Annotated in this window: 391 protein-coding genes, 2 tRNA genes, 2 rRNA genes, 7 pseudogenes and 4 riboswitches (1 of these 406 cut by a window edge); of the genes and pseudogenes, 175 read left to right on the forward strand and 227 right to left on the reverse strand. The window is 73.2% G+C overall.

Annotated features, from left to right (window positions below):
• The first annotated feature begins 373 nt into the window (after positions 1-373).
• Positions 374-3,481 (forward strand): 23S ribosomal RNA (locus tag ACQPZO_RS14110).
• 85 nt (positions 3,482-3,566) lie between these two features.
• Positions 3,567-3,683, forward strand: a 5S ribosomal RNA gene (rrf, locus tag ACQPZO_RS14115).
• Positions 3,684-3,755: 72 nt separating this feature from the next.
• Here the strand turns inward: rrf and ACQPZO_RS14120 are convergent.
• Together ACQPZO_RS14120 and ACQPZO_RS14125 are read right to left on the reverse strand one after the other, a co-directional pair.
• Entirely contained in the window at positions 3,756-4,751 is a 996-nt protein-coding gene (locus ACQPZO_RS14120; protein ID WP_433350454.1) for an alpha/beta hydrolase, read from the reverse strand.
• Positions 4,752-4,857: 106 nt separating this feature from the next.
• On the reverse strand, positions 4,858-6,345 hold the full coding sequence (locus tag ACQPZO_RS14125) for an FG-GAP repeat domain-containing protein (protein ID WP_433350456.1): 1,488 nt from the start codon (positions 6,343-6,345) through the stop codon (positions 4,858-4,860).
• A gap of 314 nt (positions 6,346-6,659) precedes the next feature.
• Here ACQPZO_RS14125 and ACQPZO_RS14130 point away from each other — a divergent pair, with 314 nt between their 5' ends.
• The 4 genes from ACQPZO_RS14130 (at position 6,660) to ACQPZO_RS14145 (ending at position 14,803) form a co-directional block, all read left to right on the forward strand.
• Complete coding sequence (locus tag ACQPZO_RS14130; RefSeq protein ID WP_433350458.1) at positions 6,660-9,938, forward strand: DUF2961 domain-containing protein; 3,279 nt, start codon at positions 6,660-6,662, stop codon at positions 9,936-9,938.
• 11 nt (positions 9,939-9,949) lie between these two features.
• Entirely contained in the window at positions 9,950-11,470 is a 1,521-nt protein-coding gene (locus ACQPZO_RS14135; protein ID WP_433350459.1) for an FG-GAP-like repeat-containing protein, read from the forward strand.
• Between the two features lie 27 nt (positions 11,471-11,497).
• Positions 11,498-13,591 (forward strand): N-acetylmuramoyl-L-alanine amidase, encoded by a 2,094-nt coding sequence (locus ACQPZO_RS14140; protein ID WP_433350460.1) that lies wholly within the window; start codon positions 11,498-11,500, stop codon positions 13,589-13,591.
• Positions 13,592-13,684: 93 nt separating this feature from the next.
• A complete protein-coding gene (locus ACQPZO_RS14145) occupies positions 13,685-14,803 on the forward strand; it encodes a DUF4185 domain-containing protein (protein ID WP_433350461.1) in 1,119 nt (372 codons plus the stop codon).
• 74 nt (positions 14,804-14,877) lie between these two features.
• Here ACQPZO_RS14145 and ACQPZO_RS14150 read toward each other — a convergent pair whose 3' ends face one another.
• Both ACQPZO_RS14150 and ACQPZO_RS14155 read right to left on the reverse strand, forming a co-directional pair.
• Positions 14,878-16,440 (reverse strand): WD40 repeat domain-containing protein, encoded by a 1,563-nt coding sequence (locus ACQPZO_RS14150; protein WP_433350463.1) that lies wholly within the window; start codon positions 16,438-16,440, stop codon positions 14,878-14,880.
• Positions 16,441-16,552: 112 nt separating this feature from the next.
• A complete protein-coding gene (locus ACQPZO_RS14155; RefSeq protein ID WP_433350465.1) occupies positions 16,553-17,173 on the reverse strand; it encodes an L-threonylcarbamoyladenylate synthase in 621 nt (206 codons plus the stop codon).
• Positions 17,174-17,257: 84 nt separating this feature from the next.
• Between ACQPZO_RS14155 and ACQPZO_RS14160 the strand changes: the two genes are divergently transcribed.
• Positions 17,258-17,659, forward strand: a complete 402-nt coding sequence (locus tag ACQPZO_RS14160) for a hypothetical protein (RefSeq protein WP_433350467.1) — start codon at positions 17,258-17,260, stop codon at positions 17,657-17,659.
• Here ACQPZO_RS14160 and ACQPZO_RS14165 read toward each other — a convergent pair.
• Genes ACQPZO_RS14165 through ACQPZO_RS14180 form a run of 4 tightly spaced genes read right to left on the reverse strand, consistent with a single transcriptional unit; the run spans position 17,634 to position 28,154 of the window.
• The gene (locus ACQPZO_RS14165) at positions 17,634-17,915 is read right to left on the reverse strand and encodes an acyl carrier protein (RefSeq protein WP_433350468.1); all 282 of its coding nucleotides are present in this window, start codon (positions 17,913-17,915) and stop codon (positions 17,634-17,636) included. The two genes, ACQPZO_RS14160 and ACQPZO_RS14165, sit on opposite strands and share 26 nt — an antisense overlap.
• Complete coding sequence (locus tag ACQPZO_RS14170) at positions 17,915-20,986, reverse strand: non-ribosomal peptide synthetase (RefSeq protein WP_433350470.1); 3,072 nt, start codon at positions 20,984-20,986, stop codon at positions 17,915-17,917. The genes ACQPZO_RS14165 and ACQPZO_RS14170 overlap by 1 nt, the downstream gene beginning before the upstream one ends.
• Before the next feature lie 23 nt (positions 20,987-21,009).
• A complete protein-coding gene (locus ACQPZO_RS14175) occupies positions 21,010-22,515 on the reverse strand; it encodes a class I adenylate-forming enzyme family protein (RefSeq protein WP_433350471.1) in 1,506 nt (501 codons plus the stop codon).
• A complete protein-coding gene (locus ACQPZO_RS14180; protein WP_433350473.1) occupies positions 22,512-28,154 on the reverse strand; it encodes an amino acid adenylation domain-containing protein in 5,643 nt (1,880 codons plus the stop codon). Before ACQPZO_RS14180 ends, ACQPZO_RS14175 begins: the two co-directional genes overlap by 4 nt.
• Before the next feature lie 137 nt (positions 28,155-28,291).
• Between ACQPZO_RS14180 and ACQPZO_RS14185 the strand changes: the two genes are divergently transcribed.
• The 3 genes from ACQPZO_RS14185 to ACQPZO_RS14195 all read left to right on the forward strand — a co-directional run bounded on the left by ACQPZO_RS14185 (position 28,292) and on the right by ACQPZO_RS14195 (position 32,737).
• Positions 28,292-31,123, forward strand: coding sequence for a condensation domain-containing protein (locus ACQPZO_RS14185; protein WP_433350474.1), 2,832 nt, complete (start codon positions 28,292-28,294; stop codon positions 31,121-31,123).
• A gap of 236 nt (positions 31,124-31,359) precedes the next feature.
• A complete protein-coding gene (locus ACQPZO_RS14190) occupies positions 31,360-32,001 on the forward strand; it encodes a hypothetical protein (protein ID WP_433350476.1) in 642 nt (213 codons plus the stop codon).
• 136 nt (positions 32,002-32,137) lie between these two features.
• A complete protein-coding gene (locus ACQPZO_RS14195; protein WP_433350478.1) occupies positions 32,138-32,737 on the forward strand; it encodes a hypothetical protein in 600 nt (199 codons plus the stop codon).
• Between the two features lie 33 nt (positions 32,738-32,770).
• On the opposite strand, the gene ACQPZO_RS14200 is transcribed toward ACQPZO_RS14195, so the two are convergent.
• From ACQPZO_RS14200 to ACQPZO_RS14245, 10 genes are all read right to left on the reverse strand, one after another.
• Entirely contained in the window at positions 32,771-33,838 is a 1,068-nt protein-coding gene (locus tag ACQPZO_RS14200) for an RICIN domain-containing protein (protein ID WP_433350479.1), read from the reverse strand.
• 81 nt (positions 33,839-33,919) lie between these two features.
• Complete coding sequence (locus tag ACQPZO_RS14205; RefSeq protein WP_433350481.1) at positions 33,920-34,564, reverse strand: S26 family signal peptidase; 645 nt, start codon at positions 34,562-34,564, stop codon at positions 33,920-33,922.
• The gene (locus ACQPZO_RS14210) at positions 34,561-36,429 is read right to left on the reverse strand and encodes an ABC transporter ATP-binding protein (RefSeq protein ID WP_433350483.1); all 1,869 of its coding nucleotides are present in this window, start codon (positions 36,427-36,429) and stop codon (positions 34,561-34,563) included. Before ACQPZO_RS14210 ends, ACQPZO_RS14205 begins: the two co-directional genes overlap by 4 nt.
• Positions 36,426-36,965 (reverse strand): TlpA family protein disulfide reductase, encoded by a 540-nt coding sequence (locus ACQPZO_RS14215; protein ID WP_433350484.1) that lies wholly within the window; start codon positions 36,963-36,965, stop codon positions 36,426-36,428. Before ACQPZO_RS14215 ends, ACQPZO_RS14210 begins: the two co-directional genes overlap by 4 nt.
• Positions 36,865-37,542 (reverse strand): MauE/DoxX family redox-associated membrane protein, encoded by a 678-nt coding sequence (locus ACQPZO_RS14220; RefSeq protein WP_433350486.1) that lies wholly within the window; start codon positions 37,540-37,542, stop codon positions 36,865-36,867. Before ACQPZO_RS14220 ends, ACQPZO_RS14215 begins: the two co-directional genes overlap by 101 nt.
• Positions 37,543-37,647: 105 nt before the next feature.
• Positions 37,648-37,848, reverse strand: coding sequence for a hypothetical protein (locus tag ACQPZO_RS14225; RefSeq protein WP_405096531.1), 201 nt, complete (start codon positions 37,846-37,848; stop codon positions 37,648-37,650).
• A 122-nt stretch (positions 37,849-37,970) separates the two neighbouring features.
• A complete protein-coding gene (locus tag ACQPZO_RS14230; RefSeq protein ID WP_433350489.1) occupies positions 37,971-38,759 on the reverse strand; it encodes a helix-turn-helix domain-containing protein in 789 nt (262 codons plus the stop codon).
• A 439-nt stretch (positions 38,760-39,198) separates the two neighbouring features.
• On the reverse strand, positions 39,199-39,663 hold the full coding sequence (locus ACQPZO_RS14235) for a hypothetical protein (RefSeq protein WP_387024260.1): 465 nt from the start codon (positions 39,661-39,663) through the stop codon (positions 39,199-39,201).
• Positions 39,638-40,270: an RNA polymerase sigma factor gene (locus ACQPZO_RS14240; RefSeq protein WP_433350491.1), complete on the reverse strand. Its 633-nt coding sequence runs from the start codon at positions 40,268-40,270 to the stop codon at positions 39,638-39,640. The genes ACQPZO_RS14235 and ACQPZO_RS14240 overlap by 26 nt, the downstream gene beginning before the upstream one ends.
• 31 nt (positions 40,271-40,301) lie before the next feature.
• Positions 40,302-41,612, reverse strand: coding sequence for a S8 family peptidase (locus ACQPZO_RS14245; protein ID WP_433350493.1), 1,311 nt, complete (start codon positions 41,610-41,612; stop codon positions 40,302-40,304).
• A 193-nt stretch (positions 41,613-41,805) separates the two neighbouring features.
• Here ACQPZO_RS14245 and ACQPZO_RS14250 point away from each other — a divergent pair, with 193 nt between their 5' ends.
• Together ACQPZO_RS14250 and ACQPZO_RS14255 are read left to right on the forward strand one after the other, a co-directional pair.
• Positions 41,806-44,421, forward strand: coding sequence for a CHAT domain-containing protein (locus ACQPZO_RS14250; protein WP_433350494.1), 2,616 nt, complete (start codon positions 41,806-41,808; stop codon positions 44,419-44,421).
• 244 nt (positions 44,422-44,665) lie between these two features.
• Positions 44,666-45,463: a S1 family peptidase gene (locus tag ACQPZO_RS14255; protein ID WP_433350496.1), complete on the forward strand. Its 798-nt coding sequence runs from the start codon at positions 44,666-44,668 to the stop codon at positions 45,461-45,463.
• 62 nt (positions 45,464-45,525) lie between these two features.
• Here the strand turns inward: ACQPZO_RS14255 and ACQPZO_RS14260 are convergent, their stop codons facing one another.
• Positions 45,526-46,818: a YncE family protein gene (locus tag ACQPZO_RS14260; RefSeq protein WP_433350498.1), complete on the reverse strand. Its 1,293-nt coding sequence runs from the start codon at positions 46,816-46,818 to the stop codon at positions 45,526-45,528.
• 180 nt (positions 46,819-46,998) lie between these two features.
• Here ACQPZO_RS14260 and ACQPZO_RS14265 point away from each other — a divergent pair, with 180 nt between their 5' ends.
• Positions 46,999-48,159 (forward strand): helix-turn-helix domain-containing protein, encoded by a 1,161-nt coding sequence (locus ACQPZO_RS14265; RefSeq protein WP_433350500.1) that lies wholly within the window; start codon positions 46,999-47,001, stop codon positions 48,157-48,159.
• Positions 48,160-48,210: 51 nt separating this feature from the next.
• Here ACQPZO_RS14265 and ACQPZO_RS14270 read toward each other — a convergent pair whose 3' ends face one another.
• From ACQPZO_RS14270 to ACQPZO_RS14285, 4 genes and pseudogenes are all read right to left on the reverse strand, one after another.
• A complete protein-coding gene (locus ACQPZO_RS14270; RefSeq protein WP_433350501.1) occupies positions 48,211-49,176 on the reverse strand; it encodes an N-acetylmuramoyl-L-alanine amidase in 966 nt (321 codons plus the stop codon).
• A complete protein-coding gene (locus tag ACQPZO_RS14275) occupies positions 49,176-49,334 on the reverse strand; it encodes a hypothetical protein (RefSeq protein ID WP_433350503.1) in 159 nt (52 codons plus the stop codon). Before ACQPZO_RS14275 ends, ACQPZO_RS14270 begins: the two co-directional genes overlap by 1 nt.
• 104 nt (positions 49,335-49,438) lie before the next feature.
• Positions 49,439-49,672, reverse strand: a pseudogene (locus ACQPZO_RS14280) (GNAT family N-acetyltransferase); the annotation flags it as partial.
• A gap of 99 nt (positions 49,673-49,771) precedes the next feature.
• Positions 49,772-51,808 (reverse strand): penicillin acylase family protein, encoded by a 2,037-nt coding sequence (locus ACQPZO_RS14285; protein ID WP_433350505.1) that lies wholly within the window; start codon positions 51,806-51,808, stop codon positions 49,772-49,774.
• 325 nt (positions 51,809-52,133) lie between these two features.
• On the opposite strand from ACQPZO_RS14285, the gene ACQPZO_RS14290 reads away from it, so the two are divergent.
• The 5 genes from ACQPZO_RS14290 (at position 52,134) to ACQPZO_RS14310 (ending at position 58,651) form a co-directional block, all read left to right on the forward strand.
• Complete coding sequence (locus ACQPZO_RS14290) at positions 52,134-53,633, forward strand: MFS transporter (protein WP_433350507.1); 1,500 nt, start codon at positions 52,134-52,136, stop codon at positions 53,631-53,633.
• Between the two features lie 348 nt (positions 53,634-53,981).
• Complete coding sequence (locus ACQPZO_RS14295; protein ID WP_433350509.1) at positions 53,982-56,174, forward strand: carbohydrate-binding module family 20 domain-containing protein; 2,193 nt, start codon at positions 53,982-53,984, stop codon at positions 56,172-56,174.
• Between the two features lie 144 nt (positions 56,175-56,318).
• Entirely contained in the window at positions 56,319-56,879 is a 561-nt protein-coding gene (locus tag ACQPZO_RS14300; protein WP_433350511.1) for a GNAT family N-acetyltransferase, read from the forward strand.
• A gap of 150 nt (positions 56,880-57,029) precedes the next feature.
• Positions 57,030-57,959 (forward strand): siderophore-interacting protein, encoded by a 930-nt coding sequence (locus tag ACQPZO_RS14305; RefSeq protein WP_433350975.1) that lies wholly within the window; start codon positions 57,030-57,032, stop codon positions 57,957-57,959.
• A gap of 368 nt (positions 57,960-58,327) precedes the next feature.
• Entirely contained in the window at positions 58,328-58,651 is a 324-nt protein-coding gene (locus tag ACQPZO_RS14310; protein ID WP_433350513.1) for a TraR/DksA family transcriptional regulator, read from the forward strand.
• 27 nt (positions 58,652-58,678) lie between these two features.
• Here the strand turns inward: ACQPZO_RS14310 and ACQPZO_RS14315 are convergent, their stop codons facing one another.
• Positions 58,679-59,143 (reverse strand): septum formation initiator, encoded by a 465-nt coding sequence (locus ACQPZO_RS14315; RefSeq protein ID WP_433350515.1) that lies wholly within the window; start codon positions 59,141-59,143, stop codon positions 58,679-58,681.
• Positions 59,144-59,245: 102 nt separating this feature from the next.
• On the opposite strand from ACQPZO_RS14315, the gene ACQPZO_RS14320 reads away from it, so the two are divergent.
• The 4 genes from ACQPZO_RS14320 (at position 59,246) to ACQPZO_RS14335 (ending at position 62,699) form a co-directional block, all read left to right on the forward strand.
• Positions 59,246-59,938: a response regulator transcription factor gene (locus tag ACQPZO_RS14320; protein WP_433350517.1), complete on the forward strand. Its 693-nt coding sequence runs from the start codon at positions 59,246-59,248 to the stop codon at positions 59,936-59,938.
• Complete coding sequence (locus ACQPZO_RS14325) at positions 59,935-61,218, forward strand: sensor histidine kinase (protein WP_433350519.1); 1,284 nt, start codon at positions 59,935-59,937, stop codon at positions 61,216-61,218. Before ACQPZO_RS14320 ends, ACQPZO_RS14325 begins: the two co-directional genes overlap by 4 nt.
• Positions 61,219-61,289: 71 nt before the next feature.
• On the forward strand, positions 61,290-61,796 hold the full coding sequence (locus ACQPZO_RS14330; protein WP_433350521.1) for a PepSY domain-containing protein: 507 nt from the start codon (positions 61,290-61,292) through the stop codon (positions 61,794-61,796).
• A gap of 327 nt (positions 61,797-62,123) precedes the next feature.
• Positions 62,124-62,699 carry a sigma-70 family RNA polymerase sigma factor gene (locus tag ACQPZO_RS14335; protein ID WP_433350977.1) on the forward strand — a complete coding sequence of 192 codons (576 nt, stop codon included), beginning with the start codon at positions 62,124-62,126 and terminating at the stop codon, positions 62,697-62,699.
• An 86-nt stretch (positions 62,700-62,785) separates the two neighbouring features.
• Here ACQPZO_RS14335 and ACQPZO_RS14340 read toward each other — a convergent pair whose 3' ends face one another.
• From ACQPZO_RS14340 to ACQPZO_RS14360, 5 genes are all read right to left on the reverse strand, one after another.
• Positions 62,786-63,541, reverse strand: coding sequence for a zf-HC2 domain-containing protein (locus tag ACQPZO_RS14340; RefSeq protein WP_433350523.1), 756 nt, complete (start codon positions 63,539-63,541; stop codon positions 62,786-62,788).
• Positions 63,542-63,705: 164 nt separating this feature from the next.
• Entirely contained in the window at positions 63,706-64,737 is a 1,032-nt protein-coding gene (locus ACQPZO_RS14345) for a methyltransferase (protein WP_433350524.1), read from the reverse strand.
• A complete protein-coding gene (locus tag ACQPZO_RS14350) occupies positions 64,734-65,912 on the reverse strand; it encodes an aminotransferase class V-fold PLP-dependent enzyme (RefSeq protein ID WP_433350525.1) in 1,179 nt (392 codons plus the stop codon). The genes ACQPZO_RS14345 and ACQPZO_RS14350 overlap by 4 nt, the downstream gene beginning before the upstream one ends.
• Positions 65,909-67,222 (reverse strand): tryptophan 2,3-dioxygenase family protein, encoded by a 1,314-nt coding sequence (locus ACQPZO_RS14355; protein ID WP_433350527.1) that lies wholly within the window; start codon positions 67,220-67,222, stop codon positions 65,909-65,911. Before ACQPZO_RS14355 ends, ACQPZO_RS14350 begins: the two co-directional genes overlap by 4 nt.
• Before the next feature lie 67 nt (positions 67,223-67,289).
• Positions 67,290-68,003 (reverse strand): tryptophan 2,3-dioxygenase family protein, encoded by a 714-nt coding sequence (locus tag ACQPZO_RS14360; protein ID WP_433350529.1) that lies wholly within the window; start codon positions 68,001-68,003, stop codon positions 67,290-67,292.
• Between the two features lie 318 nt (positions 68,004-68,321).
• Here ACQPZO_RS14360 and ACQPZO_RS14365 point away from each other — a divergent pair, with 318 nt between their 5' ends.
• On the forward strand, positions 68,322-69,254 hold the full coding sequence (locus ACQPZO_RS14365) for a diacylglycerol kinase (RefSeq protein WP_433350530.1): 933 nt from the start codon (positions 68,322-68,324) through the stop codon (positions 69,252-69,254).
• Between the two features lie 64 nt (positions 69,255-69,318).
• On the opposite strand, the gene ACQPZO_RS14370 is transcribed toward ACQPZO_RS14365, so the two are convergent.
• Complete coding sequence (locus ACQPZO_RS14370) at positions 69,319-70,044, reverse strand: HAD family hydrolase (RefSeq protein WP_433350979.1); 726 nt, start codon at positions 70,042-70,044, stop codon at positions 69,319-69,321.
• Positions 70,045-70,175: 131 nt separating this feature from the next.
• Between ACQPZO_RS14370 and ACQPZO_RS14375 the strand changes: the two genes are divergently transcribed.
• Positions 70,176-72,968, forward strand: a complete 2,793-nt coding sequence (locus tag ACQPZO_RS14375; RefSeq protein WP_433350532.1) for a DEAD/DEAH box helicase — start codon at positions 70,176-70,178, stop codon at positions 72,966-72,968.
• Positions 72,969-73,020: 52 nt separating this feature from the next.
• On the opposite strand, the gene ACQPZO_RS14380 is transcribed toward ACQPZO_RS14375, so the two are convergent.
• The 3 genes from ACQPZO_RS14380 to ACQPZO_RS14390 form a co-directional block, all read right to left on the reverse strand.
• Positions 73,021-73,920, reverse strand: a complete 900-nt coding sequence (locus tag ACQPZO_RS14380) for a 5'-3' exonuclease (protein WP_433350981.1) — start codon at positions 73,918-73,920, stop codon at positions 73,021-73,023.
• A 70-nt stretch (positions 73,921-73,990) separates the two neighbouring features.
• Positions 73,991-74,218, reverse strand: a complete 228-nt coding sequence (locus ACQPZO_RS14385) for a hypothetical protein (RefSeq protein WP_433350534.1) — start codon at positions 74,216-74,218, stop codon at positions 73,991-73,993.
• A gap of 252 nt (positions 74,219-74,470) precedes the next feature.
• A complete protein-coding gene (locus ACQPZO_RS14390; protein ID WP_433350536.1) occupies positions 74,471-75,220 on the reverse strand; it encodes a Clp protease N-terminal domain-containing protein in 750 nt (249 codons plus the stop codon).
• Positions 75,221-75,439: 219 nt separating this feature from the next.
• Between ACQPZO_RS14390 and ACQPZO_RS14395 the strand changes: the two genes are divergently transcribed.
• The 4 genes from ACQPZO_RS14395 to ACQPZO_RS14410 are packed head-to-tail and all read left to right on the forward strand — an operon-like array spanning position 75,440 to position 78,458.
• Complete coding sequence (locus ACQPZO_RS14395; protein WP_433350538.1) at positions 75,440-76,555, forward strand: M24 family metallopeptidase; 1,116 nt, start codon at positions 75,440-75,442, stop codon at positions 76,553-76,555.
• Positions 76,552-77,694, forward strand: coding sequence for an acyl-CoA dehydrogenase family protein (locus tag ACQPZO_RS14400; RefSeq protein ID WP_433350540.1), 1,143 nt, complete (start codon positions 76,552-76,554; stop codon positions 77,692-77,694). Before ACQPZO_RS14395 ends, ACQPZO_RS14400 begins: the two co-directional genes overlap by 4 nt.
• A 9-nt stretch (positions 77,695-77,703) precedes the next feature.
• Complete coding sequence (locus tag ACQPZO_RS14405) at positions 77,704-77,928, forward strand: DUF433 domain-containing protein (protein ID WP_433350542.1); 225 nt, start codon at positions 77,704-77,706, stop codon at positions 77,926-77,928.
• A 26-nt stretch (positions 77,929-77,954) separates the two neighbouring features.
• Positions 77,955-78,458, forward strand: coding sequence for an Lrp/AsnC family transcriptional regulator (locus ACQPZO_RS14410; RefSeq protein WP_433350544.1), 504 nt, complete (start codon positions 77,955-77,957; stop codon positions 78,456-78,458).
• On the opposite strand, the gene ACQPZO_RS14415 is transcribed toward ACQPZO_RS14410, so the two are convergent.
• Positions 78,391-78,999, reverse strand: a complete 609-nt coding sequence (locus ACQPZO_RS14415; RefSeq protein WP_433350545.1) for a histidine phosphatase family protein — start codon at positions 78,997-78,999, stop codon at positions 78,391-78,393. The genes ACQPZO_RS14410 and ACQPZO_RS14415 overlap by 68 nt on opposite strands.
• A gap of 173 nt (positions 79,000-79,172) precedes the next feature.
• Between ACQPZO_RS14415 and ACQPZO_RS14420 the strand changes: the two genes are divergently transcribed.
• A complete protein-coding gene (locus tag ACQPZO_RS14420; protein ID WP_396674318.1) occupies positions 79,173-79,367 on the forward strand; it encodes a CsbD family protein in 195 nt (64 codons plus the stop codon).
• Positions 79,368-79,466: 99 nt separating this feature from the next.
• Here ACQPZO_RS14420 and ACQPZO_RS14425 read toward each other — a convergent pair whose 3' ends face one another.
• Entirely contained in the window at positions 79,467-80,027 is a 561-nt protein-coding gene (locus tag ACQPZO_RS14425) for a vitamin K epoxide reductase family protein (protein WP_433350983.1), read from the reverse strand.
• 95 nt (positions 80,028-80,122) lie between these two features.
• A complete protein-coding gene (locus ACQPZO_RS14430; protein WP_433350984.1) occupies positions 80,123-80,764 on the reverse strand; it encodes a DsbA family protein in 642 nt (213 codons plus the stop codon).
• A gap of 351 nt (positions 80,765-81,115) precedes the next feature.
• Between ACQPZO_RS14430 and ACQPZO_RS14435 the strand changes: the two genes are divergently transcribed.
• The 4 genes from ACQPZO_RS14435 (at position 81,116) to ACQPZO_RS14450 (ending at position 83,536) form a co-directional block, all read left to right on the forward strand.
• Positions 81,116-81,445, forward strand: a complete 330-nt coding sequence (locus ACQPZO_RS14435; RefSeq protein WP_433350548.1) for an ArsR/SmtB family transcription factor — start codon at positions 81,116-81,118, stop codon at positions 81,443-81,445.
• Positions 81,445-82,179 (forward strand): cation transporter, encoded by a 735-nt coding sequence (locus ACQPZO_RS14440; protein WP_433350550.1) that lies wholly within the window; start codon positions 81,445-81,447, stop codon positions 82,177-82,179. The genes ACQPZO_RS14435 and ACQPZO_RS14440 overlap by 1 nt, the downstream gene beginning before the upstream one ends.
• Before the next feature lie 203 nt (positions 82,180-82,382).
• Positions 82,383-82,619: a DUF4158 domain-containing protein gene (locus ACQPZO_RS14445; RefSeq protein WP_433350551.1), complete on the forward strand. Its 237-nt coding sequence runs from the start codon at positions 82,383-82,385 to the stop codon at positions 82,617-82,619.
• Positions 82,620-82,846: 227 nt separating this feature from the next.
• Entirely contained in the window at positions 82,847-83,536 is a 690-nt protein-coding gene (locus ACQPZO_RS14450; RefSeq protein WP_433350553.1) for a class I SAM-dependent methyltransferase, read from the forward strand.
• A gap of 299 nt (positions 83,537-83,835) precedes the next feature.
• Here the strand turns inward: ACQPZO_RS14450 and ACQPZO_RS14455 are convergent, their stop codons facing one another.
• Positions 83,836-84,756 (reverse strand): serine protein kinase RIO, encoded by a 921-nt coding sequence (locus ACQPZO_RS14455; RefSeq protein WP_433350554.1) that lies wholly within the window; start codon positions 84,754-84,756, stop codon positions 83,836-83,838.
• Between the two features lie 575 nt (positions 84,757-85,331).
• Positions 85,332-86,738, reverse strand: coding sequence for a KamA family radical SAM protein (locus tag ACQPZO_RS14460; protein WP_433350556.1), 1,407 nt, complete (start codon positions 86,736-86,738; stop codon positions 85,332-85,334).
• A gap of 156 nt (positions 86,739-86,894) precedes the next feature.
• Between ACQPZO_RS14460 and ACQPZO_RS14465 the strand changes: the two genes are divergently transcribed.
• The 9 genes from ACQPZO_RS14465 to ACQPZO_RS14505 all read left to right on the forward strand — a co-directional run bounded on the left by ACQPZO_RS14465 (position 86,895) and on the right by ACQPZO_RS14505 (position 97,134).
• Entirely contained in the window at positions 86,895-87,944 is a 1,050-nt protein-coding gene (locus ACQPZO_RS14465; RefSeq protein WP_433350986.1) for a zinc-binding alcohol dehydrogenase, read from the forward strand.
• Between the two features lie 5 nt (positions 87,945-87,949).
• Positions 87,950-89,536 carry an amidohydrolase gene (locus ACQPZO_RS14470; RefSeq protein WP_433350558.1) on the forward strand — a complete coding sequence of 529 codons (1,587 nt, stop codon included), beginning with the start codon at positions 87,950-87,952 and terminating at the stop codon, positions 89,534-89,536.
• A 74-nt stretch (positions 89,537-89,610) separates the two neighbouring features.
• A complete protein-coding gene (locus ACQPZO_RS14475) occupies positions 89,611-91,170 on the forward strand; it encodes a lysine 5,6-aminomutase subunit alpha (RefSeq protein WP_433350987.1) in 1,560 nt (519 codons plus the stop codon).
• Positions 91,167-91,919: an OAM dimerization domain-containing protein gene (locus ACQPZO_RS14480; RefSeq protein WP_433350560.1), complete on the forward strand. Its 753-nt coding sequence runs from the start codon at positions 91,167-91,169 to the stop codon at positions 91,917-91,919. Before ACQPZO_RS14475 ends, ACQPZO_RS14480 begins: the two co-directional genes overlap by 4 nt.
• Entirely contained in the window at positions 91,916-92,308 is a 393-nt protein-coding gene (locus ACQPZO_RS14485) for a hotdog domain-containing protein (protein ID WP_433350562.1), read from the forward strand. Before ACQPZO_RS14480 ends, ACQPZO_RS14485 begins: the two co-directional genes overlap by 4 nt.
• Complete coding sequence (locus ACQPZO_RS14490) at positions 92,305-93,642, forward strand: glutamate mutase L (protein ID WP_433350564.1); 1,338 nt, start codon at positions 92,305-92,307, stop codon at positions 93,640-93,642. The genes ACQPZO_RS14485 and ACQPZO_RS14490 overlap by 4 nt, the downstream gene beginning before the upstream one ends.
• A gap of 508 nt (positions 93,643-94,150) precedes the next feature.
• Positions 94,151-95,710 (forward strand): apolipoprotein N-acyltransferase, encoded by a 1,560-nt coding sequence (lnt, locus tag ACQPZO_RS14495; protein ID WP_433350989.1) that lies wholly within the window; start codon positions 94,151-94,153, stop codon positions 95,708-95,710.
• Positions 95,711-95,748: 38 nt separating this feature from the next.
• Entirely contained in the window at positions 95,749-96,555 is an 807-nt protein-coding gene (locus ACQPZO_RS14500) for a polyprenol monophosphomannose synthase (protein ID WP_433350565.1), read from the forward strand.
• Between the two features lie 54 nt (positions 96,556-96,609).
• A complete protein-coding gene (locus ACQPZO_RS14505; RefSeq protein ID WP_433350567.1) occupies positions 96,610-97,134 on the forward strand; it encodes an FxsA family protein in 525 nt (174 codons plus the stop codon).
• Positions 97,135-97,236: 102 nt separating this feature from the next.
• Here the strand turns inward: ACQPZO_RS14505 and ACQPZO_RS14510 are convergent, their stop codons facing one another.
• Positions 97,237-97,578: an RNA polymerase-binding protein RbpA gene (locus tag ACQPZO_RS14510; protein ID WP_007460094.1), complete on the reverse strand. Its 342-nt coding sequence runs from the start codon at positions 97,576-97,578 to the stop codon at positions 97,237-97,239.
• Between the two features lie 242 nt (positions 97,579-97,820).
• Here ACQPZO_RS14510 and ACQPZO_RS14515 point away from each other — a divergent pair, with 242 nt between their 5' ends.
• Positions 97,821-99,302 (forward strand): peptide MFS transporter, encoded by a 1,482-nt coding sequence (locus tag ACQPZO_RS14515; protein ID WP_433350570.1) that lies wholly within the window; start codon positions 97,821-97,823, stop codon positions 99,300-99,302.
• A 15-nt stretch (positions 99,303-99,317) separates the two neighbouring features.
• Here ACQPZO_RS14515 and ACQPZO_RS14520 read toward each other — a convergent pair whose 3' ends face one another.
• Both ACQPZO_RS14520 and ACQPZO_RS14525 read right to left on the reverse strand, forming a co-directional pair.
• A complete protein-coding gene (locus tag ACQPZO_RS14520) occupies positions 99,318-100,460 on the reverse strand; it encodes a hypothetical protein (protein WP_433350571.1) in 1,143 nt (380 codons plus the stop codon).
• A 55-nt stretch (positions 100,461-100,515) separates the two neighbouring features.
• Positions 100,516-101,865 (reverse strand): MFS transporter, encoded by a 1,350-nt coding sequence (locus ACQPZO_RS14525; protein WP_433350572.1) that lies wholly within the window; start codon positions 101,863-101,865, stop codon positions 100,516-100,518.
• A 79-nt stretch (positions 101,866-101,944) separates the two neighbouring features.
• Here ACQPZO_RS14525 and ACQPZO_RS14530 point away from each other — a divergent pair, with 79 nt between their 5' ends.
• The 6 genes from ACQPZO_RS14530 to ACQPZO_RS14555 all read left to right on the forward strand — a co-directional run bounded on the left by ACQPZO_RS14530 (position 101,945) and on the right by ACQPZO_RS14555 (position 108,495).
• The gene (locus ACQPZO_RS14530; RefSeq protein ID WP_433350991.1) at positions 101,945-102,586 is read left to right on the forward strand and encodes a TetR family transcriptional regulator; all 642 of its coding nucleotides are present in this window, start codon (positions 101,945-101,947) and stop codon (positions 102,584-102,586) included.
• Positions 102,587-102,648: 62 nt separating this feature from the next.
• Positions 102,649-103,965, forward strand: a complete 1,317-nt coding sequence (locus ACQPZO_RS14535; protein WP_433350574.1) for a flavin-containing monooxygenase — start codon at positions 102,649-102,651, stop codon at positions 103,963-103,965.
• A complete protein-coding gene (locus ACQPZO_RS14540; RefSeq protein ID WP_433350576.1) occupies positions 103,962-104,786 on the forward strand; it encodes an SDR family NAD(P)-dependent oxidoreductase in 825 nt (274 codons plus the stop codon). The genes ACQPZO_RS14535 and ACQPZO_RS14540 overlap by 4 nt, the downstream gene beginning before the upstream one ends.
• 125 nt (positions 104,787-104,911) lie before the next feature.
• Positions 104,912-105,487, forward strand: coding sequence for a GNAT family N-acetyltransferase (locus ACQPZO_RS14545; RefSeq protein ID WP_433350578.1), 576 nt, complete (start codon positions 104,912-104,914; stop codon positions 105,485-105,487).
• A 76-nt stretch (positions 105,488-105,563) separates the two neighbouring features.
• Positions 105,564-106,031: a DUF1992 domain-containing protein gene (locus ACQPZO_RS14550; RefSeq protein WP_433350580.1), complete on the forward strand. Its 468-nt coding sequence runs from the start codon at positions 105,564-105,566 to the stop codon at positions 106,029-106,031.
• 133 nt (positions 106,032-106,164) lie between these two features.
• A complete protein-coding gene (locus ACQPZO_RS14555) occupies positions 106,165-108,495 on the forward strand; it encodes a glycosyl hydrolase family 18 protein (protein WP_433350582.1) in 2,331 nt (776 codons plus the stop codon).
• Positions 108,496-108,604: 109 nt separating this feature from the next.
• Here ACQPZO_RS14555 and rox read toward each other — a convergent pair whose 3' ends face one another.
• From rox to ACQPZO_RS14570, 3 genes are all read right to left on the reverse strand, one after another.
• Positions 108,605-110,032 (reverse strand): rifampin monooxygenase, encoded by a 1,428-nt coding sequence (gene rox, locus ACQPZO_RS14560; protein ID WP_433350584.1) that lies wholly within the window; start codon positions 110,030-110,032, stop codon positions 108,605-108,607.
• 341 nt (positions 110,033-110,373) lie between these two features.
• Positions 110,374-110,526: a hypothetical protein gene (locus ACQPZO_RS14565; protein ID WP_433350586.1), complete on the reverse strand. Its 153-nt coding sequence runs from the start codon at positions 110,524-110,526 to the stop codon at positions 110,374-110,376.
• Between the two features lie 28 nt (positions 110,527-110,554).
• Positions 110,555-110,890 carry a serine hydrolase gene (locus tag ACQPZO_RS14570; protein WP_433350992.1) on the reverse strand — a complete coding sequence of 112 codons (336 nt, stop codon included), beginning with the start codon at positions 110,888-110,890 and terminating at the stop codon, positions 110,555-110,557.
• Between the two features lie 47 nt (positions 110,891-110,937).
• Here ACQPZO_RS14570 and ACQPZO_RS14575 point away from each other — a divergent pair, with 47 nt between their 5' ends.
• The 4 genes from ACQPZO_RS14575 to ACQPZO_RS14590 all read left to right on the forward strand — a co-directional run bounded on the left by ACQPZO_RS14575 (position 110,938) and on the right by ACQPZO_RS14590 (position 114,255).
• The gene (locus ACQPZO_RS14575; protein WP_433350587.1) at positions 110,938-111,672 is read left to right on the forward strand and encodes a class I SAM-dependent methyltransferase; all 735 of its coding nucleotides are present in this window, start codon (positions 110,938-110,940) and stop codon (positions 111,670-111,672) included.
• Positions 111,673-111,815: 143 nt separating this feature from the next.
• Entirely contained in the window at positions 111,816-112,136 is a 321-nt protein-coding gene (locus tag ACQPZO_RS14580) for a PadR family transcriptional regulator (protein ID WP_433350994.1), read from the forward strand.
• Positions 112,136-113,221, forward strand: a complete 1,086-nt coding sequence (locus ACQPZO_RS14585; protein WP_433350589.1) for a hypothetical protein — start codon at positions 112,136-112,138, stop codon at positions 113,219-113,221. Before ACQPZO_RS14580 ends, ACQPZO_RS14585 begins: the two co-directional genes overlap by 1 nt.
• Before the next feature lie 461 nt (positions 113,222-113,682).
• On the forward strand, positions 113,683-114,255 hold the full coding sequence (locus tag ACQPZO_RS14590) for a PH domain-containing protein (RefSeq protein ID WP_433350591.1): 573 nt from the start codon (positions 113,683-113,685) through the stop codon (positions 114,253-114,255).
• Between the two features lie 661 nt (positions 114,256-114,916).
• Here the strand turns inward: ACQPZO_RS14590 and ACQPZO_RS14595 are convergent.
• The 5 genes from ACQPZO_RS14595 to ACQPZO_RS14615 form a co-directional block, all read right to left on the reverse strand.
• Positions 114,917-116,152: an RNA polymerase sigma factor gene (locus ACQPZO_RS14595; RefSeq protein ID WP_433350593.1), complete on the reverse strand. Its 1,236-nt coding sequence runs from the start codon at positions 116,150-116,152 to the stop codon at positions 114,917-114,919.
• Positions 116,149-116,472: a YciI family protein gene (locus tag ACQPZO_RS14600; RefSeq protein WP_433350595.1), complete on the reverse strand. Its 324-nt coding sequence runs from the start codon at positions 116,470-116,472 to the stop codon at positions 116,149-116,151. The genes ACQPZO_RS14595 and ACQPZO_RS14600 overlap by 4 nt, the downstream gene beginning before the upstream one ends.
• A gap of 53 nt (positions 116,473-116,525) precedes the next feature.
• Positions 116,526-117,134 carry a dihydrofolate reductase family protein gene (locus tag ACQPZO_RS14605; RefSeq protein ID WP_433350597.1) on the reverse strand — a complete coding sequence of 203 codons (609 nt, stop codon included), beginning with the start codon at positions 117,132-117,134 and terminating at the stop codon, positions 116,526-116,528.
• A gap of 123 nt (positions 117,135-117,257) precedes the next feature.
• Complete coding sequence (locus ACQPZO_RS14610) at positions 117,258-117,512, reverse strand: hypothetical protein (RefSeq protein ID WP_433350598.1); 255 nt, start codon at positions 117,510-117,512, stop codon at positions 117,258-117,260.
• Positions 117,513-117,839: 327 nt separating this feature from the next.
• Positions 117,840-118,595, reverse strand: coding sequence for an AraC family transcriptional regulator (locus ACQPZO_RS14615; RefSeq protein WP_433350600.1), 756 nt, complete (start codon positions 118,593-118,595; stop codon positions 117,840-117,842).
• A gap of 54 nt (positions 118,596-118,649) precedes the next feature.
• On the opposite strand from ACQPZO_RS14615, the gene ACQPZO_RS14620 reads away from it, so the two are divergent.
• A complete protein-coding gene (locus ACQPZO_RS14620) occupies positions 118,650-119,849 on the forward strand; it encodes an MFS transporter (RefSeq protein ID WP_433350602.1) in 1,200 nt (399 codons plus the stop codon).
• 154 nt (positions 119,850-120,003) lie between these two features.
• Here ACQPZO_RS14620 and ACQPZO_RS14625 read toward each other — a convergent pair whose 3' ends face one another.
• Positions 120,004-120,474: an HNH endonuclease gene (locus tag ACQPZO_RS14625; protein ID WP_433350604.1), complete on the reverse strand. Its 471-nt coding sequence runs from the start codon at positions 120,472-120,474 to the stop codon at positions 120,004-120,006.
• Between the two features lie 50 nt (positions 120,475-120,524).
• Positions 120,525-121,367 carry a TIGR04222 domain-containing membrane protein gene (locus tag ACQPZO_RS14630; RefSeq protein WP_433350606.1) on the reverse strand — a complete coding sequence of 281 codons (843 nt, stop codon included), beginning with the start codon at positions 121,365-121,367 and terminating at the stop codon, positions 120,525-120,527.
• A gap of 333 nt (positions 121,368-121,700) precedes the next feature.
• Between ACQPZO_RS14630 and ACQPZO_RS14635 the strand changes: the two genes are divergently transcribed.
• Together ACQPZO_RS14635 and ACQPZO_RS14640 are read left to right on the forward strand one after the other, a co-directional pair.
• Positions 121,701-122,126: an Hsp20/alpha crystallin family protein gene (locus ACQPZO_RS14635; RefSeq protein WP_433350608.1), complete on the forward strand. Its 426-nt coding sequence runs from the start codon at positions 121,701-121,703 to the stop codon at positions 122,124-122,126.
• Between the two features lie 267 nt (positions 122,127-122,393).
• On the forward strand, positions 122,394-123,395 hold the full coding sequence (locus ACQPZO_RS14640; protein ID WP_433350610.1) for a tyrosine-type recombinase/integrase: 1,002 nt from the start codon (positions 122,394-122,396) through the stop codon (positions 123,393-123,395).
• 42 nt (positions 123,396-123,437) lie between these two features.
• On the opposite strand, the gene ACQPZO_RS14645 is transcribed toward ACQPZO_RS14640, so the two are convergent.
• A complete protein-coding gene (locus ACQPZO_RS14645) occupies positions 123,438-125,144 on the reverse strand; it encodes an acyl-CoA dehydrogenase family protein (RefSeq protein ID WP_433350612.1) in 1,707 nt (568 codons plus the stop codon).
• A 120-nt stretch (positions 125,145-125,264) separates the two neighbouring features.
• Here ACQPZO_RS14645 and ACQPZO_RS14650 point away from each other — a divergent pair, with 120 nt between their 5' ends.
• Positions 125,265-125,723, forward strand: coding sequence for an Rv0361 family membrane protein (locus tag ACQPZO_RS14650; RefSeq protein ID WP_433350614.1), 459 nt, complete (start codon positions 125,265-125,267; stop codon positions 125,721-125,723).
• Between the two features lie 13 nt (positions 125,724-125,736).
• On the opposite strand, the gene ACQPZO_RS14655 is transcribed toward ACQPZO_RS14650, so the two are convergent.
• The 3 genes from ACQPZO_RS14655 to ACQPZO_RS14665 form a co-directional block, all read right to left on the reverse strand.
• Positions 125,737-126,444 carry a thymidine kinase gene (locus ACQPZO_RS14655; RefSeq protein WP_433350616.1) on the reverse strand — a complete coding sequence of 236 codons (708 nt, stop codon included), beginning with the start codon at positions 126,442-126,444 and terminating at the stop codon, positions 125,737-125,739.
• An 86-nt stretch (positions 126,445-126,530) separates the two neighbouring features.
• Positions 126,531-127,922, reverse strand: a complete 1,392-nt coding sequence (locus ACQPZO_RS14660) for an MFS transporter (RefSeq protein WP_433350618.1) — start codon at positions 127,920-127,922, stop codon at positions 126,531-126,533.
• 22 nt (positions 127,923-127,944) lie between these two features.
• The gene (locus ACQPZO_RS14665; RefSeq protein ID WP_433350620.1) at positions 127,945-128,712 is read right to left on the reverse strand and encodes a glycerophosphodiester phosphodiesterase; all 768 of its coding nucleotides are present in this window, start codon (positions 128,710-128,712) and stop codon (positions 127,945-127,947) included.
• 498 nt (positions 128,713-129,210) lie between these two features.
• Here ACQPZO_RS14665 and ACQPZO_RS14670 point away from each other — a divergent pair, with 498 nt between their 5' ends.
• Entirely contained in the window at positions 129,211-129,624 is a 414-nt protein-coding gene (locus tag ACQPZO_RS14670; protein ID WP_433350621.1) for a nitroreductase/quinone reductase family protein, read from the forward strand.
• Positions 129,625-129,669: 45 nt separating this feature from the next.
• Here the strand turns inward: ACQPZO_RS14670 and ACQPZO_RS14675 are convergent, their stop codons facing one another.
• Positions 129,670-130,446 carry a lysophospholipid acyltransferase family protein gene (locus ACQPZO_RS14675; protein ID WP_433350623.1) on the reverse strand — a complete coding sequence of 259 codons (777 nt, stop codon included), beginning with the start codon at positions 130,444-130,446 and terminating at the stop codon, positions 129,670-129,672.
• 184 nt (positions 130,447-130,630) lie between these two features.
• Between ACQPZO_RS14675 and ACQPZO_RS14680 the strand changes: the two genes are divergently transcribed.
• From ACQPZO_RS14680 to ACQPZO_RS14690, 3 genes are all read left to right on the forward strand, one after another.
• On the forward strand, positions 130,631-132,046 hold the full coding sequence (locus ACQPZO_RS14680; protein ID WP_433350625.1) for a cytochrome ubiquinol oxidase subunit I: 1,416 nt from the start codon (positions 130,631-130,633) through the stop codon (positions 132,044-132,046).
• Positions 132,047-132,059: 13 nt separating this feature from the next.
• On the forward strand, positions 132,060-133,058 hold the full coding sequence (gene cydB, locus ACQPZO_RS14685) for a cytochrome d ubiquinol oxidase subunit II (RefSeq protein WP_433350627.1): 999 nt from the start codon (positions 132,060-132,062) through the stop codon (positions 133,056-133,058).
• Positions 133,059-133,173: 115 nt separating this feature from the next.
• The gene (locus tag ACQPZO_RS14690) at positions 133,174-134,343 is read left to right on the forward strand and encodes a GNAT family N-acetyltransferase (protein ID WP_433350996.1); all 1,170 of its coding nucleotides are present in this window, start codon (positions 133,174-133,176) and stop codon (positions 134,341-134,343) included.
• A gap of 69 nt (positions 134,344-134,412) precedes the next feature.
• Here ACQPZO_RS14690 and ACQPZO_RS14695 read toward each other — a convergent pair whose 3' ends face one another.
• Together ACQPZO_RS14695 and ACQPZO_RS14700 are read right to left on the reverse strand one after the other, a co-directional pair.
• On the reverse strand, positions 134,413-135,108 hold the full coding sequence (locus tag ACQPZO_RS14695; protein WP_433350629.1) for a hypothetical protein: 696 nt from the start codon (positions 135,106-135,108) through the stop codon (positions 134,413-134,415).
• A 67-nt stretch (positions 135,109-135,175) separates the two neighbouring features.
• Positions 135,176-135,637, reverse strand: coding sequence for a peroxiredoxin (locus tag ACQPZO_RS14700; RefSeq protein WP_433350631.1), 462 nt, complete (start codon positions 135,635-135,637; stop codon positions 135,176-135,178).
• 121 nt (positions 135,638-135,758) lie between these two features.
• On the opposite strand from ACQPZO_RS14700, the gene ACQPZO_RS14705 reads away from it, so the two are divergent.
• Positions 135,759-136,487, forward strand: a complete 729-nt coding sequence (locus ACQPZO_RS14705; RefSeq protein WP_433350633.1) for an SDR family NAD(P)-dependent oxidoreductase — start codon at positions 135,759-135,761, stop codon at positions 136,485-136,487.
• 143 nt (positions 136,488-136,630) lie between these two features.
• Here ACQPZO_RS14705 and ACQPZO_RS14710 read toward each other — a convergent pair whose 3' ends face one another.
• Both ACQPZO_RS14710 and ACQPZO_RS14715 read right to left on the reverse strand, forming a co-directional pair.
• On the reverse strand, positions 136,631-136,753 hold the full coding sequence (locus ACQPZO_RS14710; protein ID WP_256371549.1) for an MFS transporter small subunit: 123 nt from the start codon (positions 136,751-136,753) through the stop codon (positions 136,631-136,633).
• Positions 136,750-138,153 (reverse strand): OFA family MFS transporter, encoded by a 1,404-nt coding sequence (locus ACQPZO_RS14715; RefSeq protein ID WP_433350635.1) that lies wholly within the window; start codon positions 138,151-138,153, stop codon positions 136,750-136,752. Before ACQPZO_RS14715 ends, ACQPZO_RS14710 begins: the two co-directional genes overlap by 4 nt.
• Before the next feature lie 803 nt (positions 138,154-138,956).
• Between ACQPZO_RS14715 and ACQPZO_RS14720 the strand changes: the two genes are divergently transcribed.
• The gene (locus ACQPZO_RS14720) at positions 138,957-139,967 is read left to right on the forward strand and encodes a tyrosine-type recombinase/integrase (protein ID WP_433350637.1); all 1,011 of its coding nucleotides are present in this window, start codon (positions 138,957-138,959) and stop codon (positions 139,965-139,967) included.
• Positions 139,968-139,994: 27 nt separating this feature from the next.
• Positions 139,995-140,078, forward strand: a riboswitch (ZMP/ZTP riboswitch).
• Between the two features lie 14 nt (positions 140,079-140,092).
• Positions 140,093-140,995, forward strand: a complete 903-nt coding sequence (locus ACQPZO_RS14725; RefSeq protein WP_433350639.1) for a bifunctional 5,10-methylenetetrahydrofolate dehydrogenase/5,10-methenyltetrahydrofolate cyclohydrolase — start codon at positions 140,093-140,095, stop codon at positions 140,993-140,995.
• Between the two features lie 89 nt (positions 140,996-141,084).
• Here the strand turns inward: ACQPZO_RS14725 and ACQPZO_RS14730 are convergent, their stop codons facing one another.
• Positions 141,085-141,858: an endonuclease/exonuclease/phosphatase family protein gene (locus ACQPZO_RS14730; RefSeq protein ID WP_433350641.1), complete on the reverse strand. Its 774-nt coding sequence runs from the start codon at positions 141,856-141,858 to the stop codon at positions 141,085-141,087.
• 225 nt (positions 141,859-142,083) lie between these two features.
• Positions 142,084-142,698 carry a malonic semialdehyde reductase gene (locus ACQPZO_RS14735; RefSeq protein ID WP_433350643.1) on the reverse strand — a complete coding sequence of 205 codons (615 nt, stop codon included), beginning with the start codon at positions 142,696-142,698 and terminating at the stop codon, positions 142,084-142,086.
• 100 nt (positions 142,699-142,798) lie between these two features.
• On the opposite strand from ACQPZO_RS14735, the gene ACQPZO_RS14740 reads away from it, so the two are divergent.
• From ACQPZO_RS14740 to ACQPZO_RS14750, 3 genes are read left to right on the forward strand one after another with little or no spacing between them, the layout of a single operon-like run.
• Positions 142,799-143,155 carry a winged helix-turn-helix transcriptional regulator gene (locus ACQPZO_RS14740; RefSeq protein WP_433350645.1) on the forward strand — a complete coding sequence of 119 codons (357 nt, stop codon included), beginning with the start codon at positions 142,799-142,801 and terminating at the stop codon, positions 143,153-143,155.
• A 36-nt stretch (positions 143,156-143,191) separates the two neighbouring features.
• On the forward strand, positions 143,192-143,974 hold the full coding sequence (locus tag ACQPZO_RS14745; protein WP_433350646.1) for a GNAT family N-acetyltransferase: 783 nt from the start codon (positions 143,192-143,194) through the stop codon (positions 143,972-143,974).
• Positions 143,956-145,008 (forward strand): lysylphosphatidylglycerol synthase transmembrane domain-containing protein, encoded by a 1,053-nt coding sequence (locus ACQPZO_RS14750; protein WP_433350648.1) that lies wholly within the window; start codon positions 143,956-143,958, stop codon positions 145,006-145,008. Before ACQPZO_RS14745 ends, ACQPZO_RS14750 begins: the two co-directional genes overlap by 19 nt.
• A gap of 89 nt (positions 145,009-145,097) precedes the next feature.
• Here ACQPZO_RS14750 and def read toward each other — a convergent pair whose 3' ends face one another.
• Both def and ACQPZO_RS14760 read right to left on the reverse strand, forming a co-directional pair.
• Complete coding sequence (gene def, locus ACQPZO_RS14755) at positions 145,098-145,607, reverse strand: peptide deformylase (protein ID WP_433350650.1); 510 nt, start codon at positions 145,605-145,607, stop codon at positions 145,098-145,100.
• Entirely contained in the window at positions 145,604-146,803 is a 1,200-nt protein-coding gene (locus ACQPZO_RS14760; RefSeq protein ID WP_433350651.1) for a chorismate-binding protein, read from the reverse strand. The genes def and ACQPZO_RS14760 overlap by 4 nt, the downstream gene beginning before the upstream one ends.
• Before the next feature lie 147 nt (positions 146,804-146,950).
• Between ACQPZO_RS14760 and ACQPZO_RS14765 the strand changes: the two genes are divergently transcribed.
• Positions 146,951-147,151, forward strand: coding sequence for a DUF5999 family protein (locus ACQPZO_RS14765; protein ID WP_036371784.1), 201 nt, complete (start codon positions 146,951-146,953; stop codon positions 147,149-147,151).
• A gap of 127 nt (positions 147,152-147,278) precedes the next feature.
• On the opposite strand, the gene gcvP is transcribed toward ACQPZO_RS14765, so the two are convergent.
• Positions 147,279-150,101, reverse strand: coding sequence for an aminomethyl-transferring glycine dehydrogenase (gene gcvP, locus ACQPZO_RS14770; protein WP_433350654.1), 2,823 nt, complete (start codon positions 150,099-150,101; stop codon positions 147,279-147,281).
• A gap of 80 nt (positions 150,102-150,181) precedes the next feature.
• Positions 150,182-150,282, reverse strand: a riboswitch (glycine riboswitch).
• Positions 150,283-150,360: 78 nt separating this feature from the next.
• On the reverse strand, positions 150,361-151,260 hold the full coding sequence (locus tag ACQPZO_RS14775; protein ID WP_433350656.1) for an NAD-dependent protein deacetylase: 900 nt from the start codon (positions 151,258-151,260) through the stop codon (positions 150,361-150,363).
• 96 nt (positions 151,261-151,356) lie between these two features.
• Between ACQPZO_RS14775 and ACQPZO_RS14780 the strand changes: the two genes are divergently transcribed.
• Entirely contained in the window at positions 151,357-152,016 is a 660-nt protein-coding gene (locus ACQPZO_RS14780) for an SDR family oxidoreductase (protein WP_433350658.1), read from the forward strand.
• Between the two features lie 440 nt (positions 152,017-152,456).
• Here ACQPZO_RS14780 and ACQPZO_RS14785 read toward each other — a convergent pair whose 3' ends face one another.
• The 4 genes from ACQPZO_RS14785 to ACQPZO_RS14800 form a co-directional block, all read right to left on the reverse strand.
• Complete coding sequence (locus ACQPZO_RS14785) at positions 152,457-152,804, reverse strand: hypothetical protein (RefSeq protein ID WP_433350660.1); 348 nt, start codon at positions 152,802-152,804, stop codon at positions 152,457-152,459.
• Positions 152,805-152,874: 70 nt separating this feature from the next.
• Complete coding sequence (locus ACQPZO_RS14790; protein WP_433350661.1) at positions 152,875-153,882, reverse strand: hypothetical protein; 1,008 nt, start codon at positions 153,880-153,882, stop codon at positions 152,875-152,877.
• Positions 153,879-154,235: a PadR family transcriptional regulator gene (locus ACQPZO_RS14795; RefSeq protein WP_433350663.1), complete on the reverse strand. Its 357-nt coding sequence runs from the start codon at positions 154,233-154,235 to the stop codon at positions 153,879-153,881. The genes ACQPZO_RS14790 and ACQPZO_RS14795 overlap by 4 nt, the downstream gene beginning before the upstream one ends.
• A gap of 201 nt (positions 154,236-154,436) precedes the next feature.
• A complete protein-coding gene (locus ACQPZO_RS14800) occupies positions 154,437-154,616 on the reverse strand; it encodes a recombinase family protein (protein WP_433350998.1) in 180 nt (59 codons plus the stop codon).
• Positions 154,617-154,711: 95 nt separating this feature from the next.
• Between ACQPZO_RS14800 and ACQPZO_RS14805 the strand changes: the two genes are divergently transcribed.
• Both ACQPZO_RS14805 and ACQPZO_RS14810 read left to right on the forward strand, forming a co-directional pair.
• Complete coding sequence (locus ACQPZO_RS14805; protein ID WP_433350664.1) at positions 154,712-155,257, forward strand: RNA polymerase sigma factor; 546 nt, start codon at positions 154,712-154,714, stop codon at positions 155,255-155,257.
• 1 nt (position 155,258) lies between these two features.
• On the forward strand, positions 155,259-156,293 hold the full coding sequence (locus tag ACQPZO_RS14810; RefSeq protein ID WP_433351000.1) for a CU044_5270 family protein: 1,035 nt from the start codon (positions 155,259-155,261) through the stop codon (positions 156,291-156,293).
• Positions 156,294-156,383: 90 nt separating this feature from the next.
• On the opposite strand, the gene ACQPZO_RS14815 is transcribed toward ACQPZO_RS14810, so the two are convergent.
• The 12 genes from ACQPZO_RS14815 to ACQPZO_RS14870 form a co-directional block, all read right to left on the reverse strand.
• On the reverse strand, positions 156,384-156,968 hold the full coding sequence (locus ACQPZO_RS14815; protein ID WP_433350666.1) for a MerR family transcriptional regulator: 585 nt from the start codon (positions 156,966-156,968) through the stop codon (positions 156,384-156,386).
• Between the two features lie 209 nt (positions 156,969-157,177).
• Complete coding sequence (locus tag ACQPZO_RS14820) at positions 157,178-157,642, reverse strand: bifunctional nuclease family protein (RefSeq protein ID WP_387024035.1); 465 nt, start codon at positions 157,640-157,642, stop codon at positions 157,178-157,180.
• Positions 157,643-157,868: 226 nt separating this feature from the next.
• Positions 157,869-158,573 (reverse strand): transcriptional regulator FtsR, encoded by a 705-nt coding sequence (gene ftsR, locus ACQPZO_RS14825; protein ID WP_433351002.1) that lies wholly within the window; start codon positions 158,571-158,573, stop codon positions 157,869-157,871.
• 50 nt (positions 158,574-158,623) lie between these two features.
• On the reverse strand, positions 158,624-159,076 hold the full coding sequence (odhI, locus tag ACQPZO_RS14830; RefSeq protein WP_007071101.1) for an oxoglutarate dehydrogenase inhibitor Odhl: 453 nt from the start codon (positions 159,074-159,076) through the stop codon (positions 158,624-158,626).
• Between the two features lie 214 nt (positions 159,077-159,290).
• Positions 159,291-159,671: a glycine cleavage system protein GcvH gene (gcvH, locus tag ACQPZO_RS14835; RefSeq protein ID WP_433350668.1), complete on the reverse strand. Its 381-nt coding sequence runs from the start codon at positions 159,669-159,671 to the stop codon at positions 159,291-159,293.
• Positions 159,672-159,734: 63 nt separating this feature from the next.
• Positions 159,735-160,655, reverse strand: a complete 921-nt coding sequence (locus tag ACQPZO_RS14840; RefSeq protein WP_433350670.1) for a DUF881 domain-containing protein — start codon at positions 160,653-160,655, stop codon at positions 159,735-159,737.
• 10 nt (positions 160,656-160,665) lie between these two features.
• Entirely contained in the window at positions 160,666-160,998 is a 333-nt protein-coding gene (locus ACQPZO_RS14845; RefSeq protein WP_007071104.1) for a small basic family protein, read from the reverse strand.
• Entirely contained in the window at positions 160,995-161,975 is a 981-nt protein-coding gene (locus tag ACQPZO_RS14850) for a DUF881 domain-containing protein (RefSeq protein WP_433350672.1), read from the reverse strand. Before ACQPZO_RS14850 ends, ACQPZO_RS14845 begins: the two co-directional genes overlap by 4 nt.
• Positions 161,972-162,610 carry a CDP-alcohol phosphatidyltransferase family protein gene (locus ACQPZO_RS14855; protein ID WP_433350675.1) on the reverse strand — a complete coding sequence of 213 codons (639 nt, stop codon included), beginning with the start codon at positions 162,608-162,610 and terminating at the stop codon, positions 161,972-161,974. Before ACQPZO_RS14855 ends, ACQPZO_RS14850 begins: the two co-directional genes overlap by 4 nt.
• Positions 162,611-162,896: 286 nt before the next feature.
• The gene (locus ACQPZO_RS14860) at positions 162,897-163,367 is read right to left on the reverse strand and encodes a MarR family transcriptional regulator (protein WP_433350676.1); all 471 of its coding nucleotides are present in this window, start codon (positions 163,365-163,367) and stop codon (positions 162,897-162,899) included.
• A gap of 45 nt (positions 163,368-163,412) precedes the next feature.
• Positions 163,413-164,600 carry a PP2C family protein-serine/threonine phosphatase gene (locus ACQPZO_RS14865; RefSeq protein ID WP_433350678.1) on the reverse strand — a complete coding sequence of 396 codons (1,188 nt, stop codon included), beginning with the start codon at positions 164,598-164,600 and terminating at the stop codon, positions 163,413-163,415.
• A 97-nt stretch (positions 164,601-164,697) separates the two neighbouring features.
• A complete protein-coding gene (locus ACQPZO_RS14870; RefSeq protein WP_433350680.1) occupies positions 164,698-165,444 on the reverse strand; it encodes an SAM-dependent methyltransferase in 747 nt (248 codons plus the stop codon).
• 126 nt (positions 165,445-165,570) lie between these two features.
• Here ACQPZO_RS14870 and ACQPZO_RS14875 point away from each other — a divergent pair, with 126 nt between their 5' ends.
• From ACQPZO_RS14875 to ACQPZO_RS14885, 3 genes are all read left to right on the forward strand, one after another.
• Positions 165,571-166,452, forward strand: coding sequence for a universal stress protein (locus ACQPZO_RS14875; RefSeq protein WP_433350682.1), 882 nt, complete (start codon positions 165,571-165,573; stop codon positions 166,450-166,452).
• Between the two features lie 107 nt (positions 166,453-166,559).
• Positions 166,560-166,769 (forward strand): phosphatidylethanolamine-binding protein, encoded by a 210-nt coding sequence (locus ACQPZO_RS14880; RefSeq protein WP_396674217.1) that lies wholly within the window; start codon positions 166,560-166,562, stop codon positions 166,767-166,769.
• Complete coding sequence (locus ACQPZO_RS14885) at positions 166,766-167,239, forward strand: hypothetical protein (protein WP_433350684.1); 474 nt, start codon at positions 166,766-166,768, stop codon at positions 167,237-167,239. Before ACQPZO_RS14880 ends, ACQPZO_RS14885 begins: the two co-directional genes overlap by 4 nt.
• Here ACQPZO_RS14885 and ACQPZO_RS14890 read toward each other — a convergent pair.
• Positions 167,236-167,442, reverse strand: coding sequence for a hypothetical protein (locus ACQPZO_RS14890; RefSeq protein ID WP_433350686.1), 207 nt, complete (start codon positions 167,440-167,442; stop codon positions 167,236-167,238). The genes ACQPZO_RS14885 and ACQPZO_RS14890 overlap by 4 nt on opposite strands.
• Before the next feature lie 203 nt (positions 167,443-167,645).
• On the opposite strand from ACQPZO_RS14890, the gene ACQPZO_RS14895 reads away from it, so the two are divergent.
• Entirely contained in the window at positions 167,646-168,227 is a 582-nt protein-coding gene (locus tag ACQPZO_RS14895; protein ID WP_433351004.1) for a hypothetical protein, read from the forward strand.
• A 55-nt stretch (positions 168,228-168,282) separates the two neighbouring features.
• Here ACQPZO_RS14895 and ACQPZO_RS14900 read toward each other — a convergent pair whose 3' ends face one another.
• The 9 genes from ACQPZO_RS14900 to ACQPZO_RS14940 form a co-directional block, all read right to left on the reverse strand.
• Complete coding sequence (locus ACQPZO_RS14900; RefSeq protein WP_396681546.1) at positions 168,283-168,468, reverse strand: hypothetical protein; 186 nt, start codon at positions 168,466-168,468, stop codon at positions 168,283-168,285.
• Positions 168,469-168,546: 78 nt separating this feature from the next.
• Entirely contained in the window at positions 168,547-168,744 is a 198-nt protein-coding gene (locus ACQPZO_RS14905) for a hypothetical protein (protein WP_007071112.1), read from the reverse strand.
• Positions 168,745-168,858: 114 nt separating this feature from the next.
• Positions 168,859-170,637, reverse strand: coding sequence for a selenocysteine-specific translation elongation factor (gene selB, locus ACQPZO_RS14910; protein ID WP_433350688.1), 1,779 nt, complete (start codon positions 170,635-170,637; stop codon positions 168,859-168,861).
• 1 nt (position 170,638) lies between these two features.
• Positions 170,639-171,937 (reverse strand): L-seryl-tRNA(Sec) selenium transferase, encoded by a 1,299-nt coding sequence (selA, locus tag ACQPZO_RS14915; RefSeq protein WP_433350690.1) that lies wholly within the window; start codon positions 171,935-171,937, stop codon positions 170,639-170,641.
• 24 nt (positions 171,938-171,961) lie between these two features.
• Positions 171,962-172,057 (reverse strand) — tRNA-Sec (locus ACQPZO_RS14920).
• A 68-nt stretch (positions 172,058-172,125) separates the two neighbouring features.
• Complete coding sequence (nrfD, locus tag ACQPZO_RS14925) at positions 172,126-173,241, reverse strand: NrfD/PsrC family molybdoenzyme membrane anchor subunit (protein WP_433350692.1); 1,116 nt, start codon at positions 173,239-173,241, stop codon at positions 172,126-172,128.
• Positions 173,238-174,281, reverse strand: coding sequence for a 4Fe-4S dicluster domain-containing protein (locus ACQPZO_RS14930; RefSeq protein ID WP_433350694.1), 1,044 nt, complete (start codon positions 174,279-174,281; stop codon positions 173,238-173,240). The genes nrfD and ACQPZO_RS14930 overlap by 4 nt, the downstream gene beginning before the upstream one ends.
• Entirely contained in the window at positions 174,274-177,603 is a 3,330-nt protein-coding gene (gene fdh, locus ACQPZO_RS14935) for a formate dehydrogenase (protein ID WP_433350696.1), read from the reverse strand. Before fdh ends, ACQPZO_RS14930 begins: the two co-directional genes overlap by 8 nt.
• A gap of 498 nt (positions 177,604-178,101) precedes the next feature.
• On the reverse strand, positions 178,102-178,416 hold the full coding sequence (locus tag ACQPZO_RS14940; RefSeq protein ID WP_433341475.1) for a MazG-like family protein: 315 nt from the start codon (positions 178,414-178,416) through the stop codon (positions 178,102-178,104).
• 151 nt (positions 178,417-178,567) lie between these two features.
• Here ACQPZO_RS14940 and ACQPZO_RS14945 point away from each other — a divergent pair, with 151 nt between their 5' ends.
• Positions 178,568-179,512 (forward strand): acyltransferase domain-containing protein, encoded by a 945-nt coding sequence (locus tag ACQPZO_RS14945; protein ID WP_433341476.1) that lies wholly within the window; start codon positions 178,568-178,570, stop codon positions 179,510-179,512.
• Between the two features lie 83 nt (positions 179,513-179,595).
• Here ACQPZO_RS14945 and ACQPZO_RS14950 read toward each other — a convergent pair whose 3' ends face one another.
• The 5 genes from ACQPZO_RS14950 to ACQPZO_RS14970 all read right to left on the reverse strand — a co-directional run bounded on the left by ACQPZO_RS14950 (position 179,596) and on the right by ACQPZO_RS14970 (position 184,485).
• Positions 179,596-180,327: a hypothetical protein gene (locus ACQPZO_RS14950; protein ID WP_433341478.1), complete on the reverse strand. Its 732-nt coding sequence runs from the start codon at positions 180,325-180,327 to the stop codon at positions 179,596-179,598.
• A gap of 271 nt (positions 180,328-180,598) precedes the next feature.
• Entirely contained in the window at positions 180,599-181,228 is a 630-nt protein-coding gene (locus ACQPZO_RS14955) for an MBL fold metallo-hydrolase (protein ID WP_433341480.1), read from the reverse strand.
• A complete protein-coding gene (locus tag ACQPZO_RS14960) occupies positions 181,225-182,313 on the reverse strand; it encodes an S-(hydroxymethyl)mycothiol dehydrogenase (protein ID WP_433341481.1) in 1,089 nt (362 codons plus the stop codon). The genes ACQPZO_RS14955 and ACQPZO_RS14960 overlap by 4 nt, the downstream gene beginning before the upstream one ends.
• Positions 182,314-182,488: 175 nt before the next feature.
• A complete protein-coding gene (locus ACQPZO_RS14965) occupies positions 182,489-183,826 on the reverse strand; it encodes an MFS transporter (protein ID WP_433341483.1) in 1,338 nt (445 codons plus the stop codon).
• Complete coding sequence (locus tag ACQPZO_RS14970; protein ID WP_433341485.1) at positions 183,823-184,485, reverse strand: GntR family transcriptional regulator; 663 nt, start codon at positions 184,483-184,485, stop codon at positions 183,823-183,825. Before ACQPZO_RS14970 ends, ACQPZO_RS14965 begins: the two co-directional genes overlap by 4 nt.
• 261 nt (positions 184,486-184,746) lie before the next feature.
• Between ACQPZO_RS14970 and ACQPZO_RS14975 the strand changes: the two genes are divergently transcribed.
• On the forward strand, positions 184,747-186,192 hold the full coding sequence (locus ACQPZO_RS14975) for a cryptochrome/photolyase family protein (protein WP_433341487.1): 1,446 nt from the start codon (positions 184,747-184,749) through the stop codon (positions 186,190-186,192).
• Positions 186,193-186,198: 6 nt separating this feature from the next.
• Here the strand turns inward: ACQPZO_RS14975 and ACQPZO_RS14980 are convergent, their stop codons facing one another.
• Genes ACQPZO_RS14980 through ACQPZO_RS14990 form a run of 3 tightly spaced genes read right to left on the reverse strand, consistent with a single transcriptional unit; the run spans position 186,199 to position 189,569 of the window.
• Positions 186,199-187,050, reverse strand: coding sequence for an alpha/beta fold hydrolase (locus ACQPZO_RS14980; RefSeq protein WP_433341489.1), 852 nt, complete (start codon positions 187,048-187,050; stop codon positions 186,199-186,201).
• A complete protein-coding gene (locus tag ACQPZO_RS14985) occupies positions 187,047-188,030 on the reverse strand; it encodes an SDR family NAD(P)-dependent oxidoreductase (protein ID WP_433341491.1) in 984 nt (327 codons plus the stop codon). Before ACQPZO_RS14985 ends, ACQPZO_RS14980 begins: the two co-directional genes overlap by 4 nt.
• A 33-nt stretch (positions 188,031-188,063) precedes the next feature.
• A complete protein-coding gene (locus ACQPZO_RS14990; protein ID WP_433341493.1) occupies positions 188,064-189,569 on the reverse strand; it encodes a flavin-containing monooxygenase in 1,506 nt (501 codons plus the stop codon).
• A 114-nt stretch (positions 189,570-189,683) separates the two neighbouring features.
• On the opposite strand from ACQPZO_RS14990, the gene ACQPZO_RS14995 reads away from it, so the two are divergent.
• Positions 189,684-190,349 carry a TetR/AcrR family transcriptional regulator gene (locus ACQPZO_RS14995; protein ID WP_433341495.1) on the forward strand — a complete coding sequence of 222 codons (666 nt, stop codon included), beginning with the start codon at positions 189,684-189,686 and terminating at the stop codon, positions 190,347-190,349.
• A gap of 154 nt (positions 190,350-190,503) precedes the next feature.
• On the opposite strand, the gene ACQPZO_RS15000 is transcribed toward ACQPZO_RS14995, so the two are convergent.
• From ACQPZO_RS15000 to ACQPZO_RS15010, 3 genes are read right to left on the reverse strand one after another with little or no spacing between them, the layout of a single operon-like run.
• Entirely contained in the window at positions 190,504-191,238 is a 735-nt protein-coding gene (locus tag ACQPZO_RS15000) for a MerR family transcriptional regulator (protein ID WP_433341497.1), read from the reverse strand.
• The gene (locus ACQPZO_RS15005) at positions 191,235-192,023 is read right to left on the reverse strand and encodes an ABC transporter permease (RefSeq protein ID WP_433341499.1); all 789 of its coding nucleotides are present in this window, start codon (positions 192,021-192,023) and stop codon (positions 191,235-191,237) included. The genes ACQPZO_RS15000 and ACQPZO_RS15005 overlap by 4 nt, the downstream gene beginning before the upstream one ends.
• Positions 192,020-192,955 carry an ATP-binding cassette domain-containing protein gene (locus ACQPZO_RS15010; protein WP_433351006.1) on the reverse strand — a complete coding sequence of 312 codons (936 nt, stop codon included), beginning with the start codon at positions 192,953-192,955 and terminating at the stop codon, positions 192,020-192,022. The genes ACQPZO_RS15005 and ACQPZO_RS15010 overlap by 4 nt, the downstream gene beginning before the upstream one ends.
• Positions 192,956-193,481: 526 nt before the next feature.
• Between ACQPZO_RS15010 and ACQPZO_RS15015 the strand changes: the two genes are divergently transcribed.
• From ACQPZO_RS15015 to ACQPZO_RS15025, 3 genes are all read left to right on the forward strand, one after another.
• On the forward strand, positions 193,482-193,955 hold the full coding sequence (locus ACQPZO_RS15015) for a DUF5956 family protein (protein ID WP_433341500.1): 474 nt from the start codon (positions 193,482-193,484) through the stop codon (positions 193,953-193,955).
• A 182-nt stretch (positions 193,956-194,137) separates the two neighbouring features.
• Positions 194,138-194,587, forward strand: a complete 450-nt coding sequence (locus ACQPZO_RS15020; protein WP_433341502.1) for a hypothetical protein — start codon at positions 194,138-194,140, stop codon at positions 194,585-194,587.
• 328 nt (positions 194,588-194,915) lie between these two features.
• Complete coding sequence (locus ACQPZO_RS15025) at positions 194,916-195,827, forward strand: pentapeptide repeat-containing protein (protein ID WP_433341504.1); 912 nt, start codon at positions 194,916-194,918, stop codon at positions 195,825-195,827.
• 267 nt (positions 195,828-196,094) lie between these two features.
• On the opposite strand, the gene ACQPZO_RS15030 is transcribed toward ACQPZO_RS15025, so the two are convergent.
• The gene (locus ACQPZO_RS15030) at positions 196,095-197,222 is read right to left on the reverse strand and encodes an IS30 family transposase (protein ID WP_433341506.1); all 1,128 of its coding nucleotides are present in this window, start codon (positions 197,220-197,222) and stop codon (positions 196,095-196,097) included.
• Positions 197,223-197,491: 269 nt separating this feature from the next.
• On the opposite strand from ACQPZO_RS15030, the gene ACQPZO_RS15035 reads away from it, so the two are divergent.
• Positions 197,492-197,722, forward strand: coding sequence for a hypothetical protein (locus ACQPZO_RS15035; RefSeq protein WP_433341507.1), 231 nt, complete (start codon positions 197,492-197,494; stop codon positions 197,720-197,722).
• 71 nt (positions 197,723-197,793) lie between these two features.
• Here the strand turns inward: ACQPZO_RS15035 and ACQPZO_RS15040 are convergent, their stop codons facing one another.
• The 3 genes from ACQPZO_RS15040 to rnhA form a co-directional block, all read right to left on the reverse strand.
• Positions 197,794-198,006, reverse strand: a complete 213-nt coding sequence (locus ACQPZO_RS15040) for a ferredoxin (protein ID WP_433341509.1) — start codon at positions 198,004-198,006, stop codon at positions 197,794-197,796.
• Entirely contained in the window at positions 198,000-199,223 is a 1,224-nt protein-coding gene (locus ACQPZO_RS15045) for a cytochrome P450 (RefSeq protein WP_433341511.1), read from the reverse strand. The genes ACQPZO_RS15040 and ACQPZO_RS15045 overlap by 7 nt, the downstream gene beginning before the upstream one ends.
• Before the next feature lie 86 nt (positions 199,224-199,309).
• Complete coding sequence (gene rnhA, locus ACQPZO_RS15050; protein WP_387026565.1) at positions 199,310-199,783, reverse strand: ribonuclease HI; 474 nt, start codon at positions 199,781-199,783, stop codon at positions 199,310-199,312.
• A gap of 94 nt (positions 199,784-199,877) precedes the next feature.
• On the opposite strand from rnhA, the gene ACQPZO_RS15055 reads away from it, so the two are divergent.
• Positions 199,878-200,987 carry a serine hydrolase domain-containing protein gene (locus ACQPZO_RS15055; RefSeq protein WP_433341513.1) on the forward strand — a complete coding sequence of 370 codons (1,110 nt, stop codon included), beginning with the start codon at positions 199,878-199,880 and terminating at the stop codon, positions 200,985-200,987.
• A 24-nt stretch (positions 200,988-201,011) separates the two neighbouring features.
• Here ACQPZO_RS15055 and ACQPZO_RS15060 read toward each other — a convergent pair whose 3' ends face one another.
• Positions 201,012-202,205 (reverse strand): lycopene cyclase family protein, encoded by a 1,194-nt coding sequence (locus ACQPZO_RS15060; RefSeq protein WP_433341515.1) that lies wholly within the window; start codon positions 202,203-202,205, stop codon positions 201,012-201,014.
• Positions 202,206-202,280: 75 nt separating this feature from the next.
• Positions 202,281-203,174 carry an aldo/keto reductase gene (locus ACQPZO_RS15065; protein WP_433341517.1) on the reverse strand — a complete coding sequence of 298 codons (894 nt, stop codon included), beginning with the start codon at positions 203,172-203,174 and terminating at the stop codon, positions 202,281-202,283.
• Positions 203,175-203,261: 87 nt separating this feature from the next.
• On the opposite strand from ACQPZO_RS15065, the gene ACQPZO_RS15070 reads away from it, so the two are divergent.
• A complete protein-coding gene (locus ACQPZO_RS15070; RefSeq protein WP_433341519.1) occupies positions 203,262-204,089 on the forward strand; it encodes a class I SAM-dependent methyltransferase in 828 nt (275 codons plus the stop codon).
• A gap of 16 nt (positions 204,090-204,105) precedes the next feature.
• On the opposite strand, the gene ACQPZO_RS15075 is transcribed toward ACQPZO_RS15070, so the two are convergent.
• Positions 204,106-204,639: a GNAT family N-acetyltransferase gene (locus ACQPZO_RS15075; RefSeq protein ID WP_433341521.1), complete on the reverse strand. Its 534-nt coding sequence runs from the start codon at positions 204,637-204,639 to the stop codon at positions 204,106-204,108.
• Positions 204,640-204,768: 129 nt separating this feature from the next.
• On the opposite strand from ACQPZO_RS15075, the gene ACQPZO_RS15080 reads away from it, so the two are divergent.
• Positions 204,769-205,278 carry a DinB family protein gene (locus ACQPZO_RS15080; RefSeq protein WP_433341523.1) on the forward strand — a complete coding sequence of 170 codons (510 nt, stop codon included), beginning with the start codon at positions 204,769-204,771 and terminating at the stop codon, positions 205,276-205,278.
• A gap of 93 nt (positions 205,279-205,371) precedes the next feature.
• On the opposite strand, the gene ACQPZO_RS15085 is transcribed toward ACQPZO_RS15080, so the two are convergent.
• Together ACQPZO_RS15085 and ACQPZO_RS15090 are read right to left on the reverse strand one after the other, a co-directional pair.
• On the reverse strand, positions 205,372-206,298 hold the full coding sequence (locus tag ACQPZO_RS15085; RefSeq protein ID WP_433351008.1) for a TauD/TfdA family dioxygenase: 927 nt from the start codon (positions 206,296-206,298) through the stop codon (positions 205,372-205,374).
• 201 nt (positions 206,299-206,499) lie between these two features.
• Complete coding sequence (locus ACQPZO_RS15090) at positions 206,500-206,937, reverse strand: DUF6069 family protein (RefSeq protein WP_433341524.1); 438 nt, start codon at positions 206,935-206,937, stop codon at positions 206,500-206,502.
• A 205-nt stretch (positions 206,938-207,142) separates the two neighbouring features.
• Here ACQPZO_RS15090 and ACQPZO_RS15095 point away from each other — a divergent pair, with 205 nt between their 5' ends.
• The 7 genes from ACQPZO_RS15095 (at position 207,143) to ACQPZO_RS15125 (ending at position 213,254) form a co-directional block, all read left to right on the forward strand.
• Entirely contained in the window at positions 207,143-208,237 is a 1,095-nt protein-coding gene (locus ACQPZO_RS15095) for a sensor histidine kinase (RefSeq protein ID WP_433341526.1), read from the forward strand.
• A complete protein-coding gene (locus ACQPZO_RS15100) occupies positions 208,234-208,899 on the forward strand; it encodes a response regulator (RefSeq protein WP_433341528.1) in 666 nt (221 codons plus the stop codon). The genes ACQPZO_RS15095 and ACQPZO_RS15100 overlap by 4 nt, the downstream gene beginning before the upstream one ends.
• Positions 208,900-209,093: 194 nt before the next feature.
• On the forward strand, positions 209,094-209,576 hold the full coding sequence (locus ACQPZO_RS15105) for a hypothetical protein (protein WP_433341529.1): 483 nt from the start codon (positions 209,094-209,096) through the stop codon (positions 209,574-209,576).
• Positions 209,577-209,663: 87 nt separating this feature from the next.
• Positions 209,664-210,299, forward strand: a complete 636-nt coding sequence (locus ACQPZO_RS15110; RefSeq protein ID WP_433341531.1) for a class F sortase — start codon at positions 209,664-209,666, stop codon at positions 210,297-210,299.
• Positions 210,300-210,374: 75 nt separating this feature from the next.
• On the forward strand, positions 210,375-211,484 hold the full coding sequence (locus tag ACQPZO_RS15115) for a magnesium and cobalt transport protein CorA (protein ID WP_433341533.1): 1,110 nt from the start codon (positions 210,375-210,377) through the stop codon (positions 211,482-211,484).
• A gap of 524 nt (positions 211,485-212,008) precedes the next feature.
• A complete protein-coding gene (locus ACQPZO_RS15120) occupies positions 212,009-212,674 on the forward strand; it encodes a C39 family peptidase (protein ID WP_433341535.1) in 666 nt (221 codons plus the stop codon).
• A 160-nt stretch (positions 212,675-212,834) separates the two neighbouring features.
• Complete coding sequence (locus ACQPZO_RS15125) at positions 212,835-213,254, forward strand: YchJ family protein (protein WP_433341536.1); 420 nt, start codon at positions 212,835-212,837, stop codon at positions 213,252-213,254.
• Positions 213,255-213,696: 442 nt separating this feature from the next.
• Here ACQPZO_RS15125 and ACQPZO_RS15130 read toward each other — a convergent pair.
• The 3 genes and pseudogenes from ACQPZO_RS15130 to ACQPZO_RS15140 all read right to left on the reverse strand — a co-directional run.
• Positions 213,697-214,461: pseudogene (locus tag ACQPZO_RS15130) on the reverse strand (mechanosensitive ion channel family protein); the annotation flags it as partial.
• 96 nt (positions 214,462-214,557) lie between these two features.
• Positions 214,558-215,376 carry a hypothetical protein gene (locus ACQPZO_RS15135; protein WP_433341538.1) on the reverse strand — a complete coding sequence of 273 codons (819 nt, stop codon included), beginning with the start codon at positions 215,374-215,376 and terminating at the stop codon, positions 214,558-214,560.
• A 35-nt stretch (positions 215,377-215,411) separates the two neighbouring features.
• A complete protein-coding gene (locus ACQPZO_RS15140; protein WP_433341540.1) occupies positions 215,412-217,097 on the reverse strand; it encodes a serine/threonine-protein kinase in 1,686 nt (561 codons plus the stop codon).
• A gap of 324 nt (positions 217,098-217,421) precedes the next feature.
• Here ACQPZO_RS15140 and ACQPZO_RS15145 point away from each other — a divergent pair, with 324 nt between their 5' ends.
• The gene (locus tag ACQPZO_RS15145) at positions 217,422-218,555 is read left to right on the forward strand and encodes a peptidoglycan recognition protein family protein (RefSeq protein ID WP_433341542.1); all 1,134 of its coding nucleotides are present in this window, start codon (positions 217,422-217,424) and stop codon (positions 218,553-218,555) included.
• Positions 218,556-218,624: 69 nt separating this feature from the next.
• Here ACQPZO_RS15145 and ACQPZO_RS15150 read toward each other — a convergent pair whose 3' ends face one another.
• A complete protein-coding gene (locus ACQPZO_RS15150) occupies positions 218,625-220,664 on the reverse strand; it encodes a HelD family protein (protein WP_433341543.1) in 2,040 nt (679 codons plus the stop codon).
• A 91-nt stretch (positions 220,665-220,755) separates the two neighbouring features.
• On the opposite strand from ACQPZO_RS15150, the gene ACQPZO_RS15155 reads away from it, so the two are divergent.
• From ACQPZO_RS15155 to ACQPZO_RS15175, 5 genes are all read left to right on the forward strand, one after another.
• Positions 220,756-221,433 carry a TetR/AcrR family transcriptional regulator gene (locus tag ACQPZO_RS15155; RefSeq protein WP_433341545.1) on the forward strand — a complete coding sequence of 226 codons (678 nt, stop codon included), beginning with the start codon at positions 220,756-220,758 and terminating at the stop codon, positions 221,431-221,433.
• A gap of 114 nt (positions 221,434-221,547) precedes the next feature.
• Positions 221,548-221,659: riboswitch (SAM riboswitch) on the forward strand.
• A gap of 279 nt (positions 221,660-221,938) precedes the next feature.
• Entirely contained in the window at positions 221,939-222,829 is an 891-nt protein-coding gene (locus ACQPZO_RS15160) for an ABC transporter substrate-binding protein (protein WP_433341547.1), read from the forward strand.
• Positions 222,830-222,909: 80 nt separating this feature from the next.
• Positions 222,910-223,716, forward strand: coding sequence for an amino acid ABC transporter permease (locus ACQPZO_RS15165; protein ID WP_433341549.1), 807 nt, complete (start codon positions 222,910-222,912; stop codon positions 223,714-223,716).
• Positions 223,713-224,462 carry an amino acid ABC transporter ATP-binding protein gene (locus ACQPZO_RS15170; RefSeq protein ID WP_433341551.1) on the forward strand — a complete coding sequence of 250 codons (750 nt, stop codon included), beginning with the start codon at positions 223,713-223,715 and terminating at the stop codon, positions 224,460-224,462. Before ACQPZO_RS15165 ends, ACQPZO_RS15170 begins: the two co-directional genes overlap by 4 nt.
• A gap of 165 nt (positions 224,463-224,627) precedes the next feature.
• Positions 224,628-226,037, forward strand: coding sequence for an endo-1,4-beta-xylanase (locus tag ACQPZO_RS15175; protein WP_433341553.1), 1,410 nt, complete (start codon positions 224,628-224,630; stop codon positions 226,035-226,037).
• Positions 226,038-226,109: 72 nt separating this feature from the next.
• Here ACQPZO_RS15175 and ACQPZO_RS15180 read toward each other — a convergent pair whose 3' ends face one another.
• The 4 genes from ACQPZO_RS15180 to ACQPZO_RS15195 are packed head-to-tail and all read right to left on the reverse strand — an operon-like array spanning position 226,110 to position 229,250.
• Entirely contained in the window at positions 226,110-227,204 is a 1,095-nt protein-coding gene (locus ACQPZO_RS15180; RefSeq protein ID WP_433341555.1) for an ABC transporter ATP-binding protein, read from the reverse strand.
• On the reverse strand, positions 227,201-228,031 hold the full coding sequence (locus ACQPZO_RS15185; RefSeq protein ID WP_433351010.1) for an ABC transporter permease: 831 nt from the start codon (positions 228,029-228,031) through the stop codon (positions 227,201-227,203). The genes ACQPZO_RS15180 and ACQPZO_RS15185 overlap by 4 nt, the downstream gene beginning before the upstream one ends.
• Positions 228,028-228,831: a molybdate ABC transporter substrate-binding protein gene (gene modA / locus ACQPZO_RS15190; RefSeq protein WP_433341557.1), complete on the reverse strand. Its 804-nt coding sequence runs from the start codon at positions 228,829-228,831 to the stop codon at positions 228,028-228,030. The genes ACQPZO_RS15185 and modA overlap by 4 nt, the downstream gene beginning before the upstream one ends.
• Positions 228,828-229,250 carry a TOBE domain-containing protein gene (locus ACQPZO_RS15195; RefSeq protein ID WP_396674886.1) on the reverse strand — a complete coding sequence of 141 codons (423 nt, stop codon included), beginning with the start codon at positions 229,248-229,250 and terminating at the stop codon, positions 228,828-228,830. The genes modA and ACQPZO_RS15195 overlap by 4 nt, the downstream gene beginning before the upstream one ends.
• 192 nt (positions 229,251-229,442) lie before the next feature.
• On the opposite strand from ACQPZO_RS15195, the gene ACQPZO_RS15200 reads away from it, so the two are divergent.
• The gene (locus ACQPZO_RS15200) at positions 229,443-231,017 is read left to right on the forward strand and encodes a glutamate synthase-related protein (protein WP_433341559.1); all 1,575 of its coding nucleotides are present in this window, start codon (positions 229,443-229,445) and stop codon (positions 231,015-231,017) included.
• Between the two features lie 133 nt (positions 231,018-231,150).
• Here ACQPZO_RS15200 and ACQPZO_RS15205 read toward each other — a convergent pair whose 3' ends face one another.
• On the reverse strand, positions 231,151-232,335 hold the full coding sequence (locus ACQPZO_RS15205; RefSeq protein ID WP_433341561.1) for an acyl-CoA dehydrogenase family protein: 1,185 nt from the start codon (positions 232,333-232,335) through the stop codon (positions 231,151-231,153).
• Between the two features lie 130 nt (positions 232,336-232,465).
• Complete coding sequence (locus tag ACQPZO_RS15210; protein WP_433341563.1) at positions 232,466-233,269, reverse strand: maleylpyruvate isomerase family mycothiol-dependent enzyme; 804 nt, start codon at positions 233,267-233,269, stop codon at positions 232,466-232,468.
• Between the two features lie 179 nt (positions 233,270-233,448).
• Here ACQPZO_RS15210 and ACQPZO_RS15215 point away from each other — a divergent pair, with 179 nt between their 5' ends.
• Complete coding sequence (locus ACQPZO_RS15215; RefSeq protein WP_433341565.1) at positions 233,449-234,387, forward strand: hypothetical protein; 939 nt, start codon at positions 233,449-233,451, stop codon at positions 234,385-234,387.
• A gap of 53 nt (positions 234,388-234,440) precedes the next feature.
• Here the strand turns inward: ACQPZO_RS15215 and ACQPZO_RS15220 are convergent, their stop codons facing one another.
• Positions 234,441-234,992, reverse strand: coding sequence for a carboxymuconolactone decarboxylase family protein (locus ACQPZO_RS15220; protein WP_433341566.1), 552 nt, complete (start codon positions 234,990-234,992; stop codon positions 234,441-234,443).
• A gap of 236 nt (positions 234,993-235,228) precedes the next feature.
• On the opposite strand from ACQPZO_RS15220, the gene ACQPZO_RS15225 reads away from it, so the two are divergent.
• The 3 genes from ACQPZO_RS15225 to ACQPZO_RS15235 all read left to right on the forward strand — a co-directional run bounded on the left by ACQPZO_RS15225 (position 235,229) and on the right by ACQPZO_RS15235 (position 238,440).
• Complete coding sequence (locus ACQPZO_RS15225; RefSeq protein ID WP_433341568.1) at positions 235,229-236,395, forward strand: M20/M25/M40 family metallo-hydrolase; 1,167 nt, start codon at positions 235,229-235,231, stop codon at positions 236,393-236,395.
• A 145-nt stretch (positions 236,396-236,540) separates the two neighbouring features.
• Entirely contained in the window at positions 236,541-237,659 is a 1,119-nt protein-coding gene (locus ACQPZO_RS15230; protein ID WP_433341570.1) for a carboxylate-amine ligase, read from the forward strand.
• A 181-nt stretch (positions 237,660-237,840) separates the two neighbouring features.
• On the forward strand, positions 237,841-238,440 hold the full coding sequence (locus ACQPZO_RS15235) for a nitroreductase family protein (protein ID WP_433351012.1): 600 nt from the start codon (positions 237,841-237,843) through the stop codon (positions 238,438-238,440).
• Between the two features lie 3 nt (positions 238,441-238,443).
• Here the strand turns inward: ACQPZO_RS15235 and ACQPZO_RS15240 are convergent, their stop codons facing one another.
• On the reverse strand, positions 238,444-239,997 hold the full coding sequence (locus tag ACQPZO_RS15240; protein ID WP_433341571.1) for an NAD(P)-binding domain-containing protein: 1,554 nt from the start codon (positions 239,995-239,997) through the stop codon (positions 238,444-238,446).
• Between the two features lie 177 nt (positions 239,998-240,174).
• Complete coding sequence (locus tag ACQPZO_RS15245) at positions 240,175-240,489, reverse strand: hypothetical protein (protein ID WP_433341573.1); 315 nt, start codon at positions 240,487-240,489, stop codon at positions 240,175-240,177.
• Between the two features lie 585 nt (positions 240,490-241,074).
• On the opposite strand from ACQPZO_RS15245, the gene ACQPZO_RS15250 reads away from it, so the two are divergent.
• The 5 genes from ACQPZO_RS15250 to ACQPZO_RS15270 all read left to right on the forward strand — a co-directional run bounded on the left by ACQPZO_RS15250 (position 241,075) and on the right by ACQPZO_RS15270 (position 250,963).
• Positions 241,075-243,045 (forward strand): CRTAC1 family protein, encoded by a 1,971-nt coding sequence (locus tag ACQPZO_RS15250; RefSeq protein ID WP_433341575.1) that lies wholly within the window; start codon positions 241,075-241,077, stop codon positions 243,043-243,045.
• Positions 243,042-244,037 (forward strand): enediyne biosynthesis protein, encoded by a 996-nt coding sequence (locus ACQPZO_RS15255; protein ID WP_433341577.1) that lies wholly within the window; start codon positions 243,042-243,044, stop codon positions 244,035-244,037. Before ACQPZO_RS15250 ends, ACQPZO_RS15255 begins: the two co-directional genes overlap by 4 nt.
• An 85-nt stretch (positions 244,038-244,122) precedes the next feature.
• A complete protein-coding gene (locus ACQPZO_RS15260; RefSeq protein WP_433341579.1) occupies positions 244,123-249,942 on the forward strand; it encodes a type I polyketide synthase in 5,820 nt (1,939 codons plus the stop codon).
• A gap of 1 nt (position 249,943) precedes the next feature.
• Positions 249,944-250,417 (forward strand): acyl-CoA thioesterase, encoded by a 474-nt coding sequence (locus tag ACQPZO_RS15265; protein WP_433341581.1) that lies wholly within the window; start codon positions 249,944-249,946, stop codon positions 250,415-250,417.
• Between the two features lie 45 nt (positions 250,418-250,462).
• Positions 250,463-250,963 carry a flavin reductase family protein gene (locus ACQPZO_RS15270; RefSeq protein ID WP_387018360.1) on the forward strand — a complete coding sequence of 167 codons (501 nt, stop codon included), beginning with the start codon at positions 250,463-250,465 and terminating at the stop codon, positions 250,961-250,963.
• 228 nt (positions 250,964-251,191) lie between these two features.
• Here the strand turns inward: ACQPZO_RS15270 and ACQPZO_RS15275 are convergent, their stop codons facing one another.
• Entirely contained in the window at positions 251,192-252,559 is a 1,368-nt protein-coding gene (locus tag ACQPZO_RS15275) for a cytochrome P450 (protein ID WP_433341582.1), read from the reverse strand.
• Positions 252,556-253,542: a DUF1702 family protein gene (locus tag ACQPZO_RS15280; protein ID WP_433351014.1), complete on the reverse strand. Its 987-nt coding sequence runs from the start codon at positions 253,540-253,542 to the stop codon at positions 252,556-252,558. Before ACQPZO_RS15280 ends, ACQPZO_RS15275 begins: the two co-directional genes overlap by 4 nt.
• Before the next feature lie 234 nt (positions 253,543-253,776).
• Here ACQPZO_RS15280 and ACQPZO_RS15285 point away from each other — a divergent pair, with 234 nt between their 5' ends.
• Both ACQPZO_RS15285 and ACQPZO_RS15290 read left to right on the forward strand, forming a co-directional pair.
• Positions 253,777-254,868 (forward strand): SDR family NAD(P)-dependent oxidoreductase, encoded by a 1,092-nt coding sequence (locus ACQPZO_RS15285; RefSeq protein ID WP_433341584.1) that lies wholly within the window; start codon positions 253,777-253,779, stop codon positions 254,866-254,868.
• Entirely contained in the window at positions 254,865-255,566 is a 702-nt protein-coding gene (locus ACQPZO_RS15290) for a maleylpyruvate isomerase family mycothiol-dependent enzyme (protein WP_433341585.1), read from the forward strand. Before ACQPZO_RS15285 ends, ACQPZO_RS15290 begins: the two co-directional genes overlap by 4 nt.
• Before the next feature lie 219 nt (positions 255,567-255,785).
• Here the strand turns inward: ACQPZO_RS15290 and ACQPZO_RS15295 are convergent, their stop codons facing one another.
• A complete protein-coding gene (locus ACQPZO_RS15295) occupies positions 255,786-256,565 on the reverse strand; it encodes a helix-turn-helix transcriptional regulator (protein WP_405108795.1) in 780 nt (259 codons plus the stop codon).
• A 455-nt stretch (positions 256,566-257,020) separates the two neighbouring features.
• Positions 257,021-258,085: a carboxymuconolactone decarboxylase family protein gene (locus ACQPZO_RS15300; RefSeq protein ID WP_433341588.1), complete on the reverse strand. Its 1,065-nt coding sequence runs from the start codon at positions 258,083-258,085 to the stop codon at positions 257,021-257,023.
• 361 nt (positions 258,086-258,446) lie between these two features.
• On the opposite strand from ACQPZO_RS15300, the gene ACQPZO_RS15305 reads away from it, so the two are divergent.
• Positions 258,447-259,007, forward strand: coding sequence for a carboxymuconolactone decarboxylase family protein (locus tag ACQPZO_RS15305; RefSeq protein ID WP_433341589.1), 561 nt, complete (start codon positions 258,447-258,449; stop codon positions 259,005-259,007).
• A 25-nt stretch (positions 259,008-259,032) separates the two neighbouring features.
• Complete coding sequence (locus ACQPZO_RS15310; RefSeq protein ID WP_433341591.1) at positions 259,033-259,908, forward strand: SDR family NAD(P)-dependent oxidoreductase; 876 nt, start codon at positions 259,033-259,035, stop codon at positions 259,906-259,908.
• 80 nt (positions 259,909-259,988) lie between these two features.
• Here ACQPZO_RS15310 and ACQPZO_RS15315 read toward each other — a convergent pair whose 3' ends face one another.
• The 3 genes from ACQPZO_RS15315 to ACQPZO_RS15325 all read right to left on the reverse strand — a co-directional run bounded on the left by ACQPZO_RS15315 (position 259,989) and on the right by ACQPZO_RS15325 (position 262,681).
• Entirely contained in the window at positions 259,989-260,588 is a 600-nt protein-coding gene (locus ACQPZO_RS15315) for a copper resistance CopC family protein (protein ID WP_433341593.1), read from the reverse strand.
• On the reverse strand, positions 260,578-261,168 hold the full coding sequence (locus ACQPZO_RS15320; protein ID WP_433341595.1) for a hypothetical protein: 591 nt from the start codon (positions 261,166-261,168) through the stop codon (positions 260,578-260,580). Before ACQPZO_RS15320 ends, ACQPZO_RS15315 begins: the two co-directional genes overlap by 11 nt.
• A gap of 166 nt (positions 261,169-261,334) precedes the next feature.
• Positions 261,335-262,681 carry a carotenoid oxygenase family protein gene (locus ACQPZO_RS15325; RefSeq protein WP_433341597.1) on the reverse strand — a complete coding sequence of 449 codons (1,347 nt, stop codon included), beginning with the start codon at positions 262,679-262,681 and terminating at the stop codon, positions 261,335-261,337.
• Between the two features lie 96 nt (positions 262,682-262,777).
• On the opposite strand from ACQPZO_RS15325, the gene ACQPZO_RS15330 reads away from it, so the two are divergent.
• Both ACQPZO_RS15330 and ACQPZO_RS15335 read left to right on the forward strand, forming a co-directional pair.
• On the forward strand, positions 262,778-263,428 hold the full coding sequence (locus ACQPZO_RS15330; RefSeq protein ID WP_433341599.1) for a TetR-like C-terminal domain-containing protein: 651 nt from the start codon (positions 262,778-262,780) through the stop codon (positions 263,426-263,428).
• 221 nt (positions 263,429-263,649) lie between these two features.
• Positions 263,650-265,188 carry a GMC family oxidoreductase gene (locus ACQPZO_RS15335; RefSeq protein ID WP_433341601.1) on the forward strand — a complete coding sequence of 513 codons (1,539 nt, stop codon included), beginning with the start codon at positions 263,650-263,652 and terminating at the stop codon, positions 265,186-265,188.
• A gap of 341 nt (positions 265,189-265,529) precedes the next feature.
• On the opposite strand, the gene ACQPZO_RS15340 is transcribed toward ACQPZO_RS15335, so the two are convergent.
• The 5 genes from ACQPZO_RS15340 to ACQPZO_RS15360 form a co-directional block, all read right to left on the reverse strand.
• Positions 265,530-266,087 (reverse strand): pyridoxamine 5'-phosphate oxidase family protein, encoded by a 558-nt coding sequence (locus ACQPZO_RS15340; protein ID WP_433341603.1) that lies wholly within the window; start codon positions 266,085-266,087, stop codon positions 265,530-265,532.
• 326 nt (positions 266,088-266,413) lie between these two features.
• Positions 266,414-267,877, reverse strand: coding sequence for an MFS transporter (locus ACQPZO_RS15345; RefSeq protein ID WP_433341605.1), 1,464 nt, complete (start codon positions 267,875-267,877; stop codon positions 266,414-266,416).
• A gap of 206 nt (positions 267,878-268,083) precedes the next feature.
• Entirely contained in the window at positions 268,084-268,884 is an 801-nt protein-coding gene (locus ACQPZO_RS15350; protein WP_433341607.1) for an SDR family NAD(P)-dependent oxidoreductase, read from the reverse strand.
• 96 nt (positions 268,885-268,980) lie between these two features.
• Positions 268,981-270,240: an RNA polymerase sigma factor gene (locus ACQPZO_RS15355; RefSeq protein ID WP_433341609.1), complete on the reverse strand. Its 1,260-nt coding sequence runs from the start codon at positions 270,238-270,240 to the stop codon at positions 268,981-268,983.
• Positions 270,237-270,575 (reverse strand): YciI family protein, encoded by a 339-nt coding sequence (locus tag ACQPZO_RS15360; RefSeq protein WP_433341611.1) that lies wholly within the window; start codon positions 270,573-270,575, stop codon positions 270,237-270,239. Before ACQPZO_RS15360 ends, ACQPZO_RS15355 begins: the two co-directional genes overlap by 4 nt.
• A 205-nt stretch (positions 270,576-270,780) precedes the next feature.
• Here ACQPZO_RS15360 and ACQPZO_RS15365 point away from each other — a divergent pair, with 205 nt between their 5' ends.
• On the forward strand, positions 270,781-271,665 hold the full coding sequence (locus tag ACQPZO_RS15365) for an alpha/beta fold hydrolase (RefSeq protein WP_433341613.1): 885 nt from the start codon (positions 270,781-270,783) through the stop codon (positions 271,663-271,665).
• Between the two features lie 124 nt (positions 271,666-271,789).
• Complete coding sequence (locus ACQPZO_RS15370; RefSeq protein ID WP_433341615.1) at positions 271,790-272,656, forward strand: helix-turn-helix transcriptional regulator; 867 nt, start codon at positions 271,790-271,792, stop codon at positions 272,654-272,656.
• Between the two features lie 233 nt (positions 272,657-272,889).
• Here the strand turns inward: ACQPZO_RS15370 and ACQPZO_RS15375 are convergent, their stop codons facing one another.
• Entirely contained in the window at positions 272,890-273,642 is a 753-nt protein-coding gene (locus tag ACQPZO_RS15375) for a DUF899 domain-containing protein (RefSeq protein ID WP_433341617.1), read from the reverse strand.
• Positions 273,643-273,870: 228 nt separating this feature from the next.
• Here ACQPZO_RS15375 and ACQPZO_RS15380 point away from each other — a divergent pair, with 228 nt between their 5' ends.
• The gene (locus tag ACQPZO_RS15380; protein ID WP_433341619.1) at positions 273,871-275,055 is read left to right on the forward strand and encodes an acyl-CoA dehydrogenase family protein; all 1,185 of its coding nucleotides are present in this window, start codon (positions 273,871-273,873) and stop codon (positions 275,053-275,055) included.
• A 69-nt stretch (positions 275,056-275,124) separates the two neighbouring features.
• Here the strand turns inward: ACQPZO_RS15380 and ACQPZO_RS15385 are convergent, their stop codons facing one another.
• Positions 275,125-275,907, reverse strand: coding sequence for an inositol monophosphatase family protein (locus tag ACQPZO_RS15385; protein WP_433341621.1), 783 nt, complete (start codon positions 275,905-275,907; stop codon positions 275,125-275,127).
• Between the two features lie 203 nt (positions 275,908-276,110).
• Between ACQPZO_RS15385 and ACQPZO_RS15390 the strand changes: the two are divergent.
• Together ACQPZO_RS15390 and ACQPZO_RS15395 are read left to right on the forward strand one after the other, a co-directional pair.
• Positions 276,111-276,452 (forward strand): annotated as a pseudogene (locus ACQPZO_RS15390) (DUF4352 domain-containing protein); the annotation flags it as partial.
• A gap of 58 nt (positions 276,453-276,510) precedes the next feature.
• Positions 276,511-276,846 (forward strand): nucleotide pyrophosphohydrolase, encoded by a 336-nt coding sequence (locus ACQPZO_RS15395; RefSeq protein WP_433341623.1) that lies wholly within the window; start codon positions 276,511-276,513, stop codon positions 276,844-276,846.
• Positions 276,847-276,919: 73 nt separating this feature from the next.
• Here the strand turns inward: ACQPZO_RS15395 and ACQPZO_RS15400 are convergent, their stop codons facing one another.
• From ACQPZO_RS15400 to ACQPZO_RS15410, 3 genes are all read right to left on the reverse strand, one after another.
• The gene (locus ACQPZO_RS15400) at positions 276,920-277,588 is read right to left on the reverse strand and encodes a DUF6308 family protein (protein WP_433341625.1); all 669 of its coding nucleotides are present in this window, start codon (positions 277,586-277,588) and stop codon (positions 276,920-276,922) included.
• Between the two features lie 240 nt (positions 277,589-277,828).
• The gene (locus ACQPZO_RS15405; protein ID WP_433341627.1) at positions 277,829-278,584 is read right to left on the reverse strand and encodes a hypothetical protein; all 756 of its coding nucleotides are present in this window, start codon (positions 278,582-278,584) and stop codon (positions 277,829-277,831) included.
• 484 nt (positions 278,585-279,068) lie between these two features.
• Positions 279,069-279,974: a bile acid:sodium symporter family protein gene (locus tag ACQPZO_RS15410; RefSeq protein ID WP_405117003.1), complete on the reverse strand. Its 906-nt coding sequence runs from the start codon at positions 279,972-279,974 to the stop codon at positions 279,069-279,071.
• A gap of 358 nt (positions 279,975-280,332) precedes the next feature.
• Here ACQPZO_RS15410 and ACQPZO_RS15415 point away from each other — a divergent pair, with 358 nt between their 5' ends.
• Genes ACQPZO_RS15415 through ACQPZO_RS15425 form a run of 3 tightly spaced genes read left to right on the forward strand, consistent with a single transcriptional unit; the run spans position 280,333 to position 282,979 of the window.
• The gene (locus ACQPZO_RS15415; RefSeq protein ID WP_433341629.1) at positions 280,333-281,169 is read left to right on the forward strand and encodes a lysostaphin resistance A-like protein; all 837 of its coding nucleotides are present in this window, start codon (positions 280,333-280,335) and stop codon (positions 281,167-281,169) included.
• A complete protein-coding gene (locus tag ACQPZO_RS15420) occupies positions 281,169-282,323 on the forward strand; it encodes a sensor histidine kinase (protein ID WP_433341631.1) in 1,155 nt (384 codons plus the stop codon). The genes ACQPZO_RS15415 and ACQPZO_RS15420 overlap by 1 nt, the downstream gene beginning before the upstream one ends.
• Positions 282,320-282,979, forward strand: coding sequence for a response regulator (locus ACQPZO_RS15425; protein ID WP_433341633.1), 660 nt, complete (start codon positions 282,320-282,322; stop codon positions 282,977-282,979). Before ACQPZO_RS15420 ends, ACQPZO_RS15425 begins: the two co-directional genes overlap by 4 nt.
• A gap of 129 nt (positions 282,980-283,108) precedes the next feature.
• Here ACQPZO_RS15425 and ACQPZO_RS15430 read toward each other — a convergent pair whose 3' ends face one another.
• On the reverse strand, positions 283,109-284,407 hold the full coding sequence (locus ACQPZO_RS15430; RefSeq protein WP_433341635.1) for an MFS transporter: 1,299 nt from the start codon (positions 284,405-284,407) through the stop codon (positions 283,109-283,111).
• Positions 284,408-284,746: 339 nt separating this feature from the next.
• Between ACQPZO_RS15430 and ACQPZO_RS15435 the strand changes: the two genes are divergently transcribed.
• Positions 284,747-285,232, forward strand: a complete 486-nt coding sequence (locus ACQPZO_RS15435; RefSeq protein WP_433341637.1) for an iron chaperone — start codon at positions 284,747-284,749, stop codon at positions 285,230-285,232.
• 48 nt (positions 285,233-285,280) lie between these two features.
• Here ACQPZO_RS15435 and ACQPZO_RS15440 read toward each other — a convergent pair whose 3' ends face one another.
• Positions 285,281-285,778 carry a GNAT family N-acetyltransferase gene (locus tag ACQPZO_RS15440; protein WP_433341639.1) on the reverse strand — a complete coding sequence of 166 codons (498 nt, stop codon included), beginning with the start codon at positions 285,776-285,778 and terminating at the stop codon, positions 285,281-285,283.
• Positions 285,779-285,827: 49 nt separating this feature from the next.
• The gene (locus ACQPZO_RS15445; RefSeq protein ID WP_433341641.1) at positions 285,828-286,799 is read right to left on the reverse strand and encodes an NAD-dependent epimerase/dehydratase family protein; all 972 of its coding nucleotides are present in this window, start codon (positions 286,797-286,799) and stop codon (positions 285,828-285,830) included.
• Positions 286,800-286,994: 195 nt separating this feature from the next.
• Here ACQPZO_RS15445 and nudC point away from each other — a divergent pair, with 195 nt between their 5' ends.
• The 5 genes from nudC (at position 286,995) to ACQPZO_RS15470 (ending at position 291,479) form a co-directional block, all read left to right on the forward strand.
• Entirely contained in the window at positions 286,995-287,927 is a 933-nt protein-coding gene (gene nudC, locus ACQPZO_RS15450) for an NAD(+) diphosphatase (RefSeq protein WP_433341643.1), read from the forward strand.
• A gap of 170 nt (positions 287,928-288,097) precedes the next feature.
• The gene (locus tag ACQPZO_RS15455; protein ID WP_433341645.1) at positions 288,098-288,511 is read left to right on the forward strand and encodes a DUF6924 domain-containing protein; all 414 of its coding nucleotides are present in this window, start codon (positions 288,098-288,100) and stop codon (positions 288,509-288,511) included.
• Between the two features lie 249 nt (positions 288,512-288,760).
• On the forward strand, positions 288,761-289,642 hold the full coding sequence (locus tag ACQPZO_RS15460) for a helix-turn-helix domain-containing protein (RefSeq protein WP_433341647.1): 882 nt from the start codon (positions 288,761-288,763) through the stop codon (positions 289,640-289,642).
• Entirely contained in the window at positions 289,635-289,832 is a 198-nt protein-coding gene (locus ACQPZO_RS15465; RefSeq protein WP_433341649.1) for a DUF397 domain-containing protein, read from the forward strand. The genes ACQPZO_RS15460 and ACQPZO_RS15465 overlap by 8 nt, the downstream gene beginning before the upstream one ends.
• Before the next feature lie 294 nt (positions 289,833-290,126).
• Positions 290,127-291,479 (forward strand): hypothetical protein, encoded by a 1,353-nt coding sequence (locus ACQPZO_RS15470; RefSeq protein ID WP_433341651.1) that lies wholly within the window; start codon positions 290,127-290,129, stop codon positions 291,477-291,479.
• Positions 291,480-291,558: 79 nt separating this feature from the next.
• Here the strand turns inward: ACQPZO_RS15470 and katG are convergent, their stop codons facing one another.
• Both katG and ACQPZO_RS15480 read right to left on the reverse strand, forming a co-directional pair.
• Complete coding sequence (katG, locus tag ACQPZO_RS15475; RefSeq protein WP_433341653.1) at positions 291,559-293,835, reverse strand: catalase/peroxidase HPI; 2,277 nt, start codon at positions 293,833-293,835, stop codon at positions 291,559-291,561.
• Between the two features lie 23 nt (positions 293,836-293,858).
• Positions 293,859-294,287, reverse strand: coding sequence for a Fur family transcriptional regulator (locus tag ACQPZO_RS15480; protein ID WP_433341655.1), 429 nt, complete (start codon positions 294,285-294,287; stop codon positions 293,859-293,861).
• A gap of 201 nt (positions 294,288-294,488) precedes the next feature.
• Between ACQPZO_RS15480 and ACQPZO_RS15485 the strand changes: the two genes are divergently transcribed.
• Genes ACQPZO_RS15485 through ACQPZO_RS15510 form a run of 6 tightly spaced genes read left to right on the forward strand, consistent with a single transcriptional unit; the run spans position 294,489 to position 300,526 of the window.
• Positions 294,489-295,421: an STM4015 family protein gene (locus tag ACQPZO_RS15485; RefSeq protein ID WP_433341657.1), complete on the forward strand. Its 933-nt coding sequence runs from the start codon at positions 294,489-294,491 to the stop codon at positions 295,419-295,421.
• A gap of 7 nt (positions 295,422-295,428) precedes the next feature.
• The gene (locus ACQPZO_RS15490) at positions 295,429-296,376 is read left to right on the forward strand and encodes an STM4015 family protein (protein ID WP_433341659.1); all 948 of its coding nucleotides are present in this window, start codon (positions 295,429-295,431) and stop codon (positions 296,374-296,376) included.
• Between the two features lies 1 nt (position 296,377).
• Positions 296,378-297,532 (forward strand): STM4014 family protein, encoded by a 1,155-nt coding sequence (locus ACQPZO_RS15495; protein ID WP_433341661.1) that lies wholly within the window; start codon positions 296,378-296,380, stop codon positions 297,530-297,532.
• The gene (locus ACQPZO_RS15500) at positions 297,520-298,323 is read left to right on the forward strand and encodes an STM4013/SEN3800 family hydrolase (RefSeq protein WP_433341663.1); all 804 of its coding nucleotides are present in this window, start codon (positions 297,520-297,522) and stop codon (positions 298,321-298,323) included. The genes ACQPZO_RS15495 and ACQPZO_RS15500 overlap by 13 nt, the downstream gene beginning before the upstream one ends.
• Complete coding sequence (locus ACQPZO_RS15505; RefSeq protein ID WP_433341665.1) at positions 298,320-299,645, forward strand: STM4012 family radical SAM protein; 1,326 nt, start codon at positions 298,320-298,322, stop codon at positions 299,643-299,645. The genes ACQPZO_RS15500 and ACQPZO_RS15505 overlap by 4 nt, the downstream gene beginning before the upstream one ends.
• A complete protein-coding gene (locus ACQPZO_RS15510) occupies positions 299,642-300,526 on the forward strand; it encodes an STM4011 family radical SAM protein (RefSeq protein ID WP_433341667.1) in 885 nt (294 codons plus the stop codon). The genes ACQPZO_RS15505 and ACQPZO_RS15510 overlap by 4 nt, the downstream gene beginning before the upstream one ends.
• A gap of 9 nt (positions 300,527-300,535) precedes the next feature.
• Here the strand turns inward: ACQPZO_RS15510 and ACQPZO_RS15515 are convergent, their stop codons facing one another.
• A complete protein-coding gene (locus tag ACQPZO_RS15515; RefSeq protein ID WP_433341669.1) occupies positions 300,536-301,402 on the reverse strand; it encodes an alpha/beta fold hydrolase in 867 nt (288 codons plus the stop codon).
• Between the two features lie 231 nt (positions 301,403-301,633).
• Here ACQPZO_RS15515 and ACQPZO_RS15520 point away from each other — a divergent pair, with 231 nt between their 5' ends.
• The 4 genes from ACQPZO_RS15520 (at position 301,634) to ACQPZO_RS15535 (ending at position 306,435) form a co-directional block, all read left to right on the forward strand.
• Positions 301,634-303,277, forward strand: a complete 1,644-nt coding sequence (locus ACQPZO_RS15520; protein ID WP_433341672.1) for a DHA2 family efflux MFS transporter permease subunit — start codon at positions 301,634-301,636, stop codon at positions 303,275-303,277.
• Between the two features lie 40 nt (positions 303,278-303,317).
• Positions 303,318-304,286, forward strand: a complete 969-nt coding sequence (locus ACQPZO_RS15525) for an Lrp/AsnC family transcriptional regulator (protein WP_433341674.1) — start codon at positions 303,318-303,320, stop codon at positions 304,284-304,286.
• Positions 304,287-304,393: 107 nt separating this feature from the next.
• On the forward strand, positions 304,394-305,065 hold the full coding sequence (locus ACQPZO_RS15530) for a hypothetical protein (RefSeq protein ID WP_433341676.1): 672 nt from the start codon (positions 304,394-304,396) through the stop codon (positions 305,063-305,065).
• Positions 305,062-306,435 carry a CoA transferase gene (locus ACQPZO_RS15535; RefSeq protein ID WP_433341678.1) on the forward strand — a complete coding sequence of 458 codons (1,374 nt, stop codon included), beginning with the start codon at positions 305,062-305,064 and terminating at the stop codon, positions 306,433-306,435. The genes ACQPZO_RS15530 and ACQPZO_RS15535 overlap by 4 nt, the downstream gene beginning before the upstream one ends.
• A gap of 18 nt (positions 306,436-306,453) precedes the next feature.
• Here ACQPZO_RS15535 and ACQPZO_RS15540 read toward each other — a convergent pair whose 3' ends face one another.
• From ACQPZO_RS15540 to ACQPZO_RS15555, 4 genes are all read right to left on the reverse strand, one after another.
• Complete coding sequence (locus tag ACQPZO_RS15540; protein WP_433341680.1) at positions 306,454-308,481, reverse strand: beta-galactosidase; 2,028 nt, start codon at positions 308,479-308,481, stop codon at positions 306,454-306,456.
• Between the two features lie 109 nt (positions 308,482-308,590).
• Positions 308,591-309,568 (reverse strand): carbohydrate ABC transporter permease, encoded by a 978-nt coding sequence (locus tag ACQPZO_RS15545; RefSeq protein ID WP_433341682.1) that lies wholly within the window; start codon positions 309,566-309,568, stop codon positions 308,591-308,593.
• Positions 309,565-310,599, reverse strand: coding sequence for an ABC transporter permease (locus tag ACQPZO_RS15550; protein WP_433341684.1), 1,035 nt, complete (start codon positions 310,597-310,599; stop codon positions 309,565-309,567). The genes ACQPZO_RS15545 and ACQPZO_RS15550 overlap by 4 nt, the downstream gene beginning before the upstream one ends.
• Positions 310,596-312,263, reverse strand: coding sequence for an extracellular solute-binding protein (locus ACQPZO_RS15555; protein WP_433341686.1), 1,668 nt, complete (start codon positions 312,261-312,263; stop codon positions 310,596-310,598). Before ACQPZO_RS15555 ends, ACQPZO_RS15550 begins: the two co-directional genes overlap by 4 nt.
• A gap of 227 nt (positions 312,264-312,490) precedes the next feature.
• On the opposite strand from ACQPZO_RS15555, the gene ACQPZO_RS15560 reads away from it, so the two are divergent.
• From ACQPZO_RS15560 to ACQPZO_RS15570, 3 genes are all read left to right on the forward strand, one after another.
• Positions 312,491-313,711, forward strand: coding sequence for an ROK family transcriptional regulator (locus ACQPZO_RS15560; protein ID WP_433341688.1), 1,221 nt, complete (start codon positions 312,491-312,493; stop codon positions 313,709-313,711).
• A 262-nt stretch (positions 313,712-313,973) separates the two neighbouring features.
• Complete coding sequence (locus ACQPZO_RS15565) at positions 313,974-316,478, forward strand: glycoside hydrolase family 3 C-terminal domain-containing protein (RefSeq protein ID WP_433341690.1); 2,505 nt, start codon at positions 313,974-313,976, stop codon at positions 316,476-316,478.
• A 37-nt stretch (positions 316,479-316,515) separates the two neighbouring features.
• On the forward strand, positions 316,516-317,535 hold the full coding sequence (locus tag ACQPZO_RS15570; protein WP_433341692.1) for a LacI family DNA-binding transcriptional regulator: 1,020 nt from the start codon (positions 316,516-316,518) through the stop codon (positions 317,533-317,535).
• 142 nt (positions 317,536-317,677) lie between these two features.
• Here the strand turns inward: ACQPZO_RS15570 and ACQPZO_RS15575 are convergent, their stop codons facing one another.
• The 3 genes from ACQPZO_RS15575 to ACQPZO_RS15585 all read right to left on the reverse strand — a co-directional run bounded on the left by ACQPZO_RS15575 (position 317,678) and on the right by ACQPZO_RS15585 (position 320,396).
• Positions 317,678-318,259, reverse strand: coding sequence for a GerMN domain-containing protein (locus ACQPZO_RS15575; protein ID WP_433351016.1), 582 nt, complete (start codon positions 318,257-318,259; stop codon positions 317,678-317,680).
• 74 nt (positions 318,260-318,333) lie between these two features.
• A complete protein-coding gene (locus ACQPZO_RS15580) occupies positions 318,334-319,713 on the reverse strand; it encodes a sensor histidine kinase (protein WP_433341694.1) in 1,380 nt (459 codons plus the stop codon).
• Entirely contained in the window at positions 319,710-320,396 is a 687-nt protein-coding gene (locus ACQPZO_RS15585) for a response regulator transcription factor (RefSeq protein WP_433341696.1), read from the reverse strand. Before ACQPZO_RS15585 ends, ACQPZO_RS15580 begins: the two co-directional genes overlap by 4 nt.
• 152 nt (positions 320,397-320,548) lie before the next feature.
• Here ACQPZO_RS15585 and ACQPZO_RS15590 point away from each other — a divergent pair, with 152 nt between their 5' ends.
• From ACQPZO_RS15590 to ACQPZO_RS15630, 9 genes are all read left to right on the forward strand, one after another.
• Positions 320,549-320,995, forward strand: a complete 447-nt coding sequence (locus tag ACQPZO_RS15590) for an STAS domain-containing protein (protein ID WP_433341698.1) — start codon at positions 320,549-320,551, stop codon at positions 320,993-320,995.
• Between the two features lie 31 nt (positions 320,996-321,026).
• Positions 321,027-321,296 carry a GlsB/YeaQ/YmgE family stress response membrane protein gene (locus ACQPZO_RS15595; RefSeq protein ID WP_350888418.1) on the forward strand — a complete coding sequence of 90 codons (270 nt, stop codon included), beginning with the start codon at positions 321,027-321,029 and terminating at the stop codon, positions 321,294-321,296.
• Between the two features lie 38 nt (positions 321,297-321,334).
• Positions 321,335-321,634, forward strand: coding sequence for a BON domain-containing protein (locus tag ACQPZO_RS15600; RefSeq protein ID WP_433341701.1), 300 nt, complete (start codon positions 321,335-321,337; stop codon positions 321,632-321,634).
• A gap of 689 nt (positions 321,635-322,323) precedes the next feature.
• Entirely contained in the window at positions 322,324-323,391 is a 1,068-nt protein-coding gene (locus ACQPZO_RS15605; protein WP_433341703.1) for a hypothetical protein, read from the forward strand.
• Position 323,392: 1 nt separating this feature from the next.
• Positions 323,393-324,433: an ABC transporter substrate-binding protein gene (locus tag ACQPZO_RS15610; RefSeq protein WP_433341705.1), complete on the forward strand. Its 1,041-nt coding sequence runs from the start codon at positions 323,393-323,395 to the stop codon at positions 324,431-324,433.
• Between the two features lie 2 nt (positions 324,434-324,435).
• A complete protein-coding gene (locus ACQPZO_RS15615) occupies positions 324,436-325,320 on the forward strand; it encodes an ABC transporter permease (protein WP_433341707.1) in 885 nt (294 codons plus the stop codon).
• On the forward strand, positions 325,317-326,108 hold the full coding sequence (locus ACQPZO_RS15620) for an ABC transporter ATP-binding protein (protein WP_433341709.1): 792 nt from the start codon (positions 325,317-325,319) through the stop codon (positions 326,106-326,108). The genes ACQPZO_RS15615 and ACQPZO_RS15620 overlap by 4 nt, the downstream gene beginning before the upstream one ends.
• Positions 326,105-327,025 (forward strand): ABC transporter substrate-binding protein, encoded by a 921-nt coding sequence (locus ACQPZO_RS15625; RefSeq protein ID WP_433341710.1) that lies wholly within the window; start codon positions 326,105-326,107, stop codon positions 327,023-327,025. Before ACQPZO_RS15620 ends, ACQPZO_RS15625 begins: the two co-directional genes overlap by 4 nt.
• 5 nt (positions 327,026-327,030) lie before the next feature.
• On the forward strand, positions 327,031-328,113 hold the full coding sequence (locus tag ACQPZO_RS15630) for an LLM class flavin-dependent oxidoreductase (protein WP_433341712.1): 1,083 nt from the start codon (positions 327,031-327,033) through the stop codon (positions 328,111-328,113).
• 102 nt (positions 328,114-328,215) lie between these two features.
• On the opposite strand, the gene ACQPZO_RS15635 is transcribed toward ACQPZO_RS15630, so the two are convergent.
• The 4 genes from ACQPZO_RS15635 to ACQPZO_RS15650 form a co-directional block, all read right to left on the reverse strand.
• Positions 328,216-328,752 carry a flavin reductase family protein gene (locus tag ACQPZO_RS15635; protein ID WP_433341714.1) on the reverse strand — a complete coding sequence of 179 codons (537 nt, stop codon included), beginning with the start codon at positions 328,750-328,752 and terminating at the stop codon, positions 328,216-328,218.
• A 266-nt stretch (positions 328,753-329,018) separates the two neighbouring features.
• A complete protein-coding gene (locus ACQPZO_RS15640; RefSeq protein WP_433341716.1) occupies positions 329,019-329,369 on the reverse strand; it encodes a hypothetical protein in 351 nt (116 codons plus the stop codon).
• A gap of 16 nt (positions 329,370-329,385) precedes the next feature.
• Positions 329,386-330,060, reverse strand: a complete 675-nt coding sequence (locus ACQPZO_RS15645) for an ABC transporter ATP-binding protein (RefSeq protein ID WP_433341718.1) — start codon at positions 330,058-330,060, stop codon at positions 329,386-329,388.
• A gap of 11 nt (positions 330,061-330,071) precedes the next feature.
• Positions 330,072-332,030: a hypothetical protein gene (locus ACQPZO_RS15650; RefSeq protein WP_433351018.1), complete on the reverse strand. Its 1,959-nt coding sequence runs from the start codon at positions 332,028-332,030 to the stop codon at positions 330,072-330,074.
• A gap of 236 nt (positions 332,031-332,266) precedes the next feature.
• Between ACQPZO_RS15650 and ACQPZO_RS15655 the strand changes: the two genes are divergently transcribed.
• Positions 332,267-333,127 (forward strand): sensor histidine kinase, encoded by an 861-nt coding sequence (locus ACQPZO_RS15655; protein ID WP_433341720.1) that lies wholly within the window; start codon positions 332,267-332,269, stop codon positions 333,125-333,127.
• A gap of 68 nt (positions 333,128-333,195) precedes the next feature.
• Positions 333,196-333,834: a response regulator gene (locus ACQPZO_RS15660; protein ID WP_433351020.1), complete on the forward strand. Its 639-nt coding sequence runs from the start codon at positions 333,196-333,198 to the stop codon at positions 333,832-333,834.
• A 62-nt stretch (positions 333,835-333,896) separates the two neighbouring features.
• Here the strand turns inward: ACQPZO_RS15660 and ACQPZO_RS15665 are convergent, their stop codons facing one another.
• The 31 genes and pseudogenes from ACQPZO_RS15665 to ACQPZO_RS15815 form a co-directional block, all read right to left on the reverse strand.
• The gene (locus ACQPZO_RS15665; RefSeq protein WP_433341722.1) at positions 333,897-334,823 is read right to left on the reverse strand and encodes a diacylglycerol/lipid kinase family protein; all 927 of its coding nucleotides are present in this window, start codon (positions 334,821-334,823) and stop codon (positions 333,897-333,899) included.
• Between the two features lie 100 nt (positions 334,824-334,923).
• The gene (locus ACQPZO_RS15670; RefSeq protein ID WP_433341724.1) at positions 334,924-338,265 is read right to left on the reverse strand and encodes a hypothetical protein; all 3,342 of its coding nucleotides are present in this window, start codon (positions 338,263-338,265) and stop codon (positions 334,924-334,926) included.
• Positions 338,266-338,462: 197 nt separating this feature from the next.
• On the reverse strand, positions 338,463-339,125 hold the full coding sequence (locus ACQPZO_RS15675; RefSeq protein WP_433341726.1) for a transglycosylase family protein: 663 nt from the start codon (positions 339,123-339,125) through the stop codon (positions 338,463-338,465).
• Positions 339,125-339,298: riboswitch (cyclic di-AMP (ydaO/yuaA leader) on the reverse strand. Its footprint overlaps the gene before it by 1 nt.
• Positions 339,299-339,557: 259 nt before the next feature.
• Positions 339,558-340,316 carry a hypothetical protein gene (locus tag ACQPZO_RS15680; protein ID WP_433341728.1) on the reverse strand — a complete coding sequence of 253 codons (759 nt, stop codon included), beginning with the start codon at positions 340,314-340,316 and terminating at the stop codon, positions 339,558-339,560.
• Between the two features lie 129 nt (positions 340,317-340,445).
• Positions 340,446-342,299: a molecular chaperone HtpG gene (gene htpG, locus ACQPZO_RS15685; RefSeq protein ID WP_433351022.1), complete on the reverse strand. Its 1,854-nt coding sequence runs from the start codon at positions 342,297-342,299 to the stop codon at positions 340,446-340,448.
• A gap of 190 nt (positions 342,300-342,489) precedes the next feature.
• Positions 342,490-343,335 (reverse strand): alpha/beta hydrolase, encoded by an 846-nt coding sequence (locus ACQPZO_RS15690; RefSeq protein WP_433341730.1) that lies wholly within the window; start codon positions 343,333-343,335, stop codon positions 342,490-342,492.
• Between the two features lie 360 nt (positions 343,336-343,695).
• Positions 343,696-346,293: a rifamycin-inactivating phosphotransferase gene (gene rph / locus ACQPZO_RS15695; protein ID WP_433341732.1), complete on the reverse strand. Its 2,598-nt coding sequence runs from the start codon at positions 346,291-346,293 to the stop codon at positions 343,696-343,698.
• 1,034 nt (positions 346,294-347,327) lie between these two features.
• Positions 347,328-347,564 (reverse strand): annotated as a pseudogene (locus tag ACQPZO_RS15700) (prolyl aminopeptidase); the annotation flags it as partial.
• Positions 347,564-348,745, reverse strand: a complete 1,182-nt coding sequence (locus ACQPZO_RS15705) for a trans-sulfuration enzyme family protein (RefSeq protein WP_433341734.1) — start codon at positions 348,743-348,745, stop codon at positions 347,564-347,566. The gene ACQPZO_RS15705 and the pseudogene ACQPZO_RS15700, both read right to left, overlap by 1 nt.
• Before the next feature lie 32 nt (positions 348,746-348,777).
• Positions 348,778-349,623 (reverse strand): carbon-nitrogen hydrolase family protein, encoded by an 846-nt coding sequence (locus ACQPZO_RS15710; RefSeq protein ID WP_433341736.1) that lies wholly within the window; start codon positions 349,621-349,623, stop codon positions 348,778-348,780.
• Positions 349,620-349,949 carry an AzlD domain-containing protein gene (locus ACQPZO_RS15715; RefSeq protein WP_433341738.1) on the reverse strand — a complete coding sequence of 110 codons (330 nt, stop codon included), beginning with the start codon at positions 349,947-349,949 and terminating at the stop codon, positions 349,620-349,622. Before ACQPZO_RS15715 ends, ACQPZO_RS15710 begins: the two co-directional genes overlap by 4 nt.
• 5 nt (positions 349,950-349,954) lie before the next feature.
• Complete coding sequence (locus ACQPZO_RS15720; RefSeq protein ID WP_433341740.1) at positions 349,955-350,905, reverse strand: AzlC family ABC transporter permease; 951 nt, start codon at positions 350,903-350,905, stop codon at positions 349,955-349,957.
• Positions 350,898-356,030, reverse strand: coding sequence for an amino acid adenylation domain-containing protein (locus ACQPZO_RS15725; protein ID WP_433341742.1), 5,133 nt, complete (start codon positions 356,028-356,030; stop codon positions 350,898-350,900). Before ACQPZO_RS15725 ends, ACQPZO_RS15720 begins: the two co-directional genes overlap by 8 nt.
• A 16-nt stretch (positions 356,031-356,046) precedes the next feature.
• Positions 356,047-357,852 (reverse strand): condensation domain-containing protein, encoded by a 1,806-nt coding sequence (locus ACQPZO_RS15730; protein WP_433341744.1) that lies wholly within the window; start codon positions 357,850-357,852, stop codon positions 356,047-356,049.
• The gene (locus ACQPZO_RS15735; RefSeq protein ID WP_433341746.1) at positions 357,849-360,653 is read right to left on the reverse strand and encodes an amino acid adenylation domain-containing protein; all 2,805 of its coding nucleotides are present in this window, start codon (positions 360,651-360,653) and stop codon (positions 357,849-357,851) included. The genes ACQPZO_RS15730 and ACQPZO_RS15735 overlap by 4 nt, the downstream gene beginning before the upstream one ends.
• Positions 360,650-361,516 carry an SDR family oxidoreductase gene (locus ACQPZO_RS15740; RefSeq protein ID WP_433341748.1) on the reverse strand — a complete coding sequence of 289 codons (867 nt, stop codon included), beginning with the start codon at positions 361,514-361,516 and terminating at the stop codon, positions 360,650-360,652. The genes ACQPZO_RS15735 and ACQPZO_RS15740 overlap by 4 nt, the downstream gene beginning before the upstream one ends.
• Positions 361,513-362,214, reverse strand: coding sequence for a thioesterase II family protein (locus tag ACQPZO_RS15745; RefSeq protein ID WP_433341750.1), 702 nt, complete (start codon positions 362,212-362,214; stop codon positions 361,513-361,515). Before ACQPZO_RS15745 ends, ACQPZO_RS15740 begins: the two co-directional genes overlap by 4 nt.
• A complete protein-coding gene (locus ACQPZO_RS15750) occupies positions 362,211-362,966 on the reverse strand; it encodes a thioesterase II family protein (RefSeq protein ID WP_433341752.1) in 756 nt (251 codons plus the stop codon). The genes ACQPZO_RS15745 and ACQPZO_RS15750 overlap by 4 nt, the downstream gene beginning before the upstream one ends.
• Complete coding sequence (locus ACQPZO_RS15755) at positions 362,959-364,812, reverse strand: condensation domain-containing protein (RefSeq protein WP_433351024.1); 1,854 nt, start codon at positions 364,810-364,812, stop codon at positions 362,959-362,961. Before ACQPZO_RS15755 ends, ACQPZO_RS15750 begins: the two co-directional genes overlap by 8 nt.
• A gap of 348 nt (positions 364,813-365,160) precedes the next feature.
• A pseudogene (locus ACQPZO_RS15760) lies at positions 365,161-368,298 on the reverse strand (amino acid adenylation domain-containing protein); the annotation flags it as partial.
• Positions 368,295-369,314, reverse strand: a complete 1,020-nt coding sequence (locus ACQPZO_RS15765) for a TauD/TfdA family dioxygenase (RefSeq protein WP_433341754.1) — start codon at positions 369,312-369,314, stop codon at positions 368,295-368,297. The gene ACQPZO_RS15765 and the pseudogene ACQPZO_RS15760, both read right to left, overlap by 4 nt.
• Entirely contained in the window at positions 369,311-370,396 is a 1,086-nt protein-coding gene (locus tag ACQPZO_RS15770) for a TauD/TfdA family dioxygenase (RefSeq protein ID WP_433341756.1), read from the reverse strand. The genes ACQPZO_RS15765 and ACQPZO_RS15770 overlap by 4 nt, the downstream gene beginning before the upstream one ends.
• The gene (locus ACQPZO_RS15775) at positions 370,393-373,770 is read right to left on the reverse strand and encodes an amino acid adenylation domain-containing protein (protein WP_433341758.1); all 3,378 of its coding nucleotides are present in this window, start codon (positions 373,768-373,770) and stop codon (positions 370,393-370,395) included. Before ACQPZO_RS15775 ends, ACQPZO_RS15770 begins: the two co-directional genes overlap by 4 nt.
• A 523-nt stretch (positions 373,771-374,293) precedes the next feature.
• Positions 374,294-374,869, reverse strand: coding sequence for a GNAT family N-acetyltransferase (locus ACQPZO_RS15780; protein WP_433341760.1), 576 nt, complete (start codon positions 374,867-374,869; stop codon positions 374,294-374,296).
• Positions 374,870-374,987: 118 nt separating this feature from the next.
• A complete protein-coding gene (locus ACQPZO_RS15785; RefSeq protein WP_433341762.1) occupies positions 374,988-375,401 on the reverse strand; it encodes a type II toxin-antitoxin system Phd/YefM family antitoxin in 414 nt (137 codons plus the stop codon).
• Positions 375,402-375,469: 68 nt separating this feature from the next.
• A complete protein-coding gene (locus ACQPZO_RS15790) occupies positions 375,470-375,640 on the reverse strand; it encodes a hypothetical protein (protein ID WP_433341764.1) in 171 nt (56 codons plus the stop codon).
• A gap of 136 nt (positions 375,641-375,776) precedes the next feature.
• Positions 375,777-375,989, reverse strand: a complete 213-nt coding sequence (locus ACQPZO_RS15795) for an MbtH family protein (RefSeq protein WP_433341766.1) — start codon at positions 375,987-375,989, stop codon at positions 375,777-375,779.
• A 114-nt stretch (positions 375,990-376,103) separates the two neighbouring features.
• Positions 376,104-376,421, reverse strand: coding sequence for a hypothetical protein (locus tag ACQPZO_RS15800; RefSeq protein ID WP_433341768.1), 318 nt, complete (start codon positions 376,419-376,421; stop codon positions 376,104-376,106).
• Positions 376,422-377,008: 587 nt separating this feature from the next.
• Positions 377,009-388,093 carry an amino acid adenylation domain-containing protein gene (locus ACQPZO_RS15805; protein WP_433341770.1) on the reverse strand — a complete coding sequence of 3,695 codons (11,085 nt, stop codon included), beginning with the start codon at positions 388,091-388,093 and terminating at the stop codon, positions 377,009-377,011.
• Positions 388,090-389,352 (reverse strand): MFS transporter, encoded by a 1,263-nt coding sequence (locus ACQPZO_RS15810; protein ID WP_433341772.1) that lies wholly within the window; start codon positions 389,350-389,352, stop codon positions 388,090-388,092. The genes ACQPZO_RS15805 and ACQPZO_RS15810 overlap by 4 nt, the downstream gene beginning before the upstream one ends.
• 94 nt (positions 389,353-389,446) lie before the next feature.
• On the reverse strand, positions 389,447-389,992 hold the full coding sequence (locus tag ACQPZO_RS15815; protein WP_433341774.1) for an RNA 2'-phosphotransferase: 546 nt from the start codon (positions 389,990-389,992) through the stop codon (positions 389,447-389,449).
• 113 nt (positions 389,993-390,105) lie between these two features.
• On the opposite strand from ACQPZO_RS15815, the gene smpB reads away from it, so the two are divergent.
• Both smpB and ACQPZO_RS15825 read left to right on the forward strand, forming a co-directional pair.
• Positions 390,106-390,594: an SsrA-binding protein SmpB gene (gene smpB / locus ACQPZO_RS15820; protein ID WP_433341776.1), complete on the forward strand. Its 489-nt coding sequence runs from the start codon at positions 390,106-390,108 to the stop codon at positions 390,592-390,594.
• Positions 390,595-390,668: 74 nt separating this feature from the next.
• The gene (locus ACQPZO_RS15825) at positions 390,669-392,042 is read left to right on the forward strand and encodes a hypothetical protein (protein WP_433341778.1); all 1,374 of its coding nucleotides are present in this window, start codon (positions 390,669-390,671) and stop codon (positions 392,040-392,042) included.
• A gap of 23 nt (positions 392,043-392,065) precedes the next feature.
• Here the strand turns inward: ACQPZO_RS15825 and ACQPZO_RS15830 are convergent, their stop codons facing one another.
• The 4 genes from ACQPZO_RS15830 to ACQPZO_RS15845 form a co-directional block, all read right to left on the reverse strand.
• Positions 392,066-392,638 (reverse strand): DinB family protein, encoded by a 573-nt coding sequence (locus ACQPZO_RS15830; RefSeq protein WP_433341780.1) that lies wholly within the window; start codon positions 392,636-392,638, stop codon positions 392,066-392,068.
• A gap of 477 nt (positions 392,639-393,115) precedes the next feature.
• On the reverse strand, positions 393,116-394,315 hold the full coding sequence (locus ACQPZO_RS15835) for an RtcB family protein (RefSeq protein ID WP_433341782.1): 1,200 nt from the start codon (positions 394,313-394,315) through the stop codon (positions 393,116-393,118).
• 35 nt (positions 394,316-394,350) lie between these two features.
• Positions 394,351-394,424: transfer RNA gene (locus ACQPZO_RS15840), tRNA-Gly, on the reverse strand.
• A 371-nt stretch (positions 394,425-394,795) separates the two neighbouring features.
• Positions 394,796-395,791: a hypothetical protein gene (locus ACQPZO_RS15845; RefSeq protein WP_405108510.1), complete on the reverse strand. Its 996-nt coding sequence runs from the start codon at positions 395,789-395,791 to the stop codon at positions 394,796-394,798.
• 336 nt (positions 395,792-396,127) lie between these two features.
• Between ACQPZO_RS15845 and ACQPZO_RS15850 the strand changes: the two genes are divergently transcribed.
• On the forward strand, positions 396,128-398,950 hold the full coding sequence (locus ACQPZO_RS15850; RefSeq protein WP_433341785.1) for a S8 family serine peptidase: 2,823 nt from the start codon (positions 396,128-396,130) through the stop codon (positions 398,948-398,950).
• A gap of 136 nt (positions 398,951-399,086) precedes the next feature.
• Here the strand turns inward: ACQPZO_RS15850 and ACQPZO_RS15855 are convergent, their stop codons facing one another.
• A complete protein-coding gene (locus tag ACQPZO_RS15855) occupies positions 399,087-399,485 on the reverse strand; it encodes a hypothetical protein (protein WP_433341787.1) in 399 nt (132 codons plus the stop codon).
• A 126-nt stretch (positions 399,486-399,611) separates the two neighbouring features.
• On the opposite strand from ACQPZO_RS15855, the pseudogene ACQPZO_RS15860 reads away from it, so the two are divergent.
• Positions 399,612-399,701 (forward strand): annotated as a pseudogene (locus tag ACQPZO_RS15860) (esterase family protein); the annotation flags it as partial.
• A 34-nt stretch (positions 399,702-399,735) separates the two neighbouring features.
• Here ACQPZO_RS15860 and ACQPZO_RS15865 read toward each other — a convergent pair.
• The 4 genes from ACQPZO_RS15865 to ACQPZO_RS15880 all read right to left on the reverse strand — a co-directional run bounded on the left by ACQPZO_RS15865 (position 399,736) and on the right by ACQPZO_RS15880 (position 403,683).
• A complete protein-coding gene (locus ACQPZO_RS15865; RefSeq protein WP_433341789.1) occupies positions 399,736-400,242 on the reverse strand; it encodes a DinB family protein in 507 nt (168 codons plus the stop codon).
• 151 nt (positions 400,243-400,393) lie between these two features.
• Complete coding sequence (locus ACQPZO_RS15870) at positions 400,394-401,137, reverse strand: M15 family metallopeptidase (protein WP_433351025.1); 744 nt, start codon at positions 401,135-401,137, stop codon at positions 400,394-400,396.
• A gap of 361 nt (positions 401,138-401,498) precedes the next feature.
• Complete coding sequence (locus tag ACQPZO_RS15875; protein ID WP_433341790.1) at positions 401,499-402,317, reverse strand: peptidylprolyl isomerase; 819 nt, start codon at positions 402,315-402,317, stop codon at positions 401,499-401,501.
• A gap of 127 nt (positions 402,318-402,444) precedes the next feature.
• A complete protein-coding gene (locus ACQPZO_RS15880; protein ID WP_433341792.1) occupies positions 402,445-403,683 on the reverse strand; it encodes a D-alanyl-D-alanine carboxypeptidase family protein in 1,239 nt (412 codons plus the stop codon).
• 263 nt (positions 403,684-403,946) lie between these two features.
• On the opposite strand from ACQPZO_RS15880, the gene ACQPZO_RS15885 reads away from it, so the two are divergent.
• Positions 403,947-406,220: an ATP-binding cassette domain-containing protein gene (locus ACQPZO_RS15885; protein WP_433341794.1), complete on the forward strand. Its 2,274-nt coding sequence runs from the start codon at positions 403,947-403,949 to the stop codon at positions 406,218-406,220.
• 200 nt (positions 406,221-406,420) lie between these two features.
• On the opposite strand, the gene ACQPZO_RS15890 is transcribed toward ACQPZO_RS15885, so the two are convergent.
• Positions 406,421-407,020, reverse strand: coding sequence for a hypothetical protein (locus ACQPZO_RS15890; RefSeq protein WP_433341796.1), 600 nt, complete (start codon positions 407,018-407,020; stop codon positions 406,421-406,423).
• A 459-nt stretch (positions 407,021-407,479) separates the two neighbouring features.
• On the opposite strand from ACQPZO_RS15890, the gene ACQPZO_RS15895 reads away from it, so the two are divergent.
• The 3 genes from ACQPZO_RS15895 to ACQPZO_RS15905 all read left to right on the forward strand — a co-directional run bounded on the left by ACQPZO_RS15895 (position 407,480) and on the right by ACQPZO_RS15905 (position 410,407).
• Positions 407,480-407,842 (forward strand): hypothetical protein, encoded by a 363-nt coding sequence (locus ACQPZO_RS15895; RefSeq protein ID WP_433341797.1) that lies wholly within the window; start codon positions 407,480-407,482, stop codon positions 407,840-407,842.
• A complete protein-coding gene (locus ACQPZO_RS15900) occupies positions 407,839-408,501 on the forward strand; it encodes a nucleotidyl transferase AbiEii/AbiGii toxin family protein (RefSeq protein ID WP_387017468.1) in 663 nt (220 codons plus the stop codon). Before ACQPZO_RS15895 ends, ACQPZO_RS15900 begins: the two co-directional genes overlap by 4 nt.
• Before the next feature lie 112 nt (positions 408,502-408,613).
• Complete coding sequence (locus tag ACQPZO_RS15905; RefSeq protein WP_433341798.1) at positions 408,614-410,407, forward strand: bifunctional metallophosphatase/5'-nucleotidase; 1,794 nt, start codon at positions 408,614-408,616, stop codon at positions 410,405-410,407.
• A 94-nt stretch (positions 410,408-410,501) separates the two neighbouring features.
• Here ACQPZO_RS15905 and ACQPZO_RS15910 read toward each other — a convergent pair whose 3' ends face one another.
• On the reverse strand, positions 410,502-410,759 hold the full coding sequence (locus ACQPZO_RS15910; protein WP_433341800.1) for a hypothetical protein: 258 nt from the start codon (positions 410,757-410,759) through the stop codon (positions 410,502-410,504).
• 397 nt (positions 410,760-411,156) lie between these two features.
• Here ACQPZO_RS15910 and ACQPZO_RS15915 point away from each other — a divergent pair, with 397 nt between their 5' ends.
• Positions 411,157-411,393, forward strand: coding sequence for a GntR family transcriptional regulator (locus tag ACQPZO_RS15915; RefSeq protein WP_433341802.1), 237 nt, complete (start codon positions 411,157-411,159; stop codon positions 411,391-411,393).
• A gap of 85 nt (positions 411,394-411,478) precedes the next feature.
• Here ACQPZO_RS15915 and ACQPZO_RS15920 read toward each other — a convergent pair whose 3' ends face one another.
• A complete protein-coding gene (locus ACQPZO_RS15920; RefSeq protein ID WP_433341804.1) occupies positions 411,479-411,673 on the reverse strand; it encodes a hypothetical protein in 195 nt (64 codons plus the stop codon).
• A gap of 61 nt (positions 411,674-411,734) precedes the next feature.
• Complete coding sequence (locus tag ACQPZO_RS15925) at positions 411,735-412,898, reverse strand: geranylgeranyl reductase family protein (RefSeq protein WP_433341806.1); 1,164 nt, start codon at positions 412,896-412,898, stop codon at positions 411,735-411,737.
• A gap of 159 nt (positions 412,899-413,057) precedes the next feature.
• Between ACQPZO_RS15925 and ACQPZO_RS15930 the strand changes: the two genes are divergently transcribed.
• Positions 413,058-413,294, forward strand: coding sequence for a hypothetical protein (locus ACQPZO_RS15930; RefSeq protein ID WP_433341807.1), 237 nt, complete (start codon positions 413,058-413,060; stop codon positions 413,292-413,294).
• Between the two features lie 84 nt (positions 413,295-413,378).
• Positions 413,379-414,860 carry an MFS transporter gene (locus ACQPZO_RS15935; protein WP_433341809.1) on the forward strand — a complete coding sequence of 494 codons (1,482 nt, stop codon included), beginning with the start codon at positions 413,379-413,381 and terminating at the stop codon, positions 414,858-414,860.
• Between the two features lie 92 nt (positions 414,861-414,952).
• Here ACQPZO_RS15935 and ACQPZO_RS15940 read toward each other — a convergent pair whose 3' ends face one another.
• From ACQPZO_RS15940 to ACQPZO_RS15950, 3 genes are all read right to left on the reverse strand, one after another.
• A complete protein-coding gene (locus ACQPZO_RS15940) occupies positions 414,953-415,612 on the reverse strand; it encodes a hypothetical protein (protein ID WP_433341811.1) in 660 nt (219 codons plus the stop codon).
• A gap of 13 nt (positions 415,613-415,625) precedes the next feature.
• Positions 415,626-417,410, reverse strand: coding sequence for a DUF4012 domain-containing protein (locus tag ACQPZO_RS15945; RefSeq protein ID WP_433341813.1), 1,785 nt, complete (start codon positions 417,408-417,410; stop codon positions 415,626-415,628).
• An 88-nt stretch (positions 417,411-417,498) separates the two neighbouring features.
• Positions 417,499-418,758 carry a glycosyltransferase family 4 protein gene (locus ACQPZO_RS15950; RefSeq protein WP_433341815.1) on the reverse strand — a complete coding sequence of 420 codons (1,260 nt, stop codon included), beginning with the start codon at positions 418,756-418,758 and terminating at the stop codon, positions 417,499-417,501.
• A gap of 162 nt (positions 418,759-418,920) precedes the next feature.
• Here ACQPZO_RS15950 and ACQPZO_RS15955 point away from each other — a divergent pair, with 162 nt between their 5' ends.
• Positions 418,921-419,475 carry a low molecular weight phosphatase family protein gene (locus tag ACQPZO_RS15955; RefSeq protein WP_433341816.1) on the forward strand — a complete coding sequence of 185 codons (555 nt, stop codon included), beginning with the start codon at positions 418,921-418,923 and terminating at the stop codon, positions 419,473-419,475.
• On the opposite strand, the gene ACQPZO_RS15960 is transcribed toward ACQPZO_RS15955, so the two are convergent.
• From ACQPZO_RS15960 to ACQPZO_RS16000, 9 genes are all read right to left on the reverse strand, one after another.
• Positions 419,456-420,928, reverse strand: a complete 1,473-nt coding sequence (locus ACQPZO_RS15960; RefSeq protein ID WP_433341817.1) for a polysaccharide biosynthesis tyrosine autokinase — start codon at positions 420,926-420,928, stop codon at positions 419,456-419,458. The genes ACQPZO_RS15955 and ACQPZO_RS15960 overlap by 20 nt on opposite strands.
• Positions 420,929-421,296: 368 nt before the next feature.
• Positions 421,297-421,503, reverse strand: a complete 207-nt coding sequence (locus tag ACQPZO_RS15965; RefSeq protein WP_433341818.1) for a hypothetical protein — start codon at positions 421,501-421,503, stop codon at positions 421,297-421,299.
• A 121-nt stretch (positions 421,504-421,624) separates the two neighbouring features.
• Entirely contained in the window at positions 421,625-422,212 is a 588-nt protein-coding gene (locus tag ACQPZO_RS15970; RefSeq protein WP_433341819.1) for a TMEM165/GDT1 family protein, read from the reverse strand.
• Between the two features lie 270 nt (positions 422,213-422,482).
• Positions 422,483-423,448, reverse strand: coding sequence for an L-histidine N(alpha)-methyltransferase (gene egtD / locus ACQPZO_RS15975; RefSeq protein ID WP_433341820.1), 966 nt, complete (start codon positions 423,446-423,448; stop codon positions 422,483-422,485).
• Entirely contained in the window at positions 423,448-424,254 is an 807-nt protein-coding gene (gene egtC, locus ACQPZO_RS15980) for an ergothioneine biosynthesis protein EgtC (protein WP_433341821.1), read from the reverse strand. The genes egtD and egtC overlap by 1 nt, the downstream gene beginning before the upstream one ends.
• Positions 424,255-424,327: 73 nt before the next feature.
• Positions 424,328-425,659, reverse strand: coding sequence for an ergothioneine biosynthesis protein EgtB (gene egtB / locus ACQPZO_RS15985; protein ID WP_433341822.1), 1,332 nt, complete (start codon positions 425,657-425,659; stop codon positions 424,328-424,330).
• Entirely contained in the window at positions 425,656-426,891 is a 1,236-nt protein-coding gene (gene egtA, locus ACQPZO_RS15990) for an ergothioneine biosynthesis glutamate--cysteine ligase EgtA (protein WP_433341823.1), read from the reverse strand. Before egtA ends, egtB begins: the two co-directional genes overlap by 4 nt.
• A 207-nt stretch (positions 426,892-427,098) precedes the next feature.
• A complete protein-coding gene (locus ACQPZO_RS15995) occupies positions 427,099-427,959 on the reverse strand; it encodes a hypothetical protein (RefSeq protein ID WP_433341824.1) in 861 nt (286 codons plus the stop codon).
• Positions 427,956-428,603, reverse strand: a complete 648-nt coding sequence (locus tag ACQPZO_RS16000; protein ID WP_433341825.1) for an RNA polymerase sigma factor — start codon at positions 428,601-428,603, stop codon at positions 427,956-427,958. Before ACQPZO_RS16000 ends, ACQPZO_RS15995 begins: the two co-directional genes overlap by 4 nt.
• Before the next feature lie 557 nt (positions 428,604-429,160).
• Between ACQPZO_RS16000 and ACQPZO_RS16005 the strand changes: the two genes are divergently transcribed.
• Entirely contained in the window at positions 429,161-430,555 is a 1,395-nt protein-coding gene (locus tag ACQPZO_RS16005) for a protein kinase domain-containing protein (protein WP_433341826.1), read from the forward strand.
• Between the two features lie 149 nt (positions 430,556-430,704).
• Positions 430,705-431,967, forward strand: a complete 1,263-nt coding sequence (locus tag ACQPZO_RS16010; protein ID WP_433341827.1) for a nucleotide sugar dehydrogenase — start codon at positions 430,705-430,707, stop codon at positions 431,965-431,967.
• A gap of 48 nt (positions 431,968-432,015) precedes the next feature.
• Here the strand turns inward: ACQPZO_RS16010 and ACQPZO_RS16015 are convergent, their stop codons facing one another.
• The 4 genes from ACQPZO_RS16015 to ACQPZO_RS16030 form a co-directional block, all read right to left on the reverse strand.
• A complete protein-coding gene (locus ACQPZO_RS16015) occupies positions 432,016-434,496 on the reverse strand; it encodes an ABC transporter permease (protein WP_433341829.1) in 2,481 nt (826 codons plus the stop codon).
• Complete coding sequence (locus tag ACQPZO_RS16020; RefSeq protein WP_433351027.1) at positions 434,493-435,221, reverse strand: ABC transporter ATP-binding protein; 729 nt, start codon at positions 435,219-435,221, stop codon at positions 434,493-434,495. Before ACQPZO_RS16020 ends, ACQPZO_RS16015 begins: the two co-directional genes overlap by 4 nt.
• 205 nt (positions 435,222-435,426) lie before the next feature.
• Positions 435,427-436,092, reverse strand: a complete 666-nt coding sequence (locus ACQPZO_RS16025) for a response regulator (RefSeq protein WP_433341830.1) — start codon at positions 436,090-436,092, stop codon at positions 435,427-435,429.
• On the reverse strand, positions 436,089-437,318 hold the full coding sequence (locus tag ACQPZO_RS16030; protein ID WP_433341831.1) for a sensor histidine kinase: 1,230 nt from the start codon (positions 437,316-437,318) through the stop codon (positions 436,089-436,091). The genes ACQPZO_RS16025 and ACQPZO_RS16030 overlap by 4 nt, the downstream gene beginning before the upstream one ends.
• A 370-nt stretch (positions 437,319-437,688) precedes the next feature.
• Between ACQPZO_RS16030 and ACQPZO_RS16035 the strand changes: the two genes are divergently transcribed.
• Complete coding sequence (locus tag ACQPZO_RS16035; protein WP_433341833.1) at positions 437,689-438,693, forward strand: hypothetical protein; 1,005 nt, start codon at positions 437,689-437,691, stop codon at positions 438,691-438,693.
• Between the two features lie 139 nt (positions 438,694-438,832).
• Here the strand turns inward: ACQPZO_RS16035 and ACQPZO_RS16040 are convergent, their stop codons facing one another.
• Positions 438,833-439,840: a linear amide C-N hydrolase gene (locus ACQPZO_RS16040; protein WP_433341835.1), complete on the reverse strand. Its 1,008-nt coding sequence runs from the start codon at positions 439,838-439,840 to the stop codon at positions 438,833-438,835.
• Between the two features lie 382 nt (positions 439,841-440,222).
• On the opposite strand from ACQPZO_RS16040, the gene ACQPZO_RS16045 reads away from it, so the two are divergent.
• Positions 440,223-443,234, forward strand: coding sequence for a carbohydrate binding domain-containing protein (locus tag ACQPZO_RS16045; RefSeq protein WP_433341836.1), 3,012 nt, complete (start codon positions 440,223-440,225; stop codon positions 443,232-443,234).
• A gap of 134 nt (positions 443,235-443,368) precedes the next feature.
• On the opposite strand, the gene ACQPZO_RS16050 is transcribed toward ACQPZO_RS16045, so the two are convergent.
• The 3 genes from ACQPZO_RS16050 to ACQPZO_RS16060 form a co-directional block, all read right to left on the reverse strand.
• Complete coding sequence (locus ACQPZO_RS16050) at positions 443,369-444,970, reverse strand: asparagine synthetase B family protein (RefSeq protein ID WP_433341838.1); 1,602 nt, start codon at positions 444,968-444,970, stop codon at positions 443,369-443,371.
• A 3-nt stretch (positions 444,971-444,973) separates the two neighbouring features.
• Positions 444,974-445,942, reverse strand: coding sequence for a DUF5715 family protein (locus ACQPZO_RS16055; RefSeq protein ID WP_433341840.1), 969 nt, complete (start codon positions 445,940-445,942; stop codon positions 444,974-444,976).
• A gap of 620 nt (positions 445,943-446,562) precedes the next feature.
• Positions 446,563-448,167, reverse strand: coding sequence for a cellulose binding domain-containing protein (locus tag ACQPZO_RS16060; protein ID WP_433341842.1), 1,605 nt, complete (start codon positions 448,165-448,167; stop codon positions 446,563-446,565).
• A 583-nt stretch (positions 448,168-448,750) separates the two neighbouring features.
• Here ACQPZO_RS16060 and ACQPZO_RS16065 point away from each other — a divergent pair.
• On the forward strand, positions 448,751-450,466 hold the full coding sequence (locus tag ACQPZO_RS16065) for a DEAD/DEAH box helicase (RefSeq protein WP_433341844.1): 1,716 nt from the start codon (positions 448,751-448,753) through the stop codon (positions 450,464-450,466).
• A gap of 109 nt (positions 450,467-450,575) precedes the next feature.
• On the opposite strand, the gene ACQPZO_RS16070 is transcribed toward ACQPZO_RS16065, so the two are convergent.
• A complete protein-coding gene (locus ACQPZO_RS16070; RefSeq protein WP_433341846.1) occupies positions 450,576-450,947 on the reverse strand; it encodes a DoxX family protein in 372 nt (123 codons plus the stop codon).
• Positions 450,948-451,058: 111 nt separating this feature from the next.
• Here ACQPZO_RS16070 and ACQPZO_RS16075 point away from each other — a divergent pair, with 111 nt between their 5' ends.
• Positions 451,059-451,568 (forward strand): MarR family winged helix-turn-helix transcriptional regulator, encoded by a 510-nt coding sequence (locus ACQPZO_RS16075; protein WP_433341847.1) that lies wholly within the window; start codon positions 451,059-451,061, stop codon positions 451,566-451,568.
• A gap of 179 nt (positions 451,569-451,747) precedes the next feature.
• Here the strand turns inward: ACQPZO_RS16075 and lon are convergent, their stop codons facing one another.
• On the reverse strand, positions 451,748-454,078 hold the full coding sequence (gene lon / locus ACQPZO_RS16080) for an endopeptidase La (RefSeq protein ID WP_433341849.1): 2,331 nt from the start codon (positions 454,076-454,078) through the stop codon (positions 451,748-451,750).
• A gap of 491 nt (positions 454,079-454,569) precedes the next feature.
• Between lon and ACQPZO_RS16085 the strand changes: the two genes are divergently transcribed.
• Positions 454,570-454,917, forward strand: coding sequence for a histone-like nucleoid-structuring protein Lsr2 (locus tag ACQPZO_RS16085; protein WP_433341851.1), 348 nt, complete (start codon positions 454,570-454,572; stop codon positions 454,915-454,917).
• A 1,043-nt stretch (positions 454,918-455,960) separates the two neighbouring features.
• Here ACQPZO_RS16085 and ACQPZO_RS16090 read toward each other — a convergent pair.
• Complete coding sequence (locus ACQPZO_RS16090) at positions 455,961-456,854, reverse strand: hypothetical protein (protein WP_433341853.1); 894 nt, start codon at positions 456,852-456,854, stop codon at positions 455,961-455,963.
• Positions 456,855-457,044: 190 nt separating this feature from the next.
• Here ACQPZO_RS16090 and ACQPZO_RS16095 point away from each other — a divergent pair, with 190 nt between their 5' ends.
• The 3 genes from ACQPZO_RS16095 (at position 457,045) to ACQPZO_RS16105 (ending at position 459,593) form a co-directional block, all read left to right on the forward strand.
• Positions 457,045-458,187 (forward strand): DICT sensory domain-containing protein, encoded by a 1,143-nt coding sequence (locus tag ACQPZO_RS16095; protein ID WP_433341854.1) that lies wholly within the window; start codon positions 457,045-457,047, stop codon positions 458,185-458,187.
• Positions 458,188-458,497: 310 nt separating this feature from the next.
• Positions 458,498-459,055 (forward strand): hypothetical protein, encoded by a 558-nt coding sequence (locus tag ACQPZO_RS16100; RefSeq protein ID WP_433341855.1) that lies wholly within the window; start codon positions 458,498-458,500, stop codon positions 459,053-459,055.
• Between the two features lie 169 nt (positions 459,056-459,224).
• Entirely contained in the window at positions 459,225-459,593 is a 369-nt protein-coding gene (locus ACQPZO_RS16105; RefSeq protein ID WP_350888013.1) for an FKBP-type peptidyl-prolyl cis-trans isomerase, read from the forward strand.
• A gap of 237 nt (positions 459,594-459,830) precedes the next feature.
• Here the strand turns inward: ACQPZO_RS16105 and ACQPZO_RS16110 are convergent.
• A pseudogene (locus tag ACQPZO_RS16110) lies at positions 459,831-460,190 on the reverse strand (STAS domain-containing protein); the annotation flags it as partial.
• A gap of 276 nt (positions 460,191-460,466) precedes the next feature.
• On the opposite strand from ACQPZO_RS16110, the gene ACQPZO_RS16115 reads away from it, so the two are divergent.
• Positions 460,467-461,373, forward strand: the 5' portion of a protein-coding gene (locus tag ACQPZO_RS16115) for an SMP-30/gluconolactonase/LRE family protein (RefSeq protein ID WP_433341857.1). It continues 113 nt past the right edge of the window; only the first 907 of its 1,020 coding nucleotides appear in the window; it begins with the start codon at positions 460,467-460,469; its stop codon lies off the right edge, out of view.

A 461,373-nucleotide genomic window follows, 5' to 3' on the forward strand; every position in this document is an offset into this window, starting at 1 on the left:
GAGCACCATTCGCCGAAAGGCGGTATGGAGCCCGCGGCCTGCGGATGTCGGGTCGGGGTGCTCAGATGGCGGAGACACTGGTGAGTTTTGCCCTGGCAACGGCCGGGATTGCCTAGTACAGCCACTTTTGGTGGTGGGAATGGTTAATTCTGGTGCGGCTGGGGGAGGGCGGAGAGCACCCTGTTGGGTCCTGAAGGAACAACCATTGGTTGTTTTCTTCGGAGCCGATTCCTTGCCTTTTGGGGTGGGGTTGGTTGTCCAGGCATGGCCTGGTGTGGCATACCGCCGGCGGTTGTCGGGTCTGGTGTTGCGCTGTTGGGGTTGTGGGTTGGTCGTTTGTTGAGAATTGCACAGTGGACGCGAGCATCTTTGTGGTCAAGTTGTCAAGGGCGAACGGTGGATGCCTTGGCACCAGGAGCCGATGAAGGACGTGGGAGGCCGCGATAGGCCTGGGGGAGCTGTCAACCAAGCTGTGATCCCAGGGTGTCCGAATGGGGAAACCTGGCATCAGTCATGTGATGTCACCCGCACCTGAATACATAGGGTGTGTGGAGGGAACGCGGGGAAGTGAAACATCTCAGTACCCGTAGGAAGAGAAAACAAGAGTGATTCCGTGAGTAGTGGCGAGCGAAAGCGGATCTAGGCTAAACCGGCTGCGTGTGATACCTGTCAGGGGTTGCGTGGTTGGGGTTGTGGGACTCTGCTGAATGAGCTGACACTTGTTCGAGAAGTTATAAAACCAGTTGCTAGCCGAACAGTCTGGAATGGCTGACCGTAGGCGGTGAAAGTCCGGTAGGTGAAAGTGGCTGGTCTTCTGTGGGTGTTCCCGAGTAGCGGCGGACCCCTGTAATCTGCCGTGAATCTGCCAGGACCACCTGGTAAGCCTAAATACTTCCTGGTGACCGATAGCGGACAAGTACCGTGAGGGAATGGTGAAAAGTACCCCGGGAGGGGAGTGAAATAGTACCTGAAACCGTTCGCCTACAATCCGTCGGAGCCTTGCGGGGTGACGGCGTGCCTTTTGAAGAATGAGCCTGCGAGTTAGTGGCATGTGGCGAGGTTAACCCGTGTGGGGGAGCCGTAGCGAAAGCGAGTCTGAATAGGGCGATTCAGTCGCGTGTCCTAGACCCGAAGCGGAGTGATCTAGCCATGGGCAGGCTGAAGCGCGGGTAAGACCGCGTGGAGGGCCGAACCCACCAACGTTGAAAAGTTGGGGGATGACCTGTGGTTAGGGGTGAAAGGCCAATCAAACTCCGTGATAGCTGGTTCTCCCCGAAATGCATTTAGGTGCAGCGTCGCGTGTTTCTTGCCGGAGGTAGAGCACTGGATGATCTAGGGGGCCCACAAGCTTACCGAAATCAGCCAAACTCCGAATGCCGGTAAGTGAGAGCGCGGCAGTGAGACTGCGGGGGATAAGCTTCGTAGTCGAGAGGGAAACAGCCCAGATCACCAGCTAAGGCCCCTAAGCGTGTGCTAAGTGGAAAAGGATGTGGGGTCGCATAGACAACCAGGAGGTTGGCTTAGAAGCAGCCACCCTTTAAAGAGTGCGTAATAGCTCACTGGTCAAGTGGTTCCGCGCCGACAATGTAGCGGGGCTCAAGCACACCGCCGAAGCTGTGGCATTCACATTTTATCCTCGCTTGGACTTGATTCCTTGTGCAGGTGTGTGGATGGGTAGGGGAGCGTCGTGCCGGGGGTGAAGCAGCGGGGTGACCCAGTTGTGGACGCGGCACGAGTGAGAATGCAGGCATGAGTAGCGAAAGAAGGGTGAGAAACCCTTCCGCCGGATGACCAAGGGTTCCAGGGCCAGGCTAATCCGCCCTGGGTGAGTCGGGACCTAAGGCGAGGCCGAGAGGCGTAGTCGATGGACAACGGGTTGATATTCCCGTACCCGCGAAAGAGCGCCCATGATGAACCTTGTTGTGCTAACCGCGTGAACTGGCTGATGTCTTCGGATGGATGTTGGGGAGTGTGGGAACCTGGCGGGTAGTAGTCAAGCGATGGGGTGACGCAGGAAGGTAGCTGAGCCCGGCCGGTGGTTGTGCCGGGGTAAGCGTGTAGGCCGTGTTGTAGGCAAATCCGCAACACATTAAGGCTGAGACGTGATGCCGAGCCGATTCAGGTGAAGTCAGTGATCCTATGCTGCCGAGAAAAGCCTCTAGCGAGTTCTTAGCGGCCCGTACCCCAAACCGACACAGGTGGTCAGGTAGAGAATACCGAGGCGATCGGGCGAACTGTGGTTAAGGAACTCGGCAAATTGCCCCCGTAACTTAGGGAGAAGGGGGGCCGGAGACGTGAAGCCCCTTGCGGGTGGAGCGTTGTATGGCCGCAGAGAGCAGGGGGAAGCGACTGTTTACTAAAAACACAGGTCCATGCGAAGAAGTAATTCGATGTATATGGACTGACGCCTGCCCGGTGCTGGAACGTTAAGGGGACCTGTTAGCTCTTCGGGGCGAGGCGGAGAACTTAAGCGCCAGTAAACGGCGGTGGTAACTATAACCATCCTAAGGTAGCGAAATTCCTTGTCGGGTAAGTTCCGACCTGCACGAATGGCGTAACGACTTCCCCACTGTCTCAACCACAGGCCCGGCGAAATTGCATTACGAGTAAAGATGCTCGTTACGCGCGGCAGGACGGAAAGACCCCGGGACCTTTACTATAGCTTGACATTGGTATCCGAATTAGCTTGTGTAGGATAGGTGGGAGCCGGTGAAGTCCATACGCCAGTATGGGTGGAGGCAATCTTGAAATACCACTCTGGTTGATTTGGGTTTCTAACTTCGGGCCGTTATCCGGTTCAGGGACAGTGTCTGGTGGGTAGTTTAACTGGGGCGGTTGCCTCCTAAAAGGTAACGGAGGCGCCCAAAGGTTCCCTCAGCCTGGTTGGCAATCAGGTGTTGAGTGCAAGTACACAAGGGAGCTTGACTGTGAGACTGACAGGTCGAGCAGGGACGAAAGTCGGGACTAGTGATCCGGCACTTGCGAGTGGAAGCGGTGTCGCTCAACGGATAAAAGGTACCCCGGGGATAACAGGCTGATCTTCCCCAAGAGTCCATATCGACGGGATGGTTTGGCACCTCGATGTCGGCTCGTCGCATCCTGGGGCTGTAGCAGGTCCCAAGGGTTGGGCTGTTCGCCCATTAAAGCGGCACGCGAGCTGGGTTTAGAACGTCGTGAGACAGTTCGGTCCCTATCCGCCGTGCGCGTAGGATACTTGAGAAGGGCTGTCCCTAGTACGAGAGGACCGGGACGGACGAACCTCTGGTGTGCCAGTTGTCCCGCCAGGGGCACGGCTGGTTAGCTACGTTCGGAAGGGATAACCGCTGAAAGCATCTAAGCGGGAAGCCTGCTTCAAGATGAGGTATCCCACCCACTTTGGTGGGGTAAGGCCCCCAGCTAGACTACTGGGTTGATAGGCCGGAAATGTAAGCTCGGTAACGGGTTGAGTTGACCGGTACTAATAGGCCGAGGACTTGACTACTAAGCTGCTACGCGTCCACTGTGCAACTCTCGACAAATGAACAACAGACCAGTTGTTGTGGTGTTGTTTGATATGTCGATAGAGTTACGGCGGTCATGGCGGAGGGGAAACGCCCGGTTACATTCCGAACCCGGAAGCTAAGCCCTCCAGCGCCGATGGTACTGCACTCGTGAGGGTGTGGGAGAGTAGGACACCGCCGGACATCTTTCAAAAAGGGCCATCCCCCTAGGGGGATGGCCCTTTTTGTGTCTACCGCCGAGCGGGCGGGGCCGGATCAGCCGGCACGACGGAGGCGACCGAGCATCCCGTTGAGGTCCTGGACGAAGAGCTCGTGGCGGAAGTAGTGCCCGCCGGGCACCTCGCGCCACTCGTGCGGGATCCCCGCCCGACCGAGAGCCGCCCGGAACTCGCGCTGGCCGGCCAGCACCTGGGTCTCGTTCACCGTGTCGAACCAGTTCACCGGGTCAGGTGAGGTGCCGGCGGCAAGGAAGATCCGCTTGTTGTGGTAGCTCCCGATGCGCTGCACCGGGTTGTCGGCGTTGACCCGCGCCTCGTCCCACAGCGGGGCACCGTAGACGGTGCCGCCACCCAGCTCGACCGCGGCCGAGCTCACGTTCGCCCAGTGCACGACGAGGCCGAAGTCCCGGCGCAGGCTGGCCGGACCGGAGTGGGAGCTGACCGAGCAGAAGTGGCCGTAGTACTTCGCGGCGTACTTCAGGGCGCCGAACCCGCCCATCGAGAAGCCGGCGACGGCGCGGCCGTTGTACTCGGGGAAGGTGCGGAAGTTCTGCTCGATCCACGGCAGCAGCTGCGCGATGTGGAAGGTTTCCCAGTTGCGGGGCCCGGTGTTGCTGCTGACCGGGTTGGAGTACCACCCGGTCGCGGCGTCCGGCATGACGACGATGATCTCCCGGCCGGCGGTGAGATTGATGATGTTGTCGTACATGTGGAAGGCCCGGAAGTCGGAGTTGCCGCCGTGCAGCAGGTACAGCACCGGGTAGCGCTTGTTGCTGGTGTGGTAGCCGTCGGGCAGCAGGACGTTGACCGCCGGATCCCACGCGATCGCGTCGGTGGCGAAGCGGTAGTACTGGAGGCGCCCGCCGTTCTCGTTGCGGTCGACGATGCGCAGGCCGTGCCCGTCGCCGGCGGCCTGGGCGGCCAGCGGCGCGCTGAAGGCGCCGGCCAGCGCGCCTGCGGCAGCGACTCCCGCTGCGCCGGTCAGGAGCCGTCGGCGGCTGAGGGGTCGAACGCCGTCAGGGGTGAAGTCCATCGATTCTCCTCGGGGAAGCTGCCAGTGTGTTCGGGGGCTGGTGACGCCCGCCGCGGCCACGATCCCGGCATCGGCCGGTGTCGTGCCAGCTCAGGTGGGGGTGGGTTCAGAGGGTGGTTTCTCCGGGGAGGCCGAAGAAGTCGTGCCATTTGGTGGTGGGGGTGAAGGTGGTGCCGGTGGAGAGGGCGACGTGGACGTCGTTGGTGTTGTTTTTGGTGAAGACGATGATGTCGTCTTTGCCGTCTCCGTTGGTGTCGGCGAGGTAGGGGAATTCGCCGGGGGTGCAGAAGTAGTCGTGCCATTTGATGGTGGTGCCGGTGAAGCTGGTGCCGGTGGAGGTGGCGGCGTAGACGTCGGCGTCGGTGTTGCAGGTGAAGGTGACGATGTCGTCTTTGCCGTCGCCGTTGATGTCGCCGACGCGGGGTTGTTCGTTGCCGACGGCGAAGAGGTCGTGCCATTTTTGGGGTGGGCCGAAGGTGGTGCCGGTGGAGAGGGCGATGATGACGTCGGAGTTGGTGGTGGGGCCTTGGGTGAAGGTGATGAGGTCGTCTTTGCCGTCGCCGTTGATGTCGCCGAGGGCGGGGTATTCGCCGGGGATGGAGAAGTAGTCGTGCCATTTGTTGGCGGTGCCGGTGAATCCGGTGCCGGTGGAGAGGGCTACGTAGACGTCGGCGTTGTTGTCGTGGGTGAAGGTGATGATGTCGTCTTTGTTGTCGCCGTTGACGTCGCCGATGGCGGCGACTTCTGCTCCGGGGGCGAACCAGTCGTGCCATTTGGTTGCGGGGTTGAAGGTGGTGCCGGTGGAGGTGGCGACGTAGACGTCGGCGAGGGTTCCGTGGGTGAAGGTGATGATGTCGTCTTTGCCGTCGCCGTTGAAGTCTCCGGTGGTGAGGGTTTCTCCGTTGAGGCCGAAGAAGTCGTTCCATTTCACGGAGGTGCCGGCGAACGACGACCCTGTTGAGGTGGCGACGTATACGTCGTTGAGGGTGCCTTGGGTGAACGCGACGATGTCGTCTTTACCGTCCCCACTGAAATCCGTCGACGAACCCGGGGCGATGCCGGTGACCCGCCCAGCCTCGGCGAGCAGTGACCGGGCCTTGGCCTGTGACTGGTCGTAGCGGTCGGGGAAGCCGGATCGTTGGACGCACTGCGCGACCTGACCGGCGGTGTAGCCGGGGTTGTCGCGGTCGCAGGTGATCGCCCTGGTGAAGAACTGCGTCGACGAGTAGACCGGGTCCATGATCTGCTCCGGAGTGCCCCAGCCGTAGTCCCAGCGCTGCTGGAACACGCCGAGGGAGGACTTGTCCCCGCAGGGCAGATTGTTCATGTGGGACTCGACCCAGCCGGTTTCGAAGCCGGCGAGCATCACCTTGGCGTTGACGCGCAGGTTGAGGCCCACCCGGTGCACGATCACGATGATCGACGGGTCGTGGTTCGCCGGTATCGAGGTGCAGGCCAGCGTGCCGAAGTTGCCGTTCGAGGGGGCCGCTGCGGCGGGTGCGACCGGGGTCGTCACCGCCAGCGTGACGGCGACGGCAGCGGCCAGCCGGGCCGCGAGGTGGAACGTGGCGGGTGTTCGGGTGGGAATGTCCATGACGGCCCCTCTGGGAAGCGGGGAACGGTGGTCCGGGTGGGGCGGGGCCGCTGTCCCGGAGGCGAGGGCGAGCGGCAGCGATGCGAAGACATCTGTCGATAGATGCATGAAACTTACGGCCACTCGACGATGCAGTCAAGGAAGAAACTTTCGTGCGGGTGGAGGCCCGGAGATCGCCTCCCACCTGCGGGAATGCCGGACGACGGGGCGCCCCGCCCCACTCGGCCGCGACCTGGGGTATTGACAGAAATCGAACGAGTTGGCTTCACTTCCGCCAGTGGCACCGTCCAGGAGCCCGCCCGCCGAGGTGACACATGGCCCGATCCCGCGGCTTGCGTGCCGTCGCCCTCACCGCTGCCCTCGCCATGGCTGCCGCGTCCGTGCCGTCTGCGGCGTCCGCCACGCCGGGCCCTGCCACCGCGCCGACGACCACTGTCTCGGCCCCGGCCGACCCCGGCGCCGTCGGTTGGGACGTCTACCGTCGCCTCGACCGGCTGCCCCACCTCGGCAGCGGCTCACGGACGCGACAGTTCTCCAGTTACGACCGGGCCGGCGGCAACGACGACGGGTTCAGCGGCGCCCACTCCTGCCTGCGCACGGTCGGCGGCTGCGTGATCGCCGAGGACCACGGCGCCGGTGAGATCGAGTCGATCTGGTTCACCCGCGACGACGGCGCGGTCGACGCCACCGGGTGGATCCGCATCGAGTTGGACGGCGCGACAGTCGTCGACACCGGGTTGCAGCACCTCGTCGACGGCGGCCTCGGCGCCCCGTTCGTCTACCCCCTGGTGAGCAACGCCGACCAGACGTCCGGCGGGGTGACCGTCAAGGTGCCGATGCCCTACCGACGGTCGATGCGCGTCACCACCGAGCACAACCCCCTGTTCCACCACGTCACCTACCGCAGCTTCGCCGACGCCCAGGGAATCCCGTCCTTCGACCCCGCGGACGCCGCCACCGACGTGGTGAACCTGCTGCGGGCCGCCGGCACCCGCGATCCCAAGCCGGCGCAGCCCGGCGCAGCCACGATCGGCGGTACCCACACCGTCCCCGCCAACGGCCAGGTCACCCTCGCCAGCCTGACCGGCCCCCGGGCGCTCACGGCGCTGCGCCTGCGGGTGCCCGACGCGAGCGCCACCGACTCCCGCCTCGGGCGGCTGCGGCTTCGGATCACCTTCGACGGCCGGACGACAGTGGACTCGCCGGTGGCCGAGTTCTTCGGCTCCGGGCTCGGTGAGCGGTCGGTCCGGTCACTGATGTCCGCCATGGACACCACCCCGGGCGGCTGGTACAGCTCCTGGTGGCCGATGCCGTTCCGGACCGCCGCCGCCGTCACCCTCGTCAACACCGACGGCGTCGACCTCGCCGGCGTCGGCTGGGAGATCACCTCCGCACCCGGCGACCAGTGGACCGACGCCCTGGCCGCCGACGGCGACGCCGGCTACTTCACCGCCCAGTCCCGGCGGGGGACGACCACCCCGGGGCAGGACTGGGCCGTCGCCGAGCAGGGCGGGCGCGGGCGCCTCGTCGGCGTGTCACAGACCATGCGCGGCCACGTCGCCGACGGCAACACCCGCAACTACCTGGAGGGCGACGAGCGAATCCACGTCGACGGCTCGGCGACGCCTCAGCTGCACGGCACCGGCACCGAGGACTTCTACGAGTCCGGCTGGTACTTCAACCGGGGCACCTACTCCGGCGTCTTCACCGGCAACCCCGGACACCAGCTGCGCACCGGCGGCTGCCCGTACGAGTGCGACGCGGCGTACCGGCTGATGATCGGCGACTCGATCGACTACGGCACGAGCCTGCGCTTCGGCATCGAGCACGGCCCGGCCAACGACATGCCCGCCGAGTACGGCTCCACGGCCTACCTCTACACCCAACCCACCGTCGGGCAGGCGCTCACCGACACGGTCACCGTCGGTGACGCGGCGAGTCGCGCGGCCCACGACTACTCCGACGGCGCCGCGACGCAGTACCCCCTCACCTCGGTCTTCGAGGGCGACGACGACGCGGCGACGGTCACCGGGCAGGTCCGCGCCGCCACGGCCCCGGTCCGCTTCCGCCTCGCCGTCGCCCCGGACAACCAGGGTGTACGGCTGCGGCGCACCGGCGAGCAGGGCGCGGCGGGCCAGCAGGTAGCGGTGGCCGTCGACGGGGTCGCGGTGGGCACCTGGTCCCAGCCGCAGGGCAACGGCACGCAGCGGTGGCGCAGCGACGAGTTCGTCCTGCCCGCCCCGGTGACCGCCGGCCGGGCGTCGGTCACCGTGACGCTGGTCCCGGCCGTCGACCGGCCCGCCTGGACCGCCAGCTCCTACGCCGCGTCCAGCCTGGTGCGTCCGTACGCCGACACCCGACCGCCGACGACGGTCGCCGCGCCGACCGTCGTCGCCCGGACCCACGCGGTCGTCCTGAGCTGGCCGGCGGCGACCGACGACGTGGGCGTGGCCGGCTACCGGGTCTACGGCGCACGCGCCGCCGACGTGCCGACCACCCCGGCCAACCTGCTCGGCACCGTCCGGACCACCAGCTTCCGGCACGGACCGCTCGGCACCGGGCAACGCTGGCACTACCGGATCGTGGCGCTGGACGAGGCGGGCAACGTCGGCCCCGCGTCGGGTGCCGCCACCGCGGTCAGCCGTGGCCGCAACACCAGCGACGTCAATGGCGACGGCCGGGACGACGTGGTCGACTTCACCCGTGGCGTCACCGCCGACGTCTTCGCCTCGATCTCCTCCGGCAGCGGGTTCGGGCCGGCCGGCAGGTGGCACGACTTCTTCGCCACCGACGCCGAACTGCCCTTCACCGGCGACGTCGACGGCGACGGCCGGGCCGACGCCATCACCTTCACCCGGGGCGCGACCGCCGACGTCTACGTCGCGCTGTCCACCGGCACCGGCTTCGGACCGGCCAGCAGGTGGCACGACTTCTTCGCGGTCGGCACCGAGACTCCCGCCGTCGGCGACGTCAACGGCGACGGGCGAACCGACATCGTCACCTTCACCCGGGGCGCGAGCGCCGACGTCTACGTCGCGCTGTCCACCGGCACCGGCTTCGGGCCCGGGGTGAAGTGGCACGACTTCTTCGCCGCCGGCACCGAGACCCCCGCCGTCGGCGACGTGGACGGCGACGGGCGCGACGACATCGTCACCTTCCTCCAGGGCGTCGGCGGCGCCGTCTACGTCTCGCTCTCCGACGGCAGCCGCTTCGTGCAGCACGCCTGGAAGTGGGGTGACGGCGTGGCCACCGGCAGCCAACTGCCCGCGCTGGCGGACGTCACCGGCGACGGCCGCGACGACGTCGTCGTCTTCACCCGGGGCGCGAGCGCCGACGTCCTGGTCCGGCGCTCCACCGGCGAGGGCTTCGGCGCCGCCGCCACCTGGCACGGCAACTTCGCGATCGGCACCGAGCTGCCCGGCGTCGGCGACTTCGACGGCGACGGGCGCGGCGACGCCGTCACCTACACCCGCGGCAGCGCCGCCGACGCCTACGTGTCGCTCTCCGACGGCAGCCGTCTCGTGCAGAACGGCTGGCGGTGGAGCGACCAGATCGCCCCCGGCTCCGACCTTCCCCGCCCTAGCCTCCCCTGACAGGAGCCGCCATGCCCCGGCACCCGAGAACTCTCCGTCGCTGCCTCGTCGCGCTGGTCACCCTGGCCGCGGCCGTCCTGACCGGCGCCGTGTCCGCGCCCACGGACGCGCTGGCCGCGCCCAACTTCAAGGCGCCGTTCCCGTGCGGGCAGCGGTGGACCTACGACCACCACAGCGCCGAGGTGCGCCAGGCGCTGGACTTCGTGCGGGCCGACGGCGGCACCACCGGCGGCACGCCGCAGGTCGCCTCCGCCGCCGGCACGGCCCGCCGCTACGCGCAGCCCAGCGGCGCCGGCAACTACGTGGTCATCGACCACGGCGGCGGCTGGACCACCTACTACTTCCACCTCAGCGCCTACTCGGTGCCCGACGGGGCGTACGTCGAGCAGGGCCAGCAGATCGGCGTCACCGGCAGCACCGGTAACTCCTCCGGCCCGCACGTCCACTACGAACAGCTCTACAACGGGGTGGGGCAGTCGATCGTCATCAACGGTGTCTCGCTCGCGCCCTACCCGGGCCAGTACAACCAGAAGTACCTGGTCAGCGACAACTGCGGCGGCGCCGGTGGTGGGGGTGGTCGGTATCTGGGGGGTTCGTCGACGGATTTCAGTGGGGACGGTAAAGACGACATCGTCGCGTTCACCCAAGGCACCCTCAACGACGTGTACGTCGCCACCTCAACCGGAACATCATTCTCCGGCACCTCCGTGAAATGGAACGACTTCTTCGGCCTCAACGGAGAAACCCTCACCACCGGAGACTTCAACGGCGACGGCAAAGACGACATCATCACCTTCACCCACGGAACCCTCGCCGACGTCTACGTCGCCACCTCCACCGGCACCACCTTCAACCCCGCAACCAAATGGCACGACTGGTTCGCCCCCGGAGCAGAAGTCGCCGCCATCGGCGACGTCAACGGCGACAACAAAGACGACATCATCACCTTCACCCACGACAACAACGCCGACGTCTACGTAGCCCTCTCCACCGGCACCGGATTCACCGGCACCGCCAACAAATGGCACGACTACTTCTCCATCCCCGGCGAATACCCCGCCCTCGGCGACATCAACGGCGACGGCAAAGACGACCTCATCACCTTCACCCAAGGCCCCACCACCAACTCCGACGTCATCATCGCCCTCTCCACCGGCACCACCTTCGGCCCACCCCAAAAATGGCACGACCTCTTCGCCGTCGGCAACGAACAACCCCGCGTCGGCGACATCAACGGCGACGGCAAAGACGACATCGTCACCTTCACCTGCAACACCGACGCCGACGTCTACGCCGCCACCTCCACCGGCACCAGCTTCACCGGCACCACCATCAAATGGCACGACTACTTCTGCACCCCCGGCGAATTCCCCTACCTCGCCGACACCAACGGAGACGGCAAAGACGACATCATCGTCTTCACCAAAAACAACACCAACGACGTCCACGTCGCCCTCTCCACCGGCACCACCTTCACCCCCACCACCAAATGGCACGACTTCTTCGGCCTCCCCGGAGAAACCACCCTCTGAACCCCGAACCCCCGCCGGAGAGTCGCCATGTTCAATCGTTCCCCGCGACGCAGGAAGCCGCCCCCGCTGGCCGGCGTCCTCGTCGCCACCCTGACCGTCGTCACCCTCACCGCCGCCGCGCCGGCCACCGCCGCCCCGACCGACGGCCTCGCCGCCGCCTTCGCCGCCGCCGGCAGCCGCTACGACGTGCCGAGCGACCTGCTGGTGGCGGTGGGCTACGGCGAGAGTCGGCTCGACGACCACGGCGGCCAGCCCAGCGCCGCCAACGGCTACGGCCCGATGCACCTGGTCAGCAACCCCACCAACCGATCCCTGGACGAGGCCGCCGGGCTCACCGGTGTGCCGGTGGACCAGCTCAGGGCCCGGCCGGAGGCGAACGTCCGGGGTGCGGCGGCCGTGCTGCGCTCCTATGCCGACGCGGCGCGGCTGCGGCCCGCCGACCGCCACCGAATCGACGCCTGGTACCCGGTCGTGGCGCGCTACGCCCACGCCGGCGACGACGCGACCGCCCGCCTCTACGCCGACCACGTCTACGACCTGCTGCGGCAGGGCCTCGAGGCGCGGACGCCCACCGGGCAGCGGATCGGCGTGGCCGCCCGGCCGGTGCGGCCGGAACTCGGCCGGTACGCCACGGTCGCCCCCGCCGGGAGCCGGTCCACCGGGTCCCCGGCCGCCCTGGCGGCGGTTCCCGAGTACGGCCCGGCCCGGTGGGTCGCCGCTAACGGCGGCAACTACCAGCCGGGGCGGTCGGCCCGGATCACCACCGTGGTCGTCCACGTCACCCAGGGCTCGTACGCCGGGACCGTCAGCTGGTTCCAGAACCCGTCGTCCGGGGTCAGCGCGCACTACGTCGTCCGGTCCAGCACCGGAGAGATCACCCAGATGGTGCGGGAGGGCGACACCGCCTACCACGCCCGTTCGGCAAACCCGTACTCGGTCGGCATCGAACACGAGGGCTTCGTGGACAACCCGGCCTGGTTCACCGACGCGATGTACCGCTCGTCGGCCGCACTCACCCGCTACCTGTGCGACAAGTACGGCCTGCCCAGGGACCGCAGCGCCATCAAGGGGCACAACGAGCTGCCGGGCAACGACCACACCGACCCCGGGCCCAACTGGAACTGGAACTACTACATCTCCCTGGTGAACGCCGGTGGTGGGGGTGGTCGGTATCTGGGGGGTTCGTCGACGGATTTCAGTGGGGACGGTAAAGACGACATCGTCGCGTTCACCCAAGGCACCCTCAACGACGTATACGTCGCCACCTCAACCGGAACATCATTCTCCGGCACCTCCGTGAAATGGAACGACTTCTTCGGCCTCAACGGAGAAACCCTCACCACCGGAGACTTCAACGGCGACGGCAAAGACGACATCATCACCTTCACCCACGGAACCCTCGCCGACGTCTACGTCGCCACCTCCACCGGCACCACCTTCAACCCCGCAACCAAATGGCACGACTGGTTCGCCCCCGGAGCAGAAGTCGCCGCCATCGGCGACGTCAACGGCGACAACAAAGACGACATCATCACCTTCACCCACGACAACAACGCCGACGTCTACGTAGCCCTCTCCACCGGCACCGGATTCACCGGCACCGCCAACAAATGGCACGACTACTTCTCCATCCCCGGCGAATACCCCGCCCTCGGCGACATCAACGGCGACGGCAAAGACGACCTCATCACCTTCACCCAAGGCCCCACCACCAACTCCGACGTCATCATCGCCCTCTCCACCGGCACCACCTTCGGCCCACCCCAAAAATGGCACGACCTCTTCGCCGTCGGCAACGAACAACCCCGCGTCGGCGACATCAACGGCGACGGCAAAGACGACATCGTCACCTTCACCTGCAACACCGACGCCGACGTCTACGCCGCCACCTCCACCGGCACCAGCTTCACCGGCACCACCATCAAATGGCACGACTACTTCTGCACCCCCGGCGAATTCCCCTACCTCGCCGACACCAACGGAGACGGCAAAGACGACATCATCGTCTTCACCAAAAACAACACCAACGACGTCCACGTCGCCCTCTCCACCGGCACCACCTTCACCCCCACCACCAAATGGCACGACTTCTTCGGCCTCCCCGGAGAAACCACCCTCTAACCCCCGAACCCCCGTACGAGCCGCCTCGCCCGTCGTTTCCCGGGGAGGCATCGAGCGCGCCCGGCCGGACCGGCCGGGCGGGAAGGACCTGACATGGCACTGGACCGTCGTGCATTCCTCGGCAGGGTCGCCGCGGTCGCCACGGCCTCGGCCGTCGCGCCGGCCCTGGCCTTTCCCGGCCCGGCCCAGGCCGCCGCCTGGAAGAAGCGCCTCACCGGCGCCGACCTGGACACCAACAGTCGGTGGCGGGTCGCCGGCACGGACCTGGGCATCCCGTACGTGCTGGAGAACGGCTCGATCGGGTACCTCTTCGGCGACACCTTCAACACCCCGTGGCCCGAGGGTCCGCCGCTGCCCAACGACTGGCGGTCCCCGGTGATGCTGCGCTCCAACGTCCACCCCGGTGCGCCCGGGGGGATCGTCTTCGACAGCGCCGCGCGGGTGGCCGGCAACGGCCGGGCCCCCGAAATCATGCACAACGGTCACCACGGGATCGGGATCGACGGCCTGTGGGAGGTCAGCGTCATCCCCAACGACGGGATCAGCTTTCCCGAGACCGGCCGCCAACTGATCTCCTACATGAGCATCGAGAACTGGGACTCGGTCGGTCCCGCCGGCCCGCACTGGCGTTCGCGCTACGCCGGCCTGGCCTATTCCGACAACGGCAACGACTTCGTCCGGACCCCGCTGAAGTGGTGGAACAACGGCAACAACACCGACCCGTTCCAGATGTGGACGATGCAGCGCGACGGGGACTGGGTCTACGTCTTCTCCGTCCGCGCGGGTCGCCAGGACGGCCCGATGATGCTGCGCCGGGTCCGCTGGGACCGGCTGTTCTACCCCGAGTCGTACGAGGGTTGGGGCTGGAACGGCAGCAACTGGGGCTGGGGCAGGCCCTGTACCCCGATCCTCACCGGCCGGTTCGGCGAACCGTCGGTACGCAGACTGCACGACGGCACCTGGGTCATGTCCTACGTCAACTGTGTGACCGGCTGCATCGTCACCCGCACCGCCGGCGGGCCGGACCAGGTGTGGTCCGGCGAGAAGATCCAGGTGTTCCCGTGGCAGGAGCCCGCGCTGTACGGCGGCTTCATCCACCCCTGGTCGGGCAGGAACGCCAACGAGCTTCACCTGATGGTCTCGAAGTGGACCAGAGGGCTCGACAACCGCAGCACCGCCTACCACGTCAGCCAGTTCGTCGGATCCCTCTGAACTGACCCGGGGTCGCCGGGCGGCGGCGGGCTGCCGTCGTCCGCCCGGCGTCGCCCGGCACGGGACGCGGTCGGTCAGGAGGCCGCTTCCGGCGCGGCGAGGGACCGCAGCGCCGGCCGGAGGCGGATCTGCTCGACCGCGCGGTCGTAACCGGCGAGCATCAGGAACGCGCCGTCGCCGTCGCCGACCTGGCACATCGACCGGATCCAACCCGTCGAGCCGGTCAGCAGGCCCAGCAGCGACCCGGTGCCCAACGAGCCTCGCCGCGTCCCGCTCGCCGGGTCCCACAGGGTCACGCCGACGCCGTCCCCGGCTGCGGCGAGGAGCACCTCGCCGTCCATCTCCACCGTGCAGAGCGCGTAGCGGGGGGCCTCGTCGTCGAAGGAGCCGAGGCGCTCGCCGCTGTCGGGGTCCCACAGGACCACAGTGCCGTCGCCGGCTGCCGAGGCGAGCCGGGTCGTGCCGTCAACGGTGACGGCGCAGACGGCGTTGACGCCGCCCCGCTGGGCGCCCAGGTGGCGGACCAGTCGCCCGTCGACCGGGTCCCACAGCCGGACGGTGCCGTCGGCGTACCCGGCGGCGAGCAGGACCCGACCGTCGACCGGCACGGTGCACAGCGCCCGGACGACCCTCCGCACCTGCCGGCCGACCACCCGCACCTGGCGGCCCGTCTCCGGCTCCCAGATCCGGATCCGGAAGTCGTCCCCGCCGGAGGCGAGCAGGACGGTGTCGCCGACCGGCACGGCGCACAGGGCGTTGACCGGGCCCAGGTGCCCGGCGAGGGCGTGCACCGCCCGGCCGGTCTCGGGGTCCCACAGGTGCACGGCGTCGCCGTAGCCGGCGGAGGCGAGCAGCACCCGCCGTGGTGTCTCGATCGCGTAGGCGGCCCGCACCACGCCCGGGGTGAGGCGGTCGAGGTGGCGGCGGAGCATGTCGGGAGTCGGGTCGGGCAGCAGGCCCGACAGGTCGGCGAGCACGCCGCCGGAGCCCATCACCCGGAGGTGCTCGCCGGCGCTCGGGTCGCCGATCCCGACGACATGCCCGATCCCGCCGTACGCGGCCCGCACGCGACCGTCCACGCGCACCGGTGTCACGCAGGCGTGCCACGGCCTGGTCCACGCCAGGGTCGTGCCCGCGACGAGGGTGCCTCCCGCGACGAGGCCGCCCAGCAGCGCGCCGGGCCACCGGTGCGCCGACTGCACGCCCGGCACCACCTGTACGGCGACGAGGTACCAGGCCGCCGGCACCACGAACCGCGCCGCGAGCCGGGCCACGCCGAGGACGTCCGGCGGGAACGGCTCCGCCCGCAGCGCGTGACCACCGCCGCGCAGCAGCGAGAAGAGCACGGCCAGCGTCACCAGGATTCCACCGACGATCGCCGCCGGACCGGGTTCGCCGGTGAACGAGGCCAGCAGGACGAACGCGACGGCGGTCGAGAGGAACCCGCGGATCCACGGCGCGGCCCGGGAGAAGGCGACCCGGGACAGGCCCAGGGTCAGGGCCGAGCCGAGGGCCGTCACCACCGCGACCGCCGCCAGCGGCCAGAATCCGTCGATCCGCAGGGCGTCCGGTTGTGACCACCGCACCGCGATCAGCACCAGCAGCGTCGCGGTGACCGGCAGGATGAGTCGCACCATCGGATGACCTCACAGTCCGCGTCCCCGGACCGGCCGGGGATCGATGAGCTTTGAGCGAATGCGGGTCCGATTGTGCCGACCGGCCGCCACCGTGCGGCGGCGGCCGGTCGCGCTAGGCGAAGCGGGACGGGTCGCCCGCGCCGACGCGGACGATCTCGGGTTCGCCGTCGGAGAAGTCGACCACCGTCGTCGGTTCGGTGCCGCAGTCGCCGGAGTCGACGACCGCGTCGACGACGTGGTCGAGGCGTTCCTTGATCTCCCAGCCCTGGGTCATCGGTTCGGCGTCGCCGGGCAGCAGCAGCGTGCTCGACAGCAGCGGCTCGCCCAGCTCGGTGAGCAGCGCCTGGGCGACGGTGTGCGCGGGGATGCGGACGCCGACGGTCTTCTTCTTCGGGTGCAGCAGCCGGCGCGGCACCTCCTTCGTGGCGGGCAGGATGAAGGTGTAGCTGCCGGGGGTGGCCGCCTTCACGGCGCGGAACACGGCGTTGCCGAGGTGGACGAACTGGCCGAGCTGCGCGAAGTCCCGGCACACCAGGGTGAAGTGGTGGCCGCTGTCGAGGTGGCGGATCTCCCTGATCCGGTCCATGCCGTCCTTGTTGCCCAGCTGGCAGCCCAGGGCGAAGCACGAGTCGGTCGGGTAGGCGATCAACCCGTCCCCCCGGACGAGGTCGACCACCTGGCGGATCGTCCGGGGTTGCGGGTTGTCGGGGTGCACGTCGTAGTACTTCGCCATGGCGGAAGCTTAGGCCGACGCCTGGCTGTGTCGTCTTCCTGACAGTGTCAGATCCCCTTGCGGGTAGACCTCCATCGTTGTTCCATGGTGCTTCGACCGCCCGGCGCCGGTGGGTACGACGGCGTGCTGCGCCGCCCCCCGATGCCCGGCCCCGTGCTGACCACCGTGCTCGCCTTCGCGCTCCTGGCGCTGCTGTTCGCGCTGGCGACGGTGCATCGGCTGCTGGCCGAGGACGGCTCCCTGGGCGCCGCCGTGTTCTTCGCCGCCATGGCCCTCACCTGCGCCTTCGTGGCGTTCAGCCTGTCCGGTCGCCGCCCCTGGGCGGCCTACCCCGCGTACGCGTCGTCCGGGCTGTTCGCCGTGGCCTCGCTCGGGATGTTCGGCGCGATCACCATCGTCGGGGTCGGCCTGCTGGCCTGGGTGCTGTGGGCCCTGAACTCCCGGTCCGCCCGGGAGTGGCTCAGCGGCCGTCACCGGCTGCGCTGACCACCGCGCCCGGGCGGGCCGTCTCGACGACCGCCACCAGGTCGTCGAGGGTGTCCAGCCGGTGGCCGGGTTCGGTCAGCTCGACCTCCACGCCGAACTCCAGCTCGATCGCGTCGACCAGGCGCAGCAGGCCGAGGGAGTCGACGCCGAGGGCGACCAGCGACCCCCCGCCGAGGATGTCGGCGGCCGGCACGTCACCCCCAGTTGCCTCGCTGACCAGTGCGGCGACCCGCGCGCGCAGCTCGGTGGTGCCCATCAGAGTTCCTTTCCGGACTGTCGGACGATCTCGGAGATCTCCGCGATCGTGGGGGTGTCGAAGAAGGCGTCGAGCGGCACCTCGACGCCGAGCCGCTGCTGGATCCGGCCGCTGATCCGGGTGATGGTCAGCGAGTGCCCGCCCAGGTCGAACAGGTCCTCGTGCACGCCGATGTCGGGGATCTTCAGCACGTCCTGCCAGATCTCGCGCAGCGTCTGCACCACCGGGTCGTCGTCGGCCGCCGCGTTCTCGGCGACGGTGCCGACCGGCGCGTCCCGGGGCGCCGGCGCGGGTAGCGCCGCCCGGTCGACCTTGCCGTTCGGGCTCATCGGGAGCCGGTCCAGCAGCACCCAGTCGGTGGGCAGCACGGCCGTCGGCAGGCTCAGCGCCAGGTGCCGGCGCAGGTCCGCCGGGTCCGCGACCGCGCCGGCCCGGGCCACCACGTACGCCACCAGACGGGCCTCGCCGTCGCCGTCTGCGCGCAGCGCCGCAGTGGCCTGGGCCACCGCCGGGTGCTCCAGCAGCCGGGCGTCGACCTCGCCCAGCTCGATCCGGTACCCGCGGATCTTGACCTGCTCGTCGGCCCGGCCGAGGAAGTCGAGCCGGCCGTCCGGCAGCCACCGGCACCGGTCGCCGGTGCGGTAGAGCCGCCCGTCGCCGTCGCCGAACGGGTCCGGCACGAACCGTTCGGCGGTCAGGTCGTCGCGCCCGAGGTAGCCGTCGGCCAGCCCGGCGCCGGCCAGGTACAGCCCCCCGGGCACCCCGACCGGCACCGGCCGCAGCGCCTCGTCCAGCAGGTACGCCCGCACGTTCGGCAGCGGGCGACCGATGGTCACCTCGGCCGGGTCGGCGGGGACGTCGGCGGCGGTGGCGTAGATCGTCGCCTCGGTCGGGCCGTACCCGTTGACCAGCCGGGTGGTGCGGGCCCGCAGCTCCCGGGCCAGGGCGACGGGCAGGGCCTCCCCGCCGGCGAGGGCGACCAGCGGGCCTGCCGCCTCGAGGCCCGCCTCCAGCAGCACCCGCCACCCGGACGGGGTGGCCTGGACGTGGGTCACCCCGGCGTCGCGGACCAGCCGCAGCACCCCGGCGCCGTCCAGCGCGCTCACCGCCGAGGCGACGACCACCCGGCCGCCGGTGACCAGCGGCAGGAACACCTCCACCGCAGAGATGTCGAACGACGGCGAGGTCAGGTGCAGCCAGCGGTGCCCGGGCCGGCCGTCCAGCAGGTCCCGCATCCCCAGCAGCAGGTTGGTCAGCGCGCCGTGGCGCACCGCGACGCCCTTGGGCCGGCCCGTGGAGCCGGAGGTGTACAGCACGTACGCCAGGTCCTCGGCGGTCGGCGCGGCCGGGTCCCGCGCCGGGTCCGGGCCGGCGAGCAGGTCCACCCCGTCCAGCCCGAGTTCGGGCCGGGCGTCCTGCGTGCCGCCGGACGCGGTCACCACCAGCGCTGGGTCGCCGTCGGCGAGCACCAGGTCCCGCCGGGCCGGCGGGTGGCCGGGGTCGACCGGCAGGTACGCGGCCCGGCGGCGCAGCACCGCCAGCATCGTCACCACCGTCCGCCAGGACCGGTCCAGCGCGACCGCGACCAGCGACCCGGGGCCGACGCCGCGCTCGCCCAGCAGCACCGCGAGCCGGGCGCCGGCGGCGTCGAGCTGGGCGTAGCTGAGCGTGACGTCGCCGTCGACGACGGCCACCGCGTCCGGGTCCGCCGCGACCCGGGCCGCGAACAGTTCGGGCACGGTGTCGCCGGGGTACGCCCGCGCGGTGTCGTTCCAGCCCCCGGTGACCCGGTGCAGCTCGTCGGCGGGCAGCACCGGCAGGTCGCCGACCTGCCGGTCGGGGTCGGCGACCACGGCGTCGAGCAGGGTGCGCAGGTGAGCGCCGATCCGGGTGACCGCGTCGGTGTCGATGGCGGCGGGGCTGTGCTGGAGGCTCACCGTGATCCCGGTCGGGCCGTCCACGATCTGCACGTGCAGCGCGTTGCGGGCCGCACCGCCGAACAGCGTCCAGTCCACGCCGGTGGCCACCCCGGGGAAGGCCGGCTCGGCGCCGCGCCGCCGGTAGCCGACCGAGACTCCGGTCAGCGCGGGCGCGGGGCGCAGCCCCGACACGGCGTGGGAGAGGGGCACCGCGCGGAACCGGTACAGCTCGCGCAGCCGGGCCCGCACGGCGCGGGCGTGGTCGGCGAAGGTGCCGGCGGCCGGATCGGCGGCGACGGGCAGCTCGTTGACGAACAACCCGACCCGGTCGGCCTGCGCGGCCGTGCGGGTGGACAGCGTGACGCCGACCGGGACGCCCCGGTTGCCGTACCGGTCCAGCAGGGCGTGCACCGCGGCGAGCAGCAGCTCGAACCGGGTCACCCCGAGCGCCCCGGCGGCCCGGCCCACGCCGTCGGCCAGGTCGGCGGGCAGGTCGACGTCCACGGCGGCCCCCGGTTCCGCGCCCGTGGGCAGCCGGCGCAGGCCGGGCAGCACCACGTCGCCCGGGCCGGACCAGTGCCGTGCCCAGTACGCGCGGGCCGCCGGCAGGTCGACCGCGACGCGTTCCCGCTCGGCCGCCGCGTCCCCGGCGTACCCGTCGCAGCGGGGCGCGGCCCGCGCCGGGATGTCGGCGAGCGCGGCGGCGTACGCGTCGGCCAGGTCCCGGGCCAGCACGTCCTTGGACATTCCGTCGAACACCAGGTGGTGGACGGTGACCAGCAGCAGGTGCCGGCCGTCGGCGGCGGTGAGCAGCGTGAACCGGGACAGCGGGCCGACCCGCAGGTCGTGGGGGCGGGCCAGCTCCCGCGCGACCCGGGCGTCGGTCCACTCGCCGAAGGTGACCGCCGGCCGCACGTCGGCCGGCGCCAGCCCGGGGGTGCCGTCGGCCTCGGTGACCACCCGGGTGCCGAGGACCGGGTGCCGGTCGGTCACCGCCGCGCACGCCTCGACGAGGGCCCGGCGGTCCAGGTCGGCGGCGAACCGGACGCCGAGCGCCATGTGGTACGCCGTGCCGGCGACCCCGGCCTGCTCGGTGAACCAGACGGCGTGCTGCGCGTATGTCGCCTCGGCGGTGCCCACATGCTCTCCCATGAATCGCGGTCCCGTGCTGGTGGTCAGTTGTCGAACAGGCCGGTGAGCTGCCGCTTGAGCACCTTGCCGCCCTCGTTGCGGGGCAGGCCGTCGAGCAGCAGCAGCCGGGCGGGAAGCTGGTGGTCGGCGAGCCGGTCGGCGAGGAACCCGCGCAGCACCGGCAGGGTCAGCCCGCCGGCGACGGCCTGCGGCCGGGGCACCACGGCGGCGGCGACCGCCGACCCGAGCACCGGGTGCGGCACGCCGACCACGGCCGCCTCGGCGACCAGGGGGTGCTCGTGCAGCGCCGCCTCCACCTCGAGGGACGAGATCTTGAACGCGCCGGACTTGATGACGTCCTGGTGCCGGTCGGTGAGGTAGAGGAAGCCGTCGGCGTCGATCCGCCCGACGTCGCCCATCCGCACCCACCCGTCGCGGAAGGTGGCCCGGTTGGCGGCCTCGTCGCGGTAGTAGGCGCGGGGGTACGGGGCACGCAGCCACACGTCGCCGGTCGTCCCGGGCGGCAGCGGGACGCCGTCGGCGTCGGCGACGCGTAGCTGCCCGCCGACCGGCCGGCCCACCGCGTCCCGACGCGCCGGATCGTAGATCATCGTGGTCTGGGCCGGTGCCGCCTCGGTCGAGGTGTAGTAGTTGACGATCGTGGCCTGCGGGAACGCCTCGGCGAGCCGGGCCGCCACCGCCGGCGGCAGCGCCGCCGCGGTCGACCCGATCAGGTGTACGCCCGCCAGGTCCCGGCCCCGCAGCGCCCCCGAGTCGAGCAACTCGATCGCCATCGACGGGACGACGAACAGCGTCCCCGTGCCCGGGGTCTCGACCAGCCGGGCGAACCGGACCGGGGTGAACGTGGGCAGGGTCAGCGCGCCGGCCTTCGCGGTCAGCGCGTTGAACAGCATGGTCTGCCCGGCGTTGGTGCCGATGGCGAACGCGTGCAGGAACCGCTGCGAGTGGCCCAGCGCCAGCCGGCGCGGGTTCGTCGACGCGCCGACGGTCAGGTTGGCGTGGCTTGCCCCGACGCCCTTCGGGCGGCCGGTGGTGCCGGAGGTGTAGAGGATCTGCGCGAGGTCGCCGGGGCGTACCGTCGGCAGGTCGGCGTCGGTCGCGGGCCCGGCGGCCAGGTCACCGGCCCGCCACACCGGCAGCCCGGCGGGGGCGTGCGGGGCGGCGGTGTCGTCGCCGTGCACGACGGCGGCGGCCGCGCAGTGGGTCAGCGCGTGGCCGAGTTGCCCGGCGGCGAGCCGGTCCGACAGCGGCACCGCGACCCCGCCGGCCCGCAGCACCCCGCAGTACGTCACGGCGAACCGGGTCCAGTCGCGGGCGCCGAACACCAGGCCGACCCGGTCGCCGGGGCGCAGCCCTCGCCGGCGCAGCCCGGCGGCGACGGCGGTCGTGCCGGCGGCCCACTGGGCGAAGGTCAGCGCGGCCACCCCGGCCACCTCGACCGCGACCCGGTCCGGGTGCAGGGCGGTGCGCCACGCCAGCAGCTCCGGCACCGTCCGGGCGGCCGGTGGGCCGCTCGTCGTCGCGGTCACCGCCGGCCACCCCCGGTCCCGGCGACCTCGGCCCGGAGCTCACCGCCGGCGACGGTGGCGCGGGTCCCCGGCTCCCCGCCGCCGACGGTGGCCCGGGCCTGGCGTTCCTCGATGCCGACGAGGTCGTCCGGCGGCGCGTCGGGCACCTCGTCGTCGAACCGGGACAGCACCGGCGTGGCCAGCGCGACCAGCGCGGTCAGCGCGATGCACACCCCGAACACGACGTACAGCAGGCCGTGGCCCCGGCCGGGGCCGACGCCGATGACCGCGCCGACCGTGCCGGCCAGCGCGCCGCCGGGCAGCAGCAGCGGCTCGGTCACCTTGGCGGCGAACGGGGCGATGAGCCCCCAGCCCAGCGGCATCGTCGACCAGGCGATCATCTGGTTGAGCGCGAACACCCGGCCGTGGAAGCGCGGCGGTACCTTGGTCTGGATGATCGTGTTGTAGACGCCGTTGACGATGCCCAGCGACAGGTACATGCCGAACGCGCCCGCGCCGACCAGCAGCGGGTCCGGCCGCAGCCCGGTCAGCACGGCGGCCACCGCGATGCCCAGGGTGCCCAGCAGCACCGCCCGCATCCGGCGGCGGCTCGGGCCACCCCAGACCAGCATCACCAGGCCGCCCACGGCCGCGCCGACGCCGCCGGTCAGCGCGATCCGCGCCACCTGGTCCAGGTCGGCGAAGCCGAGCACCAGCGGGGAGAGCAGGTACAGCGCCGGGAACAGGAACAGGTTCAGCGCGGCGAAGAAGGTCAGCATGGCGCGGAACTCCCGGCGGCGCAGCGCGTAGCGCAGCCCGGCGGCCATCTCCTCGCCGAGCCCCTCCCGGCGTTGCAGGGCCAGGGTCCGGGGGAACCGGACGAGACCCAGCACCCCCATCGCGAACACGTACGACGCCACGTCGATGAGCAGGATGCCGCGCAGCCCGACCGCGTCCAGCAGGGCGACCGCGACCAGCGGGACGGTGAACTGGGTCAGGCCCATCGCGGTCTGGGTCACCCCGTTGGCGTGGCCGAGGAAGCGCTTGGGCACCAGCTGCGGCACCGCCGAGACGAACGCGAGGCGTTGGAAGGCCAGCGCCACCGACAGCCAGGCCACCAGCGGGTAGAAGTGCCACACCTGCGCCCGGTCGGCCAGCACCAGGGCGGCCAGCACCGCGTTCGCACCCCCGGCGGCGACGCCCGCAGCCAGCAGCACCCGCCGCCTGCTGGTCCGGTCGATCAACGCGCCGGCCAGCGGGGCCACCAGCAGGCCGGGCAGCAGACCGAGCACCGCGAACAGGGCGAACCGGGCCAGCGACCCGGTCTCCAGGTAGATCCACAGGGGGATCGCGAAGTTGGTCAGCGCGGTGCCCATGCCGGAGACGACCTGCCCGGCCGCGACCAGCCCGAAGCGGCGCATGCTCGGCTCCGGCGCCTTCGTCGGGCCGGCGGTCGGCGCGTCCGGCGTACCGGGTGGCCCGGCCGGCTGGCGGGAGACGGCGACCAGTTGCCACGCGGGCTCCGGCCCGCCGGCCGGCTCGGGGGCGGTCGGGTCGGCGGTCTCGGTCCGTCCGGAGGCCCCGGCCAGCCCGGCGGGCGGCGCGGGCGGGACGGGCGAGTCGACCTGCCGGTGCACGGTCGTGACGATCTCGGCCAGCTCGCCGGCCCGGTACTTCAGGAAGTAGTGCCCGCCCTCGTCGATCACCGCGAGCGCGGTGCGGTCGGTGACGAAGTGCCACTCCCGGAACCGCTCGCTGTGGTAGTCGGTGCTGCGGTCCCGCTCGCCGACCACCGAGACCACCGGCGCCCGCAGCGGGGTCACCCGCTGGCGCATCAGCTCGGTGAAGTACTCCTCGGAGACCCGGGCGTCGTGGCGCATCGCCCGGATCAGGAACGCCACCTCGTCCGGGTCGAGGGAGCCGACGGACGTGCCCTGCGCCTGCAACCAGGTCCGGTAGATCCGGTCGCTGCGCATCCGCTCGGCCAGGCGCAGCCGCAGCAGCGGCCCGAGCAGCCCGTCGGCCGGCCGGCCGAACGGGAACACCGCGCCGAGGTACACCGCCTCCAGCTCCCGGCCGGCGGCCTCCAGCAGCCGGGCCACCTCCACGGCGAGGGCCCCGCCGGGGCCGCAGTGCCCGTACAGGACCAGCGGGCCCTCCACCCGGGACAGGATCTCGGCGGCGACGTCGGCGGCCACCTCCTCGACCGGCGCCGGATCGTCGGCCAGACCGATGTCGTGGCCCGGCATGGCCACCGACAGCAGCCGGTACCCGGCCGGCAGCGCGTCGGCCAGCGGCTGGTACACCACGGCGCTGCCACCGCCGTACGGGACGCAGACCAGCGTGGCGACCCGGTCGGCGGCGGCCACCGGCGGGGTCAGCTCGTGCAGCAGCCCGTCCGGCCCGGCCCCGCCGCCGGTCGCCAGGACGGCCAGCTCGCGGACGGTCCGGTGCCGGAACAGGTCCATCACGCTGACCGTGCCCGTCGCGCCGCCGTCGACGGTCGGCAGCTCCCGGCGCAGCCGGGCCACCACCTGGGTGGCCAGCAGCGAGTGCCCGCCGAGGTCGAAGAAGTCGTCGGTGACGCCCACCTCGGCCACCCCGAGCACGGCCTGCCAGATCCCGGCGATCAGCGTCTCCACGGGCCCGACCGGCGGCACCCGCTCCCCGGCCGGGACCTCGTCGGTCGGCTCCGGCAGGGCCCGCCGGTCGACCTTGCCGTGCTCCTGCAACGGCAGCCGGTCCAGCACCACCCAGCGGCCGGGCACCATGTGTTCGGGCAGCCGGTCGGCCAGGACCCGGCGCAGCCCCGCCACCTCCGGCGGCTGCGCCCCGGTCACCGGCTCCAGGTACGCCACCAGCCGGTCGTCGCGCAGCAGCACCGCCGCCTGATGCACCCCCGGGCAGTCCCGCAGCGCGGCCTCGACCTCGCCCAGCTCCACCCGGTACCCGCGGATCTTCACCTGGTGGTCGCGGCGGCCGAGGAACACCAACTGCCCGTCGGCGCGCCACCGGCCCAGGTCCCCGGTGCGGTAGAGGCGCGCGCCCGGCGGGCCATACGGGTCGGGCACGAACCGCTCGGCGGTCAGGCCGGGCCGGTTGAGGTAGCCGCGGGAGAGGCGGTCCCCGCCCAGGTACAGCTCGCCGGGCACCCCGACGGGCACTGGCCGCATCCGCTCGTCGAGCAGGTACACCCGGGCGTGCGGCAGCGGCCGGCCCGTCGGCACCGGGCCGGTGGCGGGCCCGCCGGCGCCCACCTCGTACGTGGCGACGCCGACGGTGGCCTCGGTGGGTCCGTAGTGGTTGAACACCCGGGCCCCGCCGGCGGCGGCGAGCGGCACGATCCGTTCCAGGTCGGACGCCTCGCCGCCGAGGATCAGCGCGCGGGCCGGCAGCAGGTCGCCCGGCCCGGTGTCGGCGGCCAGCGCCGCCAGGTGCGACGGGGTGATCTTCAGGTAGTCGATCCGATGGGCGCGCAGCTGCTCGGCCAGCTCCGCCCCCGTGCACCGGCGCTGCACCAGGTGCACGGTCCCGCCGGTGGCCAGCGCCAGGTAGAAGACGGTGACGGCGAAGTCGAACGACATGGACTGCATCAGCGCGTACCGGGCGGCCGGGACGACGGCGAACCGGTCGGCCACCCCGTCGAGGTAGCGCAGCACCTGCCGGTGTGCCACCGCCACCCCCTTCGGGGTGCCGGTGGAGCCGGAGGTGTAGATGACGTACGCCAGGTTCCCGCCGGTCGCGCCGGTGGGCGGCGGCGTGTCGGGCCCGGCGGTGACCTCGGCCGCCACGGCGTCCAGGCAGGTTGCCTCGACCCCTCCGGGCAGCCGGTCGCCCAGCTCGGCGCTGGTGAGCACCACCGCCGGCCGGGCGTCGGCGAGCATCAGGCCCAGTCGGGCCGGCGGCTGCTCCGGGTCCAGCGGCAGGTACGCCCCGCCGGCGCGCAGCACGCCGAGCAGCGCCACGGCCAGCTCGACCGACTGCTCCAGCAGCACCCCGACCAGTGCGTCCGGGCCGACGCCGCGGCCGCGTAGCCAGTGCGCCAGCCGGTTGGCCCGCCGGTCCAGTTCCCGGTAGGTCACCGCGTCCGCGCCGCACACCACGGCGGGGGTGTCGGGGGTCGCGGCGACGTGCGGGGCGATCAGGTCGGCGAGGGTGACCGCCGCCCCGGTGACCCCGGCCCCATCGGCCCCGGGCTCGGCACGGCCGACCTCGTCCTGGTCGGGACGGGCCAGCGCCAGCACCCGGTCCCGCTCGGCGGGACCGAGCAGGTCCAGGTCGACCACCGGCAGGTCCGGCTGCGCGACCGCCGCGCGCAGCAGCGTGTCGAGGCTCGCGGCCAGCCTGGCGATCGTGTCCGCGTCGAACAGGTCGGTGTTGTAGACGAACATCCCGCGCAGCCCGTCGGCGGTCTCGCTGACGTACAGCGACAGGTCGAAACGGGCGGCGGCGGCGTCCGTGCCCAGGCTCTCGGTGCTCAGCCCCGCCGGCCACCGGCCGCCGGTGCGGGCGAAGTTCTGCAGGGTGAACAGCACCTGGAACACCGGGGAGCGGCTGACGTCCCGGGGCACGTTCAGCTCCCGGACCAGCCGCTCGAACGGGATCTCCTGGTGGGCCAGGCCCTTCACCACGGTGCCGCGGGTGCGCCGCAGCAGCGCCGCGAAGCTGGGCTCCGCGCCGGGTGAGTCGACGCTCGCGCCCACCGGGGAGAGGTCGGCCCGCAGCGCGAGGGTGTTGACGAACAGGCCGATCAGGTTCTCCAGCTCCGGCACCACCCGGTCGGCGACGGGGGACCCGATCGCGAAGTCCCGCTGCCCGCTGTGCCGGAACAGCACCGCCTGCAGGCCGGTGAGCAGGGTCATGTAGAGGGTGGCCCGGTGCGCCCGGCTCAGCCGGCGCAGCCCGTCGGTCAGGTCGGCGTCGACGGCGAACCGGTGGGTGCCGCCGGCGTAGGACTGCACGGCCGGTCGGGGCCGGTCGGTGGGCAGCTCCAGCGGCGGCACGCCGGCCAGCGCCCCGGCCCAGTAGGCGAACCCGTCCCCGGTCGCCGGGCCGTCGAGGCGGATCCGCTGCCAGGCGGCGTAGTCGACGTAACCCGTCGTCGGGGCCACCGGCGCCGGCCCGCCGTCGCGCAGCGCGGCGTAGCCGGCCGCCACCTCGCCCAACAGCAGGTCCAGCGACCAGCCGTCGCTGACGATGTGGTGCATGGCCAGGTGCAGGACGTGGTCGTCCGCGCCCAGGCGGACCACCGTCGCCCGCAGCAGGGGAGCGGCGCCGAGGTCGAACGGGGTACGCACGGACGTGGCCACCAGCTCGCGGGCCTGTGCCAGCGAGCTCGCGTCGGTGACGGTGACCGGCACCCGCACCTCGGGCAGCACCTCCACCACGGGCTCGCCGTCGGCGTTCTCGGCGAAGCGCATGCGCAGGCTGTCGTGCCGGGCGGCGGCGCCGTCCAGGGCGGCGCGCAGCAGCTCGACCTCCAGGGGCCCGCGCAGCCGGGTCGTCGACCAGACGAGGTACGCGGCGGTGCCGGGCGTCAGCTGCTCGGTGAACCAGATCCGTTCCTGGCCGAACGACAGCGCCGGTCCCGCGGCGATGTCGGGCGGCGTCGCGGGGGGCGGGAGGGGGACGGCCCGCGTCGGTAGGTCGAGATTCGTCACGCGATGCCTTCACGCCGGTGTCGGACAGGAGCCCGTAGTCTGCATGCTGCAAACGGAGCATCGCGTCGTCTGATCGGTCCACGGTGGAGAATCCGATCGACCGACCCCGGGCGGCACGGCCCGTCGTACGGTCGGGGATGCGATTTGCCGATGCCGTGGTGCCCGCCGAATGGGCGGACGAGATGCTGGTTCACGCGCCCTTTCACGGTGCCGACGCCGGCACGGCGCCGCTGACCTGGGCCCAGCAGGTGACCTGGCGGGCGAACGCCCGCAACGGCTCCAACCACCGCTTCCTCAACCTGCGTCGCACGGTGCCGGTCTCCGCCCGGGCCGGCGCCGACACCGAGCGCGCCACCCGGGCGCTCGGCGCGCTGGTCGGCCGGCACGGGTCGCTGCGCACCCGGGTGCGCACAGTCGACGGCGAGCACCGCCAGGAGACCGCCGCGACCGGGCACCTGCCGCTGCTGGTGCTCGCCGGCACCGGGGACGGCGCGCGGGACGCCTCCGACGCCGCGGACCGCCTCGGCGGCGTCGCGTTCGACCACGCCCGGGAGTGGCCGGTGCGGGTCGCCCTGGTCACCGTGGACGGCCGGGTACGGCAGGTCGTGCTGGTCTTCAGCCACTCGACCGTCGACGCCCACGCCGCCGAGGTGGTCCTGCGGGACCTGCGGCTGCTCCTGCTGCGCGGGCGGATCGACACCCCGCCCGGGCCGCAGTCGGTGGACGTGGCCCGGCTCCAGCACGGCGCCGAGGGACGCCGCTCCGAGCGGGCCGTGGCGTACTGGCTGCGGGAGTTCGCGCGGTTGCCCGCCGAGCCGCTGCCGCCGGGCGGCCCCGGGCTCACCCCCCAACTGCGCCGGGGAGTGCTGGTCTCCTCGGCGGTCGACCTGGCGGCCCGGGCGATCGCCGCCCGGCACCGGGTCAGCACCTCGGCGGTGCTCCTCGCCGGCGTGACGGCGCTGGCCGCCGCCCGGTCCGGGCGGGACCGCTGCGGCCTGTTCCCGATGGCCCACAACCGGTTCCCCGCCAGGTACGCGAACGCGGTGGCGAACCTCGGGCAGATCGGGTTCGGCGTCCTGGACGTGGCGGACCGCCCCGCGTTCCCGCTGCTGCTGTCCCGCGTCTGGCAGGCGTCGCTGAACGGCCTGCGGAACGCCTTCTACGACCCCAGCGAGCTGCGCCGGGGATTCGTCGACGCCGACCGCGACTACGCGACCGCATTCCTGCCGCACTACTATTTCAACGATGTCCGGCTGCCCGCCGGCGCCGCGGCTGCCGCGCCGGAGGTGACTCGGCGCGACCTGCGGGCCGCCATGGCGCGCACCGGCTTCTCCTGGGCCAGGGGGCTGGACCGGGCGTCCTGGCACCTGCTGACCCACGTGGTCGACGAGCCGGGCGGGGTGGGGCTGACCCTCACCGTCGACACCCGTCACGTCGCGGTCGACACGGTCGAACCGTTCCTGCGCGAGCTGGAGGAACTGCTGGTGGAAGCGGCATTCGCCGAGGTGTCCTGGCCGTCGGCGGCCCCGTCGGCGGCTCCGGTGGTGGTGGCGGGGCCGCCCGTGATGCTCCCCGCCGAAGCCGGCGAGGAGGTGGCGTACGCCCAGTTCGCGGGCGGCCGGGTCGGTACCGGCCCGCTCACCTGGGGCCAACGGGCGATGTGGCGGGCCGTCGAGGAGTTCGAGTCCCCGAGCCACAGCGTGCTGAACCTGCGCCGCGTCCTGGCCGTCTCCCGGCGGGCCGACGTCGACGTGGCGCGGGCCGTGCGGGCCGTCGCGGCCCTGGTGGACCGGCACGAGTCACTGCGCACCCGGGTGTGCTCCGTCGACGGCGAGCTGTACCAGTCCGCCGCCCCGGCGGGCCGGCTGCCCGTCCTGGTGCACCCGGTCCCGCACGCCGTGGCCGATCCCGACGACCGGTCCGCCGCCGCAGCCCTGGCCGACCGGCTGGGCGCCCCCCGCTTCGACCACGCCACCGAGTGGCCGCTGCGGGCCGCGCTGGTCACCGTGGACGACCGGGTACGGCAGGTCGTGCTGGTATTCAGCCACTCCACCGTGGACTTCCACGCCACCGAGACCGTGCTCCGGGACCTGCGGATGCTCGTGCTGCGCGGTTCGCTGCCCACCCCGCCCGGTCCGCAGTCCCTCGACGTGGCCGAGCGGGAGCGGGACGGGGAACGGCGTCGCGGCGACCGGGCGGTGGCGTACTGGACGCGACAGTTTCCCGGCCTCACGGTGGGCCTGTTCGACCAGGTAGGACCCGGGCTCAACCCCCGGTACCGCCGGGGCTCGCTGGTTTCCGAGGCAGTGCATCACGCGGCCCGGCTCGTCGCCGCCCGGCACGGCGTCAGCAACGCCTCCGTCCTGCTCGCGGCGACCGCCGCCGTGCTCACCGCCGACAACGGCGGGGACGTCTGCGGCGTGTTCACCATGGCGAACAACCGGTTCCAGCCCGAGTACGACGTCGCGATCAGCAAGCTCAACCAGATCGGGCTCTGCCGGCTCGACCTGGCCGATCGGCCCGGCTTCGCCGAGTTGCTCTCCCGCGCCCGCGGGGCGTCGCTGGACGCGTACCGGCACGCCTACTACGACCCGGCCGAGCTGGAACGCGCGTTCGCCGAGCGGGGGCTCGACTACCGCACCGCCCTGGCCCCGTTCTGCTACCTCAACGACATCCGGCTGCCGCACGCCACCGACCCCGAACCGGTCGGCCCGGACGAGGCGGCCCTTCGGGCGGCGGCTGGCCGCAGCACGTTCCGCTGGCTGGAGGAACTGGACCGGTTCGCCTGGCGCTGCCGCCTCCAGGTCATCGACGCCCCCGGCGCGGTCGAGCTGGCGATCACCGTGGACACCCGCTACCTGCCGCCGGAGCGCGCCGAGCGGTTCCTTCGGGCAATCGAGGCCCTGCTGGTCGAGGCTGCCTTCCACGACGTGCCTTGGCCGTGGTCGGCCCCCGCCTTCCCCCGGTAGGGCTGACGGGCTGCGCAGGTGCGGCGGGGAACGTGCCGCCGGCATGCCCGCGCGTCCGGGAGGCCGAGCTGTTGCCCTCACGAGGTCTGATTGATCCGGCCTGGCGTCATCTGTCAAAGGCCGGTGCCCGCGACGGTATCTCCGCGCGCCACGCCGGCTCCTGAAGCCATGACCACACCGACGCGGGGCCGGAAAGCCCCCGGGCTGGTCACCTCCGTCGATGGGAGACAGTTGTCATGGCATTTCTGGGTAGCCGTGCCCGCCGCGCGGCGCTGGCCCTGCTCGCCGGCACGGCCCTGGCCGGCCTGCTGGCCACCACCGCCACCGCCGCTCCACCGGCTGGCAAGCTGGACCGGGTCATGGCCGTCACCGACGTCTGGATGCGGGACGTCGCCTCGGACGTCGGCCTCCAGCCGCACTCGGGCAGCCCGATCTGGGCCAGCCCCGACGTCAAGATCTGCCCGACGGCGGTGGAGTGCGCGACCAGCGTGAACGCGATCGTCGGCATGACCAACTACATCTTCGTGAAGCTGCGCAACCCCGGGCCGTACGGCTCGGGCACCGACAGCGGGGCGCTGCGGTTCTATCGCACGACCCCGGGCGGCAGCCTGGCCTGGCCGATGGGCTGGATGCCGGTGGCGGCGGTGAGCGTCGTCGCCCCACCGGGCGTCACGACGGTGAGCGTTCCGTGGGGCGGCGTCCCCGGCCCCGGTCACTTCTCCCTGCTGGCCGTGTGGGAGTCCCCGAACGACCCGTTGCCGTTCATGACCGCCGACATCCTGACCAACGTCCGGAACAACAACAACATCGCCTGGCGCGACCTCAACTCGATCAACCCGCTCGCGGGCGGGCCTGCGGGATCCGGCCCCGGCGTCTGATTGATCCGGCCTGGCGTCATCTGGACAACCGCCACCCCGGCGTCGGTATCTCCGGGCGGGCGGCCCGCTCCTGAGGGCATGACCACGCCGGCGCGGGACCCGGGCCGGTCACCTCCGTCGATGGGAGAGAGTAGTCATGGCATTTCTGGGTAGCCGCGCCCGCCGCGCGGCGCTGGCCCTGCTCGCCGGCACGGCCCTGGCCGGCCTGCTGGCCACCACCGCCACCGCCGCTCCGCCGGCCGCGAAGCCGGACCGGGTCATGACCCCCACCGATATCTATCTGCGGGATGTCCCCTCGGACTTCGGCCTCGAGCCGCACTCGGGCAGCCCGATCTGGGCCAGTCCCGACGTCAAGGTCTGCCCGACGGCGGTGGGGTGCGCGACCAGCCAGTCCCCGGTTGTCGGCATGACCAGCTACATCTTCGTCACGCTGCGCAACTCCGGCCCGTACGGCACGGGCACCGACAGCGGGGCGCTGCGGATCTACCGCACGTCCCCGGGCGGTGGGATGATCTGGCCGACGGACCTGACCTGGGTAGCGACGGTGCCCGTCGTCGTGCCGCCGGGAGCCACGACTGTGGTCGTTCCGTGGGGCGCCGTGCCCGGCCCCGGGAACTTCTCGCTGCTGGCCGTCTGGGAGTCCCCGGACGACCCGGTGCTGCTGCTCACCCCGGACCTGCAGGTCAACGTCCGGTACAACAACAACATCGCCTGGCGCGCCCTCCAGTCGGTCTAGCCACCGCGGGCGGAGCGCCGGTGCCACCCGGCGTCATTCGGGGCCGGGAGGGGGTGCCGGCTCGATGCGGAAGACCTGGCCGCCTTTGCCCACGCAGCGTCCCATCACCGCCTCGGTCCCCACCGCGGTGCCGGAGTCGCTGATGCCCACGCAGCCGTGGCCGGGGAGGCGGAGGACGTAGGTGTTGCTGTCGTACGAACCCGACGGCTCGATCCGGAAGCGGCTGCCGCGTACGCAGTCGTCCCAGGGCTCCAGGAGCCCGGCGCCGGGCCCCGCGGTCAAGCCCACCAGGCAGCCGGGACCGTAGTCGGGGTGGTCCCACCTGATGCGGTAGGTCCCGTCGTCGGCCGGCTGGAGCACGGTCGTCTGCGGCCACACCTCGTCGCACGACCGCTGCACCGCCACCAAGGGGGTGTACCGGCGGTCCAGGACGCGGCCGTCCGTCAGGCACAGGTCGGGCGCGGTGACGGGGCGGATCCGGACCTCCCGGAGGAGGTTCGTGGGCAGCGGCGGGGCCTGCCGCACGGTCGCGCCGGTCGACTCCCGGTCCGTTATCGCCGCCGGGTCGGGCCACGTGCCTCGGGCCGACGTCGTCAGCAGCGCTCCGACACCGATGGCCAGCAGGCTCGCCAGTAGTGGTGTGACCAGCGGCGGACGGAACCAACGTCCCGCCGGCCGCCATCGGGCCGCCGGGGTACGACGGCGGGTGTCGCCGTCGGAGCGGCCGTTCGTGGTCGCGGTCGGGCCGCCGTCCGGGGCCGGGTCGGACCGGTCGCCGGCGGGGGGCGCGGGCGGACCGGGTTGATCCGGTTGCTCCCCGGCCGCGTCGAGCCGGTCCCGTGCGCACCGCCACTGTCGCAGGTGTTCCTCCGCCCCACAGGCCCGCACCAGCGCATCGAGCAACTCGGCGCGTGGCGGGGAGTTGCCGCGCAGGGCGGCGGCGGTGGTGCTCCGGGGCAGGACGTCGCCGCGTGCTGCCGCCCGCCGCTCCAGCTCCCGGTAGGTGTGGCCGGACCGGTCCTTGAGTTCCCGCAGCAGCGCGAGGAACTCGGCCGTCGTGCCTGCCTGGTCCGGCCGAAGGTCCGCTCCGGCTGTCGTCACGTCCCCAGCATATGAATTGCAGTCGATCTAATGGGGTCGGCGATCTGACAGATACCAGCTGCTGGTGACCCCGGTGTCCGGTCATGTCCCGGCTCGCGTCACCCCCGGAGCGGGTTCCGACAGCACCGCGCCGAGGACGCGTTCCGTCGGGAAGAGGCCCAGCTGCCGCGAGTCCACACTGTCCGCGCGATTGTCGCCGAGCAGCACCAGCCGGTCCCGGGGTACGCTGCGCCCCCCAGGCCCGTCCGGCGGTGCGGGCAGGCCATGCGGCATCGGATCTCCGGCCACCGCGGCGACCCTCTTGATCATCCAGATCCGGTTGGCGATCACCGCCGCCGAGGCGCCTCGGGGCAGCGGTGGCAGACGCCAGCCGTGCGCGGGCCGTTCGACCACCACCACCTGTCCCACGGCGGGTGTCCCGGCCCGGCGTACCAGGACCCGGTCGCCGTCGCCGTAGGCGGGAAGCATGCTCGTGCCGCGCACCGTGACGGCGACGAAGTGCCGCCGCAGCGTGACCGAACCGGCTCCGAACAGCGCGACCGCGAACAGGCCGCCGGGGAGGGCCGCCCACGGTGTGTCCAGCGCCCCGAGTGCGACCACGGCGCCGAGCCCGCCGGCGGCGAGTCCGGGTGCCGCCCGTCTCCACCTGAACCGGCGACGGATGCGGCGGGCGTCTGCGGCGGTGGGCGGCCGGGGCCGCAGCTGGTGGGTCCGCCCGCCGGTCATGCCCCCTCCCTCCCCGCGGCCGTCGCCTGGTAGCCGGCGGCCTGGAGGGTGAACAGCCGGGCGTACTCCCCGCCGGTCGCCATCAGCGTGACGTGGTCCGCCTGCTCCACCACCCGCCCGTCGCGGAGCACGACGATCACGTCGGCGTCCCGCACCGCACCGAGCCGGTGGGAGATGAGCAGACTGGTCCGCCCGCTGCGATGCCGGCGCAGCGAGGTGTGGATTTCGTGCTCGGCCTCGGCGTCGAGCCCGGACGACGGCTCGTCGAGGACCATCAGGTCACGCTGGTCGCGCAGGAACGCCCGGGCCAGGGCGAGGCGTTGCCACTGGCCGCCGGAGAGGACGGTCCCGGTCGTCTGGTCCTCCCTGTCCCGCTCCGAGAAGAAGATGCGGGACAGCATGGTGTCGTACCCCTGCGGCAGGGCCGCGACTTCGTCGTGGATGCCGGCGCGCTCGGCGGCGACCCGCACCCGGTCGTGCTGTTCGCGCAACGCCAGGTCACCGAGGCCGATGTTGTCCGTCGCGGTCAGGTCGTAGCGCATGTAGTCCTGGAACACCGCGCCGATGCGCTGCCTCAGGTGCGTCACGTCGAACTCCCGCAGGTCCACACCATCCCAGAGGACCGCGCCGCGGGTCGGGTCGTAGAACCGACACAGCAGCTTGACGAGGGTGGACTTGCCGGCGCCGTTGAGCCCCACCAGCGCGACCGACCGGCCCGCCGGGATCCACAGGTCGACGCCCCGGAGCACCCATGGGTGCTCCTCCGAGTAGCGGAACCACACGTCCCGCAACTCGATGCCGTGCCGAAGCGGCGGCAGTGGACGCGGCGGCGCGGCGGCGACCAGGTCGTTCCCGGCCCCGGTCACCGCCGTGTAGTGCTCGAAGACGAGCAGCGCCTGGTGCGCCCGCGCCACCTCGCCCGCCAGGGCGGTGAGCGCGCCCTGCACCCCGGCCACGCCGGCGACGAGGACGGTCAGGTCGCCGACCGACAGCCTGCCCGCATGCGCGGCGGCCACCGCCCACAGCAGGCCACCGCCGGCCACCAGCGCCGCGAGCAGGCCGAGGCCGGACTGGATCCAGCTCTCGCGCCGGTCGACGGCCCGCTTCGCGGCGTTGGCGTCACGCCGCTCGGCGATCATCCGGCCGCGCAGGTACCCGCCCGTGCCGAACAGCCGGATCTCCTTGGCCGCCTCGGCGCTGGACAACAGGTCGCTGTAGAAGAACTCGCGCCGTTCGATGCCGCCCACGTTCCAGAACATGCGGGCCCGTCGACGTGACAGCGCGATCTCGGCCACCAGGACCGGTACGCCGGCTCCCAGCACGACGAGCGTCAGCAGCGGGCTGAGGACGTACAGGGAGCCGAGGAAGCCGACCACCGTGATCGCGCTGCGGACACCACCGAGCACGCCGTCGACGATCTGGCCGGGCGTCCCTCCGGCGGCCTGCTGGGCCAGGCGGAGCCGGTCGAGGAACCCGGGGTCCTCGAAGCGTCTCAGCCCCGCGAATTCGTCCACCGCCGCGAAGAGCCGGTCCTGGGCCACCAGCCCGACCGCCCGGTCCAACTCCGCCCGCAGGTACGTGGTCAGTTGCGGCGTCACTGCGGCGAGCGCGCCGGCCCCGGCGAGCCCGAGCGCGAGCCCACCGAGCTCACCGAGCCCACCGCGCGGGCCGCTCCCGACCAGCCCGTCCAGGATGAGCTTCGTCAGCCACGCGGCGAGGACGGGCAGCGCCCCGCCGGCCAGCATCACCACCACGTACACCGTCAGGGTTCCGGGGGCGGTCCGGGCCGCCAGCGCCCAGGCGGGACGGATGCCCCGCGCGGCCCTGGTCGGCCCGGTCGCCGCCCGGTCGGTCTGCCCGCTCATACCAGGGCGGCTGGCTGGTCTAGGGCGAAGTGGTCGTCGGTGACGACGAGCCGGCCGTCGTCGTCCGGTGCCACCGCGAGCACGGTGGGGAACGCCCGCGTCTTGAACGCGAGGCTCATCGGGCCGTCCGGGTTCTCGAGCACCACCCGGACGACCGGGGAGAGCCGGCTGACGAAGTCCGCGGCCTGTTCGGCGTCCCCGACCACCACTGCCAGCGCCCGCCGGTCACCACCGGTCCGGGTCCGCGCGTAGTCGATGAAGTTCGGCAGCTTCTCCTTGCACGGTTGGCAGGTCGGTGAGAAGAATCCGACGACCGTCTCGCCGGTCAGCGATTCCCGGTCCAGCGGCCGGTCGTCCACGGTGACGGTGCTGAACTCACCGACCGCTTCGCCGGCGACCAGGGACGCCGGGCCTCCGCCGAGGTTGCCGAGCAGTTCAGTGTGCTCGCGGAGTCGCTTGATGATGCCCATGCTGAGCAGCAGGTTCACGGTGGCGATCAGCCCGACGAGGGTGAGGGCCGCGACCAGTACCGGCATTCTTCGTACCCCTTCTGTGCGGTTGCGGCCCGCGGTGACGGTCGGGGGCCGGGGACATCGGGTGGAGCAGTTCGACAATGTCGTCCCCGGCCGCCACCAGGAGTCCCAGGACCGTGCCGGCGACGGCGGCCAGTGCGGCTCCGCCGAGGTGCGTCGGCGTCGGTTCCAGCGTGGCCGGCGCGGCGGCTGCCGCGAGGGCGGCGAGGACGGCGTTTCGGACCACGTGGGGGAGACCGAGGGTGACGGTGGAAGCGCCGAAGCAGCGGCAGGCGGTCCGGGTGCCCCGCCGCCGCGAGACCGCGATGCCCGCGCTGAACGCCAGGAGCAGCGCCGCCGCCACCAGCAGGCCGGCCACGCCGGTCACGGGCAGCGGAACAGCCAGCAGCGTCCAGACGGCGAACTCGACCGCGACCACGGTGCCGGCGAGGGGCCGTACGGTGCGGGTGGGCGCCAGCCCCAGGTCGCGGATCGACGCGGCGAAGGTCTCGAACGCCCCGCGACCGGTGACCTTGCTCAACGAGGAGACCAGGAAGACCGTGCCGAGCAGGAACCGGATCCCGATCGTCAGGTACTGCACGGAACCTCCTGGATCGTGGGACGGATGGGCCGGGCCCGGAGGCGTACCGGTGCCCGGGTGGGCCGTGCCGGCGGATCGCAGAGCCCGCCGGCACGGCCCGCGCGATCAGCAGAAGCAGCTGTAGGAGCCGCCGTTGTTGCACGTCGAGCACGGGGCGTTGTAGGAGCAGTGGCCTCCGTAGGCCTTGTTGCACTGCCAGCAGGCGGGCCAGGACTTGCAGGCCGCCGTCGTCGCCGCAGCCGCCTCGACCCGGGGGACGAAGAGGCCGAGGAGCCTGCCGCCCAGCGCTTCGATCTGTCGGTACATGTTCACCTCCATGGTGATTTCGGGCTGTAGAGCCCAGGTGCCGGTTATGTGGATAACCTTCATGCACGGCGGCATCGATCGTCTTGGACAAACCCGACCGGCTGCCGGGGCGGCGTGCGCCGTCAGGGCCGGGCGGAACCCGGGTCGGCGCCGCGTTCGAGGAGGTACCGCGAAATGCTGCGATCGGTCATTCGTGAGAACTCGCGGGTGAGGTGCGGCTGGTCGTAGTACCCGCACAATGCGGCGACCTCGGCCGCAGGGCTGCCCCCGACCAGCAGTCGGAGCGCCCGCTGGAACCGCACGACCCGCCCCGCCGTCTTCGGCGACAGCCCGATCTGCTGGCGGAAGCCGCGCTCCAGGTTCCGGGTGCTGCAGTTGACCGAGGTGGCCAGGCCGGAGACGGATGCCGTGCCGCCGCTGCCGGTGAGAAGCTGCCAGGCGCGAAGCACGTACGGGTAGCACCGGGGCCCCCGGTCCAGCCAGCGGCCGAGGGCCTGGTCGAGCCCGTGGAGGCGCCTCTGCCAGTCGGTCGCTGTGCTGATCGCGTCGGTGAGGACGACCGTCGGCACGCCGGGCAGGTCGGTCAGGTCGGTGGCGACGTCTGCCAATTCGTGCATCGGCACGCCGAGAAGCGTGAACGCCGCCCACGGCTCGAGGGTGATCTCCAGGGTGTACGGCCGGATCCCACGTACCCGTTGCCGGGGCCGGGTGTGCAGGCCGTAGACGGTGTAGGCGAACGAGCCCGGATCGGCCGCGGTCCCGTCCCCGAGCCGGGCCGGGGCGAACTCGGCGACGAGGGTCACGGCGTCGGTGGGAACCGCGAGGTAGTCCTTCGGGCGGGCGGGATGGCGGCCGAAGCGCCGGTATCCCCGGATGCCCGGCGGCCGGCCGTCGACGTCTGATCCTCCCATCGATCGGTGTGTCGGGCGCGGCTGGTGTGCCGTGACCATCGAATCCCCCGATTCGTCTGCGGCGCAGTGCCGCAACGCTGGCGCCCGGCTGCAGGGCCGGGCGGGCCGTGTGGCACGGCTGCCTCCACCCTGTAGAGGCGGTCGGGAGACTGACAAGGCACTACGTTGTCCAGGACACCTGCCCGGGTTGTCCTGGCTGCTCAGGGCCGCTGTCCGGCAGCGTCCGGGACAGCGTCGGACCGCCGCTTCGGGTGGCGACGGGCCCGGCCGCGCGTCCCCGGGCGGCGCGTGCGCGGGCGGGTGGCGGGCCGGCGCTGTCCCGGGCGGTGGTGCACGGGCGCGCGTCCCGGACGGCGGTACGTGGGCGGCGGCCACGCGCCGCCCGCGATGTCGGATCCGAGGAAGGGTGCCGCCGGCGTGGACAGGCCGGCCGGCGGCCTCAGCCCAGGCTGACCCAGTCGGTGGCCACCGCGTACCCGTCGGCGCGGGCGGCGAGCCGGACCGGGCCGGCCGGGGGAGCGCCCAGAGAGAAGAAGCCCACCTCGTCGACCGGCGACTCGTCGTACTGACCGGTGGCCGTCCGGGCGGTGACCCGACCGCCGCGGGCCGGGGAGAGCTGACCGACGATGCCGGCGTCGCTCACCTCGATCTCCAGCACCACGGCGCCGCTGCGGAAGGACAGGGTTCGCGCCGCGCCACCCGAGCGGGTAAGCCCGGCGGGCTCGGCGTCGCACGCCGAGTCGAACGTCAGCTCGGCGACCGCCAGTTCGGCGTCCACGGTCCGCCAGGCGAACGCTGCCCGCGCGGCGGTCAGGAACTCCTCGGGGACGGGCCCGGCGTCCCACAGCGCCGCGCCCAGCTCCACGGTCAGGGCATCGTCATCGACCGGCGGCCACGGCGCCATCGCGGTCACCCCCGTTCCTGTTGGGGCCGCGACGGGCCCCGAGGAACGGGGCGAGCGCCGGGCAGTTACGCAGCTTGTGCAGGCAGCGGCCCTGGGTGGGGCCGATGCTACCGACCGGCATGCCGAGTCGCTCGCCGATCTCCCGGTAGCTGACCGGGGGGTCGGCCGTCAGCAGGGCCAACAGCTCCTGGCAGCGGGGCGGGAGCTGGGCGAAGCCCTCCCGCAGCGCCTGGCCGCGCTCGGCCCGCAGCAGCTCCTCGTCCGGCGCCGCCACGTCCACCGGCGGCCCGTGCCGGGCGTCGAGCGCGTCGTCGTGCGGGTCGACCGGCTGGCTGCGCCGGCCGAGGCGGGACAGCCGGTAGCACTCCCGCCGGGCGGTGGTGGCCAGCCAGGCGGCCAGCGCCTGCGGGTCCCGCACCTGGTCCAGCCGCTCCACCAGGCGCAGCCAGACGGTCTGGTTGACGTCGGCGGCGTCGGCGCGGCTCATCCCGTGTTCCCGGATCACCGACACCACCAGCGGGGTGTAGCGGCGGACCAGCTCGGTCCAGGCCGCCTCGTCCCCACCTGCGGCGGCGACGACCAGTCCGGTGGCGGTCGGGTCGCTCACCGGCGTGCCCCTTCGCCACCCGGGCAGGGTCTCACGGGACCAGCACCCCGTAGTCGGGGTGCCAGCGGGGGTTCGCTAGCAGCGCGACCCGGGCCGCGTCGGCGCTCAGCCCCCCGGCGACCATCATGGCCGCCAGCCGACCGGAGACGTGCGCCGTGGCGAACGAGGTGCCGGACCACCCGGCGAAGCCGTGGAACACCCGGGTCGGCCGCCCCGGCAGCGGGAGCTGGCCCTCGACGTACGTGCTGTCGCGCTCGCCGACCGCGCAGGCGTCCACCCACGGGCCGAAACCGCTGTACGCCGCCGGCACGATGCCGGTGCCGGCCCGGCTCACCGCAGCCACGCCGAGCACCCGGCCCAGGGCGGCCGGCCAAGCCGGGCGGCTGGTGCCGGCGTTGCCGACGGCGGCCACCACGGCGGTCTGCGCCGGCAGCGCGGCCACGGCGTTGACCAGGGGCAGCGGGGGCAGGTCGTCCTGGGTGAAGCCGCCCAGGGACAGGTTCACGATGGAGACCTGCGGCCCGAGCCGGGACATCGCGGCCACCAGCATCGCCTCGTCGCCGACGCCGGTGGGGTTCAGCGCCTGCTCCGGGTCGACCTTGACTCCCGGCGCGGCCTGCCGGACCACCCCGGCGACGAAGGTACCGTGGCCGCCCTGCGCGGCCAGCACGGTCCCGGAGACGTAGAGCGCGTCCTCGTCGTCCGGCTCCGGTAGGTAGCTGCCGCCGAGCCACAGGGGGTGGTACGCGCCGGCCTGCTGCCAGATCCCGGTGTCGCAGACGCCGACGGTCACCCCGGCGCCCTCGCCGAGCCGGGCCGGGTTCGGCGGGGCCAGCGCTGCCACGGCCTGGGGCGGGCTGCCCGGGTTGCCCATGATGTTGCCCAGGCCCAGCAGCACGTGGTGCGGCTGGACCGCCGGGACCGGCTGGTTTGGCCACTGCTGGGGGTTGCGCAGTGCCGTCACCACCGTGGGGATGTCGGTCTCCTTGCCGAACACCAGCCGGGTGACCCCGGCGAAGCCTGCGCCGACGGTCACCTGGTGCCCGCGCGAGCGCAGCCAGGCGGTGACCCGTTGGGCGTCGGCATTGGACGCGAGCAACTGCCGGGGGCGGTAGAGGAACTCCCGGCCCACGACGGTGTGCCGGCGGACGTTCGGGTCGGCGGCCAGGGCGTTGGAGAAGGCGCGCTGGTACGCGTCGTCGTCGCCGGTGTCGCCGGCGGCGGCGGCCGGTCGCAGCGAGCTGCCCAGGGGCGCCGCCGCGGCGAGCGCGCCGAGCGCCAGCAGCCGCCGACGGGACAGCCGGCTGGCCGGCTGCGGCGTGCGGGGGAGGTCAGGCGGCACCGGTCCTCCAGGCGGTTGCGGGTGGCGCGATCGACGGTGTCCCCGGTGCGGTCGCCACAGCACGTACCGGGCGTGGTCGATTCTTCCAAACCATTGTTGAATGTCAATGACGTGAATCGTCACTACGATCCGTGGAATTCCCACTTCCCCATCCGCATTGACGCTGGACGGTTCATCGGGAACGCTGTTCGGCATGGCCGACAGCGCCGGTTCCGGTGCCGGGGCGGCCCAGGCCGCGCTCGACGCGGTGCAGCGCTATCCCCGCGAGGCGATCGCCCTCGCGCAGCGGGTGCTCGCCGCCGGCCGTGCCGGCACCGGCGACGAGCGCTCCACCGCCGAGCGGGCCGTCGGCCTGGCCCTGCGGGAGCTCAACGACCTGCCCGGCGCGCTGCGTCACCTGCGCCGGGCGGTGCGGGTGGCTGCGACGCCCCGCACCCGCGCGCTGGCCCGGATGAGTCTCGGCTACGTGCTGGCCAACGCCGGCCGCACCGGCGCGGCCCTGCGCGCGGTGACCGCCGCCCTGCCCCCGCTCACCGGGGCCGACGCCGGGCGTGCCCGGATGCAGCGGGGCGTGGTGCTGCACTTCCGGGGCCGCTACGACGAGGCGGTGCGCGACTACTCCCTCGCCATCGAGATCGCCCAGCGCGAGGGCGACCCGCTGCTGGAGGCCCGGGCCCGCAACAACCGCGGTCTGCTCAACGCCCACCGGGGTGCCGGCCGGGGCCGCGACGACGACCTCGCCCGGTCGGCGGCGATCTTCCAGCGGCTCGGGCTGGAACTCGCCGCCGCCGACACCCGCTGGAACCTGGGCATCGCGGCGGGCCAGCGCGGCGACACCGTGGGCGCGCTGCGCTGCTTCGCCGAGGTCGAGCAGGAGTACCGCCGGCTGTCGGTGCCCCGGCCGGCGCTGCTGCTGGACCGGTTCGAGCTGCTGCTGTCGGTGCCGCTGCTCGACGAGGCGGTCGAGGTGGCCGGGGCGGCGGTGCGGGAGCTGGGCCGCCGGGGGATGGCCTCCGACCTGGCCGAGGCGCTGCTGGCCCAGGCCCGCGCCGCGCTGCTCGCCGGGGACCTGGACACCGCTACCGACGCCGCGGCCCGGGCGCGGGTCCGCTTCCGCCGCCAGGGCCGCCGCACCTGGGCTGCCTTCGCCCGACACGTCGAGCTGCGCGCCGAGCTCCGCCGCGGCACCCGCTCGACGGCGCTGCTCACCGCGCTGGTGCGTACCGCCGACCAGCTCGACGCCACCGGCTGGCCCGGCCCGGCGCTGACCACCCGGATCGACGCCGGTCGGCTGGCCGCCGAGCTCGGCCGAACCGAGCACGCGGCGACCCTGCTGGGCCGGGCGGCTCGGGCCCGTCGGCGGGGCACCGCGCCGGGCCGGGCCCAGGGGTGGTACGCCCTGGCGCTGGCGCGCCGGCTCGCCGGGGACGACCGCTCCGCCGCCCGGGCGCTGCGGCGCGGACTGGCCGTGCTGGACAGTCACCGGGCCTCGCTCGGCGCCACCGAGCTGCGGGCGCACAGCGGGGCGTACGGGCAGCAGTTGGCCGCCGAGGGACTGGACCTCGCGGTCCGCTCCGGCGCCCCCGGCCGGGTCCTGGCCTGGGCGGAGCGGTGGCGGGCCAACGCCCTGCGCACCCGGCCGGCGCTGCCGCCCGAGGATCCGGACCTGGTCGCGGCGCTCAGCGAGCTTCGCCTGGTCAGCAGCCTGTTGGAGGACGCCCTGCTCGCGGGCCGGCCGACGCACGCGCTGCGCAGCCGACAGGCCCGGCTCGAACAGCGCATCCGGGACCTGGCCCGGCGCGCGCCCGGCGGCGGCGACGTGGCGGCCCCGCCGGGCGTCGCGGCGCTCGCCGCCAGGCTCGGCCCGCGCGTGCTGGTGGAGCTGGTGGCGCACGGAAACCACCTGCGGGCGGTGCTGATCCGCGACGGCCGGGCCAGCCTGCACGACCTCGGTCCGCTCGCCGAGGCGGTGGAGCAGGCCCGGCGGCATCGCTTCGGCCTGCGCCGGCTGGTCACCACCGGTGACACCGCAGCCGCCCGGGCCGGCGTCGGGCACGCCGCGGCGGCGCTGGACCGGCAGCTGTTCGACCCGCTGCGCCGGCGGCTGGGCGACCGCCCCCTGGTGCTCGTCCCGACGGCGGCGCTGCACGCGGTCCCGTGGTCCGGCCTGCCGACCTGCGCCGGGCGGCCGGTGACGGTGGCCCCGTCGGCCACGGCCTGGCTGCGCGCGGACGGCCGGGCGGCACCCGACGGCGCACCGGTGCTGGCGGCGGGCCCGCGCCTGCCGGCCGCGCGGACCGAGGTCGGGCTGCTCGCCCGCGAACTGCCCGGCTCCCGGCTGCTGGCCGGGGCGGATGCCACCGCCGCCGCGTTGACCGCCGCGCTGGACGGCGCCGGGCTGGCCCACATCGCCGCGCACGGCACGTTCCGGGCCGACAACCCGCTCTTCTCCGGCCTGGAGCTGGCCGACGGGCCGCTGCTCGCGTACGAGTTGGAACGGCTGCCCCGCCCGCCGGGCTGCGTGGTGCTCTCCGCGTGCGACTCGGGGCTGTCCGGGGTGCGCCCCGGCGACGAGGTGCTGGGCTTCACCGCCGTGCTGCTGGCGCTGGGCACCCGGTGCCTGGTGGCGACCGTGTTGCCGGTGCCGGCCGACCTCACCACCGCACTCATGCTGGACCTGCACCGGCGAATGCGCGCCGGCGTCCGGCCGGCACGGGCCCTCGCCGACGCCCAGGCCGCGTTCGTGGCCAACGGCGACGGCTCCGCCGCGGCTACGGCCGCCGCCTTCGTCTGCTTCGGGGCCGGCTGAGGGATGCCCGCGGTGCTCGGCTCGGCCCGGCTCGGCTCGGCCCGGCTCGGACGGCCCGGCCCGGCCCGGCTCGGACGGCCAGGCCCGGTTGCGCCGCTCACCGGAGGACCCGGCCCGACGGGTGGATAGCGCCGTCGTATGACCCGGAGAGGATGATGAGAAATCTATATCCATCAATAGAATTTCCGTCATCTCGAACACGGTGCGTCCACCGGCGCGCCGGTCCCCCGATGCGGAGGAACATATGGTTCGCTGGCGCACCCTCACCGGCCTGTTGGCCGCCGCGCTCGCCGCGGTGACCGCGAGCAGCCTCACCCTCACCGCGCCCGCCGCCGCGGCGCCCGACGACACGATCACCCCCAACGTCGTCGGCGGCACCCGGGCCACCCAGGGCGAGTTCCCGTTCATGGTGCGGCTCTCGATGGGCTGCGGCGGGGCGCTCTACAGTCCGCGGCTGGTCCTCACCGCCGCGCACTGTGTGGGCTCCACGGGCACCAACACCAGCATCACGGCCACGCTCGGCGCGGTCGACCTGCAGTCCAGCAGCCGGATCACCGTCCGGTCGAACTACGTCTACCGCGCCCCGGGCTACAACGGCTCGGGCAAGGACTGGGCGCTGATCCGGCTGGCCACCCCGGTCACCACCCTGGCCACCCTGCCGATCGCCACCAGCGGCGCGTACGACAGCGGCACCTTCACGATCGCCGGCTGGGGCGCGGCGCGGGAGGGCGGCGCGCAGCAGCGCTACCTGCTCAAGGCCACCGTGCCGTTCGTCAGTGACTCCGTCTGCAACTCCAACTACGGCGGCGACATCATCCCGGCCGAGGAGATCTGCGCCGGCTACGCCAGCGGCGGCACCGACACCTGTCAGGGTGACTCGGGCGGTCCGATGTTCCGCCGGGACGCCAGCAACGCCTGGATCCAGGTCGGCATCGTCAGCTGGGGCAACGGCTGTGCCCGCCCCAACTACCCGGGCGTCTACACCCAGGTGAGCTACTTCGCCTCCGCGATCGCCGCAGGTGCCGCGAGCCTCGGCGGCTGACCGGACGACAGCACGGTGCGGCCCGGCCGGACGATCGGCCGGGCCGCACCCGTGCGCCGGGCCTATTGGACGGCCGGCGGCGTCCAACCGGTCGGGACGTGGCCGATCCGGACCCGCTGCGGGTGGTCGCCGACAGGCACGCTGGCCACCTTCTGGCCGGTGGCGAAGCTGATCGCGGTGACCCGGTCGGAGCCCGCCTCGGAGATGACGCAGTCGCGGCCGTCCCCGCTCACCGTCGCCCAGTACGGCTTGCCGGCCGCGACCAGCGGCCCGGGGGCGAGGGTGGCCCGGTCGACGACCGTGGCGTAGTCGTCCATGGTGCCGGCGACGCAGAGCTTCCCGCCGTCCGGGCTGATCGACATGCCGTGGTGCCGGGAGTCGTTGACCCAGGTGGTGCGGTCCTCGTTGGTGTTCGGGTTCTTCGGCAGGGTGGCGATCCGGGTGATCTTGTCGGTGGCCACGTCGTACTCGACGAAGCCGTTGAAGAACGACACCTGGAAGTAGAGCCTGCGCTCGTCGGGGGTGAAGACCGCGGGCCGGACGGCGTCGGAGAGATCGCCGCGGCCGAAGGCGTCCAGCCGGGGCCGCATGTCGATCTTCTTCACCGTCTGGAAGGTGGCGGCGTCGGCGATCGTGATGTGCCGGTCGCCCTTGGTCCAGTCCTGCGACGGGTCGTCGAGGGAGGTGTTCACCTCGCCGATGGACATGTTCCAGATGTGCCGGCCGCCGCCGGTGAAGAGGTTCTCGTGCGGCTTGTCGCCGGTGTCGAACGAGCCGACCTGCTGGCCGGTGTTGATGTCGAGGACGTGCACCTTGTTCGAGGTGGAGGCGGAGACCGCGACCCGGGTGCCGTTCGGCGAGACCGCCATGTGGTCGGAGCGGAACCCGGAGACCGGGAACCGCCACCGCACCGCCCCGGTGCTCAGGTCGATCGAGACCACGTCGGCGAAGCTGGGCCTCGACGCCACCAGCGCGGTCCCGTCCGGGGTGGTGTACATGTCGTCGACGAGCTGGTCGTGCCCCTCGCCCGGCCCCTGCTGGATGCCCAGGTAGAACGCGAGTTTGATGGGGTTGAGGTAGATCTCCCAGAGCCGCTGCTGCTTGTCCGGGACGACGTTGATCCGGCCGAGGCGGGCGTAGTCGCCGCGCGGGCGGATGACGTCCACGGTGCCCTCCCAGTTGTTGCCGACGAACATCACCTCCGCCAGCCCGGCGGCGGCCGGGACGACGGCGGGGGCGGCGACGGCGGGGGCGGGCGCGGCGGCGAGGGTGAGGGCGAGGGCGGCGACGAGGGCGCCGTACCGGCGTGGGCGGGGACGGTGGGCGCGCGGGGGCGCGGACGGTGCTGCGGTCATGGACTGCTCCTGGACGGTGGGGCGGCCGTGGTGTGGCGTTCCGCGGCGCGGAACGCGGTGTTACTTTGCGGTAACAGAAGGAAACCAACCGAAGCCGGACTCCCGGTAGGCGACGGGGGCCAAAACCGGGCCGGGTCGTTGTGGACGGGCCACAGTGGCCGTGGCGAGGGGAGCGGGCCGATGGCGTTGACGGAGCGGACCGGGCCCCTCGGTGCGCTGCTGCGCGAGCTGGCCGCGGACCGGCAGGTCGTGGACGAGATGGTCGAGGCCGCCCGGGTGCACTCACCGGAGGTGGCGCGGCTGCCGCCGGCGGAGAACCGTCGGCACGTGGCGGCCCTGTTGGCCGCCGGGCTGGCCTCCTTCCAGCGCCTGGCGGAGCCCAGCGAACGGGACTTCGCGGAGGCGCGCCGGCTCGGTGCCGACCGGGCCGGGCAGGGCGTCTCCGTCGCGGGCCTGCTGCGCGGGGTGCAGGCGGGCCGGCAGAAGGTGGTGGAGATAGCGCTGGACCGCGGCCGGGCCGCCGGGATACCCGACACCGCGCTGCTGGAGGCCCTGCTGGAGCTCGGCCGGTACGCCAGCGCCCTGGAGCGCGCCCTGGTCGACGGCCATCACACGGCGGAGCTGGAACTGGTCCGCACCCGGCGGGACGCCCGTAACCGGCTGCTGCGGCGGCTGCTGCTCGACGAGGCGGCCGACGGCCGGCCGGACGAGCTGGCCGGGTTCGGGCTGCGCCCCGACGGCCGGTACCACTGCGTGGTCACCGACCTGACCGACCCGGCCCGGATCCCGGCGGTGCGGCGGCAGTTCTGCGGGGGCGGGGGAGTCTTCGGCACGGTCGACGACCGGCTCGCCGGCCTGTCCCCGCGGCTGCCGTCCGCCGACCTGGCCGACGCCGCCGTGCTCGTGGTGGCCGCCCCGGCCCGGCCGCTGGCCGAGGCCCCGGCCCTGCACCGGCTGTGCGTGGCCGCGCTGCGCGTCGCCGCCCGGGCCGGGCTGCGCGGCCTGCACGGGGTGGTCGACCTGGCCGGCGAGACCGCGCTGGCGGCCCAGCCGGAGTTGGCCGGGCTGGTCAGCGGGGAGTTGCTCGGCGCCCTCGACCCGGCCGACGACTTCCACCGCCAGCTCGCCTCGACCGCGCTGGCCTACCTGGACCACGGGCAACGGCTGGACCTGACGGCCGCCGCACTGCACCTGCACCCGAACACCGTGCGCTACCGGCTGCGCCGGTTGCAGGAGCTGGCCGGGCTGCCACCGACCCTCGCCGAGCCGGGCGGCCGGTGGCCGGTCCCGCAGACCGTGCGCTGGTGGTGGGCGCTGCGCACCTGGTTGGGGCAGGAGTGAGGCGTGCCGCCGGTCCGGGCCGCACGCCTCACCCACCCCCCTGCGGTGGCCTCAGACGATCCGGGTGAGCCGGACCGCGTCGGCGATGACCAGCCCGGCGGCGGTGGTCCACCGGCTGACCCCGACGCGGTTGGCGTCCCCGGCCGGCAGGGCGAACGTGCCGAGGGAACGCCACTGCCCGCCGGTGGCGCGCTGGTCGACGTGAACGGTCCGGTTGCCGGCGGTGGTGGCCACGATGTACGGCGTGGCGCTGTTGTAGCCGGCGTTCGCCGGCCACCAGGCGTCGACCCGGTAGTTCCCGGTCGCCGGGACGTTGACCCGGTACCAGGCGACGTCGCTGGACTGCACCGGATCGGCGTAGCGGTAGTCGGCGCCGTACCGCTGCCCCGAGTACGACGAGACGCCCCAGTTGGCGCTGGCGGTGAACCGCCCGGCGGTGGAGTTGTCCACGATCGCGCTCCACGCGCTCCCGCCGGACATCCGGGCGGCGACGTCGGCGCGCATCACGTCGAGGTCGATGAACGACGGGTCGATCTTCCCGGAGGTGCTGGTCTCGCGGTGGCCCCGGGCGTGGCTGGCGTCCCGGCCCAGGCGGGTGAGCACCGCGGCGGTGGCGGCGACGCACGCGTTGTACTGGGCGCTGGTCATCTCCTGGCTGACGCCGTTGTAGTCGATCTCCCAGCCGATCATCAGGGTGTTGCCGTCGCCGGCCGGGATCGGGCCGCTGCCGCGGCTGGCGCCGGCGTGGTTGCACCGGCCGGCGGAGATCAGGTGGAACACGCCGTGGTAGTCGACCAGGGCCTGGCAGAGCGGGCCGGGCAGGTCGGAGCGGCCGTTGATGCAGATGTTCAGCGCCGGGTGCGGGTTGGTGGCGCTGGAGGTGGACGCGGTGTGGTGCCACAGCACCCCGATCGGGGCGAAGTCGCCCGGGCGTGCCCGGTTGCGCCAGTCGCCCTCCTCGACGACCTGCACCCCCGCGGCCCGCAGCACGTCGGCGAGCCAGGGGACCGTGGCCATCAGGACGCCTGGATCAAATCGGCCAGGCACTCGGCCGGTGTGGCGGCGTGGGCCGGGGCGGTTCGGACGGTGGCGGTGACGGTGAACGCGGCGGCCAGCAGGGCGGGTAGGCCGAGCAGGCGGCGACGCCGCAGGGTGGCGGAGGGGGAGGTGGCCACGACACTCCTCGGTGAAGGACGGGGGCCCCGTCGATCGACGATCACGATGACGGGCACGCTATACCGTCACGAGAGTCGATGTCGATACCCTTCGACCCCTCAGATCATCCTGAAGCTTTCTGCCCGATCCGGCTCAGCCCGGCCGCCGCATCGGGGTGGTCCGCCTCGAACCGGGCCCGGGTGAGGAAGGCCAGCTGCGCCCGCTTGTCGGGCATGTCGATCTCGTCGTCGAAGGCGAAGCCGGACCCCTCCAGCCGGTGCAGCGCGCGCCCGTTTCGCACGCCCGGCTCGACCACCACCCGTTGCCGGGTCGGGTCGCGGAAGTGGAACCGCACCACCGTGCAGCAGCTTGGGGTGGGCCGCCGGGTCGACGGCGACGAGGGACAGCTCGCCGACGTCGGGCAGCGCCTCCCGGTACGCCACGGTCTTCTGGTGTGTCACGGGTTGCTCGTCTCCTGCTCGGGGGTGAGCTGCGCCCAGTCGGTGACCACCGGGATCAGCTCGCCGGCGGCCCACCGGGGCAGCTGGTCGTCGAAGTGTGGGTCGTCGGGGCGGCCGGAGGCGCCGAACGGCACCACCCACCGGCTGTCCGCCCGGTCGGTCAGGTCCCAGACGTAGCGGGCGACCGGGCCCCGCCAGCAGGCGTCGGAGAGCCCGGGGACGCTGCTCGTGGCCAGCACGCAGTCGGCGTCGCCGGAGAGCGCCACGCGTTCGCGCATCTCCTCCACCGCGACGTCGACCTCCTTGGCCACCGACAGGTGCACCGGGTGCAGGACGTGCCGCCGCCCCCAGGTGCCGGGCGGGTCGCCGTGCGCCACCTCCTCCAGCGCGGCGGCGGCCACGGGTCCCACCTCGACGCCGAGGCGGTCCAGCCCCGCCACCACGGCGTCGAGGGCGTAACCGATGCGGCCCAGGGGGTTGGTCCAGGCCGCGAACAGCTCGTCGTACGCGCCCTCGGCACGCAGCGGGCGCAGCCGCGGGTGCTCGTGCAGCCCTCGGGCCAGCGCCGCCCGCCAGGCGGCGAACGCGCCGGCGTCGGCGCTGTCGGCGTGCATCCGCCCGTCCCAGGTGGTCAACCGGTCGCGCAGCGCCCGGGCCGGCGCGCTGAGGGCGTCGGCGTCGAGGCGGTCGAGCGCGCCGCGCAGGACGGCGGCCTCCAGCCGGTCGTCGGTGTGCACGGTGGACGGCTCGGCCCCGGCCGCCAGCAGCGTACGGATGCGCCGGGCGCGGTGCGGCGGGGCGAAGTCGACGCCGAGCGCCGCCACGTCGGGCCGGCGGTCGTTGGCGCAGACCGCCGGCCCGGTCACTGCGGTCCGGGACATCGGGGCGTACTCGCCGGTCCAGTCGTAGCGCGGCTCCCAGCCGGGCACCGGTTCCCGCCGGCACCGCTCGTCGCGGACCGGGACGAGGCCGGTGACGAGCTGGGCGATCGCCCCCGACCGGTCGGCGACGAGCACGCTGTTGACCGGTTCGACCCAGTGGCGCAGCGCCGTGGCGACGTCGTCGACGGTCCGCGCCCGCAGCAGGGGCAGCAGCGCGTCGAAGCCGAGGCGCTGCTCGACCCGGGCGGGGGTGCGCAGGCTGATCGCCTCGCCGGTGTGCCGGTCCTCGTCGATGACGGGGCCCCGGGGCGTTTCGATCACCTCGACCTGCACCGGGTCGCCGCCGCGTACCCCGATGCGCTCGACGTGGCGGCGGGCCGGCGCCCAGCCGTCGGCCTCGCGCACCAGGACCCGGTCGCCGTCGCGGCGCAGCTGCTCCCGGTAGAGGTCCTGGTAGTCGGCCATCGCGTTGGTCACGGCCCAGGCCACCTCGCCGGCGTGGCCGAAGTGCGGCAGGCCGGGGACGCCGGGGAAGGCGAATCCGAGCACGTCGAACTCGGGGCAGGCCAGCCGCACCTGGTGGTAGATGCCGGGTAGTTCGAGGATCCGGTGCGGATCGCCGGCGATGACCGGGCCCCGCCCGGTGGCCGGGTCGGCGGGCACGGCCCAGGCGTTGCTGCCCGAACCGGCCGGCGGCTCGGCGCTGAACAGCCCGGCCGCCGCCGGCCCGAGGGTGGCGGCCACGTGCGCGTGCCACAGCTTGTTCGGGAAGGTCGCGAACAGCACGTGCTGCACCAGGAAGATCCCGAGCGGGGACCACGGCCGCCACCGGCCGGGGGCGCAGCCGGCCGTCGCGAACTCCGGGGACCCGGCGGCCCCCTCGGCGAGCCCGTCGTTGACCCCCTGGGCGTACGCGGCGACCCAGCGCCGGGTGGCGGGGTCGAGTCCGGCGTAGCAGCGCCGGGCGGTGTCGTCGAGGCGGGCCCGGCGGGCGAACCGGTCCCAGCCCACCTCGGCGGGCCCGACGTGCTGGGCGAGCCGGCCCTCGGAGCGCCACCGCTCCACCTCGATCTGCCACGCCCGGTCGAGCGCCGCCGCCCGGCCCTGGAGTCGGGCCAGTTCGTCCACGGTGTCCGCCCACAGGTGCGCCACGCCCCAGGCGTCGCGACGGATGCCGGTTGTCCGGGCGTGCGGCGCACGCGGCGAGGCAGGCCCCCACAACGGTTCCAATTTAGGTTACCCTCCCCTTACTTAGGTGGACCTTACTGGAGGGGTGCGTGAAACGGAACTGGGAATCCCTGATGCTGCGCGCGATGGCACCTGCGCCGTACCCTCGGCGTGGGCAAGCGCCAACTCAGCGCGCTCGGCTACTGGAGCGCACGGTGAGGTCGCCCCTCGGCACGCTCACCGCCCTCCACGTCCCGGTGCTCGCCGCGAGCTGAGCGGTCCGACCGCTTCCCTTCCGCCCAGGAGCGCCATGAGCCTGTCCGACCCCGCCGTCCGGACGCTGCCCGTCCCCGCCCGTCCGCTGCCCACCCGGTGGCTGATCCTCGCGGTGCTCTGCCTCGCCCAGGTCACGGTGGTGCTCGACAACACCGTGCTGACCGTGGCGGTGCCCGTGCTCACCGCCGAACTGGGCGCCAGCACCGCCGACGTGCAGTGGACCATCAACGCGTACGCGCTGGTCCAGTCCGGACTGCTGCTCACCGCGGGCAGCGCCGTCGACCGGTACGGCCGGCGCCGGCTGCTGCTGGCCGGCCTCGTCCTGTTCGGAGCCGGCTCGCTGGCCGCGGCGCTCGCCCAGTCCACCGGGCAGCTCATCGCGGCCCGGGCCGGCATGGGCATCGGCGGCGCCCTGCTCGTCACCGCCACCCTAGCCGTGGCGATGCAGGTCTTCGACGCCGCCGAGCGGCCCCGGGCGATCGGCATCTGGGCGGCGGCCAGCGCGCTGGGTTTCGCGGCCGGACCGCCCGTCGGCGGGCTCATCCTCGCCCGCTTCCCGTGGGAGGCGATCTTCCTGGTCAACGTCCCGATCGTGGTGGTCTGCCTGGTGGCCGCCGGGCTCCTGGTGCCGGAGTCCCGCAACCCGTCCGGCGGTCGCCTCGACCTCGGCGGGGTGGTGCTGTCCACGGCCGGCCTCACCGCCGTGGTGTACGCGATCATCGCCGGCCCCGACCGGGGCTGGGTCTCGGCCCCGGTGCTCGGCACGGCCGCCGGGGGAGTGCTGATGCTCGCCGCGTTCGTGTGGTGGGAGCGGCGGATCGCCCACCCCATGCTGGACATGGGCTTCTTCCGGGACCGCCGCTTCGTCGGCGCGGTCTCCGGGGTCGTCCTGATCACCTTCGGCGCCACCGGCGCGCTGTTCCTGCTGACCCAGCACCTCCAGTTCGTGCGCGGGTACCCGGCCTGGGAGGCCGGACTGCGGATGGTGCCGTTCGCGCTGTCCATCGTCGTGCTCAACATCGCCGGCATCGCCGCCCGGCTGATCCACCGGCTCGGCACGGCCGGGGCCATCGCCGTCGGCATGACCCTGCTCTGCGGCGGCCTGCTGTTCGTCACCCACGCTCCGGGAGACGGCTACGGCGTGCTGCTGGCCGGCCTGCTCACCATGGGCACCGGCTGCGCCCTGGCCAACCCGGCGATCGTGGAGGCGGTGATGAGCGCGATCCCGCCGGAGAAGGCCGGCGCGGGCGCCGGCGTGGACGGCACAATGACGGAGGTCGGCAGCAGCCTCGGCGTCGCCGTCCTGGGCGCCGTGCTGAACGCCCGGTTCGCGGCCCTGCTGCCCGCCGCGCTGGCCGGTGCCGGGTCGTTCCCCGCGGCGCTGGCCGCCGCCCGGACCGACGCGGAGCGGGCCCAGGTCGCCGACGCCTTCCGCGCCGCGTCGGAGTCCGGGCAGACGGTGGGCGCGGTCGCCGTCCTCGCCGGTGGCCTCGTCGCCGCCTGGCTGCTGAGGCGGGCGCACCGCACCAGCTGAGGCGCACTCCGGGCGGGACGCGACGCCGGCCGGAGCCTACGGCACGGCGGCGACGGGGTCGTGCAAGCTGCTCGCAAGTGCTGGAAGTTGTTGCGGCAAGGTTGCGCCGATCTCTCCGGGCATGTCAAGGAATTCCGTCCAGCGTGAGGGGGAACCCTCCGAAGTGGGCAGCGCGGATGCGCTGGGAGCGCGGCGCGAGAGGCTGCGTGGGTGGCGTGTTGCCGGCAGGTTTCAAAAATCTTGCCGAAAGGTCTTGCAAAGTCTTTCATCCATACCGCATCGTCTTGCTACCTGGACGGCCGTCCATCCACAGTGCCTCTTCGACCCCCGGAGGAAGGTTCACCCGTCATGGAACGTCTGAGGTCACCCCTTAGTGGCCGCGCCGGCGGCCTGCTGCTCGCCGCCGCCGTCGCCGCGTTGGCCCTGCCGGCCGCGATCGCGACCGCCACCACCGCCGCCACCCCCGCCCAGGCCGCCGCCGGGCTCAACAACAGCGAGGTGACGGCCAGCCTGTGGGAGTGGAACTGGCCGTCCGTCTCCGCCGCCTGCACCAACCACCTTGGCCCCGCCGGGTACGGCGCGGTCCAGGTCGCGCCGCCGCAGGAGTCGGTCAGCCTGCCCAACAGCATCGACGGCGTGCACCCCTGGTACGAGGTGTACCAGCCGGTGTCGTACAAGCTGGAGAGCCGGTTCGGCACCCGCGCGCAGTTCGCCGCGATGGTCACCGCCTGCCACAACGCCGGCGTGCGGGTGTACGTCGACGCGGTCGTCAACCACATGGCCGGCGCGAACAACGACGAGTCCATCGTCGGGTACGCGGGCACGGACTTCTCCGGCCCCGGCTACAGCTTCCCGGCCGTGCCCTACGGCAACGGGGACTTCCACCGACCGGGCGACAACTGTCCGACCGGCGGCGGCATCAACGACTGGAACAACGAGGCCCAGGTCACCAACTGCGAGCTGCTGCAGCTGACGGACCTGTACACCGAGAAGGACAGTGTCCGTACGAAGATCGCCGCCTTCCTCAACGACATGATCGGCCTCGGCGTCGACGGCTTCCGGGTCGACGCGGTCAAGCACATCAAGAAGGACGACTTCGCGGCGCTCCTCGGCAAGCTCCACAACACCGTGGCCGAGAACAAGCGCCCGTACATCGCGCAGGAGATCTTCGACGGCGCCAGCAACGACGCGCTCAAGGCGCGGGCGTTCATCGGCAACGGCGACGTGCTCGACTTCGCGTACGCCAAGGGCCTCAGGTCCGCCTTCCAGGGCTCGATCTCCACCCTCGCCAACATCCCGAGCTGGAACCTCGACGCCCCCAGCGCCAACGTCTTCTCCATGGTCACCAACCACGACCTGGAGCGCGACGGGGTCGTACTGTCCTACAAGAACGGCACCGACTACACCCTGGCCAACTACTTCGCCCTGGCCTACCCGCACGGCAAGCCGTCGGTCTACGACAGCTTCTCCTGGAACACCCGCAACCAGTCCCCGCCGTCCAACGGCAGCGGCTACGTCACCGACACCGCCTGCGGCGGCGCCTGGAACTGCCTGACCCAATCCACCGGCGTCAAGGGCATGGTCGGCTGGGCCAACGCCGCCCGGTCGGTCAAGACCGTCTCCGACTTCACCGCCGTCAACAGCAACGTCATCGGCTTCCACCGGGGCGACCGTGCCTGGTTCGGCGTCAACGACTCCGGCAGCGCCACCACCGCCACGTTCACCACCGGCCTCGCCGACGGCCAGTACTGCGACGTCGTCTCCGGACCCGCCACCGCGTCCGGCTGCGCCGGCGGCACGGTGACCGTCTCCGGCGGCCGGGCCACCGTGTCCATCCCCGCCAACAACGCGGTCGCGATCCACGTCAACGCCCGGCCCGGCGGCGCCACCCCGTCGCCCACGGTCACGCCCACGGTCACCCCGACGGTCAGCCCCACCGACAAGGTCGCCACCACCTTCACCGTCGCCGCGACCCCGGCCGCCGACCAGGAGGTCTACGTCGTCGGCAGCATCCCCGCCCTCGGCTCCTGGGCACCGGCCAGCGCCGTCAAGCTGACCGCGCAGGGCGGCAACACCTACCAGACGGTGATCGACCTGCCGCAGTCCACGGGGGTGGAGTACAAGTTCCTCAAGAAGACCGCGGCCGGCGTCGTCACCTGGGAGAGCGGCGCCAACCGCTCCTTCACCACCCCGGCGGGCGGCACCCACACGGTGAACGAGACCTTCCGCGGCGACACCGACACCGGCGGGCAGGTCGCCGCCTCGTTCCACGCCACCGTCACCACCTCCTACGGCCAGAACGTCTACGTCGTCGGCAACATCGCGGCCCTTGGCGGCTGGAACCCGGCCAACGCCGTCGCGCTCTCCTCGGCCGACTACCCGGTCTGGCGGGCCACGCTGAACCTGCCCCCGAACACGGCGGTGGAGTACAAGTACATCAAGAAGACCGCGGCCGGCGCCGTCACCTGGGAGAACGGCGGTAACCGCACCTTCACCACCCCGGCCAACGGCACCCGCACCAGCACCGACACCTGGCGGTAGGCACCCCACCGCCCCCTGCGACGCGGGGTGGCCGGCTCCCCGGAGCCGGCCACCCCGTCGGTGGTCGCGGGCCGGCCGGGCGGGAGACTGTGGACCGTGGCACGCGCCCGACGGCGGTCCACGCCGGCCCCATCGAGGAGAGACATGACGACTGCCCCGACCTCCCGCTCGCGTCACATCGTCGGCTTCGGCGAGGTGACCATCCGGCCTGTGCGGCCGGCCGAGGACGTCGACGTGATCCACGACTGGGTCACCCGGGAGCGCTCGCGGTTCTGGGGCATGCGCGACGCCGGCCGCGAGCGGGTGCTGGAGATCTACGAGTACCTGGACTCGCTCGACACCCACCACGCCTACCTGATCCACCGGGACGGCCGGCCGGTGGCGCTGTTCCAGACGTACGAGCCGACGGCCGACCCGGTGGGGGAGTGCTACGACGTCCGGCCCGGCGACTTCGGCATCCACCTGATGATCGGGCCGCCGGACGGCGGCACCGAGCGGGGCTTCACCGCCGTACTGCTCGACGCCTTCCTCGCCTTCGTGCTGGCCGACCCGGGCCGCCTGCGCATCGTGGCGGAGCCCGACGCGTGCAACGACAAGGCGATCGCCCGGCTGACCCGCGCGGGCTTCGTGCCGGGGCCGCAGATCGACCTGCCGGAGAAGCGGGCCCAGTTGCTCTTCCTGGACCGGGCCGCCGCGCTCGGGTGACCCGCAGGCGGATGCCGTCCGGCCCGGTCAGGGCGGCGGCCGTCGCCTGAAGGGGGGAAGGCCGCACCGCCCGGAGACTCGACCGTGCCGTTAGGTTAGCCTAACCTCGTGTCGATTGATCACGTCCAGCCGCAGTCGGCGCAGGGTGTCATGACCGAGACCCTGCCCATCGCGCCGTGGCGCCTGTTCGCCGTCGAGGTCCGCGCCGTACGCCGGCTCAGCCCCTCGTTCCTCCGCGTCACCTTCACCGGCCCCGACCTGGACCGGTTCGCGGACAACGGCTACGACCAGCGAATCAAACTGGCGCTGCCGCTGCCCGGTGAGCACGGGGTCCAGCTCCCCGTCGGCGCCGACTGGCACGCGAGGTGGCGGGCCCTGCCCGAGGACCGGCGCTGCCCGGTGCGCACCTACACCGTCCGGGCGGCCCGGCCGCAGTTGGCCGAGGTCGACATCGACCTCGTCCTGCACGGTGACGGCGGTCCGGCCAGCCGGTGGGCCCACCGGGTCCGGCCCGGGGACGAGGCCGCCCTGCTCGGCCCCGACGCCGGCTACCCCGGCGAGCACGGCGGGATCGAGTTCCGGCCTCCGGCGACCGGCCACCTGCTGCTGGCCGGCGACGAGACGGCCGTGCCCGCGATCTGCGCCATCCTGGAACGGCTCCCACCCGACGCCCGGGGCCGGGTGCTGCTGGAGGTGCCGGAGCGGGCCGATGCGCTGTCCGTCCCGACCCCGCCCGGCGTCGACGTGGCCTGGCTGCCCCGTGACGGGGGGCGGCACGGCAGCCGCCTGGTCCCCGCCGTCGCCGCGGCGGCGGCGAGCATGCTGTCCCGCCGGGCACCGGCCGTGGCGGGCCCGCCGTCCGGGCGGATGTCGATCGCCGACGTGGACGTCGACCGGGACATCCTCTGGGAGGTGCCGCCCCCGGCGGCGCCGGTACAGGGGCCGCTGTACGCCTGGCTGGCGGGCGAGGCCGGGGTGATCCGTACGCTGCGCCGGCACCTGGTCGCCGAGCGGGGAATCGACCGGCGGGCGGTGGCGTTCATGGGCTACTGGCGGCTGGGCCGGGTCGACCCGATCTGAACCTGACCGGCGTCGCCGCCAGCAGGGCGGGGCGTGCCGTGCCTGGGCCGGGACGGCCGGCGAGCAACCTGGTTGGGTTCTGCGGCGGGGCGGCCTATGGTGGCCCCATGCCATCGGCCGCCCCGCTCGCCCGCGTCACCGTCACCGTCGTGACGGCGTCGCCGGCTGCCGCCGGCCGCCGGCGCGCGTGGGTGGCCACCCGCCCGGCGGGCGCGCCCTCGCTCGGCGCCGCCCCCATCCACGGGCTGCCGAGCCCGATCCCCAGCGGGCGTGGCCCCCCGCCGGGATATCTCCGACGGGTACGGCCACCAGGGCGAAGCTTCCGGCTTCGGCCCTTTTCTTTTACCTTTTTCCCGGAAGGACGCGACATGAGTACCGACATCCAGCACGCCAGCGGCCGGCAGTGGCTCGCCGACCTGCGCGCGACACTGACCGACGATCACGCGGCGCAGACGGTCCGGCTGACCGAGCTGACCGCCGACACCGGCGACCCGGGTGAGGCGCACACCCGCGCCGCGCTGATCGCGGCGACCCGGATGAGCCTGGAACGGATCGTCGACGCCCTGCACCGCATCGATGACGGCCGCTACGGTGCGTGCGAGAAGTGCGGGGCGCAGATCCCGCCGGAGCGGCTGGAGGTCGTCCCGCACGCCCGCTTCTGCGTGCCCTGCCAGCAGAAGCACCACGGCTGACCGAGTTCAGGGGTGGCCGTCGCCGGTTCAGTCGTCGGCGACGGCCACCGGCTCGCCGGCCACGCACCGCAGCTTCAGCTCGTGCTCGCCGCCCGACCCGACGAAGGTGACCTCGACGTCGTCGTCCGGGCCCTGGTCGGCGTCGCCGACCCGGTAGCCCTGCGCGGGCGCCCAGGACACCAGCCGCACCCCGCCCGGGGTGCACTCGGCCACGGCGCTGCCGCCGGCGGTCGCGAAGGCCCGGCGCGCGCCGACCCCCGGCGACGCGGTCGCCGACGGCGCGCCCGGCCCGGTGGACGAGCTGCCGCCCGGGGCTGCCGTGCTCGCCTGCGGCGAGGCCAGCGCCCGTTCGACGTCCCGCTGGCTGTGCACCCCGCCCGGGGTGCCGGTGATGCTCTCCCCGACCAGCCGGATCGCGGCCACCCCGACCAGGGTGGCGAGCACGGCGGTGGCCAGCCACCCGGCGAAGGCGAGGGCACGGCGACGACGCATCCCCCGACTATCCCCGATCGAAGGTTGGCGGGAGCGCCGGTCGACGCTAAGAGAGGGTTAAGGAACCGGCCGGCGGCGGTCCCGGCGGCTAGCCTGCATCCTGTGCCCCGCCTGCTGCTCATCGAGGACGACCTGACCATCCGGACGCCGCTGGCGCGGGCGCTGCGGGACCGGGGTCACGCCGTGGCCGCCGCGTCCACCGCGATGGAGGGTCTGCGCGACGCCCTCGACGACCGGCCGGACCTCGTCGTACTGGACCTGGGCCTGCCCGACCTCGACGGGCGGGACCTGCTGCGGATGTTGCGCGCGGTCAGCGTGGTGCCGATCATCGTGGCGACCGCCCGCGACGACGAGACCGAGATAGTCCGGGTCCTCGACGCCGGCGCCGACGACTACGTGGTGAAGCCGTTCACCGCCGCCCAACTGGACGCGCGGGTCCGCGCGGTGCTCCGGCGCGGCGCGGCCCAGGCGGCGCAGGACCCGACGCTGGCGGTGGGCGGGCTGCGGGTCGACCCGCGCTCACGGCAGGTGACCCTCGACGGCACGCCGGTCGAGCTGACCCCGCGCGAGTTCGACCTGCTGCACCACCTCGCCGCCCGGCCCGGCGAGGTGGTCACCAAGCGGGAGTTGCTCACCGAGGTCTGGCAGATCCCGTACGGGGGCGCGGACAAGACCGTCGACGTGCACCTGTCGTGGCTGCGCCGCAAGCTGGGCGAGAGCGCCCAGCAGCCCCGCTACCTGCACACGGTGCGGGGGGTGGGGGTCCGGCTGGAGTCCCCGGGCGGCGCCGGGTGAGGGCGCGGCTGGCGCTGCTGTCCGCCGCGGTCAGCGTGCTCACCCTGGTGGCCTTCCTGGTCCCGTTGGCGCTGCTGGTGCGGACCGTGGCCGAGGACCGGGCCACGGTCCGGGCGACGGCGGACGCGCAGAGCCTGGTGCCGGTGGTGGGTACGGCCGACGCCGCGACCATCCGGCTGACCGCCGAGCAGCTCGCCGCGGAGTCGGGCCGGCCGGTCAGCGTGTTCCTGCCCGGCGACACGGTGCTGGGCACGCCCGTCCCACGTACCCCGGCGGTGGCCCTGGCCGAACGGGGGCGGAGCCTCACCGCGGAGTCGGGCGAGGGACGCGAGGTGGTCATCGCCGTGCAGGGCCGGCCGGATGGCACGGGCGTGATCCGGACGGTGGTGCCGCGCGCCGAACTGACCGCCGGGGTGACCCGGGCCTGGCTGGTGCTGGCCCTGCTCGGGGTGCTGCTGGTGCTGCTCGGGCTGCTGGTGGCCGACCGGCTGGCCCGCACCCTGGTCCGGCCGATCGCCGAGCTGTCCGCGGTGTCACACCGGCTGGCCAACGCCGAGCTGGACGCCCGGGTGACGCCCGCAGGCCCGGCCGAGCTGCGCGAGGTGGCCGGCGCGCTCAACCACCTGGCGGGCCGGATCCAGGTCCTGCTCGCCCAGGAGCGCGAGCAGGTGGCCGACCTCTCCCACCGGCTGCGTACCCCGCTGACGGCGCTGCGGCTGGAGGCCGAGTCGCTGCGCGAGCCGCAGGAGGCGGCGCGGATCGCCGCCGCGGTGGACGGGCTGGAGCGGGCCGTGACCGGCCTGATCCGCCAGGCCCGCCGCGACCGGTCACCGGCCGCCACCGGCGGCGACGCGGCGGCGGTGGTCGCCGACCGGGTGGCGTTCTGGTCGGTGCTGGCCGAGGACACCGGGCGGGCGATCCGCTGCGACCTGGATCCCGGGCCGCTGCCGGTCGCCGTGCCCGCCGACGAGTTGGCCGCGGCCCTCGACGCGCTGCTCGGCAACGTGTTCGCGCACACCCCGGACGGCACCGCGTTCACCGTCCGTCTCGCCCGCGACTCCGACGGGGTGGTCCTCGTCGTGACCGACGAGGGCCCCGGCATGCCGGCCGCCACCGTACGCCGGGGAGCCAGCCCGGCCGGATCCACCGGGTTGGGCCTGGACATCGCCCGCCGGGTGGCGGAGGCCGGCGGCGGCAGGCTGGAGCTGCGCACCGCCCCGGGCGGCGGGGCCGAGGTGCGCCTGTGGTTGGCCCCGCCGGCGGCCTTAACCGGGCCTTAGCGTTCGTGCAGCGCGCCGCTATCCCGCCACGGCCGATCCTCGACGTAGTAACCGAGGAAAGGTGCACTGAGATGAAGCGCAACTCCCTGATCATGGCGTCCGTCGGCGGCGCGGCGATGCTGGCGGTGGCCGGGGTCGCCCTCGGCGTCACCGCCGCCGACGACCGCGCCGCACCGACCGCCCTGGTCGCCGCCACCGTGGCCCCGGCGGCGACCGGCAGCCCGGACGCCGTCCCCACCTCGGCGCCGGCGACCGGTGCGCCCGCCACCGGCTCGCCCGCCGGCACGGCGACGCCGCCCCCCACCGGCTCGCCCGCTGGCGGGAGCGTCGACGAGCGGCGGGCCGGCGAGATCGCTCTGGCGCGCGCCGGGGGCGGCCGGATCGTCGAGGTCGAGGCCGAGGACGAGGACGGCCGTCAGGTGTGGAGCGTCGAGATCGTCGACGGGCAGACCGAGCACGAGGTCGACGTCGACCGCAACGACGGCGCGGTGGTCAAGGCCGAGCAGGAGCCGGTCGACGCCGATGACGACGACGACAGCGACGACGACGATGATGACGACGACGACAGCGACGACTGAGCGACACCGGCCGGACGCGGGCGGGCCGCTCCCCTGCGGGAGCGGCCCGCCCGTCCCCGTCGCACCGACCGCCGTCGTACCCGGCGCGGCGTGGCACCGGGAACTTTTCCGTCGCCGCGACCGACAAACAGTGGTGCGTCGCACCGGGGCGGCGCGCGGGGATCGCCCTTCCACCGCTGGTGGGAGGCGTCAGCCGCCGGAGCCGGGCCGGGAGACAGACCACGTGAACGCAACTGCGCCGCGCGCCGTCCCGGTCCGCGTGAGCACCGCCGAAGTGCGCCATCGGGTGGGCGCGGCCACCCGCGTCGGGTCGGGCGGCCGGCGGTGGTGACCGCGGAGGCCGACGACGAGCAGGTGACCCGCTGGGCACGCCTCGCCGGGCAGGGCGACCAGCAGGCCGCCGCGGCGTTCGTCCGGGCCCTGCAACGCCCGGTGTGGCGGTTCCTGGCCCACCTCGCCGGGCCGGGGGAGGCCGACGACCTGACCCAGGAGACGTTCCTGCGGGCGCTGCGCAGCCTGCCCGGCTTCGCCGGCCGCTCCTCGGCCCGTACCTGGCTGTTCACCATCGCCCGCCGGGTCGCCGTCGACCACGTCCGGGCGGCGGTGACCCGCCCGCGTACCGCGGCCCTGCCGGACTGGCGCACGGCGGCGGAGGGCGTGGGCGCGGTCGAGCCCGCGGTAGACGACGGTGTCGCCCTGCATCGGCTGATCGCCGCTCTGGCCCCGGAGCGACGGGTGGCGTTCGTGGCCACGCAGGTGGCCGGCCTGTCCTACGCAGAGGCCGCCCAGGTGTGCGGCTGCCCGGTCGGCACGATCCGCTCCCGGGTGGCGCGGGCGCGCGAGGACCTCGTGGCCGCCTGGCACGCCGACGCCCACCCGGCCCGCCCGACCAGCGCCGGCTGAGTTCCCGGGCGGGAGCCCCCCGACGCCTGCCCGGCCCGCTGAGCCCCCGGGTGCCGCCGACGGCCTCGCCCGCCGAGGGCCGGCCTTCAGGCGGCCCGGCGGTCGCTGGCCTGCGCGGCGTACGGCTGCGGTGGCACCAGGTGCAGCGGGGCCGGCTGCTCGGACTGGTCCGGCTCGACCCGCCAGCGGGATGCCCGCGACCGTCCCTGCCCCGGCGACGGATCACCCGGGCGCAGCCGGGGCCGCGACAGCAGTACGGTGAGCATCCAGCCGACCACCAGGAAACCGTGGCTGACCAGCCGGGACGCGGCCACCTGGCCGGTCATCAGGTCGTTCACCGACAGCAGCACCAGCGTCGCGACGAAGGCGCTGAGCATCGGCAGCACCCCGGCGGGCGCGAACCGCCGCGCCGCGACGAACAGGAACCCGGCGCCGACGGCGACGTTCCACGCCGCCGACTCGTGCCACAGGTGCTGGCCGGCGGCGTGTGCGTGCGCGACGACCGCGCCCCGACCGACCTGCGCCAGCCCGAGCACCAGTTGCACGGCGCCGACCAGGCCCAGGGCGGCCCGCAACCCGGCCACCAGCCGGCCCCGCCGGGCGGGCGTCCACCGCCGGGGGGAAGCTCCGGCCGGGACGGCGGCGAGGACCGCGTCGGCCAGGTCGGGCCCCGGCGACACCAGCCGGGTACGCGCCCGCCGGGTCACCGCCGCCGCCGCGTCGAACCAGGCCGAACAGTCACCGCACGTGTCCAGGTGCCCCTCGGCCGAGGCCCGCTCGGCCGGGGTCTCCTCCCCGTCCAACTGGGCCGACAGCATCTCCCGCCACTGCTCACACCGCATGTACCGATAGTCGCTCGCCGGCGGCGTGTGGTTCCCGCCGACGAACGACGTGTCACGCCGCGCTGTCTCCCGCCGGGGCGGTCGTCATCCGGGAGCCGCTGCTCGACGACGAGCGCGCCCCCGCCCTCGGTCGGCAGCCGCAACGCCGCCCGCGCCCGCCCGGCTCACGGCGCATCCGGCGGCTTGTACGCGGTGACCAGCTCCCAGCCGCCGGGCAGCACCCGCACCCGGGTGAAGCCGACCTCCTCGAGCAGGCCGGTGTAGAACTTCACCTCCCGCAGCCGGCTGACGCAGCTGTCGACGCCGATGAGGAAGTAGCTCCAGAAGAACTGCATCGCCAGCCGGTCCGGGGTGCGGAACTCCTCGCAGATCAGCAGGAGCCCGCCCGGCGCGAGCGCGGCGTACGCCTTCTCGACCAGCGTGCGGGCAACGTCATTCGGCCAGTCGTGCAGCACCCGTACGAACGCCAGCGCGTCGTACCCGCCCGGCAGCGGCTCGGCGAGGAAGTCGCCGCCGACGAACCCCAGCCGGTCCGGGTGCCCGCAGCGGGCCCGCGTCAGCTCCACCAGCGGTGCCACCGCCGGCAGGTTGTACACGTCGGCCCGCAGCCCCGGGGCGTCGTCGAGCACCCGTGCGGCGAGCGTGCCGTCGCCGCCGCCGACGTCGAGCAGGCGGCGCCGGTCCGGCCACAACCGGTCGGCGTGCCGGTGGACGGTCTCGATCACCGGGCCGAGGCCGACGGCCATGCTGCGCTCGAAGGCGGCGGTCTGCTCGTCGTCGCGCGGCGGCCACGCGAAGTCGTCGTCGGTCATGCCGGCGTCTCCGCGCAGGCTCTCCGCGAGCCGGCCGTGCAGCCGCCGCCACGGGTACCGGTCCCGGTCCCGTTCGATCGCGTCCGGCCCGGCGACCGCCGCCACGGCGTCGCGCAGCCCGGGCACGGCCCGGTAACGGGCCGTGGTGATGTCGTCGCCGGGCTCGTCCCGCTCGACGAACCCGAGGCTCTCCAGGCAGTCCAGGAACTTGTACAGCCGCAGCGGCCGCACCCCGAACTTCTCGGCGAGCTCACCGAGGACGGCCGGACCCGGCTCCAGCACGTCGAGCAGGCCCATGGTGAGCGCTGTCTCCAGCACGTCCATGGCCTTGGTGCCGTTGGCGAGCAGGCTCATCAGCGCCCGCGGCGACAGCGTGACGGTCATCGGCCCAGCTCCTCTTCCAGTGCGTCCATGAACGCGTCGACCTCGTCGAGGGTGTTGTAGACGTGCGGTCCGACCCGCAGGTAGCCCCGCCAGCTGCAGATCACGTCCCGCGCGGCCAGCCGCCGCTTGACCGCCTCACCGTCTGGGACGTCCAGGCACACGACGCCGCCGCGCCGGTGCGGCTCGGTCGGGCTGACCACCGTGATGCCGGCGGCCTCGGCCCGGGACAGGATCCGGGACGTGCACGCCAGGGAATGCTCCCGGATCGCGGCGATGCCCACGCCGGCCAGCAGGTCCAGGCCGACCTGGGAGACCAGCGAGGTGAGGGGGAACGGGGTCCCCCCGGCGAACCGCTGGGCCCCGGCCGCCCAGCCGGTCGACGGCCGGAAGGTCAGCGCCCGGTCACCGGCCTGCCAACCGGTCGCCGCCGGTTCCAGGGCCGGCGTCAGGTCCGGGCGGACGTACAGGAAGGCCGTGCCGACCCCGCACATCCACTTGTGCGCCCCCCCGAGGGCGACGTCGACGCCGAGGGCCGTCACGTCCAGCGGCATGATCCCGACGCTCTGGAAGGCGTCCACCACCACCAGGGCGCCCACCTCGTGGGCGCGCGCGACCAGGCGGCGCAGGTCGACGGTGGCCCCGGAGGAGAAACTGGCGTGCGGCACGCACACCAGCAGCGTTCGCTCGTCGATACGCCGGACGAGCGCGTCCTCGTCGAAGTCGGGGCCGCCGGTGCCGACCACGTCGAGCCGGGCGCCGTAGCGGCGGAACGCGTTCCACACGAACGGCACGGCCGGGAACTCCAGGTCGGTGATGACGACCCGGTCGCGCGGCGGGCGGTAGTCGAAGCAGGACGCGACCCGGCCGAGCAGGATGCTCAGGTTCGCGTCGGTGACCACGCTGCCCGGCGGGGCGCCGATGAACGTGGCCAGCCCGTCGGCGTACCGGTCGAGGCCCTCGTGCCAGCCCTGCCACACGTCGTCCCGCCAGGTGCGCAACGTGTCCCAGTAGCCGGTGAGCACGCCCTGCGCCGCCCGTGGCACCGCGCCGGTCGAGTTGTTGTTCAGGTAGAGGCAGGTCTCCAGCAGGGGGAACTCGGCGCGCAGCGCGGCGTGCGCGGCGGCGTCGAGACGCCGCGGCCCGCCGATCGCGGATTCCAGTTCGGGTGCGCTCACTCGGGACAGCCTCCACTCGGTTCGGACGGGGCCGCCGGGTCGGGGTCGGCGGCGACGGCGGTGAAGACCGGGATCGCCCGGACCTCGGCCAGGTAGGGGGTCCCCTCGGTGTAGCCGGTGCCGGGCCGCTCGCCGAGCATCCGGACCGCCAGCCGGTGGTGGGTACGGCGCCAGTGCAGCACCGTCGCGGCGAACTCGCGCATCCGTAGCTCCACCAGGGCTCGGTCCGCCCCGGCCAGCCGGCCGTCGCGGACGGCCGCCCGCAGCGCCGCGTCGACCGACGGCCCTCCGGCGCGCACCCGGTCGCGCAGCTCGGGCACCGACCGGTAGGCGGCCGAGTCCAGCCGGGACCCCTCGGGGGTACGGCACAGCGACTCCATCAGCTTGTAGGAGCGGGACTGGATCGCGCTGGCCCCCTCGGTGTACGCCCGGAACGTCCGGAACGACTCCGGCTGCATGCTCGCCAGCAGCGAGAACAGGGGCGCGGCCGAGGCGAGCTGGTCCCGGGCGTACCCCACCCGTTCCGCCGCCGCGACGGCCCGGCCCGCGTCGATCGCGTCGATCGTCGCGCGCAGCTCGTCGGCGAGCCCGGCGAAGACGCACTCGTAGGCCTGGAGCACCCGGATGAACAGGTACTCGTCGTGCGACAGGTACACCGGCAGCATGCTCAGCCGCAGCGCCCGCTCCTCGGCGGCGCTGCGGTCGGCGGCGGCGAGGGCGTGCAGTGCAGCGGCCGCCGCCGCCGGCTGGGAATCGTCGACGGTCAGGCCCAGGCGGGACAGCGCGGGGGAGACGGCCCGGACGCCCAGCCGGTGGCGCTTGGCCACCAGCGCCGGCCCGGGCCGCTGCTCGGGCAGCAGCTCGGTGGTGCCGGCGGCGGCGGCCAGCTCGAACGCCAGCGCGTCGGCGACCAGGTGCACGAGGAGCCGGTCGCGGCCCTGGCGGGCGGCGGCCCGCTCCGCCATCGCCCCGCCACCGCCACCGCCGTCGCCGTCGCCGTCGCCGTCGCCGCAGGGCAGCCCGAGCAGGCGCAACGCGAGGTAGCTGCGGTAGTCGTACCGGCCGTCCCACTTGTCGAGCGCGACGTCGAGGAAGTCGCGCAGCAGCCGGACGGGGCCGGCGTCCACCGGCCCTGCGCCGGTCGCCCGGGCGGCGACGTGCGCCCTCGTCTCGTCGAGGAGAGCGAGCAGCCCCTTTCCGACGAAATGTTTGCCGGTCCGGTGGAACTCAGCCGTCACCGGGCGGTATGGAAAACTGTCGGGATCGGCCCCACCGGACAGCCAGCTCGTCAGCTCGCGCACGAACCGCACCTCGACATTACAATTATGTAAAACACGGACGGTGACGTTTCGGCGAATTTCGGTCCGGCGGGATTCTTCAGGGCCGCTCCGGGTGGAGAATGCCCTCGGCCGGTGTGGCGGGGGCGACGCGTGCCTGCCACAGTTCCGGGAAGAACCGGTGGTCGATCAGCCTGGCGAGCATGTTGGCCGGGCTGCCCTCGGTGCCGGCGACGCCGTGGCCGCCGACCCGGATCGCGGCCTGGTAGTGCCGCACCCGCCAGAACGCGACCCGCTCGTCCCACTCGACCATGGCCTCGGCCAGCCGGTGCGCCGGGTCCGTCGGGTCCGCCCGGAGCAGCGTCGACAGGTCGGTCCCGCGCCGGGCGAGGTGGTCGGTGAAGGCCCGGTCGAGCTTCCGGCTCCCGGCCTGCACCCCGCGCCAGCCGGGCGACTCGGCACCGGATCCGGTGCCGAGCGCCGGCTGCATCGCCTGGAAGGCCGCCGGGGGCAGGTGCCGGAACATCTCCAGCTGGTCGGTGACCAGCCGCACCCCGAGCGTCGCCCTGTCCAGCAGCGGTTCCGCCGCCGCCGGCTCGTCGGCGGCCACCCGGGCGCCCGCCTCGGCCAGCTCGGCTCCCGCCAGCTTCAGCCACAGCTCGGTGGACTGGTGCACCACCTGGAAGAGCAGCTCGTCGCGGTGGATCATCTGCTCCGGGCGGCGCTGGAGCTCCAGCAGCGCGTCCGTGCGCATGTAGCGCGCGTAGTCGGTGGCGCCGTCGCCCGGCAGTACGGGCGAGTGGTCCCGCTTCACGGAATAGTTTCCCTTCGATCGGTGTCGGTGGCCCCGTACCCGACCCGCGACGGATCGACGGCAGCCATTATTGAACGACGAAAGGCAATGTGTCACGCCCTGGTGGCAGACCATCCCGCAGCGTCACCAATGGGTCCGTCTCCGCTGTTTTCATGGCAATTCCCGTGCCATTTAGCACAGTAATCCACCGCAGTCAATCCCTGGCGGGCCCGGCCGTGGGACCAGGCCCGGAATTCGCCCCGGCGCCGCAGGGTCGGGGCGAATTCCGGGCAGGCAGGAAGATGATCGCGGTGCCCGCCCGGCGGTACGGTGCTCGCCGTGACCGCTGTCGACCGCACCGCCCCCGGCCCGCACCCCGGGGGCCCCGTCGCCGTGCTCGCCAACCCGACGGCCGGCCGCGGGCGGCACCGGGGACTGCTGCCCGGCCTGCTGGAGCGGTTGGGCCGGGCGGGCCGGCCGGTGCGCCTGCTGGAGGCGTACACGGCCGACCAGGCGGAACGGGCGTGCCACGCGGCGCTGGCCGACGGGATCGCCGCGCTGGTGACGGTGGGCGGGGACGGGACCGTGCACCGGGGACTGCAGGCGGTCGCCGCGACGACCGTGCCGTTCGGGGTGGTGCCGGCCGGCACCGGCAACGACTTCGCCGCCGACACCGGCTTCCCCACCGACCCGCTCGCCGCCGCGGATGCGATCGCCAACGCCCTGCGGGCCGGCCGGACCAGCCCGGTCGACCTGGCCCGGATGACCCGGCCGGACAGCCCGCCCCGCTGGTACGGGGCGGTGCTCGCCGCCGGGTTCGACGCGATCGTCAACGAGCGGGCCAACCGGATGCGCCACCCGCGCGGCCCCCGCCGGTACGACCTGGCGATCCTGGTCGAGCTGGCCCGGCTACGCCCCCGCCGGTACACGCTGCGCCTCGACGGCGAGCCGTTGCAGGTCGACGCGGTGCTGGTCGCGGTCGGCAACTGCGCCAGCTACGGCGGCGGGATGCGGATCTGCCCGGACGCGGACCCGACCGACGGGCTGCTCGACGTGGTGGTCGGCGGCCGGTTCGACCGGCGCACCCTGATCCGGGTGAAGCCGCGCATCTACCGGGGCACCCACGTCCAGCATCCGCTGGTGAGCAGCCACCGGGCCCGGACGGTGGAACTGGTTGCCGAGGGCATCACCACGTACGCCGACGGGGAGCGGGCCCTCGACCTGCCGGTGACCGTCACCGCTGTGCCGGGCGCGGTCCGGCTGCTGCGGTGACCAGGGGTGAGCCGGTGGCCTCGCCGACCGGACACCCCGCGCCGTCACCGGCCCCCGGGCGGGGTCAGGTCGGCAGGGCCAGGCCGAGCACCGAACCCAGCCCGTTGGGTCGGCCCGGCTCGGCCTCGGGCAGCACCAGTGCCGCGCAGCCGGCCCGCACCGCCCCGGCGTCGGCCGCCGTGTCGCCCACCATGAGCGCCCGTTCCGGGTCCACCCCGAGCATCCCGCAGGCCCGCCAGAAGATCCCCGGGTCCGGCTTGCAGCGCCCCACCTCGTACGACAGGGCGTACGCGTCGATCAGCCCGTCGAGCCCCCAGGCGACGAAGAACGGCCGGATGTCGAAGCCGATGTTGCTGACCACCGCCACCTTCACCCCGGCCTCCCGCAGCGCCGCCAGGGTCGGCGCGGTGTCCGGGTACGGCACCCAGCCCTCGGGCACCAGCACCCGGTCGTAGAGCGCGTCGGCCAGCCCGTCGATCCCGGCGTCCACAGTCGCCGCCAGTCCCGTGTACGCGCCCCGGTGGGCGTGCGGGTAGAGGTCCCGGTCGGCCCACAGCTCGGCCAGCGCCGGGGGCACCCGGGCAGGCAGCGGCCCGCCCGCCCGGCCGGCCGTGAGCAGCCGGTCGGCCAGTCCGGTGGCCCGGGCCCGCTCCAGGGTCGCCCCGCAGGCCGCCGCGGCGGCCTGCACCCAGTCGTGCGGCTCCTCCACCTGGGCGAGGGTGCCGTGGAAGTCGAACAGCACCGCCTCCACGGGCCGGCGGGACGCCTGGGCGCTGGCGGCGGCGTCGATGCCGCGCGGCGGGGTCGGGTGGGGCGGTTCGGCATGGTCCGGCACGCCGTGCACCCTACCGACCGCCCCGGGGGCCGGTGTCGGACGGCCTTGACCGGTGGTCCCGTGAGGCACGCATTAATCTTGACGACATGTCGAGTCCCGCCGAGCGGTACGCCGCGGCCCGCCGCCGGGCCGCGCAGGCCTCACAGTTTCCGGCGCTGGACGAGTTCGCCCCTGACCTGGGGTTCGATCTCGACGACTTCCAACGGGAGGCGTGTCAGGCTTTGGAACGGGGCAGCGGGGTGTTGGTCTGCGCCCCCACCGGCGCGGGCAAGACGGTGGTCGGCGAGTTCGCCGTACACCTGGCCCTGCGCGGCGGCCCCGCCCAGCCGGCGGGCGCCGACGCGGCACCCACCCGGCGCAAGTGCTTCTACACCACCCCGATCAAGGCGCTGTCCAACCAGAAGTACCACGACCTGGTGGACCGCTACGGGGTCGAGCAGGTCGGCCTGCTCACCGGTGACAACGCCATCAACGGGGACGCCCCGGTGGTGGTGATGACCACCGAGGTGCTGCGCAACATGCTCTACGCCGGCTCGGCCACCCTCGACGGCCTGGCCTACGTGGTCATGGACGAGGTGCACTACCTCGCCGACCGGTTCCGCGGCGGCGTGTGGGAGGAGGTGATCATCCACCTGCCCGCCTCGGTCACCCTGGTCTCGCTGTCCGCGACCGTCTCCAACGCCGAGGAGTTCGCCGACTGGCTGGTCACCGTGCGCGGCGAGACGACGGTGGTGGTCAGCGAGCACCGGCCGGTGCCGCTGTGGCAGCACATGCTGGTCGGCAAGCGGATGTTCGACCTGTTCCACGACGCCGACGCCGCCCGCAAGCACGATGTGCACCCGGAGCTGCTGCGCTACACCCGCGATACGATGCGCCGGCTGGAGCTCGGCGAGGGGCGCAGCGCCGGCCCCGGCGCCGGGCGGCGCGGCCCCCGCTGGCGCGGCCCGCTGCGCCCCGACATCGTCGACCGGCTCGACCGCGAGGGGCTGCTCCCGGCGATCCTGTTCCTCTTCAGCCGAGCCGGCTGCGCCGCCGCCGTGCAGCAGTGCCTCGCCGCCGGCCTGCGGCTGACCTCACCGGAGGAACGCACCGAGATCCGCCGGGTCGTCGAGAGCCGGGTCACCGCCATTCCCGGCGAGGACCTGACGGTCCTGGGCTACTGGGAGTGGCTCGACGGTCTGGAGCGTGGGCTGGCCTCCCACCACGCCGGCATGCTTCCGGTGTTCAAGGAGATCGTCGAGGAGCTGTTCGTCCGGGGCCTGGTCAAGGCGGTCTTCGCCACCGAGACGCTCGCCCTGGGCATCAACATGCCGGCCCGCTGCGTCGTGCTGGAGCGCCTGGTCAAGTACAACGGCGAGGCGCACGTCGACCTCACCCCGGGGGAGTACACCCAGCTCACCGGCCGGGCCGGCCGCCGGGGCATCGACGTGGAGGGGCACGCGGTCGTCGTCTGGTCCCCGGAGACCGACCCCCGGCACGTCGCCGGCCTGGCCTCCACCCGCACCTACCCGCTGCGCTCCAGCTTCCGCCCGTCCTACAACATGTCCGTCAACCTCGTCGGCTCCGTCGGCGTGGAGCCGGCCCGGGTGCTGCTGGAGTCCTCGTTCGCCCAGTTCCAGGCGGACCGGTCGGTGGTCGGCCTGGCCCGCCAGGTGCAGCGCAACACCGAGACCATCGACGCGTACGGCGTGGAGGCCGGCTGCCACCACGGCGACTTCGACGAGTACTTCGCCCTGCGGGTGGCCATCGCCGACCGGGAACGCGCCGTCGCCCGGCAGGGCCAGCACCAGCGTAAGGCCGCGGCGGTGGAGTCGCTGGAACGGCTGCGCGTCGGCGACGTGATCCGGGTGCCGTCCGGCCGGCGCGCGGGCCTCGCGGTGGTGCTCGACCCGGCCACCGGCGGGTTCGGCGAGCCCCGCCCGCTGGTGCTCACCCAGGACCGCTGGGCCGGCCGGGTCGGCCCCGGCGACTTCACCACCCCGGCCGAGGTGCTTGCCCGCATCCGGGTGCCCAAGCACTTCAACCACCGTTCCCCGGGGGCCCGCCGGGACCTCGCCGCCGAGGTCAGCGGCACCGGGCTGGACCGGCACGGCGGTCGCCGTGGCGGCCGGTCCCGGCAGGGCGCCGGCGAGGACCAGGCGATCAGCCAGCTCCGCTCCGAGCTGCGCCGGCACCCCTGCCACGACTGCCCGGACCGGGAGGAGCACGCCCGCTGGGCCGAGCGCCGCCGCCGGCTGGAGCGCGACACCGAGGAGCTGCGCCAGCGGGTCGCCGGTCGCACCGGCTCGCTGGCCCGCACGTTCGACCGGATCGTCGCACTGCTCACCGCGCGCGGCTATCTGTCCGCCGACGGCGCGGTCACCGACGCCGGTCGGATGCTCGGCCGGATCTGGACCGAGGCCGACCTGCTGGTCGCCGAGTGTCTGCGCCGGGGCGTCTGGGACGGCCTGTCGCCGTCGGAGCTGGCCGCCGCGGTCTCGGTGGTGGTCTTCGAGGCCCGCCGGGACGTCGACGAGCGGGCGTCGCTGCCCCGTGGGCCGGTCGCCGAGGCCGTCGAGGAGACGCTGAAGCTGTGGGGGGAGATCGAGGCCGACGAGGCCGCCCGGGGCCTCACGGTCACCCGCGAGCCGGACCTCGGCTTCGCCTGGCCGGTCTACCGCTGGGCGCGGGGCGAGGCGCTGGCGAAGGTGCTGGCCAGCGGCCACGAGATCGACGGCGAGATGCCGGCCGGGGACTTCGTCCGCTGGGCCCGGCAGGTGGTCGACCTGCTCGGCCAGCTCGCCGACTCCGGCGGGGCGTCCACCGAGCTGCGGGCCACCGCCCGACAGGCCATCGCCGCGGTGAACCGGGGTGTCCTGGCCTACCACGCCACCGCCTGATCGTCACCGGTGCGGCCGGCGGGGCCCGCGGCCAGGCCGGCCGTCGGTGGGGTCAGCCCTGGGCGGCCAGGGCGTCGACGAGTCGGCGGCAGGACCCGGCGAGGTTCCACCGCTCGGCCAGCTCCAGCAGCCGGTCCGGGGCCACCGGCGACGGCGGCAGCGCGGTCGGCAGCTCCGGCAGCGGCACGTCCAGCGCCACCCGCACCACCTTCGGCGCGACGGCCAGGTAGTCCCGGGAGGCGTCGAGCTTCGCCCGCAGGCCGGAGGCGAATCCGGAGTCGGGGTCGTCGAGGGCGGCGACGATGCCGTCGAGGTCGCCGTACCTGTCGATCAGCCGGGCGGCGGTCTTCTCCCCGACGCCCGGCACCCCGGGCAGTCCGTCGCTCGGGTCGCCGCGCAGGGCCGCGAAGTCGGCGTACCGGTCGGCGGGCACCCCGTAGCGGGACCGCACCGCCGCGTCGTCGCAGTCCTCCAGCTTCGCCACGCCCCGCCCGACGTAGAGCAGCCGCACCCCGCGCTCGTCGTCGATGAGCTGGAACAGGTCCCGGTCGCCGGAGACCACCTCCACCGGGGCCGGCTGGGTCACCGACAACGTGCCCAGCACGTCGTCGGCCTCGTAGCCGGCGGCGCCGACGGTGGTGATGCCGATCGCCGCCAGCACGTCGAGGATCACCGGCACCTGCGGGGTGAGGGTGTCCGGCACCACCTCGCCGCCCTCCGGCGCCAGCCGGTGCGCCTTGTACGACGGCAGCAGCGCCACCCGCCAGTCCGGCCGCCAGTCGTGGTCCATCGCGCAGACCATCCGGTCGGGACGCCGGGTGCGGACCAGCGTGGCGAGCATGTCGAGGAAGCCGCGTACGGCGTTGACCGGGGTGCCGTCCTGGGCCTTCGCCGCGGACTCGGGGATGCCGAAGTAGGCCCGGAAGTAGAGGCTGGGGGCGTCGATCAGCATGATCGGGGGTCGGTGTGCCACGCCGGACAGCCTGGCACAACCGTCCGACGATCCGGGTATGGCGCGACGGTCAGCGCGGCTCGTCGTGCCGGTACAGGGTCTCCCGGCGGGCCAGGCGCTGCACCGCGTAGCTCGCCACCAGCAGGACGATCGCGACGACCGCCTCCAGCCAGGCGACCGCGCCGTTGGCGACTGTCAGGCCGACGGCCAGCAGCGCCAGCCCGGCCACCGCGAGAATGCCGGCCCAGAGCAGCCGACGGCGCCGCCGCGCGCCCCGTTCCCGCTCGTCGTCCGCCATCCGCGCCGCCCACCTTCCGCCCGTCGTCGCCCGCCGCTGCGGTGTCGGCGCAGCTCTAGGCTAGCCAGGCGGCGACCCGCTCCGGGCGGCTTCGCCCGGAGCCCACCGGTCACCACCGGTCTAACCAGTCGCGGACGCCCTCGACGTCGCCCGCGCCGAGGGCGACCATCAGCGCGACCCGGTGTCCCTTGGTGGCCAGCAGCAACACGCGTGGTGCCACAGGTCTGCTCCGTCTCGTGGCGGCGTCGGGCGTCATCGGGGTGCGTCGAGGCGGCGCTCCAGCGTCTCGACGCGGGCGACGAGCGGCTGGAGCTGCTGGTGCACCGCGGCGACCAGCGCCTGCGTCGGGTCGGTCCCGCCGCCGCCGGCGGGGGCCTGGGCGCGCAGGTACATGTAGCCGGCGAGGGCCGCCGTCACGGCCCGGCGTACCAGCCGGGGCTCGGCACCCAGCGTCCGCAGCACCTGCCCGGCAGTGCCGTCGGGCTCGGCGGCCAGGCCCACCAGCAGGTGCTCGCAGCCGACGTAGTTGTGCCCCATCGCGATCGCCTCGGTCGCCGTGATCTCCAGCGCCGAGGCGGCGGTGCGACTGAAGTGGATCGAGGACGGGGCGTCGGTCGCCTCGGCCGCGTTGGCCGGGCGCCGGTCCAGGTCGCGCTGGACCAGGGCGGGATCGATCTCCATCGCCTGGAGCACGTGCAGCGCCAGGTTTTCGCCCTCGGCGAGCATGCCGGCCAGCAGATCGCCGGTGCCCACCGACGCCGCGTCGGCCACCCGGGCCCGGGCGATGGCCAACTTGACGACGGTGCGGGCGCGGGCGGTGAACCTCGGCAGTCGCTCGGCCAGGTCGTCGGCCTCCAGGCCCGCGAGCGCGACCTGCCGGATGGCGGTGACCTGGCGGACCGCCTGTTCCAGGGCGCGCTGACAGATCGCGGACACCGGGACGCCGCTGTCGCGCACCGCGCCGGCCAGGTCGTCGGGCAGGTAGACATTGATCTTCGGCATCGCTGCTCCATCTGGGGTTATCAAGGGGTTATGTGGTAGGTATACCCCCATCGGGGGTATCTTCACAAGCATTTGCCTCCCCACGATTCACCTCCTGCGGCAAGCGGGCGCCTGGGCTCTGTGGCCCGCCGCCGCGCCGGTGCGGGTGCGGCCGTACCGGCCCGGCCGCCGACCGAACCGGGTGTCCGGCGGTTACCAAACGACCGTTAAGCTGAGCGGGTGGGAACCGACGAGCTTTACCCCGCCGACCGGCTGGCCGCCGCGCAGCGCGCCACCGCCGCCGCCGGCCTCGATGCGCTGCTGCTCACCCCCGGCTCGGACCTGCGCTACCTCACCGGCTACGACGCCCACGCCGGGGAGCGGCTCACCTGCCTGGTGCTGCCCGCCCGGGGCGAGCCGACGCTGATCGTGCCCACCCTGGAACGTCCCGCCGCCGAGGCGTCCCCCGCCCCGACCACCGGCGTGCGCCTCGTCGACCATCCCGACGGCGTCGACCCGTACCCCCTGGTGGCCGCCGCCCTCGACGGGCCGGTCGCGGCTGTCGGCCTGGCCGACCGGATGTGGGCCGAGCAGGTCCTCGCCCTGCGCGCCCTGCTGCCCGGCACCACCCAGCGCCTCGCCGGTGAGGTGCTGCGCGAGCTGCGTATTCGTAAGTCGCCGGCCGAGGTCGCCGCCCTGGCCGAGGCCGGCGCCGCCATCGACGCCGTGCACCTGCGGATGGGCCGGTGGCTGCGCCCCGGCCGCACCGAGGCCGAGGTGGCCGGCGACATCGCCGCCGCGATCCGCGCCGCCGGCCACGTCACCGTCGACTTCGTCATCGTCGCCGCCGGCCCCAACGGCGCCAGCCCGCACCACGGCACCTCCGACCGGCCGATCGGCGCCGGGGAGCCCGTGGTGGTCGACATCGGCGGCACCATGCCGTCGGGCTACCGCTCCGACTGCACCCGCACGTACGTCGCCGGCGGCCCGCCCCCGGCCGAGTTCACCGACTACTACGCGGTGCTGCACGCCGCCCAGGCCGCGGCCGTCGTCGCCGTCCGCCCCGGCGTCACTGCCGAGGCCGTCGACGCCGCCGCCCGCGACCTGATCACCGCGGCCGGGTACGGCCCGGCGTTCCTGCACCGCACCGGCCACGGCATCGGCCTGGACGGCCACGAGGACCCGTACGTGGTCGCCGGCAACCCGCGGCCGCTGGAACCCGGCATGGCGTTCTCCGTCGAGCCGGGCATCTACCTCGCGGGCCGGCACGGCGCCCGCATCGAGGACATCGTCGTCTGCACGACGGACGGCGTGGCCCGGCTCAACACCACCCCCACGGAGCTCATCGCGCTATGACTGTCGACCGGATCCTGCCCACCGACGAGGCCCACGACCTGCTCAACCTGGCCACCGAGCTCGCCGACCGGGAACTCGCGCCCCGGGCCGCCGGATTCGAGCAGCGCGCCGAGTTCCCCCGCGAGGTGCTGCGGACCCTCGGCCGCGCGGGCCTGCTCGGCCTGCCGTACCCCGAGGAGCACGGCGGCGCCGCGCAGCCGTACGAGGTCTACCTCCAGGTGCTGGAGATCCTCGCCAGCCGGTGGCTCGCCGCTGCCGAGGCGGTCAGCGTGCACACCCTGTCCTGCTACCCGGTCGCCCAGTTCGGCACCGACGCCCAGCGCGAGCTGCTGCCCGACATGCTCGGCGGCGAGCTGCTCGGCGCGTACTGCCTGTCGGAGCCCCAGGGCGGCTCGGACGCGGCGGCGCTGACCACCCGCGCCACCCGCGACGGCGACGCGTACGTGGTGACCGGCACCAAGGCGTGGATCACCCACGCCCGGGTCGCGGACTTCTACAACATCTTCTGCCGCACCGGCGGGCCCGGCCCGAAGGGCATCTCCTGCCTGCTCGCCGACCGCGACACCCCCGGCATCATCCCCCAGGCCCCCGAGCGGACCATGGGCCTGCACTCGTCCCCGGTGGCCCAGATCGCCTTCGACGATGCCCGCGTCCCCGCCGGCCGGCTGATCGGCGGGGAGGGGGCCGGCTTCACCATCGCCATGTCCGCCCTGGACTCCGGCCGTCTCGGCATCGCCGCGTGCGCCGTGGGCCTGGCCCAGGCGGCCCTGGACTACGCGGTCGGCTACGCCCGCGAGCGGCAGCAGTTCGGCCGGGCGATCGTCGACTTCCAGGGCCTCGGGTTCATGCTGGCCGACGCGGCCACCCAGATCTCCGCCGCCCGCGCCCTCACGCTGCACGCAGCCCGGCTGCGCGACGCCGGCCGGCCGTACTCGATCGAGGCGGCGAAGGCAAAGCTGTTCGCCAGCGACATGGCGATGCGGGTGACCACCGACGCGGTGCAGGTGCTCGGCGGCGCCGGTTACGTGGTCGACCACCCGGTCGAGCGGTACCTGCGGGAGGCCAAGGTGCTCCAGATCGTGGAGGGCACCAACCAGATCCAGCGGCTGGTCATCTCCCGCGACCTGGCCAGGGGCTAGCCTGGCCCGATGGTCTTCGAGCGGATCACCGTCGACCCCGACGTCATGGGCGGCGCGCCCTGCGTGCGCCAGTCCCGGGTGCCGGTCGCCACGGTCCTGGCCATGATGGCCGACGGGATGAGTGCCACGGACATTCTCACCGACCTGCCGTTCCTGGACGAGGAGGACATGGCCGAGGTGCTGCACTACGCGGCGGATGCGGTGCGCGACCGGGCGGCCCCTCGTCGCGGGTGAGCGCGATTACGGGTAGGTTGCACGCCGTGGAGGAGATCGACCGGGCCATCGTCGCGGCGCTGACCGCCGACGGGCGGCTGTCGTACACGGTTCTGGCGGAGAAGGTCGGCCTGTCGGTGTCCGCGGTGCACCAGCGGGTCCGCCGGCTGGAGCAGCGCGGGGTGATCAAGGGGTACGCCGCCCGGGTGTCCTTCGAGGCGCTGGACCTGCCGCTGACGGCCTTCGTGGCGATCCGACCGTTCGACCCGTCGCAGCCGGACGACGCCCCGGAGCGGCTGGCCCACCTGCCGGAGATCGACTCCTGCTACTCGGTGGCGGGGGAGGACTTCTACCTGCTGCTGGTACGGGTGGCCAGCCCGGCGGACCTGGAGCGGGTGCTCCAGGAGATCCGCACGGCCGCGAACGTCACCACCCGCACCACGGTCGTCCTGTCCACCCCGTACGAGAACCGGCCGCCGAAGATCAGTGGCGACCCGCCGTCGCGTCGAGCACGGGCGGCGGGGGAGTCGACTGGTTCCACCGCTGGATGACCCGCCGCCCGTGCTCGTGGCCGAGCACGCTGACCGTGGCGGTGTCCAGCCGTAGCAGCCCGCCGCCCGCCGGCGGCAGCCCGATCCACCGGGCGCCGAGCACCCGCAGGCTGTGTCCGTGGCCGACCACGGCGACGTCGCCGTGCTCGAGCAGGGGAGCGGCCCGATCGAGGACCCGGTCGAGCCGCCGGCCGACCTCGGCGGGGGACTCTCCGCCGGGGAAGCCGTCGGTCCAGATGTTCCAGGCCGGGCGGTCGCTCTGGATGTCGGCGGTGGTCCGCCCCTCGTACTCGCCGTAGTGCCACTCGGCCATGTCGGGGTCGGTGTCGTCGACGGTCAGCCCGGCCAGCTGCGCGGTCCGCAGCGCCCGGGTGCGCGGGCTGGACAGCACCCGGGTGAACCGCCGGCCGGCGAGGAGCGCTCGGAGCGCGCGGGCCTGCCGCTCGCCGTCGGCCGTGAGGTCCAGGTCGGTGTACGAGGTGTGCCGGCCGTTGGCGCTCCACTCGGTCTCGCCGTGGCGGATGAGCATGATCTCTCCCATCCGCCCAGTCAACCAGGCCCATCCGCCGCCACCCCACTTCACCTAGCCTCCTAGGATGCCCAGCGGGGTGTGCGCTCGCCCACCGGGCGAGGTTTCCGGCCCGCACCGACCGGGCATGCCTGAAGACAGGAGGCCGCACGGCCCCGGAACCGCCGGAGCAGAGGGAGTCCGAGATGAGCTTCACCGACAAGGCGAAGAACAAGGCCCAGGAGCTGACCGGCGCCGCCAAGGAGCGGATCGGCGCGGCCACCGACAACGAGCGGATGCGGGCCGAGGGCGCCACCGAACAGAGCGACGCGCGGGCCCGGCAGGCGGGCGAACATGTCAAGGACGCCGGCCGGGACGTGCGGGACGCGTTCACGAAGTGACCTGACGACGGCGGGCCCGGAGGGAAGCCCCCTCCGGGCCCGCCGTCTCATGTCCGGGGGATGCCTACGGCGGTGCGGGACCGCGTTGGTCAGCGACGGTCAGATGAGGGTGCGCCAGTAGGTCCAGAACTGCACGCCGATCAGTGCGGTGAAGGCCAGCAGCCAGAGGGTCGGGATGGCGCTGTGTACGCGTAGGGCGGTGTCTGTGATGCGGCGGGGGGCGGGCAGCCGGCCGTCCTGCAGGTTGTAGAGGGTGGTGTAGCTGAACAGCACGATCATGACGACCCACACGATCATGCAGTACGGGCAGAGCGCGCCGATGCGGTACAGGCTCTGGAAGAACAGCCAGTGCACGAACGCGACGCCGAACAGGGTGCCGACCTGCAGGCCGAGCCACCACCAGCGGGGCAGCTGGAGCCGGGCGAGCACGGCGATGCCGGTGGCGGCGACGACGGGGAAGGTGGCCAGGCCGATGAGCGGGTTGGGAAACCCGAACACCTCGGCCTGGCCGGTGGTCATTATGGATCCGCAGGACAGGATCGGGTTGATGGAACAGCTGGGCACGTAGGCGGGGTTCTTCAGCAGGGCGATCTTCTCGACGGTGAGCACGAACGCCGCGAGGGCGCCGACCAGGCCGCCGACGGTCAGGATCCAGCCCATTAGTCGGTTGCTGAGGACCCGAGGTGCGGCAGCGTCGGCGTCCGGGTGGGGGACCGGTTCGGTCTCCTGGTTGGCGTCGTGGGCCTGGGCCGGGTTCACGAGGCGAGCGATGTGTCGATCGCGGCTTTCAGGCCGGCGTAGGTGGGCGAGTCGGTGTACTGCTCGCCGTTGATGAAGAACGTCGGGGTGCCCTGCACGCCGAGGTCCTCGCCGTCGGCGGCGTCGGCCTTGACCCGGGCGTCGACCTCGGCACTGGCCGCGTCGGCCTTGAACGTGGCCATGTCGAGGCCCAACTCCTGCGCGTAGCCCTCGAAGACGGCGGCCTGCGACTGCTGGTTGTGCCCCCAGGCGTTCTGGGTGTCGAACAGCTTCTTGTACATCTGCTCGAACTTGCCCTGTCGGGCGGCGGCCTCGGCGGCGTGCGCGGCGTTGAAGGCGTTGGGGTGGCTGGCGATCGGGAAGTAGCGCACCACGTAGGTGATCCGATCGCCGTACTCGGCGCGCAGCTTCTCCACACCGGGGTAGGCGGCCAGGCACGACTCGCACTCGAAGTCGAGGAACTCCACCACGGTGGTCTTGCCGTCCGTGGCGGTGGACAGGCGGTGGCTGTCGGGGCGCACGAGCGCCTCAGACGCCACCGTGGTGGGCGTGCTGTCCCGGTTGACGACGACGATTCCGATGAGCACGGCCAGGGCGGCGGCCAGCACTCCGAGGGTGACCTTCAGGTTGGTGCTCATGCCGGTCTTGTGGACCTGCCGCGCGGCCTTGCCGGCTCTTGCATCCGGTTTGGCCTGCGCCGCACGGGTGTTGCCGGCCGCCGGGGAACCGGCGGGCCGCGCCGCTCCCGCTGTGGTGCCCTTGGCGGTGCGCTTGCGCGCCTTGGCGTTGTTCGCCGGCATGACATCCTCACCTGTTGTCCAGCGCCCGTGAGCGCGTCCAGTCCATGACCCGTCCGCGAGGATACAGCTCCGGCTTTATTCATTGCTGGATGAATCCTGAGTCTTCGCTGTGGAGGGGCGACGAGGCGCCTGAGCTGCCCAGGAGCGGGATGTTCGCCGTCAGTACATTGTCCGGTGTACTGTCGGGGGGTGGAGACATTGACGCACGGGCAGGTGCTGGCCCGCTTCGGCCACGCCCTGTCGGATCCGACACGGGCGCGGCTGCTGCTGGCGCTGCGCGACGGGCCGGGCTATCCGGCGGAGCTGGCCGAGCTGCTGGGCACGACCCGGCAGAACCTGTCCAATCACCTGGCCTGCCTGCGCGGGTGCGGCCTGGTGGTGGCAGTGCCCCAGGGCCGGCGCACCCGCTACGAACTCGCCGACGCGCGGATGGCCCACGCGCTGGGTGACCTTCTCGGGCTCGTCCTCGCGGTCGACCCGGCAGCGTGCCCGGATTCCGAGGAGAAGGGCTGCTGCTGATGAGCCTGCCGGTGATCCAACTGGCCCCGGCGGGGCCGACGCCGGCGCGGCGGGCGGTGCTCGCCCGTCGGGTGCGCTGGTTCGTGGCCGCGACGATCACCTACAACGTGATCGAGGCCGTCGTGGCGATCACCGCCGGAACGATCGCCTCGTCGACCGCGTTGATCGGCTTCGGCCTGGACTCGATCATCGAGGTGGCGTCGGCGGCCGCGGTGGCGTGGCAGTTCGCGGGCCGCGATCCCGAGGCCCGCGAGAAGGTCGCGCTGCGCATCATCGCGGTGTCGTTCTTCGCCCTGGCGGCCTACGTCACCGTCGAATCGACGCAGGCATTGATCGGCGGCACCGAGGCCGACCACTCCAGCATCGGCCTCGCCCTGGCCGCGCTGTCGCTGCTGGTCATGCCGGTGCTGTCCTACGCGCAACGTCGCGCCGGCCGCGAACTCGGCTCGAGGTCAGCCGTGGCCGACTCCAAGCAGACCCTGCTGTGCACCTACCTGTCCGCAGTGGTGCTCGTGGGGTTGGCCGTGAACAGCCTTTTCGGCTGGTCGTGGGCCGACCCGATCGCCGCGCTGGTCATCGCCGTGGTCGCGGTGAAGGAAGGCCGGGAGGCGTGGCGGGGCGACACCTGCTGCGCCGTGCCAGTGCCACTGGCCGCCCCCCAGCGGACCGGCGCACCCGGCGATGCGTGCGGGTGCCAGCCGGGATGCTCCTGCTGCGCCGCGGACAGCAAGTGATCTTCCGCCGGATGCGGGTTGCCGGTAAGAAACGTGTCACCAGCCGCAAACGAGAGTGATCGTGCTGGCCAGCGTGGTGAGTGCGAATGGGGGTCGGCCCGGGCGCTGAGGTCGAGGTCGGGTACGCCATCATCTCCGGCTATGGCGTGATCGCTGAATCTCGATGAGCTTGTCGAGCGCTGGACGCTGCGGGACGACGAGCGGTGCTGATCGCGGGCAAGCGTGGGCCGACCCGGCTCGGGTTCGCGCTGCTGTTGAAGTTCTACATCTGGGCCGGCCGGTTTCCGCGCGGACGCAGCGAGCTGCCGGGTGAAGCGGTCGGGTTTGTGGCACGGCAGGTCGGTGTCGAGCCAGCCGAGTTCGGGCTCTACGAGTGGACGGGCCGCACGATCGAGTACCACCGGGCGCAGATCCGGGGCCATCTCGGCTTCCGCGAGTGAACGGTGGCCGACGGAGAACCTGGCCTGGCTGGAGATCGCCGATCGGGGCAAGAACGGCGCGATCAAGCTGACCGACCTGGACGCCGCGCCGGAGCCGCGGAACCTGCGCCGGCGGACGGGGACGTGGGATCGGATCCTGGCGCACGCGTACGAGCCGGGTGCTTGTTTGCCGCACCCACGCGGCTTTGGTAGGAATCACCTTTGCCTCTCATCGGAATGGGGTCACGGTGGCAACAAGCGACTACGACAACTTTGCGGACGCGTACTCGGCGGAGAACGAGTCCGGCCTCTTCAACGCCTACTACGAGCGGCCCGCAATGCTCCGCCTCGCCGGCGACGTCTCGGGCCGCCGGATCCTCGACGCGGGGTGCGGTTCCGGCCCGTTGTCAGCTGCGCTGCACGCCAAGGGAGCCGTGGTCACCGGCTTTGACGTGAGTGCGGCCATGGTCGACCTGGCCCGCCAGAGGCTGGGTGAAGACGCCGACTTGCACGTGGCGGACCTGAGCGCGCCGCTGCCGTTCGCAGACGCCGAGTTCGATGACGTCGTCGCGTCCCTGGTCCTGCACTACCTGGAGGACTGGTCCGGCCCCCTCGCCGAGCTGCGTCGAGTGCTGAAGCCCGGCGGTCGCCTGATTCTCTCGGTCAACCACCCCGCCGGCTATGCGATCGAGTATCGCAAGTACTTCGCGCTTACGGAGTACTCCGAGGACTACATCATGGACGGCCAGACTGTGTGGCTGACCTTCTGGCACCGGCCGCTGCACGCCATGGCAGATGCTTTTGCCGCTGCTGGGTTCCGCATCGCGACGATCAGCGAGCCGCCCCCTTCTCCGGACACTCCTGCGGAGCTGCTTCCACCCGACCTGGACTCCGGGTCCTTCATGTGTTTCCTCTTCTTCGTCCTGGAGTCCGCCTAGGAGGAAACTCCGGGCAGAGCAGGGAATGTGTTCCTACGGCCGTCCGGACCTATGCCCGTGGAGGGCGAACTGGCCTGGCTCACATGATCGACAGGACAGGCCGTAGTGGACCGCGGTGACGAGCCTGCACTGCACGGTGTGTGTGTGGGGGGGGGGGGGGGGGGGGGGGGCAGTCTGCAGGAGTTCTCGGAAGCCCTTGAGCAGCGCTGCCACCCGGGCCGGGAGTCCAGCTGGACTCCCGGCCCGGGTGGCAGCACAGTCAAGCATCGGCTGAGGGGCCGCGTTTCTGCAGCGGGCGATCAGAACACCATCGTGAGCAGGTCGGCGAACAGCTCCTGTTCGTCGACCTCGAGCCCGCGGCTCGTGAACCACGTGGCCATGTTGTGGCAGTCGCGCATCAGGAAGTCCATGCCCTTCGGGTTGCCGACGATATCGACTACCTGGGGCAGGTCGATCATCACGATCCGCTCGGCCTGCGCGAGGACGTTGTACGGCGAGAGGTCGCCGTGCGCGAGCCCCGCGCGGGCCAGTTCACGCATGCCGTTGCGGAGCTGCTCGAAGTACACACCGAGCAGCTCCTTCGACGGCCGGACCTGGGCGAGCCGGGGCGCTGCACCGTCCTCGCCGTCGTCGATGAACTCCATCAGCAGTTCGGTGCCGTCCACCTGCACGGGATACGGCACCGGGACGCCGGCCTTCCACAACCGGTTGAGGGCGTCCCATTCGGCGTACGCCCACTGATCGGCCGCGACACTGCGGCCGTGAGAGGTCTTCTTCGCCATCGCCCGGCTGTCGCGGCTGTTGCGGGTACGGCGGCCTTCGATGTACGACGTACTGCGGTGGAAGGACCGGTGTTCCTCGGTGCGGTACCGTTTCGCGGCCAGCAGCGAGGACTTCGCCGGGTTGTCGCCGATGGCGTCGACGGCCCGTTCGAGCAGGAAGACGTCGGCTTCCTTGCCAGTCTTTAGGATGCCGAGCTCAGTATCGATCGCAGCCTGTTCCGTGACGACCCACGAGGGGCGTGGTTCCGGGCCGCGAGAGCCACGCTCGACGTCCAGCCAGGTGGACCACCGCTGATCCGGGCCCAGCTCCTCGTCGACCGAATGGAACTTGAAGACGAAGCCGTCGGCCGGATCTGGTCGGGGCTCGTAACCGGTGAGATCGGACCCGCGGGAGTCGAGGTCGGAGTAGGTATCAGAGAGTTCGTACTCGGAAGACAACGGGTGTGCTCCTGAACAAAGAGGTGGGACTGATGCGGACATGCCGCAGCACAGTGATGGCCATCTGTCAGCCCTCCTTAGTCCAGGCAGCGTTCGCCGCCGCTCGATCAACCCAGCATGCCCGCCCGTTCCGGACCCCGCAACGCATTTACCGGAACTGGGACCGCGCGGTCGGGCTCAGCCGGAGCTCCTGTATCGGCTTCGCGGATCGGCAGACCAACTCTGGCAGCACCTGCTCCCGCAAGACCCCGCGCCTTCCGCTCCCAGTCCCGACCCTTGTGCAAATCGGTGAACCTTCGACCGGAACCGTGCTCGGGCTCTTCGCCATGGGAATGACCCGTCCGACGCTGTCCAGGTAGACCGCGGTCCCGTCAGCGTCCGCTGGTGCGATCCCCGGCGCAGCATCCTCGGAGGCGCTTGTGACGGCCGTAACAGACGGGGTCGCACGGCAGCGACCTCCACCCGTGCACCTAGTGTCCTAGGACGCCATAGCGACAGCTACCTATCTCACCAGAAACAAATCCGCCAGCCCCGGCTAACGCCGGGGCTGGCGGAGCGAACTGAGGAGCCGAAGGTCAGTCGTCGTGGTGCTCGCGCCACCACTGCTGGCCGGAGGCGGGGAGCGTGTCGATCGGGTCGTAGTAGGCGTAGCGCTTGTTGAGCGCCTCCAGGTCGGCCGACTCGATGGAGGTGCGGTAGTTCTTGGTCCAGTACGAGATGCCGCGCTCGCGGTCGTACTCGGTGAGCATGTGCACCCAGCGCTTGCCGACGAACGGGACGTCGCAGACGATCCGCGGGGTGGCGTAGCCGGGCAGGTAGCCCATGATGTCGTGCTGGAGCTGCTGGGCGTGCCAGACGGGGACCCGCCAGTGCTCGGCGTTGGGGATCATGTCGCACATGTAGAAGTAGTACGGCAGGATGCCGGCCTCGCCCTGGAGCGCGAAGCAGAGGTCGAGCAGGTCGGGGGCGGTGGCGTTGACGCCGCGCATGAGCACGCCCTGGTTGCGTACGTCCCGCACGCCGACGTCGAGGGCAGTCTGGGCGGCCCGGGCGACCAGCGGGGTGATCGACTGGGCGTGGTTGACGTGGGTGTGGATGGCCAGGTTGACGCCGCGGCGGGCGGCGGTGCGGGCGACCCGTTCCAGGCCCTCGACGACGTCGGGCTGGAGCCAGTGCTGGGGCAGGCCCATGAGGGCCTTGGTGGCGAGCCGGATGTCGCGGACGGTGTCCAGTTCCAGCAGCCGCATCAGGTACGACTCGAGGTTGCGCCACGGCACGTTGGCCACGTCGCCGCCGGAGACGACGACGTCACGGACGCCGGTGTGCGCCTTGAGGTAGGCGATGTGGGCGTCGTACCGGTCGACGGGCTTGAGGGTGAGCTTGAGTTTGTCGACGGCGGGGGTGGAGTTGCCGACGAGGTCCATCCGGGTGCAGTGCCCGCAGTACTGGGGGCAGGTGGAGAGCAGCTCGGCGAGGACCTTGGTGGGGTAGCGGTGGGTGAGGCCCTCGGCGACCCACATGTCGTGTTCGTGCAGAGAGTCGCGGCTGGCGTAGGGGTGGGAGGGCCAGTCGGTGCGCCGGTCGGAGGCCACGGGGAGCATGTAGCGCCGGATCGGGTCGGCGAGGAGCGCCTCGGTGGTCATCGGCGCGAACGGGACCATGGTGTTGATCATTTGTGGGGGCACCAGCATGGACATGGTGGCCAGGGCCTTCTGGTCGGCCTCGAGATCGGCGTAGAAGGACTCGTCGACGGTGTCGCCGAGGACGGTGCGGAGCTGCTTGATGTTCTTGACGCAGTTGACGCGCTGCCACTGTGCGTTCTCCCACTGCTCGCGGGTGACGTGGCGCCAGCCGGGGAAGCGGGTCCAGTCGGGTTCGACCAGGGGGCTGCGGCGGTATTCGTACGGCTGCCCGGCGGTCGGTACGGCGACCGGGGCGTGACGGGGTTGAGGGATGGTCTCAACCGGTTGGGTCTGGGTCACGGCCCCTCCTCGGTGCGTGGTGCGGATGATCAGCAGGCCGTAGGCTACTGGAAAATATCCGGTGAAGAAATTAGTCTGCCGTAAGTTTTCCCGCGACGCGAGTCCTGGCCAGGGCTTCGGGCGGTTGGACAGGGGGAGGTCGGCGTGACGTCACCGGTGGGTCTGCACCGCGTTGTCGAACCGGCGGGGGTGCTGCCGCAGGCGGCATGGCGGCTGGACGCCAGTGCGACGATCGCGCCGAACGAGGTGCGTATCAGGGTGGAGCGGCTGAACCTGGACGCGGCGAGTTTCCGGCAGTTGTGGGAGAAGCACGGCGGGGACGGGGAGAAGGTCCGCGCCGAGGTTCTGGAGATCGTTTCCACCCGGGGCAAGATGCAGAACCCGGTGACCGGGTCGGGTGGGATGTTGATCGGCACCGTCGACGAGGCGGGGCGGCGTTCCCCGTTAGGGCTGAAGGCGGGCGACCGGGTGGCGACGCTGGTGTCGCTGACGCTGACCCCGTTGACGATCACCGACGGGCTGGCCCGCTGGGACGGCCGCAGCGAGCAGGTGCCGTGCGATGGGTACGCGATCCTGTTCGCCCGGTCGATCGCGGCGGTGCTGCCGGCGGATCTGCACCCGGAGTTGTCGCTTGCCGTGCTGGACGTGTGCGGGGCGCCGGCGCTGACCGCGCGGGTGGTCCAGGAGCATGTGCGGCGGCGGCAGTGGGAGGGGGATCCGACGCCGGTGAGCGTGGCGGTGATCGGTGGGGCGGGCAAGAGCGGGTCGCTGTCGTTGGCGGCGGCGCGTCGGGCGGGCGCGGGTCGTACGGTCGGGGTGGTGCCGGTGGCGGCGGAGCGGGACGCCCTGGTGGCGGCGGGCCTGGCCACGGAGGTGGCGTTGGCCGACGCGCGGGATCCGGTGGCGTTGTCGATGGCGGTGACGACGGCGCTGGGGGTGCCGGCGGACGTGACGGTGGTGTGCGTGGACGTGCCGGGTTGTGAGCACGGTGCGGTGTTGGCCACGGCGGACGGCGGGACAGTGATCTTCTTCTCGATGGCGACGAGTTTCGCTGCCGCCGCGTTGGGCGCGGAGGGGTTGGCTGCGGACGTGACGATGCTGGTGGGCAACGGGTACGTGCCGGGGCACGCGGAGTTGGCGTTGGGGTTGTTGCGGTCCGAGCCGGGGGTGCGTGGTCTCTTCGAGGCGCGGTTGGCGGCAGACTGAGAGCCATGACGAACCCCTCGACGACGCGCCCGGTGACGTTGTACCGCGGTGGCGTGCTGCATTGTCCGGCGGATCCGGGTGCCACGGCGTTGCTGGTGCGGGACGGGCGGATCGCCTGGTTGGGGGTCGACGCGGACGCGCCGGTGGCGGACCGGGTGGTGGAGCTGGGTGGGGCGTTGGTGACGCCGGCGTTCGTGGACGCGCATGTGCACGCCACGGACACGGGGTTGGCGTTGTCGGGGCTGGACCTGTCGGGGGTGCGGTCGGCGGGTGGGTTGTTGGACGCCGTGGCCGGGTTCGCGGCGGGTCTGCCGGCGGATGCGGTGGTGCTGGGGCACGGCTGGGACGAGTCGGGCTGGGTGGAGAAGGCGCTGCCTGGTGCGGCCGGGTTGGGGCGGGCGGCTGGGGGGCGGCGGGTGTATCTGTCGCAGGCGTCGATCCATTCGGCGTTGGTGTCGGAGGCGATGCTGGCGGCGTGTCCTGAGGCGGCCGGGGCGTCGGGGTTCGACGCGTCGGGGTGGTTGCGGCGGGACGCGCACCATGTGGTGCGGGCGGCGGCGCTGGCGTCGGTGAGTCGGGAGCAGCGGGTGGCGGCGCAGCGGGTGGCGTTGGCGCATGCGGCGTCGTTGGGGATCGCGGCGGTGCATGAGTGTGGTGGGCCGGAGATCTCCGGCGAGGAGGACTTCACGGGGTTGTTGGCGTTGTCGGGTGCGGGGTTGCCGGAGGTGTACGGGTACTGGGGTGAGTTGGGTGGTGCGGCGCGGGCGCGGGAGTTGGGTGCGGTGGGCGCGGGTGGGGATCTGTTCGCGGACGGGGCGTTGGGGTCGCGGACGGCGCACGTGTCGGGGGTGTACCTGGATGGTGAGCCGGGGGCGTGTGGGCACGGGTATGTGGGCGCGGAGCAGGTGCGTGATCATTTGGTGGACTGTGCTTCGCACGGCATGCAGGGCGGGTTCCACGCGATCGGGGATGCGGCGATCTCGACGGTGTTGGAGGGGTTCGCGGGGGCGGCGGAGCGGTTGGGTGTGGATCGGGTGCGGGCGGCGCGGCACCGGGTGGAGCATGCGGAGATCATGAGTAGGCGGTTGATCGCGGGGTTTGTGGAGTTCGGGGTGGTGGCGAGTGTGCAGCCAGCGTTCGACCGGTTGTGGGGTGGGGCGGGTCGGATGTATGAGTCGCGGTTGGGGTTGGGTCGGTCGTTGGAGTCGAATCCGGTGGGTGCGATGCATTCGGTCGGGGTGGCGTTGGCGTTCGGGTCGGATTCGCCGGTGACGCCGCTGGATCCGTGGGGGTCGGTGCGGGCGGCGGTGGCGCATCACAACCCGGTGCAGCGGATGAGTGTGCGGGCGGCGTTCGCGGCGCACACCCGGGGTGGGTGGCGGGCGGTGCACCGCGATGGTGAGGGTGTGTTGGCGTTGGGGGCGGCGGCGACGTTCGCGGTGTGGGCGACGCCGGCGGGGGTGGATCGGGGTCTGCCGGTGTTGCAGGCGTCGGATCCGGAGGCGCGGGGGGCGGAGGATGTGACGCCGTTGCCGGTGTGTCGGCGCACGGTGCTGCGTGGCGAGGTGATCTATGAGGAAGGGTCTGCGTGAGCGAGCGTAGCGAGCGAACCATCGATGTGGTGCAGGCGCGTGTCGCGTCGTCGTCGAGCGTATTGGGGGGCGGTGTGACGGGGAAGCTTGGCCTGGATCCGGTGCTGGTGGCGCGGGCGCGGGAGTTGGCGCGTCGTGCGGGGCGGCCGGTGGTGGATCTGGCGCGTAGCCATACGACGGTGTCGGTGGAGCGGGCGGTGTTGCGGTTGGCGGGGGTGACGGGTGCGGATCCGGACGGTATTCCGTGGGTGAATCGTCTGGTGGATGCGGTTGTCGCTGATGTGGGGTTGGGTCATGGGGTGGCGTTGCCGGTGTTCGACGCCTTGGTGCGGGAGCAGAGCACCGATGTGACGTTGTTGGCGCAGAAGGCGGCGGCGGGGTCGGTGCGGTTCGTCCTGCCGTCGGGGAGGTCGGCCACGGCGGCGCGGCGGGCCGCGCGGAGGGCGGTGGCTGCGGGGGTGCGGCAGATCGACCGGCGGCGGGCGGAGCGGGATCGGTTGGTGAAGCGGTACGGGGATCCGGTGCAGCGGCCGTGGATCTATCTGATTGTGGCGACGGGTGATATTTACGAGGACATTCCGCAGGCGCAGGCGGCGGCGCGGGCGGGTGCGGATGTGATCGCGGTGATCCGGTCGACGGGGCAGTCGTTGTTGGACTATGTGCCGGAGGGGGCGACGCGGGAGGGGTTCGCGGGGACGTATGCGACGCAGGAGAACTTCCGGTTGATGCGGGCGGCTCTGGATGAGTCGTCGCGGGAGTTGGGTCGGTATGTGCGGTTGACGAACTACGCGTCGGGGTTGTGTATGCCGGAGATGGCGACCTTGGCCGGGTTGGAGCGTCTGGACATGATGCTCAACGATTCGATGTACGGGATTTTGTTCCGCGACATCAACCCGGTGCGGACGTTCGTGGATCAGCGGTTCTCGCGGCAGGTGCACGCGCGGGCGGGAATCATCATCAACACGGGTGAGGACAACTATCTGACCACGGCGGATGCGGTGGATGAGGCGCACACGGTGACGGTGTCGCAGTTGTTGAATGAGTACTTCGCGCATGAGGCGGGGTTGGCGGACTGGCAGTTGGGGTTGGGGCACGCGTTCGAGATCAACCCGGATGTGCCGGAGTCGTTCCGGTTGGAGTTGGCGCACGCGTTGTTGGCGCGGGAGTTGTTCCCGGATGCGCCGTTGAAGTGGATGCCGCCGACGAAGCACATGACGGGGGATGTGTTCCGGGGGAATCTGCTCGACGGGTTCTTCAACCTGGTGGGGGCGATGACGGGGCAGGGGATCCTGCTGGTGGGGATGATGACGGAGGCGGTGGTGACGCCGTGGTTGTCGGATCGGGATATCGCGTTGCAGAACGTGCGGTATGTGCTGGGTGCGGCGGGTAAGTTGCACGAGGATTTTGTGCCGGCGCCGGGTGGGTTCATTCAGCAGCGGGCAAATCGGGTGTTGGGTGAGGCGTTGGATCTGTTGGAGCGTATCGGTGAGCAGTCGTTGTTGACGGCGATCGCCGAGGGCACGTTCGGGATCATGAAGCGGCCGGCGGACCGGGGTAAGGGTCTGGCGGGGGTGGCGGCGCACGAGGGTGACTACTACAACCCGGCGACGGAGATCCTGGAGCAGTCGGCATGACGGAGAAGCAGGTCGTCCGGCCGTATGGGGACACCACCGGTGACGGGATGGTGCAGGTGTCGTTCACGTTGCCGGTGCCGCATGACAAGCGGGCCGAGGGCGCGGCGGTGCAGTTGGCGAACAGGATGGGCATCGACCCGGCGATGCTGGTGCACGCGAAGCCGATGAGTGACGGGTTCACGTTCTTCGTGGTGTATGGGCGGGTGAACCATCTGGTGGACCTGGCGGCGGTGCGGGTGGTGGAGCGGGACTTTCCGCTGCTGTCGGCCAAGGAGGTCAACGCGTTGGTGAAGCAGCGGTTGCGGCGGAAGTTGTCGGTGGTGGGGGCGTGTATCGGCACGGACGCGCACACGGTGGGCATCGACGCGATCCTGAACGTGAAGGGCATCGCCGGGGAGAAGGGTCTGGAGTACTACCGGGAGTTGAAGGTGTCGAACCTGGGGGCTCAGGTGAGTGTGCCGGAGTTGGTGGAGGCGGCGCGGGTGGAGCGGGCCGATGCGGTGTTGGTGTCGCAGGTGGTGACGCAGCGGGACGCGCATCTGCACAACACGCGGGAGATGTCGGCGGCGTTCCGGGAGGCGATGCCGGCGGGCCGGCGTCCGCTGTTGATCGTGGGTGGGCCGCGGTTCGACGAGTCGATGACGGGCGAGTTGGGCGTTGATCGGATTTTCGGGCGGGGCACCACGCCGGGTGAGGTGGCTTCCTATCTGGTGCACGCGTTGGTGACGAGTAGGAAGGCGAAGGCATGAGTGATTCCTGGGTCGGTCTGACGGTGACGCATCGGCGGTATGTGCCGTATTCGCATGCGCATTACGCGGGGAGCCTGGTGGACGGGGCGTACGCGTTGGGGTTGTTCGGTGATGTGGCGACGGAGGTGTGTATCCGTACTGATGGTGATGAGGGGTTGTTCGCGTCGTATTCGGATGTGCAGTTCCGGGCGCCGATGCGGGCGGGGGACGTGTTGGAGGTGACGGCGACGGTGACCCGGGTGGGGACGCGTAGCCGCACGATCGACTTCGAGGCGCGGGTGGTGTGTCGGGGTCGGCCCGACCGGTCGGAGTCGGCGGCGGAGGTGCTGGATCCGGCGGTGGTGGCGGTCACGGCGACGGGCACGGTGGTCGTGCCGGCGTCGGCGTGAGGGTCGCGGTCTGCGCCGACGTCGGGTCGACGTACACGAAGGCAGCGGTGGTGGACCTGGACTCCGGTCGGTTGGTGGCGGCGGGGTCGGCGCCGACGACGGTGGGCAGTGATGTGCTGCGTGGCTTGGATGCGGCGGTGGCGTCGGCGTCGGTGGGCGTCGCGGTGGGTGACGCGCCGTGGTACGTGTGTTCGTCGGCCGGTGGTGGGTTGCGGTTGGCGGTGGTCGGCTACGAGCCGCTGGTGACGGCGCAGGCGGGTCGGCGGGTGGGGTTGTCGGCGGGGGCGAACGTGGTGCATGTGGCCGTCGGCCGGTTGGGTGCGGCGGGGTTGACGGCGTTGCGGGGGGCCCGTCCGGACGTGGTGTTGCTGGTCGGGGGCACCGACGGCGGTGACGAGGAGGTGTTGACGCACAACGTGACCCGGCTGGCGCGGGCGCGGTGGCGGGTGCCGGTGGTGTTGGCCGGCAACGTCGAGGTGCGTGACGGGTTGGGTGCGCTGCTGGTGGCGGCGGGGGTGCCGGTGACGGTGGCGGACAATGTGTTGCCGCGGATCGGGGTGTTGGCGCCGGCGTCGGCGCGGGCGGCGATCCGGGAGGTGTTCCTGCGGCACGTCATCGGGGGGAAGCGGTTGTCGCGGGGGCCGCGGTTTTCCCGGTTGGTGCGGGCGGCCACCCCGGACGCGGTGCTGACGGGGGTGGAGGTCCTCGCCGACGCGGTCGGTGGTGATCTGGTGGTGGTGGACGTGGGCGGGGCGACCACGGACGTGTATTCGGTGTTGACGCCGGACGAGCGGGCGGACGGTCCGGGTCGGGAGGTGGCGGGGACGCTGTGGCGGGCTCGGACGGTGGAGGGGGATCTGGGGATGCGGTGGAGCGCCCCGGGGGTGGTGCGGGCGGCGGTCCAGGAGCGGCTGGTCGGCGGCGGCGAGGAGGCCGGGTTGGCGGCGGCGGCGCAGGTGCGGGCGGCGGATCCGGGGTTCCTGCCGGCGGGTGACGTGGAGCGGGCGGTGGATGCGCGGTTCGCGGCGTTGGCGGCGACGGTGGCGGTGCGGCGGCACGCGCGGGGTGGGGCGACGGGGGAGCGTGGGGGGCGGGATCTGCGGGACGTGCGGCTGCTGGTGGGGTCGGGGGGTGTGCTGCGTCACGTGCCGCCGGTGGTGTCGGCGGCGGTGTTGGGGGCGGTGTTGGGTGATCACGCGGGTGGGTGGCCGGTGCCGCGCGATGCCCGGCCGGTGGTGGACGTCGACTATGTGCTGGCCGCGGGTGGGCTGTTGGCGGGGGATCATCCGGTGGCGGCGGGGGCGTTGCTGCGCCGGCACTTCGGGGCGGATTGAGACACGCCGACGCGACACGCCGTGGTGAACGGCACGACAGGCCGGTGGTGGGTTGACAGGTCGTGGGGTGCAGCACGTACCGTCTTTGAGTCCTACTACGGGAAGCGGCTGTTGTTCGCTTCGTCCCTTCGTCCGCTGGCCGAGTGACCTTCGGGTCGCGGCGGCCAGGTCCAGCGGGCGGGGGTCGGCGGGGCGGCGCGAACCGGCCGCGGTTACCGGTGTACGGGCAGGGTGAGGTGCACGGCCAGTAGACAACGGCCAGGCGGGGGCAGCCAGTTTCCCGTCGGGTCGGTCCGAAGGTCGGCGTGCCTGATCCTCGCCCCACCGGCCGGGAAGGGCCTGGGAGCATCGGGGCGCGGCAGTAGCCGCGCCCCGATTTTCGTTTCCGCCCCGGGTGGGCGGTGCCGCGCCGGGAGCGGCGCTGGGACGGGTAGCCTTCGGCGGTGTGATCGCAGGTGAGGTGCCGGTGACGGTCGTCGCGCAGAACCCGTCGGGTCCCACGGCCGGGGTGCGGGCCGGTCCGGGGGGGCCGTTGCCGTTGCGGGTGGCGGTGCCGTTGGCGGTGGTCGCCGGGTTGGCGATGCTGGTGGCGTTCCCCCCGTACGGGTGGTGGCCGGCCGCGCCGGTGGGGGTGGCGTTGCTGGGCGCGGCGGTGCACCGGCGTCGGGTGCGCGCCGGTGTGGGGTTGGGTTTCGTGGCGGGCGTGGCGTTGTTCGGCCCGTTGCTGTCGTGGACGAACCTGCACACGGGTTACCTGCCGTGGCTGTTGTTGTCGTTGTTGCAGGCCGGGTATGTGGCGTTGCTGGGTGGGGCCGCGGCGTACGCGTCGCCGTTGGTGGACCGGTGGCGGTGGTCGTGGCCGGCGCTGACCGGGGTGCTGTGGGTGGGGCAGGAGGCGCTGCGGTCGCGGGCCCCGTTCGGGGGGTTCCCGTGGGGCCGGTTGGCGTTCAGCCAGGACGAGTCCCCGGCGCTGCGGTTGGCGGCGGTGGGCGGGGCGCCGTTGGTGACGTTCGCCGTCGCCGTGGCCGGTGGTCTGCTGGTGGCGGCGGTGTGGCGGCCCTGGCGGGGCGGCGCGGCGCGGTCACGGTGGACGGCGGGGTCGCTGGTGGTGGGTGCGGCCGGGGTGCTCGCGGTGGGGCTGTTGGTGCCGGTTGGGGTCGCCGGGGGCGGCGGCACGGTCACCGTGGCGGTGGTGCAGGGCAATGTGCCCCGGCTGGGCCTGGACTTCAACGCGCAGCGGCAGGCGGTGTTGAACAACCACGTGCAGGCCACCCTCGACCTGGCGGCGCAGGTCGCGGCGGGGCAGCGGCCGCAGCCGGACCTGGTGGTGTGGCCGGAGAACGCCAGCGACATCGACCCGCTGCGCAGCTCGGCGGCGGGGCAGCGGATCAGTGTGGCGGCCGACGCGGTGCGGGCGCCGATCCTGGTGGGGGCGGTGCTGGTGGGTCCCGGTGAGGGGCAGAGCCGCAACGCGGGGATCCTGTGGCGGCCCGGTAGCGGCCCGGACCTGGAGCAGATGTACACGAAGCGGCATCCGGTGCCGTTCGCCGAGTACGTGCCGCTGCGGGATGTGGCGCGGATGGTGAGCAAGGAGGTCGACCGGGTCCGCAGCGACATGGTGCCCGGTGACCGCGCCGGGGTGGTCGATGCCGGCCCGGCGGTCCTGGGTGACGTGATCTGCTTCGAGGTGGCCTACGACGGGTTGGTCCGTGACACCGTCACCGGTGGGGCGCAGCTGCTGGTGGTGCAGACCAACAACGCCACGTTCGACGTCGCCGAGGCCCGTCAGCAGTTGGCGATGGTGCGGCTACGGGCGGTGGAGCACGGCCGCGCGTCGTTGATGGCCTCCACGGTCGGGGTGTCCGGGTTCGTGGCCCCGGATGGGCGGGTATCCGACGCCACCGGGTTCAACACCCGCGCCGTGGTGCTGCGTCAGTTGCGCCTTGGTGACGGGCGCACCCTGGCCACCCGGGTCGGGGTGTGGCCGGAGGCGGCGCTGACCGCCGTGGCGGTGGCCGCCCTGGCCGGGGCGGTGTGGCGGCGCCGACGGTCGGCCGTCGCCCGGTAGGGACACGTCGGCGTCGTGTCGGCGGGGGCGGAGGAACGGTGAGCGGAGCGGTGGGTGTGCGGCCGCAGGTGCGGCGGCCGGGGTTGGGGCGGGTGTTGGTGGTCATCCCCACCTACAACGAGGCGGACAACGTGTCGCCGATCGTGGCGCGGGTCCGCGCCGCCGCTCCGGACGTGGACGTGCTGATCGCCGACGACAACAGCCCCGACGGTACGGGGGCGATCGCCGACGCGCTCGCCGCCACCGACGCCCGGGTGCGGGTGTTGCACCGGCCGGGTAAGCAGGGCCTCGGTGCCGCCTACCTGGCGGGGTTCGGGTGGGCCCGGGAGCGCGGCTACGACGCGGTGGTGGAGATGGACGCCGACGGTTCCCACGCCCCGGAGGACCTGCCGCGGTTGCTGGCTGCCGCCGGGGACGCCGACGTGGTGATCGGTTCCCGCTGGTGCCGGGGCGCGAAGGTGGTGGACTGGCCGCTGCGGCGGCTGCTGCTGTCGCGGTGCGGGAACCTGTATGCGCGGGTGGCGTTGGGGATGCCGGTGGCTGACGCGACCGGCGGGTACCGGGTGTACCGGTTGGCGGCGTTGGACGCGGTGGACCTGGGGTCGGTGTGTTCGCAGGGCTACTCGTTCCAGGTGGAGTTGTCGCGGCTGGCGCATCGGGCGGGGGCGCGGATCGTGGAGGTGCCGATCACGTTCGCCGAGCGGGAGCGGGGGGCGAGCAAGATGAGCCCGGTGATCGTCGCGGAGGCGTTGTGGCGGATCAGCGTGTGGGCGGTGCAGGACCGGCGGGCGGCGTGGCGGCGTGTGGTGCACGGTGCCCGTGGTGGTCAGGCGCGGTGGCCGTGACCGGCGGCGTGTCATGCTTGAACGGCGGGATGTCGGAACGGCCGATGGGGTGAGATGCGCCGAGGACTGAAATTCGCGCCGGTGGCGGCGCTGCTGGCGGTGCTGCTGGAGCTGGCGGTGTTCGTCGGGGTCGGCCGGCTGGTCGGGTTCGGGTCGGCGGTGCTGTTGGTGTTCGCGGCGTCGCTGCTGGGGCTGGTGCTGCTGCGGCGTGAGGGTATGCGGGCGTGGCGGGGTTTCCGGGCGGCGGCGCAGGCGGGTCAGCCGCCCGGCCCGCAGGTCACCGACGGGCTGGTGGGGTTGTTGGGGGCGTTGCTGCTGGCGGTGCCGGGCCTGGTCAGTGGTGTGGTGGGGGCGTTGCTGCTGGTGCCGCCGGTGCGGCGGCTCACCCGGGCGGGGGTGCGGCGGGCCGCGGAGCGGCGGGTGTCGTCGATGGTCGCCGGTGACCTGTTCGGGCCGCGGGTGGTGCGGGTGCGCCGTGGTGCGGCGCAGCCCACCCCGTCCGACGAGGCGCCGGTCGAGCCGACGGTGGTCGACGGTGGCCGGGCCATCGAGGGGGAGATCGTCGAACCCGGCCGTTGATGGTTGACGCGCGGGAAGCGTCGGGCTTGGGCGGGACATGCGCAAACGCCCCCGGAGAGTGATCTCCGGGGGCGTTTGCGCTGCGCTGTTCGGGGCCGGTGTTCAGGCGCGGCCGCGGCGGGTGCGGACCTCCTGCAGCCGTTCGGCGAGGATGTCCTCCAGTTCGGCGATGGAGCGGCGCTCCAGCAGCATGTCCCAGTGGGTGCGCGGCGGCTTGGCCTTCTTCTGCTCCGGCTCGTTGCCGTCGACCAGCCGGGCGACGCTGCCGTCGAACTTGCATTCCCAGGTGGTGGGGACCTCAGCGTCGACGGCGAACGGCACCTCGAACTGGTGGCCCTTGGCGCAGAGGTACTCGCGGGTCTGACGCGGCGCGAGCTCCGTGTTGCGGTCGGATTCGTAGCTGACCGCGCCCAGACGGCTTCCGCGCAGCATACGCTCGCCCATGATCGACTTCCCCTCGCTCGTGGTGCTGGTCTTCTCGTGTAACGGTCCGTGCCGGCCGGGCCATTCCCCGCCCTGGCGGGCCGGAACCCGCCCACCCGGTGGGGCGCGGCACGGCCGTCGCCCCGCAAGGGTAGCCGGACAGGACATGCACCCGGCGGGGTCGCCCCGGCCGGGTCGAGTCGGTGGGAGTGTTTCGGCGGTTTACGGGGATGTTACCGAACCCCAGCCGTGCGGAGGTGTCGATGTCGAGTGACGCGCCGGTCGACCACCGGCCGCCCACCGGCCGGACCTTCTTCGGCCACCCCCGCGCCCTGGCCACCCTGTTCCTCACCGAGATGTGGGAGCGGTTCAGCTTCTACGGCATGCGGGCGATCCTGGTGCTGTATTTGACCGCCGCGGTCGCCGACGACGGCGGCGGTCTGCGCCAGTCCACCGCCACCGCCGTGTACGGCGCGTACAACGCGATGGTGTACCTGATGGCGCTGCCCGGCGGGTGGGTCGCCGACCGGCTCCTCGGCGCCCGCCGCAGCGTGCTGTGGGGCGGTGTGACCATCGCCTGCGGCCACTACGTGATGGCGATCCCGGTGGGCTGGAGCGTCTTCGCCGGCATGGCGCTGATCGTCGTCGGCACCGGGCTGCTCAAACCCAACATCTCCACCATGGTCGGCGACCTGTACGACCGGGACTCCCCGCGCCGTGACGCCGGGTTCTCCCTGTTCTACATGGGCATCAACTTGGGTGGCTTCGTCGCCCCGCTGATCACCGGTTTCCTCGGCGAGCGGATCAACTGGCACCTGGGGTTCGCCGTCGCCGCCGTCGGCATGACCTTCGGGGTGATCCAGTACGTGATCGGCGGGCGGCACCTCGGCGACGCCGGCGCCCGCCCCGCCGACCCGCTGCTCGGCGCCGACCGCCGCCGCGCGCTGACCCGCGTCGGGGTGGTCGCCGGCGCGTTGGCGGTGGTTCTGGCCGCCCTGGCCGTCGCCGGGCTGTTCACCGTCGACACCATGGTCAACCTGCTCACCGCCGCCACCGTGCTGGTCACCGTCGGATACTTCACGCGGATCCTCACCGACCGGGAACTGAGCGGCACCGAACGCAGCCGGATGAAGGCGTACGTGTGGCTGTTCGTGTTCGCCGCCTCGTTCTGGCTCATCTACGACCAGGCCGGGTCGGTGCTGAACATCTTCGCCGCCGACCGCACCGACCGGGACGTGTTGGGGTTCACCTTCCCCGCGTCCTGGCTCCAGTCGGTCAACCCGATCCTGATCATCATCGGGGCGCCCCTGTTCGCGTGGCTGTGGCTGCGGCTGGGCCACCGGGTCTCCACCCCGGTGAAGTTCGCCGTCGGCCTGGTGCTCAACGGCCTGTCCTTCGTGTTGATGGCCGCCGCCGCGCAGGCCGCCGTCGGCGGTGACCTGGTCTCCCCGTGGTGGCTGGTGGCGGTCTTCGCCATCCAGGTCGCCGGGGAGTTGTCGCTGAGCCCGGTGGGCCTGTCGGCCACCTCGAAACTCGCCCCGGTGAAGTACGCCAGCCAGATGATGGGCCTGTGGTTCCTGGCCACCGCCGTCGGTGACGCCATCGGCGGTCAGGTGGCCCGGCTCGCCGAGGCGTGGCCGGAGCCGACGTACTTCCTCGTCTTCGGCGTGGCGTCGGTGCTGCTGGGCCTCGGCGCGGTGATGTTCTCCCGGCACATCCGCCGGCTGATGGTCGGCATCCACTGAAAGGTCAGGGACACGTCAGCGTGGTGCGGCACCGAGCCGGGCCAGTGCGGCGGCCAGGTCGCTGACCTGGTCGACGAGCTGCGCCGAGCGCCGCTGCGCGGCGTCCCGGTCGGCCTCGGCCGCGCCGAGGCGGGCCTCCAGCTCACCGAGGCGACCCTGCACGGCAGCCGTCGCCTCCCGGGCCGCGGCCAACTGGCCGGCGACGGCGTCGCGGGCCGCGTCGGCCTCGGCCAGCCGCGCCGACAGCGCCGCGGCTTCCTGTCGGGACGCCGTCGCCGCGGCGTGCGCCTGCTCGGCGGCGCGGCGCGCCTCGCCGGCGTCGGCGCGCAGCCGGTCGGTCTCCTCACGGGCCCGGGTGGCCTCGACCCGCGCCGCCTCGGCTGCCTCCGCGGAGCGCCGCGCGTCGGCGCGGGTCCGCTCGGCGTCGGCGTCGGCCTGCCCGGCCCGCCGCCGTGCCTCGTCCGCCGCGTCGGCAGCGCGCCGCGCGTCGGCGGCGGCGGTGTCCCGCTCGGCGGTCAGGTCGGCGGCCCGCCGTCGTTCGTCGTCACGTTCGCCGGTCACCGTACGCAGCTCGTGCCGGGCGGCGTCGCGGTCCCGTTCGGCCTGTACCCGTAGCGCCTGCGCCGCCCCGTTGTCGCGGCGCGCGGAGTCCCGGGCCACCTCGGCGGCGTCGGCCCGCTCCCGGCCCCGGGCCGCGTCGGCCTCGGCCCGTTCGGTCCGTTCGCGGGCGGCGTCGGTTTCGGCTGCGGCCGTGCGGGCCTCCTGACGGGCCCGGGCGGCGCCCGCCGCCGCGTCCTCGGCGTCGCGGCGCGCCTCGTCGCGTTCGGTGTGTGCCTGGGCCAGCTCGGCGGCGGTCTCGGCGCGTAGTTGCGCCAGCTGCCGCTCCACCCCCGCCGGGGACAGCTCGGCGTGCAGCGCCTCGGTGAGGGTCTCCACCACCTGGTCGAGCCGGTCCACGGCCTCCCAGGTGCGGGCGACCTGCCCGGGCAGGCCCGGGGCGTTGCGGTGCCGCATCCGGTTGTTGCGTGAGGCCCGCTGGCAGGCGCCGTCGTTGTCCCGGCAGTAGCGGAACGGCCGGCCCGCGCCGGCGCGCTGTGGCACGTCCCGGGCGCAGTGCGCGCAGGGGCGGGTCTCGGTGGGGGAGGGCTGGGCGTCCATCGAGGCGGAAGTCTAGCCACGCCGCCCGCCCGGCCGTGGGGGCCGGGTGGGCGGGTCAGCCGGCGGCGCGGGCCGCGCCGTCGATGGTGTAGCGGCGCTGCGCCAGCACCGCGGCGAGCATCAGCGCGGCCGGCAGCAACCCGAATCCGTAGCGGATCGCGGTCAGCGCCGCGCCGGGCTGGGTGACCGGCTCGCCGCCGGCCGAGGCGACGAACCCGCCGGCGGCCAGGCACAGCGCGTACGCGTAGGGGCCCAACGCCGCGCCGGTGGCCTCGGTGGCCGTCCACACCCCGGTGTAGGTGCCCGCGCCGGTGGCGCCCGCGGCGCGGATGACGTCGGGCACCATCGCGAACGGCAGCAGCTGCATCCCGGCGAACGACACCCCGAGCACCGCCACCGCCGCGACCAGCACCGGCAGGCCCGCCGGTCGACCCACGGCGAGCACCAGCGATCCGGCGGCGAACGCGCCCTGCGCGGCCAGCAGCGCCCGCTGTTTGCCGACCCGCCGGGCCACCGCCAGCCAGCCGGGGGTGACCAGCAGCGCCGGGGCGACGAACGCCGCGACCAGCACGGTGGTCAGCGCGGGACGGCCCAGCTCGTACTCGGCGTAGTAGGGCACCCCGGCGAGCACCAGGTGCGTGGTGGTCGACATCGCCAGGTACGCGGCGACCAGCCGGCGGAACTGCCTGTCGCGCAGTGCCGCGACCAGGGCCCGCCACCCGCCCGGGGCGTGGCCGTCGCCTGACGTCCCGGCGGCCCGGCGCAGCCGGCCGATGCCCGCCATACCGACCAGCATCGCCGCGAGGGTGCCCACGCCCAGCAGCAGTCCCATCCGCTGGTAGCCGGCCCGCGTCGCCGTGTCCCCGCCGGTCAGCAGCGGCGCCAGCAGGCCGGCGACCAGGATCCCGGCGGTGAGCACCACCATCCGGAACGCCATCAGCCGGGTCCGCTCGTGGTAGCCGATCCGCAGGTCGGCCGGGGTGGCCAGGTAGGGCACCTGGTAGGCGGCGAAGAGCAGGTTCCCGGCGACGAAGCACACCGCCACCCAGCCCGCCGCCGGCGCACCGGTGAGCCCGCCGGGGACGGCGAACAGCGCGGCGAACGCCACCGGCAGCAGGCAGCCGACCAGCAGCAGGGGTCGCCGGTGGCCGCGGCGGGCCTGCTGCACGTCGCAGCGGTGCCCCACCCACGGGTGCAGCAGCACGTCGGCGACCTTCGGCGCCAGCAGCGTCAGGCCGGCCAGCCACGGCGCCACGGCGAGGACGTCGGTGAGGAAGTACAGCAGCAGCAACCCGGGTACGGTGACCCAGACGCCCATGCCGAGCGAGCCGGTGGCGAAGCCGAGCAGCGGCCCGCGCGGCAGGCGGGTGCCCCGTGCGCGGTCGCGGGTGTCGAGCCCGGTCATTGGTCTGCGTCCCTCCGGCGGCACGCCGCCCCCAATCCAACGGTTGCTGGATTGTAGGGGGACAATGGCGGCCGTGACCATGCCCCGACGGCGACCGGGTCGGCCCCGGCGTTCCGACACCCGCGACACCCGCGAGGTGGTGCTGACCGCCGCCACCGCACTGTTCGCCGCCCGCGGCGTCGACGCCGTCGGGCTGCGGGAGGTCGCCGCGGCCGCCGGCGTCGACGTGGCCACGGTCTCCCACCACACGGGTACGAAGGCGCAGCTCTACGACGCCTGCTTCGCCCGGGTGTTCGCCGCCGAGCGGGCGGTGCTGGAGGCCGGGGCGGCGCGCGCCCGCGAAGCCCTCGACGCCGGGCCGCAGCAGGCCCGGCGCGCCCTGCACGACCTGCTCGACGTGTTCGTCGACTTCCTGGAGGACCGGCCGGAGACCACGGCGCTGTGGCTGCGCCGCTGGCTGGAGCCGGACCGGCACGCCGAGCTGGACCAGCGCTACGCCACGCCCCTGTACGACCTGGTGGAGGAGTTGCTGGCCGCTGCCGCGGCCGGCGGGGCACTGGTCGAGCCGACCCCGCACGTCACGGTGCGCAGCCTGGTGTGGGCGGTGCACGCGCACGTCGTGGCGCTGGCCACCCCCGGGGGGTCACCGGCACGGGAGCGGCGGGAGTTCCGGGCGTTTCTGCGCCGCCTGCTCGACGCCCTGTACGGCCCGCCGGCTTGACGACCGGGCCCCGCCCCGCGCATTATCCGGCAGGCGTTGGATTAACTGTCGAGGGGGACCGCATGGGGGCACCGCCACGGGTCGCGGTCGTCGGCGCCGGCGCCGCCGGCCTGGCCACCCTCAAGGCCCTCGCCGACGTCGGCATCACCGCCGTGGCCTACGAGGCCGCCGACACCGTCGGCGGCCTGTGGGTGTACGGGGCCCCCGACTCGCCCGCCTACCGCACCCTGCACCTGAACACCAGCAGGACCCGCACCCAGTTCGCCGACCACCCCATGCCGGCGCACTGGCCCGACTACCCCGACCACACCCGGGTCGCCGGCTACCTGCACGACTACGCGCGACGCTTCGGGCTGCTCGACGCCGTCGCGCTGCGGCACACCGTCACCCACGTCGCCCCCGGCGCCGACGGCCGCTGGACGGTACGGGCCACCGGCCCGGACGGCCCCGTCGAGGTCGACGTGGAGGCGGTCGTCGTCGCCAACGGCCACAACCGGGTGCCCCGCCCACCCGAGCCCGGCTACCCGGGCGACTGCGCCGCCGAACAGCTGCACAGCCACGACTACCGGGGCCCCGAGCAGCTCACCGGCAGACGGGTCCTGGTCGTCGGCGGCGGCAACTCCGCGATGGACATCGCCGTGGACGCCTCCCACGCCGCCCAACGCACCCTGCTGTCCCTGCGCCGGGGGGTGTGGGTGGTGCCCAAGTACCTGCTCGGCCGCCCGGCGGACACCCTCAACGGGGCGCTCGCGCGCCGGCTGCCCTGGCGGCTGCGCCAGCGGATCAGCCAGGGCATGCTCGCCGCCACCGTCGGCCCACCGCCCCGTTACGGCCTGCCCGCCCCCACCCACGGCTTCCTGCAGGACCACCCCACCCTCTCCGACACCCTGCTGTCCCGGCTCACCCACGGCGCCGTCGAGGTCCGCCCCGGCATCGCCGCCTTCCACGGCGACCGGGTCGAGTTCACCGACGGCCGCGTCGACGAGGTCGACCTCGTCGTGTGGTGCACCGGCTACCGCGTCGCCGTGGACTTCCTCGACCCGGCGCTGCTCGGCGCCGGCCCCGACACCCTCCCGCTGTACCGGCACGTGTTCCACCTCGACGCCCCCGGCCTGGCATTCGTCGGGCTCATGCAGTCCACCGGAGCCGCGTTCCCCCTGGTCGAGGCGCAGGCCCGGCTCGTCGCCGCGCACCTGGCCGGCCGGTACGCCCTGCCCGACGCGGACCGGCGGCGGGCCGCCTGCCGCGCCGAACTGCGCGCCGCCACCGCCCGGTGGGGGCAGCGCCGACCGGCGATGCGGGTCGACTTCGACGTGTACCTGGCCGACCTGCGCCGGGAACTGGCCGCCGGCGTCCGCCGGGCCCGGACGACGCGATGAGCGCCCTGACCGGCCGCCGGGTCGTCATCACCGGCGCCCGGGGCACCTTCGGACGTGAGCTGTGCGCGGCCCTGGCCGCCGCCGATGCCCGTGTCATCGGCCTCGACCTGTACCCCGGCACCACCGCCGGAGTGCCGGTGCTCGGCGTCGACCTGACCGACCCGGACGCCACGACCGCGGCCGTGCGCGCCGCCGTCGCCCGGCTCGGCGGCCTCGACCTGTTGGTCAACAACGCCGGCGTCGGCGGCCCCGCCCCCGCCGAACTGGCTCCCGACGACACCGTGCGCCAGCAGATCGAGGTGAATCTGCTCGCCGCGTGGCGGACCACCGCAGCCGCCCTGCCCGCCCTCGTCGACGCCCGCGGCCGGGTGATCTTCGTGGCCAGCCGGATGGCGGTCCTGCCGCTACCCCTCGCGGCCGCGTACGGGGTCAGCAAGCGCGCCCTCGTCGCGTACGCCGACGCGCTGCGGCTGGAGGTCGGCACCCACGTCGGGGTCAGCGTCGTCTACCCCAGCATGGTCGCCTCTCCCATCCACGACAGCACCGTCCGCGCCGGACTGTCCCTCGACGGGGTGTCCCGGCGGGAACCCGTCGAGGGCGTCGTCGCCGCGATCCTGCGCGCCGCCACCGCCCGCCGTGCCCCCCGCGACGTTTCCACCACCGCCCGGGGACGCCTCGAGCTGGCCCTGGCCCGGCACGCGCCCGCGCTCGCCGACCGCCTCGTGCGGCGCACCGTCGCCGGCCGGGTCGCCGCCGGTGACCTCGACGGCGCGCCGCTGGCAGAGGGCCTCGTCCGCCGCCACCGCGACACCACCGGCTGACCGGCGCGGCGATCCGGGTCGGGCGCAGGCCGGCTCGACGACGCCGTCGGGCCCGCGCGCCAGCAACACCGTGGGCGGCCCGACGGGGGCAGCACCCGACCCATGCGATGGGCGACACTACGGGGATGTCGGTCCTGCTGCGGGCTCCCGCGACCGCCCACCGCCCCGAGCTGCTGCTCCGCCCGTGGTGCGACGCGGACATCGCCGAGCTGATCGAGGTCTACCGCGACCCGGAGCTGCGCCGCTGGGTGCGCCGCCCCATCGACGACGTCAACGGCGCCCGGCGGTGGGTGACCCGCAGCCGGCAGGGCTGGGCCGCCGGCAGCCGGTTCAGCTTCGCGGTACTGGAGCCGCGACCCGCCGCCGCGGACCGGCTCGTCGCCACGGTGGTGCTCAAGGAGGTCCTGCCCGGCCGCGAACAGGCCGAGGTGGGCTACTGGACGGCCGCCTGGGCGCGCGGGCGCGGCGTCGCGCCCCGGGCCGTGGAGGCGGTCACCGGCTGGGCGTTCACCCGGTTCGCCGCGACCGGGCTGGCCCGGCTGGAACTGCTGCACCAGGTCGACAACCTGGCCTCGTGCCGGGTGGCGGAGAAGAGCGGCTACCTGTTGCAGGAGGTCGTGCCGGCCCGCGCGCCGTTTCCCCGCGACGGGCACCGGCACGTCCGCGGGGCGCCGCCGGCCCCACGCCGCGCCCAGGCCTGACGGGCGGGAATGCCCTGCGGCGACGCGACGCTGCCCCAGACGGCAGAGGTTACGGTGGGTGCGGGAGGTGGCGACGGTGACCGACAGGTGGGAAGCGGCGGCCGAGGCGCAGATCCGCACCGCCCAGGAGCGCGGGGAGTTCGACAACCTGCCCGGCATGGGCAAGCCGCTGACGGGACGAAACACCCCCTACGACGAGTCGTGGTGGATCAAGAGCTTCCTGGAGCGCGAGGCGCTGCCCGCCGACCTGCTGCTGCCCACCCCGCTGCAACTGCGCCGCCGGATCGAGCGGATCCCCGACGAGGTGCGGGACCTGCCCACCGAGCAGGCCGTGCGGGCGTACGTGGGCGACCTCAACGCACAGGTCCTCGCCTGGCTGCGCAACCCGACCGGTCCGCAGATCGTCGTCCGGCCCGCCAACGCCGACGAGGTGATCCGGCAGTGGCGCGCCGCCCGGGACCGGCCCCAGGCGGAGACCGACCCCGCACCCCAGCCACGGCGAAGCCGCCGGAGCTGGGTGCGGCCCTGGCGCCGCCGGCACTGACGCCGGCGGTGCCCATCGATCACCTCCCTCGGGCCTACGACCCAGAGGGCGATGCCCGCTCCGCGGTGACTACCTTGACTTATCGATCGCTGCCGATTTAACTTTTAGGAAAGTTTCCTAAAAGGAGGATGCCATGGGCGGTCGAACCGGTCCGCGAAGATCCACCCGCCTGCCGCTGGCCGTCACGGTCCTGCTGGCCGTGGTCGGCGCCATCGTCGCGCCATCGAGTGCGGCCTATGCTGCCGCCGGTCTCACCGCCACCTTCTCCTCGTCCGACAACGGATCGTGGCGGATGGACAAGTACGTCATCAGCAACCCGACGACGACCGCGGTCTCCGGGTGGACCCTCGAGTTCGACCTGCCGGCCGCAGTGACCATGGGCAACGCCTACCACGGCACCGTCACCCGGGTCGGCGACCACGTCACGGTCGTCAACGCGCACTACAACGGCACCGTCGCGGCCGGTGGCAGCACCGAGCCGTACAGCTTCTGGTTCATCGCGACGGGAACGCCCGCCACGCCGACGAACTGCCGGGTCAACGGGAACAAGTGCGACGGCAGCCCCGACCGGGCACCGGGCACGCCGACCGGCCTCGCGGTCAGCGGGCGGACCACCAAGACCATGTCGCTGACCTGGACCGCCGCCACCGCCACCGACTTCCCGATCGCGGGGTACGACGTGCTGCGCGGCGGGACCGTCGTCGCGTCGGTCACCGGCACCGCGGCGACCGTCGGCGGGCTGACGCCGAACACCCCGTACACCTTCGCCGTCGTGGCCAAGGACACCCGCGGCAACACCTCGCCGGCGAGCGCCGCCGTGTCGGCCACCACACTCAACCCGGCCGACGACACCGCCGCCCCGCCGGCACCCGGCGGCCTGCGCAGCACCGCCGTGACCGCCAACAGCGTCACGCTCGCGTGGAACGCCGTCTACGACGCCAGCGGCATCGCCGGGTACGACGTCTACCGCGGCACCCAGCTCGCCGCCACGGTCAACGGCACGGGCACCAGCATCACCGTCGGCGGACTCACCGCACTGACCGCGTACACCTTCACCGTCCGCGCCCGCGACACCTACGACAACGTCTCGCCCGCCAGCGCGCCGGTGACCGTCACCACCGACGACGTGATGGGCGCCGGCCGGTACGCCAAGGTCGGCTACTTCGTCCAATGGGGAATCTACGGCCGGCAGTACTTCGTGAAGAACCTCGACACGTCCGGCGCCGCAGCGAAGCTGACCCACATCAACTACTCCTTCGCCAACCTCGACCCGGTGAACCTGACCTGCCTGCAAGGCGTCACCCGGGGCACCACCCAGAACCCGCAGGACCCCGACCAGGGCACCGGCGCGGGCGACGCCGACGCCGACTACGGCCGACCGTTCAGCGCGGCGCAGTCGGTGGACGGCGTGGCCGACACCGGCTGGGAAAAGCTGCGCGGCAACTTCAACCAGCTCAAGAAGCTCAAGGCCAAGCACCCGCACCTGAAGATCATGATCTCGCTCGGCGGATGGACGTACTCCAAGTTCTTCTCCGACGCCGCGGCGACCCCCGCGAGCCGGGAGAAGCTGGTCCGCTCGTGCCTGGACATCTACCTGCGGGGCAACCTGCCGGTAGCCGGCAACTCCGGCGGGCCGGGCACCGCGGCCGGCATCTTCGACGGCATCGACCTCGACTGGGAGTGGCCCGGCGCCGAAGGGCACCCCGGCAACCACTGGGGGCCGCAGGACAAGGCCAACAACACGGCGCTGCTCGCCGAGTTCCGCCGACAGATGGACGGACTCAGCGCCACCACCGGCAAGCGGTACCTGCTGACCGCGTTCACCCCGGCCGATCCGGCGAAGATCGACGCGGGGTGGGACATCAGCCGCACCGACGGCACGCCGAGCGTCTTCGACTACCTCGACTTCGCCAACGTGCAGGGGTACGACTTCCACGGCGCCGGCAGCGACAACTCGTGGGAGCCGAACCGCACCGGACACCAGGGCAACCTGTACCGCGACGCGCAGGACCCGTACCCGTTCGAGTTCAGCGTCGAACGCGCCGTGCGCACGTACACCGCCGCCGGGGTCAACCCGCGCCAGCTCACCGTCGGCTTCGCCTTCTACGGCCGAGGCTGGCAGGGGGTCGCCGCCGGCGGCTCGGCCAACGGGGAGTGGCAGACCGCCACCGGGGCGGCACCCGGCCAGTTCGCCGAGGAGGCAGGCACCCGCGGGTACGCCAACCTGCTCGCGATGGTGCCCGGCTGCACCGTGCACCACGACACCCAGTCGGTCTCGTCGTCCTGCTTCACCGGCAACGGCGGGCAGTGGTGGACCTTCGACGACCCGTGGTCGATCGGCCAGAAGACCACCTGGGCCAAGCAGCAGAACCTGCTCGGCGGCATGATCTGGGAGATGTCCGGCGACACCACCGCCGGCACCCTGATGTCGGCGGTGGACACCGGCCTGCCGTCACCACGCTGACACCGACCCGGGGGCGGCGGGGCCATCGCGCCGCCGCCCCCGACGTCGCGGGTGTGCAGCAGGGTCGTCGGCGACGTGGCCCGCCCCTTTTCGAGCCACAGTTGCGCGCTCAGCTGACGGCAGCGCCGAACCACTTGGGCAGGTGGCTGAGCAGATCCTGCTGGTCTTCACCGACCCACGCCACGTGGCCGTCCGGCCGCAGCAGCACGGCGGGCAACTCCAGTTCCTCGCTGACGTCGACGACGTGGTCGACCCGATCCGCCCAACCCGCCACCGAGAGCCGGCCGGTCTGGTCGAGCAGCAGCCCTCGGCCGCCGTGCATCAGCTCGTAGAGGCGCCCCCGCTTCAGCCCCACGTCCCGCAGCCGCCGGCCGAGCAGCTCATGCCCCTCGCCGAAGTCGTAGCGGACCCCGATCGCGGTGATCTTCTCGGTCAGGTACCGGTTCACGTCGTCGAAGTCCAACAGTTCCGCCACCAGCCGGCGCACTGCCCGGGGACCCGGCTCGGTGGACAGCAGTTCCATCTGCGCACGGGTGTTGTCCAGCACGTCGGCGGCCACCGGGCGCCGTTCGGTGTGGTAGCTGTCCAGCAGCCCCTCCGGTGCCCAGCCGTTGACCGCGGCGGCCAGTTTCCAGCCCAGGTTGAACGCGTCCTGGATGCCGAGGTTGAGCCCCTGCCCGCCCAACGGCGGGTGGACGTGCGCCGCGTCGCCGGCCAGCAGCACCCGGCCGACCCGGTAGCGCTCGGCCAGCCGGGTGGCGTCGCCGAAGCGGGAGAGCCAGCGCGGTGAGTGCACGCCGAAGTCGGTGCCGGCGTGGACCCGCAGCTGTTGCTTGAACTCCTCAAGGGTCGGTGGGACCGTACGGTCCTCGGCCACCCCCTCGGCGGGCACGACGACGCGGTACGCCCCGTCCGCGAGGGGCCCGGCGCCGAACCGCAGTTGCGTCTTGCGGACCTCGGCCACCACGGCGGCCAGCGTCTCCGGCGGCACGGCTACCTCCATCTCGCCCAGCAGCGTGTCGACCCTGGTGGGCTCACCGGGGAAGCCGACGCCGAGCAGCTTGCGCACCGTGCTCCGGCCGCCGTCGCAGCCGACGAGGTAGCGCGAGCGCAACTGCGTGCCGTCGGCCAGCTCGACGGTCACCCCGTGGTCGTCCTGGCTCAGCCCGACCAGTTCACAGCCACGCCGGATCTCGACGCCGACCTCGATGGCGTGCTCGGCCAGCAGGCGATCGGTGATGGTCTGCGGGATGCCGAGGACGTACGGATGCGCGGTGTCCAGCCGGCCCGGCGACGGCTTGGGGATGCCGGCGAAGAAACCACCGACCGGGTACTGCTGGCCGAGCGCGAGGAACCGCTCCAGCAGACCGCGTTGGTCCATCACCTCGATGCTGCGCGCGTGCAGGCCGAGCGCGCGGACATACCTGGCCGGCTCCGTCTCCTTTTCCAGCACGAGCGCGTGCACGCCGTGCAGCCGCAACTCGCTGGCCAGCATCAAGCCGGTCGGTCCGCCGCCAGCAATGATGACGTCAATCATGGAAACCCCCCAATGAACAAGCCTGCATTTCGGCCAGTCGCCCCGCGCAGTCCGGTGGCGTGGGCACCAGCACCTCCGCGCCGAGTGCCCGCACCGCGAGTCCCACCAGCGGTTCGACGTCCCGCGAGAACCCAGACGTCAACCAGAGGGAACGTATTTCGCGAATACCTGATTTCCGCAGGTTCTGGCTTCGGCTGGAGATTCTGCGGCACGACCCGGGTCTTGCCGCAAGGCCCCCAGTGCGCTATATATTGAGAGTGGCAAGGAGTGGATAATCTCCTTGCCTTTACCTTTGTCGGCCCGCTGTGGACGGACCTGATCGACCTGCTGTGGGTGGGGAACTACCGCCGCGGAGTGCGAACGAGCATCGTCAGCCGGCTGACGACGACCGCGATGCCAGCGGCTGACGCCGCCGCGAGCAGCAGCGTGAAGGTGGGGTAGAGGTAGGCGGTCTGAAGCCAGGAGATGTCACGGCCGCGGTAAAGGAAGCTCACCACACGGTCAAGGGCCAGGATGGTGATGTCAATCCAGACCAGGGACGTGTTGGGGCGCGACGGGACGCGCCCCGATGGCCTGGGCGTCGCGGTGCAGAGTCCCGGTGTTGGCCATCACCGCGATGCCGTACCCACTGCCGGGCAGGATGGCCTGGTAGGCGGTGAACGTCATCATGTCGCCGTCGTGTTCGATCAGCGGTGCGCCGGATCCGGTGGTGTCGCTCTGCCAGCCCAGCCCAGCCCGTAGTCGTCGGCGGATGGGTGCTGCATGTCGTCGACAGCGTCGGCAGAGACGACCGGCGTGCCGTCGGGGCCGCGGCCGTGGTTGCTCTGGCAGATGAGCCAGGCTGTGATGTGAAGCGATCCACTTCGCTCTTGCCTGGCCGCCTCGCCGCCGGGTTGGCTCGGGGCATGGCGCTCATCGCGTACGACAAGGCCGACGCCGCTGCCTTCGAGGCGACCCGTCATCTGGGCGACGACGCGCTCGGCGCGTGGCGTGAAGCGATCACCCGGTACCTGGATCCGCAGCCGGGCATGCGCCTGCTCGACCTCGGCTGCGACACCGGAAGCTGGTCACAGGCTTTCCGTGCGTGGTGGCCCGCCACCGACGTGCTCGCCGTCGAACCGTCCGCCGCAATGCGTGAGCGCGCCGTCGTCCCGTCGGTTCTCGCCGGCGACGCCGCCGACATCCCGGCCGACGACGCGAGCATCGACGCGGTCTGGCTCTCCACCGTCGTCCACCACATCCCCGACCTGCCCGCCGCAGCCCGTGAAATCCGCCGCGTCCTGAAACCCGGCACCCCGGTCCTGATCCGTTCCGCGTTCCCTGGCCGCCACGAGGGCATCACCCTGTGCCGCTTCTGGCCCGAAGCCATCACCGCGCTGAACGACAACTACCCGACCGTGGCCACCATCGAGGCCGCGTTCGCCACCGCGGGCTTCACCACCGTCGGACTCGAGCCGGTCGCGCAGATCTCCGCACCCTGCCTGCAGGAGGCCGCCACCGGACTACGCCGCGAGGCGCACACCCTGTTGCAGCTGATCAGCGATGACGCTTATGCGAAAGGCGCCGAACGGCTCCGCGCCGCCGCGCGGACCGCAACGGGCCCGTTGATCGATGTCCTCGATCTGCTGGTACTGCACTGACAGCCCGAGCACCGGCTGGCCGTGACAGCAGGCCCATTCCTGCGGACCCCTGCACGCGACCGCCACACGTTCCCGGTCGAGCTGCCGGCAAGGAACCTTTGACGATAGATTGATCACCTACATATGATCGCGGTGTGAAGCCGATGCGTGAACCGACGTTCCTCATCCTCACCGCGCTCGCCGGAGCCCCTCGCCACGGGTACGGCATCGTCCAGGAGGTCGAGACGCTCTCCGAAGGGCGGGTCAACCTCCTCACCGGCACGCTCTACACCGCGCTCGACAGGCTGACCGCCGAAGGGCTCGTGGAACACGACCGCGACGAGGAGGTCGACGGCCGGGTGCGCCACTACTACCGGCTCACCGCGCGAGGGCTGACGGCCCTGACGGTCGAGACGGCCCGGCTGCGCCAGCTCACCGGCGCGGCCGAGGCCCGGCTGCGCGCCCTCCGCCCGGGCATCGTCTGATGACGGGGCCGCTCGCCCGGCGGTACCGCCGGCTGCTCTTCTGCTACCCGCGCGCCCACCGCCGCGACGAACTGCTCGCCACCCTGATCGAGGCGACCCCGCCCGGGCGCACCCGGCCGACGGTGCGTGAGGCCGCCAACCTGATCCGGCACGGGCTGCGGGCCCGCCTCGGCCGCCCCGCCAGCCGCACCGTCGCCGCCTGGGCGGTCCTGGCCGCGATCATCAGCGGGGTCTCCGCCGCCGCGTTCGCCACCCGCGCCGGCTGGGAGACGGCCGAACCGCTGCCCCGGGCCGCGCAGACCCGGGCCATGCTCGCGGAAGTCCTGCCCGGGCAGGACTTCCGCGGCATCGAGGACGCGCCGGCCATGTTCGTCATCTACGGCCAGCCGCTCAGCTGGGCTGCCGCCAACGACATGCTGTTCGGCGACGGCGCCGAATACGCGCTGGATGGCGTGGGCGGCGCCGTCGACGGCGTCCCGGACCAGTCGCCGCAGGAGACGCTCGACCTGACCCGGCAGCGGCTGCGGGAAACCGGGTGGACGATGTACAGGCCGATCGTGCGCAACATGTACGAGTGCATCGGGCCGCCGTGTGATCCGTCGGCGATTCCGACGGACACCACCCTCGTCGCGCAGCGCGGGAACACCACGCTGACGATCCAGGTGAACTCCGAGTCCACCACGGACAGCACGTTTCTCACGGCGACCTTCCAACGCGCGACGCCGCCGGCCGTCTACCCGTTCGCGGTCGTCGGCGGTTTCGCGGGCGCGGTCGTGGCCTTCCTGCTGTTCGGCTGGGCAAGCCGCCGCACCGACGGGCGGCGGCTAAGGGGCGGGGTCGTCACGACCCTGTTCGGTGCGACCATGGTCCTGTGGTGGGTGCCGACCCTGCTCGCGGTACCACTGACGGCGCAGCACCATCTCGACGAACCGCATCCGTCGTGGCACCCGATGTGGGAATGGCTGGGCCAGCCGACGTTCTCGCTGCTCTTCGTCGTCGGTGGCGGCTGCGCCCTGCTCGGCCTGGCGCTGGCCGCACTCCCACGCTCGCGCGCAGAGGCAGTGCCCACGACCGCCCCGTCGTGAGTGGAACCGCCGAGGCCGCACCCACGGCTGTTCTTCTGCGTCGACGTCGAAGACCAGGAGGGGCCCGGGGCGGCGGCGAGTGCCACGCCGGCCGAGGCCTGCTGCACCGATGGTCCGCGCGGCCTTCTAGAAGCTCAAGATCAATCTCGCCGATACTGGCTGTTCCCTTGGTCCCTATGGCCGGGCTTCTGCTGGGCAGGCTGTTCGTCGCGGCGGCTTTCGCGAGCGGCCCGGCGGTCCGCTGGGCCGAACGCCAGTCCAATCCTCCCGGAGCCGGTCGTGCGAATTCCGCTTCGCCCTCGTGTGGCGTCGTGGACGCGACGTCAGGTGGAAGTGCTGCTGCAGTTAAGTGGCCCGGTCGCGCAGCGGCGCCGGCAGCGCGGCGTCCGAGATGAGCTGAATCATGACGTCCGTGGGAGCGTCCACAGGCTAGCCTGCGGGCCATGCGGAGATGGCGGCGGATGGATCCCTGGGGGGCCCGGCAGGTATTTACCGGGTTGATGGTGCTGGTCGGGTCGAACCTGGTCGTGCTGCTGATGGTCGTTGTCGGACGTGAGCTGGCCGAGGGTGGGGTCGAGGCGCGGTCCGCCCTCGGCATGGCCGGCGCGCTCCTTTTCGGCGGGCTCTGGTTGACCATGGCTGTCCGGTTCCATCTGGCCGGGATCTACGTCAATGATCGGGGGGTGCGGTTGCGGCATGTCTTTTCTACCCGGACTCTGCGTTGGTCGGAGGTGACCGGTTTCGAGGTGCGGCCCGCACTACTCCTTGGCGGACCCACCGTGCGGGACGCCTGTTGGGTCCGCACCGCCGACGGCGCGTTCGAGGCCCCGGTGCAGCGGAAATCCAGAAAGGCGGGCTGGCGAAAGGACAACGGACCGGTCCTTGCCACGACGGACTTCGAGGGGATGCTCGCCCGGCTCGACGCCGTCTGCCCGGACGCCACCATCCACGCGTTCGAGCCGGTGCCGTCCGAGCGGGCTACCTGTCAGCACGCCGCAGCTCAGCTCGACGGCGGGGGAGTCGTGTCGCGGTAGACGTCGGCCAGCGCTCACGTGTCGGTTAGGCCAGCTTCATAGCCGGCGGTCACCAGCTGTGCTCGAGCATGGGCTGCCAGCCAGTTCGGTCAGCGAATCCCGATGTAGGTCTCCAGGGTGGGCTACTGATAGTCGCGGCCCCTAGGCCCCGCCCGAGCCCGGCGTACTGGGAAACGTCACAGCGCGATACACCCCAGACACTGACGCCCCGCCACCACCCTGAGGTATTTACTGAATTACCGGTAAAGATAATCCGGTAATAGGCATGGGCAAAACGGGCAAAAAGTTCGCGCATCATAATGACAGTTATTGTGCGTAAGGAATTGGGATGGTGCACGCCGCCCGGAAACAGCCAAGTCGGCGCGGGCCTCTAAGCCGCGTCGAGCGGGGGCTGGACAGGGCCTTGGTGGCTTCGTGGACGGCGGCGAGGCCGGGTTTGACGTAGCGCTGCGCGACCGTAGGGATTTGTGTCCGGTCTTGGCCACGATGACGTTGGCCTCGCCGAGGTGGGTGGCCGAGGAGTGCCGGATCTGGTGCAGCCATCAGAAGCTGAACGACCTCATGCGGGCATTAGGCCGATCTGATTGCGATCACCGGGGCATCGTCTGCGCGCCCGGGGTCGGCCGCCGCTGCGCGGGGTTTCGATCGGGATCCGTGGGCGCTACCGCAGTTGGTCGCGTCGGCGGGTCAGGTTGGCAATCTCGGCGGTGTTGCCGGCCAGCTCGATGGCCCGGTCGTAGGCCGCGCGTGACTGCTGACTTCGGCCCAGCCGGCGCAGCAGGTCGGCGCGGGCGGCGTGGTAGGCGTGGTAGCCGGCCAACGCGCCGTCCAGACGGTTGACGGCCGCCAGTGCCACCTCCGGGCCGTCGATCTCGGCGACCGCGATGGCCCGATTGAGGGCGATGACCGGCGAGGAGTCGAGGCGGACGAGCTGGTCGTAGAGGGCGAGGACCTGCGACCAGTCGGTGTCGCGCATGTCGCGGGCGGAGGTGTGCACGGCGTTGATCGCCGCGAGGATCTGGTAGCGACCCGGAGCCACCCCGGCGGCGGCAGCGGCGAGGCGCTCGCGCACCAGCCGGTGGCCCTCGGCGATCAGCGCCGCGTCCCAGGCCCCACGGTCCTGCTCGTCGAGAGCGACCAGTTCGCCGCTGGCCGAGACCCGGGCGGGGCGGCGGGCCTCGATGAGCAGCATCAGCGCCAGCAGCCCGGCCACCTCGCCGTCGTCCGGCAGGAGGGCACGGATCAGGTGGGTGAGCCGGATCGCCTCGGCGGTCAGGTCGTGTCGTACGGGGTCGGTGTCGGGGCCGCTGGCCAGGTAGCCCTCGTTGAAGACGAGGAACAGGACGGCGAGTACGCCGGAGACACGAGCCGGCAGATCGCCGGCGGACGGCATCCGATAGGGGATGCGCGCCGCCTTGATCTTGGCCTTCGCGCGGGTGATGCGCTGCTCCATGGCACTGTCGGCCACCAGGAAGGCACGGGCGATCTCGGGCACGGTCAGGCCGCCGAGCATGCGCAGCGTCAGCGCCACGCGGGCCTCCATCGCCAGCGCCGGGTGGCAGCAGGTGAAGATCAGCCGGAGCCGGTCGTCGTCGATGGCGCCGAGAGGCTCGGGTGGCGTGTTGTCGTGCAGCATCTGAGCCTCCTTGTGCTTGTCGTCGCGCTTGTTCTCGCGCCGGATCCGGTCGATGGCCTTGCGGTTGGCGGTGGTGGTCAGCCACCCGCCGGGGTTGGGAGGTACGCCGTCGGCCCGCCACCGCTCGACGGCGGTCGCGAACGCCTCGGCGGCCGCCTCCTCGGCGATGTCGAGGTCGCCGAAGCGCCTGGCCAGGGCGGCGACCACCCGGGCCCACTCCTCGTGGTGGGCCCGGGTGTTCGCCTCCTCGACGTCGCTCACTGGAACGGCCGCACCTCGATCTTCCGATCGCAGACCTTCGACGCCTCGGTGGCGAGCTTGAGCGCCACATCCAGATCGGGGACCTCCCACACCCAGACGCCGGCGAGGTACTCCTTCGACTCCACGAAAGGCCCGTCGCTGAACACCGCCTGCTCGCCCCGGTTGTCGATGACCGTGGCCGCGTCGGTGTCCGCGAGTCCGCCCGCGAAAACCCAGTAGCCCTCGGCGATCAGTCGTTCGTTGAACGCGCTGATGGCAGGCTGCCTGTCCGTGCTGCCGGGATTGCTCTTGTCATCGATCACGGAAACCAGGTACTGCATCTGAAGATCATCTCCTCTGGGGTCAAGACAGCGTGGTTCGGTGGTCAGGGACTTCAAGCCGTCGCATACCGCGGGCGCCCGGCCGGCCGGTAGACCTGGATCGACACGCCCTTCGAGTCGACCCGCGACTCGACCAGGTCGAGCGCAAGATCCGGACCGGTCTCCGGGAACAGCCTCGCGCCCAGGCCAACGATCACCGGGATCACGATCAGTGTCATCTCATCGACCAGATCGTTGGCCAGCAGCCACCGGGTCAGGGCGCCGCTCCCGTGCACCTGCAGCTCACCCCCGGGCTTGGCCTTCAGCTCGCTGATGGCCGCCGCGAGGTCACCGCGGAGAACGGTCGTGTCCTCCCAACGCGGCGCGGTGAGCGTGGTCGAGGCAACGTACTTGGGGGCCTCGTTCAAGGCCACGCCGATGGGATGTGCGCGCATCTGGCCGATCGATCCCCAGGAGCCGGCGAACAACTCGTAGGTGCGCCGGCCGAACAGGAACGCCTCGGCCCGCTGGTAGGTCTGCGTGATGAACGCCCTGGTCCCGTCGTCGCCCTTCCCCAGGGCCCATCCGCCGCGCTCGAACCCATTCGGGTGGTCGTCCGTGGGGGCGCCGTTGTTCTGCATGACTCCATCAATGGAGATCTGGGTCATGGTCGTCAGCTTCATGATCGCGGTCCCTTGCCTGGACGCCGCCCCTTGTGGGCGGCCTCACCCCTGCTACGAACACCACCGCCCCGATCCGACACCCCCTCCCGTACTTCTTTGAAGAACTTTCCGGGACGCCGGTCGTCATCGCTCCGACAGCAACAGTTTCGCGGCGACGGCGCTCCACTTCCTCGAGCGCGCCCAGTGGGGACAAGCTCTTGGACCAGATCGATCGCGAAGATCCGGACCAGTGGTGGCGGGCGTCGAACGGCTCGGGCGCGAGGGCAACTCGTCGGTGGTGTAGCCGCCGAAGCGCTGGATGCGGGCGGTCAGGCCGAGCACGGCGTCGGCTTCGATGGAGGCGCCGTTGCTGATGAGGAGATCGCCAGGCTCGATCATCCGTGCAGACGGCCTCGGCAATCGCCAACAGCTGCCAGCACCAGCGGCGTCTCATAAGACCCGTCCTCGAACGCGGCCGCAACGCCGAACCGACAGCCGCGTAGCCCCTCAGCCACCGCAACACACGTTAGCGCCAGTTTTCGCAAGATCGTTGGCCGTGGTCCAAGCCCTGCCGGCCGGGCCACCGGCCGACCACCGCGCAGCAGGTTCCCATCTCTCGTCGCGCTCGCGGGCCTTCAACCTCAATCCAAGATCACCCTTAGCGTTAATTTCCGCGCGGATCTCCCTCAACCCCGATCCCGCTGCCGCTGCGGTCCTCCTGGAGGTTCACCCGGCTTGTACCTGCTGCCGGTGGCTGCCTGGTGTGTGGCCAAAGGCGCGGTGGAAGACGTCGATGAACGCGCTGGCTGACGACCAGCCGCAGTGGTGCGCCACGGTGGTCACTGGCGTGTTCTCGGCAAGCAGGACCAGGGCGTGGTGCAGGCGCAGCTGGGTGCGCCACTGCGGGAAGGTCATGCCGAGGTCGCTCCTGAAGAGGCGGGAGAGGGTGCGATTGCTCGCCCCGATCTCTCGGCCCAGCTCGGTCAGCGTGCGGTCGTCGGCCGGATCGGCGCGCAGGATCTTGCAGAGTGCCTGGAGTTGGGGGGCGGTCGGCGAGGGCAGGTGCAGCGGCTGCTGCGGTGAGGCCCGGAGCTGGTCGAGCAGCACGGCCCGCAACCGGGCGCGCTCAGGACTGCCGTCGTCGGAGATGCGGGTGTGGGCGAGGATCAGCTCGCGCAGCAGGGGACTGACGGCGAGCACGGTCGGTGTGTCGAGTCCGAGGGGGTTGTCGCTCTTGGGAAGCCCGACGAGATGCAGTTCGAGTTCGCCGTGGGCCTGGTGGGCGTGGACTGCGCCGGCCGGCACCCAGATGGCACGGGTGGCCGGCGCGACCCAGGAGCCGGCGCTGGTGGTGATGGCCAGGACTCCGCGGCTGGCGTAGACGATCTGGTGGTCGTCGTGCCGGTGGGCGTCGATCGCGGTACCGGGGGTCAGCTGCTGGGTGCGGGTTGGCGCGACCGGTTCATGGCGGACTTTCTTCATTAGTTGGCATGTTATCGGAAGTGCGACACGTCGCTCGGTGAGGACCATGGTGCCGTGTCAAGAAGGAAATCGATCACACTGCTGTCTGTCGGACATGCCTGCGTCGACGTCTACCAGGGTGCCGTGGCGGCCCTCGTCCCGTTCTTCGTCGCTGAACGGGCCTACAGCTACGCCGCGGTCTCGGGCATCGTCCTCGCCGCCTCTGTGCTGTCCTCCGTGGCGCAGCCGATTTGCGGCATGCTGACCGACCGCTGGGCGATGCCCTGGCTGCTGCCGCTGAGCACCATCGTCGGTGGGGTGGGCATCGCGCTCAGCGGCGTGAGCGGCTCGTACGCGCTGACGCTGGCGTTCGTGGCGGTGTCAGGCGTCGGCATCGCCGCCTATCACCCCGAGTCCGCTCGGATCGCTCGGCTCGCGAGCGGGGGCAGTCACAGCGCGATGGGCTGGTTCTCGCTGGGCGGCAACCTCGGTTTCGCCACGGCTCCCCTCATGGTCGCCGCCGTTATAGCCACCGGAGGACTGCGGCTGACGCCGCTGTTGGTGGTGCCGGCGCTGGTCGGCAGCGTGCTGTGCCTGCCGGTGCTGCGCGAACTGGAGCGGCGGCGCTCCATCGACTCCTCCGCGGCGGCGGTCATCGGGCGCGACGACAAGGCTTCGTTCGTAAAACTGTCGCTGGCCGTGATCTGCCGGTCGATCGTCTTCGTCGGCCTGAGCACCTTCATCTCGCTGTATGTCAATCAGTGCATGGACGGCAGCGAGGCAGCGGGCACCGCGGCGCTGCTCGTGCTCTACACCGGTGGCGCGGTGGGCTCTGTGCTGGGCGGCTGGCTGGCCAGCCGCTGGGGCCGGGTCACCGTCAGTCGCTGGTCATACCTGATCACGATCCCGTCCGTCGCGGGGGTCGTGTTCATCCCCGGCCCGGCGCTGTACCTGTTCGTGGCGTTGACCTCGGTCGGACTCTATGTCCCGTTCTCGCTCCAGGTCACGCTCGGGCAGGACTACCTGCCCACCCGAGTCGGCACCGCCAGCGGCATCACCCTCGGCCTGACGGTCAGCGTCGGCGGTCTGGCCAGCCCTCTCATCGGCAGGCTGGCCGACACCACGTCCCTGGGCACCGCGCTGGCACCGCTGATCCTCATGCCCGCCCTGAGTTGGCTGCTGTTCCGCAACCTTCCCGAACCTGCCCTGCCGCGCCCCACAGCAAGGGACGACGCCGGTGCCCCGCTCGCGCCCACCTCGTCCGCCAGTGCCTGACCACCCGACGGACTCGCAGGCCAGCCGCGCCCCGCGCACCATCAACGCGACCGGCCCGCCAGGATTCATGCCCTCTGCAGGAGTCGGGCTGCACCGCCGCGCTGCGCCATCCCTCCCGGCGGCTGCTCTCCTGCCGCAGAAACGGGGTGGTGGGTCAGCCGGTCCAGGGCCCGGTCTGGGCGGTGCGGGCGCGGGCCACGGCGGCAGCCTCCCGCTCGCGCCAGCGACGTTGCGCCTCTCGGTTGCAGGCCCGGCACACGCTCCGGTACTGCCCGGTCCGTTCGTCGATCTCCCGCTCGTGTCCGTTGCGGCATCGGGGATCGCGGACACGGCTGCGGCAGCTTTCGGCCCGGGTGAGCTGCTGTAGATGGGTCGGCTCGACGCAGTCCCTGACGCCGCAGACATGGTGCACGTCCAGGGTGGGGTCGTAACCGCCGACGAACACGGCGTACGCCGCTATGTGCGCCCACGCCCGACGCGCGATCTTCTGGTAGACCCCGCGTCGGGTGCCGTAACCGCGGACGATGAGACAGCCGTCGTCGGAACGCGCCGAGCGTTGGAGCAGGTGCTCCCGCAGGCTTTCCGGGGTGAAGTGACGCGCCAGGCCGTTGACGTCGGACAGCATGGCCTCACTGTAGGAACGTCCTGCGGCGCCGTTCCCGGCCCCCGGTCCTGTCACCGGCGCAGAGCGCCGCGCCGTTCCCGGCGCGCGAGCTGCCGGGGAGTCGGCGGGCGAGGGCTCTCGTCGGGTACCCCGACCAGGTCGGCGAAGGTCGGGTCGACGGCGAGCAGCGGGCGCGGCCCGTACAGCGCCATCGCCGTCAGCAGCTCGCCGGCGCCGCGTTCGCGCCACACCGGCCGGTGCTGCGGGTCCAGGTCGGCGTGGGTGCGCCGGGTGCGGCGCAGCAGCCGGCGGGCCGTTGCCCCGGTCTCCGGCACGTCGCACAGCCGCCACCCGCCGAGCAGGGTGGCGCCGCAGGCCAGGAGCAGGCCGACGACGGAGGCGGGCCCGCCGACGTCGCGGGACAGCAGGGCGCTCTCGGCCAGCCGGAGGATGCCCACGGCGGCCACCCCGAACAGCGGCAGCGCGGCGAGGGCGATGCGGCGGCGCTGCCAGCGGGTCAGCAGCCAGCCGTCGCGCAGCAGGCGGGCGACCAGCCGGCGCAGTACCTGGTTGACGCCTGGGTCGGCGAGCACCGCCGCCCAGGTCTGCGGCTGCCGTACCGCAGCGTGCACCGCCCGCACGAGGGGCCCCGACCGGGCGGGGGGCGGCCCGGTCGCGACCAGGGTGGACAGCTCACCCACCCGCAGCACCCCGGCGCGGCGCAGCGCGGCGGCGGCGACCTGGCAGGCCAGAACGGTGCGGTCGGTCAGGTACGCCAGGGCGGTCACGCCGGGTGCGCGGCCCCGGGTGCGCCATCCGGTCAGCCAGCGTACGGACAGGGCAACGGTGAGCGCCACGGCCACCGCCACCACGTAGTCCACCAGGAATTGCGGACCGTCGACACCCCAGAGCACGCGTCCAGTATGGACGAGGTGGGCGCTCGGTCACCGCGCCGGCCTCGCCGTGGTTGCCGGCGCGTCGGAAAGTGTCGGCGTGGTTCTGTCAGGGTTACGCGGAGTGTTCATCCGCCACGGAACGATCCCGCGGCGGACCATATTGCGCACCGGCCCCTGACCGGCGCGGATGCCTGAAGGCTCGGGCGGCGGTGTGGCCTTTCCACCGCAGTCGGCGATGCGTCGGCGGCGTCGGTTGACGACGACGGCGGCGTGCGGTAAATAAGAACCAGGAAGTTGAGTCGCCAAGGCTCAACATGGCACCTTCGGCCAGGAGACCCGAGGAGGCACACCATGCTGATGCGTACCGACCCGTTTCGTGAGATCGACCGGATTGCCGAGCAGTTTTTCGGCACCACCTCCCGTCCCGCGGTGATGCACCTGGACGCCTACCGCGACGGGGACCACTTCTACGCCGCGTTCGATTTGCCGGGGGTGGACCCCGACAGCATCGACTGCACGGTCGAACGCAACGTGCTGACCGTCCGCGCGCAGCGCCGCCGCCCCACCGGGGAGCGCGTCGAGATGGTCGCCGCCGAACGCCCGATGGGCACCTTCAGCCGGCAGTTGTTCCTCGGCGACACCCTCGACACCGACAAGCTCGAGGCCGGCTACGACAACGGCGTGCTGACCCTGCGGATCCCCGTCGCGGAGCGCGCCAAGCCCCGCCGGGTCACCGTCACGGCCACCGGCAACGGTCGCAAGGAGATCAACGCCTGATTCTTCGACACCGGGGGCGGGTGGCCGGCGTGGCCGCCCGCCCCCGGTCACGTCCGGTCCGTAGCTGCCTGGCCGGGCCCGGCGAGCGCGTCGAGCCGCGATCGCGGCCAGGCCGATGGTGCTCATGTTTTCTCAGCCGTCGCGGCAGGGTCCGCCACTGGGGGTGAGCTACGAGCTGAGTACCCGGTGACCATCAACGGGGCCGGGGAAAACCCGCCCGGGCGCGCCTCACCGGCGATCCGACCGCAGGCTGAGAGTCTTCCTCACATGCAGCCCTCCGAGTTCCCGGTGCTGTCCCGTCCGTCGGCCCGCCCGGCCCTTTCCGGCGCGGGGCCGGGCGACTTCACCGAGGCGTGGCTGCGCAACCGGCGGCTGTCCGAGCACACCCGCGACGCGTACCGGCGGGACGTCGCCGGTTGGTTGGCCTGGTGCGCGGCCCGGGACCTGGACCCGCTGCGGGCGAACTTCCTCGACGTCAACTCCTACGGCCGGTCCCTGGAGGCCACGCCGGCCGCGCGCAGCGGCCAGCCGCTGACCCCGGCCACCGTGGCCCGCAAACTGTCGGCCCTGTCCAGCTGGTACGACTTCCTGGTGAAGCTGCGCGCCGTCGAGGCGAACCCGGTCTCCGGGGCCGACCGGCCCCGCGTCGACCGGGACCACTCGGCGACGGTGGGGCTCACCCCCGAGGAGGTGGACACGCTGCTGGCCGCCGCGGAGGCCGAGACCGGGCCGACCGCCGCGCGTAACCGGGCGGCGGTGGGGCTGCTGGCCGACCTGGGACTGCGGGTGGGTGAGCTGGTCTCGCTGAACCTGTCCGACCTGGGTGCGGAGCGGGGGCACCGCAGCGTCCGGTTCGTCGGCAAGGGCGGCAAGCCGCGTCGGCGGGCGTTGACCCCGTCCACCGCGTACGCCGTGGACGCCTACCTGACCGAGCGGGCGACGACGCAGGGGGTCGCGGTGCACGAGTTGACCGGCCCACTGCTGGTCACCGCGACCGGCGCCCGGCTGGACCGGCACTCGGTGTTCCGGCTGGTCCGCCGGCTGGCCCGCACCGCGGGCATCCCGGCGTGGGCGAAGCTGTCCCCGCACTCGCTGCGGCACGCGTTCGCCACCACCGCCCGGGCGGAGGGGGTGCCGTTGGAGGACGTGCAGGACGCGATGGGGCACGCCGACCCGCGGACCACCCGACGCTACGACCGGGACCGGCACAACCTCGACCGTGACCCGGCGTACGTGATCTGGGCGGCGCGGGCGCGGCGCCGGAGCTGAAACCCTGACGTCCCACCCGACGCTCCCGGCGGTCGGGCCCGCTCAGCAGAGCAGGTCGAGGTGCTGGTGGGCGTCGCCGGAGATGTCCTCGTGGCGCAGCCGCCGCCGCGCCCACAGCCGGGCAGCCACCTCGGCCTGCTCGTCGCCCCACGCGGCGTGCTCGACGAGCAGGGCGCAGGCCAGCGCCGCCGCCAGGCGCAACGCCAGCCCGCGCGCGCCGGCGACCACGTCGGCGGCCCGCGGGTCGGCGGTGACGTCAGCCAGGGCGGTGGTCAGCTCCCCGGTGACCGCGGCGAGGGTGTCGGCCAGGGCGGGGGAGAGCGGCCGGGCCAGGTCCACGGCGGCGGCCAGCCGGCGCAGCAGGGGCACGCCGGCGTCCTCCCGGGTGACCGCGCGCAGCACGTCCAGGGCGAGCACGTTGGTGGTGCCCTCCCAGATCGGCAGGACCTGAGCGTCGCGCAGCAGCCGGGGCACGCCGGTGTCCTCGACGTACCCGGCGCCGCCGAAGCACTCCACGTACTCGCTGGCGGAGCTGACGGCGAGCCGGCCGGTGGCGAGCTTGGCCAGCGGGGCGACCACCCGCAGCTCGGCGGCGGCGTCCGGGTCGGCGCCCACCTCCACCCGGCCGAGCAGCGCGAACGCGTGCCCGGCCAGGGCGAACGCGGCGGCGGCGTCGACGGCGAGGGCGCCGAGGGTGGCCCGGTGCAGCGGGTTGTCGGCCAGCCGCCCGCCCGCGGCGGTGCGGTCGTCGGCGTACGTGCGGGCGTAGGCCAGGCCGCGGCGCATCCCGCCGGCCGCGGCGGAGGCGTTGTGCACCCGGGTCACCACCACCAGGGTCATCGCCCGGACCAGTCCGGCCACGGCCGGGTCGCCCAGCGGCAGCGCGTACGCGTCGCGCAGCCCGATCTCGGCCGTCGGCAGCGCCCAGGTGCCGAGCTTGTCCTTGAGTCGGTGCACGGTGACCCCGGGCGCCGGCGCGTCGGCGGCGGCGCTGTCCCCGGCCAGCGGCGAGTCGGCGGCGTAGCGGGGCACCAGGAACGGGGCGAGGACCCGGCTGCCCCGGCCGGCGCCCTCGGGCCGGGCCAGGGCCACCGCCATCGGGGCGTCGGCGGCGGAGCAGAACCACTTGTCCCCGGTCAGCCGCCACGACCCGTCGGCGGCGGGCCGGGCGTCGGTGGTGGAGCGGGACAGGTCGGAGCCGCCCTGCGACTCGGTCATCCACTGCCCGCTGACGATCGCCGTGTCCGGGTCGGTGGAGGTGAGCCGGGGCAGCCACGCGTCGCGGACGCCCGCGTCGACGTCGGGGAGGCTGAGCAGCGCCGCCGCGCCGTCGGCCATCGCCACCGGGCAGGAGAAGGTGGCCGACTCCGGCCCGTACAGGTGCAGCAGGGCGTGCTGGACGACGCGGGTGGCGGCGCCCCACGTGCCGCGCGCCGACTCCAGGTAGGGCAGGGCGACCACGGCGTGCCGGGCGGCGGCGGCGCGCTGGGCCTGCCAGCCGGCGGAGGTGTCGACGCGGTCGACGCGGGCGCCCCACGGGTCGTAGCGGACCAGGGTCGGCGGGTGGGCCTCCGCGTCGGCGTGCGCGGCGCGCAGCGGCCCGGTCACGTCGGCGGCCAGGTCGGTCAGCGGGCCCTGCGCGGCGTCGTGTCCGTCCGCGCCGAGCTGCCGTCGCAGCCAGGACCGCAGCAGGCGGTCCCCGGTGTACGGGTCCTCGGGGGTGGGCACCGGCTGCACGTAACGGGTCATCGTCTCGCCTCCGGGGGCGCTCGCGTCGGGGTGTGCGCCGACGGTAGACGATGTGTGCCCCGGAGGCGACCGGGGGCGAGTTGCTGCGGGCCGGCGGCCGGCCGCCTACGGTCGGAGGTGATGGGCGGTGAACGGTCGTGGAGCCGGCCGGCCCGGCGGCGCCGGCCGGTGCGCACCGGGCTGCTGGCCGCCGGCGCGGGGCTGGGGTTGTGCCTGGTCGGGGTGGCCGGCCTGGGGGCGTGGAACGTGCAGGTGGTGACCGGGTCCAGCGGCCCGGTGCGGGAGACCGCCGACGGGTTCCTGCGGGAGGTGTCCGCCGGCGACGCCGACCGGGCCTACGGGCGGTTGTGCGCCGACGCGCGCAACCGGTGGAGCGCGGCGGGCTTCGCCGCGTGGCTGCGGACCCCGCCGCAGGTCACCGGCTACGAGATCACCGACGTGGCGGTGGCCACCCGAGGCGGCCGTCCCCGGGGCACGGTGGCGGTGCGGCTGACCCGCGACGGCGGCGGCAGCGAACAACGGGAGCTGCCCGTGGTGCGGGAGTCCGACGGTTGGCGGGTGTGCGGGGACCCGTACTGACCCGTCGGCGGTGTTACCGGCCGCCGAGGTCCCCGGCGCGGTAGTGCCGCCGGCACAGCACCTGGTAGCGCACCTGTGCGCTGTTCGCGGTGTCGCCGATGACGACCTGTTCGCCCTCGCGGACGACCCGGCCGCCGACGACGCGGGCGTTGAGCAGCCCTTCCCGGCCGCACCAGCACAGCACCTCCACCTGGATGCGGGCGACGGAGTCGGCCAGCTCGAACAGCCGCCGGGCGGCGGGGAACAGGCAGGACCGGAAGTCGGTGGCCAGGCCGAAGGCGTACACGTCGACGTCGTAGTTGTCGACCAGCTCGGCCATCTGTTCGATGTGTTCGAGGTCGTAGAACGACGCCTCGTCGCAGATGAGGTAGTCCACCCGGAAGCCCTCGGCCCAGGCGTCGCGGACCAGGTCGCGCAGGTCGAGGCCGTCGGTGACCTCGATCGCGGAGTGGGCCAGCCCGATGCGGGTGGTGACCTGCGGGCCCAGCGACCGGTCGATGCGGGTGGTGACCAGGCCACGGCGACCCTGCCGGGCGTGGTTGTAGTTCATCTGCAACGCCATCGTGGACTTGCCGCAGTCCATCGGCCCCCAGAAGAACTTCAGCGCGGCGGCGTGCAGCGGGCGGCCGTCGACGCCCCGGGCTGCGGCGCAGCCGGCGCGGGTGTCGTCCGGGCCGGGGAGGGGCCGGGCCAGGCAGATCGGGGCGGCGTCGTCGGTCACGTCGGGGCAGCCTAGCCCATCGGCGGCTGGCGATCGGTCCGGTGCGTGGGCCCCGGGATGCGGGACCCACGCACCGGACCGGCGCGCTACAGCACCCGCGGCGGGGTGTTGCCGGCGGCGACGATGGCGCGGCGGATCGGCACGGCGGCCAGCAGCGCGAACCCGACCACGAAGAAGATCAGCAGGGAGACCAGACCCACCCGGTAGGAGGAGGTCAGCTGGAACACCAGCCCGAACGCGAGGGGCCCGAGCCAGCTGGTGCCCTTGTCGCTGATCTCGTAGAAGCCGTAGTACTCGCCCTCCTTGCCGGCGGGGATGAGCTGGCTGAACAGCGACCGGCTCAGCGCCTGGCTGCCGCCGAGGACCAGGCCGATCGCCCCGCCGAGGATCATGAACGGCAGTGGGGCCTTCTCGGGCAGCCGGAACGCGGCGATGATCACACCGGTCCACAGCACGAGGCTGAGCAGCACCGTCTTCCACGCCCCGATCCGCCGGGCCAGCGCGCCGAGGCCGAGGGCGCCGCCGAAGGCGAGGAACTGCACCAGCAGGATCGTCACGATCAGGGTGCCCTGCTCCAGGTGCAGCTCCTCGGTGCCGTACTGGCTGGCCAGGGTGATCACGGTCTGGATGCCGTCGTTGTAGACCAGGAACGCCAGCAGGAAGTACAGGGTCAGCGGGTACGCCTTGATCTCGCGCAGGGTGCGGCCGAGCTGCCGGAACCCGTCGCTGAGCACGTTGCCGCCGCCGCGCAGCGCCGCTGCGGTGGGGCGTTCACGCAGCCAGCGCAGCGGCACCAGGGTGAACACCGCCCACCACACGCCGGCGGACACGATCGACCAGCGGGCCAGGTCCAGGGTGCGCTGCGGGTTGCCGTCCTCGCTGAACATCGTGACCGCGACCAGGTTCAGCGCCAGCAGCACCCCGCCGCCGAGGTAGCCGATGGCCCAGCCGCGGCTGGAGATGCCGTCGCGTTCGTCGGGGCCACCGAGCTGCGGCAGGAACGAGTTGTAGACGACCACGGCGGCGCCGAAGGAGATGTTCGCGACGAGGAACAGCGCCCCGCCGAGCAGGTACCGCTCACCGGTGACGAGGGCCATCGCGATGGTCGCCCCGGCGCCGGTGAACGCCGCCGCGCCGAGCAGCCGCCTCTTGTGCGCCGAGCGGTCGGCGACCGCGCCGATCACGGGCAGCACGAACACCGTCAGCAACACCGACAGGGAGATCAGGTACGGATAGTACGAGCCGGCGGCGACCCGGATGCCCAGCGGGTGGACGTAGCCGTCGCAGCTGTCCGCGCCGAGCTCGCAGCCGGCGGCCAGCTCGGTGACGGTGGTCAGGAACGGGCCGAGGAACACGGTGATGACGGTGGTCTGGAAGGCCGAGTTGGCCCAGTCGTAGAGGTACCAGCCGCGCCGCTCGCGGGCGGTGCTCGCCGGCGGCGGGGGGTTGTCCACCGTCGGGGTGACGGTCTCGGCCATGGGGGTTTTCCTCCGCCGGTTCTCAGGCGGCCCAGTGGCCGCGGCTGCGGTAGACGTCGCGCAGCACGCCGACGTGATCGGTCATGATGCCATCCACTCCAAGATCAAGTAACCCGTGCATCTCGGCAGGTTCGTCGATCGTCCAGACGTGCACCTGCAGTCCGAGCCGGTGGGCGTAGGCGATCAACCGGCGGTCCACGACCGGGATCCGGCCGTAGCGGGGCGGGACCTGGGCGGCGACCACCGACGGGGGCAGCCGCAGCGGCCGGCCGTGCAGGGACGCCACCCGCAGCCGGGCCACCCCCCGCATGCCGAGGCCGGTGGCGATCCGCCCGCCGGTCAACGCCCGCAGCCGGGCCAGCCGGGCGTCGCTGAACGAGGCCAGCAGCACCCGGTCGCCGGCGCCGGCCCGACCGAGCGCGGCGACGGTCGCCTCGACGCCCCCGTCGGCCTTGACGTCGATGTTGAACCTCACGTCCGGCCAGGCGCCGAGAACGTCGTCGAGGCGGGGCACCACGGCGGCGCCGCCGACACGCACCGAGGCCAGGTCGGCCCAGCGCAGGTCGGCGATGCGCCCAGGCTCTCCGGTGACCCGACGCAGGGTGGCGTCGTGGAAGACCACAGCGACGCCGTCGGCGGTGCCGTGCACGTCGGTCTCGACGTACCGGTAGCCCAGGTCGACGGCGCGGGCGAACGCGGCGGCGGTGTTCTCGTCGCCGTCGGCCGCACCGCCGCGGTGGGCGAACGCCAGCGGCGCGGGCGCGTCGAGGTAGCCGGAGCGGGGCTGCACGGTGGGCAGTATGCCGGGCCGCAGTGGCCTGCGGGTGTCCGGCCGGGAATGAACCGCCGTCGGGCCGGTCAGGCCGGCCAACCGGTTACCGCCCGGCCTTCGGGGTCGGCGAGTGCGACGCCGACGAAACTGCCGGGCCGCACCCGGGGTGGCAGTTTCCTCGGATGGGACGCGGGACCGTCCGCGCAGGCGGCCGGGGCATTGCCGGTGATCCGGAGGCGACACTAGTATCGGACCTCGTGACTGCCGGGTCGGCCTTGGGCCACGAGCGGACAGGGCACCCGGCCGAGGCGTGAAGGCCGGGCGGGCCCGCGGCCCGCCGTGCGTAAGCGACACCCACCGCCCCGCCCCGCGCGGGCGGCTCGTCCTGCCGCTTCCCGTCACCTTCCGCAGCCCCCCGACGTGGCCCCTCCGCGGGCACACGCCGGCCGCTTTCTTCCCGTCACCCGCCGCCCGCCCCGCGCGAGGCGAGCACCCGGTTCGGAGAATGGACACCGCATGCCCAACGACTTCAACCAGCAGATCATCGAGGAGTTCCGCGCCAACGGCGGCCGGGTCGGGGGGTGGTTCGAGGGTGCCCGGCTGCTGCTGTTGACCACCACAGGGGCGCGCACCGGCGCACCGCACACCAACCCGGTGGGCCGGGTGACCGGCGAGGACGGCCGGGTTCTCGTCATCGCCTCGGCCGGGGGAGCGCCGCGGGACCCGCAGTGGTTCCGCAACCTGACGGCCGATCCGCTGGTCACCGTCGAGGACGGGACGTCGACCTGGCGGGCGCGGGCGGTCGTGCTGGCCGGCGACGAGCGCGACCGGGCCTTCGCCCGCGCGGCGCAGGCCGACCAGGGCTGGGCCGACTACCAGGCCCGGGCGGGCCGGGTGATCCCGGTGGTGGCGTTGGAGCCGGCCGCCTGACCCGCCTGACCCCGGTCGCGTCGGGGCGCCCCGACGCGACCGGGGTCAGGGCCGCAGGCCTCGCCGGTGGGAGCGGCTGGTGTCGCTGGGGCGGCCCGGGTCGACGTGCCGGGGCCGGTCGGGCTCGTCGGGGCGCAACGGGACCAGGCTGTCGGTGATCGCGTCGATGATCCGGTCGGTGGCCCGGGCCGCCGCGCCCGAGGCTGCGGGGTCGATGCCGGTCAGGTCCACGGGCGCCCCGAAGTGCACCCTGAGCACCGGCCGGCGAACCACCGCCCGGGCGACGGCGCGCAGCATGCCCTTCGGGGCCCGGTAGGGCAGCACCTCGTGGGAGCCCCACTGCGCGACGGGCACCACGGGGGCGCCGCAGGCGAAGGCGAGCCGGGCGGTCCCGGTCTTGCCGCGTTCGGGCCACAGGCCGGGGTCCAGGCCGATGCGGCCCTCCGGGTAGACCAGGATCACCGACCCGTCGGCCACGGCCCTGGCCGCGTCGTCGAGGGCCCGGTGCACGGCGTCGGTGCCCCGGTCCACGCGCAGGTGCCCGGCCCGGCGCATCGCGGCACCGACGAGCGGGGTGCGGAACAGGCCGCCGGTGGCCATGATCCGGGGGGCGACGCCGCGGGCGCGGCAGGCGGCGGCGAGGACCACCGGGTCGAACGGGCTGAGGTGGTTGGCGGCCAGGATCAGCGGGCCGCGGCGCAGCCGGTCGGGCACGTCGCCGGTGACTTCGAGGCGGGCCAGGGCGCCGACGAGGGCGCGGGCGAACAGTTGGGCGCCGCGCCAGAGCAGGGGCGGCCGCCAAGGGCCGGTCGGGATGTCCATCAGCGGTCGATGGTCGCACGTCGTCGCCACCGCCGGGGGACCGCCCGCCCGGGTGGGCCGAGCGGCAGTGGTGACCAAGGTCATTGGTCCCGGCCAGGCTCGGGACCTCCGCCCCTGACGACCCCCCTACGACACCCAGTAGTATCTACTACGTCTCGTAGTATGAAAGGCTGGGGGTTATCAGGTGGACGCATTGGACGTCGCCCGCTGGCAGTTCGGTGTCACCACCGTCTACCACTTCCTGTTCGTGCCGCTGACCATCGGCCTGTCCGTGCTCGTCGCCATCCTGCAGACCCTGTGGCACCGCACCGGCAACGAGCGCTACCTCAAACTCACCAAGTTCTACGGCAAGCTCTTCCTGATCAACTTCGCGATGGGCGTGGTCACCGGCATCGTGCAGGAATTCCAGTTCGGCATGAACTGGAGCGACTACTCCCGCTTCGTCGGCGACATCTTCGGCGCCCCCCTGGCCATCGAGGCCCTCGTCGCCTTCTTCCTCGAATCCACCTTCATCGGCCTGTGGATCTTCGGCTGGGACCGGCTGCCCAAACGCCTGCACCTAGCCGCCATCTGGGCCGCCGCCATCGGCACCAACCTCAGCGCCTACTTCATCCTCGCCGCGAACTCCTTCATGCAGAACCCCGTCGGCTACCGCCTCAACCCCGACACCGGCCGAGCCGAGCTGACCGACTTCCTCGCCGTGCTCACCAACAAGGTCGCCCTCATCACCTTCCCGCACACCCTCGCCGGCGCGTTCCTCGTCGCCGGGTCCCTCGTCGTCTCCGTCAGCCTGTACCACGTCATCCGCCACCGCGACAGCGCCGAAACCGGCGCCTACCGCTTCGCCACCAAGTTCGGCTCCTGGGTCGTGCTGATCTCCTCGGCGCTCGTACTCATCACCGGCGACATCCAAGGCAAGATCATGACCCAGGTGCAGCCCATGAAGATGGCCGCCGCCGAAGGCCTCTACACCACCGAGAGCCCCGCCTCGTTCTCCGTACTCACCATCGGCAGCCTCGACGGCAGCCGCGAGGTCTTCGCCCTCAAGATCCCCTACCTGCTGTCCTACCTCGGCACCGGCGACCCCAACGGCACCGTCCACGGCATCGACGACCTACAGGCCCAGTACGCCAGCCAGTACGGCGCCGGCAGCTACACCCCGATCATCCCCGTCACCTACTGGAGCTTCCGCTTCATGATCGCCTTCGGGCTCGCCGCCGCCGCGATCGCCCTGCTCGTCCTCTGGGCACAACGCAAGGGCCGCACCCCCACCAGCAAGTGGCTCCTGCGCGCCGGCCTGGTCATGCCGCTGCTGCCCCTCGCCGCGAACTCCTTCGGCTGGATCTTCACCGAAATGGGCCGCCAACCCTGGATCGTCTTCGGCGAAATGCTCACCCGCGACGGCGTGTCCCGCAGCGTCTCCCTCACCGAAGTCCTCACCTCCTTCACCGCCTTCACCCTCATCTACGCCATCCTCGCCGTCATCGAGGTCAAACTCCTGCTCCGCTACGCCAAGGCCGGCGTACCCGACCTCACCGACACCCCCGAAATCGACGACAGCCACGACGACACCGAGCGCCCGCTCGCGTTCGCCTACTGACCCGGAGCCCACCGTGGAACTGACGACCATCTGGTTTCTCCTCGTCGCCGTGCTGTTCACCGGCTACTTCATCCTCGAAGGCTTCGACTTCGGCGTCGGCATGCTGCTACCCGTCCTCGGCCGCAACGACAAGGAACGCCGCGTCCTGATCAACACCATCGGCCCCGTCTGGGACGGCAACGAGGTCTGGCTCATCACCGCCGGCGGCGCCATGTTCGCCGCCTTCCCCGAGTGGTACGCCACCCTCTTCTCCGGCTTCTACCTGCCACTGCTGCTGATCCTGCTGGCCCTGATCATCCGCGGCGTCGCCTTCGAATACCGCCACAAGCGCCCCGAAGCCTCCTGGAAACGCCGCTGGGACACCGCGATCTTCGTCGGCTCCCTGGTACCGGCGATCCTCTGGGGCGTCGCCTTCGCCAACATCGTGCGCGGCGTACCCCTGGACGCCGACCACGAATACGTCGGCGGCCTACTCAACCTCCTCAACCCGTACGCCCTGCTCGGCGGCGCCACCACCGCCGCCCTGTTCCTCACCCACGGCGCCGTGTTCATCGCCCTCAAAACCGTCGGCGACGTCCGCGAACGCGCCGGCAAACTCGCGGTACGCCTGGGCATCGCCACCGCCGTGCTCGCGGTGGCGTTCCTGAGCTGGACGTTGACCATCCGCTCCAGCACGGCCGCCGTCGTCTTCGCCGTCGGCGCGGCGCTGGCCCTGCTCGGCGGCCTCGCCGCCGCCCACGTACGCCGCGAGGGCTGGGCATTCACCGGCACCGCCGTGGCAATCGCGCTGGCCGTGGCAACACTGTTCGCGGCGCTGTTCCCGAACGTGCTGCCCTCCACCCTCGACGCCGCCGGCACGCTCACCGCCACCAACGCCGCCTCCACCCCCTACACCCTGAAGATCATGACCTGGGTGGCGGTCGTGTTCACCCCCATCGTCCTGGCCTACCAGGGCTGGACCTACTGGGTGTTCCGCAAGCGCATCGGCGTCGCCCACATCCCGAACCACTGACCACCGACAACACGGCAGGGCCGGCGCGGTAACCGCGCCGGCCCTGCCGCACACCCCGAACCACAAAACCCAGGCAGGCACACCACATCGCCGCTACCGTCACCCGATGCCCACCATCGACGTCCGGGAACTCACCCCCGACGACCTCACCGCCGCCTGGACCCTCGGCCGCCACGCCTTCGGATTCGACCCCACCCGACCACCACCACCAACCGCCACCCTGCCCGGCCTCACCCGCTACGGCGCCTTCGACCCCACCGGCCAACTCCTCGGCAAAGCCGTCGACCTGCACCACGACCAGTGGTGGAACGGCCGCCCCGTGACCGCCGCCGACGTAGGCGCCGTCGCCGTCGCCCCCGCAGCCCGCGGCCGAGGCGTCGCCCGCGCCCTACTCACCGGCCTGCTACGCGGCGCCCACGACCGCGGCGCCGCCGTCAGCGCACTGTTCCCCACCACCAGCGCCCCCTACCGCGCCTGCGGCTGGGAAGTCTCCGGCGCCCTGCGCACCCTCGACCTGCCCACCGCCGCACTACCCCGACACCCACCCGCACCCCACCTCACCGTCCGCGACGGCAGCCCCGCCGACCTGCCCGCCGTCACCGACCTCTACGAAACCGTCACCCGCCACCGCCGCGGCCTACTCACCCGCCGCGGCCCCCTGCACGACCACCCCACCGACACCCTGCCCACCGACGGCCTCACCCTCGTCGAACACGACGGCCACCTCGTCGCCTACGCCACCTGGGACCGCGGCCGAGGCTACGGCCCCGACGCCGTCCTCACCGTCGACAACGCCCTCGCCACCACCGCCGACGCCGCCCGCGAACTCATCCGCACCCTCGCCACCTGGGCCAGCGTCACCCCCACCCTGCGACTCAACCTCCTCGACGGCGACGCCATCACCGCCCACCTACCCCTCGAAGCCACCCGCGAACACCACCGCGACACCTGGATGCACCGACCCGTCGACATCACCCGCGCCATCACCCAACGCGGCTGGCCCACCCACGCCCACGGCACCGTCACCTTCACCCTCCACGACCACCTCGCCGACTGGAACACCGGCACCTGGCGCCTCGACGTCGCCGACGGCACCGCCGAACTGCACCGCACCACCACCGACACCCCCCTGCACCTGACCGTCCGAGGCTTCGCCCAGCTCTACACCGGCACCACCGACGCCGAAACCCTCCGACACACCGGCCAACTGCACACCACCGCCGACCCCCGCCCACTCAACCTGCTCGCCGCCGCCGGCCCCGCCCACCTGCACGACTATTTCTGAACCCCGACACGCCCCCGCCCCCCGACGCACACGGCGACGGAGGGCGGGGGACAGGCACACCAGACGCGATCAGCTCGCCTCGCGCAACTCCGCCAACCGCGCCTCGATCTCCGCCAACTCCGCCCGCAGCCGCCCCGCCTGCTGCTCCGCCTCCGCCCGCTCCGCAGCCAGGATCTGCTCCACCGCCTCCTGCACCCCCGGAACATCCACCAACACCACCATCCGCAACGCCTCCGCCGGCTTCACCACATACGGCTTCGCCAACGACTTCGCACCCTGCTGCGCCGCCACCGTCCACTCACCGTCGGCGTACGCCAACGTCACCGTCAACCCCGCCGGACCCTTCGGCTTCACCGCCTTCACCGGCCGCCGCGCCGGCTTCGCCTCCACCGGCTGCTGCTCCACCTTCGGCTCCTCCCGCCGCGCCACCGGCACCCGCGGCGTGTCCAACACGAACTCCGGCTCCGCCACAGGCGGCTCCGGCTCAGGCACCGGCTCCGCCTTCACCTCCACCACCCGACGCCCCGCCCCCCGCGGCGCCACCGCCACATCGGCGGGGGAGAACGGCAACTCGTCCCGACCGAACCGCACCACCACGAACTCGTCGGACACCGACGGATCGGTCAACTCCACCACCTGGCCCACCTGACCGGCGATCTGACCCGCCGACGACGTGAACACCACCTTCGGCTTCCGACCGGCCGCCAACGCCTCCCGGATGCTCTGCACCTCGTCAGTAGACAAACCCTGGCCCGCGGCAACCATCACAACCCTCTTCCGTACACCTGTCTGATTCCTGCCTTGATACCAGCCCGCTGCGACACCCCGAAGATCAGCCCCCCAACGCCCGCAACGCCCGATCCGCATGCTCGTTCATCCCCAACTCGCTGTGCACCACCTCCACCACCCGCCGGTCGGACCCGATCACAAACGTCATCCGCCGCGAACCCAACGGCCCCAACGGCACCCGCCGCAACACCCCCAACCGCCGCGCCACCACACCGTCCACATCCGACAACAACGGAAAGTCGAACCCGTGCAACCGGGAGAACTCCGCCTGCTTCTCCACCGCGTCCCGACTGATCCCCACCCGAGACGCGCCCACCGCCGCGAACTCCGCCGCCAGATCCCGAAAGTGACAGCTCTCCGCCGTGCACCCCCGCGTCATCGCCGCCGGATAGAAGAACAACACCACCGGCCCCACCGCCAGGAACTCCGACAACCGCCGCAGCGTCCCCGTCTCGTCCGGCAACTCGAAATCCTCGACCAGGTCACCAACCCGCACACCCGACACCCGCACACCTCCACTAGTCGACGCCGGCAGCGTAAGCGATCACCGGTGTTACCACGCTCTCCCAACACCGACCACCCCCGCCCGGTAGCGTCACCACCAGCACCCGGGGGAGGAGCACCCGTTGAATCCCGTCACCGTCATCACCGGCGGCAGCCGCGGCATCGGCGCCGCCACCGCCCGCCGCCTCGCCCACCACGGCCATTACATCGCCATCGGCTACCGCCGCGACCACCACGCCGCCGACACCGTCGTCGCCGACATCCGCGCCACCGGCCGCCACGCCATCGCCGTCCCCGCCGACACCACCGACCCCGACGCCATCACCCGCCTCTTCGACGCCGCCGCCGACCTCGGCCCCCTCACCGGCCTCGTCAACAACGCCGGCGTCACCAGCCCCATCGGCCCCTTCACCGAACTGCGCGCCGACGACCTACGCCACGTCGTCGACGTCAACCTCATCGGGTACGTCCTCTGCGCCCAACAAGCCGCCCGCCGCCTCACCCGAGGCGGCGCCATCGTCAACGTCTCCTCCGCCGCCGCCACCCTCGGCAGCCCGGGGGAGTACATCCACTACGCCGCCGTCAAAGCCGCCACCGACACCCTCACCGTCGGCCTGGCCAAGGAACTCGCCCCCCACGGCATCCGCGTCAACGGCGTCGCCCCCGGCATCGTCCGCACCGACCTGCACGCCCTCTCCGGCGCACCCGACCGCGCCGATACTGCCGCCGACCGCATCCCACTCGGCCGCGCCGGCGAACCCGACGAGATCGCCGCCGCCATCGCCTGGCTCCTCAGCCCCGACGCCAGCTACACCACCGGCACCGTCCTACGCGTCTCCGGCGGCCTCTGACGCGGGTACGCCCCGTCCACCCGCGCCAGCATGCCCACGTCACGAACCGGCCGGTCAGGTCACCCGGAGACGCCGCCGGGGCGGGCAGGGGCAGCTGCGCCCGCGCCGACCGACGGCCCGGCGGCAGCGCGACCGGCAGCACCTCAGCCCGTGAACAGGTTCGCCGCCGTCAGCACCGTCTGCACCACCCCGTACCCCAGCAGCGCACCCACCAGCAACCAGGAGATCCACAACCGGCCGGTCTGCCCGGACGAACCGTTGCTCATCGCGCTATCCCTCCCTGCACCCCGCCCGAACCAGCGGGCGCCAGCTCGTGGAACCGTTCCGGCACCGGCCGCACCAGCAGGTTCGCCACGAACCCCACCGCCAGCACCCCCACCATCGTCAACAGCGCCGGCCGGTACCCCGCCGCCGTCAGCGTCCCCGGCGCACCCTTCGCGTCGAGGAACCCGTTGATGATCAACGGACCGGCGACCCCCGCCGCCGACCACGCCGTCAACACCCGGCCGTGGATCGCCCCCACCTGGTACGTGCCGAACAGGTCCCGCAGGTACGCCGGCATCGTGGCGAACCCACCCCCGTAGAACGACACGATCACGCACGCCAACAACACGAACAGCGCCGTCGCCACCTGCCCGAACAACGCCAGCAGCAGGTACAACACCATCCCCACACCCAGGTACAGCACGTACACCGGCTTACGGCCGATCATGTCCGACGCCGACGACCACACGAACCGGCCACCCATGTTGAACAGCGACAGCAGCCCCACGAAACCGCCCGCCGCCGCCACCGACACCGCCGACGCACCCTCCTCACGGAAGAAGTCCTGGATCATCGGACTCGCCTGCTCCAGGATCCCGATCCCGGCCGTCACGTTGCAGAACAACACCACCCACAGCAACCAGAACTGCCGCGTCCGCACCGCGTTCGCCGCCGACACGCTCGCCGTGGTCACCATCGGCCTCGCCGTCGCCCGGGACGGTTCGAACCCCGCCGGCCGCCAGTCCGCCGCCGGCACCCGCACGTTCGCCACTCCGAACATCATGATCACGAAGTAGCCGACGCCCAGCGTCACGAACAGCCACACCATCGCCGTACCGGACGCCGTCGCGCCCGCGACGGCGTCGGGGTCGTAGCCCGAGTCGTAGAGCGACAACAGCTGCCGGGACAGGGGAGAGGCCACCATCGCGCCACCCCCGAACCCCATGATCGCCAACCCGGTAGCCAGGCCCGGCCGGTCCGGAAACCACTTGATCAACGTCGACACGGGGGAGATGTAGCCGATCCCCAACCCGATCCCGCCCAGCAGCCCGTACCCCACGTACAGCAGCCACAACTGCTCCGTCGCGATCCCCACCGCACCGACCAGGAACCCCGCCGCCCAGAAGCAGGCCGAGACGAACATCGCCTTACGCGGACCGTTGCGCTCCACCCACGTACCGGCCACCGCCGCCGACAACCCCAGCATCACGATCGCGATGCTGAAGATCACCCCGATCGCCGTCTGACTCGCGTCGAAGTGGGCGATCAGCGAGTTCTTGTACACGCTGGTGGCGTAGACCTGCCCGATGCACAGGTGGATCGCCAACGCGGCCGGCGGAATCAGCCAACGGCTGTACCCGGGCGGCGCGACGGTGTGCCGACGGTCGAGTGCGGAAAGCATGTTGCCTTCTTCCCGAAAGTCGACGAAAAACTCTCCGCCTGAGGCTCCCTCCACGCCCCGAGCCCCCACCCCGCCAAACTCCCGCAGGCCCGCCTCACTCCGGTGGCCTCGCCTCGGTGATCATGAAGTTATTGCCATGGATCTCGGGCGTGTCGTGGCAATAACTTCATGATCACCGGGGCCGAGGCGGGGCGGGGCCTGCCAGTGGACATGCGGCCTCACGCTTCGCTGACGGGATGCCTGGAGTAGCTCGGTTTCGCCGGCCGGGTAGGCGGGCGCAGCCGCGCGAGTCGACAGCCGCCGGTGACAGACGCGTGGGCGACGCGACGCCAGGCTTGCATGGCTGAATTGCCTTTGGGTGGGAGTCCTGGCAGCTCACGGCACTCCGTTCGGCGATTCGATAATGCACATTATGTCAAGTAAATCGTTCGAGGCCTCTCCCGCAGGAGGCAGTGCCCGGCAAAGAGTCGGCCCTCCGGGGCAACGCCAGGCCTGACGGAACTTCAGCCCCCACGCCCGGCCTCAGCACCAGCACCCACCTCCGCCTTTGGCCACACCGAGGCCGGTCCGCTTGACCGCGCAGGCCCCTTGATCCACCACCCCCGCACCAGGTGCTCCACCGCCGGCCCACCGTCGGCGGCGTCAAGAGGTTTGCGTCCGGTTCGGACCTGTCTTCGGCGTAAGCCTCTTGATCACGCCGACGGTGGGAGCGGGAGTTGGGCGATGCTGGCCGGGGTTGAGGCTGCCAGGGCTCCGCTCCCCTGGGGTCGCCGGTAACCCGAAAATCATGCATAATATCCCTTATGCATGACAAACAGGACGAATCGGTACGGTCGTTGATCGAGGAGTTCCTGACCGCTCGGGCCACACGCAAGCCTTCCCCCCACACGCTGGAGGCGTACCGGCGGGATCTGTGCGCGGTGGCGGCCCTGGCCGGCGAGACCCTCGTCCCTCCCCTGCCGTCGGACGCTCTTCCGGTCACCGGCCTCTCCCCCAGGGTCATGAGGGCGGCGTTCGCCCGGTTCGCCGCCCCTCGCGCCGTGGCCTCGGTACACCGCGCCTGGTCGACGTGGAACAGCTTCTTCTCGTTCCTGGTCGCCGAGGGGGTGGTGGCGGGCAACCCGATGCCGGCGGTGGACCGACCCCGTGCCCCGCTCCCCCAGCCCAAGCCGCTGCGCGGTGAGGACACCCCGGAGCAGTTGCTCGCTGCGGTGTCCCGGGAGGACGGCCGGCAGCGCGATCCGTGGCCGGAGCGGGACGTGGCGGTGTTGGCGTTGGCGCTGTGTGCGGGGCTGCGCCTGTCGGAGTTGCTGGCGCTGCGGGTCGCGTCGCTGGCGGGGCGGCCCGGTGAGCGGCGGGTCGATGTGATCGGCAAGGGCGGCCGGCCGAGGGTGGTGCCGATCGAGCCGGAGCTGGACCGGGTGGTGGTGGCGTACCTGGACAGTCGGGTTCGACGGTTCGGGTCGCGGTCGGTGCGGCCGGATTCGCCGCTGCTGCTGGACCGGCGGGGTGAGCCGCTGCGCCGGGGCGGCCTGCAGTACCTGGTGGAGTCCTGTTACCGGCGGGCCGGGGTGGTCGACCGGGTGCCGCGGGGGGCGCAGTTGCACGCGCTGCGGCACACGTTCGCGACGCGGTTGGCGGAGGACGGGGCGAGCGCGGCGGAGATCATGCGGTTGCTGGGGCACGCGTCGTTGGCGTCGTCGCAGACGTACATCGAGGTGACGGCGGGTCAGCAGCGGGCGGCGGTGCGGTCCAACCGCACCAACCGGGCGTTGGTGGGGTTGGTGCGGTCGCAGGAGGGCGCGGCGGGGTGACCGGCGGGGTGTGGGGTGTGGCAGGGTGCAGGGGTACGCGACTGGCGGCATCGGGGATGGGATCGACCATCGGGGAGCTCGCCGTGGGGGTCGTCCGCCTGGGCTCCTGCGGGCGAGGCGGTGCCATGTCTTCTTCTGCGGTTTCCTCGGGTGGGGTTTCTTCGGACGCGGCGCGGTTGTTGCCGGGTGGGCCGGTGGCGCAGCAGGTGCTGGGTGAGGTGGCGGCGGAGGTCGCGGCGTTGCGGGCGGTGGGGGTGACGCCGTCGTTGGCGACGGTGCTGGTGGGCGACGACGACGCGAGTGCCGGGTACATTCGGATCAAGCAGCGGCAGGCGGCGGAGTTGGGGTTCGCGTCGCCGCATGTGCATCTGGCGGCGTCGGCGTCGCAGGCCGATCTGCACCGGGTGATCGAGGAGTTCAATTCCGATGCGGGTGTGCACGGGGTGTTGGTGCAGCATCCGATTCCGGGGCACCTGGACTACGACCGGGCGTTGCAGGTGTTGGATCCGGACAAGGACGTCGACGGGATGCATCCGGTGAACATGGGGCGGTTGGCGTTGGGGTTGCCGGGGCCGTTGCCGTGTACGCCGGCGGGGATCGAGGCGTTGTTGGCGTTCCATGGGGTGCCGGTGGCGGGTCGTGAGGTGGTGGTCCTGGGTCGGGGTGCGACGTTGGGGCGGCCGTTGGCGATGTTGTTGGCGCAGAAGCGGCCGACGGCGAATGCGGCGGTGACGGTGGTGCACACGGGGGTGGCGGACTGGCCGCGGTATACGCGGCGGGCGGAGATCCTGGTGGCGGCGGCGGGGGTGCCGGGGATCGTGCGGCCGGAGCATGTGCGGCCGGGCGCGGTGGTGGTCGGTGGTGGGGTGCGGTACGAGGGTCGGCGGTTGTTGCCGGATGTGGACGAGTCGTGTGCGCAGGTGGCGGGGGCGATCACGCCGCGGGTTGGTGGGGTGGGGCCGACGACGGTGGCGATGTTGTTCCGTAATGCGGTGGTGGCGGCGCGGCGGGCGGCTGGGCGGGGTTGACCGTTCCTCCGGTGGGTGCCGCTCTCGGCCCCGACGGCCGTTGGCAGGTGCCGAACGGTTGCTCGGGGTCGGGGGGTGTGCTCGTCGGGTCAGCCGAGGTCGACGACGAGGGGGCGGTGGTCGGAGATGGTGGTGGCGGGGGTGGTGACGGCGGTGACGGGCGGGAGGCGGTGGCGTTGGTGGGGGTCGGCGAGGATGTGGTCGAGTTGGACGCGGGGGCGGGCGGCGGGGTAGGTGGGGCGGCGGCCGAGGGGGGTCCAGCCGGAGATGAGTCGGGCGGGGCCGGCGGGAAGGTTGAGGTCGCCGAGGAGGATGCGGGGGGCGGGTAGGGCGCGTAGGGCGCGGATGGTCTGGCGGAGTTGGTGGGCGTTCCAGCCGGGGACGAAGGACAGGTGGGTGGCGGCGACGGTGATGTCGCCGTGGGGGGTGTCGAGGACGGCGGCGAGGACGACGCGGGGTTCGTCTTCGAGGAGGGTGAGGCCGGGGCCGGGTATGTAGACGGGTGAGCGGACGGGGGCGGGTTTGAGGCGGGTGACCTGCCAGGTGCGGACGGGGTGGCGGGTGATCAGGCCGATGCCGTAGCAGGGTTCGCCGTGTCCGTCGTCGTCGTGGCGGAGGGGGCGGAAGTGTTCGCCGGGGGTGCCGACGAGGGCGGCGGCGAAGCGGTGTTGGGGGGCGTTGAGGGCGCGGGCGGCGATGGCGGTGAGGTCGAGGTTGCCGCTGCGGGTCTGGTCGCGGTCGACTTCCTGTAGGGCGAGGACGTCGGCGTCGAGTGTGGTGACGGCGGCGGTGAGCCGGTCGGGGTCGACGAGTCCGTCGGTGAGGGATCGGCCGTGGAGCAGGTTGAAGGTGGCCAGGCGCACCTTTGCACCCTACGTGGGTGGTGGGAGGCTTGGCGGATGCTGAAGGTGTTGGTGTGTTCGATGGTGGTGTTCGTGGCGGTGGGTTTTGTGGGGGTGTGGTTGCGGCGTCGGCGTGGGCGGTGACGCTGTTCGGTCTGGTGTGGGGCGGGGCCGGTGGTGTCGACGAGTGGGTGGGGCGGTGGGGTGCCGGCCGGTGCGGGTCGCGCGCCGGCCGGCCGGGGTGGGTCAGGCGTGGCGGACGATGTCGTCGTAGTCGAGGCGGGGCAGGCGGGGGAACCAGGCGTCGGGGCCGGGCTTGCCGATGTTGACCACGACCAGGGAGCGCCAGGTGCTGTCGGCGAACAGGTCGCGGTCGACGCCGGCGGCGTCGAAGCCGGTCATGGGGCCTGCGGCGAGGCCGGCGGCGCGGACGGCCAGTAGCCAGTAGCCGATTTGGAGGGTGGCGTTGAAGCGGGCCATGCCTTCGCGGGCGGTGGCGTCGGCGGCGAGTCCGTCGCGCATCTCGGGGCGGATCGGGAAGATGCGGGGGATGAATTCGTGGAAGTCGGTGTCGGCGGCGAGGACGGCTACGACGGGGGCGGTGGCGGTCTTGGCGCGGTTGCCTTCGGACATGTGGGTGAGCAGTCGGTCGCGGGTTTCGCCGGGGCGGGTGTAGAGCACTCGCAGGGGCTGGGTGTTGGCGGCGGTGGGTGGGTACTTGGCGAGGTCGTAGATGGCGCGCAGTTGGGCGTCGGTGACGGGTTCGTCGGTGAAGGTGTTGGCGGTTCGGGCGTCGGTGAACAGTTGTGCTTGGGCTGCGGCGTCGAGGGTGATCAGGTTGGGTGTGACGGTGTCGGTCATGTGGGGTTTCCTTCGGGGCTGAGACGTTAACTACGCAGAGGCTAGCAGCTAGTTTTTTCGAAGTGCTTCGTCGTGGGTAAGGCCACGTATCGTGGGGGGCATGACGCCCCGCTCCCCCACCGGTGAGGTCCCCCGGTCCTGCGACGGGGGGTTGACGCGGGCGTTCGCGTTCCTCGGCAAGCGGTGGAACGGGGTGCTGCTGGGCACCCTGGCGCATGGGCCGGCGGGGTTCGCCGAGCTGACCCGGGCGTTGCCGGGGATCAGCGAGTCGGTGTTGTCCGACCGGCTCGGCGAGTTGGCCCGGGTGGGGCTGGTGCGCCGCACCGTGCGGCAGGGTCCGCCACTGGGGGTGAGCTACGAGCTGACCGAGCGGGGCGCGGCGGTGTTGCCGGCGTTGGACGCTCTGGCCCGGTGGGCGCACGAGAATCTGTCCGTCGAGGAGTGCGGCCGGGCGTGAGCGGGTCACCGCGCCGGGGCATGTGATCATCGTCGGATGCCGTTGCGCGCCGAACATGACCGGGTGTTGCTGGGGCGGTTGCTGGGTCGCGACCCGGCGCTGCACGCGTACCAGTTGGGTGACCTGGACGACTTCTTCTGGCCGTACACGTCGTGGTTCCGTCGCGGGGAGCAGGTCGCGCTGCTGTACCACGCGGTGACGCCGCCGACGTTGCTGGCGTTCGCCGACGCCGCCGGGCGGGAGGAGTTGGCGGCGCTGCTGACCGACCTGGCGCCGGTGTTGCCGGCGCGTCTGCACGCGCACCTGTCCCCCGGTTTGGTGTCGGTGCTGGCGGGCTGGTTCCACGTCGCTGACGGCGGAGCGCACCGGAGGATGGCGTTGACCGACCGGGCGCGGCTGGCTGCGGTCCCCGGCGAGGGGCAGCCGTTGGGCGCCGCCGACCTACCGGAGCTGACGCGGCTGTACGCGGAGGCGTACCCGGGTAACTGGTTCGACCCGAGGATGCTCGACACGGGCCGGTATGTGGGGGTGCGCCGCGACGGGCGGCTGGTGGCGGTGGCCGGGGTGCACGTGTACTCCCCGACGTGGCGGGTGGCGGCGCTGGGTAACGTCACCACCCGTCCCGGGTACCGGGGGCGGGGCCTGGCGGCTGCGGCGGTGTCCGCGCTGTGCCGGCGGCTGGTTGCCGACGTCGACCACGTCACGTTGAACGTGAAGGTCGACAACGTGGCGGCGCTGCGGCTGTACGACCGGCTCGGGTTCACCCCGGTGGCCGGGTACAACGAGTACACCCTCACCGCGTGCGCGGGACCGCGGTGACGGCCCCGCCGCGCGCCGAGCCGCCGGCGGGTCCCGCCGTGGGGCTGTGGCGGCGTCGGTGGGTGCGGCTGCTCGCCGTCGCCGTGGGGGTGCTCGGCGCGGCCGTGGTGGGTTTGCGGGGGCGGCTGCCCGACCCGCGGGAGTTCCTCGCCGCGCTGACCGGCGCCGGTTACGGGTGGGTGGTGCTGGCGGTGCTGCTGCAGGTCGTTTCGCTGGCGGCGTTCGCGTTGCAGCAGCGGCGGCTGCTCGACGCCCTGGGGGTGCGTCTGCGGCGCGGCCGGGTGGTGGCGATCAGCCTGGCCGGCACGGCGTTGTCGATCTCGCTGCCGGCCGGGGCGGCGGTGTCCACCGGGTACGCCATCCGGGAGTACGAGCGCGCCGGGGCGTCCCGTGAGGTCGCGGCGGCCTCGGCGGTGGTGTCGGGGTTGGCGTCCATCGGCGGGTTGGCTCTGCTCTATGTGGGTGGGGGTGCGGTGGTGCTCGCCCGCGCCCCGGGTGGGTGGGACTGGCGTGCGCTGGCCGTCGTGGCGGTGCTCGGTGGGCTGGTCGCGCTGGTGGTGCTGGTCGGGCGTCGGCAGCCGCGTCGGCGTCCGGCCGGGTCCGCCGCGGGCGTCGACGTGTCGGGGGGTGCGGTGCGTCGGCGTGCGCGGGCGTTGTTGCTCTCGGCCCGTCAGGCGTGGTGGGTGGGGGCGTCGCTGCGGGTGCGGGACTGGGTGGGGGCGGTGGGCTATGCGACGGTGAAGTGGGCGGCGGATCTGCTGTGCCTGGCCGCTGCGGCCCAGGCGTTGCGCCTGCCGGTGGGGGTGACCGCGCTGGCGGGCATCTACCTCGGTGTGCAGATCGTCCGGCAGGTGCCGTTGACCCCGGGTGGGGTGGGTGTCATCGACACCGCTCTGGTCGCCGGGCTGACCGCCTCGGGCGCGACCGCGGTCAGCGCCGCCGCCGCGGTGCTGGTCTACCGGGTGTTGTCCTGCTGGCTGCTCATCCCGGTCGGCGGGGTCGCCGGGCTGATGCTGCGCGGCGGCCGGGTCTGAGGGTCGGGGCGGTGGTGTCGGTGTTGGCCGGGTGGGGGTGTGACCGCGTTCCGCCGGCCGGGAGGTGGGGGCGGCGGAACGCGGGTGGGTCAGCGGCGGCGGGTGGGTGAGTCGAAGCGGCCGGCGCGGATCTCCCGCAGCGCCCGCCGGCGGGCGTCCCCGCGCAGGGTGTCGACGTAGAGGCGCCCGGCGAGGTGGTCGGTCTCGTGTTGCAGGGCGCGGGCGAGGAATCCGCTGCCGGAGATGGTCAGCGGCTCGCCGTGCTGGTCGAATCCGTGGGCGGTGGCGTGCAGGGCGCGGGGGGTCGGGAAGTACAGCCCGGGGATGGACAGGCAGCCCTCGTCGTCGTCCTGGAGTTCGTCGGACAACTCCACCGTCGGGTTGATCAGGTGGCCGCGGTGGCCGGCGGCGTCGTAGACGAACACCTGGGCGGGCACGCCGATCTGCGGGGCGGCGACGCCGGCGCGCCCGGGTGCGCCGAGCAGGGTGTCCATCAGGTCGCCGACCAGGGCGCGCAGGTCGGCGTCGAAGCTGGTCACCGGCTCGCAGGCGGTGCGCAGCACCGGGTCGCCGATGATCCGGATGGGCCGCATCGTCATGGCAGGAGGTTATCGTCCCCGTGAGCCGGGTGCGGGGCGAGGGCGGCGCGGACGGGCCGGGCCTTGGCGGCGGCCTCGGCGACCTCGGCGTCGGGGTCGCTGTCCCAGGTGATGCCGCCGCCGGCCCAGCCGTGCAGCAGGTGCCCGTCGGCTGCGGCGGTGCGGATGGTCAGGCCCAGGTCGACCCGTCCGGCGCCCACCCAGCCCAGCGCGCCCATGCTCGCGCCCCGGCCCACGGGTTCGCGGGCGGCGACGACGTCGAGGGCGGCCAGTTTGGGTGCGCCGGTGACCGACCCGCCGGGGCAGACCGCGCGCAGCAGGTCGGCCAGGCCCAGGCCGTCGGCGGGGGCCGCGGACACCGTCGACTCGGCCTGCCACAGGTCGCACCAGCGGCGTACGGCGAACAGTTCGTCGACGGTGACGGTGCCGGTGGCGGCGACGCGGGCCAGGTCGTTGCGTTCCAGGTCGACGATCATGATGTGTTCGGCGCGTTCCTTGGCCGAGGCGAGTAGTTCGGCGCGGCCGGCGGTGGTGGCTGGGCGGGTGCCCTTGATGGGGCGGGTGACCAGCCGGCCTCCTTCGACGGCGATCAGGGTCTCCGGGGAGGCGCAGCCGATCGCCCAGCCGGGGCCGTGCAGGGTGCCGCCGTAGCGGGCGCCGGGCAGCCGGCCCAGCCGGGCCAGGGCGGGGCGGGGGTCGCCGGTGTACGGGGCGGCGGCGTGTCCGACGAGGTTGACCTGGTAGACGTCGCCGCGGCCGATCGCGGCGCGTACGGCGGTGACGGCGTCGGCGTGCTGGCGGGTGCTCCAGCTGGGGGTCCAGTCGCCGACCCGCCAGGGGCCGGCGTCGGGGGCCGGTGCAGCGGTGGGGGTGGGGGTGTGTGCGTAGACGACCACGGCCAGGTCGGGCAGGGCGGGGGCGGGGGTGGGCGCGCCGGGTGGTGCGGCGGCCATCGCGGCCCCGGCGGCGGCTGAGATGTACACGGCGGCCCCGCACACCCCGCCCGGGTCGTGGGAGGCGGGGCGGGTCAGGTCGTCGACGCCGAGCCCGTGGGCGGTCAGGAACTCCTCGACGAGGCGGGCCGGGTCGCCGCCGTCGCGCTGACGCCAGTGCAGGCGGTCACGTTCGGTGAGGCCGTCGCGGCAGGCTGCGGGGGCGGCGGGCACGTCCACCCGCGTCAGTGGAAACGCTTCCACGCCGTCCGGCCCAATCCGCCTCGTCCGTTCAGTGGATTTCCCCCCGACATTGCGTGAACCTGCTCGATGCGGCTCGCGTTCGCTTGGTACTGTGCGTCACTGGTCATGTGAACCATGACACAGTGCCCCCACAGTCCGGAGAACCCGATGTGCCAGCACCAACCCACCTGCCCCTCCGCTGAAGCGACCGACCGGGAAGCCGCCCGAGTCCTCGCCTGCTTCCCTGAGCAGGGCTGGAGCCTGCTCTGCAACGGTGTCATCGTCTTCGAGGACACCGGGGAACTCCTCCCCGACGGCAGCACCATCGCCCCCCACCGCGGCCCCGCCCGCCACGCCCTGGTCGCCTGACCATTCACCCAGCGTCAACCTGACACACTTTCGTCGACCACAGGCCTTCCCCCGGTCCCCCGACCAGCCTGTCCGGGTCGACGCACCCGCCGGGGCGGCGCGAACCACCGCCCCGGCGCGCCGGATGTCACTGCTCGAACGCCTCCGGCGGTGGGCACGAGCACACCAGATTCCGGTCGCCGTACGCGCCGTCGACCCGCCGCACCGGCGGCCAGTACTTCCCCGCCCGGTCCACCCCCGTCGGATACGCCCCCACCGACCGCGGGTACGGGTGCGGCCACTCGTCGCCGGCCACCATAGCCGCCGTGTGTGGCGCGTTCGCCAGCGGATTGTCGCCCGCGGGCCACTCACCCGAGGCCACCTTGTCGATCTCCGCCCGGATCGCGATCATCGCCGCGCAGAACCGGTCCAGCTCGGCCAGGTCCTCGCTCTCCGTCGGCTCCACCATCAACGTCCCCGCCACCGGGAACGACATCGTCGGCGCGTGGAACCCGTAGTCGATCAGCCGCTTCGCCACGTCGTCGACCGTGACCCCGGTCGCCTTCGTCACCGGCCGCAGGTCCAGGATGCACTCGTGCGCCACCAGGCCCTTGTTGCCCGCGTACAACACGGGGAAGTGTTCCCGCAGCCGCACCGCCACGTAGTTCGCGGCCAGCACCGCCACCCCCGTCGCCCGGGTCAGGCCCGCCGCGCCCATCATCCGCAGGTACGCCCACGGGATCGGCAGGATCCCCGCCGACCCGTACCGCGCCGCCGAGATCGCCGGCCGGCCCGCACCCGGCTCCCCCACCGGGTCACCGGGCAGGAACGCCGCCAGGTGCGCCCGCACCGCCACCGGACCCACCCCCGGCCCGCCCCCGCCGTGCGGGATGCAGAACGTCTTGTGCAGGTTCAGGTGCGACACGTCCGCCCCGAACCGGCCCGGCTTGGCGAACCCGACCAGGGCGTTGAGGTTCGCCCCGTCGACGTACACCTGACCGCCCGCGTCGTGGACCCTCGCGCACAACTGCGCGATACCCGTCTCGTACACCCCGTGCGTCGACGGGTACGTCACCATGATCGCCGCGAGCGCGTCCCGATGCTTGTCGATCTTCGCGTCGAGGTCGGCCAGGTCGACGTTGCCGTCGCCGTCGCAACCCACCACCACCACCCGCATCCCCGCCATCACCGCGGACGCCGCGTTCGTGCCGTGCGCCGACGACGGGATCAGGCACACGTCGCGGTGCCCCTCACCCCGGCCCCGGTGGTACGCGCGGATCGCCAGCAGCCCCGCCAGTTCGCCCTGCGACCCGGCGTTGGGCTGCACGCTGACCGCGTCGTAGCCGGTCACCTCCGCGAGCCACCCCTCAAGCTGGGCGATCATCTCCCGGTACCCGGCCGTCTGCGCGGCCGGCGCGAACGGGTGCACGTGGGCGAACTCCGCCCAGCTCACCGGCTCCATCTCCGTGGTCGCGTTCAGCTTCATCGTGCACGACCCCAGCGGGATCATCCCCCGGTCCAGGGCGTAGTCGAAGTCCGACAGCCGCCGCAGGTACCGCAGCATCGCCGTCTCCGAGTGGTGGCTGCGGAACACCGGATGGGTGAGGAAGTCCGAGGTGCGCGCCAACGCCGCCGGCAGGGCCGCGTCCACGTCCCCGGCGTCCCCGGCCACCCCGAACGCCGCCCACACCGCCGACAGGTGCGCGGCCGTGGTCGTCTCGTCGCAGGAGATCCCCACCCGGTCGGCGTCGACCAGGCGCAGGTTCACCCCCCGCCCGGCAGCCGCGGCCACCACCTGCGCGGCCCGGCCCGGCACGCGCGCGGTGACCGTGTCGAAGAACGCGACGTCCGCCACCGCCACTCCACCGGCGCGCAACCCGGCCGCGAGCCGCGCCGCCATGCCGTGGGTACGTGCCGCGATGCCCCGCAGCCCGTCCGGGCCGTGGTAGACGGCGTACATGCCGGCCATCACCGCCAGCAGCACCTGCGCGGTGCAGATGTTGCTGGTCGCCTTCTCCCGCCGGATGTGCTGCTCACGGGTCTGCAACGCCAGCCGGTACGCCGGGTTGCCGTCGGCGTCGCGGGAAACCCCGACCAGCCGGCCGGGCAGCATCCGCTCCAGCCCCGAACGCACCGCCAGGTACCCGGCGTGTGGGCCACCGAAGCCCATCGGCACCCCGAACCGCTGGGTGGTGCCGGCGGCCACGTCCACGCCGATCTCCCCCGGCGGGCGCAGCAACGTCAACGCCAGCAGGTCCGCCGCCACGCACACCAGCGCCCCCGCCGCGTGCGCCGCCGCCACCAGCGCGGTGTGGTCCCGTACCGCCCCGGACGCCCCCGGGTACTGCAGGTGCAGGCCGAAGAACTCCGCCGGCAGGTCCTCGGCGTCGACGTCGACCACCCGCACCTCGATGCCCAACGGCTCCGCCCGGCTGGTGATCACCGCGAGGGTCTGCGGCAACGCGTCGGCGTCGACGACGTACACGCTGCTGCGGCTCTTCGACGCCCGGCGGGCCAAGGTCATCGCCTCCGCCGCCGCGGTGCCCTCGTCGAGCATCGACGCGTTCGCGGTGGCCAGCCCCGTCAGGTCGGTGACCATCGTCTGGAAGTTCAGCAGCGCCTCCAGCCGGCCCTGACTGATCTCCGGCTGGTACGGGGTGTATGCCGTGTACCACGCCGGGCTCTCCAGCACGTTGCGGCGGATCACCGCCGGGGTGTGCGTACCGTGGTAACCCAACCCGATCATCGACACGGCGACGGTGTTACGCGCGGCCAGCGCCCGCAGCTCGGCCAGGGCGTCGTGCTCGCTGGCCGGCTCCGGCAGGTCCAGGGTGCCGTGCCAGCGGATCACCTCGGGAATCGCGGCGTCCATCAGCTCGTCGACCGAGTCGTAGCCGACGGCCTCCAGCATGCGGCGCTCGTCGGCCGGGTCGGGACCGATGTGACGGGCGGCGAACTGCTCTACGGTCATGGCGGCGCTCCCGGAAAAGGGGTGAGGTCGACAGGTCGGCCTCCCCCTGAGTCGCACCCCGGGAAGGGCGCTCCACAGTGCCTGCCCACGAGGTCCTTTTGCCTGAGAGGTTCCGGGGAGGAAGCTGCCCCTTCGGCGCCGCCGGCAACGATCACCGAACGGTCTCTCCCACGTGGGTACCGGCGACACCCACGCTACCAGCGCCGCCGCCCCCGGCGGATGTCGTCCCCCCGACCAGTGGATCACCCGGCCGGTCGGGTCAGCCCGCGACCGGCGCCGCCCACCCACCGGACGCGCCCGCCGCCACGCCCGGCACCGGGGACACACTGGCCAGCCGGTCGGCCAACGCCGGCAGCAGCACGCCCAGCGGCGCGTCGACCCGCACGGCGGCGTACCCGTCGCCCCGGGTCACACCCTGGTTGACGATCGCCACCGCAATGCCCCGTTTCGCCGCCCGAATCACGAACCGCCGCCCCGACATCACCGTCAACGACGACCCGAGCACCAGCAGCGACCGGGCACCCTCGACCAGGTCGAAGCAGCGGGCCACCCGGGCGGCGGGAACCGTCTCCCCGAAGAACACCACATCCGGTTTCAGCATGCCGGTGCGGCAGAACCCGCAGTCCACCGTCCGGAACCCGGCCACCTCGCGGTCGGCGAGATCCACGTCACCGTCGGGGTTGACCGCCGCGACCACCGCGTCGAACCCCGGGTTGGCCTGCCGCAGCCGCCGGTCCAGCTCCTCGCGCGAGGTGTGGTTGCCGCAGTCCAGGCACACCACCTCGTCGAGGCTGCCGTGCAGCTGCACCACCGGCTCCGACCCGGCCGCGGTGTGCAGACCGTCGACGTTCTGGGTGATCACCGCGTCGACCAGCCCGAAGCGTTGCAGGCGGGCCACCGCCCGATGCCCGCCGTTCGGGACGGCCCGGGCGATCGTGCGCCACCCCAGGTGGCTGCGCGCCCAGTACCGCCGCCGCGCCACCGGATCCCCGGTGAACGCCTGGTACGTCATCGGAGTGTGCCGCCGCGCCACGCCACTGGGCCCCCGATAGTCCGGGATGCCCGACTCGGTGGACAGGCCCGCCCCGCTCAACACCACGACATCGCCCCCGGCGAGCAGCCCCGCCAGCGCGTCGAACATCTCGGTCACGCAGTCCATGCTGCCTCAGCGTCGCCCCGCCGGCGACCACCGGCCCCGTGACCATCCTCGCCGCAGCGCCGGTGCCCGGACGCCCCGGCGGCTACCGTGGCAGGTATGCGCGTCGTCATCGCCGGAGGACACGGCAAGATCGCCCAGCTGCTGCACCGGGAACTCGCCGGCCGCGGCGACACCGCCGTCGGACTGATCCGCAACCCCGACCACGCCGCGGCGCTGCGCGCCACCGGCGCCCACCCCGTCGTCTGCGACCTGGAACACGCCGACGCCACCCAGGTCGCCACCCACCTCGACGGCGCCGACGCGGTGGTCTTCGCCGCCGGAGCAGGCCCCGGCAGCGGCGCCGCCCGCAAGGACACCGTCGACCGGGCCGCCGCCGGTCTGCTCGCCGACGCCGCCGAACAGACCGGGGTGCGCCGCTACCTGCTGGTCTCCTCCATGGGCGTCGACGACGCCCCACCCGCCGGCACCGACGACGTGTTCGCCGCCTACCTGCGGGCCAAAAAGGCGGCCGAGGACAACCTCACCGCCCGCGACCTGAACTGGACGGTGCTGCGCCCCGGCCGGCTCACCGACGACCCGCCCACCGGCCGGATCACCCTGACCCGGCACGCCGACCCGGGGGCGATCACCCGCGCCGACGTCGCCCGGGTCCTCGTAGCCCTGCTGTACCACCCGGGCAGCGCCGGCACGGTCCTGGAACTGGTCACCGGCAACACCCCGATCGCCGACGCGGTCGCCGCCGTCGCCGGCCCCTGACCGGCGTTTCGTCGCGGGGTTCCCGCCCGGCGGAGCGTCGGGGCCGGACCCGGCCCACCCGCGCCGGTCAGCCGCCGGCTGCCTGCCGTAACTGCTGAATCGCCGCACCCGCCGTCGCTTCTCGTGCAGCGAGGTGAACCCGATGCCGCGGGGCTGTGGCCGAGACAGCCCCGGGGATGCTCTTCAGGTGCGGGTATGCCTACGGCGGACACCGCTCCTGATCAATAGCGCTGCGGCCACGAACAGCGCGAACAAGCTACCCAGCCACCAGCGACCGAACAACCAATTCCGCTGGCCACTAGGGCCGCCCGTAGTTTCCAGCCCCAAAAGCAACGCTAAGCATTTGATCTAGGACCGTACCTGGGATGACTGCCTCAAGGCTGCAGGTCGCGTGGGAGCACTTCGCCGTTTTCCATGATCCCGATAAGTGGGATGCGAGATCAGCGGCGGTACCGCCGGTGATGCTCGTCGTTCTCGGCGGTGATGCGGGCGGAGGTCTCCTCGCCGAGCCGGACATAGATGCCGAGGGTGGCCAGGTGCCTGTGACGGGACTTGGCCTGCAGCTCGTCGGCGCTACGGCCCTTGGCGGCCAGATGGGTCAGCCCGGAGTGGCGCAGCTGATGCAGGGTGTACCCGGCACCGTGCGGATCGTGGAGCTTGGACGCCTGCTTGAACAGGTACTCGGCGCGCGGGTAGGACAGCCGGCCCCGGCCGGTCTCGGGGCAGATGTCGCCCAGGGCCGGCGCGCGGCGCCCGGCGGCGGGTGCGCGCCGGTCGGCGAGGAACACCGGCCCGGCGGTGCGGCCGGCCAGCAGCCGGGGAAGGAGCCGGGCGGTCGGGGTTTCGCGGTGAACGAGGTCAGCGCGGACAGGTGTCGCTGGTGAGGGAGCCACACGCCGTACAACGCTCGACGGCGACCCGTCGTTGGACCATCAGCGCAGCCGACATGACGATCGCCGCCGCAACCGCCGTGATGATCGCCGCTGTGGCCAGTGTCGTCCAGTCCGCATTCGGTCCGCCGCCGTACAAGCTGACGGCGAGTTCCTCGGCCACCGGATGCAGCCACAGCATGCCGATCGGGCAGAGCAGCACCAGCAGTGCCCAAGCACCACGAAGGTCGTTGCGCGCCGCCAGCCCTACGCCGACGAGCAACGTCACCAAGAAAAGTGCCATCCCGGCGCCGGGCAGGACCTGCCCGGCGGGCCAGCCGTAGTACCCAAGGAGCACGTCGCCACCCTTACGGGCAAAAGTCGCCGCTACGGGTAGAGCCGCGGCGGCGCCGGCGACGGGCAGCAGTCGTAGCCACACGGGCGGCTGGCCGGGAACGCCGAGCGCCACGAAGCCGAGGCAGACCTGGGCGAGTAGTACGAACAGCGGAGGCCGGGACCGGTCGACGACGGCGGCAAGCGGTACGACGGCGACGGTGAGGACAAGGGCGAGACCGATCGCCAGGCGGGTCCACCGGCCGGGTGTCACCACGTGCACCACCGCGGCGAGCAGCCATGCCGCCCACACGCCGAGACCGAGCGAGACGGACGTGCCGTGCTGCTCGAAGCCGAACCACGCTGTCGTCCACGGATTGAGTTCCAGCATCGCCCAGCCGCCGGCGAGAGTCGTGGCGGTCAACAACGCCAGCGTCGCGGCCAGCCGCACTCCGGGGCCGATTCCGGTGGCGCCGATCGCGCGTAGGCGCGGGCGTAGCCCGCCGCCGGCTACGTCGGTCACGTCGGCGACCGAAGGCCACCGCCGGTCCGGCGAGGACAGAGCGAGGTACGTGCCCACGATCTCGGTGCCGCGCGCGTTGCGGTAGCCGGCCGGATAGAAGATCCGGACCAACCGCAGATAGCGGCGTTCCAGGTCGCTCATGCGATCCCTCCACTGAGTCGGGGCGTGCCCCGACGCGTGCGGGCGTTCAACCGTGCGGTCGCGGCCTCGACGTTGCGGCGCATCCGCTCGGTCTCGTTGGCGAGCAGGTCACCGCCGTGCTCGGTGAGCCGGTAGTAGCGGCGCAGCCGGCTGTCCACCACTTCCTCCCGCTCGACGGTGACCAGACCCGCGTCGAGCATCCGGTCGAGGGCGCCGTAGAGCGTGCCGGGGCGCAGCGACACGCGGCCGTCGGAAAGCCGGGCTACCTCGGTGATCAGTCCGTAGCCATGAAGCGGCTCCGCGGCCAACGCCGTGAGGATCAGGAACGTGGGTTCGCGTACCGGTTTCTCCACGCCATCAATGTATCGGGTGCGAAGGTATAACGGCAGAGGTATGAGGATAGCTGTTGCTGACAGCGCGACGGCGCTGCCGTCCGGTTTAGCGGTGCCGCTACGGACCCCTGTCCTACCCAGTCCAGGCGTCAGGTCAAGCGGCGGCGGCTCGACGCTCATCCGGGATTCCGGTAGGTCCGTGGCGTGCCGAGGTGGCCTCGGCTAGCCGTAGCGGCCGCCGGGGTGCGTGAAATCCAGACAGGCGACGAGCTCGAGCCGGTCCGTGTCGCGGCCAGACTGCATCTCGGCGAAGATTCGCCGGCACCCGGCGGCCCTGAGCGCGTCCGGCTGACGTTCGAGCCTCTGCCCGCCGGTGGAGACCCGGGCGTGCCCGATGCGGATGGTTGACGAGAAAGCCCTGACGCTCTTGGGTCATTCCTTCGTTGCTGATTGTGATGTCGCGGCTGGTGCCGGACATAAGCACAGTAGGAGATGCCATGGACGCCAGCGAGCGGTTCACCGAGTTGTACGCGCGTCATCACGGTGACGTGCGGCGGTATGTCGCTCGGCGGGTTGTCGGGTCTGACGTTGGCGACGTGGTTGCCGAGATCTTCCTCGTCGCGTGGCGCCGCCTGTGCGATGTTCCGGCGGAGTCCGCCCTGCCGTGGTTGTACGGGGTGGCTCGGCTGGTGCTGGCCAACGAGGTCAGGGGCCGTCGACGGTGGCGGGAATTGACGCTGCGCGTTGCGGCGGAGCTGGATCAGCCGGTGGTGGCGGATCACGCGGACGAGGTGATCAGTCAGCGTGACATCGCGGTCGCGTTCGATCAGGTCCCGGATGCCGATCGGGAAGTTCTTCGGCTGGTTGCCTGGGAGCACCTGACTGCTGCCGAGGCGGCAATCGTTCTCGGCTGCTCGCGGGCGACATTCGCGATGCGGCTGATGCGCGCCCGACGCCGGTTTCGGTCGCAGCTTGGTGTGGTCGGTGTCGAGACGGGGCGGACACCGCAGACGGCGCCGTCAATGTCGAATCGGGGTGGATGAGATGAACGCTGCCGATGAGGTACGTCAACTGCTGGGCGGCTTGGATCCCGCACGGGACAGCCGGCCCGAGGATGAGGAGCGTCGTACGCGCGACCTGGCCCGGATTCTCGCCTCCGACCGCGCCGAGGGCGATGCCAGACGGGCGCTGCCGCGACGTCGCCTCGTACTGGCTGCCGGCGCAGTGGTCCTGGCGGTTGCTGCTGGCGGGGTAGCGCTGGAGACGGCTCGAGAACCACAGCCGGCATATGCAGCCACCCCCACGATCCTCACCTACGGCCCGCCAGCGAGCGCGGAACCGGCCCACACCCGGCTGCGACGCTTGGCGGAGATCGCGGCGAGGCAGCCAGCGCCGCAACGGCCGGCCGGCACGGTGGAGCACGTGAAGTCGGCGAACTGGTTCCTGAACTCCTCGATCACTGGCGGACGGACGACGTCTGCCGTCGTACCAGAGCAGTGGCGATCCTGGCGAACCGATGACGACGCCGGCCGGATGGTCAAGAAGGCACTGCCTCCAACGTTCCGCTCGGAAGCTGACCGGCGGGAGTGGAAGAGGCGGGGCGGGCGGACCGACTCGTCGGAGAACAGGCGCGACTACGCGGCGGGCGAGTTCTCCAGCCGCTGGCGGGGCGCGGTGCCTACGGAGGCCACCGCGCTACACGGGTGGCTCACCGCGGGTGCGTCCACGCACGAAGCGCCGGTGCAGTACCTGGAGGACATCGCCGAGCTCGCTGGCGTGCGGCTGTTGAACCCGACGCAGCGCGCGGGAGCACTCAGGCTTCTCGCTGAGCTCCCCGGTATCACGGTGACCGGCACTGTCACCGACCGCGCCGGGCGCTCCGGGGAAGCGTTCTCGATCGTGTCTGACGCCCACGGGCTGCCCGCCCAATACACCGTGATCGTCGACCCTGGGTCCGGCGCACTGCTCGGGTACGAGGTGGTGTTGACCGAGAGGGCGGGCATGTTGAACGTGCCGATCCCTGCGGTGATCACCTATCGGTCGTACCTGGTCGGCGAGTACGCCGCCATGCCCAGCTGACGGAGATGGGGTGGGTGGCGTCTCCAGGACGCCACCCACCGGAAATGTCCACACACGACAAGCCCGCGCCACGGGCACCCGCCCGACGCCTCAGCCCGCCCGCCGACGCGCCCGACGCGCCGCCAACTCGTCACCCACCGGATCCGCCGCCGGCTCCTCCACGACCCCGCCCGCCGGCTCCGCCGGCAGATTCGACAACGAACCCTCGATCTCCTTGAACGCCCCGCCGATCGCGATGCCGAACACGCCCTGGCCACCCTGCAACAGGTCGACCACCTCCTCCGGCGACCGGCACTCGTACACCGTCGTCCCGTCCGAGATCAACGTGATGCCCGCCAGATCGGCCACCCCCCGCGACCGCAACGCCTCGATCGCCTTCCGGATGTTCTGCAACGACACCCCGGCGTCCAACAACCGCTTCACGACCTTCAACACCACCAGGTCGCGGAACGAGTACAGCCGGGACGTCCCCGAACCCGACGCGTCCCGCACACTCGGCACCACCAGCGACGTCCGCGCCCAGTAGTCCAACTGCCGGTACGTGATACCCGCCGCGTGGCACGCCGTCACGCCCCGGTAGCCCACCGAACCGTCACCCTCAGACGCCGACCCCGCCGGCACCACACCCGCCCCGCGCTGCTGCGTACCAGGCTCGGGATCTCGCGGCTCGTGCATCCGGACAACCTCCCCGCCAGTGCGGTGACACGTCGCTTCCGGGACGTGCACCCCTCGACACGGCAACCCTATAGCGCCCTTGAGGAGTCACCGCGCAGGAACGGCCACGACACGCCGCACGGCCACAGCAAAGATCCACGGCAGACCACCCACAGTGACCACGCCGGAACGGGAAAGAAACACGCGGGGAAACCCCACCCGCGCCGGGATCAGCCCGCGAAATCCTCCGGGCTCACCTGATCCAGGAACTCCCGGAACTTCTCCACCTCGTCCTCCTGCTCGTCCGGAATCACGATCCCCGCCTCACTGAGGACCTGCTCCGAACAACGAATCGGCGCACCGACCCGCAACGCCAGGGCGATCGAGTCACTCGGCCGCGCCGACACCCGCACCCCGTCACCGATCAACAGATCGGCGTAGAAGACGTTCTCCTTCAACTCGGTGATCTCCACCGCCCGCAACGGCGCCTGCAACGCCGCCAACACGTCCCGCAAAAGATCATGCGTCAACGGCCGAGCCGGCTTGACCCCCTGCTGCTCGTAAGCGATCGCCGTCGCCTCCACCGCACCGATCCAGATCGGCAGATAGCGATCCCCCTCGACCTCCCGCAGCAGGACGATCGGCTGGTTGCTCGGCAACTCCACCCGAACTCCGACCACGCTCAGCTCGCGCACCGCCGCCTCCGTGTCGTTGTCACCTACGCCCGCACCGCGACCTTCCCTGCACGGTACACGGACCGCGACACGCACATCCCATGCGCTTACGTGCACCACGCCCCGCACCAGAAAGGGGTTACCCCGGCAAGCCTACGACACGCGCCCCGACCCAGATCTTTCCCACCGGCCCCCACAAACACCACGCGGCCCGGACCACAGCCCGGGCCGCGCGGCACACCACAACTCACCGGCCCAACGTCGACCGCAATCCCACCCGCACCAACGCCGCGTGCAACTGCTGCGACAACGCCACCAACTCCCGCGCCGTCTCCGCCGCCCGCGCCCGCGCCGCCGAATCACTCTGCCGCGCCAACGGGGCCACCAACTGCGCGAACAACCCCACCTCCCGATCCGCCGCCGTCCGGTAACCCCGCAGATGCCGAGGCTCCAACCCGTACGCCGCCAGACCAGCCACCGCCCGCGCGATGATCAACGCATCCCCGTCGTACCAACCCGGCGGATCCGACACCAGGATCCCGAGCCGCTCCAACTCACCCAACGTCGACTCGTCGATCCCGCTCCGCGCGACCAGATCAACCCGACCCAACCGCACCTGCGCCGAATCCACCGGCTGCTCCACAGCGAAACGACCCGGCACCTCACCATCCGGGCCCACCGCCACCAACGTCGGCCGAGACGGCGCCGGCCCATCCGCCGACGCATCCCACTGCGCCAACTGCTCACGGATCACCCGCAACGGCAGATACTGGTCCCGCTGCGCGGTCAACACGAACCGCAAGCGCGCCACATCGTCCCAGCTGTACTTCCGATACCCCGAAGCCGTCCGCTGCGGCTCCACCAGCCCCTCGGACTCCAGGAACCGCAACTTCGAGATCGTGACGTCAGGAAATTCAGCCCGGAGCTGGCCCAGCACCTCGCCGATACTCATCAGCGGTTGGGCGCGGGCCACCCCGGGAGGCGTCGAAGCCGCAGGCTCGTTCACCCCCGGCCGGCCTCCTCCTCCGGGCGCGGACCGGCGATGAACACCACCCGGAACTTGCCGATCTGCACCTCGTCACCATTGCTCAACGTGGCCGCCTCGACCCGCTCCCGGTTCACGTACGTGCCGTTAAGGCTTCCCACGTCCCGCACCGTGAACGTGCCACCGTCCCGGTGGAACTCGGCATGCCTCCGCGACACCGTCACGTCGTCCAGGAAGATGTCACTGTCCGGATGCCGGCCACTCGTCGTCACATCGTGGTCCAACAAGAACCGGGCACCCGCGTTCGGACCCCGACGAACCACCAGCAGCGCCATACCCGGGGGCAACGAACCGGACATCCGGCTCGGCACCACATCGGTGTCCGGCCCCTCCAGCACTTCGTCGAGCGAACCGAGATTGAGCGTCGAAGTGACGTCGAGCGGGGGGAACTCGTCGTCTGGGCGCGTCATGGGACCACCTCACGGATCTGTTTCAGGTCGGCGTACGGGTAATGGCGGGTCTGGCCGCCGGGCAGTCCACCCGGCGGCTGGCTCCCCGTGCCCGGAAAGGCAATTCCGCAACGCTCAACTCATTGGGTTCTCGGTCAACTGGGCGAGCCTAGCCAGCGCCGAAATGCAGGGCAACCGGACGCGCGGACAACAACACCCGCACGCCCACGGACACTCAGCTCTCGGTGAGCTCGCGATACGCCCCGGCGGTCAGCAGGCCGTCCACCGCCACCGGATCACTCGGCGTGATCTCCACCAGCCAACCCGCACCGTAAGGATCAGAGTTGATCACCTCCGGAGTGTCCGCCAACGCCTCGTTCCGCGCCGCCACGACCCCACTCAGCGGGGCGTAGATCTCGGACACGCTCTTGGTCGACTCGATCTCACCCAAGGAGTCACCCGCGGCCACCTCCGCGCCCTCCTCCGGCAACTGGACGAACACGATGTCACCCAACGAGTCCTGCGCGAAGTGCGTGATGCCGACCCGGACAGAGCCCGACCCGTCACCCGCCACCCACTCGTGCTCGGCGGTATACCGCAGATCCTCAGGAATCACCAGACGCGTCCTTCATCGTCGAGCCGACCATCGCTGCGCCGGCGAACCGGCGCGCCGCGCCGGTCAGGAGACCGGACGGGCGTGTTCCAACTTCACAGGCGCGTGCAGCGCCGAAACCTCGGCAACCTCACGATCCTCGACGATCACGTTACCGCCGTCACCGGCAACCGATGCGGCCACCCCGCCCGGAATCTTCAACGCCGTCGACATCGTCGTCGAATCACCGATCACCGTGATCGTGAACGGACCCGTCAACGGACGCCCGTCCACCACCAGGGCACCATCCCCGCCATCCAGGAAATACGTCGACGCGATGACCCGCACCGACGCGCCGTCCCCACCGGAAACCTGCATCGCCTCCGCCCCCGCACCCCGCAACTCCTGCACCGCGTCCAGGATCCGGTACGCCGAAATCGGCTTCGACCCCGCCTCGAACCGCACACTCAACCCCGGCCCCCGCGCCGGCAACGTCCCCGCCAGAATTCCCAACTCGTCCGCCCGCCGCGTCGCCTCCTCCAGCGCCGCCTGCCGACCCTGCTCACCCGAGCGCAACTGCCGCTGACTCTCCTCCAACGACTCGATGTCCTGCCGCAGCCGCTTCTCCCGCGAATCCAGATCCGAGAAGATCCGCACCAGGTCCTCCTGCCGCGTCGCCGCCGACGTCGGATCCGTCGACGTCGTCCGCAACTGCACCACCAGGGTGAACCCCAACAACCCCAACAGCAACGCGATCATCGCCCCCGCCGAGGTCAACCGCCGGCCCACCCCGAACACAGCCGGAACACCCGACGAACCCTTCGGCGCACCGGCACCCGAAGGCCCCGCGTCCTGCACCGCCGGCTCACTCTCCGGCGTCAACGGACTGATCCCGTCCGGATCAGGCGCCTCCGGACGCGGATCCGGCTCCCCCGCCGGGGCCTGCGGACGCACCGGCACCTCCGGACGCGGCCACCCGGTACCCGTCTCGCGCTGTTCCTCGCTCATCGCCACAAACCTACGCCCGGAACAGGTGCCGACGGATCGCCGCCACATTCCCGAAGATCCGCACCCCCAACACGACCACCACACCGGTGGACAACTGCCCACCCACCCCCAACTGGTCACCCAGATACACGATCAGGCCCGCCACCAGCACATTCGAGATGAACGACACCACGAACTGCTTGTCATCGAAGATCCGGTCAAGCTTCGCCCGCACCCCACCGAACACCGCGTCCAACGCGGCCACCACCGCGATCGGCAGATACGGCTGCAACGCCGCCGGAACCGTGGGATCCAGATACACCCCCAGCACCACACCGGCGAGCAACGCCAACACCGCGATCATCGGCCACCTCCGGAAGGACTGGGAGACACACCCGAGCCGGACGGCTCAGGCCGGGACGAACGATCAGCACCCGACCCCGCCACGGACGGACTCGGACTGACCGACGACTCGGCGTAGCGTAGCCGCGGCTCCGGCGCCGCCGGCAGGGTGATGTCCTCCACCTCACGCACCTGGAACGACAACCCCACCGACTCCACCAGGTCCCGCATCAGATACGCCGCCCGACTGTCCTCGAACTGGTCCCGCATCGACCTCGGTCCGATCGCCGACACCTCGTACGGCCCCGTCACCGGCCGAAAATCCACCAGGATGGCCTCACCCGCCGACCGGATCGTCGACGTCGCCGTCAACCGCTGCCCGTTGATCGCCACCGCCTCCGCACCCGCCGCCCACAGATCGTTGGCCACCTTCTGCAGATCCGTGTACAACACCCGCGGCGGACCACCCCCCGACCCGGTCACTCCGTCCTTGTCCTGCGCCGGCGCATCCGCCAACCGCACCACCACACCGTCCCCACGCACCCGACCCAGCCCCGTGCCCGCCTCCAACCGACGCAGCCGCGACGCCTGCGAACCACTCAACGCCGCGTCCCGCTGCCGACCGACCTCCTCACGCAACCGGTCCGCCCGCGCCGCCAACCCGTCGGTCTCCGCCTCGCGCTCCTTGATCTCCGCCACCAACCCGGCCCGCGCCTGGCTGCGCCCCGGCTCCTCGGCCATCGTCTGCCGGTACGCCACCGCGAACAGGAAACCCAACGCCACGGCCACCACCAGGCTCACCGACCGCACCGACCACGCCCGCCACCCCGACGGCGATGGCGACGGCGACTCCCGACGGCGGGCCGCCGCGTCCGCGTACCCCGGATCCAACGGGTTGCGGAACAACTCGGTCAGGAAATCCGGCGTGTACACCCGGGACGCCGAACCCCGCCCCTCGCCGGCCACGTCCGACCGCTGCCGCGCCGGCTCCTCCGTCATGCCGGCACTCCCGACGACCCGGCCCGCACCGACCGCACCAGCCGCGCCGCCTGGACCACGTAGAGCGCGCCGGCCACCCAGTACAGCACCAGCCCCCACCACGCCAGGCCCCAGCCGACCGCGCCCGCGACCGTCGCCGTGGCCGCCGACGTCGAGTGCGCCAGCAACAGGACCGGGAACGCGGCCAGCAACAGGAACGTGGCGGTCTTGCCGACGTAGTGCACCGGCGGCGGGCCGTAGCCGTACCGGCGTAGCACGCCGAGCGACCCCAGCAGCAGCAACTCCCGCACCAGCAGCGCGGCGGTGAACTGCCACGGCACCACCTCGCGCGCCGTGAACGCCAGCAGGGTGGCCAGGATGTACAGCCGGTCGGCGAACGGATCGAGCAGCTCGCCCAGGCGGCTGACCTGCTGCAGCCGGCGGGCGACCCAGCCGTCCACCCAGTCCGTCGTGCCCCCGATCGCCAGCACCACCAGGGCGGCGATGTCGGCGCGCCGGACCAGCAGCAGGTACAGGAACAGCGGGACGCCGAGCAGCCGGATGAAGCTGATCAGGTTGGGCAGGGTGAGGATCCGGTCCCCGCTCGGCGCGGTGGTGTTCTCCGGGGTTGACGCCCCCGCCGGCCGACGCGACACCGAACCTCCCTCAGCAGCACGGTCCGGCACCCGCGGGCGGGCGCTACGGAAGGACGTGCGCGTTGCCGGGCCGGGCTCCGCCGGCGCCTGTGTGATCCCGGACCGGGATCACCTCCCCTGGTCGGCCCGCGGTCAAGGGGACCACCGGCCGGTGAGTTGCGCTGCCACTATATCGGGCTCGCTTTCGGCCTCCACGGGCCCGCGTTCGCCCGGGTGCTGTGTTTCTAGGGTGTTGTGGTGCAGGTCACGTCGGGTAAAACGTCCTAGGACATAGGAGTGCGGCGGGTCAGGCCGTGCGGGCCGGCGAGTCCGACTGGGCGTCCACCGGAATGGGCGTGGCTGCCTGCCCGAACGCCAACAGGGCCAGCAGCAGCTCCTGCTGCGCGCGCGGGGGCATCCGGTCCAGCACCGCGCCGATCGCGCGGTGCCGGCGCTCCGCCAACTCCCTGAGCAGGGCCTCGGCGGCCGCCGTCGGCATCAGCCGCACCTCCCGCCGGTCCCGCGGGTCGGCGGCCCGGCGCAGCAGCCCGATCGCCTCCAGCCGGTCGCACAGCCGGCTCGCCGACGACGGCACCACGTCGAGCAGCTCCGCGAGCCGGTTCACATTGGTCGCCGGGCGGCTGCTGATCAGCGAGAGCACCCGCAGCTGGGTGGGCGACACGGTCATCCGGTGCCGGGAACCCGCCGGGTCCAGGACGCCGACGATCGCCTCGGCCGCCGCGGCGATCGCCGCGGCCAGATCCGGAGGTTTTTCCACCGACGTCCCCTGCGAGTGTGCGCTCGTGTTCCGCTTACCGTCCCGTCACCGCGCCCAGCCGGCCCCTCCCCCGCCCTGGCCACGCCAGTCGAGGCAGACGACCACGGCATCGTCGCGGAGATCGACGTCCACGTGGTAGGACTGCAGCCCGCGCATCACCGTACCAACCGCCTCGGTCGCCGGCTGCAGCCGCGTCGCGCGCATGGAACGCGCCATGGCCCGTTCCCCGTACGGTTCGCGGCCACCGGGATCCGCCGCGTACACGCCGTCACTGACCACGAAGAGCCGGTCCCCCGGCTCCACGGTGAACTCCTGCACCTCGTACCGGGTCTCGGCGAACATGCCCAGCGGCAGCTGCTGCTCCAGCGGCACCCGGGCGACCGACCGGCCGCGTACCCGCAGCACGTGCGGGGATCCGGCGTCCACCGCCCGGACCCGGCCGTCGGTGGTGTCCAGCTCCAGCAGCAGCGTCGCCACGTGCCGTTCGCCGCGGTGCTGGAAGAAGATGGTGTCCGAGGCCAGCTCGGCCTGCTCGACCAGGCTGCCCCCGGAGCGGCGGGCGTTGCGCATGGCGTTGACCGACACCGCCGTCAGCAGCGCCGCCGACAGGCCCGTGCCGGCGCCGTTGAGCACCGTCAGGGTGAGTCGATCACCGTCCACCGACCAGTCGAAGTGGTCACCGCCCACCGTGTACGCCGGCTCGAGCTGCCCGGCCAGCAGGAATGCGCCGTGCGTCACGCTGCGGCCCGGCAGCAGATCCCACTGCATCTCGGCGGCCATGCTCAGCCGCTCCCGGCGGCGGGCCCGGCGGTACCGGTCGGTCTGCCGGTCCGCCGCGCGCAGCGCCACCGCCAGCTCGCCGGCGACGTCCCGGACCGCCTCGACTGTCGCCGCCGACGGGGGAACCGGCAGCTCCACCAGGAACACGCCGAGACGTTCGCCCCAGACGGTCAGCGGAAGGTACACCCGGCACCGGCCGTCGTCCCCGCCGTCGAGCACCGGCTGCTGGCTGCTGAAGCAGCGTTGGGCCACGCCGTGGCAGGCGAGAAAGCCGGCGTCGGGCAGCTCCGGATCGAGCACGGGCCACAGCCCGCTGATCCGGTAGTCGGCGACGAAGACGTCCGTGCGCGACGCGCCCAACCCGGCGCGGACGGCCTGGTCGGCGACCTCGGCCAACCGGTCGGGCGCCGCCTCACGCAGCGCGCGGGCCACCGGTCCGAACGCGTCCGACATGATCCCCCTCCGACAACTCTTGCTGTACGGCAAGCATCATACGGAGAGCCGTCGCCGGCCGGCCGGCGCGGTCGGTCGGGGGCGGACACGGCGGCGGTCAGCCGGAGCGCTTGGTGGCCAGCCCGCCGTGGAAGGCGTCCGGCAGGGCCGCCGGCGAACCGTCGGGACGCCACCGCGACACCGGGACGATCCCGTCGTCCGTCGGCGCCCACCGGCCCAACAGCGAACCGAACGCCGCGGGCGGGCGCATCCGGAACTGCGGCCCCATCATCGCCAGGGCCTCCGGGTACGCCGCGAGCTCCTCGCCGTCGAAGTCGACGGCGAGGAAGCTACCGGGGGCCGCCGCGGCGTACAGCTCGTCGAGGGTGTGCGCCAGCGTCGCGTCGTCGAGGAAGGCGGCCAGCCCGAGGAAGACCACCCCGACAGGACGACGGCCCCAACCGGGCACGAAGCGGCGCAGCAACGCGGAGTCGACCGTGCCGACGTCCGTGGCGTCGCCGTAGCCGTAGCCGGCCCGGTCGCTGCCGGCCAGGATGCGCTGCCCGAGCCGGATGGTGACCGGGTCGACGTCGGTGTAGAGCACCGTCGCCTCCGGGGCGACCTCATGCACGTTGCCCCTGGTGGGCACCCCCGCGCCGAAGACCAGGAAACCGTCCACCCCGGCCCCGGCGATCGTCCGGACCGCCCGACCGAGGAACGCGCGCAGCTCGCGGAACAACGGCGCGCACGGGCCGTAGGCCCCCTCGAAGGCCCGCGCGGCGGCCACGTCGACCGGGAAGTGGTCCTCCCCGCCGAGCCAGAAATCGATCATACGGGCGGTGCTCGGCCGGTCGGCCTCTTCCATGGGCGTCGCTCCCTCCGGCGAGGTTCCCGGGCAGCGTAGCGACGCCCCGACGTGCGCGGTATCGCCTCGGCGACACCCGTACGGCCGGGATACTGACCGCGACACCACGGCGGAGGAGGTACGGCGGTGAACGCGGCCAGCGGCGCGGCGGTGGTGGTCGGTGTGGACGGCTCCGAGCCGGCCCAGCGGGCCGTCCGGCTCGCCGCCGGGGAGGCCGCGCGCCGGGGCCGGACCCTGCGGGTGGTGCACGGCTTCGTCTGGCCGCTGCTGCGGGTGCCGCTGGGCCCGGTGCCCGACGCTCCGCCCGGCGCCGGCCTGCGCGAACAGGCCGAACGCCTCGTCGTGGAGGCGGTGGCGCACGCCGAGTCGGCAGCACCGGGGGTGCGGGTCACCGGAGAGGTCATCGACGGGGAGGCGTCCGCCGTGCTGGTCGGCGAGTCGCCCACCGCCGCGCTGATCGTCCTCGGCGACCGAGGGCTGGGCGGCTTCGCCGCGCTGGCGGTCGGCTCCGTGGCGATCCAGGTCGCGGCGTACGCCGATTGCCCGGTGTTGGTGGCCCGTGGCGCCGACCGGGCCGACGGTCCGGTCGTGGTCGGGGTGGACGGCTCCGCGGCGGCCCGCGCCGCCGTCGAGTTCGCCGCCGACGAGGCGACGACCCGCGGCGTCGCGCTGCGCGCGGTGCACGCCTACCGGCACCCGGCCTCCGGCGGGCCCGGTGACATGCAGCCCCTGGTGTACGACGAGGGGCAACTGCGCGGCGAGGAGGAGCGGGTGCTGGCGGCGGCGCTGGTCGGTCTCGGCGATCGCCGGCCGGCGGTGCGGGTCGAGCGGGTGCTGACCCGGGGCCGGGCCGCCGCCGCGCTGGCCGAGGCGTCCCACGCGGCGCAGCTGCTGGTGGTCGGCTGCCGGGGACGCGGCGAGCTCACCGGTCTCCTGCTCGGCTCGGTCAGCCACGCCGTGCTGCACCGCGCCGACTGCCCGGTCGCCGTGGTCCGCGCCCCGGTGTGACACCTGCGCACCTGGCCGCCGGCACGCCCGGGCATGGGCGACGGTTGGCCCCGGCGCAGGCGGGTAGACGGCGTGACCAACGGTCACCGCGACGTCAGGAGGCGGCTATGCCAGGACCACGCCCGGGCAGCAGCGCGTACGACAAGGAACGGGCGCGACTGCGCGATCTGATCGAGAACTCCGGTCGGGCGGCCGACCAGGAGGCCAACCAGGTCGCCAACCGGATCCTGCAGGAGGACCGGGGACAGCGCGGCGTCGTGCGGGGCGAGCGGACGTACGGCCCTAAGGGTGAGCGCGAACCGGGCGACCCGAAGTGAACGGCGCCAAACTGGTCGACGGGGCCATCGCCGGAGCGGTGGGCAGCGCCGCGCTCAACATGGTCAGTTACCTCGACATGGTGCTGCGCGCCCGACCGGCGAGCAGCACACCCGAGGAGACCGCCGGGCGGGTGGCCGGAATCGCCCACATCGACCTCGGGCCCGAGGACCGGGCGGCCAACCGCCGCTCGGGCCTCGGGCCCCTGCTCGGGTACGGGATGGGCATCGCCGCCGGTGCCGCCTTCGGCCTGCTCGCGGGGCGGCGAACTGCGGGGCCGGTCGCGGTGGCCCTGCTCGGCGGGAGCGTGATGGCGATGTCGGACGGCTCGATGACCGCGCTGGGGGTAACTGATCCGCGCCGGTGGAGCCGCACCGACTGGCTGTCGGACCTCGTGCCGCACCTGGCGTACGGGATGGCGGCCGCAGCCACCTGGAACCGGCTGCGGCCGCCATCTTCCCGAGGGTGCTAGCCGCGTTCGGCGCTCTCGTCGTCGGCCACCTGGCCGCCGGCCGGGCCGTACGGCGACACCTGGCCGCGCGGCACCGTGCGGCCCCGGTCGCCCTGGGACGTGCCACGGTGGGCGGGGTGACCGGACACGCCGGGCCCCTTGGCGTCCTGCACCGCGTCGTTGCGCGCGTTGCGGCGCAACTCCGGCTGCTGAGGGTTCGTCACGGGAGTCTCCCTTCCGGGTTGGACGGCGCGGCGTGGGCCACGCCACGACCGGCTTACCCGCCGCCGTTGCCCCCATGCCGCCCCACCGGATGGGGTGGGGTGGGCGGCGGCGATCGGGGTATCCCCGGGGTGTGGCAGATGCGCGGAGGACGGCACGGGCCCTGCTGGACCGGCAGGGCCGCACGTAGGCGGAGGAGGCCGGCATCCGGCTCGCCGACCGGCCCGGGCCGCTGTACCAGCTGCTGGTGCTGACCACGCTGCTGAGCACCCGGATCCGGGCGTCGGTCGCGGTGGCGGCCGCGCGGGAGCTGTTCGCCGCCGGCTACCGCACCCCGCAGGCGATGGAGGCGTCCGGCTGGCAGGAGCGGGTCGACGCGTTGGGCCGGGGGCACTACCGCCGCTACGACGAGCGGACCGCCACGATGCTCGGCACCGGCGCGCGGTTGTGCCTGGACCGGTGGCACGGCGACCTGCGCCGGCTGCACCGGGAGGCCGGCGGGAACCGGCCCGCGCTGCGACGGCTGCTCACCGAGTTTCCCGGCGTCGGCCCCACCGGCGCGGACATCTTCCTGCGGGAGGCGCAGCAGGTGTGGCCCGACGTTCGCCCGTACGCCGACCGGCGGACGCTGGCCGGGGCGAAGCGCCTCGGCCTGCCGGCGAACCCGGACGGGCTGGCCGGGCTGGTCGGCGGCGGCGACTTCGGCCGGTTCGCCTCGGCGCTGGTCCGGGTCGCCCTCGGCGAGGAGCCCGCCGGTGAGGTCACCCGCACCGCCGCCGCCCGCTGACGCCCCCCGGGTTCGGTGCACGCCCGCACCGGCCACCGGCGCCGCGGACCGGCGGTCACTTGGTCGCGTTGTCGCCCGGCTTGGTCAGGTGCCAGGCCAGTGCGGCGGCCAGCACCGCGAGCACCACCACCCCGCCGGAGACCCCACCGCCCTCGTCGGGGCTGCGACCCTTGCTGCCGAAGTAGATGACCGCGAGGCCGGCGAGCACCGCCACGGCCGTCCGCATTCCTCGGTCCTTCACGCCCCGCACGGTACGGAGACGACACCGGCCCACACTCCGGAACCGGGGACGGTTCCCCCGGACGAGGCGGTGGCCGGCTCAGTCGGTCTCCAGGTCGTCCAACGAGATGGCGTGGGTCATCAACCAGCGGGCCAGGGCGGCCATCCCGAACAGCCACAACGGGGCCGACTCGGTGGGGCCGTTGGTGGCGAAGACGGCGAAGCGCAGGTCCGGCGCCCGGTACGCCTCGATCCGCCACCGGTGGCTCTTGTCCCGCCAGACCGCCGAAGGGTCCATGCCGCCACGCTAGGCCACGCCCGGCCCCACCGGGGCCGCGTCGCGGCGGAACCCTGATGGTCGTTCGCTGACGGAGCCGACCCGCCGCAGGAGGCCCCCGCGACGGTCAGACGTTCACGAAGCGGTTACGCCGGGCGGGGCGACGACCGTGCGGGCGTCGTCGGGCAGGCGGCGGGTGACGCCCCGCCGGTCCAGCAGCTCCAGCAGCGGCACAGCGACCCGGCGGGTCGTGTCCAGGGCCTGCCGGGCGGCGCTGAGGGTGAACGGCTGCGGCAGCCGGGCGAGGACCCGGGCCGCGTCGTCGACCGCGCCGGGCAGCAGCACCACGTTCTCCGCGAGCCGCAGAAGCGCCCCCGCGCGCACGGCCGCACCGATCTCCCGGGGCCCGAGGCCCAGGCCGGCGAGGCGATCCGCCTCGGGGGCCTGGAACGGGCGGTCGCCGTACTCGGCGCGGACCCGGGCCACGGCCCGGGCCACCGGCTCCGGCAGCGCGTCCCCGGCCTCCTCGCCGACCCGGCCGGCGCGCACCCGCAACGGCGGGCGGACCAGGGCCTCCACCAGAGCCCGGTCGGGCAGGTCGAGGCGCTGACGTAGCACGTCTACCGGGACGCCCGGCTCCAGCGGATGCGCGGCGACGTACCGGGCGGTCTCGTCGGCCAGCCGGGCGGCGAGGGCCCGCCAGTGGCCGGGGTCGGCCAACCAGTCCCCGGCGACCGGTGCGGCGGTGGTGACCGGAACCCCCATCCGGGTCAGCTCGCCCCGGCGAACCAGGAGCCGGCGACGCAGCTCCCCTGCCAGGTCCGGCCGCCCGTCGAGGCCGGCGAGCGCCCGGGCCCGGGCGGCGGCGGCCCCCCGCCGGGTCAGCGGGGGCGGGGCCACGTCGAGGACGGTCACCCCACCGGCGACGTGGTGGCGGCCGGGGTCGCGCAGCAGCGCCCGGTCGCCGACGAGCAGCGGCAGCGGGCGGACCAGCCGCAGCCGGGCGGTGTCCGGGCCGAGCGGGCGGACCCGGGCGGTGACGGCTGCGGCGCCGACGTGCAGGGTGAGGGTGGCCGGTAGCTCGGCGGCCGGGTCCCCGGCGACCCGCACGTCGAGCAGGTCGGTGCGGTGGAACCGACCGGGGGTGAGCAGGGCGTCGCCGCGCCCCAGCCGCTCGCGGGGCACGTTGCGCAGGTTCACCGCCACCCGGGCCACCGCGTCGACCCGGCCGTGGGGCGCGCCGAGGCAGTGCAGGCCACGCACCCGCACCAGCTCGCCGGTGTCGGCCAGTTCGAGGTGGTCACCGACGGACAACCGGCCGCCGCCGAGGGTGCCGGTCACGACTGTGCCGCTGCCCCGGACGGTGAACGAACGGTCCACCCACAGCCGCACCGGGGCACCGGCCGCCGGGTCGGGCAGCCGCGCCACGAGCCGGTCCAGGGCGTCGCGCAACTCGGGCAGGCCGGCCCCGGTGACGGCGCTGATCGCCACGGCGTCCACGGCTCCCAGGGAGGTGGCGGCGATCTCCGCGCGGGCGTGCGCCAGCGCCGGACCCGGATCGGCCAGGTCCGCGCGGGTCACCACCAGCAGCCCGTACGCCACCCCGAGGGCGTGCAACGCCGCCAGGTGCTCGGCCGACTGGGGCATCCACCCCTCGTCGGCGGCGACGACCAGCAGGGCGGCCGGGGCGGGGCCGACGCCGGCGAGCATGTTCGGCACGAACCGCTCGTGGCCGGGGACGTCGACGAACGCCACGGTGCCCCCGGAGGGCAGCGTGGTCCAGGCGAAGCCGAGGTCGATGGTCATGCCCCGGCGCCGCTCCTCGGCCCACCGGTCGGGCTCCATCCCGGTCAACGCCCGGACCAGGGTCGACTTGCCGTGGTCGACGTGCCCGGCGGTGGCCACCACCCACACGTCAGGCGTCCACGGGCACGGTCAGGACCGCCGCGCGCAGCGCGTCGTCGGCGGCGACGGGGACGCAGCGCAGATCCAGCAGCAGCCGCCCCTGAGCCACCCGGCCGAGCACCGCCGGCGTGCCGGCGCGCAGCGGCCCCGCGTACCGCTCGGGCAGGGCCAGGGCCCACGAGTCCAGCTCGACGCCCGGCGCGCCGCCCCCGCCGACCACGGCGACGGCGGGCACCACCTCGGCCTTGCAGCCGTCGGCGGCCAGCCGGTCGCGCAGCCCCTCGGTGCGCTGCCGCAGGGCCGCCGGGTCGGCGTGCAGCGCGGCCCGGGTGGGAGTGTCCGGGGTGTGCAGGGTGGCCGCGAGGGCGGCCAGGGTCAGCTTGTCGACCCGCAGGGCGCGGGCGAGCGGGTGCCGGCGTAGCCGCTCGACCAGGTCGGCGTCGCCGAGCAGCAGCCCGGCCTGGGGACCGCCGAGCAGCTTGTCGCCGCTGGCGGTGACCAACTGGGCGCCGGCCCGCAGGGTACTGGCCGCGTCCGGCTCGGCGGGCAGCAGCGGGTCTGCGGCGAGCAGCCCGGAGCCGATGTCGGCCACCACCGGCACGCCGAGGGTGGCCAGCCGGTCGACGCCGACGGCCCGGGTGAACCCGGTCACCACGAAGTTCGACGGGTGGACCTTGAGCACGAAGCCGGTGTCGGGGCCGATCGCGGCGGCGTAGTCGGCCAGGCTGGTGCGGTTGGTGGTGCCCACCTCGCGCAGCCGGGCGCCGGTGCTGGCCAGCAGTTCCGGCAGGCGGAACCCGTCACCGATCTCCACCAGCTCGCCCCGGCTGACCACGATCTCCCGGCCGGCGGCGAGGGCCGTGGCGGCGAGGGCCAGGGCGGCGGCGCCGTTGTTGACCACGTGCACGGCACCCGCGTCGGGCACGGCGGCGGCGAGCGCGTCGAGGGCGTCCCGGCCCCGCCGGGCCCGCCGGCCGGTGGTCAGGTCCAGCTCCACGTCGGTGTGCCCGGCGGCGGCCACGAGGGCGTCCACGGCGGCGGCGCAGAGCGCCGCCCGGCCGAGGTTGGTGTGCAGCACGACGCCGGTGGCGTTGAGCACCACCCGAGGGGCGGGCGCGGGCAGGGCGGCGAGCACGGCGTCGCGTACCCGCTCGGGGGTGATCTCGCCACGGCGGGCGCGGTCCTGGGCGGCGACGATCGCGGCCTTGACCCGGCCACGGCCGAGCGTGGCGACGGCCCCGGCGAGCAGCGGGTCGGCCAGCAGGACATCCGTGCGCGGCACCCGCCGCCGTGGATCGGCGTCGCGCATCGCGTCCTCTCCAATGGGTCTGCCTGGCGGAGGCGGACGGGAATCGAACCCGCCTGGCCCGGGTACCGGACCACACCGGTTTTGAAGACCGGGAGGGGCACCAGCCGCCTGAACGCCTCCACCGGCTATTTGATCACAATGCCCGCTCCGCCGTGCGGGAAGGGCCTCAGCGTCCGCCGGGAGGGGCCTCAGCCCTCGACGGCGGGGCGCTCCGCCTCGCGACGGCGGAGCCGTTCGCGCTGCGGGACGACCGTGTACTTCGGGTCGCGGGCGGAGGCGACGCCACCATGGAAGATCCCGAACCGGGTGGCCACCGACGCGGCGAGCAGCGCGACGCCGGAAAGCCCGGACAGCACCCGGCTGCGCCGGCCGACGAGCGCCCCGGCCACCCCGGCGGCGGTCAACGCCCGGCCGGCGCGCAACAGCCGCCCGGAAGTGCCGGTGCGGTAGGGCTCGCTGAGCAGGCCGAGCCGGTGCTCCACCCGGTGCGAGCCCCACAGCTCCAGGGCCGCGCCGGCCACCGCCATCCGCCGGGCCGGGCCGGCCTGATCGCCGGGCGCGGCCAGCAGGCCCACGCCGGCGCCGCTGGCCAGGGCGCTGCCCGCGAAAATCATCGGCAGTTCCGGGTACGCCTCGTGCCACGACGGCACGGCCGTGCCGGCCAGCAGCACCCCGGTGTACGTGGCCAGGGCCGGCGCGGTCGCGGCGGCGACCAGCCCGGCGGCCTGCCCGACCGGGGGCAGCAGCCTGCGGCCCAGCCCGAGCACGCCCCGCTCGGGCAGCCACGGCGCGGCCTCGGCGACGGCGGCGACCCCGGCTGCGGGACCGAACACCGTGAGGATCCAGGTGCCCACCGACATCGGGGAGGTCAGCTTCGCCACCCGCAGCATGTGGTGGAACCGGTCCGGCCGGCCCAGGTCGTTGACGAGGAAGTAGGCGCTGGCGCTCACCGCGGCCAGCGAGGTGAGCCGGCCGGCGCGGCGCAGCGCCGGCCGGCCGGTGAGCTGGCCGCCGGCGGCCAGCAGCGACGAGCCCGCGGCCAGCCCGCCGGTGAACAGGTACGCCGCGATGTCCCACTTCCACACCGGCGGCTTGAGCACCGGCCGGCCGTAGTAGGAGGTGAACTCGGCCGGTGGGACGTTGAGCTGTTCCCCGCCGCCGCGCCGACGCCGCTGTCCGGAGGCAGTCGAGCGGGGCTGGTCGGGGGTGCGGTCGGTGGGCACCCCGCCGGGCCGGCCGGTGGCGTCGAGGCGACCCAGGAAGCGGCGGAACCGGTCGCCCACCCGGGGGTCTTGCGGGCTCACGAGGAACCTCCGACGAACGCGGCGACGGCAACCGCCGCCATGGTCAGGGCGGCCAGCCCGGCGCGCTTCCACATTTGGGGCAGGTCCCGGGTGGTGACCACCGGATCCGGGGGCAACCCGTACACCTCGGGAGCATCGAGGAGCAGGAAGAACGCGCCGTCGCCACCGACGCCGTCATTGGGGTCGTGGCCGTAGAGCTGGGCCTCCGGCACTCCCCGCTCGTGCAGGGTGGCGACCCGCGCGGCGGCCCGCTCCCGCAGCTCGTCCAGCGGGCCGTACTGGATGGACTCGGTGGGGCAGGCCTGCGCGCACGCCGGGGTGTTGCCAGCGCCGAGCCGGTCGTAGCACAGCGTGCACTTCCACGCCCGGCCGTCGTCCCTGCGCTGGTCGATCACCCCGTACGGGCAGGCGGAGATGCAGTAGCCGCAGCCGTTGCAGATGTCCTCCTGCACCACGACCGTGCCGAACTCGGTGCGGAACAGCGAACCGGTGGGGCAGACGTCCAGGCAGGCGGCGTGGGTGCAGTGCTTGCACACGTCCGACATCATCAGCCAGCGGAAGTCGGTGCGCTCGGCCGCGCCGGTGGCCCGGCCGGGCGGCTGGGCGCCGGGCATGCCGAGGAACTCGGGGCCGGCGGCCATCGCGGCGGCGGCGACCGGATCGCCCGGCGGGAGCCCGGGTTCCGTGCCGGTGTCGTCGGCCGTCCCGGCGGCCACCGCCGCCGACGCGGCGCTGACCGACCCGGTGGTGGGATAGCCGGCGAACGGCGGGGTGCGGTGCCCGGCCGGGCGGGGCTGCTCGACGAACGCCACGTGCCGCCACGAGTTCGCGGTCAGCGCGCCGGTGTTGTCGTACGACATGCCGAGCAGGTCCAGCCCGGAACCCGGCACGTCGTTCCACTCCTTGCAGGCCACCTCGCACGCCTTGCAGCCGATGCAGACGCTGGTGTCGGTGAAGAAGCCCATCCGGGGGCGGGCGTCGGTCCAGCCGGCGTCCGGGGCCGGGTCCAGCGGCCCGTAGAGGCTGTTGGCGTCAGGCATCCTCGCCCCTCTTCTCGCCCGCCGACGCCTCCGGCGGGCGCTCATCCGTGCTGCCGGCCGCGTCGTCGTCGCCCACCGCGTCGGTGGTGACCAGCGGGGTTTTCCGGTCCACGGTCATCCCGGCCCGCCGCCGGTAGTCGGCGACCAGGTCGAGCAGGACCGGCCCGGTGGGCCGCCGGCCGGGCCGCACGTCGCAGGTGCCGACCTTGCTCTCCTGGATCAGCACGTTCGGGTCCAGGGTGATGCCGAACAGGTCGTTGGCCGAGTCGCCGGTGACCAGCCCCTCGGTGCCGAAGTGGTACGGCAGCCAGACCTGGTGGATGATCCGCCCGTCCACCCGCAGGGGGGTGAGCCGGTCGGTGACCAGCACCTTCGCCTCGATCACCGCCCGGCCGCTGACCAGGTGCGCCCAGCCCAGGTGGGCCAGCCCGACCTCGGCGGCCAACTCCGGGGACACCTCCACGAACATCTCGGGCTGCAACTCCGCCAGGGGCCGCACGGTGCGGCTCATCCCGCCGGCCGTGTGGTGTTCGGTGAGCCGGCTGACCGTGAACACGTACGGGAAGACGTTGCTGTGCGCCTCCGGCGGGCTCGGGTTCATCGGGTTCACCGGGTGCTCGTAGACCTTGCGGGCCGGGTTGGCCTGCTGGCCGTACATCGGGTTGCGCATCGGGGACTCGGCCGGCTCGTAGTGCGTCGGCAGCGGGCCGTCGAGCACCCCGCGAGGCGCGTACAACCAGGCCTTGCCGTCGCTCTGCATGATGAACGGGTCGTCGCCGGCGATCCCGTCCGGCCCGGCGGTGCCCTCCGGCGGACGGTACGTCGGCGGCTTGTTCTTCTCGAAGTCCGGCACGTCGTAGCCGGTCCACTCCGCCTTCTCCGGGTCCCACCAGACGTAACGCTTGCGTTCGCTCCACGGCCGGCCCTGCGGGTCGGCGGAGGCGCGGTTGTACAGGGTGCGGCGGTTCGCCGGCCACGCCCAGCCCCACTCGGCGGCCACCCAGTCCTGCTCGTGCCGGGACTTGCGCCGGGCTGCCTGGTTGACGCCGTCGGCGTACACGCCGGTGTAGATCCAGCAGCCGATCGCGGTGGAGCCGTCGTCGCGCGCCTCGGTGAACGCGGACAGCAGCCGGCCGGAGGCCGTGTCGTAGCCGTTGATCTCGCGCAGCACCGCCTCGGCGCTGGGCTCGGCCAGTTCACCATGGGTCGGGTAGTCCCAGGCCAGGTCGAGCAGCGCCCGGTCGCGCCGGTGGGGGGAGCCGGCCAACTTCTCCCGCAGCTTTCGGCCCAGGTGGTAGAAGAACCACAGTTCGGAGCGGGCGTCGCCGGGCGCGTCGACGGCCTTCTCCCGCCACTGGAGCAGCCGCTGGGTCTGGGTGAAGGTGCCCTCCTTCTCCACGTGCGACGCCGCGGGCAGGAAGAACACCTCCGTGCGGCACTCCTGCGGCACGATCTCGCCGGTGGCCACCTCGGGGCTGTTCTTCCAGAAAGTGGCGCTCTCGATCAGGAACAGGTCCCGCACGACCAGCCAGTCGAGGTTGGCCATGCCGAGCCGCTGGGCCTTACCGTGCGCGGAGCCGACGGCCGGGTTCTGGCCGAGCAGGAAGTATCCCTTGATCTTGCCGTCGATCATGTTGAGCACCTGCTGGTACGTGCCGTGGTCGCCGGTCATCCGGGGCAGGTACCCGTAGCAGAAGTCGTTGTCCGGCGTCGCGGCGTCGCCCCAGTACGCCTTGAGCAGGCTCGCCGCGAACGCCCGGGAGTTGCCCCAGAAGCCCTTCTGGCCGGGCTGACGCATGCTGCCCGCCCAGTCGTCGAAGGTTTCGTGGTCGGCGTGGTGCGGCATCGGCAGGTAGCCGGGCAGCAGGTTGAACAGGGTCGGGATGTCGGTCGAGCCCTGGATGCTGGCGTGCCCGCGCAGCGCCAGGATGCCGCCACCCGGCCGGCCCATGTTGCCGAGCAGGGTCTGGATGATCGCGCCGGTGCGGATGTACTGCACGCCGACGCTGTGCTGCGTCCAGCCCACCGAGTAGACCAGCGCGCCGGTGCGCTCCCGGCCGGAGTTCTCCGTCCAGGCGCGGGCCAGCTCGAGGAACCTCTCCTGCGGTATCCCGCAGACCCGCTCCACCATCTCCGGGGTGTACCGGGAGAAGTGCCGCCGCAGGATCTGGTAGACGCAGCGTGGGTGCCGCAACGTCTCGTCCCGCCGGGTCCGCCCCCGCACGGACGCGCCATGCGACTCGTGCTCCAGGCCGGCCGCGCTGTCCCGTTCCTTCCCGGTGCCCTCGCCCCCGGAGCTGCGCTCCTGGCCCTCGTACTGCCAGCTCGCCTGGTCGTACGAGTTGGTCTCGGTGTTGTAGCCGGAGAAGAGGCCGTCCAGGTCCTCGGTGTCGACGAACTGCTCGCTGACGATCGTCGCGGCGTTGGTGTACGCCAGCACGTACTCCCGGAAGTCCAGTTCGTTCTCCAGGATGTACCGCACCACGCCGCCGAGCAGCGCGATGTCGGTGCCCGCCCGGATCGGCAGGTACGTGTCGGCGACCGCGCTGGTCCGGGTGAACCGGGGGTCGACGTGGAAGACCTTGGCGCCGCGCTTCTTGGCCTCCATCACCCACTGGAAGCCCACCGGGTGGGCCTCCGCCATGTTGGAACCCTGGATGACGATGACGTCAGCGTTGACCAGGTCCTGCTGGAAGTCCGTCGCGCCGCCGCGACCGAAGCTGGCCCCCAGACCGGGGACGGTGGCGGAGTGTCAAATGCGGGCCTGGTTCTCGATCTGGAGCGCCCCCATCGCCGTGAACAGCTTCTTGATGAGGTAGTTCTCCTCGTTGTCCAGCGTCGCCCCGCCCAGGCTGGAGATGCCCAGCGTGCGGTTCAGCGGCCGACCGGCGTCGTCGACGTCCTCCCAGGTCTCCTCGCGGGCGGCGAGGATCCGGTCGGAGATCATGTCGACGGCCGTCTCGAGGTCCAGGTCCTCCCACTCGGTCGCGTACGGCCGGCGGTAACGGACCGTGGTCTGCCGCAGCGGGCTGGTGACCAACGCCTTGCTGGCCGAGCCCTTCGGGCAGAGCCGGCCGCGGGAGATCGGGCTGTCCGGGTCCCCCTCGATCTGGGTTACCCGCCCGTCGGTGACGAAGACCCGCTGGCCACAGCCGACCGCGCAGTACGGGCAGACCGAGCGGGCCACCCTGTCGGCGGTCTCGGTGCGTGCGGTCAGCGCCGCCGACCGGGCCGACTGGGCCGCCGCGCCCCGGCCGAGCGGGTCGGTGCCGGTGAGCTGCCGGTAGACCGGCCAGCTCTGGATGAAGGTCCGCAGACCCATTCCGAAGCACCCCCTCCCCCGTACGACGGACCCTGACCTCCTGAACATAGGCCAGGCCGGCCCGGGGCGGGTCCCCGGCCCGGATCTTTTCCGCCGTGCGGAGCCCGCGGGTCACCGGTCCGGGCGGTTCGACCGGGGCGAGGACGGCCCGCCCGCCGTGTCGACCGGGAAGCGGACCGGGCGTGGCCGTCCGGCTTTCCGCGAGCAGGGCCCACCCCGTACGGGTCTGGCACACGAAACCGCCCCCGGCTGGTGGGCCGGGGGCGGTTCGGTGTCGGTGTGCAGGTCGCCTCTCGGCGCGTGGCACGACGCGGCTCCAGCCGAACGGTATTCCGCGAAGGCAATTCAGGTGAGGCCCGGGGACACTGAGCACACCGACACTTGCTACAACCTACCCACCCCACGGGCTGTTCCAGCCGTCCGGGGTAATCCACCTCACTTGCTGACCGCTCGCTGGGTGCTCGGGTCGACGCCGCCGCGCGCCGCACCCGGAGGCGGTCACCCGGCACCCGTGCGGGCGCGGACCTTGGCGGCGCAGGCGTGCAGCAGAGACCGCGGGTCGAGGCCAAGGCTTTCGATGGCCACCAGGGCGGTGAACGCCACGTCGGCCAGTTCGGCCGCGACGTCCTCGCGGCTGTGCGTCACCCCCTTGCGCGGGTTCTGGCCCAGCGCCCCGATCCACGCCCCGGCAACTTCTCCGGCCTCCTCGGCCAGCTTGAGGATCCGGCAGGTCAGCTCCGCGTCCCCCGTGCCGTTGGCGGCGTCCAACCAGCCCCGCGATGCCTGCACCGAATTCCAGATCGACTCGTCCATCGGTCCAGTGAACCCGACAAGGAGACCTTGTTCGTGTTCGCATCGCCGTCATCTGGCATCGCTCTGACGCCGAGCCCCAGGTCGCCGTGGCGGGATCTGCCCGGGCGGTACGGGCCGTGGAAGACTCCGACCGGCCGGTAGGGTCGTCCGCGTGGATCTGGACGACACCGCCGCCCGGCTCGGGGTACCCGTCGAGGACGTCGACCGCGTGCACCGGCTCGCCGGCGACCGGCCGTCGGCTCCGCTGCCCGCCAGGGCCGACGCGCCCGCGATCCTCGACCGGCTCGCGGTCCGGCCGGACGACGCCGCCGAGATCATGGCGGGCTGGCCCGACCCCGGGTCTGCGCTGTGGACTCCGGAGCTGCGCTGGCTGCTCGACCGCTCGATCGCCCTGGTCCGCGCCGATCTCGGGGGTCACGGCTGGCTGTCGCCCGGTCCGGCGCTGCCGCGCGAGCGGGGCCCCGCCTGGCGACATCTCTACGTGTACGCGTACCTGGCCCTGGTCGACGTCGTCACGGCGTACCACCGCGAACACGGCATCGCCGATGCCGTGTCGTGGGCGACCCTCGCGGACCTGGGCCGTAACCTCGCGATCGACCGGCGGATGCACCGCGAGGGCTGGCCGGTCATGCAGAACTGGCTGACGCTGCACGCGCGCGGCGGCATCTACGAGCTGGGCCGGTTGCAGCACCAGCGCGGCGGCACCGCCATCGACCTGCACATCCCCGAGTCCGGGCCGATGACCCCGGAGGCGATCGCGGCATCGCTCGACGAGGCCCGCGCGTTCTTCCCGCACCACTTTCCCGACGAGCGCTACACGGCGTTCTCCTGCGGCTCGTGGCTGCTCGACCCGCAGCTGCTGGGGTACCTGCCTGGGGACTCCAACATCGTCCGGTTCCAGCGAAGGTTCGAGCTGGAGCCCTACGAGGAGCCGGCAGGGCTGAACGCCGACGTCGAGGTGCTGCGGTTCGTGTTCCGCACCCTGAGCACGCCGCTCGACCAGCTGCCGCGCCGCACCGTGCTCCAGCGCGCGATCGTCGACCACCTGAAGGCCGGCCGCCACTGGCACGTCCGCCGAGGCCGCTTCCCGATCTAGCCCCGGCACAGGCGATCGACACGGCAAGGCCCCGGCCGGCCCCGTGCAGGGGCCGGCCGGGGCCGGGCCGGGTCAGGATTGCGTCACCAGAGCTGCTGGACGACGTCCGCAGCCTGCTCCTCCCACTGCGCGTACGCGTACGGGTACGCCGACACCTGCACCGTCTGCGCGGCGGCGGTCAGCGGCAGCTCGTTCCAACCGCCCACGTTCTTGAGGGCGTCGAAGAACGCCTCGGAGGCGTACTCGGGGTCGGTGATCTCGTCGGGCGAGCCCCAACCCGACGACGGGCGCTGCTGGAACAGGCCCTGCGAGTCGTGGTCGTTGTACGCCCCCAGGTGGCCCAGGTTGTACAGCTTCGACTCCTGCAGCGAAGTGGCCACACCGATCACCGCGCCCCGCTCGCCGACACCGGTTTCCTTGGCTGCCTTGATGATCGCCTCGGCGTTCTCGAGCTGCGCGTCGTCGAGCGGAATGCGCGACTGGGCGCCCTCGAGGCCGTGCGGGATGAGTTCGTCCCGGTCCGGCTTCTCGGCCGGGGTGGTGCTGCTGATGCTCTCGCCGGTCGTCAGCGCGGATTCGACGGTGGCGCCCTCGCGGTTCTTGCCGGTCGCCAGGTCGATCGCGGCCACCGCACCGGCGTGCGGGCCGCTGGTGACCGGTGCGGCGACGGCCATGGGGCCGAACGCCAGGCCGCCGAGGACGGCGACGCCGGCGACGCTCAGGACGATCCTGCGGTTCGGGGTCTTCGCGATGGTCGGGATCCGGTCGGTGGTCTTCGCGATGGCCGGGAGCCATCGAGTGAAGTCAACCTTCACGATGGTTGCCCTTTCGATCGTTGCGACGCGCTCCGGGTTGAGCGCCCCTCGGGGGACCGCTCCGCCGTAGGGGTTTACCGGCGGACGGTACGGGGGACACAACCAGCCCCACGTGTCCGTCATTCCGGATATGCGGGGCAGCGACCCGGGCTGCGACCCCGGTCACGCCCAGAATCGGTCAACGCGGACACGGGCGGTCACCGGGCGCGCGGCACCCCGAACCGGACCGCCCCGGCCGGCGTTCCGGCCGGGGCGGGTGGCGGGCGGATGGTCAGTGACCCCGGGCGATCCACTCCTCGAGGTGCGGGGCCTCGGTGCCGACGGTGGTGCTGTCGCCGTGGCCGGTGTGCACGACCGTCTCCGGCGGCAGGGTGAGCAGCCGGGTACGGATCGACTCGACGATGGTGCCGAAGTCGCTGTACGAGCGGCCGGTGGCACCCGGTCCGCCGGCGAAGAGGGTGTCACCGGTGAAGACCACACCGAGCTGCGGGGCGTACAGGCTGCACGCGCCGGGGCTGTGGCCGGGGGTGTGCAGCACCCGCAGGCCGGTGCCGGCCACCTTGATCGTGGCCCCGTCGCGCAGCTCCCCGTCGGGGGCCGCCTCGGGGTGCACCAGGTCCCACAGCACCCGGTCGTCGGGGTGCAGCAGCACCGGCGCGCCGGTGGCCCGGGACAGCTCCGGGGCCACCCGGACGTGGTCGTCGTGGGCATGGGTGGCCACGATCGCCACCACCCGGCGCTGGCCGACGGCGCGCAGGATCGCGTCGACGTCGTGCGGGGCGTCGACGACGAGGCACTCGCTGTCGTCACCGACCACCCAGACGTTGTTGTCGACGTCGAAGGTCTGCCCGTCGAGGGAGAACGTTCCGGAGGTGACGGTGTGGTCGACGCGGACGGTCACGGGAAGACCACCACCGAGCGCAGCACGTCGCCGTGGTGCATCCGGGTGAACGCCTCCTCGACCTGGTCCAGGGCGATCTCCTCGGTGACGAACGCGTCCAGGTCGAGCCGGCCCTGCAGGTAGAGCTCGGTGAGCATGGGGAAGTCGCGGCTGGGCAGGCAGTCGCCGTACCAGCTCGACTTGAGCGCGCCGCCGCGGCCGAAGACGTCCAGCAGCGGCACGTCGACGGTCATCTCGGGAGTCGGCACGCCGACCAGCACGACCGTCCCGGCGAGGTCGCGGGCGTGGAACGCCTGCTTCCAGGTCTCCGGCCGGCCGACGGCGTCGATGACGACGTCGGCGCCGAAGCCGCCGGTGGCGGCGCGGATCGCCTCGACCGGGTCGTCCTCCGAGGCGTTGACCGTGTGGGTGGCGCCGAACTTCCGGGCCCAGTCGAGCTTGCGGGAGTCGGTGTCCACGGCGATGATCGTCGTCGCCCCGGCCAGCGCCGCACCGGCGACGGCTGCGTCACCGACCCCGCCGCAGCCGATGACGGCCACGGAGTCGCCGCGGGTGACCCCGCCGGTGTTCATCGCCGCGCCGAGGCCGGCCATCACCCCGCAGCCGAGCAGGCCGACGACGGCGGGCCGGGCCGCCGGGTTGACCTTGGTGCACTGTCCGGCGTGGACGAGGGTCTTCTCGGCGAAGGCCCCGATGCCCAGGGCCGGGGACAGCTCGGTGCCGTCGGTGAGGGTCATCTTCCGGGCCGCGTTGTGGGTGGCGAAGCAGTACCACGGCCGGCCCCGCAGGCAGGCGCGGCAGACCCCGCAGACGGCCCGCCAGTTGAGCACCACGAAGTCGCCCGGCGCGACGCCGGTGACGCCCTCACCCACCTGTTCGACGATGCCGGCCGCCTCGTGCCCGAGCAGGAACGGGTACTCGTCGTTGATCCCGCCCTCGCGGTAGTGCAGGTCGGTGTGGCAGACCCCGCAGGCCTGGACGCGGACCACCGCCTCGCCGGGCCCCGGGTCGGGCACCACGATCGTGGTGACCTCGACCGGCGCGCCCTTGCGCCGTGAAATGACTCCCCGGACTTCCTGGCTCACGTTCTCCTCCTGCTCCACCGCTGTCGATGCCGGCGGCCCACGGTGGCGGGACGACGGCGGAGAGCGCCACCGGGTGGGTACGCCACGTCGATCACGCTCCCGGCGAAACTACCGCCGATCACCGTGCCGAGCCCAGCAACACCCGACGCTTACCACGGCCGAGGCCGCAGGGTGATTACGCGGGTCGATGGGCCGGCGCGGGCTGCGTGACCGGGGCGACGTTGCGGGCAAGGTCGGCGAGGTGGCGGCGGGCGGCGTTGCGGTAGCGCAGCACCTGGACCGCGCCGAGCGCCCACAGGACGTACTGCACGGCGAAGGCCCACCGGAAGGCGGTCAGGTCCGGTGCGGCGCGGCCTGCGGGGGTGGCCAGGTCCAGCACGACCCCGATGACCAGCACCAGGGCGATCGAGGCGGCGAAGCCGCCCACGTTCACGATGCCGGTGGCACTGCCGAGCCTGCTGGCCGGGTTGAAGGTACGGGCGTAGTCGAAGCCGATGGCCGAGCCGGGGCCGTTGGCGGCCAGCACCACGACCAGGGCGACCAGCAGCCAGCCCGGGGCGCGGCCGGGCCAGGCCAGCACCACCGCCCAGATCGCGGCGGTGGCCGCGGTGACGGTGAACACCAGCACCGAGCGGCGGAACGGGTGCCGGGCACACAGATGGGCGATCAGCGGCCCGGCCAGCAGGCCGGCGAGGGTCATCAGGGTGAGCAGGGAGGCTGCGGTGGTGGGCGACATCCCCTGCCCCTGCACGAGGAACGGGTACCCCCACAGCAGCGCGAACACCGAGCCGGAGAACTGGGTGACGAAGTGCGTCCACAACCCCAGCCGGGTGCCGGGCTGGGCCCAGGCGGCGGCCAGTTCCCGGCGTACGGTGGCCAGGTCGGGGGTGGGTGCCGCCGTGTGCTCGCGGTGCGGGCTGTCCCGGACGGCCGCGACGACCATGGTGAGCACGGTCGCGCCGAGCGCGGCGGCGGCGAGGAACGCCGGGGTCCAGCCGGCGCGGTGCAGCAGGGCGACCAGCGGCACGGCGCCGAGGACCGCGCCGAACTGGCCGAAGGTGCAGGTGAGCTGCACCATCATCGGGTTGCGTCGGCCGGGGAACCAGAACGCGACGATGCGCAGCACGCTGATGAAGGTCATCGCGTCGCCGAGGCCGACCAACACCCGGGCGGCGACGGCGAGCCCGACGTCGGTGGCCACCGCGAAGCAGAGCTGGCCGGCGACCATCAGCGCCCCGCCGGCGATCAGCAGCCGGCGGGAGCCGAACCGGTCGAGCAGCACCCCCACCGGCACCTGCATGGCGGCGTACACGGCGAGCTGGGCGACGGTGAAGATGGCCAGGGCGGAGGCGCTGATGTCGAAGCGGTGCGCGGCGTCGACCCCGGTGACGCCGAGGGAGCTGCGGTGGAACACCGCCGCCACGTACGCGCTGAGGGCCACCGCCCAGACCAGCGCGGCGGAGCGGCGGGGCGCGGCGGTCGGTGTCGGTACGGTGGTGGCGGCGATGCTCACCGCAGGGTCCGCAGCACTGTCGCGGCGTTGTCGATGTGCGCGGCGACGCTGTCCAGCCAGTCCTGCGGATCGTCGCCGTCGAGGGCGGCGAGCTGGGCGGCGTGCTCGGTGATCGCCACCTCGGCCCAGCCGGGCGAGAGCCGGAAGCTGGCCTCGCCCATGCGTAGCTGGCGGTCGCGCAGCCGGTGGTACAGCTCGGCGAGGATCTCGTTGCCGGCGGCCTCGACCACGGTGGCGTGGAAGGCCCGGTCGGCGGACATCAGCGCGGTGACGTCGCCGGCGGCGTGGGCCTCGCGCATCCGGTCCAGCCAGCGGGTCAGGTCGGCCCGCAGCGGGGCGCGGCGGGGCCAGACCCGCTCGGCGGCATGCAGCTCCACCAGCCGGCGCGCCTCGATCACGTCGACGATCTCCCGAGCGGACACGGGCCGGATCAGCGCGCCGCGCTTCGGGTAGAGGGTGACCAGCCCTTCGGCCTCCAACCGCAGCAGGGCCTCCCGGACCGGGGTGCGGGACATCCCGACCGCCTCGGCGATCTCCCCCTCGCTGATCAGCAGCCCGCCGGGGTAGATCTGTTCGAGGATCGACCGCTTCAGGTGCCGGTACGCCCGCTCCGCGGCGGAGGGGGCGACGGCGCGCGCCGCAGGGGTGGGATGCGTCATGTATCTATGGTGCGGCGCGCGCCCTCCGGGCCGGAACGCGGCCCGCCCGGACGTGGCCCGGGCCACGTCGCGGGCTGGGGCCCCGGGGCGCCAGGGCCCGCGGGTGGGCCCTGGGCGGCACCATCGCCGGCAGCCGGCGCGGGTCGCGCCGCCACGGCCCGGTCGCCGCCTGGCGAGGAAGGGATGCTGTGTGGCGTGCGCCACTCCCGGGACACGCCGGGACGGCGGGCGACGCCCCGCCGCACTGGGCAGAATCGACGCATGTCTTCGCGCCGATGGCTGCTCGCCGATCAACTCGGGCCGCACTTCCTCGACGACGGGGTGCAGCCGGTGCTGCTCGTGGAGGCCCGGGAGCTGTTCCGGCGGCGTCCCCTGCACCGGCAGAAGGCCCACCTGATCCTGTCCGCGTTGCGCCACCGGGCCGCAGAGCTGGGCGACCGGGCGCTGCTGGTGCGGGCCGGGACGTTCCGGGAGGCCCTGGCCCGGGTCGACGGGCCCGTCGAGGTGTGCCACCCGCCGTCGCGGGCGGGGTTGGCCTTCGCCCGCTCCGTGCCGGGGCTGACGATCCTGCCACCTCGGGGCTTCCTCATCAGCCGCGACGACTTCGCCGCCTGGGCGGACGCGTACCGGCGGGGGCCGTTGCGGATGGCCGAGTTCTACCGCTGGGCCCGCAGTGAGCACCGCGTGCTGGACGGCCCGCCGGGGCGGGTGCCGCGCCGGCCCCGGCGCTCCGGCGGCACGGTCGCCCCCGCTCCCCCGCCGATCGTGGAGGACGAGATCGACGCGGAGGTACGCGACGATCTGGACCGGTGGGAGAAGGAGGGCACGCGGTTCGTCGGCCGGGACGGGCCGCGCCGCTACCCCGCCACGTACGCCGAGGCCGACGCCCGGCTGCGGCACTTCGTCCGGCACCGGCTGCCCGACCACGGCCGCTACCAGAAGGTGATGAGCGTCGGCGACCCGATGCTGGCGCACAGCGTGCTGTCGTCGTCGTTCAACCTGGGGCTGCTCGACCCGGCGGAGGCGATCCGGGCGGCCGAGGGCGCGTGGCGCGACGGGACCGCGTCGCTGTCGGCGGTGGAGCCGTTCATCCGAGGGCTGCTCGGCTGGCGGGAGTTCCTCTGGCAGCTCTACTGGTACTTCGAGCCCGCGTTCCGGGGCGGCAACTGGCTGGCCGCGACCGAGCCGCTGCCCGGCTGGTTCGCCGACCTGGACGCCGACGCGGTCGAGGCCCGCTGCCTGGCCGACGTGCTGGCCGGGGTGCGGGACGGGGCCTGGGCGCACCACTCGCAGCGGCTGCTGGTGCTCAGCAACTACGCGTTGCAGCGCGGCTGGCGGCCGACGGAGCTGGCGGACTGGTTCAAGGGGTGCTTCGTCGACGGCGCCGACTGGGTGATGAACGCGACGGTGGTCGGCATGAGCCGGTACGCCGACCTGGGCCGGGTGGACACCCGCCCGTACGCGGTCGACGGCCGGTACATCGACGAGCTCAGCGACTACTGCGGCGGCTGCCGGTACCGGCCGGACGCCGTGCTCGGCGACCTGGCCTGCCCGTACACCGGGGGGTTCGACGCCTTTCTGCACCGCAACCGGGGGCGGCTGGCCGGCGACCCGCGGCTCGCCGCGGAGCTGGCCGAGCGCGAGGACCCGCAGGTGCGGGAGGCGGTGCTGGCCCAGGAGGACAAGCGCGGCGGCAGCCCGCCCTGACCGCCCTCAGCCGGGCGCGGGGTGGTCGGCCCAGAAGTCGGTGACCAGCCGGTGGAACTCCTCGGCCCGCTCGACCTGCGGCAGGTGGCCGGTGTCGGCGAACAGGTGGGCGCGTGCCCGGGGCAGCCGGGCGCGGGCGGCGGCGAGGTGCGCGGCGGGCAGGATCAGGTCGCGGTCGCCCCAGACCACCAGGATGGGCAGGTCCAGCCGGGCCACGGCGTCGAGCAGTTCGGCGCGCCACCCGGGGGCGACGCCGCGGAACGTGCCGAGGCTGCCGACGAGCTCCAGCATCACCCGGGTGGCGTGCGGTCGGCGGGCCGCCGCGAGGGCCTCGGCGAGGCGCGCCTGCGTGACGTGCCGCCGGTCGTGGAACAGGGCCCGCTCGGTGCGCCGGATCACGGCCCGGCTCGGCCGCAGCAGCAGCCGGCCGAGCGGTCGCAGTGCCAGCAGGCGCAGCGCGATCGTCACCTCCGCGCCGAAGCCGGCGCTGTCGACCAGGACCAGGCTGGCCACGCGGGCCGGGTCGTCGACGGCCAGCCGCATCGCGACCGCCCCGCCGAGGGAGTTGCCGACCAGGTGGGCGGGGCGGTCGACGCCGAGGGCATCGAGGCAGTCGGCGGCGGCCCGGGCCAGCGCCGGCAGGGTGTGCGGCTCGTCCAGCGGTGCGGATCCGCCGTGCCCGGCCAGGTCGAGGCTGACCACCCGGTGGTCGCGGGCGAGCAGGTCGTGCTGCTCGGCGAAGTCGGCGAGGGTGCGGCTGATGCCGTGCAGCAGCACCACCGGCGGGCCCTGCCCGGCCACCCGGCAGCGGACCGCCCGCCCCCGGACGGTGAGGGTCGTCTCGGCCGGCCCGGTCACGCCGACTGCCCCTTCCGGGTGCCCGGCGTCCGGCTGTCCGGCCCGGTCACGCCGGCTCCCCCGGGGCCGTCCGCCGGGGCCGGGGCGGTGGGCGGCCCGGCCGGACGGCGGGGCGCGGGCGCGGGCACCAGGGGCGCGGCGGCGGCCGGCCGGGGGGCGCGGCTGAGGGCGAGGGCGATGACCCGCCCGTACGAGGCGGGGGCGAGCCGGGCCAGCAGGTCCGGCAGCTTCGCCGACCAGCCGATCAGCACCCGGCCCCGGCGGCGCTCGACGCCGCGCAGGATGACCTCGGCGGCGACGGCGGGGTCGATGGAGAGCAGCTTCTCGAACTGCCGGCGGCCGGCCTCGAACTCCTCGGCGGGCACGCCGCTGCCGACCCGGGCGCTCTGCGCGATGCGGGTGCGGATGCCGCCCGGGTGCACGGAGGTCACCCCGATGCCGTCGTCGACCAGCTCGTGGCGCAGCGCCTCGGTGAAGCCGCGGACGGCGAACTTGCTCGCCGCGTACGCGGTCTGCCCGGCGGGGGCGATGAGCCCGAACAGGCTGGACACGTTGACCAGGTGCGCGCCGGGCTCGGCCTTCAGGGCGGGCAGCAGGGTGTGGGTCAGCCGCACCACGGCCCGGAAGTTGACGTCGACCACCCAGCCGAACTCGTCGAGGGTGACCTGGTCGAACCGGCCGCCCAGGGCGACGCCGGCATTGTTGACCAGCAGCCGCACCCGGGGGTGACGCCGGAGGATCTCCTCGGCCACCGCGGTGGTCGCGGCGGCGTCGACGAGGTCCACCAGGTGGGTGGTGACCGGCCGGTCGGGGTGCTCGGCCCGGATCGCGGCCACCACGGCGGCGAGCCGGTCGGCGTCCCGGTCGAGCAGGACCAGGTCGGCGCCGCGCCGGGCCAGGCCGTGGGCGAGGGCCTCGCCGATGCCGCTGGCCGCCCCGGTGACCACGGCCGTCCCGGCCGCGAAGTCGAACCTGCGCACGTCGGTCTCCTCTGCTCGGTCGGCGGGGTCCGGTCAGCCGGCGGGGGTGCCGGCGGGGTCCCGCCGGCCGGTGGTGGCCGCCTCGCCCGCGCGGGAGAAACGCACCCCGGAGTCGGTGAGCCGGCCGTGCCGCATCAGCAGCACGTCCCGGGCGTAGTTCTGGTGCAGCCGCCACGGCGTCGCCGCGCCCTGCTTGGGCAACACGTCGGCACTGCGCAGCACGTACCCGGACTTCAGGTCGATCAGCGGTTCCAGGTCGCCCGAGGCGGGGGCGAGCGGGGTGACGACCTGCTGGCCGGTGGCGTCGAGGTGGGTGAGCAGCCGGCAGACGTAGGTGGCGACCAGGTCGGCCTTGAGCGTCCAGGAGGCGTTGGTGTAGCCGATGGTCAGCGCGAAGTTCGGCACGCCGGAGAGCATCATGCCCTTGTACGCCACCGTCCGCGCGAGGTCGACCCGCTCGCCGTCCACGGTGATCGTCATGCCGCCGAGGACGAGCAGGTTGAGGCCGGTGGCGGTGACCACGACGTCGGCGGTCAGCTCCGCGCCGGAGGCGAGCCGCAGGCCGGTGGCCGTGAAGGTCTCGATCCGGTCGGTGACCACCGAGGCCCGGCCCTGCCCGAGGGTGGTGAACAGGTCGCCGTCGGGGACCACGCACAGCCGCTGGTCCCACGGGTCGTAGCGGGGCGAGAAGTGCCGGTCGACGTCGTAGCCGGCGGGCAGCCGCCCCCTCGCCGCCCGCCGCAGGAACCGCTTCACCAGCTTCGGTGCGCGGCGGCTGAGCTGGAAGGTGGCCGTGCCGAACAGCACGTTCTTCCACCGCACCACCGGGTACGCGGCCTTCGCGGGCAGGAATCGGCGCAGCGCGTCGGCGAGGGCGTCGCGCGAGGGCAACGCGATCACGTACGTCGGTGAGCGCTGGAGCATGGTGACGTGGGCGGCCCGCTCGGCCAGGGCCGGCACCAGGGTCACCGCGGTCGCGCCGCTGCCGATCACCACCACCCGCTTGCCGGTGTGGTCGAGGTCGGCGGGCCAGTGCTGCGGGTGCACCAGCCGCCCCGTGTACGCCCGCACGCCGGGAAGGTCCGGGGTGTAGCCGGTGTCGTAGCGGTAGTAGCCGGAGCAGGTGAACAGGAACGCGCAGGTGAGGGTGACGTCCTCGCCGGTGTCGTCGCGGTGGGCGCGCACCGTCCAGCGGGCGCTCGCGCTGTCCCAATCGGCGGCGAGCACCCGGTGGTGGAAGCGGATGTGCTCGTCGACGCCGTACTCGCGGGCCGTCTCGCGCACGTAGTCGCGGATCGAGTCGCCGTCGGCGATGGCCAGCGGGTTCGTCCACGGCTTGAACGAGTAGCCGAGGGTGAACATGTCCGAGTCCGACCGGATGCCCGGGTAGCGGAACAGGTCCCAGGTGCCGCCGATCGCGCCGCGCGCCTCCAGCACCCCGTACGTGCTGTCGGGGCGGTTGCGGCGCAGGTGGCAGGCGGCTCCGACGCCGGAGAGGCCGGCGCCGACGATCAACACGTCGACGTGGTCGGAGGCCATCGCGCGTCTCCCGTCGCAGGGGTGGTGGATCGGACCCTATCCAGCGCCGTCGACGTCGGTCAACACGCTGTCGAGTGGAATCGACACGGTGTCGAGGTAGTAGCATCTGCGCTCATGACCGCCACCGCCCGTACGCCCGGACGCGGCGCCGGGACGCGGGGCCGGCGGGCGGCCCGCTCGACCGGGGACGAGCGGCAGTTGGCCATCCTGGCCACCGCCGAGCGCCTGCTCACCCAGCGGCCGTTCGGTGAGATCTCCGTCGACGACCTGGCCCGGGGCGCCGGCATCTCCCGGCCGACGTTCTACTTCTACTTCCCGTCGAAGGACGCGGTGCTGCTCACCCTGCTGGACCGGGTCACCGAGGAGGCCGACGCGGCGGCCGGTGACGTGCTGGTCCGGCTGGCCGAGGACCCGCGGGCCCGGTGGCGGGAGCTGATCCACCGGTTCCACGAGACGTTCGGCGCGCACCGCGCGGTGGTGCGGGCCTGCGCCGAGGTGCGCGGCACCAACGCCGAGGTGCGCCGGCTGTGGGCCGCGGTGCTGGAGCGCTGGGTGCAGGCCGTCGAGGCCGCCGTGGTGGCGGAACGGCGGCGCGGCGCGGCCCCGGACGGGCTGCCGGCCCGGGACCTGGCCATCGCGCTGACCTCGATGAACGAGCGGGTCTGGTACGCCACCTTCGCCGCCGACGGGCCGGCCGTCGCGGAGCGGGACGTGGTGGACGTCCTGCTCGACGTCTGGCTCGCCAGCGTCTACCGCGGCGCGGTGCCGCCGGCCGGCTGAGACAGCGCCCCGGAGCGGGCCCGTGAGGAACATCGGAACGGAAACTGGCGGAGTCGTCTCACAGTAGCCACCCCATGCCCAGCGCGACCTACAGGTGGCGAGGACCAGCCGACCAGCACCCGCCGGCGTCGCGACGCGGTGCCTTGCGATCCGTTCACTGGCCGGTGAGTTCCATCAGTCGCTGCCAGGACGGGGACGGGGGCGGGGACGTCGCGATGAGCCGGGCGACAAACGGGTCCAGGACCGGGTGCCGGGCGGCATCGACCGAGCCGGACCCGTGCGTCGCCGACAGGCTGGCCATCCACCGGCGCAGGCGGTCGGCCAGGGGATCTAGGCGTGGGTCGTGGGGGGACCACTCGAGCGCAGTGTCGAATTCGAGGTAGATGGCCCGGAACTCGGGGTCGGCGAGCACGGCGCGCTTCTGGGCGACCAGGGCGGCGGCCTGGTCCGGCGACGCCGAGTGCACCAGGATCCAGGCGTCGCGTTCGATCTGCACGCCGCGCTGGCTGACGCCGAGTTCCCGCAGCCGTTCGAGGAAGTCGGCGACGTGGGAGGGGACGAACAGCCGGTCGCCGGTGCGCAGCTGGGCGACCCGCTCCCGGGTGCGGCGTAGTTCCTCGATCCGTTCCTGCAGCGTACGGTCGATTTCGGTTGCTGCGGCGGCGAACTGGTCGGGGTTGGCGGCCAGCAGCTCCTTGATGCGGGCGAGTGGCACGCCGGCCTCGGCCAGTGTTTTGATCTTGATGAGCCGGACCGCGTGTTCGGCTGTATAGCGCCGGTAGCCGGACGGGTCGCGGGGCGCCTCGTCGAGCAGGCCGCGTTCGTGGTAATGGCGGACGGCCTTGATCGTCACGCCCGCGTAGTCGGCGACCTGCCCAATAGTGATCATCTCGCCTCCTGCTGGAACGCGGCCCGCGCCCACAGGTAGCCGGCCAACGCGATCACCGCCGACCAGACCAGGGCCAGGTAGAAAGTGTTCCCGACTGGCGTGCCGGCGAGCAGCGCGCGCAGCGACTCGACGACGGAGGTGAACGGTTGGTGCGCGGCGAACCACCGCACCCCGTTGGGCATCGACTCGGCCGGCACGAACGCGCTCGACAGGAACGGCAACAGGAATTGGATCGGCAGGGTGGCGCTGTTCGCGCCGGCGACGGTCTTCGCCACCAGGCCGAGCGCGGCCGACAGCCAGGCCAGTGCGAACGCGAACGCCGTCACGATGCCGGCGACGGCGAACCAGCCGGCGACAGAGGTGTGTGGGCGGAAGCCGACCAGCAGCGCCACGCCTACCACGACGACGGTGGTGGCGAGGGTCCGCAGCACGCTGGCGCCGACGTGCCCGGTCAGTAGTGCGCCGCGGCCGACGGCCATCGCCCGGAACCGGTCGAAGATGCCGCCGCTGCGGTCGGTGTGCACATTGATCGCGGTGCTCGGGCAGCCGGCAGCCACCGTCATCATCAGGATTCCGGGGACGAGGAAGTCGACGTACGGCGCGCCCCGCCCGGCCGCCCCGATCCCGGCGCCGATCGGGCCGCCGAGGATGTAGACGAACAGCAGCAGGAACACCACCGGCACCAAGACCAGGGCGATGAGCATCAGCGGGAACCGCAGAGTGTGCTTGAGCTCGCGCCCGATCATCGTGGTGGCGTCCTGGGCAGCGACGGTCAACGGGTTCACCGGGTCAGCTCCTTCGAGGGGCGGCCGGTCATGGCGAGGAACACGTCGTCAAGGTCCGGCGTGTGGAGGGACAGGTCCGCCACCGCGACATCGTCACCGAGGCGGGCCAGGATGTCGCGCAGGGAGGCGAGACCGCCCTCGTTCGGTATCCGCAAAACCAGGTCGTCGTCGCGTCGGCCCTCCGGCAGGACCCGGGCGGCGGAGTCCAGCGCATCGGCGTCGGCAAGCCGCAGCCGGATGTGCGAGCCGGGGATGCGTCGCTTGAGCTCATCGGGCGTCCCCTCGGCAACGACGCGTCCGTGGTCCAGGACCGCGATCCGGTCGGCGAGCTGATCTGCCTCCTCCAGATATTGCGTGGTCAGCAGGATCGTGACCCCGTCGGCCACCAGGTCGCGGATGAGCTGCCACATGACCCGGCGGCTGCGCGGGTCGAGGCCGGCTGTGGGCTCGTCGAGGAAGATCAGCCGGGGCCGTCCCATCAGGGTCATCGCGATGTCGAGGCGGCGCGTCATACCGCCGGAGTAGATGGCCGGGGACTGCTTGGCCGCGGTGACGAGGTCGAAGCGCTCCAGCAGCTCGGTGGCCCGGGCCCGGCGCTCTGCCACTGGCAGATGGAGCAGCCGCCCGATGAGTAGCAGGTTCTCCTCGCCGGTGAGCAGGTGGTCCACCGCGGAGAACTGGCCGGTCAGCCCGATCACCCGGCGCACCCGTCCGGCCTCGCTGCGCACGTCGTGCCCGAGCACCCGGGCCGTGCCGGCGTCTGCCGGGATCAGGGTGGACAGGATCTTCACCGTCGTGGTCTTGCCGGCGCCGTTCGGCCCGAGCAACGCGAAGACCTCGCCTGCGCCGACGCTGAGGTCGACGCCGTCGAGAACCACCTGCTCTCCGTACACCTTGCGCAGTCCGCGCATAGTAAGCGCATCTCGTGTCATGCCGCCCATGATCGAACCTTGACCCTAGGGCAAGGTCAAGCGCCGAGAACGACGAGCACAACGGCCCGGACCCGCAGCGGCGCGACTACGCCTCCTACCTGTCGTTCAGCGACCCCGACGGCAACGGGTAGCTGATGCAGGAGGTCCGACGGGCGACCACCACCGGCCTGACGAGCGCACCCGGTTTCCCGGCGGAGTGCCGCGTGGCCCGGCGGCACAAACCCGCCCGCTCGGCGACGTCCACCACGGCCGTGACGTAGCCCCTCGACCAGACGCTGGGACAGCGGCATCGCCTACGGCAACCGCCTCGTCGACGCCAACGACTACTTCGCCACCGTCACTACCCAGTTCACGCCCAGCGGGTACCCGGCCTACACCGCATCCGAGCTTCGCTCGCAGTCCTTCAACTGCCCCGCCGGCACCGGCAACTGCGTGTTCCCGTAACTCCTGGTAGTCGACGCGGTCACAATGGGGGTTGGGGTTCGTCGGGATCGGCGGGCTCCAGCCCTCACGGCAGGAGGCAACCATGAGCGACGCGGAGACCAGCACCGGAGACTGGAACGACGTTCCGCTGGCTTCTGCGCCGCCGGCTACAACGGACGGCCGCGAGTGGTTCGAGCTGCCCGAAAGCACATGGGGCGCTCTGATCGGCTGGACCGCCGGCACTGCCAGGATGGCCCGCGTCCCTGACCGTGTGGAGTCGCACTCCACGGTCATCACGACGAGCGGCCCGGCCGGCGACGGCTGGGAGGTGCGACCGCGCACGTTGGATGATCAGGCCGATGTCGACGCCACCATCAACAAGTACCTGCAAGCCTGCGGGGCCCCAGCCCGTCCCCCTGGGTACCGGTGGTTCCTGCGCCTCCCGGTCGGGTACAGCGAGGCCCGGTTGTGGGCCGAGGTGAACGAGTCTCTGTCCCCGTCGGCGATCTACCCGGCCGACGTCGCCCCCCGAGTCGCCGAGATCGTGGCAGGGATGTACGCGGGCGCCGGCCGGTAACCCTCGCCCCGCCCCCGTAGCTGCGCACCGCCGGATTTCACCGCTGCCCGCGACGGGGTTCCGTCGACCGTTGACGATGTGCGGTGACAGGGGCGTTGTTTTTGGTCCGGAAACCACTTCTGACGCCGGGAGGAGGGCAGTCGCATCGAGCGTCGCCGGTGACGGTGGCAGGATGCAGCGGCGTGAGTAGAAGCGCTAGCGACGAAGCCTATGTGATCGATCTTTGCGACGACGTGCTGGGCGAACAGGCGGCGCGACAGCACAGGTTCGAGTGGCTGCTTGGCGACCCGTCGCTTACCGGACGACAGGCGAAGCTTCCCGTCGACGCTTACTGGGCCCGTCGTCGGCTCGTCGTCGAGTACCGCGAACTGCAACATGACCAGCCGGTACCGCACTTCGACAAGCCCGACAGGCTGACGGTGAGCGGGGTCCACCGCGGCAAGCAGAGGGCCTTGTACGACGCTCGGCGAGACGCAGAGATCCCTGCCCACGGTCTTCGCCTCGTGGTGATTCGACCCCGTGATCTGGATACGGATGGGCGAGGTCGCCTACGTCGCAATACCACCGCCGATCGTCAGATCCTCCGCAAATTGCTCCTCGAAGATCCCGGATCACCTACGGAGAGTAGCTAAAGCGGGTCTTTATGCCGAGAACTCGCGACAGTTGAATAGACACTCTCACCAGTCGGGCGGCCCTCTCCGGCGTCTCCTCGGCCAGCCCTCGCCAGGATGCCCCGCGCACCGCGATGCCCCGATCCTTACACCGGTCCAGGTCACGCGGCACGCCGTGGCCGCGCTCCACGGCGTAGCGGGAGCCGCCGCGCAGCACCGCGTCCAGCTCGGCGCGTGCCCGGCCGGCCCGCCCGCCGGCACCCCCGGCCCGCGGTCACGGGGGTCGGCAGGACAATGGGGGAACCCGAGGGATCGCCCCGGCGCCTCACCCCGTAGGAGAACACCCACCGTGTCCGGAACGCCCCAGCCCACGCCGCCGCCGTCCACCGGCGGCGACCTGCGGGCGGACTGCTCCCGGTGCTTCGGGCTGTGCTGCGTGGCGCCCGCCTTCGCCGCGTCGGCGGACTTCGCCGTCGACAAGCCGGCCGAGCGGCCATGCCCGAACCTGGGCGGCGACTTCCGCTGCGGCATCCACCGGGACCTGCGGGACAGAGGCTTCCCCGGCTGCACCGTCTTCGACTGCTTCGGAGCGGGACAGCAGGTCGCCCAGGTCACCTTCGCCGGTCGGGACTGGCGGTCCGCCCCGGACACCGCGGCGCGGATGTTCGACACGTTCGCGGTCATGCGTCCGCTGCACGAGCTGCTGTGGTATCTGACCGAGGCGGTCGCGCTGACCCCACCCGGCCCGCTGCGCGAGGAGTTGGGCGCCGCGGTGGCGCAGACCCGGCGGCTCACGGCCGGCAGCCCGCAGGAACTGCTCGGGCTGGACATCGACGCGCACCGGGCGCGGGTGAACCCGCTGCTGTCCCGGGCCGGCGAGCTGGCCCGGGGCGACCGGGCCGGGCTCGACCGCCGGGGGGCCGTACTGGTCGCCGCCGACCTGCGGCGGGTCGACCTGGTCGGGGCGAACCTGCGCGGCGCCGTCCTGCTCGGCGCGGACCTGCGCGACGTGGACCTCTCCCTCGCCGACCTCACCGGCGCGGACCTGCGCGGCGCCGACCTGCGCGGGGCGGACCTGCGGCGCGCGCTGTTCCTGCACCAGTCGCAGGCCGACGCGGCCCGCGGCGACCACCGGACCGGGCTGCCGCCGGCACTGGCCCGGCCGGCGCACTGGTCCCTGCCGGTCACCCCGGTCCGCCGCCCCACCGCGCCACGGCAGCCCCGCGGGACTCACCGCACCGGCGGCGGGCGCCGCCGGTGACGAGCCGGGCCGGCGGCGGGCGCCGCCGGTGACGAGCCGGGCCGGCGGCGGGCGCCGCCGGTGACGAGCCGGGCCGAAGACCCGGCCGACGGACCGGAACGTCGGCCCCGAAGCGCCGGCCGGTGGAAGTCACCTGAGCGGGCAGCCGCCGGACGCCCGACGCGGACCGGAGCAGCATGGCTGAAACCCCACAGCCACGAAACACGACAGGTCCGCCCGCAAGGTCGTGCTCGATCCGGGAAACTGGGGCCTCCAAGCGGGGCGGTTTCAGGTGGTTGTTGCAACGAGGTACTTGTGGAGTGCTTCGGTTGGATTCTGCCAGTTGAGGGTTTGGCGTGGTCGTCCGTTGAGTTCTCGGGCGATGGTGTCGAGGTCGTCTTGGGTGTAGGTGCGGAAGTCGGTGCTGGAGCGGGGGAAGTACTGGCGTAGGAGTCCGTTGGTGTTCTCGTTGCTGCCGCGTTGCCAGGGTGAGTGGGGGTCGCAGAAGTAGACCTTGCAGTCGGTGGCGAGGGTGAAGACGGGGTGTTGGATCATCTCGATGCCCTGGTCCCAGGTCAGGGTCTTGCGTAGTTCGGCGGGCAGCCGGCGCATCAGCCCGGTGAGCACGTCGATGACCTGTTCGCTGACCCTGGAGTGGGGTAGAGCGCCGAGCATGACGTAGCGGGTGGCCCGTTCGACCAGGGTGATGATCGCGCTGGATCCTCGGGCGCCGATGACCAGATCGCCTTCCCAGTGCCCGGGCACGGCCCGATCGTTGGCTTCGGCCGGGCGGGTGGAAATGTGGAAGTCCCGCACCCACGGGCGGCTTCCCCGTCCCGCGGCGGCCTGCCGCGACTGCGGCCGGCGGACCGCCCGCCCCGACCGCAACGCGACCTGCCGGGCCAACTCCTGACGCATCCCGCCTCGGGCCTGGAAGTAAATCGCCTGGTAGATCGTCTCGTGTGACACCCACATCTCCGGTCGATCGGGAAACTGCACCCGCAGGGACCGGGCGATCTGCCCCGGCGAGTGCCGCTGCCGCAGCCGATCCCTGACCGTCTGCCACAACGGAGGCCACGGCCGCCCCCACCCCGGACGCAGCTTGCCCCCACGAGGACGCCTCGCCCGCCACTGCGCCTTGGCCCCAGCATTGCGGTGACAGTACTTCCACCGATACGCCCCACCCCAGCCCTTCGGGTAACCCACCCCGGCCACATAGCCCCGATCAGGGCCGTACGGATGCCGCTGACCCGTCGGCACCCGCCCCCCGGTACCGCAGTGGTTACGCGACACCTCCCGCCACACCGTCGACCGATCCCGCCCGATCACCGCCGCGATCTGCGGAAACGACAACCCCTGCCCGAACAACACCTCAATCTGCGCCCGCTCCACGGACGACAACCTTCTCCCCGGCATAAACCCTCATCCTCACGAGAATCCACCCCGTTGCAACAACCACTTGAGCCCAAGCGCGGCGGAGGCCACTATTTCCGCGTTCGAGCGCGATCATGCCCGCCGTACGGCCAGCCCTTGGGCTTCGGCGGGGGGTGGCTGCTGGGCGATCGGAGCGCAACCCACGACGAGTTCCACCGGAGCACCTCGGCGTGCTTCGACGACGAGAAGATCTGCGCGGTGCGGGCGGCCGGGGGACGTTTGCCGCCGGCCGGGGCGGGCAGGACTGCGGCATGACCAGTGAGGAACGCTTCGACCGAGCCAGCAGCGACGAGCCCGACGGCGCGACCGCCTACGAGGCGTCCCTGCGACCGCCGGGCGAGTCGCTGCACACGACCGAGGACACCGGGGACGACTTCGCCGACCTACCGGCCGAGAACGCCCGCCCCGCACGGGAGACCAGCCGCGCCGGTTACGACGTCGACGCCGTCTCCGGCACCACCGACCCCACCCGCGAAACCTAACCCCCACCCCGGCGCCCGTTGATCAAGAGGTTTGCGTCAGCCGACGCAAACCTCTTGATCAATCACCGGGGTCAGGTGAGGCGGATGGCGCCGGCCGGGCAGAGGTCGGCGGCGCGGCGGATGCGGTCGGCCGCCTCCGGGGGCGGGACGGGGCGGAGCAGGAGCACCAAGCCGTCGGCTTCGTCCTGGTCGAAGACCTCGGGCGCGGCGAGCACGCAGTTGCCCGACCCGCAGCAGCGGTCCCGGTCCACCTCGATCCTCGTCGTGCCGCCCCCGGTCACCACGTCACCGGCAGGCTGTTGAGGCCGAACACGACCGACGTCTCGCGGGTGGACAGTTGCTCCGGCGTCGCGGTGGTGCGCAGGCCGGGGAAGCGGCGGGCCAGCTCGACCAGGGCGATCCGCAGCTCGGCGCGGGCCAGGGGCTGACCGATGCACTGGTGCACGCCGAAGCCGAAGGCCAGGTGCTGGTGCGCCTGCTGGTAGGGATCGAACTCGTCGGCGGCCCCGAAGACCTCCGGGTCGCGGTTGGCCAGCGACAGCACGGCGATCGCGCCCTCCCCCGCCCGGATCAGCCGGCCGCCGATCTCGACGTCCTCCAGGGCCAGCCTGGGCAGGCCGGTGCGGACCACGCTGAGGTAGCGCAGCAGCTCCTCGACCAGCGCGGGGGCCCGGTCCGGATGCTCGCGCAGCGCGTCGAGGCCGCCCGGCTCGCGCAGCAGCAGCAGGGTGCTCAGGCCGATCATGTTGGCTGTGGTCTCGTGGCCGGCGACGAGCAGCAGCAGCGCCATGCCGACCAGTTCGTCGACGGAGAGCTGGCCGGTGGCCACCCGGTCGCGGACCAGCCGGCTGATCAGGTCGGTGGCAGCGTCCGCGTCGGCGTGCCGGGCGAGGACCAACTCGCGCAGGTAGGCCCGCAGCTCCCGGACCTCGGTGCGGACCCGCTCCACGGGCGCGGTGCGGTCGAGCAGGGTGCGGCTGCGGGCCTGGAAGAAGCCGTGGTCGGCGTACGGGACGCCGAGCAGGTGACAGATCACCATCGAGGGCACCGGCAGGGCGAACGCCTCGACCAGGTCGGCGGGCGGGCCGGCTGCCTGAAGGTCGTCGAGGGCCCCGTCGACGGTCTGCTCGATCAGCGGCTCGATCCGCCGAACGTTCTTGATCATGAATTCGGTGGTGAGCATCCGGCGCAGCCGGGTGTGCGCGTCGCCGTCCATCCGGATGAAGCCGCCCTGACGGTCCACCTCGGACTGGGGCGGCAACGGACGCAGCAGCGGAAATCCCGGCTTGTCGAAATTGGCGCTGAAGGCGGGGTGGCGCAGCAGCTGACGCACGTCGGCGTGCCGGGTGACGAGCCAGGCGGTGGCGCCGGTCGGCAGCCGGACCCGGGTCACGGGCTCGTCCAGGCGACCCCGCTCCTCCTCGTCGAGCAGGGCGAACGGGCCGTGGTCGGGGTTGGTCGGCGGCCAGAGGGGCAGGTCGGTAGCGGCGGTCGCGGTCACGCGGACACCTCCCGTGACAACTGTGAGTGACGCAATCGATCCGCAACGTTACCTATTGATGCAGATCGACACAAGGCCGCGTGGCCTCACCGGGTCGCGGTCACCGTCCGGGCCTCGGTCATCCCCCGGTTGGCCAGGGCGTCGGCCCGCTCGTTCTCGGGGTGACCGTTGTGCCCCTTCACCCACAGCCAGGTCATCTGGTGCCGTGCGCAGGCGGCCTCCAGCCGCTGCCACAGGTCGGCGTTCTTGACCGGCTGCTTCGCCGCCGTCAACCAGCCGTTGCGCTTCCAACCCGCCAGCCAGCTGGTGATGCCGTTGCGCACGTACGTGCTGTCGGTGTGCAGCCGCACGGTGACCGGTCGGGTCAGGCTCTCCAACGCCTGGATCGCGGCCATCAGCTCCATCCGGTTGTTGGTCGTCGGCGTCGCCTCCCCGCCGCACAGCTCCCGCTCGTGGGTGCCGTAGCGCAGCAGTGCGCCCCAGCCGCCCGGGCCCGGGTTGCCGCTGCACGCCCCGTCGGTCCAGATCTCCACGACCCTGTCGGCCGCCGCGTCCACCATGCCCGCAACCTACCGGGTACGCCCCGCGTCCCCGCAGACCGGACCGTCGAAAACGGGCGGCGCCGGCCGCGGCCCTCTGGCAGGCTGCCTCACCATGACCGGACGCTTCGACGGCCTGCGGGCCGAGGTGCGCGACACCATCGACGGGCTCGTCTCCTCCGGGCGGGAGGCGGGGATCCAGGTGGCGGCGTACCTGCACGGCGAGCCGATCGTCGAGGAGCAGGCCGGCGTCGCCGACACCACCACCGGCCGACCGATGACCGCCGACACCGCCGTGTACGGGGTCTCCACCGGCAAGGGCCTGACCGCGACCGTCGTACACGTGCTCGCCGAACAGGGGCGGCTCGACTACGACCTGCGCGTCGCCGACGTGTGGCCCGAGTTCGCCCGGCACGGCAAGGACCGGATCACGCTGCGCCACGCGCTGACCCACACCGCGGGCCTGCCGGCGCTGCCGCCCGACACCACCCTCGACGACTTCGCCGACTGGGACCGGATGTGCGCGATCGTCGCGGACTCCGCTCCGCTGTGGGCCCCGGGCGAGCGGTTGGCGTACCACGCGTGGACGTTCGGCTGGATCGTCGGCGAGGTGGTCCGGCGGGTCACCGGCCGCCGGATCGGCGAGGTCCTCGCCGCGGACGTGGCCGCGCCGCTCGGCGTGTCCGGGGAGCTGCTCCTCGGCGTACCGCGGGCCGAGCAGGGCCGGATGGCCCGGATGGAGGACGGCAACCTATCGGCGATGCTGGAGGCATTCGCCGGCCAGCTGCCGCACCTGGACCGGGTCGCCCCGCCGGGGGTCCGCCCGGACACCGGCCTCGCCGCCCGCCCGGAGGTGCTCGCCGTCGACGTGCCCGCCGTCGGCACCCTCACCGCCCGGGCCGCCGCCCGGATGTACGCGGCGCTGATCGGCGAGGTGAACGGCGTACGGCTGATCTCGCCGCAGCGGCTGCGGGCGGTGGCCACGGTGGCGGCGCGCGGCCCGGAGTGGGTCTTCGGCCAGGAAGCGGCCTGGGGGCTCGGCTACGCCGTGGACGACGACGGGTCGTTCGGCGCCGCCGGCAGCGGGGGCAGTCTGGCCTTCGCGTACCCGGACCTGGGGCTCACCGTGGCGGCGACGCGCAACCGGCTCGCGGTCGGCGACGGCGACCCGCTGGAGCGGCTGCGCCTCACGATCCGCGACGCGGTCGCCTCGCGCGTCGGCTGACCCGCCCCCGGCCCCCGAGACGGGTCAGCCGGCGGGGCGGCGCAGCCGGCCACGAAGCCGCCCGGCGGCGTCGCCGACGACGGCGGAGGTCATCGCCAGCAGTGGGCTCGACCGCATCACCGCCAGGTCCTCCCCCGGCGAGGTGTCGCCGTCGAGGAAACGCAGCACCCGCTCGGCGGGGTTGCGGTCGAACAGCCGGTCGAAGAACTCCGGGCCGCCGACCCGGCCGGTGTCCAGGGCCCGCAGCGCGACCGCGTCCATCCACAGGTGCCGCCGGGGGTACGCGGGCGCGGGCACCGGCGGCCGGCCGGCGGCCAGCGCGCGGGCCACCTGGTCGGCCTGGCGCATCATGGCGGAGAAGGTGAACCCGGTGGAGGGGCGGGTGGCGCCGCCGGCCGTGCCGAGGCGGACCACCCGGGGTGAGGGGCGACGCGGGAACGGGGCGTCGGTCATCGGGATCACCCCGTCCTCCACCTCCCGCACCGTCAGCGCGGCCGGGTCCAGGCCGAGCCGCCCGAGGTAGCCGCGCAGCGCCCGGTCGTACCCGTCGTCGGTGAGCCGGTCCGGGGAGAACTCGGTGTACTCGACCAACGCGTACCGGTCGCTGACCGGCAGCACGTAGCCGAAGGAGACGCCCCGCCCGGGCTGCGGGGTGCGGAAGTCCATCAGCACCGCCCGGGCGGGGTCGAACAGCGGCCCGCCGGACTCCACCCACCAGCCACGGAAGTGCTGCAACCAGGACGTGCGGCCGGGCCGGGCCGGCCGGCGGGGGCGGGAGTCGAGTACCCAGGACGCCCGGACCAGCGGGACCCCGTCGGCGCCCCGGACCAGCACCCCGGTGCCGTCGTCGTCCAGGCCGGTCACCGCCGCGTCGATCCGCCTCGCCCCGAGGTGCCGCTCGGCCTCGGCGGCCCGGGCGTAGACCGGGGCGGAACGCAGCATGGCGTACCGCAGCGGGGTGAGGTCGAGCACCCGGCGGCGGGCCGGGGTGGTCACCTCGACCTGGTCCCAGCTCGCGCTGAGCAGCGGGTCCAGGTCCGCGCCGGGGCGGCCCCAGAACGCCCAGGTGCGGTCCTGGCCGCGCTTGCGCACCGGGTCGACGACCGCGACCCGCAGCCCCCGCAGGCCGTGCCGGGCCAGGGCGGCCAGCACGAGGGACCCGGCCCCGCCGCCGCCGACCAGGGCGAGGTCGACGGCGACCGGCGCGGAATCGTTCACCCCGACACGCTGTCACACCGCCCGGCCGGGTGCGGCACCGACGGGCGACCACCGGTCACGGGACGGCCGGGGGCGTCACTCGCCGCGCTGGTGCACGGCCTCCAGCCGGGCCAGGTCCTCGGCGGTGAGCCGCAGCGCCCCGGCGGCGACGTTGGCGACCAGGTGCTCGGGGTTGCCGGTGCCGGGGATGGCCAGCATGTTCGGGCTGCGGTGCAGCGCCCAGGCGATCCGCAGCTGGGCGGTGGACACCCCGTGGGCGGCGGCGACCTTGCGGACCTCGGGGTCCTCGTCGCCGCTCGCGCCGGCCTCCCGGCCCGTGGTGGCGATGGAGAAGAACGGCACGTACGCCACGTCCTGCGCGGCGCAGTCGCGGACGAATTGGTCGTGGCGGGGCCGGAAGCCGAGGCCGTACGCGTTCTGCACGCAGACCACGGGGGCGACGGCCTGCGCCTGGGGCAGGTGGTGCGGGCGGACGTTGGAGATGCCGAGGTGCCGGATCAGGCCGGCGTCGCGCAGCTCGGCGAGCGCGCCGAAGTGCTCGGCGACCGACTCGAGGCCGGCCTGGCGCAGGTTGACCAGGTCGAGGTGGTCGCGGCCGAGCTGACGCAGGTTCTCCTCGACCTGGCCGCGCAGCTCGTCGGGCCGGGCCAGCGGCAGCCACTGCCCGGACGGGTCCTTGCCCGGCCCGACCTTGGTGGCGATGACCAGGTCGTCGGGGTACGGCGCGAGGGCCGCGTTGATCAGCTCGTTCGCGGAGCGCAGCGGCGAGAAGTAGAAGGCGGCGGTGTCGATGTGGTTGACGCCCAGCTCGACGGCCCGGCGCAGCACCGCTATCGCCCGGTCCCGGTCGCTGGGCCGGCCGTCGGCGGTGCTGGTGAGCCGCATCGCGCCGAAGCCGATCCGGTTGACGGTGCGGTCGCCCAGCGTCCAGGTGCCCGCGACGTCCGCAGTGATGGTCCCCGTGTCCATGATCATGATTGTGGCACGGGCCGGAGGCCGCCACCGCCCCGTGAATTCCCGTTGAACCCGGAGCGGCAGGTGTGGGACGGTCGCGCCGTGACGGACTATCGCAGCGTCAACCGGGCCAGCTGGGACGAGCGGGCGCCCGCCCACGCCAAGTCGCCGGACTACGCCCTGGACCGGTTCCTCGCCGACCCCGGGCACCTGAGTGAGGTGGTCCGCTTCGACCAGCCGCGCCTGGGCGACCTCACCGGCCTGCGCGGGGTGCACCTGCAGTGCCACATCGGCACCGACACCGTGTCGCTGCACCGCCTGGGTGCCCGGATGACCGGGCTGGACTTCTCCCCCGCAGCCCTGGCCGAGGCCCGCCGCCTCGCCGCGGGCACCGGCGCGGCGGTCGACTTCGTCGAGGCCGACGTGTACGACGCGGCGGCGGCGCTGGAGCCGGGCGGCTTCGACCTGGTCTACACGGGCGTCGGGGCGTTGTGCTGGCTGCCGGATATCCGCCGCTGGGCGTCGGTGGTCGCCGCGCTGCTGCGCCCCGGCGGGCGGCTGTTCCTGCGTGAGGGCCACCCGATGCTGTTCACGGTCGACGACGCCCGCGCCGACGGGCAGCTCACCGTCGAGTTCCCGTACTTCGAGCGGACGGAGCCGACGGTGTTCCAGACCCCGGGGACGTACGTGACGACCGAGGAGACGTTCACGCACAACGTGACCCACGAGTGGAACCACGGGCTCGGCGAGGTCGTCACCGCCCTGCTGGACGCGGGGTTCGAGCTGACCATGCTCGCCGAGCACGACAGCGCCCCGTGGGACGCCCTGCCGGGGCGAACGGAACGCGCCGGCCCCGGCGAGTGGCGGCTCGCCGACCGGCCCTGGCGGCTGCCGCAGACGTACACGCTCCAGGCCCGTCTGCGCGGCTGACCCGGCCTGCCAGGGGTCAGGAGTCTGCGCGCCGGCGGTACAGCACGCTGCGGCGCAGCGGGCCCGACTCAACCTCGGGGTCGTCGAAGTCCTCACGCGGGTCTGTGGTCATGCCGAGCCGCCGCATCACCGCCTGGGAACGCACGTTGCCGACGGCGGTGATCGCGACGATCTCGGGCAGCCCGAGGTCGTCGAAGCCGTGGCGCAGGGCGGCGTGGGCGGCCTCGGTGGCGTAGCCGTGGCCCCAGGCGGGGCGGGCCAGCCGCCAGCCGACCTCCACGCCGGTGAGCGGCATCCCCTCGTCGACGTCGTCGAGACCGACGAAGCCGACGAACTCGTCGGTGTCGCGGACCTCGACGGCCCAGAAGCCGTAGCCCTTGGCGTCGAGGTCGGCCTGGAAGCGGCGGGCGGACGCGGCGGACTCCTCGGCGGTCAGCGGCGGGCCGAGGAACTCGCGCACCTGCGGGTCGGCGTTCATCGCCGCCCACGGCGCCAGGTCGCTGTCCCGCCAGCCCCGCAGCACCAGCCGTTCGGTCCGGATTTCGATCATCGGCCCACCGTACCGCCGGGGTCGAGGGGTTTTCGTCGCCCCGACGGCGTGGGACCAGCGCCGCGCCGCCGGCCGGTCACCCGGGGGACGCCGCCCGGGCTGGCCGGCCGGTGGCCCATACTCCCGGTCATGAGCCTGCTGCTGCCGGAGCCGGGGCCGTCGTCGGACGTGCCCGCCTTCTTCCTCACCTACCTGGACTTCTACCGGGAGGCCGTGGCCGACCGGGTTGCCGGGCTGACCGACGCGCAGGCCCGGTCGGCGCGGGTGCCGTCGGGCTGGACGCCGGTCGAGCTGATCCGGCACCTGACGTTCATGGAGCGCCGTTGGCTGGTGTGGGGGTTCCTCGGCGAGCCGGTGCCCGACCCGTGGGGCGACCGGGTGGACGGGCGCTGGCACGTCGGCCCCGACGAGACGGTGGCCGACGTGGTGGCCGCGTTGCACCGCGGCGGTGCGCGGACCAGGAGCATCGTCGGGGGCGCCGCGCTGCACGCGCCGGCCGCCCTGGGTGGGCGGTTCACCGACCCGGCCGCCCGGCCGACGCTGGCCGCGATCCTGTTCCACGTGTTGCAGGAGTACGCGCGGCACGCCGGGCACCTCGACGTCGTCCGCGAGCTGATCGACGGCCGCACGGGCGAGTGACCGCCTGCTGGAGGTCGCCGTTGAGCTGGTCGGAGTTGGACGCACCGGCGCGCCGGTGCGCCGTCCCGCTGCCCGCCGGGTGAGCCGGGCGGGTCAGCGTCGGCCCGCGTCCAGCCAGAGCCGGATCAGGTCGCGGCGCCGCTCCGGCTCGGGATGATCCTCGTACGCGGTGCGCGCGTGCACCACGACGCCGTTGTCGAGGAACTGCATGTCCCCGGCCCGCAGGTCCATGCCGAGTGAGAACCGAGGGTCGGCGTGCAGCCGGTCCAGGGTGTCCATCGCCTCCTGCTGCGCCGGGGTCAGCGGCGGCACGTGCGCGCCCCGCTGGGCCGAGCGGATGTAGTCCGGCCCGTAGTGGGCGGCGAGGCGGTCGCCGTCGCGGGCGTACACCGGCCGCTGGGCGAAGCTGTCCGGCCCGTCGCCGGTGCGCCGGTCGTACCACCACGGCTGGTAGAGCAGCCGGGCCAGGTCGGGGCGGGTCCGCACGACCTCGTTGTGCACCGCCACCGAGCTGACGACCGTGCTGAGCCCGCCGCTGCGGGCCGGCCGGACGCAGAGCAGGGCGACGACGTCGGCCGGGTCGGCGTGGTACCCGATGCCACGACGGTGCTCGTAGCTGCGGGTGGTCGGCCGGTCGGGGTCGGCCCCCCGGTCGCGGACGTGCCGCAGGATCGCGCCGTCGGGCCCCTGCGGGACGAGCCGGCCGACGTGGGCGGCGACGCCGAGGGCGAGCAGTTCGCACCCGCGTTCGGTCAGCCCGGCGACGGGCAGACCCCGCACCATCCCGACGCCGCAGCCGCCGGTCACCTCGGCGGCCAGCCGGGCCAGCTCCGGGCCGAGGGCCGGCAGCGGGAAGTCTGCCTGGGACAACCCGTCGAGGGGTACGCCGGCGGCCTCCACGGCGGCGACGGCGGCCCGCAGCTCGGCGCGCTGGGCGTCGTCGACCGTGAGCCGCCACCACCCGCCGGCGGCGAGCTGGTCGGCCCGCCAGTCGGCCGGCCCCCGCACCTGGTCGACCATCGCCACGGCGCCTCCCCCGGATCGGGCCCGGCCGTCCCGGCCGGGCGTCACCTCCAGTCTGGACCGGCGTGGTGTGTGGGCGCGGCACGCTCTGCCAGGGGCATAACGCCGGCCGGCTCAGGGCCGGGCACCCGCCCACTGCCCGGCCGGACAACGCTGGGCCGGGCAGTGGGCGGGGCCGGGCAGTGGGCACCGGTCCGGTCAGGGGCGCCGGGTGCCGCCTCGGCCGAGCACCGGGATCAGGACGACCCCGGCCGCTAGGTGCAGGGCCAGCAGCGTCGCCGTCGCGGCCGTTCCGACGCCCTCGGTCACCGGCCCGGCCAGCGAGACCAGCAGGACCGCGACCGCGACCGCCGTCCACAGTCCACGTGCCCGCCGGGTCCGGCGCTCCAGCAGGGCGAGCAGCGCCCAGCCGGCGAGGCCGGCCAGCAGCGTGGCGGCGGCCACGGCCCCCGGACCCACCGGCTGCGGCCCGGTGGGCGACCGGACCTCGACGTCGATGCCGGCCGGTCCCGTGGCGGCGTACCAGACGGCGTGGGTGGCCGCCGTCGCGGCGAGGACGGCCAGGGCCCGGGTCCGGCGCCGGGCCGCCGCGCAGGACGGGGTGGGGGCCGGCCGGCCGGTCGTGTCGGTGATCATCGCGATGCGCCTCCCGTGGGTGGGCCGGGTGTCGGCGTGCGCGCCGCCCGGTGGTTCTGCGTTCTCCGGCACGGTAGGCGGGGCCGCATCCCACGCGGATCGGCTGCGGGAACGGTTCGGCGCTCCGTCTCCGGACTCAGGTGGCGGCCGGATCTCCGTCTCGCGGCCGATGAGCCCGGCGTCGGGCCCACCTACCATTCCGGGCATGTGCCGCTGGTCCCGTCCCACCGTCCTCCTGCTGGTCGACGCCGGTCTCGCCCTCGTCGTCCTCGCCGTGGCGCTGCCCGTCGCCGCCGTCACGCAGTCCGGCGGGGGCCTCGCGGCGGCGTGCGGGCTGGCCGCCGCGCAGGCCAGCTGCCTGCTGTGGATCCGCCGGTGGCCCGTGGCGGCGCTGACGGTGGCGACGGTCGCGGGCGTCGGCCTGGAGGTCCTCTGCCCGCAGCTCGGCTGGCTGGGCCTGGTGGCCGCGCCGCTGGCCTACCTGGCGCGGCTGCGTCCACCACGGGTGTCCCTGGCGGCGCTGGGGCTGCTGGCCGCCGGCACGCCCTGGAAGCTGATCGACGGCGGCGGGCGGGACCTGCTGCTGGCGCTGGCCGGACTCGTGGCGGCCTGGGCGTTGGGCGAGGTGCAGCGCGGCCATGCCGAACGCCGCGACGCGCTGCGCCGGCAGGTCGCCGTGGCCGAGCGCGCGCGGATATCCCGCGAGCTGCACGACGTGGTGGCGCATCATGTGGCGGTCATCGCCGTTCAGGCCGCCGCCGCCGAGGACGTGCTGGAGCTGCGACCGGACCAGGCTCGCGCCGCGCTCGGGTCGATCCAGGAAGCCGCCCGCTGCGCGCTGACCGAGCTGCGCGCGATGCTCCAGACGCTCAGCGCGTACGACGACGGGGCCGAACCGAACCGACCACAGCCCGGCCTGGCCCAGCTCGACACCCTCGTCGAGGCGGTCCGGGCGGCCGGGGTGCAGGTCACCGTCGACCGTGCCGGCGTCGGCGGCGCCCTGCCCGACGGGGTGGAGCTGTCGGCGTACCGGATCGTGCAGGAGTCGCTGACCAACGTCCTGCGGCACGGCCGGGCCCACCGGGTCGACGTCACCGTCCGCCACGACGACGGCGAACTGCGGGTGGAGGTCGTCGACGACGGCCCGGGTCCGCACCGCCGGTCGACCACCGGGTTGGGCCGCGGCATCGTCGGCATGCGCGAGCGGGCGCGGCTGCTGGGCGGCACGGTGGAGGCCGGTCCGCTGCCGGCGGGCGGATTCCGGGTCCGGGCCCGGCTCCCGGTGCGGGAGGCCCGGTGACGATCCGGGTGCTCATCGCCGACGACCAGGACCTGATCCGCGCCGGCCTTGCCATGATCATTGAGGCGCGGCCGGACCTGACCGTGGTGGGCGAGGCCGCCGACGGTGTGGAGGCGGTCGCCCTGGCGGAGCGGACCCGCCCCGACGTGGTGCTGATGGATGTGCGGATGCCGCGCCGCGACGGCATCGAGGCCACCCGGGACCTGGTGGCGCGGGGAAACCCCGCCCGGGTCGTCATGCTCACCACCTTCGACCTGGACGAGCCGGTGTTCGCGGCGCTGCGCGCCGGCGCCAGCGCATTCCTGCTCAAGGACACCCGGCCCGCCGACCTCGCCGAGGCGGTACGGGTCGTGGCGCGCGGCGACGCCCTGCTGGCCCCGACGGTGACGCGCCGACTGCTCGACCGGTTCGTCGACCGGCTTCCCGCCGACCCGCGGGCACCCCGACGCCTGGCCGCGCTGACCGCGCGGGAGACGGAGGTGCTCGTGCTGGCCGCGCAGGCGCTGTCCAACGCCGAGATCGCCGCCCGACTGCACGTCAGCACCGCCACGGTGAAGACCCACATGTCCGCCGTGCTCACCAAGCTGGGCCTGCGGGACCGCGTCCAGGCCGTGGTCTTCGCCTACGAGACCGGCCTGGTACGACCCGGACCGCCGGGCTGACGAACGCCAGCACCGCCGTTTCCGCAGCTCTCATGCCGCCCCGGGTGGACACGTGACGGCAACGAAGAATTCTCGTTTTCACCGGATCGGGTGCCCAACCCTCCTAGTGTTGGGCACACCGGTGCTAGTCACGGAGTTGGCCACCCGAACGACGTCCCACGCAGTCAGCGGACGAAAAGTGAGGGAAGACGCGTATGAAGACACAGTCAGTTCTCGGATCGGCGGCGCTCGGCGTGGGTATCGGCACGCTCCTGCTCCCGGCCGCCGCGCTCGCGGACACTACGGTGTCACCGGCCACCACCCCCGTCGGCGGGACCGTGGTGCTCACCTCGACCTGCAACCCGAAGTCGGGCGACGCGCTCTTCCGCGTCACCGGCCCCGACCGCGACCAGAACGTCCGGTCCACCACCGCCGCCGCCGGCGGCGGGCTCAGCGCCGAACTGTTCACCGCCGGGTTCACCCTCGGCACGTACACGGTCACGGCGACCTGCGGCGACGGGACCTCCTCAGGCAGCGCCACATTCACCGTCACCCCCATCGGCGGGGCCCCGGCCGGCACCGGCACCGACGCGGACAACCGCGGCCTGCTGGCCACCGGCGGCACCCTCGTCGGGGCCGCGGCCACCGGCGCACTGCTCCTGGTACGCCGCCGACGCCACGCGGCCAACCACGCCTGACGACGTACGTCACCACCATCCTGAGACGGGTGCCCGCGCCGGCCCACGCCGGCGCGGGCACCCGCCGCGCACGCCAAGGAGACGCACATGCCCACCGGCGACCGGGTCCCACGGACCGCCGTGGCGCTGATCGCGTTGGCCGGCGCCGCCGGAGGCGGACTACTCGCCCTCGGGGCAACCCGCACACACCCACCACCACCCCGGGCCGCCCCGGGCACCGGAAACGACCCGGCGTGGGGCAGCGGCACCGTACCCGGGACACCACTGCCCCACGCCGCGCCCGTCCGGATCACCATCTTGGCGATCGACGTACGCGCCGACCTGGTGCCGGTCGGCGCCAGCACCGCCGGCGAACTGGAGGTCCCACCGTCGGACCGGCCCACCGTCGCCGGCTGGTACCGCCTCGGGGTCAGCCCCGGCGAGGCCGGCAACGCCGTCGTCGTCGGGCACGTCGACTCCCGGGAGACCGGCCCCGCGGTCTTCTTCGCCCTCGGCCGGCTCCGGCCAGGCGACCGCATCCAGGTCACCCGCTCCGACGCGCGGACCGCCACGTTCACCGTGGACGGCGTCGGATCGTACCCGAAGGCCCGGTTCCCCACCGACCTCGTCTACGGTGCGGGCACCGTGCCCCGGCTGCGCCTGATCACCTGCGGCGGCCAGTTCGACGCACCCACCCGCTCCTACCTGGACAACGTCGTCGTCTTCGCCACCCTGCTCCCCTGACCGCCGCCCCCGCGCCACCGCCGGCCGGAAGATCGCCTACGGTTGCCGTCAGTCCCGGTGCGGCGGAGGTGAACGGTGGACCAGCAACCCGTGCAGACCCGATGGCTCGGGCGGCTGCCCGCCCTGTTGCGCCGCCCATGGAGCCGGCCGATCACGGAGGCCACACCCGTCGGCGCACGGTCCAATCCGGACGCCGTGGTCGACTGCGCCGTCTACGTCGACGGACGACGCCAACCCGGACGCCCGCACTACGCCGAGGCGTACGCGCAGCGCCGCCACGGCCGGCGGCCGTTCGTCTGGCTGGGCCTGCACGACCCGACGCCGGCGGTGATGGCCGCGGTCGGGTCGACCTTTGGCCTCGACGAGTACAGCGTCGCACAGGCCCTCGCCGACGGGCACCGGCCGACCCTGCAACGGCACGGCGACGTGACGCTGCTGGTGCTGCGCACCGCCGGCTACGTCGCGCACACCGAACTGACCGACACCTCCGAGGTGATCGACACCGGCGACGTGATGGTGTTCCTCGGCGACCGGTACGTCATCACCGTCCGACACGGCGCGGCCGGAGCGCTCGCCACCGTGCGCGAGGACATCCAGCGCCGCCCGGCGCTGCTCGCCGAGGGCCCCTGGGCGGTGGCGTACGCCGTCTGCGCCCGAATGGTCGAGCTGTACCTGGAGGTCGCCGGTCACGTCGAGACGGACCTGGAACGGCTCGAGGAGACGGTCTTCGCCCGTGACCGGTCCGCCGACATCCAGCAGATCTACCAGCTCAAGCGGGAAATCGTCGAGTTCAAGCGGGCGGTGCTGCCGTTGCAGGCGCCGCTGCGGGCGCTGCTCGGGCAGCAGCCCGACGGCCCGCCCCCGGCCCTGCGCCGCTGGTTCGCCGACGTGGACAGCGACCTGGCCCGGGCCGTCGACCGGGTCAGCGCGTACGACGACCTCCTCAACTCGATCCTCCAGTCCCGGCTGGCGCAGCTGGCCGTCGAGCAGAACAACGACATGCGCAAAATCGCCGCGTGGGCGGCGATCGCCGCCACCCAGACCGCCGTCGCCGGGATCTACGGCATGAACTTCACCAACATGCCCGAACTGCAATGGCGCTACGGCTACGCGGGAGCGCTGCTGGTGATGGCAACCGCCGCACTGACCCTGCATCGACTCTTCCGCCGCTCCGGCTGGCTCTGACCCCACACCCCGCAGCCCAGGCCCCCGACACAATCGCCATCACCTAACGCCCGAGCCGACCCGTTTGGTCGAGATGTTTGGGTCGGTATCAGCCGCTTTGCACCACCCGTAGCGATCTCACCCCTTTGATCAAGAGGTTTGTATCGGGTTTGCCACCCCGTTGACGTGACCCTCTTGATCGACGGGCGATGGGGTGGGGTGGTGGTTGGGCTTGGGGGTGGTGGGTGGTTTGGGGTGGGGTGTCCGGTGGTCGGGGTCACTGTGGTGGTGGAATCGGTGGGGGGTCGGGGGCGTTGTACATGGTTCACCCGGGCGAGACCGGCCCGGCGCAGTTTCCCGGGACCGGGGCCGTGTGGAATGCGGGGCCGGCCGGGATGGTTACACCCTCCGGACAACCCGAGCAGGTCAGTTCCCCTCCCCCGGGCCGCCGTGGTTGTCCCTCCGATCTGATTCCCCCTTTTCGCGGTGCACGTCGCCCTCGGGCGGTGTTGCCGCGTGTCCCCCGACCAGAGGAGCACGCCATCATGCGTACCGATCTGATCCGTAGGACCGCTCTGACCGCTGGTGTTCTCGCCGCCACCGCTGGTGGGATCGCCGCTCCCGCCGTCGCCGCCCACGCCGCCCCCGCCGCCGAGAAGGCTTCTGTCGCGTCGGTGCAGGCCGACCGTAAGCCGGCCGGTGAGCGGCAGCTCGAGGTGCGGTACGAGGCGCAGCCGAACTTCTACTTCTGCGGCCCCGCCGCCGCCCGTAACGCCCTGTCCGTGCAGGGCAAGAACATCAACGTCGACGCCATGGCCGAGAAGATGGGCACCACCGAGGACGGCACCGACTCGATCAACGACATCACGCCTGTCCTGAACAAGGAGACCGGTAAGGGCGACGCGTACCGCAGCGTCGAGATCAGGACCGGTAAGGCTGATGATGGGCAGACCGACAAGCTGCGTGCCGATGTCGTCCGTACGGTGGACAGCGGCCGGGCTGTGGTGGCCAACATCGCCGGCACGGCCACGGACACCGACGGGGTGGTGCACTCCTTCGAGGGTGGCCACTACATCAGCGTCGTAGGGTACCGCGACGACGGCCGGACGGTGAAGATCGCCGACTCGGCCAACCCCGCCCAGGCCAGCTACGACATCTCTGTCGACAACCTGGCCGACTGGATCGCCACCCGCGGCTACGCCACCTCCTGACCGACCAGCACAAACGACGACAAGGGCCGGCCCCGTGGTGGGGTCGGCCCTTGTCGTCGTGTCCACCGGCCAGGCCCCGTCGGACGCGGTGGCCGGGGTGCCCGGGACAGAGCAAGGAGCCCCCGCCCGTGCGTCCCGACCACTGCGGCAGGATGGGGACGTGGCGAAGAGACCCGCCCGTGGCGGCGCACCCCGGAACACGAACGGACCCTGCCCGTGCGGAAACAGCCAGCCCTACCCGGAGTGCTGCGGACGGCTACACCGGGGCGAGACGGACCCGGCCACCGCCGAGGCGCTCATGCGGTCCCGGTTCAGCGCGTTCGCCATCGGCGACGCCGCCTACCTGCTGCGCAGCTGGCACTCCTCGACCCGACCCGAGCGGCTACGCCTCGACCCCGGGCAGCGGTGGACCCGGTTGGAGATCCTCGGAACCGAGCAGGGTGGCCTGTTCGACAGCGCCGGCACGGTCGCGTTCCGGGCCCACCACCGCGAGGGCGGACGACCCGGAACGCTCACCGAGCACAGCCGCTTCACCCGCGAGGACGGCCGCTGGGTCTACCTCGACGCGCTGCCCGACTGACCGCCCCTGAGCCCGCCCCCGCCACAACCCGGCGTCGGCAAAAGCCACGTCGCCAGATGGATTCGACCAGACGCGGGGTGGACCGGATCCGCCGGCCCGTCCACCCCGCGTCTCGGCGTCAGCGAGCGGGGGTCTCCCTGTCCGGCCGGGGAATGACCACCGTGGCGTCGCCCGGCAACCGGTCGTGGTCGCCGTCGCGCTGCGGGTACGGAGGGGTCAGCTCCGGCCCGGTGTACGGGGCCACCGGCTGGGTGGCCTCGACAGGGTCGCCGGCCAACCGGGGCACCACCTGAGTCCGGTCAGGATCGTCGCCGGACGGAACCACCTGCGTCCGGTCAGGGTCGTAGGCGGACTCCCGCGCCACCACCTGCGTCCGGTCCGCGTCGTCGAACTCCCTCGGCACCACCTGCGTCCGGTCGGCGTCGTCGGCTGCCGGGACGACCGACTCGGCCCGCTCGGCGTCCCTGGCAACCGGTCCCGTCGCCGCCAGCCGGGCCGCCACGTCCCGCCGCCCCGCCTGGTACGCCCGCGCATGCGTCGCGATCAGCTGCGACTCCCGCTCCGCCCGGCTCAGCCACGACTCCCACCGGCTCTGCATCGGCCGGACCAGCCCGCCACCCACGCCGACGACGAGGATGCCGCCGATCGTCGCCAGCACCGCGACCAACACCGGCGTGGTCACCGCCGTCGCCACGCCGATCTGGTTGAGCGCCGCGATGACGCCCAGCCCGAGGATGAACACCGACGCGATCGTCGCCAGCACCCGCCCGTACGACAGGCCGCCCAGCGCGCTGCTGATGATGTCCTTCACCGCGTGTGCGATCGCCGCCGCGACCACCACGATCACGATCGCCACGAACGCCCGGGGCAGCCACGCGATCACCCCGGCGATCAGGTCCGAGATCGGGTTCGGACCCCAGATGCCGAAGGCGAGCTGCAACGTCACCAGCAGCACCCCGTAGTAGGCGAGCTTCGCCACGATGTCGCTCGCGTCGTACCTGGACCGGGCCAGCGCGGCCTTGACCCCGCCGCGTTCGACCGCTCGGTCGAAGCCGACCCGTTCCAGCACCTTGTCCACGACCTTCAGCACGGCCTTCGCGACCAGCCAACCAGCCACCAGGATCGCCACAAAACCGAGGGCCTTGGGCAGGAACAGCAGCACCGCGCGCAGGGCATCCCCCACCGCGTCACCGAAGTTGTCTCTCATCGAAGGGTCCTTCACACCAGGGGTCGCAACAGATCCGCCCGCTCTACCCCGACCGCCCCGCGCGCAAACGCCGCCGCACCCCGACGAGGACCGCCGTCAGCGCCGTCGGCAGACGTAACGGACCTCGGTGCCGGCCTGCACCGGCGACGGCTCGACGATGTTGACCGTCGCCGTCTCCCGCGTCGCGCCCACCCCGCTGAAGGACCATCTCAGGGGCAGCGTCACCGTCCGCTGCCCCCGCCCCACCCGCTCGCCGACCAGCGCCCCCGGTGCCGACCCGGAGCGCAGCCACTGGTAGCGGATCGTGCCGGCATTGCCGTTGGTCCGCACCGTCGCGACCACCTCCACCGTCACGTCACACCGGTCGCCGGTGGGCTCGGTCACCGCCACGGTGACCCCTTCGACCGCCAACGGGCTCAGCCGCTGCCAGATGAACAGCCCGACCGCCACCACTAACACCACGGTGACCAGGGTGGACAGCACCGAGACGACCCGCCGCCACGGCGACCGGGGCCGCCGGGCCGGGCCCGGCTGCCGCCAGGCGGGGGCAGCCGGCGCGACGCTCGGCACCCCCGGCCCGAACCGCACCTCGCCCGCCGACCCGCCGACGGTCGGCCCGGCCGCCGTGGCCGGTGCGGTCCCACCGCCCGCGATCGTGGGATCGGCGAAGCCCCCGGTGGTACGCGCAGAGCCGCCCCCGCCCCACACCTGCCCGGGCGGCCACGCCCCGCCCCCGGCAACCGTGCCCCCCGCAGGGACCGTGCCGCCCAGCCCGACCGTCCGGCCGAGGTCCACCGTCCGGCCCAGGTCGGCGGTCGGCTCCCCCGGGCCCGGCGTCGTCCTCGAGCCGGACGGCGTCCCGGGGAGCGCGCCACCGAGGGGCAGCGCCGTCGTCGGCTCGTTCGGATCGCTCATCGCCAGCCTCCCGGCATCGTCGTCGGCCGCCCCGGTCAGCCCGGCGTGCAGTACGACTGCAGGCTCACGTACGCCGGCCCACCCGCCCCGGCCGAGTTGCCAGCGGCGTCCACCGCGGTGACCTGCACCGAGATACGCACGCCGTCGGCGGGGCGGTCGAACGGGCCGAGGGTGCCCTCGAACACGTCCTTACCGACCGACGACATGACCACCGTGCCCGACTGCGCGCCCGACGTGTAGCGGAACGACACCCGCAGCCCGTCGTCGGCCGACCGGTCGTCGGTGACCTTCACCGTGACCGGGGTCGACGTCGCCCCGTACGGGCAGCCCCTCGGATCCAGGGTGGTCCACCGGGTGCTCGGCGCCCCGACCGTGGGGGCGGTGACGTCCCGCGCGGGCGGGGTGCTGCCGGCCGACACGGTAGGCGTCGGCGTCGCCGTCCGGGTGGGCCGGACCGTCGGCGCCGGGGGCCGGGTCGTCGGGGCGGCGGTCGTCGGCCTGCCGGTGGTCGGGGCGACGGCCGAGGGCGACGGCGTGGCCACCGGCGGGGTCGGCGTGACCGGCGGCGGCGTGGCGGATTCGGACACCGGGTCGACCGGTGCCGGCGCGGCGACCGGGGCGGCGTCGCCCGCAACGGGCACCACGTCGGGTTCATCGCTTGAGGCGTACCGGTAGCCGACGCCACCGACCAGCACGGCCGCGACCAGGGCGCCGCCGATCAGGGCCGGGCGAGCCCGCCCGGTGCGCATCCGTCGACCGGTGCGGATCTCCCGACCCATGCCCGTGCTGCCGTCCGGCACGAGGACCGTACTGGCCAGGCTGGTGCTGCCGCCCGAGGAGTCGGAGAACGGGAAGAACGCGGCCAGCAGGGCGGCCCGCCGGGCCAGCTCGCGGACCCCGCGCTCCTCCCAGTCCGGCCCGTACCCCTCGGTGGCGATCTGCTCCAGGATGCCGAGGAAGACGTGCGCCGGTTGGGGACGCTCGGCGGGCAGCTTGGCCATCCCCCAGCGCAGCAGCTCGTGCACCGGCGGCGGGGCCGGGTCGGTGGGGACCGGCGCGTACGCGTGCTGCTCGTGCAGGGCCAGCAGGCTACGGCCGTCGTACGGGGGGTGACCGGTCAGGCACTCGAAGAAGGTGGCCGTGGCGGCGTAGATGTCGCAGGCCGGGGAGGCCGCCGCGCCCGTCCACTGCTCCGGAGCCATGTAACGGGGCGTGCCGGTCACCGTGGTGGCCGACTCCCGTCCCACCGGCATGGCGATGCCGAAGTCCGCGAGCTTGCTCTCCCCCTCGGCGGTGACCAGCACGTTCTCGGGCTTGTAGTCACGGTGCACCACGCCCCGCGCGTGCGCGGCTGCGAGCCCGGCGAGGGATCCCTTGAGGACGAGGAGCGCGGCCTCCGGCCCGGTGGGCCCGTTGGCGCGCAGCATCTGCCGCAGCGAGACCCCGTTGACCAGCTCCATCACGATGGCCGCGCCCGTGGGCGACTCGACGTACTCGTAGAGCCGGGAGACGTGCTGATCGTCGATCTCGGCCAGCAGCCGGGCCTCGGCTCGGAAGGGGTCGCGGAAGGCCGGGTCCGTGCCGAGGACGCCGACGAGGTACTTCACGGCGACCGGGGTGCCGGACGCGTCGTGGGTGGCGAGCACCACCCGCCCGGACGCGCCCGAGCCCAGCTCGCGCACCTCGGTGTAGCCGGACACCCGCCAGCTGTTCCCACTCATTGGACGGTCTCCACGGCTCTTCCGGATTGACGCCCGGCACACAGGGACGCCGCTCATTGTGGCGGGCGCTGTCCAGTCCGCCATCGGCGCAACGGTTGCATCCTCTGCACCGGATGTCGGCGTCTCGCCCGTTGCCCGTCGGCTTGACTGTGGACGGTGGCACTCCCCCTAAGGCATCCTAGGATGCTAGGTGAACGGGGAGGGCGGCGCCTCCCCGCCGGTCACCTCTGGTGTTGCGCGTCGGTTGGAAATATCCTCCACCTCACGCGTTGCCCGTGAAGCTCCTTTTCACCCCCGGCCGTCGTCAGCCACAGAGGAGATGCCATGCACTTCGACCACCCCGAGCTGGACCGCCGCACCCTGTTGCGGGCCGGGCTCGGCGCGGCGGCCGTCGCCGTCGTCGGCACGGAACTCGCGTTCCCCGCCGCCGCGCAGGCCGCGTCCGGATCGGACGTCGACTGGATCATCAGCTGCGACGAGTGGGGCGCCCGACCGCCGGCCGGTTCCCTGCCGCTCAGCGCCATCGCCACCAACAAGATCATCGTGCACCACATGGCGTTCCCGAACGTCACCGACTACTCGCGGGACCAGGCCGTGAAGCTGGCCCGGGACTGCCAGAACCTGCACATGGACGGCAACGGCTGGTCCGACACCGGCCAGCACTTCACCGTCAGCCGGGGCGGGCACGTGCTGGAGGGCCGGCGCGGCAGCCTCGAGCGGCTGGCCGCCGGCGACCGGCAGGTGATCTCGGCGCACTGTCCCGGGGAGAACGGCCGGGCCATCGGCATCGAGAACGAGGGCACGTACGTCACCGAGACGCCGCCGCAGGAGCTGCTGGACTCGCTGGTCCAGCTCTGCGCCACGGTCGGCCGCCGGTACGGCCTGCACGCCCACGACATCTTCGGGCACTGGGACTTCCGCACCACCGCGTGCCCGGGAGCCGCGTTCTACCGGCAGTTCCCGGAACTGCGCCGACGGGTCTTCCGCGAGCTGGGCACCGACATCGCCGACGTGCCGGCCCGCCGCTGGCCGGACCTGTGGCGGTTCGTCAACTCCCCGACCGTGCGGGTGGCGCAGTACCTGCTCACCCATCGCGGCTACGTCGTGCCGGTGAACAGCACGTTCGATGCCGCGACCGTCGCCGCCGTGCAGGACTGGCAGGCCCGCAACGGCATCCCGGTCGACATCGACGCCACCCTCACGGGGCCGACCTGGGAGACCCTCGCACCCGAGCTGGACAAGAACGCCACCGGCGCCCCGGTCAGCGCCGTGCAGTTCATCCTGAACTCCAAGGGCTACGCAGACGTCACGGTGACCGGCGAGTTCGACCACGCCACCAAGAAGGCCGTCCAGGACCTCCAGCGGCTGCACGGCCTGCACCCCAACGGCAAGGTCAGCACGAGCACCTGGTGCGCGCTCGTCGGCGGCGTGGTCCGCCAGTCGTTCCAGGCGGGCTGACCGGCCCACGCCGCGGTGGGGCGGGTCCGCGTGGTCCCGCCCCACCACACCCGCCCGGCACGCCGGCCGTCAGCCGCGCAGCGCCGCCGGCAGGGGCCGGTGGTGGACGATGTCCAGTCGGGACACCGCCCTGGTCAGGGCCACGTAGAGCCGGTGCGGGCCGCGCGCCTCGGCGGCCACGATGTCCGCCGGCTCGACCAGCACCACGTGGTCGTACTCCAGGCCCTTGGCCAGGGTCACGGGCAGCAGGGTGACCCGGGCCGACGGATCCGCCTCGTCCACCCCGGCGGCCGGGACGCCGGCGGCGCGCAGCGGGCCGGCGAGCCGCGTGACGGCCGCGTCGACGCCGATGACCGCGACCGAGCCCGCGTACCCGAGCGCGTCCCGGACCGCGTCGAGGACGCCGGCGTCCAGGTCGTCGGCGTGCCGTACGCGCAGGTGGCCGTCGGCGCGGACGGACCGGGTCGGCGGCACGTCCACGCCGAGCGTCCCGAGCAGCCGGTTGGCCGGCGCCAGCACCGCGCCGGGCACCCGGAATCCCGCGGTCAGCGGCACGACCCGGGCCGTGGGCCGGCCCAGGTGGGTCAGCTGGTCCGGCCAGCTCCGCGCCGCCCACGGCGTCGTGCCCTGGGCCAGGTCGCCGAGCACGGTGAGGGAGCCGTGGACGCTGCGGCGGGCGAGGGCGCGGCACTGCATCGGCGAGAGATCCTGCGCCTCGTCGACGATGACGTGGCCGTATCCGGGGGGATGCTCGATCAGCCCGGCGACCTCGTCGAGCAGGACTAGGTCGGCCGCGGACCAGCGGGCGGTCCGGGCGCCGCGCGGGCGGGCCCAACGGACGGCCTCCTGCTCGTCGGCGGTGAGAATCCCGTCGGCTGACCCGGCGAGCGCGTCCGGGTCACCGAGCAGCTTCGCGAGCAGTTCGCCGGGGCGCACGGCGGGCCAGACCCGGTCGAGGAGGTCACGGACCGGGGCGCAGCGGCCCACCCGCCGCCCCCAGGCTGCGCCGGACAGCTCCACACGCCGCTCGGCCTGACGTTGCAGCAGGTCCACGACCCGGGATCGCAGCCGCTCGCGGCCGATTCCGTAGGGCGGGGACTCGCGCCGGATCCCGGCGACCAGCGCGGCGACGGCCCCGGCGGGCAGCCGCCAGCGGTAGGAGCCGTCGGGCACGGTGAGCGCCTCGGCGGGTACGCGGACGCGGCCGTACAGCGCCCGGTCGAGCACGACGGCCATCCGGGCGTCGTGCTTGACGACGGCCGCGGCATCGTCGTCGACGGCGGCGATCGGGTGCCGGGCCAGCAGGTCCTCCAGGGTCCGCTGGTCGACGTCGACCTCGCCGAGCGTGGGCAGCACGGCCGAGACGTACCGCAGGAAGGCCGGGTTCGGACCGATCACCAGCACCCCGGTGCGGCCGAGCTGCCGCCGGTGGGTGTAGAGCAGCCAGGCGGCGCGGTGCAGCCCCACGGCGGTCTTGCCGGTGCCGGGCGCGCCCTGGACGCAGACGGACGTGTCGAGGTCGGCGCGAACCAGCTCGTCCTGTTCGGGCTGGATGGTGGCGACGATGTCGCGCATCGGGCCGACCCGGGGACGCTCGATCTCCGCAGCCACGAGCCGGCTGCCGCCGCCGAGCTCCTCCCCCCGGTCGAGGCGCTCGTCCTCGAACCCGGTCAGCCGGGCCGGGGTCGGCGGCGTGGAGCTCCACCCGTACCGGCGGCGGACCGCGACGCCGAGATGGTCCCGGGCGGTGGCCCGGTAGAAGGTACGCGACACCGGCGCCCGCCAGTCGATGACGAGCGGGTGGCCGGCCTCGTCGGTGATGTGGCGGCGGCCGAGGTGGTAGCGCTGACCGACGTGCTCGCCCGCCTCGGCGGCGGCGCCGAACCGGAGGCGGCCGAAGTAGGGCGGCGCGTCCGGCTCCTCGGCGAGTTCCTTGGCGTGGGTCCGCAGCATCCGGCCGAGGGTCTCGGCGGTCCACCGGTCGCCGGCCACGTCCGCGCCGGTGGCCACCCGGTGGCGGGCGGTGTCGCGCATCCGGGCGAGCGCGGCGCGGGTCGCGGCCAGGTGCGCCTGCTCCCGCGCGAGTTCCCGGTCGACCCGGTCGTCCATGGCAACCTCCGATGAGAAACATTTACCAGGTAAATATTCTAACCTTAGTCATGAAATTGACCTGGTATCGGCCGCTGGTAGCCTGGGTGGCGTGACCGGAGAGCAGGGGCTGCGCGAACGCAAGCGGCAGCGCACCCACGACGCGATCTCGGCAGCGGCGATCTCGCTGTTCGTCGAACGAGGCTTCGACCAGGTGTCGGTCGCCGAGGTGGCCGCGGCCGCGGAGGTCTCCAAGCCGACGCTGTTCAAGTACTTCGCCACGAAGGAGGATCTGGTCCTGCACCGGATCGCCGACCACCGGGGCGAGTCGGCCCGGGTGGTGCGCGGCCGACGCCCGGGCGAGGCGCCGCTCGCCGCGCTGCGCCGGCACTTTCTCGACGGGCTGGACCGCCACGACCCGGTCACCGGGCTCAACGACGACCCCCGGGTGCTGGCGTACCACGGGATGGTCTTCTCGACCCCGGGCCTCGCCGCCCGGGTGGCCGGGCACGCCGCCGCCGAGGAGGCGGCGCTGGCCGACGCCCTCGACGACGCCGCCAACACGCGCCCCGACGAAGGGGGGCGGCCGGAGCCCAGGGCTCGGCCCGACGGGCTGACCGGCCGGCTCGCGGCGGCACAGATCGTCGCGGCGCAGCGGGTGCTGGCGCGGGACAACTGGCGTCGTCTCACCGAGGGGTGCACCGCCGCGCGGGCACACCCGGAGGCGGTCGCCGCCGCCGACCACGCCTTCACGCTGCTCGACGCCGGCCTGGCCCCGTACCGGGGCTGAACCTCGGCGGCGGTCGCCCGGCGAGGGCGTTGTGTCGGCCGGAGCCCCACCCGGGGTGAGCGTCGTCATAACGACTGGACGCCCGGCCCGGTGCCGTTGCTAGGCTCTCCACCAGGTCATGAGCGCCAGCGTCAAGCCCCGGCTCGCTGGCCGGCAACCCTCCTCCGCGGTGGGGTGCCCCGGGTGAAGACCAGGCACCGGAGTGTCACCGGTGCAAGCGTGGCCTGGTCCCCAGGTCAACACCGACCTTGGAGAACCATGTCTGCTCGTCCTTGCGCCCCGGCTGCCGCACGCTCGGCGTCGACCGCGTCACCTACCCGACAGCCCGCGCTGATCAGGCGCCGGCACGTGGACCTGATGCGGGTGTGCAGCGACGGCTGTCGCCGTCACGCGGCGCGCTGAGCGCCTCCCCCATTCCGTAGTAGCACCCTTCCGCGGCCGCCCATCGGCGTGCCGCGTCCGGCGGCGTGCCGTCCGCGCGCCGCCCTCATCCCAGGAGACACCTGTGCGATTCCTCCCCGCCCTGACCAGGTTCGCCGCGCTGGGCGTCGCGGCCGTCGTCGGCGCCGCCACCCTCACCGCCTGCGGCGACGACACCTCGGCCGCCGCCGACAACCCGTACGGCCTGGTCCAGCCCGGTGTGCTGCGGGCCGGCACCCTCACCGACGCGCCGCCGAACGTGTACCTGAAGGACGGAAAGTTCACCGGCTTCGACAACGACCTGCTCACCGCGGTCGCGGAGAAGATCGGCCTGCGGGTGGAGTTCGTCGGCACCGACTTCTCCGCGCTGCTGTCGCAGGTCAACAACCGCAAGTTCGACGTGGGCAGCTCCTCGATCACCATCACCGAGGCGCGGAAGAAGACCGTCGACTTCGGCAACGGCTACGACTTCGGCTACTTCGGACTGGACGTCCCGGCCGGATCCCCGATCACCGGCTTCGACCAGCTCGCCGGCAAGCGGGTGGTGGTCGTGCAGGGCACCGTGCAGGACGACTACGCCACCGGCCAGAAGCTGGACCCGGTGCGGGTGCCGGACTACAACGGAGCGCTCAACCAGCTCAGGGCCGGCACCGCCGACGCCTGGATCGCCCCGGCCGAGATCGGCGAGAAGTCCGCCACCGACAGCGGCGGGAAGATCACGGTGGCCGCGAAGCAGCTCAGCCCCACCCCGACCGCGTACGCCGTGGCCAAGGGCAACGACGCGCTCCGCGCGGCGCTGGACAAGGGCCTCGACGAGGTCATCGCCGACGGCACGTGGAGCCGGTTGCAGGAGCAGTACTACCCGGGCCGGCCGGTCCCGGCGGACTTCAGGCCGGGCAGCGGCTCGGCGCCGGTGCCGGGCGCGTCGGCGGCCCCGTCCGGGTCGGCCGCGCCGTCGGCGTCGGCGTCGTCCTGAGTACGCGGGCGTGACGGCACGGGCGACGACGAGCCGACGGTACGGATGACCAGCGAGCGGGGCGGACGGGAAGACGACTGATGGATCCACTGAGCACCCTGTGGGAGACCTTCTTCGACTGGGACTCCATGCGTGCGGCGCTGCCCGAGATGCTGACCGTCGGGCTGCCCAACACGCTGATCCTGGCGATCTCGGCCGCCCTGCTCGGCTCGCTGCTGGGCATGCTGCTGGCGGTCGCGGGCATCTCGCGTACCCGATGGTTGCGCTGGCCGGCGCGGGTGTACACGGACGTCTTCCGCGGCCTGCCGGCGGCGGCGACGATCCTGCTCATCGGCGTCGGCCTGGCGCCGCTGGGGATGCAGGTGTGGGGGCCGAACCCTTACCCGCTGGGCATCCTGGCGCTGTCGCTGATCGCGGCGGCGTACATCGGGGAGATCTTCCGGGCCGGCATCCAGAGCGTGGAGGCCGCCCAGCTGGAGGGGGCCCGGGCGCTGGGGTTCTCCTGGGGCGAGGCGATGCGGCTGGTGATCATCCCGCAGGGGGTCCGCCGGGTGCTGCCGGCCTGGGTGAACCAGCTCATCGCCCTGATCAAGGACTCCAGCCTGGTCTACTTCCTCGGCCTGGTGGCCAGCCAGCGGGAGCTGTTCCGGATCGGGCAGGACCACGCGGCGACCACCGGCAACGAGTCGGCGCTGCTGCTGGCGGGCCTGTTCTACCTGACGCTGACCGTGCCGCTGACCCACGCGGTGAACTGGATCGACCGGCGGCTGCGGCAGGGCCGGCCGGCCACGGCGGCCGAGGACGACGACGCGCTGGCGCTCGCCGGGCGGAACGCGCTGCCCGGCGACGCCGCCGCCCGCACGATCACGGGAAAGGACGAGCGATGAGCACCTCGACCGGCACGACGACCCCGGTGAGCCTGAACGTGCGGGACGTGCACCTCGCCTTCGGCGCCAACCGGGTGCTGCGGGGCGCGAGCCTGGACGTCGGCCGGGGTGGCACGGCCTGCGTCATCGGGCCGTCCGGGTCGGGAAAGTCCACCCTGCTGCGCACGATCAACCGGCTCATCGAGCCGGACCAGGGGGACGTGCTGCTGGACGGGCGCAGCGTGCTGGGCGACGACCCGGACGCGCTGCGCCAGCGGGTCGGGATGGTGTTCCAGCAGTTCAACCTCTTCCCGCACATGACGGTGCTGCGCAACATCACCCTGGCGCTGCGCCGGCTCAAGCGGCTCGGCGAGGACGAGGCCACGCAGGCGGCCCGCGCCCAGCTGGAGCGGGTCGGGCTGGCTGGCCGGGCCGACGCCCGGCCGGCGCAGCTGTCCGGGGGGCAGCAACAGCGGGTGGCGATCGCCCGGGCGCTGGCGTTGCAGCCGCAGGTGATGCTCTTCGACGAGGCGACCTCGGCCCTGGACCCGGAGCTGGTCAAGGGGGTGCTGGGCATCATGGCGGAGCTGTCTGCGGGCGGCATGACCATGGTGGTGGTGACCCACGAGATGGGCTTCGCCCGCGAGGTCGCCGACACCGTGGCGTTCATGGACGGCGGGGTGGTGCTGGAGGCCGGCGAGCCGGCGGCGGTCTTCGAGCGTCCCGAGCATCCCCGGCTGCGCCGCTTCCTGTCCCAGGTGCTCTGACCGGGCCGCCCCGCCGGTAGGGTTCCGAAACTTTCGGCCCCGCTGGCCGGGTATGACCGGCGGATGTCGGGCTAGAGCTTTCCGAAACTTCTCGATAGCATGTATCGAAAGTCGCTGATGTCGTCGGCCGCGCGACGACTTCGATCCCCCGGAGGGCAGTCAGGCATGAGCAGCTCAGCAGCACGCGACCGCGGAAGCGCCAGGGTTCGACCGGGCCGACGCGCGGCGCTGGTCTCCGCCACCGTCGGCACGGTGGCCGCCGGAATGGTGCTGGCACTGGCCACCGCGGCCAGCGCCGGCACCACCCTCGCCACCGCGGCGGCCGAGAAGGGCCGCTACTTCGGCACCGCGGTGGCGGCGAACAAGCTGTCGGATTCCACGTACGTCGGGATCCTGAACCGCGAGTTCAACATGGTCACCCCCGAGAACGAGATGAAGTGGGACGCGACCGAGCCGTCCCAGGGCCAGTTCAACTACACCAGCGCCGACCGCATCGTCAGCCACGCCCAGGCCAACGGCATGCGGGTCCGGGGCCACGCGCTGGCCTGGCACTCCCAGCAGCCCGGCTGGGCGCAGAACCTCAGCGGCAGCGCGCTGCGCTCGGCGATGGTCAACCACGTCACCCAGGTCGCCACCCACTACCGTGGCAAGATCCACTCCTGGGACGTGGTCAACGAGGCGTTCGCCGACGGCGGCAACGGCGCCCGGCGCGACTCGAACCTCCAGCGCACCGGCAACGACTGGATCGAGGTGGCGTTCCGCACCGCCCGCACCGCCGACCCGGGCGCGAAGCTCTGCTATAACGACTACAACACCGACGGGCAGAACGCGAAGTCCAACGCGGTGTACGCGATGGTCTCCGACTTCAAGGCCCGGGGCGTGCCGATCGACTGCGTCGGGTTCCAGTCCCACTTCAACAGCGCGTCCCCGGTGCCCGGCGACTACCAGGCCAACCTGCAACGGTTCGCCAACCTCGGGCTCGACGTCCAGATCACCGAGCTGGACATCGAGGGCTCCGGCACCGCGCAGGCCACCTCGTACGCCAACGTCACCAGGGCCTGCCTCGCGGTGTCCCGCTGCACCGGCATCTCGGTGTGGGGCATCCGGGACACCGACTCCTGGCGGGCCAGCGGCACCCCGCTGCTGTTCGACGGCAACGGCAACAAGAAGGCCGCGTACACCGCCACCCTGGACGCGCTGAACAGCGGCACGCCCATTCCGACCACGCCCCCACCCACCACGCCCCCGCCGACCACTCCTGCCCCGACCACCCCGCCGCCCGGCGCGGGCTGCACCGCTTCGTTCTCCCTGCAGACCTGGACCGGGGGCTTCGTGGCGACGGTACGGGTTACGGCCGGCTCGTCCGGCACCAACGGCTGGGCGGCCACCGTCACGCTGCCGGCGGGCACGGCGGTCACCAACGCGTGGAACGCGCAGGGCAGCGGCACCACCGGGACGGTCCGGTTCACCAACGTGGCCTACAACGGACGGCTCACCCCCGGACAGTCGACCGAGTTCGGCTTCCAGGGCTCCGGCACCCCGCCGTCCGGCACCCCGTCCTGCACCGCGAGCTGACCCCGGATCCGATCACGGCGACCCGTCGGCACCCGGCGACCCCGGGTGCCGGCGGGTCGCCGTGCCGTGCGGTCAGTGCCCCACCGGGTACGCGCGGGTCTCGGCGGCCTTGACCGCCGCCCACACCGCCCGGCCCGGGACCAGCCGCAGCTGCGCGGCGGCGGCCGGAGTGACGTCGGCGGCGACGGACAGCGGCCCGTCGAGCTGGACGCGCAGGTTGTCGCCGTGCCGCTGCACCCCGGCGACGGTGGCCGACCAGGTGTTGCGGGGGCTGCCCTCGGGCCGGACGGGGTGCAGAGCGACGGCGGCCGGCGGGAACGCCACGAACGCCTCGCCGGCCACGCTGTCGGCGGCCGTGAGGGTCAGCCCGCCGACCCGGACCCGGTGGCCGTCGGCGTGGCCCCGGTGCAGGTTGAGCCCGACCAGGCGGGCGACGTAGTCGGTGCGGGGCCGGGCGGTGACGGTGGCCGCGTCGCCGGCCTGGACGACCCGCCCGCCCTCCACGATGACCAGCCGGTCGGCGAGCACCAACGCGTCGAGGGGATCATGGGTGACCAGCACGGTCGCGCCCGGGTGGGCGGCGAGGTGGCGGTGCAGCTCGGCGCGGGTGTCCAGGCGGGTGCGGGCGTCGAGGGCGGCGAGCGGCTCGTCGAGTAGCAGCAGGGTGGGATCGACGGCGAGGGCCCGGGCCAGCGCGACCCGCTGCGCCTGCCCGCCGGAGAGCTGCCGGGGCCGGCGCCGGGCGTGCTCGGCGAGGCCGACCCGGGCCAGCCAGGCGTCGGCGACGGCCCGGGCGGCCCGCCGGTCGGCGCCGCGCCGGCGCGGGCCGAAGGCGACGTTGTCCCGGGCGCTCAGGTGCGGGAAGAGCAGGTAGTCCTGGAAGACGACGCCGACCGGGCGGCGCTCCGGCGGGGTCCACGCCCGGCGGTCGGGGCGGTCGAGGTCGGCCCCGCCGAGGGTGAGGTGGCCGGCGGTCAGCGGGTGCAGGCCGGCCAGGACGCGCAGCGCGGTGGTCTTGCCGGCACCGTTGGGGCCGAGCAGCGCCACCACCTCCCCGGCGCGCACCCGCAGGGCGACGTCGAGGTGGAAGCCGCCCCGCTCGACAATGAGGTGGGCGTCCAGCAGCGGCGGCGGGACGGGGTCGCCAGGCGGCGCGGCGACGGTCACGGGCCGGCCGTCCACTTGTCGCGCAGCCCGGCGAGGATGGCCACGGAGACGGTGAGCAGGACGAGGCTGAGCACGATCGCGGCCTCCAGGTCGGTCTCCAGGGCCAGGTACACGGCCAGGGGCATGGTCTGGGTGCGGCCCGGGAAGTTGCCGGCGAAGGTGATGGTGGCGCCGAACTCGCCGAGGGCGCGGGCCCAGCACAACACCGCCCCGGCGGCCACTCCGGGGGCGACCAGCGGCAGGGTGACGTGCGTGAAGGTGGTCCACCGGCCGGCACCGAGGGTGGCGGCGGCCTCCTCGTACCGGAGGTCGGCGCCGCGCAGCGCGCCCTCGACGGCGATGACCAGGAACGGCATGGCCACGAACGCCTCGGCGAGGACGACCCCGGCGGTGGTGAACGGCAGGGTGATCCCGAAGGTGGCGTCGAGCCAGCCGCCGAGCAGGCCCCGGCGCCCGAAGACGAGCAGCAGGGCGACGCCGCCGACCACCGGCGGCAGCACCAGCGGCACGGTGACCAGCGACCGGACCAGCCGCCGGCCGGGGAACTCCAGCCGGGCCAGCAGCCACGCCAGGGGTACGCCGAGGACGACGCAGACCAGCGTGGCGACCGTGGCGGTGAGCAGGGACAGCCGCAGCGCGGTGAGCACCCCCGGCGCGGCCAGCCGCTGCGGCAGGGTGGCCCACGGAGCGCGGGCGAGCAGCCCGGCGAGGGGCAGCACGAGGAAGATCAGCCCGAGCCCGGCCGGGACGAACAGGGCGACGGGCATCCGCCGCCCGGGGACGCGGCGGCGCGGTGTGGCCGGGCGGGCTCGTACCACCGGGGTCAGGCCCGTGGGGGCTGGAACCCGGCGGCGGTCAGCGCGGCGCGGCCCCGGTCGGACCGCACGTACGCGACGAACTCCCGGGCCGCGGCCGGGTTGCCGGCCTGCCGGAGCACGACGATCGGGTAGTCGTTGACGGCCTCGGCGGACTCGGGGAACTCCACGGCGTCCACCTCGGACGCGGCGGCGGCGTCGGTGCGGTAGACCAGCGCGGCGTCGACCTCGCCGAGGCGAAGCTTGGACAGCGCGCCCCTGACGTCCTGTTCGAGGGTGACCGGGGTGAGCGGCACGCCGGCGGCGTCGAGAGCGGTGCGGGCCGCCGCGCCGCAGGGCACCTGCGGTGCGCACAGCGCGACCTTCGTCCCGGGCCGGGTCAGGTCGGCCAGCCCGGCCACCGACCGCGGGTTGCCCTCCGGCACGGCGATGACGAGCTGGTTACGGGCGAAGGTGACCGGGGGGCCGTCGGCGTTGCCGGCGTCGGTGACCGTACGCATGGTGGCCGGGGACGCGGCGGCGAACACGTCGGCGGGTGCGCCCTGGTTGACCTGGGTGGCCAGGGCGGAGCTGCCGGCGAAGCTGAAGGTGACCGTCGTGCCCGGGTGGGCGGCCTCGAACTCGGCGCCCAGCCGGGTGAACGACTCGGTCAGCGACGCCGCCGCGAAGACGGTGACCGAGCCACGCATCCCGTCGCCACCCGCGGACGGGTCCGACCCGCCGGCGCAGCCGGTGACGGCGATGGCCAGGGCAACCGCCCCGGTCAGGGCGGCGCGGGTCCGTCGGGTCCCCGGGTTCCCGCGTGCGGTCACGGGCCGGTCCTTCCTCGCGGGGGGTGCGGGGCCGGCCGTTCCACCACGACCGTGGTCGACTTGATCACCGCGACGGCGACCGAGCCGACCTGGAGGCCCAGGTCGTCGACCGCCTCGCGGCTCATCAGCGACACGATCCGGAACGGCCCGGCCTGGATGTCGACCTGGGCCATCACGGCGTCCTTGACCACGGCGGTGACGATGCCGCGTAGCCGGTTGCGGGCCGAGGACAGCTCGGCGTGCTCCTCGGGCGCGGCGGCTGCGGCGCGGACGAACGCGGCCAGGTCGGCGCCGTCGAGCACCCGGTGGCCGTGCTCGTCGCGGGTGGCGGCGAGGCGGCCGGCGTCGACCCAGCGCCGCACCGTGTCGGTGCTGACGCCGAGGAGTTCGGCCGCCTCGCCGATCCGGAAGACCGTCACGGAGGACACTCTACCGTGCCGCCGATGCGGCCCGAAAGCTCACCGGATCCCCGCATCTGCGGCGGGCGTACCAGCGAAATGCTCGCAGCTGCGCCGCCACGCCGGGGGCCGGGACGCCGGGTCGGCATGCATCCCGGGCGGACGGGACTCGCCGGCCGTGCGAAACCCGGCGACCCCGGGGAGACTGACGGCATGAGATGGGTCCGTCGAACCGTGCCCGCCGTCGCCGCCGCGGTCGCGGCGCTGGCCGCCCGTGATGTCCTCCAGCGTGACCACGCGCTGCTGCGCAACTTCCCGGTGATCGGTCGGGCCCGTTACCTGCTGGAGTCGATCGGGCCGGAGCTGCGGCAGTACATCGTGGCCGGCAACAACGAGGAGCGGCCGTTCACGCGCGACCAGCGGCGCTGGGTGTACGCCTCGGCGAAGCAGGAGAACAACTACTTCGGGTTCGGCACCGACAACGACATCGAGTACACCGCCGGGTACCCGATCATCAAGCACCGCACGTTCGGCCGGACGGTGCCGCCGTCCTCGCCGACGGCCGGGCACGACGTACGGCTGCCGTGCGCCAAGGTGCTCGGGGCGGCCCGGGGACGGGCGCGGGCCTTCCGGCCGGAGTCGGTGGTCAACGTCTCCGGGATGAGCTTCGGATCGCTGTCCGGCAACGCCGTGGCGGCGCTCAACCGGGGGGCGGCCCTGGCCGGGTGCCTGCAGAACACCGGCGAGGGGGGCCTGTCCCCGTACCACCGGCGGGGTGGGGAGCTGGTGTTCCAGCTCGGCACCGCGTACTTCGGCTGCCGCGACGAGCGCGGCCGGTTCGACCTCGCCCGGCTCAGGGACCTGGTCGCCGGCGCGCCGGTACGGGCGCTGGAGGTCAAGCTCAGCCAGGGCGCCAAACCGACCCTGGGCGGGCTGTTGCCGGCGGCGAAGGTGTCGGCGGAGATCGCCGCGACCCGGGGCATCCCGCAGGGCCGGGACTGCGTCAGCCCGTCCCGGCACGCCGAGTTCTCCGACTGCGACAGCCTGCTGGACTGGGTGGAACTGCTGGCCGCAGAGACCGGCCTGCCGGTGGGGATCAAGTCCGCCGTCGGCGACCTCGAGTTCTGGGAGGAGCTGACCACCCTGATGCGCGACACCGGCCGCGGCGTCGACTTCGTCACCGTCGACGGCGGCGAGGGCGGCACCGGTGCCGCCCCGCTGATCTTCACCGACTCGGTGTCGCTGCCGTTCCAGCAGGGCTTCTCCCGGGTGTACAAGGTCTTCGCCGAGCAGGGGCTGCACGAGCAGGTCGTCTTCGTCGGCGCCGGCAAGCTGGGCCTGCCGGACAACGCGGTGGTGGCGTTCGCGCTCGGCTGCGACATGGTCAACGTGGGCCGGGAGGCGATGCTGGCGATCGGCTGCATCCAGGCGCAGAAGTGCCACACCGACACCTGCCCGACCGGGGTCGCCACCCAGAACCCGTGGCTGGCCCGGGGCCTGGACCCGGCGTCGAAGGCGGTGCGGGCGGCAAACTACCTGCGGACGCTGCGGCGGGACCTGGTCAAGGTCGCGGAGGCGTGCGGGGTGGAGCACCCCGGGCTGATCGACGCCGACGCGGTGGAGATCCTCGGCGGCCGGACCTCCTCCACGCCGCTGCGGGAGGTCTACGGCTACCGCCCGGACTGGGGCCTGCCGTCGGCCGCCGACCGGGAGGAGATCGTCCGCCTGATGACCCCCGAGGCGCCGAGGGGCGGCACCGCGACGCCCTCCCCCACCGCCATACCCTGACGGCGGCGACGCGTCGGGCGTCGTACCCCCGGGCATCGGGACAGTGACCGGCGGCGGCCCCGCCCCGGGCCGGACACGGGCGCCCGGGGGCCCTCCCACCAGGGGCGGTGGGAGAGCCCCGCAACGCGAGGCGTCACAGGTAGAGGGTGTTGGGCTCCAGCCCGCACAGCACCCGGCCGTACAGCTCGGTGTTGACGTCCGGGACGACGAGGCCGTGCAGCGCGGCAGAGGTGACGTCCCGCACGATGCGCTGGATCGGCACGTCGCTGTAGATGGAGGTGCCGCCGCTGGCCATCTGGAAGATGTCGGCGACCTCCTTGGCCAGGCGGGCCGCCTCGCCCTGGTCGGCGCGCGCCCGGACCCGCTCCTCGATGGTCCACGCCTCGCCGCTGAACGCCTTGTGGTCGACGACCTCGGCGATGCGCCGGGCGTGGAACAACGCCTGGTCGATCTTGTGGGCGGCGGAGCCGACCCGCAGGTGGGTCAGCGGGGCCTCGGCCTGGCTCGGGTACTCGGTGTAGATGATCTTCCGGTCGGGCAGTCGCTCGAAGAAGCTGTCCCACGCCGCCTTGGCCAGGCCGGCGAGCATGCCGGCGCCGGAGACGGCGGCGACCAGGGTGGCCGGGGTGGAGTAGATGGGAATGTTCCGGTTGGTCTCGGACAGGGTGTCCGGGCCGAGCGCGGCCCCCAGCGGGATGACCCGCTCGGCGGGAAGGAAGACGTCCGTGGCCACCGTGGTGATGCTGCCGGAGCCGCGCAGCCCGGTGGTGTGCCAGTCGTCGATCAGCTGCATGTCCGACATCGGGACCATGGTCATGACCGGCTCCGGCTCGGCGCCCTCGCGCAGGATGACGGCCGCGGCCTCCATCCAGTGCGCGTGGTGCGCGCCGCTGACGAAGGGCCACCGGCCGTTGAGGAGGTACCCGCCCTCGACCGGAACCATGGTGCCCTTGGGGGCGTTGGTGCCGCAGACCCGCACGTCCGGGGTCGAGAACACCTCGTCCTGCACCTCGTCGGGGAACATGCAGACCAGGTACGTGGGGATCCAGTTGACCATCGCCACCCAGGCCACCGACCCGTCGATGCGGCCCAGCGCCGCGCCGACCTCGACCAGGGTGGCGCCGTCGCACTCGTAGCCGCCGTACCGCTTGGGCACCCGCATCCGGAAGATGCCCGCCTCGGCCATCGCCTCGACCGTCGCCTCGTGCAGCCGCCGGTTCTCCTCCGACCACGCGATGTGCTCCCGGAGCACCGGCTCGGCCTTGGCGACCCGGCGGAGGATCTCCTCGCGCGTGGGGGTCTCAGTGATCGTCACCATTTCCTCCTTGAAGGCTCTCCGGTCCGTGGACCTTGTCCCCCTCACGGTCGCACCGGCCGCCGCGCGGACACTTCTTCCGTATTGCGGGGCTGCCCCGGAGCCGGGTCCGGGGGACGCCACGGCCTTCGGCTCAGGACGGCATCCGCATGGTCCGCAGGAAGGCGGGCAGCAACCAGGGCCGCCGCCCGCCGACGGACAGCTTGCGGGCGAGCACCGCGCGCACCCGGTGCACCCGCCCGAACAGCATCAGGGTGAAGGTGGCCGGGTCGAAGGAGAGCCGGACGTCCGGGCGCGGGTCCGGCGGCCCCACCGACACCCGTCCGTCGACCAGGGCCAGGGTCACCTCCGGGCCGAAGCGGTGCCGGAAGTTCACCGAGATCCGTCCCGGGCGCGCCGGGGCGTCACGGTCCAGCAGCCGGCCGTAGCTGCGGCGGGTCATGTCGACCAGGAACAGGTCGACGAAGAGCGCGGCGTCGGCGGGGTCGATGACCCAACGCCTCCCGAGCGCCCGGGCGATGTCCCAGGCGTGGATGTTCAGCTCGTTGAGCAGGTGGGCCAGCAGCCCGGTGACCGGCAGCCGCGCGCCACCCAGCCAGGACACCTCGTGCTCCGGCCCGGTCTCCCCGACCGCCCGCAGCACCTCCTCGACGTCGGCGCGCAGCCGGTCGGCCAGGACCGGCAGGCGCCGCTCGGTGAACTGCCGCAGCACCTCGGCGTTCATCACCGAGATGGTGTCGACCGTGGTACGGCGACGCAGGTCGAGGAGGCCGGGCACCGGAAGGTCGGGCGGGGTCTCCCGGACGAGGGACAGACCCATCGCGGCGACGCCGCACAGATGGGCCATGGTGTCGGCCACCGTCCAGTGGGCGGTGGCGGCCCGGTCGGGCGGGGCATCCTCGATGAGGTCGAGCAGCCGCCCCAGGACGACGGGCACGGAGGTTCGGACGCGGCGCCACTGATGCGGGGTGACCGGCATACGTCCACGATGGACGATACGGGTAGGTGGACGCTTGTTCGAGGTTGCCGTTCTGCCGCCACGGCTGCCGTCGGGCCCGGCGCGAATTCGGCAATACGGAAGAAGCCAATGGGCTGACCCGTCCCCACAATCCATCCATGACTGTCACCGGAAGCGCAGGCGCGGTCCACGTCGCCGCGCACACCCACCCGCGGGCGCGCGGGCGGATCGTCCTGGGCGGCGTCGCGGCGGGAGTCCTGCTCGCGGTGCTGTGGTCGTACGAGTTCGTCGACCACGTGATCGGTGACAACGTCGCCAACACCCTGCTGGGCCACGACGCGAAAGCCACCGCCATCGGCGGCACCGTCGCGGGCCTGGTGTTCGCGTTCGTCTCCGGCCTGGCCGGCACGTTCACGGCGTGCAACATCGCCATGGCCGCCGCGGTCGGCCCGATGAGCCAGGCCGGCGGCGCCGGGGCCACCCGGGCCGGGCTGCGCGGGCTGCTGCGGCCGGTCGGCTGGCTCACCGTCGGGATGGTGGCGGTCTCCGCGGTGTACGGCTTCGTCGGCGTGCTGCTCGGCGACCGGCTGCCGCAGTTGTCCACCGACACGGTCGGCGGGCTGCCGGTGCGCCTGATCCAGTCGATGGTCGTCTTCGGCGTGATCGGGCTCGCCTTCGTCTACCTCGGGCTGGCCGCGCTCGGGACGCTGCCCGACCCGTTCGCGCACCGCCCGGTCGCCCGGGTCGTGGTGCTCGGCGCGCTGGTCGGCGGGTTCCTCATCGGCCGGCCGTACCCGCTGTTCAACAAGCTGTTCCACTGGGCGGTGGACACCGGGAACCCGCTCTACGGCGCGGGCGCGTTCGTGCTCCAGTCGCTGGGCAACATCGCCATCGTCGCCGCGCTGTTCGCGCTGATCATCGTGGCCACCCGGGGCCGGTTCATCCAGTGGCTGGCCGGCAGCCCCACCCGCACCGCCGCGGTGACCGGGGCGCTGCTGATCGCGCTGGGCGTGTTCATGGTCGTCTACTGGGACGTGCGGCTGCCCGCCATGTTCGACTACGGCTGGTTCCCCACCATGCCGTACAACGCCCGGTAGCGCCCCGCCGTGCCGGCGGGCGCGTCCCCCGCGCCCGCCGGTGTCCGCGCCGGTCAGGCCGAGCCGACATACCCGCCGGTCATGATCCGCTGCGCGGTCTCCTCGTAGGCGACCGGGTCCTCCGGCAGCCGGGTGCCGAGCCCGTCGACGTAGCGGTTGAACATGCAGAACGCGGCGGCGATCAGCACCGCGTCGTGGATCTCCAGGTCGGTGGCGCCCTCGGCGCGGGCCGCGTCGACCAGCTCCGCGCTCACCTTCCGCCCGCTCTCCTGCACCGCCGCCGCGATCCGCAGCAGGCCGCGCAGCTTCGCCGACACCTCGGCCGTGTCCAGGTCCGCCCGGACCTGCCGCACCAGCGGCATGCCGCCGTCGAGCTGGGCGGCGGCGAACGCCGAGTGCGACGAGCAGCAGAAGTTGCAGTCGTTGAGCCCGGAGACGTACGCCGCGATCAGCTCCCGCTCCCCGGCCGTGAGGGTCGGGTGCGGCGCGTGCAGCAGCGCCTCGGCCAGTGCGTTGAGCGCGACGGCGGTCTCCGGCCGGTAGCGCATGAGCCCGGTGATCCCCGGGTACTCCGCCTCGTCCAGACCCAGATCGATGTGTGCCACATGTTCTCCTCGGCGTGACAGGCCGCGGCCGGCGGCAACGCGGTCCTGCTGCGCATGGTGCCGGCCCGGTCGCCCGTCCGCTTCTTCCTGCGTGCCCAGTCCGGACCGGCGACGCAGGCGGCGATCTCTCCCAGCGTGCCGTCCCCAGGGCCGACACCTGGGCCGACACGGAGCGCCACGAGCAGGGCACGGAGGCGTATTGCCGCTGCGTACGGGGCGCTGCCACGATCGGCTCCATGGTCGACACAATGGACATGCGGCAGGGGGCCCTGGCACAGGCCGGGGCCCTGGTGGACCGACTTCGCCAACTCGTGCACCAGGAATCCCCACCCGGGGAGATACGTCATCTACACGCCTGCGCCGACCTGCTGGAGAGCTGGATCAGCCCGGTGCTGGGCCGCCCCGCCGTGCGGGTGATGCGCGATGGTCTGCCGCATCTGCTCTGGCCGGCCGACGACCAGCGGGTGCTGCTGCTCGGGCACTACGACACGGTGTGGCCGGAGGGGACGGTGCGGGACTGGCCCTTCGCGCTCGCCGACGGCATCGCCACCGGCCCCGGGGTGTGCGACATGAAGGCCGGCATCGTCCAGATGGTCACCGCCCTGTCGCTGCTGCCCGACACCTCCCGGGTGGGGGTGCTGCTCACCTGCGACGAGGAGAGCGGGTCGCCGACGTCCCGGCCGCTGATCGAGCAGCAGGCCCGGCGCTCGCGGGCGGTGCTGGTGGGCGAGCCGTCCACGGAGACGGGCGCGGTCAAGGTCGCCCGCAAGGGCGGCTCGATGTACGAGATCACCGTACGCGGCCGGGCCGCGCACGCGGGCGTGGAGCCGCACCGGGGGGTGAACGCGGCGGTGGAACTGGCCCACCAGGTCCTGGCCGTGCGGGCCTTCGCCGCCGAGGGCACCAGCGTCACGCCGACGGTGCTCAGCGCGGGCAGCATCAGCAACCAGGTGCCCGAGTCGGCGAGGTTCTGCGTCGACGTGCGCGCCTGGACGCGGGAGGAGCTCGACCGGGTGGACCGGTTGGTCCACGCGATGACCCCCCGACTCACCGACGCCGCGCTGGTGGTGGGCGGCGGGATCAACCGGTACCCGCTGCAGGAGGCGGTGGCGACGCCGCTGCTGGAGATCACCCGGCGGGCGGGCCGGGAGCTGGGCCTGCCGCCGATCGAGGCCGCGCACGCCGCCGGGGCGTCCGACGCGAACTTCACCGGGTCGCTGGGCGTGGCCACCCTGGACGGCCTGGGTGGGGTGGGCGGCGGGTCACACGCCCGTACCGAGTGGGTGGACGTCACCCAGATGCCCGACCGCGCCGCCCTGCTCGCCGCGACGGTCGCCGGAGTGCTCGCGCAGCCGCGCCGGGGCCGCGTCGCCGCGGACCGGGGCGTCCCCGCGCGCCTCTGACGCGCGCCGCTGCTCCCCAAGCGCCGACCTGCCGTCCATAATGGTGCGTCGAGACGGCGCGCCGCCCGGTCCCCGCGCCGCTGTCCATCCGCCGGCGGTCCACGTTCGTGGCCGCCGGCTCAGTGAGCGGGAGGACGACCGCCCCATGACCCTCACCACGCGTCAGACCACGCCGCCGCCACGCTTCGGGGTGGAGGAGGAGTTCCTGGTCGTCGACGCCGTCACCCGGGCCCCGGCGCCCCGGGCCGCCGAGGTCGTCGGGGCGGCGTCCGCGCTACTCGGGGAGCGGGTCTCCGGGGAGATCACCACCCTGCAACTGGAGACCCGCACCGACGCCTGCGAGACGCTCGGCGAGCTGACCGCCCAGCTCGCCGAGGCCCGCAAGGTCGTCGCGGACTGCGCGCGGACGGCCGGGCTGCGGGTGGTGGCCACCGGCACCGCCCCCGTCGCCGGGGTGGTGCCGCCGCCGATGACCGTCGGCCCGCGCCAGAGCAGGGGCAACGAGACGTACCGGGGCCTGCACGACGAGCTGGCGCTGTGCGCGCTGCACGTGCACGTGGAGATGCCGAGCCGGCAGCGGGCGGTGCTGGTCGGCAACCACCTGCGGCCGTACCTGCCGCTGCTGCTCACCCTCACCGCGAACTCGCCGTACTGGGACGACCGGGACTCCGGGTACGCGAGCTGGCGCACCACCGTCTGGGGGCGGTGGCCGGTGGCCGGCCCGCCGCCGGTGTTCGACTCGGCGGAGCACTACGACGAGGTGGTGCAGCGGCTGCTCGACGTCGGTGCCCTCGTCGACCGGGCCACCATCTTCTGGGACATCCGCCCCTCGGAGCGGCATCCGACCCTGGAGGTCCGGGTCGCCGACTCCGCCGTCACCGCCGAGGACTCGGCGCGGTACGCGGCGCTGGTGCGGGCGCTGGTGGTGCACCTGTCGGCGGCCGTGGAAGCCGGCGAGCCGGCCCCGGACGTCGCCGGCGAGCTGCTGCGGGCGGCCTACTGGCGGGCGGCCCGCGACGGCCTGGACGGCGAGGGTGTGGACCCGCGCACGGGCCGGCTGCGGCCCGCGACGGCGCTGGCCCGCGACCTGCTGGACATGGTGGAGCCGGTGCTGCGCACCCACGGCGAGCACGACCTCGTCGCGGGATGGTTGGAGCGGCTGGGAGCCGACGGCACCGGGGCGCGGCAGCAGCGGTCGGTGGCCCGCCGGGGCGGGACGCTCGCCGACGTCGTCGACCACCTGGCGGAGCAGACCGCGGGCTGACCCGGCCGCGTTGCCATCACCACCCGTGCCGTCCACGGCTCGGCGATCTGGGCAATTCCGCGCAACCAGCGGCGGGTGCCGTGGGTAATGCTGGAGAAGCCCCCGACCTGCCGATGGAGGCTCTTCCGTGAACCAGATCGCGACCACCCCGTTCCACCTGGACAGGCTGGAACCCACGCTGATGAACCGCAACGCCCGGGCGTTCGCCGACCAGATGGCGGCCCGCCGGTCGGTGCGACACTTCTCGGCCGAACCCGTGCCGCTGGACGTCGTCGAGGAGGCCGTTCGAGCCGCCGCGACGGCGCCCAGCGGCGCCAACCTGCAACCCTGGCGCTTCGTGGTGATCACCGACGCGGAGCGCAAGCGCCAGCTGCGGGAGGCCGCCGAGGCCGAGGAGATCGAGTTCTACACCCGCCGCGCCTCGGCCGAGTGGCTGAACGCGGTGGCCCCGATGGGCACCGACTGGCAGAAGCCGTTCCTGGAGACCGCCCCGGTGGTCATCGTCGTGTTCGAGGTCCACCAGGGCCCGCAGACCCCGAGGCCCTACTACCTCAAGGAGTCGGTCGGCATCGCCGTCGGCATGCTGATCACCGCCCTGCACCTGTCCGGGCTGGCCACCCTCACCCACACCCCCAGCCCGATGCGGTTCCTCAACGAGATCTGCGAGCGTCCGGCCGAGGAGCGCGCCTACGTGGTGATGCCGGTCGGCTACCCGGTCGAGGGGGTCACCGTCCCGGAGCTGACCCGCAAGCCGCTGTCGGAGGTCATGGTCCGCCGGTAGGCGTCACCGCCCCAGATCCGCGGCGAAGAAGTCGAGCAGGGGCTGCACGTGCCGGTCCGGCCGGCGCCACTCGGCCAGCAGATCCTCCAGCAGGTGCAGCTCCTCGACAAGTTCCCCGCCCCGGTACCGGCGCAGCACCGGGTGGATGAAGGCGCTCTCGGCGGCCCGGTCGGGCTGCGGGTGCCGCTCGATGGCGAACACGTCGGAGTACGCGTCGCGGCCCCAGCGCAGCGAGAACGTGTAGTAGTGGCTCTCGCCGCCGAACCGCTGCACCGCGTGGTCCTCGGGCAGGTCCTGGTAGTGCCGGGCCCCGCCGGCGCCGGGGTCGATGACGAGGACGTCGCAGAGGAACTCGAACTGGGTCCACAGCGCCGAGCTCCAGTTGACCCGGTCCAGCACCACCGCGGTGAGCGCCTCGGCGTCGGCCTCCACCTTCTCGTACGGCAGCGGCGCGCCCTCGTACCGCTCGCGCAGCAGGGCGGTGAGCGTCCGCAGGTTGTAGCGGAACCCGTCGATGAAGGCCGAGGACGCCTTCTTGAAGTCCCGGTCCTGGGCGAGCGTGCCGGCGAAGTACAGCCCGTCGACGTCGATCGACTGCCAGTCGGGCCGGGTGACCGGCAGCCGCCCGCTGGGCACCCTCGCCGGGCGGCAGTTCTCGGCGAACATCGAGGTGTCCATGGCGAAGCCGGTGCAGCGCAACACGGTCTCGTACTCCATGACGGCCGTCTCGCCGTCGGCGTGGGTGTAGGTCAGGTGCACCTCGTACCTGTCGCCCACCGGGCGGATCTCGTCGATGACGCAGTCGAGCACCGAGTGCAGGGTCTTGAACTGGTAGCTGTCCAGAACGGCGCCGTGGTGACCCCGTACGTCGCCGGGGTGCTTGGTGTTCCAGGCCAGCCGCATCGGCCGGGGGCTGGCCAGGTGGATCATGGCGGCGTGCCCGAGGATCGCCGAGGCGGTCTCGAAGGCGGAGTTGCCCTTGCCGAGGATGAGCACCCGCTGGCCGGCGTAGTCGGCCGGGTCGGTGCTCATGTCCTCGTATCCGACCGCGTGCTCGATGCCGCGCACGTCGGGGACGTTCGGAGGGCCCCAGCCAGCGGCCACCACGACGCAGTCGGCGTGCAGCAGTCGGCCGCCGGCCCGCACGAGGAAGCCGTCGTCGGTCTTCTCGACCCGTTCGACGGTGGTGTCGTAGCGGACCGCCAGTTGGTGGTGCCGGGCGAAGTCGCCCAGGTAGCGGACCAGGTCGTCCGCGTGGGGGAAGTACTCGCGGCTGTAGTCGGAGAACGGCAGATCGGCCGGCTCGTGCAGCAGCGAGTTCCAGTCCCAGCGCAGCCGGATCTCCGGGTCGGTGCTCGTCGTGTGCACCTTGTTCAGGGAGATCAGCCGGCGGTGCCGGGGGAACCGGCGGAAGAACTCGCCGGGGCTGGCCGTGCGTTCCAGCGTCAGGTAGTCGCTGCCGGCCTGCTGGAGGTAGTAGCTCAGCTGTAGGCCGGCCGGACCTGCGCCGATGATCAGGTAACGGTGGTGCTCGGTGCCATCTGGCAGTTCGGTCATGGGTGCTCCCGCGTCGAGTACCCAAGACCATTGATGATAAATGCACTTAAGTCAATACATATCCGGGTTGGAGCGTGGCCCCGAAGGGCCGAGGCGCGCTCCCGACGGGTTCCGCTCCGGTGCCGACCGCCCCCGACGGGCGGGCCCCGGGGGCGGTCGGGCGACGCGGGCGCCGGCTCAGGCCGGCTGGGCGGCCGGCTCGCGGTGGCCGCTGACCTTCGCGGCCGGCATCGGGCCGCCCCGGGCGGTGCCGATCATCTCGTCGCCGTCGATCGTCACGTCGAAGGCCAGGTCCATCCGCATCGGCCTCTTGATGGACTGGTACCACGACAAACGGTTGCCCTCCAGCTGGAGGTCGTTCAGGGTGAGCGTTTCCTTCTCACCACGCGAGATTCCCTGTAGGACACCGTCCTTGCTGAACAGCTCGAGCTCGGTACGGCGGGTGCCGAACGGGGTGGCCACTGCCACCTTCCAGAATCCCTCGACAGACACGACGGCTTCCTCTCTTCCCGGGTCCCGGGCGGGGTGATCCCCGAAGACAGCGCGCCCGGGCAGCGCCGAAACCCACGCTAGCCACCGCACGGTCCACAGTTAGTCGCCATATTGCCGTCTTCGGCCCCCCGGGTGGACACAGCGGGTCAAGGCGACGAGATTGACCTAAAGGGATCCGGCGCGTCAAACCGTCCGTTAAACGCGAACCAAACGGCGGCAGGCTGGGAGAACGTCGGGAGCAATGTGAAAGAAGCGCAGTCCGGGGCCACCGTCGCACGATGAAGTCGCACGATGAACCTGGGCCCGATCCGGTCGCCCTAATCCACTTTCCCCGCCCGCAGCAGGAGGAAACCAGGCACCCCAGGAATCAGATTCGCCACGTCGGCTGAAAAGGCCGGAGGAGCCCCTCCACCGGCCGGGTCCGACGTGCCGGCGGACTCGTTCCGCCAGGCGACAATTCCCCATCCCCAACCGCGCGCCGCCACGACACCGACCCGTGGATCACCGCCGCGGCGGCGCCGTCTGCCCTGTTCACGCCATCGGCTTTGGCAGAAGTCGATGGCTCTGTCGTAAGGAGACCTTACCGTGCTGGGTCAACGCGCACGCTCGCTCAGTCCAGGAATAGTCGCGATTCTACTCGCGGCCTCGCTCTTTTTCATCATTGACAGCCGCGTGTCCGTCGCCGGTGCCGAGCAGGCCGCCACACGATACCGCTTCACCGAGCAGCCCATCGCCTACCCGGACGGCTACGACAGCTTGCCCAAGAGAACGATCCGGGACGTCAACCCGTCGTACCACAAGATCCGGGCCTGGATCTCATCGGTCGGCGCGAGCATCGCGCTCAACGACCTCACCGACCACGGCCGGGCCAACAGCATGTGCTTCGTGGACGTGCGCACCAACCACGTGGTCGTCACCTACGCGCCCACCGCGCCGAAGGAGGACCAGTTCACGCCGTTCATCCTCGACGCGGCGCCGCTGCCGATCGACGACACCATGGCACCGATGGCCTGCGTCCCGGGCGACTACAACCTCGACGGCCGGATGGACCTGATGGTCACCTACTGGGGCCGGGTGCCGATCATGTTCCTGCGCAAGGCCGGCGCCACCACGGTGTCCAACGCGACGTACCAGCGCCAGGAGCTGCTGCCGCAGAGCTCGCCGGACGGCCGTTACCACGGGCCCAAGTGGCACACCAACGCCTCCCTGGTCAGTGACCTCGACGGCGACGGCAAGCCGGATGTGGTGATCGGGAACTACTTCCCCGAGTCGGACGTGCTCAACACGCGGGGCCAGGACAACGTCGAGATGAACGACACCCTGTCCAGTGCCACCAACGGCGGCGGCCTGCACGTGCTGCGCTGGCACTCGGCGACCACCGGGGACAACCCGTCGGTGAAGTTCGTGGCCGAACGCGGGGCGGTCCCGTTCAAGAAGTCCACCGGCTGGACGCTGGGCCTCGGCTCGGCCGACCTGACCGCGCGAGGCCTGCCGGACGTCTACGTCGCAAACGACTTCGGGCACAACCACCTGCTGCACAACGTCTCCTCGCCGGGCCGGATCAAGTTCAAGGCGGCGATCGGGGAGCGCACCCCGACGACGCCCAAGTCGTTCGTGCTCGGCAACGGCTCGTTCAAGGGCATGGGCATCGACTTCGGTGACCTGGACCGCAACGGCAGCTTCGACATGGTGGTCTCCAACATCACCACGGCCTGGGGCCTGGAGGAGAGCAACTTCGTCTGGATCAACCGGGCCCGCGACGAGCGCGACATGCTCGCCAAGCTGGGTAAGGGCGTCGCCCCGTTCACCCAGGAGGCCCGGCCGCTGGGCATGGCCTGGAGCGGCTGGGGCTGGGACATCAAGTTCGGCGACTTCCTCAACAGCGGCGACCTGGAGGTCGTCCAGTCGCTCGGCTTCGTCAAGGGCAAGATCAACCGGTGGCCGTGGCTGCAGGAGATGGCCATGATGAACGACGACCTGCTGTCCAACCCGGCGATGTGGCCGAACCTGCAGCCCGGCGACGACATCGCCGGCAGCCAGCCGCTGGCGTTCTTCGCCCGCACGGCCAGCGGCGAGTTCGCCAACATCACCAAGGAGGTCGGGCTCGACGTCCCGATCCCCACCCGCGGCGTCGCCACCGCCGACACCCGGGGCACCGGCGCCCTGGACCTCGCGGTGGCCCGGCAGTGGGGTCCGCCGGCGTTCTACGTCAACGAGGCGCCCAGCAAGGGCAACTTCCTGAACCTGCGGCTGTACCGGCCGGCAGTCGGCGCCCCGGCGGGCCAGATGCTCTGCACCCCGGCCTACGGCGCCACCGTCACGGTGACCACGCCGGACGGCCGCAAGCAGATCTCCCAGCTCGACGGCGGCAGCGGCCACGCCGGCAAGCGGAGCTTCGAGGTCCACTTCGGCCTCGGCAACAACAGTGGCCCGGTCACCGTCGACCTGCGCTGGCGCGACCTGGGCGGCCAGCAGCACAGCACCAGCCAGCAGCTCACCGCCGGAACGCACACCCTCGTGCTGACCGACCGCGTCGAGGAGGTTCCGAACCGATGACCACGATCGCCCCGCCCCCCAGCATCAACACCGCCCCCGCGGCCCGCGCCGTCCCCACTCCGGCCAAACCGGAGCCCGACCGCCGCTACCTGGCCCTGCGCAACTTCGCCCTCTCCATCAGCATCTTCAACATCTTCGGCTACACCCTGCTCGGCTTCGAGCAGCCCTGGCTGTGGCCCATCTTCGCGGTGCTCACCGCCTACGCCGCCGAGATCAGCTTCGAGCTGATCCGGGCCTGGGCCAAGAAGGAGACCCCCCGGTTCCTCGGCGGCGGTGGCCGCCGGGTCTACGAGTTCCTGCTGCCCTCGCACATCACCGCGCTGGCCTGCAACATGCTCCTCTACGCCAACGACATGTTCCTGCCGATCGCGTTCGCCGTGATCATCGGCGTCACCGGCAAGTACGTCCTGCAGGCCCCGGTCTACGGCCGGATGCGGCACTACATGAACCCGTCGAACTTCGGCATCACCATGGCGCTGGTCTGCTTCGGCTCCTGGATTTCCATCGCCCCGCCGTACGAGTTCACGGAGAACGCCAACACCTACTTCCGGGTGATGATCCCGATCATCATCGTCACCGCCGGCACCGTGATCAACGCGCTGCTGACCCGCAAGGTGCCGCTGATCGTGGGCTGGCTCGGCGGCTTCGCCATCCAGGCGTTCATCCGGCACTGGATCTGGGACGTCGCGCTGTTCTCCGCGCTCGGCGTGATGACCGGTGTGGCGTTCGTGCTGTTCACCAACTACATGATCACCGACCCGGGCACCACCCCGGCCAAGCCGATGAACCAGTTCATGTTCGGCTCCTCGGTGGCCATGGTCTACGGCGTGCTGATGCTGTTCAACGTCGTCTACACGCTCTTCTTCGCGGTGGTCGTGGTCTGCGGCATCCGCGGACTGGGCTGGTGGGTGGCGCACCTGCGCAAGAAGTCCCGGGAGCGGGCCGCCGCGCCCGCCGGGCTGTCCCTCGGCACCCCCAGGCGCATGGCGTGAACCGGCGGGACAGGACGCGCCGCGCCGCGCCGGCCGACCAGGTCGACCCCGTCAGGACAGTCGACGGACGAAGCGAGGAGCAGAAATGAGCGAACGGATCGCCGTCGTCGGGATCGCCTGCCGATATCCCGACGCCGAGAACCCCAACCAACTGTGGGAGAACGTGCTCACCGGCCGCCGGGCGTTCCGTCGGCTGCCCGACGAGCGGATGAACTCCGAGGACTACTACTCCCCCGACCCGACCGCGCCCGACCGGTTCTACTCGGCCAAGGCCGCCGTGATCGAGGGCTTCGAGTTCGACCGGGTCCGGTACAAGATCGCCGGCAGCACCTTCCGATCCACCGACATGACGCACTGGCTGGCCCTGGACACGGTCGCCCGAGCGCTGGAGGACGCCGGCTTCCCCGACGGCGAGGGGCTGCCGCTGGCCACCACCGGAGTGGTCATCGGTAACACCCTCACCGGCGAGTTCAGCCGGGCCAACCTGCTGCGGCTGCGCTGGCCGTACGTGCGGCGCACGGTCGGCGCGGCGCTGCGCGAGCAGGGCTGGGGCGACACCGAGGTCGGCACGTTCCTCGACGAGCTGGAGCCGCGCTACAAGGCGCCCTTCCCGCCGATCGACGAGGACACCCTGGCCGGCGGCCTGGCCAACACCATCGCCGGGCGGGTCTGCAACCACTTCGACTTCAAGGGCGGCGGCTACACCGTCGACGGCGCCTGCTCGTCGTCGCTGCTGTCGGTCTCCACCGCCTGCAACGCCCTGGCCAACGGCGACCTCGACGCCGCCGTGGCCGGCGGGGTGGACCTGAGCATCGACCCGTTCGAGGTGATCGGCTTCGCCAAGACCGGGGCGCTGGCCACCGGGGAGATGCGGGTGTACGACCGCAACTCCAACGGGTTCTGGCCGGGCGAGGGCTGCGGCATGCTGGTGCTGATGCGCGACGAGGACGCCGTGGCGCGCGGGCTGCGCCGGCACGCCGTCATCGCCGGCTGGGGCTACTCCTCCGACGGCAAGGGCGGCATCACCCGGCCCGAGGCCAGCGGGCACCGGCTGGCCATCCGCCGGGCGTACGAGCGGGCCGGCTACGGCATCGACTCGGTCGCCTACCTGGAGGGCCACGGCACCGGCACCGCCGTCGGCGACGCCACCGAGCTGACGGCGTTCACCGAGGCCCGGCAGGAGGCCGACCCGGCGGGCGCGCCCGCCGCGATCAGCACCGTGAAGGGCAACTTCGGCCACACCAAGGCCGCCGCCGGGGTCGCCGGGCTGCTCAAGGCGATCCTCGCGGTACGCCAGCAGGTCATCCCGCCGGCCACCGGGCACGTCGACCCGCACCCGGTGCTCGACGTGGAGCAGCCTGCCGTGCGGGTGCCCGCGACGGCGGAGCTGTGGCCGGCGGACAAGCCGGTCCGGGCGGCGGTGTCCTCGATGGGCTTCGGCGGCATCAACGCCCACGTGGTGGTCGAGAGCGCGGAGAACGGCCGGCGGACCCGGATCGGGGCCTCGACGACCGCGCTGGTGCGCTCCCGGCAGGACACCGAGCTGCTGATGTTCGACGCCCGTACCCCGGAGGAGCTGGGCTCGCGGCTGTCGGACCTGGCACCGTGGGTCGGCCGGCTGTCGTACGCCGAACTGGGCGACCTGGCCGCGACCCTGGCCGGGAAGCTGGCCGACCGGCCGGTGCGGGCGGCGGTGGTCGTCGCGTCGCCCGAACAGGCGCGGCAGCGCCTGGAACGGCTGGTCGAGCTGGTCGACTCCGGCGAGCAGCGGGTGATCGACGCGGCCGGGGGCGTCTTCCTCGGCTCGGCGGGTTCCGCCCCCCGGATCGGGTTCCTGTTCCCCGGCCAGGGCGCGGGGCGACGGGCCGACGGCGGCGCGCTGCGCCGCCGGTTCGAGGAGGTCGACACCCTGTACCAGGCCCACCAGCCGCCGCCCGGCGCGGACCTGGTGGCCACGGCGGTGGCGCAGCCGCGGATCGTGACCGCGTCGGTCGCCGGCCTGCGGGTGCTGTCGATGCTCGGGGTGCGGGCGGTCGGGGCCACCGGGCACAGCCTCGGCGAGCTGACCGCGCTGCACTGGGCCGGCGCCATGGACGAGGCGACGCTGATCGCGACCGCCGGCGCGCGTGGCCGGATCATGGCCGACGCCAGCGCCGGCGACGGCACGATGGCCAGCATCTCCGCCGCCCCCGAGGTGGTGGAGCCGCTGCTGGTCGGCACGCCGGTGGTCATCGCCGGCTACAACAGCCCGCAGCAGACCGTGGTCTCCGGTCCGGTCGCGGCAGTGGAACAGGTCGGCGCGCTGGCCGAGCGGTCCGGGCTGTTCTGGACCCGGATCGCGGTGTCGCACGCCTTCCACTCGGAGGCGGTCGCCCCGGCCGCGGTCGCGTTCGCCGAGCACCTGGGCGGCCTGCCCTTCGCCCCGCTGTCCGGTGGGATGGTCTCCACGGTCACCGGGGACGTGCTGCCGGCCGACACCGACGTGCCCGACCTGCTGCGCCGGCAGGTGCTGGACCCGGTGCGGTTCACCCAGGCGGTGCGCCGCCTAGCCGACGACGCCGACCTGCTGCTGGAGGTCGGTCCGGGTCGGGTGCTGCGCGGCCTGGCCGCGGACATCGCCCCGGAGGTGCCGACGATCTCGCTGGAGACCGACAGCCTGTCGCTGGCGGGCCTGCTCAGCGCGGTCGGCGCCGCGTACGCGGCCGGTGCGGCTGTGAACCACTCGGTGCTGTTCCAGGACCGGTTCACCCGGCCGCTGGAGCCGGGCCGGCCGCTGCGGTTCTTCGCCAGCCCCGCCGAGTCTGCGCCGGCCGGGGACTTCGCGGTGGCCCGTGCCGGGGCCGAGCCGGCCGCCGTCGCGGTGTCGCCGGCCGACGGGTCGGTCGCGGTCTCCGCGCCCGGCACGACGGTCGACACCCTGGAGCTGCTGCGCCGGCTCGCCGCCGAGCGGGCGGAGCTGCCACTGGAGGCCGTACGGCCGGACAGCCGGCCGCTGGACGAGCTGCACCTCAGCTCGATCACCGTCGGGCAGATCGTCAACCAGGCCGCCCGGGAGCTCAACGTGACCGCCCCGACGCTGACCTCCAGCTACGCCACCGCCACGGTGGCGGAGATCGCGCAGATCCTCGACGAGGCCGGTGGTGGCGGCGACGCGGAGGAACCGGAACGGTCGATCGCCGGGGTGGCCCCGTGGGTCCGGGCGTTCGCGGTGGACCTGGTGCCCACCGAGGCCGGTCCGCGGGTCGGTGCCCCGGTCGAGGGCGGCTGGCAGGCGTTCACCGCCGGGCACAGCCCCCTCGCCGAGCCGCTGCGCACGGCGCTGCAACAGGCCCGGGTGGGCGGTGGGGTGCTGCTGTGCCTGCCGCGCGACTGCCAGCCCGAGCACATCCCGGTGATGCTGCGGGCCGCCCGGGCCGCCGTGTCGCAGGGCGGCCCCGTCCGGTTCGTGGCGCTGGGCGACCGGCGCAACGCGGCCGGCCTGGCCAAGACGCTGCACCAGGAGCACCCGGAGATCACCACCACGGTGATCACGCTGCCGCTGGCCGGCGAGCCGTCCGCCGACGACATCGCGGCCACGGTGGCCCGGCTCGTCGCCGACGTGGCGGCGACCGCCGGATTCAGCGAGGTCAACTACGACGCCGACGGCAACCGGTACGTGCCGGTGCTGCGGCCGGCGCCCCTGCCACCCAACGGCGGGCCCGGCCTCGGGGTGGAGGACGTGCTGCTGGTCACCGGAGGCGGCAAGGGCATCACCGCCGAGTGCGCCCTGGCGCTGGGGCGGGACACCCTGACGGCGGTCGGCCTGATCGGCCGCTCCGACCCGGCGGCCGACGCGGAACTGGCGGCCAACCTCGAACGGCTCACCGCCGCCGGGGTGCGCTTCCACTACGCCCGGGCGGACATCACCGCCCTGGACGAGGTGAAGGCGGCCGTCAACGACATCGAGCGGGTGCTCGGCCCGGTCACCGGCGTGCTGCACGGCGCCGGCCGCAACGAGCCGACCGCGGTGGTCAGCCTCGACGAGGCGACGTTCCGGCGGACCCTCGCGCCGAAGATCGACGGGCTGGAGGCCGTGCTCGCGGCGACCGACCCGCACACGCTGCGACTGCTGGTCACCTTCGGCAGCATCATCGGCCGGGCGGGGCTGCGCGGCGAGGCGCACTACGCCACGGCCAACGACTGGATGACCGACCTGACCCGCCGGGTCGGCGAGGACTACCCGCACATCCGGTGCCTGGCGCTGGAGTGGTCGGTGTGGTCCGGCGCCGGCATGGGCGAGCGGCTCGGGGTGCTGGAGGCCCTCACCCGCGACGGCATCGCGCCGATCCCGGTGGAGGCCGGCATCGCCACGCTGAAGGAGGTGCTGGCCAGCCCGTCCGCGCCGCAGGCGCTGGTGGTGATGGGCCGCGCCGACGGCCTGTCCACGGTCACGCTGGAGCGGCGCGAGCTGCCGCTGCTGCGCTTCGTCGACCGGCAGCAGGTGCACTACCCGGGCGTGGAGCTGGTCGTGGACGCCGACCTGACCGCCGACGACGACCTCTACCTGCCCGACCACCTGCTCGACGGGGACCTGCTCTTCCCCGCCGTGCTGGGCATGGAGGCGATGGCGCAGGCGGCGGCGGCGCTCACCGGGCGCACCGAGGCCCCGGTGCTGGAGGACGTCGAGCTGCTGCGCCCGATCGTGGTGCCGCCCTCGGGCAGCAACACGATCCGGATCGCGGTGCTCGCCGCGGCCGACGGCGCGGTCGAGGCGGTGGTACGCAGCAGCGACACCAACTTCCAGGCCGACCACTTCCGGGCCCGGCTGCGCTGGGACCAGCCGCTGCGAGTCGAAGCCCGGCCGGGGACCGCCGCCGCGCGGCTGCTGCCGATCGACCCGACCCGCGACCTGTACGGCCCGGTGCTGTTCCAGGGACGGCGGTTCCAGCGCCTGCTGGGCTACCTGGACCTGGCGGCGACGAGCTGCACGGCGCGGGTGTCCAACCGGCCGGTCGACTCGTGGTTCGCCCGGTACCGGCCCGGCGACCTGGTGCTCGGCGACCCGGGCACCCGGGACACGGTGATGCACGCGTTGCAGTGCTGCGTGCCGGACGCGACCCTGCTGCCCGGAGCGATCGAGCGGCTGTACCTGGCCGACCCGAAGGTCGCCGCCACCCTGGACACCGTCACCATCCACGCGGTGGAGCGGCTGCGCCAGGGCGACACCTACCACTACGACGTGGACGTCTGCGACGGCGACGGCAACCTCGTCGAGCGGTGGGTGGGGCTGCGCCTGCACGCCGTACGCAAGCAGGACGGTGCCGGGCCGTGGCTGCCGGCGCTGGTCGGCCCGTACCTGGAGCGGCGGGCCGGCGCGTTCCTGCCCGACGAGCTGCGCTGCGTCGTACGGCCCGACGACCCGGACGCCACCGGCACGCCGGCCCGGCGCCGGCAGACCGCCCGGGCGGTGAGCTGGGCGTTGGGCGTGGAGACGACGGTGCGTTACCGGCCCGACGGCAAGCCGGAGGTCGACGGGGACGTCCGGATCTCCGCCTCGCACGGCGCCGGGGTCACCTTCGCGGTCGCCGGTGCCTCGGCGGCGGTGGGCTGCGACGTGGAGCTGGCCGCGGCCCGTTCCGCCGAGGAGTGGGAGGGCCTGATCGGCCCGGACGGGGTCGCCTTGTCCACGCTGCTGGCCCGGGAGCAGGGCGAGGACCTGTCGGTCGCCGCCACCCGGGTCTGGGGCGCGGTCGAGTGCCTGCGCAAGAACGGCCACACCCGGGTCGACCTGGTGGCCGAGCCGAACGGAACGGCCGGCTGGGTCGCTCTGCGGTCGGGGGCGGCGCGGGTCGCCACCTTCGTCACCGCGCTCAACGACATCGGCGACCCGGTGGTGTTCACGATGCTGGCGGAAGGAGTCAGGTGAGATGGAGTCCTACTACGAGTACCGGCACCTGGTGGGTTTCGAGGAGACCAACCTCGTCGGAAACGTCTATTACGTCAACTACATGCGCTGGCAGGGCCGGTGCCGGGAGATGTTCCTGCGGGACGAGGCGCCCGAGGTCCTGGCGGACATCCGCGACGACCTGAAGCTGTTCACGCTCAAGTGCGAGTGCGAGTTCTTCACCGAGATCACCGCGTTCGACGAACTGTCGATCCGGATGCGGCTGGAGGACCTCACGCAGACCCAGATCGGCTTCGCGTTCGACTACGTGCGGCTGCGTGACGGCTTCGAGGAGCTGGTGGCCCGGGGTCGGCAGCGGATCGCGTGCATGCGCGGCCCGAACACCGACACCCGGCCGACCCGGGTGCCGGACACGCTGCGCGCGGCCCTGTCGCGCTACGCGGTGCCCCTCGCCGCGAATGGCCGGCGGGTGTCCGAAGGCGTCGGGGAGGGCTGAGCCGTGACCAGAGCGGACCAGCGACCGACCGCCGGCCCGGCGACGATGCCGGCGCCCGCGGCCGACCACGCCGAACTGCGGGCGGTGATGGGGATGTTCGCCACCGGCGTGACGGTGGTGACGTCGGGCCGGGACCTGCCGCACGGCATGACCGCCAACGCGTTCACCTCCGTGTCGCTGGACCCGGCGATGGTCCTGGTGTGCGTGAAGCGCAGCGCCGTCATGCACGACACCGTCCTGGCCCAGGGCACCTTCGCGGTGTCCATCCTGGCCGCCGACCAGGAGGGGCTGGCCCGGTACTTCGCCAGCTCCAGCAGGCCCCGCGACGAGCGGGAGTTCGAGACGGTGCGATGCGAGCCTGGCCCGCACACCGGCGCGCCGATCGTGACCGGGAACGTGGCCTGGGTGGAGTGCAAGCTGGCGGCGGTGTACGACGGCGGCGACCACTCCATCTTCCTCGGCTCGGTCCTCAGCACCGGCCGTGGTGACAGCAGTGACGCGCTGCTGTTCCACGGCGGCCGGTTCCGCGAGGTCAGCAAGGGCTGACCGGTTCGGCCACCGACGGCCGGGCGGCCACGCACCCCGCGTGGTCGACCCGGCCGTCGCCGTGCGGGCCGGGCCGGGGAACCACCAGGGCCGGCGCGTGATCCATCAGGGCCGGGCGCGGAAACCGCCAGGGCCGGCGCGGGGAACCTCGTCGGGGCCCCTGGCGGACACGACGAGGCGCAACCGGCGGGAAGCACCGGTTGCGCCTGGTTCGACGGGTCGGACGGGTCAGGCCTCGTGGACGTGCATCGGCAGGCCGCCCCGCACCCGCAGGGTCAGCATCGGCTCCGGCACCACCTGGTAGCCGGGGCTCAGCGACAGGCGTAGCTGGCGGGCCACGCAGGCGAGGACGAACACCGCCTCCATCAGCCCGAGGTTGTTGCCGACGCAGAAGCGCGGGCCGGCGCCGAACGGGATGTAGGCGTACCGCGGTCGGTCGGTGCGCCGGTCCGGGTCGAACCGTTCCGGGTCGAAGCGGTCCGGGTCGGGCCAGAACTCCGGGTGCCGGTGCAGGGTGTACGGGCACAGCACCAGGTCGGCGCCGGCGGGCACGTGCCACCCGCCCACGTTGTCGTCGGCCTGGGCGACGCGGGGCAGCAGCCACACCGGCGGGTACAGCCGCATCACCTCGTCGACCACCATCGCGGTGTACCGCAGCCGGTGCAGGTCCTCGTACACCGGGTTCCGGTCGCCGAGCACCTCGACGGCCTCGGCGTGCATCCGCTCCCACACCTCGTGGTGCTGGTCGAGCAGGTAGAAGGCCCAGGTGAGGGTGCTGGCGGTGGTCTCGTGCCCGGCCAGCAGCAGGGTGACCAGCTCGTCGCGCATCCGCTGCCGGGCCACCCCCGGGTCGGTCTCCCGGCTGGTCGACTCGATGAGGCGGGACACCACGTCGTCGCGGCCCTCGGTGCCGCCGGGCTCCGCCCGCCGGTGCGCCACCAGCCGGTCGACGATCTCCTGGAGCTCGGCGCGGGCCCGGCGGAAGCGCAGCTGCCGGGGCAACGGCACCCAGGTCGGCACGGCGCTCAGCGACATCATCTCGAAGATCGCCTGGTCCTGGACCGCCTCGAACGCCTCGCCGATCCCGCCGAACTCGCTGAGGTCGGCGTCGAGCAGCGTCCGGCCCAGCACGCCGAGGGTCAGCTCGGTCATCTCGTGCCGGATGTCGACCGGGTCGCCGCCGGCCATGCGTTGCAGCCGGGCGGCCATCCGCACCGCCTCCTCGGCGACCGCGTCGGCCTGGCGGGCGATGCGACGCGCCTGGAACACCGGCTGGATCACCTTGCGCTGCTTGGTCCACAGCTCGCCCTCGCTGGTCAGCAGGCCGTCGCCGAGGGTACGGCGGGCGTGCACCAGCCCGATGCCCTTGTGGTAGTTGCCGGGGTTCTCGGCCAGCACGTGCTTGGCGTGGTCGGGGTGGTTGAAGAAGTAGAGCGTCTTCGGCCCCAGCGGCAGCCGGACCGCGTCGCCGTGCTGGGCGGAGACCGCCCGCATGACGTCCAGCCGGTTGCGGGCCATCCGCCCGAGCAGCACCGGAGCCGTCCAGGGCGACGGCCCCGGCGGGCGCAGTCGGCCCCGGTCGGCGACGGCGGTCACGGCTGCACCCTCGCGCCGACCCGGAACCGCTCGGCCACGGCCCGCCGCCACACCTCGTAGGCGGGCAGGCCGTCGGCCGCCGGTCCGGCGGGGATCAGCTCGTCGGTGATCCGGCCCGCCTCGGCGGCGGAGGTCCGGCAGAACACCCGGGCCGCCAGCTCCGTGTGCGGCACCAGCAGCCCGGCCCTGATCCGGGCCTGCGCCGCGAACGCGGAGGCCTGGGCGACGAACGGGGCGTGCTCGCCCGCCCGGGTCAGGAACAGCCGCAGCTCTTCCTCGGTGCAACCGCCCGCGTACGTCGCCGCGAGCCCGGCGCCGCTGTAGAGGTCCTGGTGCCGGGCCGGTGCGAACCGGTCGATGAGGTCGGCCGCGAGCGTCGGATCGCACCCGGCGACGAACCAGGTGGCCCGGCCGATGCCCTGGTCGATGGCGCGGGCGGTGTACGAGGTCGGGCCCTCGGCCGGCCACGGGAAGTCGGTCACCGCGCGCCGGCCGTGCACGTACTCGTCGGTGTGGAAGTACGCCTGGTGAAAGCCGTAGCCGTCGTGCACTAGCCAGCGCAGCAGCGGGTCGGTGGCGGCCACGAGGGCCCGCCGCCACAGGAACTTCGGCAGCCGGGCGAGCGCCCAACCGATCCCGACGTAGGCCATGTAGACGTGCCGGTCTCCGGTGCCGGCGAGGAACTCGGCGCTGCGCCGAGGTGTGCCCGGGGTCAGGGCGTCGACCAGCGCGAAGCCCATGGCCACGCCCTCGTAGGCGAACCCCTGGAACCGGGTGGGCAGCTCGGCGAGGTCGGTGTCGACGTCGGTCACCCGGCGTGCGCCGGCGGCCGAGGAGAGCCCGGTCAGGAACGACGAACCGACCGTCTCCAGGATGGTGCGGGCCTCCGGCCCCTTGTCGTGGAACCCCCGGGTGGAGACGAGGGTCTCCGAGATGTCGGGGGTGAGGACGCGGCGCCTGAGCGCCCTGATGGTGCCGGCCACCTGCTGCTCCAATACATCCAGGATTGACGATCCAACTGCCCAATCCTCCGGGTCGAACGGCCCCCGCCGCCACTTCCCGCTTGCCCTCTGACCTGCGGCGCAATGGCCAGGACGACGGCACGCTGGGAGTAGTTCGCCGTCGCCGGACAGGGCACGATCGAGCCGCCCGTTAGGCCCGGCAGCCCGCGACGCGCCGCGCGTCCCACGCCGGTCGCGGGCGGAGAGGAACTCGCGATGTTGGTACTTGTGACGGGCGGTACGGGCTTCGTCGGCGCGCACACGGTGGCGGCGCTCGCCGCGGCCGGACATCGGGTGCGGGTACTGGCCCGCGACCCCGACCGGGTCGCCCCGGCCCTGTCGCCGCTGTCGGTGCCGAGCGACGCGGTGCAGGTCGCGGACGGCGACGTCACCGACGAGACGGCGGTGGCCCGGGCCGTCCGCGGCATCGACGCGCTGGTGCACGCCGCCTCGGTCTACTCGTTCGACAGCCGGTGGCACGAGGCCACCCGCCGCACCAACCTGCGCGGCACGGAGGTGGTGTTGGCGGCGGCCCGCCGGCACGGGGTGGGGCGCTCGGTGCACGTGTCGACGTTCGGCGCGCTGCTGCCGTCCCCGGCCGGGACGGTGGGTCCGCAGTCGCCGCCGAGCACGGCCCGGGAGACGTACCTGGCGAGCAAGGCCGCCGCGGAGCGGGTCGCCCGGCAGCACCAGGCGCACGGCGACCCGGTGGTGATCAGCTACCCGCCCGCCCTGCTGGGCCCCGACGACCCGAGGCTCGGCGACCAGAACGCCCGGCTGCGCAACGTGTTGCGCGGCCTGATGCCGATGTGGCCCACCGGCGGCTTCCCGGTCGGCGACGTGCGGGACACGGCAGTGCTGCTCGCGGAGCTGGCCACCGGGCCCGCCGGGGTCGGTGACCGGCACCTCGGCCCGGGCCGCTACCTGCGCACCCGCGACTACGTGGCGGCCGTGCGCGAGGTGACCGGCCGTCGGCTGCCCACGCTGTTCCTGCCGGCCCGGGCGATGCTGCCCTTCGCCTACGCCACCGACGTGGTGCAGCGGGTGTGGCCGTGGCACATCCCGGCCGAGTACGGCGCCTGCTACGTCTGCGCCTGCGACGCCCGCCCGGAGGACGCGGCGCGGTCGGCGGGGCCCGAGCCCCGGCCGTTCACCGAGACACTCGCCGACACCGTGCGCTGGCTGCACCGTACGGGGCGGCTCACGGCGGCGCAGGCCGGCCGGGCCGCCGCACCTGCCGACCCCGCCGCGCCCGCGGCGGGATCCGTCCGAGCCGCGGCATCGCCGCGGAAGGAGGCACGACCATGACCGTCGCAGAACCGCACCCCGCCCGCTCGTCCGAGGCCCGCGCCGTCGCGGCCTACCGCCAAGTTCGGGAGACCACGGCCGCCCTGCTGGCCCAGGCACCGCCGGAGGCCGGCGCGCAGCCGGTGGCCAACTGTCCGGGGTGGACGGTGCGGGACCTCGTCGCGCACCTGGTGGAGATCTGCGCGCGGGTGCACGGCCGGGCCACCGGGTCCACTCCCGGGCCGGTGCCCGTCGGCGGTCTGCCGGAGCTGCTCGACGAGTGGGAACGGTTGAGCGGGCCGGTGGAGGAGTTCCTCGCCGGTCCGGGGTCGATGGACCGGCACATCCTGGTGATGGACGCGTTCACCCACGAGCTGGACCTGCGTCAGGCGCTGGGCGTGCCGCCACCGGTGGACCACCCGGCGCTGCCGGTGGCCTCGGGTGTCCTGCTGACGGGGCTCTCCGCCTCGCTCGACGGCCACGGCCTGCCGCCGCTGGCGATCGAGACCGAGCACGGGCGGCGCGTGGCGGGAACGGGCGAGCCTGCGGTCACGATGTCTGGCCCGTGGTACGAGGTCTATCTGTCGCTGGCCGGTCGCCGCACCACAGCGCAGATCCGGTCGCTGCGATGGAGCGCGGATCCGGGGCGCTGGCTGCCGGCGTTCACCTGGGGGCCGTTCCGGGTGCCGGAGTCGTCCGGGGCCGAAACCGTACGCTGAAAGCCCGTTGCGACGCGCGCGCCGGTCGGCGGTTCGGCCGACCGGTGCCCCCGTCCCACCGGTCTGGCTCCCCTCCCTGTGGGAGGTCTCTCAGGGCGCGTTGCCGGGTCCCGCGCGGCCCGCGCCCTCATCCCCCGGTGGCGACGCCGCCGCCCGGTCCGTGGCCCCGGCGCGACGCCAGGACCGGGGCGCGGGGTCGCCACCGCCCGGGGGCTGCGGTCACGACTTGGCCCCGTGCAGCATCCTCGACGACCGGTTGGTGCGCCGGTCGTTGCGGGCGAAGCCGTGCCGGGTCCGGCTGCCGGGGGTGCTGCTGTCCAGTTCGGGCAGCGCGATCAGGATGGGCAGGTCGAACACCCCGGTGTGGTGCAGCTCCAGGTCCACCGTGAGGTCGGCGCCGACGGGGACGGTGAGCGCGTCGTGGGACCCGACCGCCAGGGGCCGGCGCATGGACGGCCGGGCCGCGATGTCGTCGAGCGCGATCGCCGCGGCACGCAGGTACCACTCCCCCTCCGGCACGTCACGCAGTACGTACTCACCGGAGGCCTCCAGGATGTCGCAGGAGGCCGGCAGGCCCTGCACGATGGGGCTGTCGAAGATGCCGACGTACACCTTGACCGGCACGTCGACCTGGGGCAGGACGAGGCGTCCGCTGATGCTGGCGCGGCGACGCGGGCCGGTCGTGCGGGTGCGGGCCAACTGTGGGATGCCGTGCTCGGCCAGCCACCGGTAACGGGCCGGTGAGATGCCCACGCTGCGGGTGAACCGGCTGATGAAGGTGCCCAGGCTGTTGTAGCCGACCGCGTAGGCGATGTCGGTGACGCTCATGTCCGTCTCGAGCAGCAGGTTCTTGGCCTTGTAGAGCCGGATCGCGGTCAGGAAACGACCTGGCGAAGTGCCCGTCTTGGACCGGAAGAGCCGGGAGAAGTAAAAGCGGCTGAGAAAGGCTGAATCGGCCATTGCGTCGAGCGACAGCGGTTCGTGGTAACGATCCCACATGATCGAGATGGCTCTTTCGACGGCGTTGTGCACGGCGAATCAACTCCATTCGGTGAACACGTTGGAGACACTCCGGCCGCTTCCTGGCACGATGTGCCTGTGCGCCGGGCGCCGGCCGTGGGGTCGTCCCCACGACCGGCGACTTGGTCCTGCCCGAGGGTCGCCACGACTTCGTCGTCGCACCGTATCGGAACAGGTGTTCGATCATCCGGTGAAAACTGCGGAGAATCGCCAGTTCACCGGTGTGGTCGGGCAGCGTAAGTGCGAGCCGAAGCCTCTCGAATCGCCCTTACTGTGAGTGTCCTAAGTGGTCCGGATGGGTTAGGACGATACCACGCATGGAGATCAATAAATACGGTAGTTTTCAACGTTCTTACTCGCAGCGACGTGACTTAATCTGACAGTCGCAGCGATTATCCGAATTGTTCGACGATGCGCGCCGTGTCCGGACATGATCACTGCGGGATCGGAAGCTGGCCCCCCAGCCACCGGGCCGCCGCCATCGCCGCCCAGGAGCAGATCTCGACCAGCGTCCGGTCGTCCGCGCCGACCAGCCGGCAGCCACGCACGACCCCCGGGTCCACCTGGTAGGAGGCGAAGGCCACCAGCAGCGCCAGCCGACCGACGGGCCGCTGGTTCTCGGACAGTCCCGCGACGAGCTCCTCCACCCAGTCCCGGCTGATCCCCCGCGGACCGCCGCGCCAGCCGACCAGGTTGACCAGTACCAGGTCGCGGACCGCCTCGGGCACCGAGCGGCGCCCCGCCTCGTCGATCGCGGCGCAGGCCCGGCCGAACGCCTCCGCGATCGCCGGGTTGCCGGCCGCCCAGGACAGGTCCGCCGGCAGCGGCGCGGCCGGCAGCAGGTCCAGGGACCGGCCCGGCCCGTGCGGACGCCGCGACGCGCTCATCATGGCCCAACCGAGCACCCGCAGCACCATGGGCAGGGCGACCTCGGGCACCCCGGGGGGCAGCGGCACGTCGCGCAGGAACACGTTCACCACCCGGTTGAGGTAGTGCAGCAGCACCGCCACCCCGGCCAGCTCCGGCATCTGGGCCGCGGGGAACGGCGGCCGTTCCGGCCGGGCCCGCCCGTCGGCGGGCATCGCCCAGGCGACGATCTCCTCCAGCGCCACCTCGCCGGCGCCCGGTTCCAGGTCCGATCGGGTGGACCCGTCGGGGCCGGCGCCGCCGAGCAGGTCCAGCGCGTTGTTGTGGATGGTCGCGCAGTACGGGCAGGCGTTGCCCAGCGAGACCGCGGTGGCCACCGCCTCCTTGGCCGCCCGCGGGGCGGCGCCGGGGACGACCAGCGCCTCCCGGAGCAGCATCCACGCGGCGGCCAGCGCCTCGGGGGCCGGGGCATGCAGGGCCACCGGCGGCGCGAGCACGCCGAAGTCCCTTTCCACCTGCTTGTACACCTCGGCCACCAGACCACTCGCCCGACCCCGACGCACCGCGCCGACGTATCGGATCTGCGTCAACCCGAGCGCGCCCAGCACCGGTCGCAGCACACTTGCCGGCATCACGCACCTCATCCATCTCTGTGAATTGAATACAGGCTATCGGCGAAAAGTACCTTCATCCAGTACTCGGTACGGTCGAACCGCGCCGCCGGTCGGCCGCCGGACGGTTGCAGTAGGCAACCTGGGAGAGCATCGGACCTGCGAAGACGTGCCATCATGGGCCAGCGGAATCGCTGCCCGACCGCCGTCGTCGGCGTTTCCGTGTCGCCCCGCAGCCCCGTCGGAGACCGCTGCGGCCAGCGCTGGCAGCGCTCCGGTTTCGCCCTGGAGCGTAATGTCGCACGGCTGGCCCGGCGTCGCCCGAGCACCGAGGAGAAGGCTCATGGAAACGACGACGAAACAGCCGGGAGTCAGAGTCCCGATGATAGACGAGGATAAGGCGGAGGGACGCACCGCCGAACTCTACGAAGAAATCAAGGCGGTCACCGGGCTGCCATTCGTGCCGGACATGTTCCGGCTCACCTCCACCAATCCGAGGCTGCTCGCGGTGGTGCTCGCCGGCTACGGCGGCGTCTTCGGCGGTGACACGCTCCCCCGGCACATCAAGGAACTGATCTCGGCCTGGACGTCCAAGCTCAACGGCTGCCCGTACTGCGTCGGGACGCACAGCTGGTTCCTGAGCGAGTTCGGCGGCAGCGACGAACTGCTGGAGGCGGTGTCGGACGCGAACACCGCCGAGGAGCTGCCGGTCGACGAGCGCACCATGCCGCTCATGCAGCTGGTGACGAAGGTGAGCACCGGCGCGTACAAGATCACCGACGCGGACTGGGAGAAGGCCGCCGCGGCCGGCTGGAGCGACGCCGAGATGTTGGAGGCGGTCTTCTGCGCCTGCCTGTTCGCGTTCATCAACCGGCTGGTCGACGCCACCGGGTTGGGCTCCTCCGTGGACCGCAGCCGCATCGCGCGGCTGTCCGACGAGTGACTCCCGGCCGGGAAGGGACGCCATCATGACCCAGTCACGCGCAATCCTGCTGACCGGTGCCTCGTCGGGCACCGGCATGTCCTCGGGCAGCGGCAAGGCGACCGCGCTGCGGCTGCACCGGGCCGGCTGGCCGGTCTACGCCACCGGGCGCAACATCGAGGCCCTGTCCGACCTGGCCGACGAGGGCATCACGGTGATGTACCTCGATGTCAACGACGAGGAGTCGATGGCCGCGGCGGTCAAGCGGATCACCGACGAGCACGGTGCGGTCGGCACCCTCATCAACAACGCCGCGTACAGCCTCAACGGCACCATCGGAGAGACCCCGATGGACCAGGTCCGGGCCCAGTTCGAGACGAACGTCTTCGGGCTGTGCCGGCTCACCCAGATGGTCCTGCCGGGCATGCGCGAGCAGGGCGGCGGGCGGGTGATCATCATGTCGTCGATCTTCGGCATGTTCGCCACCCCGGGCCGGGGCTACTACCAGGCCACCAAGCACGCGCTGGAGGCCATCGGCGACTCGCTGCGCCTGGAGGTGGCACCGTTCGGCATCAAGGTGGTGCTGCTCCAGCCGGCGCCCATCCTGGGCGGCTTCGTCCCTGACAGCGTCGGCGACCTGGGCATGGACTCGCACGAGAACCCGGCCCTGTACCGGGAGTTCTGGGAGCACTTCGTCGACTGGCACCAGGCGTACCGGCTCAGCGACAACCCGCCGCTGCGCGGCAAGATCGCGGTCCGGGCGGAGAACGTCGCCAAGGTCCTCGAGACGGCGGTCTCCACCCCGAACCCGCGCATCCGGTACCGGCTCGGCATGCCGCCACGGCTGCTGCCGAAGATGCGGGCGATCATCGGTGAGCGCGGCTGGGAGAAGTTCGTGCGCGCGTTCTTCCCCGTACCCTGACCGCGGGCACGAGCGGCGCCGACGGATCTCGTCGGCGCCGCCTTCCGTTGCCCCGGGTGCCGTCACGTCGTGCCCGCCCGTCAGGTCTGCGGGTCGATGCGCAGGGAAACGGCCCGCCCGCCGCGCGGACGCAGCCACAGCAGGGCGAGGACCACGGCCAGCACCGCGCCGTCGATGACCAGCAGGAAGGCGCTTAATCCGTCGATGCCGTGCCCGTGCTCGACCACCGCGTCCACGCCGGCCTGGCGGGCCGCGTCGTCCAGCAGGGCCGGCGCGACACCGGTGCCCACGCTGAACCGGTGCGCCCCGGTGGCGGTCGAGCCGTCGGTGAAGGTGACGTGGTACGCGATCGTGTAGTCGCCGGCGGCGCCGATGCCCACCGGCAGCCGCAGCCGCGTGGAGCCGGCCCGGGTCGGCTCGCCGTCGGTGACCGTCTGGCTCGCGACGTCGAGCACCGCGACGTGCGACTGCCCCTCGTCGACGCCGGCGTCGAAGTCCAGGGTCACCTCGGCCGGCGCGGTGGTGAGCACCGCGCCGGCTTGCGGGTCGGCGGAGACCAGGCCGCCGTCGGCCCGGGCCGCGCCGGGGGTGAGCGCGAGCAGCCCGACGACCGCCGCGACCACGGCGACGACGGCCGCCCGTCGACGGCTGCCGGACGAGAGGCTCAGCTCACGCGGCATGGGGCACGACGGACTGGCCGGAAATGCGGTGCCCGATGCAGCTGCACGTCATCAGCTCCTGCTCGCGCCGGTTCGGCCGCAGGTGCAGGTACATCGCGATCACCATCGGGATGAACACGATCGAGTTGTAGAACAGGTGCAGCTCGACCCGCGGCAGCACCAACTGAAGGATGCTGGTCGGCACCTTCTGGCCGAAGAACATGGTGCCGCTCTGCACCTGCCACAGCAGCATGAAGTGCTCGATGTGGTGCCAGAACTGGATGGCCAGCGCCACCACCCACCAGGTGTGGGCGCGGCCGACGAAGCCGCGGCGCAGCGCGAAGAGGAAGACCAGCATCACGATGGCGTAGCCGTAGTGCAGCCACTCGGAGGAGACCAGCCAGGGATAGAACTGGCCCAGCACGCCGCGCGCCTGCGGCCGCGGCGTGCCGAGCACCCAGATCTGGTACGCCTGGACCAGGTGCTCGGCCCAGTGCGCCAGAACGATGATGAGGAAGCCGTTCAGGGCCGCCTTGTGATGGGCCCCGTTGAGCCGAGCGAGCAGCCCGGACGACGGAGCCGCGGTAAGGGGTTGGGTCATCTTCAGGCACCTTCCGTCAGAACGCGAGGGAGTCCGCGGTACGACCTGTGGGAACGGGGACAGCGGCTTGCCGCGAAGCTAACCGCCCGTCCTGTTCCACGGTTCCTTCAAATTGCCCAGTTGCTGTCGGCAATCTGCCTCTTCCCGGCGCCACCCGGGTGACAGCTCAGGACACGAGCCAGTTGGCGTGGAACCCGCTGGGCACCCGGCCCGGCAGGTGCACGACGGCGACCGGCGGGCCGGCGAAGTCGCCCGCGTCGAGCACGACGAGGTCGCTGCGGTCGGTCCGACCGTCGTAGACGTAGGTCAGCAGCCAGCCGTCGTCCTCGGCGGACAGCGGCCCCCGCGGGACGAACACTGCCTCACCCGCCTCGCGGTACGGCCCGAAGTCGTGCACCGCGACCTCGCGGCGCACCATGTCGTGGCGCAGCAGCGCCGAGCCGCCCAGCACCCCGGCCCCGGACTGCATGGCCACGGTGTAGGCGTACCGGTGCGGCATCGTCTTGCGGCGGTCGTCGATGCGGGGGAACTCCTGCGGGATGTCGTCGAGCTGCTCGGCGCCGACGGTGCCGCGGGTCAGGTCCAGCGTCCACCGCCACAGCGTCGGGGCGGACTCGCCCGGGGCGTGCAGGTCGCGGTCGAAGACCCGGTCGTAGCGCACCACGTCGACCACGCACCGGTCGTCGACCTCGTAGGCGTTGACGGGGTGGAAGACGTAGCAGGGGTCGACGTCGAACCAGCGCACGTCGGCGCCGCGCCCCTCACGCGGGAGCAGCCCGAGCCGGGCCGGCCGCTGCGGCGACCACGCGTACGGGAAGCGCGAGCCCGCCCGGGCCAGCGCCGGGTTGAAGGTGACCGGCAGGTCGAACAGCACCGAGTGCCGGTCGGTCAGCGCCAGCGAGTGCATCAGCGGCGGGCCGGACACCTCGATCCGCTCGCTGCGGCGCACCCGCCCCTCGGGGGTCAGCACGAGGTGCTCGACGTACGGCAGCTCGTGGTAGTAGGCGACGGCGAACAGCTCTCCGGTGACCGGGTCGCACTCGGCGTGCGCGGCGAAGCCGTGCGGCAGGGTGGCGTCGAAGTCGATCCGGGCCACGGAGTCCAGCTCGTCGTCGAGCTCGACGGGCAGCACCCCCGCCTCGCCGAGGGCCAGGGTGCGCCCGCCGTGCCGGATGATGTTGGCGTTGGCGTTGTCGGACAGCCCGTGCCGTGGGCCGGGCAGGGCGAGCTCGCCCAGGGCGCGGGTGGTGCGGTCGGTGCGGATCCACCGGTTGCGGTACCACAGCGCGCGGCCCTCGCGCAGGCGCACCCCGTGCGCCATCCCGTCGCCGACCAGGGCGTGGCCGGGCCGGTCGCCGCCCATCGGGTTCGGCCCGATCCGGACGAAGCAGCCGTTCAACTCGGCGGGCAGCCGGCCGGTGACCGCCAGGTCGAGCTCGGTCGCCTCGGCGGCGACGGGGCGCCGGCTGTCGTGCTGGGGCAGGGTCTGGGGGGCGAGGGCGACGACGCTCATTGGGACCTCCACGAGCTCACGCGATCTTTTGGTGTATCGCAGTTACGTAACAGCGTTACTTCAACGAACGTACGCCGGGCGTGAGATCATGTCAATGTGAGTCCGCGCCGGATCGACCCGCAGTTGGCGACCACCCTGCTGGAGGCCGCAGCCCGGCTGCTGGCCGAGGAGGGCACCGCCGGCCTTACCACGCGCCGCCTCGCCGCTGCGGTGGGCGCCTCGACCACGGCCGTGTACACGCACTTCGGCGGCATGGACAACCTGGTCCGGGCGATGGTGCACGAGGGCTTCGCACGGCTGCACCGGCGGATGTCCACGGTGCGGGCCACCCCCGACGCGGTCGCCGACGTGATGGCCCTCGGGTACGCGTACCGGGCCAACTCGCTCGACCACCCGCAGCTCTACCAGGTCATGTTCGGCAGCGCGGCGCTCGGCGGGTTCGCCCTCGCCGATGGCGACCGGCAGCACGGCAAGTACACCCTCCAGCCGCTGGTCGACGCGGTGGCCCGGGCCACCGAGCAGGGCCGGTTCCGCGCCGGCGACCCATTGCTGGTCGCGCAGAACATGTGGATCGCCCTGCACGGGCTGGTCAGCCTCGAACTCGGCGGCTACCTGATCGACCCGTACGACGCCGACGTGTGCTTCGAGGCGCAACTGCGCTCGCTGATGGTCGGCGCCGGCGACGAGTACGAGACGACGGCCGGCTCCCTCGCCCGGGCCCGGCGGCGGCGCTCCCCGCGCACCTGAGCCGCCCGCACCGCCGGCCCGGACGGCACGGCGGCAGGCCTCCTCATGGAAGGCGCTCCAGGAACGCCCGGGGCCGGTGAGCAACGGCGGAGAAGCGACGGGCGGAGCCCGGTGTGATGCTCGTGGCGGGTCCCGAGCACGTCCGCAATGGAAGCGCATCCACTCCTGTGGGTTCAGTCCGACAGGATCGCCAACCCTCCACGTACCGAAGGACGCCGATGATGCACGGAATCGATTATCTCGTGGTCGGGTCCGGCTCCGCCGGAGCAGCGCTGGCCGCCCGGCTGAGCGAGGATCCCCACCGCAAGGTCCTGCTGCTGGAGGCAGGCCCCGACTTCGCCACGGTCGCCGACACGCCACCCGACCTGCTCAACGGCAGCGCGATGTCGATGGACATCCACGACTGGCACTTCAAGGCCGAGATCACCGACCGGCGGCGGATCATCTACCCGCGCGGGAAGGTCACCGGCGGGTCCTCCGCGGTCGGCGCGACCATCGCGCTGCGCGGCAATCCGGTGAACTTCAACGAGTGGGCCGAGATGGGCAACCCGGCCTGGGCCTGGGACGAGGTGCTGCCGTTCTACAAGCGGCTCGAGGACGACCTGGACTTCGACAACGAGTACCACGGCAAGGGCGGCCCCATCCCGATCCGGCGGTTCACGGGCGACGAGCTGACCCCGGTGCAGCAGGAGTTCCAGGACGCCTGCCTGAAGGCTGGCTTCCCCGCCATCGAGGACCACAACCACCCGGAGGCCAGCGGCGTCGGCCCGATGCCGTCGAACCGTCGCGGCAGCAACCGGTTCTCCACGGCGATGGGGTACCTGGCCGAGGCCCGCGGCCGGGAGAACCTGGAGATCCGGTCCGGGGTCCAGGTCAACCGGGTGCTGTTCGCCGGCAACCGGGCGCGCGGCGTCGAGGTGGCCAAGCCCGGCGGCGGCGTCGAGGTGATCGAGGCCGGCACCGTCGTGCTGTCCGCTGGCGCGGTCAACTCCCCGGCCATCCTCATGCGTTCGGGCATCGGGCCCGGCGGCGACCTGCGGCGGCTGGGCATCGACGTGCTGCTGGACCGCCCCGGGGTGGGCGCCGACCTGATCGACCACCCGCGCACCGGCGCGTTCATGGTGCCCGAGCCGGGCACGTTCAACACCGACGACGCATTCCTCCAGATGCTGCTGCGCACCACCGCACCGGGGTCCACGGAGTTCAACGACCTCCAGTACTACATGATCAATCACTTCGACCTGGCGCTCTTCCCCGAGCTGCAGATGCTGGCCGCGGCGAAGACGATCTTCGGGGTGATGGTCGTGCACCAGCGGCCGGAGTCCCGGGGGCGGCTCACCCTCACCTCGGCCGACCCCACCGCGCCGCCGGACGTCGTGCTCAACTTCCTCGACACCGAGAACGACATCCAGACCCTCATCGCCGCCGTGCGCCAGTGCTGGCAGTTCATGCAGACGGCGGGCATCCAGGACAAGGGCCAGCGGTTCGTCGTGCTCGGCGAGGAGATGGCCGAGGACGACGAGCTGATGCGTCACTACGTCCGGCTCAGCCTGGACAGCGGCTACCACCCCGTCGGCACCGCCCGGATGGGCGCGACCGGCGACGAGGGCGCGGTGGTCGACGAGCAGCTGCGGGTGCACGGCATCGAGGGCCTGTACGTCTGCGACGCCTCCGTCATGCCGTCGATCGTCAACTGCAACACCAACCTCACCTCGATCATGATCGGTGAGCGCCTCGCCGACTGGCTCAGGCAGTCCTGACCGGTCGTACCGGACACGGGCGTCCCGCGGTGTGAGTCCCGCGGGGCGCCCGTCGTGCTGCCCTGCCCCGGCGGGGGCAGGGCCTGAGCGCCGCTCCCGGAGACGGACCCCGCACCGCAGCCACCGCAGGCACGAACCCGCGCGTGCCCGGTCCTGCTGCCGGCGCACGCGACGTCGACGGCCGGGCGCCGAACGGGCCGCCCGCCGGGTGGCGGACGGCCCGCGGAGGCGCAAGTGCGGCACACAGAGTCCTCAGCGGGCCGGAGCGGGCGGGTGTACCGCCCCCGCCCGGGTCGGTGCGCGGCCGGGCCGGTGCACCGCTGGACCAGTGCGCGGCCGGGTCAGTGCACCGGATTTGGGGACGCCCCGTGGGCGGGGGCGTTGACCTCAGCCGGCGGCGGGAACCGGGTGATGAAGTCGCACACGGTCACGTGCGTCGGCACGATCGTGACCAGGGCCATCTCTCTGGTGTGCTCGCGCTTGCTGCGCTCCCACTCCGGCACGTTGTGCTCACCGATCATCCGGCGGGACGCGTCGATGTGCACCTGGGGCAGCCCCTGCTCGACCTCGATCGAGGCCGTGCCACGGACCAGCATCATCAGCGGCGTGTAGTCGGCGACCGGCGCACCGAGCGCCGCTGCGACCTTCGCGCGGGGCTCAGCCGCCATGGTGTCCACGGTGAAGGACACCTGCGGATTCGCCGCGATCGCCCTGACCTTGTACGCCGTGGTCGGGCTGGCGAAGACGAAGGCCCTGCCGTTCCACACGTAGGCGACCGGGATCGAGCGTGGATGGCCGTCCAGCCCCACGTACCCGAGCCGCATCAGGATCGGCGCCTCCAACAGGATCCGCACCACCGGGTCGGTGTTCACCAGGCGCGCTATCTCCGGATAGTCCATGGGTGCCCCTTCCGTACGAGCGGAGCGACGACGGCGGAGACCACGCCCACTCCGTCACGGTGCACACCCTTTGCCGTGGTCCGATCTCCCGCGCCTCCGGGTGGCATGTCCATACTGACCAAGTTTGGCGAGGCGTGGAGGGCGCTCCTTCTCTGAGCGTGCCTACCCGAACGAATCCCCGCCCTCACAGTCACGGCGACAACGGCGAGGCCCCCGGCGGACGGTCATCATTGATGAACCATCCGCCGGGGGCCTCGCCGTTCAACGGTGTCGGCACCCGGCCGAGGGAGGTGGATCAGCCGCCACGGCGGACCCTGGGACCGGCTCTAGACCGGGTTCTCGCTGACGGTGCGCGGCACCGGCACCGGCGCGGGCTGCTGCGCCTCGGGGGTCAGCTCCGGCTCCTGCCGCCCGGTGGCCGACGGCCCGGCGGTGGTGCCCCGGTCGCGCAGGCCGAACCAGATCAGCGCCACGGCCACCAGGATCACGACGATCTGCACCTGCATGGCGAGGTGGACGCCGTCGAGCACGTCGGTGCGGGCGGCGACGATCGCCCCGAAGATCGGAATCCCGATGGTGACCGCGATCTGCTGGGCCAGGGTGGCCAGGCCGGTCGCCAGGCCCTGCTGCGAGTCGTCCAGCCCGGAGGTGGCGGTCACCGTGTAGGCGACGACGGCCGTGACGTGCCCGAAGTACATCAGGAACAGCGACGGGACGATCAGCAGGAGGCTCGGGGTGGTCGAGGTGCCGATCAGCAGCAGCGGGACGGTGGTAAGCCCCTGCACCAGCAGGCCCACGGCGAGCACGTTGCGGTAGCCGTAGCGGCCGATCATGCGCCCGGCGATGACGCCGGCGATGACGGCCACCAGGCCCGGCACGCCGAACACCAGGCCGGTGGTGAACGGCTCCATCTTGAGCACGTCCTGCATGTAGAGGGTGAGGCCGAAGTTGATGCCGCTGGCCATCACGAAGGCGACCATGCCGCCGAAGTTGCCCCACTTGATGTTCGGCCGGTTGAGCAGGGTCAGCGACACCAGGGGCGCCTTGGCCTTCAGCTCGACGAACCAGAAGGCGGCGATGAACACCGCGCCGACGGCGAGCGCGATCCAGTTCTGCATGCTCACGCCGTACACCAGGGCGAGCAGGCCGGCGGTGACCGTGACGGCGCCCGGCACGTCCAGCTTGACGCCGGCCGGACGGACGCTCTCCTTGATCACCAGCGGGGTCAGCACCATGATGGCGACCGCCACCGGCACGTTGATCCAGAACGCCCAGCGCCAGTCCAGGGCACTGACCAGGCTGCCACCGACCAGGGCGCCGACGGTGAAGCCACCGGAGAGCAGCGCGCCGTTGAGGCCGAGCACCCGGGCGCGGGCCCGCTCGTCGGACACGGTCGTGATCAGCAGCGCCATCGCGGCCGGGATGGCGATCGCGTTGGCGAAGCCCTGCAGCACCCGGGCGCTCAGCAGCATCGTGGCGTTGGTCGCGAAGCCGCCGAGCAGCGAGGCCACGGTGAGCAGCGCGATGCCGGTCAGGAACAGCCGCCGCCGGCCGAACAGGTCGGCGATCCGGCCGAACAGGAGCGTGAAGCCGGCCGCGGGCAGCGCGTACGCGCTGGCGACCCAGGGAAGGTCGGCCAGGCTGAGCCCGACGCCCTCACCCATCCGCGGCAGGGCCACGTTGAGGATGGAGAAGTCGACCGACAACATGAACTGCGCGCCGAGCAATACGAATAGGGCAAGTTTTTGCGCGGAGCTGAGCTGCTCCGACGTGCTCTGATTCTCCGCCATGATTACAAACATTAGGTAGCCACGGTCGGGGTACCCATCTCCCTGCCGTGCGTACCACTGGCAGTGGCACCCTGAGCACCCGCCGTGGGGGCCCGTCCAACGCTACCCCGCCCCGGCCCTCTTCGAGCTTGCTCTATTTCTCACATGGCGAGGAGACACGGCCGCCCGGGTGCGACCTCGCACCCGGGCGGCCGTCCGTCAGTCGGTCAGTCGACGAGGACTCCACACCCGACGGTGGTGATCGATCCGGTGAGCCCGCTGGACAGGTCCGAGGCGAGGTACACCGCGGTGCCGGCGACATCGGCCAGGGTCACCGCCCGACCCAGCAGCGGGTCGGGCATGCCGGGCTTGGCGGCCAGCATGTCCTCCAGCGTCGCCCCGTTCGCCTCGGCCGCGCGCCGCCACGTGTCGCGGACGTACGAGCCGTGCTGCACGCTCTCCGGGATGGCGTCGGGCCGCAGGCAGACCACCCGCACCCCGAACTGGCCCACCTCCCCGGCCAGCTCCCGGGAGAGCGACTCGATGCCGGCGCAGGCCACGCCGAACCCGCCCGAGGGCATCGGCGCCCGGGCCGCCGACGTGGACAGGATGACGATGGACCCGGAGCGCTGCTCGACCATCCGCCGCGCCGCCGCCGTGGAGGTGAGGAACTGGGTGCGGACGAAGGTGTTCATCGGCATCAGGAAGTCGTCCAGGTCCAGCTCGCGCAGCGGGACGCCCTGCACGTGGTCCAGGCCGACGGCGTTGAACGAGACGTCGATGCTCCCGGCCTGCCCGACGACCAGCGCCGCGTGCTCGTCGACCGACTCCTGGTCGAGCGCGTCGACCTGGTGAGCGTACGCCCGGCCGCCCTCGGCGGTGATCTCCTTGGCGACCATCTCGACCCGGTCGAGGTGGCGGCCGGCCAGGTAGACGGTGGCGCCCTCGCGGGCGAAGGCGCGCGACACCGCGCCGCCCAGCGCGCCCGCAGCGCCGTAGACGATCGCGGTCCTGCTCTCCAGCAACATGTCTGAATCCCCTCGTCGTGGGCCGGGCCGGCGGTGCCGGACCGGGTTCGTCAGACCGACGGGCAGCTCTTGGGGAAATATACATTTTCTGACGCTTTATTTTGCTTGGTCCCGGAGCGGGCCGGTCACCTCCGCCAACCGCCCCCGCAGGTACCGGCGCTCGGCGTCGTTGCCGGCCAGGTCGAGCGCCCGCCGATACGCCCCGGCCGCCTCGCCGCGCCGGTCCAGCCGGCGCAACAGATCCGCGCGGACGGCCGGGACGAGATGGTTCCCGGCCAGCTCGCCCGAGCGCTCCACCTGCTCCAACAGCGCCAGGCCCCGCTGCGGGCCGTGCGCCATCCCGACCGCCACCGCCCGGTTGAGCTGGACCACGGCCGACGGCGCCAGCTCCGCCAGCTCAGCGTAGAGCCCGGCGATCTGAGCCCAGTCGGTGCGTGCGGCGTCCGGGGCGGTGGCGTGGCAGGCCACGATCGCCGCCTGGATCTGGTACGGGCCGGGTCGGCCGCGGCGCAGGGCCCGGTCCAGCAGGCCCACCCCCTCGGCCACCCGGCCCCGGTCCCACCGCCGGCGGTCCTGCCGTTCCAGCGGCACCAGGTCGCCGTGGGCGTCGGTCCGGGCATCGCGCCGGGCCTCGTGCAACAGCAGCAGCGCGAGCAGGCCGATCGTCTCCGGGTCGTCGGGCAGCAGCCGGGCCAGCAGCCGGGCCAACCGGACCGCCTCCGCGCACAATGCGCGCCGCACCAGGTCCGCGCCGGCCGTGGCCGCGTACCCCTCGGTGAACAGCAGGTACAGCACCGCGCGCACCGCCGTGGCCCGCCCGGGCAGCTCGGCGGCCGGTGGCAGCTCGCAGCGCAGGCCGGCCTCGCGGACGCTGCGCCGGGCCCGCACCAGCCGCTGGGCCAGGGTTCCCGGCGGGACCAGCAGGGCGCGGGCGATCTCCGCCGGGCCGAGCCCCACGACGGTACGCAGGGTCAGCGCGACCTGCGACGGCAACGACAGCGCGGGATGGCAGCAGGTGAAGATCAGGCGTAGCTGGACGTCCCGGATCAGGAACGGCACCGGCGGCAGCTCGTCGTACGCCGGGAGGACGGCCGCCGCCTCGCGCAGCCGGGCGGCGCGTACGGTCTCGTGGCGCAGCCGGTCGATGGCCCGGTTGCGCGCCACGGTGGTCAGCCACGCCCCGGGCCGGCGCGGCACGCCCTCGCACCGCCAGCGCTCCAGCGCGGCGGCGAACGCCTCCTGCACGCAGTCCTCGGCCAGGCTCCGGTCCCGGGTGAGGTCGACGAGGCCGCCGACGAGTTGGTGGTACTCCCGGCGGAACGCGCCGGCCACGGCGGCGTCGACGGTGAAGGTCACCAGGTCCAGACCGGCCTCACCTCGATGGCACCCAGCTCGGCGAACGGGTGCAGGGCGGCGAGCTCGGTGGCCTCGTCGAGGTCCACGCAGTTCAACAGGACGAACCCGCCCACCTGCTCCCGGGCCTCGACGAACGGCCCGTCGGTGACCAGCGTGCCCTCGGCCCGGGTGCGAACGGTCCGGCCGACGCGGCCGGGGCGCAGCCGCTGCCCGCCCGCGAACGCCCCCCGCCGGCGCACCTCGTCCAGCCAGGCCCGGTGTCGGGGATGTTCGTCGATCTCCGCCGGGCTCAACTCGCCGGTCTCGTCGTGAAAGATCACCAGTGCGTACTCCACGGTCCCCCTCCCAAGGTCCGCGCATTACAACGACGGGAAGACCGGGACAGACGCGACCACCCGGTCTTTCACCGGATCGGGGGACATCCCGGTCGATGCCGCACGAGGGGCGTCGAGTCGTGGTACGGGCAGCACGCACGGAGAAGCGGGGCACCCTCGGCTCGGCCAGTCTTGGATCAATCCATGCCCGCCGAGGAGGCACCCCATGCGTCAATCACAGGTCACCGTCAACGGTGTCGACATCGCATACCGTGAGCTGGGCGAGGGGCCGTTGGCCCTGCTGGTGCACGGCTTCCCGTTCACTCCCAACTCGTTCCGGCACCTGATGCCGGTGCTGGCCGACGCCGGCTACCGGGCCGTGGCCCCGTGGACCCGCGGCTTCGCCCCCAGCTCGGTCCCGCCGCCCGGCGGCGAACACCTCCGCGACATGGCGGCCGACGTCAACGCCCTGCACCAGGTCCTGGGTGGGGACGAGCGGGCCGTGCTGATCGGGCACGACTTCGGGGCGGCCAGCTGCTGGGCCGCAGCGGTGCAGGAACCGCAGCGGTGGTCGCGGCTGGTCGCCTGCGACGTGCCGCCGTTCCAGTTCTTCGGCGAGTACCTGCTCGACCCCCGGGGCATCAACATCCAGGCCCACTTCTGGTTCTTCCAGATGGCCGCCGCCAACGAGCTGGTCGCCGCCAACGACCTTGCCTTCCTGGAGTTCATGTTGCACAAGTACTCAAGGGACGGCTACGACGTCACCCAGGACCTGGCCGACATCCGGGCCGCCCTCGGCACCCCGGAGAACCTGAACGCCGCACTCGGCATGTACCGCACCAACTTCCCCGCCGCGACGTTCGGCGGCCCCGAGTGGGCCGCCGAGCAGGCCGCGCTGTGGGGGGCTCTGCCGAGCCAGCCGACGCTGAACATCTTCGGCGTCCAGGACGTCGCCTTCGGGATGAACGAGGAGAAGCTCGCCCGGATCGTCGAGGCGCTGCCGAAGGGCTCGGTCGGCGCGCTGGTCCCCGACTCGCGGCATGTCCCGCTCACCGAGCAGCCGGACATCACCAACGACCACATCATGCGCTTCCTGGCCGAGACGGCCTGACCGGTCCGGACGGCTGGCCCCGGCCGGGCGCGGCGGATTCCCCTCCCCGTCCGGCCGGAAACCGTTGGTACTTCCACGGCGGGTACCACTGACAGTGTCATGCTGGTCCGTCATACTGAGTCGCATGAATCCGCTGGGCGAGTTCCTCCGATCGCGACGCGGTGTCATCCGGCCGCAGGACGCCGGCCTGGCGCGCTACGGCGAGCGCCGGCGGGTGTCCGGGCTGCGCCGCGAGGAGCTGGCCCAGCTCGCCGGGGTCAGCGTCTCCTATTACACCCGGCTGGAGCAGGGCCAGGCGCACAACGTGTCCGACGAGGTGCTCGACGCGGTCGCCCGGGCGTTGCAGCTCGGCGGCAACGAGCGGGCGCACCTGTTCACGCTGGCCCGCCCCGGCCGGACGGCGCCCGAGCGGGCGGTCCGGGCCAGCTCCGCGCCGCCGGCCCTGCGCCAGATGCTCGCGATGATGCCCGACGTGCCGGCGATGGTGCTCAGCGCCGCGACGGACGTGCACACCTGGAACCCGCTGGGCCACGCCCTGCTCGCCTGGCACCTCGACGAGGCGCCCAACATGAGCCGGTCGGTCTTCCTCGACCCCCGGATGCGCGAGTTGTACGCCGACTGGCCGGGCAAGGCCCGCTCCGTGGTGGCGTACCTGCGGATGGCCGTGGGCCGCTACCGCGACGACCGCCGGGTCGTCGGGCTGGTCGAGGAGCTGCTGTCGCGCAGCCCGGAGTTCGCCGGGATGTGGGCCGAGCACCCGGTCAGCACCTGCGAGACGATGACCTACGACATGGCCCACCCGGTGGTCGGCGCGCTGACGGTCAACCAGCACACGCTGCGGCTGGAGGAGGCCCCGAACCTGATGCTGGTGACCTTCACCGTCGAGGCCGGCTCGCCGTCGGCGGCGGCGCTGCGGATGCTCGGCGGTGTCCCCCGGCGCGCCGCGACCCCGGTGCCGGCCCAGCGGCACAGCGTCGCCGTCCCCTCCTGATCCCGCGCGCCGCCCCGGCGCGACCCGAACGGACCGCGACCCGAACGACGCACGGCTGAAACGATCACTATCCGAACGACGCAGGGCCCCAGGCGTCGCGCCGTCGCGGCGGCCAGGGCCGGGCGTCCTGCCTCACGCGCGACGGCGGCCGGCTCCCGGCGACGGCCGAAGCCGCCGGCCGGGAACCGGCCGCCGCGGACGGTAAGGTGCCGCCGCACCCCACCGCGCCGCCGTCACTGCGCCGCGGTCTCCGTCGGCTGCTGATCGGCCGGGCTCTCGTGGCGCACCTGGAACTTGTTCAGCCCGGTCCACCAGTTCTCGCCCGGGTTGGCGGCCTGCTCGGCGTCGTAGCGGTCGTGGTGCCGCCACCAGTCCCACGGGTGCGCCAGCTCCTCCTCCTGCCGGCCCAGCGGGGTGACGTCGAGGTAGTTGTAGGTGTTGATGAACACCTCGCCGCCCCGGTCGAACACCGAGCTGGCGTGGAAGATCTTCTCGCCCTCGCGGATGAAGGAGCTGACCGCCGGCAGCTCGCCCTTCTCCATAGTGACGTTGAAGTCGTAGTTGAAGTCGCTGCCGTACGAGGACACCCACGGGATGTGTGCCCAGCCCATCCGGGCCTTGAACTGCTCGATCTTCTCCAGCGGGGCCCGGGCGATCATCACGAACGAGGTGTCTCGAGCGTGCATGTGCGACAGGTCCCCGACGTTGTCGGCCTGCATCGAGCAGCCGACGCAGCCCTCCTCCGCGTTCGGGGCGAACATGAAGTGCCGGACGAGCAGCTGGCGGCGCCCCTGGAACAGTTCGAGCAGCGTCACCTCACCGGTGGGCGAGGCGAACACGTACTCCTTCTCCACCGGCACCACGGGCATGGCCCGGCGCGCGGCGCTGAGCTGGTCGCGGGCGCGGGTCAGCGCCTTCTCCTCCTCCAGCAGCCTTTCCCGGGCAGTGGTCCATTCCTCACGCGAGACGATCTGCGGAAAACTCATCGTTCCTCCCTCGACGGTCGCCGCCGGCCCACACGAAGACCGGGCGACACCTGCGACCCTGACACGGCCACGGAGGGGCCGCCTTCTCCGCTCGTGCCTTTTTCACCGGCCGAACCCGCACCGGCAACGAGCAATCCGGAAGAGGCCGCGGCAGTCGGGATGTGACAGCGTCGATGGCGCTTGGCAGACAGGATTCCGATCGATCCGGTCGCCCGTTGAGGAGGACATGTGCCCACGATCACCGAAGCACCCAGCCGCGAGGAGCTCGTCCAGCGCGCCGCGGATCTCGTCCCGCTGATCCGCAAACACGCGGCGTGGCAGGAGGAGAACCGTCGCCTCCACGACGAGACGGTGGCCGCGATCGAGGAGGCCGGGCTGTTCAAGCTCCGCACGCCCCGCCGCTACGGCGGGTACGAGGTGGACACCCGCACGCTCGTGGCGGTCGCCACCGAGTTGGGCCGGGGCGACGCCAGCACCGCCTGGGTCACCTCCGTGCTGTGGATACCCACCTGGCTCGCCGGTCTGTTCCCCGACGAGGCCCAGGACGAGGTGTTCGCCACACCCAACGCCCGGGTGTGCGGCACCAACAGCGTCGGCGGCACGGCCGTCCCCACCGACGGGGGCGTCGTCGTCAACGGCAGCTGGCACTTCATCAGCGGGGCGCACCACGCGCAGTGGCAGGAGATCGCCGCGGTCCTGCTGCGCCCGGATGCCGAGCCGGAGCCGATCATGGCGCTGATCCCGATCGGTAGCCTGGAGATCGTCGACGACTGGTACACCACCGGCCTGACCGCCACCGGCAGCGTCACCACGGTGGCCCGCGACGTGTTCGTGCCGAGCAGCCACATCATCCCGATGAGCGCGGCCATGATCCCGCAGGGCCTGTCGCAGGGAAACGCCGACTCCCCCGTCTGGCGCACCCCGGCCGCGCTGAACGCGGCGGCGTCCGGCGTGGGCGCGGCGGTCGGCGTGGCCAAGTCCGCGCGAGACGAGTTCCTCGACCGGCTCCCCGGCCGGGGGATCACCTACACCGACTACGAGAACCAGAGCGAGGCGCCGGTCACCCACCTGAAGATCGGCACCGCGCTCATGAAGATCGACCAGGCCGAGTTCCACGCGTACCACGCCGCCGACCTGGTCGACAGCAAGGCGGCCAGCGGCGCGGAGTGGACGCTGGAGGAGCGGGCCCGGGTCCGCGCCGACCACGGCTGGGCCACCCGGCTGGCCAAGGAGGCGGTGGACATCTTCGCCTCCGCCAGCGGCGGCTCGTCCATCTACCGTGACGTGCCGATCCAGCGGATCGCCCGGGACATCAACGCGATGAGCCTGCACGGGCTCATCAACCCCGACACCAACACCGAGCTGTACGGCCGGGTCGTCTGCGGCCTGGGCCCGAACACCCTCTTCCTCTGAGCCTTCCCCGACTGGCGAGCCGCCCGGCGCAACCCCCACGCCGGGCGGCTCGTCGCACTGTTTCGGCGGTCAGCCCAGCGCGGCGACCCGGGGCCGGAGATCGTCGATCAGCTCCGGCGGCGCGGCGAGCACCCGGCTGCCGTCCACCTCGACGGCCGCGCCGGCCTCGGTGGCGATCACCAGGCCGGCGGCCCAGTCCCAGCGGAAGGCGCGATCCTCGACGTACGCGTCGCAGCGCCCGGCGGCCACCCAGCACAGGGCCAGCGCGGTGGAGCCGAGCATCCGCACTCCGCGTACGTCACCGGCGAGGTCGGCCACGACGGCCGCCTGCACCCTGCGGTGGGCGACGTCGTACGCGTACCCGCTGGCGAGGATGACCTCGTCGAGGGCGGTGCCGGCGGGCCGGGCCAGCGGGGTGTCGCCCAGGTACGCGCCCCGGCCCCGGACGGCGTGGAACAGCTCGTCGTGCACCGGGTCGAGGATCACCCCGACGACCGGCTGCCAGCCGTCGGCCGTCTCCTCCTCGCAGGCCACGCTGACGCACCAGAACGGTATCCCGGACACGTAGTTGACGGTGCCGTCCAGCGGGTCCAGCACCCAGCGCAGCCCGGAGCCACCGACGTGGCCGCTGCCCTCCTCGGCCATGATGCCGTCGTCGGGCCGGCGGGCACGCAGCAGCTCGACGATCCGCGCCTCGCTGGCCCGGTCCGCGTCGCTCACCGGGTCGGTGGGCGCCGTCTTGTAGTCGACCCGGCCGTGGTCGCCGAAGCGCAGCAGCAGCTCTTGCCCGCCGAGGCGCGCCGCGTCCTCGGCGACCCGCCGGCAGTCGTCCAGCTCGGCGTCACTGATCATCGCGCTCTCCTCGCCACGTTCGGGGACGATCATGATCGTCGCACCGGGGCGGGCCGGGCACCACTCGCCCCCCGTCTGCGGCCACCAAGACCAGCGCTGCCCCAAAGAAGTCCACACCGCCGTCGCCCGCCGGCCCCAAGTCGTACGGGGTCGGGGACAAGGTACGAGGGGGCGACTTCGAGTTCACCGTCAACGGCGTCAAGTGCGGCATCTCGCAGGTCGGCGACTCGTTCCTGAACCACAAGGCCCAGGGCAGCTTCTGCCGGGTGAACATCACGGTGAAGAACGTGACGAAGTCGGCCCACCTGTTCCACGCCGACGGCACGGTCACCGCCGAAGATGCCGCCGGACGGACGTTCGACGCCGACGGGGAGGCCGCCATCTACGGGAACGACGACGCCAAGGGCTTCCTCGACGAGATCAACCCGGGCAACTCGATGCGGGCGAACGTCTTCTTCGACCTCCCGAAGGGCACGAAGCTCAAGACCGTCACCTTCGACGCCGGCCTGTTCACCTTTGCCGAGGACGCCGTCGTTACCCTGTGACGACGCCCGATTGGTACCGTGATCACGAGTGCGACACCGCCACGATGTAGAGGATGCAGTGGACGAGCTGACTGCCAGGGTGCGAGCGTTCGCCGAGGAGCGGGACTGGCAGCAGTTCCACACGCCGAAGAACCTCGCGATGGCCCTCGCCGGCGAGGTCGGTGAACTGCTGGCCGAGTTCCAGTGGCTGACGCCCGAACAGGCCGCCACCGTGATGGACGATCCCGAGGCCGGTGCCCGGGTCAAGGCGGAGATCGGCGACGTGACGATCTACCTCATCCGCCTAGCCGACGTGCTCGGTATCGACCTGCTGGAAGCGGCGCTGACAAAGTTGGACGAAGTCGCCACCCGCTACCCCGTCGCCGCCGCCAAGGGGTCGGCCGCCAAGCGGTAGCCGATGGGGCCGTACCACAATCGGCAGCGCGTCCGGCGGGCCTCGCCGGGCGCGCTGCCGTTGCAGGTACGGGTCAGCGCAGGCCCGGGCAGCCATTCTTCAGATGCTCGCCCTCATGGCGCATCCAGAACACCACATCGAGTATCCGAAGCCTGCTGACCTGTGCCGGCAGGCCGGCCTTGGCCTGGTACTCGTCGAGTCGCTGCCGGAGAACGCCGCCGTCCGCACCGAGCAACGCGTGCAGCCACTGCCAGAATTTGGTGCCGGTGCCGAACGCGCAGGAGACGACGCCGTCGTAGACGGGCACGAGCGCGGGCCGCTTCCGGGCGAGCAGCTTGCTGGCGATGACCCACTCGATACCCGTCAAACCCTTCAGCGAACGCCAGGCGATGTCCGCGTGGCCACCCGGCACGATCAGCGGCAGCGCTTCCTCGTCACCCAGGTCGACGTCGCACGGGATTGCGGCCAGTTCTGCCGAGAGTTGCTGACCATGCTCCCCCTGCAGAAGATCCAGCGCCGTCTGCGCGGGAATGCGCACGCTCAGCAGCTCAATCGCCACCAGGTCGTCGGCCGTGATCACGTTCGCCAGGTCGACACGATCGCCACCACCGCCGAGGCGTTCGAAGTACGCACCGGTATACGGCGGTTGGCCTGCGGCACCGAAGTAGCGCTGGAGATCGCGCGTAGTGCGCGGATCGTCCAGCACGGCAAGGATCTCCGCGAGCGTGAGTGGTCGCCCCATCGTTTCTTCCTCCAAGCGGTTCCAGGTGGATCAGAAGTGCGTTCTACATTTCGGCGGCCGGGTAATGCCCGCGCAGAGGCGGCCCACGGCGCTCAGCAGATGCCGGACCTGGTGCCGTGCCCCGGCCACGCCGCCGGTTCCGGCAACGAGAATGCCGCAGTCAGCTCGTACCGGTCGGCAGCGCGTTCGCATCAAGCCCCGACTGCGCGGCGCCTTCATCTGTGGATGTCGCCGGTACGGCTAGGACCGTTGGCCGTACAACTTGCTCAGTTCCTGGTACGACTCCCGCGCCGCCCCGACCGCCTGCTGGTCGTAAGCGGCGTTTTCACCCGCGACGGCCGCGAGCTCGATGGTGGTCCGGAGCCTGGCGAACGCTTGGTTCGTCTCGTTCCACAGGCGCTGCGAGTTGGCCTTCTGTTCTGCCAGGGACTCCGCGACCCGACTTGCCGCCTGGCTGCCCGACGTGGACTGGCGGCCCAACGTGGCCATCTGCGGACGCAACTGCTGGCGGCGGCCGAGAAGGTCCGCGCCTTCCCACAGCGCTTGGGCGAGCGACTGCCCGCCCTCCGACGGATCGATCACGCTTTCAAGCGAGGGAAGTGTCCGGCCCGCGCGCTCCGCGAGCGCGATGAGGTCGAAGAAGTCCCTACGCTCCTCCGGGGCGTCGAGGGTCTGATGGATCTCCGGGAACTTCGCCAGGTCCGGCGCAGTCACCTCACCCGGAACTGCCTTCGCCAGCGCCACGGCCAGGCCGATGCCCAGAGCCAGCGCTGCCAAGAAGAAGACCACCAGTAAAGGCGCACCGGCGGCGCAAAGCCCGAGGGCCCCGACCACGACCAGCACCACGAGCACGACGACACCCACGACGTTGGGTGAACTCTGCGCCACCGGGGCGGCCCTCAGGTCCGTGACACTTCCCCATTCGTGCCGCAGGAGAGCTCGGGAGACCTTCAGTCGAGCGAGGGCAACGACGGTCCGTGTTTGGTCGGTGGCCATCCAAAGATGGAAGGGGTGGTCGGACGGGGGCAACCGTCCTCCTCTCCGGGAAAGAGTAGTTATCGGGCGGCATCCTTGCGCCCGTCCTCGGACACCAAGTTGCTCTCAGTTGCCGCCGGACAAGTGATTATGACGGCTACCTCGAATCGAACAGGCCCGTCATCCGGCGGGGATGACGGGCCTGTTCGTAGGCGGCGATTGGCTTTCGGCCGCTGCCGACCGATTCGTTCGGTGCTGGCCGACTACTCAGGGAGGGCAACTCCCCTGCCCAGCCACCCGCAGGGAACTAAAGCAGTTCCGCCCCCCACATCGCCTCCTGTCGGATTGTCGACTCGAACACGTCGAGTTTCCGGAGTGCTCATCTGCCTCCGTCCGCTCCGCTGATGATGCACACCGCACGTGCGCATGCCGGGCATCGATGGACAGTGATGTAACAGTCCGCGCCCGCGCCGAACGGGGATCCGGATCCGGCGCGGGCCAGAGGTCACACCCGGCTCGGGGTCGCCGACAGGTCGCCGGTCGGGGTCGTGGCCCGCACGCGGCGGGAGACGATGATGCCGAAGACAGCGGCGGTGAAGAACATGACGAAGCCGTACGTCACCGACGGCATCGCCATCGTGGAGTTGTCGAGCAGCGTCGGGCTCATTCCGATGGTGATGGCCAGGCTGGCGTTGTGCAGGCCGATCTCGAACGCCGAGGCGATCGACGCGCGCTCGCCGACCTTGAGCAGGCGCGGGCCGAAGTAGCCGACCGCCATGCTGATCAGGTTGAACGCCACCACCGCGAGGATGATCTCCCCGAGGATGTCGAACACCTCCGCGCCCAGGCCGGCGATCACACCGGAGATCATCACGATCAGCGCCACCACGGAGAGGATCTTGACGGTGCGCTCCATGCGCTGCGCGGCGGCGGTGAACTTCGCGCGGATGACCATGCCGATGGCGATCGGGATCAGGACCAGGGCGAACACCTGGATCACCTTGTCGAACTGGAGGCCGAGCGAGCTGTCCGATCCGACGAAGGCCGACACCGACAGGTTCACGATGATCGGCAGCGTGAACAGCGCCAGCACCGAGTTCACGGCGGTCAGCGAGATGTTGAGCGCCAGGTCGCCCTTGAACAGGTGGCTGTAGAGGCTGGCCGTGCTGCCGCCGGGCGAGGCGGCGAGCAGCATCATGCCGACCGCCAGCTCGGGGCGCAGGTTGAACGCGACCACCAGGCCCAGGCAGATAGCCGGCAGGATCAGCATCTGGGCGACCAGGCAGACCACCATCGCCTTGGGGTATTTCACCACCCGGCGGAAGTCCTCAAGGGTCAGGGTGAGTCCGAGCCCGAGCATGACGATGCCCACGATGATGGGAAAAAGCAGGAGTACCGAATCGCTACTCATGATCACTCTGCCTTCTGGTCGTAAGAGATCCATGAGTTTCACATCGGCGATCGACGCCATACTTCTCGAAACTTGCCCTGTCCGGGGCCGGTATCCGCGCCAGGTGCACAGTGGACCATGACCACGTAAATCGGCAGGTAGCGCGGTCGAGGCGGAAAGCCCCGGACGGACAGCACCGAGCGGGGCCAGCAGGCGAGCGACAAGTCCGGTGACTGAGGCAGCGAAGGTCAGCAGGCGCTTGTCCCCCGTGCGAGCTACCCGCAAGTGTCCCCCGTGTGGTGACGTTTCCCGGCCCGCGAATCCATAGCGTTCTGCCTAGCCGCAGCGCTCCGGCCGCGGACCTCTCGAAGGAATCAACATGCGTCTGTTGAAGCAGCTCGTGGCCGTCGTGGCGGTCACCTTCGCCGGCAGTCAGGCCCTCGCTGCGGTGCAGGGGAACGCTTGGCTGACCCTGGCCCTCGGCGTGCTGACGGTCGTGGCTGCGGTCCTCGTCTACGGGTGGGTGGTGCGACGCACCGAACGCCGCGAGCCCACGGAGGTGGCCCGGGCCGGCGCCGGCACCCGGATCGCCCGGGGGGCGCTGATCGGGGTCGGGATGTTCGCGGCCGTCATCGTCAACATCGCCTTCGTCGGCGGCTACCACGTCAACGGCCTGGGCTCGGTGACGGGTGCGGTGGGGCTGCTCGGGTTCATGGCCGCCGCCGCCACGACCGAGGAGTTGCTCTTCCGGGGCGTCCTGTTCCGCATCGTCGAGGAACGCACGGGGACCTGGATCGCGATGGGGCTGACCGGCGTGGTATTCGGCCTGATGCACCTGCTCAACCCGGACGCCAGCCTGTGGGGCGCGGTCGCCATCGCGATCGAGGCGGGTTTCATGCTCGCTGCCTGCTACGCCGCCACCCGCAACCTGTGGGTGCCGATCGGGCTGCACTTCGGCTGGAACTTCGCCGCGGGCGGCATCTTCAGCGTCGTGGTCTCCGGCAACGGCGAGTCGAAGGGGCTGCTGGACGCCACGATGTCGGGCCCGGCCCTGCTCACCGGCGGCGACTTCGGGCCGGAGGGCAGCCTCTACACGGTCGCGGCCGGGGTGGCGCTGACCCTGGTGTTCATGTGGCTGGCCCACCGCCGCGGTCACCTCGTCCCGCGTCGCCGCCGCGCGGTCGGCGTCGAGCCGGCGACCGCTACGGTTTCCTGATGATCCGCCTTCGGACGGTTCCGGACTCGTGGCGGCGGTGGGACGTCACGGTCCGGGACCTCCCGCCCGCGCTGCTGCTCGCCCTCGCGTCGGTGGTGCCGGCGCTGCACCACCACGGGACGCAGCTCGGCGACCTGCCGGCGCGTCCCTTCGACGCGCTGACCGCCGTGGTGGTCGCGCTGGAGTGCCTACCGCTCGCCGTCCGCCGGCGCTGGCCGGCCGTCTGCCTCGCGCTGGTGTCGCTCGGCTTCGCGATCGACCAGCTCCGCGCCTATCACACGGTCGCGGGCTCCGCGCTGGCCATCGCGCTGGTGAGCGCGGGAGCCCATCTGGAACGTCATCGGCGCACCACCGTGGTCCTGGCCTCCGCCGCGTACGTGTCCCTGGCCGTCGCGCTGGACCGGCATGGGTCGGCCGAGGGCGTGACCGGGTTCGCCACGTTCTACCTGCTGATGGCCCTCGCCTGGGGCATCGGGGCCTGGCTGCGGCAGTCCCGGGCCGCCGAGGCCGAACGCCGCCGCCAGGTCGACCTGACCGCCCGCACCGCCGAACGCACCCGCATCGCCCGAGAACTCCACGACGTGGTGACCCACCACGTGACGGCGATGGTGGTGCAGGCCGAGGCGGCGCGCTACCTGACCGCCGCCCCCGAACGCCTCGACACGACCCTGACGGCCATCACCGACACCGGCCGGCGGGCCATCACCGACCTGCGGCACCTGCTCGATCTGCTCAACCCCGACCACGGCACCGGTCCGCGCACGCCGTCCGTCGGCGAGCTCCACGCCCTCGTGGAGCAGACCCGGCAGGCCGGGCAGCCGGTGGAGTTCACCGAGGAGGGCACGCCGGCGGAAACGACCGGCGGCGCCGAGGTCGCGGCCTATCGTGTCGTGCAGGAGGCGCTGACGAACGCCCTCAAGTACGCCCACGGCAGCCGCACCACCGTCCACGTGCGCCACGGCGAAGGGGAGATCACCGTGGAGGTCAGCACCGACGGCTCGGATCCGCACGCCACGGCCCCCGGCGGGGGCGGGCGCGGCCTCGCCGGGCTCCGCGAACGCGTCGGCGTGCTCGGCGGTGAGTTCAGCGCGGGACAACGGGCGGGCGACGGCTTCGTCGTACGGGCCACCATCCCCACCGGGAGCCCGTCGTGACCGCGCCGGTCCGGGTGCTGGTCTGCGACGACCAGGCGCTGATCCGCACCGGCTTCGCCACGATCATCGACGCGCAGCCCGACCTCGAGGTCGTCGGCGAGTGCGGGGACGGGCGCGCGGCGGTCGACCTCGCCGGCCGGCTGCACCCGGACGTGGTCGTGATGGACATACGGATGCCGGTGCTCGACGGCATCAGGGCGACCCGCCTGCTGGCCGGCGCCGGGGTGGCCCACCCCGTCAAGGTGCTCGTGGTGACGACGTTCAACCTCGACGAGTACGTGTACGAGGCGCTGCGCGCGGGAGCGAGCGGGTTCCTGCTCAAGGACGCCCCTCCGGCGCAACTGCTGCACGGCATCCGCACGGTCGCGAGCGGGGCCGCGCTGCTGGCGCCCGAGGTGACCCGGCAGCTCGTGGGCAGGTACGCGGCGCGGATCCGTCCCGCCGAGGGCACGCCGCAGGACGTGGGGCTGACCCCGCGCGAACTGGAGGTGTTGCGCCTCATCGCCGACGGCCTGTCCAATGCCGAGATCGCCGCGACGCTGGTGATCAGCCAGGAGACCGTCAAGACGTACGTGTCGCGCATCCTCACCAAGCTCGAACTGCGCGACCGCGTGCAGGCGGTGGTCTACGCCTACCGCGCCGGCCTGGTGACCTGAGCAGATGCCGAACCGGGATCACGAATCGGTCGGCGCTTCGCCGCTCATCCAGCGGTGACGCTGTGGGCCGGGCGTCGGCCCGCTCCCCCCGTGAGGAGCGGGCCGACCGTAGTGGGAGGGCCCGCCCGGTTAGGCGGGTTGCTCCGCGTACGGGCGCGTCCGTTCCGCCCACCGCACGACGTACGGCGTCACCAGACCCCCCGCGACGAACACCCCGCCGAGCAGGAGCCAACCAGGGACCCCCCAGGCGATGCAGAAGAGCGCCAGCACGGTGGGGGCGACCACGTTCGCCAGGCCGGCTCCGAATCCGAACAGTCCCATGTACTGCCCCTGGGCGTGGGCGGGAGCGAGGCTGAATCGGAGTTCCAGCGAGCCGGCCGTGTGCCAGAGTTCACCGATCGTGTGGACGATGACGCCGAGGACGATGCCGATGAGCGCAAGGCGCGAGGAGAGTCCTGCCGCTGCGGCCATCGCGGCCATGCCGACGAAGAACGCCACACCCGCACGCCGCACGGCTCTCCCGGCGGTGATGCTGTCGGTCACTCCCCGACTGGCCCTGATCTGGAGCAGCACCACCAGGGCGGTGTTGACGAATGCTCCCGCGCCGATCAGCCACCGTGGTGCGCTGGTGTGTCCGACGATCCAGAGCGGCAGTGCGAACAACAGCACCTGATGGTGGACCGACATGATGCCGTCGAGCACGGTCACGGCCACGTACGACCGGTCCTTGAGCACCTCCCAGCGGCTGGCCGTCTGCGGTGCGGGCAGGGGCGGCAGCGACGGCAGCGCGGCGATGATGGCGGCACTGGCCGCGAAGGAGAGCGCATTACCCAGCACCAGGGCCAGGTAGGCCGGACGCGAGTCGTACTGCACTGCGAAGCCGGCGGCCACGGCGGAGCAACTGCCGGCGAGGTTCGCGATTGAGCGCAGGTAGGCGCGGTATGTGGTGAGGTCGGCACCGCCGACTCCGCGAACCAGTGGGCCACGCGCGGCTCCCCCGGCCGAGCGAGCGAGTTCGCTCAGGCACAGCGCCACCAGGAACATCCAGAACGACTGTACGAGGACCAGCGCTGCCATCGCCGCGCCCTGAATGACGAGCATCCAGAGATAGATTTCTCGCGGTCCTCGTCGGTCGGCGAGGTGCCCGACCGGCACGCCGGTCAGGAGGCCAACGGCAGCCGCGATGCCCATTCCGATGCCGACCTGAGCCAGGGAAAGCCCGACGACACGGGTGAAGAAAAGCGCGGCGCTGACCATGAAGACGCCGCTGCCGATCATGTTGACGAACGTCGCCAGAGCGAGAATCCGCTGCGGACGCGTATCCGGAATCAGCCCCCGCCGGACCAGCATAGACGGCTTTCGCTCCTCCTCCTCGGTCGATTTCCCACCCGAAGGATGGCTATTTTTCTGACCCTGTAGACCCTGCACGGAATTCGGATCCTTTCCCCGTTGATTCGGCTGCGAATTTAGCCAGATCACGCGGGGCGGGTAATCAGTAAATCGTTCGATACCGGGGACCACCGGCCCGTGCTAAATTTCTTAGCGTCGGGAAGAGTTCTGCGGGTCCAGCCGGTCTCCGTCGGCCACGGTCTGCGGCTCGGACACGGTCTGCGGCTCGGACATCGCACAGATCCCGGCGACCTCGCCGCGCGGCGCTGCCGTCCCGCCGATCAACCGGTCAGGATTCGAGAAGGCGCGTCTCGTCGCCTGCGGCTAGCGTGAACGACCACGCCGAGCACGGTGACGGACGAGAGGAGCGGCACCTACGTGAGCGCTGCGTCGAAGGCCAGCAAGGTAAGCAAGCAGGGCACGTCTTCCGAGGAGAGCTTCTCCGAGGTCGAGCGCGCCGCCATCAAGGACCGCGCGGCGGAGTTGAGGGCGGAGGCTCGCCGCAGCAAGAGCGCGAGCAAGGCGGCGGCCGACGAGAAGGACGTGCTCGCGAAGATCGCCGAGATGGCGGAGCCGGACCGTGCGGTGGCCGGGCGCCTGCACGCCATCGTCGCGGAAACCGCTCCGGAATTGGCCCCGAAGCTGTGGTACGGCCAACCCGCCTACGCCCGGGGTGGAAAGGTGGTGTGCTTCTTCCGCAGCGGCCAGGTGGACAAGGAGCGCTACTCGTCGTTCGGGTTCACGGCGGAGGCGAAGCTCGACGAGGACCACGGCATGTGGGCGACGTCCTTCGCCCTGACGGAGTTGAGCGAGAAGGGCGAGGCGGCGATCAAGAAGCTGCTCAGGAAGGCCGTGCGCAGTTGACCAACTCAGCGACCGGGTGGCCACGCGAAGCCGACACCACGAACCCGCTCACGAGGCGGGCGGCAGCGCGAGCCAGTCCCGCCAGGTGATGTCACGGCCGATGCAGCGGGGCTGCTGGAAGGGCCAGTCGGCGGCGATCCACTGCGGCACCAGCGCGTCGAGCGCGCGTTCCGCCTCGCCGCCGACGAGGTCGTCCACCACCCACCAGGAGACCTCCGCGTCGGCGCCGGTGCGCTCGGGCGGGTCGATGTAGACGCAGCCGAGGACCGCCGTCTCCTCCTCGTCCAGCAGCGCGTAGTTGAACGACTGGTGCGCGGCTATCTCCTTCTCGTGCCGCAGGAGGTCGATGCGGTCCTCCTCGTACGTCATCGTCTCGCTGGGCCAACCCCAGGCCGGGCCGAAGATCTCCCACAGGCGCTCCCGGGAGCCCATCACGGCGGGGTAGTCGATCGCGGTGTCCGCCTCCCGGATCGGCCGGAGGTGAAGCGCGGTGCCGGGCACGGGCACACGGACGGGGTGGACGAAGTCGTCGGGCAGCCAGCTCATGAGGGCCGAGACTACAACCGGCCGGAGACGGATACCGGTCTTGCCTGCTTCATACGGTGAGCGGTCGGGCTACCTCCAACTCGTCGTGGTCGATCAGCCAGCGGACGGATTCGAGCACGGCGGCCTGCGGTTCGTAGCGCGGCGCATAGCCGAGCAGGGTTCTGGCCTTCTCGATGCTGAAGCAGTGGCTGCGGTAGAGGTGTTCCCAGCTCAACTCGGCGTGCTCCGGCGTCGTGGTCTGACGGAATTCTTCCCAGGTCACCGATTCCAGCGACCCGGTGTGCCCGAACCAGCCGGCGGCCTCGTGGGCGTACCCCCGGACGTTCAGCGCGGTGGGGGCGACGATGGCGAAGTCCTCGCCCGCCGCCGCGTCCCGGCGCTCGATTGCCTGCTCGAAGGCCTGGGCGACGTCGTCGGCGTGCACGTGGTGCATCAGCTCGACGCCGCTACCGGGGACCTGCAGCGGACGTCCGGCCGAGAGCGTCTGCCAGACCGCGGGGTCGACGTTGCCCAGCGGGCCGATCGGGTGCCAGCCGGGACCGACGATGTGCCCGGGGTGCAGCGACGTGGTCACCAGGCCCCCGGAGTCGGTCTCCGCCTTCAGCATCCGGGCGATGCGGTCCTTCTGGATCCCGTACTCGCCGAACGGGGCGGTGCCCGACGCTTCGGAGGTCGGCACGTGGTGACTGTGCCCGTAGCGCCAGGTGGACCCACAGTGCAGCAGGTGCCCGGCCCGGCCGCGGAGGCTCCCGACCAGCGCGGTGGCCGATTCCAGGGTGAAGCAGACCAGGTCGACCACGACATCCGGGCGGAGCCCGGCCACCGTGTCGCCGAAGGTGCCCTCGCGGTCTTCCCGCTCCCGGTCGGCGACGACCCGGTGCACCTGCTGCCACTCGGGCTCGTCGGCGTAGGGGGTGCTGGTGCCGCGGCTGATGCTCAGCACCTCGTGGCCGGCGCGCACCAGCCGGGGGACGAGGAATGTTCCGATATGACCACTTCCGCCGATAACGACGACTCGCATGACTGTCCCATCGATGTCCGGGGCCGTGAGGCCGGGTCTTCGGCGTACCGCCCCAGCTCGGGACGGCCGGCGTGCAGCAAGGGTAGAGCTGTCCGCATGGTGGGCCCGATGGCGGATGATCTCCCCGGGGGTAGCGGCTGATGGCCGGAAGGGCTCAACGCCCTCGGGTGCTGGGGCCCGTGGTAGAAACCCCGGGTGGCGTTCGACGATCTGGCCTATACCGGGACACCGCACGACCGGGTCCCGGGCCGGCGTGCTGACCCCGAGTGGGTTGCCGGCCAGTTCGCCCGCCCCGACGTCCGGCTGGTGCCGATGTGGCGGGACCGCTGCCTTCTGGCCGCCGGCGTCCCGGTCGTCGCGACCGGCGCCCGGTGCCGAAAGATCGCGGCCGACGCCGACGAGTTGGTGCTGCTCGGCCTGGACGACGGCACGCCCGTCTTCGCCGCCGACCTGAGCGCCGCCGACGAGCCCGCCGCGCTGCGATTGTGCGCCGCGCAGACGAGCACCGATCTGCGTACGCTGGCAGCCAGCCTGCCGCACCCGCGCGCCGCGACCCTGGCGTACGCGCGCGGTCTGCTTCATTGGAACCGCCACGCCCGCTTCTGCGGCGCCTGCGGGTCGCCCGCCCGCAGCGCCCAGGCCGGCCACGTCCGGGTGTGTGCCGGCCCGGAGTGCAATCGGCTGCTGTTTCCCCGGATCGAGCCGGCCGTGATCGTGCTGATCGAGATCCCCGGCCCGCAGCCTCGCTGCCTGCTGGCCCGGCACCACGGCGCGGGCCCGGACAACTTCTCGTTGCTGGCCGGCTTCGTCGAGATCGGCGAGAGCCTGGAGGGCACGGTACGCCGCGAGGCCGCCGAGGAGGCGGGCGTCGCGGTCGGCCCCGTCACCTACCAGGGCTCCCAGGGGTGGCCGTTCCCGGCCGGGATGATGATCGGGTTCATCGGGCAGGCGCTCGACGAACGGATCGACGTCGACGGTGCGGAGTTGCTCGAAGCGCGCTGGTTCACCCGCGCCGAGGTCGTCGAGCGAATCGTCGACGGCCCCGGCGCGGGACCTGTCGACTCGATCGGCGGATGGTTGCTGCGCTCCTGGGCCGGACTCGGCGCGGCAGCGGAAAGCCATCCCTGACCCGACAAGACTTCAGCTGCGTGGGTGGCATCGCGTCCGCTGCGCGAGGCAGCGGCTCGACCCCCACCGCCTCCCGAGCGGCGTCACCCGCCGCGCGGGAACCGGCAGCACCGGTGGCGCTGAGGCACAGCTCTGAGGAACCCCTCCCGCTGCTCTGCAAAACTGCATCGATGTTGACCCTGCCGGACACACCCTGCGCGCTGGTGCTCCGTACCGACTTCTCCGACGAAAGGGTCTGGGACGCCGTGCGTGCGGCGAGTATCGTGCCCTCGGTCGATGGGTTCGGGGCGAGCCTGTCCTTCGTCAGCGACCCAGCGTTCGCCGATCTGGCCCCTGAGCAGGTGGCGGCACTCCCGAAGACGGCCTACCGCAGCTTCCTGTTCCTCGTCGACAACGTCACGGTCACCGACCCGGAAACACCGCTTGTCGCGCTGGACCTGCTCCACGAGCCAGGTCGCTGGTTCCGGGTGGTACCGGCAAAGATGTGGAGCGTCGAGAACAGTCTCTCGATTGCCAACATGGACTTCTTCGAGTTCGCGGAATCGGCGGACCCGGACGGGGTGTTCCGCGGATTCCCGACGTAGGGGCCGGGGATGTGGCCCCACCTCCGGATCAGGTACGCCCTCGAACTTCGAGAGCAATCGCCACAAAGCGATGTTCGCGTGTGGGAATTGCTCGGTGATGGCTCTTGTCGCAGGCTTCTTGTAGGGTCGAAGATGCAATCGGATTTGAATGGTTGCCCACTCCCGGCTCGTTCCAGGGCATCATTCTTCGATGTAACACCGACACCAAGAAGCATGTAACAAAACGCAACACGGAGAGGGCGGGAGCGGATGACCGAAGACATGGGATCGACAGTGCCAAGGCGGCAGCTCGGGCGGGCGCTGCGCGACCTACGCACCGAGGCGCGCATGACGCTCGACGGGGCCGCGGAGGCGCTGCACTGCAGCCGACAGAAGATGTGGCGCATCGAGAGCGGCCTCGGCGCGGTCCGCCCCCTCGACGTCCAGGGCATGTGCGAGCTGTACGGGGCGACCCGCGAGCTGACCACCGCGCTCACCGCCCTGGCCACCGAGACCAAGGCCAAGGGCTGGTGGCACTCGTACGGTGACGCCGTCCCCGACTGGTTCGAGATGTACGTCGGCCTGGAGTCCGCCGCCTCCCGGCTCCGCGAGCACGACGACACTCTCGTTCCGGGGCTGCTCCAGACCCCTGGCTACACACGGGGCGTCTACCAGAATCGTCCCAACATGCCACCCGATGAGCTGGAAGAGGTCTTGGAGGTTCGCCGTCGGCGGCAGGAGATCCTGGTTCGACGTCTACCGAAGGCGCCGAAGCTCGAATGGGTGCTGTCGGAGGCGGTGCTGCTTCGATGCGTCGGCGGTTCGGCGGTCATGGCCGAGCAACTTGACCGGCTCCTTGAACGCGCAACCCTGCCCAACGTGTCGATCCGAGTCCTGCCGCTGTCGGCAGGCGCTCACTACGGCGCCTTGGCGGGTGCCTTCGTCATGCTCGACTTCCCGCTCCGCAACCGAGTCACCCCTGACCCGTCTGTCGTCTACAGCGAGTCGGTGACCGGGGCTCTCTACCTCGACAGGCCCGAAGAGTTCGCGGTCTACGAGAAGGTCTGGGCGAGCCTCCTCAGCCTCGCACTTGATGAGGAACAATCAAGAAGGACGATCGCCAAGATCAAGGAAGAGGTCCATCATGGCTGACGACCTGCTCGGCGCGCAGTGGCGCAAGAGCACCCGCAGCGGCGACAACAACGGCAACTGCGTCGAGGTCGCCGACAACCTGCCCGGCCTCGTCGCCGTACGCGACAGCAAGGACCCGGTCGGGCCCGCCCTCACCTTCTCCTCCGCCGCATGGACCAGCTTCGTCCGGTCCACCAAGTCCCCGCACTGAGCCGTACAACAGACGGGAGCGCAGCCGGCAGACCTGCCGGAAGCGCGTCGCACACGGAGATCACCGCCCTGCCCGCCCGCCTCGACGGAGGCTCCGTGAACGGCTCGGGCAGCAGGGCCCCGCGAAGCGGCGTGTGACGTCGACGCGATGGGCACCGGACGGGCGGTCGCGTGGTCAGGCCGCGGGGTGGGGTGTCCGTGGCGCGGGGACGGCGGTAACGTAGCGCCCCATCATGCCCTGCGTCGCGCTCGTCCATTGGGGCTTGAAATCGCCGATCGTATGGAGGATGCCGGAATGTCCACCGGGGAGCCGTTCGCGGTACGCAACGAGCCGAACGGGCGGCCGAGCTTCGAGCAGACGCTGCGCGGCTACGACAAGCGGCAGGTCGACCGGTACGTCGAGCAGGTCGAGGCCGGTGCCGCGGCCCTGTCGGCCGAGCGGGACCGGGCGCAGTACCAACTGCGCAACCACACCCTCCAGTTCCAGCAGCTCCAGGCGGAGCTGACCGAGCTGCGCCAGCGCCCGGCCCAGGTGGACCGGGCGTCCTTCAGGGACCTGGGGCCGGTGGTCGACCAGATCCTCGCGCTCGCCGAGAAGCAGGGCGGGCTGATCGCGGAGACCGCCACGCAGCGGGCCGGCGAGTTGCAGGGCGAAGCGGAGCGGGTCCTCATGGAGGCGCAGGAGCACGCCGCCCAGACGCTGCACGACCTGGAGGCGGAGCTGTCGGCCCGGCGCGCCGAGCAGGAGAAGGCGTACGAGGAGCGGCGCTCGGCGGCCGAGGCGCAGCTCGCGGACATCCAGGAACTGGTGGAGCAGCTACGGGTGGACGGCGAGGCCGCCCACGAGCACGCCCAGCAGGAGGCGAAGCGGATCAACGAGCTGACCGCCCAGCAGGTGGAGCAGGCCCGGGTCGCGGCCGAGGCGCTGACCAAGGCCGCCCGTACGCAGATCCAGCAGGAGGTCCAGGCGGCGCGCGCGCAGAGCCAGCAGGAGTTGACCCAGTGGCGGGTCAACGTGGAGCGGGAGATCAACGAGCGGCGGGCGGCGGCCGAGCAGGAGCTGGCCGAGCACCGGGCGGCGGCCGAGCGGGACGTGGCCGGCCAGCTCACCGCCGCCGAGGAGAAGATCGCCACGCTGATCGCCGAGGCGCAGCAGTACTCGACGGAGGTGCGCAAGCGCGCCGACGAGCAGGCGACCGTGCAGCAGGAGCAGCTCACCGCCGTGCAGCAGGAGGTCGGCGGCCAGCGGCAGGCGCTGACCCAACTGCACGCCGAGCTGGACGGCGCCCAGCAGCAGCTCGCCCGGGTCCGCCAGGAGGGGGCCGCGGTCGAGCACCAGGTCAACCAGTTGCAGCAGCACCTGGGCGAGATCCGGCAGGAGCTGGCGGTCGAGACGAGCCGGCTGGAGGAGGCCCGCCGTTCGGCGGACTCGGTCGAGCAGCACGCCAAGGACGTCCGGGCTCGGGTGCAGCGCGAGGCGAAGCGGGTGGCGGACCTGGCCGCCGCCGCGGTGATGGCCGCCGCGGCCGGGGGCGGCGAGACCGCCGAGTACCCGACGGTGCGGACCCGCCCGGAGCCGGCCCGGCCCGCCGAGGCGGCCGGCGGGCAGCAGCCCACCGCCGCGCCCGAGGTGGCCGCGAGCGCCTGACCTGGCCGCCTCCGACACGTACGGACGGGCCCCGGTCGATCGCTGGTGGATCGGCCGGGGCCCGTCGTTCGAAGCCGGGTCAGGCGAGGTCGAACCGGTCGAGCTCCATGACCTTGGTCCAGGCTGCGACGAAGTCGACCACGAACTTGTCGCGCGCGTCCTGGCTGGCGTAGACCTCCGCGAGGGCCCGTAGCTGGGAGTTGGAGCCGAAGACGAGGTCGACCGCGGTGGCGGTCCACTTCACCTCATCGGTGCCCAGGTCCCGGATCTCGTACCCGTGCTCCTCGGACTCCGACGCCTTCCACCGGGTGCTCGGGGAGAGCAGGTTGGTGAAGAAGTCGTTGGTGAGGACGCCGGGTCGTTCGGTGAGGACGCCGTGCCGCGTGCCGCCGACGTTGGCCCCGAGCGAGCGCAGGCCGCCGATGAGGACGGTCATCTCGGGCGCGGTCAGGTTGAGCATGTAGGCACGGTCGAGCAGCAGCACCTCCGGCTGGGTCTTCTCGCCGGGACGCAGGTAGTTGCGGAACCCGTCGGCGCGCGGCTCAAGGACCTGGAAGGACTCGGCGTCGGTCTGCTCCGCGGTGGCGTCGGTGCGGCCCGGGCGGAACGGCACGGTCACCTCGACGCCGGCGTCGCGCGCCGCCTTCTCGACGGCGGCCGAGCCGGCCAGCACGATCAGGTCCGCGAGCGAGATCTTCGCGCCGCCGGCGGAGTTGAACTCCCGCTGGATGCCCTCAAGGGTCGCCAGAACCGTCGCGAGCTGCTCGGGCTCGTTGACCTCCCAGCTGCGCTGCGGCTCAAGGCGGATCCGCGCGCCGTTGGCGCCGCCGCGCTTGTCGGTGGACCGGAAGCTCGCGGCCGAGGCCCAGGCGGTGGAGACGAGCTGGGCGGTCGTCAGGCCGGACTCCAGGACCTTCGCCTTGAGGGCGGCGACGTCGGCGTCACCCACCAACTCGTGTTCGACGGCCGGCACCGGGTCCTGCCACAGCTGGGGCTCCGCGACCCACGGCCCGAGGAAGCGGCTGACCGGACCCATGTCGCGGTGCAGCAGCTTGTACCAGGCCTTGGCGAACGCCAGCGCGAACTCGTCGGGGTTCTCCAGGAAGCGGCGCGAGATCTTCTCGTACGCCGGGTCGACGCGCAGCGACAGGTCGGTCGTGAGCATCGTCGGCTTGTGCTTCTTCGACGGGTCGTGAGCGTCCGGGATGATCGCCTCGGCGTCCTTGGCGACCCACTGCTTCGCACCGCCGGGGCTCCTGGTGAGTTCCCACTCGTAGCCGAAGAGGATCTCGAAGAACCGGTTGCTCCACTGCGTCGGCACGTCGGTCCACGTCACCTCGAGACCGCTGGTGATCGTGTCCCCGCCCTTGCCGCTGCCGTGGGTGCTCAACCAGCCCAGGCCCTGCGACTCCAGCGGGGCGGCCTCGGGCTCGGGGCCCACGTGGTCGTCGGCGACGCCGGCACCGTGGGTCTTGCCGAAGGTGTGGCCGCCGGCGATCAGGGCGACGGTCTCCTCGTCGTTCATCGCCATCCGGGCGAAGGTCTCCCGGATGAAGTGCGCCGCCGCGACCGGGTCCGCGTTTCCGCGGGGGCCCTCCGGATTGACGTAGATGAGGCCCATCTCGGTCGCCCCGACGCCGGCCGCCATCTCCTTCTCGGATGCGTAGCGCTCGTCGCCGAGCCAGGTGTCCTCCGGACCCCAGAAGATCTCCTCGGGCTCCCAGACGTCCTCCCGGCCGAAGCCGAAGCCGAAGGTCTTGAAGCCCATCGACTCCAGGGCGACGTTGCCGGCGAGCACGATCAGGTCGGCCCACGAGATCCGCTGGCCGTACTTCTGCTTGACCGGCCAGAGCAGCCGGCGGGCCTTGTCGAGGTTGGCGTTGTCCGGCCAGCTGTTGAGCGGGGCGAACCGCTGACCGCCGTCGCCGGCGCCGCCGCGACCGTCCTCGATGCGGTAGGTGCCCGCGGCGTGCCAGCTCATCCGGATCATCAGGCCGCCGTAGTGACCGAAGTCGGCCGGCCACCAGTCCTGCGAGGTGGTGAGGGCCTTGGTGATGTCCTGCTTGAGGGCCTCGACGTCGAGCTTGGCGACCTCCCTGGCGTAGCTGAAGCTCTCCCCCAGCGGGTTGCCCTTGGACGAGTGGGCGTGCAACACCGAGAGGTCGAGCTGGTTGGGCCACCAGTCCCGGTTGGTGCGCGGACGCCCACCGGTCTTCGGCGTCGGCGAGTCGATCGCCGGGTTCTCGCTCTCGCTGCCGTGCGCGGTCACGGAGTCGTGCGCGACCGGGCAGCCGGCCGCCTCCTTCTTGTCCACGCCCTGCGCGCTGGAGGGGGCGTTGTCCTGGGTGTCGCTCATCTGCATCCTTCCGAACTGGCGGATCACTGGGAGGTGCGTTCGGTCGCACAGTCGGGGCAGGTGCCCCAGTAGACGACCTCCGCCTCGTCGACCGCGAAGCCGTGGTCGTCCGAGGCGGTGAGACAGGGAGCATGGCCGACAGCGCAGTCGACGTCGGCGATCGCGCCGCAGGAGCGGCACACGACATGGTGGTGGTTGTCCCCCACCCGGGACTCGTACCGGGCGATCGCACCGGCAGGCTGGATGCGCCGCACCAGCCCGGCGTCGGTGAGCGCCCGCAACACGTCGTACACCGCCTGGTGGGAGACCGTGGGCTGATCCGCCCGTACCAGGGCGATCACCGTGTCGGTGTCGACATGCGAATGGTCGCGCAGCGCTGCGAGCACCGCCAATCGGGGCCGGGTCACACGCAACAGGACCGCGCGTAGCTGAGCCTCGAAGTCGGAGGTCACCCGATGACCATAGTCCACTCTTCTGGAACGAATCAATTATTACCCAGGTTCGGCCCGCACACCTTCGACGCGGACCTGACCGACCAGCCGTAGGGCCTCCGCCCTGGCCGGGTCTACCGGCCGCCACCCGCCGGTGATCTCTCTGTCGGTACGGACTGTTACGGTCGCGCCGCCGCTGAACCAGTCGAGCCGGAGGTTGGCGTGATCAGGTCCCATCTGTCGTCGTTCACGGGGCTGCCCGTGCTGCCCTTCACCCCGGGGATGACCCTGCCCGACGATCCGTCGGCGGTCGCCTGGCGGCTGGAGGTGGAGGACTTCGAGGCCGACCCGGTGGAGTTCGCCACCCTGGTCGCGGCCCTGCGCGCCGAGGTGCCCGCCGACGCGGTCCGCGCCCTGGTGATCGGCGAGTGGGGCTCGGCGTACGAGGAGGCGCCGCCGATCGACCTGCTGGTCGACGCGGCGCAGCAGTGGACGTCGCTGCGGGCGATCTTCCTCGCCGACCTGGTCGCCGAGCAGTGCGAGATCTCCTGGCTCACGCACGGTGACATCACCCCGCTACTCGCGGCGTACCCGTCGCTGGAGGTGCTGTGGGTGCGCGGCGCCAACGAGCTGCGCCTCGACCCGGTGCGGCACGCCCGGCTGCGGGAGCTGGTCTTCCAGACCGGCGGGCTGCCCGGGTCGGTGACCCGCGCGGTCGGCGGCTGCGACCTGCCCGCGTTGGAGCGCCTCGAACTGTGGCTCGGCCGGCAGGACTACGGCGGCGACACGACCGTGGACGACCTGGCCGAACTGCTGGCCGGCACGCGGCTGCCGGCGCTGCGCCACCTGGCGGTGAGCAACGACGCGTTCGCCGACCTGATCGCGCGGGCCGTCGCCGCCGCCCCGGTGGTCCGCCAGCTGGAGGTCCTCGACCTGTCCAAGGGGGTGTTCACCGACGCCGGCGCGGAGGCGCTGCTGGCCGGGCAGCCGCTGACCCACCTGCGCCGCCTCGACCTGCACCACCACTTCCTCTCCGAGTCCGCGCGCGAGCGGATCGTCGCCGCCCTGCCCGGCGTCGAGGTCGACCTGTCGGACGCCCAGGAGGCCCACACGTACGACGGCCACGAGTACCGCTTCACCGAGGTCGGGGAGTGAGCCGGCCGTGACCGTCGGATCCCACGCCAGCTTCTTCGCCGGCCGCACCGTCGTCGAGGTCCCCGCCGACGGCCCGCTGCCCGACGCCGACGGCCCCGCCGCCTGGCGGATCGCCGCGAACGACTGGGACAACAGCACCGACCACAAGCTCAACCCCCAGTTCCGCGACGCGTTCGAGCGGTTCGTCGACCGGGCGGGCGAGAACGTGGAGGCCCTGGTGATCGGCTCCTGGGGATACGCCGCGTTCAACGAGGCCCCGATCGCCCAGCTCTGCGAGGCCGCGCCGCGCCTGCCCCACCTGAAGGCCCTCTTCCTCGGCGACATCGTCGCCGAGGAGTGCGAGATCTCCTGGATGCGGGTGGGCGACGTCAGCCCGCTGCTGACCGCCTACCCCGGCCTGGAGGTGCTGCGGGTGCGCGGCGGGGAGGACTTCCGGTTCTCCCCGGTGCGCCACGAGCGGCTGCGCCGGTTGGAGGTGCAGAGCGGCGGGCTGCGCCCCGCCTTCGTCCGGGCGGTGCTCGACTCCGAACTGCCCGCCCTGGACGAGTTGGAGCTGTGGCTCGGCACCCCCGACTACGGCGGCGAGACCACCGTGGCGGACCTGGCCCCGCTGCTGGCCGGGGAGCGGTTCCCCGCGCTGCGCCGGCTCGGGCTGTGCAACTCCGAGATCGCCGACGACATCGCCGAGGCCCTCGCCGCCGCGCCGGTGGTGAAGCGGCTGGAGGCGCTGGACCTGTCGCTGGGCACCCTCGGCGACCGGGGGGCCCTCGCCCTGGCCGGCGGGCAGCCGCTGACCCACCTCGCCAAGCTGGACCTGAGCCACCACTACGCCTCCGAGGACACCGTCGCGGCGGTGAAGGCGGCCCTGCCGGGCGTGTGGGTGGACCTGTCCGACCCGCAGGAGGAGGACGAGGACGAGGGCGAGACGTACCGGTACACGGCGGTGTCGGAGTGACATGCGGCTGACCGTCGTCGGCAACCCCGACAACCGGCGCGTCGGCCTGTTCACCCGGGCCGTGTTGGCCGCCGGCCTGCCCCGGCCGGCGGTGCTGCCCTGGGTCGACGTGCTCATCGGCGCGGCACCGCCGCCGGCGGGCGCACTGGTGCGCGTCGACTCCCCCGGCGAGGACCCGGAGGTGGACCGGCTGCTGCGTCGGGCGGCCGGCCCGGCACGGCACGGCGAGCTGATCGGCCTCGCCGACACGTACGCGGGGCTGGTCGACGGCCTCGGCCGGGTCGCGGCGGGCGGCGCGGAACTGCTCAACGACCCGGCCGACGTGGCCGCGCTGTGCGACAAGCGCCGCTGCCACGCCCTGCTGTCCGCCGCCGGGGTCGCGGTGCCGGGCGCGCTGCCCCCGATCGACGGGTACGTGGGCCTGCGCGCGGCGATGGCGCAGGCGGGCTGGGCGCGGGTGTTCGTCAAGCCCGCGCACGGCTCGTCGGCGGCGGGGGTGATCGCCCTCGCGGTCGGTCCCGGCCGGGTCCGGGCGGTCACCCCGATCGAGGTGGCCCCGGACGGGTTGTTCAACTCGCTGCGGGTGCGCCACTACGACGACGAGGCCACCGTCGCCGCACTCGTCGACCGGCTCGCCCCGGAGGGGCTGCACGTGGAGCGGTGGCTGCCCAAGGCGGGGCTCGGCGACCGGGTCGTCGACCTGCGGGTGGTGGTGGTCGCCGGCCGACCCAGCCACGCGGTGGTGCGCGCCGCCCGGGGGCCGATGACGAACCTGCATCTGGGCAACGCGCGCGGCGACCTGGCCGAGCTGCGGGACGCCGCCGGGCCCGCGGCGTGGGCGGCGGCGATGGAGACCTGCGAGCGGGCCGCCGCGTGCTTCCCGCGCAGCCTGCACGTCGGCGTCGACCTGATGTTCCTGCTCGGCTGGCGGCGGCACGCGGTGGCGGAGGTCAACGCGTTCGGGGACCTGCTGCCCGGGGTCCTGTCCGACGGCCGGGACACCTACGCCGAGCAGGTGCACGCCCTGACCAGCGGCCGGTGGGCCCGCTGGCGGGACGCCGCCGCGCGGGCCACACCGGCGACGGCCGCCGAGGCCGGGCGGCCGGCGGGGCAGCCGGACCGGACCGGGCGGGAGGTGATCGCGTGCGGAGCCTGATCGGCAGTCACGACATCTGCCTGGTCACCCTGGACACGCTGCGCTGGGACGTGGCCGACGGGCTGGCCGCCGCCGGGCGCACCCCGCAGCTCGCGCGGGCGCTGCCGGGCGGCCGGTGGGAGCGCCGGCACTCCCCCGCCAGCTTCACCTACGCCGCGCACCACGCGTTCTTCGCCGGCTTCCTGCCCACCCCGGCCACCCCGGGCCGACACGAGCGGCTGTACGCGGCGGCGTTCCCCGGCAGCGAGACCGCCGGCTCCGACACCTGGGTCTTCGACGCGCCGGACCTGCCGACCGCGCTGGCCGGGGAGGGTTACCACACGCTCTGCCTGGGCGGGGTGGGGTTCTTCAACCGGCGCAGCCCGCTCGGGTCGGTGCTGCCCGGCCTGTTCGCCGAGGCGCACTGGGAGCCGGAGTTCGGGGTCACCTCCCCCACCTGCCTCGACGCCCAGCTCGACCGGCTGGCCGAGGTGCTGCCCCGGGTCCCCGCGCGGCAGCCGCTGTTCACGTTCCTCAACGTCGCGGCGCTGCACCAGCCCAACCGGCACTACGTGCCCGGTGCCGCGCACGACGACCCGGCCAGCCACGCCGCCGCCCTGGAGTACGTCGACAGCCGCATCGGCCGGCTGTTCGGCCTGCTCACCGGGCGCGGCCGGCCGGTGTTCACGATCATCTGCTCCGACCACGGCACGGCGTACGGGGAGGACGGCCACACCGGCCACCGGATCGGCCACGACGTGGTGTGGACGGTCCCGTACGCCCACTTCACCCTGCAACCGGGAGAATGGTGACCAGCACCTACACGGGCCTCGACGGCTCGCCGTACCAGCAGTACCTGTACGCGTACCCGCACAAGACCTCGTACCGGGCGCTGCGGCCCCGGCCGCCGCTGGCCGACGTGTGGCGGGCCGAGGCACGCGACGCGCTCTTCCTCTACGTCCACCTGCCGTTCTGCGAGATGCGGTGCGGGTTCTGCAACCTGTTCACCCGGGCCAACGCCCCCGCCGAGCAGGTCACCGCGTACCTGCGGCAGTTGCGCCGGCAGGCCCAGCGGGTGGCCGACGCGCTCGGCGGCGACGCCGGGTACGCCCGCACGGCGCTCGGCGGCGGCACGCCGACCTATTTGACCGCCGACGAGCTGACCGAGCTGTTCGACATCGCCACGTCCACGCTCGGGGCGCGGCTGCCCGGCGTACCGCTGTCGGTGGAGACCTCGCCGGCCACCGCGACGCCGGACCGGCTCGCGGTGCTCGCCGCGCACGGCACCACCCGGGTGAGCATCGGCGTGCAGAGCTTCCTCGACGTCGAGGCCCGCGCCGCCGGCCGCCCGCAGCGCCGCACGGAGGTGGAGGCCGCCCTCGGCGCGATCCGCGACGCGCGGATCCCGGTGCTCAACATCGACCTGATCTACGGCATCGACGGGCAGACCGCCGACACCTGGCGGCAGAGCCTGGACGCGGCGCTCGCGTGGCGGCCGGAGGAGCTGTACCTGTACCCGCTGTACGTGCGACCGCTGACCGGGCTGGGCCGGCGCGCGCACGGCCGGGCGGACTGGGACGCGCAGCGGCTCGCCCTGTACGAGCAGGCGGTGGACGCCCTCGGCGCGGCCGGGTACCGGCAGGAGTCGATGCGGCAGTTCCGCCGGGCCGACGTGCCGGCGCCGGACGGCCCGGACTACTGCTGCCAGGACGACGGGATGGTGGGGCTGGGCTGCGGCGCGCGCTCCTACACCACGGGCCTGCACTACTCGTTCGACTACGCGGTGAGCGTGTCCGAGGTGCGGGTGGTGCTCGACGACTACCTGGCCCGGCCGGCCGACGACTTCCGGTTCGCCGAGTTCGGGTTCACCCTCGACGACACCGAGCAGCGCCGCCGCTGGCTGCTCAAGTCGCTGCTGCGCGCCGAGGGGGTGGACCCGGTCGCGTACCGGGCCCGGTTCGGCCGCCCGCCCGGCGATGACTTCCCCGAGCTGGGGCGGCTGGTCGAGCGGGGCTGGGCCGCCGACGGCGGGCTGCGGCTCACCCCGGCGGGGCTGGCCCGCTCCGACGCGGTCGGCCCGTGGCTGACCTCCGCGCAGGTGCGCAGCGCGATGACCGGGTACGTGCCGCGATGAGCCCGGCCGACCGGTGCGGCGGGGAAGCGGGCCTGGCGATCCTCTACCGGGGGCCCCTGGCGAGCTGCAACTATGACTGCCCGTACTGCCCGTTCGCGAAGCGGCGCGACCCGCCGGAGCTGCTGGCGGAGGACCGGGCGGCGCTCACCCGGTTCACCGGCTGGGTGGCCGCCACCGCCGACGTGCGGCTGTCGGTGCTGTTCACCCCGTGGGGCGAGGGGCTGACCCGCCGCTGGTACCGGGACGCCATGGTGGCGCTGTCGCACCTGCCGCACGTCGACCGGGTGGTCATCCAGACCAACCTGGCCGCCCGGGTGGACTGGCTGGCCGACGCCGACCCGGGCCGGGCGGCGCTGTGGACGACGTACCACCCGGGGCAGGTGACCCGGGAGCGTTTCCTGGCCCGCTGCGCGCGGCTTGCGGAGCTGGGGGTCCGGTTCTCCGTCGGGGTGGTCGGCCTGCCGGAGCACCTCGACGAGGCGCGGGCCCTGCGCGCCGCGCTGCCGCCCGAGGTGTACCTGTGGGTGAACGCCGCCGAGGGCCGCCGCTACGACACCGCCGAGGAGGCGACCTGGACGGCGCTGGACCCGCTGTTCGGCTACAGCGTGCGCCCGCACCTGTCGCTGGACCGGCCGTGCCACGCCGGGGAGACGGCGATCTCCGTGCTCGGCGACGGCACGGTGCGCCGCTGCCACTTCGTCCCGGAGCCGATCGGCAACCTGTACGACGGGTCGTGGCGGGCCGCGCTGCGCCCCCGCACGTGCGTCAACGCGGTCTGCGACTGCCACATCGGGTACGTCCACCTCAAGCCGCTCGGGCTGCGCGACGTGTTCGCCGGCGGGCTGCTGGAACGCATCCCGGCCGCCTGGCCGCGCGGCTGACGCCGCAGGTCACGTCCGCTGGGGCCGCCCGGCCGGCTCGTGCGACGTCGTGTGGTCGAGGATCACCTCGGCGAGCCCGGGGCCGACCGCCTCCGACAGGGCGTGACCCAGCCCGGGGACGGTGACGAGCCGGGCGTTGCCCAGCAGCGCGGCGAGGTGCCGCGCGGCGGCGGTGCCGGCGATGGGATCGGCCGGGGAGTCGACCACGAGGGCGGGGGTGGTGGTCGCCTTCAGCTCCGTGGCCCGGTCGAGGCCGTCCTGGCTGGCCTGCGCGTGCGCCCCGGTGTTGTCGTGCCGGCCCGCGTGGTCCATGATGCGCTCCTCCCGACGCCGGAACTCCTCGGCGTCGAAGGGCAGCTCGCCGCCGTTGAGGATGCGCCAGTGCTCCACCCGCCAGGCGATCTCGGCGGCGCGGTCGCGCGGCTGGAGCATCGTCTCCCAGTACGCCAGCAGCTCGGGGTCGGGCCCCGGCGCGTCGGCGGGCCCGCCGTCCATCGGCGGGGTGCCGACGAAGGTGGCCGTCGCCACCCGCTCGGGGTGGTCGAGCAGCAGCAGCTGCGTCAGCATGCCGCCCATGGACATGCCGACGACGTGGGCGCGTGCGACGTCCAGCGCGTCGAGCAGCTTCACGGCGTCGGCGGCCAGTTCGACGATCGGGTACGGATGCTCGGCGAAGGACCAGGTCGAGCGGCCCGTGTCGCGGTGGTCGTAGCGGATCACGCGGTGCCGGCGAGCCAGCGCGTCGAGCAGGGAGTCCGGCCAGGTCAGGCCGGAGGCGTGCGCGCCCATGACGAGCAGCAGCGCTGGGGCGGCCGGGTCGCCGCGCTCCTCGGCCCACAACCGCACCCCGGGTGCCACGTCGATGTGATGTTCCATGCCCGACAGGGTGGCCGATGATCGGTGCGCCGTCCACCAAGTTGCCCGGGCGGTCCCGGGGCGTGTCGGAAAGCGTGGCTCGGCCGGGTGCCGGTGTCGGATTTCCACAGCGCGGGGGGATCTGGCTGGCCGGCCGGTGCCGACCCGACGGAATCTGGGCGCGCGGTCGATCGACCGCACCATTTCGTGCGCCTGGAGATGAGGGCTTCCTTGAACGTATCCAGTGGGGCAATGACGACGCGCGGGCGTGGGGCCACCATCGCGCTGGCGTGCGCGGGGGTCTTCGTCGCCTACCTGCCGGTGGTCACCGTCACGGTGGGCCTGCCGGCGATCCAGCGGGCGCTGGGCGCCTCCACCGCGCAGCTGTCGTGGGTGTCCGACGCCTTCGTGCTGCCGGTGGCCGCGCTGATCCTCACCGCCGGGGTGTTCTCGGACGTGCACGGCCGCAAGAAGGTCTACCAGGTGGGCCTGGCGCTGTGCGCCGTGGGCGCCCTGGTGGCGCTGTGCGCCCGTTCGGTCCAGGTGCTCTGGCTTGGGCAGGGCCTGGCCGGCGCGGGGGCCGCCGCGTTGCTGCCGGTGACGCTGGCGTTGATCAGTCACGCGGTGCCCGACCACCGGGAGCGCGGCAAGTACATCGGCCTGTGGACGACGTGCATGATGGCGGCCATGGCGGGACCGCCGCTGATCGCCGGGGTGATCCTGGAGCACGTCGGCTGGCGGTGGATCTTCGTGCTGCCGGTGCCGCTGGCGCTGCTGACCATGGTGATCGCCGCGCGGCTGCTGCAGGAGTCCCGGGCGAGCGCCGGGCGCAGGCTCGACTGGCCCGGACAGATCACGGCCGCGCTGGCGATCACCGCGTTGATCTACGGGGTGATCGAGGGCGGTGCGGAGTCGTTCACGCATCCGCGCACGCTCGTGGCCCTGGCGGTGGCCGTGGTGAGCGCCGCCGCCTTCGTGGTGATCGAGCTGCGCAGCGACGCGCCCATGCTGGACCTGTCGCTGTTCCGCAGCCCGGCCTTCACCGCCGCCTCGCTGGCGGCCCTGATCAGCTTCCTGGGGCTGATCGGCTTCTTCTTCGTGCTGAGCCTGTACTTCGGCGTGGTGCAGCAGTTGACCACCCTGCAGTCCGGCGTCCGGATGGTGCTGGTCAACGTCGTGTCCATGCTCCTCGGCCTGGTGATGGGCCGCCTGATGCGTCGCGTGTCGCCCCGGGTGCTCATCACCGTGGGCCTGCTGGTCGCGGCGGTCGCGCTGCTGTCCCTGACCACGCTCGGCCCCGACACGTCCTTCGGGTCGGTGGCCTGGCGGCTGGCCCTGCTGGGGCTGGGCCTCGGCCTGGCCTTCCCGTGCATCACGAGCATCGCGGTCACCGCCGTGCCCCCACGCCAGGCCGGCATGGCGGCGGCGGGCAGCAACGCCTTCCGGCAGGTCGGCGGCGCGCTCGGGCCGGCCCTCATGGGGGCCCTGCTGACCGTGCAGGCGGTGGGCGCGCTGCCGGGCCACCTCGCCGAGGCGGGGCTGACCGGCGAACGGGCGCGGCAGATCACGGACACCGCTGCGGCGAGCGGGCTCGGTGCCGTCGCCGGGCTGGACCTGGGTGTCGACGCCGAGCGGGCCCTGAGCGCGATGTCCGAGGCATTCCTCGACGGCCTGCGGCTGTGCCTGTTCGTCTCGGCGGTGCTGCTGGTGCTCGCCGCGCTGGCCGCCGCCGTGCTGCTGCGGCAACGGCAGCCGGCCGCGACGGCTCCTGCCGCCGCCGCTCCCGCCGCCCCCGGCGGGGTGCGGCGGCCGGAGCCGGCCGCGTCGCCCGTGGGCGCGGCGTCTTCGCACCCGGGGCGCCAGGATCCTGCCTACAATCAGCCCGACCGGCTCTGAAACGCCCCCGCGCCGTGCCCGTTCCGCGCAGGAGGAGCCCGTGGCGTCCGAGACGCTCGACCCGCTCGACCTGAGGCTGCTGCAGGCGCTGGAACTGGACGGGCGTGCGTCGTTCAGCCGGATCGCCCAGGTGCTGGGCGTGTCCGACCAGACCGTCGCCCGCCGGTTCCGGCGGCTGGCCGCCACGGCGCGGCTGCGGGTGACGGGCATGACCGACGACAGCCGCCTCGGCCGGGACAGTTGGATCGTGCGGCTGGGCTGCACGCCCAATGTGGCCCAGCAACTGGCGCTCGCGCTGGCCAGGCGCACCGACACCCAGTACGTCGACCTGGTCTCCGGTGGGACCGAGGTGATGTGCGCGATGAACCCGCGCAGCCGCCAGGAGCGCGACGACCTGCTCCTGGAACGGCTGCACCGCACCCCACGCGTCACCTCGGTCAGCGCCCACTGCGTCCTGCACTCCTTCTACGGCGGCCCGCTCGGCTGGCTGCGCAAGATCAGCGCGCTCGATCCAGACGAGGAGGCCGCGCTGCGCCCTCCGGCCGCCGCGCCGACCGCGCCAGCCGTCCTGGACGCCACCGACGAGGCGCTGCTGGCCGCGCTGCGGCGGGACGGCCGCGCGCCCCTCGCCGAGTTGCAGAAGGCCACCGGCCAGTCCGAGGCGGTGACCCGGCGGCGGCTGGAGCGGCTGCGCGCCGCGGGGGTGCTGTACTTCGCCGTCGAGTACGACCACGAGCCCCTCGGGCAGGGCATCGGGGCGATGTGCTGGCTGACCGTCGCCCCGCACGCCCTCGCCGAAACCGGGCGGGCACTGGCCGGCCACCCGGAGGTGCGCTTCGCCGGGGTCGTCACCGGCCCGGCCAACGTGGTCATCTCCGTGCTCTGCCGCACCAGCGCCGACCTGTACGCGTACCTGAGCGACAGGATCGGCGCCCTCACCGGGGTCCGGACGGCGGAGACCGCCCTCATCCTGCGGCGGGTCAAGGCGCTCACCTACCTGCCCCGCTGACGCCGCGCCCCGATTCGGCGAGGAGCCGTCGACCCGCGCGCCCTCTCGACGGGCCCGACGCCAGTCGCCGGTCGCGGCTCGCGGTTCTGGTGGGGTTGGATGTCGGGATGAGCGTTCACGACGTCGCCCGCGTCCTGCCCGACCCGACCACGCTGCGCGACCGGTGCCGGGCGCTGGCCGTGCTCGACGCCGCCCTGGGCCACGATCCGGCCTTCACCTACCACCGCTTCGACGCGCGCTGGGGGCCGGGGGAGGAACTGGCGTCGATGGACAACGGCTCCGGCGACGAGTGGTCGATCGTCTTCGCCCCCGCCGGGATCTTCGTGCGTGGCTTCGACCACGAGTCGCCGTTGAGCCCGGCCGGCAACGACTCGGGCGAGCTGTGGCCGGGCCTGGTCGACACCGTGCCGGAGGCGTTCGCGGCCTGCGTACGGGAGCCGGCGTTCAGCTTCGACGGGACGTTGGAGGCCACGGTGTGCCTGTGGCGGGAGACCGGCGACGACCGGTGGCGCCACGGCGACGTCGTACTCCCCGCCGACGGCGACGACGGAGCCGACCACCTCTTCGGGCTGCTCACCGACGGGACGCCGGAGGCGTACCAGGACTGGGCCCGGGACTACTACGAGCGACCGGTCGACCTGGACGCCGTGCGGGAGGTCTTCGCGCTGCGGCCGGTGACCCCCGACCTGCTGCGCCGGCTCGGCGCGCGGCAGGCGCTCGACGAGCTCGCCGGGGAGCTGGCCCGGATCGGCCACCCGGTGCGTCGGGACCCGGCGTGACCGTGTCGACCGACGTGCTGGCGGAGCTGGGCATCCCGGCCGGAACCATGCCCCGGCTGATCGGGGACCCCCGACCGGCGGCGCTGTTCGCGCCGCTGGCGGTCGCCGAGTGCGCCGTCGCCTCCGTGGCCGCGTGCCTCGCCGCCGCCGCCGAGCTGGGGCACGCCCGCACTGGCCGGCGACCCCCTGTCGCCCTCGACACGGCACACGTGGCGGCGGCGGTGCGCGGCGAGGTGTGGCTCCGGGACGCCGCCGGGCGCAGCGTCGAGGGCTTCGCGCCGCTGTCGCGCCTCTGGCGGGCCGCCGACGGCTGGGTGCGTACCCACGCCAACTACCCCTGGCACCGGGCGGCACTGCTGGCCGCCCTCGGCGTCGCCGACGGCCCGGACGTCGAGGTCATGGGGCGGCTGGCCGACGCGGTGGCCGCCCGCCCGGCTGTCGACGTCGAGACCGTCGTGTACGACGGCGGCGGCCTGGCCGTGGCCGCACGCGCGCCGGAGCGTTGGTGGGCGGTCGCGCCGAGCGAGACGGCCACCGGTTCGCCGCTGGTAGGCGTCGTCCCGCTCGACGGCGCCGCGCCGCCCCTGCCCGCACCCGGTCGCCTACCGGCGTCGGGGGTACGGGTGCTGGACCTGACCCGGGTCATCGCCGGCCCCGTCGGCACCCGGATGCTGGGGGCGCTCGGCGCCGAGGTGCTGCGGGTCGACGACCCGCTCCGGCCGGAGCTGCCGTTGCACGCCCTGGACGGGGTGGTCGGCAAGGCGAGCGCGCTGCTGGACGCGCGCACGGCGGCCGGCCGGGAGACGCTGCACCGCCTCGTCGACGGCGCCGACGTCGTCGTGACCGGGTACCGTCCGGGCGCGCTGCGCCGGCTCGGGCTGGACCCCGACCAGATCGCCGACCGGCACCCCGGCACCGTCGTCGCCACGCTGTCGGCGTGGGGCACCACCGGGGCGTGGGGCGCGTGCCGCGGCTTCGACAGTCTGGTGCAGATCGCCACCGGCATCGGCTGGACGGTACGCGCGGACGACGGACGCCCTGGCGCCCTGCCGTGCCAACTGCTCGACCACGCCACCGGTTACCTACTCGCCGCCGGGATCCTCACCGCCCTGACCCGACGCGCCCGCACCGGCGCGGCGAGCCACGTGTCGGTCTCCCTTGCCCGCACCGCGCGGTGGCTGCTCGACCAGGGTTCCCGGTCACCGGCCCTGGGCGGGGACGACGAGGCAGGCCGGCAGGCCGACGCGTACCGGACCGCCTTGGGGAACGGGTGGAGCGGGATCAGCCCGCCGGGCAGCGTCGACGGGCGACCGCTGCGCTGGCCCCGGCTGCCGCCGGCGTACGGGCGGGCACTCCCGGCCTGGGGCTGACGACCAGCCGGGCCGGGTTCAGCGTCCGGGGGTCGCCTCCCGGACCACGGCGGCTCCCCCGGCGGGCACCTCCACGGCGGTGGCGACGGTCGCGCCGGTGAGCAGCTCCACCCCGGCGGCCGGCACCCGGTGCGCCCGGTCGGTGTGGTTGAGCAGGAACAGCCAGCTCGCCTGCGGGCCCCGGCGGCGCACCGCCTCCACCCCCGTCGGGGCGGCCGGACAGGTCGGGGTCGCGCCGGCAGCGAGGGCGGCGTCGGTGAGCAGCCGACGGTAGGTCTCGTCGTCGGGTCGGGTGGAGACGTACCAGGCGGTGCCCGCGCCGTACCGGTGACGGGTCACGGCCGGCTGCCCGGCGAGCACCCCACCCGCGTACGCCCGGACCGGCTCGGCCCCGGCGAGCCGGACGGTCTCGGTCCAGATCCGCCCGGTCCCGCCCCCGGCCAGGGGGACCTCGTCGCCGTCGGCGAGGGGGTGGAACTCCTCCACCCGCACGCCGAGCACGTCGCGGAACGCCCCGGGGTAACCGCCTGGCCGGACCCGGGCGTGCTCGTCGGCGACCCCGCTCAGCCAGGTCACCACGAGGTGCCCGCCGCCGTGGACGTACGCCCGGACCCACTCGGCGGTGGCGTCGGAGGCCAGGTAGAGGGCGGGAAGCACGAGCAGTAGGTACCCGTCGAGGGGGTCGCCGGGGACGACCACGTCGCAGCCGAAGCCGGCCCGCCACAGCGCCCGGTGCGCCGCCGCCACCTCCCGGTGGTGGTTCAGCCGCTCCGACGGCAGGCCCGGGTGTTGCAGGGCCCACCCGCTGGCGGCGTCCCAGCCGATCGCCACGGACGCCTCGACGGTCGCGCCGTCGGCCTCGGCGACCCGCTCCAGGGCCTCGCCGAGGGCGACGGTCTCCCGGAACACCCGGCTGTCCGGGCCGGCGTGCGGCACGAGGGCGGAGTGGAAGCGTTCCGCCCCGCCGGCCGGGGCCCGCCACTGGAAGTACATCGCGCCGCGCGAGCCCCGGGCGACGTGGGCGAGGCTGTGCCGGGCCATCCGGCCGGGCTCCTTGGTGTGCATCCGCCCGGCGGTGTAGATCAGGTTCGGTGCGCTCTCCATCAGCAGCCACGCCGCGCCGGCGGCGGCGTCGGCATCGCCCATCCGAAGGCGGGCGCCGTGCCGGGCCCAGCCCCGGGCCAGGTCCGCCGCCAGGGCGGTCTGCTCCTCCGCGCCGCCGTCCACGACGGACGGATAGTGGTCGACGGCCACCAGGTCCACCTCGGCGGCCCAGCGGGCGTGGTCCACCGGCACCCAGTCGCCGAGAACGTAGTTGGTGGTCACCGGCACCGCCGGGTTCGCCGCCCGCAGCAGGTCGCGCTGCTCGGCGTACGCCTCCAGCAGGGTGTCGGACCAGAACCGGCGGAAGTCGAGCAGCTGCCCGGGGTTGGCCAGGTACTGGGTGGCCCGGGGAGTGCTGACCTGCGCCCAGTCGGAGTAGTGCTGGCTCCAGAAGCTGGTGGCCCAGGCGGCGTTGAGCGTGTCGAGGTCGCCGTGGCGGGCGGCCAGCCAGCGCCGGAACGCCGTCGCGGTGTGCTCGCAGTGGCAGGTGGTGCCGTACTCGTTGTGCACGTGCCACAGGGCCAGCGCCGGGTGGTGGGCGTAGCGGTCGGCGAGGACGGCGGCGATCCGGCGGGCCGCGGCCCGGTACGCGGGCGCGGCGGCGCAGTAGGTGTCCCGGCTGCCGTGGTGCAGCCGTACCCCGTCGGCGGTCACCGGCAGCGCGCCCGGGTGCGCCAGCGAAAACCAGGGCGGCGGCGAGGCGGTCGGGGTGGCCAGGGCGGCGGCGATACCGTGCTCGGCCAGCAGGTCCAGCGCCCGGTCGAGCCAGTCGAAGTCGTACCGGGCGGGGGCGGGTTCGAGGCGGGACCAGGCGAACACGCCGACGGTGACGAGGTTGACCCGGGCCCGGCGCATGAGGTCGACGTCCTCCCGCCACACCCGCTCGGGCCACTGCTCGGGATTCCAGTCCCCGCCGTAGCGGAGCCGACCCTCGTCCCACATGTCGTACCGTCCGTTCGCGTCGTCGGTCGGGTCCGCTCCGGGCGCGGGCCGGTGGTGGTGGCGGGCGCGACGCCCGCCCCGGTGCGGGGTCGGACGCCGCGCGGCGCGGTCAGCCCTTCACGGCGCCGGTGATGACGCCCTTGGTGAAGTGCCGCTGCACGAACGGGTAGACGATCACCGCCGGGACGACGGTCACCACCACCACGGCCATCTTCACCGCCAGGGTCGGCGGGTACGCCGTGACGCCGGGCAGGCTGATCGAGGCGCCCGAGACGTTCGGCGACTGGCCGGCCAGGATGTAGCTCTGCAACACCCGCTGGATCGGGAACTTGTCGTTGTCGTCGATGTAGAGCACCGAGTTGAAGTAGGCGTTCCAGTAGCCGACCGCGTAGAACAGGCCGACCACCGCGATCACCGCCTTCGACAGCGGCAGCATGATCCGGGTGAGGATGCGGAACTCGCCCGCCCCGTCGATGCGGGCGCTGTCCAGCAGCTCGCCGGGCACGTTCATGAAGAACGTCCGGACGACCACGAGGTTGAACACGCTGATCGCGCTGGGCAGGATCAGCGACCAGATGCTGTCCTTGAGCCCCAGGCCGGTGACCACCAGGTAGCTGGGCACCAGGCCGGGGAAGATGAGGAAGGTCAGCAGGAAGAAGAACAGCAGCCCCCGGTGCCCGACCGAGCCGGGCCGGGACAGCCCGTACGCGGCGAGGACGGTGAGCACCAGGCTGACCGTCGTGCCGAGCACGGTGACCAGGGTGCTGATCCAGACGGCCCGGGTGATCTGGCCGCCGTTGAAGATGGTGAGGTACGCCGACAGGTCGATCTCCCGGGGCACCATCACCATGCCGCCGGCCGCGTCGATCGTGTCCCGGGAGGCGAGGCTGGTCACCAGCACCGCCCACAGGGGCACGAGCACGGCCGCGACGAGCAGGGCGAGCACGACGCCCTTGCCGAGGACGCCGACCGGCGACGGCGGCTCCTCCCACGGGGCCCGCCGGGCGCCCCGCCGCCGGTTGCGCGGCGGGCCGTCCACCGATGGACCCGCCGGCACCGGCCCGACGCCACTGAGCTGTGTGGTCATGACTTGGAGTACACCCCCTGCTCGCCGAGTCTGTGCGCGATCTTGTTGGCCGCGACGATGAGGAGCAGCCCGACCACGGCCTTGAACAGCCCGGCCGCGGCGCCCAGCCCCCACTGCTGGGTGGCGATGGCCTGGTAGTAGACGAACGTGTCGAGCACCTCCGCGGCGTCCCGGCCGACCGCCTCCCGCTGGAGAATGAACTGCTCGAAGCCGACCGACAGCGCGTCGCCCAGCCGCATGATGAGCAACAGCACGATCACCGGGCGCAGGCCGGGCAGGGTGATGTGCCACAGCCGCCGCCACCGGCCGGCCCCGTCGGCGGCCGCCGCCTCGTACAGGTTGGAGTCGATGGCGGACAGCGCGGCCAGGAAGACGATCGCGCCCCAGCCGACGTCCTTCCACACCGACTCGGCGGTGACCAGCACGATGAAGGTGTCCGGGTTGGTCATGACGTTCCACGGTTGCAGGCCGGCCTCGCGCATCTCCTGGGCCAGCAGGCCGGCCCCGCCGAGCATCTGCACGAAGAACGTCACCACCAGCACCCAGCTGAAGAAGTGCGGCAGGTAGACGACGCTCTGCACGAAGCCGCGCACCCGGCCGGAGACCAGACTGTTGAGCAGGATCGCCAGCAGGATCGGCAGCGGGAAGAAGAACACGATCTGGAACGCGGTGATGGTGAGGGTGTTGCGCACGGCGTCCCAGAACAGCGGGTCGGAGAACAGGGCCTCGAAGTTGCCGAAGCCGATCCACTCGCTGTACAGGAACGCCTCGACCGGGTCGTCGCCGACGAACGGGTTGTAGTCCTGGAAGGCGATGATGTTGCCGAGCGTGGGCAGGTAGTGGAAGACCAGCAGCAGCGCGGCGGCCGGCGCGGTCATCGCCAGCAGCGGCCAGTCCCGGCGCAGCCGGGCCCGCAGGGAGGCCCGGGGCCGGGGCCGAGTGGCCCGCCGGGGTTCCCGCCGCCCGGAGGGCGGGGCCTCGCCGGTCGCCGCCGGCGCGTCGACCGCGCCGGCGGTGCCCGGGCCACTCATCGGCCGTTGTCGGCGAGCGCCTTCTCGAAGAACGCGCGCCCCTCCTCGCCCCCGGAGGCGAGGAACTCCTTCGTCACCTGGTCGAGGTCGCCGATCGGCCGGCGGCCACGCAGGATGTCCCGGATCTTGTCCTCCGTCGGCTGGATGATCTTCGACCAGTTGGCGGGCAGCTCCAGCTTGATCCCGGCGAACAGGTCCCTCTCCAGCAGGCCGATGTTCTTCTTGTAGTAGTCGAGGTAGTCCTGGACGAAGTTCGGGGTGTCGCCGCTGCGGACCTTCACCGGGACCCGGCCGCCGATGTGGGTGTACTGGGCGCCCAGTTCCCTGCGGCCCAGGTCGGTCGGGATCGGGCTGCCGTCGGCCGCGCGGGTGAAGTGCTTGCCCTCCACGCCGTACTCGCGCAGCTCGAACTCGCGGCTGCCGAACGGCGCGGCGCACCAGTTGAGCACCCGCAGCAGCTCGTCGACCCGGGTCGCGCCGAGGCCCTTCTTGAGGAAGGTGAAGAAGACCGGCTTCTCGCTGCCCCAGATGACGGCCTGACCGCCGGACACCCCGAACACCGGCAACGGCTGCATGTTGAAGCTCGCCAGCACCTTGGACTGCTCGCCCTGCATGCCCTGCCAGGCGCCGAGCCCGTCCTGGAACATCAGGATCTTGCCGGCCTTGAAGAGCTGCTTCTCGTCGGCGCCCTTGCTGGAGACCGTGTCGGGGTGCACCAGCCCGTCGGAGAACAGCTTGGCGGTGAACTCCAGCGCGGCGCGGTAGGCCGGGTTCTCGAACTTGTGCTCCAGGCCGCCGTCGGGCTTCTTGCGCCAGATCTGCTGGCAGCCGAAGAACTGCTGGACCATGTCGAAGACGCTGCCGAAGGCCCAGACCCCCTTACCGGGGTCGGTGAGCTTCTTCCCCAGCTCGTACAGCTCGTCGGTGGAGGTCGGGGCGGCCAGGCCCGCCTTGTCGACCAGGTCCTTGCGGTGGAACAGCGCCCAGGCGAACGGGCCGTCGGTGGGGAACGGCACGGCGTGCAGCCGCCCGCCCCAGACCGAGTACTCCCACGCGCCGGTGGGCAGCGCGGCGAGGTACGGGTACTTCGCGGCGGCGTCGCCCTTGAGGTGGTCGGTCAGGTCCTCGAACAACGCCTTGACCGCGTCGGAGAACCGCGCGACCTTGTCGACCTCCCAGTTCGGCACGCTGAGCAGGTCGGGCACGTCCCGGGCGCCGAGCATGGCGTTGAGCTTGTCGGCGTACGTGGTGCCGTCCTGCAGGCTCGGGTTCACGTCGACGCCCAGCTTGCCGTTGACCGCCGCCAGGTAGGAGTTGTTGCCCAGGGTCGGCGGGGTGGGGCCCCACCAGGGGCTCATGGAGCGGATCGCCCCGCCGCCCTTGCCGGGCTGCTCGGTGACCGCGTCGACGAGCTGCTGGGGGTACTTGAGGTAGCCCTCGGGGATCGCCCCCTCCCCCGGGATGTCCGGCTTGAGCAGCTCGGCCGGCTTGTGGGTGGGCAGCACGGACCGGATGGCGTCGGCCTTGGTGGCGCTGCCCTTGCTGCCGGCTTCCTTGCTGCAGCCGGCGAGGGTGGCGCCGCCCATCGTCGCGGCGGTGCCGAGACCGAGCAGACGCAGCATGGTCCGGCGATCGGTGGATGCGCCTGGCAGGGACGGCTTCACGGCGCACTCCCTTCATCTGACAGGCGGGGCTTGCGGAGCACGAGCGCCCGGCTAGGATTAGTTGGGGTACTAGCCGAACAAACTAATCGACGGTGATCCGACCCACAAGGGAGCGACGCCCGCGCCATCGGCGAGGCCCGGGGTCGTCCGGGGGCACGCCGGGGTGCGCGATGATGGACGCGCGAACCGACCGGGATCGCACCGGCAGCGCAGGGAGCGGGCAGATCTTGATCAGCAGGCAGAACGACCCGCAGCCGACCGACCTCGGCGACGTGCGGGTCGCCAACCGGGCCGTGGTGCTGCGACACGTCCGGGTGCACGCCCCCTGCTCCCGGGCCGACATCGCGGCGCACACCGGGCTCAACAAGGCCACCGTCTCCAGCCTGGTCGCCGAGCTGATCGACCACCGGCTGCTGCGCGAGACCGGGCTGACCGAGCACCGGGTCGGCCGGCCGGCCACCATGCTCGTGCTCGACGGCGAGCCGTACGCCGCCCTGGGTCTGGAGATCGGCGTCGACGAGCTGGTGGCGGTCGCGGTCGACCTCGGCGGAAACCGGCTGCTCACCTGGCGTCGCGCCTTCCCCGCCCCCTCGTCCCCGCCGGACGAGACGGTCCGCGCCCTCGCCGCGCTGGCCCGCCGGGCCGTCGCCCGGGTCACCGGCCAGGGGCGGGCCGTGCTCGGCCTCACCGTCGGCGTGCCCGGCCTGGTCGACACGGCCGGCCGCGTGCCGCTGTCGCCCGCGCTCGGCTGGCGCGACGTCCCCCTCGCCGCCGCGCTGCGCGCCGCGCTGCGCGACCCGGAGTTCACCGTCACGGCGGACAACGAGGCGAACCTCGCCGCCCTGGCCGAGCAGCGGCACGGCGCCCACGCCGGTGCGGCCGACCTGGTACACCTCACCGGCGGTGCCGGGATCGGCGCCGGGGTGATCGCCGACGGTCGGCTGCTGCGCGGCGGGCGGGGCTTCGCGGGTGAGATCGGGCACCTGACCCTCGACCCGGCCGGCCCCGCCTGCGCCTGTGGGCAGGCCGGCTGCCTGGAGGCGCTGACCGGGCTGCCCGCAGTGGTGCGCCGGCTGCTGCCCGACACCGCCGAGGACGGGCCGGTCACCGACTTCCTGCCGGAACTCGACCGGATCCGGGCCCTCGCCGGGCAGGACGACCCGACCGTGCGGGCCGGGCTGGCCGAGATCGGCCGCCACCTCGGGCACGGGGTGGCCCTGCTGGCCAACCTGGTCAATCCCGAGGTGGTGCTGGTCGGCGGCCACTACGCGGCGCTGGGGCCGTGGCTGCTGCCTGCGGCCCGGGCCGAACTCGCCGCCCGGACCCTCGCGCCTGAGGCGGGCGGGTGCCGGCTGGAGGCGTCGACCCTGGGCGGGGCGGCGACCGCGCTCGGGGGCGCGACCGCCGCGCTGGCCACCGTCGAGAGTGGCCGGCTGCCCACCCGCTGAGCAGGGCGAGACCCGGCGGCGACCGCGATCCACGGCCGCCAGCCCTTGACCGCGTCGCCCCGATGGTGCCAACCTCGGAGCAGCCGTCCCGTCCGGGCAGCCGGGGCGGCTTGTTTTCCGCAGCTTGTCGAAGCGCTTCGCCGCATCCGGGTCGACAGCCGCACACCACCACCCCCGTGATGTCGCTCGTCAGGACGGCCGTCGAAGCGCTTCGACCCGCCGACCGGGCGACCGCTTGCCCATGGAAGGTAACCGATCCGCCATGACCGACAGCATCGGCCGGACCTCCGGCCCGTCCCCCGACGCACGCGTCGACGGCCTGCTGGCCCGGCTCACCCTGTCCGAGAAGATCGGGCTGCTGCACCAGTGGCAGGCGCCGGTCGAGCGGCTCGGCCTGCGGCCGTTCCGCACCGGCACCGAGGCGCTGCACGGGGCTGCCTGGCTCGGGACGGCCACGGTCTTCCCCCAGGTGATCGGGCTGGCCAGCAGCTGGAACGCCGAACTGGTGCGGGCCGTCGGCGCCGCCGTCGGCGACGAGGTGCGCGCCAAGCACCAGGCCGACCCCGGCCGGGTCGGCCTCAACGTCTGGGCGCCCGTGGTCAACCCGCTGCGCGACCCCCGCTGGGGACGCAACGAGGAGGGCTGGTCGGAGGACCCGGGGCTGACCGGGCGGCTCGCCACCGCGTACGCCACCGGCCTGCGCGGCGGGCACCCGGACCGGCTGCGCACCGCGCCGACGCTCAAGCACTTCCTGGGCTACAACAACGAGACCGACCGGGCCACCACCTCCAGCGACCTGCCGCCGCGGGTGCTCCACGAGTACGAGCTACCGGCGTTCCGGGCGCCGCTGGCCGCCGGCGCGGCGGTCGCCGTGATGGCCTCGTACAACCTGGTCAACGGCGTGCCCGCGCACCTGAGCCCGCTGATCGCGACCGAGCTGCGCCGGATGGCCCCCGACGAGATCATGGTGGTCGGCGACGCCGGGGCCGCCACCAACATCGCCGGCGCGCAGGCCCACCTGCCCGACCACGTCAGCGGGTTCGCCGCCGCCCTGCGCGCCGGCATCGACAGCTTCACCGAGGACGACACCGACACCCGGCCCACGGTCGAACGGCTCACCGAGGCGCTGGAGCGCGGCCTGATCACCGCCGCCGACGTGGACCGGGCGGCCCGGCGCGTCCTGTCCGTCCGGGCCCGCCTCGGCGACCTGGACCCGCCGGAGTCCGACCCGTGGGCGGGGGTGTCCCCGGACGTGGTGGACTGCCCGGCGCACCGGGAACTCGCCCGCGAGGCCGCCCGGCAGTCGGTGGTGCTGCTGCGCAACGACGGGCTGCTCCCGCTGGCCCCGACGCCCGGTCTGCGCCTCGCCGTGCTCGGCCCGCTGGCCGACGCGGTGCACGCGGACTGGTACAGCGGCACCCTGCCGTACGCCGTCACACTGCGCGCGGCCCTGACCGGGCCGGTGGGCGAGGTGACCACCCACAGCGGGGCGGACCGGATCGCGCTGCGCGCCGGCGGCCGGTACGTGCGCGCGACGGCCGACGACGAGGGCGGCCCGCTCGCCGCCGACGCGCCGAGCGCGACCGAGGACACCTGGCTCGACGTCTTCGACTGGGGCGCGGAGGCGGTGGCGCTGCGCGCCGTCGCCAACGGGCGGCACATCGGTGCCGACGACGACGGCGAACTCGTCAACGACCGCCCCGGGCCGGGCGGCTGGGTGGTCCGGGAGACCTTCCGGTTCGCGCCGGGCCCCGACGGCACGGTGCTGCTGCGGCACCTCGCCACCGACCGGTACGTCGCCGTCGGGCCGGACGGGCGGCTGCGCGTCGACGCCGCCGACCCGGACGCGGCCACCCCGTTCGCCGTGGAGCTGCTCGTCGACGGTGCCGCCCGGGCGGCCGAGTTGGCCGCCGCCGCCGACGTGGCGGTCGTGGCCCTCGGCAACCACCCGATGGTCAACGGGCGGGAGACCGAGGACCGGGTCGACCTGGCGCTGCCGGCCGGGCAGGAGGCCCTGCTGCGCGCCGTGCACGCCGCCAACCCCCGAACCGTACTCGCCCTGACCAGCAGCTACCCGTACGCGATCGGCTGGGCCGACGCCCACCTGCCGGCGGTGCTGTGGTCCGCACACGGCGGCCAGGAGCACGGGGCGGCGCTGGCCTCGGTGCTGCTCGGCGACGCCGAGCCGGGCGGCCGGCTCACCCAGACCTGGTACGCCGACGCCGCAGACCTGCCCGACCTGCTCGACTACGACATCATCGGCTCCGACGCCACCTACCTCTACCACCGGGGCGAGCCGCTGTACCCCTTCGGCCACGGGCTGAGCTACACCCGGTTCGACTACGCTGACCTCCGGTTCAGCGCGACGTCGGTGACCGCCGACGGGGAGGTCGAAGTGAGCGTCGAGGTCACCAACAGCGGCACCCGCGTCGGCGAGGAAGTCGTCCAGCTCTACACCCGGCAGCGCCGGTCCCGGGTCAAGCAGCCCCTGCGCCAGCTTCGGGACCACGCCCGGATCACCCTCGCCCCGGGCGAGCGGCGGGTGGTCCGGCTGCGCCTGCGCGCCGCCGAGCTGGGCTGGTGGGACGACGCGCGCGGCGGGCACGTGGTGGAGGACGCCCCGCACAGTGTGCTGGTCGGGCGGTCCGTGGGCGACATCCGACTGGTCGGCACCCTCTCCGTTCGGGGCGCGGCCGGCGGGCCGGTGCGGGCGGCCGACGGCGCGGAGCGGGCCAGGGAGGCATCCGGTGCCGGCCGGGCCCGGTGAGCGGGCCGGGCCTCGCCCGGCGACGGCGGTGCGCCCGGTGAAGTCCCCCGACCTGGTCACCATCGCCGACGTCGCCCGGCACGCCGGTGTCGCGGTCAGCACGGTGTCATACGTGCTCAGCGGCAAGCGGGCCATCTCCGAGGTGACCCGAACCCGGGTGCGGGCCAGCATCCGGGTGCTTGGCTACCACCCGAACGCCGGGGCGCGCGCCCTGGCCAGCCGACGGGCCAACGTCGTCGCGCTGGTGCTGCCGCTGCGCTCCGGGATGCAGGTGCCGGTGGTGATGCAGTTCGCCATGGCGGTGGTGACCACCGCCCGCACCGTCGACCACGACGTCCTGTTGGTCACCTCCGACGAGGGCCCCGCCGGGCTGAGCCGCATCGCGGCCAGCGCGATGGTCGACGGGGTCCTGCTGATGGACGTGGAGATGCACGACTCCCGGGTGCCGCTGCTGCGGGAACTGGGGCGGCCCAGCGTGCTGATCGGCTTCCCCGCCGACGCCACCGGGCTGACCTGCGTCGACCTGGACTTCCACCGGGCCGGCCAGGTCTGCGTCGAGCACCTGGCGGGGCTGGGCCACCGGCGGATCGCCCTGCTCGGCGCCCCTGCCGCCGTCTACGACCGGGGCACCGGCTTCGCGCACCGGACCAGGGCCGGCGTCGTCGACGCCGCCGCGCGGCTGGGCGTGGACGCCGTGGTCCGCCCCTGCGAGGAGGGAACGGCGGCCGTCCGCCGGGAACTGGTCGAGCTGCTGGAGCGGTGGCCCGACCTGTCCGGGCTGGTCGTGCAGAACGAGGCGGCCGTCGGCCCCGTGCTGGCCACGCTGCCCACCCTGGGCCGGCGGGTGCCCGAGGACGTGTCGGTCGTCGGGATCTGCCCCGACCAGTTCGCCGAGCAGGCCAGCCCGCGGCTCACCTCGGTGCCCGTGCCGGCCGAGGAGGTCGGCCAGCAGGCCGTGTCGCTGCTCATGCGCAAGGTGCACGGCGAGGCGGTGCCGGACGCCACCCTGCTGGAGCCCCGGCTGACCGTACGCGACAGCACCGCACCGCACCACTGACCCGGCGGCGGGGCACGGGACGCGCGCGGCGGCGGGCCGGGCCCCACGGGTGAGCATGACCGCCTCGACCACAGTGCGGTCGACGGTCGACGGACGACGGACGACGGACGACGGTCAGCGGACGGCGGTCGGTGGACGACGGTCAGCGGACGACGGTGAGGGCGGTGTAGTCGGCGGCCGTCAGCGGCTGGGCGGAGAGCGAGCCGTCCGCCCGGGGCACCCCGAGGGGGCGGCCGTCGCGCAGGAACGACACGGTGGTGACGTCGTCCCGGGCGTCGAGGGTGCAGACGATCTGCCCGAACGCCAGGACCTCGTCGCTGCGGCCGGTCTCGTCGCCGGTCTGGCCGACCGCCACCCGCGCCTGGCCGCCCGCGACGTCCGCGACGACGGCGCTCATCGCCCCCGGCAGCGCGCTGGTCAGCCCGGCGTCCCGCTCGACGGCGGTGGGGCCGGCGAGCAGGTCGCGCAGCTGGGCGTCGACGTCGGGCGCGCGGTCGACGCGGCGCGGCACCGGCACCAGCCGATCGTCCCGGACGAAGCACAGCGTCTCGGTGACCCGGCCGGTCGGGGCGGTGCTGCCGGCCGTCGCCGGGGACGGGAACGGCCCGGGCGGGACCTCGACCGCCCTGGGCCGATCCTCGGCGGGCACCCCGCAGGCGGACGCCAAGACGAGCAGGCCGGCCAGGACGGCCGGGGCGACGACGCGCCGGGCGAGGCCCGGCAGGCCTACGCGATCGCCGGTGCGGCCGCTTTCCCCGGCCTGGCCGCCGCCCACGGCGGGCGCTGCGGCGCGGCCCGTCACGGCAGGCTCCCGGGCAGGGTGACGTGGAACCGGGCACCCCCGCCGGGGCGGTCGCGCACGCCGGCCCGCCCGCCGTGCGCGGTGGCGTGCTGGGCGACCAGGGCCAGGCCGAGGCCGGTGCCGTCGCCGGTGCCCCGGGCGTGGGCGGCCCGGCCACGGACGAAGCGGTCGAAGATGGCCTCCCGGTCCTCCACCGGCACCCCGGGGCCGTCGTCGTCGACCTCGATCACGCCGGCGTCGCCGTCGCGTGACAGCCGCACCGCGACCGGACCGGCCCCGTAGCGGGCCGCGTTGTCGAGCAGGTTCACCAGCACCTGCGCGACGCGCCGCTGCTCCACCCGCCACGTCCGCGGCGTGCCGGCCGTCAGTAGCACCAGCGAGGCCGGGAGGTCCCGCTCGAGGCAGGCCCGCCGTGCCAGCTCCGCCACGTCGACCGGGACGCGGTGGGCGGGCTGGTCGCTGCGGGCCAGGTCGATGAGATCGTTGACCAGCCGCTGAAAGCGGTCGATCTCGTCGGCGACGAGGCCGGCGGCGGTGGCGGTGCGCTCGTCGTGGTGCTCCCGCCGCCGTTGCAGGACGCTGGCCGCCGCGGCGAGGGTCTGCAACGGCGAGCGCAGCTCGTGGCTGACGTCGGCGGCGAACCGGCGATCCCGTTCGATCCGGCGGGCCAACTGGTCGACCATGTGGTTGAACGAGGTGGACAGCCGGGTGAGGTCGGGGTCGGTGGCCGGGTCGAGGCGGGCGGTCAGCTCACCGGCGGCGATCTTCTCCGCGGCGTTGGCGACCGCGGTCAGCGGACGCAGGCCGTGCCGGGTGGCGTACCAGCCCAGCGCCGCGCCGGAGCCGGCCACCATGATGGCCACGGCGGTCAGCGTCAGGGCCAGCGCCTGGAACGTCCGCTCCAGCTCCCCCAGCGAGTTGACCTCGTAGTACGTCGCCGAGCCGGACAGCGGCACCCCCACCAGCAGGGCGGCCTGCCCGTCGACGCGGACCCGCTGCACGGCCGGTTCTCCCGCGCGGACGAGCCGTTGCAGCTCCTCGGGCACGGCGGCGGTGAGCCCGACGTCGGCGGTGCGGGCGTGCCAGTCGCCGTCGAGGTTCAGCAGCGCCCGCCGGCTGCCGCCGGTGTCCAGCGAACGCAGCACCTCCACCACGTCCGGGTCGTCGGTGTCCAGGCCGTTGCGCACCACGGCGGCGTCGAAGTACGCGGCCCGCACCGCGGTGCGCTCCCGCTCGTCCATCAGGGACCGGCGGGTCAGCTCGTACGAGACCAGGGCCATCGAGGCGGCCAGCAGCAACGCCCCGGCGGCGAACGCCGCGGTGACCCGGGCGCGCAGGCCGAGGCGACGCCGCGCGGGCGGGCGGGGGGCCGTCATCGTTGCAGCTTGTAGCCGAGCCCGCGCAGGGTCACCAGGTGCTCGGGGTTGGCCGGGTCCGGCTCGATCTTCTGCCGCAGCCGGCCGACGTGCACGTCGACCAGCCGCTCGTCGCCGGTGTCGTACCCCCAGACCCGTTGCAGCAGTTGCTGGCGGGACAGCACCCGGCCGGCGTGCTCGGCCAGCTCGCACAGCAGCCGGAACTCGGTGCGGGTCACCGGCACGCGGTGCCCGGCCCGGCGCACCTCCCCCGCCTCGGGGCTGACCTCCAGGTCACCGAAGGCCAGCACCGGCACCGACTCGGCCACGGCCGGGACGACGGCACGGGCGCGGCGGCGCAGGGCGCGCAGCCGGGCGGTCAGCTCCTTGATCGCCACGGGCTTGACGACGTAGTCGTCGGCGCCGGCCTCCAAGGCTGCCACGATGTCGTGGGTGTCGTCGCGGGCGCTGACCACCACGATCGGCACGTCGTCGTCGCGGCGTAGCTGGCGGATGCACTCGAAGCCGTCCAGGCCCGGCAGCATCAGGTCGACCAGGACGTAGTCGGCCGGGTCCCGACGCTGGGCACGCAGCCCCTCCTCGGCCGTGGCAGCGCCGTGGGCGTCGTAGCCCTCGTCCTCCAGCGCGAGCAGCAGCGCCAGCCGGATGCGGTCGTCGTCCTCGATCACCAGTACGGACGTCATATCGGAATCATCCCCAAGGCCGTCCGCCGACGGCCAACCGTGTCCCGCGGATGGCGGATTTGTCACGCAACTGTCACACGTCCGCGTGGTGCCCGCCAAGCCCGAACGGCACGGTGGTGGGCGTCCAGATCCGCGAGGAGAGGGGTACGGCCGTGACGACGCCGCTGGCACGCCGGGAGTGCACGATCCCCCTGGTCGAGGTGGCCGTGACCGAGTTCGACCTGGCCTGCCTGTCCACGACCGGCGCCGTGTTCGACCAACTGCTGGCCCTGCGCCCCGCCCAGGTCGTGGTCGACCTGTCCGACTGCCGGCACATCGACGCCGCCGCGATCGGGCTGCTGCTCGACGTGCACCGGCGGCTCACCCGCGCCGACGCGGTGCTCACCGTACGCGACCCGAACCCCCGGATCTGGCGCATCCTGCAGTCCGCCCGCCTGGACCAGGTCCTGCCGATCGTCGCCGGCCGGACGCCGGACACCGACCGGCCCGACCAGTCCCCCGCGCCGGGGCCACACCGGGCGGGGCCGACGCCCGCCGGCCGGGCGGCCGTGCCGGTGCGGGGACTGCCCGACGGGACGTCGGCCGGCGTGCCGCGGTGAGCCTCCGCACCCTCGTCATCCAGGAGCAACCATGACCGTCGCCGGGCTCGTCAGCGCCCTTCTCGTCGGGCTCGTCGTCGGGGCCCTCGGCCGGCTCGTCGTCCCCGGCCGGCAGACCGCGCCGCTCTGGCTCACCCTGGTCGTCGGCGTGGTCGCCGCCCTGCTCGGCACCATCCTCGCCCGCCTCGTCGGCGTGGCCGGGGCCGGCTTCGGGTTCCAGGACCTGCTCGTGCAGGTCGGGTTGGCCGGGGTCGGCGTCGTCCTGGTGGCGGCCACCGCCGGCCGCTCCGACTCCGCCTAGACACGCTGGCACCGCACACCGAGAAGGGACCATCCCCCGTGGTCATCCCCTGGCCGTCGCCCGATGACCACTCCTGGGCCGCAGAGCCCGACAGGCCCGGGCCGGCGGACGAGGACATCCGGCTGGCCGCCGCCGTCGCCCGGCGGCTCGCCGACGCCCCGACCGTCCGCCACCGGTCGGTCACGGTCAGCGTGCAGAACCGGGTCGTCATCCTCACCGGGATCGTCGCCGACCCGCAGGCCCGGCGGGCCGCCGGGGAGCTGGCCTGGGAGGTCGCCGACGTCGTCGACGTCTGCAACGCCCTGCGGCTGGCCGAGCCACGCCGTCCGCGCCGGTGACCACGAGCCCCCGCGCCGCCACCCGGCCCCGCCGGTGACCACGAGCCCCCGCGCCGCCGCCCGGCCCCGCCGGAGTGACCCGGCCGGGGCGTAACCGCAGGGCCCGCAGCGCCCGCACCAGCGCTGCGGGCCCCGTGGTGACGTCGCGCCCCCGGGGTGGCCCGGTCACCCGCGCCGAGCTGCGGACCGCCGTCGCTGCGGTGGAGGCCGCGTCGGCGTGGGCCGCCGAGGAGGAAGCCGCGCGGGGTCCGGCAGGCGGGGCCGCACCGGATCCGGGCCCGCCCACGAACTGCCGGCCGCGACGTGAGCTACCGCATTGTGGAAGCGTCTTGCCTTTCCCGCCGCGCCCGTGTCACGCTCCTCGGCAGCAATCCCTATAAGATCAGTAGGGTTAGTCGGGAAATCGGGGAGGTGTGGCGCCAATGACGCGTGAGTCGTCGGCCACGGCCGCCCTCCCCGCCGCCTTCCGCGGGCCCGCGCTGATCACCCGGCGGTACATCGACCACGGGCTGTTCGGCAGCTGTCGCTGTCGCTGACGCCACAGCCGCCCTCCCGCTCCGCCCCGAACCCGCGTACACCCCGACGTGGCACGCCGTCGGCCCGCGCGTTCCCGCCGCGCGCCCCGACCGCCGACCCGGTGGCCGTCCCGCGCGTGATCCACGACTGCCTGCCAGAACCGGAGACCAGCCATGTCCACTGCCCCGGCCGCCGTCCGCCTCGACGAGCTGTGGTTCACCCGCTGCCCGGTGCCCACCGCCACCGGCATCGCCGCCGACCGGGGCACCCTCGGCGCCGAGTTCGCCGCCGACGGAATCCGGGTGCGGTCCTTCCAGGACGACCGCGCGAGAGGGCTCGACGAACGGCACTTCACCCACGAGCACCGCACCCTGATCCGGGAGGGCGGCAACGTCCCGGCGCTGTGGGCCCGCTCGCGCGGCGCGGACACCCGGCTGATCGGCCTGACCTGGATCGAGGAGCGCCAGGTGATCCTGATCCGGCCCGGCGACGGTCCCCGCTCCCCCGCCGAGCTGCGCGGCCGGCGGCTCGCGGTGCCCCGGCACCCGATCGCCGTCGACTTCTGGGCGGCGATGGCGCTGCGCGGGTTCGCCGGGGCGCTCGGCGTCGCCGGGCTGCGGCTGGCCGACGCCCGCCCGGTGGACGTGCCGGCGGGCCCGGAGCACCCCGGGCAGTGGGCGGCCGAGCTGGCCGCGCTGGTCCGTGGCGACGTCGACGCCGTTTACGCCAAGGGTGCCCTCGCGGTCGAGTCGGCGCGCCGGCACGGCGTCGAGGTCGGCATCGAGCTGGACGACGAACCCGACCTGCGGAGCCGGATCAACAACGGCACGCCCCGGCCGGTCACCGTGGCCGGCTGGCTGTTGGAGCACCGGCCCGACGTGGTCGACCGGTTCCTCGCCGTGCTGGTCGAGGCCGCCGACTGGGCCGCCGCCCACCCCGCTGACGTCGGCCGGATCCTGTCCGCCGAGACCGGCGCCGGCACGGCGGGGGTGGCCGGGGCGTACCGCGCCGGCCAGCACCTCGGCCTGCATCTCGACCTGTCCGAGGAGCGGCTCGACCTGCTCGCCGCGCAGGAGCACTTCCTGCGCGCACACGACTTCCTCGCCGCGCCCGTAGACGTGCGCGGCTGGGCCGACCCCGAACCGCTGCGGCGCGCCCACGAACTGGTCCCCCGCCGCCGGCAGAACCCCGCACCGGCCGGGAGCGCCGCTCCCTCGCCGACGGATCGCACAGGAGAATGAGATGAGCACAGCACCGACACCTCGCCGTACCCGCCGGCGGTTCCTGACCGTCGCCACCGCCGCCGGCCTGGTCGCCGCCCTGGTGGGCGCCGCCGGCTGCGGCACGTCCGGCGAGCCGGCCGATGCCGCCGGTGGACGCACCATCGAGGTACGCATCCCCGACCCGGGCAACGCGGGCGTGCTCGCCCTGGGCAAGAAGGACGGTTCGCTCGACGCGGCGCTGAGCGCGGTCGGCGCCAGGGTGGCGTGGACCGGCAGCTCCGGCCCGTTCGCCCCGGCGGCGCAGGCGATCAACGCCGGCCGGCTCGACGTCGCCCTCGGCTCGATCACCTCGGCCGTCGGCGCGCTCGCCGGCAGCCCCGGCTTCACCCTGTTCGCCGCAGCCCAGCCCGACCCGGTCGGCGAGGGCATCCTGGTCAGGGGCGACTCCCCGATCCGCGGCGTGGCCGACCTCGCCGGGCGGAAGGTGGCCGTCAACAAGGGCGGCACCGGCGAGTACCTGCTGCTGCGGGCGCTGGCCACCGCGAACGTGCCCGCCGACCGGGTGGAACGGGTGTACCTGCGCCCCGACCAGTCCGCCCCGGCGTTCGAGTCCGGCCAGGTGGACGCCTGGGCGAGCTGGAGCACGTACGTGGTGTCCGCGCTCGCCGGTGGCGCCCGGCTGCTGGTCGACGGCCGCACGCTCGGCTCGGACAACGCCACCGTGTGGGCGGTGCGCAGCGCGTTCGCCACCGAGCACCCGGAGGTGGTCCGGGCGCTGTACGCGTACCTGCGGGACAAGGGGACCGCGTCCCAGGCGGACCCGGCGCCGTTCGTGAACGTCTTCACCGACGCCGGCCCGCAGTCCGTGAGCGGCCGGGCCCGGGAGATCACCATCGACTTCGCCCGGCGGAGTTCACCGGTCGAGCCGATCGGCGCCGACCTGCTGGCCCGCTTCGACACGGTGGCCCGGTTCTTCGTCGACGCCGGGGTGACCCCGAAAAAGGTGGACGTCGCCGCGCACGTGCTGGACGTGGCGAAGCTGCCGGCGGGTGGGGCGTGACCGTGACCACGGCACCCACCGCGCCCGGTCGGGCCGGCGCCGCCCGGCCCCACCCCGACGCCACCGGGGCCGCCCGGGCCGCCGGGCTGGTCGAGCCGCCGGTGCGCCGCCGCCGCGAGCGGCCCCGGTGGGCCGCCACCGTCCTGCGCGCGCTCGGCCCGGTCGGGCTGCTGCTCGCCTGGTACGCCGCCTCGGCGACCGGCCTGCTCAAGCCGTCGCTGCTCGCCTCCCCCGGCCAGGTGCTAGGGGCGGTCGGCGAGCTGTGGGGCAACGGCCAGCTCCCCGACGCGCTCACCACCTCGCTGACCCGCTCGGCGCTGGGGCTGGCCTGCGGCCTGGCCGCCGGGCTGGTGCTCGGCGTGACCACCGGGCTGACCCGGCTCGGCGACGAGCTGATCGACTCGACCGTGCAGGTGCTGCGCACGGTGCCGTTCCTCGCCCTGGTGCCGCTGTTCATGGTCTGGTTCGGCATCACCGAGAGCGCCAAGATCATTCTGATCGCCGTCGCCACCACCTTCCCGATGTACGTCAACGCGGCCAGCGGCGTGCGCACCGTGGACCCGAAGACGGTCGAGGCGATGCGGTCGTTCGGGATGGGCCGCTGGCGGCTGGTCCGGGAGGTCGTCCTCCCCGGCGCCCTGCCCGCGCTGCTCGTCGGCCTGCGGCTGTCGGTGACCCTCAGCGTCATCGCGCTGATCGCCGCCGAGGAGATCAACGCCACCGCCGGCATCGGGTACCTGATGACCCAGGCGCAGAACTACGCCCGCACCGACATCCTGGCGCTCTGCATCATCATCTACGGCCTGCTGGGGCTCACCGCCGACGCCGGGGTGCGCGCCCTGGAGTGGCTGCTCATGCCGTGGCGGCGGGCGGGGCGGGCCCGGTGAGCGCCGGCGTGGCCACCCCGGCCGCCACGGGAACCGGAGCCGGGCCGGCCCCGGCGATCCACGTCCGAGGGCTGCGGCGGGCCTTCGGCGACCGGGCCGTCCTCGACGGCCTCGACCTGGACGTGCCCAGGGGCGAGTTCCTCGCGCTGCTCGGCGCGAGTGGCACCGGCAAGACCACCCTGCTGCGCATCCTCGGCGCGCTGGACCGCCCCGACGGCGGCACCGTGCTGGTGCCCCGGCGGCGGACCGTCGTGTTCCAGGAGCCCCGGCTGGTGCCCAACAAGCGGGTGCTGGCCAACGTCACGGTCGCCATGCCGCGTGGCGAGGCCACCCGCGCGGTCGGCCTGCGGGCCCTGGCCGAGGTCGGCCTCGCCGGCCACGCCCGGGCCTGGCCGGCGACCCTGTCCGGGGGCGAGGCGCAGCGGGTCGCGCTGGCCCGGGCGCTGGTCCGCGAGCCGGAGCTGCTGCTGCTGGACGAGCCCTTCGCCGCCCTCGACGCGCTGACCCGGCTGCGCATGCAGGACCTGGTCGGCGAGCTGTGCGCCGCGCACCGCCCGGCCGTCCTGCTGGTCACCCACGACGTCGACGAGGCGATCCGGCTCGCCGACCGGGTCGCGGTGCTGCACGGCGGCGTGCTGGTCCGCGACGAGCGGGTCACCGTGCCCCGGCCCCGCGACGCCACCGATCCGGCCTTCCGCGCCCTGCGCGACCGGCTCCTCGTCGACCTGGGCGTCCGCCGCCCCGGCGCGGGAACCGACCCGACCATTCGAGAAGGAGAACCGACATGAGCATCACCATCGGAGTGCACCGCAGCAACCCGTCGCTGTACCACCTGGCCCGGCTCGGCCTGGCCGAGCGGGCGCTCGCGCCGCTGGGCGAGTCGGTGGCCTGGCACTACTACACCGACGGCACGAACACCGCCCGGCTGCTCGCCGAGGGCGTCATCGACCTCGGCGGCACCGGCTCCACCCCGCCGCTGACCGGGCAGGCACAGGGCCACGACATCGTGTACGTCGCGGTGTCCGCCCCGCGCCCCGAGCACGGCGCGCTGCTGGTCGCCGCCGACGGTCCGGTCCGGACGGTGGCCGACCTCGCCGGCGGGACCGTGGTGTTCGGGGTCGGGTCGTGGCAGACGCACCTGCTGGCCAAGGCGCTGCACGACGCCGGGCTGTCCTACGCCGACATCGTGGCGCGGCGGCCTGCCGACGACCCGACCCCGCCGGCGGAGCGCCTGGCGGCCGGGGAGATCGCCGGCTGGGTCGCCCAGGAGGCCGAGCTGGCCGCGGCCCGGCGCGCCGGGGGCGTACGCGTCCTGGTGGAGACCGGGTCGGTAATCTCGGACCGGTCGGTCTTCTTCACCCGGCGCGACCTCGCGCAGCAGCGGCCGGAGGTGGTCGCGGCGCTCGTCGGCGCGCTCCAGCGGGCCGACGACTGGGTGGCCGCCCACCTGGACGAGGCCGCCGCCCACGTCGCCGCCGAGCTGGGCGGCGCGGCGACCGACTGGCACACCGCGCTGGCCGGGCTGCCCTGGCGGCTGGAGAGCGTCCCCGACGCCTTCCTCGCCGAGCAGCAGGAGGCGGCGGACATCTTCGTCGCGGCCGGCTACCTCGACCGGCCGATCACCGTGGCGGACGCCCTGGTGCCGGCGCTCACCCGACTGGTCGACGCGGCGCTCGCCGCGGCGGCCCCGGCGGGCGCGCGGTGAGCGGCGTGGGCACCGAGGTCCTGTGGTACATCATCCCCCGGGAGGGGCGCTACCCGTGGGAGCCGGCCGGCCGGCGGCCGGTCGACCTGGGCTACCTGCAACACCTGGCCGCCGCCGTGGACCGGCTCGGCTACACCGGGGCGCTGCTGGCCACCGACCAGTACGACGTGTGGCCGCTGGGCAGCGCCCTGGCGGCGGTGACCAGCCCGGCGTTCAAGCCGCTGCTGGCGGTGCACCCCGGGCTGATCTCCCCGACCCTGCTGGCGAAGTCCGCGCTCACCTTCGACCACCTGTTCGGCCCGCGCCTGCGGTTCAACGTGGTCAACGGCTCCACCGACACGCTGCGCCGCTACGGCCTGCACCTGGAACACGACGAACGCTACCGGCTCAGCGCCGAGTACTGGCAGGTGGTCCGGCGACTCACCGCCGGGGAGGTCTTCGACCACAAGGGCGAGTTCTACGACCTGCCGGGCGCCGGGGCGGACCTGCGGGACCTGCCGCCGGTGCAGAAGGGCGGCATCCCGCTGTGGTTCGGCGGCTCCTCGCCGGCCGGCATCGAGATGGCCGCCGAGCACGTCGACGTGTACCTGACCTGGGGCGAGCCGCCCGCCCAGCTCGCCGAGAAGCTGGACCGGGTGCGCGAGCGGGCCTCCGCCCACGGGCGCACCCTGCGGCTCGGGCTGCGGCTGCACCTGATCGTCCGGGACACCGAGGACGAGGCATGGGCCGCCGCCGACCACCTGCTCGACGTCACCAGCCACGAGACGTACGCCCGGCAGCTCGCCGCGCACGGCGAGGACGCCGGGGTGGGCTGGCAGCGGCAGTTCCGCCAGCACGGCGGGCGAGTCCCGGCGAAGGCTCGCGAGCTGGAGACGTACCCCAACCTGTGGCCGGGGATGGGGCTGTTCCGGCCCGGGCCGGGCACCGCCGTGGTGGGCAGCACCCGCCAGGTCGTCGAGCGGCTGGAGGAGTTCCGGTCCCTCGGCGTGGACACCTTCATCCTCTCCGGCAACCCGCTGCTCGAGGAGGCGTACCGGGTGGCGGAGACCGTGCTGCCGGCGCTGGGGATCCGACCCGACCGGTCGTGACCCCGGGCGTCACCCGCCCGGCCGGACGGCCACCCCGTCGGCCGGGCGGGGGCGTTCGCGACGGCCACTCCGGGGGTCGTGCGGCGGGGTTGGCGGGGCGGGTCAGGCCACGCCGGCCCGGTCCACCGGCGGGTCCAGGCCGGCGTAGCCGCCCCGGTGGTACAGCAGCGGCGTGCCCACATCGGCGTGCCGCAGCAGCTCGGGCTCGGCGAGCACGATCGCGTGGTCGCCGACGGTCAGCCGGTCCACCACCCGGCAGAGCAGCCACGCCAGGACGCCGTCGAGGATCGGCACCCCCTGCGGCCCCGGACGCCATTGCGTCGGGCCGGCGAACCGGTCGACGCCGCTCGTGGCGAACGTCCGGGCCAGCTCCCGCTGGCCGTGGGCGAGCAGGTGCACCGCGACGTGGCGGGACCGGGACACCGTGGGCCAGCTCGACGAGGCGAGGTTGAGGCAGAACGACACGATCGGCGGCTCCAGCGACACCGAGGTGAACGACGTCGCGGTGAAGCCGACCGGCGGGGTGCCCGGGGCCGTCACCACGGTCACGGTGCTGGCCTGGTGACGCAGGATCGCGCGCAGCGAGGTGCTGTCCGCGTCGACGGGCAGCTCCGGTTGCGCAGGGGTGGACGGGGCCATGCGCACCTCCGGTCGTCGCTATTCCGGGACGGTACCGGCGGTCGCCGCGCGGCGCTGACCGGCGGCCGGCAGGGACCGGCTCCGTGGGAACTGACCTTCCGGGATGCTTCAACATCCAAGGCGACGCTCGATCGGTACAACACGTCGGTGGCGTAGCGTGCGCCTTGCGCCCGCAAGGCGCACGCTGGCCGGGCGCGCGAGCCACCCCGCGTCCTGCCTACCGACCCCTACTCGTCGGCGATGCGGGCCGACAGCGGGTCATCCGGCTATCTCTCGACGAGGTGCACCGGAACACCGAACCCGTCGCGGCGCGCGAGTAGGCTGCTGATCGCCTCACGCTCCGGCTTCGATCCGTAGGTGACCTGGATCAGCGCACGGTCCTGGCCCTTGGGGCACGGCGAGCCCACCTCGACCGAGATTCCCTTGCCCAGCGCCGCGATGTCGGTGGCGAGGGACTCGCTTCTGGTCAACGCCGCGCTGGCCTCCGCAGCGGTCGGCAGTTCCTCGCAGGGCGGGTGGGTGTCAGTCGACGTGGCGAACACGCCGCCGAGAACTACGGCTGCGACGATGGCAACCACCGCGACGACGCCAATTGCGATCTTGGATGGCAGTGACATGGCAGGTCCTTCCGCCCTAGTAGGACTGATCGACGGATAGCGCAACAGTTCGTCCGCTTCCGATTTCGTGGCGTGAACCGCAGGCGTCGATCATCTCGGAGTCGTGCGTGGACACGACGACCGTGCAGCCGTCGGCGGCGAACTCCGCGAACAGCGCGATGACCTTCCGCCGGTTGGCGGCGTCGAGCGACGCGGTGGGCTCATCGACGAACGCGATCGCGGCTCGCTTGTAGATGGCGCGGGCCAGCGCGAGCCGCTGCTTCTCACCGCCACTGAGGTGACTGGCCGCCTCATCCTGCCGGCCAGCCAGCCCGGTCTGATCGAGAACCTGCGCCAGCCGCTTCCCGTCGCCGGTGGCCCGCTTGCCGAGCGGGCTGGACTGCATCGTGACGTTGAAGGCAACCGACTCCTCGTCCATGATCCCGTAGTCCTGCAGGACGAATGCAGCGTGATCACGCCAGAAGCGGCGCCGTGCCGCCGAGCCGTACCCCGTGACGTTCCTCCCATCGATCAGAATGCGGCCCCGGTCGACCGGGAGCAGCAGCCCGAGGCAGTGCAGCAGCGTGGTCTTCCCTGATCCGCTCGGGCCCACCAGGGCGGTCATCGTCCCGGGCTCGCAACGTACGGACTCGCCATCGAGCACCGGCCGCCCACCGATCGCCACGGAAACGGCCTCGGCCTCAATCAGCATTGGAACTCCCATCAGATTCGACGCCTGCTGACGCCGGAGAAACACCGGTTCGCGGCCCACAGATGGCTCAGCGGGACAACGAACATCCCGAACATCGCGGCCACCAGCAGGGGCCCCATGGAGTCGGGTCTCTGGAACAGCGCCAGGAGGGACACGAGCGCCGCGCCGGCCAGCAACTCCCTGGCCACCCGGCTCTGCAGGATCCGCGCCCACGGCCGGCCTGACAGCCGCAACGGAAGGTCGCGCTTCGCGTGCAGCAGGGCGGTGATCAGCGCGCTGATCGCGGTCGCGACCGTGAAGGCGACGACCAGGGCGGTGAGCGCGAGATTCATCAGCCAGACCACGTACGCCATGAACTGCGCCCGAAGGATCCCTTCCTCCGCGACGTAGACCACACTCAGGTCACCCTTGATCCCCCGGCCGCTCAGGGGCTCGGCGGAGAGGCCTTCGCGCTCGATCAACGCCTGGGTGGCCGCCACGCCGGTGAACAGGATGTTCCTCGTCGAGACCATCGATGTCAGGTTCGAATCATCGAACGTCTGATGCAGGGAGGGCATGACGGCGACGAGGACATCGTCCAGGAAGCTCAGACTCCCACCGCCCCCCTGGGCGACGGGCATCCGGAACCCGCCGGCGGGCCGCAGGTATCCGAACCCCGACAGGATCTCTCCCCCGGAACGTTGGCTTCTCGACCACAGCGAGAACGTCTCGCCGAACTCCCGGGAGAGCATGCTGCTCACCCGCTCGTACGGCACCGGCGTGAGCGCGTCCGGCGGCGCGTTCGTCGTCATCAGATCGAGCCACCGCTGGTTCACGAGGGTGATCGCCGAGTAGTCGCCGAAATCGCCTTCCCAGGTCTCGTCCGAGAAGGTGTACGAGTACGCGACCGCCCCGGCCGATTCGCCGGCCCTGACCAGGTTTCCGACCCGGGGTTCGAGACTGGTCATCTCGTCATCGCTCATCCCGAACTGGACCGCGACCTGATCTGCGAGGTTCTTCCACTGCGCCATCTCAGCGGCCAAGGCGGACGAACTGCGGTACGCCGACCAGGCCGGCCCGGCCGCGCCCACCACCAGCAGGAACGTCAGCGCTTGGACGACCACGGCCGCCGAGCGAAGGCTCCTCACCGCAGGCTGCCGGGTGGCGAGCATGGTGGCGCTCGGCCAGGCGGAGACCGACATGGCCAGGGCAACGAGCAGTGACACGGCGATGACCGCGACCTCCACGCCAGCCAGCGCCTTGACGAAGACGCCGACGTACAGCCAGCCACGGGAGAGGCCCACACAGGCGGCGGCCGCGAGGGTGACAGCGCCCGCCGGAACGAGCAGGGTGGCCGCGAACCCGCCCAAATCCTGTGCCTGAATGCGCAACGTGGGGCAGCCCGCGAGCACCCGGAGCGCGCGGCTGCGCGCCTTCATCGACAGCCAGAACAGCGCCAGCGCCGCGATGAGAGCGAAAGCGGCCAGGACGGCCGCGGCGAAGCCGCCCTCCCGCATGGCGAACCAGAGACTGTCGGTCACGGACGCGTCGACGCGGGTCACCCGTACGCCCGCGCTGCTCAGCCGGCTGTCCAACTCGGCGAGCCGGGCTGCGTCCCCGGTGACCAGATAGGAGCCGTCGGGCGACGAGTTGGCCAGGCGGTCCCTGCCGACGACCCTTCCCGCGTCGGTGCCGCTGAACCAACGGAACGTCTCGGGCAGGCTCCCGTCGTTGAGGGCCACGAAGATCCGCTCGTCGCTGTCGCCAACCAGGTCCGGGGCGATCCTGACCAGTCCCAGGTTCCAGTCGGCATCCATCAGCGTCAGCGCCGCAAACGCTTCCCGGTCGCTGAGCCGCGACTCGCCGAAGTCCAGGCCCAGCCTGCTCTGCGCGCCGAGGGCCCGGGGAAAGTCCCGGTCGTGCAGATCGGTGACGATCACCGCCACCAGAGCCAGCAGGGTGAACAACGCTCCTGCGACCGCCATTGTCACGCGCCTGTACAACGACCCTCCCGGGCGATCTCCGGACACCGTGGCGAAGGTGACGTCACCCGCCGGATCCAGACAACCAGGTGGAACGCGCCGGAACATCGGGCCGTGGGCGGCATCGGGGGTCGCTCGTCGGCCCTGGGTCCGTCAGACCGTGGTCCGATGCGGGTGCCCGGGAGGCACGAACCCGCGCTTCGTACCCGAACGCCACGGAGCCTGGGAACGATAGGCTGCGCCGCATGACCGAGAGCCGGCGTCGCTCCCGTCGATCATGGTTGCTGCTGTCGGCCGGTGCGCTGCTCGTCGTGATGACGGCCATCCTCGCGCTCGGGCTCACCTGGCCGTTCGTCACCGTCCTGCTGCTCGGCTTCGCGGCGGTCTCCGTCTGGGCGATCGCCCGGCTGCTGGTCGAGCGTGCCGAGCACGAGACTGTAATGGCGCGCCGCGACATCACGGAGGCGGTGCTCGCGGAGCGCCTGCGCCTGGCCCGCGACCTGCACGACATCGTCTCCCACGGCCTGGGCATGATCACCGTGCGGGCGGCCGCCGCGGCGCACCTGCACGCCCGCAAGCCGGACGATCAAGCGCTGCTGGCCGCCATTGAGGACGTGGAGGCCATCAGCCGGAAGGCGACGGTCGAGCTGCGCCGCATGCTGGACGCGCTGCGGGAGGCCGACGACCGGCCCGCCCGCCACCCCACGGAGACCCTGGCGTCCCTGCCGGAGATCATCGAGGGCGCCCGCCGGGCCGGCCTGCGCGTGGAGTTGACCCAGGAAGAGCTCGGCGCGGTGTCCCCGGGCGCCCAGGTGGCGATCTGCCGGGTCGTCCGCGAGGGGCTGGCCAACAGCGCGCGTTACGCTGGCTCGACCACGGTCGACGTCCGTCTGGCGCGGACCCCTGCGGCAGTCAGCGTGACCATCGACGACGACGGGCCGCACCGGGGCTGGGCCGTCCGGCCAGGCGCCGGGCACGGCCTCATCGGGCTGCGGGAACGGGTGAACAGCCTGGGTGGGACCCTGACGGCGGAGCCGCGCGCGAAGGAGCACGGGGATCGTGCGGGGTTCCGTCTCGAGGCCATCATTCCCGAGGGAGCGGTGTGAACGGATCCAACCGGCCCCTGCGGGTCGTTCTCGTCGACGACGAACCCCTGCTCCGGCGGAGCCTCGCGATGATCATCGACGCCGAGCCCGGTCTCGCCGTGGTCGGAGAGGCCGGCGACGGGATGGAGGCACTCGCCGTGGCCGAGGCCACCGTGCCCGACGTGGTGCTCATGGACGTCAGGATGCCGCGGCTCGACGGCATCGAGGCGACCCGGGGCATCTGCCGGCTGCCGGGGCTCGGGCACACCCGAGTGCTGGTCCTGAGCATGTTCGACCTCGACGAGCACGTCTTCCACGCGCTCCGGGCCGGAGCCAGTGGCTTCCTGCTGAAGGACAGCCGGCCCGCCGACCTGCTCGACGCCATCAGGCGTACGCACGACGGCGAATCGCTCTTCGCCCCGTCGATCCTGGCGCGCTTGGTCGAGCACTACGTCTGCAAGCAGCACACCGGCCCTGCCGGCCCCGGGCAATCCCTGCTCGACCAGCTGACCGCCCGGGAGGGCGAGGTGCTCGGCCTCATCGGGCAGGGTCTGTCCAACCACGAAATCGCCGGGCATCTCACCATCGCCGTCAAGACCGTCAAGTCCCACGTCTCACACCTGCTGAACAAACTCGGGGCCCGCGACCGGGTGCAACTCGTGATCGCCGCGTACAACGGCGGCCTGGTGAATCCCGTTCCCGCCCCCGTACGTGACCGGCGGCCATGACACCGTGACCCGTCGGTGGTCCCCCGCGAGGTCGTCCGGCACGGAAGCGGCCCGTCCTGGGATCAGGGTCGCTCGTCCGGGCAGCACACGGTCAGCGCGCCAGGCACGACCCGGACCTTCAACCGGGTCACCTGGCCGCGCGCCCCGCCGTCGAGTTCGTACGTCTTCGGCGCGGCGAACCGCACCCGGATCTTGCGACCTCGGGTGATCCGCACGAACGGCGACTCCTCGGACCGGCCGGCCGCCATCCGGCCCAGGGTGCGCGCCCAGTCCACCGCGCCGTTGGCGGTGGCCACCCCGATCTCCAGGGCCCCACTGTCGGGCCGGGCGTCGTCGAAGGCGGGAATGCCGCCGGTGATCGTGCCGACGTTGCCGAACAGCACGCAGCTCGCCTCGGCGTCGAACCAGTCCGACCCGTCGACCCGGATGCGGGTGCGCACCAGCTCGCCGCGGACGTGCCGCAGCCCCGTCCACACGTACGCCAGGCGGCCCAGCCGGCCCTTGAGCCTGCGGTCGGCCTCGCCGATCAGGTCGCCGTCGAAGCCCGCGCCGGCCATCACCGCGAAGTGCTCCCCGTTGATCCGGCCCAGGTCGAGGCGGCGGCGTCGGCCGCGCAGGCCGTTCCGCACCGCCTCGGGCAGGTCGGTCGGGATGCCGAGGTTGGTGGCGAACAGGTTCGCCGTCCCGGCGGGCAGGATCGCCATCGGCACGCCGGTGCCGGCGAGGACGTCGGCGCAGCGCTGCACCATGCCGTCGCCGCCCCACACGTAGACCAGCTTCGCGCCCCGGTCGAGCGCCCGGCGGACCTTCTTCGGGGCCTTGCGGCTCTTCGGCACCTCGTACCAGAGCAGGTCGTCGACGCCCGCGCCGACCAGCGTGGCGCGCAGTTCGTCCAGGCCCCCGCCGAAGGTCTTCTTCCGGTGCGCGACGACGGCGACGGTGCCGACCGGCGCCGGGGCCGCCTCGTCGGGGCGGGCAGGCGTGCTCATGACCCCGGGTGTACCCCGGCCGGGTGTCCGCCACGCCTGCCGCCGGCCCCCGACCGGCGCGGGTCCGCACCACCGTGACCCGGGCCGTCGCCGGCCCGGGTCACCCCGACATGGGCAGGGCGAGGGCGGCGTCGCGGACGTCGGCGACCGGGTGCCCGCGCAGCGTCCGCAGCAGGTCCCGCCACGGCGTCGACCAGCCGTACGGCTCCCCGGCCCGGGTCAGCGCCAGCGCGAGGAGCCCGGCCGCGTCGTCCCGGGCGGCCAGTTCCCGGGCCGCCGCCAGCAGCAGCCCGGCGTCCACGACGGCGGCGCCCCGGTGCACCCGGTCCGCGAGGGCGTCGGCCAGCCGGGCGGCCAGCGCCGGGCGCCCGGCGGCCAGCTCGCACAGCTCGGTCAGTTCGGCGACGAGCTGCTGCGGGGTACGCCCGTCGAGGCGCACCAGGGCGGTCAACAGCCCGGCCGCCCCGGCCACGAACCCCGGGTGCCGGGCCAGGTTGCGGGCGGCGTCCCGGGCCGGGTCGCGGTCGGCGTCGACGCCGGCGCGCTGCGCCCACACCCGCACGGTCCGCAGGATCGCGTCGATCCGGCGGCGGGCCGGCCGATCCCGCTCCGGCCCGCCCGGGTCGTCGTCGGCCGCGTCGAGGGCCACCAGCCGGCGCAGGGCGGCGTCGAGCGCGGCCCGCTCGGGGCGGTGCGGCAGGTCCAGCAGCGCGCCGAGCAGCATCGACCGGGCCGGCCAGCCGGCGTGCGCGTCGAGGTCGGTCAGCGCCTCGACGACCAGGTCGGTGACGTCGGGCGCCCAGCGGGCCCACTGCACCAGCCGGGTCAGCGCCGCCTGGGAGACCACCTCGTCGCCGCTGCGACAGGCGGTGACGACCAGGCCGGCGTACCGGGGTCGGTGCGGCTCCGGAACCTCGTGCGGCCCGGTGGCCAGCACGGCCAGGGTGTCCTCCCGGCCGCCGCCGACGGCCAGGTCGAGCACCGCCCAGCTCTGCGGCGTGTGCAGCCGCTGCCGGGCGGCGGAGGTGACCGCCGCCCGGACGTCGCGGTGCTGGTCGGGCTGCTGCCACACCTGCCGCAGCAGCGGCACCGCCTCCGGCGGCCCGTACCGGCCCAGCAGCCGGACGGCCTCCTTGCGGCTGGTCACCCTGCCCCGGCCGAGGGCGATGCCGGCGAGCCGGGTCAGCAGCGCGGACGGGGCGACGAACCGGGCGGCCCGGCCGGCGGCGTACATCGCCACCCGGGCCCGGTCGTCGTCGGCGTGCGCGAGCAGCGTGGTCAGGGCCTCCTCGGGCCGGTCGGTCCAGGGCAGCGCGCCGAGGGCCGCCTCGGCGAGGGTGACGTTCGCCGAGTCGACGTACCGCAGCACCAGTTCGCGGCCGGCGTCGGGGACCCGCGCCGCGCGGGCGAGCGCGGCGGCCCGGGCGTGCATCGGCTGGCCCGCGTCCCGGGCCAGCCGGGCCTGGAGGTCGACGTACGCCCGCCGGTGCCGGGGCAGCCAGCGGTCGACGTGCCACGGATACCCGGGCACCCAGCGCGGCCCGGCCGGCAGGAACGCCCCGCGCGGCGGCGGGCCGAGCAGCACCCGGTCGAGCAGGTCGGTGCGCCGCCCGCAGACCGTCCGCCACACCGCCTCGAACGTGATCACCGACGGGTCGGCGGCGAACAGGAGGGCGACCCGCTCGCCGCGTGGCGCCGGGTCCGCCAGCCACAGGTCGGCGGCGTTCCGGACGACCGGGGAGACGTTGCCCGGGCCGGTGGCCCGGTGCAGCAGCTCCTGGAGCGCGGGCAGCCGCCACGCCCGGCGTCCCAGCGCGCGGGTGACGGCGAACAGGGCGGTGAACTCGCCGCGCGCCATGCCGGCGGTGATCCAGGGCAGGAGCCGGTCGAGGACGACCCGTTCCTGCCCCCGGCGCAGGCCGTGGTCGAGCCGGCCCAGCGGGGGCAGGTGGTGCCCGCCGAGAAGGGCGTCGAGGGTGTCCAGCGCCCAGCCCAGCAGCTCCGGTTCGTCGACGTGGTGGCGCAGCACCCCGCAGGCCAGGTCGCCCAGCGCGGACAGCGTGCGGGTGGACGCGTCCCGGGCGTGGGTGGCGTCGGTGACCAGCGCGGCCAGCACGGGCCGCGAGTCGGCGCGCAGCGACCGGGCCATCGTCGCCAGGGTGGCCAACGCCGCCGACCGGACCGGGTCCTGCTCGTTGCGCAGCCCGACGAGCCAGGCCACGGCCTCGGCCACCGCCGCCGGGTCGTCGCTGCGCCGCGCGGCGGTGAGCAGCAGCTCGTACGCCGTCGCCCGGTCCCCCGCGTCGGCGGCGCGCAGGGCGGGCACCAGCGCCCCGGACGCCTCCGGCCAGGGCAGCTCGGCGCTCCACGCCCGCACGGCGGCCTCGTCGGCGCGGACCCGGTCCAGGGTGAGCACCCGGCGGGCCTCCCGTTCCCGCCAGCGCCGGGGCAGCACCGCCATGACGGCCCGGGAGGGGATCACGGCGGCCGTCTCGACGTCGGCGAGCGCGGCGTCGTACAGGGTGCCGCGCGCCGCCGGGGGCAGCGCGTCCAGCAGCGCCGCGAGGCGGGCGTCGTCGGCGCGCAGCCGCCGGGCGAGCGTGACCAGGTCCGCCGGCGGCAGCGCGGCGAGGCGGCGCAGCAGCGCCGGGGGCAGGGCGGCCCGGGCCAGCCAGCCGGCGCGGGCCGGGGCGGTCAGCAGCGCGAGCACCCGGGCCGGGGACGCCGCGGCGAGCACGCCGTAGCGGGTGAGGTCGCCGGGGAGCCCGTCGGCCGGGGCGTGGCGTTCGAGCAGGGTCAGCACCCGCTCCGGATGGTCGGCCGCCGTGCCGAGCAGCGCGCCCGCGCGGGTCGCCCACCAGCGGGAACGTTCCGGGCCGGGCAGCGCCGCCTCGGCGTGGTCGAGCAGGACGTCGCCGTGCCGGCGGGCCAGGGCCGCCCCGCCGCCGAGCGCGTGGTCGAGCAGGGGCAGCAGCCGGCGTACCGTGTCGGGGCCGCAGGCGGGCAGCAGCGCGACCGCCTCGGCGTCGCCGAACCGGTCGCGGACGGCGTCGACGAGCCGGTCGGCGACCTCCGGGCGACGCAGCGACCGCAGCGACCGGTAGACCAGCCGGCGCAGGTCGGCCGGGGCGTCGACGAGCAGGGGGCGCAGGTCGTCGGCGGTGAGCCAGCCGGCGCGCAGGCAGACCCGGACCGCGACGGCCCGGATCGCCGCGTGCGGGTCGTCGAGGGCGGCGGCCATGCCGGCCCGGTCGCCGACGACCTGGGCCGCGGTCACGGCGAGAAACCGGTGGTACGCCGACCCGGCGCGCAGATCAGCGAGCACCCCGTCCAGCCGGCCGGCGGCGGCGAGGGCCCGGGCCCGGGCGGCGAGGGTCGTCATCCGCTCCCGGTACGGCAGTTCGTCGAGGTCGTCGAGCAGTTTGGCGGTTCGGCGCGGCATCGCGCCATTGTGCCCGGAGCCGGGCCCAGCGGCCGACTCGTTTTGCGGGGCTGCGACGGTGCTCCCGCGAGCACTTCACCTGGGTGGCGTGCCCGTCGGGGACGCGGAAGCGCCCGGCCGGAGGAACCGGCCGGGCGCTTCCGGTGCTGGGTGCCCCGGGACCGGGGTGCCGGGTCGCACCGACCCGGCCGGGCGCGTCAGAAGCTGAGCCGCTGGCCCGGGAAGATCAGGTTCGGGTGCTCGCCCACGACCCGCTCGTTCTTCTCCCACAGCGCGCGCCAGCCGCCCCGCACACCCTGCGCCGTGGCGATCTTGGAGAGCGTGTCGCCCGACCGGACCACGTAGGTCGTCCCGCCACTGGACGGAGCGCTCTTCGGGGCGCTCCTCGTGGTGTCCCGCTTGCTGCGCGAGGCCGGCTTCTCGGTACGTGAGGACCGCTCCTTCGGGGCGGCCTTCGTCTCCGACTTCCGCTCCGACTTCGTGCTGCCCTTCGTCGAGCCACCCTTCTTGCCGCAGGTCGGCCACGCCCCGATGCCCTGGCCGTCGAGCACCTTCTCGGCGATGCGGATCTGCTCGCTCCGGGTCGCCAGGTCGGCGCGGGCGGCGTACCTCTTGCCGCCGTAACCTGCCCACGTGCCCTGCGAGAACTGCAGGCCGCCGTAGTAGCCGTTGCCGGTGTTGATGTGCCAGTTGCCGCCGGACTCGCACGAGGCGACGGCGTCCCAGTTGACCGCGGCCTGGGCCGGCGCGGCCGGTCCGGCCAGGGCGACGGCCCCGGCGAGTGCGCCAGCGGCGAGAGTGCCAACGGCGGCGCGGCGGACGGTCATCCGACGGTGGCGGGCGGTGTATTCAGTTGCCATGTGTGATTCCTCCACGCCGGCGAGGTGAGCTGTCGGGTTCGGGCCGAGGAGCCCGGCCGCCGCAGGCGGCTTCACCCCGAGGTGCGGTGCACCGAGGAACATGTGGGTCCCCCGCTCCTGCCTGACTGACAAGGGAACCGACGGTCGGCGGCAGGACTAGGCGTTTACCGACCGTGGTCGCCGCGTTCGCGGACTCGACCGACGCTAGGCACCGTTGGTGACGAGTGCCCACCTCTTGTGAAGTTCTTCACCCGCTCGGGCGAAGGGCCACATCGTCGACTTGCGAGACTCCGCCAGCCGTGCAGGGCGAACGCCGGGCCGAGTCTGATCAGGGTGAACCGCCAGCGGACAACCTCACCCCATCACCGAGTGTGATCGGGGGCCGATTGCGCACATCGGATCTCGGAAACGCTCGGTGATCGCCCACACAGCTCAGTGGGGCGGGCGGCGGCCGTGCCCGGCGACGGCGGTGTCGGCCGTGCAGCTCAACTCCCCGGGGGCGAGCTGCACCCGGGAGGGCCGCCACACCTCGACCCGTCCACCCTCCACGCGAGCCAGCAGACAGTCGTACTGACTGGCCCGCAGCGCCACCCCCACGACCCCGCCCACGGCGGCGACCTGCCGGTTGACCAGAGGCTCGAGGTCGAGGCCGTCGACCGCCGCGCGGACGGCCTGCTCGGTGACCGCACCGCCGGTGGAAAGGGCCCGGCGCAGGTCGTCCTCGGCGGAGCCCGGAAGTTCCGGGTCGACGGAGATCGTGAGCGGGGAACCGTCCGGACAGGACACCTCGTCGACCCGGTCGTCCATGGCGTCCTGCTCAACGCTGATCGCATAGCAGACCGGCAGGTCGAACGGCTCGTTCATCGACCGGCCGGACGCGTCGACCGCCGTGGCCACCCCGTGCACGCGGACGATCAGCGAGACCCCGGCCCCGGTCCGGGTGCCACCGATCCGCATGACCTCCGTGCCGGCGACCCGGGCGGCCTCCCGGGCGTACCGCTGCGCCGGGTTCGGGTGCCGGCGTTCCCGCTTGACGGCCTGCTCGACGAGGGTGACCTTGCGGCCGGCGTCCTGCATCGCCAGCTCCCTGGTCCGGATCTTGTCGACCTGCGGCTCCGGCCCGTAGCAGCCGGGTAGCAGGAGCAGCCCGACCGACACCGACACCAACCCGCGCAGCCGTCCCCGAAGCATGGGGCCATTATCCCGGTCCTCCCGCCCGCCCGGGGCCCCGCCCGCCCGGCGGGAGGCGCAACGGCGCGCGCCGGGCGTCCATGGTCGACATTGTCGACCGGGAGCCCGGCGCGCGGTGCGTGGCGGCGGCTACAGCGTGCGGGCCAGCCGGTCGGCGAGGATCCGGGTGAACCGGGACGGGTCGGCCAGCTCGCCGCCCTCGGCCAGCAACGCCATCCCGTACAGCAGTTCGGCCGTGTCGCCCAGCGCGTCGGCCCCGGTGTCCTGCTCGTGGGCCTTGCGCAGCCCCTCGACCAGCGGGTGCCCCGGGTTCAGCTCCAGGATCCGCTTGACCTGCGGCACCTCGTGCCCCATCGCCCGGTACATCTTCTCCAGCGTCGGGGTGATGTCGTGGGCGTCGCCGACCACGCAGGCCGGCGAGGTGGTCAGCCGGGTGGAGAGCCGGACCTCCTTGACGCTGTCGGAGAGCCGGCCCGTCATCCAGGTCAGCAGGTCGGCGTACTCCTGGCGCTGCTGCTCGCGGGCCGACTCGGCCTCCTTCTTCTCCTCCTCGGTGTCCAGGTCGACCTGGCCCTTGGCGATGGAGCGCAGCGGCTTGCCGTCGAACTGCCCGACCCGCTCGACCCACACCTCGTCCACCGGGTCGGTGAGGATCAGCACCTCGTAGCCCTTGGCCCGGAACGCCTCCATGTGCGGCGAGTTCTCGATCATCGACCGGGACTCACCGGTCATGTAGTAGATGTCGGCCTGGCCGTCCTTCATCCGCTCGACGTAGTCGCGCAGGCCGGTCAGCTCCGCCGGGTCGTTGGTGGAGGCGACGGAGACGATGTCCAGGATGGCCTCGGTGTTGTCCGGGTCGTCGAGCAGGCCCTCCTTGAGCGCCGGGCCGAACTCCGACCAGAAGGTGCGGTACTTCTCGGCCTCGTTGGCCCTCAGCTCCTTGACGGTGGTGAGGATCTTCTTCACCAGCCGGCGGCGGACCACCTGGATCTGACGGTCCTGCTGGAGGATCTCCCGGGAGATGTTCAGCGACAGGTCGTGGGCGTCGACGACGCCCTTGACGAAGCGCAGGTAGTTCGGCATCAGCGCGTCACAGTCGTCCATGATGAACACGCGCTTGACGTAGAGCTGCACGCCGCGACGGGCCTGCGGGGCGAACAGGTCGACCGGGGCGTGCGACGGCAGGAACAGCAGCGCCTCGTACTCGAAGGTCCCCTCGCCCCGCATGTGGATGGTCTCGAGGGGATCGGCCCAGTCGTGGCTGACGTGCTTGTAGAACTCCTTGTACTCGGCCTCGTCGACCTCGCTGCGCGGGCGGGCCCACAGCGCCTTCATCGAGTTGAGGGTCTGCACCTCGCTGGTGGTCGCCCCGTCCTCACCCGGGCGCTCCACGGTCGTCCGGATCGGCCAGGCGATGAAGTCGGAGTACCGCTTGACGATCTCGCGGATCTTCCAGTCGGCGGCGTAGTCGTGCAGGTTGTCGTCGCTGTCCTCCGGCTTGAGGTGGACGGTGACGGCCGTGCCCTGCGGGGCGTCGTCGATGGTCTCCACGACGTACGTGCCCTCGCCGGTCGACTCCCAGCGGGTGCCCTCGGCCTCCCCGGCGCGGCGGGTGACCAGGGTGACCTTGTCGGCCACCATGAAGGTCGCGTAGAACCCGACCCCGAACTGCCCGATCAGGTCGGCGGACCCGGCCGAGTCCTTGGACTCGCGCAGCTTGGTCAGCAGCTCGGCGGTGCCGGACTTGGCGATGGTGCCGATCAGGCCGACGACATCGTCGCGGGACATGCCGATGCCGTTGTCCCGGACGGTCAGGGTGCGCGCGTCGCGGTCGACCTCGATCTCGATGTGCAGGTCGGAGACGTCGGCCGCGAGATCCTTGTCGACCATGGACTCCAGGCGCAGCTTGTCCAGCGCGTCGGAGGCGTTGGAGATGAGTTCACGCAGGAAGACGTCCTTGTTCGAATAGATCGAATGGACCATCAGCTGGAGCAGCTGGCGCGCCTCCGCCTGGAATTCCAGCGTCTCGATCCGGTTACTCACACCGACCCCCTTCAGTTACTTCCGACCTTCGCGCACAGGATACGAGTCGTCGCTACCGGTCGTGTAACCCGCCCGGCCCGGACCACAGCCCGCCGACGTGCGCCTCGTGGTCACGGCAACCAGCGACCGCTCACGCCTCGACCAGCGAGCAGAGCAGGGCCGCGGTGTCGCCGGGGCGTACCAGCACCCCGGCATGGCTGACATCGAGCGACCGGACGTCGAACGGGTTGTCGGGGGTCAGCGCGTCGGCGTCGGCGATGAAGCGGTCCTGTAGCGCGAGCGGAATCGACCGGTCGGCGGTGAGCCGCACGTAGGTACGGGGAATACGTCCCCAGGTCGCGGCGTCGGCCCGCTCCTCGCCGGCGTCCAGGCTCTCGTCCGGCTCCAGGGTGTTCAGGTATCCGTAGAACTCGTCGTCGGTGCCGTCGGCCAGAACGGCTTCCCGGAGCGTGGCGAGCAACGTGGGGTCGGCGGTGCGCCAGTTGAACCGCAACGCGCCGAGTTCCATCGGGTTCGCGGCGATCAGGTTGCCGGCATCGGCCAACGCGCTCGACGCGTTCTCCGCCGAGGCCTGGTAGCCGGCCGGGGTATCGCCGGCACAGCACCACGCCGAGATGTAGACCAACCGGTCCACCAGGTCCGGTGCGGCATTGCCGACCCCGGTCAGGGTGAGCCCACCCCGGCTGTGCCCGACCAGGATCACCGGCCCGTGCTCGCGTACCCGCTTCACGACGTCAAGGACGTGTGCCACGTTGTCCGCGTGCCCGATGCCGGCCATCGCACTCGGCGTGCTCGCCAGGGCGGCAAGGTCCTGCGGGGCTTGGTACGCCGCCGGGAACGTCGCGCCGAAGCCGTGTCCCGGCAGGTCGACGGCCAGCGAACGGTGCCCGCGCAGGGCAAGTTCCCGCTGCATGGGCGCCCAGGTGAACGAGTTGCTGCCGGCACCGTGGACGATGACGAAGGTGGGAGCTGTCATCCGGACATAATGGCTGCGCCGCCACCTCGTTCCCGCGCGGAAGTAACTGAGATCACGTACGACGACGGCGCTGCTGAGGCATCGACCGCTGCGGCTGACAAAAGCAAAGGCAAGGAGATCGCTCTCCTTGCCGCCCGCAATTTATAGCGCACCCCGGGGCTTGCGGCAACGCCCGGGGTGTGCCGCAGGATTGTGCTGTCGGGACTGCGCCGAGTCGCCTGCGGTGGCGGCCCTCCTCGGCTCTACCGAAGAGGGCCACCTTCATTCACGCAGGGTTACGCAGCGCCAGCCATCCCTTCGACCATGCCCGGCGCAACTGGTTCGACCGAAGCTACGAATAGCCTTCTCGGTGGTGGTCGGTCAAGACAGGATCTCGACGTACCCGTCGGTTCCGTGCACGCGAATCCGCTGCCCATCCCGAATCAGCTTGGTCGCATGCTCCACAGCGACGACGGCGGGCAAGCCGTACTCCCGGGCGACCACCGCCCCGTGGGTCATGAGGCCGCCGACCTCCGTCACCAACCCCTCGACCGCGACGAACAGGGGTGACCAGCTCGGGTCGGTGTAGGCGGTGACCAGGATGTCGCCCGGTTCGAGGTCGGCCTCGGCCATGTCCAGGATGACGCGGGCCCGCCCCTCGACCACCCCGCCGGAAACTGCGAGGCCGACCAGCGCGCCGGTGGGCACATCGTCGCGTCGGTACGTCCCGGCGACGCCCTCACCTTCCGACGTGAGCACCCGGGGCGGGGTGAGCGCCTGATACGACCTGAACGCCTCCTTCCGCCGGTGGATGAGCTGATCATCCGCCTGGTGCGTGCGTACGACGTCGTGAAGCTCCTGGAACGTGAGATAGAAGATGTCTTCCTTCTCCCGAAGCACGTTGGCGTGCACGAGGCGTTCGGCCTCTTCCAGCAGGGCCTGCTTGTAGACGAAGTAGCGGCTGACCATGGCGTACTTCGGATACTCCCGGTACCCGATGAAGGTTCGGACCCGGTCGATCATCCGCTTGGTCTCTTCGGCCTTCCGCTCCCCGTCCGGCAGGGCCCGCAGGCGCTCCAGGACGTCCTGTTCCTTCCGGTCCGCCTTCTGGCGCCCCTGCTCGAAGCGCCGCCTGCTGGCTCCCGGCTCGAAGTTCCTGACGTTGTCGAGGAGGACGGGCACGAGCGTGGCGGGGCGTTCGCTCCAGCGCGGCCTCGTGATGTCGATCTCGCCGACGCAGCGCATGCCGTACCTGTCGAGGTAGCCCCGGATGGCGTCGCGCGCTTCCCGGCCGCCCGGGAGCGTGGCCAGGTCATCCAGGAATGCCTCGTCCTCGACCTCCTGCAGGAAGGTCACCACCTCCGGATGCGGGCGGATGACGTCGGCGACGTCGAGGAGCGCCAGCCCCATCTCCGACGTGACGTTGTGGGGTGCGGACAACGTGAGGGAGTCGGCCGCGTTCTTCTCGCCCAGCCACTCCTCCAAGTGCTCGTTGAGCCACCACGAGGCCTCCATCCCCGCCATGATCACCTGCATGCTCGGCGGCTCCCCCAGGGCCCGCTTGTGTTCCTGGAAGGCCGCCAAGAGGAAGTCGAACCGCGCCGGCCCCGATTTTGTCCGGATGTCGCGCTGCAGGGCGGCGATGGATGCCCGGCTGCGTTCGATCAGGTCGGTGACGATGGCCGGATCGGTCTCGATCGGGGCGGGCACGTCGCCGGCGGGCGGCCCTGTCGGGCCCTGATCGGGGAGCGACGGGATGAAGTCGCCGCGATCGATGACGGTCTCCACAGCGTCCCTCATCAGCGGATCGGATTTTCCCATGACAGCCAGTAGGCTGGCGCGGCTCGAAGGCGATGCCAAGCGCTGGGTGACGTCGATGAACAGCCTTCCGCCGGCGTCGGGCATCGGCGCGAGGGCCGTCAGCTGCCACACGGAGAGCCCCAGGGGCTTCATGGGGTCGGTCATCATCTGCTGATGACCGACGGAGAGGTAGACGTGGTTCTCTCCGTCGCCTGCCTCGGGGACAGGGAACAGCGTGGTGATCGGTCGGCTCTGGACAATCTGGAGGTCATCGTCGACCAGGCACCATTCGATGTCCTGGGGGTGGCCGAAGTGGGCCTCGATCCGCCGGCCCAGCCGCACCAGCCGCACGACCTGCGCATCCGTCAGCGCCGGCCGCTCCTGCCGCTCCGGGTCGATCGCCTGTTCCCTCGTCCCGCCACCCGGCAGGGCGTGGACGGCAAGCCGCTTGGTGGCGATCGCCCTGTCGATGATCTCGCCGTCCCGCACCCTGTAGGCGTCCGCGTTCACCAGCCCGGAGACCAGCGCCTCGCCGAGGCCGAAGCTGGCCTCCACGGAGGCGACCTTCCGGTTGGACGTGACGGGGTCGGCCGTGAACAGGACGCCGGCCGCCTGTGGGAAGACCATCTTCTGCACGACCACGGCCATGTGGAGGGTGCGGTGGTCGATGCCGTTGCGCTGACGGTAGGTCACGGCGCGCTCGGTGAAGAGGGAGGCCCAGCACCGGCTGACATGCGACAGGATCGCCGCCAGCCCCATGACGTTCAGGTACGTGTCCTGCTGGCCTGCGAAGGAGGCCGTCGGCAGGTCCTCGGCCGTCGCGCTGGATCGGACGGCGTAGGCAGCCCGCTCACCGAGCTCAGTGAGAGCCCGGATGATCGCCGCAGCCACATCGTCGGGGACGACGATCCCTTCGATGGTCCGGCGGATCTCCGCACTGACCGTGCGAATCGCCTCCCGGTCGTCCGGGTTCAGGCGCGACAGTTGATCGAGCTGATCGTCGATCCACGGCACCTCGGCCATGATCCGCCGGAAGGCGTCCGTCGTCACGCAGAAGCCAGCCGGCACCCGGATGCCGTCGACCCGCGATAGCGCCCCCAGGTGCGCGCCCTTGCCGCCAACGATCGCGCCCTGCGTCTCGTCGACCTCTTGGAGACCTGACACGTACTGCTCGATCATCGCGATACCTCCAAGGCTGCCGGCGTCCACTGCACTTCGGTGACCGGGTGGATCGCATGCACGTCGTTCCCCGTTTCTTCGTCCATTCTTGGGTCCGACCGACGATTCTGCGGCAAGACCCGGGCCTTGCGGCAAGCCCCCCAGTGCGATATAAGTTGAAGTCGGACCGTTGCACGAGTTGTTGACACCGTGCCGTCGCCGGTGCCATCGACCGCACCAGTCCGTTGCTGACCCGTTCTAGAGTCCGACCATGAGCCGTCGACGGCCAAGCCGAAACTTCCTACGGGCCTTCTCGGCGTTCGGTCTGGCCTTTGCGATCGTGTTCACGGCGCTGGCCACATGGTCAATTGCAGACGAACGCCGGGGATCAGACGCAGCGGCTGAGGTGGCCGGCGTCGAGCATCGTGGAGCAAGAACCTTCCTGACGGTTCAGTTCACGACAGACCGTGGGAAGACGTGTCAATCAATCCTGCGCGTTACGGTCGATGCAAACCGAGCCGTGAGCACCGGAGAGCGCATCCCCGTCCACCACGCCAAGAGTGACCCTTGCCTGAGGGTGCGCGAGGCTGGCGATCAATCCGGATGGCTGATCGTCCTCGCCGCAGTCGCACTTCTGATTATCTTCGCCGTCCTGACCTACGTTGTGTGGCGCCGGCCCCTGCCTACGCTCCCACTCCGATACGCGGACATGCCATGACGGACGGACGAGGTCGGTTTGACCCGGCATCACACCCCGCCCAGCCCACCAGGGCCCCGGCAAAGTCGTGCGGGTCTCCGGCTTGGCAGGCCCCATGGGATGCGCGCGCTGCCGACCCCATCGGCCCCTGCCGGGTCGACCTGTCCTGCGTTGGTCCCTTTGGAGCTGCCCCGTTTGTGCTGTCGGTGGAGTGGGAGCGTGGACGGGGCAGCTCCAAAGGGACCAAAGGGCAGGTCCCCGACCGGGTGGGGGGCATTCGTCAGGCCGCCGCCAGGCTGCCCGGTGTACGGGGCGGTGTAGCGGCGACTTCCCAGGGCGGGTACGGGAGAGGGGACATGGCGTGCGGGGTGCTGCGCCCGCAGCCGCGCTGGTCGAACTGGACGATCCGGTACCGGCCCGGGTCGAACAGCCGGCGGATCCCGGCGGAGGAGCCGCCCCCGGGGCCGCCGTGCACCACGAGCGCCGGGCGGCCGTCCGGGTTTCCGGACACCGCCCAGTGCACGAGGTTCCCGTCGCCCACGTCCAGCATGCCGTGGTCGTACGGCTCCCCCGGCGGGTAGGGCTTCTGACCCATCAACCGGCCTGCCCGGCGACGATGTCCAGGGCGCGGGTGAAGTCGGCGAGCAGGTCCGGCGTCTCCTCGATGCCGGTGGAGACCCGCACCAGGCCCTCGCCGATGCCCGTGGCGGCGAGCTGGTCGGCGTCGACGATGCCCGCCCACATCGAACGCGGGTGCACCACCAGGGTGCTCACGCTGCCCAGGCTGGCCGCGCGCTTGGCCAGCCGCAGCTCCGCCAGCAGGGTGGCCGCCGCCGGCCGGCCACCGGCCAGGTCGAGGCTGAACACGCCGCCGTGCCCGCTCATCTGCCTGGTGGCCAGGTCGTGCTGCGGGTGGCTGGCCAGCCCGGGGTAGCGCACCCGGGCGACGGCCGGGTGCTCCTCAAGGGCCCGGGCCAGCGCGAGGGCGTTGTCGTTGTGCCGGGCCATCCGCAGCGGCAGCGTCCGGATGCCGCGCAGCAGCAGCCAGGCGTCGATCGGGCCGAGCGTCGCCCCGGTGACGATCGAGGTCTGCCACACCCGGTCGACCAGCTCGGCGGAGCCGACCACGACCCCGGCGGAGACGTCGGAGTGGCCGCCGAGGAACTTCGTGGCGCTGTGCCAGACCAGGTCCGCGCCGAAGGCCGCCGGACGCTGGTTGACCGGGGTGGCGAAGGTGTTGTCCACGACGGCGTACGCGCCGTGGGCGTGCGCCAGGTCGACCACGGCGCTCAGGTCGGTCAGCTCCAGCAGGGGGTTGCTGGGGGTCTCCACCAGCACCAGCCGGGTCTGCGGGGTCAGCGCCCGGGCGAACGCGTCGACGTCGGTCTGGTCGACCTGGGTGCAGGTCACCCCGAAGCGGGTGAGCAGCCCGGTGGTCAGCGAGGTGGTGCCGCCGTACGTGCTGCGCTGCACGATCACGTGGTCGCCGGCGCTCAGCAGGGCCAGGGCGATCGTGGTGATCGCCCCCATCCCGGACGCGGTGACCAGGCCCGCCTCGACGCCCTCCAGCTCGGCCACCACGGCGGCGACCTGGGCGTGGTTGGGGTTGCCGTAGCGGGTGTAGAAGGCGTCGCCGCGCGTCTGCGTGGCGATCTCGGTGAACCGCTCGTCGGTCTCGGCGCTGAAGGTGGCGCTCTGCACGATCGGGGGCGACACCGCGCCCGTGGGGCTCAGCCCGTCGTCGCCGTGGATCGCGGTCGTGCCGATGCCGGTCACTGGTGCTCCTTCGGTTGTCTGCTGCGAATCCGTCAAGGTACGACGACGACCGGCGCCGGGGCGGGCGCGGGAGCGGCCCGGTCGGCGAGCATCCGCTGGCTGTCGCGCTGGTGCCGCAGCCGGGCGTCGTCGAGATCGGCGACGGCCAGGCCGGCGCTGGCCCCGGCGTCGGCCAGCGGGCGGCCGTCGGGGGCGTACACGGCGCTGTGGCCGGCGAACCGCCACCCGCCATGCGTCCCGGCGAAGTTGGCGAACACCACGTAGCTGGTGTTCTCCAGGGCGCGGGCCGGGAAGTAGACGCTTCGGCGGTGGTCGGAGTCGCCGACGGTGAACGCGCCCGACACCAGGTAGGCGTCCGCGCCGGCCAGCGCGAGGCCGCGGGCGTGCTCGGGGAAGCTGGCGTCGTAGCAGACGCCGAGGCCGAGCCGCCAGCCACGCACCCGCACGAGCGTGTCGGTGGTGCCGGGGACGAACACCGCCCGCTCGTCGGCGTCGAGGTGCCGCTTGTCGTAGGTCGCGGCGACCGCGCCGTCGGGGCCGACCACGTGGGCGGCGATGGCCCAGCCGTCGGCCCGCCGGGCGCAGCCGCCGACCACGGCCGTCACCCCGTGCTCCCGGCAGGCCTGGCCCACCGTACGCAGGGCCGGGTCGCCGGGGGCCACCTCGCACCGGGCGATGTCGGCGGTGAGCAGCGGGTAGTCGTACCCGCAGAGCGACAGCTCGGGGAAGACGACCAGGCTCGCGCCCAAATCGGCGGCCCCGGCGATCGCGGCGGCGTGCGCGGCGGCGTTGCCGGTCAGGTCGCCGCCGACCGCCTCGATCTGCGCCGCCGCCACCCGCAGCGGCTGCCGCAGCGGGGTGTCACCCGTCGTCGTCACATCGCCCCCAACCACCAGCGCATCCCGAAGAAGACCGCCAGCCCGACGGTCCACACGATCATGAACCGTTCGACGAAGAGCCCAGTCGCCAGGGTCACCACCCCGGCCACCAGGTACGGGACCGTGACCACGGTGATCTCCACCCGGTTGTCGACGGGGGCGAGCACCGACGGCACCGCGATCGCGGCGAGCAGCGCGGGCGGCAGGTAGCCGAGGAACGTCTTCACGTCGGCGGGCAGTTCCCGGTCGCGGAAGACCAGCAGCGGCACGTACCGGGGGGCGAAGGTGGCCAGCCCCATGCCGAGGATGAGCAGCAGCATCGACATCGCGGTCACCTTCCGTCCACGTCGGCGGCGGCGTCGGCCGCCCGGTCCCCGGCCCGCACGGGCTCACCGGGCCGCACGGGGTCATCGGGCCGTACCGGCTCACCGGGCCGCCCGCGTGGCACGGAGCCCAGCGGGGGCCCGTCCGGCGGCCCGCCAGCGCCCGCCGTCAGGTCCGGCGGCGCCGGGTCCGGGTCGTCCGCCGGGTCGTCGGGCTTCGGCGGGAACCAGCGGCGTTCGATCCGCTCGCAGGCCATGCCGACGCAGGCGCCGCCGAGCGCCGCCAGGATCAGCCCCAGGTTGTACGGCAGGCCGAGGGTCAGCATGGCCAGCGCGCCGGCCGAGACGGCGGTGGTCCAGATCTTCCAGCCGGCGAGGGCCCCGGCGAGCACGACCAGGAAGACCGCGGTCATCGGGAAGTCCAGGCCGTGGCGCAGCCGCTCCGGCAGCAGGTGCCCGGCGACCATGCCGACGACCGTGGCGATCGCCCAGTTGACGTACATGATGGCGGACGCGCCGAAGTAGTACATGCTCTTGCGGCGGGCCGGCGCGTCGCCCTTGATCCGGTCGAACGCGACGAAGAACACCGCGTCGATCAGCCCGAAGCCGAGCAGCAGCCGCCACCGCTGCGGCAGCTCCCGCACGTGCGGGGCGAGCAGCGTCGAGTAGATCAGCATGCGCAGGCTGAGGATCAGCGTGGTCAGCACGATCACCGGCCAGGCCGCGCCCTCGGAGATCAGCTTGAAGCCGATGAACTGGGCGGTGCCCGAGTTGACCACCATGGCCAGCCCGAGCGTCTCCAGATAGGACAGCCCGCTGGCCAGACCGAGCGTCCCGCCGATCACCCCGAGGGGGAACGCGGAGAGCAGGAACGGCACCATCGAGCGGGCCCCGGCGACGAACTCGCCGCGCGGCGTCGCGGGCCGCTCGACGGCGCTGGTGGGCGTGCGGTCAGACATGGTCCTCCCCGGGGCGGCGGGCACGCGGCGCGGCCGGGCCGGCGGCGCCGACGAGGGCGGCCACCTCCCCGGCGCGGGTACGGCAGAAGTAGTGTCCCCCACCGTCGATCTCTTCGAGGGTCACGTCGGCGGCGATTCGCCGCCACGCGGCGTGCTCGTCGGCCGAGCCGGCGGTGAGCGGGTCGTCGTCGGCGAGCACCACCGTCACCGGTACGGTCAGCGGCCGGTCGGCCAGCGGGGCGAGCCGGTCCCGCAGGTACGCGTGCGAGCCGAGCGCGTCGTGCCGGAACGCGGCAACCAGCGCAGATGTCTGTTCGGCGTCGAGTCCGTCGAGGTCGGTGAAGCCGGTCTGCCCGACCAGCCAGTCCACCACGCCCGCCTCGTCGAGGGCCCGTACCTCGGCGATGCTGGCGTCGATGTCGGCGGGGTCGCGCAGCAGCTTGCCGCCGAGGAAGAGCCGCACCGGCGGGGCCCCGGCGGCGGCGAGCAGCCGGGTCACCTCGACGGCCAGGGCCGCACCGACGCAGTGCCCCCAGATGAACACCTCGCCCGGGGCGTCGGCGCGGATCTCGTCGGCGACCCGCCGGGCCACCTCGTCGAGGTCGACCAGCGGCTCGGGGTGGCCGAGGTCGTGACCGGGCAGGGCCACCGCCCGAACGGCCACGCCGTGCCCGGCGAGCGCCTCGGCGAGGGGGCGGAAGGCCAGCGGGTTGCCGGCGGCGTACGGGAAGCAGACCAGGACCCGGTCGGCGGCGACGCCGGATGGCGACAGCGGCTGGAGCAGCGAGTCGTCGCCGGCCCGGGCGGACCCGGCCCCGACGGCCGCGTCGGACCCGGACCCGGAGCCGCCCGGGCCGGACCCGGTGCCGGAGGCGATCGCCGCGCCGGACCCGGACCCGTAGCTGGCGGGGGCCTCGGCGGGCCGGGCGGCCTCGGCGGGCCGGGCGGCCTCGGCGGGCCGGGCGGCCTCGGCGGCCCGGGCCAGCGGGCCGAGGTCGGAGTGGGTCATCAGCTGCCGCAGGGTGACCAGCGGGCGTAGCGCGGCGACGACCCGCATCGCGGCGAGGGAGTTCCCGCCGAGGTCGAAGAAGTTGTCCTCCTCGGCGATGTCTGCCAGCGGCACGTCCAGGGTCGAGGCCCAGACCTCGGCGATGCGCCGGGCCACGTCGGTGGCGGGCGGGGTGCGCCCGGCGGGGCCGGCGGCCGGGGCGGGCGCGGTCCGGCCGAAGGTCCGCCGCGCGGGGGTGACCCGGGCCGGCGGCAGGCCTGCGGCGTACCCGTCGTGCGGGGCGTCCGGGTCGTCGGCAAGCGCCGCGAGGGCCCGCCGGTACGCCTCGCCGATCCCGGCCGCCTGCTGCGGGGTGAACTCGGCCGAGTGGTAGTGCAGGCTCAGCCGGACCTGGTCGGTGAAGAAGTCGCGCATGAACTCGGCGCGCAGGGCGAACTCGGTCTCGGTGCTGACCCGCACGTCGAGCAGGTCGAAGCCGGCCCGCTCACGTAGCCGCTTGAGCAGGTAGAAGTGGGTGTAGTTGAACACCGTCTCGAACAGCGGGTCGGTGGTGGCGGCGTCGGCCTTCATCTGCGCCATCGGGTAGCGCCGGTGCGGCAGCAGGTCCGCCTCGGCCCGGTAGACCCGGCCGACGAGGTCGGCCCAGCTTCCGTCGCCGAGGTCGACGCGCAGCGGCACGGTGTTGAGGAACAGCCCCATCGCGGCCGTGGCGCCCTCGGACTCGGGCCGGCCGCTCTGCTCGTACCCGGTGACGACGGCCGCCTCGGCGGCGAGCGCGCCGATGACCTTGACGTGCGCGGCGAGCAGCAGGGTCTTCAGCGGCACGGCGAGCCGGTCGGCCAGCCGCAGCAGCCGCTCGGACAGCCCGACGGAGACGTCCACCTCGTGGAAGACCACCGGGCGCTGCGCCTCGGCGGTCGGCGGCTCCCAGCGGGGCAGTTCGGTGACCCCGCCGTCGGCCAGCACGTCCCGCCAGAAGTCCCGGTCGACGGCCGAGGCGACGGCCCGGCGTTCCAGCCCGATGTAGTCGCGGAAGTGGTTCCCGGCCGGCGGCTCGGGCAGCGGTCGGCCGTCGCGCAGCCGGTGGTACGTGTCGAACAGCCGGGTGTGCAGCAGGGTGATGCTCCACCCGTCCAGGGCCGAGTTGTGCTGGCTGAGGCTGTAGCGGTACAGGTCGTCGGCGAACAGGTGCACGTGGATGCGGACCAGCCCCGGCTCCCGCCAGACGAACCGGTACGCCTGCTCCCGGTCGTGCCAGTCGGCGTACCGGCGCTCCTGCTCGGCCGGGTCGAGGCCGCGCAGGTCGGTCACCCACAGCGGGGTCGGCGCGTCGGCGTGCACGAGCTGGAGGTACTCGCCGTACCCGGTGAGGTGGTAGCTGGTGCGGAAGATCGGATTGTCGGCGACCAGCCGCCGCACCGCCTCGGTGAACGCGGTCCCGTCGAACGGCGCGCTGATCAGGAAGCTGATGATGTCGTGGTACTGGGCCGCGCCCCGGGCCAGCTCGTTCTGGAAGATCAGCCCGGCCTGGAGCTGCCCCAGCGGGTACGCGTCGACGACCCCGTCGGGCAGCAGCGCCCGGTCGGCCGGGGACACCAGGTCGAACGGCGCGTACGTGGGGGGCCGCTCGCCGGTCGCCGGGGCGGCGGCGAGGGCGGCGATGGTGGGGTGGCGGAACATCTGCTGGAAGGTTAGGTCCAGCCCGGCGGCGTGCGCCCGGGCGAGCACGGTGACGAAGTGGATGGAGTTGCCGCCGAGGGCGAACAGGTTGTCCTCCACCCCCACCCGGTCCACCCCGAGCACGTCGGCCCACACCTCGGCGAGGATCCGCTCGGCGTCGGTGCGCGGCGGCACGTACGGGCGGTCGTCGGCGGGCGGGTCGGGCAGCGCCCGCCGGTCGAGCTTGCCGCTGCCGGACAGCGGGAACTCGGCCAGCTCCACCACCCGGGCCGGAACGAGGTACCGGGGCAGCAGGCCGGACAGGTGCTCGGTGAGCGCCCGCTCGGCCACCGGGGAGTGGGTCAGCACGTACCCGAGCAGGTTGCCGTCGCGGGCCACCACCACGGCGTCCTTCACGGCCGGGTGGCCGCGCAGCGCCTCCTCCACCTCGCCCAGCTCGACCCGGTGGCCGCGCACCTTGACCTGGTGGTCGAGGCGGCCCAGGTAGTCGATGGTGCCGTCGGGCAGCACCCGGGCCAGGTCGCCGGTGCGGTAGACCCGCTCCTCCCCCGCGTCCGGGGCGGCCACGAACCGGTCCCGGGTCAGCTCGGGGCGGTTGAGGTAGCCCCGGGCGAGCTGCACCCCGGCGATGCACAGCTCCCCCGGTACGCCGACCGGCTGGACCCGCAGCCGCTCGTCGAGGACGTGCAGCCGGGTGTTGTCCACCGGCCGGCCGATCGGCACCCGCTCCCCGCCGGGCACGCAGCGGTGGTGGGTGACGTCGACGGTGGCCTCGGTCGGGCCGTACAGGTTGACGAGGGTGACGTGCGGCAGCAGCGCGGCCAGCCGGTCGACGTGGTGCGGGCCGAGCGCCTCGCCGCTGGCGAAGACCCGCCGCAGCCCGGCCAGCGGCGCGGTGTCGGCGGTGGCCAGCCAGTCGAGGAACGCCCCTAGCATGGACGGGACGAAGTGCAGGGTGGTCACCCCGTGCGCGGCGACGGCCGCGACGATGGCCTGCGGGTCGCGTTCCGCGCCGGGCGGCAGCAGGCACACCGACGCGCCCTCGCGGGCCCACCAGAACAGCTCCCACACCGACACGTCGAAGGTGGTGGGGGTCTTGTGCAGGATGACGTCGTCCGGGCCGATCGGGTGCAGCCGCTGCATCCAGGCGAGCCGGTTGGCCAGCGACCGGTGCTCGATCATCGCCCCCTTCGGGGCGCCGGTGGAGCCGGAGGTGTAGATGACGTACGCCAGGTCCTGCCCGTCGGCCTCCGCCGCTAGCGCGGACACCGCCGGGTCGGGCGGCGACGCGGCCGCATCCGTGTCGGCCGGCGGCAGCGGGAGCACCGGGACTCCCTCGGGGACGGCCGCCGGGTCGGCGGCCAGCACGAGCGCCGCGCCGCTGTCGGCCAGCAGGTAGCCGATCCGGGCCGGCGGGTAGCCGGGGTCGACCGGCAGGTAGGCAGCGCCGGCCCGGTGCACGGCGAGGATCGCCGCGAGCTGCGCGGGCGACCGCTCGGCGAGCACGCCGACGACGGTCTCCGGGCCCGCGCCGGCCGCCCGCACGGTCGCGGCGAGGGCGGCCACCCGCCGGTCCAGCTCCGCCCAGGTCCAGGTGGTGTCGTCGGTACGCACGGCGACCGCGTCGGGCGTCTCGGCGGCCCGGCGGGCCACCCAGGCGTCGGGGCGCAGGGCGTCGCCGGAGTCCACGGCGGTGTCGTTCATCGCGTCGAGCACCGCCCGGTCGGCGGGGGTGACCAGGGCGACGTCGTCGACCGGGGCGTCCGGGGCGGCGAGCGCGGCGGTCAGCAGGAGCAGCAGGTGCCCGGCGATCCGGTCGGCGGTGGCCCGGTCGTGGCGGGCGGCGTCGTGGTGCACGGTCAGCTCGGTGGCCGTGACCGCCACGGTGACGCCGATGCGGGGGTCGGGGGCGGCGTCGGTGGTGTGCACGGCGACGTCGAGGAACGGGTGCTGGTCGGCCTCGGCGTGCGGGGCGAAATCCTCGGCGAGCAGCTCGACCGGGTAGTCGGCGTACCGCTGCGCCTCGGGCAGCGCGGCGCGCAGCTGCCCGATCAGGTCCCGGTAGCTGACGTCGGGGCCGCAGGCCACCGGCAGGGGCAGCAGGCCGGCCAGCGCGTCGCCGTCGGCCGGGCGGCCGACCAGCAGCGCCGACGCGCCCGTCCAGCGGCGCAGCAGCGCCGCCACGGCGGCGGCCACCAGCACGTACCGGGCGGGTTCGGCGCCCCGGCTGGCGGCGGCGAGCCGGTCGGCCAGCGCGGCGCCGAGGGGCACGGTGACGGCCTGCGGGTGCGCCGGCGCGCCGGGGGCGGGGGTGCGGTCGGCGGGGAAGCCGACCCGGTCCGCGCCGGCGGCGAGCACGTCGCGCCAGTGCCGGGCGTGGTCGGGCCGCCGCGCCGCGGCGATCCTGAGCTGGCCCCGGGTCATCAGAGACTGCATGATCTCGCTCTCCGGCTCACAGGTCGATGTCGATGGTGGAGGCTGCCGGTTCGGTGGCGGGCCGCGCGCCGGTCAGCGCGCCGACCGGTCGGCCCGGGTCGGCCAGCACGGCGTCGAGGAGTTCCAGGTACAGGTCGGCGAAGGCGCGCACCGTCTCCGGCAGGAACAGCCGGGCGTGGTACGCCCAGTGCACGCGCAGCGAGTCGGCCCGCTCGTAGACCTGCATGTCCAGGTCGAACATGGCCTGCCCGGTGGGGGCGATGGCCAGTTCCACCGGCCGGCCGAGGAAGTCGACCCGGGCCACCTCGTCGTGCTGCATCGCGAAGAGGGTGTCGAACAGCGGGTGCCGGTGCGGGTCGCGGACCGGCAGCACCGCCTCGACCAGGCTGTCGAACGGGAAGTCCTGGTGGGCGAAGGCGTCCACCACGTCCCGGGCCACCTCGTCGAGCAGCGCCCGGAACGGCGTGTCGGGGCGGACCCGGTGGCGCAGGCAGACGGTGTTGACGAACATGCCCATCGCGGCGTCCAGGCCCGGCGCGCCCCGCCCGGCGACCGGGGTGCCGACGGTGATGTCCGTGCCGTCGGAGCCCGCGCCGCCGGTGGTCGTCGCGAGGAAGGTCGCGTAGACCGCGAGCAGCAGTTGGAACAGGGTCACCCCCTCGCGGCGGGCCAGGGCGCGCAGCGCGGCGGTGCGGGCGGCGTCCACGGTGAACTCGTGGACCCCGCTGCCGGCGGTCGGCGCCGGCCCGTCGCCCGCCGGCCGGTCGGCGTCGGTGGGCAGCCGGGGCGGGGTGGGCGGGTCGGCGAACCGGGCCAGCCACCAGTCGCGCCCCGGCGGCTCCCGCCCGTCGACCCAGGCCGCGTAGTCGGCGTACTGGGCGGGGACGGGCGGCAGGTCCCGGCCGGCGTAGCGGGCGTCGACCTCGCGCAGCAGCAGGGCCAGGGAGAGCCCGTCGGTGACGATGTGGTGCAGTTCCAGGGCCAGCTCCGGCCCGGCCGGGGTGCGCCGCAGCTCGGCGCGCAGCAGCGGTGGGGCGGCCAGGTCGAACGGGCTGACCGGCACCGGGGCGTCGGCGGGGGCGGCCACCTCGGGCAGCTCGAACGTCACCCCCGCCAGCACCCGCTGCACCGGCCGGCCCGCCTCGGTGCCGAACGCGGTGCGCAGGACGTCGTGCCGGGCGATGACGTGCCGGAACGCGCCGGCCAGCCGGCCGGCGTCCACGTCGGCCGGCAGCGGCAGCACCAGCGGCAGGTGGTAGGCCACCGACGCCGGGTCGCGGGACTGGGCCAGGTACACCCGCCGCTGCTGCGGCGACAGCGGGTGCGCCACGCCGGCGGCGGCCGGGGGCAGCGGCGCGGCGGCCCGGGACCGGCGGATCTCGTCGGCGAGGGCGGCCACGGTCGGGTGACGCAGCACGGCGGCCAGCGACACCGCCACCCCGAACACCCGCTGGGCCTCCACCGCCAGCCCGGCGGCGGCCAGGGAGTCCCCGCCCGCGGCGTAGAAGTCGTCGAGGACGCCGAGCTTCGGCACCCCGAGCACCCGCTCCCAGACACGCACCAGCACCCGCTCGGTGTCGTCCCGGGGCGGCAGGTACGCCCCGTACCGGTCGTCGGGTGCGATCAGGTCGGCCGGGTCGAGCGAGTCGACCTGGACGACGTGGCGGGGCAGCTCCGCGTCGGTCAGCTCCACGGCGAGCTGACCGCGCAGCACCAGCGGGTCGAGGTAGTCCTCGGCGACGACGTACACGCAGCCGTCCTTGACGGCCACCTGGCCGACCTGCGGCCAGAGCCGGGCGAGGGTGTCCACGTCGGGGGTCATCGGGCGGCTCCGATCGCCTCGGCCAGCCCGCGCACGGTCTGGTGCAGGTAGAGGTGGCGGGGGGTGAGGTCGGCCAGGCCCTGGTCGCGCAGTTCCCTGAGCAGCCGCAGGGCCAGCAGCGAGTTGCCGCCGAGGTCGAAGAAGTTGTCCTCCGGCCCCACCTCGGTGCCGAGGATCCGCTGCCAGATCGCCCGGATCCGCTCGTCCAGCCCCGCGTCGTCGGCCGGCGCGCAGGCCGGGTCGGCGGGGGCGGCGGGGGTCGCGGGGGTCGTGGGGGTGGGCAGCCGGGCGGCGTCGAGCTTGCCGTTGGCGGTCAGCGGCAGCGCGGGCAGCGCGGTGATCGTCGCCGGGACCATGTAGTCGGGCAGCAGCCGGGCGGCCCGGCGGCGCAGCTCGGCCACCGAGCCGGCGGCGTCGGCGAGCACCACGTACGCGTGCAGCCGGGTGTCGGCGGCCTCCGCGCCGGTCTCGACCACCACCGCCACGGCGAGCGCGGCCGGGTCGTCCAGCAGCACCTGGCGGATCTCGTCCAGCTCGATCCGGTAGCCGCGCACCTTCACCTGGTTGTCGAGGCGGCCGAGGTGCTCCAGCCGGCCGTCGGGTAGCAGCCGGCCCCGGTCGCCGCTGCGGTACATCCGCCCGCCGGAGAACGGGTCGGGCCGGAACCGCTCGGCGGTCAACTCCGGGCGGTGCAGGTAGCCGTCGGCCACCCCGGCCCCGCCGACGTGGATCTCTCCCGCCGCGCCCGGGGGCAGCAGCCGGCCGGCCGAATCGAGCACGTACACCCGCCAGCCGGGCAGGGCCCGGCCCACCGACCGGCTGCCGGCCAGCGCGAGCCCCCGGTCGAGGGTCTGCGCGGTGACGTGCACGGTGGTCTCGGTGATGCCGAACATGTTCACCACCCGGCAGTCGGGCTCCGGGTGGCGGTCGTACCAGCCGGTGAGCATCCGGGCGTCCAGCGGCTCGCCGCCGAAGACGACCAGCCGCACGGCGAGCGGGTCGGCGGCCCGCCGGTCCACGTCGAGCAGCTGCGCGAACGCCGACGGGGTCTGGTTGAGCACGGTCACCTGCTCGGCGGCGAGCAGGGCGTGGAACTCGCCCGGGGAGCGCACCACCAGGTGCGGGACGACGACCAGGTGCCCGCCGGTGAGCAGGCAGCCCCAGATCTCCCAGACGGAGAAGTCGAAGGCGCTGGAGTGGAACATGGTCCAGGTGTCGTGCGGGCCGAGCCCGAAGTCGGCGGCGGTGGCGTCGACCAGGGCCAGGACGTTGCGGTGCGGGACCCGCACGCCCTTGGGCCGGCCGGTGGAGCCGGAGGTGTAGATGACGTACGCCGGGTCGTCCGGCCCGCCGACGTGCGGCTCCACCGGGCCGGACCCCTCGGCGGGCGACCCGTCGCCGAGCCGATCGGCGGGCGGCCCGGTGGCGGTCAGGTCGGCGGCGTCGACGCCCCCGGCGCCGACCAGCAGGGCGACGGTGGAGTCCTCGACGGTGTAGCGGATCCGGTCGACCGGGTAGGCCGGGTCGACCGGCACGTACGCGGCCCCGGCGCGGAGCACGCCGAGCAGCACCGCGACCAGGTCGACGGAGCGGTCCAGGCAGACCCCGACCCGGTCGCCGGGGGCGACCCCGCGCGCCGCTAGGGCGCGGGCCACCCGGCGGGCCCGGTCGTTCAGCTCGCCGTACGTCAGCCGCTCGCCGGCGCAGGAGACGGCCGGCGCGTCCGGTTGGGTCGCGGCGTGCCGGGCGATCCGGTCGTGGATGGTGTCCTTCGGGGCGGGCAGCTCGCCGGGGCCCCGGCCCAGGGCGACGATCGCGGCCCGGTCGGCGTCGCCGAGCGGGTCGCAGTCGTCCAGCGGGCGGTCCGGGTCGGCGAGGACCTGCCCGAGGACCCGGACGACCTGGCGGGTGAACGCCTCGACCAGGTCGGCCGCCCATGCGGCCGTGCGGTGCTGGCAGGCGAGGGTGGTGCCGGCCAGGGCCAGCGTGAGCGGCCACACCGGCGCCAGGCAGGGCCGGTACGCGTCGGCGGTGCTGTCCGCGTCGAGCGCGCCCACCTCGACGTTGAGGAGCCCGGCCGGCGCCGGGGCCCCGGGGGCCGGCCAGGGCGACCCGGGCCCCGCCGTGGCGAGCAGGTCGCGGGCGCCGCCGTCCACCGGCACCGCGACGACGGTCAGCCGCTCGCCGACGACCGCGCCGACCCGGGGCCGGCGCACCCCCCGGTACCGGGCCAGCACCGCACCGACGGCGGCGACCAGGGCGGTCAGGTCGGTGCCGGTCGGGACAGCGACGGTGTGCACGGCGGTCCGGTCCACCCCGGGGTCGCCGCGCAGCCACCCGGCGTCGCCCTCGTCGTCCGCGTCGTCGCCGGCCGACAGCTCAACGGCCGACGAGTCAGCGGCGCTGGTGAGGTCGGGATCGGTGCGGGCGGAGTCGGTGAGCTGAGTGAGTTCGGTGAGGTCGGTGAGCAGGGTGCCGAGGCGGTGCCGGCCGATGGCGGGCCGGCGGGCGACCAGCACCAGGTCGGCGCCGTCGTCGTGACGCAGCAGCACCGCCCGCAGGTCGGGCCCGCCGGCCGGCAGGGGCCGGGCCAGCTCGGCGTCCCGGCGGGTCGACGCGAGCCCCGCCGGGACCCGCTCGACCCACAGCCGCCCCGCGGCCAGCCGGTGCCGCCGGGTGACGGTGGCGAACCGGTCGGCCAGCCGGTCCGGGTCGGCTGCGTCGGCGGCCAGCCGGACGGCCGCCGCGTGGCACAGCCGCGCCGGGTCCGGGTGCTGTGCACTGTGCTGGGCGGCGCTCATCGGGTGGTGAACCCCCCGTCGACGGTGATGACGGCGCCGGTGACCTGCGCCGACTCGTCGGAGGCGAGCCAGAGGGCGGCCTGCGCCACCGACCCGGGCTCGATCAGCGCGTTCATCGGCTGGGCCTGCACGAAGGTCTCCTCGTGCTCGGCGACCGGGACCTCCAGCGACCGGGCGATCTCGGCGAGCATCCGGCCCTCCACGTGCGGGTCGTCGCGGACCGAGCCGGGGCACAGCGCGTTGACCCGCACCTTCAGCGGGGCGTAGTCGAGCGCGGCGGCTCGGGTCAGCCCGACCAGGCCGTGCTTGGCGGCGACGTATCCGGCGAAGTGCCGGTAGCCGACCAGGCCGGCGGTGGAGGCGACGTTGACGATGCTGCCGGCGCGCTGCCGGCACATCACCTCGCCGACCGCGCTGATCATCCGCCACGGCCCGGACAGGTCGACGTCCAGCATGAGCTGCCACTCGGCCTCGGTGATCTCGTGGGTCGGCTTGCCCGACGGCGCGGCGATGCCGGCGTTGTTGACCAGCACGTCCACCCGGCCGAACCGGTCCAGGCACAGCGCGACGGCGGCCCGGACGGCGGTGAGGTCCCGCACGTCGGTCCGCACCGGGTACGCGGCCACCCCGTACCCGGCGCACAGGTCGGCGGTGTGCGCGAGCTGGCTGGCCGAGCCGAGCGGGTACGGCACCCCGGGCAGGTCGGCGGCCAGGTCGACGAGGACCACGTCCGCGCCCTGCGCGGCGAACGCGACCGCGCAGGCGCGGCCCAGCCCCCGGGCCGCGCCGGTGACGATGGCGGTCTTGCCGGCCAGCCGGTCGCCGGTGACCACCGGAGCGGGCCGGGTCGGCGCGTCGGTCATCCCGCCAGCTCCCGCCGGACCAGGTCGAGCAGGGCCGCCGGGGAGTCGGCCAGGTACATGTGGCCGCCAGCCAACCGCTGCGCGGCGAACCCGGCCGAGGTGACCCGCTCCCAGCCGATCAGCGCGGCGTCCGGAACGAGGGCGTCGTCCTCGCCGCGCAGCGCGGTGACCGGCACCTCGATCCGCTTGTCGGACGCCGGCCGGTACGTCTCGTGCAGCTCCACGTCGGCGCGCAGCCCGGGCAGCAGCAGTTCCCGCATGTCCGGGTCCTCCAGGGCCGGGTGGGTGTAGCCGGCGAACTCCTCCACCCGGGCGACGAACTCGTCGTCGGGCAGGTCGGCGGCGGTCCGGTCCCGGCCCGACCAGGGGTCGGGCGAGCCGCTGACGAACAGGTGCGCCACGGTCACCCCGGCCGTCCCGGTCAGCCTGCGGGTCATCTCGTACGCCAGGACCGCGCCCATGCTGTGCCCGAACAGGGCCACCCGGTCCGCACCGGCGACCAGTTCCAGCACCTCGTCGAGCAGCCCGTCGACGGCCTGCTCCATCCGGCGGTAGGGCTCCTCGACGAACCGCTTCTCCCGCCCCGGCAGCGACACCGGGGCGACCTCCAGCTCGGGCGGGGCGAGGCGACGCCACGGTTGGTACACCGACGCGCCCGCGCCGGCGTACGGGAAGCAGAGCAGTGTCGTGCGGGTCAAGACGGCTCCTTGCCGGCGAGGGCGGACCGGACGGCGCGCAGCAGCCCGGCATCGGCCCGGGCGAGCAGGTCGTGCCCGCCGGGAACGGTCAACGTGGTGCAGCCTGCGGTGGTCAGGTCGGCCCAGGCCGCCGCCTGCGTCGCCGGCACGTGCGGGTCGGCGTCGCCGACGATCGCGGTGACCGGGACGCCCACCGGGTCCGGGTCGCGCAGCCGGTAGCTGCGGCCCAGCTCGAAGTCGGCGCGGGCCGCCGGCAGCGCCGCCGCGGCCAGTTCCGGGTGCCCGGCGACCGCCGGTGGCATGGTGCCCAGCGCCACCAGTTCGGCGAGGAACGCGGCGTCGTCCATGCCGGACCAGTCCGGCTCGACGCCGGCCCGGTGCGGGGGCACCGCCGAGGAGACCACCAGCAGGTCGGCGGGGCGGTGACCGCGCCGGACCAGCCGCCGGACCAGCTCGAACGCCACGTACGCGCCGAGGCAGTCGCCGTAGACGGCGTACGGGCGGTCCAGGTGGGGGGCGAGGGCCGCCTCCAGGGCCTGCACCAGGGGGGTCATCCGGCGGGGCGCCTGCTCGTCGGCCCGTTCCCGCCGGCCCGGGTACTGCACGGCGTTGACCTCGACGGACCGGGGCAGCCCGGTCCGCCAGGTCTCGAACGCCCCCGCGTTGCCGCCCGCGTACGGCAGGCAGAACAGCCGCAGCGCGGGGCGGGGCACCGGCGCGCGGACCACCAGCCAGGGCGTGTGCTCAGCCATGCCGGGCCACCCGGTCGACGAGCGCCCCGAAGTCGTCCAGGGCGACGAACTCGGCCAGGGTCAGGTCGCTGCCGTAGCGCTGCCGCAGGCCGGCGACCAGCCGCAGGGCGCGCAGCGAGTCCCCACCGGCGGCGACGAACCCGGTGTCGTCGGAGCGCGGTGCCACCCCGACGACCTCCCGCCACAGCCCGGCGACGCGGGCGGACCAGCGGGACCGGGCGTCGGTGGGCACCGCCTCGGCCGAGCCGACCGGCGGCAGCGGCGCGGTCGGGTCCGCGGCCAGCAGCCGGGTGAACGTCCCGGCGAGCCGGTCGGCCCAGTCGTCGTCGAAGCGCCGGCCGTCGTACTGGAGGGTGAGGGCGAGCCGGCCGGTGTCCGGGGCCACCTCGACGTCGACGGCAAGGCTGAACGCGACGTCGACGGTGATCCCCCGGCTGGCCACGATCCGGGGGCCGGCGGCGTCGGCGGCGGCGTGGAAGTGGGTGTAGTTGAAGAAGCTGTCGAAGCGGGGGCCGGTGCCGCCGGCCCGGACGATCTCGGCGAGCGGGAACCGGTGGTGGCCCATCAGGGACCGCTCGACGTGCCACGCGTCGCCGGCCAGGTCGGCCAGCGGCCGGTCGCGCAGGGTCGCGGTGACCGGCAGGGTGTTGAGGAACAGCCCGAGGGTGGCGTCGCTGCCCTCGCCCTCGGGCCGGCCGCCGACCACCAGGCCGGAGACCACCTCGTCCCGGCCGGTCGTCTCGCCCAGCGCCCGCAGGTGCACCGCCAGCAGGTACGCCTTCACCGGCACCCCGGCCGCGCGGGCGGCCCCGGTGACCCGGTCGGTGACGGCCGGCTCCAGCGGCACCCGCCGGGTGACGGTGATCCGGGGTGCCGGGCCGCCGAGCAGCAGCGGCGGTGCCGCCCCGGCACCGTCCAGCCAGAACCGGCGGGCGGCCGGGTCGGCGAGGGCGGCCCGCTCGGCGGCGACGTAGGCGCGGAACGGCAACGTCGCCGGGGTCGGCGCGGACCGGCCGGCGCGGCGCCGGTCGTGGTCGGCCAGCAGGGGGCGCACGAACGCCTCCAGGCTCCAGCCGTCGAGGATGGCATGGTGCTCGGCGACGACCAGGGTGAACCCGTCGGCGCCCTCGTCGAGGGCGTACAGCCGGACCAGCGGCGGGCGGTCGACGTCGAACGGTCGGGTCCGCTCGGCCTCGATCAAAGCGTCGATCCGGGCCCGTCGGGTCTCCTCGTCGGCCCCGGCCAGGTCGTGCACCGGCACCTCGACCTGCACGTCGGCGTGCACCAGTTGCAGCGGCTCGGCGTACCCGCCGGGGGCGAAGCCGGTGCGCAGCACCGGGTGCGCGGCCACCAGGGCGGCGAACGCGGCCCGCAGCGCGTCGGCGTCGAGCGGCGCGTCGACCCGGTGCGCGGTGACGTTGTGGTACGTCGCCGGGTCGCCGGTCAGCTCGCAGTGGTAGAGCATGCCCTGTTGCAACGCCGTCATCGGGTACGCGTCGACCACCCCGGCCGGCAGCCGGTCCCGGTCGGCGGCGGCCAGCAGCGCGAACGCCTCGGCGTCGGGAGTCTCGGCAGCCGGCTGGCCGGCGGCGTCGCCCGTCCCGGCGTCCGGGTCGGCGAGGCTGATCTCGCCGTGCTCGACCAGCTCCCGGATCGACTGGTGGACGAAGATGTCCCGCAGCCGGAACGACAGGCCCCGACGGTTGGCCGCGACCTGCATCTGGATGCTGCGGATCGAGTCGCCACCGAGGGCGAAGAAGCTCTCGGTCACCCCGACCGTCGGCACGCCGAGCACCTCCCGCCACGCCTCGACGAGGATCTCCTCGGCGCGGTTGGCGGGGGCCACCTGCGGGCCGGCGGGCCGGCGGCCCAGCTCGGGGGCCGGCAGGGCGGCCCGGTCGAGCTTGCCGTTGCGGGTCAGCGGCAACGCGTCGAGGACCACCACGGCGGCCGGGACCAGGTGCACCGGCAGCCGGTCGGCCAGCCACCCGGCGAGCCGGTCCGCCAGCGGCTCGATGTTGGCCGGTTCGGGGGCGGTGACCACCGGGCGGGGATCGTCGGCGTACTCGGGACGCACGGCGTGCAGCGTGTACCGGTCGGTGCCGACGAGCAGGTCGTCCTGGCGGGTGACCACGTCGAAGCCGCGGTCCTCGAAGAAGGCGATCAGCTCGTCGAGGCGGCCCTCGGTGGCGGTGCCGACGCCGTCGTGCACCTCCATCGCGACCTGGGCGACCAGCGGCCAGTGCCGATCGTGCAGGCCGGCGAGCACGTCCGCCTCGGCCCGCTGCACGTCGATCTTCAGCAGGTCGATGCGCTCGGGGGCCACCTCGTCGATCACGTCGGACAGCGGCCGGACGTCCACGGTCAGCGTGTCACCGGCGAACCGCTCCTGGAGCAACTCGTCGACCCGGTCGAGCAGGGCGTCCCGGCCGGCCTCGCCCCGGTCCCGCTCGTTGGTGAGGAACCGCTTGATGACGGCCCGCTCGGCGTCCGGGTCGGCGTACTCGGCGTTTCCGGACATCATGGCGTAGCCGGGGTAGTAGGTGAAGCTCACCTGCCCGGGGCTGGCGGCGAGCCCGTACGGGTGCACGGTGGCCGGGACGCCGAAGGCGGCCACGTTGCGGCGCAGCGCGTCGGACACCGACGGCACCGGCTCGAACGCGTGGATGGTGGCGTCCGGGCAGACGGCGTGCGCGAACAGGGAGAACATGCCGATGTTCGCGCCGACGTCGAAGATCGTGGCACCCTGGCGCAGCACCACCCCGTCGCGCAGGTAGACCTGCTGGACGAAGATCTCGTCGTACAGGTAGCGGGTCTCGTGCGGGTTGATCCCGACGACCCGGTCCACGTCGACCGTCGCGCCCGCCTCGGCCGGGGTGACGTAGCCGACCAGCCGGGCGCCGTGCCCGTCGTCGTCGCGGGCCACCACGGCGGCGTCGGCGACCCCCGGGTGCTGGCGCAGGGCGGCGGCGACCTCCCCCGGTTCGATCCGGAAGCCGTTGACCTTGACCTGGTCGTCGAGCCGGCCCAGGTACGCCAGCCGCCCGTCGGCGTCGAAGCGCACCCGGTCGCCGGTGCGGTAGACCCGCTCGGCGCACCCCGACGGCAGGGTCACCGTGACGAACCGGCGGTTGGTGGTCTCCGGGTCACCGAGGTAGCCGTCGGCGAGCTGGGGGCCGCTGAGGCACAGCTCGGCGGCCACCCCGGGCGGCACCGGGCGGAGCTGCCCGTCGAGCACCCACGCCCCCACCCCGGGCAGCGGCCGGCCGATGGTCGGCGCGGCCCCGGCGGTGATCTCGGCGGCGGTGGCGTCCACCGTGCACTCGGTCGGGCCGTACAGGTTGACCGCGCGCACCCCGGGCAGCCCGGCGAGGGCGTCCCACAGGTCGGGTGCGATCGCCTCGCCGCCGAGCAGCAGCAGCCCCGGCAGCCGGGTCCGGCCCGTGGCCACCCCGTCGGCGGCGAGCAGGATGCGAAGCTGCGACGGGGTCAGGTCGAGCACGTCGACCTCGTTGGTGGCGAGCACGGCGGCCAGCTCGGCGCCGTCGCGGCGGGCCTCCTCCGGCACCAGGTACAGGGTTCGGCCGTTGCCGAGCTGGACGAGCTGCTTGATCGAGGCGTCGAAGGTCAGCGGGGCGTTCACCGCGACCCGGGCCCCGGCCGGGGTGCCGGCGTGCACGGTGCGTTCCAGGGCGTGCGCCAGGTGGGCGGCGGCGCCGTGCGAGACCTGCACGGGGCGCGGGGCCCCGGTGGAGCCGGAGGTGAAGATGACGTACGCCGGGTCGGCCGGCCGGGGGGCGGGCACTGCGGCGGTGGCGGCGGTGGCGGCCAGCTCGGCGACGCCCACGGCCGGCACGTCCCCGACGGCCCGGTCGCCCAGCACCAGGCCGGCGTCGACCGCGCGGACCAGGCCGGCGAGCCGCTGTGCCGGGGCGGCCGGGTCCAGCGGCACGTACACCGCGCCGGCCCGCAGCACGCCGAGGAACCCGACGACGGTGTCCCGGGACCGGGTGACCAGCACGCCGACCCGCCGGCCGCCGTGCAGGCCACGCTCGACCAGGCCGGCGGCGACCCCGGCGGACAGTTCGCGCAGCTCCCCGAAGGTGTACGCCCCGTCGGCGGCGACCACCGCCTCGGCGTCCGGGTCGGCGGCGGCGAGCCCGTCGTCGAGCAGCTCCGCGAGGGTGCGGGTGGGCGCGTCGGACGCGCTGCCGGCGGCCTCGACCAGCCAGCCCGCCTCGGCCGCGCCGAGCAGGGCCAGCGGGGTGCCGTCGGTCAGTGCACCGGGCAGCGTGCCGAGGACGGCGAGCAGCCCGTCGCGCAGCGCCCGGCCGCCGGTCACCCGCAGGGTCACCGCGTCCGGGCCGCACACGGCGGTCAGGTGCGGGCCGGCGGGCGGCGGCGGGACGGCGACGTCCACGGCGATGGCGCCGAGGCCGGCCAGGGTCGACGGGGCGACTGCCGGCACGGCGGCGAAGCCGGCCACCGCGTCGGAGTCGACGCCGACCGGCTCCAGCAGGTGGAACGCCTCCTCGGCCGGGCGCTCCGCGACGCGTACCTCGTCGAGGAGCTGCTTGGGCGCGGCCGGCAGGGGCAGGCCGAGCCGGACCGGCGCGTAGCCGCCCAGCGGCCCGACCACGGCGGCGGTCCCGTCGGCGTGCCGGCCGTCGGTCCACCGGGCGAGCACCAGCTCGGCGTCGTCGGCCCCGGCGGGCGGCTCGGCCCGGCGGGACAGGGTCAGCGCCCACGCGGCGAGCAGCAGGCTGGGCACGCCCACCCCGGCGGCCTCGGCGGCGGCGGCCAGCGGGCCGAGCGGCACGTCCGCCTCCGCCGGCCCGTCGTCGGCGTCGCCGTGCGGGGCGACCAGCCGGGCGGCCGGCGCGGCGGGGACCGCCGACGGCTGCGCCTCCTGGCGCTCGCCGAGCTGCCACTCGGAGACGTCGAGGAACTGCAACCCGTCCGGGTCGTCGGCGAGGCCCTGCCCGGCGTACGCGGCGGCCAGGTCGGCCAGCACCAGCCGCAGGCTCGCCGGGTCGGCGAGCAGCGGGGTGGCGGCCAGCTCCAGGGTGTCGTCGGTGAGGGTCACCGACAGCTCGCCGGTCGCGCCGACGGTGACCGAGCGGGCGTCGTCGACGTCCTGCAACGGCACCCGCAGGCCGGGGTGGTGCACCAGGGTCAGCCGCAGCGCCTCGTGCCGGGCGACCACCGTGTCCACGGCGGCCTGCAGGCGCGCGGCGTCCAGCGGCCGGTCCAGGCGGACCTGGGCCCGGACCAGCTCCCGCGCTCCTGTGTAGGCGAGCCGCTGGACCGGGGAGAGTCGGTAACCGTTCACACCACGCTCCGGTTGACGTAGAGGTCGGACATGGCGACCAGGATCTGCCGGTCGCCGGAGAAGGGCTCCCGGCCGTGGGTGGCGAGGAAGTTGTCCACCACCAGCACGTCGCCGCGCTGCCACGGGACGGAGACGGCGTGCTCGCGGTACAGGTCGCGGATGCCGGCGACCACCTCGTCGTCGATCGGGCTGCCGTCGCCGTGGTACGCGTTGCGGGGCAACCCCTCCGGGCCGTACTCGCGCAGCAGGGCGGCGGCGACCTCGGCCGGCAGGTTCGAGGAGTGGAACAGGTGGGCGTGGTTGAACCACACGGTCTCGCCGGTGCGCGGGTGGGTGGCGGTGGCCTGCCGGCGGGCGCGGGTGCGCAGCCCGTCGTCGCCGAGCCAGGTGAACTCGGTCGCCGACGCGGCGCAGTACGCCTGCACCTCGGCCCGGTCGGTGGTCTGGAACGCCTCCTGCCAGGGCAGGTCCAGGTGCGGGCCGTAGTTGCGTACGTAGCACAGGCCGTCGCGGGTGAACCGCTCGCGCACCTGCGCCGGGATCCGTGGGGTCACCACACGCTCGCTGGCCAGCGGGGTGGCCCCGCCGTCGCCGGTGGCCGGTTGGGCGCACCAGAAGTACAGGTGGGTGGGCCAGTTGTGCGAGTACGACATCTCGTGGTGCAGCGGAATCCACTGTTCAGCGTTGAACTCGGTGGAGGTGAACACCCGGTCGGCGACCTCGTTGCGGGGGGCGGCCCGCTCCAGGTAGCCGAGCAGGTCCGGGGTGACGGCGCGGGCGGCGCGGCTGAAGTCGTCGGGGCTGCCCACCTCGAAGCCGCGGAAGAAGACCGCGCCGTACGAGTCGAGGTCGCGCAGCAGCTCGTCGTGACGCCCGGCGAGCCAGCCGGCGAGGTCGAGGTCCGGCACGGTGGCCTCGACCAGCAGCACGAACGTGTCGTCGACCAGCACCCGGCGGGTGACCGGCGCGGTGGCGGCGGAGGTCGCGCCGCGGCGGCGCGGTCCCGGCCCGCTCACGACCGGTCCCCCGTCGTCGCCGTGCCCGCCGGCACGGGCGCGGCCCCCGTGGCCGACGCGGCCTCGGGGGCGGCGTACGGGTCGGACATCGCGGTGAGGATCCGCCGGGGCGGCGTGAACGGCTCCCTGGCGTGCGCGGCGAGCATGTTCTCCACCAGCAGCACGTCCCCGCGCCGCCAGGGGAACGACCGGGTCTCGGCCGCGTACGCGGCGCGCAGCTCGGCGAGCACGTCGTCGCCGATCGGGGTGCCGTCGCCGTACGCGGTCTGGTAGGGCAGGTCCTCCTCGGCGAGCGCCCGGCGCAGCCCGGCGCTCACCTCCTCCGGCAGGGAGGTGACGTGGAAGAACAGCGCGTGGTTGAACCAGGTGCGCTCCCCGGTGACCGGGTGCTCGCGCACCGCCGGGCGGACCTGCCGGGTGCGTAGCTGCTCGTCGCCGACCCACTGCACCTCGATCGCCGACCGGGCGCAGTACGCCTCCACCTCGGCGCGGCTGTCGGTCTGGAACGCGGTCTGCCAGGACAGGCTGATCCCGGGCAGGTAGTTGCGCTGGTAGCCGACCCCGCCCCGGCGCTCGAACTCCGCGACGGTGGCCGGGCTCAGCCGGGCCAGCACCCGCCGGCTGTCCGCCAGCGGGGTGCGCCCGCCCGCGGCCGGCTCGGTCTCGCAGAAGAACACGATCCGCAGCGGCCAGTTCAGCGTGTACGACTGCTCGTTGTGCAGCACGATCGGCTGGTCGGCGGGGTGCTCGGTGGAGGTGTACACGCCCTCGGTCACCTCGCTGCGCGGCGAGGAGCGTTCGCCGTAGCTGAGCACGTCGCCGGAGAGGGCAGCCATCGCGGTGCGGAAGTCGGCGGCGTCGGCCACGGCGAAGCCCCGGAACAGGACGGCGGCGTGCCGCCGGGCCAGCTCGTCGACGGTGGCCCGGTTGCCGGCCAGCCAGGTCGCCAGGTCCAGGTCGGGCAGGTTGGCCTGGACGAGGACCGGCAGCGGCCCGCCGGGCCAGTCGGGACGCACGTCGACCACGGCTCGTTCCCGGTTGCGACGCGGGATCACCGGCGCCACCCGGATCTGCTCAGTCATCTCTCGTTCCCCCAGGGGTCGTCGACGCACTCGGCGAGGCTGCGCTGCGGGTCGGTGGCCGCCCGGCGCAGCACCTCGGTGAAGCGGCGGTGCCACGCGGTGACGCGCCCGCCGTCGAACAGGTCGGTGCGGTAGGTCCAGAGCGCTTCCAGGTCGCCCCGGCGCTCGTCCAGCCAGAGGGTCAGGTCCAGCCGGGCGGCGTCCGGCGCGAGTTCCACCCCGGCGAAGTCCAGCCCCCAGGAGCCGCGCCAGGTCGCCGCCGGGGCGTTCTGCACGCCGAAGGCGACCTGGACGAGAGGGCTGCGGTGCGGGTGGCGGGCCGGTCGCAGCCGCTCCACCACGGCGTCGAACGGCACGTCCTGGCGGGCGGCGGCGGACAGGGCGGCGTCGCGGGCCTCGGCGAGCAGGTCGGCGAAGGACCGGCCCGGCGCGGGACGCAGCCGCAGCGGCATGGTGTTGACGAAGCAGCCGATGCTCTCCTCGGCCGGCACGCTGGTCCGGCCGGCGAAGGCCGTGCCGACGAGCAGGTCGGTGCGCCCGGTCCTCGCGCCGAGCAGGGTGGCGAAGGCGGCCAGGCCGACCATGTAGAGGCTGGCCCGGTGCGCCCGGGCGAGCCGCCGGACGGCGTCGGCGGTGTCGGGGTCGACCGGAACGCGCAGGCTGGCCCCGTCGGGCCGGTCCGTGGCCCCGGCTCCCCGCCCCGAGGTCGGGCCCTCGGCCGGCCCTACGGTCGGGCCCTCGATCGGCCGCGCGGTCGGGCCCTCGGCCGGGCGGGCGGTCAGGCCCTCGGCCGGGCGGGCGGCGTCGGGGGTGGCCGGGCGGGCGGCGAGGTCGAGCAGGGTGGGCGCGCCGTGCAGCCCGGCGACGACCTCGTCGAGGGCCCGGCGGCCGGCCGGACCGGCCAGCCAGTCCCGCTGCGCCAGCGCGAAACCGGCCGGGCCGGGCGCCGGGTGGGCGGCCCACGGCGGCCGGGGCCGGGTGACCCGCACGGCCGCCTCGCGCTCGCTGTCGTAGCAGCGGCCGAGGTCGCGGACGAGGACGCTGAACGACCAGTCGTCGCAGACGATGTGGTGGGCGACCAGCAGCAGCGCGAAGCGCCGCCGCCCGTCGCCGACCAGGTGGGCGCGCAGCAGCGGCCCGGTGGCCAGGTCCATCGGGGTGCGGGCGCTGGTCGCGGCGATCCGGGCGACCCGCTCGGCCAGCGGCACCCCCGGCAGGGGCGCCTCGATGACCAGTTCCACCTGCGGGTCGTCGTGCACCCGCTGGACCGGGCCGGCCGCGGAGCCGGGGAAGACGATGCGCAGCGCGGGGTGCCGGGCGACCACCCGGCGCAGGGCCCGGGCCAGCGCCGCCCGGTCCACGGGCCCGTGCAGCTCGACCACGTAGGACACCAGGTACGAGGTGTCGGTGGGGTCGAGCTGGTGCAGGAACCACAGCCGGCGCTGCGCCGCCGACAGTGGTGCGTCCGCCTCCCCCGCCGCCCCGGCGGTCGGCCCGTCCATGATGGCAGCGGGCCATCCGGTGGCTGCGGGGGCAGCCCCCGTGGACGTCGTCATGTCCTCTGCAGACACCGGGCCGCCCCCCGGATCCCCCGGCGGCCGGGCGGCGAGGTGAGCGGCGAGGGCGGCCACCGTGGGGTGGTCGAAGAGCGCGGCCGGCGGCACCGGGACGCCGGTGACGGCGGTGAGCCGGGCCACGCACCGCACCGCCAGCAGGGAGTCGCCGCCGAGGTCGAAGAAGTCGGCGTCCGGCCCGGTGACCGGCACACCGAGCACGTCACGCCACACGGCGGCCACCTCGCCGGCCGGGCCGGCGTCGAGATCGGCCGTGGCGGGAGCGGCGTCGGGATCGGCCCAGGCCGGCGCGGGCAGGGCCGCCCGGTCGGTCTTGCCACTCGGCGTGGTGGGCATCCGGTCCAGCCAGACCACCACGGCCGGCACCATGGGGGCGGGCAGTCGCTCGCGCAGCCGGGCCGGCACGTCGTCGCGGCGCTGGCCGACCAGGTAGCCGACCAGCACCGGGTCGCCGCTCGGCCCGGTGCGCACCGCGGCGGCGGCCTCGCGTACGCCGGGCAGGGCGGCGAGGGCGGCGCCGACCTCGCCCAGCTCGATCCGGTGCCCGCGCAGCTTCACCTGGTCGTCGAGGCGGCCGAGGAACTCCAGTTGCCCGTCGGGGCGCAGTCGCACCCGGTCCCCGGTGCGGTACATCCGGTCGCCGGGGCGGAACGGGTCGTCGAGGAAGCGGGCCGCGGTCTCCTCGGGGCGGCCGAGGTAGCCCCGGGCCAGGCCGGCGCCGGCCAGGTGCAGCTCGCCGGGGGCGCCGGACGGAACGGGCACGCCGTCGGTGTCGAGCACGTACGTCCGGGTGTGCGGCAGCGGCCGACCGATGGGCGGCACCGTCTCGTCGGCGGCGATCTCCGCCCATGTCGAGTAGGTGGTGTCCTCGGACGGGCCGTACAGGTTGAGCAGCCGACGTACCCCCGGGCGGGCCAGGACCCGGGCGGCGAGGGCGGCGGTCAGCGGCTCGCCGGCCAGGCAGACGGTGCGCACGCCGGCCGGCAGGGCGTCGGCGGCGAGCAGCTCGCTCATCGCCGAGGGGACGGTGTTGACCAGGGTGACCGGCAGTCGGGCGGCGTCCGGCGCGGCGAGCGCGAGGACGGTGTCGACCAGCACGACCCGCCCGCCCCAGCAGAGCGGCCCGAAGATCTCGAAGATCGACAGGTCGAAGCAGACGCTGGTGGCGGCGAGCATGCCGCCGAGTTCCTCGTCGGCGAAGGCGGACCGGATCCAGTGCATCAGCACCGACGCGGAGCGGTGCTCGACGGCCACGCCCTTGGGGCGGCCGGTGGAGCCGGACGTGTAGATCACGTAGGCCAGGTCGGACGGGGCACCGCCGACGTCGGGACGGTCGGCCGGCTGGTCGGCGAGGTCGAGGGCGTCCAGTGGCAGCGCCGCGTCGCCGAACCGGTCGGCGAGGCCGGAGCGGGTGAGCACCACCCGGGCACCCGAGTCCTCGGTCATGAACGCCACCCGGGCCGGCGGGTACGCCGGGTCGAGCGGCACGTACGCCGCGCCGGCCTTGAGCACGGCGAGCAGCGCGACGACCAGGTCGACGTCGCGGGTGAGGCAGACGCCGACCCGGTCCTGCCCGGTGACGCCCCGAGCGAGCAGGGCCCGGGCGAGCCGGTTGGCGGACTCGTCGAGTTGACGATAGGTCAGCGAGCGGTCGCGGTGGCGCACCGCCTCCGCGTCAGGAGTCCGTTCCACCTGGGACTCGACCATCCGGTGCAGACAGTCGACGATGACCGGGGTGCCGGAGGCGCGGGGGGTGGTGGACCGGCGGACCGGTCCGGCGGACCGGACGGAGGTGGTCACTCCCGTCCGCGATTCGTCGTACGCATGCAGCCAAACACCGAACGCCCCCAAGGATCGTGACGGTACGTGTGCTTCGGATGACCCCTCGGCAGGTCAGTGCCCTGAGCCCTTCACGCTCTGCTACTTAAAGCGATCAATTGATCGCTCTCCGGTGAGAGGTTCCACGAGCATCGACGGCACTGCCAAGAGCCCTCCCGAAATACGGGACGGTGATGGCGAAACCCGGAACGGGGGCGTTCGGCCGCGCACCCGGGCCGACGATCACCCCCGAGGCGTCCACCAGCGCCGATGCCTGCCCGCGCGAGCCTTTGCCCGCCTCCGCCGGGGCCGCTCCTGTCAGGAAGACGCCATCGGCCGTGGGACCTTGATCACTCGGGCCGGCGGGGCCCCCGGGGCCGCGACCTGCGGGGAGGGAGACGACATGACGGTCACGCCGACGGGCGCGACGGGCCGACGGTCGTCCTCAGGGGATATCGGGAACCGGCGGCGCGGCGGTCGGAAACCTGTCCGGGTCCGATGCCCGTCAGGTCGCCGCCGGGGGCGGGACGGCGGTGGACGGGTTGCGCCACTCGTCGGCCAGCACCGACCAGATCTCGATGTCGATGCGCCCGGTGGGCCCTGGGTACACCTGCCGCAGGGTGCCGTCGTGGCGCATGCCGAGACGCCGGGCCGCGGCCAGGCTGCGGACGTTGTCAGCGTTGGTGCGCCACTCCACCCGGTGTATCCCCCGCTGCCCCACCGCCCAGTCGAGGACGACGCCGACCGCCCGGGTGACCAGGCCGCGTCCCTCCGCGGCCGGCTCCAGCCAACAGCCCACCTCGCACACCCCGGTCGCGATGTCGAACGCCACGAACATCACCCCGCCGACCAGCACCCCGTCGAGCCAGATCCCCCAGATGCCGCCGGCGTCGCCGGCCCACCGGTCGGCGTAGCGTTGCAGCACCGCGCGGGCCGACGGCAGGTCGGTGGCCACGAAGGACGCGCCCACCCACGGCGTGATGTGCTCCCGGGCCCGGTCCAGGTTGCGGAGGAACTCCTCGGCCCGCCACGGCTCCAGCGGGCGCAGCTCGGCGTCGGCGGTCAGGGCGCGGGCGAACACCGGGCCTCCCGGGGTCAGGGGATGTCAGGGACCCGGGTAGCAGACCACAGACTGATCGCAATCGGCCACCCCGGGGCGCGGGTTCGACGCAACCGGCCAGCTCGGGGAGCCTGGCGGGTCAGTCGCGCAGCAGGTCGGCGTGGGCGGCGCGGAGCCGGGCCAGGGCCGGGTCGCTGCCGGGGACGACCCGGCGGTCGAGCTCGGCCCAGACCTCGGCGAGCGCCGCCGTGACGGCCCGCAGCTCGGCGGCGTGTCGCCGGCTGCTCTGCCGGTGCAGCTCGTCGAGGCGGCGGGCCCAACCGGCGGTCACCGTGGCCAGCCGGTCGACGTCGGCCCGGGCCTGCGCCGCCGAGCGGGCGGCGGAGGCGGGCACGATCGCGGCGATCGGGCGGGGGTCGCCGTCGCGGGTGACCAGTGTGACCGTGTCGGTCAGCTCGGCCATCGCGATGAGCTGGGTCAGTCGGGTGCGGGCCTCGCGCAACGGCAGGGCACGCGGCGGGGTGGGCTCGTGGGCCAGGGCGTGGGCAGCCATGCCTCCATGCTGACGGCGGGGTACGACAATAAATGTTTCCGACCGTCCACGATGGCCGTCGCCGCAGGTCAGGGCTCGGCACGCATCGTCCTGATCCCGGTGCTGAACGTCGCGGTGACAGCGGAGACGGCGACCAGCGCCGGGAAGATCAGCATGGCCGTCCCGCTGGAGAACCGGGCCAGCAGCAGCCCGGCCAGCCCTGTAGCGAGGGCTGACCCGGAGCAGGTTGAACGCGCCATTGCGCCAGAGGCTCACCGGGCCCCGCGCCGTGCGGGCCGGACCGGACACGCCCCGGACCGCGTCGGCGAACGTGGACCGCCTCGCCGGCGACCGGGTGGGGGCGGCCCGGCGCGGGCCGCCCCCACGACGCGCGGGTCAGCCCTGCGCGTCGGCCATGCGCTGGCGCAGGCTCAGCGGGCGCATGTCGGTCCACACCTCGTCGATGTGGGCCAGGCACTCCTGCTTGGGCCCCTCGAAGCCGGTGGCGGTCCAGCCGGCCGGCAGGTCGCGGTCGGCGAACCAGATCGAGTACTGCTCCTCGTGGTTCACCACGACGCGGTGGGTGCGGGTGTCCTCGTCGGCGGCCATCGCCGTTCTCCTTCTCTCGGATGGTCCTCTTCGGTGGGTGCACCGGCCTGCGGCCGGGGCACGGTTCGGTGCTGGGGCGGACGCCCCGGAGGCGCGGGGGCGGCGCGTCCCGGTTCAGAGCCGGACGGGCAGGGCCTGGCGGTGGCGGTCGAGCAGCGACGGCGCCCAGCTGGCCCGGCCGTCGGCGAGGGCCGGGCGCGGCGCGGCGGCCAGTAGGTCGGTGAACGCCGGCCCAGCGGCCAGCCGGACCAGCGAGGCGCTCAGGGACGAGGTGCGCGCCCTGCCCGAAGCCGAGGCGCGGGTTGGGGTACCGGCGCAGGTCCAGCTCGTCAGGCCGGGCGAAGCGGGCCGGGTCACGGCTGGCGGCGGTGACCGGTGCGGCCGCTCCCCGGCGCGCAGCCGCTGACCGCCCCGCTCGAAGTCGGTCTGCACCTGGCACGACGTACGCGGTGCTGCGTTCGCCGGCCAGCCGGCCGAGGAACCACCTGCGGTGCTGCGCAAAGGGCGGAACGTGGTCGACGTCGGCACACTTCTCCAACTGGCGCAGTTGGCCTGCTCCTCGTGCGACAAAGGACGCGAGGCGTCCGACCAAACGGGGATTGATGTCCCCGAAATAGCAGCGAGCCGCGCATTCCAGCCCACCGGCGCAGTCGATCGGCCAGCCTGCAAAGGACATGCCAATCAATCGGAAATAGCCGCTAATCGTGAGACGCCCGATGAAAGTACGTCAGCTACGAAGCGGCCCAGCTGGAGGCTATCGGACACTTTTTGCAGGCATATGTCTGTTCCGCTGGCCTCCTAAGACCTCCTTCTCACTCCCCCAGCACCCTTACGGTCCCCCAATCGCCGGCACTCAACAGTTACCCGAACATTTGCCGGCCGGACTCATTCTGCATCTCTGCGCGTAGCCGGTCAATCCACGGACTGCTATGAACCCGATCCGCGAGCTGACAGTTGCCCGACGACCGGGCCGAATAGGGATAAACGATTGTGATCAAGGTTTTCGACGTTGCAGCAGCTCACCGGGGCGGGCCGTCACCACCCCGGGTGTCCGCGACCGCGCGGGTGAGGATGTCGACGTACCGGCGGCACCGGCCGGCGACGGTCGCCTCGTCGAACAGGTCCGTCGCATACTCGACGACACCCCGCAGACCACCGTCGGCGGGGGTGACCATCACCGCCCAGTCCCGGCGCGCGCAGTCCAGCCCCTGGTCGGTGACGTCCGTCACCAGCCCGGCCAGGCGCAGCGGCGGCATCCCCGGATTCCAGGCGAAGACCGCACCGGTCAGCGGCGGCGGATCTCCCATCCGCCAGTCCGGGTCGACGAGGGCGTGGAGGACCGGCAACGGCGCGGGCTGTTGCCGCACCGCGTCGAGGAACACCGCGTCGGTCCGGGCCGCCAGGTCGACGAGGGGCTCCCCGTCGCGCAGCCGCACCCGCAGCGGCAGGGTGCTGGCGAACAGGCCGACCACCGGCTCCAGCTCCCGCCGGGTCCGGTGGGCGTACGGGCAGAACAGCAGGACGTCCCGGGTCCCGGTCAGCTCGCCGACCAACCGCGCGTACGCGGCGGCGAGCAGCGGGAACAACGTCAGGCCCGCGTCGGCGGCGAGCCGGTCCAGCCGGCCGGTCAGCTCGGCCGGCACGTCGAAGGCGTACTCCGCCCCGCGACCTGCCGGCGTGGCCGGCCGGGGCCGGTCGGTGGGCAGCGGGACGGCCCGGGGCGCTTCGGCGAGCCGGTCCCGCCAGTGGCGCAGCACCGCCGGCGGGACCCGGGTCGCCCGCTGCCGGCGCGCGTGGTCGACGTAGCGCAGCGCCGGCGCGCGGGCGGGCGGCGCACCCGAGTAGCCCCGCCCCAGCTCGTCGAGGAGTTGGAGCATGGACCAACCGTCCCCGCACAGATGGTGCACGACCATCAGGAGGACCCAACGGTCGCCGGCCAGCCGGGCGAGGCGGGCCCGCAGCCACGGCCCGTCGGCCGGGAACGGCTCCCGGCCGGCTGCCACGCACCACGCCCGCGCCCCGGCGGGGTCGGCGGCGAGGTCGGCGACCGGCACCGGGACGGGCCGGTGGGCCAGCACCTCCTGCACCACCGCGCCGTCGCGCGCCACGACGCGGGTACGGAGGGCCTCGTGCCGGGCGACCAGGGCGTCGACCGCCGCCGCCAGGGCGGGCACGTCGAGCGGGCCGGTGAGGTCGACGCGTACCGCCATGTGCACGGCCGCAGGGTCGGGGGCCAGGCGCTGCCGGTGCCACATCAGCTCCTGCTGGTACGTCGCCGGCGCCCGGTCCCGCACCGCGACGTCACACTGCGCCAGGCCGGGGTGCGGGACCGGGGCGGCCGGACCAGCCGAGCCGCCGGGACCGGCAGGGGCGGGCGGTGGCTCGGCGGCCATCGCGCGGACGCCCGGGCTGCGCAGCACCCGGTCCACCCCGACCTCGACGCCGAGCGCCTCACGTAGCCGGTTGGCCAGGCGGACCGCGCCCAGGGAGTCACCCCCCGCGGCGAAGAAGGAGACGTCCAGCGGTACCTGGGCCACGCCCAGCTCCGCGCACCAGGCGTCGTGGACGAGCCGTTCCCTGCCCGGGCGCGGCTCCTCCCCGCCGGGCGGCTGGTCCGGCGCCGGAAGCCGGGAGACGTCGACCTTGCCGGTGTCCCCGGTGGGCAGGGCGTCCAGCACCACCCACGTCCGGGGGACGAGGTGGGCCGGCAGCCGCTCCCCCAGCTCGGCGGTCAGCCGGGCGGTCCGGGCGACGGGCAGCGCGCCGTCGTCGTCGCCGACCACGTACCCGACCAGGTACGGCTCGGCCCGGTCGTGCCGGGCGACGACGGTGGCCTGCCGTACCCCCGGCAGGAGCGCGAGCACGGCGGCGGCCTCGCCCGGCTCGACCCGGTGCCCGGCGATCTTCACCTGGTCGTCGACCCGGCCGAGGAACTCGACCGTGCCGTCGCCGCGGAGCCGGACCAGGTCCCCGGTCCGGTACATCCGGTGCCCGGGCGTCGCGGCGAACGGGTCGGGCAGGAACGCCGCCGCGGTCGCCCCGGGCCGGCCCAGATAGCCCCGGGCGAGCCCGGTGCCGCCGACGTACAGCTCGCCGGCCGCGCCCGGCGGCACCGGCGCGCCGCGCCGATCCAACACGTACAGCCTGCGGTGATCCACGGGCCGGCCGATGTCGATCGGGCCGGGGCCGTCGGCCGGCACCGGGCCGGCGGTGGTGACGACGGCGGCCTCGGTCGGGCCGTACGCGTTGAGCACCGCCGCCGGGTACCCGGCGGGCGGCCGGCGGCGCAACTGGCTCCCCCCGACCACCAGGGCCCGGACCGTCGGGGCGGGCGGCGTCGGGAGCGCGAGAACCAGCTCGGCGAGGGGCGCCGGCAGGAAGGCGACGGTGACCCCGGCTCGGCGCCACTCCGCGACCAGCCGCGCCGGGTCCGCGCGCACCCGCGACGGCACGAGGTGCAGGGTCGCACCGGCGGCGAGCGCCGGGTGGATCTCGGCGAGGTTCGCGTCGAACCCGAGGCCGAGGGCGTGCGCCACGGTGTCCGCGCCGCTGAGGGCCAGGGCGCGTGCGTGCCAGTCGACGACGTCCACGGCGGCCCGGTGCGGCACGCCCACCGCCCTGGGCCGGCCGGTCGAGCCGGAGGTGTACACGCACCAGGCGAGATGCCCGGGTCGGGCCGCGTCGACCGGGTCGGCCAGGCCCGGCTCAGCAGGCCCGTCCACCAGCACCCGGACCACCCCGGCGGAAGCCCGGGTGGGGTCGGGGACGTCGGCGGCGGTCAGCAGCAGGCGGGCGCCGCTGTCGGCGAGCAGGTCGCGCAGCCGGGCCGCCGGCAGGCCCGGGTCCAGCGGCAGGAAGGCCGCGCCGGCCATCAGCACGGCGAGCTGCGCCGCGACCATTTCCGGCCGGCGCGGTAGGAGTACGGCGACGAGGTCGTCCGGCCCGACGCCGTGCGCCGCGATCCGCCGGGCCAGGTCCCGGGCCCGGTCGCGCAGTTCCCGGTACGTCCACCGGCGCTCACCGCAGACCACGGCGAGCGCGTCGGGGGTCCGGGCGGCCTGCCGGACGAACAGGTCGTGCAGCCGGTCGGCGGCGGGTTCGGGTTGCGGCCCGACCGGGCGGGCGACCGGGTCGTCGAGCCGGTCGGCCAGCCGGGACAGCGGCAGGCCCGGCTCGCGGGTCAGCACATCCAGCAGTCGGTGGAGGTGGTCGAGCAGGCGGTCCACGGTGGCCCGGTCGAGCACCTCCGTGCGGTACTCGACGTGGCAGCGCAGCGTCCCGCCGTGCGACAGGTAGACCATCAGGTCGACCGGCGCCTTGTCCAGGCCCACCGGCAGGGGCTCGGCGGTGACGCCCGGCAGGTCGAAGACGAACGCCTCGGGGCCGCTCTCGTACTCCACGACCACGTCGAAGAGGGGGTGGCGGCCGGCCTCACGGTTCGGGGCCACCGCGCGGACCAGGGCGTCGAACGGGACCCGGTCGTGCTCGTACCCGTCGGCGGCGGTCACCCGGACCCGGGCGAGCAACTCCCGGAACGTCGGGTCGCCAGTGAGGTCCAGCCGCAGCGGGAGGGTCCGGACGAAGAACCCGATCAGGTCGGCGGTCCGCTCGTCCCGGCCGCCCGTGCCGGTGCCGATGACCAGGTCGGCCTGGCCGGTGAACCGGAACAGCAGCACCCCGAACGCGCTCAACAGGACGGTGAACGGGGTGACCCGCTCGTCCCGGCCGAACCGCCGTACCCGCTCCGCCAGCTCGGCGGGCAACTCCCGGAAGACGCTCTCCCCCGCCGCCGACGGCAGCGCCGGGCGGGTCAGGTCGGACGGGATGACGAGGGTGGGCGGGGGCGGGTCGAGTCGGTCCCGCCAGTAGGCCAGGTCCTTGTCGTCGGGCTCGCCGGCGCCGGCCGCCGCCAGCTCCGGGTAGGTGACCGGCAGCGGCGGCAGGTCGGGGGCGGCGCCGGCAGTTCGGGCCCGGTAGCAGGCCGAGACCTCCCGGGTCAGCACGGCGTACGACCCGCCGTCGGTGGCCAGGTGGTGGAACGTCAGCACCAGCACGTGGTGGACGGCGGAGAAGCGCAGCAGCGTGAAGGCGAACACCGGCCCGCGGGCCAGGTCGGACACCTGCCGGCTCCCGGCGGCCAGCGCGGCCCGGACCGTCGCGTCCTCGGCCTCGCCGGCGTGGTCGCGCACCGGGCACCGCACCGGCACCCACGCGCGTACAACCTGCCGGGGCTCCCCGTCGACCTCGGCGTAGCTGGTGCGCAGCGGGGCGTGCCGGTCGACCACGTCCTGCAACGCGCCGCGCAGCGCGGCATGGTCGAGCGGGCCGCGCAGCCGCACGGCCACCCCCTCGTGGTACGCGGGGGTGCCCGGGTGCAGCCGCTCCACCAGCCAGAGCCGGCGCTGCGCGGACGACAGCGGCGCGGTCCGAACGACCCCGTCGGCCCTGTCGACTCCGTCGGCCCCGGCGGGCGGTGGGGGCACCGGGCCGCCGGGGTCCGGTGCCGGTGCGTCGTTGCCCGCCGGTCGCTCGGTGGGGGCGGCGATCCGGCGTGGGGTGGCCCGGCGCAGCGCGTCGAGCACCGGCAGACCTGCGCGGACCGCGTCCCCCGGGAGCCCGAAGTCGACGAAGCAGGCGATCTCGTCGACGCCGGCGTCGAGCACCGCCTCGACCACCGCCCGGCAGCTTTCCGGTGACCCGATGAGCGCGCGCTCGGCGCAGTACCGCTCGTACGCCCGGGACAGCACGAACCGGACGTCGTCGTCCGGGGTGTCGGCCAGGTCGACGTTCATGCCGAGGCTGTTGACCACCTGCCCGAGCAGGCTGAACGAGGAGCGCAGGTACGCGCAGAACGGCTCGAACGCCTCGGCCCGGGCCCGCTCGGCGTCCTCGCCCAGGTAGGCGTGCAGCAGCACCACCACGCGCCCGCCGGCCGGGTCGAGCCCGTGCTCGGCCCGGGTACGCCGGTACAGGGCGACGTTCTCGGCGAGACGCGCCACATCCTGCGTCATCAAGTTGGTCACCACGCCGACGTCGCGGCGGGCGGCCTCCCGGTAGCTGTCCGGGTTGCCGACGATCGCGGTGAAAACCGGCGGCTCCGCCTGGACCGGCCGGGGAAACAGGCGTACCTCAATCTGCTCGCCGCTGCCCGACCGGGCCGGCACCGCCTCCCCGCGCCACAGCCGCCGGACGGTGTCCAGGTGCTCGTACATCACCTCCTTGTGCCGCCCGAAGTGGTCGGGCTGGAAGACGAAGTCGTTGGCGTGCCAGCCGGGTGCGCAGCCGAGCCCGATCCGGCCACCGGAGAGGTTGTCCACCATGGACCACTCCTCCGCGACCCGGACGGGATGGTGCAGGGGCAGCACGACCGACCCGGCGTTGAGCCGCACCCGCCGGGTACGCACCGCGAGGGCGGCGGCGAGCACCGACGGGTTGGGGAAGAGGCCGCCGAAGGAGTGGAAGTGCCGCTCCGGCATCCAGACGGCGTGGAAGCCGTGCGCGTCGGCGAACTCCGCAGCGTCGAGGACGACCCCGTACTTGTTGTCGGTCCGGTCCTGGTCGGGGTAGTCGCCGAAGAAGTAGAGGCTGAAGTCGGCGGTGTCCGGCGGGGTCGCCGGTGGCGCGACGGCGTCCGTGGAAGCGACGACCGGCGCGACGACCGGCACCGCGGCGGTCGGCGGGACGGCGAGGGGCGCGGCGGCGGGCGACACGGCCGACGACACGGCCGGGGTCGCCCCTGCCTGCGGGCCGTCGCCGAGCCCGGCAACAACGCCGAGCAGGGCGAGCTGCTGCTGCATCAGGTCCAGCTGCCGATGGATGATGCCGGACAGTTCGCCAGACCCCGGCCGGCCCTCGCCGGCGGCGAGGCCGACCGGAGCGGAACCGGCCAACTCCGGCCCGCCCAACTCCGGCCAGGTCGCGGGCGACCCGACCGCTGCCGGGTCCGGCCCGGGAGGCGCGGTCGCCGCCGGGTCTGTCGCCGCCCGGGCGGCGGCGGTGATCGCGGCGGCCAGGCGGCGGGGGGTGTCGACGGCGGTGAACAGGTCCCGCACCGGCACCCGGACGGCGAAGGAGCGGTCGATCTCCCGGGACATGGTGATCAGCAGGAGCGAGTCGGCGCCCAGGGCGAAGAAGCTCTGGTCCGGGTCGACCTCGGCGGCGGCCAGGCCGAGCCGCTCGGCGGTCAGCGCCCGCACCCGCTCCAGCACCGCCGACTCCGCCCCCACCGCCGGAACCGGCGCGGCGACGGACCCCACGGACGCGGCCCCGACCGACGCAGGCACGCCGGCGGCCGGCGGGTCGGCGGCGGGCGGGTCGGCGGCGGGCGAATCGGCGACGGGCGAATCGGCGGCCGGCGGGTCGACCCAGAACCGGCGGCGCTGGAACGGGTACGCGGGCAGCGTGACCCGCCTGCCGCCGTAGCCGCCCACGAGCCCCGCCCAGTCCAGCGGCGTTCCCGCGACGTGCAGCTCGGCTGCGGCCCGCCACAGTCCGGCGGCCGGGTCGAGGCCGCGGCGCTGGGACGGGACCCAGCGCGGCACCGGCCCGGCCGCCGCGGCGATGCCGGTCAGCACGCCGTCCGCGCCCGCCTCGACCACCGTCCGGCAGCCCTCGGCGGCCAGGGCGGACACGGCGTCGTGCCAGCGCACCGGCTCGCGCGCGTGCCGGCACAGGTGGTCCGCGTCGGGCCGCCAGCCGGGCGGGTGGACCCGGCCGTCGAGGGCGCTCACGACCGGCAGCCGGGTGGGCCGGAACGCGACCTCGCCGGCCAACTCCCGGAGGCGGTCCAGCACCGGCGCCACGGCCGCCGAGTGAAACGCCCGGTCGACCGGGAGCCGCCGGGTCACCACCCCGAGCCGGTCGGCCCGGGCCGCAGCGGCGTCGACCTCGGCCGGCGGGCCGGCGAGGACATGCTGGGCCGGCCCGTTGACCGCCGCCAGCTCCAGCGACGAGCCGGCCATCAGGTCGGCCACGACGGGCCGGTCGGCCAGCACCGCCAGCATCTCGCCGGGCGGCAGGCCGTCGGCCATGAGGCGGCCCCGGCAGGCGGCGAGCCGGACGGCGTCGGCGAGGGACAGCGCGCCTGCGGCGACCAGGGCGGCGTACTCGCCGACGCTGTGTCCGAGGACGTGGTCCACGGGCAGGCCCCACGACCGCCACAGCTCGGCCAGCGCCACCCCGACGACGACCAGTGCCGGCTGGGCCACGTCGGTGGGCCGGCCGGCGGGCGGGCGATCCTCGCGCAGCCGGTCGACCAGGTCGCCGCCGACCGCCTCCCGGTACGCGTCGGCGGCCTCGTCGAGCACCGCGCGGACCACCGGGAACCGCGCCGCCAGCGGGAGCAGCGCCTCGCGGACATCCCCCTGACCGGGGAACGCGAGGGCGACCGGTCCGGAGGCGTCCCCTCCGGTGTCGCCGGCGACCACCTCGGCCGGGAGACCGGCGGCGTGCCGGTCCAGGGCGTCGGCCAGCGCGGCGGTCGAGTCGCCGAGGGCGACGAGTCGGTGGCGCAGGTGACGGCGACCGGTGCCGGCGGTCAGCACCAGGTCCGCCGGCGGCAGGGCGGGGTCGGCGCGGAGCCGGTCCCGGTGGGCCAGGGCGAGCGCGGCCAGCGCGGCCGGGTCGGCGGCGGAGAGCGGGAGCAGGCCGGGGACCGGGGCGGGCCGGTCGCCGGGCCCGGTCGGCGCGGGTGGCGGCTCCTCGACGATCACGTGGGCGTTGGTGCCGCCGACGCCGAGGGCGCTGACCGCGGCCCGCCGGGGCGACCCGGTCGCCGGCCAGTCGGCCGCGACGGTGGTGACGGTGAACGGCCCGTCGGCCAGGCCCAGCGCGGGGCTCGGCCGGGTGAAGTTGATCTGCGGCGGGACGCGGCCGGAGCGGACGGTGAGCACGGCCTTGATCAGGCCGGCCATCCCGGCGCAGCTGTCCAGGTGCCCGATGTTGGCCTTCACCGAGCCGAGGTACGCCCGCGCGGGCGCGTACGCCTCGGCGAGGGCGTGGTGCTCGATCGGGTCACCGAGGGCGGTGCCGGTGCCGTGCGCCTCGACGTACCCGACGGAGGCGGCCGACACCCCCGCGTCGCGCAGGGCCCGCCGGACGACGTCCACCTGCCCGGACACCCCGGGCGCGGTGTAGCCGACCTTTCCGGCCCCGTCGTTGTTGACCGCCGAGCCGAGGAGCACCGCGTGGATGCGGTCGCCGTCGGCGAGCGCCCGGTCGAGCGGCTTGAGCACGACGGCCGCCACCCCGTTGCCGCCGACGGTGCCGTCGGCGTCGGCGTCGAAGGGCCGGCACCGCCCGGTGCCGGACAGGATCGACCCGGGGGTGTGCCGGTACCCGGTGACCTGCGGGACGTGCACCGCCACCGCGCCCGCCAGGGCGATGTCGGCGTCGCCGGCGAGCAGGGCGCGCGCCGCCAGGTGCACCGCGACCAGCGAGGTGGAGCAGGCGGTCTGCACGGTCACCGCCGGGCCGGTCAGCCCGAGCCGGTACGCGACCCGGGTGGCCAGGAAGTCGGGCTGGTTGCCCAGCGCCGCGCCGATCGTGGTGGCCGGGTCGGCCGAGCCGACCGCCTGCGGGAGCTGGTGGCGCAGGTAGGTGTGGTGCGGGTACAGGTTCATCCCGCCGCCCGCGTACACGCCGATCTGCCGCCCGTCGGTCTCACCGGGGCAGCCGGCGTCCTCGAGGGCGTGGTGGCAGGTCTCCAGGAACAGCCGGTGCTGCGGGTCCAGCAGCTCGGCCTCGCGGGGGCTGACGCCGAAGAAGCCGGCGTCGAAGCCGGTGACGTCGTCCAGGACGCCGCTGGCCGCCACGAAGCCGGGGGCGCGCGTGGCCTCCTCGGGCACCCCGGCTGCGGTGAGCTCCTGCGGGGTGAAGAAGTGGATGCTCTCCACCCCGGCGAGCAGCCGCTCCCAGTACTCGTCGACGGTGCCCGCGCCCGGGAACCGGGCGGCCATGCCGATGATCGCGACCCGTCGGTCCGCCGGGGGTGCCTGCGTCGACGCGGGGCCGACGCTCGGGCCGACGCTCGGGTCAGCGCTCGGGCCGGCGGCGAGGTGCGCGCTGAGGGCGTCGACGGTGGGGTGGGCGAACAGCGCCGGCTGCGGGACCGGGCGGCCCAGGGCCTGCTCCAGCCGGGCCCGGAACCGGACCATCTCGACGGAGCCGACGCCCAGCTCGTAGAACGGCCGGTCCGCGTCGACCGGCCGGCCGAGGACGTCGGCGAGCGCGGCACGCACGACGGTCCGTACCGCCGCCCGCCCGGGCCCGGCCGGTGACGGCCCCGTCGCCAGGCCCGCGCCCGCACCCACCGGCTCCGCGCCCGCGCCAGCCAGACCGACGACGGGGTCGGGGTCGACGACGGGACCGGGGCCGGGGCCGCCGGGCGGGAAGCCGCCGGCCAGGAACCGTCGCCGCAGCTCCGCCCGCTGGAGCTTTCCTCCGGAGGTACGCGGGAACTCCTCCTCGGGCACGGCCAGCACCCGCGCCGGGACGACCTGCCACCGGCGGGCCACCACCGCGCTGAGCGCCTCGGCCACCCGCTGCGCCGGCTCGGCAGCCTCGGGATCGGGGACGTGGAACAGCACCAGCGACTCGGTGCCGGTGCGGGCATCGGGTACGCCGACGGCGGCGACGAGCCCGGCGCGTACCCCGGCGACCCCGACGGCCACCCGCTCGATCTCGTGGCAGGGGATGTTCTGCCCGTTGAGGATCAGCAGGTCCTTGGCGCGCCCGGTGACGGTGACCGCGCCGTCGCGCAGGTAGGCCAGGTCCCCGCTCTCCAGCCAGTCGCCGTCGGGGAAGGCCGCGCGGTTGGCCTCGGGGTCGCCGAGGTAGCCGGGGGTGACCCGGGCCGAGCGGACCTGCAGCCGGCCGACCCGGCCCTCGGGGAGCACCGCGCCGTCGGCGTCGACGATGCGCAGCGTGGCCCCGGGCGCGGGCCGGCCGACGGACAGGAACTCCGTGCAGTCGGCCGGCGCGTCGTCGTCGACCCACTTCAGGTCGCCGTCGAGGCTGGCCGTGTCGACCCGCTGCCGGCAGCCGGGCGCGGTGAACGACGCGAAGGTGATCCCGGTGCAGGTCTCGGACATCCCCCAGGCGGGGGTCATGGCCGCCGCCGGCACCCCGGTCGCGGCGACGAACGCCTCGAACGTCTCCGGCAGGCACTGCTCGCCGCCGCTGACCATGCGCCGCACCCCGCCGAGGTCCCACCGTCGGCCCGGTACGCGCGCCACCGCGTCGACGACCAGCCGCAGGCCGAAGTTCGGCGCCCAGCTGTGCGTCACCCCGTACCGGCGCATGAGGTCCAGCCAGCGCGGCGGGTCCGCCAGCACCAGCCCGGTGGCGACGTGCACGGACGTGGCGCCGAGGAACACCCCGCCGAGGTGGTACAGGAGCAGGCCGGCGACGTGGTCCAGCGGCAGCCAGTTGAGCAGCACGTCGCCCGGGCGGACGTCGAGCATCTCGCGGGCGCCGACGGCGTACTCGGACAGGCCCCGGTGGGTCAACGGAATGATCTTCGGGGTGCCGGTGCTGCCCGACGACAGTTGCAGGACGGCCACCCCGGCGGGGTCGGGGGCGACGTCGGGCAGCTCCCCGGTGGTGTCCCCCGCCGCCAGCTCCGCCACGGCGAGCACCCGGCCGGCCAGCGGCAGACCGGCCAGCCCCGCCACGTCCTCGACGCCGGCGAGGACGACCGGGGCGTCGAGGGCCCGCCAGGCGTGCAGCAGCGCCGCGAGGGCGGGGCTGTCCGCGTCGTAGCCGGCCGGGGCGCCGACGGTCAGCGGCACGACGCCGCCGAGCACGCAGCCCCAGAACGCCGGCCAGTACTGCGCGCCGGAGGTGATCCGCAGGATCGCCGACGAGCCGGCGGCGACCCCCCGCGCCCGCAGGCCGGCCCGCACGACACGGGCCCGGTCGAGCAGCGTCGGATGGTCGAGGAACACGCTGCGGTCGTCCTCGTCCACCACCCGGATGCCGGCGTCGGGGAACTCCCGCGCCGCCCGCCGCAGCGCCTCGCCCAGCGTCCGGGGGTGCTCCGGGTCGGCGGGCAGGTCGCCGCCGTGGCTGACGGCGGGGCGACGGGCGGGCGGTACGGCGGTCACGGCGTCACCTCATGGGTCGCGGGGTCGACGGGCGGTTTCCGGCCGGCCGGGCGGAACGTCTGGACGAGGAGGAACGCCAGGGCAGTGGCGAAGGCCGCCCCGTGGGCCACGGCGACGACCGTGAGCGGGGCAGCCCGGTCCAGCGCGGCGGCGCAGCCGACCATGCCCAGGCCGAAGCCGGCGTTCTGCGCCGCGCTGGCAAACCCGAACAGCCGGGCGCGCCTGGCCTCGTCGACCGCCTGGAGCCGGGTGGTGTAGCTGATCTCGGCGTAGCCGTCGGCGGCACCCGCCGCCACGGTCAGCGGGATCAGCAGCCACAGGGGAGGATCGGTGAAGGCGAGCACGAAGAAGACCGACATCAGGCAGGTCGCGACGCCGAAGGAGCGCGGGGAGCCCACCCCGCCGGTGCGGGCGGCCAGCCGGGCGCACCACCGGCCGGCGACGAGGCTGCCCACCGCCCAGCAGGTCAGGAAGACTGCGGCATACCCGGCGGGCGAGTCGGGGCGGACCAGGTTGGCCTGCACCGGGATGCCCACGTTGTGCGACGCGGACCCGAACGCGTCGGCGGCGCGTACGCCGATCATCGCCACCACCACCGGCGCGACCGCCCGCAGTATCCCGAAGCCGGCCAGGGCGCGCGGCCCGACGGGCGGCGCGGTACCGGGCCCGGCGGTGGCCGGCCGGCGGGCCCGCACCCGGGCCAGCAGCCCGGCGGACAGCACGTACGTGCCGGCGTCGAGCAGGAACGCCACCTGGTAGCCGAGCTGGGCGACCAGGATTCCCGCCGAGGCGAACCCGAGCAGCATCGCCACCGACCGGGCCGCGACGAGCCGGGCGTTGGCGCGGGCCCGCCGATCGGGGCCGGCCAGCTCGGGCAGCTCGCTGCGCAGCGCGACCCCCCACAGGGTCTGCCCGCAGCCGAGCACCACGGCGAGCGCGTAGAGCATCCCGGGCCGCGCCCCGGCGGGGGCTGCGACCAGCAGCGCCAGGGTCACGGCCGACAGCACGTCGGCGCCGATCATCAGGCGGGTACGCCGGCACCGGCCGGCGAGCAGCCCGCTCACCGGTCCCATGAGGAAGCCGGCGGTCATGCGGACGGCCATGAACAGGCCGGTCTGCACGGCGGAGCCGGTGACCTCCAGCGTGAACAGGCCCAGCGCCACGAGGTTCAGGTAGCTGCCGTACGTCGACGCCGCGTGCGCGGCCACGACCAGCCGCAGGTCACGCGCCGGACGCCCCCCGTCGGCCCCATCCACCACTGAAGGTCCCCACCACTGTCGATGCCTCCGGACCGCCGATCCTGCCTGCCGGCCGGGCGACTTTCAATGGCGCTGTCGGGATTGCGGGGTGCCCCTACCGTCCCGGGGTGAGGTAGCGGGCGGGGACGGCGTCGGTCAGCCACACCCCGTTGGCGCTGCGGTGGAAGACGTGCCCGTCGCGGGCCATCGCCGCCGCGTCCACGGTGAACACCACCACGGCCCCGCCCCGCCGCGCGCCGACCCGGCGGGCGGTCTCGAGGTCCTCCGACAGGTGGACGTGGTGACGGCCGCCCCGGTGCAGCCCGGTAGCCCGGATCGGGTCGAGGGCGGCGGCACCGGTGCCGTGGTAGAGCCGGTCGGGCGGGGCCGCCGGTGGCAACCCCAGCTCGACCGGGATGGAGTGGCCCTGGTTGGCCCGGATCCGTTCGATCCCGTCGGGGCCGCGCTCCACCGCGAAGCGCTGCTTGTCGTTCTCGGCGACCACCATGTCGAGGACGTCCCGCCCCACCCGCAGGGCGGCCAGCAGGTCGTCGACCAGGACCCACCCGGCCCGGTCCGGGGTGAGGCCCAGGCGGTGCGGCTCGTGCCGCAGTGCCCGGGACATCCGCTTGCTCAACTTGACGCTGGCTCGGTGATCCATGCCGGAATTGTGGCCGGGGTCGCCGCGCCGCTCCACCCGTTTTCCACGCGACGACCGGCTGCCCGGCTGCTAGCCTCTCGCGTTGACGCGGAACCACCATCGGGAGGCCGGCCGTGCCCAGGGAGACCGGACGCACCCTCGTCGCGTCGAACAAGAAGGCCCGGCACGACTACGACATCCTCAAGACGTACGAGGCGGGGTTGGTGCTCGCCGGCACCGAGGTGAAGTCGCTGCGGGCCGGCCGGGTCTCGCTGGTCGACGCCTTCGCCCAGGAGCACGACGGCGAGCTGCTGCTGCACGGCCTGCACATCGCCGAGTACGGCTTCGGCACCTGGACCAACCACCAGCCCCGCCGCACCCGCAAGCTGCTGCTGCGCCGCGTCGAGATCGACCGGATCCTCGACCGGACGCGCGAGGGCGGGCTCACCCTCGTGCCGTTGTCGCTGTACTTCTCCGACGGCTGGGCCAAGGTCGAGCTCGCCCTGGCCAAGGGCCGTAGGTCGTACGACAAGCGGCAGGCGATCGCCGAGCGGGACGCGAAACGGGAGATCGCCCGCGAGTTCGGCCGCCGGCTCAAGGGCGCCCGCGCCCGACACGCCTGACCCGCCCCGCGTCGCCGAACGCCGCCGCCCCCGCACGGGTGGTATCAAGGACCGGAGTCTGCGGAGGAGTGGCCGTGCAGAGCTTCACCCGTACGTTCGTCCGCAACCTCGTGATCTTCACCGTCTGCGGGGTGGTGGGGCCGGTCTTCCTCGTCGTGGGCGCCCTCGGCGTCAGCGACGTCGGCTCGGGCGAGGAAGGCGTCCCGCTGGCCTTCTTCCTCACCGGCCTGGTGTTCACCCTCGCGATCCCGGTCGGCGCCTTCCTGTTCACCCGGGCGCACTTCCGGGTGATCACCGGCCGCGACCAGGTGCACGACGCGCACCGGCGCGACGACGACAGCTTCGCCATGTGGACCCCCACCGCCCGGATCCCGTTCCAGGATGGCCGATTGGCCATGGCCGAGGTGCGCGAGGCGACGCTCGTGTCGTACGGCGAGGACTGGGAGGCGACGTACCAGAGCTACGGCCGCGACCTCGACCCCGACGAGCCCAAGGCACGCATCCGGCTCAGGCTGCGGGTTCACCCCGAGGGCCGCGAGCCGTTCGAGTCGACGGCCACCTGGCGCGTGCCGTCCCTGTGCCTGGCCGCCGTCACCGCAGGGCGACTCGTCGCCGTCACCCACCCGGGCGTCCCCGCGAAGTTCGGCATCGACTGGCCGCGCAGCGCCCTGCTGTCGGGCGCCCGGACCTGCCGGCTGGTCGGGCTCGACGGGCGGCGCGTCGACCTGACCGGGCACCCGGATCTCCTTCTGGAGCAGATGAGAACCGCGCGGGCCACGGGCCGGGTCGCCCTGGACGGCGACACGATCGACCTGCGACGCGTCGACCCCGCCGTGGCGACGCGACTGCAGAGCATGTTCGAGCGCTCCGCAGCCGGTCGACCGATGCCCGAGCCGGTGCCGGACGGCAGGGCCAGGTGGGTGATCGACCGTCTGCCCGGTGCGGCGGGGGCGTTCGGTGGCGTCGACCGCCGGTGGGCGCGCCAGGGCGGGCAGCTCGTCCGGGGCCGGTTCCTGGAGCTGCGGGGCACGGACACCTTCCAGTACGAGGGCCCGGTGCTGGAGACCGTCCTGCGGCTGTTCCCCGACGGCGGCGCCCCGTTCGACGTCGGGAAGAAGCTGACGGTGCCGATGAACTACCTCGCGCTGCTGCACCGGACGAAGCAGCTCGTCGTGCAGGTCGGCGGGGACCGCCGGTCGTACGAGATCGACTGGGCACGCACCAACCTCGCCGCCGGGGTCAGCCCCGCCGTCGTGATCGGCCCCGACGGCCGGCAGTTCGACCTGACCGGCCGGTTCGACCCCCTGCTGGCGATCATGCGGCTGCTCGTGGCCCACCGGGTGGGCCTCCCCGGCACCGTCCTGGACCTGCGCGACCGCCGTTCCTCCGCGGCGGCCGCGCAGGTCATGGACGTGATCCGACGTACCCCACTGAGCCTTCGACCATGATGCGGTCGACGGTTACCCGGAAGTCATAGCCGTTCTCGCCCGTCTTTGCACAAGTAAAGGTCCCGAAGCAAGCAGATCTCTGCGCCGTGGTGAACGATCTCCACATGGGTGTACAGGATGAGCCTGGCCATCGGCGCATCCGCATAGACCGGTGGTGAGATGGCGCCTTGCGGCCGGGCAAGCCCTGCCGTGCCGAGACTGCGCACGTCCCGGATCCAGGCATCGTGCCCTTCATCGAGTTGACGCAGCGCTCCTTCTGCGGTGCCTGAGTAGCTGATCGCCGGGCGATCGGACGGCGGGCCATCGAAATGGGGTACGGTAGATGGCCCGAACACGTCGATGAGGTGCGCAAGCCTCCATGCGATCGTGGTGACCGGCTCGCGATCGTGCGCCAGCCCAGCCTGGTCCATGGTGAACTCGCCCCCACCGATCGACATCGGCGCCGAGCTATCGCCGCGGCGGCTGATCGTCCAGCAGCCAGGCGCTGGCTGCCAGAAGTACTCATCATCGGTCAGGCCGTTCAATCGCGGCCGGAGTTGATGCTGCCAGTGCCACTCAAGCTGATCGACCAACTCGAAGCTCCAGTCAACGTCCACGGCCCCGACACTAGCCTCAGCGCATGTTGAGAAGGGTCATCCCTTGAGGTCGTCGAGGGTCCAGGCGGCCGGGTCGGCCTTGGCCGGGTCGGCCTGCCCTGCGTTGGCCCCTATGGAGCTGCCCCGTCCACGCTCCCGCTCCATCGACAGCACAAACGGGGCAGCTCCATAGGGGCCAACAGGCAGATCCCCGGCCGGGAGCATTCGTCAGGCCGCCGCCCGACCGCCCGACGTACGGCCGGCGTAGCGGCGACCTCCCGGGGCATCTGCGGGAGAGGAGACATAGCTGAGGACCGGTGAGACCGAGGCCCTGGCCGGGATCTCGGGTCATCCGCAAGGTGCGGAACGGGACTCCCTGAAGGTGGATGAACTTCGGGCGGGATCGGACACTCCGCGACATTGCCGGGGCCCTGGGGTCCAGGCCTGGTGACGCGTCGCGGGCTGGCCGGCACCGGGGAGGGCGCCGGCCGGGGTGGCTCAGCCCTTCACGCAGACCACCTGCTTGAGGTGGGCGACCACCTCGACCAGGTCCTCCTGCTGGGCCATCACCTCCGTGATGTCCTTGTACGCGGCGGGGATCTCGTCGACCACCCCCGCGTCCTTTCGGCACTCCACCCCGGCGGTCTGCCGCACCAGGTCGGCCGTGCTGTACGTCCGCTTCGCCTGCCCGCGCGACATCCGCCGCCCGGCCCCGTGCGAGGCGGAGCAGTACGCGTCCGGGTTCCCCTTCCCGCGCACGACGTACGACCCGGTGCCCATCGAGCCGGGAATGATGCCGAGGTCCCCCACACCGGCCCGGATCGCGCCCTTGCGGGTGACCAGCACGTCCACCCCGCCGTAGGTCTCCTCGGCGACGTAGTTGTGGTGGCAGCTGATCGGCTCGTCGAAGCCGACCTGCGGGAACCGGTCGCGGACCACGTTGCAGAGCAGGGCCAGCATCACCGCGCGGTTGCGGCGGGCGTACTCCTGCGCCCACCACAGGTCCCGCCGGTACGCCGTCATCTCCGGCGTGCCGGCGAGGAAAACCGCCAGGTCCCGGTCGGGCAGCTCGGCGTTGTGCGGCAGCCGCCGCGCGACGCCGATGTGCCGCTCCGCCAGCTCCTTGCCGATGTTGCGCGACCCGGAGTGCAGCATCAGCCAGACCCGGCCGGCGTCCGGGCCGCCCTGCTCCAGGCAGACCTCGATGAAGTGGTTGCCACCGCCGAGGGTGCCCATCTGCTGCTGGGCCCGGGTCTCGAGCTGGGCCACCCGCTTGTCGAGGGTGCCGAAGCGCCCCCAGAAGTCGGCCCAGCCGCGCTGCTCCAGCCCGCGTACCCGGCGCGGGTCGACCGCGTTGTCGCGCTTGGCGAAGCCGACCGGGATGGTCGCCTCGATCGCGGACCGCAGCCCGGCGAGGTCGTCGGGCAGGTCGGCGGCGGTGAGCGAGGTCCGCACCGCCGACATGCCGCAGCCGATGTCCACGCCGACGGCGGCCGGGGAGACCGCCTGCCGCATCGCGATCACCGAGCCGACGGTGGCACCCTTGCCGAAGTGGACGTCGGGCATCACGGCGACGCCCTCGACCCAGGGCAGCGCGCCGATGTTGCGCAGCTGCCGGGCCGCCTGCTCCTCGATGGCGTACGGGTCGGTCCAGACCCGGACGGGCGCGCGGGTGCCCGGAAGCGGGGTGAATGCCATCGTTCTCTCCTTGTTCGTTCTCGTCCTTGGCGCGGAGCGGCTGGCCGGATTCGAACCGGCGGTCTTCACCGTGGCGGGGTGACGCGCTGCCGGGCTGCGCCACAGCCGCGAGGCTGGCCCACCGGTGGCGGGACGGGCGTGGGCGATATCGGTCCGACGGGCGGGGCCGGGGACTAAAAAGCCGCCCGGTCCCGGACTCGGGATGGGCGGCTGCGCGTGTCGCGCTGGCGCTATCCGCGCCACCACCCGGATTGTCGGCGCTGACACCGGCCGAGGGTCTGCCCGCCGGTGAGCAGCGGGGCACCGCCGCGCGGCGTGGGCCGCGAGGTTGTGGTGCGTTTGCGCTGCGACACGACATGCTCCCTGGATCAGCTCGGGTTGGCCTTGCCCGATGAACGTAGGCGAGGGCCACGACGACCGCAATGGATATCCGGCTACCCTCGGCACGCCCGCCCGACGCCCGGCGGGTCGGTCGGGCGATCAGAGCCAGCCGCGCGCGGACGCCTCGACGCCGGCCTGGAACCGGGTGGTGGCGCCCAGCCGGTCGATGACGGACGCGATCCGGCGGGTGGCGGTGCGGGCGCTGACCCCGAGCTGGCGGGCGATGGCCTCGTCCTTGAGACCGGCCCTGAGCATCTGGAGCAGCAGCAGATCCTCGTCGCTCGGCTTGTCGTCGGCCGGCGGGTGGGCGCCGGCGAGCGGTGTGGCCCGACCCCAGTACGCCTGGAACAGCTCGATCAGCGCGTCGAGCAGCCCCGAGGGGTGGATCAGCGCGAGGTTGTCGTAGGCCCCACCGGTGAGCGAGACCGCCGCCACCCGCAGGTCCATGATCCGCAGTTTGAACGGCAGGCTGGGGAGCATCCGAGCCTGCTCGCCCGCCTCGGCGAGCCTGCTCAGCACCTCGAAGCGGCCCGGACGCCCCATCGACTCGGGACAGTAGACGGTGCGGATGTCCACCCCCCTGGCGATCAGGTCCTCGGTCTCCGCGATCTCCACCTCGTTGGTGTCGGGGGTGCCGTGCACGTGCTTCATGTATGGCGGCCGGTCGAGCACCCACAGGTGGGTGCGCACGGACCGGGTGAGTTCGTCCATCCGGCCGTCGACCGTCTCCCAGCCCGACAGCACCTCCACCCAGCGCCCCGGATCGCGGAGCCGAGCCGTCTGGAACAGTCGCGCGAGGTCCGTGACCGCGGTCTGCACGCCGTCCAGCGCCGCTTCCGTCTCCAGCCGACGCCGGGCGACGAGCGCCGTCAGTGCCGCCTGCGGCCCCATGGCCTCGTATCTTCCGGGCGCTGTCCGTCTCAGCAGGCCGAGCCTGCCCAGCCGGGCGACGGCGCTGCGTACCCGGGCGATGGTGACGCCCAGGGTGCCGGCGCTCTCCGACAGTGGTTGGTCGGGCTGGATCAGCAGCAGACGGTAGATCTGCTCGTCGAACTCGCTGATGCCCAGTGCGCCCAGCACCGGATCGTTGCGCACATCCCACCTGCCCTGACCAGGTCACCGACGCGTGGCGCGATTCGCCACGTGGCCGAAGACGTCATGAAGATATCTCGACTTATTTGGCCCTGAGACGTTCACTACTCACCATCCCACCTGGCGATCTTGCCGGCGTGGGCAGGCTCTCTTCATCTCCAATCCCCCCAAAGAGGAGCAATGGCCCGTAGGATCCGACAAACCTCCCGCTACGGCGCGGCGGTAGCTGCTGTGGCCCTGGCGATCACGATCAGCCCGGTCGCGGCATCCGCCCAGCCGGAGCCACCGGCGCTGCCGAGTGTCCTGCCCTCGAGTGCAGGGGGCAGCGAAACCTACATCGTGACCCTGGCCGACAAGCCGCTGGCGACCTACGAGGGCGGGGTCGCCGGCATCGCCGGCACCAAGCCCGGCAAGGGCAGGAAGGTGGACGTGGGCGCCGCCAACGCCCAGCGCTACCGCAGCCACCTCACGGACAGGCACGCCAAGGTGGCGCGCAGCGTGGGCGCCAAGCCGCTCCGGAGCAACTCCGTCGCCTCGAACAGCTTCGTCGCGGAGCTGACCCGGGCGCAGGCGATGAAGCTGCTGGTCACCGGCGGCGTGGTCTCCGTGGTGCCGGACAAGCTGCTCAAGACCACCGACGACCGCAACTCCGTCGACTTCCTCGGTCTCTCCGGTCGCAGGGGCGTGTGGTCCAAGCTCGGCGGCACGGCCAACGCCGGCAAGGGCGTCGTCGTGGGTGTGATCGACACCGGGGTCTGGCCGGAGAGCACGTCGTTCACCGCGCCGGCGCTCGACGCCACCGCGCCCACGACGGCCGATCCGCACCGGCCGTACCGTCAGGGCACGGCCACCCTCATGCGCAAGTCCGACGGTGGCACGTTCACGGGCACCTGCCAGACCGGCGAGCAGTTCGCCGCGACCCTCTGCAACGAGAAGGTCATCAGCGCCCGGTACTTCGGTGAGGGCTGGATGAAGCAGGTTCCCGCGGAGAAGCGGAAGGACTACATCTCCCCCCGGGACGCGCAGGGACACGGCACCCACACCGCCAGCACGGCGGCCGGGAACGCGGCGGTCCCGGTGACCGAGCGTGGTGTCAGCTTCGGGGAGATCTCCGGAGTCGCGCCGGGTGCGGCGATCGCGGTCTACAAGGCCCTCTGGCAGGGAACGGACGACGACACGACCGGCGGGCAGTCGTCGGACATCATCGCCGCCATCGACCAGGCGGTGGCCGACGGCGTCGATGTGATCAACTACTCGGTGGGTGGTGCGTTCGAGTCGTCTCTCCGGGACCCGATCCAACTCGCCTTCCTCAACGCGGCGGCGGCCGGCGTCTTCGTCTCCGCGTCCGCCGGTAACTCCGGGCCGGACCCGTCGACGATGGACAACACCTCACCGTGGCAGATGACGGTCGGCGCCAGCTCGGTCGCTCCGTACCCGGCCAGCGTGGAACTGGGCAACGGCGCCCGCTTCAACGGCACCAGCACGACGGTGTCGGCGGCGTTCGGACCCAAGCCCCTGATCGCCTCCCGCGCGGCGAAGGCCGCCGGCGTCGACGAAGCCAACGCCGACAACTGCATGACCGGCACCCTCGACCCGGCGAAGGTGGCCGGCAAGGTCGTCGTCTGCCTCCGTGGCGTCATCGCCCGGCCGATCAAGTCCGCCGAGGTCAACCGGGCCGGCGGCGTCGGGATGGTGCTGGCCAACCCGAACGACCAGGACCTGAGCGGTGACCTGCACAGCGTGCCGACCGTGCACATCAACTCGCCCGACACGCAGGCCGTGCTGGACTACGCGGCGACCGCCGGCGCACAGGTCACCCTGCTGCCGACCGGCCCGAGCATGCCGTACCCCCAGATCGCGGCGTTCTCCTCGCGCGGTCCCTCGGAGAGCCACCCGGACCTCCTGAAGCCGGACATCGCCGCGCCCGGCGTCGCGATCCTCGCGGCGGTGGCCCCGCCGGCTGCAGAGGGAATGAACTTCGACTTCTACTCCGGCACCTCGATGGCCGCGCCGCACATCGCCGGTCTGGCCGCGCTCTACCTCGCGGAGCACCCGGACTGGTCGCCGGCGCGGGTCAAGTCCGCGATGATGACCACCACCTTCGCCACCAAGACCGCCACCGGGAAGCGGAGCAGCGACGTCTACGCCCAGGGCGCGGGGCACGTCGACCCGGCCAAGATGCTCAACCCCGGCCTGGTCTACGACGCCTCGGAGAACGACTGGCTGGGCTACCTGGAGGGGCTGGGCGTGCGGACCGGTTCGGGGGTCGCGCCGATCCGGGGCAGCGACCTGAACTACCCGTCCATCGGTGTCGGCGAGGTCTTCGGCACCCGGACCGTCACCCGCAAGGTCACCGCCGTCACCCCCGGCGTGTACCAGTCCACGGTCGACCTGCCCGGGCTGAAGGTCAAGGTGAGCCCGTCCACCCTGCGCTTCAAGAAGGCGGGGGAGACCAAGGAGTTCACCGTCGCCATGCAGCTCACGACGGCTTCCGCCGGCGTGCCGGCCATCGGCTCGCTGACCTGGCGGGGTGCCGGCGCCGTCGTACGCAGCCCGATCGTGGTGACCCCGCAGAGCGTGCTCGCGCCGACCGAGGTCCGGGGCACCGGCGCCGCCGGCTCCGTGTCCTTCGAGGTGACCCCGGCGCTCAAGAAGCTCCCGATCACCACCTACGGGATGGTGTCGGGGCCGCTGACGCCCGGCACGGTGAACAACAGCGACATCTGGGGCAAGGACTTCCCGGTCACGGTGGCCAAGGGCACCAAGGCCGTTGAGTTCACCGCACGCGCGGACAACCCTGAGGCGGAGATCGCCCTCGTCATCTTCCGGGTGGTGAACGGCAGTCTGGTCTTCCATGACTGGACCGTGTCGGGCAATGACATGCGCCTCACCTTTGCGAGGCCGGAACCCGGCCTGTACCAGATGACGGTCATCACCCTGGGGGACCTGCCGGGAACCACGGAAACGCCCTTCAAGGTGCAGGCGAACCTGGTCACCGGCAAGAGTGGCGTCGGCAAGCTGACGGTGTCCCCCAAGAACCCCAAGGTCACCCCGGGCACTCCGCTGACGGTCACCGCGAAGTGGTCGGCAGTGCCCGCCGGGCGGCACACGGGCTACATCGAGTACCCGAACGGTATCGGCACCATCATCAGCGTCAACTGACCTGATGCCGTACGGAAGGCGGGGCCGGACAGCATCGTCCGGCCCCGCCTTCGCAGGTCCGCGGCCCCGCAGCGCCGGCACAGGTCCGAGGGCCCGCAGCGGCGGCCGAACGCGCGCCGGGGCGGTCGGGTGCCGGTCAGGCGAGCGCGATGTCCTCGCCGACCGGCTCGGTCACGTGGTCGAGGAAGGGAAAGCGGGCGCGCAGCTCGGCGAATCCCGCGCCGCCGCGCCAGGCGTCGGCGATCCGCACGACCTGGTCCAGGTCGGTGGTGTCGCCGTCGGCCCGGGACCCGTCCGAGCCCGAGATGTCGACCATGAAGTAGCGGGCCTGGGATCCCAGTCCCACGCAGATCGTCCCCCGCTCGGAGATCAGCTCGGCGCTCGTGAACCGGCTCCGCCCCTGCTCGGGGGCGCTGATCCGGCCCACGTCCACCTGACACCGGGTGGCGGTCAGGGCCAGCGCGGAAGCGAGCCCGCCCAGCTCGACCAGGTCGGGGTAGAGGCGCACACCCAGGGCCGTCGACACGTCGCTCATCACTGACTCCCACTTCCTTGTGACAGGTCCAGCAGCGCGGACGTTACAGCCTGGTAAACCTTTGATCTAGCCTCTTGGCCGCCCCAGGGCAAAAACCTTTCCTCCCCGGCCGGTCCCGCCCGGGACGGCAGCGCGCCGGCCGGTGACCCGCCCGTGCTGTACCTGCTGCACGGCCTCAGCGACGACGACACCGCCTGGACCCGGCGCACCTCCATCTCCGGGCAGCCCCTCGACCGGGCGCAGCGGCGGTTCAGACGCCGACCGAGCCGTCGACGGCCTCGCGCAGGAGGTCGGCGTGGCCGTTGTGCCGGGCGTACTCGTGCATCATGTGCAGCATCACCAGGCGCAGCGACACGTCCTCGCCCCACCGGGGGTTGTGGGCGACGACGTCCAGCGACCCGGCCTCCCGCTCGATGCGCCGGGCGTGTTCGACCTCCCGCCGCCACGCCTCGAACGCCTCGGACGCGCCGGCGGTGCGGGCGTCGTACGCCTCCTGGTAGTCGCCGGTCTCCGACCAGACCAGCGGGACGTCCTCGCCGCCAATCACCCGGCGGAACCAGTTGCGCTCCACCTCGGCCATGTGCCGGACCAGGCCGAGCAGGCTCAGCGTGGACGGCGGGGACGGCTGCCGGCGCAGTTCCTCGTCGGTGAGGCCCTCGCACTTCATGGCGAGGGTGGCACGGTGGAAGTCCAGGAACGCGCGCAGCATCTCGCGCTCGTCGGCGATCAGGGGCGGTCCGATCCGCTCGGTGGTCATGTCCGGGTCCTCTCCGGTCGCCGACGGCCGGGCCCACGGGGTCGGCGGACCGGAGGCGGCCGAGGGGCGATGCTTCCGCCGGGCGAGCCTAGCCGCTGGGCCGACCGGAGCCGCCGGGGCCAATCGGCGCGGTCGGGCAGGGCCCGCCGGGTCAGCGGGACGGGCGGGCCACGGGAAAGTCGAAGTACGTCTCGGGGTACGGCTCGTCGTCGTACCGGTAGTGCCACCACTCACGCGGATAGTTGGTGAACCCGCCGTCGGCCATCAGCCGCTTCAGCAGTTCGCGGTTGTCCCGGGCGGCTCCGGTGATCCGCCCGTCGGCGGTGTGGGCACGCGGGTCGAAGCAGTCGAAGCCGGTGCCCATGTCGACGCTGTTGTCCGGGAAGCGGTCGCCCTTCGGCGCGGTGCAGGCGACCAGGGGCTCGCCGGGGACGTAGGGGCGTTGGCCGGCCGGCGGGTCGTCGACCAGGGTCAGGTCGACGGTGCTGCCCCGGCTGTGCGCGGTGGGCGCGCCGAGGTAGCCGTCGGCGAACAGCCGCGACTTGGCCACCCCGGGGTAGAACTCGGCCTTCGTCTGCTCCTCGTCGGGGCGCTTCGCCCAGGCCACGAAGTCGTCCACGGCGGGCTGCGGGCGGTAGCAGTCGTACACCTTGAGGCTGTGGCCCGTCGCACGGGCGGCCTGCTGCACCCGGCGCAGCGCCTCGGCGGCGGGCCGGGTGAGCAGGCACAGGGGCTCCCGGTACCCGGCGATCGGCCGGCCGACGAAGTTGTGCGCGGTGGCATACCGAATGTCGGACCCGATGCTCGGATCCACATCGGACAACACCACGAACTCCCCCGGCACCCCCACCTCGCCCCCGCCCGACGCGGACGCCCCGGCCCCGGACGCCCCCACCCCGGACGGCCCCGACACGGAACACCCCGCCAACACCACCACCACTGCCCCGACGACGACCCGTCCCAGCCCCCCGACCACCCACCGCCAGCCCCCCACCCGCCCCGCGGCGGTGATCAAGAGGTTTACGTCAGCTCTGATCTCCAGTTCCGACGTAAACCTCTTGATCGATCCGCGAGGGAGGCCTGGGCGGGAGGAGGCGGGTCGGCCTTCGAGGGCGGGGAGGGGTGTACGGGCCGGCCGGCGTTGCTGTCCCATGCACACCGTTCTAGCAGCATCCGGCCTGTTTCAGGGTCAACCGGTGGGATCCCGCTCCGGGGTGGGGTGGCCGACACTCACCGCCCGGTGGGGCGGTCGATACTCACCGCCCACGGGCCGCCCGGCGGATCTCCACCGGCAGCGCGGGCGCGCCGTCGACCGGGGCCGGGTCCTCGACCGTAGGCGCGATCCCGCCGGCGGCGATCCGGTCCAGGGTGGCCAGGCCGGCGGCGTCCACCTCACCGAAGATGGTGTAGTTGGGGCGCAGCGCCGAGTTGGCGTACACCAGGAAGAACTGGCTGCCGTTGGTGTCCGGGCCGGCGTTGGCCATGGCGAGCACACCCCGGGCGTACACCTTTCGCACACCCGTCGGGTCCGTCGGCGCGGGCGGCAGGTCGGTGGGCAGTTCGTCGGCGTACCGGTAGCCGGGCCCGCCCGAGCCGGTGCCTGACGGGTCGCCGCACTGGAGCACGCTGAGCGTCGGGTACGCGGTCAGCCGGTGGCACGAGGTGCGGTCGTAGAACCGGTGCCGGACCAGGTGCAGGAAGCTCTGCACAGTGCAGGACGCCTGCTCGCGGTCCAGGGTCAGCCCGATCGGGCCCTGGTTCGTCCGCAGCGTGACCCGAACGGTGCCGTGACCCGGCGTCCGTCGGGGATCCGGCGGCAGCGGGACGGGCCGGGCAGCCGGCTCGTCCGGCGTCTCGGTGTACGCGCACGGGCCCGGGGTCGTCCGTGGCGGCGCGGCGGCGGCCGGGACCGCGCCTCCCGGGGCGGCGGCCGGGGCAGCCACGGCGGCGACGCCGCTGCCGCCGATCAGGGCGGTGGCGAGCAGCGCGACACCGGTGAACCGGGACAGCGTACGCGTCCTGCGGGGGTGGGCCGGCAACGGCGGGACCGACTGCCGACGGGATGACCTCGACACGGGGCGTCCTCCTGGGCTGGTGAATCCAGAAAGATCGCAGTCTATGGATCCGGCGGCCCTCCTGTCGACGGCGACACGCGAAGCAGGGCGCGGCAGCCCGGGCGCAGCAGGACGGTCCTCGGCCGGCTCAGGCCCGACGGCGCCGGCGACGCAGGAGCACCGTGGTGAGCAGCGCGGCCACGACGACGGCAGCGGCGGCCCCCACGACCACCGGCCACGACACGGCCCGGCCGGAGCGGGCGACCCGGTGGGCGGCCACCGCCCGGGGCGCGGGCGAGACCGCCGCTCCGGGCGACGCGGACGCCGACGGCGAGCCGTTGGCGACCGTCTCCCCCGGGGAGACGAGACGGCCCACCGAGGCGTCCCGAGGCAGCGAGAAGCCCCAGTCCAGCAGCGTGGCGCCCTGCTCCCAGCCGCGCATCGGGCTGGGCTCGGCCCCGAGCAGGGTGACCACCAACCGGCGTCCGCCGCGCTGCGCCGCGCCGACGTAGGTGTGCCGGGCGTAGTCGGTGAAGCCGGTCTTCCCGCCCAGCGCCCCCGGATAGCGGTAGATGAGCTGGTTCTCGTTCTGGATCTGGAAGCCCTTCTTCCGCAGCGCCGGCTGGGCGGGGATCCGGGTGCTCTCGGTCAGCGCGTACCGGCGGAAGGTGGGGTCGGCGAAGCAGGCCCGGGCGATCAGCGCCAGGTCGTACGCGCTGGTGAACTGGCCGGGGCCGTCCAGCCCGGAGGGGGTGACGGCGTGGGTCTGCAGTGCGCCGAGGCGCGCCGCCTCGGCGTTCATCGCCCGGACCCCGCCGGCCGCCCCGGCCGGGCCGCCGACGAGCCGGGCCAGCACGTTGGCCGCCTCGTTACCGGACTGGAGCAGCAGCCCGAGGAAGACCGTCTCGACGGTGTAGCGACCGCCCTCCAGCAGTCCGACCGCGGAGCTGCCGGGGGCGATGTCGAGGTCGGCGTGGGTGACCGTCACCACCTGCTTCGGGTCCAGCTTCGGCAGCGCGGTGGCGGTCAGCAGCAGCTTCTGCACGCTGGCCGGGGTGGCGTACCCGTGCGGGCCGCAGCCGCCGAGCACCGCTCCGGTGTCCAGGTCGGCGACCAGCCAGGAGGTGGCGGTGACCGCCGGCGGCGGGGTGGCCCCGGCCGGCGCGACGAGGCCCGGTGCGGCCAGCGCCGCGCCGCCCACCGCCTGCTGCTCCGGCACCGACGGCGGGGGTGTCGGCTTCGGGGAGCGCGGCACCTTCGGGGCGACCGCCTTCGGGCAGGGCACCGCCGCGTTGGCCGGGACGGCCGGCACGGCGGCGGCCGGGACGGCCGGCACGGCACCGGCGAGAAGGACGGCGGCAGCGGCGGCCAGCACCGGGGCTCTCATGCCCAGCACCCTAACCGGCAGGGCCCGGCACCGACGGGCGGGCCACGCGCACGCCGGACCGCGCCCACGGCCGCCGTTCCGCCATGGCTTCCACCGTCCCACTCACGCGCTGTTTGAGACTTTTCCGCCTACTCTCGCCGCTGACCATGCCGCTTTGTCGCGAAAGTTTCAACGTGCGGGTCAATGAGATGATTGAACCGGCCAGGCCCAGCACCAGCAACCGGGCAGGGTTCACCCTGCCCACGATCGCCCGAAGGGTTCGCATGCAGCAGCCGACTCGGACCGTCGCCGACAGCCACGACATGATCGAGGTGAGCGGCGCCCGGGAGAACAATCTCGCGTCCGTCTCCGTGGACATCCCCAAGCGACGCCTCACCGTCTTCACCGGGGTCTCCGGCTCCGGCAAGTCCTCGCTCGTCTTCGGCACCATCGCCGCCGAGTCGAAGCGGCTGATCAACGAGACCTACAGCGCCTTCCTCCAGTCGTTCATGCCCAGCCTGTCCCGGCCGGACGTCGACTCGCTGCGCAACCTCAGTGCCGCGATCATCGTCGACCAGGAGCGGATGGGGGCGAACTCGCGCTCCACGGTCGGCACCGCCACCGACGCGTACGCCATGCTGCGCATCGTGTTCAGCCGGCTCGGGCAGCCGCACGTCGGGTCGGCCGGCGCGTTCAGCTTCAACCTCCCCGAGGGGATGTGCCCCACCTGCGAGGGGGCGGGCCGGGTCTCCGACCTCGACGTGCACGAACTCGTCGACGTCGAGCGGTCGCTCAACGACGGGGCGATCACGGTGCCGAACTTCGCGGTCGACTCCTGGTACTGGCAGTCCTTCGTCACCTCGGGCCTGTTCGACCCCGACGCCAAGCTGCAGGACTACACGCCCCAGCAGTGGCAGGACTTCCTCCACAAGCCGGCCACCAAGATGAAGGTCGGCGGCAGCAACCTCACGTACGAGGGCCTGGTCGTCAAGGTCCGCCGGCTGTACCTGAGCAAGGACAAGGAGCCGGCCCAGCCGCACATCAAGGCGTTCGTCGAGCGGGCCGTCACGTTCACGACCTGCGGCGACTGCGGCGGCGCCCGGCTCAACCAGGCCGCCCTGTCCTCCCGGATCGCCGGCCGCAACATCGCCGAGTGCTCCGCGATGCAGATCAGCGACCTGGCCGCGTTCGTCCGGGGTGTCACCGACCCGTCCGTGGCGCCGCTGGTGGCCAACCTGCGCGACCTGCTGGACTCGCTCGTCGAGATCGGCCTGGGCTACCTCAGCCTCGACCGCGAGTCGGGCACCCTGTCCGGGGGCGAGGCGCAGCGGGTGAAGATGGTCCGTCACCTCGGCTCCAGCCTCACCGACGTCACGTACGTCTTCGACGAGCCGACGGTCGGGCTGCACCCGCACGACATCGCCCGGATGAACGGCCTGCTGCTGCGGCTGCGCGACAAGGGCAACACGGTGCTCGTCGTGGAGCACAAGCCGGAGACCATCGCGATCGCCGACCACGTGGTCGACCTCGGCCCGGGAGCCGGTCCGGACGGCGGCCGGGTCTGCTACGCCGGCGATGTCGCCGGGCTGCGCCGCTCCGACACTCTGACCGGCCGGCACCTCGACCACCGGGTCAGCCTGCGCGAGGAGGTCCGGCCACCCGCCGGGCAGTTGCCGATCCGCGGCGCAGACCTGCACAACCTGCGCGACGTCAGCGTCGACGTGCCGCTCGGGGTGCTGACGGTGGTGACCGGCGTCGCCGGCTCCGGCAAGAGCTCGCTGATCCACGGCTCGCTCCCCCGCCGCGCCGGGGTGGTGGTCGTCGACCAGTCCCCGATCCGCGGGTCCCGGCGCAGCAACCCGGCCACCTACACCGGTCTGCTCGACCCGGTACGGGCCGCCTTCGCCAAGGCCAACGGGGTCAAGCCGGCGCTGTTCAGCGCCAACTCCGAGGGTGCCTGCCCGGCCTGTAAGGGCATCGGGGTGATCTACACGGACCTGGCCATGACGGCCGGGGTCGCCTCCAGGTGCGAGGAGTGCGAGGGCCGCCGGTTCACCCCGAAGGTGCTCACGTACACCCTGCGGGGGAAGAACATCAGCGAGGTCCTCGCCATGTCGGTGACCGAGGCCCGGGACTTCTTCCCCGGCGGGCCGGCCCGGTCGGTGCTGGACCGCCTCGCCGACGTGGGCCTGAGCTACCTCGGCCTCGGCCAGCCGCTGACCACCCTCTCGGGGGGCGAGCGGCAACGACTCAAGCTGGCCATCCACATGGGCGAGAAGGCGCACACCTACGTGCTGGACGAGCCCACCACCGGCCTGCACCTGGCCGACGTCGACAACCTGCTGGCCCTGCTGGACCGCCTGGTGGACGCCGGCAACACCGTGGTGGTCATCGAGCACCACCAGGCGGTGATGGCGCACGCCGACTGGATCATCGACCTCGGCCCGGGCGCCGGCCACGACGGCGGCCGGGTCGTCTTCACCGGCACCCCCGCCGACCTCGTCGCGCACGGTGACACCCTGACCGCCACCCACCTGCGGGAGTACGTCGCCCAGTGAGGTCCGGGCCGGGTCCACCGCGCCCACGGTGGGCCCGGCCCGTCGTCGACGTACCCGCGAACGCGCTGCGGATCAGTGCGGCACCCGGCGCACCCAACGCCGCTGCCAGGGTGTCTCCACCGCCCGCGGGTGGTAGTGCAGACGCCGCTGGCCGGGCCCCCTTGTCGGGGGCCCGGCCAGTTGGCTGTTCGGTGCGGGGGTCAGCTGTTCCAGTGCTCGGCGACGAGGTCGGCGGCCTGCTGCTCCCACTGCGCGTAGTGGTCGGGGTACGCCGACACCTGCACGGTCTGCGCGGCCTCGGTCAGGGGCATGTCCTGCCACCCGTCGACCTGCTTGAGGCCCTTGAGGAACGCCAGGGTCGAGTACTCGGGGTCGGTGATCTGCTCCACCGTGCCCCACCCGGAGGTCGGACGCTGCTGGAACAGGCCCTGCGAGTCGTGGTCGTTGCGGTCACCCAGGTGACCCAGGTTCTCCAACTTCGACTCCTGCAACGCCGTGCCGATCGAGACCACGGCGGCCCGCTCGTCCATGCCGGCCTTCTTCGTCGCCGCCACGATCGCCTTCACGTTGGCGGTCTGCTCGTCGTCAAGCTCGATGCGGGACTGGTCGCCCTGCACGCCGTGCGGGATCAGCTTGCCCTTGTCCACACCAGGCTTGTCGGCCTGCACGGCCACAGCCGCCGGCGTGGTCGACTCGGCCGTCGGGGTGGTGGTGGCGTGCTGCAGCGGACCGGCGGCCAGACCACCGGCGAACGCCAGACCAGCGACACCGAGAACGCTCTTACGCAGGATCGTGTTCATCAGGGTGACTCCAATCGGGGGTCGACACACCCCACCCCAGGGGAAAAAGGGGTGGGCGTGTGAGCACCACGTCGAGGCGCCCAACAGATCAAAAGGGGGAAAACCATCCGACAGGTCACCGCACCCGGGGGGATGCTGATGGCGGCGGGACCATGTGTAACGACCGGCGGCCCACCCCCATTCCCCGCCGGGGTCACGGGGGTTCGGGCAGCTCAGCAGCGGCGTGCGCTACTCGATCGTCCGCCATGTGTAACGACCCCGGGCCGGCCCATGTTCCGCCGAGCGGGTGTCGCCGGTCACCCCGAACCGGACATTCGACCCAGACGCGCCGCCACGGGCAGGTGCCGGCAGGCTGATCGACTCCTCGTTCCGGACGCGGGGGCCGGCCGGGGACGTACCGACCGAAAGGGGGACGGGCACGAGCGCCGCGCCGGCCGGACCAGGCGTTACCCTGGCACCATGCAGGGCGTAGCCTCCCCCACCTCGGCCGGCGTGGCCTTCCTGGCCCGCCCGGGCCGCCCGGCCGTCGTCACCCCCACCCTGGCCGAGCTGACCGGCCCCACGCGGGGGGTCGTCGAGCTGCCCCTACGCCTGATGTGGAACCTGCACCGCACCTTCGACCTGGGCGACCCGGACGACCTGCTCTGGATGTACGAGAACGTGTTGCGGGAGACCACCCACGCGGACGACCTGCGGGAGCTGGTCAACGGTCACCTGCTGCGCCAGGTATGGCCCATGCTCAACCTTCCCCGTGGTGTCCGCGCGGCGTGGGAGCACCGCCACGGGGCCCTGCGGGACGACCGGGCCCTCCGCACGGCGTGAACGACGCCGCACCGCCGGACGAGTTCTACCGCGAGGTCGCCCGGGTGGCCCTGTCGGTCGCCGGCCGCCACCGGTTCGTGCTCGGCGGCGGCGTCGCCTGGGCCGCGCACGGGCTGTTCTCCCGCCCCACCGAGGACGTGGACCTCTTCGCCGACGTCGAGGGGGCAGCCGCTGCGGCGGCGACCGGCGTGCGTACCGCCCTGGAGCGCGCCGGCTTCGAGGTGACCGACGCGGACCCGGGCAGTGACCTGGCCGAGTTGTTCGCCGGGTTCGACCGGGACATGAAGGACTTCGTGGTGAGCCGGGGGCCACGACAGATCCGGCTGAGCCTGGCCCGGCTCGACCGGTACCGCAGCCCGGTCGTGATGGACCTCGGGCCGGTGATGGACATCCGCGACCTGGTGGCCAACAAGACGGCGGCGCTGGTCAACCGGCGGGAGGTCCGGGACTTCATCGACGTGGGGGCCGCCCTCGATCACTATTCGGTCGCGGAGCTGCTCGGCCTGGCCCGGCAGCTCGACCCGGCGCTGGAACCGGAGGACGTTCGGGACGCCGGCCGCTACCTGGACCGCCTGCCCGACCGACGCTTCGCCCGGTACGGCCTGGACGCGGCGCAGGTCGCGCGGCTGCGGGCCCGGCTGGCCGCCTGGCCCCGCTGACGTCCCCACCGACTGTGCGGCATGTCGGCCCCGGTGGCGGGAGGGACATCGGCTCGTTAGGGTGCGCAACGGCGCCCCGTGAGGCGCGTCCACCCCCATGGAAAGGCACCTCATGACCTCCTCCTCCGGCGCGTCGCGCCGCCAGGTGCTGTCCGTCGCCGCCGCCGCCGCGACCGCGCCCCTGATCGCGGGCGCGCCCGCGCAGGCGGCCGAGTCCAAGGGTCCGAAGACCTGGGACCTGACGGTCCTGGGCACCTCGGACACCCACGGCAACGTGTACAACTGGGACTACTACCGGGACGCCGAGTACGACGACAGCAAGCACAACGACGTCGGCGTCGCGAAGCTGGCCACCCTGGTCAACCAGATCCGGGCCGAGCGGCGGGGCAGGGCGACCCTGGTCCTCGACTCCGGCGACACCATCCAGGGCACGCCGCTGGCCACGTACTACGCCAAGCAGGAGCCGATCACCACCACCGGTGCGACGCACCCGATGGCCAACGCGATGAACATCCTGAAGTACGACGCGGTGACGCTGGGCAACCACGAGTTCAACTACGGCCTGCCCCTGCTGGCCAAGTGGATCAAGCAGCTCGGGTTCCCGGCCCTTGCCGCGAACGCGGTCAACGAGGCGACCGGCAAGCCTGCGTACCTGCCGTACGTGATCAAGGAGGTCCGGCTCGGCGGGCACGGCGCGCCGAAGCTGAAGGTCGGCATCCTCGGCCTGACCAACCCGGGCGTGGCGATCTGGGACAAGTCCAACGTCGAGGGCAAGCTGATCTTCGCCGACATGGTGGAGACCGCCGCCAGGTGGGTGCCGGTCATGCGGGCGCGCGGCGCCGACGTGGTCATCGTCTCCGCGCACGGCGGCGACAGCGGCACCTCCAGCTACGGCCCGGAGCTGCCGAACGAGAACCCGTGCACGATGATCGCCGAGCAGGTCCCGGGCATCGACGCGATCCTGTTCGGCCACGCGCACAACGAGGTCGTCGAGAAGTTCGTGACGAACACCAGGACCGGCGTCCAGGTGCTGCTCTCCGAGCCGTCCAAGTGGGGCCAGCGGCTGACCCGGATGGACTTCACCCTCACCCGGGAGCGGGGCCGCTGGAAGGTGGCCACCAAGCGCGCCACCATGCTGAACACCAACACGGTGGTCGAGGACCCGGCGGTGCTCGCGGCCGTGCGCGGCCAGCACAGCAAGACCGTCGCGTACGTCAACACGGTGGTCGCCCAGTCGACCGTGGAGCTGTCGGCGGCCGAGTCGCGGTACCAGGACACCCCGATCCTGGACTTCATCAACCGCGTCCAGACCGAGGTCGTCACGGACGCGCTGGCCGGCACGGCGTACGCGGGGCTGCCGGTGCTGTCGATCGCGGCGCCGTTCAGCCGCACGGCGGTCTTCCCCGCCGGCGACGTGCGCATCCGCGACGTGGCCGGGCTGTACGTCTTCGACAACACCCTGGAGGCGGTGGTCCTCACCGGCGCCGAGGTGCGGGCCTACCTGGAGTACTCGGCGAAGTACTTCACCACCCTCGCAGTCGGCGCGCCGGTCGACCCGGCGACGATCAGCGACCCGGCCGTCCCGGACTACAACTACGACGTCTTCTCGGGGCTGGACTACGACATCGACATCAGCAGGCCGGTCGGCGGGCGGATCACCCGCCTGGTCCTGCCCGGCACCGACACCCCCGTCGCCGACGGCGCGCAGTTCGTGGTCGCGGTGAACAACTACCGGCGCAGCGGCGGCGGCAACTTCCCCGGCATCGTGAAGACCCAGGTCTACAACGCGCAGCAGGAGATCCGCCAGCTCCTCATCGACTGGGCGCAGGCCAGGGGCACCATCGACCCGGCCGACTTCTACGTGCCGAACTGGACGCTGGTCCGCGAGGGCATCCCGGTCTTCTGACCCCCGCCGTGGCTGTCCCGGCGAGGTGATTCGGGGACGGCGAAGAGGAGAACGCGCGAGGGAGGCACCGCGAGCCGGTGCCTCCCTCGCCGCCCTAGACGATCTCCATCGGCCTGCCAACCTCGCAGTCGAACACCCGGCCCCAGAACCGCACCAGGGTCCGTATCGAACCGCTGTGAATGATGCCCTTGGCGCCGGTCCTGATGATCCAGGCATCACCCCCTGGAAGAGCGATCACCCAGCCCAACACGTGATCGTCCTGCTGCATCACGAGGATCGCCGGGCTCTCCGCGACGGTGATGACGGGAAGGGAGGAAAGCTGCTCCTTCCAGGTCCCCTGATCCGTGGTCACCGCTGCGGCCTCCTGAACATGGCGGGGTTGGCGTTCCGAACGACGTGATCAATCTTCTGTCCTTCAATCCCTGGCTCCGAGAGCACTCCGACTGGGATGCCTCGACGCCCATTCCGCTGCCTGGGCACTCTCGGGCTGACCCGAGCATCCGCACGGCTCCCGACGTGCGCGGGGGGTCGTAAGGGTGAGAGCACCAGCTTCCGACGCCTCGCGAGGATGCTGAGGACGTTCCAGAGACGCCGCAGACGACCGGGCCGAGGATGAGTCATGATCTGCCTCCCTTCCGTGTATCTGTCCATCTGAAGCAGACTCTAATAGCAGAGTTAACACAGTTCACTCTGATAGAAGAACAGACATACTGGACAGGGTTGGCTGTCGACGCTGTTCCAATAGCCCGATGACCGGCTACGTTCCAACCTTCCGAGTCGTCATCAACGACATCAGGAAGTCGATAGCCTCGGGGCAGCTCAAGGAGGGCGACAAACTACCTTCGCTGCCTGAACTCGCCGAGAAGTACGAGTGCTCCGTCGGCACCGTCAGACGCGCGGTCGAACACCTCCAGATCACCGGAGAGCTGCAGGGGAGACAGGGCAAGGGAACCTACGTGACCGGGAAGCTACCCGAGGGTTCCTAGTCTGCGAACTCCACCAGCAGGGTCAACAGCCCGGAGAGCTACCGGGGAGACAGGGCATGAGTGAGGATCGGCGACACCAGCCACTTCAGCCGGTGCCGGGGCCGAGGCGCAGCGCCCACTGATCAGGGTTGCTCGCCGGATCGGGCCGGTCCCGCCGGGGGTCGGTCTCGGTCGACGCGGTCCGCTCGTCGGGGTGTGCCCCCGACGGCAGCTCGCCGAAGCGGACGTGCCGCAGGAAGGCGTACTCCTCGTCGGTGAACGAGGCATCGGATGGGGTCATGGCTACTCCCTCCACGAGTCTCCATCCTGCACCCGGTCCGCCATCGGCGCAGCCCCGCCGCTCACCGGGACCCGACCGGCGTCGAACCGACCCGGCGGGCCGGCGGGAGCCGGTCCAGCAGCGCCAGCGCCGCCCGCACCGGCACCCGGTTCAGCGTCTCGTCGAAGCTCGCCCGTCCCTGGCAGAACCGGACGAACATCCGCCAGCCGGCCGGCGTGGCCAGCAGGGCGTGGAAGACGTCCGGCCGGCGGGAGAACACGTCCAGCAGCCGGTGCCCGGCCCGCATCGATCCGACGAGGTCCCGTTCTACGCCGCGCTGGTAGCCGTCCAGGTCACCTTCGGCGACGGCCGCGCCGGCCAGCGCGCCGGAACGTAGCGCGTAGCTGATCCCCTCCCGGCTCCACGGCTCCAGCAGGCCGGCCGCGTCCCCGGTCACCAGCACCCGGCCGTGGCGCAGCGGCGAGTCATCCTCGCGGCAGCGGGTCAGGTGCCCGGAGTCGTGCTCCGGGGTCACCCCGGACAGGCCCAGCCGGTCGACGAAGTCACGCAGGTACTCCCGGGTCCGCTCCCCCTCGCCGCGTGCCGCGATCACCCCCACCGTGAGCCGGTCGCCCTTCGGGAACACCCACGCGTACGAGCCGGGGATGGTTCCCCAGTCCAGCAGCAGCCGGCCGCGCCACCGGCGCTGCTCCTCCTCGGGCACCGGCAGCTCCAGCTCCAACCCCAGGTCGACCTGCCGGTACCGGACGCCGACGTGCCGGGCGGTCACCCCGGAGGAGCCGTCCGCGCCGATCACCGTACGGGCGTGCACGGTGTCGCCGTCGGCGAGCCGCAGGCGTACCTGATCGGGGTCCTGCTCCAGGGCGCGGACGGCGACCCGCTCGCGCACCTCGGCCCCGGCGGCGATCGCCGCGGCGCGCAGCCGGTCGTCGAACTCGTCGCGGCGCACCATCGCGACGAGGGGCCCGCCGGCGTGCCGGCGGGTGAACTCGCGCCGCCCGTCCCGGGTGAACGTCACCCGGTCCACCCGGTCGTGCGCCGGCACGTCGATCCGGTCGCCGACCGCCGCGAGGGAGGTGCCGATCAGGCCGCCGCCGCAGGTCTTGTACCGGGGGTGCGCGGCCCGCTCGACGACCAGGGTACGCAGCCCGGCGCGGGCCGCGACGTGGGCGGCGGAGAGCCCGGCGGGGCCGCCACCGACGACAGCGAGGTCCCAGATGATCACGGGTGAAGCCTAGGGCACCGCCGGACGGAAAGCCGGGCGGCGCAGCGGGTACGGGCCGGCGGGAACCGCACGATCGGGCGGGCATCAACCGCGGGGCGGCGGGTAATCGTCCAGCGCAGTCCCCGCCCCCTGCCGGGCGGTCACGTCGAGGAGGAAGTCATGCAGCAGGTACGGCTGTCGGATGTCGAGGAGCGGGTCTACCAGGCGGTGGCCGCGTTGGAGTCCCGTGGACAGGTTCCCTATCCCGACATGATCGCGCAGGAGTCGGGGTTGCCCCAGGACGAGATCCACGGGCCGCTGCACATGTTGACCGAGAAGAACCTCCTGCACCGGGAGGACTCACCGATGGCGGGGCTGGACTTCGGCCCGCGCTGGTGCGCCCGCCAGATGGCGTGAACCGGCGCGAGACCCCGGGTTGCCCCACGTGGGCCCGGGTAGCGATCATTGACACGTGATCGACGGCCGACGGGGGGCAACGCCATGAGCCCAGGACGGCCGGACCGACCGGGCCAGTCGGCGGATGCTGCCGACGGGGCCGACGACGTCGACAACCGACGGCGCTGGCAGGCCCTCGGGGTCGGCCTGGTCGCCGCCTTCATGACGCTGCTCGACGTGAGCATCGTCAACGTCGCCGTGCCGTCCATCGACCGGGCGCTCGGCGCGACCCCGAGCGACCTGCAATGGGTCCTGTCCGGGTACGCGCTCACCTTCGGCCTGGTGCTGGTGCCGGCCGGACGGTTCGGCGACGCCCGGGGCCGCCGCAACGCGTTCGTCCTGGGGATCGCCCTGTTCACGCTGACCAGCGCCCTGGCCGGGTTGGCCCGATCACCCGAGTGGCTGGTCGGAGCCCGACTGCTGCAGGGTGCCGCCGCCGGAATCGTCAACCCGCAGGTCACCGGCCTGATCCAGCAGTTGTTCCGGGGCCCGGAACGGGCCCGACCGTTCGGCCTGCTCGGTGCCACGATCGGCATCTCCACCGCGGTCGGCCCGCTGCTCGGCGGGCTGCTGATCCAGGCGGGCGGCGAACAGCACGGCTGGCGGTGGGTCTTCTTCGTCAACGTGCCGGTGGGGATCGTCGCGGTGCTGCTCGGCTGGCGGCTGCTGCCCGCCCGCCCGTCCGGCGGCGTGTCCCGGCACCGGCTCGACCCGGTCGGGGTGCTGCTGCTGGCCGTCGGCGTGCTGCTCCTGCTCCTGCCGCTGGTGCAGCGGGAACAGTGGCACAGCCCGTGGAAGTGGGCGCTGGTTCCCGCCGGCCTGGTCACGCTCGCCGGCTTCGGCCTCTGGGAGCGGTGGTACGCCCGGCACCAGACGCCGCTGTTCGACCTGCGACTGTTCAGGTTCCGCTCGTACACCCTCGGGTCCCTGATCGCGCTGGTCTACTTCGGTGGCTTCACCGCGATCTTCTTCATCTTCACCCTGTACCTCCAGAACGGCCTCGGCTACAGCGCGCTGATCGCCGGCCTGGCCATCACGCCGTTCGCCCTCGGCTCGGCCGCCGCGTCCGCGCTCGGCGGCCGGATCGTCAACCGGTACGGCCGCCCACTGGTCGCCGTGGGCCTGCTCGCCGTGGTGCTCGGCCTCGGCGCGGTGGTGTTCGTGCTGCGCGGCGACCCGCACGGCTCGGTGCCCCTGCTCACGGCGGTACCGCTGCTGATCGCCGGGCTGGGCAGCGGCCTGGTCATCGCCCCGAACCAGACCCTCACCCTGTCCCAGGTCCCGGTGGAGCAGGCGGGCAGCGGCGCGGGGATGCTCCAGACCGGACAGCGGATCGGCTCCGCCGCCGGCATCGCCGCCGTCGGCGCGGTCTTCTTCTCGTCCCTGGCGGACACCGGCGGGAACTGGTCGACGGCGTTCCGACACTCGCTGCTGCTTGCCGCCGGCATCATCGCGCTCGCCCTGATCGCAGCCCTGATCGACATCCACCGCAGCCGCCGGGCCCCCCAGCCCTCCACTCGCCCCTGACCACCCCGGAGCTGGCAGCGCGCGTGACGGTGCCCGCCGGTGAACAACCCGGCGGGCACCGTGTCATGCGGTAGCTCAGGCACTCAGGACGGTCAGCGCGTCGACCCCGTGCCGAAGCGGTTGCGGCGACGCCAGGCCAGCCCGGCGATCGTCAGCACCACACCGACACCGAGCAGCCCACCGCCGACGGCCAGCGGCGTGCCGATGTTGTCACCGGTCACGGGCAGCCCCCCGTGCGGCTTGCGGGTCGGGGTCGGTGTGGGCCGCTCGCGTGGGAGCACGGTCAGGGTCGCGGTGGCCGTCCTGCCCGTGGCACCGACGGCGGTGAACGTGAGCCGGCCGGTGACGCTCGGCGTGTGGCGGGTGGAGTACTCCCCCGCCGCGTCGGCCCGCACCGTGAACCGCAACGGCGCCGCCGCCTGGTAGGCCACCGGAGCCATCGCGACGGTGCTGCCGTCGCTGCGGCGGGCCGGCGCCTGACCGGGCAGGCCGGCGGCGAGTGGCGTCGCCGCCACGGTGTGCTCGACGGACTCGTTCGGCCCGAACCCGGCACCGGTCAGGGTGACGGTCTGACCGAGGACGATCGTCGACGGGTTGACCGTCAGCGCCGGGGGCTGCGGCGGGTACTGCGGCGGCTGTTGTGGGCCGGACGGCGACGGTGTCGGCTGCGGCTGCGCCGCCCCCGCCGCGGTCGGCGCCGCCACGACGGCAAGGCCGAGCGTGAGCGCCATGATGATGCGGGATAGCCGCATGATTGGTTCCCCTCTACTGGTCACAGTGTGGTGCGGACTTAACTTGGGTGGTCCATGGGGTGGCGGTCGGGGTGAGCCAGAGGTCGGCGTCTCCGCTGCCGGTCCTGCCGGTCAGCACGTCGACATCGAGGGTCCGGGTGACGCCGGGGCGTACCTCGACGTTGGCGATGACGACCTGTCGCCGCCGTTCGAGGCCGCTGCCGACCCGCAGGTCGACTCCGTCGAGCCGGCTGGCGAGCACCGCACCGCCGGCCGGGCTGTAGACGGACACCAGGGTGCGGACGGTGTACGGGTCCCCGGCCAGGCCCAGGCCGAGGACGGAGGGGGAGAGCCCGCTGGCGGGCGCGGTCGAGTGGAGCGTGAAGCTCAGCCGTAGCTGCCGCCGGCCGTCGGGGCGGCAGTCCCCCACGGTCAGGGTCGCCGACGGCCGCAGGTAGTAGCCGAGCTTCGCGCCGCTGCCGTCGTTGAGGAACACGCCGACGGTGGGAACGTTCTCCTGCTCGGGCAGCGCCCCACCCAACCGGCTACCGGCGATGACCCGCTGCTCGGCCGGGTGGGCGCTCCAGAACAGGATCCGCCGCTCGCCGATGGCGCGGTCCAGTGCGGACAGCAACGCCCGGGGGTCGACCTCCCGGGCGAAGAAGGTGCTGAACACCGCCGCCGCTGAGGCCGCGAAGAACTTGTCCTGCCTGGCCTGGTCCAGCCGCTGGTACGTGTCGGAGAGCAGGGTGTGCACCACCTTGTCGCTGACCAGGGTGGTGTTGCCCGGCACAGGCACCGGTCCGGTGGCCTTGAGCAGGTACGAGAGCACCACCGGGTCGACCGCGAGCACCCCGTCGACCGTGGTGCCGCTGCGCTTGCGGTACATCGCCCGGAAGAGCGCCGCAGCGGTCGGGAAGTGCGGGGTGAGGTTGACGTCCGCCGGATACGTGCCGACCAGATCGGTGTACAGGTTGCGGACCTCGGTGCTCAGCTTCGCGGACAGGTCGAAGCGGCCCAGGCTGGCGGCGGCGTCCTGTGCGCCCATCCGGAGCCGGCCGCCCTCTGCCTCGATCACCGCGTACGCGCCGAACATGCCGCCGGTGGCCCGCAGCTCCGCCGGGTTCTGCGACACCAGCAGGTAGCTGCGCGGCCCGTCCGCGCCGAGCAGGTTCGGCAGCAGACGGGCGGCCTGGTCGGCGGCCCGGGTCAGGGCGGCCAGCCGGTCGGTCTCGGCCCGCAGGTCCGTCACGGCCTGTCGGACCGGGTCGACCAGTCCGGTGGTGGGCACGGCGGCGAGCCGGGCGTTGGTACGCCGGACGACCTCGTCGGTGTCGGTGAGCTGGGCCGAGACGGCCCGGAGCTGACTGACGTCCAGCCGTCCCTTGCCGGGCAGCAGCGTGGACAGGTCGGTGCGCAGCAGGGCGGGGAACGCGTCCCGGGCGAGTTCGTCGACGGCCACCGCGATCTCGCGGACCGCGGCGAGGTCGTCCCCGGCGTACGGGGTGTGCCGGCCGACCGACCAGCCCGGGTCGGCGGTGGCGTCGCGGGCTGCGGCGGCCTGCTCCTGGAGCGCGGCGAGGGTGCGTTGCGCCCGGTCGGCATCGGCCCCGACCACCTCGGTGCTGAGCTGCCGCGCCAGCCCGGCGGCGTTGAGCAGGTGGGCCCGGGCCTGCCAGCCACGGAAGCCGACCCAGCCGCCGCCGACCGCGACGAGCGAGCCGACGATCAGGCCGGTGAGCAGGACGCGGCGTACCCGCGCCCTGGTACGCCGTCGGGATCTTCGCCGACGGCGGCGGGGCCGCACAGTGTCGCTCACACCTGCTCCCGTCGTAAAGCGGACAGAAATGATGATTCATCGTTTTCTAGCATGCATGGTGCACTCCGCGTGGGAATATCGCGCTTTTTCAGACTTCGAGTCCCGTATGAGGGTTTCCGTCCGGCGAGTCCGAACCACGACGCCGCCCGGCCACCTCGTACAGCAGCTCCTCCACGCGGTCCACCCCGCCGCGCGTGGACATGTCGCGCAGGTACGCCTCCCGGCCGCGCCGCCCCATCTCCAGCCGCGCCGGCGTCGGGATGGTGGCGGCCAGCCAGAACCGGTCGGCCAGGGTGGCCCAGTCCTCCGGCGGGCAGGACAGCCCGGCCCGGGCCCGTTCCACGATCTCCACGGTGTCTCCCCCGGCGGAGGCCACCACGGGCGAGGCGGAGCTGAACGCCGCCTGGAGCTTGCCGGGGACGCTCCCGCGCAGCTCCGGCAGGTCGCGCAGCATCACCAGCTGGTAGTCCGCGGCGGCGTACAGGTCGGACATCTCCAACGGCGACCGGCGCGCGACGAACCGGACGTTGCGGGCCCCCAACTCCTCGGCGAGCCCCCGTACCCGCCCCTCGTCGGGGCCCGAGCCGACCAGGACCAGGTCCATCGTGCCGCGCAGCGGGGCGGCGGCGCGGACCGCCGTCTCCAGGCCCTGTCGGGCGCCGATGGTGCCGGCGTACATCACCGCGCAGCGGCCGTCGCCCCGGACCAGCCGGCGGGCCTCCCGGGTCGGCTCGGCGGGGCGGAACAGCCGCTCGTCGGTCCAGTTGAGCACCACCCGCACCCGGTCGGCGTCGGCACCACCGGCGACCACCAGGTCACGCATGGCGGGGGCGGCGACCGCGACCAGGTCGGCGGAGCGGTAGAGCCGACGGGTGGCCTTGGCGAGCCGGTCCGCCCAGGGGCGCGCCGCCTCCGCCGGCCCGGGCAGCTCCGGGTGCACGTCCTGGACGTGCAGCAGCGTCGGGACCGCGCCCAGCAGGCGCAGCAGCCCGGCGGCGGCGAAGGTCGTCGGCGGGAGCTGGTGGACGTACAGGGCGTCGACGCCGGCGAGCTGCCCCCGGCCGATCGTCCCGACGCTGGCGGCGAAGGACAGCCAGCTCGCCATCCTGGCGCGGACGGAGGCGTCCCCACCGGTCCACCGCGGCACCCGGCGCACGGTCAGCCGCTCGCTGCGGCTCTCGTAGCGCCACCGCTGCCGCCAGCCCGGATAGGCGTGGCCGCCCGGGTAGTCGGGAAAGCCGGTCAGCACGCGAACCTCGTGGCCGCGGGCGGCCAGCCCCTCGGCGAGGCTGCCGGGGATGAACGCCGGCTCCGGCGGGAAGTGGTACGCCAGGATGCCGATCCTCACCGGGCACCCCCACCCCGGCGGTCACCTTCCGGCGCGGCGTGGCCACCCTGTGCGGTTGCGCCTGCGTACGATGCCGGCAACGCGCTGCCCACGGGCGCCGCCTCGGCCGGTGCCGGCACAGCGCCGGGCCGACGCGCGACCAGACCGCTGGGAGAGTTTCCGATGGCCGACCGGATCCTGTTCGTCTGCCACGCCAACATGTGCCGCTCGCCGATGGCCGAGTACCTGGCCGGCTGGCTGCTGGCGAAGCTGCCGGTCGAGGTGGCCAGCGCCGGCACGGCCGCCGTGGACGGCCGGCCGATGCATCCGTACGCGGCGCAGGTGGCCGCCGGGACCGGCCGGGATCCGGCGGCGTTCCGCAGCCGGGCGCTGACCGCCGGCCAGTTGGCCGACGCCGCGCTGGTGCTGACCGCGACCCGTCGCCAGCGGGCGTCCTGCGTTTCGCTGGCCCCCGCCGCACTGCACCGCACCTTCACCCTGCGCCAGTTCGGTCGGCTCGCCGGGCTGGCCGACGCGCCGAACACCACGGACGCCGGGGCGCTGCGCGCGGCGGCGCGGGCGGCAGCCCAGGCCCGGGGTCGGTTGCAGCCGACCACCACGGCCGAGGACGACCTCATCGACCCGATCGGTGGCACGCCGATGGACTTCCGGCGCTGCGCGCAGGAGATCGAGCGGTCGTTGACACCGGTCGCGGTGCTCATCGAGGCAGCCGGGTGAGTTCCTGCGTCGGGTCGGCGGCCCGCTCCTGGCCGAAGAACCCGCTGCTGGGGGCTGCCGCCGGCTTACCCACCCGCTCGGCCGGGGCGGCGACCGGCGCGGGGGGTACGTCGATCCGGTAGCTCTCGTACTGGTCGGTCTCGGCGCGGCCGAGCTTGGCCATGTTGAGCACGCAGCCGAGCAGCCGGACGGAGACCGACTGGAGCGCCTGAGCGGCGGCGGCGATCTGGCCGCGGTCGGTGCGCCCGTACCGGCTGACCACCAGCGCCCCGTCGGCCTGGACGGCCACGACGACGCCGTCGGTGACGGTCCGCAGCGGGGCGGTGTCGATGACGACGATGTCCGCCGACTCCCGCAGCACCAGCAGCAGGTCCGCCATCGCCTTGGAGCCGAGCAGCTCGCTGGGGTTGGGCGGGACGGAGCCGGCGGGCAGCACCAGCAGGGACTTGTCGCCCCATCGCTGCACCACGTCGCCCACGCTGACGTCGCCCAGCAGCACGTCGGTCAGCCCGACGCTCGCCTCCAGGTTCAGGTACTCGGCCACCTTTGGCCGGCGCAGGTCGGCGTCGACCAGCGCGACCCGCCAGCCGGCCTCGGCGAGCGCGATGGCCAGGTTGCAGGAGAGGGTGGTCTTGCCCTCCCCCTGCAACGCGCTGGTCACGGCGATGACGCGGGCCGGTTCGTGGACGTCGACGAAGCGCAGGTTCGTCCGCAGCTTGCGGACCGCCTCGGCGCGCGGCGAGCTGGCCGCGTCCCCGACGATCAGCGGCGCGGTGCGCGCGGTGGGGTCGAACGGGATCTCACCGAGCAGCGGGCTGCCGGTGGCGCGTTGGAGGCCGACCGCGTCCCGCAGCCGGTTGTCGAACCGGGTCCGGAGCACGGCCAGGCCGAAGCCGACGAGCAGGCCGGCGAGCGCGCCGACGGAGAGGTTGAGCGGCGGCTTGGGCGACACCGGCACGGAACTGACCCGGGGTCCGCTGATCACCTCCACCTTGATCGGGGCGGTCCGCCCCTCGGGGGGTGTCTCCACCGCCTTGACCAGCTCGACAAACTGGGCGGAGACCGCCTCGGTCAGCCGCAGCGCCCGCGTCGCGTCGGTGTCGGTGACGGTGCCGCGCAACAGGACGGTGTCGGGGACGGTGCTGGCGTCGACCCTGGCCTGCACCTCCTCGGCCGTGAGCCCGAGCGGGTTCTTCGCCACGACGCTCTGCGCCAGCCGGTCGCTCTTCAGCAGGTCGGCGTACGACTTGACGCGCTGCTGCATGAAGATTCCGCCCTGGTACGCCTCGCTGACCCCCTGGTTGGGGACGGTGACGAAGTAGGTCACCGAGGCGACGTACCGGGGCTTCGTCTGGACCGTGACCAGAGCGGCCACGCCGAGACTCACCATGACGGCGAGCAGGACCAGCCACCAGCTGCGTCGGACGGCCCGGAGGTAATCACGAACGTCCATCAGCCGGGAAGCCCCCGTCCGGTCCGTGCGGTCGACTTGTCAAGCACAAGAGCTCCTCAGCAGTCACGGGGCGGTCATCGGCTCCGACACCCCCACCCAGCGCATTCGGCTCCACCGACTGTAGAGGATGTAAGCGGTCAAACGCCGCAAACGGCCCATTTAGCGAGACATAGCCATTAATGGGGCCACTCGCATCGCCGAATTCGTTCGGAACAACTGCCCCGGGACCCGGGAAGTGACGTAGGAAGCGGCGAACAGGCGTCGCGCGGCCCGGGCGGCCGGTGACCCGTGCCGACCCCGGCGGGACCACTCTTCCCGGGGCGCGACGGTGGGGGGCGGCCTGCTGCCGCCGCCCCCCACCGGTGGACTCAGCGTCGGCGCTCGGCCGGCTCGTCCTCCTCGACCTGCTCGGTCTCCTCGCCGATCGCCTCGTTGAACGGCTCGGTGAGGTCGTCGCCCGGGACGGCCACCTGCTCGGCGAGGTCCTGCTCGTCGGGCCGCCCACCGGGTTGCGGCTGGGGCGCGGTGGCCCCGCCGGCGAAACCGTACTCGTTGGGTTCGTCGTGCCGGCTCATACCGTCATCCTCCCGATTTATCCAGATTGTCTCCCGTGGCCCACGGTAGGCGTTGATCGTCTTCGGCGCAGCGCGCTACGGATTGTCGACGCGACACCGGCCCGACCGGGCCCGGTCGGGATCAGTTGAGCTCGGCGACGGCCTCGAAGATGAGCCAGAGACCGCAGATGGCGAAGAGCACCGCCGCGCCGTACCGGATGGTGCGCTCCGGCAGGTGCCGGCCGAGCATCCGGCCGACGAGGATCGCCAGCGCGTCCGCGGCCACCATGCCGAGCGTCGAGCCCAGCCAGGTGCCGAACCAGCCGTACTTGGTGGCCAGGGTGATGGTGGCCAGCATCGTCTTGTCACCCAGCTCGGCGAGGAAGAACGCGACGCCGACGGCGAAGACGGCGGACTTGCCGCTCCGCTCGGCCTTGCGCTTCTCCTCCTCGGTGAGCTTGTCGCCGCGCAGCGTCCACGCGCCGAAGCCGAGGAACGCGATGCCGGCGATGAGGGAGATCCACCCGGTGGGCAGGGCGGCACCCAGCCCGTAACCGATGGCCACCGAGGCCAGGTGGACGAGGGCGGTGGCGATCGTGATGCCGATCAGCACCGGGACCGTCTTGAACCGCGTGGCGAACGTCAGCGCCATGAGCTGGGACTTGTCGCCCAGCTCGGCGACGAAGATGACGCCGAAGCTGACGACCAGCGCGACGAGGAAACCTTCCATGACACCCTTCCCGATGGTGCCGGGCCGGGGTGTGGGGCGCCCTCGACCCGGCCGTTGTGCACAGCCTGGATCGAAGGTCTCGCCCGCCCCACCTCAGGTGGGGCCGCGTGGCCGGATGCGGAACGCACCAGTGTGTCGACCACGACATTGGGGGCTACTCCCCTTCGCCCCGGCAGCGTAGCCGATCGGTGCGGCCGGGGCCGACGCGGGTGGACGGCGTCACCCGCGTCGGGCTGGCCGCGTCACCCGCGTCGGGCCGGCGGGAGCGGCTCAGTCGGCGCGGGCCAGGGTCACGCCGAACAGGCCGTCGGCGTCGGTCCAGAACTCGTGGACGGTGAAGCCGGCGGCGGCCAGCTCCGCCGCGATCCCCTCCGGGCGGAACTTCGCCGACACCTCGGTGCGCAGCTCCTCCCCCGCCGCGAACGCCACGTCCAGGTCGAGCACCCGGACCCGCTGCGGACGCTCGGCGCGCAGCCGCATCTCGATCCACTCCCGCTCCGGGTCCCAGAGCGCGACGTGGGTGAACGCCTCCGGATCGAAGTCGGCACCCAGTTCCCGGTTGACCACCCGCAGCACGTTGCGGTTGAACTCGGCGGTCACCCCGGCCGCGTCGTCGTACGCGGGGACGATGACCGCCGGGTCCTTGACCAGGTCGGTGCCGAGGAGCAGCCAGTCGCCGGGCTCCAGGGCCGCGCGCATGGCGGCGAGGAAGCCGGCCCGCTCGGCGGGGAGCAGGTTGCCGATGGTGCCGCCGAGGAAGATCACCAGTCGGCGTCCGCCGGCGGGCAGCCGATCGAGGTGCCTGGTGAAGTCCCCGACGATGCCGCGTACCCGCAGCCCGGGGTAGTCGGCGGCGATCTGCTCGGTGGACTGCCGCAGGGCGCTGACCGACACGTCCAGCGGCACGAACGTGCCCAGCCCGCCACGGCGGGTGAAGGCGTCCAGCAGCAGCCGGGTCTTCTCCGACGAGCCGGAGCCCAGCTCGATCAGCGTCTTCGCCCCGGTCAGCTCGGCGATCTCGCCCGCCCGCTCGGCCAGCACGGACCGCTCGGCCTGGGTCGGGTAGTACTCCGGCAGGCGGGTGATCTCCTCGAACAGCTCGCTGCCCCGGGCGTCGTAGAACCACTTGGGCGGCAGCCACTTCGGTGCCGCGGTCAGCCCGGTCCGCACGTCCTCCCGCAGCCCGCGACCGAGGTCCTGCTCCTCCAGGTAGATCTCCAGCGGTTCGACGCTCATCAGGTGTCCCCCTCCGTCACTCGTGTCGTTTCCCCACCTGCCGGCCGGTTGACGGGTCCGCCCCCGAACAGGGCGTCGACCCGGGCCCCGGCGGTCGTGGCCACCACCAGCTGCCCGTCCGGCACCGCCTGCCAGCCGGGCTCGTCGTCGTGCGGTTCCGAGGCCAGCAGCACCGCGCCCGGGGTCCGCCGCAGCGACAGCGCGTGGCCGGCGACGCTGGCCACGACGGTCCGCCCGTCGGTGAGCAGTAGGTTGAGCCGGGACCCGGGCGCCGCCGCCGCGACCCGCGTCACCGTGTCGGCGACCGCCCGCGCCGGGTCGTCCCCGGCGCGCAGCCGGTGCCGCACCAGGGCCCAGAGCAGCGCCGCGTCGGTCGGCGCGTCGAGGGTGAGCAGGTCGCGTACGGGCAGCCGGCCGGCGAGCCCGGTCACCGCGTCGGGCCAGCCGCGGACCACCCCGTTGTGGCTGAACAGCCACGGACCCTCCGCGAACGGGGCGACGGCGGTCTCGGCCACCGGCATGCCGACAGTGGCCGACCGGACGGCGGCCAGCACCGCGCCGCTGGTGGTGGCCGCAGCCAGCTCCGGCAGCGTCACGTCGCCCCAGATCGGCGTGCCCCGCCGGTAGCGCAGCGGCTCGCCGCCGCCGGGCGGGTACCAGCCGACGCCGAAGCCGTCGGCGTTGACCGTCCCGCCGCCGCGCATGTCCCGGGGCGCCCAGGACTGTCGCACCAGGGAGTGCGGCGGGTCGTACAGCAGGGCCCGCAGGCTCACCGGCGGCCCGACGTACGCCAGGTGCCGGCACATCAGGCGGCACCGCCGGCCGGGCCCGCGCCCCCGCCGGACGTCCGCCGGGGCGCGGTCGCCACCGGGTACGGCATCACCGGGGCGCTTCCTCCGGCCGGGCGTCGCGGGCGCAGCGGAAGCCGCTGAAGATCTGCCGCCGGATCGGGTAGTCCCAGTTGCGGAACGTCCCCCGGCAGGCGGCCCGGTCGGTGCCGAACGACCCGCCGCGCAGCACCCGGTGGTCCTCGCCGAAGAACACCTCCGAGTACTCCCGGTAGGGGAACGCGGTGAAGCCGGGGTGCCCCCGGAAGGTGCTGGCGGTCCACTCCCAGACGTCGCCGACGAGCTGGTGCACCCCCAGCGGCGACGCGCCGGCCGGGTACGCGCCCACCGGCGCCGGCCACAGGTGCCGCTGCCCGAGGTTGGCGTGCTCGGCGGTCGGGTCCTCGTCGCCCCACGGGTAGCGGCGGGACCGGCCGGTGGCCGGGTCCCAGCGGGCGGCCTTCTCCCACTCGGCCTCGGTGGGCAGCCGCCTGTCGGCCCACGCGGCGTACGCCTGCGCCTCATGCCAGCAGATGTGCACCACCGGCTCGTCGGCCCGCACCGGGGACCACCGGCCGAACCGCTGGTACGCCCACCCGCCGCCGTCGCGCCGCCAGTGCATCGGCGCGGTCAGCCCGGCCTCGGTGCGGTGCCGCCAGCCGGCCTCGCTCCACCAGCGCGGGTCGTCGTAGCCGCCGTCGGCCATGAACTCGGCGTACCGGCCGTTGCTGACCGGGGCGGCGTCGATGACGTACGCGGGCAGGTGGACGGTGTGCGCGGGGCGCTCGTTGTCCAGCGCCCACGGGTCGGTGGAGGTGCCCATGGTGAACTCGCCGGCCGGGACGAGGACCTCGTCGGCGACCCGGGCGCTCGGCTCCGGCGGGGGCGGGGCGTGCAGCGCAGGCGGGCCGAGGCGGAGCTGGTGGGTGGCGAGCATGGTCTCGTCGTGCTGCTGCTCGTGCTGGACGATCATGCCGAAGGCGAACCCGTCGGCGACCAGCGGACGGTCGGTGAACGGCACCCGGTCGAGCAGGTCGTGCACCTTGTCCCGGACGGTGGCGAGGTAGGCGCGGGCCTCGGCGGGCGGCAACAGCGGCAGCGTCGGGCGGTCCCTGCGGGGCTGCTTGAACGCGTCGTACAGGTCGTCGATGTCCCGCCGGACGGGCTCGCGCCCGCCGACGTCCCGGACCAGCCAGAGTTCCTCCTGGTTGCCGACGTGGGCGAGGTCCCACACCAGCGGGGACATGATCGGCGAGTGCTGGCGCATCAGGTCGGCGTCGTCGACGGCCTCGGTGAGCAGGGCCGTCCGCGTCCGGGTGCGCTCCAACTCGGCGGCGATCCGGTCGCGCAGCCGCTCCGTGCCGAGTTCGTGGATGGTCGTCACCGCGTTCCCCTCTCCGTGGCGGTCAGTCGCCCCCGTAGTGCGTGGGCGGTCTCGTCGTGCAGCGGGGCCGGCAGGTCGAGCTGGGGCAGGGCCGCCAGCGCCAGGTCGAGCAGGCCGGCGACGGCGCACGCCAGCGGGGGGTCGGCCAGCCCGTGCCGGGCCGCGACGTCCCACCGGTCGGCCACCGCGGCGGCGACGCTCGCGGCGCGGGCCACCGTCCCGGGGTCGGCGAAGAGCGCGGCCAGCACGGCCAGCGGGAGCCGCCAGTCCGGCCCCGGTTGGGCGTCCAGGTAGCGGATCTCCAGGTACCCGCGGGGCCGGACCACCGGGAACAGGGTGCTCAGGTGGTAGTCCAGGTCGTCCGTGGTGGGCGGGCGGGGCAGCGCGCCGGCGAGCCAGTCGCCGAAGGTCACCCCCGCCGGCGGGGTCCAGTCCGCGGCGTCGTCGCGCAGGCACAGCAGCGGCGCGGCCAGCGCGTACGTCGTCCAGGCCGCCACCGGGTCGGCGTCGGGCCGGGCCGGGGACCAGACCGGCCGGGTGCGGGCGGGGTCGATGGCCAGCCAGGCCGCCATCCGGGCGGACGCCCAGCCGGTGCGCCGCCCGGCGTGCCGCCCGGCCGTGGCGAACGCGGCGAGCAGCGGCGGGCCGACCGCGTGCGCCGCCGCCCAACGGGCCGCCACCTGGTCCGGTTCGCCCGCGTCGAGGCAGACCTGGAGGCCGGCGGTGCTGTACATCATGGTCCGGCCGGCCGTCCCGCCTCGGTCGAACACGCAGCGCATGGCGCGGTAGCGCGGGGTGTCGACGACCGGGCGCGGTGTCCGGAAGGGGTCGATGCCGGTGCGGCCGAGGGCGAGGCCGGCGACCCGGAGCAGGCCGGTGACCTGGGCGATGTCGGCGTCGGTGGCCTCGATCAGCGCGGCGACCGAGGGTCGCGGCGGGGTGGATATCTCGAGCTGGCCACCGGGCTCGACGGTCACGGCGCTGCCGTGCCGGAGCGGTTCGGCTGGGCTGGAGTCGTCGATGGTGACGGGGCTGTGTCGCCCCAGCGCCGCCAGCAGCCGTTCCCGGTCGACGGGGAGGGCGGGGTCCGCGGCGTCGTGCACGGTCCATTCCAGTTCGACGCCGGTGTGGGTGGGTGGGCCGGTCTTGAAGCAGATCCGGGCGATGTGCCGGGCGGCGTCGGCCGCGTCCAGCAAGCGGGTGTTCCGGTCCAGGTCCGGCGATGTCACCACGAGACGATTCCTCCCCGCGCTGGTTGGCTGAGGACCAGCTGTTGACTGACGACCACACCGGTGACGGCCGTTTCGTGACCGTGACCGGTCCGGGCGTCCGCGGTGCACTCATCCTCTGTCTAGCAGACGAAATCCGCTCGTCTTGCCGTAACAGATGTTTCGTTGCCGGTCGTCCCGGTCGGGGCGCGAGGTGGCCGTCGGCCCAGGTCAGGACGGGAGATTCGCCGCGTCCGGGAGCTCGCCGCCGGCCGCCTCCGCCGCGTTCCGGGCCGGCCGGCCGGGGTGGGAGGGGCGGCCGGTGGGGGCCCGCCCAGAATCCGCCCCGGCCAGCAGGTCCTGGCAGTAGCTCTCCACCTCGGCGGCACCGCCGGCGGCGGCGACCAGGGGCGCGAAGCCGGGCTTCTCCAGCGCCCGTTCCCGCTGGGCCGCCGACTTGGCCAGGTACGCCCGGCACAGCCCCGGTAGTTGGGCGACGGTGCCCGAGTGGCCCGGGTCGGGGCTGCGGGTGTCGGCGCTCGGCGTCCCGGGCTGGGCCGGGCCGGACGGGCCGGCGCCGGACGGGCCGGCACCGGACGGCGTGGCGGTCGGGGCAGGGACGGGGGACGGGGACCCACCGGGGCCGGATCCGGTGGGGCGGGGCGCGGTGGGGCCGCTGGCATCCGGGTCGGCGGGGCTGGCCGACGCGGTGGACGGCGCCGGCGGGGGCGCCGGTTCCTCCGCCTGGTCCAGGGTGGCCGCCGCGACGGCGACGCCAGCGGTGGCGGTGGCTGCCAGCGCGCCGATCCAGGCGACCACGCCGACGGTGAACCGGCGGGGCGTCCGCGCCGGGGCCGATGCCGGGGCCACCCGGGCGGCCCGGAAGGCCGCCAGCGCCGCCTCCTCCCCGGCCAGTTCGCCGGGGCGGGTCGGTCCGGCCGCGGCGGCGAGCAGCCGGGCCAGCGGATCCCCGGCGGGACGGCCGGGGCCGGCGGCGTCCTCCCGGTCGGCGCGGGCCGCGTCGAGGAGCCGGTCGGACTCGGACCGGTCGGCGGGGTGCCGCCCGAGGCGGTCTGGCTGACGGAAGCTCATCGGTGTCCCCTCACGTCACCGTCCGCCGGCTCGACGCGCGGCGCGTCCGGGGCCGACCGATCCGTTCGGGGAAGGGGCGGGATGACGGACGACACCGCGGTCGGGAGCGGATCGTGACGTTGCACGAGTGTGGCGAGCCGGCGCAGACCGCGATGGGCGGCCGTGCGCACCGCGCCGGCCCGGCGGCCCAGCACCCGGGCGGCGGTCTCGGCGTCCAGGCCGACGACCGCACGCAGCAGCACCGCCTCGGCCTCCCGAGGCGGCAGGGTGGCGATCAGCGCCAGCGCGGCCTCGGTGCCGAGCGTCTCGCCGGCCCGCTCGGCCGTGTCGGCGTCGCCGGCCAGGTCGCTGAGCGTCTGCACCGGCACCGGCATCGAGGGCCGCCGGCGCTGGCGGCGCAGATGGTCCATGGCCCGGTTCCGGGCGATGGTGACGGTCCAGGCGCGGAACTCCCCGCTGGTGAAGGTCGACAGGTCGCGGGAGATCTGCAACCACGTCTCGGAGGCGACGTCCTCCGCCTCGGCCCCGACCAGTGCGGTCAGGTAGCGCAGCAGGCCGGGCTGGAGGCTGCGGTAGAGGAACCGGAAGGCGTCCTCGTCACCGGCCCGCGCCGCGACGACCGCCTCGTTCAGCTCACCGGCCATGGCTCCGCCGTCCCCGCTGCCCGGTCCCCGAAGACCGGCGTACGCCGACCGCGTCGCACGCGACGCCGACCCGGCCCGGCGGCCGGACCTCATCCCGCACCATCAGCCCCCCGCTGACCAGATCACGCCCGACGCCGGCACGGCGCGGACGGCACGTCCGGGCGCGGCAGGCGGCACATCCGCCGACGGACGCGTCGTGCCAACGCCGCCGGGCGGGCCCGAGCCGGGCTAACGCTAGGAGTGGAGGGTCGGGTGGACAAGCCACCGACCGCCGAAAAAAGAGTGAGAATTATCAACCCGCCTGCCCGGCGTGTCGATGTAACACGTCGGGGTCAGCCGACGCATGACCCTACCCGCGAGTGGCGCGGGGCCCCGGTTGATGCAGGCCACGACCCGCTTGACCAACCCACTCGACCAACACCGTGACCGACTGTCGCGAAAAGGTCACAGGATATCCGACCCGGGAATCCCCCCGCCACCCCCTCGCCACGCGGGGCCCGACCGAATGGGCCAGATCACGAGAAGTGCTCCGCGCCGGCTCTGGGTACGGTAGTGCCGTGTTGTCTTCGGGAGTCGTACTCAGCGGTCGGTACCGCCTGGACGACCGTGTCGCCACCGGCGGCATGGGTGACGTCTGGCGGGCCACGGACCAGATCCTCGGCCGCCAGGTCGCGGTGAAGGTCCTGCTTCCGGCGCTGGTCTCCGACCCCGACTTCATCGCCCGGTTCCGGACCGAGGCGCGGATCATGGCCGCCCTGCGACACCCGGGCATCGTGCAGGTCTACGACTGCGGCGAGGACGACCTGCCCGACGGCGGGCGGGCCGACTACCTGGTCATGGAGTTCGTCGAGGGCCAGCCGTTGTCCCGACGGATCGAGGCGGCCGGGCAGCTCGACGTCGCCGAGACCATGTCGATCGTCGCCCAGGCGGCGCAGGCGCTGCACGCGGCGCACCTCGGCGGCATCGTGCACCGCGACGTCAAGCCGAGCAACCTGCTGGTGCAGGAAGACGGCACCGTCGTGCTGGTCGACTTCGGGGTGGCCCGGTCGACCAACGTCACGAGCATCACCAGCGCCGACGCGGTGCCGGGCACCGCGCTCTACATGGCCCCCGAGCAGGCAGCCGGACGGCCGGTCTCCGGTGCCACCGACATCTACGCGCTCGGCGCCGTGGCGTACTGCTGCCTGACCGGCGGGCCGCCCTTCACGGGGGACAACCCGTTGCAGGTCGCCGTCCGACACCTGGACGACGAGCCGCCGGAGCTGCCGCAGGAGATCCCGGCGTCGGTGCGGCAGCTGGTGGGTCGGGCCCTGGCGAAGGATCCGGCAGAGCGGTTCGCCACCGGCGCGGCGATGGCCGAGGCGGCGCGGGCCACCGTCGCGGACGGCTCGGCGCCGACCAGCACCGTGCCGGTCCCGCTGCGCGGGGCCGCCGGCGGTGGCGCCGCCCCGGGCGCCAGCGGTACCACCCGCGACGACCTGCCGCCGGTGCGGCGGCCCGCCCCCTCCTTTGCCCGGCGCGGCGGGCGGCGCGGCACCCTGCTCGGCGCGCTCGCGGCGGTGCTGGTGGCGGTGGCCGGGCTCACCGCGGCCCTGGGCGCGACGCGGGGCGATGACGCCCCCGCGACGAAGTACCAGCCGACCGCCTCGGCGGCCGTCCCGACACAGGGCGACAACTCGGCCGCCACCGAGGAGGCCGCGGTCGACGAGGGTCCGACCGACCGACCGGGCCGCCGCCCCTCGGCCCCGGCCAGCCCGACGGCGACCCCGAAGCCGAGCGGGTCGGCCACGCCGAAGCCGTCCAGCACGCCGACGGCGAGCGCGCCGGTCGACCCGCCGCCCACCACGGCGAGCACCCCGGCCGACCCGCCGCCCACCACGGCGAGCACCCCGGCCGACCCGCCGCCCACCACGGCGAGCACGCCGGCCGACCCGCCCGTCCTGAACGGCTGACCCCACGCACCGGCCGACCCCGGTCCGGATGACCAATCCGGCCGGGTCGCGGCTTTCCCACCGGCCCCGTCATCCCCAAATCGGACTTTAAACGCAGATACTCACTTACGCTGACGAGGATGCATGTTCCGTCGTCTGCGGGAGCACGGGTGAGCGCTGAGAAGTTGGTCGTCATTGGCCAGGGATACGTCGGCCTGCCGCTGGCCGTACGGGCGGTCGAGGCGGGAATGGACGTCGTCGGTCTCGACGTCGACGCCGACCGGGTCAAGCGGCTCGCCTCCGGCGAGTCCTTCGTCGAGGACATCCCGACCGACCGGCTCGGCCGGGCGCTGGGCAGTGGCCGGTACCGGCCGAGCACGGAGTACACCGAGGCCGAGGGCTTCGACGTCTGCGTGATCACCGTGCCCACCCCGCTGCGCGACGGCGTTCCCGACCTGAGCTTCGTCGAGCAGGCCGGGGTGGGCATCGGCCCGTACGTGCGGCCGGGCTGCGTGGTCGTCCTGGAGTCGACCACCTACCCGGGCACCACCGAGGAGCTGCTCCGGCCGCTGCTGGAGTCGGCCAGCGGGCTGACCAGCCCCGGCGACTTCCACCTCGGCTACAGCCCCGAGCGGATCGACCCCGGCAACCCCACCTGGAAGCTGGAGAACACCCCGAAGGTGGTCTCCGGGGTGGACGCGGAGGCCCGCGACCGGGTCGACGCGTTCTACCGCCGGCTGGTCGAGCGGACCGTGCCGGTGGACTCCACCCGGGTCGCCGAGCTGACCAAACTGATCGAGAACACCTTCCGCCAGGTCAACATCGCGCTGATCAACGAGCTGACGATGCTCAGCCACCACCTCGACATCGACGTCTGGCAGGCGATCGAGGCGGCCGAGACCAAACCGTTCGGGTTCATGCCGTTCCGCCCCGGGCCGGGGGTCGGCGGGCACTGTCTGCCGATCGACCCGTGCTACCTGTCCTGGCAGGTCAAACGGCGGCTGGGGCGTCAGTTCCGGTTCATCGAGCTGGCCAACGACGTCAACCACGAGATGCCCGAGCACGTCGCCCAGCGGATCATGGGCGGGCTGAACCGGGTCGGCCGCGCGGTCAACGGAGCGCGGCTGCTGCTGCTCGGGCTGGCGTACAAGCCGAACACGGGGGACATGCGGGACTCCCCCGCCGTCGACGTGGCCCGCCGCCTGCAGGCCCTCGGCGCGGACGTGCGCGCCGTCGAGCCGTACGCCGAGCCGCACCACGTGCCCGCCGGGGTGACCGTCGTCGGGCTGACCGAACACGAGGTCCGGCAGGCCGACGCGGTGGTCGTGGTGACCGACCACGACTGCCTCGACTACGACCTGGTGGTGCGGCACGCCCGGTACGTCTTCGACACCCGCAACCGGTGCCACGGCCCGGCCGTCGAGCGGCTCTGAACAAGGGAACGTGCGGGGTCCCCACCCGTGGGCGGGGACCCCGCGTCGTCACTCGGCGCCGAGGGACTCCACGACCGGTCGGGCCAGTGCCCGGCGGGCCGGGAGGACGGACGCGGCGAGCGCGGCGAGCACCGCCACCGCGAGGATCAGCCCGAGCTGCCCCCACGGCATGACCAGCGTGAAGTCGCCGCCCAGGCGGGCGACCACGGCCATCGCCCCGGCGCTGACCCCGATGCCGAGGCCCACCCCGAGCACCGCGCCGACCAGCGCCATCAGCACCGCCTCCACGGCGAGCATGGCGCGCATCCGGCCCCGGGTCAGCCCGACCGCGCGCAGCACCGCGTTCTCCCGGGTCCGCTCCACCACCGACAGGCTCAGCGTGTTGGCGACCCCGACCAGCGCGATCACCACGGCCAGGCCGAGCAGCGCGGTGACGAACGCCAGCAGCATGTCGACCGTGCCGGTGAGCATCTTCTTGTACGCCGCCTGGTCCATCAGGTTCACCGTCGGGTAGCGGGTCACCACCGACTCGACGGCCTCCCGGGCCCGCTCGGCGGGCACCCCGGCGGCCGGGTCGACCTCGACGAGGTAGCCGCGCTCGGCCGGGAAGAGGTGGGTGAAGTCGGCGTCGACCACGTCGACCACGTGCCCGGCCGGGACCGGACTGCCGGCCAACAACGGGCCATCGGCGGCGACGACGGCGGCGACCTCGAACGGCCGCCCGGCGAGGGTGACGGTGTCGCCGACCGCCCAGCCCTTCGCCCGGGCCAGCTCCCGGTGCACCAGCACCCGGCCCGGCCCGAGCCGGCCCGCGTCGCCGGCGTCCACAGCGGTCAGGGTGCGCCCGACCAGCGCCGGGTGGGCGGCCCGCAGCTCGATCCCGCCGCTGACCCGGCCGCGCTGCTCGTGCACGACGCCCAGCTCGGCGCGGGCGGCCAGCTCGCCAGCGAGGTTCGGCGGCAGGCCCCCGCCGATGCCGGTGACCAGGAAGTCCACCCCGATCTGCTGGTCCACGGCCCGCTCGATGCCGGTCTTGACGCTGCGCGCCCCGACCACGAACGCGGACACCAGTCCGATGCCGATGACCAGGGCGGTGGCGGTGGCGGCGATCCGGCGCGGGTTGCGCACCGCGTTCGCCACGGCCAGCCCGGCGGTCGCCCCGAACAGCCGGCGTGCCGGCCAGCCGAGCACCCGCACCAGCGCCGGCACCAGCACCGGGCCGAACAGCACGATGCCGAAAAAGGTGAGCACCCCGCCCGCCGCGACCAGCGGCACCTGGCCGCCGGCCCCCGCCGCCACCAGCGCGGCCACCCCCGAGCCGAAGACCAGCGCGCCGACGGCCAGCCGGACCCGGCCGGCCCGGCGGGTGGGCTGCACCGCCGCGTCGGTGAGCGCGGCCACCGGCGCGATCCGGGTGCCCCGCCAGGCCGGCACGGCGGCGGCCCCGACGGTGAGGGCGGTGCCCAGCAGCAGGCAGGTCAGCACGGTCGACGCGGTGACGGCGAGCCCGCCGGAGACGGGCACGTCGAACGCGGACAGCAGCGCGTTCATCCCGACGGCGAGGCCGGTCCCGGCGGCCGCCCCGAGCGCGGAGGCGGCCAGCCCGGTCACCGCCGCCTCCAGCAGCATCGACCGGAACACCTGCCCCCGGGTCGCCCCGACCAGCCGTAGCAGGGCGGTGCGCCGGGTGCGCTGGGCGAGCACGATGGCGAAGGTGTTGGCGATGACGAATCCGGCCACCACCACGGCGACCCCGGCGAAGGTGAGCAGGAACAGGTTGAACTGCTCCAGGTCGCGTACGGCGTCATCGACGGCGGCGTCGAGGATCTCCTGCCGGTCCTGCACGGTCACGCCGGCACCGGTCACCGCCGCCAGCCGGTCGGCCAGCTCCGCCGCCGGCACGCCGGGCTCGGCGGCCACCATGATCCGCCCGTAGCCCTTCTCCGCGGCGACGACGAGGGCGTCGGGCCCGGCCAGGCCGATGAACGGCCCGCCGACGTCCCGGGAGGTGCCGGCCACGTCGACCGTGCCGACCAGGGTGTACGGGCGGGCCGCTCCCCCGCTACCGCCCACGCTCACCGGCGACCCGAGGGTGAATCCCTCCTCGGCCACCGTCGGCGCGTCGAGGACCAGCTCGCCGGGGCGCTGCGGGAGCCGCCCGGCCACCACGTCGTACGACTGGAGGGCCGGGTCGGTGGGGATCGCGGCGAGGACGGCGAAGCCGAGGACGGGCCGGCCGTCGGAGCCGACCACCCCGGCGGTGCCGGTCAGTTCCCCGTCGGCGGCACGCACCCCGTCGACCGCGCGTACCTTCTCGACCAGGGCGGGCGGGATCGGGGTCCGCTCGGCGTACACGGCGAGGTCGGTGTGCCGGTCGAAGGTGCCGGCCCGGTCGTACGCGCCCTGCCTCATCCCGTCGGTGAAGATCAGGGTGCCGGCGACGAAGGCGACGCCGAGCACCACGGCCAGCGAGGAGAGCATCAGCCGCAGGGCGTCGGCGCGCATCATGCGCAGGGTCAGCCGGATCATCGAGGGCCCCCCGCCGCGCCGGCCGGGGCCGGGTCGAGGCGGGCGAGGGCGTCGAGGACCGCCTCGGCGGTCGGCGTGGTCAGCTCGCGGACCAGCCGGCCGTCGGCGAGGAACACCACCCGGTCGGCGTGGCCCGCGGCGACCGGGTCATGGGTCACCATCACCACGGTCTGGCCGAGGGTGTCGACGGCCTCGCGGAGCAGCCGCAGCACCTCCGCGCCGGAGCGGGAGTCGAGGTTGCCGGTCGGCTCGTCGGCGAAGATCACCCACGGCTTGGTGATCAGGGCGCGGGCGACGGCGACCCGTTGCTGCTGGCCGCCGGAGAGCTCGGCGGGCCGGTGCCGCAGCCGGTCGGTCAGCCCGACGGCGGCAACCACCTGGCGCAGCCAGCCGGGGTCGGGGCGGCGGCCGGCGATGGCCAGCGGCAGCACGATGTTCTCCTCGGCCGTCAGCGCGGGCAGCAGGTTGAACTTCTGGAAGACGAAGCCGACCCGGTCCCGGCGCAGCAGGGTCAGCCGCTTGTCGTCGAGCCGTGCGGTGTCGGCGTCGCCGATGCGTACCGTGCCGGCGCTGGGCCGGTCGAGGCCCGCGAGACAGTGCATCAGGGTGGACTTGCCGGAGCCGGACGGGCCCATGATGGCGGTGAACCGGCCGGCGGCGAAGTCGACGTCGACGCCGTCGAGGGCGACGACCCGCGCCTGACCGGCGCCGTACTCCTTGCGCAGGCCCCGGGCGGTGACCGCGACGCCGGAGGCGGCGAACGCGGGAGGTGGGACGGACACGTGGTGCTCCCCGTGAAGACGGCGGCTGGGACGTCTCCGACGCTATGGGCGGCACCGGCCGCCCCGCGTCCACCCGCGCGCTCGACCTCGGTGCGCCCAGGGGTGCGCCGTTCGGTACGGCGGCGTACGACCTGGGTCGTACCCGCCGTCAGCCTCCGGGGGTGACCAGGCCGCTCTCGTACGCCAGCACCACTGCCTGGACCCGGTCGCGGAGCTGGAGCTTGGCCAGGATCCGCCCGACGTGGGTCTTCACGGTCGCCTCGGCGACGTGCACCCGGGCGGCGATCTCGGCGTTGGACAGGCCCTGCGCCACCAGCAGCAGGATCTCCCGCTCCCGCTCGGTGAGCTGGGTCAGCCGGGGGTTCCCGGTGGGGCCGGGGCCGAGCTGGCCGGCGAACCGTTCCAGCAGCCGGCGGGTGATCGGCGGGGCGACCACCGAGTCGCCCTCGGCCACCACCCGGATCGCGGCCAGCAGTTCCTCCGGGGGGACGCTCTTCAGCAGGAACCCGCTCGCCCCGGCCTGGAGCGCGGCGAACGCGTCGGACTCGGTGTCGAAGGTCGTCAGGACCAGCACCCGGGGGGTGCTCCCGGGGCGGCCGGCGCAGATCCGCCGGGTGGCCTCCACGCCGTCCATGGTCGGCATCCGGATGTCCATCACCACCACGTCGGCCTCGATCCGGTCGAGCACCCGCAGCGCGTCCGCGCCGTCGATCGCCTCACCGACCACGGTCAGGTCCGACTGGGAGTCCAGCACCATCCGGAATCCCGCCCGCACCAGCGCCTGGTCGTCCACGATCACCACGCGGATCGTCATGCCGCCACCTCCGTCCCGGTGCTCGACGGTAGCGGCAGCCGCACCTCGACCTGCCACCCCCCGGCCAGCCTGGGACCGGCGGTGAGGCTGCCGTCGTACACCGTCACCCGTTCGCGCATGCCGACCAGGCCGTGGCCGCCGGAGGGCGCGGGCCGGACCACCGGCCGACCGCGACCGTCGTCGGCGGCCCGGACCACGACGGCGTCGGGCGAGTGGTCCATGCCCAGCGCGACCGTCGCGCCGACCCCGGCGTGCTTGAGGGCGTTGGTCAGCGCCTCCTGCACCACCCGGTACACGGTCAGCTCCAGGCCGGGCGGCAGCGCCGGGGGCTCGCCGGTGACCGTCCAGTCGATGCGCAGCCCGGCGGCGCGGAACCGGTCCAGCAGGTCGGGCAGCCCCACCAGCGCCGGTCGCCGGTGCACCGGTTCCGCCGACAGTCCCGGGGGCCCCGCGCCGTCCGTTCCGGCCGCCGGGTCGGGCACGCTCGGCTCCCGCAGTACGCCCACCAGGCGGCGCATCTCCTCCAGCGCCTGCCGGCCAGTGTCGGCGACCACCTTCACCGCCTCCCGGGCGGTCTCCGGGTCCCGGTCGAACATGTACCGCGCCCCGTCGGCCTGCACGATCATCACGGCCATGCTGTGCGCCACCACGTCGTGCAGTTCCCGGGCGATCCGGGTGCGCTCCTCAGCCACCGCCGCCCGCGACTCGGCCTCCCGCTCGCGCTCCAGGGTGGTGGCCCGCTCCTCCAGGCTGAGCACGTAGAGCCGCCGGGTACGCACGTTGAGGCCCATCAGCCAGACCGCGCCGGTGACCAGGGCGAACCAGATCGCCGTGGCCCACCAGGCGGCCGTGCCCTGCATCTGGAACGCGCCCAGCACCACCCCGACGGCGGCGACGATCCCGGCGACGATGCCGTCGCGCAGCCGCTCGGCGTACTTCACGACGCTGTACAGGGCGATCAGCACGGCGATGTCGAAGGCCAGCGGTCCCCAGCCGGCGACCACCTGAACCAGGGCGAGCACGGCGATGGCCGCCGCCACCGCCGACGGGTGGGTTCGCCGGAACAGCAGCGCCACGGCCATCGCCGCGCCGACGCCGGTGGCCCACCATTCGCCGGGCTGGTTGACCGCGCCGGCGAGGCCGAACAGCACCACGAAGCCGGAGACCGCCACGTCGAAGGCCACGCTGCGCAGCGGCCGGCCGAACAGGATCCGCTTCACGGTCACCCAGCGTACGGGCCGGCGTGTGGTCCGGGCGTGGCCGGCCGGCTCCGGGAGGCGGGGCGCACCCGGCTCCCGGTGGGCCCGCCGGGTGGGACGCGAACGGGCAGGCGTACAGGAGCTTCGCGGGCCGCCGTTGATACACAATCGCGCGTGACTATTTGATTCATCTTCCGCCGCATCCGGGAATTACCACCTCCCCGGCAAACATGGACACCCCTTGAGCAATCGACACTCTTGAGTGTTTCATTGTTCGCGGCCATTGCCCTACAGTAATCGAGCCGGGTTACCGGGATACCAAAAGCACTCGGACCCCCCACCGCCCCGTCGAAAGGGAATCAGTATGACAATCGCACGCACACGTCCACGTCCGCGCGTGGCGCGACTGCTGTTCGGCGCCGTCCTGACCGCCCTCATGGCCTTCTCCGTGGGCGGTACCGCTGCGGCCGCCGTCGACTCGGGCAGCGGCATGTCCGCCAACGCCCGCACCGACGTCTACATCAAGGACATCGCGAGCGACACCGGCTTCGAGCCGCACGGCGCCATCTATTCGTCGTTCTTCAACAGCCCGAACATCAAGATCTGCCCCACCGCGGTGGAGTGCCTATCGTCGACGAATCCGGTCGTCGGCTCGACGAGCTACATTTTCGTGAAGCTGAACAACCACGGTCCCTACGGTTCCGGAATCAGCAGCGGAACGCTGAAGGCGTACTACACCACCTCCGGCGGCGCCGCGAACTGGCCGCTCCACTGGACGCAGATCGGCGCGAAGCCGCTGGTGGTTGCCGCCTCCGGGGTCACCACGACGTCGATCGCCTGGAACAACGTGCCCTCCATCGGGCACTTCTGCCTCCTGCTGCGTTGGGAGTCGCCGACCGACCCGATGCTGTTCGAGGGCCCGGCGACGTCCATCAACACGCAGTACAACAACAACATCGCCTGGAAGAACGCCAACACCGTCCCGGCGGCCACCCCCGGCTCGGTCTCGGTCCGGCCGTACGCCCTGGCGAACGCCCTGGACGTGCCGGCCAAGTTCGACCTCGCGTTCCGGCCGCTGGGCGAGGCGGTGCCGGGTGCCAAGATCGTCGCCGACCTCGGCCCCGAGATGTTCCAGCGCTGGCGGGCCGCGGGTGCGCCGGGTGAGGGCATCCGGGTCGTCGGCAACACCTCGATCCAGATCGTCGACCCGTACAAGGCGCAGATCAGGGACCTGCTGATCAACCCGAACGAGCGGCCGGTGCTGTCGCTCAGCTTCTCGGTGGACCAGGTCCTGCAGAAGCCGTACGTGCTCCAGGTCGTCCAGGTCGGCCCGGCCAAGGAGATCGGTGAGAAGTACGACGTGGGCGGGGTGGACTACACCTTCGATCCCAAGGAGCGCTGACGAGGGGGACGGTGGGCCGGGCGCCGGGGATCGCATCCCCCGGCACCCGGCCCACCGGCGTGCCACCCACCTGTCCGCTGCGCGCCAGGACAGACCCTGGAGGGAAACGGCCCCTCCGGGGGCCGAGATCTTCCAGGATCTACGGGGTGACCGGGAGGCGGTACGTGCGGTCCGTGCCCGTGGCGGTGCGGAGGTGGACCTCGCCGGTGCGCAGGCCGTACGTGATCGACCAGCGGGTGTGGCCCTGCCGGACGTCGTTGAGCAGCTCCAGCGCCGCCCGGTCGTCGACCACCCCGCCGGCCTTGGCCAGCGCGGCGGCGAGCACGCCGTAGCGGTGGTCGGTACGCCGCTTCTCCTCGGCCACGCCGACAACGGGCACGTTGGTCAGCGCCTGCCAGCTCCCCCGCCCCTTCTCGACCCGCAGCGCCCCGTCGACGAACTCGACCACGGCCGACGCCCCTGTGGCGTCGGCGAGCAGGTAGTGCAGCGGCGGCCCGCCCTCGAAGTCGAGGTTGTGCCGGCCGAACACGGCGACTGCCTCGTCCACGGTGGCTGCCTGGTCGAGCACCAGCCGCAGGATGCGCACTGAGCCGACGGTGGGCTTGCCCGCCTCGGGCCGGGCGGTGGCGGCGTCGTCGGCGGCCAGCCCGACGGCGAGCCCGCGCTCGTTCATCCCGTCGAAGGGCAGCAGGGGCGCGTCGAGCAGCCGGCGGTCCCCCGTGGGGTCGGCGCCGACGCCGAGATAGGACATGTCGACCAGTGAAACCGTGGCGTACCCGTCCGGCGGATCGGTGCGCAGTACGAGGGCCGGGTTGGCCTCCCAGTCGAAGTTGCGGGCGAACAGCGGCCGGCTCCGGTCGCCCCACGCGGCGAAGAGCGAGCAGCCGAACGGGCTGGGCGGCGCGGCGTCGGTGCCCACGGTGGGGTCGTAGTCGCCGACGAAGGTCATCTCCCACATCGGCAGGTCGTCGACCTTGCGCAGGCTGGCCAGGGTCTGCTCGGCCTCGGCCGCGCTCTGCCGGGACGCGGTAGGAGTGCCGGTCGACAGGCCGCCCGGCGTGGGCCCGGCGGCGGTGGGCTCGGATCCGGAGCAGGCGGTGACGGCGAGCAGCAGGGCCAGGCCGGCGCCGAGGAAGGTCCTACGCATAATTCCTGAACGCTAAATCAGCCATCGACCGTTGTCCACCACGGCGAGGTCAGTCGGGCCGGTCCACGGCGAACATGAAGCACCCGTACGCCACGTTGCGGCTGTGCAGCCGTCGCACCGCCGGGTCCGGCGGGGCGTAGCCGTCACGCTCGCGAGGTAGGCAGGGTGTTTTCCCGCCTGTTGTGAACATCTGGTGTCGGGAGGTTGATGGTGGTAACTTTCTCGACACTTGCAAGACCTTGCAGAAAGATCCGGTCCTTCTTGACGCCATACGTCAGGTCACTGTCCGGATCGGACAGCCCACCCCCGAACCGAGGGCTGTCATGCAAGGGTCCGTCCCCCCGCCGGCCCAGCGCCGACATCTCACCCCCGAGGAGCCCCGATGGGCAGCAGCACCGGGCGACGACGACGGATGATCGGGGCCGCGATGGCCGCCGGTCTGGTCGTCGGGCTGGCCCCGCTCAGCATCGCCGCCGCCGCGAACACCGTGACCGTCTACTACCAGCCCCCGGCCGCGTGGACCGGCACCGTGAACCTCCACTTCGCCCCCGACGGCGGCGCGTGGACGGCCGTGCCGGGCCTACCGATGGAGCCGGCCTGCACGGGCTGGCGCAAGCGGACCGTCGACGCCGGGTCCGCCACCGGCCTGCAAGCGGTCTTCAACAACAACGCGGGCACCTGGGACAACAACAACGGTCGCAACTACCGCCTCGGCACCGGTGCGGTGACCGTGTCCGGCGGCGTGGTCGGCGCGGGCGATCCCTGCGCCGGCACCCCGCCCTCGCCCACCCCCTCCCCCACCCCGTCGACCGGCCGGACGGCCGACGTCTGGTACCACGTCGCCACCCGGGGCTGGACCACCGCGAACATCCACTACCAGCCCGCCGGCGGGGCCTGGACCGCCGTGCCCGGCGTGCCGATGGAGGCCGGCTGCGCCGGCTGGGCCCGCCGGGCGGTCGACCTCGGCAGCGCCGCGACGATGAAGGCGGCGTTCAACAACGGTGCCGGGAACTGGGACAACAACAACGGCGCGGACTACCCCATCGGGGCCGGGGTGACCACGGTCAAGGGCGGCGTGGTGACCGCCGGGGCGACCGCGCCGTGCGTGCCGGAGACGCCGGACACCACCGCGCCCACCACCCCGACCGGGCTGGGCGCCACCGCGAACGGGGTGCGGGTGGCGGTGTCCTGGGCGGCGTCCACCGACGACCGCGCGGTCACCGGGTACCGGCTCACCCGCACCGGCGGGCCGGAGGGCACGGTCACGATGACCACCGCCACCACCAGCCATCTCGACGGATCCCTGACCGCGAACACCCGCTACGAGTACACCGTGCGGGCGTACGACGCGGCCGGCAACACCTCATCGGCCAGCGACCGGGCGGCGGCGACCACCGGCGACGCCCCGCCCCCGGCGACGGCCGGCAGCCCGCTCGGCGGCGACCCCCGCGAGGACAGCATCTACTTCGTGATGACCGCCCGGTTCGCCGACGGTGACAACGCCAACAACCGGGGCGGCAGCCAGCACGTGAGGTCCGGCAACGCGGCCAACAACGACCCGATGTTCCGGGGCGACTTCAAGGGCCTGATCGACAAGTTGGACTACATCAAGGGGCTCGGCTTCTCCGCCCTGTGGATCACCCCGGTGGTGCTGAACCGGTCCGACTACGACTTCCACGGCTACCACGGCTGGGACTTCTACCGCGTGGACCCGCGCCTGGAGAGCCCCGGCGCGAGCTACCAGGACCTGATCAACACCGCGCACGGCAAGGGCATCAAGATCTTCCAGGACGTGGTCTACAACCACAGCTCCCGCTGGGGCGCCAAGGGCCTGTTCACCCCGACGGTGTACGGCGTCCGCGACGAGCAGTGGAAGTGGATGTACAGCAAGCAGGAGCCGGGCCGCGGGTACGACCCGATGGTGGAGCACGCAGGCGCCGATCCGGAGCTGACCCCGGCGCAGAACGCCCTGGCCAAGGGCCGCGCGTACAACGGGGACGTGTGGTCGACGGCCGCGCCGGCCGGCAACCAGTGCCCGCGCTGGGGCACCCCTAACGGGACCAGCCCGGAGGGCTTCAAGCTCTACGAGTGCCAGTGGCCGGCACCGACCAACAAGCTGTTCCCGGCCGACCTGTACCACCAGTGCTGGATCGGCAACTGGGAGGGCGAGGACGCCCGGAGCTGCTGGCTGCACGAGGACCTGGCCGACTTCAACACCGAGAACGCCACCGTGCAGCAGTACCTGATCGACGCGTACAACCGGTACATCGACATGGGGGTGGACGGCTTCCGGATCGACACGGCCGTGCACATTCCCCGGGTCACCTGGAACCGTCGCTTCCTGCCGGCCATCCAGCAGCACGCCCTGGCCAAGCACGGCGAGAAGGGCAAGGACTTCTACGTCTTCGGCGAGGTCGCCGCGTTCGTCAACGACAAGTGGAACCGGGGCTCGGTCAACCACTCGGCGCAGTTCTTCACCTGGAAGGAGCGCAAGGAGTACAGCCCTGACGACGTCAGGGCCGCGATCGAACAGTTCGACTACGAGCAGCTCTCCGGCCCGGGCGGCCAGCCCACCACCGACAACGCGTTCCTGCGCGGGAACACCTACCACGCCCCGGACCACTCGAAGGCGTCCGGCATGAACGTCATCGACATGCGGATGCACATGAACTTCGGCGACGCCAACAACGCGTACGGCAACGGCAAGGACTCCGACGACAGCTACAACGACGCCACCTACAACGTCGTCTACGTCGACAGCCACGACTACGGGCCGAACAAGTCGAACACCCGGTACACCGGGGGCACCGACGCCTGGGCGGAGAACATGAGCCTGATGTGGACGTTCCGGGGCATCCCGACGCTCTACTACGGCTCGGAGATCGAGTTCCAGAAGGGCGCGAAGATCGACTGCGGGCCGACCTGCCCCCTCGCCACCACCGGCCGGGCCTACTACGGCGACCACGTTCAGGGCACGGTCACCGCGTCGGACTTCGGCAAGGTCAGCTCCGCCACCGGGCCGGTGGCCACCACGCTCAGCCAGCCGCTGGCCAAGCACGTGCAGCGGCTCAACCAGATCCGCCGGGCGGTGCCCGCCCTGCAGAAGGGGCAGTACTCGACCGAGGGGATCAGCGGGTCGATGGCGTACAAGCGCCGGTTCACCGCCGGCGCGGTGGACAGCTTCGCGCTGGTGACGGTCTCCGGCAGCGCGACGTTCGCCGGGGTTCCGAACGGCCGGTACGTCGACGCGGTCACCGGCGACGTGAAGACGGTGACCAACGGGACGCTGACCGCGGCCGTCACCGGCAAGGGCAACCTGCGGGTGTACGTGCTCGACCTGCCGGGCAACCCGGCGCCCGGGAAGATCGGCGAGAACGGCGCCTACCTGCGGTGACCCGGCGGTGGGGCGGCCGGACCGGCCGCCCCACCCCCGTCACGTCGATCACGGAGTGGGCCGGACCTCGGGGAGCTGGGGTTCGGCCCACTCCACCGCCGCCAGTTCCGCGACGCGGACCGGCGGCTCAGCGGTCAGCCGACCGGCGTACGTCGCGTGGCGCGCGGGCCGACCAGCCGGCGGACCACCGGCGCGGCGTTCCACTTCGCCGCCCCGACCAGGTCCCGGGCGTGCTCCAGCATCGTGTAGTCCGGCCTGGCCAGCCCATCGGCGATGGCCCGGTCCAGGTCGTTGCCGCACCGGCTGAGCACGCTGTCGAAGTCCCGCCGGACGGGTTCGAGCAGGTGGTAGCCGAACGAGCGGTGCAGCCGGGCGAACAGCGGCTTGTAGAGCCGGGCCCGCTCGTGCAGCCCCGACGAGTACGACATCGGGTTCTTCGGCCGGCGCAGCACGTAGTCGGGCAGCACGTCGGCGAAGGCCCGTCGCACGATCCACTTCTCCCGCCCCTCGCGCAGCTTCAGCTCCAGCGGCAACCGCATCGCCAGCTCCACCACGCTGAGGTCGAGGAACGGCACCCGTGCCTCGACCCCGTGGCCCATGCTGGCCCGGTCCACCCGCTGCAACTCCGTACGACACAGGTTGCGGATCCGGTGCAGGAACAGCCGGCGGGCCCGCTCGGGGCCGACCTGGTGGTACATCGGGTAGCCGCCGAACAGCTCGTCGGAGCCGTCCCCGGTGAGCACCACCCGCACGCCCAGCTCGCGGAGCCGACGGAAGATCGGCACCGAGACCACCGCGTTGATGATGTCCCCGTACTCGGTCAGCTCCGAGATCCGGATGGCCTCCCGCACGTCGGCGAGCCGGACGTCACGGGGGCGCAGCTCGACCACCTCGTGCGGCACCCCCAGGTCGGCGGCGAGCCGCCGGGCGTACGCCACGTCCGGGCTCTCCGGCACGCCGACGGTGATCGCCACGCAGTTCGGGTGCATCTGGTGGGCGTGCACCAGGGCCAGGGAGCTGTCCAGCCCGCCGGAGAGCACCACGCCGAGGGGCAGGTCGGTGTCCACCCGCATCCGGATGCTGTCGGTGAGGGCGGCACGGACGAGCAGGGCGGCCTCGTCCGGGTCGTCCACCATCGGCAGCCCCTCGCCGAGGGTCAGCAGGTCGACGTACGGGCGCAGCCGGACGTCGCCATCCGGCTCGGCCCAGCCGTGCTGCCCCGGGGGCACCTCGCACACCGGCGCGCCGTGCCCGACCAGCGCCTTGACCTCGCTGGCCAGGTGCAGGCAGCCGGGCACCCGGGACCAGTACAGCGGCTTGACCCCGATCGGGTCACGGGCCAGGTAGGCCCGCCCGGTGCTCCGCTCGACGACGACGAACGCGTACTCGCCGCGCAGCCGCCGCACCGCGTCCTCGCCCCAGGCCAGGAACGCGGCGAGCAGCACCTCGGTGTCGCTCTCAGTGCGGAACGGGTGGCCGAGTCGCGTCAGCTCCGCGCGCAGCTCGTGGTGGTTGAAGATCTCGCCGTTGTGGCAGAGCAGGAACCGCCCGTCGGCGGAGACCCAGGGCTGCACGGCCCGGTCCCGGTCGACGATCCGCAGCCGGCGGGTGCCGGCGAGCAGCCCGGCCTCCCGGCGGGTCTCGGTCACCTCGCCGCGCGGGGCGAGAACTGCCAGCATCCGGCGGAAGGTGGCCGGGTCGGCCTCCGGGCCGATGCTCAACGCGATGCCACACACGGCTCAGACCCCCATCTCGGCCTCGTACGACCGGCGGAACCGCAGCCCGGCGGCGGGCGCGAGGCACAGGTGCCAGGCCTGTCCCTCGTCGACCACGTTGACCTCCCCGGCCCGCTGCCGGGCGAGCAGCAGCCCGGCCAGGGCGTCCCGGGCGCCGAACCGCTCGAACCAGGCCAGTTCCACGTCGACCGCGTAGCCGAGACAGTGCCCGCTGGGCACCATCGCGGCGTAGCCGAGGCGGCGTAGCTGGTGCTGGTGCTCCGCGCTGCGGACCAGGCTGGTCACCCACAGCGGCGGGGTGCCGGGCGGGGTGATCCGGTCGAACTCGCGGCCGATGTCGTTGAGCAGGCCGATCACCTCGCGCCGGGCCCGGCGGAACTTCAGCCCGGCGGTGTGCGGCCGGGCCTCCGGCAGTAACCGGCGGCCCACCGCCCGCACGCCCCGGCCGACGAGGGTGCCCGGCTGTTGCTGGTACCGGAAGCGGAGCAGGTCGCGGCGGCGCAGCCACTCCAGGTCCACCAGGTCGGCGCTGGCGTTCACCTCCGCGTCGGTCATGAAGGTGGGCGCGTCGCGCCACCACAGCACGTCGATGCGGGAGAGCAGGTAGATCCGGATCAGGGCGGTGAGGTCGGCGGCGGAGCTGCGCGGGTTGGGCCGGTAGCGGGCCATCTCCAGCAGCAGCGTCTCCCGGGCGCCGATGATGCCCTGCGGGGTGGCGTCGAGCACCGCGGCGATCGCCGGCTCCCGCAGGCGCTCGTCGAGCAGCACCTGTCGGGCCCCCGTCGACTCGGGTTCGGCCAGGGCACCGACCTCGATCAGCAGCTCCGCCACGGCCGCCCGGTAGGCGGCGAGGTCCGGGGTGGCGGGCGGGGCCGGTCGGCGGGCCACCCCCCGGGCCACCCGCCGGGCCGGCGTGGCGGACGCGACGGGCAGGCCGAGCTGGGGGCCGGTGCGTCGACTGGGCACTCGCATGGTCGGGTCCTCTCTTCCGGCACGACACCGTGTGGGTTGACCTGATACACACCGTAATGGTCAGAAGTGGGGCCGAGAACGAACAATCTTCCTATATCCCCCTAACGGCGGGACCACCGCCCAACGACGAGGACCGCCTGGACCCCTGGCAGCAGCTGCGCCGCCCCGGGCGACGCCGCTCCCCCGGATCGGGCTGATGGCGCACGGCGGCGCCGAGCCGCCGGTGACCGCCGAGTTTGCCACCTGCGACTCAACCGCTGACCGAGGTGGAGCCGGACGGCCGGGGTGGGTGCGGCACCCCGGCCGTCCGACCGGGCCTCGATTCCCAGAGGAAGAGGCCCTTGTCCCAGTTTCGCCGAACACAGCCGTTCGCGCAGCCCCCTCCGCCGACCACGGAGCCGGACCGCACCCGAGAACGGAGAGTTTCGCGTTTGGTCCCGCGGCTCCGAGCAGGGCCCGCGCACACGAATCGTCCCGGGGCGCGGAGGCGGGCCCGCCCGGCCCGGGTCGGGCCAGGCTGCCGCAGCCGGCGGCGGGAACCGCCAGGTGTCCCCGGCCGGTTCGGCCGGGGACACCCGTGGCTGGGGCGGGCCTCCGTCAGGCCGCCCGCACCGGACATGTCAGCTCTTGGCGCAGGCGACGCCGTTGAGGCTGAAGGCCGTCGGGACGCCGTTGGTCCCGGGAGTCGAGGTGGCGGAGAAGCCGAAGTTGACGCTGCCACCGGCGGCGATCGTGGGGTTCCACGACGCGTTTCGGACGGTGACCTGTTTCCCGGACTGGGTGGCCTCCCCGTTCCAGGTGTTGTTGATGGCCTGGGCACCGGGGAACGAGAAGGTCAACGCCCAACCGTTGACCGCGCTGTTGGCACCGTTGCGGATGGTGACGTCGGCGTTGAAGGTGTTGCCCCAGTCGGACAACACGTACCGCACCGTGCACGCGCTGGGCGGCGAGGTGGGCTGCGTCGTCGGGGACACCGTCGGAGAAGCCGTCGGGCTCGGGCTGGTCGGTGACACGGTCGGCCCGACCGTGGGGACTGTGCCGCCGCTCTTTGCGATCATCCGCTCGGAGTGGGCACGGAACACGGCCAACTCCGGATCGCCCTGGGTGACGCCGAACTTGCCGTCGATCTCGCGATCGGCGTACCACCAGAACGCGCTGCCGTCGCCACCGGCGGCCTCGAAGTCGGCGAAGAGTTCCCGCCACCATGCGGTCCGGTCGACGTTGTGCGTATTGAACTCGCCCATGAAGAAGGGCTTGCCGAGCAGGTTGTGTGAGTCTGAGATCCACTGCCGGACCAGCGCCTTGGTCTCGGCGAGGTCCAGGTCGGCCCACGGCTCGGTCGGGTAGGGATGGGCGGAGGTGAAGTCGATGTACGGAGACTGGTGGATGTACACGAACGGGTTGCCCTCGTCGCCGCCAAACCCGTACCGCGTCTCGTGCGCCTCCAGGCCGGTGCCGAGCAGATGGTGGGGGTCGATTCCCTTGACGAAGGCGCCCATCTCGTCGACCCAGGCCCGCAGGGTGGTGCCCGTGGTGTTCTCGTTCGGGGTCTGGTCCTGGTAGCGAGGCTCGTTCATCAACTCCCAGGCCATGACCGTCGGTTCGTCCTTGTACCTGACGCCGCTGTAGTGGTTGACGCGGTTCAGGACGTGGCTGACGTAGTTCTTGTACGAGGTGAAGCAGCCGGGGCACTTGGACTTGTTGAAGAACTGACCGCGTCCGGGGTGGCCGCCGGACAGGCCCTCCCACTGGAGGCGACGGTCGATGCCGCCGTATGCCTCCCAGTAGTTCTCGAAGACCGGAACGAGCCGGATGTTGTGTGCCTTCGCCGACTGGATGACGTAGTCGAAGAGCGCGAACTGCTGCTCGTTGTAGACGCCCTCGGCCGTCTCGAACCCGTGCCAGCTCTCCATGCTGAACAGCCAGGTCCGCGCCACCGTGACCCGATCCGCGCTCATCCGGGCGAACTGGCCGTCGATGCGGGCCTTGTCCATGTACTGGGTCTCGGTGTCACCCGATCCGCTGCCGTAGGTGAACAGGTCGTACGTGTTCGTCCCGGCGAAGTAGAACGCCTTGCCGTCCAGACAGAAACGGATACCGCACCGCTGGACGAACGGCGACGCCGCCGCCTGCGCGCCGGGGCCCACAACGAACACGCCGATCGCGGCCAGCAGAACGCCGAGGAGCAGGCCTACGGACAGTGCTGGGAATTTCTTCCTGGGCATGCTGAACTCCTAAACCATTCGGGGGACGTGAACTTGTCGCGGCCAGCCCGGGCCGCTTCGGGCGATGACCACAGGGAGGGGATCCCCTGGGGCCGGGGCCGGCCGCGACCGCCCGGGCCAGGCGGCAGGGGATCGTTGCGCCGAGGGAGGAGCGATACGCGGCCGAGCCCGACCCGGAAGCAAGACATCGATGGTTCTGGTTGCCCGATGGGCCCATCAAAGCACTGAACCGGTTCAGTTGCAAGAGTGTGAACCGAGGGTGCGATTTCGCCACCTTCGGCACGGTCGCTGAGCGACCCTCTGGGCCACATCGTCGATGGGCCGCTCCGGCTTCGAGGGTGACCAACCCACTCGACCCGCCTGATGATCAAAAGCTTCCAGCCCCAGAAACCGACGCCATTTATCCGTGGCTGAGGATCAATGATTGTTAACCGATTCAGTTGCCTCTCGGCGGCAAGGACGAGGCCGCTGCCAGCGGGCTGGTCGCAGCACACCGCCGGCCGTCGCCCACGACACAGGCCCGAGGAAGCCGGTTGTGCCGGTCGCCCGAGCGCGCCTCGAGGGGTGATGAAAGGCTTATGGCATGAGTTCCGCACCGACACCGATCGTCCCCGCCGCCCCCGCCAGCACCGACGAGGCGACCGCCTTCACCGACCTCGGGTTGCGCGCCGAACTGCTCGGCGCCCTCTCCGCCCTCGGCTACGAGGAGCCGACCCCGATCCAGCGGGAGGCCATCCCTCCCCTGCTGGCCGGTCGGGACCTGCTGGGCCAGGCGGCCACCGGCACGGGCAAGACCGCCGCGTTCGCCCTGCCGCTGCTGCACCACCTGCCTGACCGGCGCCCCGGCGGCGAACCGGTGGCGCTGGTGCTGGTGCCCACCCGGGAGCTGGCGGTGCAGGTCTCCGAGGCGTTCCACCGGTACGGCAAGGACCTGGGCACCCGGGTGCTGCCGATCTACGGTGGGCAGCCGATCGGCCGGCAGCTACGCGCCCTGGACCTGGGCGTGGACGTGGTGGTGGCCACCCCGGGGCGGGCGCTGGACCACATCGCCCGGGGCACCCTGCGGCTGGGCGAGCTGGCCACGGTGGTGCTCGACGAGGCCGACGAGATGCTCGACATGGGCTTCGCCGAGGACATCGAGGCAATCCTGGAGCACGCCCCGGCGCAGCGGCAGACGGTGCTGTTCTCGGCGACCATGCCGTCGCGCATCGACGGGATGGCCCGCCAGCACCTGACCGACCCGGTGCGCATCCAGATCGGCCGGGAGCAGCAGGTGGCCGGCGAGGCGCCCCTGGTGCGGCAGAGCGCGTACATCGTGGCGCGGGCACACAAGCCGGCGGCGCTGGGCCGGGTGCTGGACGTGGAGTCGCCGACCGCGGCGATCGTGTTCTGCCGCAGCCGCGAGGAGGTGGACCGGCTCACCGAGACGATGAACGGCCGGGGCTACCGGGCCGAGGCGCTGCACGGCGGGATGAGCCAGGAGCAGCGGGACCGGGTGATGGGACGGCTGCGCGCCGGCACCGCCGACCTGCTGGTGGCCACCGACGTGGCGGCCCGGGGCCTGGACGTCGAGCAGCTCACCCACGTGGTCAACTACGACGTGCCGTCGGCCCCGGAGTCGTACGTGCACCGGATCGGCCGGGTCGGCCGGGCGGGCCGCGAGGGCGTGGCGATCACCCTCGCCGAGCCGCGCGAGCACCGGATGCTCAAGACCATCGAGCGGGTGACCGGGCAGCGGATCGCGATCGACAAGATCCCCACGGCGGCCGACCTGCGCACTCGGCGGCTGGAGCTGACCCAGGCGGCGCTGCGGGAGTCGCTGCTGGAGGACGACCTGGATCCGTTCCGGGTGATCGTGGAGTCGCTGTCGGACGAGTTCGACCTGATGGAGGTCGCCCTCGCCGCGGTGAAGCTGGCCCACGAGGCCGCCTCGCCGGGCTCGGACGACGACGAGGAGGAGATCCCCCAGGTCGCGGTCCGTCCGCAGCGGGAGACCCGGCCGGGGTACGAGGGCCGGGGCGGCGGCGACCGCCGTCCGGCCCGCCCCCGGTCGGGGGACGCCACGCAGGTGTTCATCGGGCTGGGCCGACGCGCCGGGGTGCGCCCGCAGGACCTGGTGGGGGCGATCACCGGAGAGACGCGGGTGAGCGGCCGGGACATCGGCTCGATCGAGATCGCCGACCGGTTCTCGCTGGTGGAGGTCCCGAACGGGGCGGTCGACGAGGTGATCGCCGCGCTGCGCGGCAGCACCATCAAGGGCCGCAAGACGACGGTACGCCGCGACCGCGACCGTCCCTGACCTCTTGATCGATTCGGCGTCGGTGACGATCACGGCCCCCGCGTTCCGGGGCACCGCCAGGTCACCGACGCCGAGTTGATCCGCGGCGGCGCGGGTCGGCCGGGTCAGGTCAGAACGCGTACGAGCCGAACCTGCCCCAGGCGACGACGAGCGCCGCGACCAGCAGCACGGCGGTGAACGCCGCGCCCGGGTACTCCTTGGCCCGGGCGTGCACGACGACGGCGCCGGCCATCACGATCGCCGCGCCCACGGCGGCCAGCGGGGTCAGCACGGTGGCGATGCCGGTGACGGCCGGCAGGATCAGGCCGACGGCGGCGAGCACCTCGAGTGCGCCGAGCGCCTTCACGGCGGGCTCGGGCACCCCCTCCACCCAGCCCATCTGCTCGCGCAGCTTCGCCTTGGGTTGGGCCACCTTGGTCAGCCCGCCCACGGCGAAGACCAGCGCGAGCAGGATCTGCAGGATCCACAGGACGACGTTCACGAGGGTGCCTCCGAAGGGCTGCCGCCCAGCCGGGCGGGTAATTTACTTGACGTTTCAAGCATCACCGTACGGTCGGGTACTTGAAGCGTCAAGTATCGGTACGCTGGGGCGATGGAACCCACCCGCTGGCTGAGCGACGGCGAGCAGGAGGTCTGGCAGCGGATGCTCGCCGTGCTCACCCTGCTGCCGGCCGAACTCGACGGGCAGTTGCAGCGCGACGCGGACCTGACCCACTTCGGCTACGGGGTGCTGGCGCTGCTGTCGGAGACCCCTGGCCGGTCCCGCCGGATGAGTGAGCTGGCAGCCCTGGTCAACGGCTCGCAGTCCCGGCTGTCCCACCTCGTCGGCCGGCTGGAGCGCCAGGGCTGGGTCCGCCGCGAGCGGGCCGACGACGACGGCCGGGGCTCCGTCGCGGTGCTCACCGACGCCGGCTACGCCCACCTGGCGGCGAGCGCGCCCGCGCACGTGGCCCTCGTCCGGTCGCTGGTCTTCGACGCGCTCACCCCGACGCAGGTGGCGCAGCTCGGCGAGATCACCGCCGCGCTGCTGGCCCGGCTCAGCCCGACCGGCGGCTGCCCGGCGCCTGCGTCGCGACGCGGGAGCGCGTCCGACGGGTCGTGAAACGGCCCGCCCCGACCTTGGCCCCGGCCCGCCGGGAACGAGGCCCGGCCCGCCGGACACGAGGCCCGGGCAGCGCGGGACGGGGTTGAGGCAGCGCCGGGGCGGGGGCCTTGGCCGGGCGCGCGTCGACAGAGGTCCCCCGCCTGCGTGCAGCGATGACAGGGGACCTCTGTTCGCCCTCAGGCGGCCGTCAGGGTGGGGCCGGTGAGGGTGCCGGCGTCGGCCGGGCGCAGCGCCAGGGCGAGCACGTCGACGACGTCGGCGAGGGTGTGCACGGTCAGCGCCTCCCGTACCTCGGTGGGCAGGTCGTCCAGGTCCGGCTCGTTACGGGCCGGGATGATCACCTCGGTCAGGCCGGCCCGGTGCGCGGCGAGCAGCTTCTGCTTCACCCCGCCGATGGGCAGCACCCGGCCGGAGAGCGTCACCTCGCCGGTCATCCCGAACTCGGGCCGCACCGGCCGGCCGGTCACCAGCGAGGCCAGCGCCGTCACCATCGTGATTCCGGCGCTCGGCCCGTCCTTGGGCACCGCGCCCGCCGGAACGTGCAGGTGGATCCGCCGCCCGGCGAGGGCGTTCGGGTCGATGCCGAGCCGGCGCCCGTTGGAGCGCAGGTACGACAGCGCGATGTGCGCGGACTCCTTCATCACGTCGCCGAGCTGGCCGGTGAGGGTCAGCCCCGGCTCACCCTCCATGCTGGTGGCCTCGATGAAGAGCACGTCCCCGCCCGCACCGGTGACCGCGAGGCCGGTGGACACGCCGGGCACCGCCGTCCGCTCCGCCGACTCGGGGGTGAACCTGGGCCGGCCGAGGTAGCGGGCCAGGTTGCCGGTGTCCACCCGGACGGGCGTCGGGTCGGTCGCCAGGGCGACCGCGACCTTGCGCAGGATCTTCGCCAGCGCCCGCTCCAACTGCCGGACGCCGGCCTCCCGGGTGTGCTCCCCCGCGATCCGGGCGAGCGCGTCGTCGGCGACGGTGACCTCCTCGGCGGTCAGGCCGGCCCGCTCCCGCTGCCGCGGCAGCAGGTGGTCACGGGCGATGGCGACCTTCTCGTCCTCGGTGTAGCCGTCCAGGGTGACCAGCTCCATCCGGTCCAGCAGCGGGCCCGGGATGGTCTCCACCACGTTGGCGGTGGCCAGGAACAGCACGTCGGACAGGTCGAGGTCGACCTCCAGGTAGTGGTCGCGGAAGGTGTGGTTCTGCGCCAGGTCGAGCACCTCCAGCAGGGCGGCGGCCGGGTCGCCGGCGTAGCCGACCGCGAGCTTGTCGACCTCGTCGAGGAGCACGACCGGGTTCATCGAGCCGGCCTCGCGCAGCGCACGGACGATCCGGCCGGGCAGCGCGCCGACGTACGTGCGGCGGTGGCCCCGGATCTCCGCCTCGTCGCGGACGCCGCCGAGGGAGACCCGGACGAAGTTGCGGCCGAGCGCCCGGGCGACGGACTCGCCGAGGCTGGTCTTGCCGACGCCGGGAGGGCCGGCGAGGGCGAGCACCGCGCCGGAGCCACGCCCGCCGACCACGCCGAGGTTGCGCTCGGCCCGGCGGTTGCGCACCGCGAGGTACTCCAGGATGCGGTCCTTCACGTCGGCCAGGCCGGCGTGGTCGGCGTCGAGCACGGCCCGGGCCGCGGCCAGGTCGGTGTTGTCCTCGGTACGCGTGGTCCACGGCATCTCCAGCACCGTGTCCAGCCAGGTGCGGATCCAACCCGCCTCCGGGGAGGCGTCGCTGGCCCGCTCCAGCTTGCCGACCTCGCGCAGCGCCGCCTCGCGGACCTTCTCGGGCAGTTCGGCGGACTCGACCCGGGCCCGGTAGTCGGCGGAGCCGTCCGGCTCGTCCTCGCCGAGCTCCTTGCGGATGGCGGCGAGCTGCTGGCGGAGCAGGAACTCGCGCTGGGACTTCTCCAGCCCCTCGCGGACGTCGCTGTTGATCTGCTCGGTGACCTCCTGCTCGGCCAGGTGGTCCTTCACCCAGCCGACGAGAAGCTCCAGCCGGGCGGTGACGTCCGGAGCGGCGAGCAGTTCGGTCTTCTGCGCCAGCGTGAGCCAGGGCGCGTAGCCGGCCGCGTCGGCCAGCTCGGAGAGGTCGGTCATCCGCTCCATGGCGTCGATGACCTGCCACGCGCCGCGCTGCTGGAGCACGGACGTCATCAGGGCGCGGTACTCGCGGGCGAGGTCCCGGGCCCGGCCGGTGGGGACGGGTTCGGACAGTTCGGTGGCCTCGACCCAGAGGGCGGCGCCGGGCCCGGGGACGCCGGAGCCGATCCGTGCCCGGGACAACCCCCGGATCACGGCGGCCGGCTCGCCGCTGGGCAGTCGGCCCACCTTCTCGATGGTGGCGACCGTGCCGACGGGGCCGTACTCGCCGTCGACACGGGGCACGGCGAGGAGTTGCTCGTCGCCGGTGGCGCGGGCCGCGTCGACGGCGGCCTGGGTGGTCGGGTCGAGGGTCACCGGAATGACCATGCCTGGCAGCAGGACGGCGTCGGTCAGTGGAAGTACCGGAAGAGTTGCCATCGAACACCTGCTATCGCGTTGGGTTGAGCCTGACTCACTCAAGTAACAGAGCGCGCCCCTTGTTCCGAAGCGTGATTCAGGCCACTCCAGCGGTCGATCGGAGGCGGCCCGGCGCAGGGCCCGGGGGCGGGTCTCCCTCGCCGGCCGGGAGCGTCCGACGAGGAGCGACGGCAATCGCCGCGCCTGATCGCGGCCGGAGCCGGGGCCGGCGCGATCTTCGGGAAACCGCCGCCGCCGAAGGGAAGGCGTGGCGGATGACGACAACATCGTGGCGCCTGCCATGGGTGTCGGAGGCGAATCGGGTGGCCACCCCGCGGTGCCCCTGGCCTGCTCAACCGCTTGAGCGGCACCGGCAAATTCCACCGGCCGAGCGGGATTCCATCCCGCGTAACTCGACTCGCCGATTGCAGAACCGGGCATATTCTTGCGGAATTGCCAGTTGATACGTCAAACTCTTAGCACACCCCGCCCCACACAAGGAGTAATTGGCGATGGCTCGGAAAGTAATCACCGTTCTGACTGATGACCTCGACGGCGGGAAGGCGGATCGGACCGTCGAGTTCAGCCTGGACGGCGTGGCGTACACCATCGATGTCTCCGACGAGAACGCCGGCACCCTGCGCAAAGCACTCGATCCCTACATCAACGCCGGCCGGCGCATCGGTCGGGGTCCGGTCGAGACCGGCCGGGCCGCCCGCCGCCCGGGACGGGCCCCGGTCTCCGGAATGGACCGCGAGCAGAACCGGGCCATCCGGGAATGGGCCGCCAACAACGGCCACGAGATTTCCGACCGCGGGCGCATCCCGGTGTCGGTCGTCGAGGCCTACAAAAACCGCTGATCCGGCGGCGGTGCCGCGATCCGGGGGTTCCCGGGTCGCGCCGTGGAGGCCGGCACCCGCTGGCCCCTTTCCGGTTGCAGTTCCCACGGCGCCGGCCGACATAGGCCGGTGCCGGTGCGGGCCGTCCCACGACCGGGCCGGTCAGCTACTTGCCGGTCGGCGCACTCGACGGAGCCGCGGGCGGGCCGGGCCCGGCACACCCGGTGTTCCGGGGCGCCCGTCGACACGTCGGTGAACGGCGCACGGACCGGGCCGGGCCGGCACGGCACCGGCGTCCGGTGCACCCGACACACCCGCCCGAGGTGACGGCCCACCCACGCGCCGACCGGCGTCCACTCTTCCTGCCGTGCCGGTCCGCCGAGATGACGGCCACTGCGCGCCGCCCCGCGTCCCACGTCCACCGGTCCAGCCTCGCAGGCCGCCGGTGCTCGAACCGCGCGACGGGGTCGCCCAGGGGTGATCGGCCCCCGGGCGACCCCGGATCTGCCGACGGTCGCGACGTCGCCGCGCGAGTTGGGTTGACCTGTATCCGCACGACGTCGAAGGCGGGTGCCCGGTTGACCCGCTCCGCCATCGGGATGCGGCCCGGACCACGCACCGGGCGGTGCGGGGCTGCGGCAGTCCGTCCCCGCCTCCGTTCTGGCCACCGCCGTTGTCCCCGCCGCGCTGACCGCCCTTGTTGCCGATTCCGCCGAAGACCGCGAGCGTGCCGACAACGGCCAGCAGCCGCCTGCTCCGCGCGATACCGGATGACGGCGAGCCCGTGTGGGCCTTCACGTCGAATTGCTTACCTCTCGATCCGGTAGCCGCCACGTGGCCCCGTCGGACCGATCAATTCTGGTGAGACGCCGGCGAGGGTCGCTACGACGTGCGGGCGCATGTCGATGGTCGATGGTGCTCTTTCCGCACCGTCGTCCGCGCCGGCAGGCTCGGCGGAGGAAGATCCTGCCCATTCCCGCCGGAGTACGTGCCGTGGCGCGAGGTTCAACCGGATATGGGAATTCTGCGGGAGCGACCGGTCGACGGCCCCGTTCCAGGGGACGTCAGTCCGCGCAGAGGTGGTCGAATCCAAAGCCGTTCCGCATTTCGTCACGGCGCGCCCGCAGCCGGCGGATGTCCCCGTCGAACTGCTCGCGGGCGACCAGCTCCGGCTCGCCGCCGTCGAGGCCACGCAGCCGCTCACCCACCGCCACGGCGGCGAGGTCCTCGGCGAGCCGCCCCGGGTCTATCCCGCAGGAGAGGCGGTGCTCCCACACCCGCACCCGTTCCACCAGGCACCGGCCGGGCCGCACCTCGACCCAGCTCCAGCCCTCGGCCGGGCCGTCCGCCCAGCGCACGTGCAGGCCCCGGACGATCGGGTCGACCAGCCGACGGGAGACGTAGGCCTCGACGGCTGCCGCCCGGGCCAGGGCACCGAGGTCGTTGACGTGCCCGCTGCGCCCGTCCGGCAACCGGCCGACGATGTCCCGGAAGGCGACCGGCGTGGCGTCCCCGGGCTCGGGGTGCCCCGGGTCCGGCCGGACGGCGTCGGCGTACGTGCGCGCGTCGATGACGTACTCGACGATCCGCCGGCCGTGGTCGGCGGCGCGCAGGGTGGGCGAGGCGATCCGCAGCACCCCCAGGCCGACCGCCGCGCACACGGCGTCCTTCATCCGTTCGGCGCGCTGGGCCGCCGACCCGGGCGGCACCGGCGGGCCGACCTCGACGGCGAACAGCGGTCGGCCCGAAGGGGCGGCGCAGACCACGTGGTCGAGGCACTCCCGGCCGGCCGAGCTCCACTGGTGACCGGTGACCCCAGGTGGACGGCCGTGCAGCAGCTCGCCGAGCCGCCGGGCTGCGTACACCACCTGGCCGCCCCGGGCGAGGGCCGGACCACGGCCGGTCGACGCCGCGACGGGGCGCAGCAGGGAGCCGTCTTCACTACCGGTGCTCGTCATCCGCCTTGTCCATCCGTCGGGCCGTCAACCGGCCGAGTCTAGGCCGTCGATCATGGATCCCACCTCGCCGGTGCGGCCCGCGCCCGGCCGCCGGTCGGCCCGGGCAGGCTGCCCGGACGCTCCTCGCCGCCGCGCCGGCTGGGCGGGGCCGGCGGAAGCGCTTGATTCTCTGGGTCTCTAGGCTCAGCGGGTGCTGCACAGTGGACGGCCCCCGGAACTCATGACCAAGCGCAGCCTCGTCGCCGTCTCCCACGCCATCGAGAGTGCCGCCCTGGCCATCGCCGAGGACGGGCCGCTGGTGGTCGTCGCGCTCTTCCAACGGATGCCGTACTTCGAGCGGGAACGGGCGGTCTACGAGCGGATCGCCGCCTCGGCGGCGGTGACGGTGGTGGGCGTGGTCGGGCAGCCTCCTTCGGGGCTCCCCGACGGCGCGTACGGGGTGGCCCTGGAGGAGACCGAGGACCTGGCGCGGGAGTGGAGCGTGCTCGCGCTGACCCCCCGGTTCGGCGCGACGCTGGTCGCGTACGACCGGGCGGAGGTGGAGCCGGCGGCCACGCTGGAGGCCGGCCGGCTCTTCGACGGCCGGTGGGGGTTCCGCCGCGACGAGGCGTTGCACGAGGTCCTGCGGCTGCGCGAGCGGCTCGCCGACCGGCTTCCCGACGCGGTCCGCGCAACCGTGGACGACGTGCTGGCCCGGGTGCGTGATCTGCCCGCGACGCCCGGCGAGGCACGCGGCGAGGCGGCGCTGCGGCTGATGTTCTCCCGCGCCGAGGGGGCGGCCCGGGACCGCTGGGCGACCGGGTCGGGGTCGGGTGACCGCGGCCGGGGTGCCGAGGCGGGGGCCGCCGAGGCCGCCGCGCCGCTGCTCGACGAGTCGGGGATGCGGCGGTGGACGGGCGCGGACGGGATCACCGCGTCGGGCACCCTGCCGGTGGCGCTGATCGGCGTCCGGGTGGACGAGCCGGCTGGCGCGCCGGAGCGCTTCGGCCGGCGCAGCGCGGCCCGCGAGGCGCAGGCGGTGATCGGGGCGGTGACCGCGCCGCTGCGCCCGGTGGACCGGGCCGTACGCCTGTCGGACCAGGAGTACCTGTTGTTCCTGCCGGCGCTGACCGAGGAGCAGGCGGTGACGGTGGCCGGCCAGGTGCACGAGGCGGTCGGCGACCTGGTCCAGTCGTACCCGTTCGTCGCGTTCGCGGTGCACGCGGCGGTCACCGTGACGGCCCGGCGACCCCTGCCCGTGGCCGACGTCCGGCACGCCGTCGGGTGGGCCGCCCGGGAGGGCGTGCCGGTGGCCCGGCTGGCCCCCGAGACGGCCGAGGTACCGGTCGGATAGTGCGGGTCGGGCGCTCGGGTGCGGGAGTGAAAGGGGTGTCGGCTACCCGTGCCGGTGTGGCGCCGGCCGGAGGCGTCTCCGGGCCCACGCGATCACCGGTCCCCGGTCCCATCGGTTGCGGTTGCGTGATCATCGACTACGGTCGGACGAGGCCGACGGGGGAAATGTCCGGCCGGGACGGCCGACGGGACGAGTGGATCAGGGTCGAAGGTCCCGGTCGGAAGCGGACCCATCGGCCCTGACCGGGACGCCGGTGACGATGTCCAATGGAACTGCCACCGGGAACGCGGTGCGAGGCACAGGAAGGGACGTGGACACCATGGCCACGACGATCGAGCGGAACACCGCCAACACCCTCGCTCCATCGGGCGAGACCACCCGCCAGAGGGCCACCCGGTACATCCTGGCCGGAATTCGGATCGCCCTGGGCTGGACCTTCCTCTGGGCCTTTTTGGACAAGATGTTCGGCCTCGGCCACGGGACCGAGGCGAAGAACGCCTGGATCGAGGGGGGCAGCCCCACCAAGGGCTTCCTGGCCTTCGGCACTGCCGGCCCGTTCAAGGGGCTCTACACCGAGATCGCCGGCGCGGCCTGGGCGGACTGGCTGTTCATGGCCGGCCTGGCCGCCATCGGCGTGGCCCTGATCCTCGGCATCGGGATGCGGATCGCCGCCATCGCCGGTGGCCTGCTGCTGGTGATGATGTGGACGGCCGTCCTGCCCCCCGAGAACAACCCCTTCATGGACGACCACCTCATCTACGCCGCGGTCCTGGTGGTCCTCGCCCTGCTCGACGCGGGCGACACCCTCGGGCTCGGCCGGGCCTGGAAGCGGCTGCCCATCGTCCAGCGGTTCCCCTGGCTGATCTAGTCGGACGAGCACGGCCCGGCGGGCGCCACCTTCCCGGTGGCGCCCGCCGCCGCTTGTCGGGCCGCGCCGGGACCGCCGGGCGCGGGACCGCCGGACATCGGCGGATCACGATCCGGCAGGATCGACGGCGACCGCAGTTAACCGCAGCACCGAGCAGGAGGCGTACGACATGGACAAGCCCCAGGTTGGCCCGATCGAGGGCGCGCCGCCCGCCGATCTCGTCATCGAGGACCTCACGGTCGGCGATGGCCCGGAGGCCCAGCCCGGTCAGCGGGCCACCGTGCACTACGTGGGGGTGGCCCACTCCACCGGTCGCGAGTTCGACGCGTCCTGGAACCACGGCGAGGCGTTCGAGTTCCCGCTGGGCGGCGGGAGGGTCATCGCCGGCTGGGATCAGGGCGTGGTCGGCATGCGGGTCGGCGGCCGGCGCAAGCTCACCATTCCGCCGCACCTCGGGTACGGCAACCAGGGTGCCGGCGGCCTCATCAAGCCCGGCGAGACCCTGGTGTTCGTCGTCGACCTGCTCGGCGTCCGCTGACCCGGGTGGGGTCGTCGGCCGCTGCCGGCGGCCCCGCCCGGCGGCAGGCCGTCAGACGCAGGCCAGCATGGGTGCGGAGGACGCCTCCGCCACGGGCACGAGCGACCCCAGGGCGCGGGCCAGCGACCCGAGCACGGCGGGTTCCGGCGGGGTCACCGCCGGAACCGGTCGCGCCGACGACTCCCCCACCAGGGCGGGGGCGAGCGGCGCCAGCACACGCGGCGCTGCCACGGTCGAGGCAGCCGCAGTCGAGGCAACGGCAGTCGAGGCAGCGGCGCCGTCGCGGACAGGGATGACGCGGTCCAGGCCGGTGACGTGCAGCACCCGGGCGACCATCGGCGCCGGGTCGACGAGCACCAGCTCGCCGCCACGGGCGCGGACCCGTCGGTGCGCGGCGACCAGTGCCCGGACCCCGGCCGCGGAGAGCAGCCGGACGCCCGAGATGTCGAGCCGCAGCACCGGCCGGGCCGGGGCGGCCCACAGCGCAGCGCGCAGCAGGCCGACGGTGGCGATGTCGACCTCGCCGGTCGCCCGCATCTCCACCGCGTGGTCGCCCACGCTGACCTGCACGTGGAATCGATCGCTGCGCTGCTCCATGACCACGAATCTAGCCCCACCCCCCGACAATTCCGCCCTGCCGAGGAGTGACTCCGGGTACACCCAGGGTCTGACCCCGAGTCACTCCGGGTCCACCCTGAGCAGGAGCTGCGGCAACGCCGGGCATCCCCGGTGGCACCGGCGAACCCAGGCCGACCCGGTCCGGCCGGCGGGTGACCCGGGCATGGTCCCGGCGGCCGTCGGGGTGCGGGCGGGCCGGTGCGACACGCGTGGCGGGGACCGGGCCGGCGGAGCGCGGCGGGTGACAATGACCCGATGGTCGTTCCCCGCCCGCGCGCGCCCCGACCCATCCGGCCCGTCCGCGAGCCGGCCACCGTGCCGCCCCCGTTGAACGGGCCGTGGGCGGCGACCGACCTGCGGCTCGACGACGCGGAGCTGCTGCCGCTGGCCGAGGGCGCGCATGGCCCCGAGGACGTCGTGGTCGACCCGGACGGCCGGGTGGTCAGCGGCGACGAGGACGGCCGGCTCTGGTGGTGGCCGGCGGACGCACCCGAGGGCACCCGTTCCCAACTGCTGACCGAGACCGGCGGCCGGCCGCTCGGCATCGAAGTCGACCCGCGCGACGGCAGCCTCGTCGTCTGCGACGCCTACCGGGGGCTGCTGCGGGTGACCCCGGACGGGGCGGTACGGGAGCTGACGGGCACCGCCCCGCCGGTGCACCTGGCGAACAACGCCACCGTCGCGCGGGACGGCACGATCTACTTCACCGACTCCTCCGACCGGTTCCCACTCTCGCACTGGAAGCACGACCTGCTCGAACACCGGCCCAACGGGCGGGTGCTGGCGTACGCCCCGGGCACCGGGCGCACCGAGGTGGTGGCGAGTGGCTTCTACTTCCCCAACGGGATCGCGCTCACCCCGGACGAGTCCGCGCTGCTCCTGGTGGAGACGACCACCCACCGCCTGCTGCGGGTCGACCTGCCCGGCGGGGCGGCCACCGTGCTGACGGACCTGCCGGCGTACCCGGACAACCTGTCCGCGGTCGGCGACGGGACGTACTGGATCGCCCTGCCCAGCCCCCGGCTGCCGGCCGTGGAGCGGTTGCTGCCGCACCCCCGGCTGCGGCAGTTGGTCGCGCTGCTGCCCGACGCGGTCCGGCCACAGCCGCGCCGCTACGGGCTGGTCGCGCTGGTCGACGGCGCGGGCACGGTGCTGCGGACCC

The sequence above is a fragment of the Micromonospora sp. CA-111912 genome (assembly GCF_050948415.1).
GTDB lineage: Bacteria > Actinomycetota > Actinomycetes > Mycobacteriales > Micromonosporaceae > Micromonospora.

Excerpts from the sequence above, each read along its gene's own strand:
- ACQPZO_RS15140 (WP_433341540.1), bottom strand. The coding sequence starts at position 217,097 with ATGAGTGGGAACAGCTGGCGGGTGTCCGGCTACACCGAGGTGCGCGAG.
- ACQPZO_RS14225 (WP_405096531.1), bottom strand. The coding sequence starts at position 37,848 with ATGTACCGACAGATCGAAGCGCTGGGCGGCAGGCTCCTCGGCCTCTTC.
- ACQPZO_RS14585 (WP_433350589.1), top strand. The coding sequence starts at position 112,136 with ATGACGGGGCCGCTCGCCCGGCGGTACCGCCGGCTGCTCTTCTGCTAC.
- ACQPZO_RS14235 (WP_387024260.1), bottom strand. The coding sequence starts at position 39,663 with ATGGCGCCGTGGCCGCCGGTCGATGACGATGCCCTGACCGTGGAGCTG.
- ACQPZO_RS14190 (WP_433350476.1), top strand. The coding sequence starts at position 31,360 with ATGGCATTTCTGGGTAGCCGTGCCCGCCGCGCGGCGCTGGCCCTGCTC.
- ACQPZO_RS14995 (WP_433341495.1), top strand. The coding sequence starts at position 189,684 with ATGACCGCCACCGCCCGTACGCCCGGACGCGGCGCCGGGACGCGGGGC.
- ACQPZO_RS14135 (WP_433350459.1), top strand. The coding sequence starts at position 9,950 with ATGCCCCGGCACCCGAGAACTCTCCGTCGCTGCCTCGTCGCGCTGGTC.
- ACQPZO_RS14140 (WP_433350460.1), top strand. The coding sequence starts at position 11,498 with ATGTTCAATCGTTCCCCGCGACGCAGGAAGCCGCCCCCGCTGGCCGGC.
- ACQPZO_RS15935 (WP_433341809.1), top strand. The coding sequence starts at position 413,379 with ATGAGCCCAGGACGGCCGGACCGACCGGGCCAGTCGGCGGATGCTGCC.
- ACQPZO_RS15465 (WP_433341649.1), top strand. The coding sequence starts at position 289,635 with ATGGCTGACGACCTGCTCGGCGCGCAGTGGCGCAAGAGCACCCGCAGC.
- ACQPZO_RS15385 (WP_433341621.1), bottom strand. The coding sequence starts at position 275,907 with ATGATCAGTGACGCCGAGCTGGACGACTGCCGGCGGGTCGCCGAGGAC.
- ACQPZO_RS15965 (WP_433341818.1), bottom strand. The coding sequence starts at position 421,503 with ATGAGCCGGCACGACGAACCCAACGAGTACGGTTTCGCCGGCGGGGCC.
- ACQPZO_RS15960 (WP_433341817.1), bottom strand. The coding sequence starts at position 420,928 with ATGGACGTTCGTGATTACCTCCGGGCCGTCCGACGCAGCTGGTGGCTG.
- ACQPZO_RS14375 (WP_433350532.1), top strand. The coding sequence starts at position 70,176 with ATGTCGAGTCCCGCCGAGCGGTACGCCGCGGCCCGCCGCCGGGCCGCG.
- ACQPZO_RS16105 (WP_350888013.1), top strand. The coding sequence starts at position 459,225 with ATGGACAAGCCCCAGGTTGGCCCGATCGAGGGCGCGCCGCCCGCCGAT.
- ACQPZO_RS15930 (WP_433341807.1), top strand. The coding sequence starts at position 413,058 with ATGCAGCAGGTACGGCTGTCGGATGTCGAGGAGCGGGTCTACCAGGCG.
- ACQPZO_RS14345 (WP_433350524.1), bottom strand. The coding sequence starts at position 64,737 with ATGACCGTCACGCTGTCGCCGCGGGCGCTGATGAGCCTGCTCGCCAAC.
- ACQPZO_RS15080 (WP_433341523.1), top strand. The coding sequence starts at position 204,769 with ATGAGCCTGCTGCTGCCGGAGCCGGGGCCGTCGTCGGACGTGCCCGCC.
- rnhA (WP_387026565.1), bottom strand. The coding sequence starts at position 199,783 with ATGGTGGACGCGGCGGCCGACAGGGTCGTGGAGATCTGGACCGACGGG.
- ACQPZO_RS15785 (WP_433341762.1), bottom strand. The coding sequence starts at position 375,401 with ATGGCTGCCCACGCCCTGGCCCACGAGCCCACCCCGCCGCGTGCCCTG.
- ACQPZO_RS14260 (WP_433350498.1), bottom strand. The coding sequence starts at position 46,818 with ATGACCGCAGCACCGTCCGCGCCCCCGCGCGCCCACCGTCCCCGCCCA.
- ACQPZO_RS15165 (WP_433341549.1), top strand. The coding sequence starts at position 222,910 with ATGGATCCACTGAGCACCCTGTGGGAGACCTTCTTCGACTGGGACTCC.
- ACQPZO_RS15750 (WP_433341752.1), bottom strand. The coding sequence starts at position 362,966 with ATGGCTGAGCACACGCCCTGGCTGGTGGTCCGCGCGCCGGTGCCCCGC.
- ACQPZO_RS15530 (WP_433341676.1), top strand. The coding sequence starts at position 304,394 with ATGAGCGTTCACGACGTCGCCCGCGTCCTGCCCGACCCGACCACGCTG.
- ACQPZO_RS15285 (WP_433341584.1), top strand. The coding sequence starts at position 253,777 with ATGTTGGTACTTGTGACGGGCGGTACGGGCTTCGTCGGCGCGCACACG.
- ACQPZO_RS15440 (WP_433341639.1), bottom strand. The coding sequence starts at position 285,778 with ATGAGCTGGCTGCCCGACGACTTCGTCCACCCCGTCCGTGTGCCCGTG.
- ACQPZO_RS15230 (WP_433341570.1), top strand. The coding sequence starts at position 236,541 with ATGACCCTCACCACGCGTCAGACCACGCCGCCGCCACGCTTCGGGGTG.
- ACQPZO_RS14270 (WP_433350501.1), bottom strand. The coding sequence starts at position 49,176 with ATGGCCACGGTCCCCTGGCTCGCCGACGTGCTGCGGGCCGCGGGGGTG.
- ACQPZO_RS14265 (WP_433350500.1), top strand. The coding sequence starts at position 46,999 with ATGGCGTTGACGGAGCGGACCGGGCCCCTCGGTGCGCTGCTGCGCGAG.
- ACQPZO_RS16090 (WP_433341853.1), bottom strand. The coding sequence starts at position 456,854 with ATGACGAGCACCGGTAGTGAAGACGGCTCCCTGCTGCGCCCCGTCGCG.
- ACQPZO_RS14205 (WP_433350481.1), bottom strand. The coding sequence starts at position 34,564 with ATGACCGGCGGGCGGACCCACCAGCTGCGGCCCCGGCCGCCCACCGCC.
- ACQPZO_RS14775 (WP_433350656.1), bottom strand. The coding sequence starts at position 151,260 with ATGGACTGCGTGACCGAGATGTTCGACGCGCTGGCGGGGCTGCTCGCC.
- ACQPZO_RS15300 (WP_433341588.1), bottom strand. The coding sequence starts at position 258,085 with ATGCCGGCAAGTGTGCTGCGACCGGTGCTGGGCGCGCTCGGGTTGACG.
- ACQPZO_RS14600 (WP_433350595.1), bottom strand. The coding sequence starts at position 116,472 with ATGCAGTACCTGGTTTCCGTGATCGATGACAAGAGCAATCCCGGCAGC.
- ACQPZO_RS15225 (WP_433341568.1), top strand. The coding sequence starts at position 235,229 with ATGGTCGACACAATGGACATGCGGCAGGGGGCCCTGGCACAGGCCGGG.
- ACQPZO_RS16015 (WP_433341829.1), bottom strand. The coding sequence starts at position 434,496 with ATGATCCGGCTGACCCTGCGCATGATGCGCGCCGACGCCCTGCGGCTG.
- ACQPZO_RS15725 (WP_433341742.1), bottom strand. The coding sequence starts at position 356,030 with ATGCAGTCTCTGATGACCCGGGGCCAGCTCAGGATCGCCGCGGCGCGG.
- ACQPZO_RS15660 (WP_433351020.1), top strand. The coding sequence starts at position 333,196 with ATGATCATCGACGCCGAGCCCGGTCTCGCCGTGGTCGGAGAGGCCGGC.
- ACQPZO_RS14405 (WP_433350542.1), top strand. The coding sequence starts at position 77,704 with ATGGTCTTCGAGCGGATCACCGTCGACCCCGACGTCATGGGCGGCGCG.
- ACQPZO_RS15345 (WP_433341605.1), bottom strand. The coding sequence starts at position 267,877 with ATGGCGGAGAATCAGAGCACGTCGGAGCAGCTCAGCTCCGCGCAAAAA.
- ACQPZO_RS14865 (WP_433350678.1), bottom strand. The coding sequence starts at position 164,600 with ATGTCGGACGCGTTCGGACCGGTGGCCCGCGCGCTGCGTGAGGCGGCG.
- ACQPZO_RS15815 (WP_433341774.1), bottom strand. The coding sequence starts at position 389,992 with ATGGATCACCGAGCCAGCGTCAAGTTGAGCAAGCGGATGTCCCGGGCA.
- ACQPZO_RS15740 (WP_433341748.1), bottom strand. The coding sequence starts at position 361,516 with ATGACCGACGCGCCGACCCGGCCCGCTCCGGTGGTCACCGGCGACCGG.
- ACQPZO_RS14870 (WP_433350680.1), bottom strand. The coding sequence starts at position 165,444 with ATGGAAGAGGCCGACCGGCCGAGCACCGCCCGTATGATCGATTTCTGG.
- ACQPZO_RS15445 (WP_433341641.1), bottom strand. The coding sequence starts at position 286,799 with ATGCGAGTCGTCGTTATCGGCGGAAGTGGTCATATCGGAACATTCCTC.
- ACQPZO_RS15940 (WP_433341811.1), bottom strand. The coding sequence starts at position 415,612 with ATGCGGCTATCCCGCATCATCATGGCGCTCACGCTCGGCCTTGCCGTC.
- ACQPZO_RS15365 (WP_433341613.1), top strand. The coding sequence starts at position 270,781 with ATGCGTCAATCACAGGTCACCGTCAACGGTGTCGACATCGCATACCGT.
- ACQPZO_RS15105 (WP_433341529.1), top strand. The coding sequence starts at position 209,094 with ATGAAGACACAGTCAGTTCTCGGATCGGCGGCGCTCGGCGTGGGTATC.
- ACQPZO_RS15470 (WP_433341651.1), top strand. The coding sequence starts at position 290,127 with ATGTCCACCGGGGAGCCGTTCGCGGTACGCAACGAGCCGAACGGGCGG.
- ACQPZO_RS14330 (WP_433350521.1), top strand. The coding sequence starts at position 61,290 with ATGAAGCGCAACTCCCTGATCATGGCGTCCGTCGGCGGCGCGGCGATG.
- ACQPZO_RS15095 (WP_433341526.1), top strand. The coding sequence starts at position 207,143 with ATGTGCCGCTGGTCCCGTCCCACCGTCCTCCTGCTGGTCGACGCCGGT.
- ACQPZO_RS14575 (WP_433350587.1), top strand. The coding sequence starts at position 110,938 with ATGGCGCTCATCGCGTACGACAAGGCCGACGCCGCTGCCTTCGAGGCG.
- ACQPZO_RS16075 (WP_433341847.1), top strand. The coding sequence starts at position 451,059 with ATGGAACCCACCCGCTGGCTGAGCGACGGCGAGCAGGAGGTCTGGCAG.
- ACQPZO_RS14255 (WP_433350496.1), top strand. The coding sequence starts at position 44,666 with ATGGTTCGCTGGCGCACCCTCACCGGCCTGTTGGCCGCCGCGCTCGCC.
- ACQPZO_RS14810 (WP_433351000.1), top strand. The coding sequence starts at position 155,259 with ATGAACGCTGCCGATGAGGTACGTCAACTGCTGGGCGGCTTGGATCCC.
- ACQPZO_RS14215 (WP_433350484.1), bottom strand. The coding sequence starts at position 36,965 with ATGCCGGTACTGGTCGCGGCCCTCACCCTCGTCGGGCTGATCGCCACC.
- ACQPZO_RS14940 (WP_433341475.1), bottom strand. The coding sequence starts at position 178,416 with ATGGACGAGTCGATCTGGAATTCGGTGCAGGCATCGCGGGGCTGGTTG.
- ACQPZO_RS14845 (WP_007071104.1), bottom strand. The coding sequence starts at position 160,998 with ATGATCGCGGTGTTGGCGTTGCTCGCCGGTGTGGTGCTGGGGGTGTAT.
- ACQPZO_RS14310 (WP_433350513.1), top strand. The coding sequence starts at position 58,328 with ATGAGTACCGACATCCAGCACGCCAGCGGCCGGCAGTGGCTCGCCGAC.
- ACQPZO_RS14160 (WP_433350467.1), top strand. The coding sequence starts at position 17,258 with ATGGTGCTTCGACCGCCCGGCGCCGGTGGGTACGACGGCGTGCTGCGC.
- ACQPZO_RS16025 (WP_433341830.1), bottom strand. The coding sequence starts at position 436,092 with ATGACGATCCGCGTGGTGATCGTGGACGACCAGGCGCTGGTGCGGGCG.
- ACQPZO_RS14905 (WP_007071112.1), bottom strand. The coding sequence starts at position 168,744 with ATGGACCCTTCGGCGGTCTGGCGGGACAAGAGCCACCGGTGGCGGATC.
- ACQPZO_RS15335 (WP_433341601.1), top strand. The coding sequence starts at position 263,650 with ATGCACGGAATCGATTATCTCGTGGTCGGGTCCGGCTCCGCCGGAGCA.
- rph (WP_433341732.1), bottom strand. The coding sequence starts at position 346,293 with ATGATCGAGCAGTACGTGTCAGGTCTCCAAGAGGTCGACGAGACGCAG.
- ACQPZO_RS14195 (WP_433350478.1), top strand. The coding sequence starts at position 32,138 with ATGGCATTTCTGGGTAGCCGCGCCCGCCGCGCGGCGCTGGCCCTGCTC.
- ACQPZO_RS14400 (WP_433350540.1), top strand. The coding sequence starts at position 76,552 with ATGACTGTCGACCGGATCCTGCCCACCGACGAGGCCCACGACCTGCTC.
- ACQPZO_RS14640 (WP_433350610.1), top strand. The coding sequence starts at position 122,394 with ATGCAGCCCTCCGAGTTCCCGGTGCTGTCCCGTCCGTCGGCCCGCCCG.
- ACQPZO_RS15235 (WP_433351012.1), top strand. The coding sequence starts at position 237,841 with ATGAACCGCAACGCCCGGGCGTTCGCCGACCAGATGGCGGCCCGCCGG.
- ACQPZO_RS15510 (WP_433341667.1), top strand. The coding sequence starts at position 299,642 with ATGAGCCCGGCCGACCGGTGCGGCGGGGAAGCGGGCCTGGCGATCCTC.
- ACQPZO_RS15090 (WP_433341524.1), bottom strand. The coding sequence starts at position 206,937 with ATGATCACCGACACGACCGGCCGGCCGGCCCCCACCCCGTCCTGCGCG.
- ACQPZO_RS14790 (WP_433350661.1), bottom strand. The coding sequence starts at position 153,882 with ATGAGCGACCTGGAACGCCGCTATCTGCGGTTGGTCCGGATCTTCTAT.
- ACQPZO_RS14510 (WP_007460094.1), bottom strand. The coding sequence starts at position 97,578 with ATGGGCGAGCGTATGCTGCGCGGAAGCCGTCTGGGCGCGGTCAGCTAC.
- ACQPZO_RS15915 (WP_433341802.1), top strand. The coding sequence starts at position 411,157 with ATGACCGGCTACGTTCCAACCTTCCGAGTCGTCATCAACGACATCAGG.
- ACQPZO_RS14805 (WP_433350664.1), top strand. The coding sequence starts at position 154,712 with ATGGACGCCAGCGAGCGGTTCACCGAGTTGTACGCGCGTCATCACGGT.
- ACQPZO_RS15420 (WP_433341631.1), top strand. The coding sequence starts at position 281,169 with ATGATCCGCCTTCGGACGGTTCCGGACTCGTGGCGGCGGTGGGACGTC.
- ftsR (WP_433351002.1), bottom strand. The coding sequence starts at position 158,573 with ATGAGTATCGGCGAGGTGCTGGGCCAGCTCCGGGCTGAATTTCCTGAC.
- ACQPZO_RS14145 (WP_433350461.1), top strand. The coding sequence starts at position 13,685 with ATGGCACTGGACCGTCGTGCATTCCTCGGCAGGGTCGCCGCGGTCGCC.
- ACQPZO_RS15735 (WP_433341746.1), bottom strand. The coding sequence starts at position 360,653 with ATGAGCGCCGCCCAGCACAGTGCACAGCACCCGGACCCGGCGCGGCTG.
- ACQPZO_RS14720 (WP_433350637.1), top strand. The coding sequence starts at position 138,957 with ATGCATGACAAACAGGACGAATCGGTACGGTCGTTGATCGAGGAGTTC.
- ACQPZO_RS14765 (WP_036371784.1), top strand. The coding sequence starts at position 146,951 with ATGTGCCAGCACCAACCCACCTGCCCCTCCGCTGAAGCGACCGACCGG.
- ACQPZO_RS14420 (WP_396674318.1), top strand. The coding sequence starts at position 79,173 with ATGAGCTTCACCGACAAGGCGAAGAACAAGGCCCAGGAGCTGACCGGC.
- ACQPZO_RS15605 (WP_433341703.1), top strand. The coding sequence starts at position 322,324 with ATGTCCACTGCCCCGGCCGCCGTCCGCCTCGACGAGCTGTGGTTCACC.
- ACQPZO_RS15415 (WP_433341629.1), top strand. The coding sequence starts at position 280,333 with ATGCGTCTGTTGAAGCAGCTCGTGGCCGTCGTGGCGGTCACCTTCGCC.
- ACQPZO_RS15890 (WP_433341796.1), bottom strand. The coding sequence starts at position 407,020 with ATGAACACGATCCTGCGTAAGAGCGTTCTCGGTGTCGCTGGTCTGGCG.
- ACQPZO_RS15305 (WP_433341589.1), top strand. The coding sequence starts at position 258,447 with ATGATAGACGAGGATAAGGCGGAGGGACGCACCGCCGAACTCTACGAA.
- ACQPZO_RS14300 (WP_433350511.1), top strand. The coding sequence starts at position 56,319 with ATGACGACTGCCCCGACCTCCCGCTCGCGTCACATCGTCGGCTTCGGC.
- ACQPZO_RS14480 (WP_433350560.1), top strand. The coding sequence starts at position 91,167 with ATGACGGAGAAGCAGGTCGTCCGGCCGTATGGGGACACCACCGGTGAC.
- ACQPZO_RS15320 (WP_433341595.1), bottom strand. The coding sequence starts at position 261,168 with ATGACCCAACCCCTTACCGCGGCTCCGTCGTCCGGGCTGCTCGCTCGG.
- ACQPZO_RS15730 (WP_433341744.1), bottom strand. The coding sequence starts at position 357,852 with ATGACCCCCGACGTGGACACCCTCGCCCGGCTCTGGCCGCAGGTCGGC.
- ACQPZO_RS14990 (WP_433341493.1), bottom strand. The coding sequence starts at position 189,569 with ATGGCCTCCGACCACGTCGACGTGTTGATCGTCGGCGCCGGCCTCTCC.
- ACQPZO_RS15920 (WP_433341804.1), bottom strand. The coding sequence starts at position 411,673 with ATGACCCCATCCGATGCCTCGTTCACCGACGAGGAGTACGCCTTCCTG.
- ACQPZO_RS14535 (WP_433350574.1), top strand. The coding sequence starts at position 102,649 with ATGGGGGCACCGCCACGGGTCGCGGTCGTCGGCGCCGGCGCCGCCGGC.
- ACQPZO_RS14165 (WP_433350468.1), bottom strand. The coding sequence starts at position 17,915 with ATGGGCACCACCGAGCTGCGCGCGCGGGTCGCCGCACTGGTCAGCGAG.
- selA (WP_433350690.1), bottom strand. The coding sequence starts at position 171,937 with ATGCGCGACGCCGATCCACGGCGGCGGGTGCCGCGCACGGATGTCCTG.
- ACQPZO_RS15495 (WP_433341661.1), top strand. The coding sequence starts at position 296,378 with ATGCGGCTGACCGTCGTCGGCAACCCCGACAACCGGCGCGTCGGCCTG.
- ACQPZO_RS15970 (WP_433341819.1), bottom strand. The coding sequence starts at position 422,212 with ATGGAAGGTTTCCTCGTCGCGCTGGTCGTCAGCTTCGGCGTCATCTTC.
- ACQPZO_RS14390 (WP_433350536.1), bottom strand. The coding sequence starts at position 75,220 with ATGCCGAAGATCAATGTCTACCTGCCCGACGACCTGGCCGGCGCGGTG.
- ACQPZO_RS15315 (WP_433341593.1), bottom strand. The coding sequence starts at position 260,588 with ATGCCGCGTGAGCTGAGCCTCTCGTCCGGCAGCCGTCGACGGGCGGCC.
- ACQPZO_RS14715 (WP_433350635.1), bottom strand. The coding sequence starts at position 138,153 with ATGCTTTCCGCACTCGACCGTCGGCACACCGTCGCGCCGCCCGGGTAC.
- ACQPZO_RS14470 (WP_433350558.1), top strand. The coding sequence starts at position 87,950 with ATGACGAACCCCTCGACGACGCGCCCGGTGACGTTGTACCGCGGTGGC.
- ACQPZO_RS15720 (WP_433341740.1), bottom strand. The coding sequence starts at position 350,905 with ATGTCTGACCGCACGCCCACCAGCGCCGTCGAGCGGCCCGCGACGCCG.
- ACQPZO_RS15880 (WP_433341792.1), bottom strand. The coding sequence starts at position 403,683 with ATGAGAGCCCCGGTGCTGGCCGCCGCTGCCGCCGTCCTTCTCGCCGGT.
- ACQPZO_RS16085 (WP_433341851.1), top strand. The coding sequence starts at position 454,570 with ATGGCTCGGAAAGTAATCACCGTTCTGACTGATGACCTCGACGGCGGG.
- ACQPZO_RS14385 (WP_433350534.1), bottom strand. The coding sequence starts at position 74,218 with ATGGCGGACGACGAGCGGGAACGGGGCGCGCGGCGGCGCCGTCGGCTG.
- ACQPZO_RS16065 (WP_433341844.1), top strand. The coding sequence starts at position 448,751 with ATGAGTTCCGCACCGACACCGATCGTCCCCGCCGCCCCCGCCAGCACC.
- ACQPZO_RS14125 (WP_433350456.1), bottom strand. The coding sequence starts at position 6,345 with ATGGACATTCCCACCCGAACACCCGCCACGTTCCACCTCGCGGCCCGG.
- ACQPZO_RS15205 (WP_433341561.1), bottom strand. The coding sequence starts at position 232,335 with ATGGTGACGATCACTGAGACCCCCACGCGCGAGGAGATCCTCCGCCGG.
- ACQPZO_RS16045 (WP_433341836.1), top strand. The coding sequence starts at position 440,223 with ATGGGCAGCAGCACCGGGCGACGACGACGGATGATCGGGGCCGCGATG.
- ACQPZO_RS15370 (WP_433341615.1), top strand. The coding sequence starts at position 271,790 with ATGAATCCGCTGGGCGAGTTCCTCCGATCGCGACGCGGTGTCATCCGG.
- ACQPZO_RS15670 (WP_433341724.1), bottom strand. The coding sequence starts at position 338,265 with ATGCCGCGCCGAACCGCCAAACTGCTCGACGACCTCGACGAACTGCCG.
- lon (WP_433341849.1), bottom strand. The coding sequence starts at position 454,078 with ATGGCAACTCTTCCGGTACTTCCACTGACCGACGCCGTCCTGCTGCCA.
- ACQPZO_RS14290 (WP_433350507.1), top strand. The coding sequence starts at position 52,134 with ATGAGCCTGTCCGACCCCGCCGTCCGGACGCTGCCCGTCCCCGCCCGT.
- ACQPZO_RS14515 (WP_433350570.1), top strand. The coding sequence starts at position 97,821 with ATGTCGAGTGACGCGCCGGTCGACCACCGGCCGCCCACCGGCCGGACC.
- ACQPZO_RS15135 (WP_433341538.1), bottom strand. The coding sequence starts at position 215,376 with ATGAGCGATCCGAACGAGCCGACGACGGCGCTGCCCCTCGGTGGCGCG.
- ACQPZO_RS15995 (WP_433341824.1), bottom strand. The coding sequence starts at position 427,959 with ATGAGCTTCCGTCAGCCAGACCGCCTCGGGCGGCACCCCGCCGACCGG.
- egtC (WP_433341821.1), bottom strand. The coding sequence starts at position 424,254 with ATGTGCCGGCACCTGGCGTACGTCGGGCCGCCGGTGAGCCTGCGGGCC.
- ACQPZO_RS15770 (WP_433341756.1), bottom strand. The coding sequence starts at position 370,396 with ATGACTGAGCAGATCCGGGTGGCGCCGGTGATCCCGCGTCGCAACCGG.
- ACQPZO_RS15200 (WP_433341559.1), top strand. The coding sequence starts at position 229,443 with ATGAGATGGGTCCGTCGAACCGTGCCCGCCGTCGCCGCCGCGGTCGCG.
- ACQPZO_RS14725 (WP_433350639.1), top strand. The coding sequence starts at position 140,093 with ATGTCTTCTTCTGCGGTTTCCTCGGGTGGGGTTTCTTCGGACGCGGCG.
- ACQPZO_RS14735 (WP_433350643.1), bottom strand. The coding sequence starts at position 142,698 with ATGACCGACACCGTCACACCCAACCTGATCACCCTCGACGCCGCAGCC.
- ACQPZO_RS15175 (WP_433341553.1), top strand. The coding sequence starts at position 224,628 with ATGAGCAGCTCAGCAGCACGCGACCGCGGAAGCGCCAGGGTTCGACCG.
- ACQPZO_RS15030 (WP_433341506.1), bottom strand. The coding sequence starts at position 197,222 with ATGCCGGGGAGAAGGTTGTCGTCCGTGGAGCGGGCGCAGATTGAGGTG.
- ACQPZO_RS14305 (WP_433350975.1), top strand. The coding sequence starts at position 57,030 with ATGACCGAGACCCTGCCCATCGCGCCGTGGCGCCTGTTCGCCGTCGAG.
- ACQPZO_RS14930 (WP_433350694.1), bottom strand. The coding sequence starts at position 174,281 with ATGCCTGACGCCAACAGCCTCTACGGGCCGCTGGACCCGGCCCCGGAC.
- ACQPZO_RS15655 (WP_433341720.1), top strand. The coding sequence starts at position 332,267 with ATGACCGAGAGCCGGCGTCGCTCCCGTCGATCATGGTTGCTGCTGTCG.
- ACQPZO_RS15585 (WP_433341696.1), bottom strand. The coding sequence starts at position 320,396 with ATGACGTCCGTACTGGTGATCGAGGACGACGACCGCATCCGGCTGGCG.
- ACQPZO_RS14525 (WP_433350572.1), bottom strand. The coding sequence starts at position 101,865 with ATGACCGGGCTCGACACCCGCGACCGCGCACGGGGCACCCGCCTGCCG.
- ACQPZO_RS15955 (WP_433341816.1), top strand. The coding sequence starts at position 418,921 with ATGGCCGACCGGATCCTGTTCGTCTGCCACGCCAACATGTGCCGCTCG.
- ACQPZO_RS14675 (WP_433350623.1), bottom strand. The coding sequence starts at position 130,446 with ATGGACATCCCGACCGGCCCTTGGCGGCCGCCCCTGCTCTGGCGCGGC.
- ACQPZO_RS14150 (WP_433350463.1), bottom strand. The coding sequence starts at position 16,440 with ATGGTGCGACTCATCCTGCCGGTCACCGCGACGCTGCTGGTGCTGATC.
- ACQPZO_RS14315 (WP_433350515.1), bottom strand. The coding sequence starts at position 59,143 with ATGCGTCGTCGCCGTGCCCTCGCCTTCGCCGGGTGGCTGGCCACCGCC.
- def (WP_433350650.1), bottom strand. The coding sequence starts at position 145,607 with ATGACGATGCGGCCCATCCGGATCATCGGCGACCCGGTGCTGCGCACC.
- ACQPZO_RS15675 (WP_433341726.1), bottom strand. The coding sequence starts at position 339,125 with ATGGCAACTGAATACACCGCCCGCCACCGTCGGATGACCGTCCGCCGC.
- ACQPZO_RS15580 (WP_433341694.1), bottom strand. The coding sequence starts at position 319,713 with ATGACGGCCCCCCGCCCGCCCGCGCGGCGTCGCCTCGGCCTGCGCGCC.
- ACQPZO_RS14415 (WP_433350545.1), bottom strand. The coding sequence starts at position 78,999 with ATGGGAGAGATCATGCTCATCCGCCACGGCGAGACCGAGTGGAGCGCC.
- ACQPZO_RS15835 (WP_433341782.1), bottom strand. The coding sequence starts at position 394,315 with ATGGCATTCACCCCGCTTCCGGGCACCCGCGCGCCCGTCCGGGTCTGG.
- ACQPZO_RS14485 (WP_433350562.1), top strand. The coding sequence starts at position 91,916 with ATGAGTGATTCCTGGGTCGGTCTGACGGTGACGCATCGGCGGTATGTG.
- ACQPZO_RS14170 (WP_433350470.1), bottom strand. The coding sequence starts at position 20,986 with ATGGGAGAGCATGTGGGCACCGCCGAGGCGACATACGCGCAGCACGCC.
- ACQPZO_RS14610 (WP_433350598.1), bottom strand. The coding sequence starts at position 117,512 with ATGATCGAGCCTGGCGATCTCCTCATCAGCAACGGCGCCTCCATCGAA.
- ACQPZO_RS15000 (WP_433341497.1), bottom strand. The coding sequence starts at position 191,238 with ATGATCACTATTGGGCAGGTCGCCGACTACGCGGGCGTGACGATCAAG.
- ACQPZO_RS15640 (WP_433341716.1), bottom strand. The coding sequence starts at position 329,369 with ATGTCACTGCCATCCAAGATCGCAATTGGCGTCGTCGCGGTGGTTGCC.
- htpG (WP_433351022.1), bottom strand. The coding sequence starts at position 342,299 with ATGGTCCATTCGATCTATTCGAACAAGGACGTCTTCCTGCGTGAACTC.
- ACQPZO_RS14590 (WP_433350591.1), top strand. The coding sequence starts at position 113,683 with ATGGATCCCTGGGGGGCCCGGCAGGTATTTACCGGGTTGATGGTGCTG.
- ACQPZO_RS14635 (WP_433350608.1), top strand. The coding sequence starts at position 121,701 with ATGCTGATGCGTACCGACCCGTTTCGTGAGATCGACCGGATTGCCGAG.
- ACQPZO_RS14710 (WP_256371549.1), bottom strand. The coding sequence starts at position 136,753 with ATGAGCAACGGTTCGTCCGGGCAGACCGGCCGGTTGTGGATCTCCTGG.
- ACQPZO_RS14250 (WP_433350494.1), top strand. The coding sequence starts at position 41,806 with ATGGCCGACAGCGCCGGTTCCGGTGCCGGGGCGGCCCAGGCCGCGCTC.
- ACQPZO_RS14540 (WP_433350576.1), top strand. The coding sequence starts at position 103,962 with ATGAGCGCCCTGACCGGCCGCCGGGTCGTCATCACCGGCGCCCGGGGC.
- ACQPZO_RS14130 (WP_433350458.1), top strand. The coding sequence starts at position 6,660 with ATGGCCCGATCCCGCGGCTTGCGTGCCGTCGCCCTCACCGCTGCCCTC.
- ACQPZO_RS14745 (WP_433350646.1), top strand. The coding sequence starts at position 143,192 with ATGCCGTTGCGCGCCGAACATGACCGGGTGTTGCTGGGGCGGTTGCTG.
- ACQPZO_RS15110 (WP_433341531.1), top strand. The coding sequence starts at position 209,664 with ATGCCCACCGGCGACCGGGTCCCACGGACCGCCGTGGCGCTGATCGCG.
- ACQPZO_RS15145 (WP_433341542.1), top strand. The coding sequence starts at position 217,422 with ATGCACTTCGACCACCCCGAGCTGGACCGCCGCACCCTGTTGCGGGCC.
- ACQPZO_RS15625 (WP_433341710.1), top strand. The coding sequence starts at position 326,105 with ATGAGCATCACCATCGGAGTGCACCGCAGCAACCCGTCGCTGTACCAC.
- ACQPZO_RS14840 (WP_433350670.1), bottom strand. The coding sequence starts at position 160,655 with ATGAGCGAGGAACAGCGCGAGACGGGTACCGGGTGGCCGCGTCCGGAG.
- ACQPZO_RS15460 (WP_433341647.1), top strand. The coding sequence starts at position 288,761 with ATGACCGAAGACATGGGATCGACAGTGCCAAGGCGGCAGCTCGGGCGG.
- ACQPZO_RS14520 (WP_433350571.1), bottom strand. The coding sequence starts at position 100,460 with ATGGACGCCCAGCCCTCCCCCACCGAGACCCGCCCCTGCGCGCACTGC.
- ACQPZO_RS15350 (WP_433341607.1), bottom strand. The coding sequence starts at position 268,884 with ATGTTGCTGGAGAGCAGGACCGCGATCGTCTACGGCGCTGCGGGCGCG.
- ACQPZO_RS15260 (WP_433341579.1), top strand. The coding sequence starts at position 244,123 with ATGAGCGAACGGATCGCCGTCGTCGGGATCGCCTGCCGATATCCCGAC.
- ACQPZO_RS14505 (WP_433350567.1), top strand. The coding sequence starts at position 96,610 with ATGCGCCGAGGACTGAAATTCGCGCCGGTGGCGGCGCTGCTGGCGGTG.
- ACQPZO_RS15540 (WP_433341680.1), bottom strand. The coding sequence starts at position 308,481 with ATGTGGGACGAGGGTCGGCTCCGCTACGGCGGGGACTGGAATCCCGAG.
- ACQPZO_RS15265 (WP_433341581.1), top strand. The coding sequence starts at position 249,944 with ATGGAGTCCTACTACGAGTACCGGCACCTGGTGGGTTTCGAGGAGACC.
- ACQPZO_RS15550 (WP_433341684.1), bottom strand. The coding sequence starts at position 310,599 with ATGAGTGGCCCGGGCACCGCCGGCGCGGTCGACGCGCCGGCGGCGACC.
- ACQPZO_RS15545 (WP_433341682.1), bottom strand. The coding sequence starts at position 309,568 with ATGACCACACAGCTCAGTGGCGTCGGGCCGGTGCCGGCGGGTCCATCG.
- katG (WP_433341653.1), bottom strand. The coding sequence starts at position 293,835 with ATGAGCGACACCCAGGACAACGCCCCCTCCAGCGCGCAGGGCGTGGAC.
- ACQPZO_RS16000 (WP_433341825.1), bottom strand. The coding sequence starts at position 428,603 with ATGGCCGGTGAGCTGAACGAGGCGGTCGTCGCGGCGCGGGCCGGTGAC.
- ACQPZO_RS15520 (WP_433341672.1), top strand. The coding sequence starts at position 301,634 with ATGACGACGCGCGGGCGTGGGGCCACCATCGCGCTGGCGTGCGCGGGG.
- ACQPZO_RS15410 (WP_405117003.1), bottom strand. The coding sequence starts at position 279,974 with ATGAGTAGCGATTCGGTACTCCTGCTTTTTCCCATCATCGTGGGCATC.
- ACQPZO_RS15690 (WP_433341730.1), bottom strand. The coding sequence starts at position 343,335 with ATGACAGCTCCCACCTTCGTCATCGTCCACGGTGCCGGCAGCAACTCG.
- ACQPZO_RS14660 (WP_433350618.1), bottom strand. The coding sequence starts at position 127,922 with ATGGCCGAGACCGTCACCCCGACGGTGGACAACCCCCCGCCGCCGGCG.
- ACQPZO_RS15565 (WP_433341690.1), top strand. The coding sequence starts at position 313,974 with ATGACCGACAGCATCGGCCGGACCTCCGGCCCGTCCCCCGACGCACGC.
- ACQPZO_RS15895 (WP_433341797.1), top strand. The coding sequence starts at position 407,480 with ATGCAGGGCGTAGCCTCCCCCACCTCGGCCGGCGTGGCCTTCCTGGCC.
- egtD (WP_433341820.1), bottom strand. The coding sequence starts at position 423,448 with ATGAGCGTCGAACCGCTGGAGATCTACCTGGAGGAGCAGGACCTCGGT.
- ACQPZO_RS14975 (WP_433341487.1), top strand. The coding sequence starts at position 184,747 with ATGTCTTCGCGCCGATGGCTGCTCGCCGATCAACTCGGGCCGCACTTC.
- ACQPZO_RS14740 (WP_433350645.1), top strand. The coding sequence starts at position 142,799 with ATGACGCCCCGCTCCCCCACCGGTGAGGTCCCCCGGTCCTGCGACGGG.
- ACQPZO_RS15075 (WP_433341521.1), bottom strand. The coding sequence starts at position 204,639 with ATGATCGAAATCCGGACCGAACGGCTGGTGCTGCGGGGCTGGCGGGAC.
- ACQPZO_RS14155 (WP_433350465.1), bottom strand. The coding sequence starts at position 17,173 with ATGGCGAAGTACTACGACGTGCACCCCGACAACCCGCAACCCCGGACG.
- ACQPZO_RS15855 (WP_433341787.1), bottom strand. The coding sequence starts at position 399,485 with ATGAGCGACGTGTCGACGGCCCTGGGTGTGCGCCTCTACCCCGACCTG.
- ACQPZO_RS15150 (WP_433341543.1), bottom strand. The coding sequence starts at position 220,664 with ATGGACGACCGGGTCGACCGGGAACTCGCGCGGGAGCAGGCGCACCTG.
- ACQPZO_RS15865 (WP_433341789.1), bottom strand. The coding sequence starts at position 400,242 with ATGACCACCGAGCGGATCGGACCGCCCCTGATCGCCGACGAGCGCGAG.
- ACQPZO_RS15065 (WP_433341517.1), bottom strand. The coding sequence starts at position 203,174 with ATGGACACGGGGACCATCACTGCGGACGTCGCGGGCACCTGGACGCTG.
- ACQPZO_RS15310 (WP_433341591.1), top strand. The coding sequence starts at position 259,033 with ATGACCCAGTCACGCGCAATCCTGCTGACCGGTGCCTCGTCGGGCACC.
- ACQPZO_RS14185 (WP_433350474.1), top strand. The coding sequence starts at position 28,292 with ATGCGATTTGCCGATGCCGTGGTGCCCGCCGAATGGGCGGACGAGATG.
- ACQPZO_RS15680 (WP_433341728.1), bottom strand. The coding sequence starts at position 340,316 with ATGCTTCGGGGACGGCTGCGCGGGTTGGTGTCGGTGTCGGTCGGGCTG.
- ACQPZO_RS15645 (WP_433341718.1), bottom strand. The coding sequence starts at position 330,060 with ATGCTGATTGAGGCCGAGGCCGTTTCCGTGGCGATCGGTGGGCGGCCG.
- ACQPZO_RS16040 (WP_433341835.1), bottom strand. The coding sequence starts at position 439,840 with ATGCGTAGGACCTTCCTCGGCGCCGGCCTGGCCCTGCTGCTCGCCGTC.
- rox (WP_433350584.1), bottom strand. The coding sequence starts at position 110,032 with ATGATTGACGTCATCATTGCTGGCGGCGGACCGACCGGCTTGATGCTG.
- ACQPZO_RS15240 (WP_433341571.1), bottom strand. The coding sequence starts at position 239,997 with ATGACCGAACTGCCAGATGGCACCGAGCACCACCGTTACCTGATCATC.
- ACQPZO_RS14695 (WP_433350629.1), bottom strand. The coding sequence starts at position 135,108 with ATGGTTGCCGCGGGCCAGGGTTTGTCTACTGACGAGGTGCAGAGCATC.
- ACQPZO_RS14230 (WP_433350489.1), bottom strand. The coding sequence starts at position 38,759 with ATGGGAGGATCAGACGTCGACGGCCGGCCGCCGGGCATCCGGGGATAC.
- ACQPZO_RS15085 (WP_433351008.1), bottom strand. The coding sequence starts at position 206,298 with ATGGTCGACCAGGTGCGGGGGCCGGCCGACTGGCGGGCCGACCAGCTC.
- ACQPZO_RS15295 (WP_405108795.1), bottom strand. The coding sequence starts at position 256,565 with ATGTGGGATCGTTACCACGAACCGCTGTCGCTCGACGCAATGGCCGAT.
- ACQPZO_RS14120 (WP_433350454.1), bottom strand. The coding sequence starts at position 4,751 with ATGGACTTCACCCCTGACGGCGTTCGACCCCTCAGCCGCCGACGGCTC.
- ACQPZO_RS14970 (WP_433341485.1), bottom strand. The coding sequence starts at position 184,485 with ATGACGCATCCCACCCCTGCGGCGCGCGCCGTCGCCCCCTCCGCCGCG.
- ACQPZO_RS14210 (WP_433350483.1), bottom strand. The coding sequence starts at position 36,429 with ATGAGCGGGCAGACCGACCGGGCGGCGACCGGGCCGACCAGGGCCGCG.
- ACQPZO_RS14670 (WP_433350621.1), top strand. The coding sequence starts at position 129,211 with ATGCCCAACGACTTCAACCAGCAGATCATCGAGGAGTTCCGCGCCAAC.
- ACQPZO_RS14295 (WP_433350509.1), top strand. The coding sequence starts at position 53,982 with ATGGAACGTCTGAGGTCACCCCTTAGTGGCCGCGCCGGCGGCCTGCTG.
- ACQPZO_RS16055 (WP_433341840.1), bottom strand. The coding sequence starts at position 445,942 with ATGCGAGTGCCCAGTCGACGCACCGGCCCCCAGCTCGGCCTGCCCGTC.
- ACQPZO_RS15405 (WP_433341627.1), bottom strand. The coding sequence starts at position 278,584 with ATGGCCACCGACCAAACACGGACCGTCGTTGCCCTCGCTCGACTGAAG.
- ACQPZO_RS14340 (WP_433350523.1), bottom strand. The coding sequence starts at position 63,541 with ATGCGGTGTGAGCAGTGGCGGGAGATGCTGTCGGCCCAGTTGGACGGG.
- ACQPZO_RS15635 (WP_433341714.1), bottom strand. The coding sequence starts at position 328,752 with ATGGCCCCGTCCACCCCTGCGCAACCGGAGCTGCCCGTCGACGCGGAC.
- ACQPZO_RS15015 (WP_433341500.1), top strand. The coding sequence starts at position 193,482 with ATGAGCGACGCGGAGACCAGCACCGGAGACTGGAACGACGTTCCGCTG.
- ACQPZO_RS15255 (WP_433341577.1), top strand. The coding sequence starts at position 243,042 with ATGACCACGATCGCCCCGCCCCCCAGCATCAACACCGCCCCCGCGGCC.
- ACQPZO_RS15215 (WP_433341565.1), top strand. The coding sequence starts at position 233,449 with ATGACTGTCACCGGAAGCGCAGGCGCGGTCCACGTCGCCGCGCACACC.
- ACQPZO_RS14650 (WP_433350614.1), top strand. The coding sequence starts at position 125,265 with ATGGGCGGTGAACGGTCGTGGAGCCGGCCGGCCCGGCGGCGCCGGCCG.
- ACQPZO_RS14555 (WP_433350582.1), top strand. The coding sequence starts at position 106,165 with ATGGGCGGTCGAACCGGTCCGCGAAGATCCACCCGCCTGCCGCTGGCC.
- ACQPZO_RS14425 (WP_433350983.1), bottom strand. The coding sequence starts at position 80,027 with ATGGGCTGGATCCTGACCGTCGGCGGCCTGGTCGGCGCCCTCGCGGCG.
- ACQPZO_RS15610 (WP_433341705.1), top strand. The coding sequence starts at position 323,393 with ATGAGCACAGCACCGACACCTCGCCGTACCCGCCGGCGGTTCCTGACC.
- ACQPZO_RS14880 (WP_396674217.1), top strand. The coding sequence starts at position 166,560 with ATGCCAGGACCACGCCCGGGCAGCAGCGCGTACGACAAGGAACGGGCG.
- ACQPZO_RS14380 (WP_433350981.1), bottom strand. The coding sequence starts at position 73,920 with ATGCTGATCGACGCCCCCAGCCTCTACTTCCGGGCCTACTTCGGCATC.
- ACQPZO_RS14615 (WP_433350600.1), bottom strand. The coding sequence starts at position 118,595 with ATGAAGAAAGTCCGCCATGAACCGGTCGCGCCAACCCGCACCCAGCAG.
- ACQPZO_RS15325 (WP_433341597.1), bottom strand. The coding sequence starts at position 262,681 with ATGAGCGTCGTCGCCCTCGCCCCCCAGACCCTGCCCCAGCACGACAGC.
- ACQPZO_RS15120 (WP_433341535.1), top strand. The coding sequence starts at position 212,009 with ATGCGTACCGATCTGATCCGTAGGACCGCTCTGACCGCTGGTGTTCTC.
- ACQPZO_RS14645 (WP_433350612.1), bottom strand. The coding sequence starts at position 125,144 with ATGACCCGTTACGTGCAGCCGGTGCCCACCCCCGAGGACCCGTACACC.
- ACQPZO_RS15885 (WP_433341794.1), top strand. The coding sequence starts at position 403,947 with ATGCAGCAGCCGACTCGGACCGTCGCCGACAGCCACGACATGATCGAG.
- ACQPZO_RS14545 (WP_433350578.1), top strand. The coding sequence starts at position 104,912 with ATGTCGGTCCTGCTGCGGGCTCCCGCGACCGCCCACCGCCCCGAGCTG.
- ACQPZO_RS15290 (WP_433341585.1), top strand. The coding sequence starts at position 254,865 with ATGACCGTCGCAGAACCGCACCCCGCCCGCTCGTCCGAGGCCCGCGCC.
- ACQPZO_RS15375 (WP_433341617.1), bottom strand. The coding sequence starts at position 273,642 with ATGAGTTTTCCGCAGATCGTCTCGCGTGAGGAATGGACCACTGCCCGG.
- ACQPZO_RS15455 (WP_433341645.1), top strand. The coding sequence starts at position 288,098 with ATGTTGACCCTGCCGGACACACCCTGCGCGCTGGTGCTCCGTACCGAC.
- gcvP (WP_433350654.1), bottom strand. The coding sequence starts at position 150,101 with ATGACCGTAGAGCAGTTCGCCGCCCGTCACATCGGTCCCGACCCGGCC.
- ACQPZO_RS15170 (WP_433341551.1), top strand. The coding sequence starts at position 223,713 with ATGAGCACCTCGACCGGCACGACGACCCCGGTGAGCCTGAACGTGCGG.
- ACQPZO_RS14605 (WP_433350597.1), bottom strand. The coding sequence starts at position 117,134 with ATGAAGCTGACGACCATGACCCAGATCTCCATTGATGGAGTCATGCAG.
- ACQPZO_RS14440 (WP_433350550.1), top strand. The coding sequence starts at position 81,445 with ATGAGCCTGCCGGTGATCCAACTGGCCCCGGCGGGGCCGACGCCGGCG.
- ACQPZO_RS16060 (WP_433341842.1), bottom strand. The coding sequence starts at position 448,167 with ATGCCCAGGAAGAAATTCCCAGCACTGTCCGTAGGCCTGCTCCTCGGC.
- ACQPZO_RS14780 (WP_433350658.1), top strand. The coding sequence starts at position 151,357 with ATGCGCGTCGTCATCGCCGGAGGACACGGCAAGATCGCCCAGCTGCTG.
- ACQPZO_RS15905 (WP_433341798.1), top strand. The coding sequence starts at position 408,614 with ATGACCTCCTCCTCCGGCGCGTCGCGCCGCCAGGTGCTGTCCGTCGCC.
- odhI (WP_007071101.1), bottom strand. The coding sequence starts at position 159,076 with ATGACGCGCCCAGACGACGAGTTCCCCCCGCTCGACGTCACTTCGACG.
- ACQPZO_RS15340 (WP_433341603.1), bottom strand. The coding sequence starts at position 266,087 with ATGGACTATCCGGAGATAGCGCGCCTGGTGAACACCGACCCGGTGGTG.
- ACQPZO_RS15715 (WP_433341738.1), bottom strand. The coding sequence starts at position 349,949 with ATGTCGATGCTGCTGCTCATCCTCGGCATGGGGCTGGCCACCTTCGCC.
- ACQPZO_RS14625 (WP_433350604.1), bottom strand. The coding sequence starts at position 120,474 with ATGCTGTCCGACGTCAACGGCCTGGCGCGTCACTTCACCCCGGAAAGC.
- ACQPZO_RS14850 (WP_433350672.1), bottom strand. The coding sequence starts at position 161,975 with ATGACGGAGGAGCCGGCGCGGCAGCGGTCGGACGTGGCCGGCGAGGGG.
- ACQPZO_RS15515 (WP_433341669.1), bottom strand. The coding sequence starts at position 301,402 with ATGGAACATCACATCGACGTGGCACCCGGGGTGCGGTTGTGGGCCGAG.
- ACQPZO_RS15795 (WP_433341766.1), bottom strand. The coding sequence starts at position 375,989 with ATGGCCGCCGACGAGGACACCCGCACCCACCGCGTCGTGGTGAACCAC.
- ACQPZO_RS14530 (WP_433350991.1), top strand. The coding sequence starts at position 101,945 with ATGCCCCGACGGCGACCGGGTCGGCCCCGGCGTTCCGACACCCGCGAC.
- ACQPZO_RS15665 (WP_433341722.1), bottom strand. The coding sequence starts at position 334,823 with ATGAGCACGCCTGCCCGCCCCGACGAGGCGGCCCCGGCGCCGGTCGGC.
- ACQPZO_RS15270 (WP_387018360.1), top strand. The coding sequence starts at position 250,463 with ATGCCGGCGCCCGCGGCCGACCACGCCGAACTGCGGGCGGTGATGGGG.
- ACQPZO_RS14430 (WP_433350984.1), bottom strand. The coding sequence starts at position 80,764 with ATGAGCACCAACCTGAAGGTCACCCTCGGAGTGCTGGCCGCCGCCCTG.
- ACQPZO_RS15055 (WP_433341513.1), top strand. The coding sequence starts at position 199,878 with ATGACCGGACGCTTCGACGGCCTGCGGGCCGAGGTGCGCGACACCATC.
- ACQPZO_RS14580 (WP_433350994.1), top strand. The coding sequence starts at position 111,816 with ATGCGTGAACCGACGTTCCTCATCCTCACCGCGCTCGCCGGAGCCCCT.
- ACQPZO_RS15010 (WP_433351006.1), bottom strand. The coding sequence starts at position 192,955 with ATGACACGAGATGCGCTTACTATGCGCGGACTGCGCAAGGTGTACGGA.
- ACQPZO_RS15035 (WP_433341507.1), top strand. The coding sequence starts at position 197,492 with ATGACCAGTGAGGAACGCTTCGACCGAGCCAGCAGCGACGAGCCCGAC.
- ACQPZO_RS15595 (WP_350888418.1), top strand. The coding sequence starts at position 321,027 with ATGACCGTCGCCGGGCTCGTCAGCGCCCTTCTCGTCGGGCTCGTCGTC.
- ACQPZO_RS14815 (WP_433350666.1), bottom strand. The coding sequence starts at position 156,968 with ATGCACGAGCCGCGAGATCCCGAGCCTGGTACGCAGCAGCGCGGGGCG.
- ACQPZO_RS15790 (WP_433341764.1), bottom strand. The coding sequence starts at position 375,640 with ATGGCGCGTTCAACCTGCTCCGGGTCAGCCCTCGCTACAGGGCTGGCC.
- ACQPZO_RS15400 (WP_433341625.1), bottom strand. The coding sequence starts at position 277,588 with ATGGGGCGACCACTCACGCTCGCGGAGATCCTTGCCGTGCTGGACGAT.